The sequence below is a fragment of the Shewanella sp. HL-SH8 genome, assembly GCF_051165765.1.
GTDB classification, from domain to species: domain Bacteria; phylum Pseudomonadota; class Gammaproteobacteria; order Enterobacterales; family Shewanellaceae; genus Shewanella; species Shewanella glacialimarina.
The window spans coordinates 3,842,544-4,303,916 of record NZ_CP195039.1 but is presented as its reverse complement, the minus strand read 5'-3'; the positions used below and the strand labels follow the sequence as shown (position 1 = coordinate 4,303,916).

The window sequence follows — 461,373 nt, the reverse complement described above, 5'->3', positions numbered from 1 at the left end:
TGCACAACTAACACTGGAGATTATGGCGCAATACCCTATGATTAACCCAGTACGGATAGTTGGCCATTGTGATATTGCCCCTGGCCGTAAAACCGACCCTGGCAATAGTTTTGACTGGCTAAGGTATCGACAAGCGCTTGGTTTAGGCGATGGGTTAACCTAATTAGCGCTAAAATAATGGTAAAGGCTTACCGTTAAACTTATTTTACATGATTGAGCGTAATGCTTTTATTACATCCTAAGGATACAAGATGGCTTTATTTGCGCTACTGGTCGCTATTTTAGTCGAGCGACTAAAATTACTCCCGGTCAGTCTACAATTTGACACCTTGATGCTGCGTTATCACAAACAGTTTTGGGATAAAAAGTCGTTATCAACCGATTTAGGTGTAGCGATAGCGGTAGTATTACCGTCTTTTGTGGTGTTTGCTATTGGGTTGTTAGTGAATGGCTTAGTGTTCGATTTACTGAGTTTATTGCTGTGGGTTGTGGTGACTTTAGTGTGTTTTAGCCATCAGGATTTACGCGATATTTTCAAAAAATACGTGCAAGCGGCATGTCGAGGTGATGTGCAAGCGTGTTATCGCTACGCCGCAGAGCTTGATTGCAGCGAATGTATTGATGCGGTAGATGAGCGTGATTTAGGCATTAAAGTGGGCCAAAGTGTCGCGTGGATTAATTATCGTTACTATGGTGCTGTAGCCTTGTTTCTGGTGTGTTTTGGCCCAGTAGGGGCGGTGTTATATTGCAGCATTCGATTTTATTATGATTTAAACATTAAACAAGATTTGTCTTTACCCTTAATCGATCACCTACAGCGATTGTTTGATTGGTTGCCTAGCAGAATATTCAGTTTCGGATATGTGTTAAGTGGGCAATTTTCACAAGGGCTAACAGCCTGGCGAAAACGGGCGTTCGATACCCGCAGTAGCGCTAAATTAGTCGTCACTGAAACTGCGTTAGCGGCTGAGTCTTTGCCTGAGGCTGGGCCTGCTCCTGTTAGCGTGCAACCAACATTAGCCCTATTGGCGCTGACCAAACGCAACTTTACTTTGCTGCTTACTTTTGTGTCTGTTTTGACCATATTTGGGATCATTAGTTAGCCTAGATATGGTGTTTTTCGGGCTTTTGTCAAATGGTCTGACCCCTTAACGATTTTTTTCGTTTATGCTGCTTTATCTGAGAGTGCAATTGGTGACTATGCTAGAAACTAGACATCAATAGGATGATTTGATAAAGTGCGCGCTCTCACATAAATTGGTAAGACCAATTTACAATAAGGCTTTCAAGGGAGTTTGAGCGCAATTATGGCTTACAGTAAGATTAACCAGCCAAAAATTTCTGATGTGATCATGGAGCAACTTGAGCGCATGATCCTTGAGGGCAGTTTACAGCCTGGCCAGAAATTACCTCCTGAACGTGAACTTGCGGTCCAGTTTGAAGTGTCGCGCCCTTCATTGCGCGAAGCCATTCAAAAGCTCGAAGCAAAAGGTTTATTAATGCGCCGTCAAGGCGGTGGCACTTATGTTAAAGAACAACTCTGGCAAAGCCTTGCTGATCCTATTGTTGAGTTGATGCATAACGATTCTGAAAGCCAATACGATTTACTTGAATTTCGTCATGCCACCGAAGGCATGATGGCGTATTTTGCTGCACTACGCGGCACTGACGCCGACATGAAAAATATTCAAAATAGTATTTTAGATGTGGAAAATGCCCCCAGTATTGAAGAGCAAGCGGATGCGATTGTGCGTTTTTATCGCGCCGTAGCCGAGGCGTCACACAATGTGGCAATGCTTCATTTAGTATTAAGTTTAACCCCTGTGCTGCATAAAAACGTGGCGCAAAATTTGGAACTTCTTAGTCGTCGTGAAGAAGCTTCCACTATGGCAAATGATCACCGCCGCGCGTTATTGGCGGCGATTGTGCGCCGAGACCCTGATGCGGCACGTGAAGCGTCGAATGAGCATTTAAGCTATATCGAAGAAGTCATGTTGTCAGTAAGAGAAGAAGATAGTCGGTTGCAGCGTAGCTTGCGCCGTTTAAAGAGTGGCGTATAGGTGAGTTAAACAAGACCAAAGCCTGTCGCTAACAAGATTTTTTATTATTAACATACACTAAACACTCTCAATGGTGTCTTAGGTATAACGTATAGGAAAAGACTGCAATGTCTGAACATATGCTAAATGATATTGACCCGCTAGAAACGAATGAGTGGTTGTCTGCTTTAGAATCAGTGGTTCGTGAAGAGGGCCTAGAGCGCGCTCAGTATTTACTCGAGAAAGTGCTAGATAAAGCCCGTTTAGACGGTGTCGCTATGGCAACGGGTATCAATACTAACTATATCAACACTATCCCTACGACCCAAGAGCCGGCGTACCCTGGTGATACCACAATTGAACGTCGAATTCGTTCGGTTATTCGTTGGAACGCCATTATGATCGTGTTGCGTGCATCGAAAAAAGATTTAGACCTTGGTGGCCACATGGCTTCTTTCCAGTCGGCTGCATCATTTTACGAAGTGTGTTTTAACCACTTTTTCCGTGCCCCGAACGAAGTCGATGGCGGTGATTTAGTTTATTACCAAGGTCATATCTCTCCTGGTATCTATTCTCGTGCGTTTGTTGAAGGCCGATTAACTGAAGAGCAGCTTGATAACTTCCGTCAAGAAGTCGGTGGTAAAGGTTTACCGTCATATCCTCATCCAAAGTTAATGCCTGAATTTTGGCAATTCCCTACCGTATCAATGGGTTTAGGGCCAATGTCGGCGATTTATCAAGCACGCTTTTTGAAGTATCTTGATGGTCGTGGTTTAAAGAATACTTCAGCTCAGCGTGTTTATGCCTTTTTAGGTGACGGTGAGATGGACGAGCCTGAATCTCGTGGCGCGATCTCTTTTGCCTCGCGTGAAAAGCTAGATAACTTATGCTTCTTAATTAACTGTAACTTACAACGTTTAGACGGCCCTGTAATGGGCAACGGCAGCATTATTCAAGAACTCGAAGGCTTGTTTAGAGGCGCTGGCTGGAACGTGGTTAAAGTGATTTGGGGTAACAATTGGGATTCGCTAATCGCAAAAGATACCAGTGGCAAATTACTTCAGTTGATGAACGAGACTGTTGATGGTGATTATCAGACCTTTAAGTCAAAAGATGGTGCTTACGTGCGTGAGCATTTCTTCGGTAAGTATCCTGAAACGGCGGCCCTAGTATCTGACATGACAGATGCGCAAGTGTTTGCACTTAAACGTGGTGGTCATGACTCTTCTAAGTTATATGCCGCGTTCAAAAATGCACAAGATACCAAAGGCAAACCAACGGTTATTTTAGCCAAAACCGTAAAAGGTTATGGCATGGGTGAAGCTGCAGAAGGTAAGAACATTGCACACGGCGTGAAAAAGATGGACATGACGCACGTACTGCAATTGCGTAACCGTCTTGGTATTGATGATTTATTAAGTGACGAGCAAGTATCAGAACTGCCTTATTTGAAACTTGAGCCAGGCTCAGCAGAATATGAGTATTTGCATGCACGTCGTAAAGCCTTACATGGTTATACGCCGCAACGTTTGCCTAATTTCACCGAGAAATTATCGTTACCGACTGTAGAAGAGTTTGGCGCATTGCTTGTTGAGCAAAAGCGTGAAATTTCTACCACAATGTCTTTTGTTCGTGCCTTAAATACTTTACTTAAGCATGAAGGCATTGGTAAAAATATTGTGCCGATTATTGCTGATGAAGCACGTACTTTTGGTATGGAAGGTTTATTCCGCCAAGTGGGTATTTATAACCCACAAGGGCAAGCTTATACCCCTGAAGACCGCAGTGTAGTGTCTTACTATAAAGAAGCGACATCAGGCCAGGTATTGCAAGAAGGTATTAATGAGTTAGGTGCTATGTCTTCATGGGTTGCTGCGGCAACGTCATACAGCACTAACGATTTACCTATGATCCCATTTTATATCTACTATTCAATGTTTGGATTCCAACGCGTTGGTGACATGGCATGGATGGCGGGCGATCAACAAGCACGTGGTTTCCTATTAGGTGCTACAGCGGGCCGTACCACATTAAATGGTGAAGGTTTGCAGCATGAAGATGGTCACAGCCATGTTCAAGCCAGCACGATTCCAAACTGTATTTCTTATGACCCTACATTTGCATACGAACTTGCGGTGATTTTGCAAGACGGTATTCGCCGTATGTATGGTGATCAAGAAAACGTGTTCTACTATTTAACCTTAATGAATGAAAACTACGCCATGCCAGCCATGCCAGCAGGCAGTGAGGAAGGTATTCGTAAAGGTATTTACAAACTAGAATCGTATAAAGGTAGCAACAAAGTTCAATTAATGAGCTCTGGTACTATCATGAACGAAGTACGTAAAGCTGCGCAAATATTGAGCGAAGAATACGATGTTGGATCAGACGTGTTCTCTGTGACGTCGTTTAACGAATTAACGCGTCAAGGCCAAGATGCTGAACGTTATAACATGTTGCATCCTGACGCTGAGCCAAAACAAGCGTATATCACTACCATACTGGGCACTGAGCCTGCAATTGCAGCAACAGACTATATGAAAAACTACGCAGAACAAGTGCGTGCATTTATGCCTTCTGTATCATACAAAGTATTAGGTACTGATGGTTTTGGTCGCTCTGATAGCCGCGAAAACTTACGTCGTCACTTTGAGGTCAATGCTGGCTATGTGGTTGTGGCGGCATTAAGTGAACTGGTAAAACGTGGAGATATTGACAAGTCTGTAGTGGTTAAAGCCATTGCAAAGTTCAATATTGACGCTGACAAGACAAATCCGCTATACGCGTAAGAGGCAATAACATGACAATCGAAATTAGTGTACCTGACATAGGTGCAGATGAGGTTGAAGTAACTGAGATTCTTGTTAGCGTTGGCGACAAGGTTGAGTTAGAACAGTCACTGATCTCTGTTGAAGGCGATAAAGCTGCAATGGAAGTACCGGCATCTGCTGCGGGTGTGGTAAAAGAAATTAAAGTCAAAGTCGGTGATAAAGTCGCGACAGGCTCAGCCATTATGATATTCGAGTCAGACTCAGTTGCTGAAGTTAAATCTGCTCCAGCTGCTGCGCCTGCTCCTGCTGCGGAAGCTCCTTCAGCCGCAGCATTGAAAGAAGTCCATGTGCCTGATATTGGTGACGATGAAGTCGAAGTGACCGCTATTTTGGTTAAGCTTGGCGACAGTGTTGCTGAAGATCAATCTCTGCTGAGTGTGGAAGGCGATAAAGCAGCGATGGAAGTGCCTGCACCTTTTGCGGGTGTGCTTAAAGAAATTAAAGTGGCTGTGGGTGACAAGGTCTCTACCGGATCATTTGTAATGGTATTTGAGGTTGCAGGTTCTGCTGCACCATCTGCCACTACAGCCGCTCCAGCCCAAGTTGCCGCTCCTGTGGTTTCTTCTGCGCCATCGGTACAAGATATCCACGTACCTGATATTGGCGGTGACGAAGTTGAAGTCACCGAAATCATGGTAAAAGTGGGTGACACTGTTACTGAAGAGCAAGCACTTATTAGTGTTGAGGGTGATAAAGCAGCAATGGAAGTTCCTGCACCCTTTGCCGGTAAAGTGACCGCTATTACGATTAAGCAAGGCGACAAGGTATCAACGGGTTCGTTGATTATGACCTTTGAAGTTGCTGGCAGTGCACCTGCTACATCAGCACCTGTGGCGGCTCCGGTCTCATCTGCAGCACCTGCAGTTACTCAAGCGACCCCTGCTGCAGCGGCGAAAGAAGACTTTGTTGAAAACAATGCTTATGCACATGCATCACCTGTGATACGCCGTATGGCTCGTGAACTGGGTGTTAACCTAGCAAATGTTAAAGGCACTGGCCGTAAAAATCGCGTAATGAAGGACGATGTTCAAAATTACGTGAAAGCGGCGGTTAAACAAGTTGAGTCAGGCAGTGTAAAATCTGCTGCTGGTGGCGCAGGAGGTGAGTTAAACTTACTTGCATGGCCAAAAGTTGATTTTAGTAAGTTTGGCGAAACAGAAGTTAAGCCATTATCGCGGATTCAAAAAATCTCTGGTGCAAACTTACATCGTAACTGGGTGAAAATTCCACATGTTACTCAGTGGGATGATGCCGATATTACTGAACTTGAAGATTTCCGTAAGGCACAAAATGCCTTGGAAGCGAAAAAAGACTCAGGCATGAAGATCACGCCATTAGTGTTTATCATGAAAGCGGTTGCTAAAGCACTTGAAGCATTCCCGACCTTTAACTCTTCATTATCAGAAGATGGCGAAAGCTTAATTTTGAAGAAGTTTGTCAATATTGGTATTGCGGTTGATACGCCTAATGGACTTGTGGTGCCCGTGTTCAAAGATGTGAACAAAAAAGGTATCCATGAATTATCTGACGAGCTTAAAGAAGTGTCTAAAAAAGCCCGTGGCGGTAAGCTAACGGCTGCAGATATGCAAGGTGGTTGTTTTACTATCTCAAGTTTAGGTGGTATTGGTGGTACGGCGTTTACGCCGATTGTTAATGCGCCAGAGGTTGCCATTCTGGGTGTGTCTAAGTCAGACTTTAAGCCTGTTTGGAATGGCAAAGAGTTTGTGCCACGGTTAATGTTGCCGTTGTCATTGTCGTATGATCATCGAGTTATCGATGGTGCAGATGGTGCGCGATTTATTACTTATCTGAATAGCTGTTTATCAGATATTCGTACTTTAGTGTTGTAACTAATAGGCTGCTTGAATCATCAAGCAGCCTATTTTGTTAGTGAAATGTGTTGTCTTTAATGGTTGAATCAGTAAAGACATGATTACACAACGATGGGCACTTAGCCTAAGCCACTAAATTGAAGTCAAGATCGGATTAAACGATACTCTGTCATAGAACACAGAATTACTAAAACCTAGGATTGTGATTGTCATCCAAGAAAGTGTAAACTGCGGCCAGTTAACATGATGTGATCACAATGATTGTAAAGACGGTGTTGCCGCCAACTCAAGCAAAAGAATAGAGGAAAACATGAGTAACGAAATTAAAACTCAGGTAGTTGTATTAGGTGCTGGTCCTGCAGGTTATTCTGCGGCTTTTCGCGCAGCAGATTTAGGTTTAGATACTATTATCGTTGAACGCTTCAACACCTTAGGTGGTGTGTGTTTAAACGTGGGCTGTATTCCATCTAAAGCATTATTACACGTAGCAAAAGTGATTGAAGAAGCCAAAATGGTTGCTGATCACGGTGTTGTTTTTGGTGAGCCAAAAATCGACTTAGACAAATTACGTAGCTTTAAAGAGAAAGTGATTGGCCAATTAACAGGCGGTTTAGGCGGAATGTCTAAGATGCGTAAAGTTGATGTGGTTAATGGCTTTGGTACGTTTACCGGCCCAAACACTTTAGAAGTTAAAGCTGAAGATGGTAGCGTTAAAGTGGTTCAGTTTGAACACGCCATTATTGCAGCGGGTTCGCGCCCAATTAAATTGCCTTTCATTCCTCATGACGACCCACGTATTTGGGATTCGACTGATGCATTAGAATTGAAAGAAGTACCAGGTAAACTGCTTGTTATGGGCGGCGGTATTATTGGCCTAGAAATGGGTACGGTTTACGAGGCACTAGGCAGTGAAATTGATGTGGTTGAAATGTTCGACCAAGTCATTCCTGCGGCTGACAAAGACATTGTTCGCGTGTTCACTAAGCAAATTAAGAAGAAGGTTAATCTAATTCTTGAAACCAAAGTGACTGCTGTTGAAGCAAAAGATGATGGTATCTATGTGACAATGGAAGGCAAAAAAGCCCCTACAGAACCAGTGCGTTATGATGCTGTGTTAGTGGCTATTGGCCGTGCACCAAATGGTAAATCACTGGCTGCAGAAAAAGCCGGTGTTAATGTTGATGAGCGTGGCTTTATCAATGTTGATAAACAACTGCGCACCAACGTGCCACACATCTTTGCTATTGGTGATATTGTTGGTCAACCAATGTTAGCGCATAAAGGTGTGCATGAAGGTCATGTTGCTGCTGAAGTTATTTCTGGTCTTAAGCACTTCTTCGACCCGAAAGTTATTCCTTCAATAGCGTATACCAATCCGGAAGTCGCTTGGGTTGGTTTAACTGAGAAAGAAGCAAAAGAGCAAGGTATTGCTTATGAGACTGCGACTTTCCCTTGGGCTGCAAGTGGCCGTGCAATCGCTTCAGATTGCAGTGAAGGTATGACTAAGTTAATTTTCGACAAAGAGACTCATCGTGTTATCGGTGGTGCTATTGTGGGTGTTAACGGTGGTGAGTTATTAGGTGAAATTGGCCTAGCTATTGAAATGGGTTGTGATGCTGAAGATTTAGCATTAACGATTCATGCTCACCCAACCTTACATGAATCAGTGGGTCTTGCTGCTGAAATCTATGAAGGTTCAATTACTGACTTACCTAACCCAAAAGCGGTTAAAAAGAAGTAATTCATTTAGTCGGATTTACATAAGGCACCCAGTTGGGTGCTTTTTTTTAGTCTACACTCAGGTAATACTGTTATGTTTATTTAAGTGTATTGGTCAATAACCTCCCTCAGTTCATGATATAAAAGCTAACAAAATAGTCTTTTTATTTGATTTAAACACAAATGATAAATTTCTATAAAATAGTTAAATTGCTTTTTTTTGCTGTTTTTACAGTATTTTCTGTATGTGGTGTTATTTTATATAAATGGTTTTGGTATCGGAATGGATTTCTAAACCAAATAGGTATGAAAGTCAGTTCGTTGTCTGTCATTAGCAACGAGATTAGATTGGTTTGGAGCTCTCACCTTAAATGTATAGTCTTTACACTCTTCTAATAACTATCGCAGTTATGCTGGTATCAGTTACACCTGTTAAGGGGGATGACTTTGTTCAGCGTGTATTTAATACTAAAGATGGTTTAGCGAATAGTAGTGTCCGTGACATTAGTTTTGATCGTTATGGATACACATGGCTTGCTACTGATCAGGGATTGTACCGTGTTAGTAGTAACTCCATCAGGCGCATGGATAAGGTAGGTAATGACTCGGTACTGAATGATGTGATGTTATTTCAGGTAGAGTCTGTTGCGGATGAATATGTATTACTTGCTTCGCGCAGTGAACTCTATTTATATCATGCCAGTGAAAATCAGTTTACCCAACTATATCAACCCTCTGCTCCCGGTGAGTCACAAAGTAAAACTAACCTCAGCATTGCTTCTATTGTAAAAAATCAACGTAATCAGTTTGAAATACTTGCCTTTGACGGTCAGCGTTACTTATTTGATGTAGCGACTATGGCTTTGTTACTTGATCCAAAAGGGTCGTTAGCGCCTAATGTTAATTGGCATCATCAACTGGTGTTGAATAGCCAAGAGAGTATTTATACCACATCCCATAAGGCTGAGTGGCATCTTGCAAATGGTGAGGTGTTTGACTTGGGGTGGAACCGGAAGCGTGGATCGATAAAGGGATTAATTCAAGACTCTCAGCAACGCATATGGCTTGTGAGTTCTAAGGGATTGTTTAATATTGATTTAGTACAAAAATCGATTCTACCTGTTGATGGAAAATCTTTTTTCATTGAAAAAATTGTGCAAGACAATAAAGGTCTACTCTGGCTTGGTAGCCGTTCTGGATTAATATCGTGGAATGCGGATACGGATGAAACTATTCATTATGACCAATCATTAAAAAAACTTGCCAATATTGATTATATCCAAGTGCTGGCAATTGATAACAATAATCTTATCTGGATTGGTGGCGCAGGGGATGGCCTTGCTTTAGCTGCTACTCCTCCTGCTTTTATTATTGACGAGTTTAATACGAAGTCAAAATACCAACTTAAAAATGACATGGTATGGTCAATATATCAACAGGGGAATACTGTTTGGTTAGGGACTGATGGTGGGGTAGAGGTAGTTGATACTGTTACTAAAAACGCTATTCGTGTGCAACCGGATAATATTGAACTAAATGATAGTATTTATCAAATATCGAACCTTGATACTGATCATGTGTTGTTATCAACTACAAATGGTTTGTTTGTTGTTGATAAGCAGACTTATATAGCCCAAGAGTTTCATCAATGGAGTGGCGGGATAGAGTCTTTAAGGCAGAGTGTTATTTACATGAGTTACTTTGACCCTTTAATGCTCGGACGTATATGGTTTGCTACTAATCAAGGACTTTATGTTTGGCAAGAGGGTTCTACAGATATTCAAGCCGTGCCAGTTGAGGATTTACAAGCACCTAAGGCTCAGGTTCTATTTCGAACTATGATCCGGGATGCTAGTAATAGGTTATGGCTAGGGGGCAGGGATATATTTGGTTATTTAGATGAAAACCTCACGTTTACCGCAATTAAAGATGCATTTTTACCCTTGGATATGCAACCTAATATTACTCATTTGATGGAAGTTAGTCCTAATATATTATGGATTGGCACCGCGCAAAATGGCGTATTTGAATATAATATTGCTACAGCGCAGATGACTAACTTTAATGATAAATGGAATATTGAATGTAACGTAGTGATGTTTCTGAATCAAACCATAGACGACTTCTTAATTGGTTGTTCAAGGGCAATTATTAAAGTTAACAAACAGACACAATTTCCAGTTTCATTTACGCAACATGATGGTTTTATTTCGGATGAGCTAAATGAGGGAGCTGTGCTTTTTCAGCCTAACGTTGGTTTATATGTAGGTACTCCTGATGGCGCTATGCTAATAGCGCCTGATTTATTAGTTAATCGCATTGTAAATAAAGATGTTTTTCTTGAATCGGTTTCAATTTATTACGATGATAGAACGGACTTGTTATTATTACCTGAAATGCTCAAAACCGCCGAGCCAGGAGCAAGTTTAGTTAGTTTTCAAATATCAAATTTGGACTACCTTGATGAAAGTCCCATGAGCTTAAAATACCGATTACTAGAGAATGGAGAAAAAGCGTCTAGCTTTGTTTTGTTAGAAGGTCAATATCAAATCAATGTAAGCGGTTTAAGTGCCGGAAAATATACTCTTGAGCTGCATTATAAAAAGAACAATATATGGTCACCTCATCCATTTCAATTTAGTTTTAAAGTAGAAGAGTATTGGTGGCAATCTAAGATTTTTAGAGGCGTGTTGCTTTTTATTATTCTATTTTTAGCCTTTATTTTATCTTTTTATCGTCATCGTCAGGTGATGCGTTTTAAAAAAGTGAACCAGGCATTAATTGAAAGTGATGATCGATTGTCTCAAGCACTTCGTGGCAGTGACTCCGATTTGTGGGATTGGTGCGACAGTAGCAAAATGTTTTCCTTAGAGAATCGGGGTGGTTTGCTCGGTGATAAGCCGAAGATTTTTTCCAAACTTGTCGATATTCCTATCCATCCAGATGATGTTGACCGTGTGACTGAGGCATGGCTTGAGTTGATTAAGTCCAGGGCAGAGATGATAGATGTGGATTTTCGTTATCGTCATGAGTCGAAGGGGTGGCGGTGGTTAAGGGTGAAAGGTCGCGCTATAGCCTGGTTAACTAACGGAAGGTTAAGTCGTGCAGCAGGTATTTATTCAGATATTACCTTGCAGCGTGAATTAGAAAGTGAAGTGAACCTATTAGCTGAAGCCTTTGAGAATACATCAGAAGGTATGCTTATTCTTGATGCCGATAAATGCGTTAAAATTAGTAATCTTGCGGCAAATCAAATGTTGGATATCAAGGAGCCAGACTTAGTCGGTAAGCCATTTTCTAGCTTAATATTGTCCAACCCAGTAACTTTAAATATTGATAAGTTGTTTAGCAAAGATAATTTTTGGAGTGGTGAGCGCGAGCTATTGTGTGCAGATAACCGAACGTGTCCAGTGTGGTTAAATATCTCCAAAATGCTTAATTCTACTGGAGCTACCCAGCATTATGTGGTCGTTTTCTCTGACATGAGCGAGCGAAAACAAAATGAACTTAAATTACAGCACTTAGCCAATAACGATCCGCTGACGGGTCTTGCTAATCGTAGTCAATTTGTTTCCTTACTCAATCATGTAATTGAGAATGCAGAAAGTAGTGAGGAAAAGTTAGCATTAATGTTTTTAGACTTAGATCGCTTTAAATCGGTTAATGATTCCTTTGGCCATAGTATGGGTGATGCACTATTGGTTGAGGCTGCAAACCGCCTGCAATCTTGTTTGCACGCAGATCATTTGTTATGTCGTTTTGGCGGTGATGAGTTTGTTATTTTACTGCGCAATGCTGATGATATTGATCAAATTAATCATCTTGCTAGCCAGTTGTTAATAGAAATTCAAAAGCCGTTTAAATTATACGGACGTGAATTTTTTATTTCTACCAGTATAGGCATAAGTTGCTGGCCTGAGGATTGCCAAGATTCAGAGGCGTTGATTAAAAATGCTGACTTAGCCATGTATCACGCTAAAGATGAAGGTAGGGGAAATTTTCAATATTATTCAGCTGAGAGAAATTCTGAAGCCCTATATCATTTACGTTTAGAGTCTGATTTACGTAAAGCCATTGAACGAGATGAGTTTGAGTTACATTATCAACCTCAGATTGACATTCTGCACGATGACCGCTGTATCGGTATGGAGGCATTAATTCGTTGGAAGCACCCTATTGATGGTTATGTTCGTCCTGATGTTTTTATTCAAGTGGCGGAATCTTGTGGATTAATTATTGATATTGATACCTGGGTGCTCAAACAAGCCTGCCTTGATGGAGCCCGTTGGTATCAACATTATGGTCAAGAATTTAAACTATCAGTCAATGTTTCTGCGGTGCAGTTTAGGCAAAGTGGGTTTATTGATTCTGTTAAATGGGCACTAGCAGAAACCGGTTTTCCACCAAAATGTTTATGCCTTGAAATTACAGAAGGGGTATTAATGAAAGAGATACATGTTGCTACTCAACATTTATCTCAATTAAAAGCTTTGGGTATACAAGTGGCGATTGATGACTTTGGTACCGGATATTCATCACTGGCCTATTTACGATCGTTCGAAGTTAATACACTTAAAATTGACCGTTCCTTCTTAATTCATATTGCTGAAAATCAAGCTGATCAAGCGATTGTATCGAGTATTATTGAATTAGCACGCAACCTTAAATTACAAGTCGTTGCTGAAGGAATTGAAACTAAGGATCAATTAGAGCAAGTATTTAGCCGTGGGTGTTACATTATTCAAGGTTATTATTTTGCTAAGCCGATGCCAAGATCAGATTTGGATACTTTTCTGGGGATTGATACCAAAGAAAAACCCATCACTTTTCATAATTGAATTAGGGGGAGTTGACCATTCTTTGCTAGAATATGATCGATTTTAATTGTATTTGGGATAACTAAGTTGGTCATTTTTAGGTCAATACTACCTGTTCGATTTATTAGCGCTGTCACTATAACGCTGCTATTTTCCGGCTATGTACATGCTGCAGCAGATAAACCGCCAGTATTTAAAGAACGACCAACCATTGGCCTAGTGCTCAGTGGTGGCGGCGCCAAAGGCGCAGCTCACATTGGCGTACTGCAAGTGCTGGAAGCGAACAATATTCCTGTTGATTATATCGCTGGTACCAGTATTGGTGCGTATATTGCGGGCATGTACGCGTTAGGTTTTAGTGCTAATGAAATTGAATCTATTATGTTGGGAGGTGCCTGGGATACGGGCTATTCAGACACTATTCCTAGAGAAAACTTATCTTATCGCAATAAACAATTACGAGATAAATATAATATCCCACTCAGTGTAGGATTTAACAACGGCGAGATCACCTCACCTTCAGGACTATTGCAAGGCCAAACTATGTCGCAGTTGTTACGACACTCAACTGATTTAGTTGAGCAATTTGGTGACTTTGATGACCTGGCTATTCCTTTTCGTGCGGTAGCGACCAATTTAGCCACCAGTGAAGCTGTTGTGATAGATCGCGGTAGTATTTCTAAAGCTATGCAAGCATCTGCGACTGTGCCAGGTGCACTGCAGCCGGCTAATATTGACGGCATGCTATTAGTCGACGGTGGTATTGCTAATAATATGCCTATTGATGTAGTTCAAGGCATGGGGGCTGACATCATTATTGCGGTTGATATAGGCTCACCTTTAACTCAACAAAGTCAGCTAAACAGTACTATTGCAGTGCTTGAGCAATTATCAACCATCTTGACCCAAGCCAGTACCGCGCGTCAAAAGCAACTGCTTAAAGAAAACGATATTCTAATCAGACCTTGGATTGATAATCTCAGCACCACAGACTTTTCGATTATGCCCCAAGCATTAGTGATAGGTGAGCAGGCTGCACAGCTGAAATATGACCAACTGATTAAGCTGTCTATTTCTGACGAAGAGTACCAAGCCTATGTTGATGCGAAACAACAAAAGCGGTTACGCTGGAATAACCCAATTAAACAACCGATTTATCAAATTGTGTTAAATAATGAATCTAAAGTGAATGATAAATTAATCCACGATAGTCTGCAGATAAAGCCGGGGCAGGTTATTACCAAAGAAGAGTTAGAAGCAGCGGTTAAACGTGTTTACTCATTAAACCGATTTGAAAGTGTAGATATCGAATTTAATGATACTGAGCTAGGACGTATTCTGACGGTGAAATCTAAAGCGAAATCTTGGGGACCTAATTATTTTGATGCTGGTTTTAATTGGGAAGATGATTTCACCTTAGATTCGGCAGTGACATTAAACTTAGCTTTTGCGATGACTGATTTAACTGACAATGGTGGTGAGTGGCGCAATGAATTAGAACTTGGTTTTCAAAAGCGTGTAGCGACTGAGTTTTATCAGCCACTTGATAGAGATCAAGATACCTATGCTATCGCTCGATACCAATATGAGATGAAAAGCTGGGATCTTTATGATGAAAATCAGCTAATTTATAAATTAGACAACAACGTGTCGACCCTGACAACGGGCCTTGGCTATAACTATTCTTCCTCGGGTATTATCGAGTTAGGTTTAATTGGTGAATTAGGCAATATTACTAATAACGCTGTGCTCTCGGGGAAATTTGATTATGACACCTATGGTGCTTATCTGAAAATAGCCTATGACACGTTAAACAGTATTAGCTTCCCAACAGAGGGTAATCGTTTTACGTTAGCGAGCTACTATCGCAATGAAAGCTATTCGTCGCGAAGTTTTGCTGATGCCAGTGATAGAACTTTGCAAGTTGAAGCTGATTGGAAAGGCGCACTTAATTTAGGTCACCATGCGGTAGTGGGCAAGATGGCTTTATCTACGGTTGAAAGTGACGGCGACTTTTCTATTCACTTAAGTAACTTAGGCGGTTTTTTAAATTTATCAGGCTTTCATAAAAGTGCGCTTGCCGGTGCGCATAAAGTTTTTGGTGCCGTCATTTACCAGTATGATTTAGGCCGAGATGTATTAATTACCGATATCCCCTTATATTTAGGCACTAGTTTTGAGGCAGGTAACGTCTGGTATTTACGTGAGGATGTTGATATTAAAGACCTTATTTTTTCAGGCAGTCTGTACTTAGGGACAGATACTTCCTGGGGACCTGCAGCATTAGGTTTTGGTTACAGTGATACAGGCGACAGAGCGTTTTACTTATTCATTGGTAAGAACTTCTAAACTCATTATTCAATCAAGGCAGCATCAGCTGCCTTGATTGTTTTAGTGAGATACACCTATCGATAGTGTTGTTTAAGTATGTCGATGATAGCGTGAGCATCAGCCACTTGATGATGACCAACAATCCATTTAGCTTGTGTTGCCAACTGTGGCGCAGGAATAGCAATCGTTTGCATCGACGCGGCTCTTGCAGCAACTAAGCCATTAAATGAATCCTCTATTGCTAGGCAGTTTTCTGCATCAATGTTCAGCGCTGTAGCACAATTCAAATATACTTCAGGATGGGGTTTTCCTCTGGCTAAAAACTCCGCTGAGGTAATGGCTTCAAAATAATGCCGAATACCAAGCTTATCAAGCACAGCATCAATGATAAGGCTTGGGGAAGAGGTTGCTAGGGCCTATTTTTAGCCCTTGCTGCTGACAAAAGCTAAGAGTGTCAATAATGCCGTCCATAACTTGACCCTGTTGGCGGATAATATTGACCACTTCTTCAACGATAGCATTAGCCGTTTTGGCATTATCATAGTTGTCCCAAGGGTAGCGTTGGTACCAATAACGCACCACTTGATCGATGCGGAACCCGGTGGTACTTTCGACATCTTCTAAGGTTAACGATAATCCGAGCGCGTTCAAAATAGCCATTTCAGCTTGTTGCCATGCGGGTTCGGAATCGATAAGCACACCATCCATGTCAAAAATGATCGCTTTGATATCCACATTTGCCATAAAAAACTCAATATTGGTCAGAAAGAACCATTAGCGTAACGTTTTCCCTAAATGAGTTCATTAAAAATACAAATTATTAAAAATATTTATTTTTAAAGTGTGAGATTGTTTACAGATGATTTTAATCAACAGATATATTTTAACGTATTGAATTTTATTATTTTTATTGTTATTTCAAACTATTGTCTAATTTTATTTGTTTAAATCAGGCTTTACATTATCTGTAGTACCAAAAAATCCCGTAGATTTCATCTTAGTAACAGTGTGAGCAGATTCATACTTTTTTAAAGCTGTAGTATACTGGGGATCGGATTTCAAGCCCGAACCTGTGGAATTTCAGCGTGACTAAAACTGACGTTGAGTTTCGCCGTAAGGCGTCAAACAAAGAGGAATGTTGCCGTGCTAGAAGCATATCGTAAACACGTCGCAGAGCGTGCCGCAGAGGGTATTGTCCCTAAGCCATTAGATGCACAACAAGTGGCTGAATTAGTAAAATTAGTTGAGACCCCGCCAGCTGGTGAAGAGGCTGTCATTCTCGATTTATTAGAAAACCGTATTCCACCAGGTGTTGATGAAGCTGCCTATGTGAAAGCGGCATTCTTAGATGCTGTGGCAAAAGGCACTGTAAAATCACCTATATTATCTGCTGAACGTGCCTTAGAGTTACTTGGTACTATGCAAGGTGGTTACAACATTGAGCCGTTAATCGCTCAATTAGATAACCCAGCATTAGCGCCATTATCAGTTAAAGCATTATCAAACACCTTATTGATGTTTGATTCTTACCACGACGTGGTAGAAAAAATGCAAGCAGGTAATGCATCAGCTAAACAAGTTGTAGAAGCTTGGGCAAATGCCGATTGGTTCTTGAACCGTCCTAAACTTGCTGACAAAGTGACCTTGACGGTATTTAAAGTGGCGGGTGAAACCAACACTGATGACTTGTCACCAGCACCCGATGCATGGTCACGTCCTGACATCCCATTACATGCATTAGCCATGTTGAAAAACGCCCGTGACGGTATCGTACCTGATGTGTCTGGCGAAGTGGGTCCAATTAAAGAAATCGAAGCGCTTAAAACCAAAGGTCATCCACTTGTTTATGTGGGCGGCGTTGTTGGTACCGGCTCTTCGCGTAAATCAGCAACTAACTCAGTGTTATGGTTCATGGGCGATGATATCCCTTATGTACCAAACAAGCGTGCTGGTGGTTTCTGTTTAGGTAACAAAATCGCACCAATTTTCTTCAACACTATGGAAGATGCAGGCGCGTTACCGATTGAACTAAACGTTGATAAAATGGAAATGGGCGATGTTATCGACATTTATCCATACACTGGCGAAGTTAAGCGTGGTGGTACTGACGAAGTTATCTCTACGTTCGAACTAAAAACAGACGTATTGTTAGACGAAGTTCGTGCTGGTGGCCGTATTCCATTAATTATTGGTCGTGGCTTAACAGACCGTGCTCGTGAAACCTTAGGGTTACCAGCGTCAGACGTATTCGTGCGTCCGCAAGATGTTGTTGTGACTAACAAGGGCTTTACCCTTGCACAAAAAATGGTCGGTAAAGCATGTGGTGTTAAAGGTATTCGCCCAGGCCAATACTGTGAACCTAAAATGACTTCAGTAGGGTCGCAAGACACTACAGGCCCAATGACCCGTGATGAACTAAAAGATTTAGCTTGTTTAGGTTTCAGTGCTGATTTAACCATGCAGTCATTCTGTCATACAGCGGCTTATCCAAAGCCTGTTGACGTTGATACTCACCACACGTTACCTGATTTCATCATGAACCGTGGCGGCGTAGCTTTACGTCCAGGTGACGGGGTTATTCACTCGTGGTTAAACCGTATGTTACTTCCAGATACCGTAGGTACTGGTGGTGATTCACATACACGTTTCCCAATTGGTATTTCATTCCCAGCAGGTTCTGGTCTAGTAGCATTTGCTGCAGCAACGGGTGTTATGCCTCTTGATATGCCAGAGTCAATTTTGGTCCGCTTTAAAGGTGAAATGCAACCAGGCATCACATTACGTGATCTTGTCCATGCCATTCCGCTTAAAGCGATTGAACTTGGCTTATTGACCGTAGAGAAAAAAGGCAAAATTAATGCTTTCTCTGGTCGTGTATTAGAAATCGAAGGTCTTGAGCACTTAAAAGTTGAGCAAGCATTTGAACTATCTGATGCATCAGCTGAGCGAAGTGCTGCTGGTTGTACTATCAAGCTAGGTAAAGAGCCAATCATTGAGTATCTTAACTCTAACATCATCATGTTAAAGTGGATGATCAGCGAAGGTTATGGCGATCGTCGTACTATTGAACGCCGTATTACTGCTATGCAAGAGTGGGTTGCTAACCCAGAGTTAATGGAAGCTGATAAAGACGCAGAATATGCTGAAATTATCGAAATTGACTTAAACGACATCAAAGAGCCAATCCTTTGTGCACCAAACGATCCTGATGATGCAGTATTATTATCAAGCGTGGCACAAACTAAGATTGACGAAGTGTTTGTGGGTTCTTGTATGACTAACATCGGTCACTTCCGTGCTACCGGTAAGATGTTAGACAAGTTTGCTAAAACACTGCCAACACGTTTATGGATTGCACCACCAACTAAGATGGACCGCGATCAATTAACCGAAGAAGGTTATTACTCAATCTTCGGTCGTGTTGGTGCTCGCATCGAGATCCCTGGTTGTTCTTTATGTATGGGTAACCAAGCACGTGTTGCTGAAGGTGCTACAGTAGTATCAACTTCTACGCGTAATTTCCCAAACCGTTTAGGTACTGGCGCAAACGTATACTTAGCATCAGCTGAGTTAGCAGCAGTAGCCGCGTTATTGGGTCGTCTACCTTCAGTTGAAGAGTATCAAACTTACGCTAAAGAATTAGATGCAACAGCAGCTGATACTTACCGTTATTTGAACTTCGATCAAATCGACTCTTATACTAAGAAAGCCGGCAGCGTGATTATCCAATCAGCGGTTTAAGCTTGAGCTAGTTAATCGTTGAACTAAAAATGCCAGCAGAAATGCTGGCATTTTTGTTTGTGAAATTACTCATCAGAGTCATTCTTTAAAGAATTCATATAATTGCTATAGCTATACATATTTAACAAACTCATTAAAACGCTGTGTGCTCCAATCCAAATATGATATTTAAAATCGGCTTCAGCTCTAGAATAAATCTTATCTAACGTTACAAGCTTCTGTTCAGGTTCTGTAAACCCTATTTTGCTTTTGAGATCATACGGAAAAGCCCTAATAAAAGTCTCATAGGGACTAAAAGTTTGTGCCAACTGTTTACGTTGATTCTTATCAAGGCTTGAATACATATCAGATAGGCTAAATGTTGTATTTCTAACATCATGTACTAGTGAGTTTCTAATTTCTGATAGTTTCAGGATGAACTTTTTGTTGTCCTTATTAATAAGCTCAAGAGAGGTTAGAAACGCGAGTTTTCCAGTAGACTTCCCACTCATTTCAAGTTGTGAAAAAATACTTTCTAGCCTAGAGTCTTGAAAATGGTAACTCAGTAAATGGCTAGAAACTCCCTCGAAAAGTGCATGTAGTTTTATGATAAAGGACCAATCATCCTCCTCTTTTAATTTTAAAAAGAAGTTTTCAGGTAAACCAAAATTTAGAGACAGCTCGTCGAACGTAAAAGTATCCAATATTATTCCTTGTTACTTGAATTGTTTATTTGTATCAATTCAGTTTGCTATCCTAAGGTTTCGCTTTTCATCAAAACCAGCCTATTAATAACTGTGACATTCATTATTATGTGACGCCAGTTAAAATTGGGCTAACGTTTTACTTTAGTGGTTTTATAACCCAATATCAGTCCAATACTTCAATCTAACTAATTGCCTGCCGCAGGTTTATGTGCAGATAATCCAGCGAGACGCCGGCTGTTGATTTATAAAGAAGCATCCATGTGGGCTTAACTAAAACCAATAACATCCTTGTTAAACTACCAGTTCGGCATCCATGCCTCTCGCTCAAAACGTTTCACACCATGAAACTTCGCCTTGTTTTGGATACTCGCTGGCTCATCAGCACCTGAAATTTTTGTTTCTTCGATTTAGCTTTGTTGGTGACGAGACTCAAAAGCAAAAGCTGGATCCCCGATAAAAGATCTCGGGGAAGACGGAGTGATTATAATCATCTAGGCATTCATCAAACACTTAGCGCTTTATCACAAATGAGGCTAAATCGAAGAGAAAGAATATCAGGTGCAAGCGCGGCTGTGACCGTCGATGGCAGGGATGCCATCGTTGAGCTAACAGGGACGTACTTGCAGCGTGTCACAGAAGTGCTTGCGCTAAAGCCTGCGGCAGGCAATTGATTGCAGTAATGGTAATGTATAAATTTAACGATCAAATAACTAAACTGCCATGGCATGAATTATTCCTGTTTTGGATACTAGCTGGCTCATCTGCACCTGAAATTTTTGTTTCTTCGATTTAGCTTTGTTGGTTGCTACACTTAAAAGCAAAAGCAAAAGCAAAAGCAAAAGCAAAAGCAAAAGCAAAAGTAAAAGGCTGGATTCCCGAAAAAAGATCTCGGGAATGACGGTTTGAACATTACTTCAAGTGAGGGTAAATCGAAGAGATAGAATATCAGGCGCAAGCGCGGCTGTGACCGTCGATGGCAGGGATGCCATCGTTGAGCTTACAGGGATGTACTTGCTGCGTGTCACAGAAGTGCTTGCGCCAAAGCCTGTGGCAGGCAATTGATAGCAGCAATGGTACTTTATAAATTTAACGATCAAATAACTAAATCAGCATTCGGATCAGGTTCTCGCATTCTTTGCCACCAGGTAGCATTAGCTTCTATTTGTCCTTGCTGATCAATTTTCGGATAAGGGATATTTTTACGTCGACAGGCTTTTGCATAAACTGGATGGCCTTGCTCGAACAACATTTTCTGACAATAAGCTTCATCTAAATGACGAGTGCCATACATGCCTGCTTGTTCACGCTGGCGCTGCGCTTCATACATGATCAATGCAGAAGCGACCGATACATTCAGCGATTGCACCATACCAAGCATAGGAATAATAATATGTTGGTTAGCAATCGCTAGCCCTTCATCACTGACACCGTCACGCTCGTTGCCCATGATGATCACCGTTGGTTTGGTGTAGTCTATTTCGCGAAAGTCGACGGTGGTGTCAGAAAAAGTTAGTAGCCAGTACTTGCATGCCCTTGGATTTAAATTGTTTTGCCGCCTGACTCATGTTGTCGTGCACTATGGTTTTTACCCATTGCTGACTCCCAGAGGCTGTATTGCCTGATACCCGCATTTGAATGTCAGGCCATACCGCATGAACTTGATGTATACCCACGGCATCTGCGGTGCGAATAACCGCAGCAATGTTTTGGGTTTTATGGACGGTATCTAAACATAAAGTGAGATCAACCTGGCGGTTGTCTAGCATTTGATTAATACGGGCGAAACGTTCAGGGCTCATAATAAATATTCGGTAAAATTTTAGCTAACAACAAGTAAACAAAAGGGCGCATAAGCGCCCTTTATACTGAGTAATATTGGACGTCAATGACGGAGCTTATAGCTCCATAATGCCGTCCATTTCAACTAATGAGCCTTTTGGTAGCTCTTTTACCCCAATAGCAGCACGCGCTGGGTAAGGCTGTTGGAAGTAACGACTCATAATGTCATTCACTGTGGCAAAGTGTGACAAGTCAGTTAAGAAGATATTTAACTTAACTATGTCACTCATTTTTCCGCCAGCTGCATCACATACTGCGGTTAAGTTTTCAAATACTTGCACAACCTGTGCAGAAAACTCATCGCTTACCATGGTCATGGTTTTAGGATCTAACGGAATTTGACCAGATAGATAAACAGTAGTGCCGACCTTTACAGCCTGAGAATAAGTGCCAATCGCCTGCGGTGCTTTGTCAGTAGCAATGATAATTTTTTCAGCCATCTTGTGCTCTCTTGTTGATTATTATAATGATTTCTATAAGGGTTATCTGTTGCGTGAGGTACGCAGTACTTCTGGAAGCACTCTGATACGGCGCATCACATTGGCTAAATGTACCCGATCATTGACTGAAATACGCAAATTAATTAAGTACACTCGGCCATCGCGCTCTTCGGTACTCAAGTTATGAATATTTGATCCTGCTGAAGCAATAATCGAGGTGATTTTTGCCAATGCACCTTGATGATTGACAATTTCAACGCGCAAGTTAGCATGATATTCAACCCCTTCAGTATTATCCCAATGAACAGAGATATACTTGTCTGGTTCGCCTTGATAACCACGGATGTTAGCGCAGCTTTCCATGTGCACAACCAACCCTTTACCTGGACTGACATGGGCAATAACCGCATCACCAGGTATTGGGCGACAACAATTTGCATAGGTAACTAACATGCCCTCAGCACCACGTATTGGCATGGCATGGCCATCTTTATTGTTGTGGGAATCTAGCTTTTGGCCGAGTAAGCGCTGTGCTATCACTATGCTCATCGCATTGCCCAAACCAATATCGGCTAACAATGAATCTAAGTTAGTATGTTTGGTTTCTTTGATAACTTTTTCGATCAAATCTGCAGGAATACTGTCAAACTTAGTTTCGCCCAATGCATGATTCAATAAGCGGCGTCCAAGTGTGATGGCATTGTCACCCTTTAAACTTTTCAATACTTGACGAATTTTACCGCGAGCTTTTCCAGTTACCACAAAGTTAAGCCATGCAGCATTAGGGCGTGCACCTTTTGCTGTAATAATTTCAACCGTTTGGCCTGAAATTAGCGGTTGGCTTAGTGGGTAAGCTTGGCGATTCACTTTTGCGCCCACGCAAGTATTACCCACATCGGTATGCACTTCATAGGCGAAGTCGACAGCGGTGGAATTAACCGGCAACTCTAAAATACGGCCTTCAGGAGTGAATACATAAATTTCGTCAGGGAAGAGTTCGGTTTTAACGTTTTCAACAAATTCGAATGAGCTTGACGCACTTTGCTGTAATTCAAGCAAACTTTGCATCCATTTACGTGCTCTGACTTGGGTGGTATTTTGCTGGCTAGCATCGGTTTTGTTTTTATACATCCAATGAGCGGCAACCCCTTTATCAGCCATTTGGTCCATTTCTTCGGTGCGTATTTGCACTTCAACTGGCACTGCATGGGGTCCAAATAACGAGGTGTGCAATGATTGATAACCATTGGCTTTAGGTATGGCGATATAATCTTTAAAGCGGCCTGGATGGGGTTTGTATAATCCATGCATGGCGCCGAGAACTCTATAACAGGTGTCAATGCTGTCAACGATGACTCTGAAGGCATAAATGTCCATTACTTCTTCAAATTGCAGCTCTTTGTTGCACATTTTACGGTAAATGGAGTAAAGATTTTTTTCTCGGCCTTTGACCTTGCCTGCTATACCAGCATCTTCTAATCGCGTTTCAATGGCACCTTCGATACCAATGATTAATTCCTTACGATTACCTCGTGCAGATTTAACCACTTCTTTGATCACTCGATATCGCATTGGGTAATAGGCTTGAAAGCCTAAATCCTCTAACTCTATTTTGATATTATGAATACCAAGACGGTTGGCGATAGGTGCGTATATTTCAAGGGTTTCGCGGGCAATGCGACGACGTTTATCAGGACGCAGCGCGCCTAAGGTGCGCATGTTATGGGTTCGGTCAGCCAGTTTGATAAGAATAACCCGAATATCTTGGGTCATGGCCATCATCATTTTACGAAAGTTTTCAGCTTGTGCTTCTTTCTTATCGCGAAATTTGATCTTATCTAGCTTTGATACACCTTCGACTAATTCCGCCACATCAACACCAAATAACTCAGCAAGTTCTTCTTTGGTGACAGGGGTGTCTTCGATGGTGTCATGAAGTAGGGCAGCCATTAACGTCTCATAATCAAGACGCATGTCTGCCAGGATGCGAGCAACCGCAACCGGATGGGTAATGTAAGGTTCGCCACTTGTGCGCATTTGCCCTTCATGGGCATCGCGCGCGACCAAATAGGCCTGCTTGAGTAATTCTACTTGCTCCGGCTCTAAATAAGCGGAAGCTGATTCTTTGAGACCTTCAAACAGATACAAGTGGCGCTACTCCTTAAATTACACGACCTTCCGCAATGGCGGCAACAGCAGCTATTTCAGCAGCTTCGCGTTCACGGACAGTTTGACGCTCATCAGCATCTAAAGTATTAGAGGTGACTAAACCTAATTCGATTTCGCGTAAAGCGATAACCGTTGGCTTATCATTCATCTCTTCAACCATTGGATCTTTACCTTGCACAGCGATTTGGCGTGCACGACGCGCTGCAACCAGGATCATATCAAAACGGTTGCCGATTTTATTTACAGCGTCTTCTACAGTTACGCGAGCCATGTGTGGAAACTCCAGTGTTATCTATGGGGAAAAAATGACGCAAAATTGTACACTAAGACAATTAGTTTGCCAATAGATCGACAAGCATATCATTGTGAGTGTGTCTCTGACTAGCACAGGTTAATCTTTGACTGCTAATGATGGCTTTTAAATTGTCCAATGCAGTGTCGAAATTATCATTAATGATCACAAAATCATATTGAGTATAGTGTGACATTTCTGAGACAGCTTGAGCCATACGACTATCAATAACCTCTTGACTATCCTGGCCTCGACCGGTTAAACGGCGTGCAAGTTCGGTTTTTGATGGCGGTAAAATAAATACCCCAACGGCTTCAGGCATGAGCTTTTTAACTTGCTCGCCACCTTGCCAGTCTATATCTAAAAAAACATCTACACCTTTGGCTAAGGTTTGTTCGATAACAGTGCGTGACGTGCCGTAGTAATTACCAAATACTTCAGCCCATTCAAAAAAGGCATTTTCAGCGATTAACGCTTTAAATTGTTCAACTGTAACAAAATGATAGTGTTGACCGTTAACTTCACCTGGTCGTGGTTGGCGAGTGGTATGAGATACAGATACTTGCATATCACTGGGATTATCTTTTAAAAGTGCGGAGATAAGAGACGATTTTCCTGCACCGCTAGGGGCTGACACAATAAAAAGATTTCCAAGAGTACTCATAGTTTTGCTGTTCTCACAATACGGTTAAGAAAGTTTAATATTATAACTCAACAAAAACTGCCTACATAGCCATAAAATCTCTGCCGATTGAGATTGAAATTCAGTACTCTCTTTTTACACAGATTCATACTAAAATACCCCCGCGACCCAAACGGGTTGCCTTGCTTACGATTCAAGGATTTTTCATGCAGTTAAACACGCTTTGGTGTTATCAAGGCCGCGACAATGCCTTCCGCTTTTTGGCCATCATTTTAGCCAGTTTTAGTTTTTTGTTTTTAGTCGGGATAGTTTTCCCGCAAAGCATGATTATTTTATTTGCAGCACTGCTAACAACGACAGTGATTAGCTTGTCTGCGCTCAGACGTTTACATGATGCAGGTAGACCCATTTTTTGGGTGTTACTTGCTGTCTTGCCACACTTATTATTTGTATTGAGTTGTTATTTGTTTTGGCCTTTTGCTGCTATTGCAGGAGTAGGTTTATTAGGTATTGCTTGTAGTGTTTTTATTAGCTTCTTTCCCGCCATTAGTCAAAAAGTGCCTTATGTTGAAGGTTATTATGGCCCTAAAGCACAGGTTAAGTCGGAATTAGGTGGCGTGAGAAAACGCCGTGAACCACAGGTTTTTGGCCAGGCTGCTCGTGCGGATGTTAAACCGATGGCTGCTGAAGTGCATCATGTTGCTGATGATGAGCGGGGGCAAAATGAAGTCTCAGATATAGGTGCGCATCATGCCTCATTTGATCATGCAGAAGTTGAGGTTAATGAAACCGAACATACAAACAGCAAACATATCGACATTGATACTACCGACGAACCTTTAGTCGCATCAATGCGTTTTTCTGCAATTGATCAAGCACCCGAGTCAATGTCAGCTTTTAAGCAATCTTGGCAGGCATCTCATCGTTTTGATGTTGATCGTGATGCGCTTGATACCGGCTCGGTGACTGAGTTAATCAAATCTTGGTTAAATCGCTTAAAGGAGCATCATATTCCAGTGATTCTGGGCGCTAAGGTGTTAGGTGTATTACTGGTATCGGGTTTAATCGTATGGTTGCTAGTCAGTCTTACTAATAGCGGTGACAGTGATGAAAAAGATATTGCCAAGGTTAACGTTACCCAATCAGAAAAAATCGACAGAGTCAGCGCTAAGTTGCCTGATGGTTTCTGGATAGTTATGCAAGACAGCATATTTATTGTGCGCTGGCTCGGTGATACAGATACGGCAAAAAACCTCTGGCGACTCGATACCGCCCAAGGCGATAAAACCTGTAGTGAGCTCGTTTTTAACGATGGCAGTGAATATAGGCCTATTAGTGTTGATTTAATGAGCGATGAGGCCACTGAAGCGCGTTTTTCACCTTTAGATAACAAATCTATTATTAATCATATTGCAATGCGTGGTAGTTTTAAGCTTTGTGGCTATGACTTTAGCTTAAAGGGCAGTCAAGCTACGTTAATGCAGCATCAAGAGTTTGCTGATTATCTACCGACAGATTAACTGAATATAATTAATACGATATAACTTAAAAAGAATATGGAGCGTATGAGTGAGTGATTTTATTAGGCAGCAAGTGCTGCCTCATTTTGGTATTGGTTTAGATAAAGTCACCATCTCAACGCTTGGAAATGGACACATTAATCAGACATATTTAGTACGTTGGCCCAAGGGCGAATTTGTTTTACAAAGAATAAATACTGATGTATTTACTCAGCCAAATTTACTGATTGAAAATGCATTACATGTCAGTGAACATCTTCAACAGCAAGTTGAACAAGGCCATTATCAATTACAAGTTGTTAAGCCTGTTAGCGCGCAAGATAAACAATATGCTATTAATCTTGGCGATGACGGCTATTGGCGGGCGATAACTTACTTGCCAAGTAGCCATACTATTGAAGTGGTTACTAACACCGAACAAGCAAAAATGGCTGCCGGAGCCTTTGGTCATTTTGTCGCGGCATTGAGTTCACTCAACCCAGATTGCATTAATGATGTTATTAAAGATTTTTTGAATTTTCCTTTTAGACTACAACAGCTACAGCAAGCGGTAGGTGATGATAAATGTCAACGTTTGTCAGAATGCCAATATTGGGTTGATTTGGTTTTTAGTCAACATGCGTTATTTGATGAGCTTGAGCAGGTTGAATCGCTATTACCTTTGCGTGTTTGTCATAATGATACCAAAATCAACAACATGTTATTTGATGAGCGTGATATGTCAAGTATGGCCATTATTGATTTGGATACCTGCATGAAAGGGTATTTGATGTATGACTTTGGTGACATGGTGCGTGCTTTTTGTTCGCCAGAGGAAGAAGATTCCACTGCATTAGATAAGGTAATTGCACGACCAGAGATTATTGCTGCTGCCAGTGAAAGCTACATCAAAGCATTAGAAGGGATCATTACTCCAATAGAAAAACGGAGTTTATGGCTAGGTATAAAAGTTATGGCATTGATGTTGGGCAGTCGTTTTTTAGCCGATCATATCAATGGCGATGCTTATTTTAGTATTCACAGACCTAATCATAATTTAGATCGTGCAGCTAACCAGTTAACGATTTTTAAAAGTTTGCTGGGGCAAGAAGCCAAATTAAAACCACTTTTCGAGTAATTATCAGTTAACTCAACATATCAATTAATTGGTGAATGTAATTAATGCATATTTCAAAATATCAGTGGATTTTATTTGATGCCGATGAAACCTTGTTTCATTTTGATGCTTTTGCTGGACTGAAGTTATTATTTTCAAAATATGATGTTGAATTTAGTCATGCAGATTTTGACCATTATCAAAAGGTAAATAAACCTCTTTGGGTTGAATACCAAAATGGCGTTATTGACGCCAAAACGTTACAGACGCAGCGATTTGTTGAGTGGGGAATAAAGCTAACCGTTCAGCCTGAGCAGTTAAATCATGGTTTTTTGGCGGCAATGGCCGACATTTGCGAACCTTTACCTGGTGCTAGGACGCTTATTGATGCTTTAGTGGGTAAAGTTAATTTAGGTATTATTACCAATGGCTTTACTCAGCTTCAACAAATACGCCTGCAAAAAACCGGTATGGAGACGGCATTTTCTCAAGTGATTATTTCTGAGCAAGTGGGAAAAGCGAAACCCGATAAAGCGATATTTGATCATGCTTTTGAACGAATGGGCCATCCTGAAAAGCATCAAGTGTTAATGGTTGGGGACACATTACAGTCAGATATTTTGGGCGGTATTAATGCCGGAATTGACACTTGCTGGTTAAACTCTGCGGGTGTAATGGCTGATAGTAATATTACACCTCACTACCAAGTTGGCTCATTAACCGAATTACATCAACGACTATTGCCATAATTAATCGATTCTCATATTCAAACGAACATAAAAAAAGCCGTATTAAGTTTTAACTGAATACGGCTTTATCATTTCCATAATTAGCTATTGGAATAAATCTTCCGCAACGCTATCAATAAATGTCTCACCAGAGCTTTGAGTTTCTATCGCATATTCTTTGGGCTCAGTGCCAGCAACAAAATATTCAAATGCGGTTGTGTGATCAGTCTTTCTTGTGAGCTTACCTGTTTCTAAATCAATACGAACAGAGACAATGCCTTTTGGTGGTTCAGCCGATACTTCGGTTGTGCCTTTTAATGCTTTATTCATAAAGTCATTCCAGCCAGGGCCAGCGGTTTTTGCGCCGGCTTCTCCGCCTGATATTTGATCAGGAGCACCGCTAGCCATCCAACTGGCACGCCCTAGTTGACGGCCGTGGTCATCAAATCCTACCCAAAATGTCGAAGTTAACGTAGGATTAAATCCACTAAACCAAGTGTCACGAGATTCGTTGGTTGTTCCTGTTTTACCTGCAATGTCATGGCGTTTAAGTAACTTAGATGCACGCCACGCAGTACCATTCCAACCAGTACCTTTACTCCAATCTCCGCCACCCCATATAACACTTTTAAGCGATTCGGTGATCAAAAAGGCAGTTTGCTCTGAAATAACTTGCTTAGCATAGCGGCCATTTTGACGATTACAGACTAATTCAGTATCTGAATTAGCGGCTGATAAATCTTGATTCATTGCAGCAAAAAAATCGCTGCTAGCCTCATCGTCAGATGGCTCGCTAATCGTTTGCTCATTTAAACCGGATGAACAAGCCAGAGTAGGAGATGCTTGCTCAATGATATTATCGTATGAATCTGTTACGTGGTCGATAAAGTAAGGTTCAACTAAATAACCGCCATTGGCGAACACGTTAAACGCAGTGGCTACCTGTAAAGGTGTCACCGAAGGTGAGCCTAAAGCCAAAGATTCATTACGGGGTAAATCTTTAGCATCAAAGCCAAATTTTACCAGTTCATCAGTGGCATTTTGTAAACCTACATGACGAAGCGCGCGTACCGCCATAACGTTAATCGATTGAGCTAAACCTACTCTTAGTCGAGTTGGCCCGCCATAGATATCTGGCGAATTTTTAGGACGCCATGCAGTGCCTTGGCGAGTATCAGGCTTATTAATAGGCGCATTATTAATTAAGGTCGCAAGAGTCCAGTCTTTCTCAAGGGCCGAAGCATAAATAAATGGTTTAATATTTGAGCCGAGTTGACGCTTAGCTTGGGTCACTCGGTTAAACTGGCTTTTGCTAAAACTAAATCCACCAACCAGTGTGCGAATAGCCCCATCAAATGGGTCTAAACTTACCGTGGCACTAGCAACCTCAGGAATTTGCGATAATTGCCAAAAGCTGCCGTTATTACGCACATAGACTTGCTGTCCCTGCGATAAAATATCAGTAGCAAGCTTAGGCGGTAAACCTTGACGTTTATCAGTGATAAATTTACGTGCCCATTTTAATCCTGACCATTCAATGGTTATTTCAGAACCATCAGCAAGCATCATTTTTGCTTGTTGATCTGTAACAGACATTACTGCTGCAGGTAAAATACCTTGCATTGGTGGCGTTTGGGCTAACTGTTCAATAATCTCAGTACGACCAAGTGGCGTTCCTGTCCAGAGTTGCGAAATTGGACCGCGATACCCATGACGTTGATCGTATGCGAATACGTTATCTCGTAATGCATCCTGAGCCATTAACTGTAAATCAGATGAAATAGTGGTGTAAACATTATAGCCATTGGTATAAGCCGCTTCTTCACCGTATTTCTGGATCATGTAATCGCGGGCCATTTCAGAAATATATGGGGCATATAAGTCAATTTCTGAACCGTGATATCGTGCCGTAAGCGGGGCGTCAATCGCTTCTTGATATTCTGCCTCAGTAATGTTGTTTTTCTCTAACATTCTGCTTAATACCCAGTTACGACGTGCTTGAGCTCTAGCGGGGTTACGTATTGGGTTGGCCGCTGATGGTGCTTGAGGCAAGCCCGCAATCATTGCCATTTCTGGTAATGACAACTCATTTAAGTTCTTACCATAGTAAACTTGCGCCGCTGCCCCAACACCGTATGCGCGGTTTCCTAAAAATGAGCGATTTAAATATAAGGTTAAAATTTCATGTTTAGTGAGGGCTTTTTCAATTTTTAACGCGAGAAAAATTTCTTTTACTTTACGAATATATGTTTTTTCGTTTGATAAGAAAAAGCCTCGAGCAACTTGCTGGGTTATAGTACTCGCACCTTGGCTTTTTTTGCCTGTCGTAATTAAAATTGTTGCAGCACGAATAATACCGATTGGATCAATACCTTTATGTTCAAAAAATCTCGCATCTTCGGTATCAAGTACAGCATTGATAAGCTGTTGTGGCACGTCTTCAAACTCAACAGGTACTCGGCGTTTCTCACCAAATTGAGAAATGAGTTTGCCGTCACTACTATATATACGCAGTGGTGTTTGTAATTGAACTGTTTTTAGTGAGTTAACATCAGGTAAGTCAGGTAAAACATAAAAATATGCTGCAGCAATAGCACCTACACCAAGTAAAGAAAGACTAAAAAAAGCAATTATTAATCGTTTAAACCACTTCACGCATGTATTCCAAAAAAACTTAAATAGGGCGATAGTATATAAGCCGCAACCATTTTGGTGAAGTAAAAACGTATAAACAAAAAAATAGTGTTTGTACAATATAGAAACATTTTGTACAAATAAGTGTAACGAGATGATTTTGTGCTACTATATTTTAAAACAATAAAAGAATTGTGATGACGGAATATGCTTTCTAAATTATGGAAGCGTCAAGCTCCGCAAATGGTGGGGGTCGATATTGGCTCCCATGAAGTAAAAGCCATATTGCTTAGTAAGACTGCTGATGGATATAAAATTCAAAATTATGCAACTGTGCCAATTAAAAAAGGTGCCGTTGCCGATCATGATATTCGCGATTCTGAAGCCGTATTAGAATCGTTAAGACAAGTGAAACGTTCTTTGCCCAAAGGGGTGAAGTTCGCGTCTGTTGCTGTTTCTGGGTCCGCGGTTATGACCAAAGTGATTTACATGGATGCTTCATTGAATGAAGAAGAAATGGAAGCGCAAATTGAAATCGAAGCAGATAACTTGATCCCCTATTCACTCGATGAAGTCAGTATAGATTTCGAAACACTGAGTCAAAACAGCACCGACCCGACAAAGGTGGATGTTTTACTCAGTGCTTGTCGTACAGAAAATATTGACTCACGTGTTGATGCTTTAGATGCTGTCGAATTAGATGTGAAAGTGGTTGATGTTGAAGGGTATGCGTTAGGTCGCTCAGCTGAGTTGATTTACGCACAACTTCCAGAAGGCGCTAAAGACAAAACCATTGCGATGGTAGATGTCGGTGCTAATATCACTACATTTGCCGTTGTCGAACGCGGTGAAACGACTTTTATTCGTGAGCAAGCATTTGGTGGGGAGTTATTTACTCAGTCTATTTTATCATTTTATGGTATGTCCCATGCCGAAGCTGAATTAGCTAAAGTGAGTGGTAACTTACCTAGAAACTATATGTTTGAAGTGTTATCCCCATTTCAAACTCAACTGCTGCAACAAATCAAGCGTACTCTACAGATATACTGCACAGCCAGTGGCCGTGAAAAAGTGGATTACGTGGTGTTATGTGGCGGAACCGGTAGATTAGAAGGTATGGCAACCGTATTAACTAATGAACTTGGCGTTTATGCCATTGTCGCGGATCCCTTTCAAGGCTGTTTGTATGCCGATGAAGCAATTAAATCCCAATTACAGCCATCAATTAATAAGTTCATGGTAGCAAGTGGCTTGGCGCTGAGGAGTTACGCTCAATGGCGAACATAAATTTACTCCCGTGGCGAGAAGAAGCACGGGAAAAACAAAAGCGTGACTTTATTGGTATCCTTGCACTAGTCTTTCTAGTGACATCTTTATTAGTCTATTTGTTTATTAGTTACATTGAATTAGTGACCGATGATCAACGTCAGCGTAATAGTTATTTAATGTCTGAAATTTCCTTATTAGATACTCAGATTGCAGAAATTAGCGAAATAACCAAACGTAAAAAAGATATTGAACGCCGAACTGAAATTATTTTAGCACTTCAGCAATCTCGTAACTTACCCACTCATGTATTAGATGAGTTGGTTAGGATCGTTCCACCAGGCATTTATTTATCGAGTATTGAGAAAAAAGGCAGCACCCTTTGGATTGAAGGTCGCAGCGAGTCCAATAATAACGTTGCAAATATGATGAGGAAAGTGACAACTTCTGAGTATTTATCTGATCCAAGCATGCAGTCTATTATTTCTCAAAATGAAGAATTACGCCAATTGCAGCGGTTCAAGCTAAAAGTGTCTATTACTAATCAGTTCGGTAATCAAGCCCTTGATATGCAACAAGGAGCGAAAAAATGAATTTAGATTTAGACCAATTTAATGATATTGATTTTGAAAATATTGGTGGCTGGCCTAAGTTAGTCAAGCTCGTTTTTGCAGCGTTCTTATCTATATGCGTTATTGGTGCCAGTTATTATCTGTTTATTGCCGATACCATTTCAGTAATGGAGTCAGAACAAAATAAAGAAATCGAATTAAAAGCTGATTTTGAAACTAAATATCGATTAGCTGCTAATCTAAAGTTATACCGCGAACAACTTGTTATCATGGAAATGCAATTTGCCGAGTTATTAAAAATGCTGCCTTCTGAAAATGAAATGCCAGGATTACTTGATGATATAACTTTTGCAGCAACCGATGCGGGTTTAAGAATAAACAGTTTAGACTGGGATAATGAAATTGAACGTGATTTCTATATCGAATTTCCTATTAGGTTAAATGTTGAGGGTGATTATCATGAAATAGGCAATATGGTTAGTGGTGTTGCAAAGCTCCCACGTATTGTTAGTTTGCATGATTTTACTATTACCTACAAAGAGGGCGGTGGTTTGTCTATGGCTATTTTAGCTAAAACCTATCGCTTTAAAGAAGGTGCAGAGTTACCTAAAGAAATTGCTAAGGGGAAGAATTAAATGAAACTCTTACCCGTTTTTATTGGTGTTAGCTTGTTATTGACAGGCTGTATTGGTGACCGCAGTGATTTAGAGTTGTTTGTTACGACCACTAAAGCACAGCATGTTGCCCGTATTCCACCACTAACAGAAACACCAAAGTTTGAGCATTTTTCATATCAAGCTGAATTAATGCGCAGCCCTTTTGTTCCGCCTTCAAGAGAGTTAACCGAAGAGGTTATTGATACCTCAAAAGACTGTTTACAACCCGACTTGGCAAGACGTAAAGGCAGATTGGAAACCTACGCGCTAGATAATTTAAGAATGCGTGGTACGTTAAGTGAAGACGATAGTATTTGGGCATTAATCGAATCAGCCGATGCTAATGTTTATCGTATGGGTGTGGGCGAGTATTTAGGGCTTTATCATGGTCGCATTTCAAATGTAACGCCCCAATATATCGAAATTATAGAATTAATTCCTGATGGTTCAGGTTGTTGGGCTGAACGTCCTAGCAACTTAGAATTATCTGGCAAATAACCATGCGAAGGATGAGAGAATAATGAAATCTTCTGCCGCGATGAGAAAATCAATGACGAATTCATCAATAATAAAAACCCTTCTAGGGTCAGTGCTATTAATTTTTGCCTTGCCGAGTGCTTTTGCGGCTAATCGCCTATTGGATGTGAAATATCATTCAATTGTCGATCATCAATTAGAATTAGAGCTGGTATTCGAGTCTGAAATCACTTCCCCTACAGTGGACCTTTCAGCCAATCCGGCCGAAATTATTTTAAACTTTGATGACACCATCTCTAGCTTAGCGAAAGATAAATTACCGATCGATAGTGTGGGTGTGAAATATCTAACAGCACAGCAACAAGCCAGTGATCTTTCAGTTATTGTTGCGCTCAAAAGTGTTAAGCCTTATCAGGGTAAAATTGAGGGTAATACTTATCGATTAACGATTAACGATGCGGTATCAGGGCCTTCTAGTGCTGATAATCCATTTGTGAATTCGATACAAAGTATTGATTTTAGAAGAAATGCAAAAGGTGGCGGAGAATTATTATTTAATCTCAGCAATCGCTCTGTAGCTGCCAATGTCGAGCAGGTTGGTGCCAAGCTCGAAATTAAATTATATAACACTAATATTGGTGATGATTTATTGTATGTCATGGATGTTCAGGACTTTGCAACTCCAGTCAGTAGTTTTGAAACATTTAAAGAAGACTTAACCTCACGAGTGTTAGTCGATGTAGGTGGCAACTATGAATACAATTACAAGCAAGATGGTAATGTATTTACTGTTAGTATCGATAAAATAGAAAGAGTATCTGTTGCTAAAGAGGCTAAGAAATATAATGGCCGCTCTTTATCATTAAATTTCCAAAATATTTCAGTCAGAACTGTTCTGCAAATTATTGCTGATTATAATAATTTCAACCTAGTCACGAGTGATACCGTCGAAGGAAATATTACCCTACGTTTAGATGATGTACCTTGGGATCAGGCATTAGACTTAATTTTGCAAACCAAAGGACTTGATAAACGTATTGAAGGTAATATTTTGATGGTTGCGCCGAGTGAAGAATTGGCTATCCGTGAAAGTAACGACCTTAAGAATAAGCAGGAAGTAAAAGAGTTAGCACCATTATACTCTGAGTACTTACAGATTAATTATGCTAAAGCGGTCGATATTGCTGAGCTATTAAAAGGTACAGACTCCAGCTTATTATCGACCCGTGGCAGTGTAGCAGTTGATGAACGTACTAACACTTTATTGGTGAAAGATACTGCAGAGATTTTAGAAAGTATTCATCGTTTAATAGAAGTGCTCGATATCCCTATAAAACAAGTGCTAATCGAAGCACGTATGGTTACTGTTAAAGATGATGTTTCTGAAGACTTAGGTATTCGCTGGGGCATCACAGATCAGCAGGGTACTAAAGGCTCTTCAGGTTCACTTGAAGGTGCGGGAAGCATCGCTGGCGGGCTTGTTCCAAGCTTAGATGATCGCTTAAACGTTAACTTGCCTGCGGCGATTTCGAACCCAACAAGTATTGCTTTCCATGTGGCAAAGTTAGCTGATGGTACCGTGCTTGACCTAGAGTTAAGTGCGTTAGAGCAAGAAAACAAAGGCGAAATTATTGCAAGCCCACGTATTACAACCTCAAACCAAAAGGCTGCTTATATTGAGCAAGGTGTTGAGATCCCTTATGTGGAGTCAGCGTCAAGTGGTGCAACATCGGTTACCTTTAAGAAAGCTGTGTTGTCGTTACGTGTTACCCCACAAATTACCCCTGATAACCGTGTGATTTTAGATCTAGAAATCACCCAAGATTCACAGGGTAAAACGGTTCAAACCCCTACAGGTGAGGCTGTGTCTATCGATACGCAGCGCATTGGTACCCAAGTACTTGTGGATAACGGTGAGACGATTGTATTGGGTGGTATTTACCAACAGAACTTAATTAGCCGAGTGAGCAAGGTGCCAGTTTTAGGCGATATACCTTTAGTTGGCTTCTTATTCAGAAACACATCTGATAAAAACGAACGCCAAGAGCTATTGATTTTCGTGACCCCTAAGATTATTTCTGAAAAGTTATAACATACAATAAAATGATAAAGGCCAGCTAACTCTTAGCTGGCCTTTGCTTTTGGCTACATTATGGACTTTTATTGAATATAATTGCCACCATCACTTGCCAGCAGTAGCCTTAAGCTGAGATAATCCTCCGTCAAGTCTCAGTAGAGCAAGGTAATATTTTAAGCGGTCGGCTGTATCTTTAGTCGATCAGGCATTCTTTTATATAAGATTCAGACGTATACGAAATGGCTGAAAAACGTAATATTTTTCTAGTAGGCCCTATGGGCGCAGGTAAAAGCACAATTGGCCGTCATTTGGCTCAAATGCTGCATTTAGAATTCCACGATTCTGACCACGAGATTGAACAACGTACAGGCGCTGATATCGCTTGGGTGTTCGATGTTGAAGGTGAAGAAGGTTTCCGTCGTCGTGAAGCACAAGTTATTGCCGATCTTTCAGAGAGGCAAGGTATTGTGTTAGCAACTGGTGGTGGCTCAGTTCAGAGTAAAGATATTCGCAATTATCTTTCTGCTCGCGGAATTGTGGTGTATTTAGAGACGACTATCGATAAACAAGTTGCTCGTACGCAACGTGATAAACGTCGTCCATTACTGCAAGTTGATGACCCACGCGAAGTTCTTGAGAACTTAGCAGAATCGCGTAATCCTTTGTACGAAGAGATTGCCGATGTCATCGTAAAGACAGACGAACAAAGTGCGAAAATTGTCGCAAATCAAATAATTGAGCAACTCGGTTTTTAGGTAAAGCAATGCAACAAATTCAGGTCGATTTAGGTGATAGAAGTTATCCTATTTATATAGGCCAGAATTTGATGCATGATAGCGCGCTTTTTAGCCGTTACCTTGCAAACAAGAATATACTCATCGTTAGCAATGACACTATTGCCCCTTTGTACTTATCTACATTGGAACAGGCAATGGTGTCTTGTGCGTCAGTTGAAAAAATTATTCTGCCTGATGGTGAGCAATTCAAAAATCTCGAGCATCTGGATCTTATTTTTTCAGCTTTGCTAGAGGGTAATTTTGCTCGTGATTCAGTTCTCGTTGCTTTGGGTGGTGGGGTTATCGGCGATATGACCGGTTTTGCGGCTGCGTGTTATCAGCGTGGAATCGATTTTGTTCAAGTGCCTACGACATTATTGTCTCAAGTTGATTCTTCTGTTGGCGGCAAAACGGCTGTAAATCACCCTCTTGGCAAGAATATGATAGGCGCATTTTATCAACCTAAAAGCGTTATCATTGATACCGATTGCTTAAAAACCCTTCCTGCTAATGAATTTTCTGCTGGTATGGCAGAAGTCATCAAATATGGCATTATTTGGGATGGAGAGTTTTTTGCCTGGTTAGAGCAAAATGTCGCCGCGTTAAAAGCATTAGATACACAGGCGTTGGAATATACCATCGCCAAATGCTGCCAGATTAAAGCTGATGTCGTCACACAAGACGAAACGGAACGCGGAGTCAGGGCGTTACTTAATCTTGGTCATACCTTCGGTCATGCTATAGAAGCTGAAATGGGCTATGGTACCTGGCTGCATGGTGACGCTGTAGCAGCAGGCACAATTCTTGCTGCATTGACTGCACAAGAACTTGATTTGATAGATGAGTCAATAGTTTGTCGTATTAGAAATTTATTTGTTGCATTTGACCTACCCGTTAATGCTCCTAAGTCGATGGATTTTGATAGTTTTATTAAGCATATGCGCCGTGACAAGAAAGTATTAGCTGGTAAGATTCGATTAATTTTGCCAACTGCTTTAGGTCAGGCAGACGTTTTCAGTGATGTTAGTGAAGACTTACTTGAGCGGGTGATCAACCGCGCATAATTGACGTGTGGTGGATTTTTTGACTTCAGCATTATTATTACTGCCAACCCAAGAAGAGCTCGTTGAGCGACTTCAGCATACCGCCAGCTATAGTGGACAGTTACTGTTATTATGTGGCCAAAAAGGATCGGGTAAATCTACCTTAAGTGCAGCACTAGCCAGTGAACTTGATGATTATAATTCGGCGCTTGTCCTTTGCCCTCAGCATGCTGCTTCAGCAGAGATCCGGCGTAAAATTCTGGTTCAATTAATTTCTTCGCCTATTTTCGACGATGAAATCCCCCTGATGGATACCATTATGCGTATTCAATCAACGTTGACTAAACCCTTACATATCATTATTGATGATGCCCATTTATTGCCAAAAACCTTATGGGCAGAATGCATTCTGCTATCAAAAATTCAATGTGGCGGCTCAAATGTTTCAGTGACTATGGCAATGGATTCCTCTTATCTTTCAAAATTAATGGCTGAGCTATCCAATGACATGCGTCAGTTATTATTGCCTATTACCATTGAGCCATTGCCGATAGCAGAGCGGGATGGTTTATATCAAAGCTTACTAATGAGATCCGGTAGTACCTCTTTTATCGCGAGAGATATTATTCATCGTCAGCTGGAGAATCAATCTGGAACACCCTCTGAAGTCGTTGAATTATTAAAGTTAGCGATAACCGAGCCGAAACAAAATAGCCCTGTTTGGGGGATGAAAATCAAATTAGCCTCGTTGTTAATGCTTGTGACTGTATTGGTAATAATGGGCTACTTTGTTAAAAATGAGCCAAGGTTTAATCGAGTAGAATTAACCGAGCCACAGAAGCAATTGACCGCACTTCAGCAACAACAACGAGACAGCGCTGAAGCCTCTATCGTATTCTATGGTAAGACATTGATATCATCTATTAAGCCTGCGACAAAAAATAATCAAACTCATCCTCCTTTTGCGATACAGAGCATTAAACTACCCGGGATAGAAAAGGTGAGTCACAGTAGAGATACTGCGCTTGTAATAGGCTCAACAGCGCTTAATAACAACGAGTCTATCGCTGATGCTGAAAGCTCTGCAGCTGAACCGAAAGCCGCTAGTTCGGATATGCCAAGTATTGCGAAAGATGTTCGCAAGCCAGTGCTCACAAAGATAAATGATAACAATGATCTACTTAATAAGGGCTATACGCTTCAGTTGGCCAGCGTAATAGATAAGAAATCATTAGAATCGATAATAACTAAAATCGGTAATAAAGAGTCTGTTTATATCGCTAAACATAAGCAGCGTTATGTGTTGTTGTTTGGTCAGTATTTTTCTCCACAGGAGGCTCAACAACAGGCTAAGCGGTTACAAGCTGAGCATAGCATAAGTGCTCCTTGGGTGAGAAAGTGGACCGATTTAAGCGAATATAGAATTGAACTGGAAAGTCGATGATAAATAAGTGTAAACAGAGTACAATCTCCAGCTTTAATTTTGGCAGCAAGTAACTTACTTTATGACAAAAAAGCATAGAGCCTTTCTAAAATGGGCGGGTGGAAAATTTAAACTCGTCGATGAATTGTCGAAACATCTACCAAAAGGTCAGCGACTAGTTGAGCCTTTCGTTGGTGCTGGCTCAGTGTTTTTAAATACCCACTATGACGACTACTTGTTATGCGATATTAATCAAGATTTGATTAATCTTTATGAAATAGTAAAGCAAAAGCCAGATGCTTATATCAAGGCGACCAAAGCATTATTTGTTGCTGAAATGAATAACAAAGAAGCTTATTATCAGATACGTACCGATTTTAATTTGAGCCGTGATCCTTTTACCCGCTCGGTATATTTTTTATACTTAAATCGTTTTGGGTTCAATGGCTTGTGTCGATATAACCGCAAAGGTGGCTTTAACGTACCTTTTGGTTCATACAAGAAACCCTATTTCCCTGAAGCCGAAATTCGCCATTTTTCAGCTAAAGCCAAAAATGCCACATTTAAATGTATTGGTTATGAAGGTGCATTCGCTTTAGCAAAAGAAGGCGATGTTATTTATTGTGATCCTCCTTATGCTCCATTATCTACCACCGCAAGTTTTACTACCTACGCAGGTCCAGGCTTTAGTTTAGATGATCAGGCATTACTTGCCAGACATTCACGTCATACAGCCCATAAACGCAATATTCCAGTGCTGATCAGTAATCATGACATTGCGCTGACCAGAGAGCTTTATCGTGGCGCAAAACTTGCCACAATATCTGTGCAAAGAAATATTAGCCAGAAAGGTGCTTCGCGAATTAAAGTAGATGAAATTATGGCGCTATATGACCATCACTATTGTGACGATGAAGAAAACTAGGCTTGAGAGATTAGCTAAGGACTTGTTGCACAATAAAAATTAACGTTAAAACCATCACTACAGCTAGAGCAATGCCCATTAGAATAAAAGGCACAGGTGAAGTTGTTTTAAAATCTCGCTGACGATTACTATCGGTTTGTACCCCAAAAAATGCGGCAATCGTGCTGCTAAATACTCGCCAAAAAGACATTGTTAAATCTGCTCTGGCTTATTTGATGCAGGTATATCTGCAAGTGGTTTATCTTTATGACCATATAATAATTCAATTAAGTCGATAAAATGGAATTGACTTGAACGACTATTGCCAGAGATCCAATTTTTCCAACTTACATCATGTTCTTTGGTGGCACAGCGGTTGACTGGGTGGCTAGAGGGTAAACTCGCATTATAATTTACATCCGTATCACAGGCGCATGCCTGATCAATATTTTGTTTGGCTGACGACGAAAATGCAAAACTAATTAGCACGACCAAGGTTGAAGTCGTCACCATAGCAGCGATCGATTTTACTGACTTAGTGCTAAGGTACGAAAATAAACGATGTGGACGTAATTCCATAAGGGGATCCTTTCCATTAATTAACGCCAGTATATTACTGGCATTGTTCGTTTTCACTTTCAACAAACTTGAACTTAATATAATTTGTTTTCTAAAAAATTTAATACTTAATTAACAATATGTTAGTTTGCTTGATTTGCATTTAGCTTCTATAGAATTGATAGCTAGTTAATCATACTAGTGCATTGGTACCATCTAGCTGTACCTGAAATACTGCCGAAATCTTATTCATTATACCAAATCCGTATAGTTTATGAACATTTACAGCATATTTATTTTCAAAATCAAACTTGTTGCATACCTAGGGCTTTTTTTTGTCGTTTAACTAGAGGCTTTTCGCCTCAAAGGGTAAACTATTACTTCATTTATTTTGCTGCGAGACCAAGATGCAACCTTATTTAATTGCTCCATCAATCTTATCTGCTGACTTTGCCCGTTTGGGTGACGATGTTAAAGCTGTACTCGATGCGGGTGCAGATGTGGTGCATTTTGATGTAATGGACAATCATTATGTCCCTAATCTTACTATAGGCCCTATGGTTTGTACGGCATTACGTCAATATGGGATCACTGCGGATATTGATGTTCATTTAATGGTTAAACCTGTAGATAGAATAGTACCTGACTTTGCTAAAGCAGGTGCATCAATTATTACCTTCCATCCAGAAGCGTCTGAGCATGTTGATCGTACCTTACAGTTGATTAAAGAATCAGGATGTAAAGCAGGTTTAGTGTTTAATCCTGGTACACCATTGCATTACTTAGACCATGTAATGGATAAGCTGGATGTTATTTTATTGATGTCGGTTAACCCAGGTTTTGGTGGTCAGTCATTCATTCCGTCAACATTAGATAAATTACGCCAAGTACGCCAACGTATTGATGCCAGTGGTTTTGATATTCGTTTACAAGTAGATGGCGGTGTTAAGGTTGATAACATTGCTGAAATCGCGGCAGCAGGTGCAGATATGTTTGTAGCGGGGTCGGCTATTTTTAGTCAACCTGATTATAAAACGGTCATAGATGAAATGCGCAGCGAGTTAGCAAAAGTATAGTCTATAACGTCAACTTTATTAGCCGTAAATAGTAGCCTAACCATGACAAATTTTGATCAAATACGTGCCATAGCCTTTGATTTGGATGGCACCTTAATTGACAGTGTGCCTGATTTGGCGGCCGCAACCAATGCAACATTACTTGAATTGGCTTTGCCACAAGCAAGTGAAGATCAAGTAAGGGGCTGGGTAGGCAATGGCGCTAAAATGCTGATGCACCGAGCGCTCAGCTTTGCACTGGCTAAAGAGGTTGATGAATCGCTATTAATAGACACTATGCCTAAGTTTATGCATCACTATGGTGTGTTTCTGGAGAAATATAGCCGATTATATCCCAACGTATTGTCGACGCTAATGGCTTTACAACAGGCTGGCTATCGTTTGGCTGTGGTGACGAACAAACCCTATCGTTTCACTATTCCGCTATTAGAAGCGTTTGGTTTACGTGATTTCTTTGATCATGTGTTAGGGGGGATTCATTGGCAAAAATGAAGCCTGATCCATTACCCCTTAATCACCTTTTGCAGCAATGGCAAATCCAGCCGCAACAGTTGTTGATGATAGGCGACTCTAAGAATGATATCTTAGCAGCTAAATCGGCCAATGTTACAGTCATAGGGTTAACTTATGGTTATAACTATGGTGAACATATTCGTTTAAGCGAACCGAATGAAGTGTGTGATGACTTTGGCCAAATCGGTCAGTTTTTACTTTCTAAATAATTTTATAACACAGTAATTGGAGCAACAAAACCCATGACTAAACCCATAGTTTTCAGCGGAGCACAGCCATCAGGCGAGCTCACCATAGGTAATTATATGGGCGCGCTACGCCAGTGGGTGGCAATGCAAGACACACATGATTGTATTTATTGTGTCGTTGACTTGCATGCAATTACTGTTCGTCAAGACCCTGAGAAATTACGTGATGCGTGCTTAGATACATTAGCGCTGTATCTAGCCTGTGGTGTTGACCCTGATAAAAGTACCGTGTTTGTCCAGTCACATGTGCCGCAGCATACTCAGTTAAGTTGGGCGTTGAACTGTTACACCCAAATGGGTGAGCTAAATCGCATGACCCAGTTTAAAGACAAGTCACAAAAGCATGCTAACAATATTAATGTCGGTTTATTTGGTTACCCTGTATTGATGGCAGCAGATATTTTATTGTATCAAGCGCAATCAGTGCCTGTAGGGCAAGATCAAATGCAGCATCTTGAACTGACGCGTGATATTGCCACTCGCTTCAATAATGCCTATGGCGATACTTTTACCGTGCCTCAGGCATATATTCCAGAACACGGCGCTAAGGTAATGTCATTACAAGAGCCGCTGAAGAAAATGTCTAAGTCTGATGATAACCGCAATAATGTTATTGGTCTGCTAGAAGAGCCAAAGGCAATTCTGAAGAAAGTTAAAAAAGCCATGACAGACAGCGGCGAGCCACCAGTGGTGCGTTTTGATGTTGAAAATAAACCCGGTGTATCGAACCTATTGAGCCTGATGTCAGGTGTAACGGGTAAGTCTATTGCGACTTTAGAAGCTGAGTTTGAAGGTAAAATGTACGGCCATTTAAAAGTTGAAGCTGGTGAAGCGGTTGTCGCTATGCTTGAACCGTTACAGGAACGTTTTAAGCAGTATCGTGCAGATGAAGCTTATCTTGAGCAGGTGATGAAGCAAGGGGCTGAAAAAGCCAAAGCGCGCGCCCAAGCAACTATAGACTTGGTGTATAAGAAAATCGGCATGATTGTATAGGGTTTTCTTATGCATAAAAAAGCACCTTTTTAGGTGCTTTTTTGATTTATACAATTAGGTTTTAAAGTTCGACTAATCTTCTTCTTTGGGCTCGACATATTCGAACACTTTAACGACTTTACGAACTCCGGCGGTATTGCGGGCCACGTCAACGGCCAGATCAGCTTGGCTACGTTCAATCAAACCGAGTAAAAATACCTCGCCATTTTCAGTAATCACTTTAATGCGCGTCACATCTAATGATTTCTCATTCAACATACGGCCTTTCACTTTAGTGGTTACCCAAGTGTCATTGCTACGGGTGGTAAAAGAAGTGGGATTACCAATACGTATTTGATTATGAATTTTACCGCCAATATTTAACTCTTGTACTGCTTTAATTGCTTTATCGCGCAACATAGAGTTAGGCGCTTGCCCATACATTAATACGTTACCGTTCATCACCACGCCAGTTATATTGGTTTGATTATTTAAGTCTTCGTATTTTGAAAGGGCGCCAGTAATATCAAAGCCAGCATTGGTATCACTGATTTGAGTAGACATACTGCGCTCATCATTAGCCATCTTGGCGCCACCAACAGCGCCAACCATAACTGCCCCAGCACATCCTTGCAGCAAGGCCATAACCGAGATGATGGCAACAAGCTTTATCATGCTTGTTCATCCTGAGGGAACAACGTACGGTCAATATTGTCACATAAGCAGTGAATGACTAATAAATGTACCTCTTGAATACGCGCGGTAACATTTGATGGCACACGAATTTCAACATCGCCAGCACTCATCAAGCCTGCCATAGCGCCGCCATCTTTACCTGTCATTGCGACAATAGTCATGTCACGGCTTAAAGCAGCTTCCATGGCTTTAATAATGTTGCCAGAGTTACCACTGGTAGAAATAGCCAATAAAATATCACCTGGTTGGCCTAAGGCTAAAATCTGCTTAGAGAAAATTTCATCGTAACTGTAGTCATTCGCAATGGCTGTAATAGTTGATGTGTCGCAGCTTAATGCAATAGCCGGTAAAGGTGGGCGCTCAATTTCATAACGGTTAAGTAGCTCAGCCGAAAAATGCTGCGCGTCACCGGCACTGCCGCCATTACCACATGAAAGAATTTTATTACCGCCGAGTAAACATTGCACCATCATTTCAGCAGCTTTTTCAATTGATTCAGGTAAGGCTTCCGCCGCATCAATTTTAGTTTGAATCGATTCTGTGAAACTGTCTTTAATACGTTCTAACATGCAACAATCCTTACGATATAGAATTTTTACTGGCGGCTAACTACCGGGGTGTATTGTCGCCAAGTCTGTGTCGATATAATGCCATAAATCAATGCTGTGGTAACTATTGATGCTTAAAAACATCCCTTAATCCAACTTATTTGTGTGTTATTTATGGCAATAACATCAAATCGGCAAGGTGGATTAATACCTTGTTGTTGCAAATAAGCGTTGGCACTGAGGCGAATGCGATTAATTTGCTTAGCGCTCAGAGCATTTATCGCGCCGCCAAAGGCTTGCGATTGGCGATATTTCACCTCAACAAACACTAAAGTCTGTTGCTGCTTCATAATGAGGTCAATCTCGCCGAACTTGTAGCGCACATTTGCAGTAACAAAGGTTAATCCTTGTTGCTGTAAATATTCTCTAGCCTGTTGTTCAGCGAGTTCGCCTGATGTCATAGTGGCGTGAGTTTACCTTTTTCGTATTTGCCCCAGGTTAATTGACGGTCAATTAACCCATTAGATTTTAGCGACAATGCACCGCTTCGGCCATTAAATTGGTATCCTGGAAATGCACGCATTTGGGCTAACCGGTTCACTAACTCGAGCGCGTCATACCCCATAACATATAAACGTTTTTGGCTGTTATTCCAGGTAGACCATAAAGATTCAACCATACGAGTTTCGTTACTTGGCTGCATTAACCAAGGTATGTCGCTGATCATCACTTTATTTAACTCTTGTGCCGACTGGGTTGATTCGTTTTCTAAGCGGCCGCGACTCGAAGTATAAAGTGCAACAGGTTCTGCAAATACACTGAAGTTAACGTCTAAAAAGGCTTTTAATAACGATAAATCTTGGTAAGCCGCAACCATATAGATAGCATCTATATCTTGGCGAGAGCGAAAATCAGCTTCAAGTTTGCTGCCCAGTATATCTTTCATACGAGTAATTCTTGCCTGACTGTCTTTAACCCCTAAGGCTTCCTGCACCGTGAGTTTCATTTGGTCGCCGCTATCAAAATAATGAATTTCAGCGTTATTTTCTGTTAACGATAACCAGGTTTGATTAAAGCTTTCAGCCATACGTTTACCAATGGCGTCATTACTGGTTAGCAGTAAAGGTATCTTAACCCCATCGGCGTACAATTTACGCGCGGCATCACTGGCTTCTTGCGCGGGTGATAACGAGAAATAAAATTGATTAGACTGTGGCTCAAACTGCTCTAGTTGATTTAAATACAGTTGCGGAATAAGTTGCTCTTTACTTTGGTTTAAGCGTTGCAACTCTTCCACTTCATTAGGCAATAATGGCCCGATAATAAAGTCTGCACCGGTATCAGTTGCTTGCTGATAAGCTGCTTTGATGCCTATTTGGCTATCAATAAAATGCAGAGTGACATTGCTATCAAATTCGGCCATGTAGCTGGCCATAATGCCCATTTTTATGGGTTCAGCAACAGCCGCTCTTGGGCCTGAAAGCGGTAATAGCACCGCAATGTTTTGCGGGCGATAAGGTTTAGCATTGAGCGCTTTTTCTAAATCAGACGGTAATTTTACCGCACCTGGATGATACGGGTTATTGCGTTGCCATTCGCCTAAATAACGAACCAGCTGAGTGGGTTCAACTGCATAGTGTTTAGCAATATAAGCGAGTTGTAGCCAGCCTGAAAATATTGGGTTTGCCGGTTCACGCATGAAGCTTTTAATGGTTTCTTCATGTAAGGGCTGTAACACTTTCCAAATAACGTCATTAACCTGAGTCGATTCAGATTTAGGCAAATAGTTACTTAACAAACTTAATTGTCTAATTTGATCGATAGGTTGTTGGATAGCCTTATAAAGGCGGGCTTTATACTGATGATATGTCGCCATTTGCCAACGGGGCAGTTGCCAATGGGGTGGATATTGTAATGTGTTTAATGCTGCCTGCGCATTTTGAGTCTTTTCATCAATACGCGCATTTAAGTAAATGTGCTCAGCCTGAATGGTAGACACTTTCACCATATTTTTTAGCATCGATGACAAAATGCTACCAGCAGAACTGTAATTACCATCATTAATATACGCATGGGCTGCTAATAACAGGTTGCGATCACGTTTTTCAGGTAAGCTGCTTTTGCTGGCTTCGGATAAATAAACACTTGCTGGTTGCTCTACAGACACTAATGACGTATTGACTACTTGATCAATACTTTCGGTTTTAGTGGCTGAACAACCAATCAATAATGCTGGTAGTGTCAGTGCCAATAGAAATTTAATTGAAATCAGTCTTTTTAACACAGGGCTTCACTCTGGTAAGATATTGGCTTTAGTTTAACCTGCTCTTACGCTGGGCGAAAGACTTGTGCAAAGAGATTATTGAGGTAGTTATGGATCAAGCCGCAGCACTTTATATTGTGCCCACCCCCATTGGCAATTTCGCGGACATGAGTAGCCGTGCAATTGAAGTGTTAAATCAAGTTAGCTTGATAGCATGTGAAGATACTCGGCACAGTGGCAGATTGTTAAGTCATTACGGTATTGAAACCCGTAAAACAGCCTTACATGACCACAACGAGCGTGATCGTGCCCAGTGGATTGTTGAGCAATTACAATCAGGTCAATCGGTTGCGCTTATTTCAGATGCTGGCACACCGCTAATATCTGATCCAGGCTATCACCTAGTTAAACATGTTAGAGATGCAGGTCATAAAGTCATTCCACTGCCGGGACCTTGCGCTGCAATTACTGCACTAAGTGCCTCTGGACTTCCATCAGACAGATTTAGTTTTGAAGGTTTTTTACCGGCGAAAGAAAAAGGTCGCATTGATAAATTAACAGCGCTTAAAGAAGACCCGCGTACGTTAATTTTTTATGAATCACCGCATCGAATTGTTCACAGCCTTACATCAATTGTTGCTGCACTGGGTGCTGATCGCCAAATTGTTATGGCTAGAGAAGTGACGAAAACCTTTGAAACCTTCTTATCAGGCACAGCTGAAGACGTTCTGGCAATGGTCACTGCAGATGAGAATCAACAAAAAGGTGAAATTGTTATTATGTGTCATGGTTTTGCCCAGGCCGACGATGAAGCAATACCTAAAGTCGCTATTGATACTTTGACACTGCTGGCAGGTGAATTACCGCTTAAAAAAGCTGCCGCAATCGCCGCGCAAATACATGGCTTTAAAAAGAATGCATTGTATAAAATTGGCCTTGAACTCGGTTTATAATTTTAGTCATATCGATAAAGCAAACTATGGATTGGTTTGTTGGCAGGCTTACGCTATAATCCGCGCCGAGTTGGCCAGACAGTTGCCGCGTACGCAAGTACGGGGAGGAAAGTCCGGGCTTCAAAGAGCAGGGTACCAGGTAACGCCTGGGCGGTGTGAACCGACGACAAGTGCAACAGAGAGGAGACCGCCATTTTAGCTTGCTAAAATGGTAAGGGTGAAAGGGTGCGGTAAGAGCGCACCGTGCGGCTAGCAATAGTTCGTAGCAAGGTAAACTCTACCCGAAGCAAGACCAAATAGGGTTCCATTACTTTAAATAGTATGTGCGCTGCTCGCGTAGGAACCGGGTAGGTTGCTTGAGCCTGTGAGCGATTGCAGGCCTAGATGAATAACTGTCCACGACAGGACCCGGCTTATCGGCCAACTCACCTCTTTATAATAAAAGGCCTCACAGCGATGTGAGGCCTTTTGTTTTTCGCTTATGCCTATATACGCAGTCGCCGTTCTAACTCGCATGTTACTAAGGTTGGTATTATTTACGGCATAAGCTAATTTTATCAAAGATATCATCAGCCTTGTTGTCTAGTGGCTAAATCTAACTAATTTATCAAAGTGCTCATAAACGGTTTGTGAGTGAAATTAACGCTTTAGAAAAGATTTTTTTAACCATTAGTGATTCCACTGGCGAAATCTTTCTGAGTAGTCCAATATCATAACTCTATAATTTTAATATCTTAGGTGATTATGGATTTGTCTTTGGAGTACAAAACTGCCGTTAAGCGCGGCTTCGCAGTGCTATTTTTGGGCTTAATCATCAGTGCCGCTTTGGCCTGGGTAGTTAATGAGCGTAACTCCGCTGAAATCAATAAGTCACTTCAAACTGCTTCAGAACAAATTAGTTATCAAGTATTGAGCCGTATCACTCTTTATCAATATGGTCTTCGCGGTGCTCGTGGAATGATTGTTACCGCTGGCGAAAATGAAGTATCTCGTGAGGCATTTGTTCGCTACAGTGCAACGCGAGAGGTTGATAAGGAGTTTCCCGGCGCGCGTGGGTTTGGTTTTATTCGTATTGTTTCCCCTGAGCAGCAAGCGTCTTTTATTACCCAAGCTCAACAAGATAGTTGGCCTAATTTTGCTATTCGTCAGCTTGCTCCCCACGATAATGACCGTTATGTGATTCAATATATTGAACCGGTTGAACGTAATATTGCTGCTGTTGGTCTTGATATTGGCTCAGAGCTGCAACGCCGAGAGGCAGCCGATGCCGCAATGCTATCTGGTGAAGTGCGTTTGTCTGGGCCAATTACCTTAGTGCAGGCGACAGGCAAATCGTTACAATCTTTTTTAATTTTGATGCCATTATACCGCAGTGTAGTAACTCCTTTAACACCAGAAGCTCGCAAAATTGAAGCATATGGTTGGAGCTATGCGCCTTTGGTGGCCGATGATGTATTGAGCGGATTAGCTTTATACCAGCAAACAGCTCAGTTAACCCTGACGGATGTAACTTCGCAAGATAACCCCATTACTTTTTATGAAACTCAGGCAACAGAAGCGGCTACTGTTACCCACTATCAATATACGGTGAACAAGAATATTTTTGGCCGTACATGGCAATTTAAGATAAGCGCCTACCCTGAATTTATCAATAACTTAAAGCTTAATCATGCCAGTGTTGTATTTATGTATAGCGTGCTTGTCAGTATTTTATTGGCGGGATTGGTTGTGCTGTGGTCTATTGGTTTACAACGTAAACAACAAGTGTTAACTGAACAGGCAAGGTTAGCCAATATGCTAGCGCATTCGCTTGACGGCATCATTAGTTATGATCTCGAGGGTTATATCACCAGCTGGAATCGAGGTGCTGAGTTACTGTTTGGCTACAACGAGGCACAGGTGTATGGGTCACTTAGTACTGAGCTGATTGTACCGCCTGAAAAAGCTGAACTTGAAAAATGTTGGTTTGCGAAAGTGTTAGCTGGAGAGGTTATTTTGAATCAAGTTTCATCTCATCAATGCCAAGATGGTAAAACTTTAGCGGCGTCTATGACCGCTATGGCGATAGTGGATGAACAGGGTGATATTGTCGGCGTTAGTCAAACCATTCGCGATGTTACGGCGCAGCAAGATGCAGAGCTGCGGATTTTAAAGTTAAATGAAAGCTTGGAATTTAAGGTTGCCAACAGAACGCAAGAGCTGCAACAAGCTCTATCTGAAAATAGAGCCCTGCTTAAATCAATTAATGATCAACTACTTTCTGTAGTTACTGATATTAACGGTGTTATTTTAGAGGTCAACGACTACTTTTGTCGAATGAGTGGCTATTCTCGCGAGCAGCTCATAGGGAAAAACCATTCAATATTACGCTCTGGTGAACATGATGCCGTATTTTGGCAAGGCATGTGGGCACAGATTAATTCGGGGCAATCCTGGCACGGTGAAATTTGTAATTTAGACCAACAAGGTAGCAGACATTGGTTTGATACCATTATTGGCTCAGTAGCCGATGACAATGGCAATATCGAACGCTTTATTGCACTCAGCACCGATATTACTGAGCGTAAATTTGCCCAGATTGAGAAAAATAAACTGGGATCACTATTAACCAGTGTATTAGATGCGGCTTCTGAAATGTCGATAATTGCCACAGATGAAAAGGGTATTATTACGATATTTAATCGCGGGGCAGAACGTCTATTGGGCTATGACGCCAAAGTGTTAGTCGGTGTATGCAGTCCTGCTTTAATGCACTTACGTGAAGAGATAGAGTCACGTTCGATTGAGTTATCGCAGCATTATGGTATTCCGATTGAAGGTTTTGATGTATTTGTTTATAAGGCCAGAACAGAAGGCTCGGAAACGCGCAATTGGACTTATATCAAAAAAGATGGAACCCATTGCCAGGTATCCTTATCAGTTACTGCTATGCGCGATGATGACGGTCTCTTAGTGGGTTATTTAGGTATTGCGGTGGATGTTACCCAGGTATTACAACAACAAGATGCTTTAGTGACGGCAAGTAATCATCTGAGTAAGGCTTCTGAAGTGGCCAAAATGGGTATTTGGACTTTCAACGTACTAGACAATAGTTTGCAGTGGAATGACCGTATGCTTAGGATTTACGGTTATCCATTGAGCATGCGAGAAGAGGAGATAACCTACGATCATTGGCTTAGTCGAGTTCATCCTGATGATTTAGCAATGGTAGAGCAGAAACTGACAGGGGCGATAGCGGGCACTGAGGTATATGATCCAGTATTTAGAATCATCAAGACTGATGGTGAAATTCGTTATATTCAAGCGGCTGCCGAGGTTGAAAAAGACAAGCATGACAATGTTGTGAGAGTGATTGGTATTAATATTGATATTACCGAACAACGTGAAATAGAAGAAACGCTTCGCACAGCCAAAGAACAAGCTGATGCAGCTAATGCCGCAAAGTCGGTATTTTTAGCCAATATGAGTCACGAAATTCGTACTCCAATGAATGCGGTGCTGGGCATGTTGCAGCTAATGGAGCATACCGCCATGTCCACTCAGCAAGAGGATTATATTGCTAAGACGCAAACTGCGGCTAAATCTCTGTTGGGTTTATTAAATGACATTTTGGACTTTTCTAAAATTGAAGCCGGTAAGTTACAACTTGACCCGCAGCCCTGCGAAATAGAAATGTTAATGCGCGACCTTGCCGTGGTGTTATCAGGTTATTTTGGCAATCGTGATGTTGAAGTGATGTTTAATCTTGACCCCGCTATCCCATCTTGGCTGCTTCTCGATAAGCTAAGATTACAGCAAGTGCTAATCAATTTAGCCGGCAATGCGCTGAAGTTTACCCAACAAGGGCAAGTCGTGATTGGCATTGAGTGCCTTGAATCAACAGCGGAAAATAACAAGCTGCGATTCTCGATTACCGACACAGGGATAGGCATCAGTGAAGAGCAACTTAGTCGCATTTTTACCGGATTTGAACAAGCGGAATCTTCTACAACTAGGCGTTTTGGAGGCACAGGTTTGGGGTTAGCCATTAGTAAACGTTTGGTAGAGCTGATGGACGGTGAGTTGTTAGTCACCAGCCAAGTCGGCAAAGGAAGTTGCTTCTGGTTTGATGTCACTTTACCGCTAATACCTATGACTGCAGAAGCTTCAATCGATATTCAGGGATGTCGAATTTTAGTGGTGGATGACAATCATACCACTACGGACATTTTACAAAGTATCTTGGTTAATTTTGGCTGCGTAGTCGAGTGTGCTCATAGCGGTGCTGAAGCGATAACTAAATGTAAACAGGCCAATAATGCTCGACTGCCGTTTGATGTTGTTTTAATGGATTGGAATATGCCTGAACTTAATGGCATAAATGCCGCGAGGTTATTGCGTGCGTCGGTGCAAGGCCAGCAGGGCCAGCAAGGTATTGCACCGGCGGTAATAATGTTGACGGCTTACAGTGAAGAAGCTTGCCGTCAAGATTATAAAGATTCAAGTGCGCCATTTGTGCACTTTTTAACTAAGCCTGTAACGTCTAAGCTTTTGGCTGAGTCCATTAGCCAAGTGATCCGCGGTGAGCTGATGGCTTTACCGGTACCGGTAAAACTGAACAAGCAAAAGCGCTTGTCGGGATTAACCATTTTAGTGGTAGAAGATAATCAATTAAATAGGCAAGTGGCCGATGAACTACTTACCCTAGAAGGCGCTAAGGTGGTATTGGCCGAAGGTGGTATTAAGGGCGTGTCTTTGGTTACCCAAGCAAAACAGGCATTCGATATCGTTATTATGGATATGCAGATGCCTGATATAGATGGCCTGGAGGCAACTCGACGCATTCGACAAGATGCCCGTTTTGATCAGTTGCCTATTCTTGCTATGACGGCTAATGCCTCACAGTCAGACAGAGTCAATTGTATCAATGCCGGCATGAATGATCACATAGGTAAACCTATCGATATGCAGAAGTTAGTGCCGAGTATTTTGGCCCTCGTAGGGCGTGAATTTACCTCAGTTGCAATCGATAATACTGTAGGCAAGCAAGAGACATCTGTAGTGCTTGAGCCTAAACTTCCTGCTGAGGGCGAGCACTTATTAGATAGCCTTGAACAAATACTGAGCCGATTTGGAGACAATGAAGTGTTTTTCAAAAAAATGGCCAAAGGATTTGAGGCTGAAATAGATAAACAGTTATTGCTGTTTACAGCTGCAATTGGGCAAGCCGATCCACTAATTAGCGCCGCAGTTAGCCATGGAATTAAGGGCGTTGCCAGTAATTTTGGCGCAAAAACCTTAGCTGATTTTGCGGCTTATTTAGAACAGCAGTTTAAACACGGTAACCCTCAAGTGCGACAAGTTGAACGCTGGACGGAGAAGTTAACTTTATTAGCTCAACTCAGCGTTAAGCAGCTGTCTGAGTATATATCTGAGACGCCATCAAATGAAGCACCAGCAGTTGACCCACAAGTGCAAGGTTTACCTGAAGATGTTGAACTTATAAACAATAAAATCATGTTGTTGAAGCAATATTTACAACAAAACAACTTGGATGCTATTTACCTAGTGGACGACATGGCCGCTTCATTGTCTTATCATAGGTGTTGGACCGAGTTATATTCCCAAGTTCAAGCGCTTGATTTTGAAAATGCTTTGGCATTACTCGCGGTTATCGAGACGGAGGTAGGTTAATGTTAGATTCTGAAGTATTGAGTTTGGCTGACGATAATAAAGGTAAGATCTTGATTGTTGATGATCAGCCGTTAAATATCAAAATATTGCATCAGCTATTTCATCAAGAGTTTGATGTCTATATGGCCACTAGTGGTAAACAGGCCATTGAAGTGTGCGAAAAAGTGAAGCCTGACGTGATATTGTTAGATATTGAAATGCCCGGAATGACAGGACTACAGGTTTGTGAAGAGGTAAAAAACAATCCTATAACCGCTCATACTGCAGTGGTTTTTGTGACAGCGCACTTTGATGAAGAGTTGGAAGTTAAAGGGTTTCAATTAGGTGCTGTTGATTTTATTCACAAACCAATAAACAGCATTATTACCACCACAAGGGTTAAAAACCAATTTTTACTCAAGCGCCAGTCAGATATTTTACGAGCGATTGCCCTGCTCGATAGCTTAACTGGATTAGCTAATCGCCGTCAATTTGAGCGGAGCTTACCTGAATCGTGGCGCCATTGTATTCGCCATAGTAAGCCTTTGTCATTAGTTATGCTGGATGTCGACTTTTTCAAACGCTACAACGACACCTATGGCCATCAACAGGGTGATGACTGCCTTCGCGCAGTCGCACAAGCTATTTATGGCATAGCACTTCGTCCCTATGATCTGGTCGCCCGATACGGTGGTGAAGAGTTTGTTTGTATTCTACCCGACACTGACAGTGAAGGCGCAGTCTCTATTGCTCAGAAGATGGTACAGGCAGTGCAGGCATTAGCTATTGAGCATACTGACTCTAGTATTTCATCTACTGTGACTATTAGCGCGGGCGTCGCCACCATTTTGCCGACGCTAGACGAGACATGGGAACAGGTACTCAAAGAGGCTGATATGCAGCTATATCAGGCGAAAGAGTCAGGGCGTAATCAGGTTAAAGGGATAATGTTGTAACTGACATTATCATCGCGACTAGACGAACCATTCTCGATAAGTTTACCTTGTGTCTTCTTCGACACCTTGTTCCTATCAACGGCTTTTATTTCACCTCGCTCATTTAAGGTGGGCGTCTTTGATATCGATCCATTTATTAAATCAGCAAGCAAGCTCTAAAGTCTAGGCTTGTAAGCCGTTTGCTAAAGAAATAACAGCGCGATTAAATACATTAAGTCAGTCGGTGAAATGGTGTAATGTTTATTATGCTGTGTGACGTTATCTAGGTACAGCTCGCTACATTGATGTTGTAAAAGCTAAAAATGTGAAGCTAATAGGGGGTTGTTAGACCTTAGTCTAGCAGCTAGAGCCTTGACCTCACACGGTAAGTCGTTGACACTTCTAAGCTACAATAATGCCTCCCCCTACTGGACAAATATTATGCTTATATTTTTCATATGTATTGCGTTGCTGGTCCTAGCTTATAAATTTTACAGCCCATTTGTAGAACGACAAGCTGGAATCGACCCCACCGCAAAAACACCGCAAGCTCGATTTAATGATGGTGTGGACTATGTTGAAGTTCACCCTGTAAAAGCTTATTTAATTCAATTTTTAAACGTTGCAGGCGTAGGACCAATATTCGGTCCTATTCTTGGCGCTTTATATGGTCCCGTTGCCTTAGTATGGATTGTCATCGGTAATATCTTAGGTGGCGCGGTACATGACTATTTTTCGGGTGTATTGAGTATTAAAGAGGATGGTAAAAGTTTACCTGAAATTGCAGGTCACTATTTTAATATATTCTTTAAAGGTTTAATGCTGGTTTTTACTGCTATGTTACTGTTTTTTGTGGGCGTGGTATTTATTATGAGCCCAGCAGGACTATTAAGTAATTTAAGCTATTTTGAAGGCACATTCTTAAGCGGAAATACCTTTTGGGTATTGGTTATTTTAGTTTATTACTTTTTAGCGACTTTATTACCTATTGATAAAATCATCACTAAGTTATATCCGGTATTTGGGCTGTTAATGATTGTGATGACCCTGTCTTTAGCTGTGGCATTATTAATCAATGCGCCGCATTTACCCATGGCCGGAGACTTTCTAGCCTACTTTGACCATAGCCATTATAACAATGATTTATTAGAGCCTAATCCTGACGGATTACCCACATGGCCATTATTATTTGTCACTATTACCTGTGGTGCTATTAGTGGTTTTCACTCGACTCAAGCACCTATTATGGCGCGCTGTTTAACCAATGAAAAATATGTCCGCCCAGTGTATTTTGGCGCCATGATGTCAGAGGGTATTGTGGCGTGTGTATGGGCTACTGCAGGTATTGCAGCATTCCCAGGTGGTTATGTTGAGCTTAAAGAGATTTTGGCTCAGGGCGGCCCTGGGTTAGTGGTTAATCAGGTTGCAACCACTTATTTAGGTGTAGCGGGTGGCATTATGGCGATTATTGCTGTGGCAATTTTCCCTATCACCTCTGGTGATACCGCGTTCCGTTCATTGCGCTTAACCATTACCGATGCGTTTAATATTCCGCAAAGTATGCGTAACCGTTTACTGTTAGCTGTGCCAATTTTAGTGATTGCTTATTTCATGACTAAGATTGACTTCACATTGATCTGGCGTTATTTCGCCTTCTCAAACATGCTGTTATCTACCAGTGTATTGTGGCTAGCGACTAAGTATTTGTTTGATCGCGGCACTTTCCATTGGATTGTGAGTTTACCGGCGATTATTGGTACCAGTATTACGGTATCTTATATTATGACCGCAGGTATTGGTTTTGGCCTACCGATGGAATTAAGTAAGCCAGTCGGTATTGCGGTTGGTGTGGTGTCATTGATTGCACTTGTACTCGCACATCAAAAGCGTAAAACTGCAGTGGTATAAAATACAGTTTTTGTTATTAAAAAGACCTTGCGCTTGCAAGGTCTTTTTTTGGATTAAAAATTGGCTTTAACCCCTAGGTTAACAGTCGTGCCCAGAGATTTAGTATTATAGCCATTGTAAGTATATGCCTGCGAACGGGCTGAGAAATAATCTTCATTTAATAGATTTTCAACCCCAAGCGATAATTGCCAGCTGTCAAGTTGATAGCTGCTGCTGAGGTTCACTACATTGTAATGCTCAATTGGCCCCTGTGCTCCAACGTACGCACCATTGACCTTTTCAAAGCGTTTACGATCGCCTACATACATATAATTTAAGCCGATGCTGGCCTGCTGAATCGGCTGCCAGTTAAGGTAAGCGGTAAATTTAGGTGCGGCAATAATGCCGCCATCTAGGTAAACGTCAGCATCGGTATCTTTACCTTCAACCCAGCTGTAGGAGATTCCGGAACTTAGGTTGTCGAGTATTTGGTAGTCAAGTTGTGCCTCATATCCCCATATTTTTTGAGGTGCACGCACTGGCATATAAACACCTGTAACCGGGTCAAATTTGTTACTGGTGCCAAGTTCAGATTCACTCTTGTAAGCCGCAAGCTCATAGCTTAGGTCGTTTAATTGACCAGACAGTCCGATTTCATAATTATCAACAACCGAGGCTTGTGTTTGTACTAGGTTGATATCATTAACGGTAGCGGCTCGTAGTAATCTGCCTAAATCTGAAATATCAGCACCTTGAGAGAAACTAACAAATGGGCTGAATTGAGGGTTGAAGTTATACCTTAGCCCCAAATTGTAGGTGGTAGAGTCATAGCTTAAGTCGCCACCTTTTACGTCAAATGGCACAGAACAGGTGCTAGGGGTACTGCATAACTTGAGTGTTTGATAATTATCAACTGCCAAGTCGACACTGTCTTGTCTTACGCCTGCTTTTATAATCCAGTTATCGGCAATAATAAATTTGGTTTGTAAGTAGGCCGCTAAATTATACATGTCCATTTCTGGCACCCAAATACGGCCATCCTCTAGCGGTTGTGAGCTCACATCTTGCAGCGCATCGATACCATAAATGAAGGTTGCTGCAACGTGTTCCCAGTCGGCAGCGGTTGCCAAATTCACACGTAAGCCTGTTTTTTCAGATTTAATCAGTGATTGTCCACCATCGTAACCTTCGCTAGGGTTAGCTAAGCTAGCTGAATAGAAAAACATGTTCTCTATTGTTTGAAGGTATCCATCTAATGTGAGTTGGGTGTTATAAAAAATGTCCTGGTCGACGTATTTCAACATTAAATTGTGATTGCCTCTAGGGCCTTGTGGCACCCCAGGTTTTGCTATGCCTTGAGTGTTATGAATAGCATAGGTTTTTACGCCACTATTAACACTGCCAAGTACATCAATTAAATCTGCATCTTGCTGGGCTTCATAATAGTTGTAAGTGAGTTGTACAGACTTATCATCGTCCAGCTGATAAGCGAGCTTGGTGAAAAGGTTATTTGATTGGGTTTCAGACAAACCATAAATTAGGCCAATGACATCGCCTTCGGCATCTCGCTCTAAACCTGTTTTTTCACTTATTGCACTCAATACATAACTAAAATCATCTAGCGTGCCGTCTATCGAGGCATCAAGCCTCACACCTGCGCTGTCCTCTAGTTTTACCGCGCTAAATTTTGTTGAAGCGCCCAGATTAATATTTGCTTTATCAGTGCCCGCACGTTTGGTGATGTAGTTGATAATGCCACCAGAGGCGCCATTACCATAAATTGAGGTAGCCCCTTTAATCACTTCAATACGTTCTATTGCACCTGGGTCGATAGAGCTTATCCCCAGTTGACCATTACGCAGAGGGGTAGATTGTGGCACGCCATCAATCATCACTAATGCGGCGCGCCCACGTAGTGTTTGGCCTGAATTGCTTGAGGTCCCCGTGCTAGGGGCAAGGCCTGGCACACGAAAGGCGAGTAAGTTTTGTAGCTCACTGGTCACTTGCATATCTTGTGCGAGGGTTTGCTGATTGATCAAGGTAACCGATGACGGGACTTCGTCTATACGCTCAACAGCGCGGCTGCCAGTTATGATCATCCGTTCCATTGATTTGTTGCTAGTCTGAGCCTCATCTGCGATAGCGCTGGCTGATGATAAAGACATTAAGCATAATGCCCAGCGTGTTGCAGTCGCTAATTTACTAGGGGTAAATAACATATGTGTACCTATTGTGAATAATTTTGGCAAATGATATTGGTTATCATTTACGTTTTCAGATTATTTTCACAATATTTACATTCGCGAGACATTTATGTTTGATGCTAGGTTTAGCATCAAACGTGTTATCGAGTTAAAAGTGGTCTTTAATTTGGAATCGAAACTCCCAGCTGTTCAAGTCTTGTCCATTAGTGAACGGCTTGGCAATATCAATGTGGGCAATATTACCGTAACTTGATTTAGATGAATAAATTCGAGCGCCAATACCAATACTGCCTATGGGATCATTTACTTCATTAAATGCATCTGTGCCACCAAATGCCTGACCAACATCGGTAAATAAAGCCCAGCCCAAATCGGCGAGTTGATATAAATTGATATTAGGATAATTTCTTAATTCAGCCGTCAACACCCACTGATTATCACCGTGTTGATAATCATTAGGGTAGCCTCTAATACCTGTCTCATCCCCTAAGGCGAATGTACGGTCAAGGTAGTTATTTTTTGATGTTGCAACGACTGCTTTGGTGTAAGCGGTCCATTTATCTGTAATGTTATAAAAGTATTCAGACGCTAACGAAACATTATAAAAATCATCCTGGCTGGTGGCTAAATCAGCCTCGCCCTGCAGTTTGATTAAAAATAAATGGTTATCTGACTGCCACCCTCTGCTGCTGAGAATATTTAAGTGATATCCCAAATTAGCGTTATCGGCAAGATCATTGGTTTCAAAGCCCAGTTTAGCTGAATGGTGCCAACCTAAATTAAAGTCTTCGTTATTGCCGATAAGGTGAATGTTATTAAGAACAGTAAATTCATCCTGTAGGTATTCATAGCCTATCCAGGGGTAGATAAAGTCACGATCAACGGGTAATTCACTTAGCGGATATGTTTCAAGATTTTCAAATTTATTGCTATCTTGAGTTAAACCCAAAGTCACCCGGCTAAGTTGCTCCTGATCACGGGTTAACAACCAACCATAGGTTAGGTTAGCAAACTCGACATTATGTTTAAATTCGTTCACGTCGACACCATTTTGTCGAATGATGTCTGTTCGCTCATCTTGTACCCAAGATGTGCCATACATGTGCTTAGTATCTAAAGCATAAAAGGGTTTGTAAAAAGCCAATGCTGTTGCTTGACCATCACTATTATCATAAAAATCTGCGGCAACAATGGCATGTTTGATTGCTTTTACCGGTGCGCTAAAGGCAAATTTATAGCCGGTTCTGTCATCGCTAGCTTGATATTTCACCCGGGTATTAATACCTAAACCGAGTAAGTTATCCTCTTTAATACCAAAAGAGTACTTAGTGCCGCCGCCATTTTTACTTAAACTCACAGTCGGTAATAGTGACCAGTTATCCCATGTTTCAACCAGCATGGTTTGGTCGGTCGTATTATCGGCGTCTGGCGCCTTTTGGGTAACGGTAATTTTAGCGTCACGAATATAAGATTCAGATCGCAAAAGACGTTGTGCTTCTTCAATATCTTTTTGGCTAATATCATCACCCACTTCAAAACTTAAATTATCTATGATGGTTGAGTCAGTCGTATTGATATGCAGATAGTTAGCCCAGCGATGGATAAAGAATGATTCGGGGTCAGATTCATCAAAGATTGGATTACTTTGAACCACTATTTTACTGACTTTAACGGTGGCATTTGGGGTTTCTTTTTCAGCTAGGGAGGCCGTTTCAGGTGGCGGGGTTAAGGATGTATTATTTGTATTAATATCTGCTGTAAAAGCTGAAAATGGCAAGGTTGCACACGCGATACTCAGTAACACTAAACAGGTTTTTGGCATCGAGATGTCCTTTAATTATTATCTTTAGACTAATTGTTACTAAAATGATCGTTAACATTTTGCTGGTGTTTTGTTTTTGTTGTCAGCATGTTTAATAACACACCTGAATTGGTATAGAGTCAAGTGTTTACCGTATTTGATTGGTATTGTTTTTGATATTGGTTATTAAAAAAACTAAACAGACAGAATTAGCTATAAATGGGTCGCTAGAATGGTTAATGAGTCAGTAGGTAAAATACTATTATGTAGCGAAAAAATTAAGCAGGCCGACAAATAGCAGCCTGCAGTATTTATCTGAGTATGACGACAGCCTATAAAGATCGTCTAGGCGGCACTATCACGTTAGCAAAAATAAGCCCTGCAATAAGCGACATAAAGATTAAAAATATCTGCGAACCCAGGTGTGCCTGATTCAACATTGTTTCACCAGAAATCAACGCATTAAGGCCGATATACGTTTTACTGCCGGGCACCAAAATAACAATGCCTTGCAACAGCGCGATAGAGGCAGGCGCTTTCATCCAACGTGCATACAAATTGGAGTAAATACCTACCGCCAGAGCGCCAACAAAAATACCGATGGATTCGCCTAAATAAATGCCGCCTAACATAGCTGAGAAAAAGGCCACAATACCGGCAAAAACACCCCATGGTGAATCTTTTAGGCGGGCTTTAAATATAATCACCAGTGACATAGAGAGCATGGGTACCGCGGACCAAATTGCCCAACGAGGCAGTGGTTCGGGGTCAATGTAAATCGCTTCGCCAAAAATGGCTTTACCGATTGTCATCCCAAGTACTGCGCCAAAATACAGTTTAAACAACTGCATAACGGCATCCATTATGCGTGCCGTGCCTGATATTAAATCGCGCGCCGCTAACTCAGCTAACCCTAAAGTCAGTGCTAAACCGGGGACAAAGATGATGATCCCCGATAAAATAGTCACAGGTAAATTAATGCTGGCATCAAATTGCGCAATACCACAGGCCAGGATAGCCACAACAACGGCGGCCAAAGGCTCTAGCATTTCGGCAACACGTTTAGAGCGCTCAGCCCAAAACACTAAACTGTATACAATTAGCCCCAGCAGGGCAGACCAGAACACATCATGCCAACCCGTACCCATTAACATGGCAAAAGCACCCGCACTTGAACCAAAGGCTAATAAAGTGAGTTTGTGGCCGTAAGGGTTGGGTTTGTTGGCAATTTCTTCTAAGCGGTCAAGCGCTTCTTGCAATGTGCGTTGGCCAGAACTTAATTCTTCAACTAATTCAAAGGTACGCGCCAGTGAGCCTAAATCTAAATCACCGGGTTTTACGCGGGCAACATGGTTGTATTCTTGTTCAGTATCATGTTGTAAAACAAAGGTCATAGACGTGGGAGATATAAGAAAATAACCTTCAATACCAAGGGTGTGGGATACCGTCTGCAAATGGGATTCAAGGCGATAAGCTGGCGTACCAAACTTGTGTAATGCTTTACCTAATTTAATGATAAATCTACGTTTTTCGATAAAGTCTTGATTATCCACTGGCCGTCAGTCACTCTTAATTAATCTAGGGTTAATAATGCAGCGAATAGTAACCGATCCGTCGTTATTAATCGATAAACTATTTACCTTCAATACCAGCCGTTAAAATTTTAGCTGGTTTTTATCAAGGTGATAGTTTACTCATTTATGGTTATGATAGTGTTACAAAAATAGACAGGAGCAAAAAATGGCTTTATTGGTAACAGGTTTATATGCGAGTTTGACCGGATTATTGGTGCTCGCACTTGCTTATCGCATTGTTAAATTACGGCGTTTACATGCTATTGGTATTGGTGATGGCGGTAATAAAGACTTATCGTTAGCAATGCGAGTGCATGGCAATTTATTAGAAAATGCGCCACTGGTATTAATTTTACTTGGGGTGGCAGAAGCAAATGGCATGCCTGTTTATTTGCTTCACTGTTTTGGTACCGCTTGGATTGTGGCGCGTTTACTACACGCCATAGGATTAACCCAAGGAAAAGGCGGTTATCATTTTGGCCGCTTCTGGGGAGTATTAACCACTTGGATAATCACCTTAGGTTTAGTGATAGCTAATATTGGTTTCTTTATCGGTTTTTAATAAACCAGCCACTTTTCAAGTTATCAGTAATAACATACAGAAATAAGTGGAAATTTTTCTATTTCCACTTATTTTATAGGGTTTTAAGCTCTGGTGAAAACATAAAAATTATTTCACCTTTGCTGTTTTTTTAGTCACACTTCCCCCTTGCCAACTGCTATACTCCGCGTCCGCTTCTTTGGCGTATTTTTCCAATTTTAGGTCATACACATGCAAGTTGAGTCTACATTATTTAGTTATCCCAAATTCTGGGCCGAAAGCTTTGGTGCGGCGCCATTTTTACCTATGTCCCGCAAAGAAATGAATAAGCTGGGTTGGGATAGCTGTGACATTATCATTGTGACTGGTGACGCCTATGTCGACCATCCTAGCTTCGGCATGGCCGTTATTGGCCGCATGTTAGAGGCTCAAGGTTATCGGGTGGGGATCATTTCTCAACCCGACTGGTCAAGCAAAGAAGACTTTATGCAGCTGGGTCGACCAAACTTATTTTTTGGTGTCACCGCTGGCAACATGGATTCGATGATCAACCGGTACACCGCTGACCGTAAATTACGTCACGATGATGCTTACACCGCCGGAGATATTGGTGGTAAACGCCCTGATCGCGCCGTGACGGTTTATGCCCAGCGTTGTAAAGAAGCATTTAAAGAAATACCTGTAGTAATAGGCGGTATCGAAGCGAGTTTACGCCGTATTGCTCATTATGATTATTGGTCAGACAAAGTCCGTCGCAGCGTGATTTTTGATGCTAAAGCCGACATTTTAATTTACGGCAATGCCGAGCGTCCTTTAATGGAAGTTGCCCGTCGTATTGCCAGTGGTGAAGCTATTGGCGATATTGATGATGTGCGTGGCACAGCAGTCATGCGCAAAGAAGCTATGCCTGGCTGGCGCGGCATGGATTCACGCAAAATTGATCAACTGCATAAAATTGAACCTATACCCAATCCCTATGGAGCTGATGACGTTGGCTGCGCCAAACTATCTGGGCCAACCGATAACAAAATTTTTGACAACGATGCGCCTAAAGCGATCAGCGTACAACCGCCTAAACCGAAACCTTGGGATAAAACTTACGTATTACTGCCAGCCTATGACAAGGTAGCGGGTGACAAGTATTTATACGCCCACGCATCACGTATTTTACACCAGGAGCAAAATCCAGGTTGTGCCCGTGCGTTATTTCAGCCCCACGATGCTAATCGTGGTGTGTGGGTTAACCCACCTGCTTGGCCATTAAATACCGATGAAATGGATGCAGTATTTGATTTGCCTTATCAACGTATTCCGCATCCTGTGTACGGCAAGGAAAAAATTCCTGCTTACGACATGATCAAAACCTCAATTAACATTATGCGAGGTTGTTTTGGTGGCTGTTCATTCTGTTCGATTACCGAGCATGAAGGGCGAATTATTCAAAGTCGCTCGCAAGAATCGATCATTAAAGAAATCAAAGATATTCAACAAAAAGTGCCAGGCTTTACCGGGGTTATTTCTGACTTAGGTGGCCCAACAGCCAACATGTATCGCTTAGGCTGTACCAGCGAAAAAGCCGAAAAAACCTGTCGCCGTTTATCCTGTGTTTACCCGTCAATATGTGGCCATTTAGGCACCGACCATAAACACACCATCGACTTGTATAAAGCGGCGCGTGAAGTACCGGGTATTAAAAAGGTATTGATTGCATCGGGTGTTCGTTACGATTTAGCGATTGAAAACCCTGATTATATTAGAGAGTTAGCTAAGCATCATGTGGGCGGCTATTTAAAAATTGCCCCTGAACATACCGAAGATGGCCCATTAAGCAAAATGATGAAGCCGGGTATGGGCACCTATGATAAGTTTAAAGAATTGTTCGACAAGTTCTCTAAAGAGGCAGGTAAAGAGCAATTTTTAATCCCTTACTTTATTTCTGCGCATCCAGGTACTACCGATGAAGACATGGTCAACTTAGCATTATGGCTTAAAGGTCAAAAATTTAAGTTAGACCAGGTGCAAAATTTTTATCCTTCACCTATGGCCAATGCGACCACGATTTATCACACTGAGTTAAACTCACTTAAAAATGTGAAGCACACCAGTGAGATAGTGACAGTACCTAAAAAAGGTCGTCAGCGTAAATTACATAAATTCTTATTACGTTATCATGACCCAGCAGGCTGGCCGATGATCCGTGAAGCCTTGATAGCCATGGGTAAAGAATCGCTTATTGGCAATAGCCCAAGCTGTTTAGTGCCACCGGAAACCCGCAATGAGCAAACAAAACTTAAGTGGGGCCAAAAGCCTGCTAAGTCGTCTGCCAAAGCCGATGGTAAGCAAGATGGCCAAAAAGCCATGACCCGTTTTTCATCAAATCAATTTGATGATCGCAAGGGCGACACCAAAGTAGATAAAAAGCCCAAAGCGGCGAGCGGACCCGCTAAAGCTGGCACTAGCAAAGCAGGTTCAGGCAAAGCTAATGCAAGTAAATCTAATGCCAGTAAAGCGGGTGGCAAAAGTAATGGTTGGGCAACACCGTCAAAGCATACGCGCTAAGATGCACTAGTTAGGTTTGTTTGATTCATCAAAGCCGTACAGTTAAACTGTACGGCTTTTTTATTAGCTAAATTGGGGGCTCGGCTCAATTATTCAAACGACTTCCTTTTGGTGCATTTATTCAGGTTCAATTCAAAAAAAACTGCTATGGTTGCCAATCTTACCCATACCTATTAGGCATAATAATGACAATAACTCCTATCAAATCAGCCTTATCTTTATCATTACTTGCGACAGTACTTTTTTCCGTTGCAAGCCTTGCGGCAGATGACATTCAAAATCAATATTTTGATGCTTTAGCTGCCCACTGTGGCAAAGCATTTGAAGGTGTGGTGACCGCAGGTAGCAGTGCTGATGATGGTTTTAGCGGTAAAAAATTGGTGATGCATGTACGCGAATGTAGTGACACCGAATTAAAAGTGCCATTTCATGTTGGCGATGACCATTCCCGTACTTGGGTGATCACTAAAACTGAAACCGGTTTACGCTTAAAGCATGATCACCGCCACAAGGATGGCACAGAAGATAAAGTCACTATGTACGGTGGCGATACCGCAGATTCTGGCACGGTTACCCAACAATCTTTTCCGGTTGATGCTGATTCCATTGCCAACTTTAAACAAAACGGCCTAGATCAGTCAGTGACCAATGTATGGCACATGTACATAGAGCCAAACACCTTTACTTACCGCCTAACTCGCGAAGAGCGTAACTTTAGAGTCGACTTTGACTTAACTAAACCTGTCGCATTACCGCCAACGCCATGGGGGCATAAGTAAGTTTTTGATGTAAGCATTCAGGTTCTAGAAATGCTTAACTTGTAAACACTCTGCGGTGCGCCACAGATTGCTTAAAAGATGACAGCAAGATCGCAGGATTCCATCCTGCACCGGCCAAAAGGGTATCAACAGCAATACCCTCTTGGATCACCCTGCCGCCCCAGACGAAAAATGCTGAAAAGCGCATATTTTCGATGGGAATCGATCCAGCTTTTACCCACGTTTGTCGTCCGCTTCGGCCATTGTCGACAATCCCTAACGCTTCCGACGGGCCGTCCCTGGCCCAACGTAAGCTAGCGTGGCATCCATGCCAAGCTCACGGAATTGTCTCGATGACCTCAATTCAAATGAAGTCTGATAGTCATGTACTGATACAAGTAATTATTTTTAATGAAAAATTTAGTTGTAAGTGTGACAAAAATCTTGAATTAAACTCACAAATCGAATTAAAGTATAGCCACTTAAGGACAGGGTAGGCTTAGCTCGAAACAATCATCGAGCACGCCATTTAGGGAAGAAGAAGCCATTCAACAGTGATGAGCCATTCAACTTATTTATAAAGTTATTCTGTTCTCATTTTTTCGTATTTATTCTGAAAATTAATTTCTAGAAGGATCTTCAATTGGAACAATTCCCTATTATCGATATTTCAGATCAAGATATCGAAGATATAGAGCAAATGGGTACCAAATCAAAGTTTTGGTATACAGACTCTAATACTGGAGAAGAATATTTATTCAAGTCAACTCATACAGAAGATGGGTATGGAAGACAAATTGTTAGAAAAGGAGAGGATTGGGCTGAAAAAATAGCATGTGAAATCGCAGAAAAACTTGGCATCCCTCATGCCCAATACGATTTAGCCATCTATAATGGTCAAAGAGGAATTAGAAGTAAAAAATTTACTTCTACTGGTGAAAACATGTTCTTTGGTAATCAATTGATAGAACATGTAGTTGTGAAAATAAATGCAACACTCGAAACTGGTCAGCGATCTCAAACAGTTGATCGTGTACAAGTTATTTTAGACCGACTTATACAAAATCCACCGAAAGGATGGATTTCTACTGATAACATTAAATCCGCAAGTGACGTATTCATGGGTTACTTGCTATTAGATACGTTAGTTTCTAATCAGGATCGTCACAATGAAAATTGGGCAATGATTGCGGATAAGGATACAATAACTTTAGCTCCATCTTTCGATCATGCTGCTAGTTTGGGCAGAAATGAATCTCTTGAAAAGATAAGGGTGAAGTTAACTAGCAAAGATGTTGGGCAACAAATTCATGCATATGTAAGCCGAAGTAAATCTTACTTCTACAATGGAAATCAAAGGCTGAAGACCTTGGAAGCTTTTTGGTTATTTGGTATGAGCAGTAAAACAGCAACTATTGAGTGGCTAAGTAGGCTTGAAAAAGTTGAAGTTATTGATTTTTTAAACATAATTAAAAGAATACCTAACAGTGTCATGGATGATCTAGAAAAAGAATTTTGTTTAGAGATACTAATTATAAATAGAGCGCGTATATTACGCTTGAATAACGATTTTGAAGAGGGTGAAGGTAGTTTAAAATGAAGAGTATTTTTGTTGTTTGGAAAGATAGTGAAGACCACATGTGGCATCCTGTCGCAAAACTTAGTCGCTCAAATGAGAATTATCAATTCAATTATACCAAAGGTGCAAGCAACAAAAGTTTTATACCTTTCCCTAGAATGGATGATCTAAATAAAGTATATAATTCAAGTACTTTGTTTTCATTCTTTTCAAATAGACTAATGCCTTCTAATAGACCTGAATTCAAGAAAATGCTTCAATGGTCTGATATTAAAGTTGATAATTACGATGAGTTTGACTTATTAGGTGTTTCTGGTGGAGCTCGAAAAACTGATGAATTCCAGATTATTTCAGAACCAGAAATAACAGAAAACGGCGATTACAAAATTCGTTTCTTTATCAGTGGAGTTAGATATTTAGACTCTCAAAGTAACAACAAAGTAAATCAGCTTAAAAATGGTGAATCACTATATTTTGTATATGAAGATTCAAATCCGCATGATTGCAAAGCGATCCTAGTTTCTACCATAGATGATATTCCAATTGGGTATTGTCCAAAATACTTAAATTGTGATGTCAGAGTTTTACTTGAAAACCCTAGTCTTAGTTCTACTACGCTTCGAGTTGTAAAAACTAATCTTGATGCGCCTAGTCAATTCAGAATTTTATGTGAATTTACAACTAAATGGCCGGAAGGGTTTATTCCGATGGTTTCTGAGGAATATTTAGCTTATACAAATAATAGTTAATTCATTAGACCATTTTACAAGGCGAAATCGTAGAGATAGATATCTGAGGAAATTTAAGGAAATTTAGTGGGGTCAGTGTAAAACATAAGTTAACCCATTATCTTTTATCTTGTTTGGTATAGCTTTTCCCACAGCCATCAATGAAGCTAAATCGAAGAAATAAAAATTCAGGTGCAGATGAGCCAGCGAGTATCAAAAACAGGGACGTTTTTGTTAAGCCCACATGGAGGTGCTTGCGGCGTCTCGCTGGATTATCTGCACTAAGGCCTGCGGTAGGCAATAAGTACCAATGAAGTATTGGGCTAAGTGAATCAACCAAACGTGAATTAAGGTATTGTCGAGTCAGGGTAAACATTTATCGCAGATGATTGTAGTGCCATTCTGCTTCTGGTTATTTCCGCAGGTTACGGTGTTATCTTTAACTCATTCATTGAATTATAGCTGTACATAAAATGGGTAAAGAAACAAACAAAAATGGCTACCTCAGGTAGCCATTTTTATTGGGTAAAACTCACTGGATGAAACTAAATCATCGCAGTTTAACTTGAGTTACTTAGCGTCAAAAGTGAACGACTGCCCCGCTAATGCGGCTTCGTACATTAAGCCACCTTTTGCTGCGGTGAAGATAGCCATATTATTGATGTAAACAGCATTTGCTGCATGGTTACTGCCAGCTTGTCCTGCGCCTGCTGAGTTACCTGTAGTACCGACTTGAGCGCTGGCACCGACGTTAATTGCTACCGCAGAGGCCTGGGCGCTAAACTCAAAACTGCCGCTGGTGAAGTCATTATAGGCTTGGGCATTTTTGAAGAAGATGATTTCGCTATATGCTTGACCACCTAATTGAAAACCAATCGATATTTGCGTTAAGCTTGAGTCGCCAGTGTGCATGCCTCCTTTATAAACGCGGCCTTTACCATATGCAGCGCCGATACCAATGCCACCTTTTCCTACCGTGGGGAAAAGCGCGTATCCATATGCGGTATTAAAAAATGCTTGGGTTTCAGTCGCTTTTTTGAAATTAGTAATCGCATCGGTATAACTTGATTCATCAGCATAACTTACAGGGCTTAATAACAAAGATAAGCTAACCATAGTTGCACTGAACAGGGTGAGTAAACGTGTCATAAATACCTCAATAGGGTGCATTTGTGTCGTAATAATATGAGTAAGCTAACATACTGAGCATACTCAATACCGTGAAAAATGAATATTAATTAAGCCAAGCTACTCTTATTTTAACTATTTACCCGCTTTATCGACTTATTATTTATCCAGCACATAATATTCAAACCACTTTTTGTCCCACTCCATTTTGGCTTTGCGGTGCTTATAAAGGTTAAGTCCGTGCCCCTCGTCAGGATAAACAATCATCTCTACAGGGACATTTAAGTAGTGTTTTAAACTGCGATAAAGCCCTTGGGCATGGCCAACCGGAACACGTTGGTCGTGTTCGCCGATATGAATAAGCGTAGGGGTGTTAATTTTATCTGCATAAGTTAAAGATGAGGCTTTATCATAAGCGTCTGGCTGCGCCCAAGGCAGTCCTTGCATAAAGTTAATCACATGACCTGGAGTGTCTTCTTGCATCCACTGTAAACGCTGGTCGAACACTCCAGCACCTGAACTAGCCGCTTTGAAGCGATTAGTGGTACTGATTAACGCATTAGTCAGGTAGCCGCCATTACTCCAACCCATTACCGCCATTTTCTCGCCATCAACAATGCCATCAGTAATTAACTTATCGACACCGGCCATAATATCTGCCACCTCGATTTGATGCTCTTTACCGACAAGATCGGTTAAAAACTTATCGCCATAGCCAGTAGAGCCGCGATAATTAGGCGATAGCAGAGCCCAACCACTAGCTGGAAATGTTGCACGCCCATATGAGCGATGCTGCAATGAATAAGATGTGGCAGCGGTAGGGCCGCCATGAATTTGTACCACTAAAGGTAATTTCCCCTGGGATTTTTTATAGCCGTAGGGCAGTTCTAAAATACCTTCAACAGTTGCCCCATCGGGTGCTTGCCAGGTGACTACTGATATTTGCGGTAACTGCCAGCTATCGACTTGCGGATTGATATTGGTTAAGCGTTTAAATTGGCTGCGCTTATAGTCGGCGTCGGCGATAAATAAGTCATGGAAATGGGTCAGGCTATTATGGCTAAATACCACTTGTTTACCTGATACGCCAAAACTGTAGCTGCCTACCACAGTATCACCGGCTAACACGCTACGTGTATCGCCTACTTTTCCTTGGTTTATTTGGCTGCAGAATAATTGCGTGCGTGCCGATTGTGCGCCGAGATAACATAACTCATTACTTTTGGGGCGCCATTGAATATCGCCACCTTGAAAGGTAGTTTTGCCTATTGGCTTAAGCTCAATGGTTGGCGTATTTACTTGGGTATTGACCACAAATAATTTGCCAGGATAACCATCAAAATCGATTCTAAAAGCCAGTTGCTGGTTATCTTGATGCCAATCTAAACCCAATAACCAACCATAAGGCGAAGGTGCTTGTTGGCGCCATTGTTTATCATCTATGACTTTATTACTGGCGGTTTTAACATCAAAGATTTCAATGTTAGACCAACCTTCATAATAAACCAGTTCATTGTCGCTGGTGGTAATACGGGCGATTTTACTGCCGCTATCATTAACATTGAATTGCCAAACCACTTTGTCATCATCTAGCACTGTTTTCTGTTTGAAGTTAGTGAGATCAAGCACCTTCAATGGATTAGTGTCGCGTTTACCATGGGCATACTTAGGCGCAGAATAATTGGCGCGCATCTCTGCCCATTGATCAGTATCTGTAGATTCTTTATTGGCTAAAAAATAAAGAGATTTACTGTCAGCACTTAATTGGAATGCGTTGACCCCCAATTCTTCTTTGGTCATAGGCTGAATAGCTAGGTTAGCTAATGTGATGCGAAAAACTTGGTTTTTGCCGTTAAACGGGGCTTTTGCATTGTCTTTTTTATCGGCAGAGATAAAGTAAATAAACTCGCCATCATGGCTCCATACTGGGCTTGATTCATTGTCATGGGTAAAGGTTAGGCGTTGGCTTTTTTTATCTTGGGTGTTAATCAGCCATAGATCAGATTGGGCTTTATCTAACGCTTCGTCCCAACGGCTTTCCAACCAAACGGCTTGTTTGGCATTAGGGCTAATCGCCACATCTTGCATTTGACCAATGTCGAAAAAATCATCAATGGTAATGGCGTGAGTACGAGGAGTGGTTGCGGGTGCAGCCTGTGCATCAATAGCCAAAGGGCTTGAAAGCATTATTGCCATCATGCTGATGTAAGAATAAATACGCATGGTATTCCTTTAAGTTGTCGAGTCTTTGTGTTTATCGGTACCATCGTCAGCGATGACATCTTGCAGATAACTGAGTTCATCAGCATCTAAAACTTGTTGGTTATTCACTGTATTGTTTGAATCTGATTGTATCGCGCGGCGGCTGAAGTAGGCGGTGCGAGTGACTTGATGCAAGCCATAAAAGGCCAGAATATACATAGTTACTAATAAACTTAATCGGGTTATGGCTTGGGGTAAAATAGAAACCATACTGCCTGAGTAAAAAGGTAAATAGACAATAGTTAACCGCACTAACCAATTTATTAGCATGCCAAGAGCCAATATAGTAATCCAACGAAGGCGTATGTCATTGAGTAATGGGTCGCCGTTGTTGCTGTTGTGGTTTTGTTGGTTTGTTTGCCGCAACAGGCGATAAATCATTGTAAAATAAAAAGCAGTTTGAATTATCATCAAACCCGGCAGAATAAGCACAAAAGCATTGATATGGCTTAATTCTGCTAGCGAATGTATTGCCGTATTACTGGCTTGTAGATTAATGCCTAAGCCAAAAAATATCGCCGAGCAGGTTAGTAACGCCGCTAACATTGCAGCCATAAAATGTTTGAAAAAATTAGCCTGGTAATTATCGCCATGTAAACTTTGTTTACTGTAAATATACAGCAAAGGCATCAATAGAAAATAAATCGGGTAACACAGTGTCAGCAATAGGTGGATGGGTATTGGGCTGGACTCTTGAGTGAATAATCCGGTAAGAAAATAGAACCCAATTAACCCTAAGATACCCGCAAGTGATTGGTTATCCGTTGTTTGACCTTGATAACTATAACGAATAAACAACGCTACCCCTAAGCAATGAACACCGCCTAGTAAAGATAGCCACCAATAGGCCTGGATAAAAAAAGTTTGATAGTCTGTCATTATCACTCTCAGAGTTGAAAGTGAATGTTACCCCAAAACATCCCATAGGGGGAAATAAACCTCAGTTGATTAACCCAATTTTCGTTGATGGCGATTACTAACACCTTCAGGTGGTTTGCCTGGCACAGGCTTGCGTTCAGCCAGTAAATGTTTGATTGCCATTATTGGATGTGGGATTAACATTCTAGGGCCGGCAAATATCATTATTTCACGTGCTTTTTGTTTCATATGAGGCTTGTAACAATGCACCGGGCATTTATTGCAGGTGGGCTTAGCTTGACCATATGGGCAGCGGTCAAGGCGGATTTCTGCATACGCTAAAAAGTCGCTACAAGACTGGCAGACCCCTTCGCTTGGTTTTAAAGGGTGATGTGCTTTACAGTATATCTCGACCATCGCGGCCATGGTGCGAAATTCATACAGTAACTTGCCTAACAGTAACTCAGAAACGGCCATCGCTATACCTTAGTGTTTTGCTCAACTATTGACAGTGTAGGGCGCTCAATAAGGTGACACAAGTCTACAAGTGCAAGCCGTGACATGTGGCAAATAAATGGCAAAATTGCCTGGCTAATCACAAAAAGTGCGTTGTTCAGCACAAACTCAACGCTTTGTTACAGTTAAATCGCTTAAATACTTGATTTGTTGGTAGTGATTAGATTATTAATAACACTGTGTGCTCAAAAAAACAGCGTTGTTTTTCGGTAGGCATCAGCCATATTGTAGCGAGCACAACAACTACACGCGGTTAAGCGCGTTTAAACAGGGTGATATTGAATGAAAGTGATCATAGTCATTATTCTTGTGGCGATTGGGGTGTATTTATTTAATCGTGCCAAGGCGACAGCGCAACAAGAAACATCTGAGAATGAATCATCAAAGCCGTTGAACCGTACTGAAGCTGAAATTAGTGCGCTTGATGAGGCCGACATAGTCGAATCGAAAGCAGTTGACCTTACAGTGGTGGAGGTGGTTGATTCGCTGCCAGAGCCAGAGCCAGAGCCAGAGCCAGAGCCAGAGCCAGAGCCAGAGCCAGAGCCAGAGCCAGAGCCAGAGCCAGAGCCAGAGCCAGAGCCAGAGCCAGAGCCAGAGCCAGAGCCAGAGCCAGAGCCAGAGCCAGAGCCAGAGCCAGAGCCAGAGCCAGAGCCAGAGCCAGAGCCAGAGCCAGAGCCAGAACCAGTTAAAGGGCTTTTGTTGCCTAAAACTGGAGCCTGGGCAAGTGATACATTTAAACAGTTAGTTGACCTAGCTAATAATACCGAGGGTAAACAGGGGCAATTTGACGCAATAACCAATGTCATAGGGCATAGTTATAAAATGCGTAAACAAGCCGATTACTGTCAGTATGGTGCTAAGTTGCAACAGGACTATTTGGGGTTATTTGATAAACTATATCAGCAGAATAAGTCACAATTTGTTGATGAGAAAGCCGCAGGCCATTTGCATTTAGCAACATTGCTTAATGATGTAGGTCAGTTTGACCAAGCCATATCAATTTGTCAGCATGCACTTACGCATCAATTATCAGATGGCACCATAACGGGTTTTGAAGGGCGACTAGTGCGCATTGAGAAAGCCAAATTAAAAACTTAGCCGCAATAAAACCGCTGTGGTTAAAGTGGTGCACAAAGTTGGCTTGAGCTTTTGCGGCCAGTTCGCAAAAGGCAAACAGACTCTGGTAATTTCGAGTATCATGTTGCTCACTGAAGTAAAAAGCGGACATCAGTCCGCTTTTTTTATGCATTTTCATTATCATTATGGATTCAATCACTTCACTGATTAATTTACTCCATAAAGTGACCCTAGGGATTTATATGACCGTCAATCTACTGAATAAACTTATCGCGTTAACGCTTATGCTCAGTATGTTTTTACTTAGTGGCTGTATTCGAACCCCTGAATGGACGTTATTTTATTTTGCGGATGCCACCGATAAAACCGATCTTACCTTAAAGCATGATGTTATTAATGGTTATTACGACACGCTTGAGCAATGCCAAGCGAAAGGTTCAGGTCTGCTGCGTATTCAAGGCATATCGATGACAGAAAATGTTGATTTTATTTGTGGTCAACAATGCCAAACGTTAGATGATAATCAAGTAGATTGTCAGCAATCTGTTAGTGACAAAGACTTTTTGAAGCAGTTGTAGTTAGGCACCATTGTCATGTGCAGCAATTGTTGTTAACAGAGATTGTAATAAGGGTTTCATCATGCGCTTTAAGCAGGATTTTTTTGAACAATTAGAAGGTTTTTATAGTCAGGTATATCCGCAAGCGATTTCTAACCCGCATTGGTTAGGGTGGAGCGATGACGCCGCCGCATTAATTGGTTTAGATAAACCCAATGATGAATTATTGATGCAACTTTCGGCAAATCATGCAGCAGAAGGCGCCACTTATTATGCTCAAGTGTATAGTGGCCATCAATTTGGTGGTTACACGCCGCAACTCGGTGACGGGCGCTCGATTATTTTAGGTGAAGCTATTGGCCCTGATCATGCCTGGGACGTGGCATTAAAAGGCGGCGGGCCAACACCTTATTCACGCATGGGTGATGGCCGTGCGGTAATGCGATCAGCGGTGCGAGAGTTTCTTGTGTCTGAATCTTTAGCGGCATTGAATGTGCCGACATCACGTGCTTTAGCTGTTATTGGCTCTGATTTACCAGTGTGGCGCGAAGGGCAAGAAACCGCTGCAATCACAGTGCGACTGGCTAAAACCCATATTCGCTTTGGACATTTTGAGTATTTCAGTTATACCGGAAAAGGCGATAACACCAAGCTAACACAGCTGGTGGACTTTACCATTAAGCAGCATTTCCCCCACTTATCGACAGACAACGCCGGCTATGTGCAGTGGTTTAGTGAGGTGGTTGCCGCGACCGCTAAAATGGTTGCCCATTGGCAAAGTGTTGGTTTTGCCCATGGTGTTCTCAACACCGACAATATGTCGATTTTAGGCGACAGTTTCGATTTTGGCCCCTTTTCATTTTTAGATACCTTCAAAGAAGATTTTGTCTGTAATCATTCTGACCATGAAGGTCGTTATGCATTTGGTCAACAACCAGGTGTGTGTTTCTGGAATTTACAACGGCTTGCCCAGGCACTGACACCGCTGATAGCGTCTGATGATTTAGTCCAGGCATTGAATCAATACCAGCGCCATTTAATCGATCATTATTTATTACTGATGGGCAATAAATTAGGCTTACCTATATTTGAGTTCACTCAGGAGTCAAGTGATTCCGACAAAACTGAGCAGCAACAACAAGACTTACAGCTAGTGGATAAGTTCACCTCTTTACTTGAAGCCAATCAATTAGATTACACTAACAGTTTACGCCGCTTTGGTGAGTTAGACTTAAACAGTCAACATGCAAGTTTACGTGATGATATGGTTGATTTAGCTAAGTTTGATCAATGGTTTGCAGCTTACCAACAACGTGTTGGTAAAGTGGATGATGTGGCCAATTGGCAGCAGGCGAGAAACGCCGCTAATCCAAAGTATATTTTGCGTAACTACCTAGCCCAAGAAGCCATTATTGCCATTGAAGAAAATGGTGATAACACTAAGCTAGCGCAATTACATCAGTTATTACGTCAGCCCTTTGCCGAGCAACCAGAAATGGCAGACTTTGCTAAACGTCCACCCGAATGGGGACAGGGCTTAATTATGTCGTGCAGTAGTTAATTGAGAAGTGAAATGAACATAGAGTCAGCCACGTTAGACCACGAAAATTTAAGTTTATTAATTAGTGCTAACATTAATTTTGAGCAATTTGCCGATTTTGCCGAACCATTAGCAGCGGCATTAGATTGCCAGATCCGTGAGCGTCAGTGGGGCGCTGATCGTCATCAATGGCTATTGGATTTTGAAGGCAGTCAGTTATGGCTGCATTATGAGTTTTATGGTGACATTTGCTGGCTAAGCACCGAGCGCCAGGATGAGTTCGACGTGCTAGTGTATTTACATCGCTTACTACAGCCCTATATTCAGTCTTAATGACTAACCTAATGCGATCAGAAAACAACAATAAGCGAATAATATGAGTGAACAAGCTACAGAATTTCATTACCAAGCGTTAACACCTGATTTAATTCTTGATGCCATTGAAAGTATCGGCATTTATCCTGAAACAGGCTTACTAGCATTAAACAGTTATGAAAATAGGGTCTACCAGTTCCGTTGCGATGACGCCAAGCGCTATGTGGTGAAGTTTTATCGCCCTAATCGTTGGACCGATGAACAAATTCAAGAAGAACATGACTACTCACTCGAACTGGCTGAAAACGAAGTGCCTGTTGCTGCGCCACTGATCATAAATGGCCAGTCGCTACACCATTATAAAGGCTTTCGCATGGCGTTATTTGACTCCATTGGTGGGCGTGCATTTGAGGTCGATAATCTTGAACAGTTAGAGGCTGTAGGGCGCTTTATTGGCCGCATTCATCAATATGCTACTAGGCAGCCATTTGTGCACCGTGAAGTGCTAAATCCGCAAATTTTAGGGGTTGAGCCGTTAAATTATTTACGTGAAAGCGGTATGGTAGCCCCTTCGATGGCCAACGCATTTTTTACTGTAGTAGAGCAAGTGCTGGACAAGACGATGACTATTTGGCAACGTCAGTCGTTTAGCCATATGCGTTTACACGGCGATTTACACCCAAGTAATATTCTATGGACACCCAGTGGCCCAGGATTTGTTGATTTAGATGATGCAAAACAAGGCCCCGCGGTGCAAGATATTTGGATGATGTTAACCGGTGATCGCCAACAACAAACATTGCAGCTGGATATTTTACTTGAGGGATACCAAGAGTTTGCTGATTTTGATACACGCCAGTTAAGTTTAATTGAGCCTTTACGGGCACTGAGAATGATCAATTACAACGCTTGGCTGGCTAAACGTTGGAAAGATCCGGCATTTCCAATGAACTTTCCATGGTTTGGGGATCTCAAATACTGGGAGCAACAAACACTGGCCTTTAAAGAGCAATTGGCCGCATTAGATGAAGCGCCATTGAGCTTATTTTAAACACCCTACAGTGGTGAAGGTTAAATAAACTTCATTATTACTGGTTGGTGTAAATTGTTACAAATACAATCGAGCTATGATTATGAATTTAATCAATACTGAAGGTAAGATGTCAGCATTGATTTATGGTTAACCCAATACATTACCAATATATGCGCTACGCAAAAGGAACTAAAATGAAAAAAGCATTATTAATGGCTGCAGCATTACTGTTTACACCATTGGCTGCAACAGCAGCAGATTACCAAGAAGGTGTGCATTACACTGTGATTAATGAAGGTCCTGGTTCTGCTAAGCCAGAAATTACCGAGTTTTTCTCATTTTTCTGTGGTCATTGTTATAACTTCTCTAAAACCGTTATTCCAAACATTAAAAAGACGTTACCTGAAGGGGTTGCGTTTAATCAGTCCCATGTCGAATTTATTGGCAGTGAAATGGGCGTAGAAATGTCGCGAGCTTTTGCGGTAGCTCACCAATTAAAAGTAGAAGACAAAGTTGAGCCTGCTTTGTTTGCCGCTATCCATGAAAAGAAGCAAAGCTTCGCCAGCTTAAATGATATTCGTTTATTGTTTATTGCCAATGGTGTTGAAGGTAAAGATTTTGATGCAGCAGCCAATTCATTTATGGTGAATGCGCAAATGTCTAAAATGAAACGTGATGCGACTAATGCCAAAATATCTGGTGTACCGTCATTAGTGGTTAACGGTAAATACCGTGTTGAGACTGGTTCAATCAAATCTTACGATGAGCTGTTAGATATTGCTTATTACTTAGCGCAAATGAATAAAAAATAGCTATTCATTATCCTAGAACAAAAAAGGGAGCTTAGGCTCCTTTTTTGTTGGGTCATGTAAAACATAAATAACAGGCAAAAAAAAACCGTACGCTTTAAAAGCTGTACGGTGCAGAGCTAAATAGCTCTGTATACCCTGAGTAACGGGAAAGATAATACCAGTACGTCAAAATATTGGCAAGTGACATTTTTTTGTCACTTTGTGTTTTTCTGTTATGTGAATAAAGTTTCATCAAAAAAGTGTGTTCGGATGCAACTTTGCAGATGTATTGCGGTCAAATAACATGCTTATAGGATTTATAAGCATGTTAAGTCATCTCTAGGCTTGTTTAAGATGTTTAGTGAGTCAAGCATCAGAGAATTAAAACATCTTTAATGAAAGTATCTGGTTTGACAGTTATTGATGGTGTTAAGTGGCTTTAACCTAATTTAAGCATCAATTAAGGGTGCATTATTTATACTGGTTATGGTTTGGAGCGTATCTAGATAAGGCGTTAATCTTTATAAACGATAGGCTTCGATAAGCGGTTAACTTCAATAAAGAGTAATCCAGAGTAACTAGCTGATAACCAATTGCTATATAACTATTGGTTAACTATAGAGTTACTCGTTAATAGTACCGACAAGGAGGCGATATGAGAATGTTTCCAGTTTATGCTCCTAAACTTATTGTTAAACACGCAAGAATTTTTTTCAGTGGCGTGATTTGGGTGAAGGATCTAGGTCGTTTAGAATTTAGCTACGGAAGGTTTTTATTGCCGAAAAAAAGCCTACCACAGGTTAGGCAGGCTATTTTAGAATTAAATGCACTAATTGAGTCACAACATGATCAACCAGCGTAAAATTTAATATTTGACTAGATTTCGCTATTCAATAAACCAACAAGACCGTTGACCTTATCGCTCCATGAGTTTAGGTCTTGTTCTAGTTGTTGGTTTTTTTCTGTTAGCGTGACATTCTTTTGCTTCTCTTCTTCAAGCTCCATTTTTAGTAGCTCAATGTTTTCAAGAGTGGCCTGGATTTTGGTTTCCAGTTGGGACAATAATTCAAGGCTCATGGGGAGTCCTAATGGTTTCTGGATGTAAACCTCATTCTAGCAGTGACAGCCCCCTGTGGAATAGTCTTAATCGCTAAGTGGGCAAAAAATAAACTAAATTTAATACTATTTTTACGTTTAAGCCTATCTTAGGTCAAACCTGTTCATATCACTCGATAAATTCAACTTAGATAGACCCATTGTTGCTAGCAAAAAAGCCAATGTTCATGATACTTTTTATGTTCAATTAAATCATGATGGCGACAACAGCACGATGATCAACCGAATCGATGTCAATCAACGTATGAGCAGTATTGTTATACACAATAAAACCGTTTATTTATGTGGCCAAGTTGCAACCGATAAATTTGCTGATATCACCACTCAAACTCAAACTATGTTAGCTGAGGTTGATGCCTTGCTTATTCAAGCCGGCAGTCAACGTGATCATATTCTGTCAGCCACAATCTACCTTAAAGATATGCAAGATTATGACGCCATGAATCATGTTTGGGACAATTGGCTACCCGAGGGGCATGCACCGGCAAGAGCCTGCGTTCAAGCGGCAATAGCTGAGCCCGAATACTTAGTGGAAGTGTCTATTATTGCCGCTGTGATGGTATAAAAACACTTATGTAAGTGAATGGTAAGTGGTTGGTTTTGTCTATGTTGGTTTTAAAGGTTCAATGTGTGACTTCAAAACCTCATTCTGTTTTAGCTGTAAAAAAGCGAGTTTGAAAAAAAATACTGATGCTTGTTACGTTGAATTGACGTAATCTGCGCAACAAAAGAGACGGTAAACTTGACTTTATTTACCGCTCTCAATAGTCTTCAAGCTCAGTTTTTAAGGTGGTATGCAATGGATATAAAATATAATTTAAAACCCGCGTCAGAGCGCCGCACTGAGCAGTTTACTCCCGAAGGTAATGTTGGCTTTGGTAAGCTACGTACCGACCATATGTTTATGATGGATTATCGTGATGGCCAGTGGTGTGATCCTCGCATTGTACCTTATGGTCCTTTTGAAATGGCGCCAGGTGCGATGACCTTGCATTATGGGCAGTCTATTTTTGAGGGCGCTAAAGCCTTTATGCATCAAGATGGTGAAATTTACACTTTCCGTTTAAACAAAAATGCCGAGCGAATGAATCGTTCAGCGGACATAGTGTGTATTCCTAATATTGATGAGCAAACTCAGTTAAATGCCATTAATAGCTTAATTGATGTTGATAGAAAGTGGTTTCCGATGCAAGACGGCGCATGCTTATACATTCGTCCGTTTATTTTTGCTACAGAAGACCGTTTATCAGTTAGCCCGAGTCAGCAATACACCTTCTGCGTTATTTTAAGTCCATCAGGTGCTTATTATGCCTCAGGTGTAAATGAAGGTATTCGCTTACTTATTACCACTAAGTTTCACCGTGCGGTATCTGGTGGTACTGGGGCGTCAAAAGCTTCTGGTAACTACGCTGCATCATTACGTGCTGGTAAAGCGGCAGCAGAATATGGTGCAGCACAAGTGCTGTATCTGGATGCGAGTAATAAGCAAATCGAAGAAGTGGGTGCAATGAACCACTTCCATATTTTAAAAGATGGCACCGTGATTATTCCTCAGTTTACTGACACCATTTTAAAATCGATTACCTCGCAATCGATTCTTGAATTGGGTGAGTTACTGGGTTGTGAAGTACGTCAGGAAACCGTGATGTTAGATAAATTCATTGCCGATATAGAGTCGGGTGAAATTGTTGAAGCCGGTGGTTTTGGCACGGCTGCTGTAGTGTCGCCAGTGACCTCATATATTTTTGAAGATCACCGAATTGTGACGGTTGGTGATGGCAAAGTGGGCCCGAATATTAAAAAGATTTATCAAGTCTTTACCGATATTCAAAAAGGTAATATACAAGGCCCACAAGGCTGGGTTAAGCGTGTTGAAAAGGTTGCGCCTTAGGGCTTGATGCCCTCGTAAAACCAACGTTAGCAACTAAAATCCGATATCAGTGATGATGTCGGATTTTTTATTTATTCACGTTTCACTGCGTCAATACCGCTTTGGCCAAAGTTGCAAAATCGACGAGCTAACAATCGCATTTGTGAATTAGCATCACGATAGTGATGCTTTTTATAAGGCATAGTGGCACTCTATTTATTCTCCCCGTTTTCGGTTTAGTCAGAGTCTGTTAGGCTTGTTTTTTGGGACTTACCATAGAATGAATTAGGCTTATTTTAGTGTGATTTAAGAGGCAATTATGATTTTGATTACCGGTGCAAGCAGTGGGTTAGGGGCGGCATTAGCTAAATGTTACCTTGATGATAACGAACAGGTGATTATTTCTGGTCGTAATAAAACGCGCTTGAATGCCGTAGCACAAGGGACAAACATGTCCGTTATCAGTGCCGATTTAACCTCTGATACCAGTGTTTCAGCCCTTTTTGATCAGCTTGATCAGGCTCAACAAACTCAATCTAGATTAAACACGGTTATTCATTGTGCTGGCAGCGGCTACTTTGGCAACATTGATACCCAAGACGCGGATTCGATATTTAGCCTTATTCAAAACAATGTTACATCGGCCATTTTACTGGTGCGTGAATTAGTTAAACGCTACCGTCATCAAGCCGTCAATGTGGTGATAGTGATGTCTACAGCAGCATTAGCTGCTAAGGCTGGCGAATCCACTTATTGTGCAGCTAAATGGGCCGTACGCGGTTTTATTGAGTCAGTTAGATTAGAGCTAAAGGGTTACCCAATGAAAATTATTGCGGTATATCCTGGGGGAATGGATACCGGCTTTTGGCCGACAAGTGGAAAAACCCTAGATACCTCTAGCTTTATGAGTGCGGATGAAGCCGCCAGTATGCTTAAACACGCCTTAGTGACTACTCAGCATGGTTATGTTGCCGATATTACCATTAACCGAGGTTAGCCGGAGATAATAATTTGTTTAGAGTAATCGTTAGTTTTTCGGCGACCAAAAATCGTTTTCAGTACGCGAAGGCGTTAACGTGATTCTAGTGCCTTTATTCAAATAAGTGGTACAGGCAACGCGTAAAAGAGAGCTAAAATTATTGATTTCGCCGCGTTTAATAATGACTTCACGATAAATGCGGGTGAGAAATTCGGCGATAGACAAATCGGCTTCTTCAGCGATTTGCTGCACAATCTGCCAAAATACCGCTTCAAGTCGAATACTGGTCACCACACCGTCAATGCGAATAGAGCGGGTTTGTGATTCAAAGAGTTCAGGTTCTGCTCCAGAGTAGATTTCACACATATGATGATCCGTCACGTTGGCTTATTAGTGCCCATCGTGACGGATTATATTTGCTGGTGCAATCCAAACTTCACACTTTTAGCGCTGATTATTAGCGAGTTAACAATAGATTAAATTGTGCTAACCAATCTGGATGTGCCGGCCAAGCTGGCGCGGTGACAAAGTTACCATCAGTAATGGCTTCGGTAACGGCTAACTCACAGTATTCACCACCGGCCTGTGTCACTTCAGGGGCGCAAGCTGGGTAAGCTGATATCTTTTTACCTTGAACCACATTGGCGGCCGTTAATAGCTGGGCACCATGACACACAGCCGCAATCGGTTTATGACTTGCTGCAAAAGCTTGTACTAACGCAATGACTTTTTTATCAAGACGAAGGTATTCCGGCGCGCGGCCACCTGGGATAAGCAAGGCATCGAATTGAGGTTCGAAAATATCATTGAAATCGCCATTTAATGCGAATAAATGCCCAGGTTTTTCGGTGTAGGTTTGATCGCCTTCAAAATCATGGATAGCGGTTTTAATGGTGTCACCTGCAGATTTATTTGGGCACACAACCGTGACTTGATGACCCACCATTTGTAATGCTTGAAACGGTACCATTAGCTCGTAATCTTCAACAAAATCGCCTGCAATAATAAGTACTTTAGCCATAATAAACCTCCTGTTAAATTGATATTCCTTTGCAACTTTACTCTCTTAAAAATCAGGGTGGTAGTAACCCAATACTACAAGGTGAGAGGGAAGGTTTGCAGAGTGGATATTGTTTAATTCAGCAGTCTTTTTGCCGACAAGAATAAAAAAAAGTAGCACTGAGCTATGTCAGTGCTACTTTTCTCTCAACATTATTTTTAACCAGCAGCATATTTAATCAATATTAGTTACAGTGACATCGACGCGCGTTAGAAAAACCCTAACGGATTAATATCGTAACTGACCAATAAATTCTTAGTTTGTTGATAGTGATTTAACGCCACTTTATGGGTTTCTCGACCGACACCCGATTTTTTGTAACCCCCAAATGCAGCGTGGGCAGGGTACATATGATAACAATTGGTCCATACTCGGCCTGCTTCAATCTTACGTCCCATGCGATACGCTAAATTCATATCACGGGTCCACACGCCTGCGCCTAAACCGTATTCAGAGTTATTCGCCAGTGCCAATGCTTCAGCTTCATCTTTAAACGTGGTTACCGAAATCACCGGGCCAAAAATTTCTTCTTGGAACACCCGCATATTATTAGTGCCTTTTAGCAAGGTTGGCTGAATATAAAACCCTTTTTGGTAGTCGCCATCAATCGCTTCTATGTCACCGCCCAGCAAGACTTCCGCACCTTCATCTTTGCCAATAGCAATATAGCTCATAATCTTATCGAACTGTTCTTGGGAAGCTTGCGCGCCAACCATGGTTTCAGTATCGAGTGGATTACCGCGTTTAATCGCTTTGGAACGTTCAATGATTTTGGCAATAAATTGCGGGTAAATATCTTCTTGGATCAACAATCTTGACGGGCAAGTACACACTTCACCTTGATTGAAAAATGCCAGTACCGCGCCTTCAATACATTTGCTTAGGTACGCATCTTCAAAATCAAATACATCTTTAAAGAAGACATTGGGGGATTTACCGCCTAGCTCAACGGTTGAGGGGATAATATTTTCTGCGGCGCACTTCATAATATGTGAGCCAATAGGCGTTGAGCCGGTAAAGGCTATCTTAGCAATACGTTTGCTGGTGGCCAGCGCTTGGCCTGCCTCAGCGCCATAACCATTGACAATATTGAGTACACCGGCAGGTAATAAGTCACCCACTAATTCCATTAACACTAAAATAGACGCTGGGGTTTGCTCTGCTGGTTTTAACACCACGCAATTTCCTGCTGCTAATGCGGGAGCTAATTTCCAGGCGGCCATTAATATCGGGAAATTCCACGGAATGATCTGGCCCACAACCCCTAAAGGTTCATGAATATGGTAAGACACAGTATTGGCGTCAATTTCAGCCGCACTGCCTTCTTGTGCTCTTAAACAACCTGCAAAGTAGCGAAAATGATCAACTGCGAGGGGAATATCTGCATTTAATGTTTCACGCACAGCTTTGCCGTTGTCCCATGTTTCAGCAACAGATAATAAGGTTAAGTTAGCTTCCATGCGGTCAGCTATTTTGAGTAATATATTCGAACGCTCAGCAGCTGAAGTAGCTCCCCACGGCGCTTTTACTCTGTGAGCAGCATCTAAAGCCAAATCGATATCGTGTTGATCAGAGCGCGGAATTTGGCAGAAAACTTGGCCATTAACTGGGCTGATGTTATCAAAGTATTTGCCATTTACCGGTTCTACCCATTGGCCACCAATATAGTTTTGATAAATCGATTTGAAGGTCATCACTGAGCCTGTTTCACCGGGTGCTGCGTAGATCATAATACTTTCCTCTAATTGTATTTGTTGGATTACTAATTAACCTAGAACAGTTATAGGAAAGTTTACTATTCTGAAAATCCATAGCTGTTGACTCACAGTACAAATAATTATCTGACCTGTGTTTTATGCGTTGCGCCAATAGTAAGGATTGTTGTACGGAATTGTCGTATGGGGTTGATAAGCGGGATTGTTATATCGAATAGATGTAACCCTGCAATAGGTGGCAGACATGATAAATGGATTTTTACAGCAAAAGCGCGCAGCGCCTCAAGTGCTGGTTGAGAATAAAATTAGCTTTGCTGGGCCCGAGGTAGAGCTCAGTATTTATGATACGTTTGAGCAAGCGTCCCGCGTAGCGTTGAAGTCAGATCAATTATTGTTTTGCGGCATGGTAACTGGCAAAAAAGTGATGCATTCGGTTGATGATTATGAGGCGGCTTTTTATCCCCATGAGTCTTTTATTATGGCGCCAAATCAGGCGGTAGAAATAGACTTTCCTGAGGCTAAAATTCATCAACCGACAACCTGTTTAGCAATAGAAATTTCGACTGACCGTGTGCAAACAATTGCCAATCAACTGCAAATGCGTACACCTATTAATAAAAGTTATGGTGATTGGCAATATCAGCAATCCTTAGTACACACCCATCATAACGAGCAAACCCAAGCTTTGCTTGAGCGCATGGTGCATATTTTTACTGAAAACGAAGTCGACAGAAATTGTTTAATTGATTTAGCCATTTCAGAATTGGTGATTCGTTTGTTACGTTTTCAAACTCGGGATTTTTTGTTGTGCCACAGTGAGAAAGACCCTGAGTTTAATGGGCTTAACTCGGCGTTGCAGTATATTAAAAGTCACTTAAATGAAGCACTTAATATCGATGCCTTATGTCGCCAGGCTTGTATGAGCCGGAGCAAATTTTTTCATCAATTTAAAATCCATTTTGGCTGCACGCCAATGGCGTTTCAGCAACAGATACGCATGAAACAGGCGGCAAAATTAATTGCCCAGGGGCAGCAAATTACTCAGGTGTGTTTTTCGCTGGGGTATCACAGTGCAAGTCATTTCAGCCGCTTGTTTAAACAGTGTTATGGCATAAGCCCCACTGACTACAAGCTGCGTCACTTAAACAGTTAACCAAATCATCTCTTGTGTATGGTTGCTTAGCTGTTGTAATCGTTTTCAGCGGCTAACAGCGCCAGTGCTTTTAAGGTTAAGGTTTCAGAGTAGGCATTTATTTTAGGATGCTCTGGGCTCCAGCCTTTGATAAAACGATGAAAATCAGCCCAGGCAATGGCATATAGCGGACTCCATGCACTTTCGAGTTCTGCTGAATTGATAGCGGGGTGGTAATGCGCAACGCTGATGGTTAATTGCTTGAAATAAAAATCAAGATTCTGATCTACGGCTTGTTCTATGCTCGCTGTGGGTTGATTAAATACCATCACACTACTGAGAAAATAGGCCACATCTTTCATGCCGCAGCCTTTGCCAATGTATTGAAAATCGACCGCAGCCGCCTTAGTTGAGTCAGGGGTAAAACAAAAGTTGGCTAGCTTTGCATCACCGTGTACTAAGGTTTTAAACGGGCAATTATTAAGGATGCTATCTAACGAAGCCGCCGCATTTTTGAGTTTATCATCTTGTAATACCTCAAGTTCATCAGGCCTTGTCGCTAAGTGCCAGTATGTGCCAATCGGCCATAATCCCTCGCCAGTATGCTGCATAAATCGGCCATGAAAATGAGCCAGCCAGGTTAAACAGGCCTGAATAACCGCTTGTGTTGGTTGGGGGTTAACACGATTGAAACCGAGTACGGCTAAATCTTCTAAAATGAGCAGTGTCTCGTGGTCAGTTGTTTCAATCCATAGACATTTTGGCACACAAGAATCAGCCGTACAGAGATTGGCGTAATGCTGATACCAATAACTTTCTACTTGATACGATTGGAGTTTCCGCTGGTGTGATAAATCAGTCGCCCAGCCTCTAGGATGAGTTTTGGGTTGTGGGAATTGAATATGTTTAACAATGACCGATGCACAGTGATAACCCGTTAGATGAACTCTGACAAGCTCACCATAACCGCCCCAAAGTGATTGAATCGCGTCAACATGGGAGACGCTTTGCGCGCCAAGGGTGTTAACGATTTTTGCTAACTGTTGTGATTGCATATTACTTTGGCATTACCGGGCGAGATAAATCAAACCGATTGTCTTCGGTAACTGTGTAATAAGCGGTTGGGCCGCCTGCTCTCATAACGGGTTCAGCGAGTGTGGTTTGATAAATACCATTGTCATCAATCAGGTGATTGGCGATATGCACCGCAATGACTTCACCAAGCACTAGCCAGGTATCAATATCTTGGCCATTGGCATCTTTTAATTGAATGCATTGGGTTAACTTGCATTCAAAGTTCACCGGACTTTCCGCCACTCTGTCTACCCCAATCAATTTACTCGGTGCAGGGGTTAAGCCCGCAAAGGCAAACTCATCTTCACCGTGGGGTAAAGCCGCAGATGTTTGATTCATTTTTTCAGCTAATTCACGGGTGGTTAAGTTCCACACAAATTCGCCGGTTTCTACAATATTGGCCACGCTGTCTTTCCAAGCTGTGCTGGCAAAACCGATAATGGGCGGGGTGTAATTGAAACAGTTAAAAAAGCTATAGGGCGCAAGATTGCGTTGGCCTTTGCCATTGCGTGATGAAATCCAGCCTATTGGGCGTGGACTGATAATGGCATTAAGCGGATCGTGGGCTAAGCCATGGCCTTCACTCGGTTGATAAAAATAGCGATCGTCTTGAGCCATTAGTCAGTTCCTTATTGTGATGAATGTTTGTTTTTTGAACATTTATGATCCAGCTCCCGCCTTTTTGTTGCGAACAGCCTAATATTAAATCATCAGAGTGATATCTAGCATACAAATTGGAGATTAGCATGCAAATGACATTGCGATTTTTAGGCGCGACACAAGAGGTTACTGGATCTTGTCATCTAATCACAGTTAACCAGCAATCTATATTACTTGATTGTGGATTAATTCAAGGTGGCAAGGCGGATGAGCTGCGTAACCGTGATCCATTTGATTTTCGGCCTGATCTTATTAGTGCCGTGGTATTAAGTCATGCCCATATTGATCATTCAGGTCGCTTACCGCTATTAGCAAAGCAAGGGTTTACTGGCCCAATTTATACCCATAAAGCCTCGGCAGAGCTGTGCGCTATTATGTTAAAAGATGCCGCTATGCTGCAAGAGCGAGACACCGAGCGGCAAAATAAAAAACGTGCTAAAAATGACTTAACACCGCTTGAGCCTTTGTTCACCCAGGATGATGTTGATCAGGTCTTAACCCAGTTTGTTGCCCTAGAATACGGCCAACGTTTTGCGGTAACAGACGATATCGAAGCGACGCTATCCGATGCAGGTCATATTTTAGGTTCTGCGGTAGTCGAGCTTTGGCTGGGGCAGCAACCTAAGCAAAAAAAGCTGGTGTTCAGCGGGGATCTTGGCCGTGAAGGCATGCCAATTCTGTCAGACCCCACCATGATAGAACATGCAGACTTAGTGATGATGGAAAGCACCTACGGCAACCGTCAGCATCGAAGCTGGCAAGATACCCTGACTGAGCTTAAAGGCATCTTTGCCAATACCATTCATAAAAGCCGTGGCAATATTTTACTGCCAGCTTTTTCAGTGGGACGGGCGCAAGAATTACTGTACTTATTCCATATTTATGCCAAAGAATGGGATTTATCGCGCTGGCGAATTTGTCTTGATAGTCCGATGGCAATTAAAGCAACTCAGGTTTATGTCAATAACTATCCATTGATGGATGAAGACTTTAAGCGTTTTACTCGCTTATCGCCTGGGCAACATCCCTTATTATCTACCGCCGAATTTACTAGCAGCACAGAAGAGTCAATCGAGCTTAATGATATACATGAAGGGCTAATTATTATTGCCGGTAGTGGCATGTGTAATGGCGGTCGCATTCGTAACCATCTAGCCCACAACCTTGCGCGCAAGGGCACTGATATTATTATCTGCGGTTATCAAGCTTTAGGGACTCCAGGGCGTCTGCTCGTCGATGGGGCTAAAGAGCTAACTATTCACGGTCAAAGTATAAAAGTGGATGCCAAAATTCATACTATTGGTGGGCTTTCTGCCCATGCTGATCAAGCGGAACTCTTAAGTTGGTATCGTCATTTTGTTGGCAATCCTCCTGTGGTCTTAGTTCACGGAGAGCCTGATTCACAAAAAACATTGCTTGAGATGTTAAGTCAGGACCCGCAATTAGCTCCCAAAAAAGGGGTAATTGTTGAAAAGGGCAACTGTTTAGACTTAAATGCCTTACCTGAATTAGTGTGGGTACCCAGTTAATGAGGTCAGTTATGTCCAGATAGCCTTAGGCCTTTACACTTAAAAAGCGGAGATTTTATGACTCTGTAAATGGATTTTAATGTGTTAGCTTGTTAAATAACCTTTACTGACATGTTGAAATCAAATGCTGATATATAAATTATTACCGTCCTCTGCAATGGCTTGTTTGCAGGGGTCATTGCTTGCGTTACCTATTATTCTTAATCCTGCGTTTGCTAACGCAAATGTGCCATTATCTAGCAGCGTTAACAAAGCCTTACCACAATTAGAATCGCTTTATATTCACTTACACCAGAACCCTGAGTTGTCGTACCATGAAAAAAATTCTAGCGCTCGAATGGCGCAGGAACTAACTCGTCTAGGATTTACCGTGACCGAAAATTTTGGCGGTTACGGCGTGGTTGGGATACTCAAAAATGGTAAAGGACCGACTATTATGATCCGCGCTGATACCGATGGTTTACCCATTATTGAACAAACGGGAAAATCCTATGCCTCTAAGGTAACCACACTTGATGCCAGCAATAATAAAGTGGGTGTAATGCATGGCTGTGGCCATGATATTCACATGACTAGCTTAATTGGTACGGCGCAGCAGTTAATGCAACATAAAGCCGATTGGAAAGGCACGCTTATGATGGTCGCTCAACCTGCTGAGGAAGTGGGCGGTGGTGCTAAAGCCATGTTAAAGCAAGGCTTGTTTAGCCAGTTTTCAACCCCAGATGCCGTATTAGGTCTGCATGTTAGTGCGACAATTCCCGCAGGTAAAGTCGGTGCAATTAGTGGTTATGCCCTGGCCAATGTCGATTCTGTTGATATCAAAATCAAAGGTAAAGGTGGCCATGGTGCATACCCACACACCACAATAGACCCTATTGTCTTAGCCGCGCGCACTGTGATGGCACTGCAAACCATTCCGAGTCGTGAGATATCTCCACTTGAGCCTAATGTGGTTACAGTGGGGTCTATTCACGGCGGATCAAAGCATAATATTATTTCTAATGAAGTGATGTTGCAGCTAACGTTACGCTCATATAATCCTGATGTCCGTGAGCAACAAATCGCGGCGATAAAAAGGATAACTAAAGGCATAGCCATTAGCGCGGGTTTACCAGAAGAACTGATGCCTGAAGTGAATGTGCATGATGATGAAACCATCCCCTCTACCTATAACGACCCAATGTTAGCGGCAAAAGTGAAAGCCAGTATTGAAGCTGAAATTGGTGCCGATAATGTGTTAGTTGCGCCACAAGTTATGGCAGGTGAAGATTTTGGTTTATACGGCAGGACTGCCGAAAAAGTACCTATCACTTTATTCTGGTTAGGCGCAGTTGAGCCTCAAATATATGCCGATAGCGTGTCTAAAGGAGACACTTTACCGTCACTGCATTCAAGCCAATTTGCCCCAGATTATCGGTTAACTATCAGCACAGGGGTGAGATCAATGACCCGAGCTGCGATAGATTTGTTTAATCAGTAAATCTAACAATGCCTGCTATGTAGGCATTTTTATTTCAGCTATTTTTTATAATAAGTGGTTATAATGCCACGAAATCACTCATTCATTATCGAGCTCCCATGACCATTATTTTCACCACCAATGTCGGCGATATTCACATCGAACTCGATATGGAAAAAGCCCCTGTCAGCGCGAAAAACTTCATCAGATACTGCCAGGAAGGATTTTATGAGCAGACTATTTTTCACCGTGTTATTAAAGGATTTATGATCCAAGGGGGCGGTTTTACCACCGACATGACCGAAAAACCGACTCATGCACCGATAGCCAATGAAGCTAATCGCGGTTTAAGCAATGTATTGGGCACCATTGCTATGGCACGTACAGATGCGCCGCATTCAGCTACTGGACAGTTTTTTATCAATACCGCAAATAATAGCTTTCTCGATCATACCGCCACCACTAACAATGGTTGGGGTTATGCTGTGTTTGGCAAGGTCAGTGCAGGTATTGAGGTGGTGAAACAGATTGAAAAGGTTAAAACGGCAACGATTGCTGGCCATGAAGATGTACCCAAAGAGCCAATTATTATTGAGTCGGTGACGATAACCACCTAAGCATAACGAGTCAGCATCACAGCGGCCAAATAAAATTCATTACCGATTGAGGGGACTCGATTCGGTAGTGGATTTGCGTTACTGAGATAGACCATCATTACCTAATATAGACAGAATGTTACGACAGATTGTTACAGGCTGTTACCAAAAACCTTGTCACTATTACCACTAACTTTTACTCACACCTTCATTCCGTTATCTATTGATGATAAAACTAATGCATCATGCTAATTTAGGTATATATAAGTATGTGCTAGTAGCCGGTTTATCGAGAAAGAAGGTTTATCGAGAATGTTATGCAGCTTACGGATATAGAATTTAAATCTTTACAGCAAGCTAAACAGTTGCTTGAAAACCCTGGGCTGGCGGCTAAGTTGACCGATTACATCGGCGCGCCTATTGAAAAAGGCTTTGCCTTGCTGCCAAAAAGTATTAGTTCAACGGTGACTAAAGTCACTCAAGCAGCCTTGATGAAGGCAAGTCAAGCTGCCTTGTATACCTTAAAAAATCAGCCAGGGACGCACTCATCTAATAAGTTACATAAACTGGGCGTAGCAATAAGTGGTGGCGCAGGTGGTTTTTTTGGCTTGAGCGCGATAGCTATTGAACTGCCTATTTCAACCACCATTATGTTACGTTCAATTGCCGATATTGCTAGAAGTGAAGGTGAAATCATCACTGAACCCGAAACACAACTTGCCTGCTTATCTGTATTTGCTTTAGGTGGAAACACAGTTGACGATGATCAATCTGAGCAAGGCTACTTTGCGGTGCGCACCGTATTAGCGAACTCTATTGCTGAAGCCGCCGAGTATGTTGCCAGTAAAGGGGTTTCAAAGGAAGCGGCTCCTATGTTAGTTAAATTAGTTGCCATGATTGCGGAACGTTTTGGCATACAAGTGACTCAAAAGATGGCAGCTCAGGCTGTGCCTGCTATTGGCGCTGCCGGTGGGGCAGTCATTAACACTCTGTTTATTAGTCATTTTCAAGACATGGCTCGAGGGCACTTTGTTGTTAGGCGTTTAGAGCGCAAATATGGCGTAGCACTTGTGCGTAAATGGTATGACGACATTGAACTAAAGCTCTAAAAGATTATGGCTAGGCAGGTGCTATAACAATACAACTAGCAGTAAGCAGCATTACTTTAGTCAATAACCTAATAATCAAGATCAAAGCGGTACGCTTTGTTTCAACCAAGGATAGCCATAATAATGAGATTGAACTCAGCCATAAAAGGGATAGTGTACAGTGCGTTAGCTTTAGTCGGTTTACATGCAAATGTAACCGTCGCGAAAGATAAATTAAGCTTTTTAGAATACACAATTGATGCCGATATAGAACTGGTTCAGCCTGCTATATCAGCCAATATTATGGACAATGAAGGCAATGAACTTATTGTCATTGGTGTCGATGATAATGCCCAACGTTGGCTATATATTTATGGTTTTAAGCAAGAAAAATTAAGCTTATTAGACAAACAACCATTAAGCCAAGCACTGTTTCGCTACGATGTTTATCAGCCTGAAGATGACAGTCAGCAATTACAATTACAAAAACTGTACTTTTTAAGTGCCGACACTTTGTGGCAATACCAAGTTGGTCATCCTGCGTTAGCGTCAATATCTGAGCAGGCTACGCAAAGCCAAATCAGTAAAGCTGCCAGTATTAGTTCAATAACCTTAACTCCCCAAGCTGATTTCATCTCCCGTGGAGAATTTGTCAAAGACATCAATAATGATGGCATTGCCGATATTGTGTTAAGTGACTTTAAAGCCATGCATATACTGCTAGCTAATAATGATCCCGCCACTGAAATACAGACCTTTATCACACAATCTTTACCTTTATTACCCAATATTGAATTAACCGATAATGGCGCACAATATAGTCAACCAACCTTGTATTTTTCCGACGCTAATTTTGATAACCGAGACGATATTATTAAAGTGGGTGAGGGATTATTAGAAGTCTATTTTCAGCAAGATAACGGTCAGTTTTTGTTATCGGCGACATTTATTCCTGTGAGTCAGCCTATCAGCGGAGTGAACTGGTGGAATAAGCGTGACATTTATGGCGGACAATTAGATCAAAGTAATTTGATGCACCGTAAAGTTGAAAAACTCGACGATATTAACGGTGACGGAATAACAGATTTAGTTGTGCGCTATACCAAAAGCAGCGGTGTATTTGATAAAAGTAACGATTACGAGGTGTATCTTGGCCGTAACAAGGACAATACCCTCAGTTTTGGCCGTAAACCTACCAGCGTTATTCGGGCTGAAGGCACATTATCTGGACTCAGTTTTGTTGATTTAGACAAAGACAACATAGATGAAGTATTGGTGTCGGGTTTTGATATTGGCGTGTCACAAATTGTTGGCGCATTGTTATCTGGTAGCATTGACCAAGATGTCTATGTGTTCAAAATGAACAGTGAGTTTCAATTTCCCAAACAGGCTAATGTGGCTAAAGAAGTTGAATTAAGTTTTAGTTTAACCTCAGGCCAAACCGGTGAGCCTGTTATTACCCTAGGCGACTTAAATGGTGATGGTTTTCAAGAGTTACTATTATCGGATACCGAAAAACGTTTAAAAATATTTCAAGGCCAAAGTGGTGAGTCACCATTTTCTAGCCGCAGTGATGAGTTGGAATTTACCTTACCTCAAAAAGGCTCGCTCGTGTCTGTGACCGACATTAATCACGATGGTAAAGATGATCTATTGGTTCATTATGGCCGCCAGGATGATAAGGCCTTACAGCGCAAAATATTGGTCTTTATCGCCGAGTAATACTTAGCATGAGTTTATTAAATGTTAGCTTAGGCTGATTAATTTATCTGTAATAGATTAAATCAGCCTGGTTTTGTTGATACAAGTTATTAACATTTTTTGAATGCTACTTACTTGTTTATCCTCTCTGAGCATAAGACAATAGTATTAATTCAACTTTCAAAGGAATGAAAATGTTAGTTCGTTCAATTTTAGTTATCTCGTTACTTCTCCTCTCTGCTTGTAACAGCACTATACAAAACACGCATATAGACAAAAATCAAACTCTTGATGTTAATCACGGGGTGGTAGGCGTTCAAGTGATTAACAATAGCGATGCCTTAGCGGTTAATCATAAAGGTTGGACCGAAGTTATTGTGGTCAGATTAGATAACATGGAGGTTAGAAAGCAGCAAGCTATCGATAAAGCAAAAGAAAAAAAGAACTACTCAATTGATCAGCCTAGAGTTGATTGGAAGCCAGACTTCTACTCGTTAACTCCGACTCAAGAAGGGCTAATCGATAGTCAAATATTTATCGGCTCAATGCCTGATGGTCGCTATATGATCTCCAGTTTATATAGTTTCTATAATGGCGGCGATTATACCTCTTGGTTAACTATGCCTGTAGATGCTATGGCTGGCATTTTTACCGTTAAAAAAGGCCAGTTGACCAATCTAGGTAGCATTGTTTTTCAGCCGTTATTAAATGTGCAGGAAAGGTCATTTTGGAGTCAACAATCTAGTCAAAAAGCCTACGTTACTCGTTTAAATACCTTGCGTTCAATTGACAGTTTTTTATTCACTCACTACCCGAATTTAGCTAACAGCCTAAATTTAGATAATATATTGACGTGGGAAAAAGATGCGTTAGACGGTTTCAGGAGCGAATTGAGTACCTTATCTCGTCAAAATGCATATGGTAAAACAGCTATACCACTGTCGATTCATGGTAAAAGTGTTATCGCGTCTAAATTTGGCCAATTAAAATGGCAAGACAAGCAAGACAAATGGCATCAAATTAATTTAGCGACCAATAGCCAACTTGCTGCGATATTGGAAACAGAACAACAAATCATGGTTGCTGGCGAGCGAGGCGAAATTTTTACTACCAAAGACTGGCAACACGCATGGACACCAGTATCAAGAGTGCCTACAACGGAAGCCATAATTTGGTTTGGGGCGGGTAAAAATAGCTATTATGCGATGACGCAATCAGTCAACGAATATAGTGCGTATAAATTCTCTTCATTGGACAGCGACTGGCAGAAATTAAAAAGCTTTCAACGCAACACTAATAATTTTTTAACCGTCATTGGTGATGTATTTCCTATTATCACTAAGTCTGGCCAGCTATCTGTTTTAAATGATAAAAAACTATTCCAACATGACTTACAAACGGATACTTGGACAGATATTAAAACCGACAGCATGCTAGCCGTTGCCTCCTTACCAAAGGGTGATCTAGTTGGTGTAGAAATCAGTCAGTGGGATGGTATTGGCGATCAAGTTATTAGTCAAAATTCTGGTGAGTCTTGGATATCGATTAATCGCTATATAAAATCTTTTGCCGATGGTGATGCCGAGAAAAGTGTCCCGTTAATGTTAGCCGATGGCACAGTGTTAACTTTAGGACGAGAAGGATTAAAGCCTGCAAACGGAAAGCGTGTGTCGAGTGAGTTGAAAATAATATCAACGCATATTTCAACAGCGAATAATAAAAAAGCGTGGCAATACCATGGCTTCGCTAAATCTGATTGTGAAACCTTGTTAGCTCAAATCTCATCAAAGGAAGAATTATATTTCCTTTGTGATAAAGGCGACATTGTGTTTACCAAAGACTTAGGCATGACATGGCAATATGTGATTGATATTGAAATTGCTGACATGCAACTTAAGTACAATCAATTAATTGAGGCCATAAAAGTTAAAAACAGTAAAGTTGCAAAGTCGAGTCGTACTAGTTTGAATTAGTGCTAAGTTTGTATATTTTCACATAACTATATTCATCTCGAAAGATTATTAGGTCCTAATAGGTTGATGATACGTCAGCCTATTTTTGATCTACAGTCCAAAATCTTAAATTTATTGATCTTGTTTCCCGTCTCACCAAATCAAAACTGAGTCTGTTTACAGGTTCACAATATTATCGTTTTAGCTATGTCTTACAAAGGCAATTAATGCGATCAATATCAAGCAGTTTTACTGGTTTGTTAACTATTTCGCTGTCATCTTAATATGTTGTATTTTAGTTAAATAAATAATGACATCGCTGTCATTATTGTGGTGTAGTAAGGTGGTAAATCGACAAAAATAATACTATTGCATTACGATAGAGATGAGGTTTCCCCTATGACATTGAAAACAAAAATAATCTTGTTTGCTGCCTTACTGTTTGTGTCGAATCTGGGGATTGCCCTGGGCGGCTTGCATGCGTTATCTGACTCCAGCCATAAAGATAATATTGCTCGTATTAATCAATTAATGAAAAGCACTGCCAATATTGTGGCTCAATTTGAGCAATTTCAAATATCCGGTGAACTTAGCGAAACACAAGCTAAGGCATTAGCGATTCAAGTGCTGCGTGAAAACAAATATCACGACTCTGAATATGTTTATGTGGTGGATAATAAGATGGACTTTGTTGCCACACCGCATGATCCCCAACTGCATGGAACCAGTTTTAATGACTTTGTCGATGCCAGCGGTAAAAGCATTGGTCGCATGGTACAACAACTTGTAGGTAATCAAACCGGCAAAATTATTACCTATGAATGGACGTCTGAAAGAGATGGCGCCGTTGTCGATTTAACGTCAGTGGTACAGCAATCTGATATTTGGCATTGGTATGTGGGCACTGGTATAAGCTACGCTGAAGCTGATGCAAGGTATTGGTCCGTCGCCAGTAGCTTATTAAGTTTTGCGATTGTTGTGGCAATTATTTTATCGCTTAGCTTGGCTCGATTTGGTTTTAAATTACGTCACTCGCTAGGGGCAGAAATTGAGCAAGTACATCAATTTGTGTTAAGCGTTTCACGGGGTAATTTACGCCAGCATCAAGCCTTCTCTGCCGCACAACGTGATAGTGTGGTGGGCGCAATGAATTATATGCAAGTTGGCTTGCAGGGCGTAGTGAAAGGAATTAAAAGCGTTACTGACACGCTTCATCAGCAGGCAGATGGCTCAGCTAAACGCTCTAATGAACTAGATCAACTGACGCGGGCAATGCATGATGAAACGCAAATGGTGGCTTCAGCGATTACTGAATTAACCGCATCGTCTGCCAATGTTGTTGAACATGCTAGACAGGCCGCACAGTCGGTTAATGCCGCAGAGCAGCAAGGTATTAATGCCCATAGACTTACCCAAGAATCAGCTAAAACAATTTCGCTATTAGAAAACCAGATTGAAAGCGCGGGTAAAAACATTCAAGTGTTAGACGATGAAGTGAATAACATCGCCAGCGTATTATTAGTGATTCAAGGCATTGCTGAGCAAACCAATTTATTAGCATTAAATGCCGCCATTGAAGCGGCGAGAGCGGGTGAGCAAGGGCGTGGGTTTGCGGTGGTAGCAGATGAGGTTAGGCAACTAGCGCAGCGCACTCAAACCAGTACTGAACAGATTAAGCAAATGATTGATAAGCTGCAAAAGGCGACCCAAGACGCCAAGGCTTCTGTGGTAGAAAGTATTGCGACCAGTGAAGAGACAGTCACAAAATCAACACGGGTTACCGACGAGCTTAAAAACATTGCCCAGTCATTATCTGATATTGCCCATATGAGCCAGCAAATATCTCAAGCGGCTACCGAGCAGTTAGCTGCCGGCGAAGACTCTGCCCTGCGTATTGTGGTGATTGCAGACATGGCTTCTAAAACTAATACGGTTTCTGAACAGGCTCATAGTGTCAGTGAAGATGTCAAACAGCTCACCTACAGTTTAGAGGCTGAGATTGAGAAATTCGAAATATAAACAATTATCTATGTGAAAAAAAGGCCGCTGATTAGCGGCCTTTTTATTTGTGTCCATTGTAAAAGTGACTCACAGTAAAGTACTCAATTTATGGTGACTCTTTAGTTGAGTTAATCGACTTGCTTATAACGAATTATTAACATTTAATGGGAGCTGATTTTAATATTCTGATAGGGACGAAACATGAAAAGATTGGCAATAGGTTTGATTGCATTATGTTGTACGCCAAGTTGGGCGGAAACCGCACTAATTCATAATATTCAAGGCTACAGCGTTAATAAAGGCAAATTACAAACATTTTCAGCAGTTAAGTTTACTGACGATAAAATCGAGCGAGTTTATATAGATAAACCTGATTTAGCGCTTGAAAAAGGCGTGACCATTATTGATGGCAAAGGTAAAACATTATTGCCGGGTTTAATTGATGCCCATGGTCATGTGCTGGGTTATGGTCAAAGTCTTCAGCGGGTTGACTTAGTGGCCACCCAAAGTGAACTTGATGCCATTAGCCGTGCACAATCTTTTGTAAATCAAATGCCTTTACAGGGTTGGTTACTCGGCAGAGGCTGGAACCAAGAACTATGGGACAGTAAAAAATTTCCCACAAAAACTAGCTTGGATAAAGTCTTTGCCGATACTCCAGTCGCATTTGGTCGAGTAGATGGTCATGCATTGTGGGTTAATAGTAAAACTCTCCAGCTCGCCGGTATTACCGCAGCCACTAAATCACCAGAAGGTGGTGAAATTATTCTAGATAGCCAAGGCCAACCTACGGGCGTGTTAATCGATAACGCGATGAACTTGGTATATGAGGTTGTTCCTGGCATGACAGCGGCGCAGCTTGAGTCGACTTTAGTCACGGCAATGGAGTCGCTAGCCTCTTACGGCTTAACCAGTGTGCACGATGCCGGTGTGAGTATTGATAATATTAATGCCTATCAAGCATTGGCCAAAGCTAATGCTATGCCTATTCGTATTAACGCCATGTTGTCGGTTGAAGATCCTCAGTATGCTACTTATCTTGCCAAAGGGCCGTTCAAAACCGCTGACGATATGTTCAAAATGGATAGCGTTAAAATATCGGCAGACGGAGCTTTGGGCAGTCGCGGTGCCTCTTTATTGGCAGATTATAGTGATCAACATGGCCATAAAGGCTTAATGCTGTATTCCAATGACAAGTTAGCTGAGTTAATTCTGGAGTCGATGACAGCAGGGTTTCAGGTTAACACCCATGCCATTGGCGATAACGCCAATAAGGTAGTGCTAGATAACTATCAAACCGCGATAGCAAAAACTAAATCGCCCACCTTAAGGCACAGAGTCGAGCACGCACAAATACTAGAGGTGAGTGATATTAATCGTTTTGCCGAATTAGGAGTAATAGCGTCTATTCAAGCAACCCATGCCACTAGTGATAAGAATATGGCTGAAAATCGTTTAGGCAAAGCACGCTTAGCCGGAGCTTATGCATGGCGCAAGTTATTGAATGCCAATGCCCGTATTGCTAACGGCTCTGATTTTCCGGTGGAATCACCTAACCCTTACTTTGGTTTACATGCCTCGGTAACCCGTCAAGACCGAGATAACCAACCTTTAGACGGTTGGCTCTCGGCAGAAAAGCTTACCCGTATAGAAGCGCTTGATAGTTTCACATTATCTGCCGCCTATGCTGGCCATCAAGACACTATAATAGGTTCAATTGAAGTGGGTAAAAAAGCTGATTTCATTTTAGTCAGTGATGACTACTTTGAGGTTGAGCCTGAAGATATTTGGCGCAGTAAAGTGATAAGTACCTGGGTTAATGGTCGTTTAGTGTATCAAAATAGTCAATTTGATATGTGATGCACAAGTTCAAATAGCCATAATAATTACCAATTAAAAAGCCTCAAAAAGAGGCTTTTATTGGTGTTTATCATGCATTGAGTTGAGATATCACTCAGCTAAACGTTTTTCTAGCTCAGTGACTTGGGCTTGTAAAGCTTCTAACTTTTCACGGGTTTTTAATAGCACATGTTGTTGTACTTCAAACTCTTCGCGTGACACCACATCTAACTTCATTAGTTGGTTCTGTAACACTTGTTTACTGCGCTCTTCAAACTCTGCGGCAAATTGCTTTACGCCGCTGGGTAAGTTTTCGCTGAGCTGTTTGGCCACTTCTTCAATTTTCTTTGGATTAATCATGATTTGCCTTCCTACGCCAATATTGCAGCCATTGTAGCTTAGGCAGGTGCTGGCAGCAAAATATGACGTCAAAATTGTTAACTCTACCAAGTTACCATCTGCTATGATCCGCCTTCGTGTTTAATAGTGGGAAAGTTATTTAATGAAACTCAATCCAGGACAGAATGAAGCAGTACATTATGTCTCAGGCCCTTGTCTGGTCTTAGCTGGCGCTGGCAGTGGTAAAACGCGAGTTATCATTAATAAAATAGCTTACCTAGTCGAAAAGTGTGGCTATAAAGCGCGCAATATCGCTGCGGTAACCTTTACCAATAAAGCCGCTCGTGAGATGAAAGAACGTGTGGCTCAGTCTATGGGCCGTAAAGAAGCGCGTGGGTTATGGATTTCTACTTTTCACACCCTGGGGCTAGAAATCATTAAGCGTGAACACAAAGTGTTAGGCTTAAAAGCGGGCTTTTCACTGTTTGATGATCAAGACACATTTGCACTATTAAAAGAGCTAACCCAAGACGAGTTGGATGAAGATAAAGATTTAATTAAATCTTTGGCGTCAGCCATTTCTAATTGGAAGGGTGGGTTGGTCATTCCACAGCAAGCGCGCAAGCTAGCTAAAGATGAGCAAGGGCAGTTATTTGCCATGTTGTATCAGCGCTATGCGCAGCACATGAAAGCGTATAATGCATTAGACTTTGATGATTTAATTCTTATTCCTACATTATTACTGCGCATGAATGAAGAAGTGCGCACCCGTTGGCAAACTCGCATTCAATACTTGCTGGTGGATGAGTATCAAGACACCAATACCAGCCAATATGAATTAGTGAAGTTGTTGGTGGGAGAGCGTTCAAGATTTACCGTTGTGGGCGATGACGATCAATCTATTTACTCATGGCGCGGGGCTAAACCGCAAAATTTAGTCCTATTAGGCACTGATTTTCCTAGGCTTAAATTAATTAAACTAGAGCAAAACTATCGCTCCAGCCAGCGTATTTTACGTGCGGCTAATATCTTGATTGCTAATAACCCCCATGTGTATGAAAAGGCTCTATTCAGTGAATTAGCCTATGGCGAACCATTGCGGGTATTGATTGCAGCGAACGAAGAACAAGAAGCTGAGCGAGTGATTGCGGAAATTATTCGGCATAAGTTTGTTGGCCGTACCCAATTTGGCCAATATGCCATTTTATACCGTGGCAACCATCAATCGCGCTTACTTGAGCGGGCGTTGATGACCAACCGTATTCCTTACAAGCTCAGTGGCGGCACGTCGTTTTTTTCCCGCGCTGAAATTAAAGACATTATGGCTTACCTGCGTTTAGTGGTTAATCCCGATGATGATAATGCATTTCTGCGTGTAGTGAATTTACCTAAGCGTGGTATTGGTCCAGCAACCTTAGAGCGCTTAGGCAACTTTGCCAATCAAAAACATATTTCAATGTTTGAAGCTATTTTTGATGCTGGCTTAAACCATGAACTGGCACCTGCCGCGATAAAATCTTTATATCAGTTTGGCCAGTTTATTGTTGATACTGGAGAGATAGCCAAGCGGGGCGAATCTGTCGATGCGATTAAAAAGTTGATCCGCAGTATTAACTATGAAGATTACCTGTACGAGACCAGTACAAGCGCCAAAGCAGCTGAAATGCGGATGAAGAATATTTCAGAACTGTATCGCTGGGTCACCGAAATGCTCGAGGGTGATGAGTTGGATGAGCCGATGACTTTACCCGAGGTGGTAACACGACTCACTTTACGCGACATGATGGAGCGTAATAGTGAAGATGAAGGCGGCGATCAAGTACAGTTAATGACATTACATGCTTCAAAAGGATTGGAGTTCCCATTTGTGTTTATGGTGGGCGTAGAAGAGCGTATTTTACCGCACCAATCGAGTATTGATGAAGATAACGTTGATGAAGAGCGGCGCTTAGCTTATGTAGGCATTACGCGGGCGCAACGTGAGCTGTGGTTTGTTATTTGCCGCGAACGTCGTCAGTTTGGTGAAACAATGCGCTGTGAGCCAAGTCGTTTCTTGATGGAGTTACCACAGGATGATTTAATTTGGGAAAATCGTAAACCACAACAAACAGAACAGCAAAGAGTCGAGTCGGGTAAAAGTAACATTGCCAATCTAAGGGATATGTTTAAAAAGTAATACGTCTAGGTGAGGTTTAAAAGGTGATATTTAACGTGTGTGCCGCCTGAGTTAAAGGGCGAAGGCGATTGTTAAATGAGTAAGCAAGGCTAAAATTAATCAGTGTGCGTGCTTTAACGCTCGTCCTTGACCTATTCGGTAGCCCAATTCTAAAAATTGTTGGCGTTGTTGTAAGGTATCAACACCTGTTGCCACAATCTTTAAATCTAATGCATCAGCCGATAAGCGGTAAGCCTTAACTAATTTCAATTGGTTTTCGTTGAGTAAATGTTTGCTGATTTCGTTATCTAACATCAAAGTTGATATCGGTAAAAAGCTCAAGCTACTGAGTGAGCTATAACCCGTCCCAAAGTGATCAACGCCAATATTCCCCCCAAGTTGCTTAATAATATCAAATGCGTTGAGATGATTCTCAGTGTCTTTAACTAGGGACTTTTCATTGAAGAATAGGGTTAATTTAGATAAATCTATTTCGCTACTTTTGACGGTTTTTTTCAAATTTCGCAGCGCGTATTTATGCTTTACATGCTGGCTTGAAATAGACATATATAGTTGTATGTCTTGACCAAATTGTTGCTTCAGTTGAGGATAGTCTTGGTTTAATCGTTTGAAAATATAATCATCCAGTACGAGTTCGAGTTGTGAGCTATTGGCCAGCTGCAGTAATTTAGCATGGTCCCATTTTCCATGTTTATCATGGTGCCAGTGTGTTTTGGGCTCAATCGCCAGCACGGTTGTTTGATCGATGTCGTATATTGGATGGTAATCTATTTTAATTTGTTGTTGATTGATAGCCTGCTTTAACTGCTGGTCTAAATCATATTGTAGTTCGGACTGGTAGCTTAGTTTACTGTCGAAAATGATATAGCAGCCTTTACCATTTGATTTAGCTTTATACATGGCTTTGTCAGCATCACGTAATATGGACTCGCTGGTTTCTAATTGGCTGGTACTACTGAACGCAATCCCAATACTGGCTCCCGAAACAAAGTCTTGATTGGCTAACAAATATGGCTGACTGATTTGATGCAAAATCCGTTCACTCACCTCTACAGCATCTTGAGTACCATGAATAGTATCAAGTAATACCACGAACTCATCTCCACCCATTCTGGCTAAGGTATCATTTTCACGAATACAATTGTTTAATCGCTTTGCGGTTTCAATTAAAAACCGATCGCCTTCAAGATGACCAAAAGTATCATTTATTACTTTAAAGCGGTCTAAATCGATGAACAGTAACGCAAACTGGTCTAAGCCATGGCGCCTAACATGTTTCAATGCTTGTGATAATCGCTCCATAAGATAATTGCGGTTAGGCAGACCGGTTAAATTATCATGCTGGGCATCGTGAACAAGCTGCGCTTCAATTTTACGGCGCTGATTAACTTCTTCCTGTAGATTGATATTCATTTGTGCCAGGGCTTGGGTTCGCGTAGTCACTTTTTCTTCGAGCAATTCATGGCTGCGCTTTAATGAATCAACCGCATCTTTGCGTTCAATCGCATTAGCAATATGTTGTGAAACGAAAGTCAGCAGTTCAAGATCTCTGATTTGATAATTTTGTTTTGTATCTAAACTGTAAATGGTTAGCGCACCGACAACTTCGCCCTTAATCACTAATGGTATGCCTATCCATTGATGCATCATTTCAGTTCTATTCAGTGCCGGTGATTGGGCATAAATGTCACCATGCTTAATCAAGGTTTTAATATCATCACCACTGAGTAGCCTTGGCTGCTTGTGTTGCAAAATATATTCGGTTAAACCATCTTGCATTGGGCGGCTGGCTGGATGTTCACTGTCCATTTCCGATACATAAAATGGAAATGACAAAGTATTATTTTTATCAATGAAAGAGATAAAACAATTTTGTGCGGGTAAAAGTTGGCTAATAATTTGATGAATACGATTATAAAAATCATGCTCGGCAACATTGGAAGCAGATAAGTCAGCTATTTCGAATAATGACTTTTGTAAGTTTTCTGCTTTTACTCGCTCTTTTACTTCTGATTTAAGGCTGTTATACGCTTGGCTTAATTCTCGAGTACGCTCTTCGATCGCTAATTCAAGTTGCTCGTTATGTTGCAGACGCTCCATCACACCAGAAATATGGTGGCTAATAAAGCCCATTAATTCGAGTTCAAGTTCACCGTAATTAATGTGCTCATTGTAACTTTGAACCACCAGTACACCGCTGACAATATCTTGGTTTTTAATGGGTACCCCAAGCCATTGATGGCATGGTGACCCTAAGCCTTCAATTTCTCCCTGCTCAATGAGTTGATTAAAGCCAGCGTCGTCACAGAGTAAAGGTTTACCTTTTCGAAGCACATAGCCCGTTATACCGCGCTTTAAAATGGCAGAGATTTCTTCATCAGGGTATAGCTCAGTTGGGTGGGGATCTTTCTCATCGGCAAAAAAAGGTAAACTCATCATGCCAGTTTTGGGGTTCTGGGACGCGATAAAAAAGTTGTCAGCAGGAATTAAGCGTTGTAAATGTTGATGAACTCCAATATAGAAATCATCTAAAGATGCCGCTTTAGTAGCAATGTTAGAGATACCTAATAAAGCATTTTGAATGATTTCCGCCCGTTTATATTTAGCGGCCAAACGCTTTAAACGCATAACACGGCGTTGAAGTGATTCAACGTTATTGGTCAGCTTTGGATAATTAACTTCCTTATCTATCATTAGCAGTTGCTTTATCCCATTAAATACCAAAAAGAAATCCGTTATTTCAACACCTATAATTAGCATAGTTTGATACGTGATCCAAGTAATATTATGTCACGTACAATGGTGATAATTGCAGCTGATGAGTCAAAAGTTAATCAGTCAGTTAAAAAAAGTAAATCAGGGCTAGACGTGGAGGCAATTTATCCTTAGTATATGCGTCGCTAACCAAGGCGAGCGCCCATAGCTCAGCTGGATAGAGCGTACCCCTCCGGAGGGTAAGGCCGAAGGTTCGAATCCTTCTGGGCGCACCATTCGGTAGTATGTTTTGTCGGATTTGGTTAGTAAGATTGAAAGTCAGTGGTGATTGTAGCTCAGTTGGTAGAGTCCCGGATTGTGATTCCGGTTGTCGTGGGTTCGAACCCCATCAGTCACCCCATTCAATTTATTGTTTTATGTATATTTCGGTGATTAGCGCAGCCCGGTAGCGCATCTCGTTTGGGACGAGAGGGTCAGAGGTTCGAATCCTCTATCACCGACCACATTCCCGCTTTCTTATAGCGAATTTAGCCTCAACGTTAAATAAATATCAGACTTGTTTTCAAGTAAAAATCTCGGTGATTAGCGCAGCCCGGTAGCGCATCTCGTTTGGGACGAGAGGGTCAGAGGTTCGAATCCTCTATCACCGACCATATAAAGCAAAAAGCCACTCTTATGAGTGGCTTTTTGCTATCTGAAATAAAATATTTTTAATAAGATTAATAACCTACTTTAACTGATTGTGATTTAATCGGCAGTTGCTTAACTAATTGCAGCTTAACTGGCTGTGCTGGGTATAAAAATGCCAGCGATTAAGCTGGCATAGTGATCTTGATTAATGACCGATTAGTCTTCTACGCGTACGCCCCACACATCGTGCTCGTCGGCATGAATAATTTGCACCCAAATTTGATCGCCAGGCTGGACATCAAACTCGTCGGTTAAATACACTTTACCGTCAATTTCTGGTGCGTCCATGTATGAGCGGCCAATAGCGCCTTCGGTGTTCACTTCATCAATTAAGATTAAATACTCTTGACCAATACGGGCTTGCAGCTTGTCGGCACTTATTTGCGCCTGTAAAGCCATAAAGCGTTGTAACCTGTCTTCCATAACATCGTCAGGCACATGGTCCGGTAAGTCGTTGGCTTTAGCGCCTTTTACTGGCGAGTATTTAAAACAACCTACGCGATCTAATTGTGCTTCTTCTAAAAAGTCTAATAACTCTTCAAACTCTTCTTCGGTTTCACCAGGGAAACCAACAATAAAGGTTGAACGGATCACCAATTCTGGGCAAATTTCGCGCCATTTAGCAATGCGTTCTAACACTTTGTCTGAGCTACCTGGGCGTTTCATCAATTTAAGGATGCGTTTATTGGCATGCTGAAACGGAATGTCCAAATACGGTAAAATGCTGCCCTGCGCCATTAATGGAATAATGTCATCCACATGCGGATAAGGGTAAACATAATGTAAACGCACCCAAACACCTTGTTTTGCTAACTCTTCACAAAGCTGCTGCATGTGAGTTTTGATTGGCATGCCGTCCCAAAATGCCGTTTTATGTTTTACATCGACACCATAGGCTGAGGTGTCTTGTGAAATAATCAATAATTCTTTAACGCCAGCTTTGACTAAACGCTGCGCTTCACCTAACACATCACCAATGGGACGAGAGTCTAAATCACCGCGCATAGAAGGAATAATGCAGAAAGTACAACGGTGGTTACAACCCTCTGATATTTTTAAATAGGCGTAATGTTTAGGGGTCAGTTTAATACCATGATCTGGCACTAAATCGATTAATGGATTGTGTTTTGGTTTTTCAACATGCTGATGAACCTGTTTAAGTACTTCGTCATACGCATGTGGGCCGGTTACGCCTAGTACGTTAGGGTGTAGCTCAATAATTTCATCTTTCTTAACCCCTAAGCAACCTGTTACCAGTACTTTACCATTAGCTGCTAATGCTTCGCCGATAGTGTCTAAAGATTCTTGTACCGCACTGTCAATAAAGCCACAGGTATTAACGATAACCATGTCAGCATCGGCATAAGTAGAGACTACGTCATAGCCTTCTGTACGTAGCTGGGTAAGAATACGTTCTGAATCGACAAGGTTTTTTGGACAGCCAAGACTGACAAAACCAATTTTAGCCGCGCTAGCTTGTATTGGGCTATTTAGGCTTAATGCTGATTTTGCTTGTTCCTCTATGACCTTCTTGGGTGTCGCTAGGGTAGTGGTTTGTTTAGGGTCATAGTGATTAACAGTCATAGTGCCTCTATAAATAGGTATAAAAAAACGAGTAGATAACAGCCAAAATTGGAGTGGCGGAATTATACAGCAGTCTTTTTGCTATTACAGCTAATGAAAGCAACGCGGGGAAGTTTTTATTGTGTGGCAATAGAGGTTCGATTGAACCTCTATGTGAGTGAGTGTGCTAAAACCATCTTATTGTTAACTAAATAGCCTCGTTTAAGACTTGTTGGCGTTTTTGTTTTGACTGCACTTTAGATTGGCGTCGTTGCCAATATAAATAAAATCCGGTGAAGGCTAAAAATACTGGCATCAAGCCTAAAAAACACCAAATGATACGTGTGATTAAGCCACCAAAATAACCAAAGTGTAATTTACGAAAACTGTCGATAAACACCATTAAAAAACCTGCTTGGCGAATATCTTGCTTTGACAGTAATTTACCGCTCGTTTTATCAAAACTGACCACGCTGCTGTATTCACTATTCAGTGGGTTTGTGGTGTCGACTTGTCCGTAAAAATCGATATTCCGCTCAGGTTCGTGCGGCATGGCAAGGTAACCAGCTTGGAAACTGTCTATTTCTGTGGATGACTGTTGACGTAATTGCTCGAAGGAAATATCTAAGCCGTGCAAAGGTTTAGTGATATAAACATGCTCGCCGTCGCCGTGTTCCGTGACTTCATGAATAATGCCGCTGATATTCCAATAAGCCCCAGTAAAAGCCAATATAATCATTACTGGCGAGCTAATGATACCGATCATTTTATGAATGTCGCTGTACAAAATACGCTTTACGGCACCTAAACGTAGGGTGAATAATTTTGTCCAAAATCGACGGTAAATAATCATGCCGCTGATCCCTAAAAATAACATGATGAGTGCCGCAATAAAGGCTATTGAAGCCCCTTTTACATGGAGTAAAAATGAGTAATGTAGTTCGAGTAGCCAGTCGGTGATGTAGTGATCCATAGGTTGAGGTTGTGACAAAAGCTGCGCTGTATATTGATTAATATAGACTTTATTCCAATCTTCTGTGCCGCGTTTAATCAGGTAGGCAGCATCTGAGCGTGACTTATCATCAAATAACTCCCATCCACCTAACTCATAATCAGGATTAGCCCCTAATGTGGTTTGCATTAAGGTGTCTAAATTAACTCTTGGCGTTGTGGGCAGTGCGTCGACAAGCATGTGTGCTGGCCGCAGTAGACTATCTATTTCCACCTTGAAAACCAGTATGCTGCCGGTTATCGACATAATTAAGATAGGCAACATGGCAATTAGTGCACCATAGGAGTGCCATTTAAAGAGGGTTTTTCTCATGCTTACCTCTGTGTAGGTTGTCTGTGCTTTAGATTCGGTTTGACACTTATCATGACAAAGTAATAGCGCAGAATTTTCTACGCTATTGTTTGTGCATGGTTTGATTAGTGATTACAAACGCCAGCTCATTGTGGCGCTGTAATTAGCCGGTGCACCGTAAAATCCCTGTGCCCAATAAAGACTGGTAAGGTATTTTTCATCGGTAACATTGTTGGCATTAACAGTGAGGTCAAGGCTGTCGGTAAAGTGATATTTAGCCATTAAATCAACAATGGCATAGGCTTTTTGATGAGTCGTAATTTCTTGTCCTGCATTAATGACGTCAGCACCAACCACGCCTTGTGAGCGCTGTATATCATCTTGCCAACGCATATTAAGCCCAAATGTGAGCCCTTCAATTAAGGCTAAGTCATAGGTGGCGGCAAATTTAAATAACTTACTTGGAGTGTAAGCTGCAACTTGGTCATTACCTTTAATATCAAAGTCGGTATAACCAATACTTGCGTTTAATCCAGGGTAAATTTCGCCTGCAATATCCAGTTCAAAACCATTACTGCTAATGCCATCTGAGCCGATATAGCGGCGTTCTGTCGGAGGTAGCTGACTTGTACGAGGGTCTACCATAGCAAGATTGGTTTGTTGAATATCAAAATAGGCTAAGGTGGTAATCAGATTGCCATTGAATAGCTCACTTTTAAGGCCTACCTCTTGGCTTTCGCCGGTTACTGGGGCTAATGTGTTGTCATTAATATCTAATTCACGCTGTGCGGTGAATGTTTCGGTATAGCTGGCGTAGGCCAATAATTCAGGAATGAAGCGATAGGTCATGCCAAGGTAAGGAATAAATTGCGCATCTTCTACATCTTGAACATTACCGTATGATTCACCCGCGGCCTGCCAGTCGTTATAGCGGCCTCCAGCAATGACATAAAAATCTTCAAACAGATTAAACCGACCGGTAAAGTAAGCTGCTTTTTGGGTTGCGCTGACATCGCTGCCACGCAGATCGTCTTTAAAGGTGGGCTTTGGGGTGTTGCCGTCCCAGGTATTTAAATCTGGCATTGCAGGGAAGCCATTTCCCGTGCTGTAGTCGTATAGTGAGGTGTCTGTGTAGTCCATTTGGGCATAATTGATGCCTGTAACAATTTGATGCTCTCTACCAAATAGCGTGACATCACCATTGATATAGAGATCTGCTAGGTTATGATTTTCGTCTAAATCATATTCACTACCATAACCAGTTAACCCAAGTTCGGTTGTTTTGTTTGGTGTTCCAAAGACATAAAATAGCTCGGTATCTTCGTCGGTGACTTTGTGTGAGTAAGTCGCGCGTAAACGCCAGTTATCAGAAAAGTAATGGCTTAATTCAACTACAGTATTTTGCTTTTCAACTTGCCAGTTAGACCAATTGGCTGAAGTGTTGGTTGAACGGTCATAGTTTGTTGGACTGCCGTCAGTATAATAAAGTGGTAATGCGCCCCAGTTGTTACCTTTAGCGTCATTATCAATATAGCTGTGGCTGATAGACAGGCTGGTATCATCGGTAAATTTGGCGTCAATAAAGGCATAAAGTACCGTTTTATCAGTTTTATAGCGGTCTAAGTAGGAGTCTTTAGTTTGTTTGACTGCAACCACTCTGGCGGCAACAGTATCATTTAATTGAGCAGTGCCATCCACTTCTAAACGTAGGTTGTCCCAGCTGCCATAACTGGCTAGCATATTAAGTTGGTTATCATCTGTTGGGCGTTTACGAATAAAGTTAACCGTTGCAGATGGATTACCCACGCCTGTCATTAAGCCGTTTGCGCCACGTATGACTTCAACGCGATCATATATTGCGGTGTCTTCATCGGCATGGTTATTACCTGAGGTAAGCGGCAAGCCAACACCGTCGATTTGAAAATTAGTGACATCAAAGCCACGAGCCGTGTAATAGGTGCGGTCGGTTTCAATGCGTTCTACGTTAATGCCTGTTGCAGTATCGAGCGCAGAGTTAATGTCATTTAATTGAAAATCGCGCAGCTGTGCATCTGTTATCACCGATACTGATTGCGGTATGTCGCTGATGGCTAAATCAAGGCGTGATGCTCCACTGGCAGAATGGGCATTGTAGCCTTGAATATATCTTCCCTTCACCTCAATGGTTTCAACACCAGGGTCAAGTTGATCTACCGCTTCATTTTGGGTTTCATTTGAGGTTTCAGCATGAAGTGTGCTGATAGGGCTTAGTGCGAGAAGTATGGCGTATGACAGTGTTAATCGTTTCATTTTTTGATCATCTTGATAGCGAGCGAAGAAAACGCGGTTAATGCGCAGCGGTAATTTGCAGGCATAGTTTATATAAATAACACACTAATCTAAATAGAAATGATTACCATTTACATTGGTGGTGAATTGTAAAGAAAACCGAAGAGCGTTCGTTATTAGAAAACCGGAAATTGCAGATTCAGGATTGAATCCTGTAAAAATAAGGAGAGTTTTTTGGACTTATTGAGCAGTTTAAAAAACATTCTCATACTGAAAGTTTTTCTGTTCGACATTGTTTTTGGTGGGTTTTATCTAGGTTGTATTAGATTTATTCTGCTCTTAATAATGGAGGGTAAGCGTAGGCAATTGAATTTATGGTGAGTAAATATAATATTGTTAACTGATTTTGATTATTTAATGCTTTTTTTCGCCGCTATCATTCAAGCCTAAGAGTCTCAAACACGTATTTCCTTAATATCGGTTTTCCGGACACATCCCTTAAAATAAACAGCGCCAAACCGAAAGGCCGGGCGCTGTTTAGGGTGTTAATAGAGCAGCCAATTAACCTTATTAGGTAGTAAATTTAGCTGCTGCAGCCATCAGAATTTCTAGAGTTGATATAGCGAACATCTTTCGCAGTGTCATAATCAATAGGATCGAGTGTTCCATGCTTTTTGATGAATTGATAAAGCATATCGGCATCAACAAAGCCTGTGTCTCTCGCCTGTTCCTTCAACTTTGGATATTTGTTACCGCCCGCAGCATTATAGCTAGGGAGGGTAAATCGATAGTTATTTTCTAGCTTGAAGGGCTTGTCACCAATAGCACTGATATCAACATCCTTAGCTTTACAGTCAACGGTCATCTTGATGCCGCTGAAGTGAGCAAAGCCTCCAGAGCCTTGAGTCATAAGCGCAACCTTAGACAAATACTTTTTCAGTTCGACACCATTCATCTCAGTCACAGTGACACTGTTAGAAAAAGGCAGCACCTCAAGCACATCACGATAACGAATAGGCCCTTTCTTTATGGTGGTACGAATACCGCCGGAGTTCATGATGCCAAAATCTGCTGGCACAGAGAGCTGGGTCTGAGCATGGGCTATCATAATCCCTAGCGGTGTCGCTTGGTAACGAACAACCTTCCGATCTCCAATGAAATCGGCCTTTGCTACGCCAATCTCCTCTCGCAGTTTTACCTGACCATTGCGCTGATATGGACGCAGTAATTCGAGGGTTTCCGGATCTTTGGGGGTTAGCATAGAAGAATGCTGCATAAAACCATACTTGGTTTCAGTGTTCACTGGAACTAGCTCGTAGTTTGCCAGATGAAGCTGGCCACCGTAGTATTCAAAGTCAGCACGGCCAACATATTTGCCCCATTCGTAGGCTTGCATGATCCAAGTGCCATTTTGACGATCAGGCTTACAAGGCTCATCTCGAGCATATTTTTTTACGTACTCACCTGTGTCTCCTTCCATACAGACAGGCAACTGTGAATGACCGCCAATGATGGCTTGAATCTGCCCAGGTTCAAGACTGCGAGCCAGAGCTACATCACCGGGAGCATTACTGCCATGTCTACCATTTTCATAGTGACCCATGTGAGTCAGACCAAAGACCAGATCTGGTTGATGCTGTTCTCTAAGCTCTGCTAAAACCGCTTTCGCCTCAGCTTGAGCAGAAGTGAATTTTAGATTTTCAACATACTCTGGATTACCTATCTCTGCTGTCTGCTCGGTAGTTAAACCAACAACGGCTAACTTTAAGCCCTGAACTTCGAATAGCTTGTAGGGCTCAAAGTAGCGTTGCCATTCACCATCGACTTGGCGATAGATGTTGGCCGATAACCAAGGGAATTTTGACCAGCTCCTCTGCTTATCCATCACTGTTGATGGATTATCAAACTCATGGTTACCGGCGGCCATGGCGTCATAACCCAGGTGGTTCATGCCGATAAAATCTGGCTCGGCGTCTTGAAGATCAGACTCAGGAACGCCAGTATTGATGTCGCCACCGGAGAGCAGTAAAACCTGGCCTCCTTGTTCAATCACCTCTTTGCGGATCTGATCAAGAATGGTTTTGCGTGCTGCCATACCATACCCACCGTTTTCACTATGCCAAAAACGGCCATGGTGGTCATTGGTATGCAGGAGGGTGAAGCGCTTGCAGTCATCGCCTGCAGCGATACAGGCGACAGATGCCGTCACCTTAGGCGCTTTAGGAGCCTCTTCTAGCTTTTTCTTACCACAGCCACTCAATGTCAACGCAAGTGCGATAGCTGAGCAGGTAAGAAGTCGGCCAGAAGGAAGGAGTGAAGTATTCATAATAATCCTTCAATATTAAACAGATACACATTGCCACTAGCTTTATCATCGTGAGAGAAATGCGCCAAGATGAGATATAAGACAACGGCAGTACAGTTAAAAAAAAGCAGCAGCCAGAACGATACCGGTGCTGCTTTATAGGCTTAACTGATTATTAGCCTTGGCGGCAGCGCGCAACCACATTAGCGGCAGCAGCAGAGTCATAAAACCACCTAAGCTACCCGCACCCTCTGGCTTAGTCCAACCAGTATCTTCGGTGTTTATTACCTCAATACTAACAGACTTACTGAAGCTTTCTTCGTCAACAGTTGCCGTAAGCTCGAACACAAGAACTTGATCGATATTGACGCTAGGAGATGTGACATCCAGTGTCAGACCTGCAGCAGTAAACACTGCCGTGTCTCCAGATACCTGCTTCCAGCTGTATTGAGTCCCTTCTGGCGCATCCGTAACTGTCGCTGTGATAGTCGTTTTATCACCTTCGGTCACTTTAGTTGTTCCAGCAAACTCTACATTCAGAGTCAAAGGCACGTTCATCACGCTCAAGCTAACATCTTTGATTGTTTCTAAACTACCGTCGCTGATGGTCAAGGTGAAGTTCAATGTCTCATCGGCTTTAACCATTGGTGCAGTCAGAGACAAGATAGCCTCACTGCCAACAACAGTCTTCTCTTCACCAACAATCTGTTCCCACTTGTAAGTAAGGACAACACCTTCGCCAGCTTTGATTGCAGAGGCATCTATGGTGTAAGCAGCGCCTTCAGTGACACTATCAGGAGTAACGATATCGCCTTCGACTTCCAAAACAGGGTTTGGATCGTCACCACAGACTGCACCATACACTTCTTTTACTAACTCAGGGCGGTCAATGAAAGGGTTACGGTTACCTTGGTATTTGTATACCTGATTGTTACGATTCTGCTCGAAGGTATCAATAGCATCTAACTGATTCCATGCATACAGAGTACAAAGCGTACCGATCAGCGGAGCGCTATCCTCGTCTGCAGTTGTTAAACGATCGACTGCGACTAGATCTGGCATTTGAGTCGTAGCAGTATCCGTGCCTTGATAACGAGTATCCATGTACATGAGCATTCGGGCAACGTCGCCTTTCACCTCATCACGAGGCTCCCAGCAGTCTGTCGTTTTGTCTAGATAGTTACCCGTACCTACACCGTTGAATAGTACCTCTTCGCCTGTATCCTTACATGCACCAAAGTCATTGTTGCTTCGTGCAGAGTTAATACCAGGATCTGATGGACGTAGGTGATGTGCATCGGTATAACCCCATTGAGACTCGCTTGGGAAGCCATGACTCTTAGCCCAAACATGCTCACGGTTCCATTTACCCACACCGCTACCACTACCCAGATTGTCGTACTTTGATATAGAGCTACCTGTGTAGATCTCAATAACATTTTTATCGTTGGCAGGATCTTGATCTGCGTAGGTCAGCGTGCTCCATACCTGCTTGTAGGTCAGATACTTGTGATCTTTTGCTATGATGGCCGACAACGCATTCTTAAGTTCTTCTGCAGAGGTAAAATTACCACTCAGGACATCTGAGTAATAGATCTCAGCATTGAACGTCGTAGGATCGGCAACCGGAGTCAGCGTCTCACATCCCGTACAAGGACCAGTTTCAGGCTCTGGTACTGGCGGTGTTACTGAACCATCACAGATACCCTCACCAGCACAACCCAAGCCATCTGCGGTATCAACATCGAATACTGCCCACTGGTTGTTGGCACCTGGGAAATCTGCTTCGGCAACAGTATCACCAGCAGTGACACTGGCTTTACGGCGTAGAGTTTTATTCGCAGTGGAGAAATTAGCATCGTTTGGATCGGTCCAAGCAGACCCTGGGTCTTCGCCGCGTTTACCGAAGCGATCGATAACCACATCGTCTTTGGTTAATACTAAGGCATCATCACCGTTGAAGAAAGTGACGGTAGAAGCATTGCCGATTTTAAACGCATCTGCGGCCCCAGAATTATGGAATACCAGACTTTTTCCTGACGCTAAAGTGCCTGTTAAAGTCTCTGTATTACCTGGATCCGTACTACCATTACCAAACAGAGTTAGCTTGTAAACATTAGCATCTAGATCGATGGCGGTGCCACCAACGTTTGAAATCTCAATCGCTTTGTTGTTGCTACTGCCTTCGATGTATTCGGTTAGCAACAGTAAGCCTAGAGTTGCTTCAGAGCCACAAGCGCTTTCACCTGAGCAGCCAAGGCCATCAGCAGTGTCTGTATCAAACACTAGCCACTGATTGACAGCACCAGGGAAATCAGCCTCGGCCACGGTGTCACCGGAGGTAACGCTGGCTTTACGACGCAGTGTCTTATTTGCGGTGGAGAAATTTGCGTCGTTTGGATCAGTCCAAGCAGAGCCAGGGTCTTCGCCACGCTTACCGAAGCGATCGATAACCGCGTCGTCTTTGGTTAATACTAGTGCATCATCACCGTTGAAAAATGTTACGGTTGAAGCGTTGCCCACTTTAAAGGCATCAGCAGCACCAGAATTGTGGAAAACTAGGCTCTTTCCTGGCTGCAGAGTGCCAGTCAGCGTTTCAGTGTTACCTGGTGCTGATGCGTCAGCACCATTGCCAAATAGAGTCAGCTTATAAACGTTAGCATCCAAATCGATAGCACTGCTACCTAGATTGGATATTTCAATGGCTTTGTTGTTGCTGCTGCCTTCAATGTACTCAGTAATCAGTAAGTCAGCACTCGCCGCAGAAGAAAAAGCGCCCAGAACTATGGCAGTTGCGGTGGCAACTGCACTCATTTTAATTCTCATAATGTTATCTCTTTTGAATCTGTGATGGGAAGCGCACTGCTCGAAAGCAGGCGCTTCATTATCTAGTTGATCGCTTATTTGCGCAGACGACGGCGAATCGCTGCTAATCCGAACAGGGATAACAAGCTGATAAAGCCGGCGCTACCAGCTTTACCATCACCACCAGTGTTATCGGTTACTTCTTCGACAATGTCAGCAATCAAGGAGTCGCGACTAGATACCTTCGCTAGGAATGTTTGCTGAGACCCTTCTACAAGTTGGCCATTACGCATTAACTTTACAGTCACGTTGTAGATAGCTGATGGCGCACCGAAGACCTCGAAATTCACCAAAGCTGTTGCGTCATTAGAAAGGACCACATTAGGCAGCAGCAGTTGGGTCAAATCTAAACGCTGTTCATCATCATAAGGACTCATACTGATAGTTGCGATATCGCCCACTTGAGCAGAAATATCGGTAGGGATCTGGTAAGGGACCTTGATCAGCTTATTCAGTTTTGTCAGGTTCAGAGGCACGTCAGCATCCGCATCACCAGGCTTATAGCTAAGGCTAATGAGTGCAGGGTCGTGATCCGGCGCGCGATACATGTCCGCTTTGTAAAACTTATGCGCGCCAGTACCGTCGATACTACCTTTAAAGCTGTTTTGGTAGTCATACAAGCCAGTCTCTGCAGCGTTAACATGCCAGTCAGTGGCATCAATCACGCGATCTTTCAGCGAAGGCGAGATCAAAATGTGATCAAGCGATCCTATTTCGTCACTGAAAGAGTAACTCCAAGGCGTTTTGCCCTTCTCTTTAAACTTTTCACCGACAATATCGATATAGCCGTAAGTCTTAGTGATAGTGACTGGAGAGCCATCTTCGTTAAACTGAGGCTTAGGCCCAAGGAAAGTGTGGCTAGCAGTGACGATCGTCTTATTACGTGGGTTCTCGGTAAGAACCAGTACAGGATCTTCTTTACCATAGGCGTTCAAATCACCAAGGATGATCTTATCCCCAACCACATCTAGCATCTCTTCACCTAAGTGCACGGCACCGGCTACGCGGAACTCAGCACAAGACCCCTGATAATCTAGATCGGGTGCTTCACGGTTGTTCCAAGTTGTGGCATTGCCAAACTCAAGACCTTGCCATTCTTCCCAACAAGTAGAGCCTTTTGACTTAAGGTGATTTACAGCTAGCGTCAAGCGCTTGCCTGTTTGGTTAACGATAAAGGTTACCACCAAGGCATCGCGGTGGTAGTTTTGACCGTCTTCTAATATCTCTTGATTTTGATCTTTGATCACCTCACCTAAGTCGTTGACGATAGTAGGCGCTCTTTGCTGAGGCATTGGGATAACGCGAGTGCGCTCAATGCTCATCTTGCTTGGGCGATAGATGATACCTGTAGCAATGGCGTCAGAACCAATGGCGTCTAGATTATCCAGCATTTGATTGCCGTTGTTGTCAAAACCAACAAACACATAACGGTTTTCAGTAGAGGTAGGGCCATTGTAATCCTGGGCGCGCTCATCCACATACTGGATATTGACCTGGTTCACAATCTCTGCAATGGCACTGTCATTGCCAAAACCGTTGTTTTCAATCTCCATCAGGGCCATCACATCAGCATCCTGAGCACGAATAATTTCTACCAGCTTAGTTCTCTGGTGAATGTATTCATCGTAGGTATCAGCGCCTCGGCTCTGACCAAAGTTGTTATTGTCGCCACCGAAAGGAGAGTTAAAGAAGTTAAACAGGTTCTGACTGGCAACACGGATGGCAAACTCATCTTCTGCCACTGTGTCACTCAGGTCAGGTTTCTTAGTACGCGGTAGGTTGTGAATAAAGTTATCACTCGTCAACTGATTGGTTATGGTCAGGCTGTAGTCCTGGTCATACTTATCAGTGCCAGGGATCAGCTCGGTTTCATATTGACTGATCACACCCTGCGCATTAACGAGACTATCGTCGATACGAATATAGTTAGTGTGTGGGTCACTGTTAAAGCCTGCGTAATAAGGCAACTCGGTGCCGTTGGATTTAGGCGAACTTTCAATCACTAAACGATAGTCATTGTTCTGCTCATAAGCCGCTTTAGACTCTGGGCTTCCAGCAACATGCAAGTGGTTAGGCTGTAAATTAGGACGCTTATAAGCCGCCACCATGTTGTTACGACCGTTAGGAGTTGACAGGTAGTTGTAGCTGAAGCTGCGAGCAATACGCATATCTTGGTCGCCATCAGTCTGAGGATCCAGATCTGTAGGCAAGTTAACCAACATACCTTCATAGCGTTCTAGGGTCTTATCGAAAGAGCCGTTATCAGCGCTAATAACCTCAATATCTGTAGGCAGCGTTAGAATGTTAGTATCAGTCACGTTCCAGCTAAATGCCGTATCAGCTGACAGTTGCGTCTGGCCTTGGTATTCAGCTACTTTACTACCGACACAAACAGTCTGACCTACTTTTAGATCACCAGCAGCGCTAGAGCTAACAAAGATACCATCGGAAGTCTCAGAGTCGTTGTCAGAAACAAGATTGCGAAGATAGAAGCCTTCGTTAGGGATAGAAACCTTAACTGAGATGATCCCCTCTACGGCAACTTTTTCATCTGATTCAGTCTTACCTTCAGCAATTAAAGGCGAGGTAAAGCCTGTCCCCTGAACTTCGCTAGGAGACATGATTTCACTCTTATCCGTTGGACAAGTGAAAATATCCATGATGTCGGCAGCATCAGCAGCGGGCAGCTCTGATTTACCTAAATCATCAAATCTCATTGGTAATATGTTCTGCCACTTAGTCGCATCGAAGGTGCTTGATTGAGCGGGATTGTTGCCATCAGCGGCTTGCTTACGGCGTAAAGTGGTATTCGGTGCCCACTTGCTACCGTCATTCACTGCTCCAACACGATCAATAACGGTATCACCATTTTTCAGGAAAAAGCCGTCATTGCTGGTCATGAACAGGTTGTTATACCTGTTGCTGCTGTCATATGTAGAGACAACAACTGTGCCACCTTGAGTCGCAATAGCATTACGAAACTCTTCAGTCGATCGACTATTAACAATAACCATAGACGCGCCGGAGGCAAGCGTCTGACCACTCAACAGCGGCTTAGCATCAGCGTTGAGTAACTCGTTGTCATACTTGCCGTCAGAGCGTTGGAAAGCTGTAATATCATCAGTAAAAGTGAAGGCATCAGAGCCTGTATTAGTGATCTCAACCGCGCCAACATTGGCATCGGCACTTTGGGTCATTTCGGTGATCAGCAGGTCTTGAACGCCAGCGAAGGCGCCCATGCTGATGGTGCTGGCTATGGCCAGCGATAGGAAACTTTTTTTCATAGTAAACTCTATAAAAGTTGAATTCAATTCGGACTAGAAGTACATACGCGCATAAGCGTAGGCTGCTTCAGGGGCTTCGCCAACTCGGCCTTCTAGGGACAGCACGATGTCGCGGGCAGGACGATAGTTGAAACCTAAACTGGCCCACTGACGCTCTTTTCCGTACTCAGGTGGCAGTTCGGAGTAGTCGTAGTTAGGACCAATAAGATCCCAGCCCTCGTACTCTTCGTGGTTTACCGAGCTGATGATTTCCCAGTGTTGGTTCAGGTCGTACTTAGCACTTACCGTTACTCCCTGATTACGGAAGGTCTGATAATCTAGGTATACGTCACCGCTCTTACGTGTTGATAAGTCTTCATCTTCTACAAAACCATTTAAACCAATAGATAAATCTGGCATCAGTTTCAGGCGTGCACCGAAACCTATCTGTTGCTGCTCACCATATTTACTGATCCCGTTAGAGCCGCCGCGCGTTTCTAGGCCAACCACAACAGATAGCAGATCAGACATCCACCCCATGTATCCGTTAATGATGTCACCTTGTAGCGCACCACTCTTGTGTTCACCATCGTATGAGTAAGAAGTTCCGAAAATTAGATTTTCAAATTCAGCTTGATACTTAACTGTGTTCTCTTGGTCACCCGCTTCACCGGTTTCAACGGACTTGTTGAAGGTAAAATCACCAAAGTGGTCGTAATCGTCGAATGCTGTATCGGTCAAGCCGAGCTCGATCCACTGTTGTTCGGTGAAGGCATAGCCTACGTACATTTTGTCGATGGCCAATTCGAACTCACCGTCTCCGCCTAGCCAGTTACGGCGTTGGTAATCGAGCTCAAGACGATAGGTAAATTGTTGACGTTGCCCCGTTACGCCCATGGTGGCGAAGCTATCATCTACATAGCCCTTGGTATCATAGAACTCATTGTGGTTGTAATCTGCGTGAGTATCAAAATGCCCACCGACACCCACTTCGCCATATAAGCGAACATTGTCGCCTTGACTGTCACCTTCTAGCATTACAGCGCTTACTGAACCTGCACTAAACATAGTGACAATAGCGATTGCAATTATTGATTTGTTTAACATTGCTGTTACTTCCGATTAGTAATTTGTCAGCCTATATTTGAAGGCTAAACTCAAAATTAAAAATATTTATTTATTAATTCGTAAACTGCTAACGGCTCAGAGAGGTGGAGCATTCGATGGTGAAATCACCAATATCTTTGTGACATATTTCATATATCAACCCCGTTTTTATAATACTATTGTTAATTTTTATTAACCTGGGTTGCGATTGTTACAGAGTTTGATTACAAAAAAAAGAAGTTCCAGTCACATTTTTAAAACATAAGTATATGTCAAATATAGAAATTTTTAAGACGCTTGACCGCTGTAGAGAACAGTGGTTTGACTTGTGTTGTTTGGTTTCTAGGAAATCAGTCACTTAAGTGAGAACGTTGTGGTATGTGTTTTGTATAAAATGGTGTGAGAATAAAGGATGCTGTTTTTATAATTAACGAAATGTAGATCATTAATCTGTTACTAGGTACTAAAAATAGTCAGTAAACCTCACTTAACAGCTTTAAAAAGACTTTTATAAAGCAGAAAGCGGGTGCGAATGGCAACTTAACAAAAAGGATGACATTACGTCATCCTTTTTTATGATCTGAAACCTAAAAGCGAGTACTTAAGGACTGGCACTTAAAAGCTAGTCGATAAGATCGTACTGTTTTTTTAGAATGTCAATAATGTCAGCTTTCGGGTTAGATGATAAAGTGATTTTTTTACCGGTCACTTTTTCAGCTACACCAGTATAGGTTTCTGACACCAACATCATCGCCGCTAACGGTAAATCATTATCGCGAGCTAATGCTTCGCGCTCAGGCATTCTGTCTTTATTTAATAAAATGTCGGCATCGTCAAAATGGTTTAATAAAAACTGGCGGAAACCTTCTTTTGAGTTTTCGGCGATCTTGCCGTCACGATAAGCAGGACCGTCCCAAATGCGTGAAGAGTCAGGTGTACCGACTTCATCCATATAAATCAGTTTCGAGTGACCATCTTTATCAGTGACATAACCAAATTCAAACTTGGTATCAACAAAGACTTGATCTAATTTGGCTAGCGCATCTGAAATAACATTGAAGCCTTGCTTGAGTAGTTTTTCATATAAGTCGATATCTGAAGCTTGTTCAAAACCAAACGCTTGATAATTGGCTTCAATATCACTGCGGCTAATGTTGACATCATCTTGTGCAGGCACGCCTGGAATACCGGTTAAAATGCCTTTGGTCGACGGCGTGATTAATAGCTCAGGTAATTTTTGATCTTTGCTTAATCCTTCAGGTAGTGTGATGCCACAGAATTCACGCTCGCCTTTAGCGTAAGCACGCCACATAGAACCGGTAATGTACTGACGACAAATAGCTTCAACTTTAATCGGACGGGCTTTTTGCACAATCCACACAAATGGATGCGGGATATCCAGAATATGGCTGTCAGCTAAGCCATTTTCAGCAAATAGCTTAAACCAGTTATTTGAAATAGCGTTCAGTGCCGCGCCTTTACCTGGAATGCCTTGTAAATTGCCTTCACCATGAAAAATACAATCAAAGGCTGAAATTCGATCACTGATCACCATGATAGCAAGTGGGGTATTTTCAGGAACATCATAGCCTTTGTCTTTGATTAAACGACGACTATCAGCTTCAGTTAGCCAGTAAACACTGCGTACTTTACCGCTATGCACGGGTTTGTCTGTGCGGATAGGTAAATCGTTATTAACGGCTAAAACGGAATTGGCAAGACTCATAACGAGTATTCCTCTAGTTGAAGGTGTAAGGGCTATTTTTGATGGCGGCTATTTTACCCGTATTCCTCAGTTTTGCCACGTAAAAAGGCTAGGGTTAAATAGGCTTTTTTGATAACAGAACAATCATGGATATAATTTTGGCCGTAATAAGCAATATCGCCAGCAGACCGTAATATTAGCTGACAGGTATTCGCATATCAGGCAGTATTCAATTCTTTAACATAAAGAGTCAATAACGTGACCAATACCCAAGTCGATAACGCCGCCAAGTTAGGTCTGATTTTTGTTTCCATAGCGGTCTTTTTTTGGGGCATTTTACCCATAGCGTTGAAATTGTCAGGGCAGTTTATTGACCCCGTAACCTTGACCTGGTTTCGATTCGTCATGGCGTTTGTGGTGACATTTTTACTGCAATGGCACTTTGGTAAGCTGAAACAATTTAGTGTTTTAATCAGCAGCGACTGGCTCAAATTAAGCCTTGCCGGTATTTTGTTGATGTTCAATTATGTCTCGTTTGTTTACTCGCTCGACTATCTTGCCCCTGGCACAGCGCAACTGAATTTTCAAACCGCTCCCTTCTTTCTCGCTTTTGGCGGGGTGCTGTTGTTTAAAGAACGCTTAAATGCGATGCAGCTGAGTTGTTTTGCGGCGTTAGCTATTGGTATGTTGATGTTTTTTCATCCGAACTTAAATTTGGGCAATACTGACAATCATCAAATAGTCATCGGGGTGATGATTGTGCAATTTTCGGTATTGTCTTGGACCAGCTATGCCTTATTGCAAAAATCATTAGGCGGTAAATTATCACCCAGTAATGTGTTGCTGTTTATCTATGGGCTGGGCATTTTTGCTATGGCGCCGTTTAGTGACTTTAGTCATTTTGCATTAATGGATTCATCTAACTGGATGGTAGTTATTTTTTGCGGCGCCAATACCTTAATTGCCTACGGCTGTTTTGGTCAGGCGATGAAGTATTGGCCCACGGCTCAGGTTAGCGCCATGCTAGCCTTAACGCCGGTGCTGAGTTTCAGTTCAACGGCCTTAGTGGTCAGCTTAGGCTGGTGGAATGGGGTATTTAGCGCAGATAACCTAGATGCACTATCGCTAATGGGCATAGTGTTGATTATTTGTTCAGTGTTTGCGGTGCAAATATGGCCGCTGTATTTGAAGCGTAAGGCAGCTAAACGGCTTGTGAGCTAAGTTTGCTATTCTATTATGCCTGCATCAGCCTGAGTCCAGATAATAGTGACAGGGTATGATGCAGGTTTCTCATGCTCGCGCGAATGTCGTTCGATACAGTTTAAAACTTAGGTTTGTACTCAAACTCAGCTTGGGCTTTGCTGTCGGTAAAAATTTCAATAGCCTGTTTTTTGTTAAAAAAACGATTAACTAAGTTGTTCGGAAATGACTGAATATAGGCGTTAAAGTTAGCCACGTTTTGATTGAAAATTCTTACCGCCGCGCCTACATTGTCTTCTTGTTCGGTCACTTCATACATAAATTTAGCGAATGATTCAGACGCTCTTAATTCTGGATAAGCTTCAACTGCCACATGAATGCCTTTGATTAAAGCTTGTGATGCCTGATCGACCTTGTTTTGTAATTGGGTATCAATATTATTGTCTTGTAGCGCATTAATCCCTTGGCGCAGAGCAGTGATTTTAGGCAACAACTCTTTTTCATAATCCTGGTGTTGCTGCAGCACGCGATCCAATTCTGGCATGATGCGACCCCGTTGTCTTTCCTGGGTTAACACGTCAGCCCACCCCCGCTGTACCGCGTTGTGCTCTTTAATAATGCCATTATAAATACTGAAAACAGCAATGGCGACGACAACCAGAATAGCGATGATAATGAAAGACGATTGCATAATTTATCCTTAATATAATGGGTTAGCACTGTGTTTGATGATTTGATTCACAAAGCCAAAAATACGGTTTACGGTGAACAATGAGGTCTCATTGAGCAGTTCTTGTTTAAATTTTGTCGGTGAACTAATGTCATAATCCATGGGCGGATTAAGTAAATGAGTATTTTTTTGATTGATCAACACACTGCCATCATAGGCGAATTCAATGGTGAGATCATCGAGCTTATGGGCTAATTGTTCGCACGCAACTACCACAGCCGGTTCTAAAAACTTCGCTGCATTAAATTCAGAGTTTGTTTGCAGGTAAAACTTTTTCTCAAATTCCCGCGAGGCAGGCATAAAGTGTTGTTGCCAATGCTTAGGCAACTTGCTTTTGCTCATCACTAAATGGCTCGTGTTATTGATTGCGGGGAAAATCACTCCTTGGCGATAGTAGTGATCATAAACGGTGCGAGTGCGCGTTCTGCTTCCGCCTTTACCATCAGACTCTTGATAGGTTTCTGTTCTTCTATCGACATAGTGATGGTAAACCACAGAGGCACGAATTAATCCTAGTTCAGAGTTAAAATCGATTTCTTTTCCCCACTCAACATTTTGAGAATAATTACCTCGTTTAAAATCGACAAATTTATGTTCAGCTTTATTTAAAAATGTCGCTCCACAATCTGTCATATTGTAAAGATGCTTTAGGGCTTCATCTCTGAGTAAATTAGAGAGATCCTTTAGGCTTTTTTGACGCTTAAATACAGTAAAAATACTTGCTATGAGTGACAGTAAGCACAGAGCAAAGATAACAAAGTCACTGTGAGTATAACGATACAACTGACCTTGAGTCTCAAGGTGGAACCAATATCCTATGCTGACGATAATGGCGGCTAGTATGCCGAGATATAAGTGAGTGTTGCGGTATTTAAGTTGGTGTGGATACGCGATGGCTTTGTCTAAACATTCTGTGACAACCGCAATAGATTCTGAGTCAGACACCTTCGCCTGCAGTTTTTTAATAAACTGAGTCAGGGCTTTATTATTCATTCTTTTTTTATCTGATAGAGACTTAACTTCAGGGCTGAATGCTGACATAGGTAGAGTAGGTTGTTCTTTTTTAAGATAGTGTAGGTATATTACAAGGCAGAATTAATCTGTAAAGCGTTAACATTATGCGGGCAGTTACCTTTATATTTTATGAGATTGGCATAACCGAGAGTAAAACAAAAATGGAGCCGTTAGGCTCCATTTTTTATTCAGATAACTGAATGATTTACAGGTAATTAACCATTGTCACGTGGTTTACGTGGACGGCGTTCTGCACTAGCAGGACGGTCACCAGCTGGGCGGTCAGTACGTGGACGACGGTCGCCTGATGGGCGGTCACCACGTGGACGGCGAGGTGCAGCTGCACCACGGCCAGAATCAACGAAAACTTCATCACCGGCTTCGCGAATGTTAAGTGGACGACCACAAACACGCACTTTTCTTAAGTGAGTTAACACGTCTTTTGGCATGCCATCTGGTAAATCAACGGTAGTCACTTGATCATATAACTGGATTTGACCAATATAGCGGCTGTCGATGTTAGCTTCGTTAGCAATTGCGCCAACAATATTACCCACGCCTACACCATTTTCACGACCCACATCAATTACATAGCGGTTCATTTTCACGTCTGGATTATCTTTTAATCCTTCAGGTTGACCAAATGTAGTTGGTGTTGATGGACGGTTGCTGCGCTCACTGCGTTCACGACGAGGGCGATCGCCACCATCACGAGAACCACGGTCATTACGGTCATTACGGTCACTACGTTCATCACGTGAATCACGTTGACGCTCTTGGATCGGCGGTAATTGAAGTGGACGCTCTTGCTGCACTTGCTGTAATAACGCCGCGGCTAATAAATCGGTATCGATTTCTAGCTGAGTACATAATTCTGCAACGGCATTTTTCATGAAATCTAAGTCACCGTTTAAGGTTTCTTGAATTTGCTCACCTAAACGAGATAAACGGCGCTCTGCAACCGATTCTGGTGTAGGAATTTTCATTGGTGCAATACGGCTGTTTGTTGCACGTTCAATTGTGCGAAGCATACGCATTTCACGGCTTGTCACAAACAAAATTGCCATACCTGTACGACCCGCACGGCCAGTACGGCCAATACGGTGAACATAAGCTTCTGTATCATATGGGATATCGTAGTTAACTACGTGTCCAATACGTTCAACGTCAAGACCACGGGCCGCAACGTCAGTCGCAATTAGAATATCTAACTTGCCACTTTTTAACTGTTCGACAGCACGTTCACGTGCTTGTTGGTTCATATCACCATGTAATGGTGATGAAGCATAACCACGTGCTTCTAATTTTTCTGCTAACTCAACACAGCTATTACGGGTACGGACGAAAATGATCACACCTTCAGTGTTTTCAACTTCTAATACGCGTACTAATGCTTCTAGTTTATTGTGTTGTGATACTTGAACATAGCTTTGCTCAATTGACTCAACCGTTGCTTGACTAGACGCGATGCTGATATTTACTGGGTTGGTTAAGTGCTTGCTGGCAACACGCTTAATTTGCTCAGGCATAGTGGCTGAGAATAATGCAAGTTGGCTGTTAGCTGGCTTATGCTCTAATACCCATTCGATATCATCGATAAAGCCCATTTTTAACATTTCATCAGCTTCATCAAGCACTAATGCTTTTAATGAATCTAACTTTAATGTGCCACGACGCATGTGATCCATTACACGACCAGGTGTACCTACAATCACTTGTGGTCCACGCTTAAGGGCGCTTAATTGCTGATGCATACTTTGACCGCCGTAAATAGGCAGTACGTGGAAGCCTTTCATATGTTTAGCATAACTACCAAATGCTTCTGCTACCTGAACGGCTAGCTCACGAGTCGGTGCTAATACTAATATTTGAGGGGCGTTTAGATTGATATCTACTTTGTTAAGCAGTGGTAATGCAAAAGCACCTGTTTTACCAGTACCAGTTTGCGCTTGACCGATAATATCTTGTCCTGCCATAAGCGGGTCGATACTAGCTGCTTGAATGGGTGTTGGGTTCTCATAACCTAATTCGTCTAGAGCACGCAACAAGTTCTCAGACAGGCCGAGTTCGCGGAAAGTTCTTTCATTGGATGACATTGGGTTGTAGCCTTGTGGATGTGCACGAAATTCGGATGCTCGTGCTGAGTTTCACAGACAGAAAATCAACCCCGTGTCGATTTCCCGCGCCGAAAGGGCGATATTATAGCAACCATTTTGCGGTTTGACTATATAAAATATAATAAATAATTCAATGTGGCCTGATTATTGCCTTATTTAAACTTAATTTTTGGGTTATTTTTCTTTTAACTGCATGTTAGTTTGTGTAATAAAGCTAAAGGCCATTTCCGTTACGCTGGTTAGGAAGTCGATATTTAGCGTGTCTATAGTGTCATCAACCGTATGGTATTTGCTGTGCGGTGGTACGCCAAAATATATCCAGGGAATACCGGCTTTATGAAAAGGGTAGTGGTCGGAAGCTTTTAGCCAGTTCATGCGCTTTATACCCGCGGTGTTAAATTTAGAATAACTTAGTCGAATACACATTTGATGCTGTTGACTTAGCCAAGCTTGTGTCTGGCTAAAGTGGCTGAAGTTTTGCTCGCCTTCTATATAGATTGCCCGCGGTCTTGAAGGGTGGCCAATCATGTCTAAGTTCATTGCAAGTTCAACCTCCATATCTGGTGTTGCCATCATCTGTTCAACTAACCCATAGCTACCATATAGTCCTTGCTCTTCAGCGTCCGTGGCAACCAACATGAGATTAATATCTTTTAAGCCGGTTAATTGCCATTGTTTTGCCATAGCCAGCAAGCCTGCTACACCAGAAGCGTTGTCGTCAGCACCATGAAAAATACGCTTACCCTGTTGGCCTAAATGATCATAGTGGGCGGTAATCACTCGCCAGCGGTTTGATGGCACGCGGCTTGGAATTATGCCTATCATATTAACCCCTTGCAGTTGGCTAAATTGGTATTGATAGTTAAAAGTGACTTTAAAGGATTGCTGCCAAGGGATTAAACCAATGTCAGTAAAACGTTGAGCCAGGTAGTTTTGTGACAAAACAGCCCCTTGTGTACCGGTTTTACGGCCGCTAAATTCTATGGCGGTAAGCGTGCGGATATCTTCAATAATTTGGGACTGGTTGGCCCATTGATGTTGCGGCGTCAAATTACAATTTATTGAAGCGGTATTGGCGCAGCCTGTTAGCATGATTAACAATGCGATACACATTAAGTGAGGGATTAATTTAGGGCGTGTGAGGATACTGATATTTACTCGTAAAAGGCGGGTATTTCCCTTTAGCGGAAAGGCAGATTGAAGCGTGCTTGTCATCTGGTGCTCTCCGTAAAGGGAATGAATCGACTGTGATTATTTTTTAGTGCTTTTTTTAGCTTTGCTTACTTTATTAGTCGCTGCGCGCTGCTTATGTAATGCCAGCATTGGCTTTAAAAACCGTGCCGTGTGGGATGTTGGGTGCTCGGCCACATCTTCAGGGCTGCCTGCGACTAAAATCGTCCCGCCTCCGGAGCCGCCTTCTGGGCCTAAATCGATAATCCAATCCGCTGTTTGAATCACATCTAAGTTATGTTCAATCACCACAATAGTATTGCCGTGGGATTTAAGGCGGTGTAATACATCTAATAGTAGTTGAATATCAGCAAAATGAAGCCCAGTTGTTGGCTCGTCCAAAATGTATAAGGTTTTGCCTGTGTCGCGTTTTGACAGTTCTTTAGCCAGTTTGACACGCTGCGCTTCACCGCCAGATAGAGTTGTCGCACTTTGCCCTAAGCAAATATACGACAAACCGACATCCATCAGTGTTTGTAATTTGCGGGCAATTGCAGGAATTGCATCAAAAAACACGCGGGCTTCTTCAATCGTCATTTGCAGGACTTCGTGAATGTTTTTGCCTTTGTATTTTACTTCTAAGGTTTCACGGTTATAACGCTTGGCTTTACAGGCATCACAAGGCACATATACATCGGGTAAAAAGTGCATTTCGACTTTAATTAAGCCATCACCCTGGCACGCTTCACAGCGACCGCCTTTGACGTTAAACGAGAAACGACCCACCAGATAACCTCGGGTGCGGGACTCTTGAGTCGCAGCAAATATCTCCCGTATTGGGGTAAAAATACCCGTATAGGTAGCAGGGTTTGATCGGGGCGTTCGGCCAATTGGGCTTTGATCAATATCGACAACTTTATCGCAATGCTCCATGCCTTTAATTTCTTTATAAGGCGCTGGCTCATCTACCGTAGCGCCATTGAGCATGCGATGGGCAATCTTGAAGAAAGTATCATTAATTAGGGTCGATTTACCTGAACCCGATACACCAGTTACGCAGGTTAATAGGCCGACTGGAATGGTTAAGTCGACATTTTGCAGGTTATTGCCTGTTGCGCCAAAGAGTTCGATGACTTTACTTGGGTCGATAGGAGTGCGCTGGTCACTAATGTGAATTTGTTTTTTGCCTGACAGATACTGACCTGTAACAGATTCAGCACAATTAAGAATATCGTTTAAGGTGCCCTCTGCAATAATCTCCCCGCCATGAACCCCTGCGCCAGGGCCAATATCAATCACATGGTCAGCCATACGTATCGCGTCTTCATCGTGCTCTACCACAATGACGGTATTACCTAGATCACGCAGGTGCATTAAGGTATGCAATAGACGTTCATTGTCACGTTGATGCAAGCCGATTGAGGGTTCATCGAGCACATACATTACCCCGACTAATCCTGCACCAATTTGACTGGCAAGACGAATACGCTGCGCTTCACCGCCTGATAAGGTGTCAGCCGAACGGGATAAGCTTAAATAATTAAGACCGACATTAACCAAGAAGCCTAAACGTTCACCAATTTCTTTCAAAATTTTGTCAGCAATTTGTGCCCGCTGGCCATCAAAGGTTAATTCAGCAAAATAGCTTTTTGCTTCGCCAATTGACCAGGTGGTCAATTGTGGCAAGTTGAGATCGCCAATAAACACATTGCGGGCTTCTTCACGTAAGCGTGAGCCACCACAGCTATTACAAGGCTGCATATTGATGAATTTAGATAATTCTTCACGTACCGAGTTACTTTCAGTTTCGCGGTAGCGGCGATCCATATTATTGAGAATGCCCTCAAAGGGGTGATTACGCACCACAACATCGCCACGATCGTTTATGTATTTAAAGGCAATGCTTTGTTTACCTGAACCGTATAGCACCAGCTTTTTGATTTTGTCATTGAGCTGTTCAAAAGGGGCTTCAACATCAAATTTGTAGTGTTCAGCTAATGAACTAAGCATTTGAAAGTAATAAAAGTTACGGCGATCCCAACCGCGAATTGCGCCGCCTGCTAAAGATAATTCACTATTGGTGATCACTCTTTCTGGGTCAAAAAACTGTTGCACCCCTAAACCATCACAGGTTTGACAAGCACCCGCCGGGTTATTGAATGAAAAAATACGCGGCTCAAGTTCGGTCATCGAATAGCCACAATGGGTACAGGCAAAGTTGGCTGAAAAAATCAGTTCTTCAGTCTTGTCATCTTCCATTGAGACAATTTTAGCAATACCACCGGACAGCTCTAATGTGGTTTCAAATGATTCAGCTAAACGTTGTTTTAAGTCTGGGCGCACTTTGAAACGGTCAACCACCACTTCAATAGTATGCTTTACGTGTAAATCAAGCGTTGGTGGGTCGGTTAAATCGCAAACTTCACCGTCAATTCGGGCGCGGATATAACCTTGGGCAGCTAAGCTTTCTAATAATTTTACGTGCTCACCTTTGCGATCATTAATCACAGGAGCTAAAAGCATTTGACGGCTGTCTTCTGGTAATGCGAGTACCTTATCGACCATTTGGCTGACGGTTTGTGCTGCTAAAGGTTGCGCATGTGTGGGGCAACGTGGTTCACCCACACGGGCAAATAATAGTCGCAAGTAATCGTAAATTTCGGTCACTGTGCCAACCGTTGAACGTGGGTTGTGCGAGGTCGATTTTTGCTCAATCGAAATTGCTGGGCTTAATCCTTCGATATGATCAACATCAGGTTTTTCCATTAAACTTAAAAATTGGCGCGCATAGGAGGATAAAGACTCGACATAGCGGCGCTGGCCTTCTGCATACAAAGTATCGAAGGCTAATGACGATTTTCCTGAACCAGATAATCCTGTGATAACAATTAGCTTATCTCTCGGGATGGTTAAATTGATGTTTTTAAGGTTATGGGTTCGGGCACCGCGGATTTCAATATTGTCCATTTACTCGCTCTATGTTCGCTATGGGGCAAAATGGGTTTTAGTATCGCACATTAAGCACAAGCTGTAAGGGGCTGTTAATCTTTCTAGGTGATTTACCTTAAAAGTTCAACAAACACAGATTATTTATCATAGTGATATGTCGTCTTGGCTAGTACGAATAGAACCCAAAAATAGATTAGTGATATTTTAAATTCAGCTTTAACTCTCAAACTGTGATTTCCTTTTGAGCATGTGATTCAGGCTATGGTAATATGCGCGATTCGTAGAATTGCTAAAAAGGTATTTGAATGGCCAGTAATGGGCTGTCGGGCATGGAAAAAAAGGTCGCGTTTTCGTTAGCCAGTGTATTTGGTTTACGGATGATGGGGCTATTTATGATCATGCCGGTATTTGCGTTATATGGGCAACACCTTGAAGGATTCTCTCCACTTTGGGTGGGTATTGCCATAGGTGCCTATGGACTTACCCAGGCTATGTTGCAAATTCCGATGGGTATACTGTCTGATAAGTATGGCCGCAAACCGATAATTATGGCTGGGTTAGTGGTATTTGCCATTGGCAGTTTAATTGCCGCATCATCTGATCATATTTATGGTGTAGTATTTGGTCGCGCTGTTCAGGGAATGGGCGCAATTGCGGCAGCTGTTTTAGCACTAGCGGCTGACTTAACCCGTGATGAGCAACGTACCAAAGTGATGGCCGTTATTGGTATGTGTATTGGTTTTTCATTCGCGCTTTCTCTTTTGCTTGGCCCTTTAGTGGCACAACATCTCGGCTTAACTGGTATATTTCTACTGACGGCAGTGTTAGCCGTTGTTGGTATTGTGATAGTGCAATTTTTGGTACCAAACCCTATTAGTCAAGCCCCTAAAGGCGATACTTTAGCAGCACCCGCCAAACTCAAAAAAATGCTGCTAGACCCGCAGTTGTTTCGCCTAGATGCAGGTATTTTTATTTTGCATTTAGTATTAACTGCGGTGTTTGTTGCATTACCATTAGATTTGGTCGATGCCGGTTTAGTTAAAGAAAAACATTGGATGTTATATTTCCCCGCGTTTATTGGCGCATTCTTTTTGATGGTGCCATTGATTATCATAGGCGTGAAGAAAAATAACACCAAAACCATGTTTCAAATTTCGCTATTACTGATGATGATATCTTTAGGAACCATGGGTGTTTTTGCTGATAATTTATGGGTATTAAGTGGAGCAGTGGTATTATTTTTCACTGGCTTTAACTACCTTGAGGCTTCATTACCTAGTTTGATTGCTAAGTTTTGCCCTGTGGGTGATAAAGGCTCGGCAATGGGAGTGTATTCTACTAGCCAGTTTTTAGGGGCATTTTGTGGTGGTATGCTGGGTGGCGGAGCCTATCAATTAGTTGGTGCATCAGGGGTGTTTTTTGTAGCGCTTGGGCTAATGACACTTTGGCTATGTTTGACTTTTGGTATGGCAAAACCCGTACTGCTCAAAAGCTATACCCTTGAAGCGAATATAAAAGATAGACCCCATGCCCAAACAATGGCCGCACAGTTGTCAAATTTGACCGGTGTAGCCGAAGCCATAGTGGTACTTGAGGACAAAGTCGCCTATTTAAAGGTGAATGACGATTTCAATTTAAGCGAAGCCAGAGCTGTGTTAGGCTCTGTCAATTAGATCATTTTGATCAACCGAATACGTATATAGAAAAGATAATCGCAGGAGATTTCGATGGCCAGTCGTGGTGTGAATAAAGTCATTTTAGTGGGTAACTTAGGTAAAGATCCTGAGGTACGTTACATGCCAAATGGTAATGCCGTTGCCAATTTTACTGTTGCGACAAGTGAGTCGTGGAAGGACCAACAAGGTCAGTTACAAGAGCGTACTGAATGGCATAATATTGTTATGTACCGTCGTTTAGCTGAAGTGGCTGGTGAGTACCTCAAAAAGGGCTCTAAGGTTTATCTTGAAGGTAAATTGCAAACCAGTAAGTGGCAAGACCAAACTACTGGTCAAGACCGCTATAAAACTGAAATCAATGCGATGGAAATGCAAATGCTTGATAGCCGTAACAGCGGTGCGGGTCAAGACAATAATCAATATGATCAAGCGCCACAGCAACGTGCTCCACAAGCACCACGCCCAGCAGCTCAACCTCAGTACAATCAAGCGGGTGCTAACCAAAGTACAAACCAGGATAGTCAGCATTCTGCTGGTGGTTATCAGCAAGCGCCTGCTCAAGGTGGCTATGCTCAGCAAAATAAGCCAGCACCACAACAACCTGCTTATGCGCCTAAACCACAAGCACCGCAAGGTAATTATCAGCCTCAACAAAATGCCGCGCCGGCACAGCGTCCAGCTCCGCAACCTGCACAAAACTTCACTCCTGATTTGGATGAAGGTTGGGATGATGATATTCCGTTCTAGGGTTTATGCTGTTAATGCTTAACGCAAGTTAACTGAACTTTAAGGCCTGCTTGCAGGTCTTTCTCTTTTATATGTTTGGTCTGTAAACTCTGTTTAGATGACTTAGACAATCTGAGAAAGAAAATAATGATGGAAAAAATTCTGTTCATTCGTCATGACAAGATTGGAGATTTTATTCTCACATGGCCTGCTTTTTATATTTTGAAAAAAGCGCTACCCAATACGCGTATTGAGGTCTTTGTGGCGCCTGTGATGAAAAGCTTTGCGCTGACTTGTCCTTATATTGACGATGTGGTGGTTGATACCGGCGATGATACCCAGTTAGTCGAGCAAATTAAGGCGAATAATTATGATGCTGTTATCGTGTCGCATTCTGACTTACGCATTTATCGTTTAGTTACCAAAGCGGCTATTCCATATAAAATTGCGCCTAATCATGGCTGGTTTCAATATCTGTACCCCCACCGCGCTAACACTCAGTATAAAAAAGGTGAGCCCTGTTGGCGTGGTAGTTACATGTTGGCGGAACAATTTCTAAATAATCACCAAATATCGATCCCGGCGTTACCGACGCAATTATGGGATGTTAATTCTGAACGTGAGCAGTGGCGCAAATATTATCAGCAACAAAATGATGAAAAGTTAATATTTATTCACCCCGGTACTGGTGGTTCATCTGGCAGCTTGCCGGTTGAACATTTTGGCCAACTTATCAAAAAAATTGATAAGCTTACAAGTTTAGATTGCCGATTTGTTCTGACTTATAATGGTGATGAGAAAGCACTGGCGATTAACATTCAATCTATGTTGAAGAAGACCAAAATTAAAGTTGAATTAGCGACGCCGCTGAAAAGTTTGGCTGATTTTGCCCGTTCAATTGTTGCTGCAGACATGTTTATTGCGGGCTCCACAGGACCGCTGCACATTGCTGGACTGCATAATATTCCAACGGTGGGCTTTTATGCTGGGCGGCGATCTCAACCTAAAGTCAAATGGCAAACATTAACAGAGCCAGCTAAAAGGCTGGCATTTACGCCACCTGTTGGTCGCCGTACCGGTCGAAATATGGCCTTAGTTGATGTTGATCAAGCGGCTGAAGATATCAGTGAATTTTTAAACCGACATTATGCTAAATAAGCCAAATTTGAATAGTTTGTTTAAACAAAATTAATCCAACTTAGTGGAAGCAAAAATATGATCGTAATTACTGGAGCCGCAGGCTTTATTGGCAGTAACTTAGTTAAGACACTCAATCAATTAGGTCGAACCGATATTATTGCGGTAGATGATTTAACTGATGGTACCCAAATGTTCAATTTGGCAGATTGCGAAATTGCTGACTATTTAGATAAAGATGCTTTTCTTGCTCAAGTAAAATCAGGCCAGTTAGGTTATGAGGTTGAGGTAATTTTTCATCAAGGTGCTTGTTCATCCACGACTGAGTGGGATGGTAAGTTTATGATGGAAAATAACTTCGAATACTCGAAAACTTTATTGCATTTTTGCCAGGCTAACAATGTTCAGTTTATCTATGCGTCATCCGCATCAGTATACGGTGGCAGCGAGAGTTTTGTTGAACAACGTGAAGTGGAGAAGCCACTTAATGTGTATGCATATTCGAAATTTTTATTCGATCAATATGTCCGTCAGCAAAAGTTAACCACGCAGGTTGCTGGATTACGTTATTTCAATGTTTATGGTCCGCGTGAACAACACAAAGGCGGCATGGCAAGCGTAGCATTCCACTTTAATAACCAAATAAAAGCCAATGGCGTGTGCCGTTTATTCGCTGGGGTTGATGGTTACGGCGACGGTCTGCAATTACGTGATTTTGTGTTTGTTGAAGATGTGGTTCAAGTCAATTTGTGGTTATGGCAAAACGCCAAAGTATCGGGGATTTTCAATTGTGGTACCGGTAAAGCACAAAGTTTTAATGACGTTGCAAATGCGGTAATTGACTATCATGGCAAAGGTCATATTGAGTACATTCCGTTTCCAGATAAGCTAAAAGGTGCATACCAGAGTTACACTCAAGCTGATTTAACTCAGCTTCGTGCGGTAGGTTGCCAGTACCAATTTAAGACAGTAGAGCAGGCTGTGCCTGAGTACTTAGATTGGTTAAAAACGCAGCACTTTATTGGACAGTAAATTGTTTTTAATTGTTTGATGTTATCTGGAAAATTAAATGAAAAAGGCTATTTTTACGCTGGCGATTGGTGATACCAATCCAATGTATAACGCAGCGTTACTCGGATTTAAGCTTTATGCTGAAAAAGTGGGTGCAGACTTAATTGTGTCTGACCAATTTCATTATCCAATCAACATACAAGACCCACAGCATACCGCAAGTCCAGCTTGGACCGAAAAGCTATATATTAAAGAGCTGCTAAAAGAATACGATCGAGTTTTGTATGTCGATGCTGATATTATTATCACTCCACACGCAAAGGATATTTTTGAACAATACGATGACCTAGAAACCATTTATATGTTCAATGAAGGCGCTTTGTTAGAGCGCCAACCTGTACTCGATAAAATATTTGCCATAAAAGGGCCTGTCGCTGATTGGCCGCAAGTCAATGGTCGCCCAGTGTATTTTAATCTAGGCTGTATGCTGATCTCGAATCAAAGCAAATTATTCGACATCGCCACTTTAGAAGACTTACAACAGGTTTGTAATCACATTAAATATTATGAGCAAACCTACATCAATTATCTGATCCAGCGAGATGGGTTAAAGTATCAAAGTATTGATGCAGAATTTAATCGTATGGATGTGCTAGGGCATGATGGCTATCGCGATGCCAGCTTTATTCATTATGCAGGTCGTGGATACACTAATTCTTCTTTGAAGCGTGAAGTACGGTTTGTGAATGATTTTTGCGAATTGAATCAGCATTTGATTGCCAGTGAAACATTGGTGGAAATTAAGCAAAGCGGCTGGGATCTTTTTATCAATAAAGCCCATAAACGTTATAAGCTACCTAAATTTATGTTGAACTATCTTGCTAAGAAGTTTGTCACTATTTAGTGTTTTGGTTGTGGCGAGTCGCGCGATAGGCAATATCGGTAGCGCAATTTATCTGGAGTGATCAATTTTGCTTAAATATAAAGTCTTTGTCATTAACCTTAACCGCTCTCCAAAGCGGTTAGAGGCTATTTCTGCACAGTTACAACAGCAAGACATTCCTTTTGAACGTATTGAAGGGGTGGATGGTGCGACACTAACTGCTGAACAAATTGAAGCCGTTTCGCCACGCTTATTAGCGCAAAAAAGCTACCATAGAGATTTGGGTAAGGGCGAAATTGGTTGTTCCCTAAGTCATAAACGCGCTTGGCAGAAAATCATTGACGATGATCTTGATTTCGCCTTTGTGCTTGAAGATGACATTGGTTTAGAAGACAACTTCGCTGACGTAGTTAATTTAATGGCAAACTTACCCCATGCAAATTGGGACTTTATTAAGTTGTATCCGCTACGTCGTGGTGGTGGGAGTAACATTAGAGATTCATTTGATTATCAAGGTCACCAATTTGTTAGTTACCATAAGTTTCCGATAAGTGCGGTCGCGCAAGTGATAAGTAAGCAAGGTGCTAAGTCGCTATTAAAAAATATGCCTTATATTGTTGAGCCAGTGGATGGACATATTAAATCGTGGTGGTCATTGGGTATTTATCCATTTGGGCTAATTCCTTATTGTGTATCAGTCGACCTGGCAGGGCTTTCAGATATCAATCCTGTGGGGAGTTTAGAGAAAATGCCGCAACGCAAGCTCACAAAACTGCGTTTGAATTGGTCTAGAGCCTTTAAGCGTATGTTAGTGACACCATCATTAGACAAGCATTTTAACCAGTTTAAAGACAGTTTGAAGTAAGGGATAACGTGAGCGGATTAATCAGCCATCAGCAGCTACTTAATGCTAAAAAAGTACTTTATATGACCCACTTGGCCATTGGGGACTTTGTCTACCAAGGTGTCTGGTTATCTGCGTTAAAAGCGAAATATCCCCATTTGACCATTGATATTTGGTTTGACGATTGTCGGCGTAGTCCGCATGAATGGGCTGGTGGACGCAATCAAATTTTAACCGAGTGGATTAATGCCATTGGTGATTTTGGTGATATATATCCTATTGTGTCTAATATCGCTGAGCGTGAGCAATACATTACCAAGGCCCAGCAACAGAATTATGATGTTATTGTGTTTGTGGGCAAAAACCGTTCAACTCAATATGCAAAGTTAGCACGCACTATTTCTAAACAAGCGCTCAGTGTTGCGACCACAAGTGGGGCGAATTTTTTCAGTAATTGGCTTTATTTTAATAAACTAGATGGGGTGATTAGTTACGATGATATTGCTGACTCGACCCAGCATATTACTGAGTTATATGCTGAGTGTTTTAAGCAGCTTTTAGGGTTAACCACATCAGATCTGGTGTCTGGCTATACCCAACTGATGATCCAGCCGGAAGAGAAATACACCCAGCAAGCCCAGCAACTTATAGATGATTTAACTGGTAAAGATAATACCAAGCTAATTTGTTTTATGAATCACTTATCGACTGCGGATAAGAAAGATTATCCCTGGGCCCAGTTAAAGACGGTTATGTTGACGTTAGCTCAGCTTTATCCGCAAGTGGTATTTATCATCAATACTCCACCGAATAAATTGATGTCAGTACAGCAGGATGTAGAGGCTGATAAAGAGTTATTAGCCTTAAAAATTCAGGTTTTTACTGCGCTAGAAAACTTTTTTCAGCTACCAGCCTTAATGGCAAAATGTGACTTCTGTTTGAGTGTCGATACTGCAACAGCACATTTGGCAGTCAGTATGAAGGTACCTCAAGTGACCATTATGGCAAGTGACTTTAAATTGTGGCAGCCTTTGGGTGACAGCCTTATTTTAGAGGGCACAGGCAAAGCCAGTTCAGTTGCCACTGACACTGTGATTGATGCCTGTAAGATCCAATTGAGTAAGTGTATTAAATAGTTATTTTTGATATAGAAAGGGCTTATAAAATGTTCAAAGAAATAGTGAGCATTTTATAAGTCAATTCGGTCTACTTTAATCTGATGGGATCTGATACTTATCGAGAATTTTTTGATATTCCCCCGTAGATTTTAGTGTCTTTACACCTAGATCAAATTGTTGTGCTTTGATCAGTTTATTAAGATTAAAGCCAACGTATAAACTGATTTTATCTGGCATGGAACCAGCATATTTTATTTTTTCAGACAATTTTAGTTGTCTAGCAGTGTATTGAATAACATATCTATTACCAATAATAATTTGGTGCCTCCCTCTGATCATTCTTATAATATTCATCGACAGTGGTTTATCGCCAACAGCCCAATATATTTGCTGATTATTGGACAAGTAAGACTCTAATGCTTCGCCGTAATCGTATCCCTTAATAACTGCAATAGATTTTGATGAAAGATCGCTCAGTTTTTCATATCTCCAGGGATTATTGTTAACAGTAAAAAAATCATTACTTACCTCACCGACAACAGTCTCCCCAGTAAGTAAGCCTTGTTCAACAGCCACACTTTTTGATATGGCTAAAACTGCGTCAATATTGCCAACCTGAGTTTCTTTTAATGCACGGTTAAATGGCATGGGTACAAAAGTTACCTGTACCCCCTGGATTTCAAATGCTCGTTGTACTATTTCAACTAGATAACCTGGTTGGTCGTCACAAATGTAAGGGCACCAGACATCAGAGGCTATATGGATAGTCTTTGCGGAAACTGGAAAACAACATATTATCAAAGTAACAATAGTGCTTAATACGGACTTTTTTGACATAGTGGCTCGTAACATAGGTGCCTTGAGTGCTTCTGGGGGCGCTATTTTAGCTATTCATATTATTTGATCAATATTTTTCGATTATAAATTAAACAATTTTTTCTTTAGGTAACCAAAGATAAATAAGTTGTCGTTTGTGTTGGTATTTTTTTACCATATTGTTGTGATCTCTTGGTTAGTGGTTTTTATTTAAATTATAGGACTAAAAGTATGCTTCAGAATAAAATGATACAGCAGGTGGTGTTTGATCAACCTGGAGATGCTAATGTCATGCGGCTAGGTAGCGGTAGTCTTGCACCTTTACAATCAGGTCAGGTTTGCATAAAAGTACACGCTGCAGGCGTCAACGGCCCTGATATTAAACAACGTATGGGAGCCTATCCCGCTCCTGAGGGCGCAAGTCCTATTCTTGGTTTAGAAGTGGCAGGCGTTATCATTGCGATAGCGGATGATGTTAACCAGTGGGATATTGGGGATAGAGTTTGCGCTCTGGTCCCCGGTGGTGGCTATGCAGAACAAGTTAATACCTTTGCTGCACACTGTTTACCCATTCCTGCAGCTTGGAGTTTTATTCAAGCTGCGGCGCTGCCTGAGACCTTTTTTACGGTTTGGGGCAATGTGTTTATGCGGGCAGGATTAAAAGCGGGTGAAACAGTGTTAGTGCATGGAGGGTCTGGCGGTATTGGTAGCACGGCGATTAAGCTTGCCAGCCAGCTTGGTGCAAACGTTTTTGCCACATCAGGCACCGATGATAAATGCCAGTTCTGCCTTAGCCAAGGTGCCACGCATGCGATTAACTATAATAACCAATCCTTTGCAGAGTCTATTCTGTCGCTAACTCATCATCAAGGTGTTGATGTGGTCGTCGATATTGCGGGGGGCGATTTTATTAATGAAAATTTAAAAGTGCTCGCAATGGATGGACGAATGGTATCAATTGCGATGCAAAGAGGGCCTAAAGCAACGGTTGATATTTTCAGGTTAATGGCTAAACGTATTATATGGACTGGTTCGACGTTACGACCACAAAGTGTAGTAGCAAAAGCCCAGATTGCCGCAGAGCTTAAGCAGCATGTTTGGCCGTTACTTGAAAGCGGACAATTTACGCCACCCATTGATAAAGTGTTTGCGTTTAATGAGGTGGTTCAAGCTCATCAATATATGGAGTCAGGTATGCATAAAGGCAAAATAATTTTAAACTTGTGTGACTAAAACTCAGAAAGATCTAATAAAAACTTGAAGCATGAAAAATTTAAGCTAATCTGCAGTTATCAAATATAAATTGGATGATTTTAAAGCAAGAAAGTGTCGGTTTATGCTTGTGTAAAGTGAAAGTTTTTAACGACGTATCATGAGACATACATAAATTTTGTGCTTTTTTTAAGGTCATTATGCTATTGGTAAATTATTTTTGAATATTTTTACCAAAATTTGAAAATTAACTAAATTAGGCATTGATTCTCTGTATTATTCTGTTTAAATACCCACATTATTGAAGCTTAATAATATTGAGCCGAGGTTATTAGTAGTTCATCGAGCATATCTTTTTGGTATATGTGTTGATTTAAGGGCGTTAGCATATATGTATAACACAGTAAAAAAACAATTATGGGTTGGTGAGTTAAGAACGGCTAGAGGGAATACAATTGTTATTCACGACGGCCAATTACCTGAAGCATCCAAAGGGCGTATCTATTTATTTAATACAGTACGCAATGTCATCATTGAGTATGTAGAAGATATCGTTAAAGTAAATTTGCATGATCTTGATGAGGCACAAACTAAAGCTGCGTTAGCTGAGTTTGGTGATGCTTGGCAAGTCGCCCGTGCTGAGTTTATGGCTAAACAGCAAACTCGCATTGATTTGTCTAAGGTGCCTGATACCGCGCCTCCAAAGAAAGCTAAACCGGCACCTGAGCCTGACGAGATTGCTGATGGTGACGATATCGATGATTTTGATGACGCTGATGATTCTGATGATGATTTTGACATGGATGATGATGTCGACGATTAAGTCGTTATTAAGTTGCTTTAGTTAAATCAGTCAATAAAAAAACCAGTAGTGAGAGCTACTGGTTTTTTTATGGGTAACGCATAATAATTATGAGTTGAGCTTGATATCGACTGGTGGGGCTATATAGCCTTGGTGTGCATCTAAGCGTAAGTCATTGAAGCGGCTGAGCTGCTTATTCTCTTGAATGCCTGTCACAATAACTTGAATGTCTAGCCCTTTTGCCACATTTACTAACGCACGACAAAGCTCACTGTTATGTTGATTCTCTTCAATAAAAGCAAAAGATTGATCCAGTTTGACATAGCTAGGCCTTAAGTTTTGTAAATACGCCATGGAGCCGAATTGACGACCGAAATGGTCAATACCGAAGTGGGCACCACAATCACGAATAATATTGCACAAGTGTTCACATGAGCTTAAATCGCTATAGACACTTGCTTCAGGGATCTCAAAACAAATGCGTTCAGGCGTTTTATGATTTCTAAGGAATTTCTTAATCCAAAGATGAAACTCGTGATCGCCAATACTTTGATAAGTTAGGTTAATGGCCACAGGTTCAAAATTACGGTCAAATAAATGATGGCTATTAACGGTTTCAATTAAGCAGCGATCTAACATGGTACCCAATGATAAAATTTCCACAAAAGGCATAAACTGACCTGCATGTAACACTTCATTATCTAATGTGAGTTGACAGTAGAGTTCACGTTGACACACTTCATTGTTTTCATTTAATAATATGGGTTGCCAACGAAATTGAAATTGATTGTTATTGATTGCGTGGGTGAGCTTTTGTCGCCACTCATCACGGCTGAATAATTGCTGCTGAGTATTTTCATACCAATGAAAGATTTTATTATCTTTAATCGATTTTTGTAACGCATTGTCAGCTTGAGCAAGTATGTCCGATACACTCATTTGACCTAAACGTTCAGCGATACCAATATTGAATTGCTCATTGGGTTTACAACCTGCTTTCGATATTTCTTTATTGATTGTGCGGATCATGCCCTGTAAGTATTTACTGAGTTGTTCGTGTTCACTTTCTTCAATTAAGAAGGCGAATTCATATGCAGCTATGCGTGCAATAACAGAAGGGCTAATGTTATCTAAATGGTGATGTAATTTATTGCCAAGTAACTTGATGGTTTCATCTCTTACTTGATAGCCATACTGGCTATGCACATCTTCAAGCCAGTCCATTTTAACTAAAAATAATGCACCAGAACTAGGTTCACTGAGCCAACCATTAATCCGGCTTACCATATATTGACGGTTAGGAAGATTGGAAACTTGATCAACTAAGTTTTTCTTACGTAAAGCTGATACTTCTTCATCTAGCGAATTAAACACCTGTTTAAGTTGGCTCGACATGCTGTTAAATGCTTGAACCAATTCCTTTAACTCTGTTGTTTTAGGGGTTGGCATATCTGGGCCAAATTGACGATTAGCAATTTTTTTAGCGTGCTCTGATAGCGAATTCAATGGTTTTAAGATGATGCTTAAACCAACTCGAGCAAAGATGATGGCGATTAAGAATAAAATTGAAAATACTATGATGATATTGGTTATAATCCGCCACATCTCCTGGTAACCAAACCCTGGGTGAGCAGTTATTTCAATTTTAGCCAGCTGTAACCAACCTGATGTGATGATACTTTCTTTAGCAATAGGCTTAAAAATTTCAAGGTCAATAAACCATTGGGGGACATTTTGTACTCGAATGGCATTATTCCAAACTTGCTGTTTACCATCAACTAACCAGGTAAGCTTAATTTGTTGGTAATATCCACCTTCAAACAAGACATTGACTAAGGTCTCTGTTGCAGCATCATCACCGGCTTCTAAAGCTGGTACAAGCATCAGTCCTAATGAGTGACTGGCATTATTAAGGTCTGACTCCATTTGCTTTGCGAGAAAGCTCTGAGTCTCGTTAAATTGCACGTAAGCTAAGCTTGCTATCGTTAGCAAGAATAGTACGAAAAGTAACGCATAAATCTGTCGAAACAGGGTCATGTGGTCACTACTCCATTTTAAGTTTGGGTTGACGTAAACGGTCAACACCTAAGCGATGTGTTAAATCATTCCATTTTTCTAGTCGTGATGATGAGCCTGCTAACACCCCTCGACCTTTTTCTTTATTTAACCATAACTGCTTACCGTTAAAGCTATACACAGGGAGTAAATCGCGTCGCTGTGTTGCCAGTTTAATTTTCTTGTCTAAATTATCTAAAACTAACGGGACCGAACTCGGTGTTTCATAGTAGGCGAGCACCATGTGGTATTGATTCACAGAAGTCGCTTTTACCATAGTGATGCGCAGTTTATCCTCTGATACACCTAATTGGAGTAAGGTAAAGTATTTGGCAATAGAGAAGTCTTCACAATCGCCGCCATTTACACCGATAAACTCCATTGGTGTGGCCCAATAGTTAGAGTCACCCCAAAGTACTTTGTCATCAACAAATCTGAATAAATTGAAAAATTGATTCACTTTCTCTAGTTGTTGTTTTTCCGGTAAAGCTTGTGCTTCGTCAACCACTTTAAACCAGGCTTTGGCCCTTAAGCCTGCGCGCTGGCCATAATTCTGGCTAAGAGTCGAAATAATTTTGTCAGCATTTAGCGTTTGCGTAGGCGCCGCAAAAAGTGTTGAAATAGACAAAATGGCTGCCACAATTAAAACGTGACAGCCTCTTGTTGTTATGGACTTATTGCATCTCGATAGAGTCAAACGCTGCTAGCCCTTATGTTTATGACAACTTTACTTATCGCTATTCTGTTTGTTGATCAACAGTGTAAATATGCCATTTTAAATTTGGAATAGTCTCTTCACTTTGTACTTCAGCGATAACGCGACGGTTCACTTTTTCAGCTTCTGGAGTGCCACTAGTGTCGATAAGGCGATCAAAACTATAGCCTACAGAGTTCAAACGTGACGCTTCAATACCGAATGTATCTTGGAGTATTGTAGTAACAGCTTTAGCTCTATTTTGTGATAAAGCCAAGTTCAGCTCATAGCTGCCACGATTACTACTATGTCCTTCAATGGTCACAATCGTTGAAGGGTAAAGTGTCATCAGGCTAGCCACTTTTTCTATTTGTGAGTAATACTTTGGATCAATATAGTCAGAGTTGTTTTCAAATAAAATTTCAAGTTGTTGGCGTTCGTTAATATTCTTAACTGTGCCGCAACCATAATTATCAACTTCTGATCCTGCTATTGTGTCGATACAGCGTTCTCTTGCAGCAATAACGCCGTCACGGTCTTTATCGTTTAGATCAAATTGCTGTTGAGTGGGTTGATCCATAGAAATAGTATCATTCATGGAACAAGCGCTGGTTAAGCTAACCATTAATAGTATAAGAAAGTAGCGCATTAGTTTGCTCCTCCTTCGTAATTACGTTCGCCAGACCAAACATCTGGGCGGGTTACCCGTAATGATTCTAACAACCTACCGGTCGAGTTTAATACGCGGTATTGAGCAATAATTTCATCATATTCAGTTTGTAAATAATCTTTACGCGCTTCAAATAGCTCGTTTTCGGTGTCGAGTAAATCGAGTAAGGTACGTTGACCTAGGTTAAACTGCTGCTCGTAAGCAACTTGGGTTTGTTTTGAGGCAACAACATGTTCACGAATATACATTTTTTGTGGCGATAACATTTCAAAGGCGTTCCATGCAAGCGAAGCACCTTCAACGACTTGGCGGTTTGCGCGCTGTTGAATTTCTTTCGCTTCACTGATTTTGTAGGCAGATTCTCTATCGCGGGCGATATCTTTACCGCCAGCAAATAGGTTGTAACGCATTCTTACCATACCGACTAAGTCATTGCTGTATCCATTGACATTTTGGCTTGCAATTTGGCTATAGCCGTCTTCACCATCAACATCATTGTTCCAATTGCCACTTAATTCAAGATTGAATTTAGGGTAATAGTTCGACTTAGCAGAACTGCGTTCCTGTTTTGCGGCATTGATGTCATTTTCTGAAGACTTCAAAATAGGGTGGCTAGAAGAAGCCAACTTTATGCTTTCACTTAAGCTTTTAGGTAGCATGTCGGCATCGGGCACAGGTAAAATTAAATCTTCCGGAGCGACTTCCACAATACGCATATATTGTGCTTTAGCGTCATGGAGATTATTTTTAGCCGAAACCACATTGGCGTTTGCGCGAGCTAAACGACCGGTGATTTGCGATAAATCAGCAATCGACCCTAAACCTGAATCTGTACGCTGCTTAATTTGATCGTATATCTCTTCATGGCTTTCTAAGTTTCTTTGTGCAAGAGTGAGAACTTGTTCAGCACGAATAAAGTATAAATATACTTTAGCAACATCTAAAGCCATGTCTTCAGCGGCAGCAAATAATGCCCACTGCTCAGCACTGGCTTCAAACGAGTATCGATCAACTTCACTACTGGTATAAAAACCATCAAATAGTATCTGCTTGATACTGAAACCAGCTTCACCACGCTCAAGTTCCATTACCCCTTCATCCAAATTATCATTTAGGGGCTGTACTTTTCGGCGTGATGATGGGCTATCAGTTTGCTCCCAACCATAACCTGCCGTGATATCTACCGTTGGCATATATCCTGATTTAGCTTGGTTAACTTGTTCTTCTCGCGCTTTAAAGCGGTTGAACACAATACGCAGTTCTGGATTAGTGTCTAGTGTATGTGCAACTGCTTGTTCTAGTGTTTGGCTAGACGCTACAGGTGACATTAATACCGACATAGCCAATGCAAGTGCACTAAACCTTAGTTGTCGATTTGTTGTATTAATCATTTGTAAAAAACCCTCCCGGTTCTTTAGCGCTCTCTCAGCGCTGTATCTTTTGCTCTTAAAATTGGATTTAATATGTACTCAAGTATGGATCTTTTCCCAGTAATAACGTCCACCGAGGTGAGCATACCGGGAATAATTGGCATCTGTGTGCCATCGTCTTTCACTAAATTAGATTCTTCAGTTCTTACTTTTATAGTATAAAAACTGTTGCCTTCTTCATCTTGCGGCGTGTCAGCACTAATTTGCTCAACGGTGCCTTTTAAGCCACCATAACGGGTAAAATCGTAGGCGGTAACTTTTACAATTGCAGGTAAGCCTGGATGTAAAAATGCGATGTCTTTTGGGGTGATTTTAGTTTCAATTAATAAGCGATCTTCCGATGGCACAATTTCAATTATTTCTTGCCCTGGCTGAACAACGCCGCCCAATGTATTAATATGAATTGATTTTATCGTACCTGCAACTGGCGAGGTTATAACCGCTTTACTGACTTTATCAAACGCGCCAATTTGTGCTTGGTTCATTCTTGATAGCTTGGTTTGCATCTCATTGAGCTGAGCACGTAAATCTGCCGCATAAATGAATACGGCTTCGCGGCGTTTTAAAATGGCTTCGTCCATCGAAGATTTCACTTTGGGGCGTAATAATCGTACAGATTGAAGTTCACCCTGGATATCGTTAACGACACGTTCTAATTTTAACAGCTCAACTTCAGGAACAATACCTTTTCGTGCTAATGGTTTAGTGAGTTCTAGTTCTCTAGAAATGAGTTGATAGCTTGTGGTTAAAGTTGATATTTTAGACGATAGTTCTTCCGTTTCTTGCTGACGCTGTTGTATTTGGCGGACTAATATCTCAAGTTGGTTACTGAGGTTATCTAAACGACCTGAATACTCTTCCTGTTGACGTTTAACCAATGCTGGTTCTTGTTCAATGAGTTCTGCTGGAAAGATTAAAGACTGTTTGGTTATTTTAACCTGTTGGCGCCAGTCAGCAGACATATCTGAAATAACAATACTGTCTAACTCTGCTCGCATACGGATAACATTGGTTTGTAGTCCGTATACTTCTTGCTCCTGTTGAGCAAAGTCAGAGCGGAAACGAGTATCATCGATACGTGCTAATGGCTGATCTTTCTCGACGAGCATGCCCTCCTGGACAAAGACCTCTTGTAAAATACCACCATCCAAACTTTGGATGAGTTGAACTTGGGAAGATGGAATAACTTTACCCATACCGGTCGTCACTTGATCTAGTTCAGAAAAATACGCCCATATAAAAAAGCACAGCATCATGGCTGCCATTGACCAAATAATCAATCTATGACCCGATGGGGCATCGGTCATCATGGCGCCGTAAACATCATCGACCATTTCTAAGTCTGCAGTGGTTAAGTGTTTACTCATGTATTTTGACCTCCAGCAAGAAGGCCATTATTAAGTTTCTCTAGTACTTCTTTTTTTGGACCATCAGCAATAATGTGGCCACGATCTAAGATGACAATACGATCGACTAAGTTAAGTAAATTCATTTTATGGGTAATTAGCAGTAAAGTTCGATTTTTACTGACCTGTGCCATTGAATTGACAAATTGTTTCTCTGCACGAGCATCTAAGCTGGCTGTTGGTTCATCCATTAACAAGATTGGAGGGTCATTTAGCGTTGCTCTGGCTAGAGCCACACTTTGACGTTGTCCTCTGCTTAATGATAACCCACCTTCACCCACTTGTTGATCAAGGCCTTCAGACTCTAGGTGAGTAAACAGACTTACACCTGATAATTGTACCGCTCTAATCAGTTGATGTTCGCTCACTTGGCGAGTGCCAAATAGAATATTGTCTCTAATGCTGCCATGAAAAAGGGTAACATCTTGGGGTAAGTAACCAAAGTTACGGCGTAAATCACTGGGATGTATTTGACCGGCATCGATACCATCATATCGAAGGCTACCATTGGTTGGCTTATACAGACCCAACAACAATTTAGCTAAGGTACTTTTACCCGATCCGTTTCGGCCAATAATCGCCACTTTCTCACCGGGTTCAATGTTGATAGACATAGGGTACAGAATTGGCTTTTCTGCTTCAGGAAAAGTAAAACTCACATTATCAGCGGTTATTCTGCCATTGATACGTTCTTTACTCACAAGCTGACCTTTGTTTTCAAATTCGTCTTCTTGATCCATTATTTGGTTAAGCTGACGTAATGAGCTCATGGTGTAATTGCCCCGAGTAATCAAGGAGGCTAATTGTGCCATGGGGGTGACAGCTCGGCTGGATAGCATAACCGCGGCAATTATGCCTCCCATAGAAAGTTCGTTGTCAGCTAAGCGATATACCCCAAAAATAACCACGCAAATTACGCTAAATTGCACAGAGAAATTGGCAAAGTTGGCTAAATAATTAGCCAGTTTTTTAGTTTTTAATTCCCAGTTGGCAGTATGGCCAATCATTTGTTGCCAGCTCTTTTGAACAATACCTTCAGCGCCATTGGCTTTAATCGATTCGATTGCCGTTAAACTCTCGACTAAATGACCATGCTTTAAACTGGCAAAGCGGTTACTTTCTTCAATTGCGGCTTTAAGTTTAGGCTGTACATATAAGGTGACAGCAATTATCAACAAGCTGGCGATAACAGGGATTACTGCCAAATCACCAGCAACGATATAAATAATAATCACAAATAGGATTGCAAAAGGTAAATCAACTAGTGAGGTAATAGTTGCAGAGGCTAAAAACTCTCGAATACTTTCAAATTCACCTAGCTGGCGAGCCATGCCTCCAACACTAGGAGAACGCAGAGATAATGGGATGCCAATGACTTTAGCAAAAAGTTTAGAGGAGACAATGATGTCAACTTTTTTTCCAGCTATATCAATCAAGTAACTTCTTAGTTGTCGCATGATGAAGTCAAAAACATAAGCAATACCCGCACCAATAGCAAGTACCCAAAGTGACTCAAAAGCAAGATTTGGAACAACTTTATCATAAACATTCATGATAAATAATGGTGACACTAAGGCAAATAAATTGACCAGCACTGACGCAATTAACGCATCTCGATAAATTGGAGCTGAGTCAACAATGCTTTGTTTTAACCAATGCACTCTACTGTCATGAATGTGAACATCAACTGCAGCATCACCACGGTAATGTTGTTTTACTAAAAACAAGTAACCAACATAGAGGGTTTCTAACTCCTCTAAGGTAAGCGTTTCTTCCCCACCCGTTTCAGGAAGTTGGATAACAGCTTTGTCTTGTTCAATATTGATTTCACGTAAAATACAAGCTTTCTTATCTTTGAGTAATAATATGCAAGGTAATAAAATTGGTGTTATTTGATTAAGATCTTTTCGTGACAGCTTTGCTGATAGGCCTGCGCGTCCAGCCGCCTGTGGCAGTAAGTCAGGGGTTAGCACTGCACCGGTTAACGGAAGTCCTGCCGCAAGTGATTCACTTGAACATGGGCTGCCGAAATGCTCGGTTAATAAGACAAGGCAATCAAGAAGTGGATCGACTGTCACTCTTTGTGAGGCCGAAATGGTCCACTGTTCCTGAATCTTGGAAGCAGTTGCTGGCACTGTGGTGATATCCTTAATATTCTTTTATGTACTTATTATTCTTATTGATGCTATGAACATCTTTTATCGCCCCCATATTACTATGGGGGGATTTTTTGCCTAAAATTAAGGGATCATTTGCCCATCAGGCTTATCAATAAACGGGTCAATTCCTTGTCCATTTGGTGCTGGTGTTGGATTTGTATCAACAATTAGCGCACCATCCTTGAGTAGCCCGTTAATGATAACCCCTTCAGCAGAACTGCCATAAATACCTGCTAAGTCAACGCCATCAAGGGTAATCGTTTGCTCGAAAGTACCATCGCCATCAGCATCGATTTCTATAATACTAGAGCCTTTGGCGTTATAGCTAAAGTTAAGTAGATTTTCAAGATTGTTATATTCCTCATTGATGAGTAAATCTCTTAGATCAATCTTATCTTCCAGGCGGTTAAAGTCAGAGATGATATCATTACCAAACTCACCTTTTTGCCATACGAAAGTATCAATGCCGCCATCGCCGCGTAATACGTCATCGCCTAAGCCACCAATGAGAGTGTCATTACCTGCACCACCACGTAGGCCATCGTTATGAGTACCGCCATCGATATAGTCATTGCCAGTATGACCAAAAAGAATATCTGAACCAGATTGTCCATAGATAAAATCGTTACCACTACCACTGTTCACTACATCAGCTTTTTGTGATGCCACATCATTAGCAAGCAATAAGCCATCAAGGTCTATCATGGTATCAGCACCCGATAAAGTACCTGTCATAATATGATGATTAGCAATACTGTTTAGATCGAGCTCTAACTCATCATCAGATTTATAGCCAAATGCGCCAGTTTCACCCGCATAGATAATATCGCCACCACGGCCTGTTTCAATATGGTCATTACCTGCACCGCTACTAACTACTTGCGAGCTATCTTTACTATAGCTGGTTAAATTCGCGCCAGCTGCCGAGGTTGAGTTATTAGTCGAATCAGTAATTTGACCCGTTAGTCCGCCACCAAAATTAACATTAAGTTGCTTTTGATTTAAGCCATTTTCACCATTAAGTACCACAAAATCATCATTTAGACTTGTACCAGTTGTAGTGACTTTGGCTGCATCTTCAACAGGCACATTTTGAGCATTCACTAAGTTTACATCTATGGTCAATGTTGCACTTGAGGTATCACCATCAGCATCTCTAGTCGTGTAGGTAAATAAGTCAACAGCTCCAGCAGGAATAGAATCAGTCGTACTTGTTAGCTCATAGGTATAGGTACCATCATTATTGATGATTAATGTGCCGTATTGGCCAGTTATGATTGCACTAACATTACCGGTCACGCCAGTGCTAGTTTGATCGCCAGCAGCAACACCAATGACCGAACTGATATCAGCACCACTTATATCATTATTCATAACGTTACCTTCAACTGAAGGTAAGTTATAGCCATTGCCTGCGACCATACGAATAACTAAGTCGTAACTGGTTGAGGCATTTTCATCGGTATAAATTGATGAAACTACATTACCGTTATTATCTCTAAAGCCAATGACTTGAATGGTATAGACATCACCCTCGTAGTTGAAGGTAACGTTAGTTTGGCCAATAGTTACAATGTCACGAGGGTCTGGTCCATTATTAGGCGTTTCGTTATGGCTAAAATTCAGCTTTAAAGTTACTGCTGTGACATTACCGAATGAGTCAATCACATTGAACACAACATCCATAGTGGCCGCTGTAATAGAGGAGCCACTATTAATGGGGTAGTTATAGTGAGTAAATGTACCTAGTACAATGTCTTGGTTTAATGTTACCTCTCCATTAAGTTCAGCATCATTATCCATAAATCCATAACCAGATTGAGCCCCATTGGTGGTTCCCCAACGCACTTGATCTAATGCGGAATCATTGTCTTCACCACCGCTGCCAACATCACCATCGAATCGTCTAACGCCAGTACCACCAGTTACCGTTTTCCATTCAGCTTGCACACCACCAATAATGGCAAATGAATCCTGTATAACAGTTAAAGACACAATGTCATTAGTCGCGATAGAAGCATCATCATGTACTATCGCATTCAGCGTGGTACTAGCTTGATCTCCATCAATATCAAACGCCGTTATCTGGAATGCATCTGTAAGTGAATCCGAATTAGCGCCACTATGAGTTTGAGCATTGGTTAACGTATAGGTGTATTCCAATACCCCATCGTTATATCCCGTAATAGTAAGCTGACCAAATTCGCCTGCAATAATAAGCGGTGAGGTAGCAGAAGCAGTAATCAATGCAGCTAAAGTCAATGTATTAAGCGTGCCACCAACTTGAATTTCAAGTCTGTCTAAACCATCTTTTGCACCAATAGTCATGCTGCCAGAACTTTGAGTTACCGCTGTACTGTTTGATCCGTTTGTTAACCCTGCTTCATATACAGAAAGAATATCAGGAGTACTGATTGTAACTATATCGTCAGCTGGATTAACCGTAATAGTGAGTGTTGATGTGTCATTTGCACCCGAGCCATCGGTTAGGGTGTAAGTAATAACAGGGACAGTACCGTTGTAGTTAGCTGCAGGGGTAAAGGTGTACACACCCGCACTGTTCAACGAGAAGGTACCTACGCCAGCGATAACCAGGTTGTTGCCATCGGCCGTATGAACGGTTGATGAGCCAGCAATGGTGAAACTCACAACAGTGATTTGGCCATCCACACTGGTGCCATCAATAACGTTACCGGTGATTTGCGGGCTGTCTTCAGCAATGGTGCGTGTTTCATTATTATCGGTAAAGTCATCATTTACTGGCGTCACAGTGAGGCTCAGTGTTGATGTGTCATTTGCACCCGAGCCATCGGTTAGGGTGTAAGTAATAACAGGGACAGTACCGTTGTAGTTAGCTGCAGGGGTAAAGGTGTACACACCCGCACTGTTCAACGAGAAGGTACCTACGCCAGCGATAACCAGGTTGTTGCCATCGGCCGTATGAACGGTTGATGAGCCAGCAATGGTGAAACTCACCACAGAGATAGGACCGTCAACACTGGTGCCGTCAATCACATTACCTGTGATTTGAGGGCTGTCTTCAGCAATAGTGCGTGTTTCATTATTATCGGTAAAGTCATCATTAACCGGCGTCACAGTGAGGCTAAGTGTTGAGGTGTCATTTGCACCCGAGCCATCGGTTAAGGTGTAAGTAATAACCGGCACGGTACCGTTGTAGTTAGCGGCAGGCGTAAAGGTATACACACCCGCACTGTTCAATGTGAACGAGCCTACGCCAGCGATAACCAGGTTGTTGCCATCGGCCGTATGAACGGTTGATGAGCCAGCAATGGTGAAACTCACCACAGAGATAGGACCGTCAACACTGGTGCCGTCAATCACATTACCTGTGATTTGCGGGCTGTCTTCAGCAATAGTGCGTGTTTCATTATTATCGGTAAAGTCATCATTAACCGGCGTCACAGTGAGGCTAAGTGTTGAGGTGTCATTAGCCCCTGAGCCATCGGTTAAGGTGTAAGTAATAACCGGCACGGTACCGTTGTAGTTAGCTGCAGGGGTAAAGGTGTACACACCCGCACTGTTCAATGTGAACGAGCCTACTCCAGTGATCACGACGTTGCTGCCATCCGCCGCATGAACGGTTGATGAGCCAGCAATGATGAAGCTCACAACAGTGATTTGGCCATCCACACTGGTGCCATCAATAACGTTACCGGTGATTTGAGGGCTGTCTTCAGCAATAGTGCGTGTTTCATTATTATCGGTAAAGTCATCATTAACCGGCGTCACAGTGAGGCTAAGTGTTGAGGTGTCATTAGCACCCGAGCCATCGGTTAGGGTGTAAGTAATAACCGGCACGGTACCGTTGTAGTTAGCGGCAGGCGTAAAGGTATACACACCCGCACTGTTCAATGTGAACGAGCCTACGCCAGCGATAACCAGGTTGTTGCCATCGGCCGTATGAACGGTTGATGAGCCAGCAATGGTGAAACTCACCACAGAGATAGGACCGTCAACACTGGTGCCGTCAATCACATTACCTGTGATTTGCGGGCTGTCTTCAGCAATGGTGCGTGTTTCATTATTATCGGTAAAGTCATCATTTACTGGCGTCACAGTGAGGCTCAGTGTTGATGTGTCATTTGCACCCGAGCCATCGGTTAGGGTGTAAGTAATAACAGGGACAGTACCGTTGTAGTTAGCTGCAGGGGTAAAGGTGTACACACCCGCACTGTTCAACGAGAAGGTACCTACGCCAGCGATAACCAGGTTGTTGCCATCGGCCGTATGAACGGTTGATGAGCCAGCAATGGTGAAGCTCACAACAGTGATTTGGCCATCCACACTGGTGCCATCAATAACGTTACCGGTGATTTGCGGGCTGTCTTCAGCAATGGTGCGTGTTTCATTATTATCGGTAAAGTCATCATTTACTGGCGTCACAGTGAGGCTCAGTGTTGATGTGTCATTTGCACCCGAGCCATCGGTTAGGGTGTAAGTAATAACAGGGACAGTACCGTTGTAGTTAGCTGCAGGGGTAAAGGTGTACACACCCGCACTGTTCAACGAGAAGGTACCTACGCCAGCGATAACCAGGTTGTTGCCATCGGCCGTATGAACGGTTGATGAGCCAGCAATGGTGAAACTCACCACAGAGATAGGACCGTCAACACTGGTGCCGTCAATCACATTACCTGTGATTTGAGGGCTGTCTTCAGCAATAGTGCGTGTTTCATTATTATCGGTAAAGTCATCATTTACCGGCGTCACAGTGAGGCTCAGTGTTGAGGTGTCATTTGCACCCGAGCCATCGGTTAAGGTGTAAGTAATAACCGGTACGGTACCGTTGTAGTTAGCGGCAGGCGTAAAGGTATACACACCCGCACTGTTCAATGTGAACGAGCCTACTCCAGTGATCACCACGTTGCTGCCATCCGCCGTATGAACGGTTGATGAGCCAGCAATGGTGAAACTCACCACAGAGATAGGACCGTCAACACTGGTGCCGTCAATCACATTACCTGTGATTTGCGGGCTGTCTTCAGCAATGGTGCGTGTTTCATTATTATCGGTAAAGTCATCATTAACCGGCGTCACAGTGAGGCTAAGTGTTGAGGTGTCATTAGCACCCGAGCCATCGGTTAGGGTGTAAGTAATAACCGGCACGGTACCGTTGTAGTTAGCGGCAGGCGTAAAGGTATACACACCCGCACTGTTCAATGTGAACGAGCCTACGCCAGCGATAACCAGGTTGTTGCCATCGGCCGTATGAACGGTTGATGAGCCAGCAATGGTGAAACTCACCACAGAGATAGGACCGTCAACACTGGTGCCGTCAATCACATTACCTGTGATTTGCGGGCTGTCTTCAGCAATGGTGCGTGTTTCATTATTATCGGTAAAGTCATCATTTACTGGCGTCACAGTGAGGCTCAGTGTTGATGTGTCATTTGCACCCGAGCCATCGGTTAGGGTGTAAGTAATAACAGGGACAGTACCGTTGTAGTTAGCTGCAGGGGTAAAGGTGTACACACCCGCACTGTTCAACGAGAAGGTACCTACGCCAGCGATAACCAGGTTGTTGCCATCGGCCGTATGAACGGTTGATGAGCCAGCAATGGTGAAACTCACCACAGAGATAGGACCGTCAACACTGGTGCCGTCAATCACATTACCTGTGATTTGCGGGCTGTCTTCAGCAATGGTGCGTGTTTCATTATTATCGGTAAAGTCATCATTTACTGGCGTCACAGTGAGGCTCAGTGTTGATGTGTCATTTGCACCCGAGCCATCGGTTAGGGTGTAAGTAATAACAGGGACAGTACCGTTGTAGTTAGCTGCAGGGGTAAAGGTGTACACACCCGCACTGTTCAACGAGAAGGTACCTACGCCAGCGATAACCAGGTTGTTGCCATCGGCCGTATGAACGGTTGATGAGCCAGCAATGGTGAAACTCACCACAGAGATAGGACCGTCAACACTGGTGCCGTCAATCACATTACCTGTGATTTGCGGGCTGTCTTCAGCAATGGTGCGTGTTTCATTATTATCGGTAAAGTCATCATTCACTGGCGTGACAGAAATAGTCAATGTTGCAGTAGCGCCAGTGTTAGTAGTGTATGTGACAATAGGAGCAATACCGTTCCAGTCTGCATTCGGTGTGAAGGTATAGTTACCATCAGTTAATAACTCAAAAGTACCCATTGATAATGTTACTAGGGTTCCTGCAGTGTGAATCGTGCTACTTCCATCAATAGTAAAGCTCGCAACTGAAAGAGCTGAATCTATATCAGTATCGTTATCTAGTACATTACCTGTAGCAATAGTATCTTCGGCAATCGTTTTGGTGTCATTAACCGCATTGGTTGCATCATCAACGTTAGTTAACTTGACATTAACTATAGCAGTGTCTGTTCCGCCATTAAGATCTGATACGACGATATCTAACGCGTAATCACCTAAATCTGCATCATCAATCGTTTGGTTAAGTATAACTTCACCGGTAAGCGCATTAATCGTAAATACACCAAAAGTTTGTAAACCATTTGCAAAACTATAAGCTAGTTGATCACCATCAATGTCGTCAGCAGTAACTTGACCAACTACGGTTCCAGCAGTGCTGCCTTCTACGACATTATTAAAATCATAAATATCATTATTGGTAGGGCCATTAACTATATCCAGACCTGAGCGGAACTCAGGGCCATCGTTGGCGCCGACAATGGTGATGGTCACAGTGTGCGTGGCAGTGCCGTCGCTTGAGGTGACGGTAATATCACGGGTCAGAGTTTGACCGGCTTTAAGAGACTGCACATCAATGTGGCTGTTGTTTAGGGTATAAGACCAGTTACCGCTCGCATCAATCGAGAAGCTACCAAAGTTGCCATCGGCGACATTGTTTTGTACCTGGAATACCGCTTCGCCGCTATCAACGTCAGTGACGGTCAAGCTGCCAGAAACCATTTCAACGGTGGCGCTATCGGTGTCAGAGCTGCCATCTTCAGTGACGGTGCCTTTATCTGAATCGCCATTACCGAGGTTCACGGTAATGTCAGCGGGATCGTTGGCGCCGACAATAGTGATGGTCACAGTGTGCGTGGCAGTGCCGCTCGCTTGAGGTGACGGTAATATCACGGGTCAGAGTTTGACCGGCTTTAAGGGACTGCACATCAATGTGGCTGTTGTTTAGGGTATAAGACCAGTTACCGCTCGCATCAATCGAGAAGCTACCAAAGTTGCCATCGGCGACATTGTTTTGTACCTGGAATACCGCTTCGCCGCTATCAACGTCAGTGACGGTCAAGCTGCCAGAAACCATTTCAACGGTAGCGCTATCGGTGTCAGAGCTGCCATCTTCAGTGACGGTGCCTTTATCTGAATCGCCATTACCGAGGTTCACGGTAATGTCAGCGGGATCGTTGGCGCCGACAATGGTGATGGTCACAGTGTGCGTGGCAGTGCCGCCGCTTGAGGTGACGGTAATATCACGGGTCAGTGTTTGACCGGCTTTAAGGGACTGCACATCAATGTGGCTGTTGTTTAGGGTATAAGACCAGTTACCGCTCGCATCAATCGAGAAACTACCAAAGTTGCCATCGGCGACATTGTTTTGTACCTGGAATACCGCTTCGCCGCTATCAACGTCAGTGACGGTCAAGCTGCCAGAAACCATTTCAACGGTAGCGCTATCGGTGTCCGAGCTGCCATCTTCAGTGACGGTGCCTTTATCTGAATCGCCATTACCGAGGTTCACGGTAATGTCAGCGGGATCGTTGGCGCCGACAATAGTGATGGTCACAGTGTGCGTGGCAGTGCCGTCGCTTGAGGTGACGGTAATATCACGGGTCAGAGTTTGACCGGCTTTAAGGGACTGCACATCAATGTGGCTGTTGTTTAGGGTATAAGACCAGTTACCGCTCGCATCAATCGAGAAGCTACCAAAGTTGCCATCGGCGACATTGTTTTGTACCTGGAATACCGCTTCGCCGCTATCAACGTCAGTGACGGTCAAGCTGCCAGAAACCATTTCAACGGTAGCGCTATCGGTGTCAGAGCTGCCATCTTCAGTGACGGTGCCTTTATCTGAATCGCCATTGCCGAGGTTCACGGTAATGTCAGCGGGATCGTTGGCGCCGACAATGGTGATGGTCACAGTGTGCGTGGCAGTGCCGCCGCTTGAGGTGACGGTAATATCACGGGTCAGTGTTTGACCGGCTTTAAGGGACTGCACATCAATGTGGCTGTTGTTTAGGGTATAAGACCAGTTACCGCTCGCATCAATCGAGAAGCTACCAAAGTTGCCATCGGCGACATTGTTTTGTACCTGGAATACCGCTTCGCCGCTATCAACGTCAGTGACGGTCAAGCTGCCAGAAACCATTTCAACGGTGGCGCTATCGGTGTCAGAGTTGCCATCTTCAGTGACGGTGCCTTTATCTGAATCGCCATTGCCGAGGTTCACGGTAATGTCAGCGGGATCGTTGGCGCCGACAATGGTGATGGTCACAGTGTGCGTGGCAGTGCCGTCGCTTGAGGTGACGGTAATATCACGGGTCAGAGTTTGACCGGCTTTAAGGGACTGCACATCAATGTGGCTGTTGTTTAGGGTATAAGACCAGTTACCGCTCGCATCAATCGAGAAACTACCAAAGTTGCCATCGGCGACATTGTTTTGTACCTGGAATACCGCTTCGCCGCTATCAACGTCAGTGACGGTCAAGCTGCCAGAAACCATTTCAACGGTGGCGCTATCGGTGTCAGAGTTGCCATCTTCAGTGACGGTGCCTTTATCTGAATCGCCATTACCGAGGTTCACGGTAATGTCAGCGGGATCGTTGGCGCCGACAATGGTGATGGTCACAGTGTGCGTGGCAGTGCCGTCGCTTGAGGTGACGGTAATATCACGGGTCAGTGTTTGACCGGCTTTAAGGGACTGCACATCAATGTGGCTGTTGTTTAGGGTATAAGACCAGTTACCGCTCGCATCAATCGAGAAGCTACCAAAGTTGCCATCGGCGACATTGTTTTGTACCTGGAATACCGCTTCGCCGCTATCAACGTCAGTGACGGTCAAGCTGCCAGAAACCATTTCAACGGTGGCGCTATCGGTGTCAGAGTTGCCATCTTCAGTGACGGTGCCTTTATCTGAATCGCCATTACCGAGGTTCACGGTAATGTCAGCGGGATCGTTGGCGCCGACAATGGTGATGGTCACAGTGTGCGTGGCAGTGCCGTCGCTTGAGGTGACGGTAATATCACGGGTCAGTGTTTGACCGGCTTTAAGGGACTGCACATCAATGTGGCTGTTGTTTAGGGTATAAGACCAGTTACCGCTCGCATCAATCGAGAAGCTACCAAAGTTGCCATCGGCGACATTGTTTTGTACCTGGAATACCGCTTCGCCGCTATCAACGTCAGTGACGGTCAAGCTGCCAGAAACCATTTCAACGGTGGCGCTATCGGTGTCAGAGCTGCCATCTTCAGTGACGGTGCCTTTATCTGAATCGCCATTACCGAGGTTCACGGTAATGTCAGCGGGATCGTTGGCGCCGACAATGGTGATGGTCACAGTGTGCGTGGCAGTGCCGTCGCTTGAGGTGACGGTAATATCACGGGTCAGTGTTTGACCGGCTTTAAGGGACTGCACATCAATGTGGCTGTTGTTTAGGGTATAAGACCAGTTACCGCTCGCATCAATCGAGAAGCTACCAAAGTTGCCATCGGCGACATTGTTTTGTACCTGGAATACCGCTTCGCCGCTATCAACGTCAGTGACGGTCAAGCTGCCAGAAACCATTTCAACGGTGGCGCTATCGGTGTCCGAGCTGCCATCTTCAGTGACGGTGCCTTTATCTGAATCGCCATTACCGAGGTTCACGGTAATGTCAGCGGGATCGTTGGCGCCGACAATAGTGATGGTCACAGTGTGCGTGGCAGTGCCGCCGCTTGAGGTGACGGTAATATCACGGGTCAGAGTTTGACCGGCTTTAAGGGACTGCACATCAATGTGGCTGTTGTTTAGGGTATAAGACCAGTTACCGCTCGCATCAATCGAGAAGCTACCAAAGTTGCCATCGGCGACATTGTTTTGTACCTGGAATACCGCTTCGCCGCTATCAACGTCAGTGACGGTCAAGCTGCCAGAAACCATTTCAACGGTGGCGCTATCGGTGTCAGAGCTGCCATCTTCAGTGACGGTGCCTTTATCTGAATCGCCATTGCCGAGGTTCACGGTAATGTCAGCGGGATCGTTGGCGCCGACAATAGTGATGGTCACAGTGTGCGTGGCAGTGCCGTCGCTTGAGGTGACGGTAATATCACGGGTCAGTGTTTGACCGGCTTTAAGAGACTGCACATCAATGTGGCTGTTGTTTAGGGTATAAGACCAGTTACCGCTCGCATCAATCGAGAAACTACCAAAGTTGCCATCGGCGACATTGTTTTGTACCTGGAATACCGCTTCGCCGCTATCAACGTCAGTGACGGTCAAGCTGCCAGAAACCATTTCAACGGTAGCGCTATCGGTGTCCGAGCTGCCATCTTCAGTGACGGTGCCTTTATCTGAATCGCCATTACCGAGGTTCACGGTAATGTCAGCGGGATCGTTGGCGCCGACAATAGTGATGGTCACAGTGTGCGTGGCAGTGCCGTCGCTTGAGGTGACGGTAATATCACGGGTCAGAGTTTGACCGGCTTTAAGGGACTGCACATCAATGTGGCTGTTGTTTAGGGTATAAGACCAGTTACCGCTCGCATCAATCGAGAAGCTACCAAAGTTGCCATCGGCGACATTGTTTTGTACCTGGAATACCGCTTCGCCGCTATCAACGTCAGTGACGGTCAAGCTGCCAGAAACCATTTCAACGGTGGCGCTATCGGTGTCAGAGTTGCCATCTTCAGTGACGGTGCCTTTATCTGAATCGCCATTACCGAGGTTCACGGTAATGTCAGCGGGATCGTTGGCGCCGACAATGGTGATGGTCACAGTGTGCGTGGCAGTGCCGCGGCTTGAGGTGACGGTAATATCACGGGTCAGAGTTTGACCGGCTTTAAGGGACTGCACATCAATGTGGCTGTTGTTTAGGGTATAAGACCAGTTACCGCTCGCATCAATTGAGAAGCTACCAAAGTTGCCATCGGCAACATTGTTTTGTACCTGGAATACCGCTTCGCCGCTATCTGGATCGTTAATAGTTAATTGACCAGATACATTTTCAGATGTAAGAGGATCTGTATCAGTCGCTCCATCTTCAGTAACAGTGCCTTGATCATTGACTGGTGTAATGGTTGCTTGGTCTGGTTCAGGTGTGACGGTAATGGTCAGTGTTGCTGTTACACCCGTGTTGGTTGTATAGGTGATAACTGGAACCTGCCCATTCCAATCAATGCTAGGGGTAAAGGTATACGACCCATCTGTGTTTAGGGTCAGTAAGCCTTCTGGCAAGCTAACGCTACTACCAGCTTGGTAAACGCTTTGATCTCCTGCAATCGTATAGCTCTGCACGGTTAGGCTTGAATCAATATCAGTATCGTTATTGAGAACATTTCCTGACGCAATTGTATCTTCTTTTATAGAAATACTATCATTGACCGCTATCGTTGGATCACTTTGCGGGGTAACTGATATTGTTAATGTCGCCGTTACACCAGTATTGGTTGTATAGGTGATTACTGGTAGTGTGCCATTCCAGTTAGGTGCAGGAGTGAAGCTGTAACTACCATCTGCATTTAACTGTAAAGTCCCATTTTCTACCGTAACGGATGCACCAGCAGTATAAGTATTACTATCACCTTCAATAGAGAAGCTAATGACAGTTAATGATGAGTCTGGATCACTATCATTTAGCAGTACATTACCTGTGGCAATAACATCTTCTTCTACAGAGTTTGAGTCATTTAAAGCTATAGTTGGGTCATCAACAGGCGTGATATTGATTGTTAACTTTGCAGTGTCACCCGTATTAGTAGTGTAAGTGACAACAGGAAGTTGACCATTCCAGTTATTGTTTGGTGTAAAACTGTAACTACCATCGGTGTTGATGGTTAATGTACCGCCTGTCAAAATGGCTTCATCACCTGCATTATAGGTTTGACCATCGACTTCAAAGCCAGTAACTTCAAGAGTGGAGTCAGGGTCTTGATCGTTATTTAGCACATTACCAGTAGCAACTGTATCTTCAGCCACGGTGTTAGTATCATTTAACAATGTAGCACTATCATCTACAGGAGTAACATTAATGGTTAATGTTGCTGTTGCACCAGTATTTGTAGTGTAAGTAATAACAGGTAGTTGACCATTCCAATTCTCATTAGGTGTGAAGCTGTAACTACCATCGATGTTGATGATTAATGTACCGCCAGTCAAAATTGCTTCATCACCTGGATTATAGGTTTGACCATCAACCTCAAAGGCAGTGACCTCAAGAGTGGAGTCAACGTCTTGATCGTTATCAAGTACATTGCCAGTTGCAACAGTATCTTCCGCAATAGTGTTGGTATCATTAACGGCTGTAGTGGCATTATCTATAGGAGTTATCACTAGAGTTAATGTGGCTGTGGCGCCTGTATTTGTGGTGTAAGTAATGGTGGGTACTTGACCGTTCCAATTAGTATCAGGGGTGAAGCTATATGTGCCATCTTCATTAATAATTAATACGCCGCCGTCAAGATTTACACTCGAGCCAGGAGTATAAGTATTCCCCTCAACTTCGAAGCTTGTAACGGTCAGAGCTGAATCAACATCAGAATCATTGTCTAGTACATTTCCCGTAGCCGTCTGACCCTCTGTGACTATGTTTGTATCATTAACAGCATTAGTCGGATCGTCAACAGGCGTGATCTCAATAACTAACGTCGCCGTTGCACCCGTGTTGGTGGTGTAAGTGATAATGGGAACTTGACCATTCCAATTGTCATTTGGCGTGAAGGTATAAGAACCATCTTCATTGATGATTAATATGCCGCCTTCAAGAACAACTTCAGTGCCGGCAGGATAGGTTTCACCATTAACTTCAAAACTAACCACGGTAAGATCAGAATCTGGATCGCTGTCGTTATCTAGTACATTACCTGACACAGGGGTATCTTCAGCCGCTGTTACTGAATCATTTTCAGTAACTGTTGGGTCGTCAACCGGTGTAATTTCAATGGTTAACGTCGCTGTTGCGCCAGTATTGGTGGTGTAAGTGATAATCGGAACTTGACCATTCCAGTTTTCATTAGGTGTGAAAGTATAAGAACCATCTTCATTAATAACTAATACGCCGCCTTCAAGAACAACTTCAGTGCCGGCAGGATAGGTTTCGCCATTAACTTCAAAAGAAACGATGGATAATTCAGAGTCAGGGTCAGTGTCATTTTCGAGTAAATTACCAGAGGCAATTTCATCTTCAGCAACGATTTGGGTGTCGTTAGCTAATATTGAAGGCACATCATCAGAAGTAATGGTATTTTCTTCGACAATTAGTGGGCTAACAGCTGGTTGGGCCGCAGTGTTAAAGCCAGCATTCGCAATAGTTTCATTACCAGAACGATCTAATGTGATAAAACTACCACCTTCGTTACCGGTTGTTGGTGTACCTGCAGCGGTTTCAGGAAGGTCAACAGTTGGATCCTCACCTGACGCAATAAGAGCTTGTAATGCTTCTATTTCATCAAGCGCTTCAAGGTTAGTGAAATCGTCATTTAACTCTGGTTGCGTAACAAAGATATCATCTTGAGAAAAAATGGTGCCATCATCAAAGGTGATAACAAAACGTGCGCTGTCATCAAAAATTAACAAACTAGCCTCGGGTATTATTTGCCCTGGCTGTAAAATTGTTAATTGATTACCAGCAGATATACTGATTTGGCTTTGTGCCTCAGTTAATACGCCTGCTTTTGTTGTTGTTATCGTACCCATTAATTAGCTCCCAACAGCTATTCCTGACTCGGAAATATTCAATACATTATAGACTTAGCATAACGATGTAAGATGTCTGTGCTTTACAACGCCATACACTAACCCAGATTTAACAATTTTACTTCAAAGACACTAATAATGTCAATTTTTTGACGTGTTTTTGACTAGTCTTAACCATATGACTTTTTTTAAAAAAGCCGATTTATCTGCGCATATATTATTCAACATACTCATTTTAAAACGATGCCAATTGAAGAATAAAGATTGATGCTTTTTAAGTCGTGTTAGCTACATGAGCGATTCAGCTATGTAAATATGTTATTAAATGAACATAAATTTACCCTGAATCGTTATCGGTTATCGATAGTAAAAGTTTAGTTAATTCGATTATTACTGGGTCTGAAAATACAAAAAAGCCTGCAATTTATGCAGGCTTTATGGGGAATAAAATAATGTATATAGCTAGTTACTAGCGTTAGCTGCATGACGATAGCTTTGCATCGCCATCGTATTATCACCCAGTTGCTCTTGTACTTGCGCTAAAGCTAACCATCTAGTGCGACTTGGTGCTATTTGACAGGCATTGTACCAATGTATTTTGGCTTGCTTAAAATCACGAGTTTGTAAGGCTAACTTAGCCAAACATTCTTGGTAATTGACAACATTTTCATGTGTTTGCTCAAATTTGCTGAGCAGCTTTCGAATATCATTATCATGTGCGGTAGCTATTTCAGCTACCGCATCGAATAAACTCTCAACAGGGTTAGATTTCAACTGTTTATAAAGCAGTTTTAATGCTTCATCTTTACGTTGTAGCTTACATAATCCATAAAGATAGGTAATTAGGGTTTGAACTTGATTACGTTCAGATTTACTTAGCCAGCCCCAACATTTGTCGAGTTCACCCGCCGTTGCTTCAGCAGCTTGATTGATTAAATGGATATTAACTTGGGTCGTTATTTCGATGATTTCCTCATCGGAATAAATATGTCGCTTAGCTAAAGTCGGTATAATTAATTTAAGCGCTGCCCAGTCTTGTTGAGCTAGATATAAATCAGCTGCCAGCTTGATAACTGAGTCTTTACTTTTGCTCGTTGGATCAAGTTCATTCAACAGGATGCGGGCTTGAGTTAATTCGCCTTGTTTCAATAAATAGCGCGTGTGAGTAGTCAGTACAGCCTTTTTGGCTAAAGGATCCAATTGTGCTTTAGCAAGGTACTTATCACGTTCAGTGGTTTTATGTTGATGTTGTGCGGCTCTTGCTGCAGCAAAATAATTAAGCGCCGGCAGCTCGCCATTTTCAGCACCTTTTAGCATGGCTTTCTCAGCGGTAGGCCAATCCTCTTCTGCTAGGGCTAATGCACCAATTAAAGTTTGTTTTTTGGCTTTTTTAATACGCCAACGCTCAGGTAAATAGCGACTACTTAACACTAAAGTCAATAGCAATACTAAGACCCTTTTAGTCAATGCTAAGCCAATATAAAAGGCTATTAATGCAAATAAGCCAAAAGCTAAACTGGTTTCAATTTGATAGTCCCATATTGCTATATAAATATAGCCTTTGGTTTCTAAAAGATACGGTGTGACACACAAACCTAACAGAATGATAATCACATAAGCCAACATTTTTATCATAGTGCTGGCTCCTCTTCAGGCATCATTTTCCCGTATGTCATTAACTGTTGTAACAGTGGGGTAGATTTAAACTGATAAGCATTAACTGACTCAATAGACAGCTGTGATAATATTTTAAGCTGAGCAAGTGTATTTTGGGTGCGGCGATCACTAGTATCAAAATACTGGTTTACCCAACGATGAGCATAATTAATCGCACTTTGATAACCCTGTTGATCATAGTTATGTAGTGAAAACTGAGCTTGTAATAATTTTAGGCGCACATTTTCCACTAAATACCATTGTTGTTCTAACGGCAGTAGCGGTTCTAAATCAGTGGTGCGTTCGCGAATAGTGATAAAACCTTCAATAAATTGCTTAAATGACTTAGATAAATTCGTTTGCCAGTCATCAATAGAATCAGATAGAGGTTCAGCTAATTCATCCACTGCTAAATCTGTATCAGCTTGATTTAAGGGAAGGTTAGCTACTTGGTCTATTACCGCATCAATGGCATACACAGAGCCTGCGACATCGGTCGTTTTAATCGAACGCGTTGCGGCAATATCCTGTGCGATGGCTTTACGCAGTTGATGTAAGGCGGGATCTTTCATTGCTTCAATACGGTTATCGGCCGACTGCAACAAGCTTGCTGCAGTTTGAGGGTCTTTTTCAAGCCACAGTTTTCTACTTGCCATACGCACTAGATAGTCGGCTTCAGACGCCATCCAATGGTTCGGACTGCGTTGAGCGACTACTGCGACTCGTTCTTGTAGTTGTTTTTGCGCCTGTTGCAGCACAGCCAACTGCTGATAAGCTTTTGCATCATTGGTTTGTTGCTGTTCTAATTGGGCAATACGTTGGCTTGGCTCGGATAGTGACTGCTGTAATTCTTGTTTTAGCTTTTGATTGTTTGTTTCAAGCGTAGTTAATTCAGCGGCTAACTCTTGCTGTTGATTTTGCTGACTTTCTTGTTGTGAATTGAGTTGTAAATAAAGCCAATAACAACCAGCAATAGCCGTGCCAGCTGCAATCCAGCTAATAACAATACTTAATCGAACCCACCATGAACTGCGTAACTTACGAAGCCGACTTGAAGGGCCTGGTTGACGTTTTGGCGTAGGAGAGGCTGCTTTAGCAGCTTGAGGTGAGTCGCCCTTTGCCTGAGGTTTAGACACTACATCATGAGTATCAACTTCAGTGGATTCGAGTTTGTTATTTTCCATGAACAGTCCTTGAAAGCAAAATACGACAAATTGATAGTGAAAGGCTCACTATCATTGAACAGTGTTAAATAGTGAAATTACGCTGTTAAGCCCAATGCGACAAGTATTGCCTGAGTATTTGCTCCATTTGCATTGGTTACTTTATGTAAACCTAATGCATTTGCCTGTAATTTCACACGATTACTTGGCACTATGATATGACATGAATCTAACCATGCAAATAACTCTTTTGGAATTAACGCAATTAAATTGGTTAATATCTCACCACTAGTGACCACAATTGTGTCGATACCGAAATCTACCCATTGTGGAACAACCTGTTGATTATCGAGTGTTGGCCGCGAGCGTTGGTATACATCCCAATAGCTGACATTAGCCCCGCGCAGTTCGAGTTGTTCAACTATTGTTTCGCGCCCACCTGAGCCGCGGCAGATAATAAAGGATTGTTTATTAATATGTTGCAGCTGTGGTAATGATAAAAGCCCTTCACTGTCTTGGCTATTTTCTGGGGCAGAAAAAACAGTCAAGTTGTATTGCTTTAATGCATCAGCCGTTGCTTTACCTACAGCAAAGTAGCGACATTGAGAGGGGAATGATTTATGACGTTTTTCTGCGGCAAATGCCACCGCATTAGTGCTAATAAAAATGAGATTGTCAACGTCATCAAAAAAAACAGGGGCTGGTAGGTTAGTCGCTTCTACACCTAGAAGTGGAGTGACTATATGAGCAACTTGATACTTATCAAGTTGCTCAATCATATCTTGATTACGACCTTCTGGACGTGTCAGCAAGACTTTCATATTTTAGCCGTTACTGGGCGTAAACCGCATCAAGAATGGTTTTAGCACCACGACTTAATAAGTCGTTCGCCAGTGCCTGCCCAAGTTCGATAGCCTGTGTTTTCTCACCAGCAACCTGGCCAGTAATCACCTGGCTACCATCAGGATTACCCACTAAACCGCGAAGTGTTAAGGTGTCGCCGATAATTTCGGCATAGGCACCAATAGGCACCTGACAACCGCCCTCCAGGCGAGTATTCATGGCGCGCTCTGCTAATACACGATAACGGGTTTCTAAATGCTCAAGTGGTGCTAATAAGTTTTTTACTCGCTCATCATTAGTGCGGCACTCAATTCCCACTGCACCTTGGCCGTTTGCGGGTAATGATTCCTCTGCGGAAATAAAGCTGGCGATACGCTGTTTTAACTCTAGACGAATTAAGCCAGCAGCAGCAAGGATAATGGCATCATAATCACCACTGTCTAGTTTGGCCAAACGGGTACCAACATTACCGCGTAAATCTTTGATGACCAAATCAGGGCGAGCAGCACGAATTTGACATTGACGACGTAGGCTTGATGTTCCTACAACAGCACCTTGCGGTAATTCACTGATAGTTTTATAACTATTAGACACGAATGCATCGCGGGGATCTTCACGCTCACAAATTACTTGTAAGCCTAGTCCCTCAGGAAAGTCTACGGGTACGTCTTTCATTGAATGCACAGCAATATCGGCGCGGCCTTCCATTATGGCAACTTCAAGTTCTTTGACAAAAAGCCCCTTACCACCCACTTTAGCTAATGGTGTGTCTAAAATAACATCGCCTTTAGTGCTCATTGGCAGTAGCTCAACAATCAAGCCTGGATGAATGCGTTCTAATTCAGCTTTTACAAACTCAGCTTGCCACATTGCCAGTGGACTTTTACGCGTTGCAATACGAATAGTGTTTTCAGACATGGCCATATTTATCCATCAACTAACAGTAATTGCGCTAATGCTAACATTGGATTGAGGAGTTTGTCATAACTGTGTTGAAATTGTTTGAAGTTGCGCGATGATTTTATTATTTGACCTTAATCTACTTAAGTTAGGGGGGCGATAAAGCAAAATAATAAAGAAACTATTTTAACGGACATGATGCAGAGGTTTAGCCCTACTTAAGTTCATTTAAATGCTATAAGCAGTAAAATTAGCGGTTAGCGCTTATTTGGTAGCCATCGAAGTTATTATCTGAATTTGGCTGTCTTTAGTTTTGTTCTACGACCTTTGGTCAGATTGCTAAAACTGAATTTAGTGTTAACCTTGTCACATCGAATAGATTTTTTTGATATAGATCACTCCCGTGCATCCATATGAGTTGAAAGCTATGGTTTGCACGATTAAAGTCGCTGAGATAAGTGGTTTAAGGATGGAGTCTTTGCACGTTTTACCCGATTTAAATACTGACAACACTAGCGCAATTTATCGTGCTGAAAAATTGAATTCGTTGAGGTTACAACGAGTTAAATTAACCTTGTCCGATCAACAATATCAGTTGTTTTTGCTCATACCTTATCTTTTACAGATTAATGATTTTCAATTACCGGGTTTTATCGATGCAGTAACGCCATCGGGAATTTGCGATTTCAAATTTTCATCTGTACTCGAGCAAGCGTGTCAAGCTGCCGGCGTACCATATATACCAACAGTGTCTGAGCAACCCTATGCATTTGAAGGCATTTACGCCATGGGAAGCTCATCTAGTTTTGGTCAAAACCTCAATAGTGATGTTGACATCTGGTTAGTGCATCACATAACGTTGAGCCAGATAGAAATAGGACTACTTTATGCAAAAGCTTCTCAGTTAACCGCTTGGTTTGCTCAATTTGATTTTGAAGTAAATTTTTATCTTATTCACCCTAACCAATTCCGCGAATGCAGTTTGTATGAAAACTGCCAACCATTGGGTGAAGAACACAGTGGGTCGGTTCAGCATTGGTTGTTACTGGAAGAGTTTTATCGCACTCATATTCGATTAGCCGGCAAATATGTTGCTTGGTGGCCGGAAGCGACTGGCGATGCATTGCTGTTTTTAGGTGACTTGAAAAACTTGCCTGCTAGCGAGTATTTTGGCGCATCTTTGTGGCAGTTATATAAAGGTCTCAATAAGCCGCATAAAGCGCTATTAAAAGTATTATTACTCGAAGTTTATGCCAGCGAGTATCCGCAAAATCATATGGCCACAGAAGAAGTTTGGCAATATTGTTTAAATGATAATTTCTCTGACGATAATGATGCCTACCTTATTCTATATCAACGTATAGAGCATTATTTGTTATCTCGCCGGGAAGTTAAAAGGCTTGAAATTGTACGACGCTGTTTTTACCTTAAATGCGGCATCGCATTATCTGAACCACAACAAACACAGCATGATTGGCGCTATCAAAAACTCACAGATCTAACGGTGGATTGGTGTTGGCCAACTAGTCTACTAGTCACTTTAGACAATGCAACAAACTGGCATTCTGGTCAGTTACAATGGTTTAATCAGCAGTTAAACGAGTTGCTGCTTGCTAGCTATAAAAACCTGCTTCAATTTGCTTCTAAACATGAACTTAGCGATCGCATGCGAGTTGAAGAACTTGGCCTATTAGCGCGTAAGTTACATGGTTTTTTCAGTGATGATCCCCATACTTTGCCGCCGCTTAATCCGCTGTGGAGTCAAAATGTCAGTGAACCACAGCTCGCAGTATGGTTTTCAAAAAAGAAGCACCAATATCAATTATTTAGGGGCGTCAGTAACGCGGATAACATCATCGGGCAGCAGGCATTGTTTGTTGGAAAAACAGACTTAGATGTGGTGGCTTGGGCGGTGATGAATGGTTTGGTTACCGACAGAACATATTGGTATAGCATTGGGCGGAATAAAGCCTATGCCACCAAATTAGCACGCTTAGCCAAAGGGCTAATGCAAAATGTTAATCATACGATTGAAGTGACTAAACGCCATTTATGCCAACCTTGGTTTTATCAGCGCATCATTGTTATCGCCAATATGGATAATGATGTAACTGAGCAATGGCATGGACAAGAGATCATGGTCGATTATATGAATGGTGATATTTTGTCGCTAGGCCGTGATAAGAAAAATATGGTATCGAGTATTGATATTATCAGCTTAAATAGTTGGGGTGAGTGGCATAGCCACCGATTTGAAGGTGAATTAGCAGTGCTAGAGGCGCTATCTTTTTTAGTACTAGGATTGAAACGCGCTAACGCACAAAGTCAGTTATCGGTATTATCCTGCTCAACTAAGTTGGTCAAACAAATTCAAGACCAACTTATGCAATTGCTAAAATTATGTCATCAAACCATTCAAAATGTGACCGACAGTCAAACACTGCTCATTGAGCTCAATATGGGCAGTCAAAAATACGGTTTACATTTTAATTCTTTGGGTATGGTTTATAACGTATTAGCTAGCTCTAGAAACATGTTCCACTATAACAGGCCACGCTTAGTCACTCACCTACCACGTCCTGAACTTAATAATGAGCCATTTTCAACGGTACCAGCAATTATTCAACGTTATATAGCTCATGGTGCAAAACAGTTTTTTTTACGGCAATTAAGCCATAAGTTGGAAGTTATTCTTGTCGATGAAACTAATATACTGACCCATAGTGTGCACGACAATATGACTATAAGCCAATTAGTGAACCAGCAGAGTTTAAGTTTTGTGAAAGACAGTCACTGCGATCAGCAAGCATTTTTTAATATGCCGCAATTTTTTCGGTTAGTGAGAAAAGAGGGCTCATTGAAGGTCGAACCTTTTGGCGTAACGGAAGATGAAATGGGCTCAGCGTTCTAGCTAAACCCATTAACAGTGGTAATAGGATTAAATGGTAATCACTATCCCACCTTGCTTAGCAATTGAATCAAGTACAAATGGCACAAAATCAATGTTATTACGGGTATCTAACCATTTACCATTTTGGTAAGCAAAGTGGTATCCACCAGTGATGGTCGCTAACCAGATCTCGTGCAAAGGTTCTTGCTTGTTGATCACAATTTGCGAACCATCTTCAAAGGTCAATTGCACTAGATTTCCGCTGTAATTGATGTCTACATCCGCGTCTTGTTCGTCAATAGCGGTTTCAATAGCGTTATCGATTGCGCTGAATATTTCATCAGCTAATTGGTGAAACTCTGTATCTGTCATAGCCATGCATTTCTATCCTTTGCTTTCTGCGAGATGAATGCGATTATAAGGCCATAATTGATCAGATGCACAGATGTTGAGAAAAATGAGACTGCTTTTATTACTTTTGCTTGCTAGCCTAGTGCTAAGCGCCTGTGGTCAGAAAGGGCCTTTATACAAAACTCCCGCGCAGGAAGATAATAAAATTTCCACAGCGCCAATTACGGCTGACTTAGAAACACTACCAGCGGGATCAGACTCAACAGCTGATATACAGCAATAATATAGGAAACGTATTGTGGATTTTTTTACTTATCAAGACAGTCATTTATTTGCCGAAGGTTGCGGCGTCAGTGCATTAGCCAAAAAATATGGTACGCCACTGTATATTTATTCTCGCGCAACGCTAGAGCGCCACTGGCATGCTTTTGATAAGGCTGTCGCTAATCATCCTCATTTGGTTTGCTATGCCGTAAAAGCTAATTCTAATTTAGGTGTGCTTAATGCCCTAGCTCGCCTGGGCAGTGGTTTTGATATTGTATCTGGTGGTGAATTGTCACGCGTCTTACAAGCCGGTGGTGATCCTAAAAAAGTAGTCTTTTCGGGAGTGGGTAAAACCATTACTGAGATGGAGCAGGCATTAAAAATCGGTATTTATTGTTTTAATGTTGAATCAAGTGCCGAGCTTGAGCTATTAAATGAGGTTGCTTGCCGTTTAGGTAAAATCGCGCCGGTATCATTACGGGTTAATCCTGATGTTGATGCAGGCACCCACCCTTATATTTCTACCGGCTTAAAAGAAAATAAGTTTGGTATTGCGATGGAAGAAGCTGAGCAAGTTTTTGCCCGCGCAGCCGAGTTACCTCACTTACATGTTAAAGGGGTCGATTGCCATATTGGCTCGCAGTTAACTGAACTAAAACCGTTTTTAGATGCGATGGATCGTATGCTGTCTTTGATAGACCGCTTAGCTGAGCAAGGTATTGTGATTGAGCATTTTGATGTGGGCGGTGGTTTAGGTGTGCCTTATAATAATGAAATCCCTCCTCACCCAGACGCTTACGCCGCTGCGTTACTTGAACGGCTAGGGCAACGCCCGATAAAGTTGATTTTCGAACCTGGCCGAGCCATTGCTGCAAATGCGGGTATTTTTGTCACTGAAGTGTTATTCCTCAAAGAAAACAGCGACAAACGCTTTGCCATTGTTGATGGTGCTATGAATGACTTAATTCGTCCATCGCTTTATAGTGCGTGGCAGAATATTATTCCTGTTAACCAAACTGATGCACCAACCCAAGCTTATGATGTGGTTGGCCCAGTGTGTGAAACCGGCGACTTTTTAGGTAAAGACAGACAATTAGCGGTTAAAGCTGGCGACTTGTTAGCAGTGCGTTCAAGTGGTGCATATGGCTTTGTGATGTCATCTAATTATAATTCTCGTCCACGGGTGGCAGAAGTGATGGTTGATGGCGAACAAGATATACTGGTGCGTGAGCGTGAAACCGTGGCGCAACTTTGGCAAGGTGAACACCTGCTACCTTAATGAGTAAATGGAAAAGGAAACACCTTTGATTCAATTCACTAAAATGCATGGGCTAGGCAATGATTTTATGGTCGTTGATGGTATTACCCAAAATGTATTTTTTTCGCCAGAGCAAATACGTCGATTAGCTAATCGAAATTTTGGGATCGGTTTTGATCAATTATTATTGGTCGAGCCGCCCTATGATCCCGATTTAGATTTCCATTACCGTATTTTTAATGCCGATGGTAGCGAAGTTGAGCAATGTGGTAATGGTGCGCGATGCTTCGCTCGTTTTGTGCGTAATAAAGGCTTAACCAATAAGAATAAAATTCGGGTGAGTACCAGCTCAGGTAAAATAACCCTGCGTATTGAGCGAGATGGTTTAGTCACAGTCAATATGGGCGTACCTGTCACTGACCCGAACCACATTCCGTTTAAAGCTAAAAAGAGTGAAAAAACCTATTTACTGCAAACCCCGATGCAAACTTTTTTATGTGGTGCTGTGTCAATGGGCAACCCACATTGCGTGCTTGAAGTGGAAGATGTAGAAAATGCCGCAGTTGCGGAAATAGGTGCCATGTTAACCAACCATGAGCGATTTCCAAAAGGGGTTAATGTTGGCTTTATGCAAGTCATAAGCCCAAGCCATATTAAGCTTAGGGTTTATGAGCGTGGCGCTGCAGAAACACTTGCTTGTGGCACTGGCGCCTGTGCCGCTGTTGCTGTGGGTATACTGCAAGATAAGTTAGACAATGAAGTGCGCGTAGACTTACCCGGTGGTTCATTAACCATAAATTGGGAAGGTGAAGGTAAGTCGTTGTGGATGACAGGCCCTGCTGAACATGTATATGATGGTCAAATACAGTTGTAATATTTAGGTAGATTAATTTTTTATGAGTGAGATAACGTCAGCTGCTGATGCGGCATCAATCCAAGATACATTATTGGACGCACGATCGGGTATCGATGCAATCGGTCAAGATTTAGGCGCTGAAATGTTGGCGAACTTTCGTAACCAAGTGCTAGATGAAAATCTAGTGCGTGATTATTTACTCGACAACCCTGAGTTTTTCAATCGTCACCCTGAGTTACTGATTGCGCTTCGGTTGAATCATCATGAGCGTGGCGCGGTATCACTGGTTGAGCGTAGACAAGAAATACTGCGCCAAAAAGTGACTCAGCTCGAAGAAGAAATTACTGCGTTAATGAATGTGGCAAAGCAGAATGAACGTATATTTATGTTTAATAATGAATTGTCATTTCAACTACTGGCTTGTAAGGAGCTAAGTGAACTTAGGCAAACCTTGTTTGAAGGGTTAAAGGCTGAATTTGGCTTTACCCATGTGCGTTTAATTACCGTTCACGATATCGACAGTGAACTGGCTAACATTTGGCGTCACCGTATTCAAAATAATTACTATTTTGGCCGATTAACTCAGTCAGAATCAAAACGCTTATTTGGCAGTGAAGTTGGCTCTGTTGCGTTAACTAGGTTATCAGATGAAAATGGTCAGGTCATATTTGCCATAGCCAGCGCTGATGCGACTCATTTCCACCCTAATATGGACTCATTATTATTAAGCCAATTACGTCGTTTACTCAGCCATTTATTAGCAACATTTTAACCTAGTGGTTTGTGACGATTGGTACATGGTCAAATCTTGGTGTTGTGTTCTCCAAATATAATATTCAAGGCTATGATTTTCAAAGCTGTAGCGTTCAAGATACTGCTGCGTATCAGCATAAAGCAGGAGTCGCCGTGATGACACAAACAGATTGGCAAGCTAAGTATCGCCAATACTTGACCTTTGAGCGTCAGTTATCTGATTACACTATTCGCAATTATTTTTTTGAACTCAACCGTGCTCAATCCTTATTGGGCGAAGATATTTATTTACATAATGCTAACCGCGATCAGTTACAAAGTGTGTTAGCCAAATTACATCGACAGGGTTTAAGTCCGCGTTCAATTGCATTAAGCTTGTCGGCACAAAAACAATTTTATGCTTTTTTACTGCGTGAAAATGTTATAGCAATAAATCCTGCTAAAACCCTCAGTGCCCCCAAACAAAATAAGCCATTACCTAAAAATATGGATGTCGATGCCGTCAGCCATTTACTTGATATTGACGCTGATGATCCGCTGGCTATTCGAGATAAAGCTATTATGGAGTTATTTTATTCCAGCGGGCTTCGTTTAGCCGAATTAGCCGCGTTAAATTATGATGACATTCAGTTTGATAACGCAGAAGTTAAGGTCATGGGTAAGGGCAGTAAACAACGGATTGTGCCAATTGGTAAAGTGGCTATCAATGCGTTAAAAGTATGGTTTACCTGCCGTGAACAAGTGTTTTCTTTACATGCCAATGATGCATTGTTTATCAGTAATCAAGGCAAGCGATTATCGCACCGTAGCATTCAGGCCAGAATGAATAAATGGGGTCAAGAGCAGGCGTTATCGGTTAAAGTGCATCCGCATAAGTTACGCCATTCTTTTGCGACTCATATGCTTGAATCTAGTGCCGACTTACGTGCAGTACAAGAGTTACTGGGCCACGCAAACCTGTCTACAACTCAAATTTATACTAGCTTAGACTTCCAGCATCTCGCTAAAGTTTACGATGGTGCTCATCCTAGAGCGAAAAAAAATAAGGGCAACTCATAATGGTGCACATGTTAGCGCAGCAAAGCCAAACGGGTATGATTCAATATCAACGGCTCAAACCTTTTAAAGCCATTAGTTTTGATTTAGATGACACCCTATATGATAACAAACCCATTATTGTTAAGGCTGTTGCGGAGTCATTTAGTCTATTACACCGTAAGTACCCTAAATCGTCCCATTGGACCGCAGTTGATTGGCAGCGTTGTAAACTTGCATTGCAAATGCGTCAGCCTGAGTTAGTGCATGACACCTCAGCGGCGCGCTATGCTATGCTGCGTGAAGGGTTAATTCAGTTGGGTTACAGCGAAATTGAATCTAGCCATGGGGCGCAAGCTGGGTTAGATTGTTTTCACCACTATCGCAGTGATTTCACCATCGTCCCAGATGTGCTTGCTGCGCTTAATACATTAAAACAGCAGTTTACTTTAGTGGGTATTACTAACGGTAATGTTGATGCTAGCCGTATTGGTTTAGATACTGTCATGCAGTTTGTTTTGCATCCAGGATGTGGCGTTAAAATGAAACCGGCAGGTGATATGTTTGATTTGGCCTGTAAACAGCTGGCGATAAAACCGTCAGAATTATTGCATGTTGGCGATCACCCTAACTCAGACATTGTCGGGGCTAAAATGGCCGGATGTCAGACTGTTTGGCTAAACCCTTGCCAGCAAAAAAGGCATAAAAACCCTGCGAGTTTATTACCCCATATCGCGATTGAACAGTTGTCGTTATTGGTTAACTTGATTTAGGTTTTAGCACCACACCTGCGCGTTGTTTCATTTGATCAACTTGTTCATGACTGGCATGCATATCAGCATCACCTACTCGGAAATAACTACCACCATAGGGTTCTGTGCCGATATAGATAGGTCGAAGCTTGGGATCCACCGCAGGAACATGAATTCGAATCAACTTCTTACCCATAATTTCAATAATTTGTACATCAGTAGGTGAGAGAATATTGTGGCTGATTTTTTGCGGGTTATTAAGGATTTGCCAAATTTCACTGAGCATAGGCATAGGGTTAACAATACCCTCGATACTAAACTCTCCATGGTCTTCCTTTACCCCTAGAATAATTTCACCCCCTAAGGTATTGGCAAACGCGCTATAGGTTTCCCACATAACTTCTGGCAATTTTCCATTACCGTCGCGGCCACCAGCAAGCTTAAATTCTACTTGGGCAGACTCATGAAGATTGGCAATATCATCTAGTGCAAAAGTGGGGTAATTATGAGTACTCATAGGATTAGTCAATAATTAATATTCTCAACTTAGCTTATGAATAAATAACTGAAAAAGAAAGCTAAAAGTGAAAACAGTTATCAATACAGCATAACTGACAGGATAAAATGCTCAGATAAGAGTTTATTATCCCGTTCTGAAGTGAGCAGTCTATAGTGCCAGTGCTTTGGGAAATAGTAGATTATTTTCAAGATGAATATGCATTTGTAAGTCAGCATCAAATTCTGCCAAGGTTTTATAACAGGTGCGCCATGTGTTACAGGCACCTTCCGGTACTTGATAGTTACTCGTTATTTGTCTCAGTTTGATCAGAATATCAGCGGTATTACCATGTTCATGTTCCATCACATTAATTGGATTACCTATGTGACCAAAACAGCCATTTATCTCTTCCCCTACACTTAATGAGCGAATAGCAGGGAATAAAATCCGTTCTTCTTTCATTAAATGCGGCATTAACTCAGCCACTAATGAATTTACCCATTGAGCTAAAGGTAGTATTTCATCATGGTCATCGCCGTGGGCATTGACCATTATCTCGGTATACTCTTGCAACAATGGCGCGGTATTACGCACGTATTTATGGTGGGTAGCCTCAATGTGATTAACCAACTCAATCAATGACAATTGATCTAATTCAGCCAGCTGAGCTTGGTGTTCACACGAGCATGATTCAAGGGTAAACATTGCAATTCCAAAGATGCAAATAATAAAGCTGAATTTTAAATGCATCTTTTTGTTATGCAAGTTAATCCTGGCTAATTTGCTAAGTTAATCACAACTTATTTAGCTATTACTCTATGTGCGTAGCTGATGAAGTTTTTTTGAGAAAAGCATTAAACAGCAAACTTAGAAGGGATCTAGCCTGTTGGCGAAAATCATTCTTTAACAGCCCTGAATTTTTTAGCCATAAGCATACCTAGTAGCATAGCGATGACAAATCCAATAAATTTCCTGTCTAAACTGACTAGATTAACAATGGCAGGCCCAGGACAAATCCCGACTAAGCCCCAACCTAGGCCAAATAAGCATGCGCCGAGTAATAATTTTTTATCAATATGTGCTTTGGCCGGTAAAAAAAAGTGATCATCTAATAGCGGTTTGCTTTTCGGTTTGACAAAAAACAGGTAACCGACACTGAATACACTCAGTCCTGCCCCCATAACAATTGCCAGACTCGGGTCCCATTGGCCAAAAACGTCTAAAAAATTAAGCACTTTATTAGCGTCAATCATTTGCGCAATAATTAAACCAAAACCAAATAAGCTACCAGCAACAAAGGCAACTAATAAATGTAGAAGGGAGGTGGAGTGATTGTATTGACTCATTTATCCTCCAATTATATGGCGGCTAACAAACACAACTATTGCGGCTACTAACATAAATACTAGAGTCGCGATTATTGAGCGCACAGACATTCTGCCTATACCGCAAATACCATGACCACTTGTGCATCCACCACCTAAATAAGCCCCAAATCCCACCAGAAATCCCCCGCAAATGGTTAATCCCCAACTGGCATCTAATGTTGCAGGTAGAGTAATATTAGCAAAAGGTACTAACAACCCACTGGCAATTAATCCCCCTAAAAAAGCCCACCGCCACCTTGTATTAGAGCTATTGAATTGTAAGGCGCCACTTAAAATGCCAGATATGCCGGCAATACGCCCATTAACTGCTAGCAGTAGTAATGCACCAAAACCAAGTAATACACCGCCGATTAAAGCGCTGATGGGGGTGAATTCAGTCATATTTATTTAAGCCCATTATATAAAGGTGGTGAAGTTTATCATATGGCAAAAATTTACCTAAATATGCTTAATGAGTGATTCATATTAAGCAGGTATAATGCCGCCATTATAAAAAGTTAAGAGCCATATTGATGAAATTAAGACATGTAGATAAACCGCAATATCGTAAAATGACTAATCAAGTCCAATTTGGCATTATAGCCATTTTAGCTATTTCGTCATTAGTCTTTGGCCAAATGTTAATCGCGATATTGAGTTCGGCAACCGTCGTAGGAGGTCAGCCAACGGGCAATTTCTATTTTAATTTTGGCGGGGTAATTATGGGTCTTATGCTATGCACTTTAGTGGTAAAGCATGGCCGTAAAAAACCTCAGTATGCTGATGTCTATTACGTTTGGCAGTTGAAACAATTACAGAATAAAATTTATCGTAAGCTTAATGCGATTCAACAAGCCGCAGCTGACAATAATGTTAACGCATTAACTATATTATGTTTTTATTACCAGAGTTTAGCGATTGTTTATGAGTTAGATAACAATACCTTGACCATGACAGAAGTGAATAGACAAATCAGCGTGTTAGAACAGCAAATCCAAGATAAAAATTTGAGCTGTAATGCAGATGATTTCAGCGTAGAACAGTTAGGTGATTTTTAATTAGCAGCTTAAGCCGCAAATTTTTTATATCATTGTAGAGTTGGTACATTAATGCAAAAAGCCAAGGTTGACGCCTTGACTTTTTGTTACTGTTTTTGTTGCGAAATAGTCGATAAAAATTAAATTGCGACGCTATTAACCGTTAGCTTCACATCAATATTACCGCGAACCGCATTTGAATATGGACACACTTGATGCGCCGCCTGAACCAGCTTCACAGCGTCATCTTGCGCCAAATCTAACTCAACAGCGAGTGCAACCGTTAGCGCAAATCCTTTAGTATCATTCGGGCCAATGCCTACAGTAGCGGTTGTTGGTGCAGCTTTAATAGCGACTTTCATTTCACGCGCCACGTGTAAAATAGCGTTTGAGAAACAGGCTGCATAGCCAGCGGCAAATAGTTGCTCAGGATTAGTGTGCTCGCCAGTGCCGCCCATTTCTTTTGGATAACTCAAACCGACATCGAGTTTTTTGTCATCTGTAGTTACTTGACCATTACGACCAGCTAATGCTGTTGCTGAAGTTGTATATAAAGTTGTCATAGGAATACCTCAAAAAGTAAGTTAATTTAAGTTGCGTGCAATTTAATTGCGCTAACTATAAATGATGTTTTTGGAATGCGCAACTAAATTGTGCGCAATTTAATTTGTGTCAATTAAATAACCCAAATCCTCTATTAATATAACTCCATACTTAAGGGGGGAATTCTTAGTCAATCAAGCTCCATATCTCAACTCAATCAATCCTCTTATCTCAACCTTAGTGATGACATTTATGACTCAAAACTTAACTAAAGTTGGATGATAAAGTCTTTATGTAACGATTTTGTCATGCGATTGTCATCCTGTATTCGCACAATAGCCATGCTTGTCTGACCTGTTGCAATGATTAACATGCAGACACCATCATTGACTTAAAAGGAATATCGAATGAAAACAGGGTTAAGTCGTCGCGACTTTTTAGCTATGTCAGCCAAAGGCGTTGGCGCGGTTGTTGTGTCATATGGATTAATGGGCTGTAGCAGCGATGACGAAGAGATCTACTCTGGTCAATTTTTACAAGGCATTGCCAGTGGCGATCCAGCCAAAGATGCAGTGATCTTATGGACCAGGGTCACTCCAGATGTTGAAGCTGATATCACAGTGTCATGGGAAGTGGCCTTAGATGCTAATTTTAGCCAAATAGTCACTAATGGAGTAATGAAAACCAACGCTAAGCGTGATTACACGGTGAAAATTGATGCGGTTGGCCTTGAGGCTGGCAAAGGATACTTTTATCGCTTTAAATCGGGTAAATATGCTTCAGACGTTGGTATGACTAAAACCTTACCAGAAGGCACTGTTGATTCGGTCAAATTAGCTGTGATGTCATGTGCAAACTACCCAGCGGGCTACTTCAATGTGTATGCATTAGCGGCCGAGCGTGATGATTTAGATGCGGTTATTCATCTAGGAGATTACTTGTATGAGTACGGTCGTGGTGGGTATGCCAGTCAAGATGCGGCGGCTTTAGGGCGTGAAGTATTACCCGCTGGCGAATTATTGTTACTCAATGATTATCGCACGCGTTATGCACAATATCGTGGTGATATGAGCTTGCAAAAACTGCATTCTAAAGTCGCTTTTATCACTGTGTGGGACGATCATGAAGTCGCTAATGACACCTGGAGAGAGGGCGCTGAAAACCACAATGACAATGAAGGGGACTTTGATTTACGCAAGCAAGCGGCACTGCAGGCATATTTTGAATGGCTACCCATTCGTCCTTGGAGTGAAGGGAATCATCAAGAAATATACCGTAGCTTTAACTATGGTGATTTAGTTGATTTGCATATGTTAGATACTCGATTGCTGGGGCGAGACAAGCAGCTAGATTATGCGGATTACATGGACCCGGTGACAAAGGCATTTAATAGCGGCGCTTTTTTAGGTGATGTGACTAACGTTAACCGCACCATGTTAGGTCAATCTCAATTATTATGGTTGCAACAAAGCTTACTTGAATCGACGGCGAAGTGGCAGGTGCTAGGTCAGCAAGTGTTGATGGGTAAAATGCTTCTGCCTGCGGCTATTGCGACTCAACAAATGAGTATTCCTCAATTTGCTCAGCTGGCGGCGTTAGCCCAATTAGCCGCGCGTGCGCAGGCGGGCGACCCTACATTATCCGCGCAAGAGTTATCTTACTTACAAGCTAATCAAAGTCAGTTAACCCCTGAGGTGCTAGCCTTACTTCAATTGCCTTCTATTCCTTATAATTTGGACGCTTGGGACGGATACGCCTATGAGCGAGAAGTGATTCTGGCCACAGCTAAATCGATGCAGCATAACTTAGTGGTTATCGCTGGTGACACTCACAATGCTTGGGCAAATGAGCTAACCGACAATCAAGGTGAAGTGGTTGGGGTTGAGTTTGCGACCAGTTCAGTGTCTTCACCTGGGTTAGAATACTACTTAGGCCTATCTGATGCTGAAATGCCGGCAACTGAAGCTGCAATAGTGAATCTTATCGCTGATTTAAAATATGCTAATTTGAAAGATCGCGGTTACTTATTGCTGACCTTTAGTGCCGAAGAAGCTAATAGTGAGTGGCTATATGTGAATACGATTAAAGATAAATCATTCACCACATTAGTTGAGCGCTCTGCTTCCGCTAAAGTTAACATCCAACAACCAAAAATCATTTTTGGGTAACAATGAATCACATCAGCCGATGCCGCAGTGGCATTGGCTGATGTAGTCATGGCTATAATCTGATAGTTATAATGTGGTTGCTTAGTCTATGGTGAGGACCACAATTTTTAGTGGATGATTGTCATCAAAGGAAGGGAAGTCTTGGTCGCAATTCAGCCATTCAATATTAATGATTTTTCGACCTTGTTTTTCAACGCAGCGGACTAGGCTGTCCAACCAAGATTGGCGTTCCACTTTGGCGACATTGTTACAGCAAACAATGGTTCCGCCGGCCTTGGTGGTCAGCATTGCGGGCTTAAATAAGCCTTGATAGTCGTTAATTAAGTCGACCACCCCAAAGACGCTTTTTGCAAAGCGTGGTGGGTCTAAAAACACTAAGTCAAAAGTGGTTTTAGCGAGTTTAGGGAACTTGGGCAGTTTTTGATTACGGCGTCCGCCCACAGGTAAACCGGCTAGTTGGCGTAATGCAGGAAACGCATCGCTTTGCACAAACTCACATACAGATTCAACTTTATTCAGCGCGGCATTTTTTTGACCTGCTGCTAATGCAAAAGATGAAAAATCGACATTCATCACTCGCTTGGCCCCGCCCACAGCGGCCGCAGTTCCAATACCACAAGTGTATGAAAATAGATTTAACACTGTTTTATTGTGACTGTGTTTTTGCATGTATTCACGACCAATACGCATGTCTAAAAACAGTAATGGGTCTTGGCCTTCATGGCGTAACTTAGTGGTAAAAGCTATGCCGTTTTCATGCATCACCTGTTCCGACATCGCATAGTCTTGCGCTTCATTGACTAAGTTATTGGCGACGCGAGAATTTTTTTGCGAGCGGTCGTTATACACTACAAAATAATCACCGTGTTGTGCTAAAACCTGGGTGATTTGCTTAAGTTGATCTTCATTGAGTGTGTCATGAAATGATTGCACCAACCAAGCATCACCATAGCGGTCTATGTTTAAGCCATTGGCTCCCTCTACAGTGCCATGAAATACCCGATAACAATCAGTATTATTCAGCTTAGCTTGCGCAAAAAAGGCTTGGCGCTTGAGCATTGCTTCAGCAAGCACTTTGCTAAAATCTATTTCATCTGATTGTGTCAATAAAGGGGAAGAAGGCGTTTGAGTGGTCATAACAGAAGTCGCTTGAATGTGGTTGCAAGCCGACTATTATATCAGAGAATTTTATCTGGTTTCGAATAACGACAAGGTTTATTTACGCGATTAATTATCTAACACAGGGTGAACCTTAAATGTTTTGTCGGCAACAATTTTATCGTTCAGCTCTAGCGTCATCCGCCAATCCCCTGTCTTATTGTCAACGGGTGCCCATATGCAGTCGCCTAAATAAAACTTCCAATCGTTTTCTTTAATAAAGACTTCACCATCAAAAGGAGGACGAGTATTGCCCTCATCATCAGGTATATTAGGATGATAAATACAATAACGTAGCCGTTGGTTTTTAGCTTTACGGATGCGGACAATAAATCCAAACTCGATATCTAGCGTGGCAGGAACATGTACTGTTGCCTGTAAGAATTGTGGCAACTTTTCACTTTGGCTGTCCCATCGGCTAAAGATGCCGCTGTAAACAATGCTCACATCGGGTTTAAGTTTGCTCACTGATGATGCCTTATTGCCTTAGCTGTTATACGAACTCTATTAACAATTAGTGTGGTGCGTTGTTATCTTGCAAGTGCTTAAGCGCTGCTTGCAATGCAAATTGATAGCCCTGTGCACCTAAACCACAAATAACCCCAATCGCTTTGTCAGAGAAGTATGAGTGATGTCTAAAGGGCTCACGTGCATGTACATTAGATAAATGCACTTCAATAAATGGAATAGCTACGCCTAAAATTGCATCGCGGATCGCCACACTTGTGTGGGTAAATGCCGCTGGATTAATAATGATGAACTGTGCATCAGTTGCATGAATAGCATCAATGATTTCATGCTCAGCGTTAGACTGAATATGTTCTAACGCTACCCCTGAGGAGGTCGCCGCACCTTGTAATTCAGATACAATGGTGGCTAAGTTTTGTGTGCCATAATGACCTGGTTCACGACGTCCCAGTAAATTTAAATTAGGGCCGTTAACTAATAAAATTTTTGCGGTTTGGCTCATAATAATCCTTTGGCAATCTTAACTTGGTGAGGTTATTCACTATTTCAGTTAGCTTGTTTTTAACGCAAGTTAGCGGTTCAGTAAACTTAAATTTATTCAAGGAAAGGTTAATCAATCAAATCGCGGTTTACCCTGGCGCAGTGCTTTAGTGGCTCCGCGTTGTTTTTTGGTTTCTATGCGGCGTTTTTGGCTGCCTTTAGTCGCTTTGGTTGCAATGCGCTTTTTGGCGACAATGGCGGCATTTTTTACCAGCAAAATAAACTGCTCCAGTGCCTGCTGTCGGTTGAAATCTTGACTGCGGGATTGCTGACACTTAATAATGATTTTACCGCTTTGGGTTATGCGGTGATCAGCTTTGGCCAATAACTTTTGTTTATAAAAGTCGGGCAAAGACGATTCATTGATGTCGAAGATCAGTTGCGCAGCGGTAGACACTTTATTGATATGTTGGCCACCCGCTCCACTTGAGCGCACAAATTGCCACTCAATTTCTTTGTCTTCGATAGTCACGCTATTAGTAATATTTATCATACTGTAAAGGGTATCACTTTTTAGATTAAAAATAGTTATATATTGGCGACGGTAATATTTGTTATGATTCGCGTCATTGAAGTGAATGTCTGGTAAGCCTATTTTATTCGGCACTTATCCATGACACCGGAGCTATTTATGTTATGCCAAATTTCTGATATCGCCAAAGGCGTTATTAGCCTGTTTGTAAGCGGTCGTTTGTCTGCTAAAGATTATCGCTCATGTTTACAACCCGCTATTCGAAACTATCGTAAAGATTGGGGCCAAGTGTGCTTATACATTGAAGCCGATGTGCTGTTAGAGGGGTGGGAGTTTGGCTCATTAACCGGCAGCGGTGAAGTACAGTTGCCTGAGTTTGATGCATTAGTGTTTGTTGGTGGTCCTGATTGGGTGGGTAACTCGGTCAGATTAATGGGCCCGTTTATGCAAGGTGAAGTGGCATGGTTTCCATTAGCACAAAAGCAAGATGCGATTAATTGGATCACCAAGCGTTCACAACATAAAGCTCAAGTGTGAGAAACAAGCGCAATAAACAAGTGCAATAGATATTTGTATTATAAGAGTTGGGCCGTTAGTCTAATTCAGCCTTAACACATCAAGGAAGTACTATGTTATTCAGAAAATTATTAGCATTATCGGCAGTGGGTATTTTCACCTTGGGCCTAACAGCATGTACACCAGAAGTCGGCAGCGACGCCTGGTGTAAGCAAATGAAAGAAAAAGAAACAGGTGATTGGTCTGCTAATGAAGCCGCTGATTATGCTAAACACTGCGTATTCAAATAAACGCTGTTTTAGATGACCAGCATGAGTCACCTCAATTCGTTTTCAATGATGCGTTCAATTAAGCTATTGATTACTATTATTGTGCTGCAATTTGCCGGTGCGAATTTGGGTGGCCATCAATTACATATTGGCAATAGTACAGAAGAAAAAAGCAATCATGCCCATGTGCAATTCACGCCTACCTTAGATATTGCCGCCCTCAGTCAGCTAGCGGAGTGCATACAATGCAGTTGCGCCGCAGACGGTGCCCGCGAGCATGCGCCATCCGATGACCATATTCACCCAGCACCAACAGACAAAATGGTTGATTTATGCCTAGATTGTCAGTGTCACGGTGGTTTAGTGGCCATAGTGCTGCCCGATAATATCGATACGACCGAGCAAGCCAATCAACAACCGTTACAAACAGTTCAATCCTATTTTCCTCCCGCTTTAGGTGCCACGTACCGCCCCCCGATAGTGTAAATCCTGTTTAAATTCATTCATTAAAGGTTTGCTGTTGTTACTGGCAAGCTTGATTATTTTGTATGGCTAAATTGAATGCTTATCGCAGTATTTCAACTTGGTCATGTTTGAGTTCTAGGATTTATTTATGACAATTCCAACTATTTATTCGCCGATAAATACGCGTTTTTTAGCATCGTTTTATTTGATAACACGCCAGTTATTATGGCTAGTTATTATCAGCTTTGGGCTAACGCTTTCTAGCAGCAAAGTGATTGCAAGTGATGATCATGCTCCGCAGCAATCAAAGCCACAATCGCCTTCGTCTTATTCGCAAGAGGATGATCATGATGAGGCATTAACCTTAACGCCGCAGCAACGAGAGTTGGCCAACATTCAGGTTGAAACGCTGACATTTAGTCCATTTGATCTCACCTCTGTTGCGACTGCGCAGCTGGTGGTTGATAAAGACAAAACAGTCACTATAGCACCACAGCTTGCGATGCAAGTATTAAAGCGCCATGTGGTGCCGGGCCAACAAGTGAAAAAAGGCCAGGCTTTATTAACTTTGGGAGGCACCGAAATAGCCCAGGCACAGGCCGATTATATTAACGCCGCCACAGAATGGCAGCGGGTTAGCCGGATGAGTAAAGGGACAATTAGTGCCAGTGAAAAAATGCGCACCGAGGTGAATGCGGAACTAAAGCGTGCGGTTTTAAACGCCATCATGATGACTAATGAGCAAATATCAGCGTTAACCACATCGCCTCAATCGATTGGCCAATTTCAGTTATTAGCGCCAATTAGCGGCCGAGTGCAACAAGATGAAGCCATGCTAGGTCAAGTATTGGATGCAGGCACACCGTTAATGCAATTAACCGATGAGTCGTTTTTATGGGTAGAAGCACAGCTAACACCTGTGCAGTCGGAACGGGTCGAAATTGGCCAGTCTGCACTGGTGCGTGTCGGTCAACGTAATGTCACGGGCGTAGTGATTGGCCGCTCCCATGAGCTCAATCCGATGACCCGCACTGAACAAGTGTGGATCAGTATGGCGAATCCGCAGCACGTTTTACATGCCGGTGAATTTGCTGAGTTGTATTTTCAGCAAAGCAGTGCAAAAGGCGACAAATCAGCACAAGCCAAAAAATTATCTCCCTTAAACGGCATTATTGTGCCCGACAGTGCATTAACGCGCAGCAGTGATGGCGACTGGCAAATTTTTATTGAAGATGAAGATGGTTTTGAAGCCGTTGAAGTTGAAGTGGTGCAAAGCCAGCGTGGGCTGAATTTAATTACAGGTCTAGAAAGTGGCTCGCAAGTGGTGGTGTCAGGTGCGTTTTTTCTGGCATCTGAATTGGCCAAATCTGGCTTTGATATTCACAACCACTAGGAGGCAGCTATGTTAGCAAAATTAATTCGTTCAGCCATTGAGCAGCGACTGCTAGTGGTATTAGCCTTATTGGCTGCCATGCTTGGCAGTATTGCGATATTACCAAAGTTAAATTTGGATGCATTTCCCGACGTGACCAATGTGCAGGTCACCATTAACACCGCCGCTGAAGGCCTAGCCGCTGAAGAAGTTGAAAAGCTGATAAGTTATCCCGTTGAATCAGCCATGTACGCTCTACCGGCCGTCACCGAGGTTCGATCGTTATCGCGTACCGGTCTATCTATTGTCACCGTGGTGTTTGCCGAAGGCACTGATATTTACTTTGCGCGCCAGCAAGTGTTTGAGCAGCTGCAAGCTGCTAAAGAATCCATTCCTGCGGGGGTCGGCACACCTGAGATTGGCCCTAATACCTCAGGGCTAGGGCAAATTTATCAATATATGCTGCGGGCTACGCCAGAATCCGGTGTGGCAGCAGCTGAGCTTCGCAGTATCAATGACTACCTGGTTAAGCTGATATTAATGCCCGTCAGTGGCGTGACTGAAGTGTTGTCGTTTGGTGGCGAAGTACTGCAATACCAGGTGCAAATTGACTTAAATAAACTGCGCAGTTACTCACTCACCATGGAGCAAGTTATTGAGGCGCTTGAAAGTAATAACCGTAATGCCGGTGGCTGGTTTATGGACCAGGGGCAGTCGCAATTAGTGGTACGCGGTTACGGTTTATTACCCCCTGGAGATGAAGGAATAGACGCCATTAAACATATTCCGCTCACCGAGTTTAATGGTACGCCAATCAGAGTCATGGACATTGCCAATGTTGATTATGGCAGTGAAATCCGTGTGGGCGCAGTGACTATGACCCGTCCGAAATGACAGTGGTGAAGCGGAACAATTAGGTGAAGTGGTTGCCGGTGTGGTACTAAAACGCATGGGCGCTAACACCAAGCAAACCATTGACGACATTGAAGCGCGTATTAGTTTAATTGAACAAGCCTTACCCAAAGGGGTGACGTTTGAGGTGTTTTACGACCAGGCCGATTTAGTCAAACAAGCGGTCGATACCGTGCGTGATGCGCTACTCATGGCCTTTGTGTTTATCGTGGTGATCCTCGCGTTATTTTTGGTTAATATTCCCGCGACCTTACTGGTATTGCTGTCCATCCCAATTTCAATTGGTCTTGCCTTAATGGTGATGGCATATTTTGGCATGTCGGCAAACTTAATGTCACTGGGCGGTTTAGCGGTTGCGATAGGCATGTTGGTCGATGGCTCAGTGGTGATGGTTGAAAACATCTTCAAGCATTTAAGCCAACATGACGCACAAACCGATGTCGGTAGCCTCGATGGTAATGATAGGGACGGCGCTAGTGCTAATGTCAGCATTAGTTCTAAGGTTTGGCAAGCGGCTAAAGAAGTGTGCAGTCCTATCTTTTTTGCTACAGCCATCATCATAGTGGTGTTTGCGCCTTTGTTTGCCTTAGAAGGTGTGGAAGGTAAGTTATTTCAGCCAATGGCTACTAGCATTATTTTGGCCATGGTTGCCGCGTTAATTGTTGCCTTGTTTGCTGTGCCAGCACTGGCAGTTTATGCGTTTAAGCACGGTGTAGTGATCAGGCAAAGTTGGCTACTGATGCCAGTTGAACGGCTTTATCGACAACTGCTTAGCATGACCTTAGCGCGCCCTAAAACGGTGATGTTAATTGCATCATTGATGTTTGTTAGCAGCATGGCGTTATTGCCGCGTTTAGGCACAGAGTTTGTGCCCGAACTCGAAGAGGGCACGATTAATTTACGCATCACTTTAGCGCCCACAGCGAGTTTAGGCACCTCGATAGAAGTGGCTCCTAAGTTAGAGGCTATCTTGTTAAGTTTTCCTGAAGTGGAATATGCCCTGAGCCGCATAGGTGCACCAGAATTGGGCGGCGACCCAGAGCCGGTTAGCAATATTGAAATCTACATTGGCTTAACACCCGTTAACCAGTGGCAAAGTGCCTCAAATCGCATTGAGTTACAGCGATTAATGGAACAAAAGCTCAGTGTGTTTCCGGGTTTATTGCTGACGTTTTCACAGCCAATAGCCACTCGTGTTGATGAGTTATTATCAGGGGTTAAAGCACAGTTAGCGATTAAAATATTCGGCCCTGATTTACAGGTATTATCAGCCAAAGGTCAGGTCTTATCTGAACTGGTGCAGCAAATTGATGGCGCGGTAGATGTGTCGCTAGAACAGGTTAGTGGCGAAGCACAATTAGTGGTTCGCCCTAAGCGTGAATTGTTGGCGCGCTACGGCATCAGTGTCGACCAGGTGATGAGTTTAGTCAGCCAAGGTGTCGGTGGTGTTAGCGCAGGACAAGTGATTGATGGCAATGCCAGATACGATATAAATGTTCGGTTAACGTCATCACAACGCAACTCACCTGATGTATTGCGTGACTTATTGCTCACTGGGGTGAGCGGCGCAACCGTGCGTTTAGGTGAAGTGGCCGACGTTGACGCCGAGATGGCGCCACCCAATATTCGCCGCGACGACGTGCAGCGCCGCGTGGTGGTGCAAGCTAACGTATCGGGTCGTGATATGGGCTCAGTGGTGAATGATATTTACGCCATCATCCCACAGGCTGAATTACCCGCAGGCTACACAGTCGTGGTCGGCGGGCAGTATGAAAACCAACAGCGGGCACAGAAAAAACTGATGCTAGTGGTGCCTATTTCAATCACGCTAATTGCGCTATTACTGTATTTCTCATTCGGCTCAATTAAACAAGTGTGCTTAATTATGGCAAACGTCCCGTTGGCACTCATTGGTGGCGTGATTGCCTTATTTGCCACTGGCACTTATTTGTCGGTGCCCAGTTCAATCGGCTTTATCACCTTATTTGGTGTGGCCGTACTCAATGGCGTAGTGCTGGTGGACTCGATTAATCAACGCCGCAAAAATAGCGTAGAGTTCAGTGAAAATGAAAGCCTGTATACCAGCGTTTATGAAGGTACAGTAGGGCGATTACGTCCAGTATTAATGACCGCATTAACCTCTGCTTTAGGCTTAATTCCTATCTTGTTGTCAACCGGTGTCGGCAGTGAAATTCAGCAGCCATTAGCGGTAGTCATTATTGGCGGTTTATTTAGCTCAACTGCATTGACCTTGCTGGTATTGCCCACGGTTTATCAATGGCTGTACAAGGGCAAATAGCACTGACTTAAGTGGATAACAATCAAGCCTTATATATTGAGGGTTGGTTGTTATACGGCTACCACGATAATGCTACTTGCTATGAGAAAGTCCAATATGGTTAGCTATCGCCAACCTGCAAAGGATAATTTGTACAAATTTGAATAAGTACACTAATCTTTAAGTGATTCGTGCCGACAAATGACTAAAGAGCCATTGTTTCCATTTGATGTAAAGGACTAAAACCTCTATGTTTGTTCTAAAAACAAAGCATGACCAACTGATTCAAGATAATAAAAGATTACAGAATGAGTTAAACAAAATTACAGATGAAAACACTCAACTGACTTTAGATAATCAGCAGTTAACAACACAGCTGCACAATACTCAAAATGATGTAAATACTAAGTTTAAGCACATGCTATTAGATAGTACCATTGAGTGTATTCGCCAAATTGAAGGGGTGCGCGGCAGTGTGCTTGAAGCACATTTAGCTATTGAAGAAGAAAGACAAAGTAGCGATCAAATTAATCAATTGCTAGATGTGTCCAATAACTCATTGAATAGTATTGTTGCTGGTATGCAGTTATTAACTGACAAAATGGGCGGAATGACCACTAATATTACAGGCTTATCATCAATGGCCGGCAGTATTAATACCTTTGTATCAACAATTTCGAGTATTTCAGATCAAACCAATTTATTGGCATTGAATGCTGCTATTGAAGCTGCACGTGCTGGCGATGCTGGCCGTGGTTTTAGTGTCGTAGCTGATGAAGTACGTGCTCTTGCTAGCAATACCAGTACCTCCGCCAATGAGGTATCAGACTTAGTCAAAAAAATCATTAGCAGTACAGCAGAAACTGTGAAGTCAGTTGATGATATCCAAGGCAGCAATGAGCAACTAGCTGGTGATGTTAAAACTCTGAGCAGTGACTACGAATCGATTATTTCATGCAGCACGTCCATGAAAGAAGCGATTGGCCATGCGTCATTGCGCACGTTTATTCAAACGGTCAAGCTGGACCATATTGTATGGAAAGGAGATATTTATGCCGTTGCATCGGGTGCGAGCAATAAGTCTATCGATACATTCTCTGATCACACCATGTGCCGATTAGGTAAGTGGTATCAAACCACTGGGCGTGAATCTTATTCGCAACTGTCTGCATTTAAGCGACTAGAAGAGCCCCATAAGCAAGTGCATCGCAGCGGTATTGAAGCATTATCGTTAATACAAGCGGGTGAGCATCACGAAGCACTTAAATATCTGAATGCAATGGAGCATGCTAGTGAACAAGTGATGCATAATTTGGATGAGCTTTCACGTCAAGTGTAGTGTGCGCATTAATAGTGTTGAATATAGTGTGTTAAGCCCAATCTTTTGATTGGGCTTTTTTTATAGCCTAGAGTATAGCAATAAAAAGATCAAATAACTGCTTGCTTATTTAAGATTACAGTTGTAATTTAATCGTATGGATTACATATGTAATCTTAATAAGTGAACCACAACCTAGTAAGTGACTAAGCATGAAAGAAATCAGTAACAGTGAATTGTTAGTATTACAGCAACTTTGGCTGCGGTCGCCATTAACCTCTAATGAGCTGGTTGAAGCATTAGAGCAAAGCCATGATATGCATGAAAAAACAGTAAAAACCTTACTGAATCGTTTAGTTAAAAAAAATGCGCTGAGTTTTGAAAAACAAGGGCGCACATATCATTACTCGCCGTTAATTGCTGAGCAGGAATACACATTAAAAGAGTCAGTGTCTTTTGTAGATAGACTATTTGCCGGAAAATTAACCCCATTAGTGGCCGGTTTTGCTGAAAAAAACAAGCTATCGGCTGAGGATGTTGCTGAGTTACAAAGCTTGCTTGATGATTGGCACAAGGAGCAAAAGTGATGATCAGTTGGTTTATGGAACAAACCCTATTACTTAGCTTAGTGTGTTCACTATTATTAATCTTACATCGTTTTTTATTGTCAAAAATAGGCGCGCATTATACCTATAGTCTTTGGCTTGTTGTGCCATTATTGCCGCTGGCGGATGTAGTGCAAACCCTGTTACCACAGTATTTTAATTGGTTAAGCCCAAATCAAACACTGGGCGTTATTCAACAATATTATGTACTGGCCACTGATACCGCATCGATGTCGAGCAGCTTGTTTAAGTTATTATATTTGCCTTACCTGTATGCCGCAGTGGTGTTGGTACTGGTGGTTAACTTAGTCTCAGATTCTATTCATCTGCAACAGCTCACGCGACGCGCCAAGCCTTTTGTGATTGAGTCAGGCAAGCTTAATGTATTTATTCATCCCAATATTGAATCGCCCATGTTAGTTGGGTTAATCGCGCCGCAAATATTAGTGCCAAACAGTTTTACCTTGCTTGATAGTCATCAGCAAGACGCCATTATTCAGCATGAGCTTTATCATTATCAGCGCGGTGATTTATGGGCCAATATATTGGCTTATAGCTTAACGATTATGTTTTGGTTTAACCCGCTGATGTGGTGCGCTTACCGCCGTTTTAGGCAAGATCAAGAGCTGTCATGTGACGCGCAAGTGACTGCCAATATGGAAACAGATTCTAAAATTGCCTATAGCAAAGCGCTATTGGCTTATTCGCAGCATGCACCGTTAAGCATGTTACACACTCACTATGGGGACAAAACCATACTTAAAGAAAGGATCTTACAAATGAAAAAACAACATGGAAAAAATACCTTGGTATTAATGGGAGTGACGCTATTACTTGGTGTTAGTGCGTTAACGCTGAATCAGCAAGCACAAGCGGGCAACAGTCAAAGTGCTCAGCAACCTAAAGCTGATGCAATAATAGCCCCTACCATGCGTATTGAGCCTGCCTATCCTATTGAGGCGGCTAAAGAAGGTGTAAATGGTTATGTGCAATTATCATTTGATATCAATCCAGCCGGAAAGGTATCTAATGTGATGGTGACCAAGTCATCACCAGCAGAGGTTTTTGATGCCTCAGCTGTGACAGCACTTGAGCAGTGGCAATATCAAACCTCCGCTAATGGCATGAAAGGTGCGCAGGTTCAATTAGACTTTGTTATTCATCAGCCAGATGCTTCAGTGGAAAGAATACAGGTCCGCTAAAATAACTAAAGCTAAGTTATTAAGGCTAAGTTAGTCTGGCTAAATTAACAGGTTAAGTACAATGCTGAGGTGTCAGCATGTGTTCTAGTGTCGGTTTACTGCGGTATAAGAGCCTGTAAATAATAATGTGCCTTGTATTAACATTGCAGTAGCGTTTGTTTAGGTTTGGCTTGATCAACTAAACCTTACACTTAATCAATATTGAGATGAATTTTCTGTATTTCCTTCCGAGTCAGTTTTATTGATGCTTGTTTAAAGTATTACCTCCTTAGTGATTACTTTTATTTCTATTAAGATTAAATTTATCATCAATAAGCGTAATTTCGTCAAAATACGATACATTTACGACATTTTTGTGAAAAAAATAATTCCCTTAAAACATACTCAAAGCCGCATCCCCACAGGGTTTACATAATTCTGTCATGTTGCGGAAATGTTATTGTCATTTTTAAGCAGTCTTTTTGTCATTTTTACTCGTTAGTTTTATGCACCAGCAAATGCGTATGCCTATGGCGCGCACTAAACCCTAACTAACTTGAAATGCAATCCGTCTTCGGAGATGACAATGGAACTGAAAAACCTTTTTAAACTTACGGCGCTTTCTACTGCTTTAGCAGCAACTTTAGGGCTTGCGGGTTGTGGTGGTGATATCAATATCAACACAGGTAGCGATACCGTGACACCGACTCCAACAATACCAACAACGCCAACAGAAACGGCTCAACAAAAATCTTATAGTGGCTTTGCCACTAAAAGCACCACCTTTGCATCAGTTGATGGCAAAGAGGTTTGGGAATTAAAAGGCACATTAGCTCCGTCTACAGCGGCATCAACCATTTCTACTGGCGGCCAAAACGGCGATAAAATCGTGCTTGGTAACGGCGTTGTATGGCTGCTAAATGGCGCAGTCGTTGCCGGTGGCGATAATGAAAAATCAGTTGAGTTAGCTATTCTGCCTGGTACTAAAATTTTAGGCGGCAGTGATTCATATTTAGTCATTAGTCGTGGTTCAAAAATAATGGCCGAAGGTTCGGCTACTGCACCTATCGTATTCACCTCAGCAGAAACTGCATTAGGCCAACCAGGCGAAGCGGGTCAATGGGGCGGCTTAGTGTTACTGGGTAATGCACCGGTTAATACTTGTCCTGACTTAGCAAATTGTGATGCGTCATTTGAAGTGGGTAACCACAGTTACGGCGGTGATAACACCCAGGACAACTCTGGTGTGATTAAGTACGTCCGCGTTGAGTTTGGCGGCTTTAAAATTAACGATACCCAAGAAATGAACGGTATCAGCTTTGCTGGTGTAGGTAGCGGCACTCAAGTTGACCATATTCAAGTGCATTTAAATAACGATGACGGCGTAGAATTTTGGGGCGGTAACGTGTCAATTTCAAACGTGGTACTAACAGAAAACTTTGATGACTCGTTAGATTGGACAAACGGTTGGCAAGGTAGCGCACAGCACGTGTATATTCGTCAAGCTGACAACGGCTCAAACCGTGGTATCGAAGCTGACAGCAATAAAAGCGCTAGCGCAACCCCAATGTCTAAACCAGCACTCGCTAACATTACCATGCAGGTGGCTAACGGTACTCACGCCGGTGGTGACGATGCTGAAGGTATCTTATTCCGCGTTGGTACAGGCGTAACAGCTTATAACTTATTAGTGAAAGGCGATGTTGATTCTGGCGAATGTTTAGAAGTCAACGATGACAACACAGTCAACAATGCGAATACAGGCGAGTTAACCGTTGAAAACAGCTTAATCGATTGTGTTGAGCCATTTAAAAATGCTAAGGCAGATGCTGCTGAAGGCCGCACTTTAGCATTAGATGTTAAAGCCTGGTATGAAGGTCAAAGCGGTAACTTAGTGGGCGCATCAGACTTAACAGACTATATGCCAAATTCATCATCTGTAGCATTAACCGGTGGCAAAGCCGATTTAAGTAACCTTGATGACCGCTTAGTTGATGCACCTTATATTGGTGCGTTCGACGGTACTACCGATTGGACTTTAGGCTGGACCACTGCGATCCACGGTGACACAGCACCTGCACCGACCACACTTCCTACATTAACATCTTGTCCAGTTGGCACAACTGCTGAAACAGTGGTAGCCGGTTTATACAAAGATGACACAGTCACTTTAGTGTGTACTTTACAGGGTAACGTACTGAGCAACACTACACTGCTTGCCGGTCAAAACGTGATGTACAAAATTGACGGCGGTGCGGTAGTGGTTGGTGGTGATAAAACTAACTCTGCTACCTTAGCGATTCAAGCGGGCACTAAGTTGTTTGCAACAGATAACAGCTACATAGCGGTTAGCCGTGGTTCAAAAATCATGGCTCAGGGCAGTGCTGCGCACCCAATTGAAATGACCTCACAGCAGGACGTTATTGCTGGTGCAACGGGCGAACGTGGCCAATGGGGCGGCTTAGTGATTTTAGGTAAGGGTTTAACCAATACTTGCCCTGATAAAAATGCCTGTGATGCGTCATTTGAAGTCGGTGATTTCCCATACGGTGGTAACGACAACACTGATAACAGCGGTCAAATCAGCTACGTAGTGATTAAATATGCTGGCTTTAAAGTGAACGACACCCAGGAAATGAACGGTATTTCATTTGCCGCAGTGGGTAGCGGTACGCAAGTAGACCACATTCAAGTCCATGCTAATGGCGATGACGGTGTTGAGTTCTGGGGGGGCGCGGTTAACTTGAAATATGTTTACCTCACGCACAACTTCGATGACAGCTTAGATTGGACCAACGGTTGGACCGGTAAAGCACAGTTTGTGTACATTACCCATGAAGATGGCAATGCAAACCGTGGTATTGAAGGCGACAGCCACAAAGGTGCAACAGATACACCAGTATCTAAGCCAAAGCTGGCTAACTTCACTATCTTACCTGGTACAGACATTGAAAATGCTAGCGGTGATAAAGGCGAGGGGATCTTACTTCGCGTAGCCACAGCAGGTGAGCTTTATAACGTGTTAGTGCAAGGTCGTAAAGGTAGCACAAGCACTACAGAGTCTGGTGAATGTTTAGAACTAGATGGCAGCTATGCTGGCTTAGTCGACAACGTTAACAACAATACCTTGACTATGTCTCACTCAATTATCGACTGTAACGAGCCATTTAAATACAGCTCTGATAATGCGGCTACAGCCAATGCTGTCAATGTTGAAACCTGGTTTATGGGTCAAGAAGGTAACGCTACAACAGCGGTTACTCTAACTGACGGTATGCCAGCGGCAACAGATGCAGCACTTATTGGCACAGGTAAAGACTTAAGTACTGATGACAACTTCTTCGAATCAACCAACTTTATTGGTGCATTCGATGGCCAGAATGACTGGCGTCAAGGTTGGGCTTACTTTCCACAGTAACCCTAATCTAATCGTAAATTAAGTTTATAGCCGCTCGCTAATGCGCAATGTTAGCAGCGGCTATCTCTGAACCGCATACAGGACTGTTAACGTATGAAAACCAAGCCGAGTTTTACCGCCAACAAATTAACCCTCGCAATTATATCGGTACTTTCTGTTACCTCATTTGCTGCGCCGGTTTTAGCTCAAGATGACACAGCTAATCCACAGCAAGCACAAAGCAATGAAGCGTCGACAAATAAGACTGGAGAATCTTTTCCCATAGAACCGATTGAGGTAATTTCTGTTACTGGGCGACTACGTACCTCAGCTTCGGCCGCGACAGAAGAGCGTCGCGAACAAATTGCTGTAGCCGATATTATGGGCTCAGAACAAATTTCTAGAACCGGTGATGGTGATGCCGCAGCAGCGCTGCGCCGTGTGACCGGTTTAACCTTAAAAGATGGAAAATTCATTTATGTTCGCGGTTTAGGTGAGCGCTATTCAAGCACCTCACTCAACGGTGCAACAGTACCATCACCAGACCCAACTCGAAATGTGGTGCCATTAGACATGTTTCCGGCATCAATTATTGAATCTTTATCAGTACAAAAGTCAGCCTCGGCAGAAAAGCCCGCCGCATTTGGTGGTGGCCATGTCGACATTCGCACTAAAGCGATTCCGGCTAACTTCTTTTTCAAAGCCTCTGCTGGTGGACGTTTCAATACTAATGACAGCAATGACACCTATACTTACAACGGTGGCGGTGATGATTGGACCGGCAAAGATGACGGCACTCGTGCTATGCCATCAAGTATTAATAACACCATTAATCAATATGGCGGCATTAGCCCAATAGACATAGTTAGTGGCTCAAACGGGGCAATAAATTACCCCGCTGCGCAAAAAATGAATCGTGAATTAGCCTTAGACATGTACCGCGACATGGCGGTAAAAACGGAAAGTACCGACCCAGGCTTTAGAGGCGACGTTGCCCTAGGTGATCGCTGGGACTTTTCCGACGATATCGTGTTTGGCGCGCTGGCGGCTTATTCATATAAACAGCAAGCTGAAAACTACACCAAGTATGAAGTGGAGTTAGATGGCGACAGCGAACAAGCTCAAATTGAAAACCAAAAAGATGTTATGGGGACAGATTCAATTGTGCAAATGTCTACCATGCTTAACCTTGGGTTAGAAATTGGCTACAACCATAAAATTGAAACCTTCACCACTTACCTGCGCGACACCTCTGATGACGTGTCGGTCGGTATTGAAGAAACCATAGACACCCTAGGTGAACCTAATGCGCTGCAAGTGTATGAAATTGATTATGAAGAAAGATCATTAATCAGCAATCAAATTAAAGGTCACCACTTTATTGAAGCATTAAATGATGCCGAGTTTAATTGGATGTTCTCTGACGCTAAATCAGAGCGTAATGCCCCTAACGAATTATCATACACTTATAACGTTATTTTAGATGAAGCTAACCAGCCGGTTTCGCGTAACCTAAATACCCAAGATGCCCCTAAATACGTTTACTCAAACCTACAGGACGAAAGCCAAAACTACGGTTGGGACTTTGCGTATCCGGTACAGTTTGATGATGCGTTAATGAAAGTGAAAGTAGGCTATCAATATTACGAACGCACCCGTGAAAGCTTCGCGACACGTTTAGGTTTAGATGTAGACTTAAGCCCAACTGACCCAAACGGCAATATTTTAGCGCAAGATTTTGATGATATTTTTTCCAATGACAATATTAACAATGACACCTTAGAGCTTGAATTAAAAGATGCCTCAACCGACACCGAAGACTATGTTGCAGCAGAGATAAATGATGCCGCCTTTATCAGTTTTGATGTCGATTTTGACGATGTATGGCGCGTTTATGCGGGTTTGCGATATGAAGATTTCCGTCGCGTGACCTTGCCGATAACCCCTGAGGGAGAAATATCTGACGAGGGTGGTCGCTACGACTTAAGCGATTATGCTATTGCTGAGGACGGTTGGTTCCCATCAATGTCACTCACCTGGAAGCAAACCGACACCACCCAATGGCGTTTAGGGGCAAGTAAAACCATAGTGCGTCCTGATTTACGTGAAGTGTCGCCAGTTCGATTCCAAGATCCAGTCACAGGTTTTGATTTCTTCGGTAATCCAGAACTTAAAAGCTCAGACATGTATAACCTTGATTTACGCTGGGAATACTATTCAGAAGCCGGTGACAACTACAGCTTAGGCGGGTTTTATAAAGACGTAGACGCGCCAATTGAGCCTATTCAACGTATTTCAGAAGCCGGTCGCCAGCTTAAGTTTTATAACGCTGAGTCGGGTTATATTTATGGTATTGAAGCCGAGTTTTTACAAACGCTAGACTTCATCAGTGAAGGCAGTATGTGGGAAGACTTCTTTGTTGCCGGTAACCTGACCTTAGGTGATTCAGAAATTACCATTGCCCCTAATGGCGAAATTGACCCGACTAACAATACGCGTCGCATGACAGGGCATTCTGCCTGGGTTGCCAACGTGCAGTTAAGTTACGATTCATCTAACAGTTATCACAGCGCCACTTTGGTTTATAACGTGTTTGGTGAGCGTATTGCTTACGGCGGCCGTGGTGGTCTAGATGATGTGTATGAAAAACCATTCCACAGCTTAGATTTTACTTACAGCTTTTTTCCTACCACCAGTTTGGCGGTTAAATTAAAAGCGAAAAACCTGTTGGGTGAAGTGACCGAATATGATCAACAAGATATTCAAGTGTATGCCAAAGACCCTGGCACAGAATACACAGTGCAGTTCAGTTACGAGTATTAATACTCATTGTGACCCCTTAGTTGGCTAGCAATATAAGTTGAACGCAGTAAAACCAAGTACTGATTTTTAGCCGCTTTTACTCATCATTTCAGCTGCTAAAAATGTGTATGGCCACTTTCTTTGGAACGAGAAAGTGGCCTTTTTCTTTTTGTTTATCGCAGTTGCATCAAAATCACTTTTACTAGATCATGCGTTGCTGCTAATTGTTACTGTCAATATTGATCAATACCGATTTACCCCTAAGCCTTGAGTGAATGACGACTATGTTTAACCGCCTTAAATACCTGTTGTATGTTCTATTAGCACTGTCGACCAATGCGTGTGCTATGCAGACGGGAGTGACTCAAACGGGCAGTATTAGCGCACCATTAATTGATGAAGCCAGCGGCCTAGCAGTATCACGTTTGAATGAACAAATACTTTGGACACATAACGACAGTGGCGACACCGCAAGGTTATTTGCAATAGACACCCGCGGTAATCATTTGGTCACACTGAATGTTAATGGCGTAAAAAATACCGATTGGGAAGATATCGCCTCGTTTGTTTACCAGGGACAAGCGTATTTGTTAATAGCCGATATTGGTGACAACTCACAGCAGCGAACACAATATCAATTACATCTTATAAAAGAACCTGATTTAAGCCAGCTTAATGGCCAAAAAACACTGTCTGTTAAACCTCTTTGGAGTATGACCTTTACCTATGAGGACGGCGCTCGCGACAGTGAATCAGTCGCGGTTGATGTGGCTAAGCAAAAAATACTGTTACTGACAAAACGCGATAAACAGCCCATTTTATACGGATTACCTTTAATCAGTCCGATCTCGGGCCTAGGACAATCAAGCAATCAATCGATTCAAACATTTAACAAGCAGGCCAAAAGGTTGGGTGACATCGCGCCGTTACCCACGGCCGTACTTGATTATGCCAGTATCTATACCTGGATAGGTTTTGCCGGAAAACCCACTGCAATGGACATATCCGCTGATGGATTATCCGCTGTAGTATTAACCTATACTCACGCATTTTATTTTAGCCAATCACAGCCCGGTGATTGGCTAACGCTGTTGTCGTCAGCGCCTAAACAAATTAACTTACCATCAATAACCCAAGCCGAAGCCGTGGGGTTCAGTCAAGATGGTCACAGCATTTACATCACCTCAGAGCGGCTGCCAGCGCCATTATATAAAGTGGATTTGAGGCCCTATCAGCTCCAGCATTAACTAGCACTTTTATTTGGGGCCTATGGCCATTAACGCCTTGATGCTTTGGTCGGAAAGTGAAAGTGGTTGTGTCTCTTGGTTATAGTGATATTCACTCAAGTTATTAATAAAAATGATTAAAAATCTGTTTTGCTTCATTGTAAAATGGCTTGGTCATACTCATGCCGACCCATCAAGATATTCAATTTATCGTAACAAAGAATGAACCGGACACAACTCTGCTATAAAACCTAAATGTTGCTAAGTGTCACTATGCAGTCTACTTTTAATCCAAGGCAATTCAAAAAACTCATCAAAGGACTCGCTATGCAGGCATTTACAAAGTCATTAATATTAGTTTCTGTTTTTAGTAGTAGCGCAGTATTAGCCAATACCATTAGCATTCGAGCTGACAATTGGTTTCCCATGAATGGCCAACCCAAGGCTCAGCAACCAGGTTATATGATTGAATTAGCAACTCATATTTTTACTGCAGCCGGTCACACGGTTGATTACAAATTAATGCCTTGGGAACGTGCTGTCGACTCAGTGCGCAAAGGTGAATTTGACTGTGTGGTTGGCGCCTACAAAGATGATGCGCCAGATTTTGTCTATCCTCAGGCACCTTGGGGAATGGACAGTACGGTATTTTTTGTTAAAGCAGGTGACAGCTGGAATTACAGCGGATTGGCATCATTTCAAGGAAGTAAGATTGCGATAATTAAAGGTTATGCTTACGGTGATGAATTTGATCAATATGTTATTGATAACCCAAGTATGTTTGATGCCATAGGCGCAAATAATGGCCTTGAAAACAATATTAAAAAGCTCGTGGCGGGAAGGGTAAATGTTGTTGCCGAATCCCCCAGTGTTATGGAGGCAAAACTTAAAAAAATGGGCGTCAGTGGCATAGTTGCAGCGGGCTCTTTGGGCGAGGCGACTGAAATGTACATTGCCTGCAGTCCGGCAAAAGCGACTTCTGCAGGCTACATTAAGTTGATTGATGAAGGGACTGCAAAACTGAGGGCATCGGGCGAATTCGAAAAAATCTTATCCTCTTATGGGATCAGTGATTGGCAGTAATTGTTTGTCACTATAGTCAACCATTCTAAATCCATTCGGCCTTGTGCAAGCAAGATACTAAGCCGATATATAGTCACTCACACATAGATGCTTTCGGTGAATTAGGACATTCGTCTCCCACCGAAGGCTTTTTACCTAAGCTATCTATTTAACCGCTCACCCTTGTTGTTCTTTTTATGCTGCTCATCCTAATAGAAGCGGTTGTACTCCGCAGATGTTTATGAAAGCAAAAAACATCAAAAAACATCAAAAAACATCAAAAAAACATGGCATCCCACTATTACTGGATAGTAACTCAGCCAATAAAAATAAAGTAAAAAATTGAATTTAATATACAAAATAGGTTAAGTTATGACAGCTTAAGGACAGAGTTGGGTCGCGTCGAATATAATCATCGAGCGCGCCATTTAGGGAAGAAAAAGCCACCATATATGTGCCAATCCGCCCCTCTATAAAGTTTACCCTGACCTAACAATTACTGGCTCAACTAATTTACAACATGAAATAGACCCAGCGGCCAAGCTCATGAGCGAGTGCAGATAAAGCTTTGACCTTAATTGTTTTTTTTGAAATAGATTAAAGTATAGTCTGGACAGGGTAAACATAATTTGAAATTGCCTACCAATATAACAAAGTCAAGCACATTGACAGCAATGATGCAGTTTAGGCTTTGCTATAACTCGCCCTGTGTTCGCGACGCTATGTGAATAATTCTAACAATGGAGTGTATATGAAAACTTTAAAATTAATCCCGATCTTTCTTGCGGTAGCTTCGGTAAGTGCTCTCGCTAAAAACAATATGCTTTACGGCGATGTACAGGTCACAAATGTAGCCCCAACTAATGATTTTATATGGGAGCGTGCAAATCAAAACACTCCCAAATACCCAATAGAGCTTGCTCGTTCAGGAATCAAAGGTTGTGCTGTTTTATCTTTCAATATCTCGGAATCAGGTAAAACTGAAAATATTGAGATTGTTAACTCTGTACCTAAAAAGGACCTTGGTAAATACTCACGTAAAATGCTTCAACAATGGAAATGGGTGCCAGCTAAAACAGATACAGAAGGCGTTGCTGAAAAAAGAACTGTGAGGTTGGATTTCTGTATGGGAGGCGAATCTACAGAGCAATCTCAGAGCGCTTGTAAACAACAAGCACAATTAGCATGTAGTTAATTCGTATAACAATAGACTAACCTGAGTTCGGTTTAAGCCATAACAGAAATCGCATTGAAATTAACATCTGTGATATTGAGTTGTGGCTTATTCTCTTTGAGTTGTTAGGCGATTAAGGCACCAATCATATTCAGTATAAAACCATAAACACTTTGGCGTCTCGAATGTTCGATTTGTGAGGTGTTTTTAAAGAAGTTTACTATGCCGCCCATTTTTAGATTTCGGCTAAGTCTTTTAAACCTGCAGATTAAGGCAATGTCTGAAAGGTGAATCATGATGATTTACGAGACGACCGTCCGCCCCATGGCCGCTCTTTGGCATCCATGCCATCGCGGCATTTGTGAATCCCTTCACATCAGAAAGTCGGCTGAGCTATAGGGACTTTTTATTCCAAAAGAAGTGCAGCGTGCCGGTGAGTGAATGTCATGGTTTGCCTGTATTACTAAATGTGACTGTTCCAGCTCTTGGACTAAGCGAAGCACCACGACGTTAGTGGCTGCAAGCCATAAGTACAAACACCTGGATTCCGGCTCAAAATCATTGCCGGAATGACGGAGTCAGGAAATGCGAGAATCATGAAACGACCGCTGGATTTCACCCCAAGTCAGATTATCTACTCTTCATGACTCAAAATAAAGTTGTTCACCGCTTTTGAAATCAAATCTTTTTTCATCGTCGTGCGGACAACGTTCTGGTTAAACCAAAAGCTCATTGGCTGATCAAAGCCAATGCCGTGCATATAATTGTAAAGCGCTTTACGTAGCCCTTCCCCTAGCATGTCATGATCCGTGCCGGTTGGGTCGGTGAAGTCGACATCGTTTTCAGCGAATAAAATCTCTGGCCGTTCAGCTAGGGTAATGCCGAATTGCTCAGGATTCATGCCAATAGGACTGTGGATGGTGGCGACAAAGCGGTGCCAGTAGGCTGACTGAAAACACCCTTGTTGCATCAATTGGCGCACCATTTCCAGTGAATCAACGGTTTCTTGCTCGGTTTGAGTGGGGAAGCCATACATCAAATAAGCATGCACCAAAATACCCGCGTCACTAAAAGCTTTAGTCACGTGGGCGACGCGCTCAACACTGACGCCTTTTTTCATCAGTTTAAGTAGTCTGTCTGAGGCCACTTCAAGGCCGCCGCTGACCGCGATACAGCCTGAGTCTGCTAATAATTGGCAACGGTCTGGGCTAAAGGTGCGCTCAAAACGGATATTGCCCCACCAACTGATGACCACATTGCGTTCAATCAACCGTTTTGCAAAGGCAAATAAGGTTTTTGGCGGTAAGGCTTCGTCGACAAAATGAAAACCAGTTTGTCCGGTTTCTTCGATAAGTGCTTCGATGCGGTCAACTAGAATATCAGCGCCAGCAGTGTCGTAGCGGTCGATATAATCTAAGCTGACATCGCAAAAACTGCATTTTCGCCAGTAACAGCCATGGGCTATGGTGAGTTTATTCCAGCGGCCATCACTCCAAATACGGTGCATTGGGTTAAGCATTTCACATAACGACAGGTATTCGCCAAGTGGCAAGCCATCGTAAATGGGGGCGCCAACTTCGACCTGTGGAATATCGTGCAGTTCGGTGTTTTGATTTAGATGCACATAGGGCTCACCATTTTCATCTTCGGCTAGAAAGTAAGTGCGCACTAACTCGTCTATCGTGCGCTCGCCTTCAAAGTATTCAAGCAGGGTGATAAGCGGGCGTTCGCCGTCGTCAAGACAGATATAGTCGACAAATTCGAATACCCGAGGGTCTTTGAGTGCCCGCAGCTCGGTATTAACAAACCCGCCACCCATGACGATAGGGATGTCAGGGTTAATGGCTTTACAGGTTTGGGCAATACGTAACGCGCCGAGCATATTACCGGGAAACGGCACGGTTAGTGCGACTACGCTTGGCCGCGTGTCTTCCAGATACATCTCGACCAACTGCTCCAAAATTTCTGAACTGAAACTCGTTTCACCCATTAAGGTGTCGTATAAGTTGTCGAAACTTGGGTTGGCAGAAGCTAATTTTTCGCCATAGCGGCTGACTTCAAAATAAGGGTCGACACCTTGGGTGATCACGTTCGACAGATCATTAATAAACAGGGTGGCGAGATATTTGGCTTTATCTTGTACGCCTAAATTACCAAAGGCCGCTTGCAATACATCGCCAGATATTTCTTCCATCTGCGCTATGGTGTCAAAGGCTGGGCCTTCGGGTAAAAAACGGCGCGAGTTAATTCGCATCGCCAAGCTTGGGTCTTTACCCTGTAAAAAGCGGATCGCGGGCTCAACGGCCAGCAGGTAACGATCGTATTCGGCTAGAAAATTGAAGATCACATCGGGCAGTTCATCGTCTTCAAAGTGTTCAAAGTTTTCTTCGACATGCTGGCGAATAATCTCTAGCGCTGGCGCTGTCATCATTTCAAGAAACAATTCAATAGCAGGATCCCGCTGCACCGCCTCATAGCCTCGTGAGCGTAAAAAACCCGTTAAATACGCCGTTGCTGGGTACGGCGTATTAAGTTGAGTCATGGGTGGAGTCATTAGAAGAACGGTCATAGCCTGCCTTTAAATAGTAAAACCTGAATGCTTATTGCGAAACAGAATATTGGCAGCAAATGTTGCTGCGATAAAATAATAATCAATTCTAACAAATGGCCTGTAAAAAAGCGCCGTAAATTAAAGAATGGTCTCTAGATAGCCACTACCAAGCTGTTTCATTTGTCGCTCAACCCAAACCGCTCTTTGGCTTAGATAAGGGCTTAAATTATTAGGATTACGTTTGCGAGGGCTGGGCAGTAGCACGGCCAGTCGTGCGGCTTCATTTTTGCTGAGATAACGAGCCGATTTATTAAAATAGTGCTGACTTGCGGCTTCTACGCCGTAAATTCCTTGGCCAAATTCAGCCACGTTTATATACACTTCTAGAATACGTTTTTTACCCCAAATGACTTCAAGGCTAATGGCCAACATGGCTTCTAAGCCTTTGCGAATAAAGCTTCGCCCTGGCCATAATAGAAGGTTTTTGGCGGTTTGTTGGGTGAGTGTACTAGCACCCCGAAGCGCCTTTGCCATCATCATGTTGGTCAAGGGCTTTAGTGATGGCGCTTAAATCGACCCCAAAATGTTTAGTAAACAGTTGGTCTTCTGAGGCGACCATTGCCAGCGGGATATGCGATGGTAGCTTATCAATGCTTATCCACTGATAGCTCACAGGGTAAGGGCTTTGCAGCATAAATGACGTAGTGGGCGGTGCGATAAACCTTAATGCCAGTAACAATAACGCGAGTACCAGCATTAATCGCCACATGACATACCATGTCCAGCCGAAAACTCCCCGTGTACGATTTTGCATTAACGCCTCTTTGTTATATTTAGCCAGATTCTTGTGCTGGTCGCTATCGACGCGCAAGAGTATAGGATAAGCGCATTAAGACCAAATGCTAATCTGCCTTGTTTAAATTTTTTCTAAGGTTAGCTGGCTTTATTATAGCTGTAGTGATTGATTCTGCTTTAATTAGCATTTGTTATCGGCTGCTATTTCTGTACATATCAATACTGAATAGCTCACAATTAACGCTCATCTGCTCAGTCATTAATCTTGTCATATTAATTCGATATTTTCGTCATATTCACTGCGTAAGCTAGTGCTGATAATCAGTTAATTCAGCGTGTATTATTGCAAAAATGCATAACAACAGGCATGACAGCACGACAATATGGAGCAATAAGATGACAAGGCAAAAAAGCGTAATACTGGGAGTTATTTCTGTTTTGGCCAGTATGCTATGGGTTTCAGGCTGCAACAGTAACGATAATAATGATGATGCTAGCTCAGTAGGCGTTGATAAAAGTGTTAGCGCTCAAGTTGGTCCTAGACCGCTATTTTTAGTCGATCAAATGCAAGCCAGCGAGCTAAAAACGCAACTTACCCAGTGTGAGTCGGGGCCATTTTATCGCACGGACTTTTCGATTGGGCATCGTGGTGCATCAATGCAGTTTCCTGAGCACACTAAAGAAGCCTATCAAGCAGCGATTGATTCTGGTGCGGGTATTGTAGAATGTGACGTTACTTTTACCGCAGACAAAGAACTCGTATGTCGCCACTCACAGTGTGACTTAGCCACCACCACAAATATTTTGGCCATTCCAGCGCTTGCCAATAAATGTTCAGTGCCTTTCTCGCCAGCCGATGCAGCTAACGGGGTTAGCGCAACAGCCACGTGTTGTACCAGTGATATCAGCCTAGCTGAATTTAAAACCTTAAAAGGCAAGATGGATGGTTTTAATCCAAAAGCGACCACAGTTGCAGAGTTTATTGATGGTACACCAAATTGGCGCACAGACTTGTACGCAGGTAATGGCACCTTAATGACTCACGCTGAAAGTATTGCTTTGTTTAAAGCTGCTGGAGTGAAGATGACGCCAGAGCTTAAATCGGCCAGTGTGAGCATGCCCTATGATGGCTTTACTCAACAAGATTACGCCCAAAAAATGCTAGATGAGTATGCGGCGGCTGGGGTTGATGCTTCGCAGGTGTTCCCACAGTCATTTAATTTAGATGATGTTAAATACTGGATAGCCAATGCGCCAGAGTTTGCTGATCAAGCTGTGTATTTAGATGATCGTTATGATTTTAGCAGTGGTTTTGATCCCCAAAATAGCGCCACCTGGTCACCGAGCATGGAGATTTTGGCGGCAGATGGTGTGAAGATTATTGCACCGCCATTATGGGTGTTAGTCACTTTAGATGAGAATAAGGCGATAGTCCCTTCTGAATATGCCAAAGCAGCGACTGCAGCAGGTCTTAAAATAATTGCCTGGTCACTTGAGCGTTCAGGGCCCCTTAGCCAAGGCGCTGGAGGTTGGTATTATCAAAGCATTGCCGATGCGATTGATAATGAAGGTGACACCTTTGAGCTGTTAGATGTTTTAGCAAAAGATGTTGGGGTAATAGGCGTATTTTCAGACTGGCCCGCTACGGTAACTTACTATGCTAACTGTATGGATAAGTAAGCTACAGCGAGCTTTGTAGACTGAGTCGCTTTGCCTATTTTATTAGTGCCTGATTATTTAATTGATTGGTATGTAGTAGGTAGTGCGCGAGTAGGTTGGCTGATTTAACATAGTAAAAAGCGGGATAATCATCCCGCTTTTTTATGGCTATTTATTCGCTTTATAGCAAAGTTGCAGCGTTAATCAATTTCCCCTTTTAATTGGCATCTAGCATCAAAGTACCTGGCGGGCTTATTTATATTTCTGTTTTACGGTTTCAATCAAAGCTTGCCACTGCGGATACTCTTCGAAACTTTTTTGTAAGTCTCCCCATGGCGACAAAGTGTCATTAATATCGACCTGTTGATCTTGCTGAGTGGCTAAATAAAGATAATAAAACGCCGAGGCACGATAATTAGCAGCACAGTGCACCACCACAGGTTGATTGTTATTGGCCTTCATTAATGCAAAAAATTGCTCAACATTTTCAAGTGTCGGTTGTTGCCAATCAACGCTGATATTGTGGTATTGCATGCCCAGTTCTGTCACTATTTGTTGTTCATTTTTAAGGGCATTGGGGTTGTTATCGGGGATTAAATTTATGACGGTTTTAACGCCAGCTTGTTGCAATAATGCAAATTGCTCCGGCGTAGGTAAACCTGCGGTAATAACTTGATTTTGGTTAAACTTAACCGCTTTAATCTGCTGTAATTTACGGGTATCTAAGTTGTCGTTGTTGGCCATAGTGTGTGTGCTTATAAAAAGAAGTGATGCCACGAGATGGATGATGATGTGTAATAATTTCATTTGTTATCCTGCTTTGGCTTTTATTTAACCTTCAATAAGGCGCTTGATGTTATCTAGACTCGTGTCTGCATCCTGATAATCAAGCTTTATAGGGTAAAACTGCTGTTGATATTGCAACACTAATGACGGAAATCCTTGAATAGGCAGTTGCCTTGCTTGAGTTATTTCGGCCATTAACTGTTGCTCCACTTCCTCACTATGCATCTGTTGCTCAAAATGGTTTTTATCCATGCCTATGCTGACTGCCAGCTCAGATAACACAGCAATATCAGACGGGTTTTTTGCCCGTAAATAATAGGCTTGTTGAATGGCATTAATCATTTGCGCTTCTAAGCCAGATGCTCTTGCCACCAAAGCTGCGCGACAACTTGGGTAGGTTGAGCGTCTTGGCTGGCACACAGTCCAAAAATTGTGATTAAACTCAGTACCGAGTTGTTGGTGGATGTTATGCCATGTTTGCTGTAAAAATTGCTGCATCTCTACTGGCATGGGGGCGTGACAGTCGGGTGCTAAGCCACCGACTGTTAATTCAATGGCTAGTTTATCGGTAAACATTGCTAACTGATTTTGCAGTTTTGTCCACGTTGGTTGGTAGCCCCAGCACCAGCTGCACATAGGGTCGTAAACATAATATAGAATAGCTTTATTCATGGTTATTTTTGTAATCATCTGACACTTATCCACATAATGACATAGTTTACGCGTCTTTTAAGTATTGTTTAAATAGTGCTGAAAGGAGGTCGGAAATTAGCTATTTTTCAAAGCACTAAATAAATAATGTAAAGCTTGAGAAGCCCTTAACAGTCGTTATAATAATGATCTTGATCACAAAAGGAGAGACGTATGTTCGTAATGGGCTTGTCCAACGATGTCACTGATTCAATTGACGCAACCATTCAAAAAGGCGCATTTCGTGCTGAGGGTACGCTATGGATTGAGGAAGAGAACTTACATTTTGATCCTTTTAATCAAGACCTAGCTTACGGCCCTTATGCAATAGAGTTAGATAATATTAAGTCGGTAACCACTTGCTGGAGCCGCGGTACAGGAGTGATTCCTGTTGATGCTGATTCTATTCAAGTGATTACTTTAGATAGTCAAAAGTTTCGTTTTATTCTGGATTCACCTAAAGAGTGGACTGAAAAGATTTTATCTTTACTAACGCCTAAATTATCACTTAAATCATCGACTAAACCTTCGTCTAAATCATTAGCTAAAAATGCGTTAAATGAATAATGTTCCACTGAGTTTAGTGCCAATAACGGAGGCTGATTTAGCCACCTTATTTGCGTTTGAAAGTGACCCGATCGCAAGCCAAATGGCAGACTTTCCTGCACGAGATAAAGCCGACTTTTATTTACATTGGCAACAAAAAGTCATAGGCGTACCGGACGCGATAGCACAAGGAATATGGCTGCAAGGTCAGCTTATAGGTAGCATGCTAAGTTGGTACGATTCTAATGATAGCTTGATTGAAAACGGACGTTTAATAGGTTACTGGATTGACCGTGAATATTGGGGGCGGGGCATAGCCACTCAAGCTTTAGAGTTGTTTTTACCTTTGCTACCTAAAGAGCCGTTATTTGCCTACGTAGCCGCGCATAATATCGGCTCACTAAGGGTGATTAAGCGATATGGCTTTATGCCAGTGGCGTTGACGGCTGAACAAGCCATAGGCTTACCTGAAGGATTAGGCTTGTATAGAAAAGTCGATTAATAAAAGTGGTGTTTAAAAGTGCTTAGTGACAGTATAGCTGGCGCATTTTTATCGTGCGAATAACGAAAGAACATTTATGATTTAACCCGCTAATGCTAAAATCTTGCCTTCATTTTGGGAGAACCACATGTCTTTTGGCGCGCTAGCATTACATCCGCAATTATTATCACGTTTAACTGCGCTTAACTTTACCCAACCGACGGCGATTCAAACAGAGGCAATACCGGTTATTTTATCGGGTAAAGATGTCATGGCCGGTGCTCAAACTGGTACAGGAAAAACCGCAGCATTCTGCCTGCCGATCCTACATCAATTGCTCAGTCTCCAAGATAACCAACTTGAGCAAGCTAATACAAATCAAGCTAGCACTGCTGAAGCGAATGAAAAGCAGGCCGATGAACTTTTAGAGATAAGCTCTGCTAATTCAGGCGCCATTCACTCTGGCTCAGCTAATTCAAGCCGAGCGAGAAAGGTGAAAGCATTAGTATTAACCCCTACCCGCGAATTAGCCCAACAAGTACACCATAATTTAACTCAGTTGATGGCTGATACTGATCTCAAGGCGGCATTACTTTACGGTGGTGTTAGCACCCAAGCTCAAATTAGTGAGTTAGCTGCTGGGGTTGATGTCATTGTTGCCACCCCAGGCCGCTTACTGGACTTATTACGTCGACGGGCAACCAGCTTATCTGCGGTTGATTACTTTGTCATTGATGAAGCCGACCGCATGTTAGACATGGGCTTTAGAGATGAAATCATCGAAGTATTAAAACGCTTACCTAAACAGCGGCAAACCTTGTTATTTTCCGCTACCTTAGATGACCGTATTTTTTCATTTAGTAAGCGGTTACTTACCCAGGCTAAAGTGATTGAAACCCACGCCCGCAATCAAACCGCAGTCACGGTTACCGAGCGAGTTTATAATGTCGATACACACAAAAAATGTGATTTACTTTGTAAGCTTATAACCGTTGAAAAATGGCAACAAGTATTGATTTTTAGCCGTACCAAGCAAGATGCCGATGTGTTGGTGAAACAAATGAGCCAACGCGGGGTAAAAGTGGCGGCTTTGCATGCTGACTTATCGCAATTAATACGTGAGCAAGTACTTACTGACTTTAAGGCTGGCGAATTAACCGCGCTAGTTGCCACCGATGTTGCCGCACGTGGAATTGATATTGCTCAGTTGGATTATGTGGTTAATATGGAGTTGCCTTTTAAACTTGAAGACTATGTGCATCGCATTGGACGCACTGGCAGAGCAGGGCAAGCAGGTCATGCGATTACTTTATTAAGTGTCGACGATGAACCATTTTTAATAAAACTAGAAGCTTATTTAGATAAGCGTTTACCACAACAATGGTACCCAGGGTTTGAACCCGATTTAACCCAGGTTGCCCCAGTGACGCGTAAAACCAAGAAAGGCTCGTTAAAGCAACAAGCCAGGCAAAAAGCATTGGCGCAATCAAAACGTTAGAATGGTGTTTCACAAGGCTGTGGTTGTTAATCAGGTAACCTAGGTATAAGCGCTTCTGTGATGCGCAGCAAGCATATCTGTGCAAGCTTAATGGCAACTATTGCTTTCATGGTTAAAGAAATTAGCTATTTGGAGAGGAACAAAATTGACTCTGTTGTCGATGGTTACTGCCACGATTGCTGGTGGAGTTATTCTTGTGGCAAAGCTTGAGCGGATCGTCATTTCGCTTATATTACATTAATAAATAAGCTATCTTGTAATATACAGGATGCAGAACATGCCGAGCTGTTAATTTATTTAATGTTAGTAAATAGTCCCAAGGAACCATTTATGCTGATTGAACATGACATTGCAGACGTATGTGTTGGGATGTATGTGGTCGAAATCACTGAACCTAAAGATACGTTTTCGTTAGCTAAGCCTGGGGTACTTAAAAGTGAGCGTGTTATCGAAGCATTAAAGCGCAAATCTGTCACTAAGCTGTTAATTGATACCAGTAAAACAGAGACAATTGAAATTGTTAAAAACGTACCAATACCTCCAAAGATAACAGCGACTAAGCCTGTTACAACTAACTTTTTTAATCACGAATTAGCCAAAGCTCGCCAAGTTTTTGATGAATCTAAAAATATCCAAAAAAAGTTATTCCATAATGCACAACATGGTTTGCCGTTAGACATGGACCCGGTTCAAAAAATTACTTCCGAATCGACAGATTTAATTTTCAATAACCCAAATGCGCTTTCGTGTGTACTTAATATTCGCAATAAAGATGAATATTTGCTTGAGCACTCAGTGTCAGTATCGGTATTGATGACTATGTTTGCCGTGTATAAAAAAATCGATAAAGAGATTGTTAACCAACTCGCTATCGGTGCTTTTTTACATGATGTCGGTAAAATTATGATCCCCGATCGTATTCTGAATAAACCCGATAAATTAACCGATGAAGAGTTTCATATTATGAAAACTCACGCCAATTACTCGATTGAAATCATGAAAAATACCTCAGGAATCAGTCAGCTTAGTCTCGAGGTTGCAAGCTTACACCATGAAAAAATCAATGGGTTAGGTTATCCATTTGGCGTCGCCGCAGAAAAAATTACCCTTTACGGAAGAATGATCAGCATTTGCGATATTTTCGATGCGCTTACTTCACACCGCTGCTATAAGCAAGGCTATGCCCAAGTAAAAGCCTTTAGTATTTTACGAGTATTAGCTGAAAAAAATGAATTAGATAAAGACTTAGTTGATGAATTTATTCGTTGTATGGGTGTTTACCCTGTGGGCTCAGTGGTGCTTCTTGAGTCAAATAGGCTGGCTATTGTCGAAGGCCATAACCCGAAAGACCCTATTCGCCCTCTTGTGAAACCGTTTTATCATTTAAAACCCAATCACTTTGAAACAGGACAAAAGATTGATTTGGCTACAGTCACCGACGACTTAATCGTTAAATGTGTCCGTGCAGATGATTTTAATCTCAATATGGAACAAATTATTGAGTATTTAGCTCATGAGGGCTAGCGTGTAAAATAGTGCCAATTTAACTTTAATCTAAGTGAGTTCAACGTTTGATTTGTCACATAGCTAACCGCTTTCATTTACCTCCCAGTTTTTAGATAATATCCCATGCCGTTTCTATACTTGAATTATAACAAAGGTTACCGTCACTGAAGTGAAAAGGCGTTACGTTAAAAAGGGCTTGATTACAGCTTTAAAGTGTTGTAATTCTGACGTTTACTAATCGTAGTCTTAAGTTTGAAATGATGAATACGTCTCAATATTTGCAATCATAATACTGGCTTAATCGGCCAATTAGCCTTTGTATCTTGATTGCTGCATTAGGGCTGTTTCTGTTATCATCACTGATCGGATATTCTACGCCCGCTAATGTTGCAGATTAACCTCAACGGTTAATGGATTGTGCTTAGAATACGCGCTTTAAATATGTGATATCTATCGACAGCTTTTCGCCTACAGGTAACCTTTATGATTAACCACTTCACTGTACTGGGTGTTAAAGCCAGTGCCAAAGAAGATGAAATAAAAAAAGCCTATAAACGTTTATCCAACAAGTATCACCCAGATAAACTACTCTTAGCCTCAGATGAAGAACGGCAGCAAGCAGAAGTGCAACTGCAAAGAGTCAAGAAAGCTTATGACGTGCTAAGTGATAAAAAAACTCAGAAACGCATTCATCAAAGACTTTAATAACGTGATAGTGACAGATCCTACCGCCGCAATGCGCGAGCTGTGGGACCAATTTTACCCTTGAGTATCCCATGGCCAAATCATTAAATATTGCTCGTATCCATGAGCTTAAAAACAATGCCTATGACAATATCGAGTCATATAACGACCCCGATACGCCAAAGGCATTAGAAAATTTTTCTCGTCAGATAAAAGAAATTTTACTGGCTGATATTAGCATGCTGTCTTCAGTACCAGAATACTTACCCGTTGCCTTATTTGGCCAGGTTAAGTTTGCCCCTGACGCCCTACTTAAATGGGCGCACTGGATAGATAATGCTATTCAACCAGAGTGGGATGAATTTAAAGTCAGTATCGCTTTTAATAATGGCGATATCCCTTTAGTGCAAGCGGTACGCGCCCAAGGCGAGTCGTTACTAATTGAAAGTTGCGCGGTATTGTATTTGCTTAATCAAGAAGCCAATGGCTCGAAGAAAAAAGCCAAGCCAGCACATGAAGATGACGATGAAGAATACGGCCAATCTAATAGCGACTATGATGATGACGATAATGATAGCGACGAAGAAGGCTATTACGATCAATATGATGATGAGGACAGATAATGACCACCAGTTTGATTGAAATTACCGCTCAAGAAATAAAGCAACTTGCGGACGTTGAACCACAGCAAGCCAGCAAGCGTTTTGAGATCATCGCTAATACCATGACAGACGCCCAACTTGTGGACGTTATTGAGCTGATGGATATCGTTACCTTGACGCAAATCAACAGCCATCATGACATTTCTTGCCCGTCAATCATGTCTGAGTTGATGAGCCCAGAGCAAATTCGTGACATCGTTTGTCAGCAGCCCTTATATTGGGAAGAGCAAATAAAGACCAATGCCGATGAGCTGCTTGCTCACACCTTTGAGTTTTTAACGTATTTAATCCGCATTCAAGGCAGTGAAGAAAAACAAGCCGCTATTTTGGAATGTATTGCCGATGATCCTGCTGGTCTGTTTTATTTATCGATTCCTTTTATTGAGCTTATTCTTGCGCCCAGTGAAGCAGAGGAAGGCTCACCTGAACGTGATCATTATGACGATGAAGACGACGGTACAACGGTTGGTTATGACAATTGGCATGCCAATGAAGAATCGCACAGCCTTAGCATGGATGATCCACGCAGCTTAATGGCGCTTATTCAAGAGCTTACACCAGAGGTTGCCAAGTCGATTAAAAACTTACTGCGCAACGAAAGTTCTGGCTGGGAGCAAATCATCGCTAAGTTCGTTAATGAATTGGTTTTACAGGCGAAAGATAAAAACCAAGTGGCCGATGAATATGCTGAAGTCGACGATATGTTTAGCTTTTTAGATTAAGGATTCCAACTATGCAACTGGCATTACGGGACCCAAATCAAGGGCCATACCTGACAAAAGTGATAGCTTACGGTCAAAGCGAAAACAAACTAAGCCAAGATGAGCTCGAACAAATAAAGGCTAAGGCGATTTTAATGAGCCTTAAGCTGGCTGATAAGTTCTACAACAAGCATAAAGTGCACTTGTTAGAACATGCAGCACACGATGTTATTGGTGTGGTCAGCATAGGGCTTATTGCCTTAACAGGCCAAGAGCCTGCAGCATCTTTACCTTTGCTGCAAGGTCCTGATGGGGTACTTAAGTGCTTTCAAAAGGGCTGGAGCTTGCTCACCCACGCAAGCAGTTTGAACACCAACAAATCACTTTATGGTGATGTGAGCGAAACTTTACTTGAAAACGTGTCTAGCCCGCCGGATATGGAAGAATGGTTGGGCTGGCAAAGTTATCAAAGTGCGTTAACCGAGCATCAACGTCAGCAAGGTATTAAAGCGCTATTGCAGGCGTTTTATGTTACCTCAGATCACGACCCTTTAGATTGTCTTAATCTTGAAGCTGTATTGGCTGAAGCGGTGATTTATCGCACCTTATTTGCTGATCGCGGCGTAAGACAAGATCTTAAAAAACGCTTAGGTAAAATTGAACTTGATGATGCTTGGTTTAATGGCGATTATTTGATGGCGCAAACTGAAAATGCCATTGCTAAATTGCCTCAAGATTTAGCTGAGATAATCCGTCAAGATTTAAGCAAGCATTACATTCAAGGTTTACTGCGTACCTTAAGTTTTGCTAAAGGCTATCGCGAGTTGCAAATGCAAGGCGCAAGCCTGGAGAAGCTTGAGCGATTTGAGCAAAAAGAAGGCCTACACGGCTTACTGGGTTGGCCGCTATACTTAGATTTGTAGTGAGTTAGACTTATAGTGAGTTAGACTTATAGTGAGTTAGATTTATAGAAACAGCTAGATTGTAGACGCAGCTAGCGTAATGGCGCTTAAGGTCTTATTTAGTTCCAACTTAGTCCCAACAATAAACATAGCGACCTTGAGTCGCTATTTTTTTAGCTATTTTTTAGCATTAGCCTGCTGTCTTTAAACTGCCACTTTTCTGTCATCTAATTTATGCTCAATTGTCATAAACCCCGCTTATCTTATGTCCGGAAACTAATCTTATAAAAAGAAAGTTTACTTGTTGCAGATGACAACGATCTCGAAAACACCTAGACATTCAAAGGACATATTATGAGCAAAGCGACATTTGATCCACGACGTTTTAATAACAGCGATAACACACCTTTTGCACAGGTGATGGAAAAACATTTATCTCGTCCGTAACTTTGTTAAAAGAGGCCTAGGGATCAGTGCGATGACCGCATTCGCCGGTGTGGGATTAACCGCCTGTGGCTCAGACGACAATACAGTAACACCCAATCCAACGCCGACTCCTACACCTACACCAACTCCAATTCCGCCAACAAAAAGCTCTGCGGTATTAGGTTTTGATTCTATTGCAGGTTCAAAAACCGGCGCAGTGGCGATTCCTGCCGGTTATTCAGCGTACGTGCTTGCGCCATGGGGAACGCCATTGAACGCTAAAGCCGCGGCCTGGAAAGCAGATGGAACCAATACAGGTGAAGACCAGGCTAATTCAGTGGGTATGCACCATGATGGTATGCATTTTTTCCCACTTAATGACTCAAATGATGATGGTTTATTATGTATTAACCATGAATATATTGATGAAGATGCGCTGCATCCAACAGGACCAACTTTTGATGCCAATGGTAAGCGCACCATCATTGATGAAATTCGCAAAGAAATCAATGCCCATGGTGTGTCAGTGGTACGCATTAAGCTGAATAACGGCATGTGGGAAGTGGTTAGCAATGATGCCCATAACCGTCGTTTTACCGGCGCAAGTGTGATGGACATTGCTGGTCCTATGGCTTATACCAGTTACTTAGAAACACGTTACTCACCCGATGGCAGCCAGGCCCGTGGAACATTAAATAACTGTGGCAATGGCAGCACACCTTGGGGCACTTACTTAACCTGCGAAGAAAACTGGCCGGGATATTTTGTCAATAAAGGCACATTACCAGCTGACCAATCACGTATTGGTATTTCAAAGTCTGGTACCCGTTATGGCTGGGATCACCTAGCCGGTGATGATGATGAAAGATTAGATGAATTTGCCCGTTTTGATATTACACCGTCAGGGACAAGTGCGGGTCAGGATTACCGTAACGAAGCTAATGGTCACGGTTATATTGTAGAAATTGACCCGTACAACCCTAATTCACGTGCGGTAAAACGTACCGCCTTAGGCCGTTTCCGCCATGAAGGCTGTACTTTTGGTAAGTTAGAAGAAGGCAAACCAATTACTTTTTATTCAGGTCATGACTCTCGTTTTGAATACTTATATAAATTTGTCTCTGATGCCGTGTGGGTAGCAGCAGATGCGAATACCAGCAATCGTATTGCTATGGGTGATAAGTACATGAATGCGGGTACGCTTTATGTGGCTAAGTTTAGTGAAGACGGCGTGGGTGAGTGGTTGCCATTAACTTTAGATGCAGTAACAAAAGATGGCAGCACCTTAGCCAGCAGTTTTGATACTCAAGCAGCGATTATTTTAAACACCGCCGGTGCTGCTGATTTAGTTGGTGCAACTCCGATGGACCGTCCTGAATGGGCAACGGTTGATCCATTTACTGGCAGTGTTTATTTAACATTAACCAATAACACTAAGCGTACTGAAGCAAACACAGCTAACCCTCGCTTAAACAACAGTTTTGGTCATGTTATTCGTTGGGACGAAGGCGATAAAGCCACCGAGTTTAGCTGGGATATCTTTGTATTTGGTTCACCAACCGACGGTGATGCAGAGACTAACTTGTCAGGTTTAGACGACTTAAATCAATTTGCTAGCCCAGATGGTTTAGCGTTTGATGCCCGTGGTATTTTATGGGTGCAAACCGATAACGGTGCCGATGAAGTGACCTCTTATACCAATGATCAAATGCTAGCGGTTGTGCCCTCTACTTTGGTTGATGCTGATGGTAAGCAGCAAGTGATTAGCGCAGAAACCCAAGCGCAACTGAAGCGTTTCTTTGTTGGCCCTAATGATTGTGAAGTGACAGGCTTTGCTATTACACCTGATTATAAAACAGCGTTTGTTAATATTCAGCATCCAGGTAACTGGCCATACTCGAATAACGCGACTGAAGTCACTCCAGCGGGTACTCAGCTTCGTCCCCGCGCTGCCACTGTGATGATCCGTAAAAACGATGGCGGCGAAATCGGCATTTAATCGGACTGATTTAATAGCTCCTACTTAGTAGCACCTGTTTAACAGTGCGGAGTATTAATAAAATTGCCCTAGACGTAAAGTCTTAGGGCCTTTTTTATTAGCTGAGTATGATGTTTTTTCAACAGCATCAGCAAGCGCAAGCGCATCGGTCTCTAAATCAGTGGACGCGACAAAGGACAGGCTTAATTAGTTAGCCAGTGCATAACCACCTTTTAGGTGGGCGATATGTGAAAACCCTAGGCGCTGCATAGCTTGAGCGGCCACAAGAGATCGACTTCCGCTACGGCAAACTAACACCCATTCACTGTCTTTATCATGCTGATGTTGTTGCATAAATTGTACTAAACGCGTTAATGGCACATTTTCACAAGCCTTTGACGTATGGTGTAAAGCGTATTCGTGGGGCTCGCGGATATCAATTAATTTAACCTTAGAGGAATGTAAGGCGATATCTAAACTGGCTGCTGAATACTCTCTGATGGGTTTAAGTTTGCTGCAACTCGCTGTGGGTAAAGCACCGCAGAGTATTTCACTGCCGGTTTGATCATTAAGCTGGCTGTCCAGTGCTAACTTACGCGCCACAAATTCATCCACTGTGATGGTGTTTTGACTCACCTGTTGTAGTAACGGATTGCGCAGGCACTCAGCACTTAAGTGAGTGGCAAATTCATTTTGATAATCGTGGCTTGCACAAATAAGACTTTGTGGTGCTAAGACAGAGCTGAGTAATTGAATGCTGCCATACATGGATACTGCACTGCTACTGTCGAAATTAGTCCGCCCTAGGGTGCCCATTAAAATAGTGTCCCCACAAAAAGCAAATAAAGTGTTACTGGCTAATGTGTCTGAGCCGCTTAAAGGCTGGCACAGTAGCAAGCTTATACTGTCATCGGTATGCCCAGGCGTAGGCACTTTGACTAGCCATTTGTCAGCCAACTGAATGTATTCCAATTGGCGGCCATTTTCTGTCACTGATAAGGCAGTTTGGGGCCAACCTAATCCGTCACACTGAATGCTTTGCGGATTTTTTTCCGCCAGCAATAACCGTCCTGAAACATGGTCAGCGTGGCCGTGGGTATCAATAATGGCGATTAAATCTAACTGCTGACATTGCAGTAAGGTATCTAAACGCTCTGTTAACTCTGGCAGAGGGTCAATAATAAACGCTTTCTTTGAGGCCGCTTCGACATAAACCCAGGTGCAGCTAGCGCCTGAGCGTAATTGTACTAAACCATTTAAAGGGGTTTTATCATCCATGTTAGCACTATCTAGCACCATGCAACTTTGGGTTAAGGCTTGGGCGGTACTGATAATACGCTGACAAGCTTGACTCACTTCAGCTTGGGTCATGGCAGGGCCAAAAGACAGTCTAATAGCCGACTCACTTTGCCAGGCTGGTAAGCCCATAGCATCTAACACAAAGCTACGGGTGACTTTAGATGAGCATGCAGAACCTGAACTAACGCGAATATTAGCGGCGTCAAATAAGTCCATTATTTCTTTGCTGCTAAAGCCTTTAATTGCAAAGTTCAGTGTCGTTGGCACGCTATTGTCAAAGCTGTGATTAAACACAATTTGCGGAAAAGCTTGCCTTAGGGTGTCGGCAAGTTGTTTGCGGTATGCATGTAAGGTTTGATGACTGGCAAAGCATGAGTCTGTTGCAACCAGTTGGTCAAAAACAACATTAATCGCCGCCATGCCTGGCAGGTTTTCAGTGCCTGAGCGCTGGCCGCTTTCTTGTCCACCACCGGCAATGACCGGCGTAAGTGGCGCATTTTCTCTGATATAAATAAACCCTATGCCTTTTGGCGCATACAATTTATGGCCGCTAAAGGGCGCATAGTCGATAGTGGTTTGAGCCAGATTAAGCGATATTTTCCCAAGGGCTTGTACACAATCCACTAACCAAAAAATAGTGCTGCTGGCTTGGCGAATGGTAGTTTCTAAGGCGCTTAGGTCTTGATACACCCCGGTTTCGTTATTCACCGCCATGGTACAAATCATTAATGATTTAGGCGCATACTGGCTAATAAAGTCATGATCTAAGTTGCCATAACCATCAACCGGAATGGCGATGACCTTTGCATTGATACCAAGCAAGGCATTCCAATGTTTAAGCGACTCTGGCACGGCTTTATGTTCTGTTGCGCCATAGAGTAAATAGCAATCTTCGCCCCGTTGTTGAGTGGCTTTTAAGGCTTCTCTGGCACTGATTAATGCGGACAGAATAGCGGTTTGAATGCCTTCGGTTGCGCCGCTGGTGAAAATGATTTTGCCATTTTCAGAACCTAATATTTGCTTCGCTTTGTTGCGGGTCTGTTCCATTAAATCTTTGGCGCGAAGGCCGGTGATGTGGCTTGAACTTGGGTTACCAAACAGCAGCTCCATGGCCGACAGTGCAGCTTGGGCGGCTTGAGGTAGCACAGGGGTTGTCGCATTGGCATCTAGGTATATTTGGCTCAGGTCGTGGTTATTATTCATTTAGATCAACTCTGCTTGGTATTATTAGGTGAAACTGTATATTTCTTTTTGTTATATCTAATCTCGTTTTGTTATATTAGCAGTTTGGTGATCAGTTACAAGCCTAAACTTATGGTGATTTATCTTTGAAGATTCTATTAATCAGCTTTGTTGAACGCTTACCTTTGATTACCTTGTTTAAAGTATTTTTCGAGCGCTTTCTTGAACCAAAACACCTTGCAACGTATGATGCGTTTTTTTTCAGCAGGCCCTAAGATGCGTCATTTAACCACTCGTTATCATCCTGAAACGCCGGCAGCATTTATTGATAATAATTCGTCCACTATGCTGACACGTTTGGCTGCCCGTGCCATTGTGCTTCGTGGCAACCATATTTTGATGTTGTACACCCAGCGTTATCATGACTATTCACTGCCGGGCGGCGGGGTCGATGCGGGTGAGGACATAGTGCAAGGTTTAGTGCGTGAGCTGCGGGAAGAAACCGGTGCTAATGTCACTGGTGACATCATTCCATTTGGTTTGTATCAAGAATACCGTCCATGGCGACGTAACGGTTTTGAATCGGTCAAGATGCTGTCTTACTGTTATGTATGTCAAATTGAAGATGAATTGGGTGACACCCAGTTTGAAGCACACGAGATCAGTAATGGTATGACCCCGGTGTGGATTGATATTGATACCGCGATTTCCCATAATCTGGAAACTATTGCTAGCAGTGACAAGAAAGGCTTATCGATAGAAAGAGAAACCTTTTTACTGCAGTTGATTAAAGCAGAGTTATTGAACTAAGCCGTAGGCGACTTTTAAACTTTCGGCGACTTTATGGTCAAAGTCGCGGTCAATGACACGTGCAATAACATTCACTCAATGTCTGCTATTCCATTTTCCTGTGACACGATTGAAGTTCAAGATAGGCAGTTAAATACGTACCTTGATAACCACTTTACGGACTTTTTGCGGCGTAGCAAACGTGCCTGGCATGTGCATATCACCAGGAAAGAAAATAGCAAACATACCGGTTTTTAAGGCAATAAATGCCGCATCTTGTTTATTTGATTCGAAGTCAAACTCGGCATAATCATGTTTGTCATAATACGGCTTAGACGGTGTTTGATCCGCTAACGGTAAATAACCAAACTCTTCTGCACCACTGACCACATATTGGACATCAATATATTGCTGATGTACTTCAAATGGCTCAATTTCTCTTGGTTTGGTTTCATAATCATTGACGATAACAAACAGGTTTTTACCGTCTAGTTCATAGTTACCAACAGCTTTGGCGGTAAAATCTGTTTCAGCTAAGTGTGCTAATGCCAAGGCTAAACGTGGATGCAGTTTTGTATATAGATGGCGATTTGCTAAAGTGTCAACAATCATAAGAGTTCCAATGAATAATTCAGCAGTGAAAGTGTCATAGTATGGCAATAATATCACTGTTTTAACTCTTCAAGTATTAGAGGATCAACATTTGTCAGCATTACGGCTTATTGCAGGTGAAACGGCTTTTAAACAGATAGAAGCGCAAGGTTTACAGCAAGGTATGTTTACCCAGCTATTAGCGGCTTCAGGTGGTCCTAAGTGGATTGGTATTGCAGGGTTAGACAAGTATATTTTTGGTGAGTTTTTTAAGGACCGTCAAGATCCGTTATATATGCTGGGAGCCTCTTCCGGTGCATGGCGTTTAGCATGTTTAGGACAAGACAACCCTTTAGCAGCCTATGAGCGATTAGAACATTTTTATATCACTCAGCGTTATGACGATGTGCCCACCAGAGAGCAAGTCACTCAACAAGTGCAGGGTGTGGTTGATGGTATTTTAGGCGATAAAGCGGGGACGGATATTATTGCTAACCCGATATTTCGGGATCATATTATTGCCTGTCGAGCCCGTCATGTGAATAGCAGCCAGTCTAAGGTGGGCATTGCCATTGGTTTGGCCTTAGCTGCGGCCAGTAATAGCGTTAACCGTAAAAGTATTGCATGGCATTTTGAACGTATTTTACTGAGCCATAAAGATGCCGCATCTCCGTTTGGGCGCTTAAAAGACCTACCAACCAAGCAAATGGCACTGACTGAAAATAATATTCGCCAGGCACTGCTCGCCACCGGTTCAATTCCATTATTACTTGATCCAGTGCGCGACATTGATGGTCTGCCAAAAGGTAAGTATTACGATGGTGGCATTACCGATTATCATTTTGATTTACCCCTACCCAAAGAAAGTGGCTTAACCTTATATCCACATTTTTACCCGCATATGAGCCCAGGTTGGTTTGATAAGTCACTGATATGGCGTAAGGCCCGCAGTAATTATCACAACGCGCTCATTCTGGCGCCATCGGCTGAATTTATTGCCTCGCTACCCTATGGCAAAATTCCAGATCGTGAAGATTTTAAGCATCTTGATACCCAATCTCGGATTGATTATTGGCAAACAAGTATTAAACAGAGCCAAAAGTTAGCTGATGAGTTAGCAACTATTGTGGCCAATGGTACCGTAATGGATCATCTTGAGGCTTGGTAAATTACTGGTATTGTGGAACAAAGTAAGTTGCATTTTCAGTCGTACATTAGCATTAATTTATCTTAATTTACTGTTGGTTTTTTCATCGTTGACTACACTGATATGGAGCAGCATCTTATTGATGCTCGCTTTTTTGGTGCTTCACCTTGATGGTGTTGGAGGCGAAAATGCAAACACGTGAAATGGCTTTACTGATACAAGATGCGGTGTTGTTGCCAAATGGCCGGCTCGAGTTTAGGGTTGCTTTTCCTGCTGAATTGGCGCTGGTGGCATCAGTGCTTAAAGGTGAATACGGTTTAGCCATGGCAGCGCTAAAGGCTAAAAGTGAACTGCCCTGTTATCGCAGTATTACCGAGTGTGAAATTATCGACTTTCACCAACTAGAAGATAAGTCGCTGAGTATTGTGTTAGAAGGTAAGCAACGCTTAAAAGTATTATCGGCAGCTAAACAGCACAATGGCGTATGGATAGCACGGACTCTACCTTGTCAGAATTGGCGCCATGAGCCGATAGTGGGTAAGTTTGAAATTATCAGTGCAGCGCTTGAACAGTTTTATGAAGTTAACCCTGATTTACTTGGTTTGTATTCACAAATTCATTTAGAAGACGCCACTTGGGTAAGCCAGCGTTGGTTAGAGGTTTTGCCCATGTATAGTCGTGATAAGTTACGTTTGGTAGATCAGCCCAATTGTCACAAAACCATGGACTTTGTCCTGCAATTACTAAAATCCCATGTTGATGTATAACCTGATAATATAAGGGTATCTATTCGGTACCCTGATAATTTTATGTCGAAATCTACTCACGAGTCACTTTTAGTTACTGGCGCTATCGCGGCGCAGCCATCCTATGTTGTCTTACCTCGCACGAGTGAATCCTCTACAGTTTATCCAACAGTGTTGGCTTTTTTAATTGATAAGTTTCCACAAATATCACCCTCAGCGTGGGATCAACGGATTAAAGAGGGCAAAGTACATTGGCAAGATGGCCAATTAATTGATTGCCAAAGTGAATATGCCGCAACCAAACGGGTTTATTATTATCGTGAAGTTGCAGTTGAAAAAAAAGTGCCTTTTACCGAGCAAATTCTTTATCAAGATTCCCATAAAATCATTGTCTATAAACCGCATTTTTTACCGGTTACCCCTGGTGGTAATTATGTGAATGAATGCTTAGTACACCGTTTACGTATTCGCACTGGAATAGACACAATAGCCCCAGCTCATCGGCTTGATAAAGACACCGCTGGCGTGATGTTGATGACGGTAAATCCTGAGACTCGACATGCTTATCATCAACTTTTTCTCGATGATAAAATTAAAAAAACCTATCAAGCAGTGGCCGAGTTACCACAAGACTTCGCCTTAAATCAGATGATGTTGCCATATCATTGGACCATTAAGAATCGGCTAGAACGTGGAATACCTAGTTTTACCATGCAGATTGTTGACGGGCCTAGTAATAGTCATTCTGAGATTACATTACTCAAAATTAACAATAACCTAGGACTTTTTGAACTGGAACCCGTTACCGGTAAAACCCACCAATTACGGGTACACATGCAGAGTTTAGGCATGCCTTTATTACATGACCGCTTTTATCCCACACTGCAGGCTAAAGGCGAAGATGATTTTGACAAACCTTTACAGTTATTAGCGCAGCGTTTGCAGTTTGTTGACCCAATCACTCATGAAGTTAATGATTGGTGCTGTGAAGGACTCACTATGTGATTTAAGCTATGTTAACAAAGGCTTTTAAAGGCTACCTAATGACTTTATCGTTAACAGTAATGCACTCAGCGTACACAAAATTAACGTTGCTTTGCGGGTTTTATCTTTATCGACTCGCCCAACAATTCGTCCTGCAATGATGTACCCTGCAATGACGGATGGTAGCAGTAACAAGGATAACCAAAGGTGTTTTACTTCAACCAAACCGACTATAGCTAAAATAGCGAGTGCGATCATCGAGCTGAAGATAAAAAAGGCTGATAGTGCCGCCCTAAATTGGCTGGCATCTTTTCCGGCCAGCAAAATAGCCATTGGCGGTCCACCAATGGCGGCAATGTTGCCAAAAATACCTGAGACAATACCCGCAATAAATAAGGTTATCCGATTCACAGGTGCGGATAATTTAAAAATACTTAATAAAACCGCTGTAAATACAATAGCAGCAATGGCTAGTCCTAATATTGGTTGAGGGGCGAGCAATAGTAAGCTTGCGCCCAAAAAACCACCCGGAACTCTGCCAAGTAACGCATATTGCAATCCATTAAATTCTAAATGGCTACGCTCTCTGAATAAGGTCATTAGTGAAATTGCAAACCCCATCACAATCACTGGAACGGGCACTAACTGTGGGTCGATAATATACAGTAAGGGACTGGCGACTACGGCTAAACCGAAACCGATTAAGCTTTGGGTTAATGCGCCACAAAAAATAATAACTGAGGCGAGTAATAACGTGGTGGGATCAATGAATGGCATGCAATGACTCTTAGTAACTAACGTTTTTCAACACAAGTATTTGTATATTGATTGATATCAATTGTTTGATCGTGTCTAAAAACAAAATTCCATCAAGATAACTACCCTGACTAAGCAGGATATTCATCTTGATGGAATGAATAGCAGATGTGAAATGACTTAAAAGTGATTAATTACTCTAAATCTTCCCATTCAATACCCATTTGGTCCATCAATGCTTTCGCTTCACGCGGAATGCTGTCAGGCTCATCTTTTGATAAGTCATGATCATCGGGCAATGGTTGACCCGTGTAAGCATGTAAAAAAGCTTCGCAAAGTAATTCACTATTTGTCGCGTGACGTAAATTATTTACCTGGCGACGAGTGCGCTCATCGGTCAGTACTTTCAATACTTTTAACGGAATTGAAACTGTGATTTTTTTTACTTGTTCATTCTTCTTGCCGTGTTCGGCATATGGGCTAATATAGTCGCCATTCCACTCAGTCATTAACTCACCCTTTACTTTAAATACGGTGCAGATTTTAAACCCTTAAAGTTTCTAGTCAAATTATTGCTGTGTTTTAGTGCACATTGCAAATAGATTTCTTTATGTTTAGACGTCTAAACGTCTATTTTTGTTGACCTGAGCTGCTCAGTTAGGTAAATTTAGCCATCTAGACATCTCTTTGTGTGTTCGTAATGTTAGGAATCAATCATGACCAAGTCTTGTAAACAACATAGCAATGCTACTGTCGCAGTCCGACAGGGGATTGAAAGTGACACACAACATGGTGCAGTTGTCCCGCCAATTTATTTATCGACCAATTATTCTTTTGATGGCCATAAAAATCCGCGTGAGTTTGATTACAGCCGTTCAGGCAATCCAACACGTTGTATTTTAGGCGAAGCCTTAGCCAAATTAGAGCAAGGGGCTACCGGAGTGATAACCTGTACTGGCATGGCTGCCATTACGCTAGTGACCTATTTATTAGGCCCAGACGATTTATTGGTTGTGCCACATGATTGCTATGGAGGTAGTTACCGTTTATTTACTAACCTGGCCAAAAAAGGTCAGTTTAAATTGGCCATCGTTGATCAAACCAACGCGGCAGCATTAGCAGAAGCCATTGCCAAAAAACCCAAAATGGTGTGGTTAGAAACGCCGTCTAATCCATTACTGCGTGTGGTCGACATTGCCGCCATTGCTACTGCAGCAAAAGAAGTTGGCGCATTGGTTACCGTGGATAACACCTTTTTATCACCTATTTTGCAGCAGCCTTTAAATTTAGGGGCTGATATCGTTATCCATTCCACGACCAAATATATCAATGGTCACAGTGATGTGGTTGGCGGCGCTGTTGTAGCTAAAGATCCAGACATCGGCGAGTTACTGCATTGGTGGTCAAACACCTTAGGCTTAACGGGATCAGCGTTTGACAGTTACCTTACTCTGCGTGGTATTCGTACTTTAGCAGTGCGAATTCGTGAACATCAAGCCAATGCCAAACAGATAGTTGATGCGCTATGTCAAAGCCCTGTGGTGGCAAAAGTGTATTATCCAGGATTAACGGATCATCCTGGACATGAAATTGCGAAAAAACAGCAAAAAGGCTTTGGCGCTATGCTCAGTTTCGAGCTAAAAGGTGGCGAAGCAGAGGTTGTAGCATTCTTAGATGCGTTAACCTTGTTCAGTGTTGCTGAAAGTTTAGGCGGAGTGGAAAGTTTAATAGCCGTTCCTGCGACTATGACCCATAGAGCAATGGATGCCCAAGCCCGTTTTGAGGCTGGCGTTAAAGATACATTATTGAGACTATCTGTTGGTATTGAAGATGGTGAAGATTTAGTGGCAGATATTAAAGCCGCATTAGCTGCAGTCGCAGCGCTGTAGTTGTCGTTTAAGGAGTAATACATGGCGCGTGGTCATTTACATAAATTTGGTGGTTCAAGTCTTGCAGATGCGGATTGTTATCGCCGAGTCGCCCACATTTTACTGACCCATGGTCACAGCGATGACTTAATTGTTGTTTCAGCGGCAGGTAAAAGTACCAACTTTTTATATAAGCTGCTCAATTTGCGTGAAACCGGTCAGCTATGGCAAGAAGAGCTACAAGTATTAATCGGCTATCAGCAAACCTTAATCGAACAATTATTATCTAATGAGCAAGCACGTGATTTACGTGAGCGCTTGTCGACCGACAAGTCACAATTGATTAGCTTATTATCACTTGAACAGCGCAATGAATATCAAATTAGCCATGTGGTGAGTTTTGGTGAACGTTGGTCGGCAAGATTAATGGCGGCGTTATTACGTGAATCTGGTGTAGCGTCATCCCATGTAGACGCCTGTTCAATACTTGTCGCTGACGAAGGTGCTGTGCCTAATATTCGGGTAGAAGAGTCGCGAGCCAAAGTGCAGGCTTTATTAGCGGCTCATCCTAATGAGCGTTTAGTCATTACAGGGTTTATTTGTGCTAATAGTCAGGGTGAAACACTATTGCTTGGGCGAAATGGTTCTGATTTTAGCGCGACATTAATTGCCAGTTTGGCTGATATTGATCGGGTAACGATTTGGACCGATGTTGAAGGGGTATTTAATGCTGACCCGAATAAAATTAATGATGCCAAACTGCTAAAAAGCATGTCTTTGGCTGAAGCCGATCGATTAGCTAGACTGGGCTCTCCAGTATTGCATTCACGTACATTACAGCCTTTGTTCAATACCGAAGTGAGTTTAGCCGTACGCTCAAGCTATGCCTCTCACACTGATTTTACATTGATTGCCCCCCATAGTTCGTCAGCTAGTGCACCTGTGGTAACCAGTTTAAATGAAGTGGTGTTATTTAGTTTTAAAGCCGCCGCAGCGATAGATCCTTTGTTAACATTACTGACCGAAGCGGGCTTAACCCCATTGGCTTATTGGTCATTGGCGCAACATAAGTATGAATTAGCCTTTACATTAGAAAGGCAAAAGCAAGTGCAGTCTTTATTAGTGTCCCAAACTGCTGAGTTTGGTATTACGCAATTGCAGGCACAATGCGACTTGGGGCTAGTGGCTTTGGTCAGTGCCGATGCAGAATTGTATCGTAAAAGCTTTGCCCGTTTGCTAAGTCGTGATGCCAAACCTGTTTATCAAGACGGCTTAAGCCTAGTGACATTAGTGCCACAGGGGCAGGTTAGCTTACTGACTCAAAAAATACATCGCCGCTGTGCTGGCCCAAGAATGCGCATAGGCGTACTGTTGCTAGGTATAGGCAATATTGGTGAGGCGTGGATAGATTTATTTAAACGTGCTCGTTTTGGGCTAAATAAAGACTTAGAAGCCACAGTCGAATTAGTCGGTTTGGTGAGTTCTAAAAAGGCTTTTGTTGATAACGCTGGGGTTAATTTAGACAGCTGGCAGCAACAATATGAGCAACAAGGTACAGAATGGACCTATGACAGTTTGTTTGACCAATTAGAGCAACTGTCTTGCGATGAGATAGTCGCGCTTGATATCAGTGCCAGTGCCACCTTGACCTTACAATACCCACAATTGTTTGCTAAAGGTATTCATGTGGTCAGTGCTAATAAATTGGCGGGTTCAGGACCATTGCCTTTTTATCGAGAGCTAAAGCAGCAACTGTGTAATCGACGTTTATTTTGGCGCTATAACGCCAGTTGTGGTGCTGGGTTGCCTATTCAGCATGCGTTAAATGACTTACGTAATAGCGGTGACACGATTGAAGCGGTTGGCGGTATTTTTTCAGGTACTTTATGTTGGTTATTTGAAAACTATGATGGCAGTAAACCATTTTCTCAATTAGTGCTTGAGGCGAAAGAGCTGGGGATTACAGAACCTGATCCCCGTGATGATTTATCGGGTCGAGATATGCAACGAAAATTGCTTATTTTAGCGCGTGAAATTGGTTTAGCCATTGAGTTAGAAGACATTACTCTAAACTCATTAGTGCCTGAAGCATTGGCTAAATTAACATTAGCAGACTTTTTAAAGCGCATTAATGAGCTTGATGCTGAAATGCTGCAGCAATTTGTGGCCGCCGCAGAGCAAAATAAAGTGCTACGTTATGTGGCGGCATTAGATAAAGTGGGTGGTAAATTGAAAGCTGAAGTGGGCATTCAATGGGTAGACCGTAATCATCCCTATGCCAATTTAACGCCCGGCGACAATGTGTTTGTTATCCGCAGTGCATTTTATCAAGGTAATCCGCTGATTATACGTGGCCCAGGCGCGGGTAGAGAAGTCACCGCGGCAGCTGTTCAATCTGATCTAGTGCATATTTGTCGCGATTTATTGCAAGAATAATAACTTTGCTTTGACGACAACCCAGTTCAATTAAGCAAGACTCTTTTGAGTCTTGCTTTTTTTTCATCTTCAAATTGAACATTCTTCATCGTGGTTATACGTATTCAATGAATATTTATTCTTGACTTCATGGTCAGTTAAATTACTATATAGACATATAGACGTCTAAACGTCCATTATGAAGTCGCAGTAAAGTAATAGACAGTCATCATCCGAGTATTAAATCCATCGATGTTCGCATCGAAGCAGTTGAAGGAAATATAAAATGGCTTTTCATCACGCCCAGCACTCACAGTCGTTAAATCAGAGCCTATCTGAGTTAAGTGATATCAACGTGTCATTTGAATTTTTTCCACCTTCAACACCAGAAATGGAAACCATTCTGTGGAATTCTATTCGTCGTTTAGAACCATTAAACCCTAAATTTGTATCGGTAACCTACGGTGCTAATTCAGGCGTGCGCGACCGCACTCACAGTGTTATTGAGCGTATTCAAAGTGAAACTAATTTAATTGCAGCACCGCATTTAACCTTAGTGGATGCCAGCGATGAAGAGCTGATTGAACTTGCCAAACATTATTGGAATTCAGGCATTAAAGATATTGTCGCACTGCGTGGTGACTTACCCGATGGCAGCCCAAAGCCGACTCGTTTTGCTAATGATTTAGTGCGTTTACTTCGCTCAGTTGCTGATTTTGATATTTCGGTAGCGGCTTACCCAGAAGTGCATCCGGATGCGCGCAATGCTCAAGCTGATTTAATTCACCTAAAGAAGAAAATTGATGCCGGAGCAAACCGCGCAATTACTCAGTTTTTCTTTGATGTAGAGTCGTATCTTCGTTTTCGCGACCGCTGTGTTACAGCGGGTATTGATGTTGAAATCGTGCCAGGTATTTTACCGGTAACTAACTTTAAGCAAACTAAGCGTTTTGCGGATATGACTAATGTGGCTATTCCTGCATGGTTACACCGTCAGTTTGAAGGTTTAGATGATGACCCTGCCACGCGTCAATTAGTGGGTGCAAACGTGGCCATTGATACCGTAAAAGTATTAGCCCGTGAAGGGGTGAAAGACTTCCACTTTTATACTTTAAACCGTGCCGAATTGACTTATGCTATTTGCCATACCTTAGGCGTGCGCCCTAAGTAACTTCACTTGAGTTAATGACAGAATCGTTAAACTTATTAAGCCTTCGTTGTAATAGCAACGGAGGCTTATTAGTATTTAACCTCAGCGCAAAATTCAATTTTGCTGTAAGCAATTGAATATTATATTTTTAATATCGCTTATTCATCTCTTAACCCGAGTTGAGATGACTTATTAAAAATGGATGAAAAATAGTCGGTGTTAATAGGTTAAATAATCATCTATAGTTTGTCCGATGAATATAGATACGGACTTCTTAAGGGCGAGATGATGAATAAAATAATAATCGCTGCAACATTCGTGAGCAGTATGGTAAGTCTACATGTGAGCGCATCCATTCCAGAGTCTTCACCCAAAGAGTTACTACAGACTGTGCCCGTTCCGGCGCAGGTATGTGTGAGTTGTCATGGTGCTCAAGGGCAGGGACTTGATGTTGCAGGACCTAAATTAGCTGGTTTATCAGCATCCTACATGGTTAAACAGATCAAGTTGTTTCAAGTTGGGCAACGGCAAAATGCACTAATGCAGCCTATGGCGATGACGGTACAAGGAGATAATATTCAAGTAGCCGCTGACTACTTTGCCTCTCAAGCCGTCGATGACATTACGCTGCGATACCGTGGTGATAAAGTGGCGATTACAGATCCCGCCGAAAAACTCGCTTATCAAGGAGATTGGGCGCGCGATATTCCCGCCTGCTTTACTTGTCATGGTCCTTCTGCGATAGGTGCTGAGCAATTTCCGCGTTTAGCTGGCCAACAAGCCAGTTATATTAAAAGCCAGCTTGAAGCTTGGCAAAAAGGCACCCGCAAAGGCGATGCCGATAATATGATGGGTAATGTTGCCAGTAAATTAACCGCAATCGAAATTGACAAACTTGCCCACTATTTTGCATCGCTTAAGTAAGGACACGCCATGAAATCCCAATTAAACATCATCTTAGGCGCAGCAGTATTGTTTAGCTTGAATATGAATGCTGCTGTTATTGCTACAGAGCTACCTGATCGCCAGCAAGCTTTACCTTCAGTGCCTAAAGCTAAACAAACCTACCTTCAGCCAGCGGCATTGTCAGATATTCCAACAGGTGAGTTTGGCGATAAAGTTCGCTTAGGTTACCAATTATTTGTCAATACTCAGCAACTGCGTGATAAGTATGTCGGCAACCAACTTAATTGCGTTAACTGTCACCTCAACGCGGGCAATAAAGCCAATGCCTCACCTTTGTGGGGAGCATATTTTGCGTATCCGGCTTACCGTAAGAAAAACGATAAAGTAAACAGTTTTGAAGAGCGGTTACAAGGCTGTTTCACTTATTCGATGAATGGCAAAGCGCCTGAATCAGGCAGCAAAGAGTTAGTGGCGTTATCAGCTTATTCATATTGGTTGGGCATGTCTGGATTAATGCTACAGCACAATGTTGCTGGCCCTGTCCCTGAGTTAAGCGACAGTGAATTGGTCAAAGGGGCAAAACGCGATGACTTTATTTTACCTGAGGCCATCTCAAGTAAAATGGATCAAAATGCATTAGCGCAATTACCGGGTCGTGGTTATCCCGCGGTGCCTAAAGCTGAACAAGCTTATTCTCCTGAACGCGGTTTAGTGGTATATCAAGCGCATTGTCAATCTTGCCACGGGCAAGATGGTCAAGGTCAAATCATTGCCGGTGTAGCTGCTCTGCCACCAGTATGGGGAGCACAAAGTTTTAATTGGGGCGCGGGCATGCACAGAGTCAATACCGCGGCAGATTTTATCTATGAGAACATGCCTTTGGGTAAAAGTGTCCAACTGACTCCTCAACAAGCTTGGGACGTCGCGGCTTATATTAATTCGCAAGATCGCCCTCAAGACCCTAGATTTAAAGGCAATGTGGTTGAAACACAAAGCCAATATCATCAGCATGATGGTTTTTACGGTCAAAGTGTTGCAGGAACAGTATTAGGCAGTACTTCTTCTGCTAATTTTCCAAAAAAATAGTGTATAACTGACATCGTTCTAATTTGAAGTGATTGAGCTGGGCGATGTCAGTTTTCAGCAGCTATCGATTAATATTCAGCATTTAATAACAACTAGCAAAGGTATGACTTTGTCTGCAAAAAACTGCCCCATCTGTGATCAAATGAACCAATGTGTGATGGCCAGTGGGCAAGATGTTTTAACTTGTTGGTGTGTATTGTCAGATTATTCAGCGGTCGAACTGATCAAGCGCTATCAGCTAGCGTATCCTCAAGCCAGAATTAATGCGCAGCAATGTGTCTGTCAATCCTGTTTAGCCCAAATGGCACGCATGTCTTTACCTGCCTTACCCGTAGTACAAATTTTTAAGCCTTCGACATCGTGAATCAAACACCTATTTTTAGTTGCTAGATTGTTGCAAAAAATACACTAATCAAGGTACTCTAAAAAATTGCTGAAAATAATGCTTCGAGTTCGATAAATTTCAGCATTGATAAAACATAAATAACAATAAACATAATAATTTAGTTAATCATGGGATATTAAATGGAAGCGGTCACACTTTTAGTAAGTAATATTAACAGCATCGTTTGGGGTGTTCCCATGCTGGTGATGATATTAGGCGTAGGGTTATTTTTATCTATTGGTTTGAAATTTATGCCGATTTTAAAATTAGGCACAGGTTTTAAATTATTATGGTCAGGGAGAACTGTCACTGATGAAAGCGAAAAAGGTGATGTAAGCCCTTTTAATGCTTTGATGACCTCGCTTTCAGCAACCATAGGTACAGGCAATATAGCCGGTGTTGCCACTGCAATTGTCATAGGTGGCCCAGGCGCCTTGTTTTGGATGTGGTGTACTGCATTAGTAGGCATGGCAACCAAATTTGCAGAAGCGGTATTAGCGGTTAAATTTCGTGAAACCGACAGCAATGGCGATCATGTTGGCGGCCCTATGTATTACATCAAAAATGGCTTAGGCAAAAAATGGGCCTGGTTAGGCACAGCCTTTGCGTTTTTTGGTATGTTTGCAGGGTTCGGTATTGGTAATACTGTGCAATCAAATTCGGTAGCAGACGCATTAAGCAGTAACTTTGGTGTACCAAGTTGGATTACCGGTGTGGTGCTAATGGTATTAGTTGGTGCTGTGTTGATGGGCGGTATTAAACGCATTGCAGAAGTTGCCGGTAAACTTGTGCCATTAATGACGGTGTTTTATATCACTGCCGGATTAGCTGTATTAGTGGTGTATATTGATCAAGTACCAGCAGCGTTCGAGCTTATCGTTCACAGTGCATTCAACCCTGTTGCGGCACAAGGTGGATTTGCTGGCGCTGCAGTATGGGCGGCAATTCGTTTTGGTGTGGCCCGTGGTATATTCTCAAATGAAGCAGGCTTAGGCAGTGCGCCAATTGCCCACGCAGCAGCAAAAACTAACAACCCAGTTAAGCAAGGCTTAGTGGCAATGTTAGGTACGTTTATCGACACTATCATTGTTTGTTCTATCACCGGCCTGGCTATTGTTGTTACTGGCTCGTGGACATCGGGTGAAAATGGGGCGGCATTGACCTCGCTGGCATTCTCCCATGCCTTGCCTTTGGGAAATTACATTGTGGCAATTGCACTGGCTATATTTGCATTTACCACCATTTTAGGCTGGAGTTTTTACAGTGAGAAGTGCGTGCAGTACTTATTTGGTGATAAAGCGGTTAAGCCATTCCGCTTAATATTCACCTTAGTCGTACCGATTGGTGCGATTAGTTCATTAGAGTTTATTTGGCTATTAGCTGATACGTTAAATGCGATGATGGCGCTGCCAAACTTGATCGCATTGATGTTATTAAGCCCGGTAGTGTTTGGCTTAACACGTGAGTATTTTGCGAAACAAAAAGCGCTTAAAAAAGCGTTATAAGGTTAAAGCACACCCAGTGCGCGTTAATTAGGATCACATATAATAAGGATGTTGCAATGCCAGCTTTTATGGTTTTAATGTTAATGCTTATGGCGTCATTGTTACTGCAAGGATGCTCATCAATTAAATTTAATACTAATGTATTTGATGTTGGTGAACAAAACATCAGGGCTAATGATGTTGATGTCTATAGCCAGCAATACGTCTTTAATCGTCAATACAAAGACCTAGGTAATGTCGACGCGTCATATTGTCAACAGGATAGACCGACTGATTTAAATAAGACGGCGCCCAGTGATGAGTCATTGATAAAGTCTTTGAAAGCACAAGTCCAGCGAAGAGGTGCAAATGCCTTGGTAGTGCACGAGTGTAAACGCTCAAGCTATGGACAATGTAGCTTATTGATTGAGTGTCGAGGGACTGGATATCTTATTGATTGATTCTAGAGTGATTCGTTTATTGATTGATAGGACATGAAATAAAATAAGGGCAACTATGGTTGCCCTTATTTATGGATGTTAATCCGAGTTATTATCAAATTCTGAATCATCAAATAAGTCTGCTTCTGGGGTTTTGATGGTGACCTTATCAAAAGAGCGCGCAAAGTGGCGTTGCACTCCTTTTAAATCAATATTGCCAATACCTGAAGCAAATCCAAACCATGCATATAGACCACTAATGTCTGCAAACATAGGTGGAAGATACTTGGGCCCAGCAATCACACCTTCTTGATAAGCTTGATAGAGATCAGGAATATCTTCGATAGCCAGTTTACCTAAAAACAGCATAGGGATAAGTTCAGGTAAACCAGTGCTAATAGCACTGCGAATAAAGTTGATGTTTTCAACATAGCCGCGGACATAGGAAATATCTTTGGTAAAGAAACTGCCGCCTTGGACCATGCCACCACGAAATACACGCTGGGTGACTCGGTAACTGTCTTTTGAGCTTAAGTGTAGGTTTCTGAAATATCGATACACTTCGATGAAGTCCGCCCCTTGCTCCGCCATATCAACGGCTGACACCCTATCACTGATACGTCTAGCTCTTCCGGGGTTAGAGCTAAGGGTTAACATCTCCATTAATACCGCTAGACCTTCCTGTGAAGCGGTAACCCGCGGAGAACCAACACTTAACCATGTTGCATGCGGTTGGGCTCGTCCATTGAGTGTGGTGCCCACATGCACCCAACCTTCATGTACTTCATACACATTCATATCTGATTCACTGAACATGGCGCGAGTGTTTATTTTAACCGTGTCACCGCCGACCGCCGCATCTGACACAATACCATCGCTGAGTTTTACGTATATTTTATCATCATGAAAATAGTTAACCAGTCGCTGACTCAGTTGGTTTACGGCCTCTGGTGCGGTGATGATTTTAGGATGTTGTTTACTCATATGCCTTGCAGCGGGTAATGAGAAAATATGACTTAGCCTGTCACCTAGCTGGCGTAATGTATGGCGATCGCCGTGTAATTTATGACTAGCACTGCCATAAAGTTCTTGGCTGAGTTTGCCAAACATGGGTTTACCACGATTATTGAGCATGTCGATCACAATGCGATATTGGTCAACATTGGCAATGAGTATTTTACCTAGTTTATCTTTCTTACCTAAGCCCTTTTCAATCGCAGAGCGAAGACTTTTCAAGTCTTGCTGGGTTTTACCGGTATTGAAAGACACGGGAATTGAATCGTAAAAGTCAGTGCTTATTTCTGGTAGTACTTTAGTTTGTTTGGCTAAAAATTTGTCTTCGATTTCACGTGGCCATTTAATGGTGTCGAGGATTTTAATCGGTGCTTGTATACGGATTAATTCATCCGAAAAGCGGCGAATATCTTGTTGATAACGAATTAAAGCATCAGACATTGCATTACCTATGGTTTGATAAATCTGGGCAAAGTTAATCAATGTTCTCATTAATTGCTTTGATTCACCAATCGAAAATTTTCATCTGCCATGGATTATATCGGTGCAATTGCACTGGTTTATGACCTAAATAAGATGTGTTTATTACTAAGGTTATGAATTTATTATAGTAATTAGTTGGCACAATCACTGCTTTAACCTCTTATGGTAAAGAGGGAGTGATATATGGCTGCAATGAGTTTTTTAAGTGTTATCGAACGTTATCATGAGCATGAATCGGTTATTCATGAATTATTGGATTCCATTTTATTAGGATTAAGTGACGCATCTATATTTCAGAACCCGACCTCAGATAAGGTGTTTAATGAGCTAGCTAGAAGTTACCCTTTTGTGCAATTGCTGTATCTACTTGATGAAAATGGCACTCAAGTGAGCGACAACCTTGTGGTGTCTAAAGGCAAAGTTAAATTATCTGATAAAGGGCGCGATACCGACAGAAGCCATCGTCCCTATTTTACTGGTTTAGCCGAGCAAGACAGTACTCGCTATATTACTAGCCCATATTTATCGAATACGGGTGGAGGCCTGTGTGTAAGCGCCTCAAGACAGCTGTTAAATGCTAATAGTCAGCGCGTCATTGTAGTGGTTGATATTAATCTTACTCAGTTGATTGAGTTTATGATGGGTGACAGCGCAAGACGTAAAATGACGCCAATATTTAAAGCAGTATATAGTTTTATTGTGCTGGGGCTGTTCGTCTTGGTGAGTGTATTAATGTGGACGGTAGTGTCTGATATTTATCGCTTGCTGTCTGAGCCGGCGCAAAATGATCCGTTACTGCCTTTTGGTATTATTATTTTTCTAACCCTCGCATTAGCGATTTTTGATTTGGGTAAAACGATTTTGGAAGAAGAAGTGCTAATGCATAAAGATATATTTCGTCATAGTTCAACACGGCGGACTATAACGCGTTTTATTTCCACCATCTTAATCGCAATTTCGATAGAAGCTTTGCTAACTATGTTCAAAGCTTCTTTAGGAGAGAAACAATATATTGAGCCGGCAATCATGATGATGTTAGCTGTAGTTGGCTTGTTAGTTGGGCTAGGTATTTATGTTTATTTAGGGGCTAGGGCGGAGCAATTGTTGACTCAAAATCAACAACAAAAATTTAATCGCTTATCTTAAAAGTTTAGTTTATTTACCGCTATTAAAAAACAAACCATCGTGTTAACGGCTTACTGATAGCGGTTGTAACGATGGTTTTTTTATTTGTGTGATGATTATATGACTAAAAGAAGTCGTCATCACCAATGGCTTTTCTAAGTTGTGCTTGCTCAAGAAAATCTTCTAAACGCCTTTTGACTTGACGTTTATGTTGCAAATTTTCGGCTCCCTTAGCACTTCTTGGTGAAGTCATCGCTTCAATTTCTGTATCGTCAGGCACTCTTTCAGTGATATTAGCCATAATAAAACCCTCATAACCAATGGTAAACAACAGTACTAAACCAATGAGCTCTTTCTAACCAAAAAATTATCCTTAGAAAAGCAAAATATATTGTTCAAGCTGAACAGTTTTTTTTACCTTCACTATTTGAGCTTAGCAGTTATTTTCTGGCAAGCTAATTGAGAGATATAAAAGAGGGAAAGTACACGGCTTTTTATTTTAAGATTGACGATCATTGGACTCGTCATTATTAGGGTAAGGTTTAAAAATAAAAACGCCACCCTAAGGTAGCGTTAACGCAACTTAACATGCCAATGAAAATTGCTTACCTACTAGATTAGCAAACAATTCACATTGTTGTACTGCTATAGATCAAAGCCGTATGAATAACCTAAAACGACTTTTGCATCGTCATCTGCTAAATCTGTGTTAGAAACCATGAAAGATACTGTGCCGACATCTGTGTCAGCGCTCAGTGACACGTTGTAATCAGAATAGGTTTCGCTAAATAGGTCTTTAACGACATCACCCTGTGAATAGCCATAATGAACGCCTAAGCTGACTTTCTCTGTTAAAGGGAAGCTGGCATTAGCTTGTAAGTAACTCCAATCAGTTTCGCTGTCAGCGCCAGAAACCCCAGAATCAGCATTGACCACTTTTGAATAACCTAATTCTAGCCATTTCCAACCTAATACAAATGAAACTTCACCAAAATCATAGCTGCTATCAGCATCAGGGTAGGCGTAATATAAATAGCTTACGTCGTAAGTGAAATCTTCAGCAAACTCTCCAGCATAGCCTGCATAAAAGTCCGCTTCATAGGTTGCTGCATCATCAAAGTCGACATTTGATGCCCAAGTGCCAGCATAAAAACCAGACTCGTGTGCGTAATCAAGACCACCCTGCACAGCAACCGCATCATCTGTCTGGGTGACTCCGCGCCATAAGTAGTTAGACGTTGCGCCAATATTAGCGGATACTTCGGCAAAAGCTGTGCTGCTGAGTAATAGTGTGCTTGATAATGCAACTGCTTGTAATAGTGATTTTTTCATCATCTTCCCTCAAAGTTTTATTATGCATTTAACACTGTGTATGTCAGGACTTTAAAACTTCATATATCGAGACAGAGTGTTAAATGTTGGTTTATCTACTCTGAGTTAAGCGAAGGTTGTGCCAATGTTTAAATATCATATTTATCAACTAATTATTAAAATTTGAACACGTTAAAAGCCTATTGGTTGCTTTGTAATGGTGCGGCATTGCACTTGGGTTGTGCAGTAAGCTGATTTGGCGATGTTAGTTTGAGGATTGCTCGATTTGACAGAAATAGGGCATAAAAAAACCTCCGAAAGGAGGCTTTTAAAAATAACAGTTAACTTATTTTTAGTTAACGCTATCTTTTAACGTTTTACCAGCTTTGAACTTAGGTACAGTTGCAGCGGCAATTTGAATTTCTTTACCAGTTTGCGGGTTGCGACCAGTACGTGCAGCACGTTGTGAGGTTTCAAATGATCCAAAACCAACGATAGAAATTTTTTCGCCATTTTTCATCGCTTCAGTTACCGCTGCTTCAAATGATTTTAATGCACGGCCAGCTTCTGCTTTAGTTAGATCTGCGTTTTCAGCAATTTTTGCAATCAGTTCACTTTTGTTCATATTGATATTCTCTGCTTTCCATAGAAATGTTTTTAAAAACGTGGTTAACATGCCATAAGCGTTGACGCTTTAAAAGTATTTTGTCCGATAAAAGGGTAAAAAGACTGTTAAATACTCACTATGCTACTCTTCAAGCAGTTGATATAAGATCCGTTTGACTAAATTAGGTTCAAAAGGCTTATCACAAAGGGCATTAACCCCAGCGCTGGATACGTTACTTAAATGGGTGTCATTAGCCTCCGACGATACCATTAAAATAGGAATGTGTGACTGTTGGCTTTCATTACGAATATATTGCGTTAGCGCTAATCCATCAACACTGGGCATGTTGTAATCGGTAATCACTAAATCATACATATTATGCTGCATTAGATTAATAGCCTGCTGGCCATCTTCTGCTTCAGTAATAATTTTAATCCCTAAATTACCAATGGTCCGTTTAATCACGTTACGTGCTAAACGACTATCATCAACGACCAACACTCTCAGATTATGCACATCAAAATGGCTCAAATCTAATTCGTCATTACTGATTAAATCTATTGTTGAATTTAATGCGCGCGCTAAATGGTCTGAATTGAAAGGCTTAGGTAAAATAGCAACTACACCTGACTGTCTAAAAATTTCAAGTTGCTCGCGGCGGCACTCACTCGATACCAACATAAACTGAATGTCTTGGTATTCTGGTTTTTGCTTGATATACGCGAGTAAATCCGTTGCTTCGCCGTCAGGAAAGTGTAACGCGCTAGTAATTAAGTCAGGCTTATGACGAGCTATAATCGCTTTGGCATCTTCAAGTGTTGTAGCGGTTTGAATGCTAACAACGCCTTCTTGCTGTAATCGAGACATAATTATTTTTCGTTGAGTCTCAGAAGGCTCAAGCAATAAAATAGATAATTCGCTAGGGGATAAACTGTGCATTTATTGAACTCTTATTATTTTGTACCACTAGATAGACTATAGCATAGACATATAAGTAGATTACTATCAAATACGTCCTCGAAAATGAGTTTCAAGTGGTCTTTAAATACCAATATTATTTAAATACTGACGCGCTTTATGGTTTAGTGCTGCCCACCACTGCAGAGTGACCAGACTTATAGCAGCGCTTGCCACTATCCAAATAGGAATGATTTGGCCATTAAATTCAATTTTCACGTCCTCGGGAGTGATTTGATACGCGATTAACGCAGTAGTTCCCATTGCAATTAACACTAATGTTTGCAGCCCTAGGTGAAAAAAGAGCACTATTTTAGCCCATTTCGCGCGGATCAATAGACCCACTAATACGGGTAAAACACCAAGGGTTAATATGTCAAAAGTCGCATATTGAGTTGCACGCCAAAGGGCGATAATAGTAAATAAACTGTATAAAGCAATCAGTAATATAATGCCCAAGGGGCGCTTAACCTGTGTCATTTTGTTCACTTGGTTTGATGTATTTAGGATAGAATATCGCAATTTAATGGATATTGGGAAAGTTCAATGACTGAAACACAATTTTGGCAACTGGTCACCCGCACCCATGCAGACCAGTCTTCTGAACAAATCGTACAGCAATTACAGCAGTCACTAGATCCTTTAGATGATGAGTCATTAAAAGCATTTGATAAAATGTTTGGTCAGCAATTGCGCCGAAGTTATCAGTGGGCTATTTGGGGCGCAGCTTATATTGTGACGGGCTGTGATTCTGATTATGCTTTTACTGAGTTTCGTTGTTTTATTTTGTCATTAGGGCAAGAGTGGTATGACAAAATTATTGCCCAACCGGATAGCTTAGGTGATTTGGCGCAATGGCCATTAAAAGATAATTATGCTTATCCGTTTATTGAAGATTACGATTTAGTTGCGGGTCAGTTATATGAAAACCGTAATGAAGATGAATTACCGTTTGTACCTTCAGGCAATAATACGCCTGTGGGGAAAAAGTTTTCGACTAAGCCTAAAGTGTTAAAGCAGACTTACCCTAAATTAACTGCGCGATTCCCATTTTAACTCAGACTGTTTGAGGTTTAAACATGGCCTAAATGAGTCGCCCCACACCCCATAAGTGAAATTGCCCTGACAAGTCAGGGCAATTTAGATGCGTATTGAGAGTCGCTTTATGTTGGATTCGCGGCTACTTTATACAAGTAGATGTCTCATTATCATAAGATAAATCATATTGTTGACAAATTTTAGCAACATACTGGCTTTCTGCTTTGGCTACTTGTTGAGTAAGTTTTTGTTCTAACTTTAACTCTAATAGCTGTTCATTATTTTGCATTTGTTGACTCAATTGAGTGCTGTGCTGCTCCATAACGCCTCCGTGAAGATTGGATTCATTGGCTTGGCTTTGAGCTGAAACGGCTAGGCCCACGACAAGAGTGGCGAATAAAGCGGCTAAAGAAACACGTTTTGTTGAATTAGTGATCAGTTTCATTGTTATGACTCCGTAGCATTAATATTAATTAGTCACGGCGTTAGTTCCTTGAACAATCGCTAGTGTAAAGACGCTGTCTTTTTGTTGGAGTGATAGTAGCTTCAGTTTGTTGAACCAAAGCTGAACGAAGCATAAAAAAACAGCTGAATTAGAATTTTACGTTTTTAGCTGTTTTAAAACAGTACTTTAATTTATATTCTTGAAATATGCTTTATGTTAAGCAAATGTACAGGTTCATTTTGTTAAAGTAGTTTCATCAAGTAAACAAGCTATCTAAATCTATTTAAATTTTGCCTGGAGGCATGTTATGAACATTAACTATTTATTGGTAGTAGGGGCATTCGTCTGTAGCGTGGCAATTGCAGAGGAAGTTGAAGTGGTTAGCCCTATCACTGAGACAGGCATTGTTAAAGTAGAGTGGCTAGAGCCTGATAATTACAATGACATCAAGGCCTCAAATGAATTGCAATCGCGCTTTGAAAATAGATTTTTTGAGACCATGACTAAAAATATTAATAAGCAGGCAGAGAAAACGCTTAAGCCTAATCAGAAGCTTGAAATGCAGGTTTCTAATGTCGATTTAGCGGGTGATATGCGTCCTACTTTTGGTGCGACAACTGGCGACTTGCGGGTTGTTAAAGAGCTATACCCACCAAAAATGACCTTTACTTATCAAATTTTGGAAGATAATAAAGTCATTATTAGTGGCGATGAAAAATTGACTGACATGAGTTTTCTGAGCCGTATAAGTCGAATTAATGAACGTCCTTTTTCGGCTGAAACGACTATGCTAAATGATTGGCTAAAACGTACGGTTGCCCCACAACTTGAGGCACCCAAAGCGCTTTAAGCGACATGTAATTCCATTATTTGGTCCGATAACAGGTAAAGTCCGCTAACGGCGAGTTTTGCCTGTTTTTTTGCTTGAGCACTTAATGTCGACAATTGATGCTCTGTCGCATTAGTGGTAATGCTTGGAGGTAATACCCCGATACATAATGAAATCAATGGGTGATGTTGCAATTGTCCATTTCTATCCTCTGTAAATATGCTTTGGCTTTGTAAATGTTCGTCGCGATAAAATTCACTCTTATGCTGATTAAATTGCTCAATAATGTGTTTGCTGTGATCTATGGTATTGTCACAAGTGCAAATCATCACAAAATCATCCCCACCAATATGCCCTACAAAGCAGCGGTCGCTTTGATACGGCATTAATAGTTTCGCTACCACCTGAATAACTTCATCCCCACGACAAAACCCATAAATATCGTTATATGGCTTAAAGTGACACAAATCTAAATAGGCTAAATAGAATGGTTTTCGTTGAGTTCTTAACAGCTTAAGTTCCTCTTGAATAGGCACGTTACCAGGTAAATTGGTCAATGGGTTTGCGTGTCGAGCCATTTTTATGCGGTGTTCAGTGATTCTTTGCAGTAAATCTTTGGTATGACCGATACCGATGAGTTTGTGATTGCGGGTAATAATAAATTGCTGAGCGACTGTATTAGCGTTTTCTGATGTTAATAATTGACTGACTTCAGATAAAGGCCTATTGGCGTCAATTTGTAATACATGGGTGTCCATTACTGCACTTGCTGGATGATTTTCATGCAATGCACGTCCGTATGGCGTGCTAAATAGCTCTAACAATGCTGTGCGGTTAATAATGCCCTGAGGAATTTCATCCTCGATTATAACAATAGCTTGTAGTGCAGGTTGGTCTATAAACTTCTGACTAAGTTGCTTTAGTTGGGTTGTTGCTGAAGCGGTAATTGCGCCATGACAAATACTTTCCGCTGTTTCGCAGTATCGGGTGCGAGGCATGCTAGGCGCAATAACCTGGGGTTGATAATATTCCTGTGTCGGCTGGGTTTCAGGTCTGCCAAGTAGATATCCTTGGCAATAACTTATCCCTAACTGAGAAAGCATAGTGAGCTCTTCTTTTGTTTCAATGCCTTCAGCAATCACTTTGCAGGTTAAGCTTTGGCATAAATCGACAATTGAGCGAACAAACTCTTGTTTTACAGGGGTAATATCTATTTGATGAATAAAATGGCGATCAATTTTAACATAATCAGGTGCGAGTTCTGACCATAGTCTTAAGCCTGAATACCCCGCGCCTAAGTCGTCAATGGCGGTGAGGAAACCTTGATTTCGATAATGATTTAAGCAGGATTTGAGTAAGTCGATATCATCTGCGGGATATTGTTCCGATAGCTCTATGACGACATCACTCGGCGATAAGCCTAATTGCTTAATGAGCTTTAAGGTGGCGCCTTTGGGATGTGTCGGATCGAGTAACGCTTTTGGCGATATATTAATGAATAACTTGCCCGGCAATTGCCGCTGTTTAAAAGCATTAATTGATATACCGCGACAGAGCGTTTCTAATTCACTGAGTTTGTCGCAATGTTCTGCCGTTTTAAACAGGGAAGCGGGAGAGTGCAAAGTGCTATGTTGTGGACCTCTGCTTAATGCTTCAAACCCATGTAGCTTGTTGGTGCTGATATTAAAAATGGGCTGGAATACGGCATTAATATTTTGTGTATCAATGATTTCATTTAATGTATTACATAAATCGATAGAAGACATGAGGGGTATCTTACAACGGATGATAGCTTATCATAATCTTCATCAATGACAGATTTATGTCATATATCCTCACTAACAAAACAGCACTTATCGCATTGTAGAATTAAAAAATCCTGCAATGTTTAAATTGCAGGATTGAAGTATTATTTAACCACAGCTTTGGTTAAGCGCTTATTATCCCTAGTTGAGGTTATTTACTTTGCTGTTTAAATGCCTGTAATGTCTGCAGTAGAATGGCCAACTTTTTAACAAATACCTCAATCGTTTCTGGTGCTGTGTGGACACTTTCTTGTATGGTTTCAAATTCTGTGGCAAGTTCTTGAACATACGGTAAAAAGCGATTGCTGCTCTGGCTAAAGCCATGTTCTTCTGTAAATATAGCAACAAACTTACCGTGACCCGCCTTACGAAGTTCATCTAAGCGAATATCACAGTCAATGGCTTGTCTGTAAGCGACTTGCAGGTTTTCTTTTAACTGTTGAATGACTTTGGTATACGGCATAAGAGTCTCTAAATCTAACGATGCATTTTACAAATTATAAGGTTCTGACATGGATGCAACAAGGAAAACTCATCATAGTGTGAATATGAATATACAAATGTTAGCTATATTGAGTCTTAACGGGGAGAGAGTAATGCTTTTTTTTAAGCATATATTATTGATTATATTAGCAAGTTTTTTTATTTCTCCGCAGTTATATGCCGCACAAGATGATAAACCCCCGTTCTATAAAGTGACCTGGAAAAATCAGCAAGCTTATTTACTGGGCTCTATTCATGTGGGTAAGGCTGACTTTTATCCTATGGCGCCTCAAATTGAGCGTGCTTTTGAGCAAAGTGCTGCCTTGGTGCTAGAAGCTGATGTTAACAAGGCTGATACCATGGGGTTATTACAACAATACGGCTACGCAGAGGCAGCATTAATTGAGCAAGCCAAACTAGTTACAGTGAAGTATTGCCAGTCAATGGAGCAATTTTGTTTAGCGATTCAGCAATTTGCGCCTTGGCTGCAAGCTGCACAAATCAGCATGATGCGCTTTACCGCGTTAGGATATAGTGCAGAGCAAGGTGTCGACGTCTCCTTTGCTGCAATACGCCAATCCAAACCTCTATTTGAACTTGAAAGTGTGGCTTTTCAATTTGAGTTGATTTCATCTTTTAGTCGGCAAAGCCAAATTCAAATGTTAGACGAGGCGGTAAATGCCACTGATGCCGAAATGCTCGAGTTAATCGCAGCATGGCGTAACGGCGATGAAAAACAGTTAGCCAATATTATGGAGCAGCAAGCTGGAGAGTCAGGCGAGTTGTTGAGTAAATTGCTATGGCAGCGAAATCATACCATGAGTGACAAAATGCTAGTATTGATGCACCAAAAAACTCAGCAACCACTGTTTTTTATTATCGGTGCTGGTCATTTAGTCGGGCAGCAAAATATACCTCAATTGCTGCGTCAACAAGGTGCAACAGTGCAGAACTGTTGGCAGCAAAGCTGTAATTAAAGCAGCCACTATATGATTAAGGATAAATAACAAGCTCAAATGATATAGAGCAGTGCTTAGCCCTGCTTAGTTATCTTTTGAATCGAATTTAAGCTTGTTTAGCTAAAAAGTGCACATAACGACCAAGGGATAGATAGGGTTCACGCTGCGAATAAAGCAGTTCCATCTCTATCAGCTGTTTAATATCGAAATTAGGCGGTAATTGATGCTTTAAATAATCATTGATGACCCGAACACCAGACTGACAAACTATTTGTAGTTGCCATTGGTTAAACCATTGGCGGACGTCTTCGATATATAAAGGATGTGTAGGGGTTAAACCGACTTTCTTTTTAACTTTCATGTCACGCATAACATAGTCAAAGTTGCCAGAAACTAAGCTGTGAAACCGCATTGCCTCTTTGTTATAAAACATTAAAGAGAATAGGCCTTGTGGCTTTAATAAGGATAATAATCCCAGCAGTGTTGATTGTGCATCGATTAACCATTCGGCCACAGCATGGCATAAAATGATATCAAACTGGCCATTAAGCTCAGGTGTTAAAGCTTGTATAGGGCTGTGAACCAGGGTGATGTTTAACGGTGTTTCACTCGCATCAATTTGTTGTTGTGCCTCGGCCAACATCTGCGCTGAAATATCACAAAGCACCACTTCGTGTCCTAGCACAGCTAACTTTTGGCTTAATAAACCAAAACCGCCGCCAGCATCTAATATCCGTAACGGTGAATGATTTAACGCGGCCAATAAACCTATGGCAGGCTCAAGATCGCGCCACAATACAGCGGCTCTAATATCACCCTTAGTGGTGCCATAGATATTTTTAGCAAATTTTTGGCTGAGTTTATCGAAGTTAGTATCTTGCACAGTACATCTTTTTATTAGTTTGATAGGTGCTTATTCTGCAATGACTGTGGTGATGGGTAAAGCTAAAAGTAGCTGTATCTACTCATTGAACTAATGATAAATATTAAGAGTTAATTCAAGTATTTCAATTTTAGGGAAATACTGAGTTATAATATCACCACTATGGTGCAAGACGTGCCGTTTAAAAAGGGTTGTCACATTGAGTTTCGATTACAAAATTGATTTAAAAGCGATGCCATCGCTTTTTACACTTTATCGCAAAATATTCTTTAGCCGTAAACCTGGTTGGGATAAAAAACCGTTACCTAAAATTGCGATTCAAACTGATAATGTTTTTTTATCAAATGATAAAGTACGTCAATATGCTAACGTTTGTGGCTTTCAATTTGACGAGAAAGTGTTACCGCCCACTTATTTATATGTACTGGCCTTTCGTTTACATGCGGTGATATTTGCACATAAGGCGATCACCTTCCCTCTGCTTGGCATGATCCACCTTAAAAACAGTATTAGTGTACTACGGCCGGTGAAAACGAATGAGATATTAACCGTAAAGTGTCAGCTCACTAGCAGCACTGAAACAGATGCCGGCTTGGAGTTTGTGCTTGAGTCGAGTGTTTACGTTGCAGAAGAGTTAGTCTGGCAAGCGCATTCAACCTACTTGTACCGCATTGAGTCCGCCAAACGTCGTCCTCGGCCACCTCGAGCATCTGATATGGCTTGGGAAAATATACAGCAATGGCGCTTAACAGAAGATTTAGGTCGTCATTACGCCAAAGCATCAGGTGACTACAATTTAATTCATTTACACCCATTACTGTCAAAACGTTTTGGATTTGAGCGGGTACTTGCCCATGGTATGTGGTCAAAAGCACGTTGTATGGCACAGCTAATGCAATTTATTGGCGAGCGTCCATTTACAGTTGATGTGGAATTTAAATTACCCGTATTTATGCCATCAGAAGTGACTTTTGCCTATGAATCACTTGAGGATGGTAAGTGTTTTGAAATGCGTGATGTAAAGGGTAAGCGCCCTCATTTACATGGTAAAATGCGTTATCTAGATTAGGCTGCTCCCCTTGTAACCCTCAACCCTCGTAATAACAATACGAGGGTTATCTGACGTACTTTTGCTTAGGCAACACTGTGTCCCGTTGATGCTTGCCAAATACTGAACCATTGTTGCTTGGTTAACTGAATGTTGCTTGAGTTTACTGCACTACGAATTCGTTCAATATTACCACTGCCAATAATCGGTGTCGGTTTACTGGGTAACATAGCGACCCAGGCATAAATAACCTGACTTATGTCTGCCGTGCTTACCTGGTCTGCCACCTCTGTTAAGCAGCTTCTTAATCGTACCACTTGCTCTGTTTGCTCACTGAATAATGTACCGCCTCCCAGACATGACCATGCCATAGGGCGTATATTTAATTGTTGGCATTGATCTAATACACCATCGTGTAAATGGGTTAAGCATTGCGGTGATATTTCCACTTGATTGGTGATGAGTGGATCGTCTAGCCGTGACTGCAGCAAAGTGAAATGATGGGGTAAAAAGTTGGACACACCAAAGTGGTTCACTTTACCTTGTTGTTTTAATTGTAAGAAAGCTTCAGCAACTTCATCTGCTTGCATTAAAGGATCGGGGCGATGAATCAGTAATGCGTCTAAATAGTCGGTTTTTAGCTCGATCAGTGAACGCTCAACGCTTCGAATAATATGCTGTTTACTGGTGTCGTAATGGTTGACGTAACGATTATCATACCCATCAAATGCAGGCTTGATACCGCACTTACTTATCAGTTGCATTTTCTGGCGTAAATGGGGAGCAAGGGCAAGGGCTTCGCCGAATAATGTCTCACATTGGTATACGCCATAAATGTCAGCATGATCCATGCTGGTTACCCCAAGCTCAAGATATTGCTCAATAAGCGTAAGCCTTTGTTGCGGGGTCATGTTCCATGCATCAATACGCCAAAAACCGGCAATAAAATCTGAAAATGCAAAATGAGATGTTGTCATGAAGTGTCCTAATATAAATTGATGCTAAAGTGATTCAACCTAATCAATGCACCTACAGCGTAGTCGGTGCATTTTGTTTGTAGTTAGCTATTTCTGATAGATATGCACATCGCGTTGTGGGAACGGAATGCTAATGCCTTCAGCATCAAAGCGCATTTTAACCGCGCGGGTAATATCCCAATAAACATCCCAATAATCATCAGGTTTTACCCAAGGTCTGACGATAAAGTCAACCGATGATTCGCCTAGGGTGTGCAACTTCACAATAGGCTCAGGCGTTACTTGCACTTTTGGATGCTGGGTAACAATGTCTTTTAAAATTGTTTCAGCGTGCTCTATATTATCGCTATAACTGATGCCAAATGTCATATCTACACGGCGCTGGTGCTCTGCGGTAATATTATTAATGGTGTCGCCCCAAATCTTGTTATTAGGAATAATAAGACGTTGGTTATCAAGTGTTTTAATGGTTGTCGATACTAGACTCATATGGCTGACTCTTCCGGTTACGCCGGCGGCATTAATTAAATCACCTACGTCAAAAGGGCGATAAACTAAAATCATCATTCCCGATGCAAAGTTAGATAAGGTGTCTTGCAAGGCGAAACCAATAATCACACCCGCGATACCAAAACCTGCTAGCAAAGGACCTAACTCAAAACCGAGTTGAGATAAGGCGACCAATAAACCAATAGCGAACACGGCTTTACTCGATAACGAAATAAAGAAGTCTTGTAATAATTTACTAAATTTAAGCTTAGAAGCTGTGACCGTTTTAGTGGCAACTCGGGTCACTATTTTGGCTATCAAACTGCTGATAAATAGTATTAATATAAAAATAATAATTTTAAAAGTAACGCTTGGGCCATTGTCTAAAGCCTGATGTTTAGCAACATTTGCCCATTCTTCCAGTAGGCTGGATGCAACATTAAAATTCAGCACATCCTGGGTGATATCCCCCGATATACTAAATAGGGTTTGTTTGATGTTAGCAGTGTCTTGACCTAATTGTTCTAACAGGGATGCGGCGGTCGATAAGCTGGCGCTATTTTGTGCTAGCCTTTCTTTGAGCGAACTCACGCGCTGCTTTTGCTCTGAGCTAATGTTGTCGCCTGCAGCAGTCGCTTCGCTGACTGATTTCTGTAGCTCATTTTGTGTATAAGACACTAGACTGTCTAGTCTATCTGCACGTGTTATTAAGCGTTTGGTTAGGGTTTTCCTTAAGGTTTCTACATCGAGTTTGACTTTTTCTGCCCAGATAATCGTTTCTAATTCAGCTTTAAGATAATGATCGCGTTGAAATTCGCGTTCTGAAATTCTCAATAAGATAGCATTATCACCGCTGCCACCATCTACCTGACTGCGAAGTTGAATGATATCGGTATTAAGGTAGTGACGTACTTGCTTTAAAAATACTAATTGAGACTGTACTAGCGGAACCACAAATTCCTCATCAATTTCACTGGCGTTAATCAAGTTATCGATCAGGTTTCTCAGTTCTATCACTCTGGTTTTAATGCGATATTCTGTAATTGATTTAATTTCACCTTTTAAGTCTGGTAATAAATCAATATCACCTTGAATGATTGATGATAATGATTCAATTTTATCGCGAACATCAGTACTGGTTTGATAGACGGGTTCGATTACCTGCTCGGGATTGATAGGTGACTCAGCGTGTGTGCTGACGGTGCCAAGAAGGCAAGCTAGAGTGAAACTGGCAGTAATAAGCATTCTTGGTATATTCAGGCTGAGCATATTAAAAGATCCTGTGGGTAAGCTATGTTGATTTTGGCATGCAGGCGGTGAGATATTTTATCATAAAGTGTTTATCTCGCTTAACCAATAAGCTTTTGGTACTAAGCCAATATTAGTCCATAATACGTCGCTGATTTAACAGGGTTGTAGACATATACTTAATATGCGTTACGTTTGAAAGGTATGTTTACCCGCAAGGATTTAAGATGTTATTACAATGTGCTTTTTGTCATAAAGGGTTTTCGGTAGCAAGTGTCACTCAAAGCCGTGGTAGAGGTCTTGGGTCGCATATTCAATGCCCTAAGTGTGGTGCTTGGTTAGGGCGGAATAAGTGGTTAACATCAGCCAAAATTATTGGCTTTTACGTTGCGGCAATAGCCGGTGTTGCAGGATATTATCTAGATAATGTGATGCATATTGTTACCCCAACAATCATTTTATCAGTGATATTGGTCGGGATAACACACATTATGGATCATTTAATTCTCATTGAAGCACCTGAAGACCAAGTGCCAAATATAAAGCTAGATTAGCTTATTATCTGTTCTTGGCTTTCTAAAGAGGCTTCCACCCAATAGATACCACCGAGTACAACAACGCCAATGATAACCATGGCAAGAATAATACCGATGTTTGCACGTATAAAGTTAGCCATGGTCAGTCCTATTTTTGAGATTTAACAGAATATGCGCCAATGTTACGAACATCAGCTTAAGTTTATCTTAATTTGATTAAGTCTTTAGTTGAATAGCCTAGTCGCGCACAAATTGGCGCTAAAAGTGATTTGTAACAATCTATAGCTTGCTTTTTTACTGCTGTCTTTTAGAATTGCTGCTTATTACATCCTCTTTAGTTTGGTATTTTTGTGAGATTTAGCCTTCAGTTAAAGCAACATATCGCAATTTGGCTTTGTGCCATTTTGATGGTATTGGCTTTGGCTGCGTCAAATCACAGTACTGAACACCATGAAGACGGCGTAAATTCTCATCACTGTACTTTGTGTTTTCACCAGCATCAGCTGAATAAAGTACTGCATGCATTTTCTTTTTCTATCCCGATCCAAAAACAGCAATATGAAGTTAGTGTTGATGTGTTGCCCGTTTTTTCATCAGTTAGCATATTTCATTATCACAGCCGTGGCCCTCCTTATACCGTGTAAACCTATTACAAATTGTTATTAATTTTTAATTGAATCGTCAGCAATTATTGCTTTGACGGCGTTAAGTTTATGGTTTTAGTCTCGCTAAATGATATTGCGGACTAAAACGTAGGGAGCATGTATGTCTGTTTTAAAAACACCTTTATCTTTAGTCGCTATCGGCTGTGCGTTTACTTCTGTTGCCGTAATGGCGGAAGATTCAAGTTTAACTAACCCCAATATTAGTGCCGTGTTAGACGGTTATTATCAATCGGGTGATCGTGCAATGTCTGAACGTGCTGAAGGATTTGGTTTAGGTGAGACCGAACTGGCTATCAGTGCCAATATTGACGATATGTTTTATGGCAAAATGACCGCAGTATTAGCCAGCCATGATGGTGATACTGCGCTTGAATTAGAAGAAGCCTTTATTCAAACTATGGCTTTGCCAGAAGGATTATCTGTTCGCGCAGGGCGCTTCTTATCTGATGTGGGCTATCTGAATAATCAACATTTACACACAGACTCTTTTGCCGATCGCCCAGCTGCTTACCGTGCATTTTTAGGTGGTCATTATTTCGATGATGGTTTACGAGTGAGTATTGTTGCTCCAACTGATATTTACTGGAACTTAGGCCTTGAAGTGTTTCAGGGCGATAAAATGCACGCAGCTGATGAGCATGGTGAACGTGACTTTAGCGATTTAGGTGTATATACCGCTTTCACCAAGTTAGGTGGTGATATTGGTGTTGATAGCTCCTGGCAGCTTGGTCTAGCTTACCTGAGTAATGACAACGGCAAAGTGATTGGCGAAGAAGAAGAGCATGACCATGTTGATGAGGGCGATGCTCACGGTGGTCATGATCACAGTGCGCAATATACCGGAGAGAATACCTACATTGCTGATTTTGTCTATAAATGGGCACCTAATGGTAATTATAAATATCAGCACTTAACTGTGAGTGGCGAATACTTTCGTGTGACAGACATTTTTGGCGTTGAAGAATCTGATCACGACCATGACATCTTAAGCGAAGCTGCTAATAACGACTATCATGAAGGTTGGTATGTCAGTAGCGTGTATCAATTAAGCCCGAATTGGTCTACGGGTTTACGTTATGGTCAAGTGGATACTTTTGAAGCTCATGGCGATCATTTAGATCCACAGAAGCTAAAAGAAACTGAAATCAGTTTAGCTTGGCACAACAGCCACTTCTCAACGGTTCGCCTGCAATATACTCATCAGCAAGGGACTAATTTTGAGGGTTTTGAAGACGACAATATCATCACTTTACAATATGTTATGACATTAGGAGCTCACGGTGCACATCAATTCTAGAATGATTAAAATGGCTGCTGGGCTTGCGTTAATATGCTCGGCATCTGCCAATGCAGAGTTAAATGTATTTGCTTGTGAGCCTGAATATGCCGCATTGACACAATCACTTGCGCCTGATGCAAAGGTGTATTCTGCAACTACAGCTATGCAAGACCCGCACTTGGTGCAGGCTCGCCCAAGCTTAATTGCCAAAATGCGTCAAGCGGATTTAGTGGTTTGTGCCGGTGCTGACCTTGAAATTGGTTGGCTACCTATGTTGCAGATGAAAGCATCTAACAACAGAGTTCGTTCAACGGATACAGGGTTATTCTATGCCGCCGAACATACCGACACCCTAGATAAACTCGAAAGTGTCGATCGTTCTATGGGGGATGTGCATGCTAAAGGTAATCCACATTTACATTTTGATCCGGTGAGAATGCTTGAAGTCGCTCAAGGTTTATCCGCTAAATTGATTCAGTTAGACCCGGACAATAAAGCGGCTTATACACAGGCTTTGAGTCAATTTAGTAGCCAGTGGCAAGCGAAAATTCCACAGTGGCAACAACAAGCACAAAGTCTGAAGGGTAAAAAAGTCATCGCCTACCATTCTAGTTTTCGTTATTTGTTTAACTGGACTGGGATTGAGCAGGTGGCAGACTTAGAGCCTAAGCCTGGTTTAGCGCCTACAAGCAGTCACTTAGCAACTTTACTTGCCCGTGCTGAAAAGGGAGATGTAATGGCGATAATCGTGGCATCTTACCAGGACGAGCGTGGTGCTGAATGGTTAGCGGAACGAGCTAATCTTAAGGTTGTTACTTTACCTATGTCAGTTGGCGGTAACGAGCAAAGTACTGACTTGATCAGTTTGTACGATAGTGTGCTGTCGTTATTAAACGGAGTGAAATAACTCATGTTTGATTTCGAACTTGCCGCCATTTTATTACCTGCCTTAGTGGCAGGTTTACTCGTGTTATCCACTCATGTGGTATTAGGTCGGCAAGTGTTAAAACGTGGCATAATCTTCATTGATTTAGCCATAGCTCAAGTTGCCGCACTTGGTGCTATTGTGTCTCATATTGATCACGATATTGAGAATATACCTTTTTCACACGTGTGGATGCCGGCGCTGTTCGCGTTAGCTGGTGCGGGTGTGATAGCCTGGATGGCACGTAAATTTGAAGGTGAGCTTGAGGCTTTTATTGGGTGTTTTTATGTGCTTAGTGCAGTTGGGGCTATGTTGCTGTTAGCCAATGATCCCCACGGCGCTGAGCTGTTAAAACAGTTGATGTCAGGTCAAATATTGTGGGTGAGTTGGTCACAATTAATCTTACCAGCAGCAGTGTCTGCAGTTATTTTAGCCGCTATCGCGATTAGACCTAACTTACTTGACGGCGCTGGTTTTTACTTTCTCTTTGCGATTGTAATTACTTTGTCTGTTGAGCTTGTGGGGGTTTATTTAGTCTTTAGTTCGTTAATTTTACCGGCACTCGCACTGAATAAATACTTAGGTAAAGCTAGATTAGTATTGGCTTATATGGTCGGTATTATTGGTTATGTGAGTGGTTTATGGTTATCGGCCAGCTATGACCTGCCTAGTGGTGCGGCCATTGTTGCCACCCTAGCTATCAGCGCCTTGGTATTTAGATTAGCCATTGCACAAATGAATAAAACGTCATCTACAGCGATGAATTAAATTATTAATTATTCATCTATATAGGCTTGTTGTTCATAAATTGTCTGTATTTTCAGGCGAAATCGACGGTTTTCGTCGGTTTCGCCTTTTTTGAGCGTACACATGTATGCAAAATTGATTGAGTCAACTTGCTGGCATCGTTATACTGTCGCCAATTAATCCGCAGGAGTCTGTTGTGCTGCTAATCGCTCGTACGTTAATACTAGCCATACTATTGTGCCTTGCTTTTGTTTTGGTACTTATTTTATGTATCGTTCGTCCTATGCACCGTGACAATGTTCATGTGTTGGCTAGGATTTTTGCCTCAGTATCACCCGTGCTCGGCATTAAGGTGATCACCCGTCATGTGCAACCCGGCGTAGTTAATCAACAGAATATCTATTTAGGTAATCATCAAAACAATTTCGACCTGTTTACTCAAACTTCAGCAGTGCCTAAAGCAACGGTAAGTTTAGGCAAAAAAAGCTTGGCTTGGGTTCCCTTGTTTGGGCAGATTTACTGGCTAACGGGTAATATTCTAATTGATCGTAAAAACCGTTCTAGTGCATTTGATACTATGGCGAAAACGGTTAAAAAAATGCAAGAAAAGCACCTGTCTGTATGGATTTTTCCGGAAGGAACCCGTTCTAGAGGCAGAGGATTACTTCCCCTTAAAGTGGGGGCATTTCATACTGCAATAGCTGCCCAAGTGCCAGTCGTGCCAGTATTAGCCTCTTGTCAGGCACATATTAAGCTAAATCGTTGGAACAACGGTGTGGTTATTGTAGAAATGATGGCGCCAATTACCACCCAAGGTGTAGATAAAGCAGACACAAAGGTTTTTGCTGTGCAAGTTCATACTATTATGGCTAAGCGTTTGGCTGAGTTAAATCTAGAAGCCGCTGAATTAATGGCTAAACCTACGGCTTAAGATAACGTATAATACACAGATTATTACCTTATCTATTTTTAAGTCATTTGGAGTACTTCATGTCCATCGAACGTCAGTTAAAAGAACAGTTAGCCGAAAACCGCGAAATTGTTGAGAACCTTATTGCTGATGGTTCTGAACCTGATGCTGAATACACAATTGAACATCATTTTTCATCAAATAATTTTGACCGTTTAGAAAAAGCAGCTGTTGAAGCATTCAAAATGGGGTTTGAAGTTAATGACGCAGAGGAAATGGAATTAGAAGATGGATCAATTATCTTCTGTTTTGATGCTATCTCAAATCATAAATTAGAGGTTTCTTTACTTGATCAAGCTTGTGAACAGCTGATTACTATTGCTGTTAAACAAAAGGTTGATTATGACGGCTGGGGTACATACTTTGTCGGTGATGTTGAAGAGGGTGATGAAGAAGACGATGATTATGACGACGAAGACGACTTCGAAGATGATTATGAAGACGACGTTGAAGATGATGATAACAGTGTTAAAAAGCACTAGGTTCAGCTGAATTTTATTTCAAAATTAGTGTTAGATTCAGTTTAGAAGGTCTTTTTAAATGAATCGCTATTGATATGACAGACGTTAGTCTTAAACATAAAAACCACTCTAATGAGTGGTTTTTATGTTTAAGGGCTGATTAACTTGGTTTATCAGAAACCTATTCATTAGCGGTAAATACTACACTTTGGTTGCGACCATTTTGTTTGGCTGTATAAAGTGCTTTATCTGCACCTGATAACCAAATTGAGCTGTTCTCCGTACCAGGTTTAATTTCGTTAATACCCAGACTTACTGTTACCTTAATGATACGGTTATCACTTATAATTTCAGAGGCTTCAATTTTTTTACGTAATCTTTCTGTAAAATACAATGCGTCCGCTGAGCCTGTTTTAGCTAATACAATCGCAAATTCCTCTCCGCCATATCGGCCCGCACAATCGGTTTCACGTAAAGACTGCTTTAGTAAATGAGCAATATGCTGAATGACCTTATCACCCGCTGGGTGACCATAGGTATCATTTACATTCTTGAAGTGGTCGATATCGATCATGACTAGTGTTGCAGTATCTTGATAGCGAGTATTGCGTTCGTACTCATGCTCCATACAGTCTTGCCAATGTCGACGATTATGTAATTGAGTTAATCCATCTGTTTGACTCAACTCTTCAAGTTGCTCGTTCATTGCTTTGAGCTGTAACCTATTTACTGCCACGTCGCTAACATCGTAAACAATAATACTGATGTGGGTGATGTTACCCGTGAGTGAGGCAAGTGGCAGTAAGGTAATGTTTTGGTACATGAAATCTGCACGACCAGTAATGGGGCGATAGTTCTTAAACTTAAACACATATGGCCGTTGCTCCCAGCTAATAAAAGTGCGATTTTTGAGCAGAAACACCGACTCCATTTTCTGTTTTAACCAATCAGCAGGCACTTCGGGCAACTCTGTAAACAGATTTTTGCCTTTAATAAAATTCGGTGAAATGCCGCTATGGTTTTCCATAAAACCATTCCACAGTTGAATATTGTAATTGCGATCTAACACAATCAAGCCTACATCTATGGTTTGTACCATATCGATAAGCCAGTGTAGTTCGTTCATCGCATCGTGATCATTTGACATATTAACAATATCCAACTTTTAATCGAGAAGGTAACCGAGCTTGAAATTAAGCGTTGGTATCGAGTCTTCGGTAAACAGTAGTAGTAAGTCGCATTGGATATTGTAATCTTCAATACGATAATTAATTTCCATTGCAAGGGTACGCTGCCACTTCTCAGAACTGGCATGTATGAGGTCGTTAACAGTACAGTGGCGCCCTAATACAATTGGATGGCTTTGGCTAAATTTCATGTCCAGTTGTTCGGATATACCACTTAAAAATGCACCGATCAGCACATTACCGGTATCCATGAGTACTTCAACTTCGGTGTGAGTTTCTTCTTCAGTGTTAATTTTCATCAGTTTTGCCATATCTTCAAAACTGGAATCATGAAATAGCAGTAATGCCTCACCAGCCACACCCGCACCAATAAAGCCTTGGCAAAGCGCTGATATTGATGATGACTCTTCGGTTGCTTTTAGTGCCATAGTCAATTCACTGACCTCAAGCACATTAACATTTGGGATAGGTAACACTACAAAGACATCCAGCAATTTAGACAGCAAATCAGCGGCACGTCCCATAGCAACGTTAGCGATTTCTTGACAAGCATCACGTAGGTCGACTTTTACCATAGGTTGAATATCAGCTTCAGCGCCCTGGGTAAGGGTTAATATGCCGTATTCTTGTAAAATATTGCTGATAGCATCAGCGCTAACAGGTTTTTGGATAAAATCTAATGCACCTAAGGCTTTAACGCGCTCGTGGGCTTTTATTTGGATATCACCGGAAACCACAATAATTAATGCTGGTAAGTCTTGCTGTTGAACGATTTGCAATACTTCATAGCCGTCCATTACAGGCATATTCAGGTCAAGGAAAACAATTTCGCCTTTTCCTGCGCGAATAGCTTCAACACCTTCGGCGCCATTAGTGGCAAAAGTCACTTCCACATCCCAATCTTTTGGGAGTGTACGTGCCATCTGTTTTCTTGCTAATGCTGAGTCATCGCATATTAATACAGGAATGGTCATGTTGACTTGTTGTCCTTATTTCGCCTTGATGATGCAAGTATTTACTATCCGGTGAGCAGCAATACAATCTGGGCGTGCATTTATTATTATAAGACGTTTTGCTACTTTATCTTTCATTCTAGGATACTCGCCAACAAGATGCGAAATTATTAATCTTTTCATACCTTAATTTCACTGGATGATCACGTATGTCATGCAGTTTTTTGACTAATCTCACTTGGAATGTTTCAAAAAAGTAAATTCTTTATTTGTTGTATGTAAATGGCTGTCGACTTATTGACCTTAGCCAATAAGTCGACATGTTATATTGATTCGCTATACACGACAAACATGTTAACCTAAAATCTGGACTGACCAGTAAGGAAATGTTTCATGGAGAAGGAATTAGTGACGCTCGAGATCAGACAACATATTGCTTATGTTTGCCTTAATCGTCCCGAGAAAATGAACGCATTAAATTTTGATATGTTTGTTGCTATAGATAAAACGATTAAGCATATTGCCAAAGATCGCAGCGTTAAAGCCGTTATTTTATTCGGTGCGCAAGGTAATTTTAGCTCAGGTTTAGACGTTAAGAGTTTGTCTACTCAGCCATCGAAAGCAGTTTCTCTATTATTTAAATTCTTGCCAGGTAATGCAAATTTAGCTCAGCGCGTGTCGATTGGTTGGCAGCGACTACCAGTACCTGTAATTGCCGCTATTCAAGGTTGTTGTTTTGGTGGTGGAACCCAAATTGTATTAGGTGCTGATATGCGTATTGCAGAGCCTTCGGCAAAGTTTTCTATTATGGAAGCTAAGTGGGGATTGGTGCCTGATATGGCAGGGCTTGCCAGTTTAAGACACATTATGGCTAAAGATAAAGCGCTGCAGTTAACCTATAGTGCACAGATACTCACGGCAGATGATGCTTTAAAATATGGATTAGTGTCAGAGGTGACTGAGGATGCTATGGCAAGGGCTGAAGCTTTAGCTACACAATTTATGCAAACCTCACCCGATGCCATAGCGGCAATTAAACACAGTATTAATCGTAGCTGGGGCGCATCGGTTAGACAGCTATTAAGTCGTGAGTCGTTGAGTCAGATACGTCTTTTAATCGGAAAAAACCGTGTTATCGCTGCAATTCGTCAAACTAAAAATCCTGAGAAATCTTATCAACCTCGTCAACCATGGTGGTAGAAGCGGCTCCACTCACCATTATTTGCCATAAGCGTTATCGGCCGATAACGCTTCTTGAAAATCCTTCAATTCTTTCAAGTGCTTCTTGCCAACCACTCGAGTTAGCTAAAGTTAAGTCTAATTGATACTGGCGATAGTATTTAATGGGTTTGACTTGGTTGTATTGCTTGCGCGCAGGTGCATTCGCTTGTGCTAGAGGGTGGGAGTCAGGTGAAACTAAATCTAACACCGGAATAGACATCATCACCAATTGTTCAGCTATTTGTTTACGTTGACTCGACTCTTCTATTAAGTCTTCATACTCTCGGTAGGGGTTCACTAAAATTAGCAGCTCAGGGCTTGGTATTTTCTTTTCAAAAAGTAAGTGGGTGACCATGCCTGCACTGTCATCAAAAGCGATGATAATTTTTGCGCCTGGGTATGGCTGGCCAATCGCGGTTAATTGATTTAATGCTTCAGTGAGGTTAGCTTGCTGAAAATTACGTAATTCGAGGAGTTGTGCTGAGTTATATTTAGGTACGGCTTGTTGTGCGGGTAGGCTGAGTTGCGCGTCACCGGCTTTTTTTATTTGTTCACTTTCTGTGGTGAAATTAGGTCTATATAACCCTTTTGGTGGGGTTAAACTGATGGTAGCCCAGCCCTTAGCATTGAGTTCATGGCGTAAAAAACCCACCAGTCCCATGCTTTCCGCCTGGCTGTCTGACGGCCCTATGATGATAGCTAAGCCAAATTGCTGTTTACCACTCCAGGGTCTGACTAATACATCTATTTCTTTTGCTTCTACGGTGATTTTTTTTATTTCAGCGGCGGGAGTTGGGGCAAATGAAGGTTGCGCTAAAACAGCTGTGGACATTAACAACACGCTTAACAATAAATAATACCAAGTACGTAATGAGCTCAAATTAACCTCTTCTTATTTATGTTATAAACCAGCTAGGGTACAAACTTGTCATACCAATAATAGCTTAATGGATTTAAAAAAGAAGCACATGCCTTTTAACGGGGCATGTGCTTCTTTTCTATGCCTATTCAAATAGATTTATTTAAATAGGTGTTAGGTGTGTTTACACGTGGCTCACTAATACCATGCGTATTGCATCAAGTTGCAGCTGGCTGTCATCAATATATTCATTCAACTCTGCTATTTGGTTACGGATGTAATCCAGTTCAGCATCGCGGATATTAGGGTTAACCGCTTTAAGCGCCTCAAGACGGTTTAACTCGCCACCAAGCTGATGACTCATTTTATCTTTAGCGTTGAGTACTAATTCAGATAACACCGCTTTTGCATGGCCTTCACCGTGGGCAAACAAAGGGTGCAATATTGGCTGAGAAGCATTAACAAGCTTGCTGGCAATATGACGATTAACTGCACTAAGTTGTTTATCAAAGCTTTTATAATCGACTTTGTCCGACATATTGTTGCCACTCTTATCCAGTAAAATGCGGATAGGGGTAGGTGGCATATAACGGTATAACTGAGTCGATTTTGGTGCCGAAGCATCGGCCATATAAATCAGTTCTAAAAATAAGGTTCCAGCAGGCAAAGCTTTGTTTTTTAATACCGCAACACTGGTTGTGCCTGTTTCTGAACCGGTAATTAAATCTAAACCCGTTTGTACGATAGGATGTTCCTGCGAGATAAAGGCTATGTCATCGCGTGACAATGCAGTTTCACGATCGAACGTCACAGTGACACCATCTTCAGGTAAACCTGGATAAGTTGGATATAACATGTGCTCGCTTGGACGCAAGACAATAGTGTTTTCGCCGCAATCTTCTTGGTCAACGCCAATAATGTCCCATAGGCGGATGACACTGCCAATAAGGTCGGTACTGCTATCATTGTCCGCTAGGCGTTTAATCAACGCATTAGCGCGCTCACCACCGTGTGAGTTGATTTCTAATAGCTTATCTCGACCTTGTTCCATTGATTTTTTCAGTTGCTGATATTGCTGCTTAGTGTGATTCAGTAGCAGTGTAAGTGCCTCTTCGTCGTCATTGGCCAACACTTGAGTTAACTCTTCAGCAAACTGATTAAATAATACATGTCCACTTGGGCAGGTGAGTTCAAATGAATTTAATCCATCATGATACCAACGCATCAGGCGTTCCTGAGCTGTTCCCGCTAAGTAAGGCAAATGAATTTGAATGTCATTCTTCTGCCCAATACGATCTAAACGGCCAATGCGTTGCTCGAGTAAATCTGGGTTAAGCGGTAAATCAAATAACACTAAATGACTGGCAAATTGGAAGTTGCGTCCTTCAGATCCGATTTCAGAACAAATAAGCGCCTGAGCACCGCCGTCTTCCTGGGCAAAGTAAGCACCGGCTTTATCGCGCTCAATAATTGACATACCTTCATGGAATACTGTTGCCTGAATGCCTTCACGGGTACGTAGGGCTTCTTCAAGGCTTAATGCAGTTTCAGCTAAGCTGGCAATAATCAGTACTTTTTTACTGCGGTGACTTTTGAGGAAATCAATTAACCAGTCAACGCGTGGGTCAAACTTCCACCATGAGCTGTCGTTTTCAAAGGCTTGATAAAGTTTTTCAGGGCTTAACGCCTGTAATGCCTTGGCTTCAGGTGTTTTAGCGCCGCCCATCATGTCATTCACGCGCTGAGCAGTAACATATTGTTCCGGCATCGTTTGCGGATAAGGATTAAAATGACGCTGTGGGAAGCCTTTTACTGAGGCGCGGCTGTTACGGTACAGTACGCGGCCAGTGCCATGACGGTCTAATAATTCTTGTAACAACTCGTCACGGGCTTCTTGTTGTTGTGTTTCATCAACACCAGTTGCTTGAATTAATCGAATGTTAGGCTCGATGTCTTTCTCTGACAATAACTCAGTTAAGCTGTTGATTGCATCCTGACTTAAATTATCATTAGACGCCAAAGCTTGGGCTGCATCGGCAACATCTTTATAGCTGTTTTCTTCGCTTAAGAAAGCGTCGTAATCATAAAAACGATCGGGATCGAGTAGACGTAAACGAGCAAAGTGACTTTGGTGACCCAGTTGATCCGGTGTTGCTGTGAGTAATAACACCCCTGGTACAACTTCACTTAATGCTTCAACTATTTTATATGCGCGACTAGGGGCGTCTTCAGACCATTCTAAATGGTGAGCTTCATCGACCACTAACAAATCCCAATCGGCATCTAATGCTTGCTCAAGACGTTTCTTTTTACGCAATAATTCAAGCGAACAAATCACTAATTGTTCAGTATAAAAAGGATTATCGTTATCGGCATAAGCTTCAACACAGCGATCTTCATCAAATACTGAAAACCTGAGGTTAAAGCGGCGCAGCATTTCTACTAACCATTGGTGGCGTAAAGTATCTGGCACTATCACTAGAATGCGTTCAGCACGACCGGTTAGTAATTGTTGGTGGATGATTAACCCTGCTTCAATGGTTTTACCTAAGCCGACTTCATCGGCAAGTAATACTCTAGGTGCATAACGACGACCTACTTCATGAGCTATCCATTGTTGATGTGCAATTAACCCTACACGTGGACCTTGTAAACCTAGTAAATCAGAGGTGGCCAGCTTATGGCGTAATAATTGACATTGGTAGCGCACACCAAAACGTTCTAAGCGATCAATTTGACCCGCAAACAAGCGGTCTTGTGGCTTATTAAAACGAATGTTATGGCTCAGTAATGTTTCCCTTAAACTGACCTTTTCTTGGGTGTCGCTGTGGATCCCGTGATATACCACAATTTGATTTTTTTCTTCAATTTCTTCAACGGTCAGCTTCCAGCCATCACCGCTTTCAATGCAGTCACCAGGATTAAAAATGACCCTTGTTAGAGGTGCTTCAGCACGGGAGAACATCCGGTTCTCTCCTGTGGCAGGAAATAATAATGTGACCATCCGGCCTTCAACTTGCACTACTGTGCCTAATCCTAGTTCTGACTCGGTATCACTGATCCAGCGTTGACCTAAAGCAAACGGCATCTTCAACTCTCATGTTTAAAGCGGGAAACAAAAAGGGGGCGTATATTATCTCAAACCCACCCAGATATAAAATTTTAGCACTTAATTAGGCGGTTATTTTAAAATTAACCTGCTAACAGCAGCAAGTGGCTTATTAAGTGCTCAAAAAATACCGTGAAAACGGGGCTAAATAGATTGTCACTGTGTGATATGCCAAGAACGAATTAGTGCAATTCAATTTTACGCGGCCACAGATATAAACTTATTGAAAGATGAATGTTTGATGCTATATGTTTTATTTTTACTTTGAATGCGATTTGATGAGGAGGATTATGTTTTAAATATAAATTAAATCATATAGTTAATTTATGGTTCTTTGCTGAGATTGACATCGTTTAGTTACTTGCAATGGATAAACTAAATCAGTATATCTTACTCGATTTAATGTTATGTAATGGTAGATTGCAGATAGTTATAAAGTGATTACGAGTGCCAATTAACCAAGTCACAGAAAGCGGATTTAGATTTATTCATGTGATTGAGATTATGTTCCTGATAATATGGTCTTTGTCTTGTTTATTGTGCGTATTAAGCTACTTTTTGATAATGCGCCGACACTTGTGCTACCGCAAAGGGTGCGCTGTCACCAAAGGTACGGAATGAAACCAACAGAGCCTGATTTACAGCTAAAATCACCTATTCAACGTAATTATAATCGCGCGGTTTTTTACACTTATATTGGTGTGATTGTCATGTCACTTATTTCTGCGGCCATTTTTTATGAACGCCAGAAAGAGGTGCAAATTGAACAGCGTGAAGATCAAGTTGCACGGCATGTGTTGCAAATCGATTTATTATTAGAGTCCAGTATTCGTGCGGTAAAAAGCTTACGAGATGTGGCGGTTGATCATCTTCGCCTAGGCGAGCAAGTGCGCAAAGATCGTCTACCTCAATATGAAAAATTCAATGCCGATGGACAGTTTTTTAGTTTAGAGCCTAACTATGTTAAAAGTGGTGAACCTTTTACCAATATGGGGCGCATCACAGGCATGGGCTCGCTTGATGGTCGCAGTGAGAAGTTTTATCAAGAATTAGAAATGCTGTTTGAGTTATCACTATCATTTCCCGTAGCTAAAGAAGCCGCACCAAAAGCTTCGTCTATTTATTATGTATCTAAGCGAAAAATGATGTCGTACTTTCCTTGGAGCAGTTCTGATCAACGCTTCAGGGAAGAGCAGCTTAATAAGCAGCAATTCCAATTAGCCACCCCTGAATTAAATCCACAGCGAAATGCGTTTTGGAGTCCGGCTTATGTTGATGGTGTCGAGCAAGGCTTGCTTACTACCTTAGGTCTACCGGTTTATCTTGAAGATGAGTTTATCGGCACAATTAACCTCGACATGACCTTGGCATCACTGGCAAAACAAATACGTACCTACTTCAAAATGCCGGGGACGGTCATTTTATTGGATCAACAAAATAATATTTTATCCCACAGTGATTTTGACTCCAATGAAATGAATCGCGTTTATCATATCAGTCAGCGTATTCCTGCAGAATTACATTCCTTATCAGAATCTGAACTGTTTGACGCCCATGAAGGCATATTACGTAATAATCATTATATTCATTCGGTTGCATTACATAATGCACCGTGGCGATTATTGTATATTCAAGAGGAAGGCGCGCTTTTTCAAGATTCATGGGAAAAGTTACAACTGACTTTTATCCTGGTTGTGTTAGCGCTTTCGGTGCTAGTGACCATTGTGCATTGGCAAACCCGCCGTGCGTTCGTTAGCCCTGCATCAAAGTTACTGACCCATTTAGAGGCGTGTTCCCAGTCACCGATACAGCCTCCAGAAGTCATCAGTCCTGGGTGGGAGCCGTGGTTTTTACTGGTCAGTCGTATTTTTGAAGAAAACAAACAATACACGCGCCATCTTGCTGAGCAAAATAAACGTCTCGATAACTTAGTCGCCAGCCGTACTCAGCGTTTACGTGATACCACTGAGCGCCGTGAACGTGAATTTGCCTTATTAAGGTCGCTTATTGATTCATTGCCAGAAGCCATTGTCTTTAAAGATAAAGAAGGTAAGTATCTTGGCTGTAACAAGTCAGCCGAGCGTATGTTAGGTGTGAATGAAAGTGATATTATTGGCTTAACTACCTGTGATTTTACTAGCCCTGAACAAGGTAAGCGCATTTTAGCCGAAGATAAAAAAATCTTAGACGACAAAAAACCACTGCAATATAAAGAGCGAATTGAAATAGCCGGAAAACCGGTACTATTGAATGCCTTTAAACTGCCATTTTATAATCGCCGCAATGAATTGCTGGGTCTGATTTCTATTTGGCGAGATATTACCCGCGAGTATGAATCAGCAGAGCAATTACGCTTATCAGAAGAGCGTTATCACATGGCGATGGATGCGGTTGAAGATGGTTTGTGGGATTGGTATATCGACTCAGAACAAATTATTTGTAACCCAGCATTTTATTCTATGTTGGGCTATGAACCCAATGAGTTCCCTGCTTTATTATCATCCATTGACGGATTGACTCATCCAGATGACCGTGACCGAGTGCAGGAATATCGTAGCCAATACTTACTTGACCCTACCGATGCCTATGAAATTGAATTTAGGATGAAAGGTAAGCTGGGTGAATACCATTGGTTGTTATCACGTGGTCGTGCGGTAGAGTTTTTGGAGTCAGGCCAAACTAAACGTATGCTTGGTACTCATAAAGATATCACCCGTCAAAAAAGTAATGAAGTGGCCTTGCTGGAAGCTAAGCAAGATGCTGAATTAGCTAACATGTATAAAAGTGAATTTTTGGCTAACATGAGCCATGAAATTCGCACCCCAATGAACGCGATTATTGGTATGTTACAGCTAGCACAACGTACTAGCCTGACCATTCAGCAAGAAGATTATCTCAGTAAAGCGGGCTTCTCGGCCCAATCTTTGTTACGAATTATCAATGATATTCTCGATTTTTCTAAAATCGAAGCCGGTAAGTTAGAGCTAGAGCGAGTCGCGTTTCCGTTAGACAAGGTACTGGATCATGTGCTGGATATGAATGCCATTAAAGCACAAGAAAAAGGCGTTGAATTATTACTCTATGCACCTGTTACCGCTGGACTTATTCTAAATGGAGATCCACTGCGTCTGGGGCAGATATTAGTTAACTTATTATCAAATGCTGTTAAATTTACCCAAAATGGTGAAATTGAGCTGGGCTGTGAAGATGTTGGCGAGCGTGATCATCGCATTACCTTAAAGTTCTGGGTTCGAGACACTGGAATAGGCATTAGTAAAGAACAGCAATCAAAACTATTTGATGCATTTGCCCAGGCCGATGGTTCAACTACCCGAAAATATGGTGGCACCGGATTAGGTTTGTCGATCAGCAAACACCTTGTTTCTATGATGGGCGGTACTATGCAGGTATCGTCAGAAGTGGATCAAGGCAGTATTTTCAGCTTTACCATCAGTTTTGAAATTGCTGAAGAAAACATAGTCGAGCCGTTAATAGTACCTGAACAGTTGAATAATTTAACCACATTAGTAGTCGATGATAACCCCAGCGCATTGCAAATTTACTCAGCATTAATGAAAGACTTCAGCTTTGGTGTTCGCACCGCTTCAAGTGGACAGCAAGCATTAGATTGTTTGGCTAGACAACCCGTGGATCTGATTTTATTGGATTGGATGATGCCTGAAATGGGCGGGTTGGAAGTACTAACTAAAGTTGATGAAATGGTGGCAGATGGTCGCTTAGCAAAACGTCCGGTGATCATATTGATGACAGCCTACAGTGCAGAACCTCTAACCAAGGATGTTGCCGATAGAAATGTACATGCCATTTTACAAAAGCCCTTTAAGGCATCAGTCTTGTTTGATGAAATTATTGGGGCGTTTGCCAAAGAACCAAAACTCAATGTACAGTCTGTTCCCAAAGAAGATATTCAAGAACAACAATCAGGATTAGTGTTGTTAGTTGAGGATAACTTTATTAACCAGCAAGTGGCATCAGAATTATTAAAAAGTGCTGGTTATGAAGTGGTGATGGCTGACAATGGCCAAATAGCATTAGATTTAATTGATACCCGAGCATTTGACGCCGTATTAATGGATATTCAAATGCCCGTTATGGATGGTTTAACCGCTTCAAAAGAGCTGCGTAAACGTTACAGTCCGGAACAATTACCGATTATTGCAATGACGGCACATGCGATGTCGGGTGACCGTGAAAAAAGCTTAGCGGCTGGCATGAATGCCCATATTACCAAACCAATCGTATTGAATGAGTTATTCGATACCTTATCTCACTGGATTGAATATAAGAATAATAACAATAAGATGTGATCTGGCGTGTATTGAGTAGCAACGGATTGTATGTTTTTTTTAAAGGATTTTTACAAGGAATTTGACATGAATCGACGCCATCTTTCATTGGCGATAATGCTTGCCATCAGCCCTACATTATCGCTAACAACTTTATCTAGCCCAGCATTGGCTGCGACGGCCGAAACAGTCATTAAGCAAAGCCAAGTGGCTCAAGGTTTTGTTAATTTTTATTACGATAGCACCGACGGTCAATTGTATCTACAAGCCAACAAGTTAAATCAGCCTTTTTTACTGTTAACCAGTTTGCCCCATGGGGTTGGTTCAAACGACATTGGTTTGGATAGAGGCCAGCTTGGCCGCACTCGTATGGTGCAGTTTGAGCAGCATGGTCCCTATATTGTATTAAAACAATTGAATACTTACTTTCGAGCCAGTAGCGATAATGTAGCCGAGCAGCAGTCTGTCAAACAGGCCTTTGCTGAATCTATTTTGTGGCGTGGAAAATTACTGCCAGGCAAAAAAGCGTTAGTGTCGATTAATGATCTGGTCATTAACGACTTACACGGCGTATCGGATGTATTAGCCGACACAGAACAAGGTGCTTACAGCCTTGATAGCCAGTTGTCGGTGATCATGCCCGATAATATAAAATCCTTTGCACAAAATGCCGATGTTGACGTTAACCTGACTTTTAAAGCTCAACAAGCTGGCAAGCAAGTTGCCGAGGTTACCCCCGATGGTAAGTTTATGTCGGTGCGGATGCGTTACTCATTTATTCAGCTGCCCGAAGCGGGTTACCAAGCCCGCGCATATCATCCTATGAGTGGTTATTTATCTGACGAGTATGCAGATTACTCCGTTAAGGTAGATGAGCCGTTGGTGCAGCGTTATTTATTAAGGCACCGCCTTGAGAAAGTGACACCGGGCGATGCCCCAAGTGAAGTCATTAAACCTATTATCTATTATCTCGACCCCGGTGTGCCTGAACCGATTAGAACTGCATTGTTAGAGGGTGCGCGCTGGTGGGAAGAAGCCTTTAATGAAGCTGGTTTTATTAATGGTTTTAAAGTGGCGATGCTACCAGAGGGCGCGGATCCACAAGATGTGCGTTATAACATGATCCAATGGGTGCATCGCGCCACGCGTGGTTGGTCATATGGGGCAGCTGTCACCGATCCGCGTACTGGTGAAATTATTAAGGGTCATGTCACTTTAGGTAGTTTAAGGGTTAAGCAAGATCACCTTATTGCCAGAGGGTTAACCGCCGACTGGCCAGATAGACAAGCTGCTGCAGATGCTGCTATGGCACTTTCTTTAGCGCGAATTCGTCAATTGTCGGCCCATGAAATAGGCCACACATTAGGCTTTGATCATAACTTTGCCGCATCAACGAATGATAATGCGTCGGTGATGGATTATCCCCACCCATATGTGCGTTTAGAAAATAACGCCATCGCGATTGATAACCCGTATTCAGAGGGCATAGGCGAGTGGGATAAATATACCGTCGCGTTTGGCTATGGTGCTGCGGCTAATCAAGATAAACTGCTTAATCAAGCGTTAACTAAAGGCTATCGGTATATTGGCGAAGCAGACTCTCGTGGAAACGGTGCAAGCCATATTTATGCAAGTCTATGGGATAACGGCAATGATGCTATTGCTGAATTGTCTCGCTTAGAAGCCGTGCGTCGCCATGCTATTACCCAATTTAATGGCGAGGCGTTACTCAAAGATGAGCCTAAAGGTGAGTTGGCAGATGTGTTTGTGCCTATGTATTTATTAACCCGTTATCAGATAGAAGCGGCGGCTAAATGGATTGGCGGCACTGATTATAACTACCAGCAATTAGGCTCAGGGCTGCGCTGGTTTTTTGCGGCGCCAGCAAAGCAACATGCGGCACTGGATGCATTAGTAGCAGGCTTATCGCCCCAGAGTTTAGCGATACCTGATAATGTACTGCACGCTTTAGTACCCAAAGCTGGAAATTATCGTAAAACCCGTGAAAGCTTTAATGGCAATATGGGTGTTGTGAGCGATCCATTAGGGATGGCAGAAGTCATGAGTCGGCATATTGTGGCGCAGTTATTGTCACCAGAGCGACTAAATCGTGTTAACCAAGCTTATATGCAAGATACTGAACAGCTCTCTGTGGTAGATATATTAGATAAGCTGATAGGGGCGACCTTATATCAAGAATTATCAAGGGAAACACAGCTAGGCATTAATATGCGGGTCAATGCCGTTGTGGTTGAAGGCATGTTAGCTGCATATCATCACCAAGATACTGCCAGTGAAGTTAAAGCCCAGTTATTCGCTAAACTTGGCTTTACCGTGAAGCAATTAAAGCGCCGTAGTACCCGTGCAAGTGAGTATCAAGCAGCGCATTACGATTGGCTATATCAAGGTATTGAGAAAAGCCTGCAAACACCGGAATACAAATTAATTGCTAAGCCACTTATTATGCCACCTGGCTCACCTATTTAAGCTTCCTGTTAGCTAAGTTGCTTAACGTAAAAGCCCTGAAGATATCTTCAGGGCTTTTTTATGTGGTCAGTTCCTTGGGGTTTTTAGGGTAAAACAGGTCAGGTTTCTTATCTAAATGTGAAAACTGACGGGTATTCTTATAAGGTAACTTCATAAAACCACTGATCCCATGACCTTGAATTTTATCTGCATTAGCAATAATTCTATCGAGCGAAGCCCTGAATGCAGCTTGTTTGCGTGGATTAAGTAGTCGTAAATAGCTATGGATTTTTAAGTGAGTCGGAAGTGCTTCAAAAATAATACAGCCAGTGTGATGAATTTGGTTGAGCCAGCCTAATTCTGTCATTATTTCTGCGGGAAGTTCGAGGTTTTCTTCTGGATCTTTACCATCTTCAAAATAGGAATGCAGGCGAGATTTATCCTCCAGTAAGGGCACATCACCAACTTCAAAAGGTAATTGCATTTCACCTGTTATTTCAAAGGGCATATCAGGATTACTACGTTCGATATGCAGTGTGTCTTTGGCATTAAAAAAGCAGGCTTTAAATACCCCAATACGTTTAATGCCCCGCGCCATAGTGACCATGTTATTCACCGCAAGTGTTAACGCCGTTTTATGACTAGGGTCATAGGTTGCTAAGTTGGAATCAATGTAAACCCCCGTTGGCTGCCAGTGTATTGCCAGTCCACCGACGATTGAGTATTGAGCCAAACGCCCGACAGCCGCAATAAATCCTTTTTCAGTATCTGCCATGCCAACCATAAAATTTCGATAGTATTTATCGACCTGCACATCGTCAATATCTGCAATGTGTTCATGGCTATTATGTTCTTTTAAAAATGATTTACGCGAGCTATAGCTGACGGTTTCAATTACTCTTGGGCGTGGTTGAAGCCAAACCGGAATTTCAGATTTAGTTGGCAGATATGGGATATTGGGTAAGTGCATACGATGGTTGTGACGCATACTTTTTAAAAAGTAATCGCCAGCACGGGCTCTCATTACAGGATCGTTGCTTAACATACCGTCTAAGGTTTTCGCTAGCTCAATCGGCAGACCAATACTTGTGGCGGGGATAACTTTAGTACCAAAGCGACTGCTTTGCCCTGAAGCAAGTGCATATAAGGTGCCCGCCACACCTTGTTCATCAAATCGTGCTGAAGAAAGCGCGCCACTGAGCTGATCTTCGCCGATAAAGTAGACATCACCCATGCGGGCATTTGTCTGGTGCTGATCGCTAGACATTAGCGACATCACATTATCATCCACAGGACGATTAAATTCATCGCGCTGTGCAAATACAGCCGAGCCCCAATCAATTAGCGACAGGTTATCACTTTCAATGTCATACACTAAATTCGATGGTTTAATATCACCGTGGACAAAGGGTTTGCCTTTACGTAGATAATACAAAATATTGGCAAGCTGGCGGGCTATGCTGACTATCATTGATGCTGGCAATGCCCCCATGCGCAGGCAGATTTTATCTAAATCTTCTCCTTTAGCGCGCTCCATCACTAAAATACCTTGCTTGCCTACGCGTTCAAACTTGATTGCGGCGGGCACATTAGGATGTTTCACTAGGCTAAGCATATAGGCTTCTTCTTCGAGCCTGTCTTGAATATTTTGCGGTAACGTCAGACGGGAAAATTTAAACACGTGTGAATCACCCACACTGTTTATTCCTGCAAACACAAAGCCATAAGCACCTTTACCAATAAATTCTATTGTTGAGTAGCCAAGCTTGATCAGCTGCTGCTTACATAATCTGACCCAGGCTTTATGTTTGCGGGCATCATTTGCCTTAAGCAAATAAATCGATTGTTCTTCATTGATATAAAAGTGCTGTAGTTGTGGCGTTTGCAAATGATATCCCCTTAAAACTGCTTAGGTTATTTAAGCCTTATCTCAGCCTGACTTCAAGCGCTTCCTAACTAATTTTATCGGTTAAGTAAACCTTGACCTGTATCAACTTACTTTTGCCCTTGAGTCGGTAAGATTAACAGAGATTTAGCAATCGCTTTTATAGGGAACACGTTATGCAAAATATAAAAAAAGCCGATTTAATTCAACTGTTTGACTTTCCTCGACTGCGAATACTGCAATCTATGGAAGTAACACATTGTCCCCATGCGGTATTTTTCAATGCAGCGGACGAGCAATGTATTACCTGCCATCAAGGGGAAGAGTGTGTGTGGATTAATCATAATGATGAGATGGTTGCGATGGAGCAAAAATCTGTCGATGATTTAAAGCAACAATTACTGGTAGCAGTTGATTTTGTCGATTCAAGTTTGTCCCCACACCATTTATCTCGCCGTAACTGTCAATGTGAGAATTGCGTGTGGTTGCGCAAAGTTCAATTAGTTCTTAAGGGGGATTTATCTAACGAATAGTAGCTGGATTGCAGTTGCTTCTGTTGATTCAAGCTTATACAGTGGGCTGCAGTTAAATTCGTTGGAGAGATTTAAAATGGAACCTCAATTTTGGCATGAAAAATGGCAGATGCAACAGATAGGTTTTCACCAACCACAAGTGAATCCGTTATTGATTCGTTTTTGGTCTGAGTTGAATTTAGTGCCCATGAGTAAAATTTTTGTGCCGCTATGTGGTAAATCCTTAGACATGTGTTATTTAGCAGAATTGGGTCATCAAGTGCAGGGGTGTGAGTTAAGTCAAACGGCTATTGAACAATTTTTTAATGACAACCAACTCCCCTTTCAAGTTCAGCAGCATACCCAACATCAATTTTATGCAGCCGATCAAATTCAGTTAATTCAAGGTGATATTTTTGCTTTAGCCCCAAGTGTTACGGCAGATATTGGCGGCTTTTATGATCGAGCGGCGTTAATTGCTTGGCCTGAAGAGATGCGTCAGCAGTATGCACAAACACTTGCTAAGCTGATTCCCGCAGATATATCCGGGTTATTAATTACACTAGACTATCCTCAAGACACGCTTAAAGGTCCGCCATTTGCAGTGAGTCCTGACTGGATTGAACAATATTTATCGCCGTATTTTGAGGTGACCTTACTTGCTTGTGAAGATGTGCTTGCTGATAACCCAAGATTTGTGAATAAACAGGTCCCTTGGTTAAACGAAGCTGCATATAAGTTAACCCGCAAAAAAGTGATATAGAGTTTACAACTAGCTTAAATAAAAAGGCGACCATAAGGTCGCCTTAATGTTAACGCCTAATTAGATTAGAAGTCATAACGTACGCCTACAGTGAATACGTTATCATCTTTTAGATCAGTTTTAACGTTAGTTTCAGTGTAGTCACCTTCATACATAGCATAATGTGCGAATAATAACGTCGATTTGGCTACACGATAATCAGCACCCACTGTGATATTTTGTACATTGATATCATCAGCACCTGCTTGACCTAAGGCTTTGTAGTACTTACCAAAACCAGCTTCATCTTGACCATATTCTACTTTTAAGTTAACACCATTTAAGTTGTAAACCGCGTTGACAAAATATGTGTTACCGTCAATGTTGCTGTCAGTTACGCTTTCAGAGTTTTGGAATAAACCGCCCACTTTGAAATCGCCAAACTTAACTTGACCTACAGCACGGTAAGCATCAACGCCACCAATAGCTTTGTTATAAGCGCCAGCGACATAGTAATTTTGCTTAGACAAGCCTTTATCACCTAAGGTGACACTTAGTGCATACTGAGCGTCATCAGAAGCTTGGTTATCTTCCATTAAATAGGTTGCATTAAGGGTGATGAGGTCTGCAATAACTGGAGAGTAGTACCATATACCATCAGCGCTACGAGTTTGGCCGCTGACGATACGGTCGACATCGGCATTAGAGTTACCAAATAAATCTACACCACCTTCAGATTGTTTAAATACGGTGTCATTACGACCGACTAAAACAGAACCCGCTGAAGTTTTGATACCTAAAAATGTATTACGGGCTTTGAACGTATCGCCTGAATTAGAAGTATTTTCAACTTGAAATTCCATTTGGTATAACACTTCTACACCGTCAGAAATTTTCTCATTACCTTTTACGCCAACATTAGAAAAGTTATTCTCTAAATAAGTGCCGCTTTCACCTACAGTTACACCATTAGTACCACTTTGTAAGGTTGAGCCTGCATCTGAGTTAGTAAGCGATAAATCTAAACGACCGTAAAAATCAGGGCCATCAGCAAGTGCACCAAATGAAGTGATAGCTAAAACAGACGCAACTGATGCAGATAGTAAGGTTTTTTTCATCTTTCATACTCCCAGAACTTAACGTTCTATGATTCCATTTTAAGAATGGTTTTAATAGTAATTAATGCCAAAAAGTGGCTATGTAACAATCTGATTTGAGATTTTACAGTTTTGCTAAGCTTAGTTTGTGGTAGAGATCAAACTTTTAGACCTTAAGTTATTTTTTATATCTAAAACTGAGCTGGAAAGGTGTTTTATTGCTGTTTTTATATTGTATTAAGTGTTTTCGTTGTGTCACTGTTCTTTAAAAAGGATTATCAGCACATCTTTTCGGCGTTTAAGTTACCTTGGTCACGATCAATTACTGATAGTAAATTCAATGAGTAACAATGTAGTTTAGCAGTTGTTAAATTAAGTGGTGTATTTTTTTAAAGGCAAAAAATGAGTTTGAACTGTTATTTAGCAATTCATGACCGACATTAATGGCATAGCTAAAACTAAAGCATTGAGCTGTAAATATGGACTCGTATCTTAATTTTTTAGGCTATTGTTATTTAGAGTTTTTTATATTTAATTTTTGACTTTTGTAACATCTATGAAGCGACGATATTTAGGCTTGTTCGAATAGTGATTATATAAACCTAGGTCATTTAGCTTTGACGGCGACTAGGCTAAAATAGGCAACTCGTTAAGTCAGTCAGAATAAAGGCATGTGATGTTGTCAGAAGCATATATGAATCGATTTGCAGGTATAGGGCGTTTATATGGTCAAGCAGCATTAAATGCTTTTGCTCAAACTCATGTGGTGGTTGTCGGTATTGGCGGCGTGGGAACTTGGGTGGCAGAAGCCTTTGCCAGAAGCGGTATTGGTCAAATTAGCTTAATTGATTTAGATGATATATGCGTGACTAATACTAATCGTCAAATTCATGCCTTAGCTCAAACTGTGGGGCAGTCAAAAGTCGAAGTGATGGCAAAACGTATTCGAGACATTAATCCAGAATGCCAAGTTAATGAAATTGAAGACTTTATTACCTTAGACAACCTGAGCGAATATTTCCCCCGTGAAAATAATACCTCTAATAGTCAGCAAATTGATTATGTTGTCGATTGTATTGATGCGGTAAAACAAAAAGCGGGATTAATTGCCCACTGTAAACGCAATAAAATTCCAATTGTAACTATTGGTGGTGCGGGTGGACAGACCGATCCTAGTCAAATTCAAGTGACTGATTTAGCAAAAACAGTGCAAGATCCATTATTAGCTAAAGTGCGAGGGATTTTACGTAAAGAATATGGGTTTAGTAAAAATACTGAGCGTCGTTTTGCTATTGATGCGGTGTTTTCTACTCAGCACTTAGTTTATCCCCAAGCTGATGGCAGTGTATGCGTGACTAAAGCGACTGCCGATGGGAGTATGAGAATGGATTGCGCTTCAGGTTTTGGCGCCGTGACTATGGTGACAGGTACGTTCGGTTTTATGGCTGCCAGTCGTGTGTTAGCTAAAATATCCGCTAAGGCTTGTGCGAAATAATAGCGATCAAGTCGCCGGATTGGTTGTTTTTTATAAATAGCTCACTGGTCAGAGTGTTGCTGGTTTGTGCGATTTCTTACTGACTCAATTACTCAATTACTCAATTACTCAACAATTAACGTATTGTCGGCAAACTTTGGCACATTTTCATAAGGGAAGCTGACAATAAACATTGGACCGCCTAATGGTGAAATAGGTTCATATCTGACGTTGCCATGTAGCAAGGTCGCGGCATTAAATGCTGCGGCTAACCCTAAACCTATTCCTCCTCTATTTCTGGCAGTAGTAAAGAATGGCTCAAACATGCGTTCGGCTACATCCGCTGGAATACTCAAACCATTGTTTTGAATTTCAATATTCACTTTGTCATACTCTATTACCACATTTATCATAATTTGGCTGTGTTCGACGCCTTTAAATGCATGTGTATAAGCGTTAGAAATAATATTACTAATAATTTGGTTAAGTAAGTTAATGTTACTAACGATTTGTAATCTTTCATCTACATTTATATTAATATCTACATGTTGTGGTGAAAACATAATTTGAGTTGAGTCGATAATGTCTTCTAGCTGTTTTTTCAAATTAAACTGAGTATTTTTCTCATAACGTTGCTCTGCTGCTACCGTTTTGAATTTTTGGATTAATGTGCTGGCTCGAGTAATATTATTAACTATTAGTTCACAACTTTGCTGGTACTCTTCAAGAATACGGTTTATCTCCTCCAAAGTAGCATGCTCGCTATGGATGAGCTTAATTAAATCTTCTACATGAGAGAGTTGAGAGCTTGCCGCAGTTAAACATATACCAATAGGGGTATTTATCTCATGTGCTAATCCTGAAACTAATCCCCCTAATGCCGCCATTTTTTCCTGCTCGACAAGCACTTGCTGAGCACGTTTTAAAATCAGTAATGACTGCTCTAGTTCTTTGGTTTGTTCTTTAACTTGTCGAGCCAGTTCATCTTTATAGCTTCGCTCAAGTTTAAGTAATCGTTCTCGATCTTCCAGTGCACTTTGTAATGCTGTTTTCGATTTTTGTTCATCGGCAAATGATGCTCTTACTTGCTGTTGCATGCTATTAATTGCTTTTGCCACCATAGCAAATTCGTCGCGTTTACTTTTATGGTCAAAAACTAAGGGATTAAAAGGTTTATCCAAACTTATTTGCTCACAATATTGACTGAGCTTGAGTAAGTGTTTTGTGATGTTTAACCAAACCAAGAATAGAATAAAACCAGCAACTAAAAAGGTTTTTATCGCGTTTGATAGCAATATAAGGATAGCTTTATTATAAAGCCTATCGTAAATAATGTTCAGGTCGGCTTGGACGAGTAAAGTGCCTACCTTTATCTGATTTGAATTGGTGTAAATAAGATCAAATTGTTTCTCAATCGTCGATGTCTGATGATACTTACCTGCCTGCCACTCTTGACCGCTATCATCCTTAATTGAGATATAGGTAATGTCAGGTAATTGACTTAAACCGTCTAACTGAGTACTAATTAAGCGCTCATCTATTACCCAAATACTGGCAGCTAATACTTCTAAATTTACTTTTTCGATACTAGAGAATGCTCTATCTATACGGTTTACATCACTGCTGTAATCGTTAAATAACTGATAAATAGTCGTAAGAAGGGTAATAAGTGAACTAAAAAGCACAATCGAAAGCATAAGCTTTCGACCGATAGGGCTGGTGAATAGTTGGTTGGAAAATTTCAGCATAGTTTTATTTATTTAATTAATCTAAGTGCTTATATAACAAGTTAGTTCAAAATTTATATTATAGCTATATTTAATTCATTACTTTTATATTGATTTTTTCAATTTCAGAGCAAACTTTATTATTATTGATGTTTATCAATTTACCGGCTAAAGGTGGCATTAAATTTGCTTTCAAGAAATTAGATGTTCAAATTTCTGACACTGAGGCTGTGATGAAAAAAGCGATGATTAAAGCAATTAGCTTAAGCAATGCAAAGCGTACTTTCATGAGTGCGATGCTATGGTTGGTAGTGTTATGCTTGGGGTTATTATTTGCCCCGAAAGAACTGTTGTCTCAGTTAGCCCTTGCTGAAATTGTCGCACAGTATAACTATCTTATTGGTTTAGCTTTAATCGTGGGGGCGGCATACTTTTTAAGTCAATTGGTGAGCTTTGTTGCTGATGAGTCCATACAGCATTTACGTCAAAAAAGAACAGTTGAAACTATAGAAGCTAAAGTAAAACTACTTGATCCTGCCGAAAGGGCGTTGTTGAGAGAGTTCTTTTTACAAGGTGCAACTATATTAGCATTGCCCCAAAATGAGTTGGCAGTTAAAAGTTTATTGCATACCAATATTCTGGAAGAGCTGGGTAACCAGCGCCATTATGCGATTCAAGGTCCTACAGCAGAGTATAAAATTTCCATGCCTGCGCGGATTTATTTAAACCGTGACGTGCTACGTTTACCTGCAGGAGAACCAACACAAGAAGAGTTGACTTATTTATTGAAGACCAGACCTCACTTCATCAGCGGCCTGGTACAACCCCGTAAACATGCAGCTTAATAGCCTTCATATTTAGAGACAAGGGTGTCGGAAACTCTATTTTATAGAAGTTTGTGTAACAAGAAAGGGGCTTAATTAGCCCCTGAAATGGATCAAAATTTATAATTATCGCCAATGAGTAAGAAGAACGAAGAGATGTAATATTACAGTACTAATGTTAATCATCATTGCCTGGTGCAGACTTCACAATAAACATCCACATTAAGTAAGATACAATTCCCAAAGTACTAAAAATGACAATCATAGACATTAATCCAATTGGGTTTCCAAACATTAAATCTAACCAAAATGCCATGATATCTATCCTTTTATTTGTGATGTCCTAGTTATCATAATGCTGAAATAAAATTGCAAAACTGATCTTGATCAATGATTGACTCTATTATTAGGTATACCAGTGTGTAAATGTGATCTTTATGGCGTTTATGTGCTCTAGCTGGTAGAAATTAGCTTCTGCTCACTACAGCGAACTATTTAAATTAGTGGTGTTTTTTACAGCTTATTTTGAGGAAGCGTTGAGAATTTAGGCAATTGTTCACTTTTGTCAGTAAAGTCAACCCAAAGGGCTTGCCATTGTCATAAGCATGGGTATAATTCTGTTCACTTAATTGATACTCATTAAGTGAAGTAATACTAGAGTTTTGCAAAGATATTTTTTTAAGATTTCTTTGCAAAGCTAAATATAGCTTAAAAGGCACTGCCCGAGTGGTGAAATCGGTAGACACGTCGGATTCAAAATCCGATTTCGAAAGAAGTGACGGTTCAAGTCCGTCCTCGGGTACCATTATTTAAAGCCCTGTTCTTAATTGAACGGGGCTTTTTTATGCTTATTTAGTGATACTTGATATAAGTACGCACCTTCCTTTAATTTTATTTCTGCTCTTACTGTATTATGAGATTATTACATCTAATTTTTAGAACAGAATAGATAGCCGTCAAAGTCATTTAATCGAGAGTTCTATTATTTGCATTTTACCGTCAAGACTAACTCTAGAGTCTTAGCTAAGCATATCAAATAGCGGAGTATCAATTCCCTGAAGCTGAACGCATTGTGAGGCAGTTACAACAAACTGCAGCAGAGGGGTTTAATCGTCAGTTTAAAATGGTTGGATCAAGTTTCTGATTTAGCAGGTTTGCTGAAATCGAACAGTTTGATACGACATCTCATGCTGATGTTTCAGATGAAGAAATCGAGCCCAGCTACACTAATAAAAAACCAGTTGCCGGAGCAACTGGTTTTTTGTTTTACACGTTAACTTTGTTGATTAGTGCTTACGACGACGGAACGCCGCTAAAGGTAGTAATAACGTTGTTAACCAGCCTAAAGAACCACCATTGTCATTATCTGGCTTTGGTGTTGATTTGACCGAGACTTCACCTAGGTTGCTGTCTAGCTTGCCATCATTAGCCATAACAGTGAAAGCATATGTGGCAACTTCTGTAGTTATAAAGCTAATGTCTTTCGCTGCAGCATCGAAACTTACAGTAGGCCCAGAAGTTTGTACCCAAGTATAAGTTAGCTTATCACCATCAAGATCTTTAGCATTTGAAGAAACATAAGTTGTTAAGCCAACAATCTTATCAGTAGATGTTGGAGCGACAGTAGGCGCATCATTAACATTACTAACTGTTAGTGAAACAGCAGTTGGTGTAATTACATTTCCTGCTGCATCCTCAGCGGTATAAGAAAGAGTATCTTTGCCGAAGAAGTTTGCTTTTGGAGTGTAAGTTAATTCACCTGTTTCTGAAATCACAGCAGTACCATTTGCTGGTTGCTTAGAAATCATTACATTTGTTAGTGCGCCAGATGGCATTACATCAATTACACTTTGTGCTTTTGCTGTCATACCAGAACCTGATACTTGAACTCGAGCCACTTTTTGATCGGCTTTAGTATCATTAAGAAGCACATTCATTGATGCAGAACTGTCTTCAACAATTTCTAGTGCATCAGCTTGGCCAAAGTTAAACTCAGTAGTTTTTACTTTATAAGCTAACTCGACACTACCTGCTGCTGCTGCAGAAATTTCTACGTAATCATTTGCTGCTACCGTTCCACCAGTACCATTGAAGTGGTAAGTTGTACCAATAGCGCCGCCGATATTTTCCGCACCAATTGTTAATGCAGCAGGGATAGTAGGTACTTTGAAGTAATTAAATGTTACTTCTTCAGCCGCACCGGTTTTAAACCATACGCTGAAGCTATATTGATCACCTGAAGTGTCACCATATAACTGTGCGTCATTCCATTCAACAACAACCCATTGTGAAGTACTACCATTTACGACACCAATAGACATTGCTCCGCCACCAGTATCACCAACAGATCCATCGCTTAAATCGAAATCAGACCAGAATGGGGCAACAATGTTGTTAGGAGTGCCAGAATCAGGTAGCTGCTTGTTAGCATATGTGCCAGCAGTTGCGCTGTTGCCTGGAATAACAATACCATTGTCAGACATGGTAATTTGAGTATATTCTTGGCCGTTATACTTATAGGCAGGAACATTAAATACAAAGTTAGCTTCATCACAACCATCAGCACATACTGGGGTAAACGACAAACCTAAATCTGTAATATTTGGATAAGAACCCGTTCCTTTAGCTGAAACCATCTTAGGAAGTTTCATGTTACCAACCCAAGTAATTACACCCGTTTTTTCATCAACGCTCATACCATTCTGAGTCGCATCTGCCATGTTAACCATAACATCATCTTTGCTTGTCAGTTTTGTGCCTTTAGGGGCTGTAGCTGTGATGGTGGTATTACCGTCAAACATAGTGTTATTAACAACAGCCTTGATTTCAAATTCATCAGCAGTGGTAATATCAGCATCGGTAGTAAAGGTGTTGATTAAAGAAGAGTCACTTGTTTCTCTAGCAAGTACAGCTAGAGGTAGGTGTGCACCTTGTTTGCCATCATTGCTAGTCAGCATGATGTTACCAAATATCCACTCACCGTAAGTGCTGTAAGAAGAATCAACAGTAACCGTGAAGGTTGCAGAAGCGCCTGCAGCAAGTTCTAATGTTGTTGGAGAAACCATTATGCCAGCAGAGTCAGCTTTAGCTGCTAAAGCCCATGATGTTGCTTCAGCACTTTTGTTGTTAACTGTACGTGTGAAGGTACATACGCCTACACATGAATCAGCAGCAATAGAAGGCTTGTCGAAGGTTAACACTGCTTTAGCAGCAGCGTCTAAATCCATACGGCCAGCGCCCATAGCAAATGGTGATGCCGGTGTAACAGCGTCATCATCTAAAATGTCAGCCATTTGGGCTGTAGAAGTTAGTGCTGTTTTAATATCAATGGCAGACCAGTCTGGATGTAATTGCGCCATTAAGGCCGCTGCACCAGCAACGTGAGGACTTGCCATACTTGTACCTGTAATGGCATTGAAAGGTTTTCCGCCATCATCAGGAGAGAATGCAGATAAAATACTTGTACCAGGAGCAGCTAAGTCTGGTTTTAAGATATTTTCATTACCGTTAGGCCCGCGAGAGCTCGATTGGTTGATCATATCAGCAAGGCCTTGGGATACTATACGCTTAATTTCAGCAGAAATAGTACCAGCTGTAGCTGTGTCACCTAATGAATCAATAATTGAGTCACCATCTGCTTTTGAAATCATAACAGATGGGAAAGTAACCCCTGGCATAGACATGGTAATTGGAGCGCCAGGTGCACTGTTGTATACCACAACGGCTTTAGCGCCAGCATTCATTGCGTTAGTCGCTTTTAGGCTGAAATTACAGGCACCACGAGAAATAAGTGCTATTCCGTCTTTGAAAGAATCTGCAGCAAAAGGCGCACAACCGGTGAAGTTTTCGGCAGCAATATTTTTAGCTGCAATAATCGGTGCGGTAATATCTAGTTCAAAAACAGTATCAGATCCAGGAATAGCGAGTAAGTCTTCACCGCCAGCATTAAATGCGTTAGCAAAGAAACGACCGGTAGTGCTGTTGGCTACTGTGATACCTGATTCGATACAAGCAGGACAACCAATAGTTTTAGCGCCATTACCGTCATTACCTGCTGCGGTAACAACAACGATACCAGCAGCTTCAGCTGCTTCGAACATTGTTTTATATGGGCTGTTAGCAGGGTCGCCACCAGCGCCACCACCCCAAGAGTTGTTAATTACATCAGCGCCATCGTTTACAGCGTGTTCTAATGCTTCCATAAGCATAATGTTAGAACCACTACCGCCAGAACAATCCTCTTTGTTGTAAAGCGCTTTATAGGCCATTAAGTAAGCCGCTGGAGCAACACCTGAAAGGGTGACATCTACGCCTTCATAAGTTACATCAACTTTATTACCTACAGCAGTACCAGCAACGTGAGTACCATGACCACCATAACCTAGTGGGCTCATATATTCGTCAGCACAAACTGGGAATGTAGGAGCAGACCAGCGAGCTACAATGAGTTTGTTGTTACAAAAGCTGGTATCAACTGTTGAACAGTAATCATCTGTTGGAAGAGCACCTTTTGGCGCTTCAAAGCCGTCATCTGCAAACATTGGGTTTTCTGGGCGAATACCGCCATCAATGATAGCAACCTTAACGCCTTTACCAGCATTTTCCATGCCGTTAACTGCATTCCACATTGCTTGGCTATTGATTATCTCATGTGAAGCATCCATTTGTGCTTCATACATTGTTTCAGGGTAAACAGACTTAACACCAGGAATTGCCATTAATGCTTCAATGGTTAGGCCCTGGCCGGCAATAGATACACCGTTAAATAGTGTTTTGAACTTACGTTCTACTTTGGCGTTGCCCGCCATTTTAGTTAACGCGCTGGCAAATTTATTTTGCTCTGCAGTTAGGTGTGAAGCGTAGTCTTTAACTGGAGCCGATTGAATGTCAATCTTACCATCTTTAGATTTGATTGCTGTGGCAGCTAAGTTTTTAATGCCACCTTGATAGAGCGCTACTGCTGGAGAAGACAGCTCAACAATAAAGCGTTGAGGAGCTGTTATACCATTTGCTTTAACAGTAGATTTTTTATAATTGTCAGTGGATTGTAATTCTGGAGAATACTGTAAACCAGTGTAATCAGTGTTCGCATAAGTAACACTTGAAATTAATGCCGCTGAAATAGCGAGTGATAGTTTAGTCTTCACAACGTCTTCCTTGTTTCAAGTCACCCTCAATGTGTGTCTTAAGAATTGAATAACAATCCGTAGATAGGTCGTGGGGTGTAATTGTAATATTTTTATAATGTTTATGTTGCATCATGTAATGCGCCGTAGACATTTTTATCACAACTGAGCAACAAATGTAATGAGTTAAAGGAAAAAACTATTGTTTTTATTATACGGAATAGTATGTTGCTTATATTAGCTTATAGCTAATTGTTCTAAGGCTTAACCGCCCTTATTATAGGGTTTTGAAGGCTAATCAAGGTTTCTGTGGACTGAATTTCGTCTATTGACTGTATACGATTAATCAATACATGTTGTAATCCATCTATAGATTGGCACATTACCTTTACAAAAATGGAGTAATTACCCGTAGTATAATATGCCTCGACCACTTCATCTAATGCATTTAATTTTGCTATTGCGGCGGGATAATCACCGGCACTTTTCAAATTAATGCCAATAAAGCAGCAAACATCGTAACCCAATGCTTTAGGGTTAACGGTAATTTGTGCCCCTGTGATGATGCCTGCTTGTTTCATTTTTTCAACGCGGACATGAATGGTGCCAGCGCTCACTGAAAATCGTTTAGCCAGTTCGGCAAATGGTGTGCGAGCATCTCCCATTAATGCGGATAAAATTTGGTTGTCAAGTTGGTCGCGCTGAAATGAGCTATCCACAGTAAAATGCCTATTTTCTATTTGAATAGGCATTAATTTACGTCTTTTGTTATGTAATTACTATCAAAATTACTGTTCAGTGATTGGCTCTATAAAATTGGGTAACGAACTAAAGTGCATTAGCTGCGCTGAGTAAGGATGCTTTATAGATAACTCGGTGGCGTGCAGTAGTAAACGTGGTGCCAAACTTTTTGCTAATGGGTCTGCGTAGAAACCGTCACCAAGAATAGGATGACCTAATGCCATCATATGCACGCGGAGTTGGTGTGAACGGCCAGTAATAGGGGTCAATTTTACCAGGGTTGAACGCTTAGCGTAGCTAATAATGTCAATCAGGGTTTCAGAGGGTTTACCCACAACATGGTCGACCTTTTGTTTGGGACGATTCGGCCAGTCACAAATTAACGGCAGTGAAACACGTGTTATTGACGTCTTCATGTGGCCTGCTACACGGGCAAAGTACACTTTGTGGGTTTCTCTATCTCTAAACTGACGTTTTAATTCTCGTTCAGCATTTTTTCGTAAGGCTAAGACGATAATCCCTGATGTCGCCATATCTAAACGGTGAACGATTTGTGCATTAGGATAATCACGTAATACGCGAGAAAAAACACTGTCATGGTATTGCGTTTCTCTGCCTGGAACCGACAGCAAGCCAGACGGTTTATTGATCACAATAATATCTTTATCTTGATGGATTATATCCAACCAAGGTTCAGTTGCTGGTTGGTAGATAAAGTCTGCCATGGTGTGTCTCTATAGCGGGAGGTATGAAAGGATGGCAAAGATACTGATCCACCTTATAAGATGCAAGTGGATCATAAAAAAGCTAACTTAAGAAAAAGCTTCGCCATTGACCAGCATAATGGTAAATGTCCACACCACAAATGCTAATGGGATATGCACGAGCGCATAAAAACATTGATCTAATCGACTCATCCCCTTTGCTAGCCAAATTAAATAACCATGAAATAATATAACAAATGGAAACAACATTATTAGTGGGTAAAGTGCAAATGGACTCGCATCGGCAAAAATACTGTGACTCAGTAAAGCCCAAAACACCATAAAAGTGGTTGTCAGTGGCGGCGCTCGCAGTGCGATATTGTTCTGGATAGGGGAACATCCTGTGTCCTTTGATGAGAGACTAACCTTTAATCTCTTTTTTACCATGGATAACCTTGCGATGCACTACTGAATAATGACGCAGACCAGCAGGACCATGTGACACCACCACCGAAAGTAATACTAAAAGAGTAATAATTTCCACCTGCCAATCAGTTAGTAGCATCAACAAAAATAATAATCCAACCTTGGTAAGTGTTAGTAGGCCTTTTAATTGAATCAGCCAGTGCCAATCTCTGATAATTTCCCATGTCATCAGCAAAATCCCTGTTGTCAGGGTGATGATCCAGTAAGGCAACCATAGACTTTTATCAACGTGCAGTAATATGCCGCCACCAGCCCCAACAACACCAATAATATGTAACGCCCTAAGGCCCGTTTTGGTTAATCGTTCAAACCAAAAGCGTGTTTCGGAAAGCCGTTGCTGTTTTGCATGTTTGCTCATTAAAGCTTCTTATCATCGGTTGATTCTAATCATATTAACAACCCCAAAGTTAATTAGCAGAAATCAGCTTAGTTTTTGAGAGGTAAATCAATATCTGACTATGCTAAACAATGCGCTGACACGCAAATATATCCATAAATTTAATGGGGTTTATTGATGTGTGACCTTGCTACCAGTGTATCTCTTTAGAGGGTGGTATGTTAGTTGTAAGATTAATGCCGCAAGGCAGGGGGATATAATGCTAACACACACAACAAAATCACTATTAGCGTTACTGGTTTCGGGTGCGTTAAGTTCAGCTACATATGCAGCACCAGAAAACTTAGCCGATTTTCATGCTGAAATGGGGAGTTGTGATACTTGTCACGTTAATAAAAAAGGGCCAACTGACGACAACTTAACCTATGAAAATGCCCAATGTACCAGTTGTCACGGCACCCTAAAGGAAGTTGCCGAAACAGAGCGAGAAGGTATTGTTTCACCACATCAATCACATTTAATTGGCGATGTTAGCTGTACCAGCTGTCACTCTGGGCATGAAAAGTCAGTCACTTACTGTGACTCTTGCCATAGCTTTGAATATCAAATGCCATTTTCGGGGAAATGGCAGCGTGAGTTTGTGCCAGTTAATGCCGACAAAACAGCACAAGATCAAGCGATTGCTAAAGGCGCAAAAGAAACGACCGATGTGGTTATTATTGGTTCAGGTGGTGCGGGTTTAGCGGCGGCCGTTTCTGCACGTAATCATGGTGCTAAGGTCATTTTATTAGAAAAAGAACCAGTGGCTGGTGGTAATACAAAATTAGCCGCAGGGGGCATGAATGCGGCAGAAACCAAAGCCCAAGCAACACTGAAAATTGAAGATAAAAAACAAGTTATGATCGATGACACCATGAAGGGGGGCGGTAATCTTAATGATCCTGCATTGGTAAAAGTGTTAGCGAATAATTCATCTGATTCCGTTGACTGGTTGACAGCATTAGGTGCAGATTTAACCGATGTTGGCCGTATGGGAGGCGCGAGTGTTAATCGTAGTCATCGTCCCACTGGTGGTGCAGGCGTTGGCGCACATGTGGCACAAGTACTTTGGGATGCTGCAATAAGCCGTGATACTGATATCAGGCTTAATAGTCGTGTTGTGCGCATTATTGAAGATGCATCCGGCAAAGTCACCGGTGTCTTAGTTAAAGGTGCATACACAGGTTATTACGTGATAAATGCAGACTCGGTTGTTATTGCAACAGGTGGCTTTGCTAAAAATAATGAACGTGTGGCTAAGTATGACCCTAGCTTAAAAGGCTTTAAATCTACTAACCATGCTGGTGCTACTGGCGATGGATTAGATGTTGCTGAGTTAGCAGGCGCTGCTACCAAAGATCTTCAATACGTACAAGCGCATCCAACTTACTCACCTGTGGGTGGCGTTATGGTGACTGAAGCAGTCCGTGGTAATGGTGCAATTTTAGTTAACCGTGATGGTAAACGTTTCGTTAATGAGCTAACCACACGTGACAAAGCATCGGCTGCTATTTTAAATCAAAAAGGCGCCAGTGCTTACTTAGTATTTGATGACTCAGTGCGTAAAAGTTTGAGTAAAATAGAAGGTTATATTCACTTACATATAGTTAATGAAGGCAAAGATTTAAACGAGCTTGCTAAAAAACTCAACATGCCTGACGCAGAGTTAACCAAAACATTAGCTGATTACAATGGAATAGTTAAAGCGGGCAAAGATACTCAATTTGAACGTCAAGACTTACCTCGAGAATTAGCATCTGCTCCTTATTATGCTATCGAAGTGGCGCCAGCTGTACACCACACCATGGGTGGGGTGGTTATTGATACTGAAACCGAAGTAAAAGGCGTCAGTGGTAAAAATATTCCTGGGATGTTTGCTGCTGGAGAAATTACTGGTGGGGTGCATGGTACCAACAGGCTCGGCGGTAATGCGATTTCAGATATTGTCACTTTTGGTCGTATTGCCGGAGAGCAAGCAGCAAAATACGCTAAAGAGCATTAAGATAAGCCGTTATTTGTTTTGCAATTGGCGATTTACATTCTCAGCGAGCCCTTCATCAGGCTCGCTTTTTTGTTGTTATGGCTCGCCATAAATAGGGCGAAACTACTCACATTTTCGATTTTTGTAGCGACTTATTAACGACAACAATGCGTCATTCACATACACTGGATACAAAATTGAGTTTGCTGACAAACTGGCTGGTAGACCTAACGCGCTTTTAACTAAGAGTGAGTCTAGAAATACAGCAGTATTGTTAAGCCTTTAGCTGTAGGACATATTATGAGAATTGGTTTTTTTAGTGCTAAAACATATGATATTCATCACTTTAATCGCACAAATAAAGAGTTTGGTGCACAAATTGAATATTTTGATTATCGACTTTGCATGCAAAATGCCAAACTGGCAGAAGGCTTTCAAGTTGTTTGTGCTTTTGTTAACGACTCATTGTGTGAAGAAGTATTAGTTGAGTTAGCCAAAGGTGGCACAAAAGTCATTGCGATGCGCTGTGCAGGCTTTAACAATGTTGATTTGGTTGCGGCAAAGCGTTTGGGAATGCAGGTTGTTAACGTCCCTGCTTACTCGCCTGAATCTGTCGCTGAGCACAGCGTTGCGTTAATGCTAACCCTTAATCGTAAAATTCATAAAGCGTATCAACGTACACGTGATGCTAATTTTGCCCTAACAGGATTAGTCGGTTTTAACATGTTTGGTAAAACTGTTGGTGTTATTGGTACCGGTAAAATTGGTCTAGCGACCATTAAAATACTCCAAGGTTTTGGTTGTAAAGTTTTGGCATATGATCCCTATCCTAACCCCGCGGTTACTAAGTTAGGGGTTGAATATGTTAGTTTGGATGAGATTTATCCGGTATGCGACATCATCAGTCTACATTGCCCTTTAACTGCGGATAATCATCATTTATTGTGTCAAAGCAGTTTTCATAAAATGAAAAAAGGGGTGATGGTAATTAATACTAGCCGTGGCGGTTTACTCAATGCGATAGATGCAATGGAAGCCTTAAAAGAAGGTCAGCTTGGATCATTAGGGCTAGATGTTTATGAAAATGAGAAAGGATTATTTTTTGAAGATAAATCCAGTGAAATAATTCAAGATGATGTTTTTCGGCGCCTATCAGCATGCCACAATGTTATCTTCACTGGGCATCAAGCCTTTTTAACCGAAGAAGCCTTAAACGCGATAGCCTTAACCACTTTGAATAATGTTAAAGCGCTGCTAGCAGGTGACAAATCTGGCAACGAGCTCTGTTAACAGAGACTCATTATTGATAGATTGGCGTCTTATGGCGCCAATTTTTTGCAAGAGGCATTATGATTATTTCAACCCAAGTACATGATATTACCACGCCTACAGGCACAATGCGCACCACGGTATTTCGCCCTGATCAAGCAGGGCAGTTTGCTAGTGTGATTTTTTATTCTGAAATTTTTCAGTTAACTGCGCCAATAGCGCGTACCGCAGCCATCATGGCGGGGCATGGTTTTGTCGTGTTGGTGCCTGAAGTCTTTCATGAACTTAATCCTATAGGGACAGTATTGGCTTATGATGATGCAGGCAAAGATAAAGGCAACCAAGATAAGTTTGCTAAACCGCTTGAGCACCATGACAGTGATACCCAGGCATTAATTGATTTTGCACGTTCGCAAATCTATTGCAGTGATAAAGTTGGCGCAATGGGCGTATGTATTGGCGGTCACTTAGCGTTTCGTGCTGCATTGAATCCTGATATTAGGGGCGCATTTTGTTTATATGCAACCGATATTCATTCTAATACGTTACCGTGCGAGCCTGATAATGATTCGCTTACCCGTGCGAGTGATATTAAAGGTGAGTTGGTGATGGTGTTTGGCAAGCAAGACCCACACGTTTCAAGTGAAGGGCGTAAAGCTATTTATCATCAGTTAGAGCAAGTAAACGCTAATTTTAGTTGGTTAGAAGTGAATGCTCAACACGCCTTTATGCGCGATGAAGGCGAGCGTTACGACCCCGCATTAGCTATGCAAATGTATTTGCAGGCGGTGGCTTTTTTTCAGCGAACCTTGAATTAAACTTCACTGTTTTAATGGTTTTATTATCAAAAATCACTCGAAAGTGTAAAATTGACACTATGATAGACAACAAAAAGGCGCTTTAGGCGCCTTTTACGTTTTACAATTGAGGTTAGTTTATTATAACCGTTTGGGAATAACCCGTTTAGCGGTCACTTTTTGTTTGGTCGGCACGTCATTCGCTAGCTTAATCACCCCTTTTTGGAGCATCAAACTATTTGGGTAAGTCATTACATCACCTGAGTCGCGTTTAAGCAGAATATGAAATAAGGATATTTCGACGATTACTCCAGACATATCTTCATCTTTTTCAACAATTTTGATCCGATCGCCAATGCGGTACGGAAACACAAAAAAGATCAATACGCCTGCGGTAATGTTACTCAAAATAGACCATTGAGCAAACAGTGCTACACCTAGTACTGCGAATGCTGATGAGACGAATAATGACACTTCTTGATAACCTAAACCCAATGAAATGGCAATAACGGACAAGGTAACAAAAAACATAAAATATGAAATCAGTCTCGTCACCAATCGGCTACGCACTTCACTAACCTGTTTTTTAATGGCTTGAATTTTAATCCACTTCTTTAGCTGATTTTGGGCAATGATAAACATCCCTAAATACAGCAACACCATCATAGTTTGATTCAACATAACACGTCCTAAATAATACAATCTCAATATGCAGTTGTGATCAGTTATAATACGGCTTTTCAAGCAATTTGGCTTGTTGATTAATTTAAAGTTAATTTAATTTATTTTAAATTTAAAGATGGAATGATATGTCTGATTATAAAGTGTTACACACAAGTGCCGATGAGTTTGGTGACATATTTGTGCTTGATGATGGCCACTTCAGGGTCTTATCATTTGGTGATAATGATGAACAAAGTAAAATGGATAAAACAGAGCCTTTTGTCCCTCAGCATACCTATGTGCAAGCTATGTTATGCGCATTAATGGCAAAGCAGCCTAAAAGTGTGGTGATTTTAGGATTAGGTGGTGGCGCGTTAGTGCATGCTTTACGTCATTACGATGCGGCGATTAAAATCACTGCCGTAGAGTTAAGGGAGCAGGTTATTCACGCCGCTAAAAGATTTTTTCAATTACCCATAGGTAAAAAGCTGACTGTTATTCATCAAAACGCTAATCATTTTCTAAAGGCTGGTGATTTTAAGAAATGCGATATGTTGTTTGTCGATATTTACAGTGAAAAGGGAGTTGACCCAACACTACTATCCGCTGAGTTTACCGAGCATTGTTACTTAGGGCTTAAAGCCGACGGGATATTGGTACTTAACTGCTGGAAAGAACACCGTAACAACACTACATTACTCAGCCACTTACAGATGCACTTTAGTCATATTCATGCGTGTTTAACTGGCGGGGGCAACTGGGTTGTTTTTGCTACAAATCAAAGCCAGGGGCTTGCTGCAATGAGTAATAAAGCCAACCAGCAAACTTTATCCCAAGCATTAGATATTAATATACCTAGGGTGCTCACCCGTTTTGAGCCTTGGCAGTAATCGCTATTTATAAGCATTCTGCTATTCAATATAATAAATCGATAACGGATTATGGTTCAGTTGCAAAACCGATTAGGATGATAGATTTTATCCGTTATACATAATTAACCTGTCAGCGTATTCTAACTCCATCGAAACAGGGCGCAGTTTTAAAGCAAGATTAAATTAAAACTAAGTTCACATTAAAAAACCTTACTAAGTTAATTAATACAATGGAGTTAATCATGACACAATCAATTATCAACAGCACTATCAAGCCATTCAAAGCCACAGCATTTCACAACGGCGCATTCGTTGAAGTGACAGAGCAAGACTTATTAGGCAAGTGGTCTGTAGTGTTTTTCTACCCAGCTGACTTCACCTTCGTATGTCCTACAGAATTAGGTGATATGGCTGACCATTATGAAAAGCTTCAATCAATGGGCGTAGAGGTTTACTCAGTATCAACTGACACTCACTTTACTCATAAAGCATGGCACTCAAGTTCAGACACTATAGGTAAAATCACCTATCCAATGATTGGTGACCCAACGGGTACTATTACTCGCAACTTTGGTGTGATGATTGAAGAAGATGGTTTAGCACTGCGTGGTACTTTCGTTATTAACCCAGAAGGCCAAGTTAAAGTAGCTGAAATACACGACCTAGGTATTGGTCGTAGTGCATCTGAATTACTGCGTAAAATTCAAGCTGCTCAGTATGTTGCTAGTCACGATGGTGAAGTATGTCCAGCTAAATGGCAGCCAGGTGAAGAAACGTTGGCGCCATCAATCGACCTAGTCGGTAAGATTTAAGGCTAACTGCTAACGCGAAATAGATGACTCGTTAGATAGTATATCCAGCCAGTTAATGCCCCTGCATTAACTGGCAATCTCCAGCCTTGCACTCTTTTATTTTTTCCAATCTTTGTTTCCCTAGACAAATATCATTCTTAGGAGTTGTTATGTTAGATACCAACGTAAAAAATCAACTGAAAACTTATCTTCAGAATCTTAAACATCCAGTTGAGTTAGTGGTATCAACTGATGACTCAAAAAAATCAGCTGAGCTTAAAAGCTTAGTACAAGACATAGTCGATAGCTCTGCACTGGTTAGCAGTATTGAAGCTACAGGACTACGCAGTCCAAGCATGACAGTGATTAACCCTGAATTAACTACCAGCATTACCTTTGCAGGCTTACCTATGGGTCACGAATTCACTTCTTTGGTATTAGCTTTATTACACAGCGGCGGTCACCCAATTAAGCTAGACGCTGACACTATTGAGCAAATTCGTTCTTTGCCAGGTGAATACCATTTTGAGACTTATGTGTCATTAAGCTGCCAGACATGTCCTGAGGTTATTCAAGCACTGAATATGATGGCGGCAATTAACCCAAATATTACCAATGTGATGATTGATGGCGCGTTATTTCAACAAGAAGTTGAGCAGCGCAATATCATGTCGGTGCCATCAGTTTACTTAAATGGTGAGTCATTTTCTGTAGGCGCTATCAGCGTTGTAGAAGTATTAAATAAGCTAGATAAAAATGCGGGTAGCCGCAAAGCGGAGCAATTAAACCAAAAGTCAGCATTTGATATGTTAGTTGTCGGCGGCGGTCCAGCAGGTGCTTCTGCAGCAATATATTCTGCCCGTAAAGGCTTGGTTACTGGAATAGTGGCTGAAAAATTTGGCGGCCAAGTTGCGGAAACTGTCGGTATTGAAAACTTTATTTCAGTTTCTAAAACAGAAGGACCAAAACTGGTCGCAAACCTTGAAAATCACGTTAAGGATTATGATGTCGATGTGATGGAAAACCAGAAGGTAGTTAAGTTGGCATCAAACGGTTTATTCGATGTTGAACTGGCTAATGGTGCTATATTACAGAGCAAAACAGTGTTACTGGCAACTGGCGCAAGATGGCGCGAAATGAATGTACCAGGTGAGAAAGAATACCGTGGTAAAGGTGTTGCTTATTGTCCACATTGTGACGGGCCATTATTTAAAGGTAAACGTGTAGCTGTAATTGGTGGTGGTAACTCAGGTATTGAAGCAGCCATTGACTTAGCGAACATTGTTGAACATGTCACTGTGCTTGAGTTTGACAGTATTTTACGTGCAGATGAAGTGTTGCAACGTAAAGCAAAATCTATGGGTAATATTACTATTATTACCCAAGCACAAACGACCAAAGTGAATGGTGATGGCAGTCGAGTTACTGGACTAACCTATACAAACCGTCAAACAGGTGACAGCCATGAGGTGACTTTAGCGGGTATTTTTGTACAGATTGGTTTGGTGCCTAATACGGAGTGGTTAAAAGGCATTGTAGATTTAACACCACGCGGTGAAATTATCGTTGATGCACGTGGTCAAACATCGATACCTGGTGTGTTTGCCGCAGGTGATGTGACTAATATTCCCTATAAGCAAATTATTATTGCTATGGGCAGCGGTGCAACCGCCTCGTTAGGTGCATTCGATTATTTGATCCGTCACTCTGATAATGCAGCAGAGCAAGCTGCATAATTAACTCGACTTGATTATTGGATTAGACTTGAACAGAGTGTTTTTGAGTTTTCCAATTTAGTATCTTATTCAAGCCAGCATTTTTGCTGGCTTTTTATTTTGAGGACTCACTTTGTCTATTTGGACTTGAGCAATTACACTTACCTTAACCAAATAATAAGAGCATGCATCAAAATGACCTTTGAGCAGCAACTGCACAATGAAACACAGCTTTATTTAAAGAAAAGCTTTATTGGCCTAAAGCTACTTTCGCTTGGTTTATTGCTGTTAGTGTTAATAAATCGGCCTTGGTATATTTATGGTGAAATACCGCTAACGAACATGCTGTTATCTATGCTGCCCTTAATGCTAAGCTTGTTTCTTACTGATACTATTGCGAGTAAATTACTGCCTAAAAAAATTAACTCTTCATATTTTTCATTTATATTCTTGTTTCTCAGTTGGCTTATTTTTACCGCTTCATTGTTAATTTATTCTGCCAGCTTTATTGGCGCGGCTATCACGATTACTGATATGTTGGTGCTGGCATTTGGCATATCACTTTTTCCTAATCGAGCAATGTTCTTTAGTATAATTGCTATTTTATCAGCTTATCACCTCAGTATTAATGTGTTGTATGTGACCTCAGAACTGTGGTTTTCAGGTATTCGCTTATTGTGCTTTGTGGTGATAGTTTTTGCCGGACATCATGTTACAGAAACATGGTTTAAACGGGCGATACAAAAAGATATTGATAACCAAATATTAATCAAAGAGCTAGAAGAGTTGGCTATTAACGACGGACTGACCCAAATCGCTAATCGACGTCATTTTGATGATGTCATTAACAAAGAAATTGCCAACAGTGAACGAACTAAGCAGCCACTGGCAATAATCTTAATTGACATCGATTATTTTAAAAAACTTAATGATAGTTTGGGGCATCAACAAGGTGATAAATGTTTAATTAGCTTTGCCAATATGCTTAAAAATATCGTTCATCGTCCGCGTGATCTTTGTGCAAGATATGGTGGGGAAGAATTTATATTATTGCTTGCTGAAACAGATCTTGCTGGCGCGATTATCGTGGCGGAAAAAGTCAAACAGCAACTTGAGCAATTAGCTATTTTACACCCTGACTCCAGTGTGAGTGATAAGGTCACTGTGTCGCAGGGTATTGCTGTTCTACTGCCTGGTATGTCTGCAGATGAATTATGCCATTTAGCTGATGAAAAACTTTATCAAGTAAAACGCACTTCTCGAAATCATTTAGCCTATTAAATTAGCTCATTTTAACATAATGAAAGCTTTCAATTATTTAGTTTAGTTTATGCTTGCACAGCCGATAAACAAAGATGATGATAATCAATAGGACCAAAGATCGATTTGTTATTATTTTTTACACCAATTAAGGCATCTGTTGACTATGATTACAGATATCGATCTTTTTTAGGCTAAGTAAAAACAAAAATAAGCGTCACAGCCTCTCACGGACCGAGATATGTTAAAAATTTTAGCTCTGTGAAATCTTTAATAAGATTCACTATATGTCGATAATCGCTTGGGGGCGAAGTATGAATTGGTTTAATAACATGTCCATTTTTAAAAAAGTGGGATTAATATTCGTATTGTCTGTGGTCATATTTACTGTCAACTTAGCAATTAGCATAGTGGCAATAAATAAAAACCAAGACACCATGAACTTTATGCAGAGTAAGGTCAGCGAGCGTGTTGAACTTGCCAATCAAAACGTTATCTTTGTGCAGAGATTAGATGAGTTATATACACAATCGGTTTCTTTTGCTGACGAAGATTTACTGGCTAATGCCACTAAGGTGTTTAAGTCCTTAGATTCAAATCTCAACAAACTCAGTACAATAGATGGTAATCAGTCACAAGCTTTATCATCATTATCTCGCTCACTTGAACAATATAATGAAATGACCTCTAAGCTGGCTCGTGGCATGCTCGATGGCACCATAGACATGAGTCAAGTAGGTCAAATTAGTCACAAAAAATCAGAAATATTTGACACGCTGACTCGGGGGATTAATCAATATAAAATCGATAAAGTCGATGAGTTTTCATCAACCCTTGCTGAAGCCAGTAATCGTTCCGAACAAAGCTTATATCTCACCTTAGGTATTGGTATTGCCCTATTAATTATCATGGCTATTGCAACCATATCTATTGCTCGTTCAATCAGCAGCTCTGCCAGTGACGTGGCAAGCTCGTTAGGTGAGTTAGCAGATGGTAAAGGTAACTTACGTCATCAATTAAAAGTGATTGGTACCGATGAGCTTGGTCAGGTATCCAGTAACTTTAATCGTTTCTTACGCTTGTTAGCTGACTCAATTCAAGGCGTTGTGAGTGTAACCAATCCATTATTGGACAGCGCTAAATCTTTGAAAGAAAGAATGTCCTTAGCGACCAAAGCAACTCAGCAGCAAAGCCAAGATGCGCGTAATGTACAAGTTTCAATGGAAGAGATGCGTCATTCTGTTAATAATATATCACTTAGTGCGCAACAAGCTGCAGAAGCCGCGCAAGAAGCAGAGCGTGAAGCTACAGCAGGTTTAGTGGTAGTCGAGCGTACAATTAATATTTCCCAAGACTTAAATAAAGGTATCGAGCTAGCCTCTAACTCTATTAATGAATTAGCTAAAGATACTGAAAGTGTCGGTTCTATTTTAAACGTGATCACCTCGATAGCGGAGCAAACTAACTTGCTAGCACTGAACGCCGCAATTGAAGCCGCACGTGCTGGTGAACAAGGTAGGGGCTTTGCTGTTGTGGCTGATGAAGTGCGCGCGTTAGCATCTAAAACGGCCGACGCAACCAAAGAAATTCGTGAAGTATTAGACAGATTAAAAGGTGCTGCAGTGTCATCTGTTTCCACTATGGATGCGGCAATTACCAAATCATCAGACAATGAGCGTTATGCCAAAGATACTGGTGATGTACTTAAATCTATTCAATCCAAAATTGTCAGCATTAATAGCATGAATACCCATATTGCATCAGCAACTGAACAACAATCAGTTGTGGCTGAACAAGTGGGCGGAAATGTCATTGAAATGAATGAATCATTTGAGAACACCTTAAATATCTTAGGTGAAGTACATAATATTTCTCAAGGATTAGATGATTTTGCAGTGCAACTTAAAAATGCAACCTCACAATTTAAGTTATAAATATTAGCCCTTATTAAATGATAGCTGAGTTGATATAGTGTAAAAAAATGGCGCTCAAGTGAGCGCCATTTTCGTGTATTGCTGTTAGTAATTTCTATTGTTCAATTTTATCTTGTTGAGCTTTATTTAGCTTCACTTCAGCTTGTTTCACTTCAGCTTGTTTCACTTCAGCTTGTTTCACTTCAGCTTGTTTCACTTCAGCTTGTTTCACTTCAGCTTGTTTCAGTTCAGCTTGTTTCACTTCAGCTGGTTTCACTTCAGCTTGTTCCACTTCAGCTTGTTTCACTTCAGCTTGTTTCACTTCAGCTTGTTTCACTTCAGCTTGTTTCACTTCAGCTTGTTTCACTTCAGCTTGTTTCACTTCAGCTTGTTTCACTTCAGCTTGTTTCACTTCAGCTGGTTTCACTTCAGCTGGTTTCACTTCAGCTGGTTTCACTTCAGCTGGTTTCACTTCAGCTTGTTTCACTTCAGCTTGTTTCACTTCAGCTGGTTTCACTTCAGCTGGTTTCACTTCAGCTGGTTTCACTTCAGCTGGTTTGACGTCAGTTTGTTCAACTTCAGCTTGTTCCACTTCAGTTTGTTCAACTTTAGCTTGTTTCACTTCAGTTAGTTCAACTTCAGCTGGTTTCACTTCAGCTGGTTTGACGTCAGTTTGTTCAACTTCAGCTTGCTTAACTTTAGCTTGTTCAAATTCAGCTTGCTTAACTTTAGCTTGTTTGGCTTCTTCTAGTTGAGTTTCATCTAGTTGAGTTTCATCTAGTTGATTTTCATCTAGTTGAGCTTCTTCTAGTTGAGCTTCTTCTCGTTGAGCTTCTTCGAGTTGAGATTTATCGAGTTGCGATTTACCGAGTTGAGATTCTTCTAGTTTGGCTTCATCTAGTTTGGCTTCTTCTAGTTGAGCTTCATCTGGTTGAGCTTCATCTAGTTGAGTTTCATCTAGTTGAGCTTCATCTAGTTGAGTTTCATCTAGTTGAGTTTCTTCTAGTTGAGTTTCATCTAGTTGAATGAAAGGTTGAAACTCGGGGTTACGTACTAGGGTTAATTCTTTAATCAAATTATCCGCATGATCAACTTGATCCATCATCCACAATATATAGCGAATATCGACATGAACAGCGCGAGTGATAGTTGGGTTAAAGAACCAGTCTTTGGTAATAGCTTCGTATGTAGAGTCAAAGTTTAAACCCACTAGCTCACCTCTACCATTGAATATCGGTGAGCCTGAGTTGCCGCCCGTGGTATCGACACTCGATAAAAAGTTAACCGGAACCGAGTTAAAATCATCTTTAGGCTCAATGCACGATATAAGTCTACACAGCCAAGAGCGTGGATCGTTATATATCGACTGAACAGTATGTTTACCATAATCGTTAGTCGCGATAGCGGCTAATAACTTAATCGGGGCATTATATGGCTCTGCTCCTGTATGTTTAGCAGCAATACCTTGCAAACGGGTGAATGGCTGCTTATATAAAGCATCTTTAGATTGATAACCATCAACCATGCCATATGTTATCCGTAAAGTACGGTTTGCATCAGGGTAAACAGGCCAGTTATTGGCTTTATAGTAAGCTATTATCGCAGCCATATACTCGGGACGAGCTATAGATAATTTACCCTCAATGACCTTACTTTCTTGTTCCAGTGCCATATTAGTATCATGTAACTCAACCGCTAAGCGGATGAAAGGGTCTGTGCTGGTTTGAAACTCTTCAACCGTTTTATCTATCCAAGCCAAGCGGGTTGCTTGATCTGTTAGCTCTGTTGACGCATATATGCCATGAATTTTGGCGACAAATCCTTGGTGGTCAGAACTATTGTTTAGTGCGTCATCGAATACTTTAACTTTTAAGGGTTGTGCAATATAGGCGTTTAAATCCTGTAACCATAAGGTTTTATCCACTTCAATATCAAACCTGCTATCAATACGCTTCAGGCCTGCACGGAACATTTTCATATCACGTTTTTGGTAACCTGATTCACGCATAGCATCAGGTTTTTGCTTTTCTTGGGCTAAACGGTACAAACTTTTAGCTGCAAGCAGTAAGGCACTTGATTGTGCGTTTTCAAAATAGTAGTTAATTTGATCATATTTCTGTTGTTCAGCAAGTAAGACTTCAAGCTCCTGAATTAATAGTGGGTTAGCAGATTCATCCTTTTTTAACCAAGCTAAAAAGCCGTCTTCTCTACTTTGTTTTATGCCGACAATATCGGTCGCTTTAAAGCCATCTAATAGACCATTAAGCTTCTTCATCCTATTTGACATCGAAGCCATAGTGCCGGCATATTTAATCGCGATGTTTTTATCTATATTTCCCATTTGGGTGATAGTGTCAATTTGTAACAGGTAACGGGCAGCAAGGGTTGGGTATAACCAATCACTGGCAAATTTAAGTTCACTAGTGAGGTTGTAACGACTAGTCGATCCTGGGTAACCGGCGGCAAATACACCATCGCCAGCCTTAACACCGTCAGTATTTACTTTTAAATAGCTTTTAGGTTGAAAAGGGACATTGTCTGCCGAGTAAGTTGCAGGTTTACCATTTTTGCCTACATAAGCGCGCAAGAAAGTGAAATCACCCGAGTGGCGAGGATATTCGTAATTATCAATATCACCGCCATAGCCACCAATACTTTCAGGTGGTGCATAGACTAAGCGGACATCGCGAATGATAAGCTGTTTTATCAGGAAATATTCTAGACCGTTATGATAGCTATTTACTGAACAATGGTAGTTATTATCGGCTTCACATATTTTAATTAAACTTTTGCTGTTAGTTTGAATTTGTTCATATCGAATTAACGGCTCATCACTTAAATCCGCAGTAACAAGCTGAGTAACATCTGTTACATTTTCAGTAATGTATAAACGTTCATTAGGACCTGCAGAAGGCTCATCGGCCATTGTTTTAGCTAAGAAGCCATCAGCAAGGTAATTGTGTTCTTTTTTACTGTTATATTGAATGCCGCGATAGGCGCAATGATGATTTGTGACAACTAGGCCTTGGGGAGACACGAAACTGGCGGTACAATAGCCCAAACTGACAACCGCATTCATTGGATATTGACCTAGATCAGCAAGTTGTGTTGCGGGAATTTCAATACCGCGTTCAATCAGTTTATCTGCGATAGAAGGCATCTGGTAGGGTTGCCATTGGCCTTCATCTGCATAGGCTAAAGCCGATGACAACACTAAAGCGGCTATCAATGTAATACGCATGTTTTTTCCTTATGCAGTTTATTTTTCCGTATGTTTACAATCGCCGCTGGGTTAATATCACTCAGCTAAATTCGACAACGGTGTTATACCATATTTTTTGCAAGTCGTTAGAATTTTGGAGTGTTAATGTCGCAACAATCAACCGCATTTAGAGCAAGAAATAGGCAGAAAGATGTCGAAGTAAATGCCTTAAAGTTACCTCCTCATTCAATAGAGGCAGAACAGTCTGTGCTGGGTGGACTTATGCTCGATGCCGAAGCATGGGATCGCGTAGCTGAAGCGGTTGTAGCGGAAGACTTTTATTCTCGATCGCACCGAATGATTTTCAATGCAATGCAACGTTTAATGGAGCGAGCTCAACCGATAGATCTAATCACGGTATCTGAACAACTCGAAATCGAAGATCAATTAGATGATGCCGGCGGATTTTCTTATTTAGGTGAAATTGCTAAAAACACCCCTAGTGCTGGCAACATCTTATCCTATGCGCAAATTGTACGTGAACGCGCAGTGGTGAGAGACATGATTAGTGTTGCCCATGAAATAGCTGATGCGGGTTATAATCCTGAAGGAAGAAATTCAAGTGATTTATTGGACTTGGCTGAAAGCAAAGTATTTAAGATTGCAGAGTCTCGGGCTAATTCAAGTGAAGGTCCAGAAGGAATAAAATCCATTCTGGAAAAAACCGTCGATAAAATTGAGCAGCTTTATAATAATCCCCATAACGGTGTAACCGGTGTTTCTAGTGGTTTTGCTGATCTTGACAAAATGACCGCAGGTTTTCAGTCTGGAGACCTGGTCATTGTTGCAGCGCGTCCATCTATGGGTAAAACCACGTTTGCGATGAATTTGTGTGAGCAAGCTGCCATGAACGAAGATAAGCCAGTGCTTATTTTTAGTCTAGAGATGCCCTCAGAACAAATTATGATGCGTATGCTGGCCTCTTTAGGCCGCGTTGACCAAACCAAAATTCGTACAGGTCAGTTAGATGATGAAGATTGGGCTCGAGTTTCATCAACTATGGGTATTATGCTTGAGCAAGGCAAAATGTATATTGATGATAGTTCAGGCTTAACCCCAACAGATGTGCGCAGTCGTGCAAGACGTATTGCACGTGAGTATGGTGGTTTATCGATGATCATGATTGATTACTTGCAGCTAATGCAGGTGCCAGCGCTAAAAGATAATCGTACCTTAGAGATTTCTGAAATCTCTCGTTCATTAAAAGCCTTAGCTAAAGAGCTTGAAATTCCAGTGGTTGCCTTGTCTCAGCTCAACCGTTCTTTGGAGCAACGAGCTGATAAACGCCCGATTAACTCTGACTTACGTGAATCAGGGGCAATTGAGCAGGATGCTGATCTTATTATGTTTATCTATCGTGATGAAGTTTATAATGACGATACAGAAGACAGGGGCACAGCCGAAATTATTATTGGTAAGCAACGTAACGGTCCAATTGGGCGTGTTAGGTTAACTTTCCAAGGGCATTTCTCACGATTTGATAATTATTCAGGGCCGCAATTCGAAGAAGATTAATATCATCGATTACCTGTTTAATTTAACAATATAATTAACGATGGTTTAGCTTTGCGGCCATCATTTGTTTTATAAGGCCATTTTTTGAAACCTTTTCCCCGCGCTGAAATTAGTCGTCACGCATTGAAACATAATCTTGCCAGATTACGTGAGATAGCTCCCCATAGCCAAATTATGGCGGTAGTAAAAGCCAATGGTTATGGTCATGGGTTATTAAATGTCGCCCAATGCGTCAGCAATTATGACGGTGGAGCCGATGGATTTGGATTAGCAAGATTAGAAGAGGCACTTGAGCTACGTAATGGCGGAGTGCAAGGGCGCTTATTATTGCTTGAAGGCTTTTTTAGGGCCTCAGATCTGCCATTAATTGTTGGAAATGATATTGAAACCGCCGTTCATCATGAATCACAGCTGCTGATGTTAGAACAAACGAGTTTGTCCAAACCGGTTAAAGTGTGGCTTAAAATTGATTCTGGCATGCATAGGTTAGGATTCAGTCTGGAGCAATTTTCTTCTATTTATCAGCGCTTAATCGCTTGCGATTCGGTCGCTAAACCGATTAACTTAATGACCCACTTTGCCTGTGCCGATGAACCCGACAACCCACTGACATTAAAGCAAATGAAAGCATTTGAAGACCTGATTGCTGGGCTTGACGGTGAACGAACGTTAGCGAACTCTGCCGCCACTATTTTTTGGCCACAAAGCCAAGCTGATTGGGTGCGCCCCGGTATCGCATTGTATGGTGTATCACCAGTAATGGGTGATAAAGGCATTAATCATCAACTCATTCCAGCAATGGAATTGGTGTCTAATTTAATTGCAGTACGAGAACATAAAGCCGGTGACTGTGTCGGTTACGGGGCAACTTGGCAAGCAAAAGAAGATACTTTACTGGGTGTTGTCGCCATAGGATACGGAGATGGTTATCCCCGTAATGCGCCTGAAGGAACGCCGGTGTTGCTTAATGGACGCAGAGTGCCGATAGTGGGCCGAGTCTCAATGGACATGCTGACAGTCGATTTAGGCATAGATGCCACTGACAGTGTCGGTGATAGCGTGCAGTTATGGGGAAAAGAGCTTGCGGTAGAAGAGGTTGCAGAACATATCGGCACAATAGCGTATGAACTTGTGACCAAATTGACTCCCAGAGTCGTGGTCGAATTGTTGCCTTAAGGGAAATCGACCGCTTCAACTTTCGATTACAGATTACAGATTACAGATTAGCGAGCGAGCCATTAAGTGATGGCATGCTCGCTTAAGTCTATCTAACGTTCAGGTCTTGCACTAGGAGTCTTATTCTTCTTCAAAGCATATTTCAATAAAAGCCATGCCGTATTCGTGTGAAAATGGCATCATAATTTTTTTGCCTTTGGCTTGATGTGAAATAGTGTGATTTTTTCCTGATACTACCGCAGGGGTCGCCATATCAAAATCATAACCTTTACTGCTGAGTAAATTTTTAGCTCCGCCAGTGACCATATTGGTAATTTCACCCACTAAATCAGTAATATCGGCGTTAATGCCGCTCGGCTTTTCACCTAACATCTTATTCATAATCTCTAGAATAAGTGGCTCTTCGAAAGTAATCGACAGAGACCCTTTAGTTTTAGGCCCCACCATACCAATTAAACCTGAGACATCTCCTTTAGCAAGATCATGATTCTTCAATTGTGGTTTGCCTGGCTTAAGATCCATCATAGCCATTGTCGATATCACATTTACTAACGACACAAGAAAAGGGTTAATAAATTCAACGTTCATATTAAATTTGATCCTTATAGGTAAATGCAGTTAAGGGGAAAGGTAATTAGACTATAAATTACTCTAGTATTAACTCACAGTCTAGAACACCCTTCATTATTTGGGTATCTGAACCTAAGATATACATGATATAATTATCCCATATCGCCAGCTTATTGCAGGCCCGTCTCTATCTTAGTTATATCTTCTTTAATGATGCAGTGGTTATCACTATAGATTAACTAGGGTGGCCGCTTCAGATACAAATATTGGTTTTTATGACTGCTAATGTAAAAATAGATCGCACTTTTTCAATTGCTCCTATGCTGGATAGAGCGGATTGTTCTATAACTTATTGATTTTTAATACTGCTTATTTTTCTGGGGTTCCTATTGGGCACCCCATTATTTTTTTAATGGTTTTGGATACCTGTAATTCCCCGTAAAAATTAAAGTTATTCAAAAAATAAATATTATTTTCCTTTTAATATTTTTGGGTAATGTACATTATTGATTTTGCTTGGTAGTGTAGATTAGTAATTTGATATATTTGTGATAAAGCTAGTCGGAATAATTTTACTTTTAAGTTGGCTGCTGTATAATTTGCCGTCAATTTTAGGATGATATTTACTAAGTTAGAAGGGAGATGTTATGGCTATTAGTAGCGAAATTGCTAAAGCAATTTTAGATCGTGCTCAAGAAAAGTCTATATCCATAACCCCATTGAAGCTTCAAAAATTGATGTACTATTGCCAAGGCTATTTTTTAGCAGCTTATGGTGAAAGAATGTTTGATGAGAATGTCAAAGCTTGGCAGCATGGTCCCGTTGTCGAATCGGTTTATCATCAATATAAGGGTTTTGGTAGTCTTCAAATTCCTCATACTCCCGGTGTTTCTTTTACAAGTTTAAGTGAACAAACCCAAAATATGATTGATTATATTCTTGATAGTTTAGGTGCTTTTGGCGCCTGGGCTTTACGAAATAAAACACATAATGAAGCACCTTGGATATCATCATATAATGCAGCTCATGCGGGGAATGTGGATATTACAGATGCTAAAATGACTAATTTTTTTACATTAGAATTAGCAAATGAACAAGATTTTCAATTAGCAAAAATCTTGGACTCGTCTGAAAAAACCGGTATCAGAACCAATCTCCTTGAGTTGCCTCACGATGTCAATACAGAAGAAGATTTCGTTAGTTGGATTAATGGATAGTAGGTATCAATGCATGGAGCATAACGTCTATTTTACAGAAGAATGTAAATTACAATTACAATCTTTGTCTGAAGAGGCTCAAAAAAAGCTTTTTAAGCATTTTGTTCAGCCAATTAATAATGGACTTACGCCTTCTGAGCTTGAAGGGAAATATAAGCCTAGCTGGGAAATGGAGTTCATAAAAACTCAAATGCAGCAGGCATTTGTCCAACAAGCCAAGGATGAAAAATTATTTCACTATCACTTTGGTTTTCGTTACTACAAAGATGGTAAAGATCCTAAATATGGCGGTAAAGTTTCTGATGGGATTGTACATATAAAACAGAATGAATTTTCAAATCCTCAGGTGACAGAGCATATTGTTTTTGATGTGTGTCTGGAGCATCCTAGCCCCTTTAAAGTTCCTTTTCTAAAAGATAAAACCAAAGCCGCATAATTTTAGTATTTTAGTATTTTAGAAGTTTTAATATTTACCTCCCCTTTTAGCAGCTCTCTAGCTTCTTCATGCTGCTTGCCCTGTATGCGTAGTTTTGAATCGGCAGTGCTGACAAATAGCTCTGCATCGGCTTGTGCATTAACGATAATGCGAGGGTTGATACTCGACACTCGCGTAATTCTTGAATGTCGTAATGGCTAAGGGCGGTGTTTGCCGCTTTTGGTCTTAATGTATGTGCTGCTTTCGATGTAGCCTCTTTTCTGCTTCTCGCTAAGCCGTTTTCACGCAGATATTTTTTTACCTGGTATTGGCTTAAACCGAGTTTTGCTGCAACCTGATCACCACTCAGGTGTTCATTTATGTAGTAGTCTTCAATTAGGTCGCTGAGTATTAATGCCATTGCTGCACTCATTACTTGCCTTCCTTAGCTAGATTTTCAGCTAGCGTTTTCATGAACTGTTGGCATGAACCGACTTGATCACGTGGCAGGGCATACCATTGTTTTAATGCTTCTTTGATAACGTCTGACTTCTTCATATAACCCCTTATGCGACTTTAGCTAATTGAGTGCATTGTTCTGGCAGGTTTGCTTTTACCAAAGCCTCTGAAAGTTGTGGTGGTACGCTATTACCCACCCGTGCGACTTGTTGTTTCTTGGTAGATTTACAGTTGTAATCGCTAATGATGTAATCTGAATTAAAGCCCTGACAGGCAAACAGCTCGTGCGGCTCAAGCATGCGTAAGCCAATATCAACTATTTGGTATGGCTCACCTTTGATGGTCACTAACCCAAATCGGTCATTAGTGGTGATGGTGTGCAGCGGTTCGTCACACGCAACGCCGTCTTGCTCGTTACCGTAGTATTTGATAAAGAACGCTCGCACTTCGCCTAGGTGTAAACCGCCTGCGGTGATGGTGTGAGCAGGTTCAGTCATTTCAAACCCGATGTTAGTGCCGCGCATTTTGACCATGTGACTTGTTACCAGTGCAAAGTGACCGCCTTTAACTTCTGCGCAAATGGTTCTTAACGGTTCATCTGCAGGCATGTTGCGTTGGGCGCTGGCGTTAGCGCATTCTGTTACGAATGGCGTAATAGTTACTTGTGCCGGTGCAGTAAACGGGTTAGCTGAGTCGATTACAAACTTTTGAATACCTTTGGCTATTCGCTTCATTGTGTTTTCGGCTAATGGACGTTTGCGGCCAAATATTGATTTGCATGGTATCGACCAATCGATGCACTCTGCAGCCGTTCGCCAAGGTTTTAATGTGCCAGATTTTACCGCTTCACTATTTGGTGCGCCGTGTGTTGGTTGTGGCCATACGATTGGCTGGTTATCGCAACGCGCAATCATAAAGAAGCGTTTGCGAATGGTTGGCGAACCAAAATCACATGCACGCATTTCACGCCATTCAACTTTATAGCCAAGGCCTTTAATTAGTTTGGCGGTATTAACAAGCCCAAGGGTGTCAACGCATTCATTGAGTGCAGGGTGGTCTGCATCGATTCCATTGCTAAGCATCTTCACAAAAGCATCAAATGTTTCACCTTTGCGGTCTGGGCAAGGTCGTATTGACTCGGTTACCTGGCATTCAATTACTGGGCCCCACGTTTTAAATTCTTCGACGTTTTCTAACATGATGACTTTTGGGTGCACTTTCATTGCCCATCTTATAGCTACCCAAGCAAGGCCACGGATCTCTTTGTTAACGGGCTTGCTGCCTTTTGCTTTTGAAAAGTGCTTACAGTCTGGGCTAAACCATGCTAAATCAACGGGCTTACCTGCAGTGGCTTGCACTGGGTCAATATCAAATACTGACTCGCAATAATGCAATGTGTCTGGGTGGTTGGCTTTGTGCATGGCGATAGCATCGGGGTCATGATTAATTGCAATGTCAACGCTGCGACCAATTGCCCATGCAATACCGGTACTTGCTCCACCACCGCCCGCGAAGTTATCAATGATTAATCCACTCATGCTGCATACCCCTGTAGTCGTAATTTTGAATCGGCGGTGCTGGCAAATAGCTCTGCATCGGCTTGGGTGAAGTTATTAACTTCAATGGCGTTGAAGGTTTTGCACATGCCCCAGCCGTTGTAGTTGTTTGGCTTGTATGTCACTTCAATCTGTTCATGGTCATGCATTAGGGTGAAGAACGGCTCAGATAAGGTGACAACACCTTGTTGAGTGCTGAATGTTGTGGTTACTTTTTTCATGCTGCACCGCCTTGAGCCGTTTTTAGGTCCATCTTTGGGTAACCGTTAACCTGGTAACCTGTCGTAGGGTGACTAGGTAGTCTGATTTGGTGGTATTTGTATGAATGAATAATCGTTCTACCAATTCCTTTAGCTAAGTTTGTTAGCCCATTCCCAAGTGCTTGCCAGTAAAGGCAATCAAGTGCGCCAAGTTTTATGGCGATTCCAATTTTGTCATCACTATGCATTTTTATTGGCAATCCCACTTTTTGAGCGCGGTAGTGCCCTAAAAGATGATTAAAAGCTGCTTTCGATTTCATTTATGCCACCTTGCTTGGTTTGAACTTGATCCAGTCGATTTCTTTAATTTTTTCGACCGTTAATGCCACTTGTTCTAATCGTGTGACAGCTCGTGATAGATTGCTTTTTTTAACGTTGTTTCGAATAGCAGCAACCGTGTCTTGATGGCCTGTGACGAAGTGGTCATTTAATGCGGCCACTATGTCGGGCGATTCAATATTGGTGAGTTGCAGTAGCAGCTGCAGGCGTTCAGCACTTTCACCGCCTTGGATTAGGTATTTCATGCAGCACCGCCTTTAGCTTTCTCTGCATCTTCACCAGTCCACAGTTCCGACTCATGGTTATAATTGTCTTTTACGTGGTTTCTTGCAGTTTGATATAAGTCATAAACGGTTAATTCTGATGGAACTAATCCAGCGAGATAAGTGCCTCTAGCATGGTCTGCAAAGTCCATTACGGCTTTAGCGCGAATATCAGAAATTGATTTGGTGTATCGATAGTGAGACTCATACCTTTCAGTTTGAAGCACAATATAATCCTCAGTAATCGAACAACTATCGAAGTGTTCCTTGCGAGAAAAAGCTGCGCATGCTGAATAACCGTCATAAAAACCATCACCAATTGCATCAAATAACTGAGCCTTTAATTCTTCAACTTCACTTTTTAACTGAGCGTTTTCTTTCTCAAGTTTTAAGTAATCCGCGTACTGAACTAATGGACCATTAGGTACAACCTGGCACGTTTTCGGTGCTTTAAATCTAATTACGGTCATGCTTCACCTTTTAATCGAACGTGTAGTTAAACCAGTATTCTGGTTTGCCTAAAATTTGGCTTTCTTCTGGTGGTGAATCCATCAGGGCTATTTGTTCTAGAGCGTATTCAGCTTTTGCCAATGAATCAGCGGCTAATCTCCGTTGAGATAATTTGCGTTGCTGATAGGCATTCCAAGCAAGCTCTTTGGTTTGGTGGCAAAGACGCTTACCGTCACCATTCAATACAAAGCGTTTTTTTGGGTACCATCTTTGCGCCTGCACAACCCAAGCGCCTTTTGGTGTTTGTCTTACTTCATTGAATACTTCTAGCTGCAACTTAACGCCGTCCTCATCAATATAATCGGCATATCGGTAACGTTGGCTCATGCTGCAACCCCTTGTGGTTGCCCAGCGTCACGGCCGCACTCAAAAACAAACTCAGGTACATTTAGTGGCAACTTATCCAAGCGCGCAGGCATTATCATCGCGACAATTTCTCGGTTTAATCCTGCAACAGCTAATATGGCGTTATCTGGGCTGTAAAGATAAACTGATACAGCACCGAACTTTTGCATCGATGTAAGCTTGTTTAAGCCAGTGAGATAATGAGTGTTAAGCCCGATGTTTTTCGTTGGTTTTGGTTCACCCAAACCTTTAAATATTCGGCTTGCCACAGGGAACTGGCCGTCTATTGGCTTAATGAATTCGATGTAACTGACAAACTCACCATCATCTAAGATACTTTCATCTAAAGGGAATTCGCTGTATTCAATAGCGTTAACTAAAGCTTTGCCTTTAATTATGATGATATTTTTTGATGAAAAAATGCCACGGCCTTTTTTCTTTGATGCCGACAATAAGCCTTTGCTAATTGGGAATATGAATTCGCCATCACTAAAGCCGTCTTTATCGTGAATAGTGACTAAGCGGTGCCCATCTGTTGCCGTTAAGACTACGCCTTGTTCTGAGTGAGGTTTAATATGAAACCCGTTTAAGTAGTAACGAATGTCACCTTTTGCCATAAACTCATAAAGCATTTCTAGGTATTGGTTGTTAAACAAAATATTCATAATCGCTGCTCTCTTCGATTGTTAAACTGTGTAAGTGGCCCATTCCAAAACTTCTTTCTTGGTTTTTGGATTAATGACACCTGTCGGTTTTTTGTATCTGATTTCAATGTCGCGGCACTGTTCTTGTGCTTTGGTTAACGCTACGTATTGCTTTGCTAAATTTGGGGTAGACAAGCTGTGGCTGAGTTTTTGCGCTTTCATTTTTGCAAACAGTTCGTCACGGGTTTTAGCTAGCTTTTGCTGGTATTCATCAATAGTTAGCTCTCGCCTGTTTGGGTAAGCACCAGTGAACTTGCTGCATTTTTTGTCAGCGGCTTTTTTAACTAATGTTTCACTTACTCCAAATACAAAAAACATAGGTCACCCCAAACTTATAAAATATGGTTAAGCCGCTTTTGGGCTGTGAATGTGGTCTTTTTTAGCTTGGTCACGTAGTTTGTCTAGGTGCTCTGCCAAGTCTGTTACATTGACCATCCAAATGGCTTTATTGCTACTTCCGGTTTTAAACGCGGGTACGGGCAACTTGCCTGCTTTTGCGTAGTTTTTGGCGGTTGCTGCTGACAGCCCAAAATACTCGTCACAGATGTCTGTGATGGGGATCACCGCTTTGTTGAACTGGGCCATGAGTAAAAATGCTGTGTTCATGCTTTGTCCTTTACATCTTGATTGTTGCGGCGTTGTAGCTGCACTTTGGTGCGATTCCAGCCTTTGATTAGGCGGTTAAGGCATGGTGCTTCGTGTGGCCAAGTGCGGATCATGTCCTCACATTTGGCTATTTCACTGTCGCAATATTCAGTTGCGGCGCTCATATGCTTGCTCTTAACTGAAATACTTTGCCGGTTTGGTGTAGTGGTGTGTTACGCCATAAGGTGATGCGACCTGTGTTGAAGTTGTATCGCAGGGCTAACTCGTTACCCAGTTCCCCGGCTTGGTTTTCAAACTGCTTACTGAAAAGCTGGCTTGGGTTGCAGGTCATTAACTGGCGTTCAAGTTTGGCGATGCGCTGTTGTACTCGTTCGCATTCCATTGGGTCTTGTTTGGTGGTGAGCAAACAGGCAAAACGAATGCTGACAAGGATGAAGTGTTCAACGCGTTCTTTGTCTGTTATTGGGGTGTTTGTCAGTATCATTTTGCCGTCCTCGGTTAATTGGGTACGCTCAAAGGTTAAGATAACTATACTTTTTAGTCAAGGGTAAAGGTAAAGATTTCTATACTTTTTTGTTTTGGCTATTTTTGTGGGGTTTAGTGTTATAAATTATTCATCTAACTAAGGAGGGTTTATGGCATTAGTAAAGTGTGATGAGTGTGGTAAAGAAAAGAGCAGTGCAGCTAAGGCTTGCCCGCATTGTGGCAAGAGTCGTGATCATATTTCGTCTGGGGTGGTTTGGTTCGCGGTTGTTGGGGTTTTTGTGTTTTTTGGGGCTATGGCAATAATAGGGTAATTTTATCCAAGGAGTGGATTATGAGTGTGGTTGAAACATTAAGGAATTCTATTCGTACAGGTGAAATAGTCACTATTATCTATCATGGTGGCAGTAATCCTGGCGCATCACGGGAAATATTTCCGGTTGGTATTTTGTCAGGCGATGAAAAGCTAAGGGCGCGGTGCATTGTTGATGGAGCAACTAAAGTTTTCAAGATTGACAAAATTTCAATCGTTGATGCTGACGGTGTTATTGATATGGCCAGAGACATTAGCCAATCAAAACTGTACACAAGTCTAAAAGAGTTATACCTCGACGCGGTACCTTTATTTGACGCAGAAAAGTTTCATATTGAGCTCGGCGATAATGAACTTAGTGTTCATAAGAAGTGGAAGAATGGCAAGCATCAAAAAGGTGTTGTTATTAATATTTATTATCAGGAAGCATATACCAATTTAGTTTTTAATTATGAAACTAGCCAATTCGATGAAGTTACAAAGAAACCCCAGAGGCCTTGGTGTATTTTTGGTAAGAACGTCACCCCCAACAGCTATAAAGACTTTAATAAAGCCGCTTATTACTTTATTGAACAGATAGATAAAGCTGTTACAGAGAAAAATATTCATGGTGAAGTAAAAAAATAATACAAGGACTGTATATGAAAGAAATTGATTTAATTAAAAAAATGGCTTTAAGCGCAAGAGCCAAACGAAGTGATATCTTAATCGCCCCAATTAAGCTTGATTTTCTGGATACTCAAAACTGGGTTTTCCCGTTGTGTTACGGATTTCGGGAGGCTTTAGATATTAGGTACACTGAAAAAGTTACAACCATTAAGAAAATGATTGATGGTCAAGAAGTTAAGGTCAAGAAAAAGTACATGATTTGGACGCAAGGTCGAATTATCGCATTTAAGGATAGTGATTTAATTATTAACACATGTGGTGATATTGCTGTACAGGTTGAGTTTGCTCAACCTATGGGGTGGGATGACTCAAAAAATACGATGTACACAGGCAGCGTCATGTTTAAGCTATATAATATTCAAGAAGGTAAGTATTTATTAGCTGCTAGGTATAGGTGTGATCAGTTGGAATTTCTAACCCTTTTAATAAATGGTTCTTTAAAAGGCATAAATGAAATAGCTTTTTAACTACAATACCATTAATTTTTTATTTGGTTCAGGCTATAGCAACACCGAATACCAAAACACTTTACCGATCACAGTGATGTGTTTTATGTCGTCACCTTCGTAGCGTTCGTCTGGCCATTCTTCTAGATTGAAGCTGCGAAGCCTTAAGCCGCCATTTGGTAATTTGTATAATGTTTTGATGCGTAACATACCATCGTGATTGATGGCATACATTTTACCGTCTGTCACATTAGTTTGTGATGTGTCTACCCCGACGGTTGAACCGTTGGGTAACACTGGCTCCATGCTATTACCACTGACTTTAACGCACGCTGCGTTAGTCGGGTCTACATTTGATTTGCGTAATGTTGATTTGGCAAAGCGTAATTTGGGCCCGCCGAAATGAGGCATTTCCGCTATGCCGTGTCCTGCGGCTAATTCTACTTCCATATAAAACGGTATCTCTACTTCATCATCACCTAACGGTGTACCACTGTCCCATGTATCCATAGGGCCAGCCCACTCGGCATTACTTGTTGGTTTAGATTCTTTACCAAATAGCAGCCAATCCGTGGTGCATTGCAGGTGTTTTGCCAAATTATAAAGGTTTTCACCTTTTGGTGAGGTAGCAGCAGACTCCCACTGTGAAATGGTTGCTTTGGTCACGCCTATTAACTTTGCAAGCTCAGGTTGCGTCAGTCTAGCGAGCTTTCTTCGGTCTTTAATTCGGTCATTCATCATAGTATAGATAGCTTAACTAAAGTTTAGTTAAGAATCTGCTCCTTTTTATTGACTTTGTGGTATAGTTTTCTTAACCTTGAGTTTGTTCAGATTTGGAGTTGTTATGAAAACAAAAGACGCTATTTCGCATTTTGGTTCTAAAAGTCAGTTGGCTAAAGTTTTAGGAGTTTCAAAAGGTGCTATTTCTCAATGGCCAGATGATGTGCCAGAGCTTAGGGCTTATCAGATTGAGCGTTTAACAAAGGGTAAGTTGAAGGCTGATTTACCTCGGCTTCAGCAAGCAAGTTAATTGTAGTTGTTAGTAGGGAGAAAAAGCATGAAACAAGTATCACGATTAAATTTATTGATGAAAGCCATTAATGCCTGGCTTGAGTTGCCAAAAGTCAGTCGTTCGGTGTTGGCTGCTGCTGTTGCGCAGGCGGTTGATGACTTAAAACTGGCCACGGTTTTGGCTAAAGAGGGGATTACGTTTACCCATTCGGATGATATTTACAACGATGCCCGGGTGAATGCACAAAAGATTTTTAGATGGCTTGGGCAGTACGAAGGGCAGCATGCGGTGCCAGAACGCTTGTTTCATGTTGAACAGGCGTTATTGGCGGCTATGCCAGTTGATTTACGCATTAGTTATTTAAACGATGTTTATAACATGGTTGGCGTAACTGTGGTGGTTGATCACGTGAGTGATGGCACTGCTATGAATGTTGCAGATATGGCGGCTACGTTAATTAAAGAAAATGGTGAAGCGCAAATGGCGGTTGTTCGTTTGGGTATAGTGCCGAGCCGCCACGATGTTGAACAGGCTTACCGTGAATTGCGTGAGTCGCGCGGGTTTACGCAGGCTAGCATGGATGCGCTTGAGCGTGATTATCCGTTTTTAGCGAATAAATCATTAAAGACGGTAGGTTAGGTATGGCTGATAACGTTGATGATGCTAACAATATGGCTGAACTGCATTTGGCGGCTGAGTTGGCAAAAGCTAAACCTGTTTTACCGCCATTAACCGGGCATTGCTTTTATTGCCATACACCGACTACTGAACGATTTTGTGATGCTGATTGCCGTGATGATTATGAGCGTGAACAGCGCAAAATAATGATGCGTAAGCGGGGCTGATATGGGATTTTTAATTGGCTGGTTAGGTTTAGCAATGATTTTAACTGTTGGTTTTTGTTTGATGTTTAAGGGGACTAATGATGAAGATTAGAATTTTAGCTTTTTTTGCAAAATTAATGGGGATCCAATTCAAGATTGATGGATTCCCCTACGGTGCTACCAAGAGCGACGAACGCGAGCAACAAAAACAATTAATTGGTAGTTCATCGCCAATTGAAAAGAAAGAGAAGTGGGTTATTGAAAAAACGGGCGAAAAGTTCTTTTTCACCCGATGGTTGGGAGATCAGGTTCACGAAAGTTACGCACCAGTATCACAAGATGTTGCGGGTATATATGCTGCGGCTATTGTGCAAGGTTTTCAACCACCACGTTGTTTGAACTATCTCGATAAACTAGCTGGTTAAATTCAACTTGAACTAGCGTTGGTGACCGCTGTTTTAGTCGGTTGAAATCGAGCATTGAGAAGTCTAGCCACATGTTATCAGGGTAGTGACTGAGCATTTCTTTGAACTCACCGACGGTTATTGATGGTTTGTATTGTTCCATGATTCGTCCTTGATGGGTGATGTTATGAATTTAAAAATAAGAAACCCCGCTTAAGTTTGGCGACTGAGCACGGGGTTAATACCTAAAAGAGAGGCAATTACATGTTACGCATGGATTTGTGTTACGTCAATTTAGCTGTTGTTAAGTTGATTTTATGGGGGCTACTCCCATGAGTATGGAATTAATGGTTAAGGCCATGAAAGCGAAGGTAGGTAACCCTTTGCGCAAGTTGGTATTGATAAAACTTGCTGACAATGCAAATGACCAAGGCGAGTGTTGGCCAAGTTATAAGTATATTGCTGACCAATGTGAGATTGGCCATAGCACGGTAAGAAAACATATTGGTGATTTAGTTAAAGCTGGGTTTGTTTCGGTTAAGCATCGGAAAGGACCAAAAGGCAATTCAACTAATGTTTACACTATTACGATATGCCACGATATAGCACCCCTTATGCTACCAGATAGCATACCCCCTCTATCACCAGATAGCATAGGTCTGCCACCAGATAGCAGACCCCCTATGCCACCAGATAGCACCGGAATCAGTCACTCTTTAGAATCAGTCAATGAATCTTTAAAAGATTTACACCCCAAAAAATTGAAAACACCTTTTTGTTTTGACCAATGGCCTGCTTTGCCAAGTGAACAACTTTTTAAAGACTGGTTAGCCGTTCGCAAACAGAAAAAAGCCAAATTGACTCAAACCGCCATCAATCGCCTGGCACCGCACTTGGTGAAAGCCGTTGATGCGGGATGTACGGTCGATGACGTTTTTGAGTTGTGTGTTTCACGCTGCTGGATTGGTTTTGAGTTTGAATGGTTGGTGAATGCGGGTTTAGTGGCTAAGCAAGCGGTTAAGTCTGATTGGGCTGATAGTGTTTTTAACCCTGAGGACCCGTTGATATGAAGTCTATTCAGTCAGTGATTAATGCTAATCGAGTGGGTGTGCCGGTTAACGAACGGGCTAGTAATCAACCTTCGGCTATGGACATGGCGATTGTTGATAGCGTGTTTATTAAGTTGAGGGTGTTGTTTCCTGTGGGTGCGCCAAAAGATGTTGATGAAAAAATTCATAAGGCAGAGTGGCTTAAAACCTTGGCGTTGCAGGGCGTTAGAAGTACTGAGCAAGTTCAAATGGGGTTGAACAGGGCAAGACGTGAGCAAGGCGATAGGCAGTTTTGGCCAACGCCGCGCCAGTTTGCGTTGTGGTGCCAGCCTACGGCTTGTGATTATGGTTTACCTGATGTGGATTCGGCTTACCGTGAGGCTAAAAAGCATTATCACCGTTTGACGAAACACAAGTGGAGCCACGATGTTGTGGGTTTAGCGGTGCGTGAGTGTGGAACCTGGTTGTTTGCTACGGGTATTGAAAAAGATGTTTTGACCATGTTTACCCGCCAGTACGAGATTTTATGCCGCAAATTTGCGAAAGGTGAATTAGTTGATGTTGAGTTGCCTAAGGCATTACCAACACGTGCTACAAGAAGAATAGAACCTGCTGAGGGTAAGGCTTTTGTTGCAAGATTTAGGCGTCAACTTGGTTTGGGGAGTGCTAACGATGAGTAATTTAATTAATAAACCGTTAACCCAGAAAGAGCGTTTGTGTGTGGTGTTGAGTGGCGATCGCTATTTAACTTTGTATGAAATTCAACAGCAATGTTTTGAACGCTTTGGTGTGCACGATAGCGAATGTGCGTTAAGTGCCCGCTGGCGTGAGTTGCCTGTGGCTGTTAAGCAAAAGCGCCGTCGTGATAAGTGCAGTGCTTGGGAATACAGGTTGGTTGCCTGATGAGCAGTGGTGTTGAAATTGGCAAGTTAAACGATGCGGCGTTAAGGCGTTGGTTGCGTGGTGGTGTTATGCGTGATTTTCGTGATCCTCAGTATCCTGAAATTCGTTTGCGTGCCGCAGCTGGGCGTGAACGGGCGAGTGTGTTTTTGGTTGTGAATGAAAACGGTAAGACAGTTTGGCAGAAGTTAGGCACATGGCCGAGCATGTGTATTAGAACCTTGTGTACAGATTTACCGGTGATGTTGGCTAAACGTAATGTTGGCGGCATGGTGACAGGCCAGTTTGATTCGGTTGGCAGTTTGCTTGAATGGCACCAGGAGCATATTGCTAATAACACGACTTATAGCAAAAGTTGGCGCAGCAATGTTAAGTCTATGATCAAGTGTCAGTTGTTGCCGAGGTTGGCTGATGTTCGGTTGGTTGAGGTGAGTTTTATTGCGGTTGATGGTTTTTTGGTTAAGCCGATGTTGGTTGAGGGGTTTTCGCCTAAGTACATTCGTGAGGCGGTGAATAAGCTTAAGTCTGTGTTTGCTGCGGCGTCTAAGCTTCGTTTGATTAACGTTAATCCGTTAGCCGGTTATCGGGTGACGTATTCCATTAAGGTGGGTGATGTGGTTGATACTCGGTTGTTTGAGTCTGATTTAGCTAAGTTGTTTACTCGCTTAAGTGAGGTGGTTATGCCGGTGCAGATGTTGTTTGTGTTGATGATGATGTTTGGAACTCGTATTAACGAGACTCGATTAGCGCGATGGGAACATTTTGCGGGTGACTATTGGGTGATACCTGCCAGTAATGCCAAGAATAATCAGGAGCATCGAGTGCCTATGACTGAGTCGGCTAAGGCGTTAATTCAGCACTATCGCAAGTGGCAGTTGAAGCATGTGGGTAAGAGGGCGTATTTGTTCCCTGGCAGTGTCGGCGCTATTTCTATTCGTTCTGCTCATGATTGGCATACCCAGATTAGGTTTAAGCATTTCACTAGCCATGATTTACGTCGGTTGTTTAGGACCATTGTGGCTGACTTGGGTGTTGATACGATGATTGGTGAGCGTTTACTGAATCATACTTTGCCTGTGTTGCTGCGTAAGTACGTTAAGTCAACGCTGGATAAGGGCATGAGCCAAGCGTTAGATCAATATCATCAGTATTTAATTTATCGTGGGTTTTCTTCTGTTGCGCCCGAGATATTGCCTAGATCGCCTGTTGAAAGTGAGAACGGTCAAATCAAGACTGCAAGCGGGTGGCTGTGATGATCACCGCATCATTATTAGGAGAATATGCAATTAGAGGTTTTTGGGGGCGAAATGGCATTACGCGGGTTTGATTTTTTGAAGACAGGCAGAGAATTACGCGGCCTAACCCAGACCGAGGTTGCTGAGATTTATGGTGTAAGTGAACGGACTTATCGGCGTTGGGAACTGGGTGATGTGAGAGTGCCGTTTGATGATGTTTCGGCAATATGCGACCAGGTGTTTCGACTAGGGATTGATGAGATTAGGGCGACGATTGAAGGTGAACAGTAATGGTGAAGGTTAATGTGCAGCAGCTGGAGCATCAACAAGTGACGTTAAACATGAAGGCATTACGTCATGGTTTGAAGCGTTGGGGTAATTATTGGGCCCATCAAGAACGTGGTAAGGGCTTTGCCAATCGTAGCCAGTGCGACAAGTTAGGTGAGGTGATTGTTTACGGTAGTGCTGGTATTGGTGAGGTTACGCCCCCGCGTGAAGTGAGACAGTTTGACCAGATGATTGAGCGGTTAACACCGCAATGTATACGGGCCATTAGAGCGCACTATATCTGCAAAGGGCAGTGGGCATTGATGGGTTTTGATAGTCAGAAGTCTTATGTGTATTGGTTAAGACGCGCAGAAATTGAAATAGTGGAGTGAGATATGAGTATGTTAAGAAAGATTATTAATAATCGATATTGCTGGCAGATGTGGTTAAGACTGGTTTTATTACCAGTAGCTTTTTTATTTGCATGTCTTGGTGATGTATCAAAATTTATTGTTAACAAAATAGATAGTTTACCAAGGGTTCCAAAGTAAATTCAGAATTAAAATAGTGGAGTGAGTATGAGTCCTTATTTTCTATTTGGTGATATCGAAACAGGTGGCCTTAATGGCCGCTTAGATAATGGCGCGTTGGGTATGGAGTATTACCCAATACTTGAATTGGCATTTATCCTGACCGATAAAGACCTGAACCAAATAGGTGAGCCGTTACGTGTGGTTGTTCATCACAGTGATGAAGTAATCGCAACATGCAGTGAATGGGCGTTGGATACTCACACAGCAAGCAGGTTGATTGATGAGGTTCGTTCATCAACCGTATCGCTCGAACAGGCAGAGTTAATGGTGATTGATTGGCTTAAAGGCTTTGGTGTGACTAAGTATGACTTTAAGAGCAAGCAGGGTGTTGTGTTTTCTGGTAATTCAATCATGTTCGACCGTTCATACATCATGTGCCAGATGCCAAGACTTCACGAGTACATGCACTATCGTCAGTTAGATGTGTCTGCTATTGCATTAGCAGCTCGGGCGTTCAATCCAGAGTTAGGGCGAAAGGCTGTATCGGCTAAGCTTTACGCTCATGAGGCATTGGCTGATATACGTGAATCAATCGAAGAGTTGCGAGTGTATAAGCAAGTGTTAGGTGGCGATAGTCAAAGCGCTTACGAACGGTTCAGTGATGCGTGTCGTGTGTTTGCTAAGTCATTGATTAAAGGTCTAATGCCTTGGGTGAAGTGGTGATGTATCAATACGTTGGCCTGAGCCTATCTAAATGCGAGCTATTATCATTTATGGTTAAAAAATAAATGGGTCCTTCTGGCTCGGTGCACTGCGGGGGCGGAGAGGCGCAGTGCTTCACTACATATGACTTTTTTAGGGGGTTGTGTTGTTGTTTTATCAACCCTACTTAAACTAATCAGTTCAACAGCAGTGTAATGTGTAACTAAGTTAATGAATTTGTTTTTGTTTTATTTGTATTTACACCGTTGGTTTTCTGCAAGTATTTTGATCACCTTAAACCACAACTTTTGATCGTCTAGATCTTTTACATTTTATTCGAAGAATAATTTTTAGTTGCCGTGATACTTTTTATGGTTACTTCTGTGTTTTACAAATTCTTATTTTATAAACGTAACTCACTTAAGTGATAACTTTCTATTAAATTGTCTAGAGATTTAGCGCCATATATCACGAATACATAAAAACCTAAAGGCCACATATGGCCTGTTTGCGACCCTAAAAAAGGGGTATATTTAGATATGCTTGATACAGCTACGTAACAGGCTTTGCAAACTCTCTCGTTAGATCTCCGCCATTGGGCTTCTTTATTGAAGCCCATTTTTTTTGCTCGCTATTTGGTGAACACATGATCCGTAAAAAGGTTTATATCGCAGGGCCAATGTCTGGTTTGCCTGATTGTAATCGGCACGCCTTTAACTTGGCGGAACAGGTGCAAAAGTCGTTAACGCATATTGTGCTAAACCCTGCCACTTTGCCTGCGGGTTTAACTGAACCTGAATACATGCAGATTGGTTTAGCCATGTTGATGTGTGCTGACATGATTTACTTATTAGATGGCTGGGAGCAATCACACGGCGCAAAGGCTGAACATGCATTAGCACAAAAGCTTGGCTTACACATTGTTTACCAGGAGGGCATTGATCATGAAATAGCATTAATTGGTTTAACGGCTGAACAACTTGGTTAGTCGTTAACGTGAATGCTCGCACATTTAATCAGATTGAGCAGTTCGCTTTGCAACATAGTCAGCGAAAAGTGGCCGCGCTTTCACACAAGTGATAACGGTATGACGTAGTTCGGGTTCGCGCCCCGTTAATGCATCAATAGCGATTAACGAATATTTTAAGGAGGGATGATGAATATTAAATCCCGACTCATGGCGCTGGGGTTATCTGGCGCTTTGCTTACTGGCGGAGTGTTAGTTGCTACCAGTGAGGGTGAAATGCTGCATTCCTATGTTGACCCTGTTGGTATTGAAACAGCTTGCTTTGGTCAAACAGGCCATAACATAAAGCTTGGGATGGTGTTCACCAACGAACAGTGTTTAGACATGCTGTCTTCAAGCCTAAAAACCTTTGATCGTGAGCTTGTAAGGTTGACCCCGCCATTAAGTGAGGGTGAGCACATTGCCTATTTGAGTTTTATTTACAACATAGGAGCAGACGCTTTCAGGACGTCTACGCTTCGTAAAAAGTTGTTGGCGGGTGACCGCGTTGGCGCATGTAATGAGTTGTCTCGATGGGTTTATGCCAAAAAGAAAAAGTTACCTGGTTTAATCATACGCCGCTCAAATGAGCGGCGTTATTGTTTGAGGGACTTGTAATGTTTAACGACTTTAAAACCACAGTGCTGTTTATTGTTGTAATACTTTTATCGGCTTTACTGGGCATTAGTGCCTTGGGTATGAACTCACTTAAAGCCACTAATAAAACGTTAAGCTATGACTTACTGTTATCGCAAGTCAGTGTTGAAGCGTTGATAAGCAGTAACGACAACCAAGCCGAACGCATCAAAACGCTTGAACGTGATTACCGCGTGATAACCGAACTTAATGCCACGCATCGAAAACAGGTTATCGATTTACAAGCCACACATGAAAGCCGTATCGCTAAAGCCAATCTGATTAAGGACTCAACCGATGAACCGACAAAAGATTGGGCTAATGCTTTGTTGCCTGCTGATGCTTTGCAGCTGCTCAAGCCAGCCGATTGTAAAAGTGGTGACCCAAACCAAAACGGTTTATGTGTTGCCGCCGCCCGATTGGATAGTGCTGTGCAGCACCCCTGATTTTGTGGGTACCACCAATATTGATTTACTTAAACACTCACTTACCCAAACTAATGCGCTAGCAATGTGTAATGCAAATATGCTGCGCCTACAACAATGGCGGTTACAGCATGAGCATAACGACTGAGTTAAGTGCAAAAGTCACCTCGGTTGTCTCGTACCTAGCCTCACTTTTTACGGCCCTTGGCAGCTATGTGAATAATATGGATATTGGCGTTTTAGTGGGTGTGGTCTGTGCCATTTTTACTGCATTTGTTAACTGGTTTTATCAAGCCGGAAAAAGAGAACGCGCAGCACGCAAAAGTGAACGTGATGAAAAGATAGCAAAAATACTAGAAGAAAATGCCAGGCTAAATCAGCAGTTGTTGCTTAAGCAGTTACAGAATATTGAAGAAGAACGTTGCAGCCATGTGTTAGAAGATATTGAGGTCGAACCCAAATGAACGCATTTAAACCCGCATTTCGCCCAGCGATACGACCAGCTATTACGTCAGTGTTTGGTGTTTATGGCGGGGTGGCCCCTATGATTAGCTTTATTCTTAGCCATGGGCAGTCGTTATCTATTGGTGATCAAGGCTTTCCGCTGACTCACACTATAGAAACTTTCGGTAGCAATGTTAGGCAGTTTAATAATCTGGAGTCTATCGGCCCTGGCTTTGAAGTGGAATTATTAGATGCAGATATAGCCAACTTAATTCCATACAAAGAGAAATCAAAAGAAACTCACGCTTGGTCAATGCTAAACTGGCTCAATGCTGACACCTCTTTAGATAATTACGCATACGCATCATGTGGCGTTGGCGGCAAAACAATTGCCGAACTTACAGAGGTTAGGCCGACTCAAAAATGGGGGTGGTTTAATGTAAGCAAGGTAATAAGCAGAATAAAGCAAGAGTCTAATTTTAGTATACCGTTTATAACTTGGATACATGGCGAAGCAGACAGTTTAAATCCTGTGGCGTCAGCTTATAAAACAGATTTACGCGAATATCACGACAGGGTTAAATCTGAAACCGGTAAAAATCCGCCAATGCTAATGGATCAGACTGGCAAAAACTCATCTGTTGATATAGCTGAAATATTATTGCAATACTCAGAAGAAAACGCAGACTGTTATTTGGCAGGTCCTAAGTATTGGCTTAATAGACTATACCCAGAAACAACAGGTTTAAGACTTCATCTAAATGCTAATGGTTACATGCTTCAAGGCGAAATGATTGGCGAGTGCGCCAAGCAGGTTTTGGCTGGTAACAATTTTAAAGCTCTTACTCCTATATCGGTGAGCATTGTACCTGGCTCTGCTTACAAAAAGGTTAAGGTTGATTTTAATGTGCCTCATGGTGGGAACATCGTCATTGATACAGTAACACTACCGGCCGCCCCATCTTTGGGTTTTGGCTTGAGATACTATGCGGGCTTTAGCTCTATAAATGCGCTTTCATACGTTGTTAACGGAAACTCAATAGAGTTCACATTTGCTGAACCTGTCGCTACAGATAGCGTTGTCAACTTAGGCAATACGTTAGATGACAGGATAAGCACAGACAACGTACTGTTACCCTGTACCAACATTAGAAGCTCTGTAGGTCACTCGTCTTTAGCTGTGGCAGGTGCCACTTGGTATGACTGGGCAGTACAATTTAAACGCACACCAACGGGCGCACTAAATCGTGTATCAGGTAACTTATGGATTCATCCTGACTTCACTGGCACAATCGGTGCTGGTGAAGTCGTTCAAGGCAGAACAACCGAGTGGTTATTACTGGATAGGACTGACGTAAGGGTTTCTTGCACCGTTTCTGGTACTTCTGGCACAGCTTGGTTATGGGTGTATAACACTAGAATTATTTTAGTTAATGGTTTTAATGATGTTGTTATTCCGTTTAGTGCCACTAAACGAATGTACCTTCAAGGAGCTTCCAGTGGGTTTATTGGATCCGTATCTGGAATAAGTATTTCTCAACTATAGCATCCTTCCAAACCCGCGCCCCATAACACCCGCAATCCACCCAAGGAACTTACATGATTTACAGCCAAAATTTAACGGTGACTACGTCGGCCGTGGCCGTTACGCGCCCAGGTGTTATGAAACAGTGTAAACAGCACCAGCTTATTTTCAGTGGCGCTAACATATCACTCACTTACACCATTAACGGTACTGACTTTACTCAAGCAGACATTGAAGCCGGTAGCCATAACATTGAACTGGGTAACGTTGAAAAGTTCACGCTAACCAGCGCAGGCACTAGCACCGCAATTATTCAAGGTTACTAACCCGCAAAAACAATAGGCATTTTATGGCACGTATTCAAACACCCGAGGCCGAGCCAGTGCTACTGAACAAAACCGACCTGTGCAAAAGTTTGGGTATTAGTACCCAAGCGTTCGACAAGTGGGATGTGCCTATTCACAGCAAAAGTGGTCGTGAGTGTTTATACACCATGAGTGACGTGGTGGGTAATCGGGTAGCCAATGAGCGTAAAAAACACCTGCTCGGGAAATCGGGCAAACCGCAAGATGATGAAGACGAAAAACCTAATATTGATTATGAACGTTGGCGCTTAACCAAAGGGCAAGCCGACGGCCAAGAGCTGAAAAACGAAAAAGACCGCAAAGAAGTGGTCGAGGTGGCGTTTTGCTCGTTTGTGCTTAGCCGTATAGCAGCGCAAATATCGCCAGTGTTGGATCAAATACACATTCGGGTAAAACGTAAATTCCCTGACATGCCCGAACGCACCATTGACGCTATTCGCGCCGAAGTGATTAAAAGCCAAAACACCGCCGCTGAACTGGCCAACGTCATTGAGGATTTATTAGATGAGTATATCAGCAGCACAGATTAACAATCTGAAAGCCGCTGTATCTGCTGGTCTCAAATCGTTTTACCGCCCACCTGTTTTAACCTGTAGTGAATACGCCGACACGCATTTTTATATGTCGTCGGAATCGTCATACACCGAAGGTAAATGGGAAAGCCTACCGTTTCAAATCGGCATATTGAATGCCATGGGTAACGACCAAATCACCACGCTGAACATCATGAAGTCAGCACGTGTGGGTTACACCAAAATGCTGATGGCCAATGCTGGCTACAAGATTGAACACAAAAAGCGTAACGTGCTGATATACCAGCCGCGTGACGGTGCCGCCAAAACGTTTATGAAAAAACACGTTGAAACGGCAATACGTGATATGCCGATTTGGAAAGCCCTAGCGCCGTGGATTGGCCGCAAACATAAAGACAGCACCTTAGAAGATAAGGTATTCACAAACGGTAAAACCTTAATGGTACGTGGTGGTACCGCCGCCGCTAACTACCGTGAAATATCAACCGATGACGTGATTTACGATGAGCTTGCCGGTTTTGACGAGTCAATCGAACACGAAGGTAACGCCACATCGTTAGGTGACACCCGTGTTGAGCTGTCGATGTTTCCTAAATCGATTCGCGGATCTACACCTAAAATTCTCGGTACCTGCCAAATTGAAAAGGCCTGTAGTGAAAGCAGCTACCAATTTAGATTTAACTTGCCGTGCCCACATTGCGACGAACTGCAGCATTTAAAGTGGGGCGGAAAAACCGAGCCCTTTGGCATTAAGTGGCAAGGCAATGACCCAAAAACAGCGTATTACGTGTGTGAACACTGCGGTTGCTGCATTGAAAACAATCAACTGCACGATATGGAAGAACACCCCCGCGCAGTATGGATATGCGACAAAACGGGCGTTTATACCCCCGACTTTATTTCGTTTTTTGATAAAGACGGTAACGACTTTTTAACGCCCGAAAACATCTCGATTTATATCTGGTCGGCCTATAACACGCTTAACAGCTGGGCTAAGTTAGTTACCGAATTTTACAAAGCCAAAGGCGACAAAGAAAAGCTTCAAACCTTTGTTAACACCAAGCTTGGCCAACCGTGGGACAACGACAACGGCGAACGCATTGAGTGGGAAGACCTAGGCCGCAGGCGTGAAATGTACCCCAACGGCAACATGCCCGACTGGGTGGTGTATTTAACCGCGGGTGTGGATACCCAAGACGACCGATACGAAGGCCGTGTTTGGGGCTGGGGCGCAGGTAAAGAATGTGCCCTAATCGATAGGTTTATTTTGTACGGTGATCCAGCAAACCAAGTGCTGCTTGATAAAGTTGCCCTGCGCTTAAACCAAAGTTACCCCCGTAACGACGGCATAGTGCTCAGCATTGGCACAACGTGTTGGGACTCGGGCGGTCACTACTCCGATACGGTTTACTCAATGAGTAAAAAGCTCGGTTTGTTCCGTGTGGTCCCTATTAGGGGCGCCAACATGTACGGCAAGCCGATCGCCAATTTCCCCCGCAAGCGGAGCAACAAAGGCGTGTACCTAACAGAAGTGGGTACCGACAACGCCAAAGAGTTGATCATGGCCATGATGCGCACTCAACCCAGTGTTGATACGCGTACACCTGGTGCCATTCATTTGCCACTGAACGACAGCATTTGTGATGACACCGAACTGCAACAGTTAACGTCTGAACGCAAAATGCCGACACGCCGCGACGGTCGCATTGTGTATCGCTGGGAAGCAGGCGGCAGGCGTAACGAAGCGCTCGACTGTTTTGTGTATGCCATGGCTGCACTGTATATCGCCATTGATCGCTTTGGCATTAATCTCGAATCGCTCAGCAAAGTGATAACAAATAAACACGACAACCCATCATCACCCGATGAATCCCCACAACCCAAAAAACCGAAAAAAGCCCCAGCTAATAACTGGTTAAATGGTGGATCGGCTAAATCAGGAGGCTGGCTGTAATGTCAAAGCAAACGGCGACAGACATGGTCGCGCTGTATATCGAAGCTGAAAAAGACGTACTAGCGGGTAAAACCGTTAGCGTTAACGGCAAGTTGATGACCAGTGAAGACCTAGAGCAAATTCGTAAAGGCCGCATTGAATGGCAGCGCACCCTAAGCATGTATACCCGCCCACGGGGCACCACACTGGCTCGATTTTAATTAGGAAACAATATGGATAACCAGCATAAAAAAATCAAAGGCTATCGTGATTTAAGTCAGCAAGAAATTGATTTGATGAACCGAATTAAAGCGCATGGTGAAAAGACAAAAGAATTGATAAGGGAGTTACGCACTTTGCGTGGCAATGAGTATCAAGATTATTGTCAAAATCATGGTACCGACCTCGCACCAACTCAGTTGCAAGAGTCAGTGCGTTGCCTCGATTTAGCGCAAGAAAAGCTTCAAACTGGCCAGATGTGGTTTGTTCGTGCAGTGGCTTTACCTGACTCATTTTAAAAGAGGCACAGCATGAGCATTATTAACGATGCACTATCGTATTTATCCCCTGGCTGGGCGTTAAAACGACAAGCGGCCGCAATGAGCTATCGCAACCTTAAAGGTTACGAAGCTGCCAGCCCAAGCCGAACCCATAAAGCCAATAAAGAAGGGCGTGGCGCAAACCAAGCAGTATTTGCTGCAGGTAAAAGCCTGCGTGAACAGGCGCGATGGTTAGATGAAAACCACGACCTCAGTATTGGTATGTTAGACCGCATGGAAGAGCGGGTAATTGGTGCCCAAGGTATTGTGGTTGAGCCACAGCCGCGAAGCATTAGCGGTGAAATACTGGATGATTTAGCTAATGATATTCAGCGCCGATTTGCTGCATGGTCATTAAAACCTGACGTAACAGGGCGCTACACACGGCCAGAGCTTGAGCGTTTAGTGCTACGTACTGCATTGCGAGACGGTGAAGCATTCGGCCAGCAAGTGCGTGGCAAAGTGCCAAAGTTTGGTCACCCAAACCCGCAAGGCACCCAATACAGCATTGAAGCGTTAGAACCTGATTACATTCCGTTTGAACTTAACGATGTATCAAGCCGAGTGCGCCAAGGTTTAGAGGTTAACGGATGGGGGCAGGTGGTGAATTACCATGTGTTGCTTGATCACCCGTCTGACCAAATCGGTTTTCGTTATAAAACCAAAATAGTACCTGCTAGCAACATGCTGCACTTGGGCTTATTTAAACGCCTGCACCAGCTGCGCGGTATCAGTATTTTTCACGGTATTTTAACTCGCCTTGGCGACATAAAAGACTATGAAGAATCTGAACGAGTTGCCGCCCGTATTGCTGCCGCGTTAGCGTTTTACATTAAACGCGGTGACTCCAGCATGTTTACGCCAGAACAAGGCGAAAGCCAAAGCCGCGAAATTAACATTGCACCAGGTATGACGTTCGACGATCTCGCACCGGGTGAAGATGTCGGCATGATTGAGTCAAATCGCCCTAACGTGCATTTAGTCGATTTTCGTAATGGCCAGCTAAAAGCCTGCGCTGCGGGGACTCGTGGCAGTTACTCAAGCATTGCCCGTGACTATAAAGGTAGTTACTCAAGCCAGCGCCAAGAACTGGTTGAGCAAGATGAGTCTAACCGCATTATGCAGCAATGGTTTTGTGCCGGTTGGGCGCGGCCTGCGTTTCGAAATTGGTTGCAAATGGAACTAATGAACAAGCAAGACCCATTAGTGCTACCGCCAGACCTAGACCAACGCACCTTGTTTGATTCGGTGTATTACGGCCCAACAATGCCATGGATTGACCCCCGCAAAGAAGCCCAAGGTTGGGAAATGATGATAGCCGGTAATGTTGCCTCTGAGGCTGATTGGACCCGTGCCCGAGGTCGTAACCCAAGCGAAGTTAAACGCCAGCGTGAGCGCGAAGTGAAACACAATCGTGAAAATGACATGGTGACCCCTAACGACCCAGAGCCACAAAACGGAGTAACCCCAAGTGAAAAAGACACATCTAAGTCTAGCAATCGCCGGAATGGTGTTCGCACCACAAGCAAGCCTGACCCTGACGCCGACCAATAAGCCCGATAAAAGCTGGTACAGCTTAAAGGCGCAAAACGGTAATGCCGAATTAATGATTTATGACGAAATTGGCGGCTGGGGTATTAGTGCCCGTCAGTTCGCCAGCGACTTACAAGCATTAGGCAAAATCGGCACCTTAACGGCACGCATTCATTCACCTGGTGGTGATGTGTTTGAAGGTATGGCGATTTACAACATGATCAAAGGTCACCCCGCGCACAAGGTTTGTCATATTGACGGCCTTGCAGCATCAATGGCCAGTGTGATTGCCATGGCGTTTGATGAAGTCATCATGCCCGAAAACGCCATGATGATGGTGCATAAGCCATGGGGCGGCACATTAGGTGACGCAGACGACATGCGCAAATATGCCGACTTACTCGACAAAGTCGAAAGTAACTTGGTTGGTGCTTATCAACAAAAAACAGGTTTGCCAGAAGCCGAGCTACACACGCTTTTGGCAGCTGAAACATGGCTAACTGGCCGCGAAGCGGTTGAAAAAGGTTTCGCCAACACCCTTACTGAACCGCTTCAAATGGCGGCTTCGCTTACTTCAAAAAGACTCAAGGACTTTACTAATATGCCTGAAGCTCTAAAAAACCTGTTTGCACCACAGGGTAATGTACCTGGTGCAACCAATACGCCTGCGCCAGCAGCCACTAACACCCCAGCTGCATCTGTACCAGCACCCGCTGCACCGCCGCAAGCGGATATTCAAGCGGCTGCTATTGCCTTTAACACTGAGCGTATTAGCGGTATTAATGCCGCGTTCGCGACGTTCCCGCAATTAGCTGAACTTAAAAACAACTGTATTGCTGATGCCAACATCAATGCAGACAAAGCCAAAGACATGATTTTGGCTAAGTTGGGAGAAGGTACAACCCCATTAGCCGCGCAGCCTAACAGTGTGATCATTCATGCGGGTAACGGTAACTTGGTTGGTGATTCAATTCGTGCGCATGTTATGAGCCGTGCAGGTCATGAAGCCGCGCATAAAGACAATGGCTATTCAACGTACAACTTGAAAGAGCTTGCTCGTGCGTCACTTGCAGATCGAGGTATCGGTGTAGCAGGTCTAAACCAAATGCAAATGATTGGTTTAGCGTTTACCCATAGTTCATCTGACTTTGGCAACATCTTGTTAGATGTTGCGAATAAGTCGGTGTTAAAGGGCTGGGAAAATGCTCAAGAAACGTTTGAACGTTTCACTAGAAAAGGCCAGCTGAGTGATTTTAAAGTGTCTAAACGTGTCGGTCTTGAAGAGTTCCGCAGCCTACGTCAAGTGCGCGAAGGGGCAGAATACAAGTACGTCACTTTAGGTGATAAAGGTGCCGACATTGCATTGGCTACATACGGCGAAATTTTCTCTATTACTCGTCAAGCAATCATTAACGATGATATGAATATGTTGTCGATGATCCCTATGAAAATGGGCGCAGCTGCTAAAGCTACTATCGGTGATTTAGTGTTTGCCATTTTAACGGGCAATCCGAAAATGACAGATGGTAAAACGCTATTCCACAGCGACCACGGCAACTTAGGCAGTGGTGCACCAAGTGCTGAAACATTGGGTGTGTTGGCTGAGTTGATGGAAAGCCAAACGTCAGGTGGTAAGAATCCTCGTGCATTAAACATTATGCCTGAGTTTGTATTATGTCCACCAAACCTAAAGCGCACATTAACTCAGATCATCAAGTCAAGTTCGGTTAAAGGTGCTGATGTCAATTCAGGTATCGCTAACCCAATTCAAGACTTTGCTGAAGTTATTTCAGAAGCTCGTCTAAAAGCAGATAGCGCCAATGCTTACTATCTTGCTGCTGGTCAAGGCAATGACACTATTGAAGTCGTTTATCTTGATGGTATCGACACGCCTTACATCGAACAACAGCAAGGCTTTACTTCAGATGGCATTGCAACCAAAGTGCGTATCGATGCGGGTGTTGCACCGCTTGATCACCGTGGCTTGGTTAAATCAACAGGCGTATAACGTAAACATTAAACAGGCCGCTATCGAAATCGTTAGCGGCTTTTTTACGCTTAAATTTCAACAATTCTTATCAGGAATGAATTATGAAAAATTGTGTATCAGATGGTAATACCATCGAATTTATCGCCACGGCCATAGTTGCCAGTGGCGCACCAGTGTTATTAGGCAAAGTGGTTGCTGTGTCACTTGGCAATGTTGCTATTGATGAAGTGGGTGTGGGGGCAACTGAAGGTGTGTTCGAGTTACCTAAAGTGACCGCTGATGACATTGGCCAAGGTGCGCAGGTTTACCTTAAATCAGACGGCATGATCACCTCAACCGCATCGGGCAATACCTTAGCCGGTAAAGCGTGGGCTGCGGCAGGTAACCCAAGCGATACAGTATGGGTAAAAGTGAATGCTTAGCGTTAACGAACGCATAGCAAGCAAGCTTGCCCGTGCGTTCACTAAACTGGCACAACCGTGCCAGTTTATCCCTAGCGCTGGCCAAGCTGCTTATAGTCGTAGTGTAAATCTGCCGCCAACCGAAAAAGACCGCAGTAACGAATACATACAAGAACCGATAGCCCTTGCTGAGTTTTTGCAGCAAGAAGGCGCGGTAATGGCTGATGATGTGTTTGAGTTAAATGGCAAGCAACATCGTTTAACTCAATTGCATACGCGGGATGAAATTACCGTCACGTTTATTTACCTAGTGGATTAAGTTTTTAACGGGGGTTAAATATGTGGATAGATACCCAAGGGTTTAAGGAGGTTTCTAAAGAGCTAAAGCGGATGCGCGATGCACAAGTACCAGCCATTACCAAGGCTATAGATGATGCAGCCGTTTTTGGAAAAAATCTTGCTGTAGAAAAAATATTTAACAAATTTGGTTATAAGTCAAAATCATATGTGGAAGATACTTTTTTTGTCAGTATTCACCCTAATGATTTAACCGCACATATTTCTGCAAGATTCAGAGCCACAAGCTTGACGAGAATGGCTAAGCCTCGTTACAGGACAGGGAAAAAAGGTCAAAGTGTATTAAATGGTTATGACGTTAGTGCTTATAAAAATCAGCCTGTTTGGTTTAAGGGGGCATTTACTATTATTGGTCAAAACGGTAACCAAGTAATGTTTATGCGTAAGCGCAAAGATAATTCTTGGAGAAAACTCGGGAAGAAAAACGCCAAAAAGGCAGGTACGAAAGACCAAAAGCCATTATATGGCCCGTCAGTTTGGGGGGCATTTAAGTATATGCGTGACGATATAGAGCCACCAATCATCAAGCATCTTCGCGAACGATACGGACATTACGCTAAGTAACACCCACCCTGTTAAGAGGTCCCCATGATCCAAACCATTTTAAACCGACTTGCCTTGGTTGACGGTGCCACTGTGCGCGAAGGTTTTTATGCGCAAGGGTTAGCAAAAGAAAATCAGTTTATCTTTTTACAACCGCACACCGACTTGTTCGGCGCCAAAAATGGCATAAACGCATTCCGTGACGACTTAACATTACAAGTGGTTGCGGGTATTAACTTAAGCAAATCAACCAACCCCACCGCCGAACTAATCAACTTAGTTCGAGACATTCGCTGCGCATTCTTTAAAGACGAACGTAATACCGAAAAACCGTCATGGCTACCCAAAGCTATTGCGTTTAAAGAGTCCGAGCCCTGTAAATACATTATGCCCGAAAGCCATGAAAAACATGCGCTAGCGGTCATTACATTAACCCTAATTCATACCGTTCAATTTGGAGAAAGACTATGAGCGAAACTGTAGTTGAAAGCTACATCGGGTCGGCGATTGTTTATATCGACGGCCGAGACTGTGGCAACGTTAGCGGTGTAAAACTCGCTATTGAGCAAGAAACAAAATCGTTACCTAACTACCGTGGTGGCGGCGGTTATGTTGATGAAGTCACCCTAATTAAATCTGTTAGCTTAAGCGCTACCTTTTATGACTTTAACAATGAAAACTTAGCCCTGGCCATGCGCGGTAAAATTGATGTATTAACCGCCGCACCAGTAGCGGATGAAGATGTCATTGCAGTGTTAGACGGTTTAGCACAAACCGCCCAAATGATTGATACCGCCATTGCACCCGTGGTTAAAAATACAGCTGGCGATGTTACCTACACGTTGGATGAAGATTACGTGGTCAGCGCCGCAGGTATTCGCGCGTTATCAGCAGGCACCATTACTGCAGGGCAGGCATTAACCGTGAGCTACACCAGCCAAGCGGGTAACGCTTTGCAAGCATTAACGGAATCAGGCAAAACGGTTGGTGTGGTCATTGACGGTATTAACGATTCAACCGGCAAGCCGTGGATGCTTAAGTTTTATAAGTGGAAGCCTACGCCAACATCAGGGCTAGACTTAATTGGTGACGATTACGGTTCGTTCGACATTGAAGGCGGCGTACTAGCCAACACGGCAATTGTTGCTACGGGTAAGTCTAAGTTCTTTGTGCGAAGTGCAGCGTAGTTGCATTAACCAAAGGGCATAAACAAAAAACCCACTAAATAGTTAGTGGGCTTTTTAATCTAAGACTAATTAACGCAATCTAGCTTGTTTGTCTGCCATTCTGGCTAATGTGGCAATCTGCTGGTTTGCAGCTTCACTAATTTCTAACAACTGATCTACTGATAAAAAGCGCGGTTCACGTATGTACTGCACTAATTTTTCGCGGCTAGTCACAAACTGATTATCATCGATGGGTTGCGAGCTGACTATTTTTCCAGCTTCCCATGTAAACAACATGCGCTGACGCTCAAACGGATGTGTCGTGCGGCTAAGTCGCTTTTGGGCTTCGTTAAAAGCATTAATGAAGTTGATCTTAAGTTCAGCGGCTTTGGCACCGGTAAAACCCATCACTAAAAACATGAAACCGTCTTTGGTCAGGTGGTAACACTTTAAATCGCGCTGACTGGTGCCAACCTGTTGATTTTGCACGTTAGCGCAAAAATGCGCTGACGTAAATTCACTTGGGGCATCGTTTAGAATGCGGTCAATTTTGCGTAATACATCTTTATGTTGTTTGCCAAAATAATCAGCGACGATCAGTGAATTGGTAATGGTTTGTTGGCCGTTAATAAAGACCAGTTGCGCAGGGTAGTTTTTAGACTGTTGTAAGTTCATGGGTGACACTCCTAGATATCGTGAGTAATCATCACCGTTTGGTACGAAACATTGGGTGATGAGCTGAGCAAGGTTCGTACTACCGCATCTAGGAAGCGGCCAGCCAAATGGCTGCCTCACCCAGCTCACCATAGTAGTGGTGCGCCGAGTCACGCAATAAAAAACCAGCTCTAAAGGCTGGCGACTATTGCGCCTAGATACCGCGGGGTACGAATCCCGGCATTGGATTTTGCCAATGCCTAAACAGTATCGCCCCACTCAGGCACATTTGTCAATTCGTTATCACTTAACTGAGCCAGTGATAATAATTAACCCATTTTATAAACCTATGAATGTGTAATCGAGAACTTTCGGTCACACGGCTTTTTGTTGCCCAAAGGAAATGTTATGAGCTTTAAAGACCAAGTTATTAACCTGATCATTCAGGGTAAAGATTTATTTTCCAGCGAAGCCAAAAAGTCTGAAAAGGCTTTAGCTGAATTAGCAGCACAAAGCGAAAAACTGAATGCTGAACTGGATGATTTAAAGCGCCAAGATGCCGCGGTTAATGCCATTGATGGGCTAACAGCCTCAATTAGAAAAGGCGAAAAAGCCTATGTTGATAATGCCGTAGCATTAGACAACCTTAAAAAAGAACAAAAGCAAGTTGCGACTGAAGCCAAAGCGCTTGACGCTGCGCAGGTTGCAGCGGCTAACTCTACTGCTCGTATTGAAACCGAATACAACCAAGCTGTGGCCGAATTAGCAAAGTATGATAACCAGCTAAAGCTAGCAAGTGCTGAGGTTGATAAGCTAACCGCGACCCAAAATAAAGGCGCTCAAGCCAGTCAGTCGCAAGCGTTAGCATTAGCAAAAGCCAAAGATGATTTGCAAAAGCTAGATGCAGCCCAAAAAAACACGGCAACTAGCGCAACCCGTTTAGCTACCGAACTGGAACAAGAAACCGCTGAACTGAAAAAAATCAGCAGCGAAGTTGACAAAGCTGGCCAGAAAAAAGGCGAGTATGCGCTTAAGGTTAAAAGCGCAAGTTCCGAATTAACCAAGCTTGGAAGAAGTCTAAACAGTAACAAAACGGAGTTAGACAAGCAGCAAGCGGTGCTGAGTAAAGCCGGTATTGATATGGGTAAGCTGGCTGATGCCAGCAAAGACCTAAAAACCAAACAAGCCGCCGCGGAACAAGCCTTAAAAGGGGTAAACGACAAGTTAGGCCAACAAGATAAGTTACTTGCTAGTAGCAAAAAATCAGCAGGCGACGCCAACAATCAAACTCTTATTACGACTAAAGCCGTTAATGCGCTGGCCAAGGCGTATGCTGTTTTGCTATCTGCCCAAACGGCTATTCAGTCTGTTCGTTCAAGTGTTGAAGGTTATGGTGAACTAGAGTCGGCGATCACTAAAGTTGAAAAAACCACCGGTAATGCCCGTGAGGCCGTTGTTAAAATGGCGTCTGAACTAAAAGACCTGGGTGAAAATGTTACTCCAACCAGCACAAATGAATTGTTGCGCATGGCTGAGGTTGCAGGCCAGTTAGGCACTAAGTCTACCGAAGATATTTTAAACCTAGTTGCTGCTGCTGACGCCCTTGGTTTATCAACCAACCTAGCGGGTGACGAAGCGGCCACCATGTTGGCGCGTATTTTGGGGATGACACAAGAGGGCATTCCACAAATACAAAACCTGTCGTCTTCTGTGGTTGCGTTAGGTAATGATTTTGCGGTTACTGAGGCTGACATTGTCAGCATGACCAAAGAGATTGTTACTGGTACCCGTGAAATCAACTTAGGTTCTGCGGCTTCTGCTGCATTTGGTGCAACCCTTGCTGAGTTAGGCCAACCCGCCGAACGGTCACGTACTGCTATTCAAAAATTAGGCGCCGCAATTAATGAGGCAAGTAAGAAAGGCGGCGATGATTTAGAGCTGCTGACTAAAATTACCGGTGAAACGGCTGACCAAATTGAAAAAGATTTAGGCACTGCACCTGAAAAGGTATTGGTTAAGTTTCTTGAGGGCTTACAGCGTGTTAAGTCTGAGGGTGGCCTCGTTTCTGATGCGCTTAAGTCGATGGGCATTGAAGGTGTTGAAGCAACGAGTGTGCTCAGTGTATTAGCTGATGGCACTGACCGTTTAAAAACGGCGTTAGAATTATCTAACAATGCTTATATTGCTGGCGACTACCACATGAAGGAAGCCGCTAAAGCTTATGCAGATCAGGCTGCGGCTATTGGTCGCTTAGAAAATAAATTCCACAATTTGACGTCTAGTATTGGCGAGGCATTTTCAGATGAGATTGATACCGCAATACGGGCCACTGGCGATACGATTGATGCAGTAGATGAGAATGTTATTCAACTGTTGGAACGTATTCCAGAGTTAGCCAATGGGTTTGTTGATTTGTTGGGTGATATTAAGAGTTTTGCGGCAGGCACTGACGAGTCTTTTAGCACGGTAGAATACACATTAGATGCATTTGCTGTTGGCTTAAACACTATCAACATTGGCTTTAATCAAATTACCCTTAGCCTTGCAGCAATGAATGTGGCTACTGCATCTGCTTTAGAATTTGCTAGCGAGTTATCTGGCGTTGAGCTGATTAGTAAAGAGACTGCTGATGCTACTAAGGCGCGTTTTGAAGATGTAAAAAAATCTATTGAGCGTGATACAAACGATATCATTGATATAGCAAAACGCATGAATGGTGAGTCGTCTATTGCTTATGAAGGTTTAATTGGAACCACTGTAAAATACAAAGATGCACTTAAACAGTTATCGATTGATCAACGTAACCAGATAAATGACATTTTACTTTCTGGCACTTACAACAAAGACCTTGAAAAAACCTACCGAGAACTCACGGCGGCTTTAGTTCGTGCTAATCGTGAAACCGAAATTGAAGCCCAATTAAAAGAAAAGGCGGCCGAGGCGAGCAAGAAAAAAGCCGAAGAGGATAAAAAAGCGGCTGATGCTGCGGCTGAACACGCTGAAAATATCGCTAAGCTCAATACTAATACGTTGACGTATGCAGAGGCGATAGCTGATGTAGAGGTAAGGCAAAAATCACTAAATGAGCTTTATGCAAAAGGGGTGATCACTGCTGAAGGTTTGGCTAAAGCGTCAGAGTTACTAAAGGACTCACTTAAAGGTTATTCAACTGAGGTTGATGCAAGCAATGTGAGCGCCGCAACGCAAACTGAACTAACAGATCAGTTTATCGCTAAGCGCAAAGAGTTACAGGCCCAATATGAACAAGGGCTGTTAACTGAAAAAGAATTGACTATATCGCAACAAGAATTAGCCAGTGCTTATGACAAAACAGTTAATGAGGTAAACCTTGCTGCAGCGGGTACTGCATTACTGTCTGACGAACAGTTAGGCTTACAAGAAAGCATTATTAGTACTGAAGCTGAAATTCGTAAATTAGAGCAAGCCTTAAAAGATGAGAACAAGGCAACCAATGAACTCATTTTAATTAAGGCAAAATTGGCGAAGGAAGAAGCCAACCTTGCTGAACTAAAACGAGAATCAGTTGAGTTGGCCAAGATAGAAAATGCCACTTATGTTGAGCTACTTGTTTTGCAGCGTGAGTATGAAACCCAATTAGAAATACTCGACCGCAACTTTAGAGCGGGTTTGCTAACCAAGCAAGAGTATGACGCTCAATCTAAGGCTTTAGGTAAAACCCTTGACGAGCTAAATAAGGTGGTAGGTGAGACTAGCAAAAAGGAGGCAGAGCTTACCGATGTTACTAAAGCTAACACCGATGCAGTAAAGGAAAACACCGAGGCAAATAATGCCAATAGCAAGTCATTAGAGGAGCAAGCAGGTAAGTTAGTTGATATTAGGGTGGCTACAGTAGCACATAGAAGTGTGCTGCAAGATACCGGCAAAACCTACATTGATACTGCCGCCAGTGCTGATGTGTTGATACAACGCATTAAAGAAATGGGCAACATTCAAACGGCTTATTTGGCTGGTGAAAGTAAGCGTCGTTACAGCGAGTTGCAATCATCGTTGGCCATTAGACGCCAAATTGATGACATTGAAACCAGCACATATAGCTTGGCTGAACTTAATAAAATGGCGGCTAAAGCCTCCAATGGTTTATACGGTTTGTCTGGGGTTCAGCTAGAACCTTTAACCAACGCGATTGATAAAGCCCGTGATAAATTTCGTGAGCTTGCTGATGAAATTAACGACACCACCGCTGACATTCAAGACCGACTTGATGCCGCACTGGGTAATGAAAAGGATATTATTCAGCGTAAATTTGCTAGTGAAGTTAGAGAGATAGATAACATGATCGCTCGAGCGCAAGCGTTTGGCGATAGTCAATTAGTTAACAAACTGCAAAAAAGTCTGCGTGATTTAAAAAGGGCACAAGACCTTGAGTTAAAAGCTAAAAAATTAGCAGAATCTACCGCGACGGCTACTGCACAAGTCGCAGCTAATCCCGCTGCACCCCAAAAAACGGTACAAACCCCAGCACCTCAAACATCGCCTAGCCAAACCACTGTTGCAGCAAGTAGCAGTGACACGGTTGTGCTGCAGCTGCAAGTGGGTAACCGCACCTTTGATGCGCAAACTAAGCGCAGCATTGTGAATGAGTTGGTGGCTGAGATTAAGCGTTTGCAGTCGGTTGGCGGTTAGTCGCTAGGTTGCTGTATCACTTCAAAAAGAGGTCCTATGTTTAGCACCATTATTGACAGTATTGATTTGGAAGAGCCATTGCATTGGCTTAACCGCAATAACACCCAACGCGTGGCGGCAAATATGAAACGGGCACTTAACGGTGCCCCGCATATTCAGCAAACCGTTATACCTGCAGGTATTGCATTAGAGTTGGGCACTAAAGATGGTTGGATGCATCGCCTAGATTTTAATGCGTTGCAAGCCCACGCCGCATCAACACTCACGGCTTTTATTATTAATCACGATGGCAACAACATTAATGTGGTGTGGGATAACACCCAAGCTAACGTGATCACCGGTGATGATTTGGACGATGAGTTTGGCGAATACCCATTGTTAACCAACGTGGTTTTACGATTTTTAACGCTTTAGCATGATTAACACAGGTGGCACATGACCATTACCCGAGCAGATTTAAAAATATTCAAGCCTGAGTCACTGGGTTCTAGTGATGACGCAGGCGGCCAGCGCACTAAGTTAGTGGTGAAGTCTGGTGAGCTTAATGAGCTATTTAGAGCGATTTCAGATATCGACCATTCGCAATCTGCGGTTGATATTGTCAAATGTTACCCCGCGCTGGATACCACTGGCACTGAGTTGTTGCTAAATGGTCATGTTTTTTTCAGCCAAAAGCCGACAGACCCTTTAGTGAGCATGTTATTAGCTGAGTCAAATGAGTTTGAAGATGCTGATCGCATGACCGACATGGTAGAGATTTTAGAGTCATCTGTTAAAGCTGGGCAGTTGGTGCGTAATCGATTAATTGGTTTGTTGGCGGGGCAAGACTCGTTTCCTCGCTCGTATTTGCAGTCTATTTATCAATTTAACGGTAGAGACTATTACGAAACTATTCGGTTAAGCCAAGGCCAGGTGATTGTTATTTCTGTTGAGTATGCGGGTAATGAAAATGCGCTGTATCCCCGCTTTGAACATTTTTGTGAAGTGCAAGAAACCGTTACAGGTGGCCAAGGTGGGCAAGTGTATTTTAAGCCGGCTATTCCGTTTAATACACCTAACTTTGACGTCACAATCAACGGCGAAACGGGCTGTACTAAATTGCGTTATGTTAGCGCAAATGATGGCATTAAATACCATGGCGTGAGTGAGCTGACAGCAGCTGCAACCAGTGAAATACTGGATGTTGGCACAACGATAACAGAGATGTTGCCCAAGGTGCGTACCACTTCTTTGAGCGCAGGTAATGCATTAGCGGGCGTAGTCGATTATCAGGGCGGCAGCGTTACGGTTGATAATGCGGGTGTTTATGCTCCAGCGCGTAAAACCTTAGTCTTACCCAGTGTGAAAAATCAAAACACCTATATTTTTGAGATACCTGATTTAGTTAATTCCCCTTGGTTTGCTGAAAACAATAAACAAGCGGTAACTTACAGCGGGGCGTTTGGTCAGTATGCCAACATCCTCATTACTGGTAGCACGGTTACTGTTATTTTTACGGGCATTAACATGACGGGAAATACCAGCATTGCTGTGTCGTATTATCAAGCAAGCAAGTACCAGTTTTATGATAGTAGTACTACGTTTCCTGTTAATAGCATTCTGACGAAGGATTTTTTCTCTGGTGAAGTTGATTTTGATAATTCGAGCTACAGCAACAGTAGTGTGAGCTTAGGTAACTTTAGTGCCGATGACATTAGTGCAATCCCTATAATTGAATTAAATCGGACCGTAATTGGTTGGATTAATGCCCGTACTGGTGTAGTGACTAAGGAGGTGGATTTTCGGGGTAATTTCACCTTAACCTACGGCTGTTTGTTAGCTAAAACAGAACCCGCTAGCGGTGGTGATGTGCCACCTGGTGATTTAAGTGTGACATTTGTTCTTACCAGCCCTGAACCTGTGCTGGATAGCTTTTATGTCACTGTTTCGACCACTGCTGAAACCTTGCTTAGTGCCAGCGCCGATGCGAACGGTATTATTACTGGCACGGGTGTGACGGGCAGTATTGTTAATGGCGCGGTATCGCTTCAGTTTACGCAACGAGTGATATTAAGCACCCTACGTTATGACGTAACTGAAACTGTGACGCTTTCACCCCCTCCTGAGCTTTATGGCCTAAACCCACTGCGGATTAAAAACGGCGGTGTTGTGGCGTGTTTTACAGCTTGGACCAACATCAATGTGCAGCATAGTCAAACTCAAGTCGTTGTTAGCCCAGCGGCTGACCAAACTTTATCTGTACGAGTGAATGCCCGATTTGTCGATATTACTGACGCCACCGGTGCCAGTTTATGGACGCTAAATAACACGCATTACAGCGTGGTTAAAGAAACGGGTGTTGTGACACTACACAGTAATTTCAGTGGTTTTGAAGCGCCATTTTTACTGACAGACAGCATCGGTGAATTAGCTTTGGTTGTAGAGGTTTTACCCAATAAGTTGGTATTAGCCGCGCCATTAAGTCAGTCGTACCCTATTGGTTCTGTAGTGTCTAGCGTTCAAGATTTAGGTGATTTACAAGCACGAGTCGGTGCGGTTCGTGACATGACAGCTTGGTCGAATAATTGGGACCAAGATGGAACCAACGGTACAGCTAGTTTGAACGTGGTTGATTACCCAATTGAAGTGCGTAACGACACCGCGATTAATGAAGACTGGGTGTTAATTATGACTAGCCCAACATCATTTCGCTGTGTAGGTAAACGTTTAGGTCAAATTGCAACTGGCGATACCGTCAATGATTTCGCTCCAATAAACCCGCTGACACTAGCCCCGTATTTTATTATTCGCCAGGCCGCATTTGGTGGAGGTTGGCAAGCTGGCGAAGCTATTCGTTTTAGAAGCTACGCCAGTTCAAAACCTGCCATGTTGTTGCGAACGGTACAAAGTGGCCACACACAAATTACAGAAGACCGTGCGGTGTTGTCATTCCGTGGTAATGAGTCTTAATGCTTGATATTAATAGATTATAAGAAGGGGTATTAAAATGGGATTACCTGTAACGGTTTATCGCTGGGATGATGTGGGTGCACCGCAACTTGTCAATAGAACACCTAGTGAGATCATAACGATTTTAAAAAAATGCTTGGTTACTGGTTACGGTGCTAAGTCAGCACTTGGTTGGACGCAAGTGTTTGAAGATACCTTTAGGCATATGATTGTGTTTAGAAATGACCCAACTTTAGGCAGTGGTTCGAGTGTTAAGTTATCATCACGAAATGGCGTTAATGCACCACAGACTATGTTGGATTTTAGACCCGCTGTGAGTTATGTAGACATTGATACACCATACAGAGCAGGTTATTCAGCTTGCGTACATTCGTTCCATTCGTCAATTAATAAGTGGGTTGTGATTGGTACGTCAACCGCGTTCTATATAATACTTTCCAACATGGATGCTGTATCTGGTTACGACTCACGTAGGGATGATACGTGTTTTGTTGGAGATATTAAGTCATTAATACCGATGGATGCTGGCAAATTCATTACTGTAAATAGTGTTAATACGAGCGGTGATGACATTGGGTTAAGTCATGCAGGTTGGCAATCTGCATTTAATTACATATGGTACAGTTCTATGGTTTCTTCAACCTCAAATGATGTATTACTGATGTATGACGCAGACGGAGGTAATGCATCAGCAAAATATGCTTTAGTCGCACCTTTTACGCCTCAAAACGGTAGTAATATCACTAAATTAGCCACCGACAAACTAGGCTTGTACACACCCATATATGTTCAAATGACCAAATTCCCAATAGGATACATGGCTCTCGATACACACGGTAATCATATGGTTGCATCCACAGTATCTCCTACACTTAGGGGTTTTTTACCCGGCATAATAATAGAAGCGTCACCACGTTACGCATTTGAGAATTGGCCTGTTTACGATGAAATAAATAACCAGCAACACTTTTTAATGCGAAGTATGACCACATCAGCGTTTACGTGGATGAACTGTGAGGAGTGGTAATGAATACAGTAATACATTATAAGCGCGATACTGTAGCTATGAGAGCGGTATTATCAGTGGATGCAGACACGTTAGCAGAGAGGTTGCACATTATAGACCGCAGACTATCAGAACATATCCGCACAATAAAATTAGATACTCCCGAACACACACAGATACTGCTACCCCGAAAACATGCGTTGACTGGAAATGTCGCTGTCATAATGTTAGACGATGACCGTTTCTACAATGCAGCAATAGTCGATGGGGTTGTGTGTGAACTAATTAATTGTGCAGAGTTAGATACTGAGTGGAGTGAAATGTGACTCAACATATCGCAGACAATACCAAAAATATAATGCTTGATTCATTATCAGTGCTATCCATTGGTTTACATCGTGCAGCCCCTGGTGGTGATGGGTTAAGTAATGAAATAACGAGTTCAAGCTACTCACGTCAAAGTTGTTCATTTGGCATTGCTAGTAGCGGTAAACGTGTACTTATAGATGACGTTAAATTTTCATTAACCACAGGGGACGTGGTTAATTTTGTAAGCTATTGGAGCGGTAATACATTCGTAATGTCTGAGAGCGTAGACCCTATTTTTTACAGTGCTAACGGTCTACTGACGATAAATGCTTTAACAACGGTGCTGACAATATGATTGTTGATATAAAAACGGGTGTTGAATTATTTCCAGACATTAATGAAATCACAAACACATACTTGTCACCCATTGCAGCTTATGAAGCATGGGCTGGTGAGTTAGGTCTAAACCCTGCAACCGACTTAGGTGGTTTAATTAGGGCTGATGACGGGTCTACTGAGATTGATGTAGGGTTTATTACAACAATCGGTGGTAATTCAACTAAAGTCATGCAATCAAGCGAAGGGTCAATTGCTGTGTGGTTAAATGACAGTGTTGGTATTTCAAACACAAGCCGCGCAATAAGTGGCGTCATTCCGCAACATACAACAGTACCTAGAGCTTATCAAAGTCGTGCGGGGAATAACCCACCACTGATATTTAATTTCAAAAACCCCACAATTGACTCAGGTTCTTGGGCACCCAAGTGGAATAAAACACTTGATACAGCAATTATATATTGTGAGTGGGCTAGTTATGGTTCCCAGTCTGTTAATAATTCTAAAGTAGCCATTAGATTGAGTAAGGGTGAAATTGAAATTGTATGTATGGCAGATGCTGCGTCAACAGGCTCTAAGTTTCAAATATTTATGATGGATTCAACATCAAATAGCGGCACTGCTATTGATGGTAATGGTAATTTTGGGTTATTACTGTCACCAAATGTTGTATATACATTCACTAGCGTATTGCCATTAAACATCAATGGCCATGTTACAGATGTAGACGGTCAACCAACTTCTTCCCCAGTTCGAGCATACTACAGGTCGAATGGTAATCTGGCGGCAAGTGGTATGAGTGACCAGGTTACTGGTTATTATTCATTACAAGTACCAGACGGTGAATACTATGTAGTGTGTTTAGATTCTGGCATTAATGACTTAAACGCACTGATTTTAGATAGGGTAATACCAGTTGAATAACTTCACATTTGGTAATGCACCATACGCCCCCCCACTGGGTGACGTTGATTTTGCATTTTCGTCAAATAAGTCTTTAAGTTTAAACACTAATATATTATTGCACGTTAATAATGATGTAGTTATATCACACAGTGTTGGTGTATCTACAATACTACCCTTTTCAGTTAGCACACATGTTTTAGCACCGTTACAAATAAGATTTACCCGAATTTGGCCTAACACCAGATCACCCATTGTCATTAGGTTTGGTAGTGATATTGAACCGCCATTACCTATCGATAATAGCATTGGTATTGAATGCGGTATGGTGTGGCGCAAACCTATAGCTGTTGAAAAACAAACGGTATTAGCTGAGGCGGCAAGTCATTTAGGTATCGAATTTGATGCATCTTGGGCGTTAAACCGCAGTGTCGAACAAACGATTACGTTAGCGTGGATGACTATACCGTCAGTCGGTATAAGCTACGGCTTCAGCTGGAAAGCATTACCGCAAACCCGCAATGACTTTGCGGTTAGTTGGGCGCTACCCAAAAGCCATCAAACCTCAGTTGATATTTTGTGGAAAACAACAATAAGTCATCAAACTGATACCGAAATGCGTTGGTTAGATGTTGCAGCTGAGTGCTTGTCTATAAGTGTGATATGGCATGATGGCGCAGCACAACATATTCAGCATACATTACGTTATAAAGGAATACGTTGCGGTACTGAACACCTTTTAAAATGGGGCCCGCATAAAGCACGCTGGATATGCTCGACTAAATATCGCCCGCCAGTTAGTGTAGTGAGCATTCGTTTTAATGATCCACTTACCCCTTTAACCAGCTCTGCAATCAATCCGATTATTATCCGGTTCACACCCTCACCAGAGTATTGTTACTTTGACGACGGTGGCGGCTTAATTGACTCAAACCCAGTGTTACCCAATCTTGATTTTAAAACCCCCATTGAACCCCAATTGCGCAGGTATTATTTAATGCAGCCAACCATTACGTGTGTGCGCGTGTCAGACAACGTGCCGATTGTGATCAGTAATATTAGTATTAGCCGCAGCCGTGGCCAGTGGGCCAGCTCGGTGAGTATCGATTTTTCAAGCCGTATCGATGCCAGCCGCGCTGAAAATCAACTGCTTAAAGTGGGTATAAACGGCTATGAGTTTTATGTTTTGCTTGAGCAAACCAGCGTAAGCAAAGTGTTTGGTAACGCGACTTATCGCGGAACAGGCCGCAGCCGCAGCGCCGAACTGACTACGCCATATGTATTGCCGATCAGTTATACCAATTCAACATCACGCAGCTTTGCGGGTTTACTTAACGACATGCTGCAGTTTACTGGTTGGACTATTGAGCTTAACGGTATCGTTGATTTTAACGTACCTGCAGGCGCGTTTAGCGTTGGCAATAAATCGCCCATCGATGCAGTGCAAGAAGCGGTGGCACAATTGGGTTGTATGCTGCTATCTAATGATGAAACCAAAGCATTAACCGTGGTGCCACGTTGGCCAACAGTGCCGTGGTTAATGGATGCTGCGACACCTGATTTAACCTTGCACGATGCAGTGATCACCAGTTACAGCGAGTCAAAAGAAATCGGTACCGAGTGTAATGTGGTTTGGCTGCGGGGTGAGCAGCAGGGCATTAGCGCTAAAGTAAAACGTGCAGGCACTGCGGGCAATATCGCAACTGATGATATAAGCGCTCAACTGATTGTTGATAATCAGGCCGCTAGAACAGCCGGTACTAACGCACTGGCCGACACAGGCAGTAAGCTTAATATCAATATGAGTTTACCGATTCTGGCCGACTTACCACCCGCAACACCTGGTATGTTGATCGGTATTCGTGAAGGTGTGAATGTGTTCAAAGGTACCTGTGACTCAGTCACGATTAGCGCATCGGTTAGCGACACTGGCGATATTGATGTAGAGCAAACCATCACCGTTGTTCGTCACGTTGCCTAGGCTGCTATATCAGAAATAGTATCAGAAATAGTATAAGGAATCGTAATGTTAAAGCAGTTAACACAAAGCTTAAGCGTCCCACGTTTAATTATGACGATTAACGTGGCGAATACCGATGGAACGGTAACCGCCACCACTGCCAGCGGCCACACCCAAAGAGTAATCGGCTCTGGTAGTATCGGCGATCATATCTATGTTCAAGACGGCAGGGTGCTAGGGACAGCACCCGATTTGGTGTTTGTAGAGATAGAGGTTTAGAGGGTTATAGTTTTTTTAAGAATCTATCGGTGACCTGTATTTTTCTATTTTCTAAGTTTCCAGATTCTTCATTATGAACATCGATTGAGAGCCCAAAAGAACCAACAGAGTGATCATTAATAAAACCTTCAAGCTCTAAATTTTGAAGTTCTTTAATAAAATTAGAGTTAAGCGTAAAGCTAGTTTTATCTAAACCTAAGTCATTCATTAATGTTCTTAAATCTAACATAACGATATTAGGTTGACGTTTTATTATTTCGATTTGATCAGGATTGTCATGGCAATATGCTTTGTACTGATTTAATAGAGCAACTTCAATTTTATCTTTCAATCCATTAACAGACATAAATATTCCTTTTTTTAAATTTTAGCGCTTATCTTTATCATGTAAACGTTTAGGAAACAACTCAGTGTATACCTGCCAAAGAGTATTAATATTGCGGTGGCCTGTTACTTGTGCCACTTCATCGATGGTGTAACCCTTCTCAAATAACCGGCTAGCCCCTTCACGCCGTAAATCATGGTAGCGTAAATCCTCAATACCCAATTCATTTCTAACCCGCTGAAACCCTGCAGCAACGGACCTTTCGTTATACGGAAATACCCGCTCATCATGGCGTGGTTGCTTTTGTAGTATTTCCCACGCCCCACCTAATAACGGCACTAGCATGTGATTACCTGCTTTTTTACGCGGGTCTTTACGATTTCTCACGGTTACCGCTTTTTGCTGTTCATCAACATCATCCCACGTAATTCGACAAACCTCGCCAATCCGCATACAGCTTAAAATAGAGAAGTCCAGTAGGTCTACATATGGAATGTGCGCCATCCTCTGGTTGGACCGTTCCTGTAAACCCACCTTTAGCTTATCTATTTCGTTTTCAGTCGGACGCCTAGAACGTCTTGCTGATTTGCCAATTAAGTTTTGGCTGTGCAGCAAATCATATGCTTCAATTATAGGCAACTCTGACAGCGCGTAACCATAACTCGCCTTAGCCATTTTTAAGCACCACTTCAAATAGCTAACATCGTGCGACACCGTAGACGGCCCAGTCCCTGAGTTGATTCTATTTTTACAGTGTTCAACAATATGATGCGACTTAATATCGAACGCGTTCATTTTACCAATGTCGCTATCGGCCAACATATTCAGCACATAAAGTTTGGTGCGTCCAATATGCACGTTGGGGTCTTCAATATACTTACCAATCAGCTCATGCAATAAAACTGATTTTAAAGGATCCGGTATGCCATTCGATTCGAGATTAAAGGTTTCTTTTTTCCCCCAGGCTTCCGCTTGCGCTTGCTTTGTAAAAGTACGGTGATCACTGTAAACTATCTTGCCTTTTTTTTCACTCTGACAGAGCACTTATATCGAATAGTGCCATCAGCACGAGTTCTCGGGTCTATTACATAAAAAGCCATTTTGGGGTACCCAGTCCTATTTATTTGGATACCTCACAGGATACCCGACCACTTTAAAATGTGCAAAAATGTATTAAAATAACTCAAAATGTGAGAAGTATGAATTTACAGAATACTGATGCAAAGCCATATACACCAAGGGTTACGCTAGATAGGACGTTTAGCATAGCGCCTATGCTGGATTGGACAGATCGCCACTATCGTTATTTTGCTCGCTTAATGTCTGCTAATACTTTGTTATATACAGAGATGGTTACTACGGGTGCCATCATATATGGTAAAGGTGACTATTTAGCTTACAATGAAGAAGAGCATCCTCTGGCGTTGCAATTGGGTGGCTCAAACCCAAAAGACCTGGCTCATTGTGCCAAGCTTGCAGCTGAGCGCGGTTATGATGAGGTTAACATCAATGTAGGCTGCCCGTCTGATCGAGTCCAAAATGGTCGTTTTGGTGCCTGTTTAATGGGTGAACCTGAATTAGTCGCTGAATGTGTTGATGCTATGAAGCAAGTAGCAGATATTCCAGTTACCGTTAAAACCCGTATTGGTATTGATGATCAAGACAGTTATGAGTTTTTAACGCGATTTGTTGAAACTGTCAGTGCGAAAGGCTGTACCGATTTTACGATTCATGCTCGTAAAGCTTGGTTACAAGGTTTAAGCCCAAAAGAAAATCGTGAGATCCCACCACTGGATTATGATCGTGTGTATCAATTGAAGCGTGATTTCCCAGCACTTAATATCGGTATTAATGGCGGGATTACCAGCTTAGACCAAGCTAAAATACATCTTCAGCATGTTGATGGCGTGATGGTTGGCCGTGAAGCATATCAAAACCCGTATATCTTAGCCCAAGTTGAACAACAGCTTTTTAACAGTGATGCTGTGCAATTAAGTCGTGAAGAAGTGGTTGAGTTAATGCTGCCTTATATTGAGCGTCATATTCAACAAGGTGGACGATTAAATCACATTACTCGTCACATGATTGGTTTATTCCAAGGTTTGCCCGGTTCAAGAAGCTGGCGCCGTTACTTAAGTGAAAATGCCCATATAGCTGGCGCTGGAATTGAGGTAGTGCGCGGGGCGATAGCCTTGATGGATGAAAATGCCCCTGAAGTTGAACAGTAAAAGTAATAAGTAGCCCCTTAATTAAGCGCTCATAAGAGCGCTTTTTTGTCGCTAAAAATTCTATCAACGTCAGCTCAAATAACGATATTACACCGAGTTGCAGTCACGCGCTAAAGCAACTTGCTAGCCAGAAATATCACAATCTTCATAGGTAATAAGCCAAATGTGTATCTTACATATTTCAGCTTATTCATCCTATTACGAAACCCAAATTGAAGTGAATTAGTAAAATTGACTAACCATGTGGTTAATTTTACTAATTGTTTGTTTTTTATTCTCAAACATAGTTTGAAATAGGCGAAATATTAACTTTTATATTTATTTATATATTATTTTTCAGTTGGTTAGTATGTTTTTTAAAAGTTGGCACGGTGTTTGTAATACTAAGTCTGTCAGCAGCGAAAAACAGGTTTCACTGCAAACTAAACAGAAAAGGAAGACATCATGTTTATTTCAAATTCAACTAGTCGTTTAAGTCGTATCGTTGGCGCCACAGCAGTCGCATTAGTTATATCGGTTAGCAGTTTTACAGCGCAAGCAGATGACCTAATGGTTAAAGATACTTTCACAATGCTAGAGCAAAATATTTCAAAAGCTAGCCAGGATTTAATTTTATCAGCCAAGCAAGAGTTTGTATTGTCATTAAAAACTCAAATAGCTGAACAAATATTTAACAGCAGTTTTTATCCAGAAGATAAAGCCATCGCGAGTGAAGTAACGGAGCGTTCAGTCACTACTGCTGCGAATAAGAAGTAATGATGTTTGCTGAGCAACTAGGCTTGGTTATGCCCTTATTAGCCATAGTGTTACTGCCCTTTGTGAGTTTTATTTGTTGTGCAGTTATCGCTCACTTGCTGACCAAGTTGCAAAATCAAGCTTAGTTTAAGTGGCTGTTAGTTAGAGCCATTTGGCTAGAATTATTAAGATGTTAAGGAGTATTATGGATAGAATAATTGCAAAACTAGCTGATAAATCAAAGATTATTTGTGGAGTGTGTCATTACCTGGCAAAACAATTTGGTTGGTCGGTTATGTGGACAAGAGTCGTGAGTGTATTGGTATTGTTTGCTAATCCAATAGTGTGTCTATTAGCCTATATTGTGTTAGCTATAATGGTGGATAAAAAATCAACTCACTATTAAAGACTCTCTAGTTCAGTGCTTCTTTTAAAAAGCTCTGCCGAACAAGCAACAGAGCGACCGGCTATTGAGGCATCATAACCACTGAATTAGAGAGTGCATCTATAAAATGATGGTTTCAAATAAGCCATATTTTACAGCTTTAACCCTCTTGTTATGATTATCTATTTAGAAATGCTTGAAACATTTGCTTAGCTTCATCACTTTTTAATCGTTGTCCAAAGTGAGTTAATTCAAGCTGCATTTGTTGTTTCACCTGTTGCTGGTTATATCGCAACAATTGTCGTGATGCTTGCAAGGACTCAGGCGGCTGACTCGCCAATTTTTTAGCCTTAGTTAATGCAAAATCAATCACATCAGTTTCAATTACTTGATTGATAATATTTAATTTAGCAGCCGTTTCCGCATTAAATGCATCGCCAATTAAAATAAGTTCAGCAGCTTTTTGTTGACCGGCGATTAACGGTAGTAATAGGCTTGATGCTGCTTCTGGCACTAATGCTAGACTTACAAAAGGCATTTGAAATTTTGCGCTATTGTCGGCATACACTAAATCACAATGCAGTAATAAGGTTGTGCCAATGCCAACCGCCGCGCCTGATACTGCCGCTACTAGCGGTTTTTTTAATTCCAGTAAGCACATTAAAAATTTTACGGTTGGGTGATCACTATTGAGGTCGCCACTTTGCAAAAAATCGGCAATATCATTGCCAGCGGTAAAGCAGTTTCCTTCACCATGTAACAGAAAGGCACGAATCTCATTGTTGCTATCGCCCTCGATAAGGTATTCTGTGAGTTGTTGATACATTGCTAGATTAAATGCATTACGTTTTTCTGGGCGATTGAAGCTGATGATACGTACACCTTGTTCATCACGCATTTTTATAAGACTCATTCGTTGTTTCCTTTGTAAACACGAGCAGGGATTACATGGAGTTTAAGACATTGAAACCAATATTCAAACATCTGTTTAATTTTTTAGCGCTAACGTCTTTATCATTTACTGCAGCAGCAAATGTGATTCTAGTAGATGGGCACGTGCGCGCAATGCCAGCATCTGTGCCAAATACAGCCGCATATTTAACATTAGAAAACCATGGTGATAAAGCGGTTAATTTAGTCGCAGTAAAAACAGCTATTGCCAAAGAAGCACAACTGCACACTATTATTGAAGAAAATGGCATGGTCAAAATGCGTCAAGTCGAGGGCTTAGTTATTGCTTCTCATGGGGCGCTCAGTTTAAAACCGTCTGGCGATCACATTATGATATTAGGCTTGAATAAGCCATTAGCGGAAAATGATAAGGTAGTATTAACATTGATATTTGATACTGAACAGCAATTGCAGGTTGAATTGCCTGTATTAAAACAAGCTGGTTCTGAACATCAAGATAATAGCGAACATCATCACCATCATTAAGGAGTCATATTGATGCTATTTACAAGGAATAAAGTTTTTGCCGCCGGCGCTTTAGTCGGTTTAATAGGCTATTTTGTTAGCGTTTGGTGGAGTATAGAGCCAGACCCTATTGAACCCGTTGCTATGCAAACAGATCAAGGAAAGTTGATTACAGGATATGCGACAACAAACTCCTTGATTGCCACAATGGAAACCTTACTGGATAAACCTGGTGGCTGGTTAGCCAACGATATGATGCCGCCGTCGATATTTATGGATAATATGCCGGCATTTGAGTTTGGTGCACTGGAACAGTCACGTGACTTAGCATTGGTTATGCGTAAAGAGTTTAGTCGCTCGCAATCTCAATCTACCGCCGATACGGATTTATCATCAGCACATTCCAAACTAAATATTGAGCACACGAGTTGGTTGGTACCCAGTGCTGAAAGTGAATACCGTGATGCGATTAAATTACTTAAGCTATACCAAGCCAGAATAAGTGATTCAGGCAATACTAACGCGCAATTTTATGCCCGAGCAGATAACTTAAACGAATGGCTTAAAGAAGTACAAAAGCGTTTAGGCAGTATTTCTCAGCGCTTATCAGCGAGTGTTGGTCAAGATAGATTGAATACCGATTTAGCCGGTGATACCGCAGCTCGTCAATCGACTCCTTCAGCAATGAGTGTAGAGATTAAAACCAGCTGGTGGAAAATTGATGATGTGTTTTATGAAAGCCGCGGTTCGGCATGGGCATTATTAAACTTTATGCGCGCTATTGAAGTTGATTTTGCCGATGTATTAGAAAAGAAAAATGCCGAAGTCAGCTTACGTCAAATAATTCGCGAGTTGGAAGCCACTCAGCTAACGGTGTGGAGCCCGATGGTGTTAAATGGTAATGGCTTTGGTTTGGTGGCTAACCATTCATTAGTGATGGCAAACTATATATCGCGTGCCAATGCAGCGGTAATTGATTTAACTAATTTACTTTCTCAGGGATAACAATGAATAAGACTCTTGTAGCAACAGCCATTTTCGGTTTGTTAAGTGTTTTTTCTGCACAAGCAGCAACCGTAGTCGGCTTTAAAGTCGGTGGCGATTTATGGCAAACTGACGCAACAGGTACGTTTAATGCTGACAGTAATGTTGGCAATGCAACGGGTCCTGCCCAAACCTACGACTATGATTCAGAAACCCAGGGCAGTGTGTGGTTAGCGATTGAGCATCCAATTCCAATCGTGCCGAATCTTAAAATTCGTGAAAATCGTCTAGAAGGCTCCGCTTCAAAAGATAGCAGTGGTTTTTATTATAACGGAGTGAACTTTGAAGGTGCATCACAGGTTTATAACGATCTGAGTAACACTGATTTTGTTTTGTATTATGAGATTTTAGATAACGATATTGTGTCATTAGACTTAGGCGCGGCTTATAAGAAAATGAACGGTTCACTTCGTGTTGACGGTTTCGCTGGTGAAGAGTTAACACGCATAGCCACACAGCGCGATATCGACAGCGGTGTCGTTATGGGATATGGCAATGCACACGTTGGTGTACCTGGATTAGGGCTTTTTGCTTTTGCTGACATCATGGTAGGTCTTAATGAAACAGGCGTACACGATTACAGTGCAGGTTTGGGGTGGCAGTTTGATGGCATTGCCTTAGATACGCTGGTGCGTGTTGGGTACCGTGATTTCAGTTTTGATGTAAATGGTTTTTCTGGTAGTAGCCAGGATATGCAATTTTCCGGTGTATTTGCGGGTGTTGAGCTAGCATTTTAGTCCGCAGTGGCCACATTACTGCACGATAAGTATTGGTCACTTTTAAATAGGCTATTTGCATAATATATTGAGTAAGCCGGATGTCGTTTAACGATGTCCGGCTTTTTTTGGCATCAAATAACGTCATACTATTTGTAATTGCAAAGTCAGCGTTCAAATTCCGCATCTATTAAGCAAAGCGGTTTTCAGGCACAATAGCGGCAAAATTTGGCTCGCATCTTTCACGCTCATTTAATTAGCCCGCTTTTATGGCTTGACGTAAATGGAGTGGCACAACCTAGGACTCATTATGACGCAAATTACTCTCACAACCCCTGATGACTGGCATTTACATTTTCGTGATGGCGACATGTTACAAGAAACCGTGCCAGCTACAGCACGCCTATTTCAACGTGCGATTGTCATGCCAAACCTTATGCCACCAGTCACTACAGCCCAGATGGCCGTTGATTACCGTGAGCGTATCCTTGCAGCACGTCCTCAAGGGAGCAGCTTTGAGCCCCTAATGACTTTATTTTTAACCAACAGCACCACAGCGCAAGACATCATTGATGCAAAAGCCGTTGGTGTTGTGGCAGCAAAATTATATCCAGCAGGTGCCACAACGAACTCTGATGCTGCGGTGAAAGCATTAGATGCATTGTTTCCAATTTTTGAAGTGATGGCTGAGCAAGGTATGTTGTTGCTTATTCATGGTGAAGTAACTGAATCACACATCGATATTTTTGATCGCGAGAAAGTCTTTATTGATCGCTACCTTGCTCGTATTGTCGAAACGTTGCCACAACTTAAAGTGGTGTTTGAACACATTACCACCAAAGAAGCCGCTGAGTTTGTTGCTGCTGCTTCATCTAATGTTGCTGCAACCATTACCCCACAGCATTTATTATTAAACCGTAACGATTTATTAGTCGGTGGTGTTCGTCCGCATAACTTTTGCTTACCGGTATTAAAACGCAATATACATCAGCAAGCGTTGCAAGCTGCTGTGGCAACAGGTTCAAGTAAGTTTTTCTTAGGGACAGACTCCGCGCCGCATGAAAAGCACCGTAAAGAATCGGCTTGTGGTTGTGCTGGCTGTTACAGCGCCTGGAGCGCATTAGAGTTATATGCCCAAGTATTTGATAACTTAGGCGCATTAGATAAGTTAGAAGGCTTTGCTAGCTTACACGGTGCTGATTTTTATGGCTTACCGCGTAATACTGGCACCGTAACCTTGGTAAAAGAAACCTGGACCGTGCCAGAAGAAATTATTTTGCCTAACGGTAACCCTATTGTGCCGTTTTTTGCCGGCCAACAAGTGAATTGGAAAGTGAAGTAATATTGTTGAGAAAAATCATTAAATTAAGCCTGCATCTTTGCAGGCTTTTTATTTTTATGGCAAATTCAGTAATAAATAATGGAATTGGTAGATAACTGGTTCGATGATATATCGCGCCATTTTAGTGATAAACCATAGTTTATATTGAAAGTGTTAAATAGGGTTTTGTTGCATGCTGTGCTAAGTCTACTGGGTAGGTTAAGTAAAGTCGCTAAGATTACCGGTAAATAATTTGTTGGCAATCTTAGCTTGCTTTATTTTTTTACTTTAATAATAAGCTGTGTAAAGTTTGGAAAAGGTTATCACCAAACGCATAATTATCACCAAAGCTTAATTGCAGGTAAGAGGGTGTATTTGCATAATTGAATTTTTCGTTTAATTCAACTTCAATAAATACTCCATCAGTATATAAATAATAACTTGGAAGCACATTTAGTTGTTTGTTTTCTGGTAATTGTTGTTTTACTTCAATTAAAGGCAACATGTTTGGGCTGGTCAATAATTTCCATCCATAAGTTTCCCCAGAATCAACAAATGTATAGGTGTTTTCTTGATCATTAATCAATACATCACCAGGTAATATATAAGAGTAGAAAGTATCAATAACACCTAGCGTATTAAAGGTGGCGGGATTAAAAGTATCCGCATATTCATATACCTGGTAGGAATCTGCTTCTCTACACATCACATCATCCGCCTGTGAAAAGTATAGGCGGTAAATTGTGCTAGGCCATTCAATATCGGCTAACTTTAAAAATGAAGGCGACGCAGACAAAAATGATTGCCAAACTTCGGAAGCCGTTTGATATTTTTCTATGGTAATTGTGATTGGTACATTGGTTCCCTCATAGACTAAGTGCAGGGTATTACCTTGGATATCAGGTGCAATCGGAAGTGTCGGATTGCTGTTTGGCTTAACCCAAATTGACTCTTGGCTGTTCCAACATTCTTGCTGTCTTTCGTTTTCATTAGGAGAGTCTTCTCGAATAAACCCAAAAAACTGACCAGCATCCATAATCCCTACCAGTGTTGATTTTGGTTGGCTTTTAGACATAGAAAAAATATGAAAGTCACCTATAGAATTCAAAGTAAAGACATTGGTCATGTCTTTTAGGTTTTCCATAACAGCTTCCCATTCCTCAAATGAAACTATTTGGCTGTCTATGGGTTGCTGAATTAATCCAAGCAGAATCAGCTCATCATTAATGATGAAACGAGCATCAAGTGGGTTAGCTTGCACAAACTGTTGCGGAGTTAAATTTAAAGTATCAATAAGTATTTCAAATTGATCATAGATATTCGCAAGTAGTAGTTCAATAACCAGAATTGAATCTACTTGGTCAGCAATAACTTGTTGTAAATATGCATGTAATAACTCAACAGTTATTACGCGCTCTGAAATAGATTGCGCAGCACTTAATTGATATAAAGTATTAAGCTGCTGTCCGTAAAGAAATGCTAAATAACCATCAAGTTCAGCTGATTGAGTTTGAATATCTGCTGTAGATAACCCCTGCAACTTCATTGTTGCAAGTCGAGTAGCCTTAATATTAGTTAACCCATTAATTGCACCATTATGTTCAGGTAACGCAATTAACATACCTTGGCCATTTTCATCGATTATTGAAGCGGGGGCTTGAATCGGTTGCGGATGTTTAAAGTTGGCGCGGATAACTTTTGCAGGCTTTATTGAGGCTACAGTTACAGCAGCCCAATTTGCCAGTAAGTAATACTCAGGTATTTCAACTTCACTTTTCCAATCTATCTGGTAGTGACCATTAACATCAGTCACAGAGCTAGGTTCGTCATTATCACACACATAGTTTTGGTTTAAATCGATGCATATACTTGCGCCTGATAAAGCACCTTGATAAACCGCTAAACCTGCTACTTGATGATTATACTCTGTTGGTTGTACAGGTGGTTTTAGGTCTGGAACTTCTTGTACTGGCGTGTCCGATGAACCACCGCAACCAGAAAGTAATGCTAAATAAACAAATGAAAACAAATATCCTTTTTTCACAGAAAATCCTTTTAAACGTTAATTAAAAACGATGCATAATAACGATAAAATCAGGATTGTAAAATTTAAATATTTATATACATCATAAAGTATGTATTTTAATTTTCATCTAATTATTAGTGATAATTTTAATTGTTAGGGAAATATGGGATAGTACCCCTTTTTTAAATTTTGGGTGGCATCGTTATACTGATTAACGGGTATTAGGGGTGATGACGGTATTGCTACTTATTATATCGAATTTGCTGGCGATGTTATTAGTGTCGGCGGTGATGAGTTATCCGGACGAGATTTATGCCCTAACACACATAAGACGTATCAGTTAACGGTTAAAAGTGGCTCTAGTGTTGTCAGTAAAAGTAAATCTAAGCTTTCAGCACCATTAGTATTACAGAATGAGTCTGCAACTGAGCCAACAGAGTGCCCTACGACTGGTAATTAATTTACTCGCCCCGAAAGGCGCGAAGTTTTATCTCTGGGATGGTCAGTGTCAAACCTTTATTGGAGTGATAGAGTATATTTATAGGATAATAACTACTTAGAAGTAAATATGGCTAAAATAATAGAATTAGATGATAAATCGTTATTTTTTAATCTGCATATTAAAGGGATGCGTAACTTTAACGCGCAAAGTGACGTGGGTTTATATGTCGCTAATATAGGTTACCCTCTGTCTTTAGGTGTTTCATTGTTACTGCTTATTTTGATGATCGGGTTAGCTGTTTTACCTCTTAATTTCCCTAATACTGAGCTTGCTCATGCATTAGTATTAATCAACATTGGATTATTACCTGTCTACTTAATAGGACGTTATTGGCTGGTTAGGCGGCGTTACGGTATTACCGGGACATTACGTTGCTTTGTTAGCCAGCAGCGTATTGCCATTCCTGCGAATGCAATAATTAATAAGCCTGTGGGGCAGTTGGAGTTACAACGTGGTGACATTGAGCGCATCACGGTAAAATATAAATCACAAATGCATCGTTTACATGTGCGCAATCATATTACCGCGTGTGATATTAAGCTAAAAAGCGGTGAAGTCATTACCCTTAATGCGATGTATTTCCCGCTTAAACACATTGTTTACATGCTGTGTTTTTTCGACTACCCATTAACAACGCTGCACGGGAATTGGTCATGGGCTTTTTTGCCTAATATTATAGCCGTAATATTCCCTGTTTTAGTCAACGTGGTTGTCACAGGTATACTAGTGAAACACTATTTTTTGTAGTGTACATTCAATTGATTGCATACATGATTGATTGTAAGTTTTTAAGCGTTAGTAAAGCAAAAACGTAAATTAAAAGGATGTTTTCATGTACAAATTAATCGCTATTATTTTATTACTATTTATCTCGACAGCGTCAATGGGAGCGACTGAAGATGAGCAAGCTCAGTGGATGGAAGCCGCAAAGAAAATTAACTTATCTGAACCGCATTCCTTGTGTAAAAAATCAGTTAATGTCGTAATCAATCAAGATGTAAAGTTATTCAGAACAATATTTGCTGAGATACCAGCAACAGATGAACAAGTAAAAATGCATTTAACCGACTTACATGATAAATATTATAACAAGTCATATTTGGGTATCGATAATTACCGAATTGATGAAGGACGCGAGTTTGCGTTTGAAGATGCTAAAAACGCTAACAATAATTTAGTTCGTCAATCTGCGCAGATGCGTGGACATGATCTTGAGATATGGGTGGGATATCGTTTTGATACTGTTTCACCGAAAACCAACAAACCTCGTCAAGCGAGTGGATACTGTAAGCTAGCCTATTTACAAAACCAGTGGAAAATTATTTCGTTATTGTAAACATGATAATTACACGGCAAATAACATGGCCACCCAAGATTGTTGAACCTAGGTGCATCACCGTCGATGCCCTTGGTTTTATTATATTAAAAAGGATGTCCCATGCTCTTAAGGAATAAGATTGTTTTTCTTCTCGCCATATTACTTGGCTCCCATAATGCTTTGGCAAACAGTGATAAAAGCCTTGATAATGAATTAGGCCAACGCTGCTTAGGCACGCTTGATTTTATTAAGAGCCAAAATTTGTCAGCTTTTATGGCAGAAATGCCACCAGAGTCAACAAAGGGCCAAGAAAAACGATTAACAAAAATATTAGAACGAGCTAATAAGCGTAGGTTTGGTAAAGGTGAGCCTCACACAGTAAAGATTACAGGGGTTAGCTACGAAGATGCACCAAAAGCAAAGCAGGAAAGATTTGCTGCAATTGAGTTAGCAAAAATAAATCTCTACATTGAAAGTGACTCATTAACATCTTATGTTAGATGTAAATACATGAGAACCGCTGATGGCTGGTTTTTATCTTCACTGCCCTAATCAATAAATAATTGTTGTTAGCAATGAGTGACAGCTCCATTTACAACAAGAATAGATCCTCTTACCATAAACGAGCTTACCAAGGTGCATTATCATCAATGCCCTTGGTTTTATTATATCAAAAGGGTGCCCCATGCTCTTAAGGAATAAGATTGTTTTTCTTCAAGGGATATTACTTGACTTCAATAGTGCTTTGAAAAACAGTGATAATTAACAACAACTAAATGCGTAACCAATAAGCTAACCGTAATACAAGGACGTCGTACATGGAGTATTCGCAGCTACCCAAACAAGCGCAACGATTTATAAAGCCTGCGGGTTTGCCAGATAAGGTACGCTTGCCTACCAAATATCATTATATTTTTCGCGGCTTCGCAATATTAGGTTTATTGCCATTATCTGCTTCTGTATTAATGGCGCTAACATTGAGCGGAGCAGAACAAACTTTCTATCAGGTTGTCACGTGTTTACTGTGTCCTCCTCTATTGCTGCTTGTCTTTCTTAAGCATCATTTGATACTGGATAATCAGACCCAGCAACGCTTTGTACAATTAACCATCTTAGGCTACCACGGCAAAAAGTCACATCTGGCACCGCTGCAATCGACAGAGTTGCTATTACGCCATAATAGTCATAACAGAAGTCAGTTTGAGCTTAAATTGCATGATATTGTCTATCCCATCGGTGACTTAGCAGACACCAAGCTTTTAGCGATGTTTTTTACAAATTTATTTAAGCTCACAGCCAAAGAGCAAATTAGCGATTTTCCTCATATACATCAACTCACTTTCGACTCGGCAACTGGCAGTGTTAGTCGTGAAAAAATACCAAATACTTCGAACAAACAAGCCCAAGTCGAAAGCAAACCTTGTGCTGAAGTAACACTGTCACAGGCACGACACTCGCTGGATAACAACCAAAACAATCAATCAGCAGTTCCAATTAACAGTGCGCCATTTATCGAACCACTTTTGCAGCCTAAATTGGTAATACGGATTTTTTATCCTTTGCCATTTTTAATGGTATTTGGCTTTATCATGAAATATGTGGGGAGTTTATAAACATGCCTTTTAAACAACTTTCTGCAAGCAAAGCAGTCATAGCCAACACTCACACGCATATTATCACTCGACGGATTTTTGCAGGTCTATTGGCCTTTTTGGTTCTGTTTGCGACTGCAGGTTTTGAACGCTGGTCAAACGATGAAGTTTTTATTTGGTCACTTGTCGCTTTGCTCAGTTGGCACTTTCTCTTTTTCCGTAGTTATGTTGAGTTTGATCTAGATAAACAATTAATCACCAACCACGTCAGCTCTCTTTATCCTCTGAGTCAACAGCTGATCCCAATACAAAATATTAGTGCATTTCAAATCCGTCGACGCCTTGGTGATTCAAAAGGCTATGAGTTATGTATTGTATTGGATAGTCAAATTGAGCCGCTGAAGTTTGACTATGGCAACCTGTCACACATAAAGAAAACTGGCCAGCAACTCTCACAGTTTTGTATGGTTCCCTTACTATCGGACGTATCTTAATGGTATTTACAATATGAATGAACCTTGGATGATAATAACATGGCCACCCATGATTATTGGCTAAATATCAAGCAATAACCTACGCTTTATTTACCCTTTCTAAATGGTATTTGAAGATGGCCAGACCAAGACAGACAATCGTCAGGCTAGAAGATACGCCTTCTCCTGCAAATAGAGAGTAGTCACTGTTGTTCGCGTGTTGTGCGTAAGGCTTTTCTGTGCAGTTTTGATAACTCAACAGGCGAAAGCTTTGAGCATCGACGAGAGTGGGCCGATGCTCGTATCATTGAATTGGTTACCATCTTCGCCATCGATATCTGTGCATATGCATTCTTTGTAATGAACAGGGAGTAACCATTTCCATGTAGTGGTTAAAGTGGATGCAGATAAAGCAAAAAACTGGTCAGATAAAGAGGTACTGATGCAGTGGCACAAAGGCTTTAAAGGTACCTTACTAACACACAAGTTCGTAAAAGGTGAGGACTTAAACTCATTTGAGCTTAATACTGTGAATGATTGCATAACTCAGTATAGACAACGCTTAATAGATATCAGCTGGTTTATGCGCTCACTTAGTGAGCCAATAGCCAAAATGGCCAATAAAGAAGATAAATGTACCGGAAGATTTTATTCGCTGCCATCCATGGTACTCACCCTTCGGGCCAGCTAAAGCTGTTCAAATTTATTCCCGATAAATTTGTGGGAAGGGCGTTTTAGATCCCAGACATTATTAGATGAAGCGGCAGTGCTAAGTTGTATGGCTTATGTTGATTTAAACCCTATTCGAGTAAAGATGGCCGCCACACCCGAAACATCCGATTACACCGGTATTCAGCGCCGAATAAACTCAGCAATAAAAGGTGAGCAACCAACAGAATTATTGCCTTTTGTGGGTAATGAGCGTTTGAACATACATAACGGGTTAAGGTTCAGCGTAAAAGACTACATAGTACTGGTTGAAGATACCGACAGAATAAACGCGGTGCCATTAGCGAAAGTAGCCAGAATATTCTGAATCGATTGAACATTCCTGCTGAAAACTGGTTAAAAATCACTACCGAGTTTGGCGCATTATTCAAAGGTGCGGTAGGAGCTTTACCTGCATTAACTGACTATTGTGAACATTTAGACCGAAATCGGCGACAAGGCGTGGCCAACTGTCAGCGCTGGTTGTGTGCTTAAAGTTTACTATCTGAAATTGATAACTTTTTGACACTTTGATTGATATCAATCAAGGTGTTGCCTCTACTTCTGCCTATAAGCTGATTATCAAACTTCGGAGTTGAATTCGGGCTTATTTATTGTTTAAAAGAATGTATTTGGCTTATTTATAGTCACAAAGAGCTATCGTAATTCAAGTGAAAAAGCAGTAAGTTATTTCATTATAAAAATGGGTGGCATTAGGTGGCATCATAGGTGGGCATTAGCATCTAATCTTCATAACATTACAATTAATAAAGTAGCACCTTATAACTGCGCTGCTTTTTAGGACTCTATATGCAAGGAAAGCTTACTGTCGAAGATGAACTTTGGTTTGGGTCAACTTACTTTAAAGGTATAAAAACGCTTAACCCTGCGAGTAATATAACGCTAAAAATTATTACATTTTTTTATCCATTGAAGGTTAGGTCGCAGTTACTATTGTCTGTTGGTTTACTTTTGATGGGATTGCTGCCTTTCATCACGCCTAGCGCGATATCGTTATATCCAATGTTTCCCGATGTTCCGTTAACTCTTGTCATTATTAATGTGTGTTTGGTTCCTGGGCATTTAGTGTTACGTCATTTTTTAATTAAACGTCAATATAAAATAGAGGCGCCGCAACGTTGTCATATTAGCGATCAAACAGTCTCATTACCGGTAAACAGCTTGGTTAATGAGCCTGATGGGCAATTGGAATTATCAAAGGACGATATAAAGCAAGTTGAAGTGATTTATCACGTACAAACCAATGGTGGTAACTCTATTCGTACCGTGTACCAAATAAGCATTCACTTGGTTTCTGGTAAAAAATTAGACTTGGACAGTTTTCATTATCCACTGCAAAAGATTTTTTATTTATTAGTTTATTTTAATTACCCGGTGAAATTGACACAGCTAAGCTGGACTCTGAAGTATCAGTTACATATGGTGATATTAATCTTTCCGGTAATGGCTCATTTAGCGTTAACTTGTTTGATGGTGTTAATAGCAACACCACTAAATTTATGAATAATATAAATTAATATGGCCATTCCAAGATTTCTGGTTGCTTTACAATCAAAAAATATACAAGGTTTAAATGTTGACTGAGGAATATATATGAGTAAAAAACTACTGTGCATTATTGTGTTATCTTTATTCGTAAAACCATTAATGGCAGAGCCTAATGAGCAACAACCAAACTATGGATTTACAGCTACTTCAAATCAAGATGAAATATTTTTAGCAAAGTGCATGATATATCGAACTGCGCTTGAAAATTCGGATATGTCGACTCTTGAGACTTTTGTAGAGCCTGGACTACTAAAAAGCAAACCAGATGCAGTAAGAAGCTTATTAATGAAGACATCGAAAAAGTTTATCAAACGTATAAGTAAGGATGGTTATGAGCTTAAATCAATGATAATTGAACCTATAAATAACCCTAACTATGCGACTGTAGGGACGCTGTGGGATGCTCGAGCTGCAAAGTCTTCAGGGAATGGCGCCTGTGGTTATACCAAATTAGCTAATGGTACTTGGCGGATTAATCCAAGTACCTGTTAGCCTTTTCTTATCACAATATGGCCCTGCTAATTAATTGTTCGTGGGGCTTTTATGGATGTTGTTTTTCTAAGCTTGAGCCCGCAGTTTTGTTACTCTCTTATCAAGAATATACACAAGTTAATGATAGATAATTCAGATAATAGCTGCGACACCCATGATTATTGGCTTTGAAAAATGGATTATGATTATTTAACCGTTAACTCACTAAATCAGAATTATTTTTGGCAAAATCGTTAATGATTTCATAGGAAGCTGACTGCTTCCGCAGATGAATAAGCCGACTAAGGAGCAGGATGTTTAGCAAGACAGCAGGGACGTTATTGAAAAGTCAGTCATCATTTTCAATTATTTCAGCATTTGAAAAAATGAAGTGGGTATTTTTATTTTTAAATCTTATTCATCTCGTGCTGGAATCAATTTTATTTACCCTTTCAATTGAATCGCTTGGGCGTGTAATCATTAGCACATTACTGATGTTGATAGCCTTTAGTTATCAATATCGTTGGTGTTTTAATACTTCACGCAAGGTGCTGACACAATTTCATGGTTTCAAACTCGGTAATATTGCTTTTTATACGATTTCGCAGCGGGAGTTTGATTACGCGAATATTAAAAATATCGAGCTAAAAGAAGTCCATAACGCTAAAAAAGTGATATTGCACCTTAAAGATGCTCAACATACTCAGCCCTCTAAGCAGGCTTCAATATCGCTTAAAGTGAAGTCCAGTAAGATACCTTCTGTGGTGCAACAACTTCGCACAAATTTATTATCCCAAGGTATCAATGTTATTGGTCAATTTGGTAGTGAAAACAGTAAAGAGTGGCCTAGCTTTGGCTCTGTGGCGCTTGACCAAGATACTGTAAAGGCTTTTATTGGCATTAACTTATTTAACAGTCCAGTCAAGCGACAATTTCCGGTTACGTTATTTATGCTACCGTTGCCTTCGCAGTATTTTCATCGAGTTTGGATCCCCAGTTATATCAGTTGCATGATTGCTTTGTTTATTATCTATTCTAGTCAGAATTTCATTGCTGCTATTGTCGTGGGTCTATTTGGCGCCGGTATATCGGCAGTGAGAAGGAAGCTGATTTGTGATGAATATTATGCTTTTGGTGCATCTCCTATTACCGAAATTGTCATCAGTGAAGAGTATTTAGATATACCTGCTGTCTATTTTAAAAACAAACAAGCTAAGCAGATAAAGAAAACTGATATTCAATCAATTGATATTGAATGGAATTGGTATAAAAGCCATAGCGGAGAGCTTAATGACAGATACCGCGAGCCTTATGTGTTTAACCTGAATATCGATGTTGAAAATGACAGCAGCTTGGCATTAGCAGGTCAGTCATTTGATAGTGAAAAATTCGTTATCGCTTTATGTGAGCTGGGTTATAGCGCCACACTGACACAAATCCCTAAAACCCCGATGGTTTGGCGGTATTATATATTAGGCCCACTTGTCGTGTTCCTTATAGGGGTGATCGGCTATGGGCTTTATATGGCTTATTTTCGTTTGATTGCTTAAGAACTTACTGCCCTAAAACAGCATGGCTATCCATAGTTTCTAAATAACATTTTCACCCTAAATTGTTGCCATCATAGACTAAGTTTATGTTGCTCTGGATGCTAGAATTCATATTAAATTCCTGATAGTAATGCAAAAGTAAGTGCCACTATTGTTTTTCTGACAATGCTATGGTGTGCTCACTTACATTGGAAGTGACACTTATTACTACCACACATATTCCCGAGGTCGTTAAGTCTGAACCAGTCGATATTTATTAATAATAGAGGGGAATTTTTAGTCTATATTATAGGTGTTATTGAGTTATTCATTGCACTCAGCTTCTCTGCGGTAAACGCTATCGATATTTAAATGAAAAAGCATTATGTTGTTTTATCAAGCAATGGGTTACTTGATCATGATGATTAATCGAAGTAAAAATGCTGTAGGTTGAAATTAAATATGGATAAATGGGGTCTGTTACTGAGTTATTGAAAATGTCTCACAATTAAGGGTTTAAAGATGGTTCTGAAGTTAACGAATGTCGTCAAACATGTTTTATTGAGCTCCACCCTAGCCGGGTTGTTTACGGTATCAGTATTTGCGCAAGAGATTAATGTTCTTGATCAAAACGGTAAAGGGCTTGAAAACATGGTGGTGTATTTATTACCCAAGCATTCTGTTAGCGCTGAAGGCGTTGATAACAACAAAAAAGCTGAAGTCCATCAAGTTGATAAACAGTTCTCACCTTATATTACCGTGGTGCAAAAAGGTAAAGATGTTGTGTTTGTGAATGAAGATGATATTACTCACCACATATATTCTGCACTTGGGCCTAAACGATTTTCATTTAAACTACGCACGGAACAACAGCAACAAATTATCAATTTTGAACAAACCGGTCATGTGTCAATGGGGTGTAATGTTCATGATTGGATGTCTGGGCACTTGTTGGTGGTAGATACTCCTTTCTATGGGATAACTGATAAGCAAGGTCGAGTGAATTTTGACCACATTGCCGATGATGAATATCAAGTTGTTGTTTGGCACCCACAACTTAACATGCCGAATAATCAAATGTCTCAAACCAGGCTGTTAGTCGCCTCTCAAGCGCAAGTTGTGCTGATAAATGTTGTTGCCGATTTTGATGATATTCCAGAACAACGTAGTCTTGATGAATTTGAATTTTTAGAAGGATACTAACATTGCGTTTTTTAAACCGCCTTCAAACCCGAATTTTTGCTTTTTTTGTACTGTTACTGTTTGCAGTGCAGTTAATGTCTTTTTGGTTAACTTATCAGTCAAACCAGCAGCTTGAAGATCAACATGTATCTAATCAATTAGCTGTTGCGGGGTTAGTGTTTGAATCGCAGTTTAATAACCGAAATAACTATCTAGCGGCGTTTGCAGAAACGGCCGCGAAGGATTTTGGGCTTAAAGAAATTTTTATCGATGGAGACAGTCGCAGCTTTCTGGTGGCATTAAATAATCATCGTAAACGTATTGATGCCTCGTTAGCCATTGCGGTGTCAGCCGAAGGTAAAGTGATTGGTCAGTTAGTGGCTAAAAAAAATGACCAAGGTAAAGAGCAAGTTGAATTAGGGTCTGAGCAAGGTAAGGATTTTAGATATCAACTCGATTCGGAATTTCAGCAACTGAGTCCATTTTATCTATTAGATGGCAAGTTATATCAAATCAAGTTTTCTGTGCTGACTAGTGGTGGTAGTAGCGTTATTGGTTGGGTCGGTTTTGGCTTTATTATTGATGATGTATTAGCGAATTCATTACGCCAACTTACCGGATTAGACAGCGGCTTTATGCTGAACGCTGACAGTAAAATGAAAGATATTGGTCATTCAGGTTCGGCATTAACATTGACAGAACAATCGGTATTAGCGCAATTTATTGAAAAAGATCAACGTAACAGTGATTACATATTGTGGCAGCAGTCTTTAGGCGATGTGCAAGGTGCTTCATTACACGCTTATATGTATAAATCTCGCTCTGATCTGCTCGCGGCTTTGCAATCGCAATGGTTACAACAAATTGGCTTACTGTTGCTGATGGTGCCATTTTCACTTCTATTGGCATTTATTATTTCGGGCAGTATTACCCGTCCCATCAAACAGCTGATTGAACAAGCCAAGTTTATTGCGAAAGGGAATTATGACTCACAGGTGACGGTGGATTCCAGTGTTGAACTGACTCAACTTGCTAGTGAGTTTACCGTGATGCAGCAAGCAATTTTAAAGCGTGAACGGGAAATTGCCCATCAAGCATTTCATGATCCGCTGACTAATTTACCCAATTTAAACGAACTTGAACGGGTTAGCGCTACCTGGCTAATGAGCCACTCTACCATGGCGATTTGCTTAATTAATATTCGCCGGTTAACCGATGTAAATGTCACGTTAGGTCATGCCGTGGGTGACGATGTGATTAAAGAAGTGGCCAGACGATTGTGTGTAATGAGTCCAAAAGCATTAGTGTGTCGATTGTCAGGCGATGAGTTCGTGCTGGCATTTGAATCTTGTGAGCAACATTCATTTGAGGTGTTTTTAAATCAACTTCAACAACAAATTGGTCAACCTTATCAATTTCAAGATGTAATATTGAGCCTACAATTTACTGCAGGAGTGAGCTTTTATAAGCAAGATGCCAGCTTAGTCACATTATTACGTCATGCCGATACTGCACTGCAATATGCGAAAAAGAACAAACTTGATTATCAAATCTATGATGCCAATATTGATAAAAACACCCTCGAACGATTTCAGCTTATTAATGAGTTAAAGTTAGCCATTGAGCAAAATGAACTGGTGCTTTTTTATCAACCAAAGTTACATTTAGCCAGTCAAAAAGTGACTCATGTAGAAGCGCTTGTACGTTGGATGCACCCCAAAAAAGGACTTATCCCACCGGACACGTTTATTCCTATCGCTGAAAAAACCATGCAAATGAATTCACTTACTCGCTGGGTTATCAATGAAGCGATTGCCCAATATTTGCGTTGGCAGCAAATGGGCATTGAAATATCTATAGCAGTGAATATTTCGGCTGAAAATTTAAAAGACGAGCAGTTTTGTCATTGGGTGATTAATGTATTGGCAAAAAATAATGTGCCCGTATCAGCAATGACCCTAGAAATAACCGAAGATGCAGTAGTGTCAGACCCTGAGCAAGCGGTGAAACAGTTAAATATGCTGCGTGAAAATGGTTTAAAATTATCTATTGATGATTATGGCACTGGTTACTCGTCTTTAGCGCAATTAAAGCAGTTGCCTGTGGATGAGCTTAAAATAGATAAATCATTTGTGTTAAAACTCATGCAAGATGAATCAGATCAAATAATTGTGCGCTCGACACTTCAATTAGCGCATAGTTTAGGTTTAACTGTGGTTGCCGAAGGGATAGAAGATAAACCGACGCTAGATTGGCTGACTGAGCTGAAATGTGAAATGGGCCAAGGTTTTTATCTTTCACGGCCTTTACCTGCAGAACAATTTAACCAATGGCTTATGGCTTCACCGTATCAAAAGGAAACATCCGATCATTAACAGATTCTTAGCCACCATTATGCTTTGCCTTTTATTACCAACAGTCGGCAAGGCAAACGAGATAGAACATGACATATCTGGCATTGTTGATGTGCGCTTAAGCTATGGCGACACAATCCAGTCCTATGTTGATGGTGGCCTGGGTAAGTTCCGGTTTAGTCCAAATGAAACCCTATCGTTAGGCCAGCTAGGCGGTAGCCTTAACAGCCAGTGGAGTGAAAGTTGGTCGAGTCATATTGTTGTAAATGCATATGCAGACGGGCTGGAAAATACTATTGGTTTTACCGAGGCTAGATTGCAGTACCGTGATATTCCGAATGAAAATGGGATTAGATTGAGCGCCGCATTTGGCTTAATGTATCCACAAATTTCAATGGAAAATATTGCCACGGCCTGGTCATCGCCTTATACCTTAAGTTATTCGACCATGAACAGTTGGATAGGCGAAGAAGTCAGGCATTTAGGCGCAAGTTTTACCGTTGAAACATTAGGGAAGTATCGACAATCCAAACATGATTTTTCACTGACCAGTGAGTTAATTAGTTCAAATGACACAACAGGTGCCATGTTAGCGTGGCATGGTTGGACTCAAAGCTCTAGGCAATCACTTCATCAGCAACGTTTACCAATTACCGCTATTCCTGCTATGGCCGAGGGGGGCAAACTCGCGGCACAAGCACCAGAATCTAATCCCTTTATCGAACTGGATAACCGAGTCGGCGGCCATGTAGTCGCTAAATGGACATGGCTTGAACAGGGTCAAGCTCAGGTGGGGTATTACGATAATAATGCCAATACCCTTATTGTCAAAAAAGGTCAGTATGTTTGGCATACTCGTTTTAGTCACATAGGTACTAAATGGCGTTTACCATATAATATTGATTTTATAAGTCAATTTATGACAGGTAGCACCTTAATGACATCAACACTTGGTGAGCCAGTTGTCGATAATGATTTTGCATCATTTTATGGTTTATTCAGTAAAAAGTGGCAAAGGCACCGATTAACTGCAAGGTTTGAAGACTTCAGTGTTACCGACAGAGATAGCACCCCTTATGATGATAATAACGAACAAGGGCATAGCATTACGCTAGGGTATCAATATCAAATCGATCGGCCCTGGTTTTTGCATCTTGAGTATAATTATCTGGATACAACCCGAGCAGCACGGGCTTATTTAGGTGAGTCAGTAGACTTGCAGGAACAACAGGTTCAGCTGGCAACGCGGTATTTTTTTTGAGGTATTTAAAAATATACTTGATTGAGTTTTTATTAATTATTTAATTGAGAGTAAAGGTTTTTATATCGCATACTCGAGATACATAATTTTATACGTAGTAACTGACACAGTTGCTATCAGAATTTAGGAATTAAAGGATTAATATAAATGGAATTTGTAAGAAACACTCTCATGGTGGCTGCACTCGCCACAATCAGTTTTGCATCATCGGCAGGTAACCAAGCGGCTATCAAATCATTCGATGCTAAAACGTTACCGATAACAGAACGCAGCCAAGTAATAACCAATAAACAGTTAGCACTAATGGAAGAGTTTAATGAACTGGCGCAAGCGCGCACTAGTGCTGTAGGTGTGTTTAAAAGCGGTAAAGTACAGCAGTTGCAACAGCTCGGTGAGCAGACTCTGGTTGAGGCCAATAAGTTTGTTGAAGAGTATCAGATTTTTTTAAGCCAACTGCCAGAAACATCTACCTGTTACGCGCCTGAAAATGTTACCGAATACCAACGTATGATTGCTGAGCTGACCGAGGCGAATTCAGCATTAAGTCAAACCGCTTTATCGGTAGGTGATGATGAGGTGGGCGCTACTATGGCGCTGCTAAACCTGCAAATGCATGCAGGAAGAATAAGTGCATTAGTACAAATGTTTCAGTTAGTAAAAGTGTGCTACATGACAGATGCTATGGGGCTAACTAAAGCAGATGTAGAACGCCAAAGGGCTGAGAAAAATAATTAGTCTATTTCAATATCAAGTCATTAAGCGATGATAAAAGCCCAACAAATAAACATATAATGATGTCTATTTATTGGGACTGCATAAGTCGTTTTAGTTTATAGATGTTAGATTTAGATGTTAGCTGTAAGAGTGTGAATTCAGCTTGTTATCCCGCAATGAGGTTATTTGACATCTGAACGTAAGACGAGTTCAACTCGACGATTTTTATGTCTTCCGGCTTCATTTAGGTTATTTGCAACTGGGGCATATTCTCCAATACCTTTGGCTTCTAGCTGTGATACAGGGATAGAAAATTGTTGCTGCAAAATGCTTTTAACCGCCGCGGCGCGTTTTTCTGATAAAGTGTAATTGTATGCTTGGCTGCCTTGGTCATCTGTATGACCAATAACATAGAACTGTTGTTTTGGGTGACTTTGTAGATATTGGGCAACCACTTTAATCACATCTATGGTTTCAGCTTCTAGTTCATCACTATCAAATTTGAAGATAAGTCCTTCTAGCGCCACATGACCGGTTTCTGCAAGCTTATTGGTTAACCCTTCCAAATCAATTGCGACCCTTTTGTCGTTAAGGTCTGTTTGTTCAATAATGCGGATTTCAGCTGATAAACCGTTGTTATATCCAATCACAAACGTCATGACCTGAACATTACCCTGTGGTCTTTGCAATTGATATAAACGGTAGCGCTGGCTGTCATCCATGCCATTTGATTTTAATAATTTCATATGGCGATAAAGCTGGCTTGTTTTACCACAAGCTTTAGCTAAGCAGCTATATTGTTCTATAAAGCCGAGTTGCTTTAATGCATTTTGATAGTTTGCATCAACCTCGAATTCAGAATAACCACGTGGCAGGGTGTAACCAATATCGGTGATTCTACCTTGGTAGGTTTTAACTTGATGTTGTTTGTCCAGAATGCCTGTTACCAGCGATGTTTCACCAAATTCCACCTGCTGATATTCATCAATATATGCCCCTGGAATACGGGTTAGCATAGGATGGTCCTTGGTGTTTTTTTGGTCTTTATGGCTTAAGTCGGCAAATTTTTTCTGAATAATATCCGTGCCTAGGTAAGCTTGATTAATGTTAAGTAGGTCTAAAGGCTCTTCAATCACTTCAATAATGTCTAATTGAACGTGAGTCGCGCGTTTCCAGTTCATGGCATACACAGAAACATAAAGCTGTTTTTGAGCCAATTGGATCTTAGCGGTTATCAATGACGGTTCATCTTTTGGAGTGGTATCTAACGGCGAAATGAATCGTGCTAAATCATCCTGATCAAAACAGTTAGGTGTATGACATTCAAAAATAACTTGCCCATTGAGTGCGTTAATTTGTTGTTTATAGTTATTAATGAGGTTTTGTGGCGAAAATGAAACGGGTAATTGATAATTAATTCTGCTCAGTTGCCCCTTTACCACTTGGCTATCAATGTTAGCCTTGCTAATTTGGGTGATAATGTCATAGGCGATGAAGTTTCTGGTTTCCGTTTTAGTTTTGCTCACTTCTTTAGGGGGACTAAACAAGGTGTCATTTTGTGTCGCTGCCGCGATTGATGGTGAAATAGCGATTAATGTAAATATGAATAGTAACTTTATAGACATTTTGTCCCCTGTAGACGATTTAAGTGAGAGATAGTTGTCGGGTTAGATAAAAATATGTTGCTCAAGTTTTTATATCTTTATCCAGCCAATGCAAATAATTGACCACGACTTTTAATTTTGGTTTTTTTATATATATTCTGCACATGCATTTTGACCGTGTTTATCGAAATGCCTAGCCTGTGAGCGATTTCTTCATTTGAATGCCCATCCCAAATAAACCCTAGTATTTGTTGCTCTTTTTTGGTTGTAAGCGCCAAAATTTTGGTGCGATTGGTGAACGAAGGTAAGCGCTTTTTTTGTAATACATAACGTGAAATAGCTTTATGGCTAAAACTTATCTCTTTCGCTTGTACTTGTTTAATAGAATTTATTTTATCTACAACAGAATCATCAGCTTGCATGTTGCAATGAAATCCCGATGAGATAAAGGTGACTTCCAGTTCTGTCGTTAATTTAGGGCAGATTGCGATATGTAGGTGTGTATTGAGTAAGTCGCTGTCTATGTGTTGAAGTGATATTAGTGGGGACTCGAAATAATGCACGATTATATGCATATCTTTAGGGTTAGGCTCAAGGGTGTTTAATGTATTTTTAACATCATCTGAGTGAGACTGAATTAAATTTAATGCCAGTAAATTTGAAATATGAAAAAATTGATTGGTTTGCTGTAGCGGTAAATCAATTGTAATAATATTCTGTAAAGACATTGAACAATCCTTGTAAAAATATAATTTGCAGTCATTGCAAAAGAAATCCTTCATTAGGTTAACATATTTTTAAGCCAGTTAAATAGTGTTTTAACCCCCAATGTTATTGAGTTTTCGCTTTGAATAATCATGCCGATGTAAATAAAAATGACAGGGCCATCTTATGAGTACTTAACCTTAAAGCCAGCCTTTAACAATTCCCCAAGCATAGGTGTATTATGATGGCTTATTTTTGTTTTCCAATAATGCTTGCCCTGGCGGGCTCGGCTGGTATTTAGTTGGTCAGGAAGTGAATTATAAGGTGAAGTAAGGCTATGGCGTTGGGCGTATAAAATAACCCCATTTTTTGCGGTTTATTGTTATGAATTGGGGTCAGTTTTTGCTAATCATTGAACAGCGCATTGTTGTATATCTGGCGCTTTAATGTTGCGGGGTGGTTGTTTTTTTGTTTCTACCTTGGTTTGAATGAGTGAATTGGTTAAATATCCGCTCAAAAGTAGTCGAATTAAGCAACATGATATATTATCGCAAACCTGTATCGGTGTTATATACATACCTTCCTTTATCGACATATTTTTTTCATATGTTCGTCGTATAAAATCACCACCATAATATGATTTTATTAAACAATTATCATCCAAAAACCATTTAAGGATAAGAGTGGAACGATGAAAGAATGGTACTTCTCAAATAATGGCGAACTTAACGGACCATTAGGCTTAGCTGAATCAATCAAGTATGTAAAAACCAATCCAAACACTTATGCATGGCATCCTTCCTATGCTTATTGGATGCCAGTGAGCGATATTGCCGATTTTGAAATGACAATAACACCGCCACCATCTCCTATTGAAATTCCGCTTGAGCTTATTGAGAGTTTTTTAGTAAAAGAGAAAGAACTTAATACAGCTTTGAGTCGGATTGAAACTACTTTGCAAGTTATTGGTGTTTCAATGAGTGATTTAGATCGCGACACGATTAGCTGTAAGAATAAGACCCAAAACTTAAATGAGCAGGTTAAGGCGACTATTAGAGCGGTTAATGAGCAGTATGAAGCCTTGCAGAAAGCCCTGGCTGGCGTCTCTAGTTCACATACTTAATAACTAATAAAAGAATAATAAATATGAATACGTGGTTTTTTTCAAAAAAAGGCGATGTTACAGGCCCTTTAACAACAACTGAAGCAATAGCATTTGTTAAAAATGATGCGAACTGTTATGGATGGAACCCACATTTTACTCAGTGGAAGCCAGTTGGTATGATTGCTGAGTTTGACGAATATGTCTCTGCTATTACACCTCCAGCACAAGTACCTCAATCACTAGTTGATGATTTTATTACTAAAAAGAACAAACTCGAGTTAGACATTGTATCGATGGACGACAATATCAAGTTTACTAAAACTTATTTGTACGAACTTGAGCAAGAAATCAATATTTACAAACGCTTGACCAATAACTTAAGCGACGATATGAAGGGGAATATTATTCCTTATACGCAAAACTATAATAATTTTAATCGGATATTTGATGAATTAGTGGCAGCTTTAGTTATTGCAAAAAGTGAAATTAATGAAGTTGTTTTAGAATTTGATCAACGTGTGGCACAAAGAAAAGCTGAAACGTTGGCAAGTCTTTCAATATCCGACAAAATCGTTGCAGATTCTCAAAGTGATGTTGTTGATGTGATTACACAACCACTTAATGCGACAACAAGTTTAGATCCGGTTGCTCAATCGCCTAAGAAGTCTGGCGTAACTAATATGCTTAAATCAGTGTTCAAAGGTGATTCAAAAAAATTGAATCCCTTAGCTGAAATCAGCATCAAAACAACTGATACTCCACTCGTAAAAAGCGCTATCACCGACGATAATTCTGAAGCTAAAGATGAAGTCGTTAAAGATGAAAAGCAAGCTGCTCCCCATTATTGGAACATGCTGAACGCGCCCCGCACAATCTATTAACCTGAGCAATGCTGCCGTTATTATGAGTGTTAAGATTGCCGTAAAATAAATTATCGGCAATCTTAATCTTGCTTAACTCATATTAACTTTTACAAAAGGATTGTAGCATTGAGTTACTGACACGGTTTAATACCATAACTTAGTCATTAACATAGCTCATTTGTTAATAACTAAGCTTTGAATTATTAAAGAATAAAATAAATATAACGATCAATTATATTGATGAGCTATTTTTTATGATTTGATTCTTTAGTTAATTTGCCTTGGCTTTGTTCCACATTTGCTTATAGGTATTACGTGTTCTTGAGCTCAGTGGACGCCATAAATACTGCTCTGAGAAAAATGTTTCATCGCCTACTCTGGCATCCTTAACCAACTGAGGGTCAAGTAACTTGGCCGTTTCACCGTTAACTATGATTGAACCGTACATTTCTAATATGCGCTTTTGCACTGGCTCGCTGATCATAAAGTCTAATAATAGATAGGCGGCATCTAGTTTTTCGCCATTGAGGTGCTTACCTATGGCTAAGGTATCTAACCACACAGTTTGGCCTTCTTTTGGGGTAGCCAATTTCCAATTCTGTCCGCTTTGATTGGCTGCAGCAACGCCAAACCAATAGGTTGTAACCAGCTCTAGATCTTTCATGCGTTCTACATCAGCCATCCCGCCCCAAAATGAGTCTGCATTTTGTACTAGGCTATCTAATTTTGCTTGTACTTTAGGCCTATCTAATGTTGCAGTATCTATGTCATAAAATGATTCAGGTGGATAACCTAATACCAATAGAGTGGTATAAATATTGGCTTCAAATTGATCACCTGTGATGGCGTATTTGCCTTTGTTTTCTGGTTGCCATAGGACTTCCCATGACTTAGGTTCATCCCGCTTAGCCGCATTGTAAGCCAGGCCATATGAGCCTCCTAACAAAGGTACTGAATATTTTTCTCCTTTAAATTCATCGTATTGGCTGGTCCTTAATGAACCAAGTACTTTAGAATAGTTGGTCAGTCTACTGAAATCTATCGGCTGAAGAACTTGAAGTAATCTGTCTTGATTCATCTTGTAGTAATTGTGGGTAGGGGTAGTAACATCCGCAGCACTGGCTCGCATCTTGTTGAAAATAAGCTCAGGGTCTGTGATGTAGGGGTCCATAATATTTAACTCCACCTCCATTCCTTTTGTTTTGGCATAGGCCTTAAAATCCTCTTTAAACGGACTTATGTAGCCCTCCCATTCTAGTACGTTAAGAGTTACAGCTAGGATATTTGTCGACATCAACAGACCTACTATCAACAGGATGTGTACTTTTAAGTATTTACCTACTTGCATAATGTGTGTCCTTATCTAGCTTCGTGTTTTGAGAGTAGCGAATGTTAGTAAGTGTGAGTACGTCTAAAGACGTACATCATGTGCTTTAAGGATTGCTCATAAAAGGGACTTTAGCCAGTTTGGGATTGGTTTTATATTCCATATATAGCCGTAATCGTTGCTAAGTGATTGTAGTGATAACGAGAAATTATTTTAGCCTTGTGGCATTCGTGTACGGTACTTGTATGAGGTGGAGATTAGTAGGGTTATTGCGGGTTAGCTTGCAGATAATAATAGTTTCATTTCTGGCTTAAATGCGTCTTACTTTTTACTGCAATCGAGTTTTATTTAGAACAACAAATCTAATTGGTCAGATTTGTTGTCACTGTGTTGGCGTAAATTTATTTCAGCGAGCTCATTTGGTTTAACGGCTTCTTTTAAGGTGTTGTAAAGTGCGACCGCGAGCTCAGGTGCTTGAAGATTATCAGGAGTATGAATAAATATATAAGGCTGCTTTCCTTCTCTTATCCATTGCGCAAGCTTAATTCGCCAGCGTTGAAAAAAGGCCTGGTTGATTTGTGAGTCACATTGGCCAATAAAGCGCACCACAGGTTGATGAGCGGTTGCAATAGGATGAACAGGGACTTGAGGCTTTTTACCTTGTGCATCAATTAGCGCTGGATTATCTGCTTTTGCGGCAAATAGCGGCCGACTATCCATAATAATACGATTGCATTGATACGCTATTAATAGTCGGTTTAACGCTCTTTCATGCTCGCCTTTGTTGAAAAATGCCCAGTGACGAACTTCTACGCCATAGGTAAAATCCTTGGGTAATTGTTGTAAAAATCTCTCAAGAGCTGGCAACGAGCTAGGACCAAACTTTGCTGGAAGCTGAATTTTCCACATAGCGGTTTTGTCAGTTAACGGCTCCATCACATTAAAAAAGTGGATTAACTCTGCTTGAGCATGTTGTAACTGTAAGTCATGGGTGATTGTTTTTGGCAGTTTAAAAGTAAACCTAAAATCCTCTGGTACAGCATCTCGCCAGTTCATTACTGTCGGGGATGTTGGTAGGGCATAAAAAGTGGTATTGCCTTCAACGGTATTAAATATTTGTGCATATCTTTCTAACCGTGCCGATACTGGTGCATCGCCATACACGCTTTGCTTCCACTGTGTTTGAGACCACATGGCTAAGCCCAATCTTAGTAAAGGTTCGGTATTCATTTGTAGCCACCTTCATTTCAAGATAATAAATTTATACCCAGCAGGCTTGGTGCCACTAGCTGTATTAAATTTACGTTTTATCAGCGCAAGATTTAAAGTGCAAAATTGAGCTTACCGTTCACAGTTGAGCTCAAGTATTTGAATTTATCAATTTTCACGGTAATTTATAAATCTCTTAATTGTAAGTTGAGCAGAGTGACTTATTAACCCGCCTTAGTAAAATGGGCATTTATGACCTTTTTTCACCACAAACTAATAAAAAGACACTTCTTATCATTTATCCATCTATCTCAACACTACCGCTATCTGATAAAATGCCTCGGCGATTTCATGTTATATTATCGCGCGGAACATTGCTGACATGTTGTCAGTGTTTTGGTTTTCACCGGAGTGATTGTGTCAGATCCAAACCTAGATATGAAGTTTGATAATTATCGGCCTCAATCTTCTCAACAAAAGCAAAAAGCTAACTCTAGCCGCAGAGGTAAACTGCTGTTTATCTTGCTTTTCATCATTTTATTAGTGGCTGTTAGTGTTTTTGTTGCGTTTGAAGTTAAAACCTCCCATTACCAATCTAAATTAGTTCATCATTATGGCACACAGCTGACTTATCAAGTTGTTCCTTTTGCTACCGACAAAGTTATTTATCCAAAGTATGGCCCGTTTGATATCCGTCATGGCTATACTAAGTTACCCCAATATATTGATAAGCTAGTTAAAAATGGCTTCACTATCGAGCAGCAAGCTAGCTTTTCGCCTATGTTAATGGACTATACCGAATATGGTTTTTTTCCGCCTTACCATGAAAAAGCACAATCTGGTTTAATTATTCAAGATTGTCGTAATCAAGCTGTATTCGATGCTCTGTACCCTAGTCGTGCGTATCAAGACACCGACATGATCCCCAGTGAAGTGGTTAATACATTACTTTTCATTGAAAACCGTGAGCTTTGGAACCCTGAGCCTAACCACAACCCTGTGATTGATTGGCCTCGATTTGTGGTTGCTGGTATTACCCAAATTGCCGAAAAAGCTGGCTTGAATATGTCAAATGCTGGTGGCAGTACTTTAGCGACCCAAATTGAAAAGTTTCGCCACTCTGAATTCGGTTTAACCTCTAGTATTGAAGATAAGTTATTGCAAATTGGTTCGGCGATGATCCGCGTTTATCAGCAAGGTGAAAATACCCTTGCCGCCAGGCAGCGTATTGTTCAAGATTACTTAAATACTGTGCCCCTGTCATCTGCGCCAGGCTTTGGTGAGGTTCACGGTATTGGCGATGGTTTGTGGGCCTGGTTTAAAACCGATTTTAATCGAGCCAACCGATTACTGCTGTCAGGACATGATCCCGCTACTGCTGCTGAGCGTGGGCAAGTGTTTCGACAAATTGTCGCCTTAATGATTGCACAGCGTCGTCCATCATATTACTTACTAAAAGGTCATGATGACTTAGAAGTGCTGGTAGACAGTCATTTGCGCTTGCTGGTTAGCTATGCATTGATTGACCCTAAGCTAATGAACTCGGCTATGCAACAACAGCTGCAGTTTGATCGACGCAGAGGCCATCCAGATAATCCTAACAACAAGGGCGTTAATGCGGTTCGCATTAGAACCGCGAGCATGTTGTCGAGCAGTTTATTTGACTTAGACCGCTTAGACTTAACGGTTAACAGTACCTTCCATGGTGATTTACAACAGCAAGTGGGTGAGTACTTACGTAGCCTTGGTCAGCAAGAATACGCCCAAAAGGTGGGGTTGTTAGGTGAGCGATTACTGACCCCTGAACAGCTCCCTAATGTACTTTATAGTTTTACCCTATTTGAAAAGCATCAAGGTGCTAATCGAGTCCGGGTACAAACAGACAGTACCGATCAACCTTTTGATATTAACGAAGGCAGTAAACTCGAGTTAGGTTCTACTGCTAAATTAAGAGTATTAGCGACATATCTGGAAATTATTGCAGAATTACAGCATCGCTTTGAAGATAAAACTGTCACCGATTTATATCGAATCGATGTTGAACCCAAAGATAAAATCACCCGTTGGGTGGTCGATTATTTAATTGAAACCCGTGACCGTAATTTAACGCGTATGTTAAATGCGGCGCTTGAAAGACGCTATTCGGCATCGGCGTATGAACGCTTTTTTACCGGCGGTGGTTTGCATGTTTTCAGTAACTTCCAAAAGAAGGAAGACAGCAGAAATCCAACTTTATATGAAGCCTTGCAAGACTCAGTTAACTTGCCGTTTGTACGTTTGATGCAGGATATTGTTAACTATAGTAGTAGCTATAATAGTGAAGGTAGCATGGCGCAATTACTGCGCAATGATAAAGACCCTCGCCGTGAGGAATACTTAAAAGCGTTTGCGAAACGAGAAGGCAGCACCTTTGTACGACGCTTCTATCGCAAGTATCAGTCATTATCACCAGAACAAAGATTAGCGACATTTTTCAATGGTGTACAAGCCAGCGAACATCGACTTAGTGCGACGTACCGCTTCCTACAACCTTACAAAAGTGATCAGGATTTAAAGCTATTTTTAGCTGAAAAAATGCCTGATAAAGTCTTTAGTGATAAACAAATTAGCAGCCTATATAACAAGTATGGCTCAGATAAGTTTAATCTTGCCGATCAAGGCTATATTGCGCGGGTTCATCCACTAGAGCTGTGGGTGCTGAGTTATTTGAATGATTACCCTAGTGCCGGTATGACACAAGTGTTAGAAGACAGCCAAGCCACTTTGATTGAGGTCTATCGATGGTTATTCCGTACCCGCCATCAAAATGCTCGCGATAGTCGCATTAAAGTGATGTTGGAAGTTGAGGCTTTTTTAAGTATTCATCAACGCTGGCAGAGAATGGGATATCCATTTGATTTTATCGTGCCATCACTTGGCTCGGCCCTTGGCAGTTCTGGCGATCGTCCAGCAGCCTTAGCTGAACTAATGGGTATTATTCAAAATGACGGTGTGCGAGCACCCACAATACGGATAGAAGAATTACAATTTGCTTCAAATACGCCCTATGAGGTTAAATTAGCCAATAGTACCCAGCAACCTGTTCGAGTATTCAAGCCTGAGGTAGCAACCGCGTTGAAAAATGCGCTTGCCAATGTGGTAGAAAAGGGCACAGCAAGGCGATTAAACGGCAGCATTATCAATGTTGATGGTACTTTGGTTCGCCTAGGTGGCAAAACGGGCACAGGGGATAACCGCATCGCGACTGAAATTCGTAACGGACGTAAGGTGTCTTCAACTGCTATGAACCGAACTGCTACCTTTGTATTTTACCTGGGTGATAATTATTTCGGCACCTTAACCGCATTTGTGCCTGGGGCTAAAGCAGATGATTTTAGTTTTACCTCAGCACTGCCGTTACAAGTATTGAAGGGTATGCTGCCAATACTGACGCCGCAATTATTTAGCCAGCAGCCTTTATGTGTAGCAGAATCTACTGGTATTTAGTCGCGTTAAATAGTTGAAACAAGGTGAGCTGGAGGCGGGGTAATTCCCTCAAAACCGAGCAATAAAAAAGTCAGCGATTATTGCTGACTTTTTTATTGCGTAAACAGGCCATTAAAGCCAGCTTTACGACCTAGTGTTAAGCTTAGAATCAACGGAGACTATGCTCAACTTTATGCTACTAGCGATTATGCAAAAGCATCTTGTAATGACGGCACAACTTGTTTCTTACGGCTTAATACGCCGTCTAACCACACTTTGCCATCGACTGTCGGTTTGCCATAAGCACGTTCAGTTAAATCTTCACTGTCTGAAATTACTAACATTTCAGAGCCTTCTTTCATAATGTCTGTGAGCAATAACAACACACTATGACGATTGCCTTCTTGTTTTAATAAGGCAATATCAGCCACTAGATCGGCTTTAATGGCATCAAAAACCGCTAAATCAATCACTTCTAGCTGACCAATGCCCACTAGGTTACCGTTCATGTTGAAATCTTTAAAGTCACGCATCACTAAGTCGCGTGCCGGAGTACCTTCAACCGCAGACTTAACCTTAAACATATCCATGCCTAGGTCTTTAAAGTCTTCAATACCAGCAATCACCGCTAATGCTTCAACACAGCGAATATCCGCTGTAGTACAGGTAGGTGATTTAAAGATTACCGTGTCGCTTAAAATAGCGCACATCATAATGCCAGCGATATTAGCTGGAATTTCTACCTGGTAGAAATCAAACATCATTTTAATAATAGTGTTGCTGCAACCTACTGGGCGGATCCAACACTCTAGTGGTGTTGAAGTGGTTAAGTCGCCGAGTTTATGGTGATCAACAATACCGACAATCGTCGCCTGGGCAATATCGTCCGGTGCTTGAGTCACTTCAGAATGGTCAACAATATACACATCTTCGCCAGCGTAGCTGGTTTTATACTCAGGAGCGTCAAAGCCAAATTTGTCTAAAATAAAAGCCGTTTCAGGTGATAATTCACCTAAACGTGCTGCAATAGCAGGCTCACCAATTTGATTTTTTAAATAAGCTAACGCTATCGCACCACAAATTGAATCTGAATCAGGGATCTTGTGACCCACTACATACATTGACATTATAAAGGCTCCTGTAAATTTGCTGCTGATTTTAGCAAGATTTAAATGCTTGACCAATCCTTATCCGAAAAAAAGCTATCATGCGGTGTTAAAAAGCTTAAGCTGGCTGAGTCCCAATCTAGCCCTTGACCTAACTGTACTATAAAATCAGGGCTATTATATGTTGAAAGAGGATTTTACTATGTTACTTGGTATTCATCATGTGGCCATTATTTGTGGCGACTATGCACGCTCAAAGACCTTTTATCATCATATATTAGGCTTACGGATAATAGCTGAGAATTACCGCGCCGAACGTGACTCCTACAAGCTGGATTTAGCCTTACCCGATGGCAGCCAAATTGAACTCTTCTCTTTTAATAATGCACCGCTTAGACCCAGTTATCCCGAGGCTCAAGGGTTACGCCATTTAGCCTTTCGGGTCGATGATATTGATCAAGTGGTTGCACATTTGGTTTCCCACAATATTGATGTTGAGCCTATTCGCGTCGATGAATACACTCAAAAACGATTTACCTTTTTTAATGACCCCGACGGTTTACCGTTAGAGCTTTATGCTGATCATTTTTAATGCAAAATTAAGCCAAACTCTGTAGTCTCCTGCAACATTTTATCTGTTGTACTTATATTTGCAGGAGCGCTCATTTTTATGTCTATTACCGCCATACAAAATAAACTAAAAATCATTGATCGCAGTAAGACCTTTCAGGGGTTTGTGATTTTTGTCATCGTGGTGTCGGCATTATCGATTGGCGCTCACACCTATCATTTACCCCAATGGTTAGAAAGTAGCTTATGGGTGTTAGACATCGGCATTACGGTGTTTTTTCTTTTCGAATTAATTATTCGCTACCTTGCCAGTGATGGCGTTAAAAGCTTTTTTTCTAAAGGATGGAATATTTTCGACACCATTATTGTGATTGGCAGCTTAATTCCACTCGGCGGTTCAACCGTTTTACTGGCTCGATTATTAAGAATATTTCGGGTACTGCGTTTAGTGTCTATGGTGCCTGAGCTGCGAATGTTGATTAATGCTTTATTTAAAGCCATTCCTCGCATGGGCTACATAGTGTTATTGATGTTTGTCATTTTTTATATTTATGGCGCAGTAGGTAGCATGTTCTTTGCTCACATCAATGAGTTTTTATGGGGCGATGTGTCTATTGCCATGTTGACCCTGTTTCGTATTTCCACGTTCGAGTCGTGGACATCAATTATGTATGAAACCATGGCAGTTTATCCGTTAAGTTGGATGTTTTATTTAAGTTTTATCTTTTTAACCACCTTCACCTTTTTAAATATGATGGTGGGCACGGTATTAGATGTAATGAGTGAAGAAAGCCGTCTGATGAGTGAGGCAAAGGCGAAGCAAGCACTGGACGCACAGCTTGATGAAAAAACTACTGAAGTGACTGAAGTATCGACGGAGCCAACATCGACTACATCCCAAGTCGCGTCATACGCCAGCGTGGAAGATATGCAAAAGTTGCATGATAAAATTGATCAACTCACCGCCTTGGTTATTCAGCAGCAAGCATCTGTTTTAGCAAGTCAGGCAGCTGCTACAAAAGTGAAGTAAGTTCTGGTTGATGTACTCACCCTATACATTGGCAGCATCAAGCTGAATTGAACCTGTTGATATTAAAAACAAAGCCCTTAAAAATTTTCAAGGGCTTTTTTTATGGGTTCAGGTTAATCTAAATAGTTCATTTATAAGCACAAGGAATTCGAGTGTCGGCGCCGAATGTATTATCTTCTAAAAGCGCATCATCTAGCCGGGCTAAATCGTATTGGTTAGGCGCTTTGGCGGTGATGCCATTAACCATAGCGGTTATTCCATGGGGCATATTAGCGGGATCATTTGCGCTTGAGGTCGGGTTAACCGGCTTGCAAAGCCAAGCCATGTCAGCGATTATTTTTGCCGGTAGCGCCCAGCTAGTGGCGTTAGGGATGATAAAAGCCGGCGTTGGTTTAAGCGGTATTCTTATCACCACTTTGTTGATCACTTCACGTCACGTGTTATATGCAATGGCAATGCGTAATCGAATTAGTCCATTACCATTGAAGTGGCGATTGTCATTAGGTTTTCTATTAACCGATGAATTATTTGCGATAGCCAATCATGGCCAGCAACATAAGTTTGACCCCTGGTATGCCCTTGGTGGCGGCTTTACCTTTTATCTTGGGTGGAATATCGCGACCTTCATTGGCATTATAGCAGGACAAAATATTGATAATCTTGGTGAGCTCGGGCTAGATTTTGCCATCGCAGCCACCTTTATTGCCATTGTAGTGCCAACAGTGACTAAACCTTCGGTGTTAATTTGTGTGTTGGTGTCATTAGTATTAGCAGTAGTCTGTGCGGTATTAGGGTTACAATCTGGGTTATTAATTGCCTCATTGTCAGGCATGATAGCGGGTTACAGTTACGCTAAATTAACCGGCGAATTACAGTCGGAAAGTCAGCATTCAGAGCCTAATCCTCTTCAACCCGACGATGCTAGTAAGCAGGCTGCAAACAAGGAGGTGCAATAATGATTTGGTTAACAATTATTTTAATGGCGATTATTGTGTTTGCCAGTCGGCATATTTTATTAGAGCCTAAAGTGCCAATACGCTTAAACCAAAAAACACTGACTTTTTTAAGTTATTCCGCCCCTGCAGTGTTAACGGCTATTTTTGCTCCTATCGTGTTTGCGCCTGAAAGTCAGCTCGATATTTCATTGTCTAATCCTTACCTTATCTGCGCCGTCGTTGCGACATTACTGGCATGGCTGACTAAAAATACCCTATTAACCACTATTGTGAGTATGGGACTATTTTTTATTATTTATTAAACCGAACAGTAACTTTGGACGTAATAACTGTCATCTAGTTGTATTTAGAGTCAGTTACAATAATCAATGCAACTTTATTCAAGCGGATAAATTAAGCAGTCAAAGCTTAACTAAATAAACGTTAAATACTTAACGATATGAGACGTTAAATCTATTAGGCTTTTGATAATCCAAAACGCTGTGGTAGTTAATAAAGAGGATGTTATGAATAAAACGCTATTAATTACAGGCGTGGGTAAACGGATAGGTTATGCACTAGCAAAACACTTTTTAGCCCGTGGAGATAATGTGATTGGCACTTATCGCAGCCACTATGACAGCATAGAGCAGTTACGTAAGTTAGGTGCAACCCTTATTCAATGCGATTTAACTGATGCTGCATCGATAGTGCACTTGATTGAGCAAGTTAACGCATCTACTCGTTTAGACTGCATCATTCATAATGCCTCCGATTGGTTACCCGATAACAGCGGCTTAAGCGCCAGTGAAACCATTAATCGTATGATGCAAGTGCATGTAAATGCCCCTTACGAAATCAACTTAGCGCTAGCTGACTTACTGATCTCAACAGCGCAGTTAAATCATCAGACTATTGGTGCCAGCAATATTATTCATATTACTGACTATGTCGCCGAAAAGGGCAGTAAAAAACACATTGCCTATGCTGCTAGTAAAGCCGCGCTGCACAACTTAACCTTATCTTTTGCCGCAAAATTAGCGCCACACGTTAAAGTAAATTCTATTGCACCGGCAATGATTTTATTTAACGAACACGACGATGAAGCTTACAAAATCAAAGCGCTAGCTAAAGCGGTTTTACCCAAAGAAGCCGGTAATAGCGAAATTATTGCGCTAGTGGAATACCTACAATCAAGCCATTACGTTACCGGCCGCAGTTATGCGGTTGATGGTGGCAGGCATTTGGTGTAATCAACACAGTTTTAAATGAAGATAAAAAACATTTAGACTTCTAGATGGCTATTTGTTAGTGTGGATATTAATCAATATTTCACACTAACCATCACCACAAGGAAGGTTTATGTCAGCAGATACTCAGTTTACGGCAAATTTAAAGCTTGAATCGCTTGCGTTACACCATGGCTATAAGTCAGAAGCGACCACCAAGGCTGCTGCAGTGCCGATTTACCAAACCACGTCATACACCTTCGATGATACCCAGCACGGTGCCGATTTATTTGATTTAAAAGTACCTGGCAACATCTATACTCGCATAATGAACCCGACAACGGATGTGCTTGAACAACGCATGGCAGCCATTGAAGGTGGCATTGCAGCCTTGGCCGTTGCATCAGGTATGGCAGCAATTACGTATGCGATTCAGGCGTTAACCCAGGTCGGCGATAACATTGTTAGTACTAGCCAGTTATACGGTGGCACCTATAATTTATTTGCCCATACGTTGCCGCGCCAAGGCGTTGAAGTGCGTATGGCAGCGTATGATGATTACGCGGGTCTTGATGCGCTAATTGATGATAAAACCAAAGCACTATTTTGTGAGTCAATAGGTAATCCAGCCGGTAATGTGGTCGACTTACAGCGTTTAGCTGAAATTGCCCATAAACATGGCGTGCCGTTAATTGTTGATAATACCGTAGCAACACCAGTGTTATGTCGTGCATTCGACCACGGTGCTGACATTGTTATTCACTCACTGACCAAATACATAGGCGGTCACGGTACTACCATTGGCGGAGTGATTATTGATTCAGGTAAATTTGATTGGGTGGCGAATAAAGCCCGTTTTGGATTATTAAATGAGCCAGATCCGTCTTATCACGGAGTGGTTTATACCCAGGCGCCTTTGGCCCTGCTGCATTTATTGGCCGTTGTCGCGTAGTGCCGCTACGTAATACGGGTGCTGCATTATCACCACAAAGCGCATTTTTGTTACTACAAGGTCTAGAAACATTGAGCTTACGCATGGAGCGCCATTGTAGTAACGCCTTAACTTTAGCTCAGTTTTTAGAAAATCATCCTAACGTCAGCTGGGTGAATTATGCCGCGCTACCGAATAGCCCACAATTTGAACGTTGTCAGAAAATTACTGGCGGTAAAGCCTCTGGTATTGTTAGCTTTGGTATTAAAGCGGCAGATGCGCAGGCTGGTAAAGTCGCGGGCGGTAAGTTTATTGATGCACTGCAAATGGTGTTACGTCTAGTGAATATTGGTGATGCCAAGTCACTTGCGTGTCACCCAGCCAGTACTACTCACAGACAACTGGATGCCGCTGAGCTTGCTAAGGCGGGTGTATCAGAGGACCTAGTCAGAATCTCTGTGGGTATTGAACATATCGACGATATTATTGCCGATGTGAGTCAGGCGCTGGATAAAGCTTCAAGTTAATGCACTGTTAACTGCAGTGTAATTAAGCGCTAAAAGTAAACGTTAGCTTAAACAAAAATCCCCATTACATATCAATGTAATGGGGATTTTTGTTATCAAGCAGCCTATAAAAGCTAAGCGGGCTAAATGACTAGGTCCGTTGAACTTCGCTGCAAAAACAATCTTGAAAGTTCAACAGACCCTAGACGCCTGCTTTGGCTAAACGTCGTGTTGGGGTTATCACTAATGGCAGCGGAATATCCCAACACTCAATCGGTAAATGGCTCACCTGTTGGCAGTCGTGGGCAAATCCAACCGCCAGAGGTTTATTGTTCACGCTGTTTTTTAAGGTTCGGTCGTAATAGCCGCCACCCATTCCCATACGATTACAACTAGCATCAAACGCCACCAGTGGGGTGACAATCATGTCTAGCTTGGGCGTAGGAATTATGTCTTGTACATTAAGTTTAGGCTCTGAAATACCAAACTTATTCTTAATCAATACCGAGTCGCGATGGTAGTGGCAAAATAATAAATGACCTGGACTGAATGGATGTATTAAGGGTAAATAGGTTTTCACCCCAATATGCCATAACGCTTCAATCAGCTTTTCGGTTGCTAACTCACCATCATGACTAAAGTACAATGCGACGTGCTCGGCATTACGTTGCTGAATTTCAGCTAACATATGGCGGCTAGCAATTAAGGCTAATTGGTGTTGTTCCGCAACGGTAAAGCTTTTACGCTCATGACGAATGTGGCGGCGAATAAAGTCACGGCTCATGCCCTGACTATCGAACAAGGCATAACGCTCTTGGTTGCTTAGTTCAAAACCAGAATCTTGATGGGCTAGATTATCAATATGTAAGTGTTGATTATTGGCATCTACAGCAGACAGGGCTTGATTAGCACTGTCTAAGTTTTTATTTACTGATGAAAAGTATGTAGTATTAGCGGGCTCTGACTCTGCAGGTAATTCAGCAGTGTTCATGTAGCGAGTAATAGTCATAAATTAGGATGCTCCCCAAGATACCGTAGTAGGTGTAAGCCCTTGAACCGTAGGTTCAAGGCGGGTAAATGTTCATATCCTAAGGCTTCTCGATACGAGCCGAGCATGCACAATGTCAATGAAAGCATTCACCCTGGGTTTGTAAATATCGGCACAGGGACATTACCCACACACGCGTATCCCAGGGAGCAAAACAGGTTGATAATTGCTAAAGCAAGTATCTAAAACTTATTTTAGTCGTCCTTGCGGCTTCTTTCAATCAACGAATGTTCCAATGTTGATTGTAACAAAGAAATACGCTCGTCCATTTGCGCCATATAGTGTCTATTTTTTTGCTTTTCTTCGTACAGCTCGTTACCAATATTAAGCGCGGCCATAATGGCTAATTCTTCACGACTTAAATTATTGGTACGGGTTTTAAGGTTGGTCAGTTGTTTTTCGACCTCGCTAGCCACCGAGCGTAAGGTATCCTCGCGTCCTTTTGGACATGCGATAGAGTAGGTGCGCCCTAGAAGGGTTATTTCAACTGCGCTGGTACTCATAATGTCGCGGCAAGATCCTTTAATAAAAGCTTATTTTGTTAAAGCCGAACTATATAGGTGTGCCTATCAAAGCGCAAGGCAAGTGCACGCCTTTTTAACTATTTGCTGGATGTCTGAGCAAATCTGTCTTTTATCTCACATCATGGCTGCAAGTATTTGGCGCAAATAGCGAACTCTGCTAGCATTGGGAAAGTTATCGCCCATTAGGAAATCACCATGGCAACCCCACCTTCATTATGTATCGACAACCTTAAAAAAGCGCTCGACGACGCCGAAATTGGCCAGCATCCTGTTGAAGTACATGGCGCATTAGTCGGATTAATTTGTGGTGGTGTAGATCAAGAAAACCATGCATGGGTAGCGCCGTTAATTGATTTAATGAATGACGGCCAGCCGCTAGAAACCAGTTTACTGCAGTTAATAAATGAGCTTTACCAGGACACTGTCGCCCGTTTGGTAGATTTTGATTTTGGTTTTACCTTACTACTGCCAGAAGAAGAAGTATCGTTATCACATCGTGTTGAAGCCCTGTCGTTATGGACCCAAAGCTTTTTAACCGGTATTGCCATTATTCAGCCTAAATTGAACCAGGCATCGGCCGACGTCAAAGAAGTGATAAAAGATTTAGCCGAAATTGCCCAAGTTGAATTTGATGTTGGCGAAGATGAAGAATCAGAAACCGCTTACGTAGAGTTACAAGAGTTTGTGCGTATGGCCGCGATTTTATGTTACGCCGAGTTTGGTCCTGAGCCATCAATGGATAACGCAGATGACACTCAAAAAGTGCATTAATATTTGATCGCCCGTTTCGGTTTTGATCGTATGTTTAGCTAGTGTGCTTTGACCAATAGACGGTGTGCTTTAACCAGTAAGCAATGAGTTGATATATGAGTTCAGCATCCACAGCAGTATTACAACCCTTTGATATCGTCATTGTTGGCGGCGCCATGGCGGGTGCCTCATTAGCCTTAGGCTTAGCTAAGCTAAATCAAGGCCGAACACAGACGTTATCTATTGCCCTTATTGAAGCACATCAAGCCGACGACAGTCACCCAGGGTTTGATGCCCGCTCAATTGCCATTGCCCACGGCTCTATTTTTGAACTTGAACGTTTAGGTATCTGGCCCAAACTGAGCCATTTAGGTACCGCCATTGCCGACATTCATATCTCTGATCGTGGTCATTTTGGTATGACTGAACTCAATGCCAAACCATTAGGTTTACCGGCATTAGGTCAGGTGGTTGAACTAGCCCAAGTGGGTAAAGTGTTATTTGAACAACTGCAACAAGCCAATATCAGTTTGTTTTGTCCGGCTAAACTCAGCCAGTTAACCACAGACACCGACGGCCATTATTTAACTCTGGACGATGGCAGCAGGCTAAGTGCTAAATTGCTGGTGGCCGCAGACGGTGCCAACTCAGTGGTTCGTCAGCAACTTAATCAAGGTGCTGACAGTATAGACTTTAACCAAAGTGCCATTGTCGCCAATATTCAAACCGACCAACCGCATCAAAACTGTGCCTATGAACGCTTTACCGAAACAGGCCCGCTAGCTCTGCTGCCTATGGGCAATGTAAAGGGAATGCAAGCCAAAAATAGTGCTAGATTATCGCTTGTGTGGGCCGTATCGCCAGCGCAAGCACAGCAATTAGCACACACAGATGAAGCAGATTTTTTACAGCAATTGCAGCACGTTTTTGGCAATAGAGTAGGGCGTTTTACTCAAGTGGGTAAACGAGTGACCTATCCATTAACATTAACCACTATGGCGCGACCGATATTTCATCGCTGCGTGTTTATTGGTAATGCGGCGCAAACACTGCACCCAATTGCAGGGCAAGGGTTTAACTTAGGCTTACGTGACGTGGTGGGTTTGATCAAAGTGATTGAGTCTGAGCTTAATCGTCAACCTACCACTGATAAAAATCTAGATGCCGAGACTAAAACGGATGCCGCAATTGATGTCGGTACAAGCGCTATTTTGCATCAATATTTAGCATCGCGCCAAAGTGATCGCGACAGCACGCTACGTAACATTGAGTTTTTAGTACGCGGGTTTTCTAATCAACACTGGCCACTCGTGGCAGGACGTTCAATAGGATTACGATTACTGTCTTGGCTGCCGCCGTTAAAACGTCCCGTTGCCCAAATTGCGATGGGCTGGCGTTAGCGGCTTAGTGCTGATTATTATAGATTAAACGACTTAAATTTTGACTGACGCTTTAAAAGGACACTGCTATGTACACCACCCAAACTTTTGATGTCGCCATAGTGGGCGGCGGTATGGTCGGCCTAGCGACCGCAATTGGTTTAGCTGAAGCCAATTTAACTGTGGTGGTTATTGATGCTGGCAGTACACAAGCTCCCAGTGGTGAACCTAAACTACGAGTCAGTGCGATTAATAAAGCCAGTCAGCAACTGTTAACCAACTTAGGCGCATGGCAAATTCTGGACCATAGCCGAGTCAGCCCTTATCAAAAAATGCAGGTGTGGGACAAAGACGGCATGGGCAAAATTGAATTCGACTCCCACTCAATCAGCGAAAATCATCTCGGCGCGATCATTGAAAACGACGCCATAAGCTTTGCCCTAGCCAAACGCGTCAGTGAACTCAGCAACATTACCTATATTGAACAACAAAAACTGCAACGCATTGCCTTTGGTGAACGTGAAGCCTGGTTAACCCTTGAAAACGGCGACAATATCTCAGCCGCACTGGTGATTGGTGCAGACGGCGCCAATTCCTGGGTGCGTCAGCAATGCCAAATACCGCTAACATTCTGGGACTACGGCCACCATGCCATTGTCGCCACCGTTAGGACCGAACTTAGCCATGACGCTACCGCGCGGCAAGCATTTTTGCCCGACGGCCCCTTAGCTATGTTGCCGCTATATGACGACAATTTATGCTCAATTGTGTGGTCAACTTCACCACAGCAAGCCGAGCAATTATTGGCTGTTGACGATAAAGTCTTCGGCAAAGCCCTTACCGCCGCATTAGACAGTCGTTTAGGTGTATGTGAAGTGGTCAGCGAGCGCCATGCATTTCCGTTAAGAATGCGCTATGCCCGTCATTTTGCCCGCCACCGTTTGGTGCTAGCAGGAGACGCCGCCCACACTATTCATCCATTAGCCGGACAAGGGGTTAACCTAGGCTTTTTAGATGCTGCCAGTATTATTCAAACTGTGGCTGAACTGCATGAACAAGGCAAAGATATTGGTGATTATCGCCATTTGCGTGCATTAGAACGCTGGCGCAAAGCGGATGCAATGGAGATGATAGCCACTATGGAAGGCTTTAAAAGACTCTTTGCTGGACGCAATCCGCTTAAAAAAGCCATCCGCGACATCGGATTATCGCTGGTGGATAATGTTGCTGGGCTAAAAACAGTGTTCATCAGACAAGCCATGGGTAACAAGATGACATTACCTAAACTGTGTCGTGAATCGATTTCTTCCTAATAATCCTTAAAATCGCTTATATATCAGGCCATCCAGCGCGATTGATGTTTTTAATCTAAACCAGCTGTAAATTTATTACAGCTTTCGCATTAGCCAAACTAATGCGAAGTAAGTCGGATTAGAAAATTTTCTGGTATACAATTTCACTCTGCCGAGTATAATTTTGTCCAAATTTTAGCAAATACCTAGGTCGTGTTTCTAACATGGCACTACCCACAATAAGGGATAATAATGGCTAGCAAAACGGTACTCTTCAATAAGCATTTAGCATCAAAAGCCAAGATGGTCGATTTTTACGGCTGGGAAATGCCAATTAACTATGGTTCACAAATAGAAGAGCATCACGCTGTTCGTCAAGATGCGGGCATGTTCGACGTGTCACACATGACCGTTGTTGACGTCACAGGCACAGACGCTTGTGCATTTTTACGTAAACTATTAGCTAACGATGTTGCTAAACTTCAAGTCGCGGGCAAAGCCTTATACGGCGGTATGCTAGACGAAAACGCCGGTATCATTGATGATTTAATCACTTACTACCTGACCGACACCCATTACCGCGTGGTGGTTAACTCAGCCACACGTGTCAAAGATTTAGCCTGGATCAACAAGCAAGCCGCCGCATTTGATGTGACCATTACCGAGCGTCCAGAGCTAGCAATGATCGCTGTTCAAGGTCCTAACGCTAAAGCGAAAGCCGCCAAAGTATTCAATGCTGAGCAAAATGCCGCAGTCGAAGGCATGAAGCCATTTTTTGGTGTGCAGTCTGGCAGCTTATTCATTGCTACCACAGGTTATACCGGTGAAACAGGTTACGAGATTATTGTGCCTGAAGACGAAGCTGAAGCCCTATGGCAAGCCTTGTTAGACGTTGAAGTGCGTCCATGTGGTTTAGGCGCACGTGACACTTTGCGTTTAGAAGCCGGCATGAACCTATACGGTTTAGACATGGACGAAAGCATTAATCCATTAGCCGCTAACATGGGCTGGACTATCGCGTGGGAACCAACTGACCGTGACTTTATTGGCCGCGCCGCATTAACGGCATTAAAAGCCGCTGGTACTGAAAAATTAGTCGGACTGGTTATGGAAGAAAAAGGTGTTTTACGCCATGATATGGCAGTGTTTTTTACCGACGAAAACGGTGTAGAGCATCAAGGTGCGATCACCAGCGGGACTTTCTCGCCAACTTTAGGCTATTCTATTGCCATGGCACGTGTACCTAATGGTATTGGTGCTACAGCAGAAGTTGAAATGCGTAAAAAACGTGTCGCGGTAAAAGTAATCGCACCAAGCTTTGTACGCAATGGTAAGCAAGCATTCTAAGCTTATGGTTCAGTACCACGAAATTATTGATTAAGCACTAAAATATCAGATAAAGGATAACAACAATGAGCAATATTCCAGCAGATTTGAAATACGCCTCTTCACACGAGTGGATCCGTCTTGAAACCGATGGTAGCTACACAGTAGGTATTACTGAACATGCTCAAGAGCTTTTAGGTGACATGGTATTCGTTGAATTACCAGAAGTGGGCGACACAGTTACTGCGGGTGAAGATTGTGCAGTAGCAGAATCTGTTAAAGCCGCATCAGATATCTATGCACCTATTTCAGGTGAAGTGATTGCGGTGAATGAATCATTAGAAGATTCACCAGAAAACGTTAACAGCGATGCATACGGCGAAGGTTGGTTTTTCCGCGTAATGCCATCTGATACGTCAGAAGTTGACGGTTTATTAGATGCTGACGGCTATCAAGAAGTTATCGACGAAGAGTAAATCTTGTCGACACTGAGAAGCTCCCTCGGGAGCTTCTTTGTTTTGTGTTGCTAAAAGCCGCGTAAATAATGTCAGCAAAAATGACCCTTTTTTGATGATAGCGGCGTATTAGACTGTTGTTACACATACCACTACTTTACACATACCCAGTTACTGTGCCCTACAGCTTACAACTGGCATTTTGGGAACAAGGTTAACCATGACCAAGCAAACTCTTACACAATTAGAACAGCACGAATTATTTTTAACTCGTCACATTGGTCCTAGTGCAGCTCAACAACAAGAAATGTTGAACTTTGTCGGCGCTGAGTCTTTAGAAGACTTAACCGCACAAACTGTGCCTGGAAAAATTCGTTTACCACAAGACCTTACCATAGGTGATTCTTGTGGCGAAGCTGAAGGTATTAGCTACATCCGTGACATAGCCGATCAAAATAAAGTATTTAAAAACTATATCGGTATGGGTTACTACGGTGTGCAAGTGCCTAATGTTATTTTGCGTAACGTGTTTGAAAATCCAGGTTGGTACACGGCTTACACCCCTTACCAGCCAGAAATCGCCCAGGGTCGTTTAGAAGCTATTCTTAACTTCCAACAAGTGTCGATGGACTTAACCGGTCTTGATTTAGCCTCAGCATCATTATTAGATGAAGCCACCGCAGCGGCAGAGGCTATGGCATTAGCCAAGCGCGTGTCGAAAGCGAAAAAAGCCAACATATTCTTCGTTGCCGATGACGTATTCCCACAAACATTAGACGTAGTCAAAACCCGTGCTGAATGTTTTGGTTTTGAAGTGGTAGTTGGCCCAGCATCAGAGGCCGTTAATTACGAGCTATTTGGCGCGTTATTCCAATACACCAACCGTCATGGTAAAATTAGCGATTATTCTGAGTTATTTGCCACATTACGTGACAATAAAGTTATCGTTACCGTTGCGACTGACATCATGTCTTTAGTATTACTAAAGTCACCAGGTTCAATGGGCGCAGACGTAGTATTTGGTAGTGCCCAGCGTTTTGGCGTACCAATGGGATACGGCGGACCACACGCAGCATTCTTCGTTGCCCGTGACGAGCACAAACGTTCAATGCCAGGTCGTATTATTGGTGTGTCTAAAGACACCCGTGGTAACCCAGCACTACGTATGGCAATGCAAACGCGCGAGCAACATATTCGCCGCGAAAAAGCCAACTCAAACATTTGTACCGCACAAATATTATTAGCCAACATGGCATCGTTTTATGCGGTATTCCACGGCCCACAAGGTTTAAAAACTATTGCGTCACGCATTAACCGTTTTGCCGATATTCTTGCAGCAGGCCTACAAGCTAAAGGTTTAAGCCTAGTGAATAGCACTTGGTTTGACACCATCAGTGTTAAAGGTGCCGATGTTGCTGCCATTAATGCCCGCGCGATTGCCGCAAGCATTAACTTGCGTATCGATGCCGACGGCGTGTTCGGTGTCAGCTTAGATGAAACTACAGTACGTAAAGATGTTAGCGCATTATTTGACGTGATTTTAGGCGCAGGCCACGGCTTAGATGTTGCCGCATTAGATGCGCAAATCGTGGCAAACGGTAGCCAATCAATTCCTGCAGCCTTAGTGCGTCAAGATGCCATTTTGACCCATCCAACGTTTAATCGCTACCAAAGCGAAACGGAAATGATGCGTTATATTAAGCGTCTAGAAAACAAAGATTTAGCGTTAAACCACTCAATGATCTCGTTAGGCTCATGTACCATGAAGCTAAACGCCGCAGTAGAAATGCTACCGGTAAGCTGGCCAGAATTTGCGAACATGCACCCATTCTGCCCACTTGATCAAGCACAGGGTTACACTAAGTTAATCAATGAATTATCTGAGTACCTAGTCAAAATCACCGGTTACGATGAAGTGTGCATTCAACCTAACTCAGGCGCACAGGGTGAGTATGCTGGCCTATTAGCGATTAAAAAATACCACGAGTCTCGCGGTGACGCGCACCGTGATATCTGTTTAATACCTCAGTCAGCACACGGTACTAACCCAGCATCAGCACAACTTGCTGGTATGAAAGTTGTGGTCACCGCCTGTGACAAAGAAGGTAACGTTGATTTAGTCGATTTACGTGCTAAAGCATCAGAGTTAGCCGACAGCCTGTCGTGCATCATGATCACTTACCCATCTACCCACGGTGTGTATGAAGAATCAATTCGCGAAGTGTGTGACATAGTGCACGAGTTTGGGGGCCAAGTTTACCTAGACGGCGCCAACATGAACGCCCAGGTTGGCTTAACATCTCCAGGCTTTATCGGTGCTGACGTATCGCATTTAAACCTACACAAAACCTTTGCTATCCCGCACGGCGGTGGTGGTCCAGGTATGGGCCCAATTGGTGTTAAAGCACACCTTGCGCCATTTGTAGCTGGCCACGTAGTGATTAAGCCAGGCCGTGTAAGCGACCACAACGGTGCAGTATCAGCAGCGCCTTATGGCAGTGCAAGTATTCTACCTATCAGCTGGATGTACATTAAGCTTTTAGGCACTAAGGGTATTAAGCAATCAACCCAAACTGCGCTACTGAATGCAAACTACGTGATGAAGAAGCTTGCACCACATTACCCAGTATTGTTCACTGGCCGTAATGACCGTGTAGCACACGAATGTATTATTGATTTACGCCCATTAAAAGAAACCTCAGGCGTGACTGAAATGGACATCGCTAAGCGTCTAAACGACTACGGCTTCCATTCACCAACCATGAGCTTCCCAGTAGCGGGTACGTTAATGATTGAGCCAACGGAATCTGAATCTAAAGTTGAATTAGATCGTTTTGTTGAAGCCATGATCTCTATTCGCGGCGAAATCGCTCAAGTAGAAGCAGGCGAGTGGCCAGTAGACAACAACCCATTACACAACGCACCACACACCATGGCCGACATTATGGACCCAGAGTTTGACTCACGTCCGTACAGCCGCGAAGTGGCCGTGTTCCCAACAGCATCAGTTAAAGCCAACAAGTTCTGGCCAACGGTAAACCGTATTGATGATGTTTATGGGGATAGAAACTTGATGTGTAGTTGCGCACCAATGGAAGATTATCAGTAAATGATAATGGCTACTTGGCCTCGATAATACGGCTTCAGTTTAAGGTTTTTACTGCTCATTGACACCAGTCAACTCCGCGGCGAAAACCTCAAACTTCATTGTCTTATCATCGCCAGCGACGCAATTATGGTCGTAGTAGGCCAAACGTCATTCCGGTAATGCTTCTGAGCCGGAACCTAAAGCATTAAAAAAGCGACCTTCGGGTCGCTTTTTTGTTTGTGTCACACCAGAAAAGTTCTAAACACACCTCATGGCGGTACGTCATTCCGGTAATGCTTTTGAGCCGGAATCTAAAGCATTAAAAAAGCGACCTTCGGGTCGCTTTTTTGTGTACTCCATTTCATGCACAATGACTTGCTGACACAGTCAAATATAGTGGCTGCTGGCATAGCTTCATCGCATCAGATTATTTAGTCTCAGCGGCTAACTTTTGCTGCTCTTTTTTGATTAAGCCTAAAACATCAGCATCTTTGACTAATTCCTGTTCATTTAAGGTCACACTGATGTTGTTGCGAATGGCATAACAGCCATTACGGCCGAAGTTTTTGAATAGCGTCGGCACATTCAAGCCAAGCATTTTATGAATTTTATTCAGATCGGCATGGTAAAAACTGTCTTCAACCGTGTTCATCATGCCACCATCAACTTGATTGTTGAGCTGTTTTCTGAGGGCAAACTGAATGAATAATAAATGCGGTACGCTGGTTAAACTGTGCATTACAGGCTCATTTTCTGTTGATGAGTTCTGTTGCACGCTCACCAACCAACGGCGTTGATTGTCGGGGTCGCGCCTGCCAGTAATGTGGATGTTAATTTGATTTTCAGGCAATTTTGCCAAACTGTTCTCTTTAACTTGCGCGAGCCATTGTTCTTGTAACCAACTGATGGCAACCAACAGCAACACCATCAATAACAATATTTTGGAGGTTAAACTAATAATTAACCGCGTTTCGCTTGGCGGTTGCCATTGTGCATCGGTAAACAGATGGGTGACCTCTAACATTTGTGCAAACAACGCATACAGAATAATAGTGCCAGCAATAAGTGCGGCTTGTTTGCTGATACGTTGATAAAAAGTCACGCAAATGACCCAACCTAAAATACTTAACGTTAGGACAGATAAAATAACATCCGGGATGTATTTCCAATACCGATTATCAATGTTAGAGGTGACAGAAGCGACCACCAGGCCGCCGCAAATTACCATCCACACCCAACGTTCATGCAGTTGAAATAAACGTAATCGTCTGGGGCCATATTCAAAAAAGGCCGCTGTTAGCAATAAAAACACGCTATTTAACGTTGAGGTATACAGTCGCATCACGTTCACATCGTCAAACATTAACGCCAGCGCAGGCCAAATAGCCCAGGTTAGGCTAGCTAGGGCAACAAACAATAGTCCTTTTTCCCGCCGCGGAGCGCCGTGTGGTTCTATGTCAGGGGTGGGGTATTTATAGGTTATCCAAAAAATTAAACTCGCCATGCCACAAACACAGAGTTGAGAGATTAAATACCAATGCGGATAGGCAAAGGTTATTGCGGGTAAATTTGGCATAGGGATCACTGAATTGAGTTACCTTGTTAATGACAATAAGCTTGTATTTTGTTTGATTACACCGTCTAGCGATAAAAACACATTAACTTGAGCATAACGTCTATAAAGCGAAAAAACCACAGAAAATCAATCTGTAAAGCTTATTTAAAGTGACTTGTAAAACTTGCAAAACTATTTTTCCCACTCGTTAGCTTTAGCTCGGTTGGTCATCACTGCACACCCTCTTAACATAATTGTAACCAATCGATTTGTATTCGATTTGTATTCGATTTGCATTCGATTCGCACAGTTATCAGGAGAGCTTAATGTTTAAATCACACCCACGCGGGCTATCAACCTTATTTTTCATCGAAATGTGGGAACGATTTAGCTTCTACGGCATGCGAGGATTACTGCTGTTGTTTATGGTCGCCAGCGCAGAGCAAGGTGGCTTTGGCATGAGCACTGAAGATAGCGCCGCCATTTACGGTTTATATACCGCGTTGGTTTATCTGTTGGCCTTGCCGGGCGGTTGGATTGCTGACCGACTAATCGGCCAGCAAAAAGCGGTATTCTATGGTGGCGTATTCATTGCGTTGGGTCATTTTTCGATGGCCATAGCAGGTAAAATTGGCTTTTTTACTGGGCTGGGTTTAATCATTATCGGCACTGGATTATTAAAACCGAATGTAAGCGCCATCGTTGGCCAGTTGTATCATAACGACACCTCAAAACGCGAGGCTGGTTTTTCAATTTTTTACATGGGCATAAACCTAGGGGCTTTTTTAGGTCCGCTAGTGTGTGGCATGTTGGGTGAAAATATCGATTGGCACCTAGGTTTTGGTGCTGCTGGCATTGGTATGGTTTGCGGGCTTATTCAATATAGATTCAAGATGGCTGAACTTGGCGAAGCCGGAACGTTTAAGCTTATTAATCAACAACAGCTAGACAAAGATAGAAGCCTGTTTGTTAAAATATCGCTCACCATCATAAGCTTGATTCTAGGTGTTACCGTTGCCGCCAACACGGGGATGATTAACCTCAGTTTAAGTGCCGTTGCCAGTGTAACGGGAGTGATTATTGTCGCGTTGGCGATTGGATTTTTTGTTTATGCGTTAGTGTTTGGCAAATTAACAACCGCACAGAAAAAAAACATCGGCCTTATCTTTTTACTATTTATTGGCTACGCCATTTTTAATTCTGGGTTTGAGCAAGCGGGCTCTTCAATGAACCTGTTCGCCAAGCAATATACCGATCTTTCAATACTAAGCTGGCAAATGCCAGCCAGCTGGCTGCAGTCAGTCAATGCCCTGTTTATTATTATCATGGCACCGATCATGGGTGGACTTTGGCTGTGGTTAGGCCATAGAAATCCGTCGGTATTAGTTAAGTTTAGTTTGGGTTTACTGTTGCTCGGTTCGGGGTTTTTCGTGCTCGCATGGGGCGCAAGCTTTAGTGATGCCAGTTCAACGGGAGTCAGCCCTATGTGGTTAGTGGTCACCTACTATCTGCATACTATTGGTGAACTGTGTTTAAGCCCTATTGGCTTGAGCGCTGTGTCGCAATTATCACCCAAACATTTAGTTAGTCAAATGATGGGGATTTGGTTTATGGGCGCGTCGCTGGGTAACTTAATCGCAGGGCTAGCAGCAGGACAAATTGGCACTTTACCGATGCAAGAATTATTCACTATAGTGGCGAGTGTTTCAGTGATAGCGGGAGTGATTTATTTGTTAATTTCACCCTTGGAGAGGTATGTAAAAGTAAATGTGAAAGCCAAAGAACTTGTGGGATAAGTGGGGTCATATACTCTGCCCCCCACTTAACCCACTTATTCTTAGAAAAAATGGTCAACAGACACCGCTTTGCGCTGAGTGTCATTGGCCAGAAAATCTTTGATAACAGCAATATGGCCTTGCCCAGCAATCACCAAAACTCGCTTGCCCGGGCTGGCCGCTAGTTGAATGTTGGCATACATGCGAAAGTTTCTGTGCCACCAACTTGCCGAAGCATCTGCGCCAACAAAGTTATCCCCAGCACCCACCTCATTGCTGAGTAAGTAAATGGATTGATTCAGCCGATATTGTTGTTCTGAATTCATCGCACGCAACACGCCTGCCAGGCTCAATGTCTGATGCATTTCGTTACTTTGGGCAGTAACCTCCGCAATCAAGGTATCAAAAGCCGCTTGAATGGCCGGTGCCTTTGTTGGCATTTGTTCGAACAGCTGCTCGGCATTCCAATGTATTTCCTGCTCGTCGAAGCAGCGCACGGCACTACCGCCAGCGGCTTTAGCCACCCTGAATCCGAGTTGATAACTCTCATTCACTGGCAGTGTAAACTCGCCTTTTAAATACTGTTGATACTGCTCATTTAGTTTGCCCTGAAAGCCTACAGCACACTCCAGCAAAACATCTGTCGGAGCAAAATCCTTCGCCATTTTTTGGCTAAAGGCTTGTAAATACTGCTGACTCTCGTCAGAGGTAACATCCAGCACTGATGTTTTTACCGTGTCTAAACCGGGGTTAGTAAAGTGGAAAGTGCCTAGCAACATAATTTGCGCAGGCTCTTCTGCACGAACAGTTTGAGCCCCAATAAACAGTGCGGTTGCCAGACAGACTAAAGCAGATAATTTTTTCATCGAAATAACCTTATGAGTTTTTTGAAATTAAACATCAATAAGCGAAAACTATGCCAAATAGTAAGTGATTGTTTCGTATGTTATTACAAGGATGTGGTGCGAGTTTCTGCTTTATAGTTCGAGAGGTATGAGTAGAATAGACCATTTTTTAGTGTGTCACGCTAAGATAAGTGGGGATCCCTCAGACTCTACCCCACTTATCCTGTTATACCTGTTAGGGTTGGCAGTTAAAGCGGCTGATAAGCATAGACAATACCAAGCTAATTCAATCAAGCACCGTAATGTTTTATCAAATCAATTTATAGGACTAAGCGCTTACAAAGATAAGTTTTTGAGGCTGCTGAAGTCTCACTGGCGAGCAGGAATTAAGACGCTACAATCGTTAATCAAGGATCCACAAGCATGCTATTAAATTCGTGGGGATCCCTCAGACTCTGACGCCATTTATCAAAATTCTTGGAGCCCCCTCAGACTCCGACCACTTATTACTAATTAAGACAATTAATTTATTGTTTTCACTTTATTTGCGAAACGTATAAATGCATCTGACTCAACACCTTTATTTTTATCAATTAAGCCTTTTATGGTCTTTTTAAGTAGTTTTAGTTCATCATCTGAAAAATCATGCCTTTCTTGCATAAGTTGTATTAGCTTTAAAAATAAAGTATTGCTCGTGAATTTATCAGTACACTTTAATAAATGTTTAATATGCTCTTTGAACTCTTTTCTTTCAATCTCTAAAAGAAGAAATCTCAATAACATTTCCTCCGTTGAGTTTGTTGTGCTTTCAATTTTTTTATTTAATATATTAATAAATCTTGGTTTTTTTGTAGATAAATCATTGGACATTGATACTTCAATTACATTAGGTATGGAAGCTCTAATTATAGATAGAAAAAATTTAACGGTATCTATTAGGCTTTCTTTTATTTCATCAGTGATATCAGTCTTTTCAAGATGGTTTTCTATATGAGGTATTAGTAATGGCATAACAATTTCTTCATCTAAACGTGTTACATCCAGTTTTATTAGAAATACATATGATTTTATAATTACATCAAATATTTTTAGTACTCTCTCAGGTTCCATTAATAACTCTGTATTTCTAAATACTTTAGAAAACAAGGCTAGCTCTTGTTTATATCTGAGTGTTAAATCTAGACTTTGTTGATGTTCTTCAAAATCTTTATCTAATTTAGATAATTGATCATTGCTAGTCTTTCTATTACTTAATGGTCTTATCTGGTCTAGATTTTCATCATAGCTATCTTTGTCATTTTTGGATTCTTCAATTTTTTGTTCTACTTCTTTTATTGAGGATGCTATATCCAAGAATGAGATGTTTGATATTTCATCTAGTTCAATTGAGTCTAGATCAATTTTATGATGTTTTTTAACTTCAATTGAGATTTTCTCTTTTAAAGAATAAATCTTTTCTTCGATAAAGGTAAGAACGTCGAAACTGGAAGAGTTAAGTGAAGAATAGTATTCAACAACTTTATTTAAGTGAAGGTAATTGTCTTTAGAGAAAATGTAGTTCCTTAAATCTATATCCATCCCCATGAAATATGCTATAAAAAAATTAAAGAAACACGAGTTGGAAAACTCTAAAGAGTCATCATCTTTAATTGTAATTATTCCACTATTTACTAAGGGGGATAAGTAATTACTTACTTCATATTTATGGAATGTTAATGTTTCAAAATCAAGTGCTTTTCTATAAAAATCATTTTTTTGAAAGTTTGTCTTCCTTTCTAATAATAACCATTTTGATATATAGCCCATCAAGTGTATTAAAACTTTGTAAGGTGGTTTTTTAAGAGATATATCGATACAATGTTTTTGTAACAATATTTCTATGTAATTTTCTATTATATCTGCTTCGCTAATAATACCTACTAGTTCATTTTTGTTTTCGTAAATAACTAATAATATCGAGTAAACAAAGTGATTGTGTGGGAGCTGTGAGTTGTCTACAAGTTTAACAATATTCTTAAATATTTCATCTTCACTGGATATTTTCGCTATGTTAGGTCTTAATGAAATTATTTTTCGAATATCTACACGTGCAATGCTACCTATTGATGCATAATGCCTTTTTCCATCGTAATTATTCTTTGTTCTAAGTATACATTTTGTAAGCTCATCCGAGCTATTTGTTAATATGAAAGAGTTTTTTGAATTTTCATTAATAAAAATATCAATGCTCTTAGCTGTTTCAGTGGATGATTTATGATAGTTGTCAATTAAAAAAACAGCATTACCATCATTTATACAACTTTTAACTTTAGCCTCAAATGATGTTAATAATTCATGGTTAATATAGTCAGACAAAAATGCCATTAAAACTTTTGTTTTTGAATTATATATGCACTCTGCATTTATATAGAAAACAATTTTTGATAGATTAGATTTTGACTGATTAGATAAGAAATTTATTTGAATATTTCTTAATAAAGTTGTCTTGCCATCTTGTTCTGTACCTGTAATTAAAGTAAGCCCATGGGTTTTTAGTAGTTCATTGTAATTTTTTAAGCATATAATTTCAGGATCCATATTGTTAACAGAAGGTTCAGAAATTAACTTTGGTTCTATGAATATATTTGACAGTTTATGACTAAGTTCCCTCTTGCTTCCAACATTAATGACGTGTGAATACTCAATTTTTTCTCTAATTCTTCTTGAAAGTTCACTGAATTTTGTGGAGTCAAATATGATTTGTTCATCTATAGAAAAATCACTTTTACCATTTTTAGATCTTTCTGTCCATGGAATAAATGATTCTAGTTTTTTGTCATATTTTCTGTAATATATAGTGCCGTATTTGAAATTGTTTTTTGAATGAAGATCGATAAATGAATATCCTGAATTTTTGTTTCTTATATCGATAGTTCCAGCTTGAACTTTAAGGCAAATATCTTGGGATACATTTATTGTTACCATTTGTTCAAATTCATGCATGTGGCCATAGAATATAGCATCTACTTTCTTTTCTAACTCTCTAGCTACTTCAGATTGTTCATCTTCATGAAGCCAGTCAATAGGATGATGCATTAATACAATATTTGTTTTTGCATTATATTTATCTAAGCTTCTTTTCAAAAATCTTAGTATTCTTAGGTTACCCTTATCTATTTCATTTTCTGCCAGCCATGCTGTATTTATACAATGAATATGCATGTTTTTTTCATGTTTATAGACAGTGACTAGAGGTGAGTTATATATAATTTTGTTTTGTTGTGAATTTATTTTTTCTTTGAAACTTAGGTAGTTTTCAAGTCTTTCCCAATTTTGTTTATCATTAGATATCAAGTCGGATAGATCATTTAATTCAACATCTTTAGCATACTTTCTCATAGTAGATTCTAAAAGACTTACTTTACTACGGTCTATATCATGATTGCCTGGTGTAAAGTATATATCATCGAATGTTAGCTCAAACCTTTCTAGTAAAGGAATGATAAATAATTCATATATTGTTGAGAAATCTTCATTAGAGCCTGAGAATGATATATCACCAGTTATAAAGATCGCATCGAGCCCTTTATTGATTTTTTTTAAAACATCATCACATAGCAAATTTAATATATTTGCAATATTATCTGTGTTAAAACCATAGCTCTTGTTTGACGAGAAATGTAAGTCTGATATATGTAGTATATTTTTCATTGATACCTTCTACGTTACTTATTAATAGGTTTAATAATTGGGACGGACTTATCCATAATCATCATTTCCCCACCCCGCTCTTACTCAAACACCTCTGCGCCACTTGATACACAATGGCATCAACCTGCTGTTGGCTGAGTGATTGAGTCCTGACAGAGGGTAAGGTTTTGACCAGCTGTTTGTGGTTAATGATCGGAAACGGTGGCCGTGTTTGGCTGGTTACATACCAGCCTGGGAAGACAAGTACTGGGCTGGAAAAGATTTGTTCTCCAGTCGCTTTAGTGAGCCATTGGCTGACCCATTTAGCCTGTCGAGTGGCTTGTTCTAGTGGTTTAGTTTCTGTCCACGATGGGAAGTGTAAGCGACCATCTTTATAGAAAAGCTCGTAACCTTTACTGCCATTTTGATTGGGTTGAGTATGGTCTTTATGCCGCTTGTGGCGGCCTTTGGTTTCGATGGCAAATACGCCATTTTTACCTATGGCTAAGTGATCGATGTTAAAGCCGTCGGCTTGTATGTCGTGAAAGATTTGATAACCCAATGCTTGAAGGCCAATGAGCTCATTAGCTGTGGCGATTTCTGCGGTATGGCCTAAACGTAGCTTGGTGAGTTTGGTGAAGGTTTTCCATGTTTTGTATCCGCAATAAGTTAATCCGATAATTGCAATAAAAGCGAAAGTATACGGGAAGGTGTTTTGGCTAATGTGTGATTCGATGCTTTCAACTGCAAATGGAAAACTGACAACCATTACAGCCATGGTTAAGCTTGAAACTAAGTCGAACTGTAGGTCTTGTATTTGATTCTGTAAGCTAAATGCAGGAATGCGTAACAGCTGTTCACGATCAACTGGCAGCTTTACCTTGTGGTCACGATATTTAAGCAGTAAGTGCATTATCAACACCATCAAAAACATGCCTGAAAGCAATATGATGATTGAAAATACGCTGTTAACTGCGCTGGTTGAAAAAGCTGTCATTATCTTCCTTGAACGAGATGTAAACTAAACGATTAAGATATTCAGTTTGAAATGCATCAAAAAGATCAAAGTGGGGAGGGCGTTAAGCGGTGTGCTGTGGCTTTGTGTAAACAATAGCGCGGTGGCTATGGTTTCATCCCTGATTTTGGTTTGATCACTTGTGTCGCTTTTACTGCATTAGAGCCTGCATTCCTTGTGTATTCAGACAGTAACCGATTTTGTTTGCTGCTATCAATCAATATTTACTGTTTATGTGATAATAAGTGCAAAAATGTCATTGTAGAATAATGACTTGTATTAATTTGTATCCTAATTGATGGTAGTAAATGAATGGCTGAATGTGTTGTGTTAATCGGTTAGCTTTATCTGCTGGGGAAAGTTGGCGTGTGTTGTGGCAGAATAAAACCCGTTACTGCCTGTTATTTTACTGCCTGTTTTTTAAATGCGTACTTACTTAATGCTCGGGAACTCGTGGAGCCTATGAATAAAGAATACCAAATACGAATAGATCGGGTGCTTCAGTATATTGAGGCTAATTTGACCGACAGCATTTCGCTAACTGAAGTGGCGAAAGTGAGCTATTTTTCCCCTTATCATTTTCATCGTATTTTTTCTGCCATTATGGGCGAGACTGTAAATGATTACATTGGTCGGCGTAAGCTTGAAAAAGCTGCCAATATGTTGATTTTTAATACCGAATTGTCAATCACTCAGGTGGCGTTAGACTGTGGTTTTTCATCCAGTGCTAATTTTTCTAAGGCGGTAAAACTCTATTTTGGGTTCAGTCCGTCTGAAATTAGAAACCCAGACAAAGTAAAAGATAGCAAGATTGGAAAAATATACCGCAAGTATGGAAAAGTGTTTTGCCCCGCAGATTTGTATCCTAGTCGCATTACCAATGAGGTGATGAATAACGCCAATGTGAAGGATATAAATATGAAAGTGGAAGTAAAAGACTTTGTTAGCCAACGGGTGTGTATGTTGAGTTCGGCGCGAGGTTATCAACCTGAGTCGATTTTTGCCACTTGGGACAAGCTTATAGAGTGGGCGGCTAACAATGGCATTAAACACGATGAGCAACAACGTTTTGCGTTTGCCTATGACAACCCAACGGTGACGCCAGTAGATAAGTGCCGTTACGATGCTGCGATAGTGATAGGTGATAGCGTAGACGTTCATTCACCGTTTACGACAACTGAAATCCCCGAAGGCAAGTATGCGGTGGTGTATTTTAAAGGCGCACCTGAAGAGGCTATTCAAGCTCAGCTGAGTTTGTATTCTGATTGGTTGCCAAATAGCGGTTTTGAACCTGATAATTTTCCGATGTTAGAGCATTATCTGAATGACGCGAGAGTGGATGGTTATGTTGAGATGGAAATTAGAGTTAAAGTTAAGGCTATGTTGTTTAAGCAGTAGTGGCAAAGTGGCGCTAAGGCTAACATTGTCAAACACAATAGCATGAACATTGATGATTATTGCTGTTTGTATATTTGAAATACTGCTGCAAAGGGGAAAGGTGTTATCGCTACGATTTTACCCGAGCGTGACACATAAAAAGGCCTGCTTATTTAAGCAGGCCTTTTGGTATTAGCTTTCGCTGTCGGCGATGTCCACTTCAAAAACTTCGCTTAAGCTAGTCACTATTGTTGTAATGCACTATTACAAAATCAGTCTATAAAATCAGTCTATCAAAGCGGTGTTAGAACTGGTTCATTGTGTTGTCTTTACCTGACGCTTTAAGCGCTTGGTCACCAGAGAAGTACTCTTTGTGTGCATCACCGATATCTGAACCAGCCATGTTTTGATGTTTAACACAGGCGATACCTTGACGTATTTCCTTACGTTGAACATTGGCAACATAACCCAACATGCCTTGGTCACCGAAGTATTCTTTAGCCAAGTTGTCGGTAGACAGTGCTGCTGTGTGGTAAGTCGGTAGTGTAATAAGGTGATGGAAAATACCTGCTTCACGTGCCGAGTCAGATTGGAAAGTACGAATTTTTTCATCAGCTTGAATAGCAAGCTCAGTGGTATCGTAATCGACACTCATTAATTGCGCGCGGTCGTAAGCTGATACGTCTTGTCCTGCTTTTTGCATCGCATCAAATACTTGCTGACGGAAGTTTAGCGTCCAGTTAAACGATGGCGAGTTGTTATACACAAGCTTAGCATTAGGAATAACTTTACGGATTTCGTTAACCATGCCACCGATTTGAGATACATGCGGCTTTTCAGTTTCAATCCACAATAAATCAGCGCCATTTTGCAGTGAAGTAATACAATCAAGTACACAACGTTCTTCACCTGTGCCAGCACGGAACTTAAATAAGCCATTTGGTAGACGAGCCGGTTTCACCAGTTTGCCACCTTGCTGGAATACCACATCACCATTTTCAAGTTTTGCAGCATCAACCGCTTCAACTTCAAGGAAGCTATTGTATAAATCGCCTAAATCGCCAGCTTCTTTAGTGACAGCAATTTTTTGCGTTAAGCCTGCACCTAATGAATCGGTACGCGCAACAATCACGCCGTCATCGATACCAAGCTCTAAAAATGCATAACGAACCGCATTAATTTTTGCTAAAAATTCAACATGTGGCACGGTGACTTTACCGTCTTGGTGGCCACACTGTTTTACATCTGACACTTGGTTTTCTAATTGAATACAACAAGCACCCGCTTCAATCATCTGTTTTGCCATCAAGTAAGTGGCTTCTTCGTTACCAAAGCCAGCATCAATGTCGGCAATAATAGGTACAACGTGGGTTTCGAAGTTTTCAATTTTGTGTTGAATTGCGGCTTTATCTGACTCTTTAGCGTTATCTAATTCGCGGAAAAGACCACCTAGTTCACGTGCATCAGCTTGACGTAGGAAGGTGTATAGCTCTTTAATCAAGGCAGCAACAGAAGTCTTTTCATGCATAGATTGGTCAGGTAATGGACCAAACTCACTGCGCAGTGCAGCTACCATCCAACCTGAAAGGTATAGGTAACGACGCTTAGTGGTTAAAAGATGTTTTTTAATCGAGATCATTTTTTGTTGGGCGATAAAACCATGCCAGCAACCTAATGACTGGGTGTACTGCGATGAGTCCTTATCGTAGTTGTCCATGTCTTCACGCATGATCTTGGCAGTGTACTTTGCGATGTCTAACCCAGTCTTAAAGCGATTTTGTAGACGCATACGAGCGACTGACTCTGGGTTGATGGCATTCCATGCACTACCTTCCGAATTAATCAAGGTGGCAGCTTCATCGATATTATTTTTGTAGTGAGTCATGTGTTTATTCCTTAACAAATAGATTAGCGGCAATTGATTACGTTGATAATCATAGTTAGATTTGGTTAAATAAGCCTAATTTATACTTACTATTTTCGGTATTCACCATATGAATGTATCTCGTATCGACTTGAACCTCCTTGTTTATTTAGATGTTTTACTACGTGAAAGAAATGTGACTAAAGCGGCAGACCAGCTTGGGATCAGCCAGCCTGCAATGAGTAACGGCCTAAAACGCTTACGAAACTTGTTTGATGATCCGTTACTTATTCGCACTAGTCAGGGTATGACACCCACCGAACGTGCAAATGAATTACAACCCATCATCAGTGAGTTGATTATTGGGCTGGAAAAAGCCGTACAACCACGCGCCAAATTTGATCCACTAGAAAGTGATAAAGTCTTCCGTGTTATGGCAAGTGATTATGCTGAAGCGACGTTAATTCCGCCGCTAATTGCCAAGCTTCGTACTCAAGCGCCCAACATCATTTTAGATATCATGACCCCAAGTGATGTTAGTTTCCCTGATGTAGAACAAGGAAGAGTCGATATGGTGATAAACCGTTTTGACAGTATTCCGCAGTCATTTCATCAAAAAGTATTATGGAGTGATGATTTTAGCTGCCTGATTAGTAAGAATAATCCTGTTTTAAAGAAGTTTTCTTTAGACAGTTATTTAAAGGCTAAGCATGTGTGGGTGAGTAAAACAGGGATGGGCGTTGGGGTAGGGATGAACCCTGATGATGTTCAGCGTTTAGGCTGGGTAGATGAAGCATTAACGCGAATTGGGGTGAAACGTCAGATCACCGTTTTTACTCGCCATTATCAAGCCGCCTGTTTGTTGGCTGAGCAACAGGATTTGATCGCAACCATACCAAGTAAGATGGCACGTCATCACAACAATAATGATCGGGTGAGTATTGTTCCGCCGCCTTTTATTATCCAACCCATTGCATTGACTATGGCTTGGAGCCCTTTGCTTCAGCATAATCCAGCCCATCAGTGGATGCGTCAACTAATCACTAAAACCGCAGAAGAGATAAATAGAGGCGATGTTTAATATTATTGATATTGTGATTTTTAGTTACGTATATGTTGTAAATTAACCAAAAAAACCCATTTTGCCATATCTTTGGTGAATAGTGGTGATAATGAGTATAAATTGGATAAATAAGATAACTTTGATATAGAGTAAAGAATTACTGCGTATGAACAGTAAGCTATTAACAGTGGCATGATTTGGGCTAATAAGTTTGGGCGAATGAGTTTGCGCTAATGATTTGGGGCTAATGATTTAAGGCTAAGTTTACGGTCAACGCACAGGAATTAAGGTAGGGATATAAAATGACAGCACGTATTCAAGTAGGTGGATTACAAATAGCACAAGCATTGTGGCAACTGGTCGACAGTGATATTTGCCCAGGTACTGGCATTGACTCAGCAACCTTTTGGGCTAAATTTGAGGATATTATTAACGAGTTTTCGCCCGTTAATGTGAAGCTGTTAGAAAAAAGACAACAACTACAACAGCAAATTGATCAATGGCATATTGACCATCCCACCAATGATTTTGATCCTGCAGCATATAAAGCTTTTCTGTCTGAAATAGGTTACCTGGTGCCTGAGGGTGAGGCTTTTCAAGTTCGCACTGAAAATGTCGACCATGAAATAGCAGCGCAAGCTGGACCACAGCTTGTAGTGCCAGTTAAAAATGCGCGCTTTGCGCTTAACGCTGCCAATGCTCGTTGGGGCAGCCTGTATGATGCACTATATGGCACTGACGCGATATCTGAAGAAGATGGCGCGGAGCTTACTAAACAATACAACCCGGTACGCGGCAGCAAGGTTATCGCTTTTGCCAAACAGCACTTAGATACCGCTTCGCCTTTAGCACAAGGCAGCCATGCAGATGTGACCCGTTATTACCTCGACGCGGGTGTGTTACGGGTGCAATTAACGGACGGCTCGACTACAACCTTAGCCCAGCCAGAAAAGTGTGTGGGTTACCAAGGTAGTGCTGATGCACCAAGTGCTATTTTGTTAGTGAATAATGGTCTGCACATCGAAATTCAAATTGACCCAAGCAGTGTCATTGGTGGGAGCGATCGCGCTGGCGTTAAAGATTTGCTGGTTGAAGCCGCTGTTACCACCATTATGGACTGTGAGGACTCTGTCGCCGCGGTTGATGCTGAAGACAAGGTTGAAATTTATCGCAATTGGTTAGGTTTGATGCAAGGTAATTTATCTGCTTCGCTGACTAAAAATGGTAAAGAGATCGTTAGAGAGCTCAATGACGATCGCGTCTATACCGCTGCTAATGCCAACCAGAGTGCCAACCAGAATGCTGATCTAAAAACAGTCACGTTACCCGGCAGAAGTTTGCTGTTTGTGCGTAACGTGGGTCACTTGATGACCATTGATGCTGTGCTGGATAAAAATGGTAACCAAGTGCCTGAAGGAATACTTGATGGCATGATCACTGTGCTTGCTGCTATGCATGACCTTAAAGGCAACAATAATGGTCGTAGTAATAGCCGCAAAGGTTCGGTGAATATTGTAAAACCTAAAATGCATGGCCCTGAAGAAGTGCAATTTACCTGTGACCTGTTTACTAAGATAGAAGATGCGCTCAAGCTTCCGCGTAATACTATTAAGGTCGGCATTATGGATGAAGAGCGCAGAACGACACTTAATTTGAAAGAGTGTATTAGGGCTGCGAAAGATCGCGTGGTGTTTATTAATACCGGCTTTCTTGACCGTACGGGTGATGAGCTGCATACCTCAATGCTAGCGGGCGCGTTTGTGCCTAAATCGGTAATGAAACAGCAAAAGTGGATCAGTGCTTACGAAGATTGGAATGTCGATATTGGGCTTGAATGTGGCTTACAAGGTCGCGCTCAAATCGGTAAAGGCATGTGGCCAATGCCAGATGAAATGGCTGCTATGCTTGAGCAAAAATCGGCTCATCCTAAAGCGGGTGCAAACACCGCATGGGTGCCGTCGCCAAATGGTGCCGTGCTGCATTCTACTCATTATCATCAAATTAATGTGGCAGACGTTCAGCAAAAAATTAAGCAACGCCCACGTGCTAGCATTGACAGTTTGTTGACCATTCCTTTACTTGCTGAAGGGGTAACACTCACCAATGAGCAAATTGCTTTTGAACTAGAAAATAATGCCCAGGGTATTTTAGGCTATGTTGTACGCTGGATTGATCAAGGAGTAGGTTGCTCAAAAGTGCCTGATATTAATAATGTCGGCTTGATGGAAGACAGAGCAACCTTGCGCATTTCATCGCAGTATTTAACCAACTGGCTTGAGCATGGCATATGCAGTGAAGAGCAAGTGATGGCGGCGTTGAAAAAAATGGCCGCTGTGGTCGATACTCAAAATGCAGGGGATCCGCTGTACACTAATATGGCGCCTAACTTTGACGGCATTGCCTTTAAAGCGGCATGTGACTTGATTTTTAAAGGTAAATCTCAGCCATCTGGTTACACAGAGCCTTTACTACATGCTTATCGCATTCTAGCTAAAGCAGGTTAATCTTTACGGTTAATCGTTGTTTTGGCGGTAACGCAATAAATAAGCCCTGATCTTATAAAGATTAGGGCTTTTTTGTGGTCGAATGTTTTTTAAGCTTCAAATTGGCAATAGTTATCAGTGATACCGTTTATCCGTTATGCATCATCAGCCTATCACTCCATTCAATTTCCCTTACTGATTAGAGTTTAAAGCGTTTTACCAAACCATCTAAAGCATTTGCCATTGACTTTAGTGCCTCGCTAGAGCCTTCAATACTGGCTGAAGCTTGGGCGCTGCTATCACTGCTGTCACTAATATTAATCACATGCTGATTGATCTCGTTGATCACCGCTGACTGCTCTTCAGTGGCGGCGGCAATCTGAATATTTAACTCTGAAATGTGTATCACATTGGCGGCGATTTCTTCAAGAGCTTGATGAGTTCTTTGCGGCGCTTGAACGCCCAGTTTGGCCTGCTCGCGGCCCTGATGTACCGATGATACTGCTGCCTTAGCGCCATTTTGTAATTCAGAGATCATCTTATGAATTTCATCGGTAGAATCGCTGGTACGTTTAGCAAGATTGCGTACTTCATCGGCAACCACGGCAAAACCTCGACCTTGTTCACCTGCGCGAGCTGCTTCAATAGCGGCGTTTAACGCCAGTAAATTAGTTTGTTCTGAAATCGCTCTAATCACATCTAACACGCTTGAAATCGCATCACTTTTTTCGGCTAAGATCACAATATTAGTCGACACACTTTCCATGTTTGTGGCCATGTCATTAATAGTTGAATTTGACTCTTCTACTACAATTTGCGCGCGCTGTGCTTTTTGAGTCGCTTCGGTGGTTGATTGTGCTGCAACAGAAGCATTGTTAGCGATTTCAGCAATGGTGCTGCCCATTTCGTTAATGGCTACCGACACTTGATGGGCACCATCACGTTGAACCTCAGTGAGTTTTGTCGAGTGCAGCGCATCTTTATAGACTTGCTGCGATGCGCTGTTAACATCAAAGGTAGTAGTAGCAAGCTCTTGAATGACATTGTGTAACTTATTGATAAAAGCATTGAAGCCTTGTGCTAAACGGCGCATTTCTTCGTTGCCATTTTCATTAAGTCGTTGCGTTAAATCCCCTTCGCCTTCACCCAGTTCTTTAAAGGTATCTGCCAGTTGATTTATCGGACGCACTAAGCTGTTACCCAAATAAATACTAATAAGTGTAAATAATGCGGCAATTATCACAAAGGTAATGATGATGTTATTACGCGATTCATCTAGTCCTGCATAAAGCTCTTCTAATGGCACTTGGGCAACTATGTACCAGTCTAAACTTGCTATGTAGCTTGATGCAATCAGCTCTTGACCAACCATAGCTGAGGCGAAGTCACTTTTATTTACCAGTTGATTGCTATTAATAGAAGGATATAAATCGGCAATGGTTTGTTTAGTCTTGTAATCGATATTCGGATGCACCTTGATAACACCATTACCATCGACAAGATAAACAAAGCCAGATTGTTCTATTTGAAAGCTGTTGAGGTAATCCACCATTTCATCAAATGACTTAGATACTCCAGCAATGCCGAAGCCATTGGGTTGTTGGTAGTTTATGTAAATATCAGTGGACCCTTTGCTATCTTTATAGATACTGGTTGATTCTGTTTTACCACTGTCTTTAAAGTTAAAAAACCACTTATCATGATCTGGCTTGAGCACCCTTAAGAAACCATTTGTATTCCAATGCCTTTGCTGGTCGTAATCAGTAAATGAGGCATTGCTAAAACCATTATCACTTGCTGTTTGCTTCAAGTATTGGATGAGGTGTTTCTCACCTTCAACACTTGCGCCTTTCTCGAGCCACATTTTGATCATGCTATTTGAAGCAATTGATTGAGTCATTACTCTCATTTGGTTAATTTCACCATCAATAGAGTTACGAATACGTTGCAATAAGTTAGGCATGTCTGATTGCTCTAACCTTGTGGACAGTACGTTTTTAGCACTAGTTTGTCCGACATAAGCCACTATGCTGGTTGATGCTATTACCGCCAGTAGCATGGCAGTGATTAATTTATTTCGAATGGATAATGTCGACAGAAAACTCATGAATATTGACTCCTACACACTGCAAACTGAAAGCGTGTTTGTGGTTTAGGTTGACCCAAATTTTAATTGTTTATTATATCGGCTTGATTGTTGCGATTATTAGTGATTATCGTATTGTTTTTTTAAATAAACAGTTATTTTTATGTAGCAAACATCTGGGTGGTTAAAATGTAGGCAATTGATTTGCTTGTGTTAATTTTGTGTTGTCATCACGCTTCGTTTTTGTTGCCGAAGAGTTTCTTAGGTGTTGGTTTGGCGGGTCTGGTTTACGTTATAAGCCGTAAGCCGCTTGATTCTTATTGAATCAATTGTGGAGAGAGTTTCTAGTGCTAATTTTAGTGGGTGCTATGCAGAGTGATTGTATGACGAGTGATTAATGAAAAAGTGCTGCAACACAAAGGTTGTCAGCACTTTTTCAACAATGTGAAGCTTAACGGTCTAGGTTCATCACCTTAGTCCAGGCTGCCACAAAGTCATTCACAAACTTTTGCTTTGAGGTGTCAAATGCATACACTTCAGCAATTGAGCGAAGCTCTGAGTTAGACCCAAAGATTAAGTCTACTGAAGTTGCAGTCCAAATTTGCTCGCCTGTTTTACGATCAAAACCTTGGTATATTCCCTCATCTGCCGATGGCTTCCACACTGTTGACATGTCGAGCAAATTGACGAAAAAGTCATTATTTAGCAAGCCAGGTGTTTTGGTCAATACGCCATGTTTTTGGCCTTGATAGTTGGCATCTAATGCACGTAATCCACCAACCAGTACGGTCATTTCTGGCACAGATAGCGCAAGTTGATCTGCTTTATCTACTAACATTTCCACCGGTGACTTGTAGCTTTGCTCACTGTCAAAGTAGTTTCTAAAGCCATCAGATGTTAGCTCAAGTAAATTAAATGAGTTTACATCTGTCATGGCTTGTGTTGCATCACCACGACCTGGATTAAACGGCACTGTAACGGTATAGCCTGCATCTTTAGCGGCTTTTTCAATTGCAGCTGAGCCTCCCAGTACAATTAAATCTGCTAATGAAACACTGCGTTTACTGAAGAAGCTGTCGTTAAAATCTTGTTGAATCGCGGTCAGTGTTTTAATCACTTTAGCGGTTTCAGCTGGATTATTAACAGCCCAATCTTTTTGAGGTGCAAGTGCAATACGGGCACCATTTGCTCCACCACGCATATCTGAATCACGGTAACTTGCAGCAGAACCCCAAGCAACACGGACTAATTCTGCTACGGTTAAATCAGAGGCTAAAATTTTGCCTTTTAGCGTTTTGATACCCGACTCATCAAGATTAGATAATGTTTGAACATCAATTGGGTCTTGCCAGATTAAGGTTTCTTGTGGCACTTCTTTACCATAGAAATTACGTGCAGGTCCCATGTCGCGGTGAGTCAGTTTGTACCAGGCTTTAGCAAAGGCTAAGCGGTATTCTTCTGGATCTGCTAAGAAACGCTCTGCAATTTTACGGTATTCAGGATCATACTTCAGCGCTAGGTCTGCGGTTGTCATAACTGGAGCGTTAAATTTACCGGCAACATGCGCATCTGGCACTGATTTATGCAATGACTCATCAGTTGGTATCCACTGAATAGCACCCGCTGGGCTGCGAGTTTGCTGCCATTCAAAGTTAAGTAAGTTGCTTAAATATAATGATGTCCATTGAGTTGGGGCTTGAGTCCAAGCACCTTCTAAACCACTGGTGACAGTGTCTTCTGAATGTCCCTTACCACATTTGTTTTTCCAACCTAGGCCTTGCTCTTCAATGCCTGCTGCAGCGGGTTCTGGGTCTAAACAATCTTTTGGCTTGTGTGCACCATGCATTTTACCAAAGGTGTGTCCGCCAGCAATCAGTGCCAGTGTTTCTTCATCGTTCATGGCCATACGTTCAAAAGCCACACGGATATTTTTAGCTGAACCGAGTGGATCGGGGACGCCCTTTGGGCCTTCTGGGTTGACGTAAATTAACCCCATGTGAGTCGCACCCAGTGGGCGTTGTAATTTACCGTCTCGATCTTCACGATCGCTAGCTAGCATTTCTACCTCTGGTCCCCAATAAACCATGTCTGGTTCCCAATCGTCACTGCGTCCACCAGCAAAACCGTAGGTTTTAAAGCCCATGTTTTCAAGCGACACATTACCGGCAAGCACGATTAAGTCTGACCATGAAAGTGCTTCGCCGTATTTCATTTTAATTGGCCAAAGTAATCGACGTGCTTTGTCTAAATTACCGTTATCTGGCCAGCTGTTTAATGGCTCAAAACGTTGTTGCCCACCACCTGCGCCACCACGACCATCAAGGGTTCGGTAAGTACCTGCACTGTGCCACGTCATGCGAATAAAGAAGGGGCCATAATTGCCAAAGTCAGCAGGCCACCAATCTTGAGATGTTGTCAGTAGCTTGTTAATGTCTAGTTTAACTTTATCAAGGTCTAAACTGTTGAACGCTTTAGCATAGTCAAAGTCAGCCCCATAAGGGTTTGAGCGACCATCATGGTCACGCAGTGCGGATAAGTTAAGTTGTTTAGGCCACCAAAATTGATTGGTTTTTGCCTGGTTGGCAATAGCACTGCCTGTGCCTATTGCGCCTTGAGGCTTGGTCATTTCTGCTTTGCCGCCATCACTGGCTATAGCTGAGCCTGATAACAGCGCCATGCTGACCAGCACTGTAATGACTTTTTTATTGAATATTTGTGGTTTCATGTTTATTCCCTTGAGTTGAATCATGTTCACTTTGTGTAAAATAATGAATCCCAAAGCAGTAAGCCTAAGTACTCAAGCGGATACGTTGTGTGCTTGTTGACCCAAATTAGGTTACTGCAATATGACTGAGAAATCACAGTATAAGGAAGTTCTTAAATTGTTGGAGCGAATAAAAACGATTGTTCTAATCTAAAAAAAAGATGATTTAGGTCAACATAAGTCATGGCATCACGTTGGTAGTGCTTTGTAAAAAGTGGGGATAGGGTGTAATCAGTGGCAATAAAGTCGCTTTTTAAAAACTGACTCACATCTAATTTGTTATTTGAAATGCACTCAAAAAAATCAGCAGGGCTAGGGCTTTAAAGATGTGTGCTTAAGAGTAGTGTTAACGACAGTGAGGTAGCTAGGTTAGACCCTGATGGAGGTTACTTGGCAATTTTTTCGTTTTGATAGCATTTTGCATTTCCGGACAATAACCGGTTTTAGCTGTTTTGTGAAAGTTATAAATAATATTGTAAAACAATGGCTTGTGCCATAATGAATGCTGTTGACACTCACTGCTAATGAGTGCTCGCTTAGTATGCTACTTTATTTCTACCCGTCGCTTTAGCTTTGTAAAGTGCTTCATCAGCACTTGCAAGCAAGCTGTTGAGTGAGTTAGGTAAGCTGTCATTACTGGCGGCTATTCCTACACTAATGGTGATGTTGAATTGATGTTTATCTAAGCTAATCTCCATTGCTTCAACTTTTTTGCGTAGATTTTCGCCAATTACAAGTGCTTGTTTAAGATTAGTTTTCGGTAATATTATGATAAATTCTTCGCCACCATAACGCCCGATAATATTACTTTCATCAAGTATATTGGTACATAAAGCCGCAAATTTTTGCAAAACATGGTCGCCAGCAAGATGGCCTAAACTGTCATTGACGTTTTTAAATAAATCGAGATCTATGATTAACAATGAGAATGAATGATTTTCTTGTCGGCAACTAAGTAAAGCCTGCTTACCCAAAAGAATGCACTGACGCCGATTTAATAAGCCTGTTAACATATCGGTAGATGCTAACTCTAATAGCTCTTCTTCGTACATTTTTCGTTCTGTTAGGTCAAGTCCAATCCCTTGATAACCGAGTGGCTGGCCGTCATCTGAAAGAATTAATCTGTCGGTCCATTGAAACCATTTTCTGTTTCCAACACTGTCAGTACCACTGTGTTCATGCGCCAAAATTGGGTTTTCAACTGTAATACTGGCTAGGTGATTTTTAGCCCTGTCGATATTTTCAGCATCCATAACATCATAGATACTCATTCCTATAATATCATCCGCTTTTGCGCCAAAATAACTGCATACTGCCGCATTGGCTAGGGTGACTATACCTTCTGTGGTGTAGCGATATATTAAGGCAGGCATATCATCTACAACTGCACGGTAAAAGGCTTGTTCATTTTTTAGATCTTTTTCAATTTGCTGTTTTGATTTAGCAACAACAATAAATATCAGCATTTCAAGTAGGTTGCTGTGATGATCAAATACAGGTGAATAACGCAAAGATAATGTCATATCAATTTGGTTATTGATTAATTTTAACTGTGATGTTTGATCAGACTGGGTTTGATTAGCTTGTAACCAGGGGGTGCCTTGTGGCGAGGCTTGAAGCGGGCCTATGATATCAAGCCATTGTTTTCCACATAGGTGACTTTCGCCAAGTGGTTGTTTGATTGGTTTTACTGGTAAGAATAAGAGCAATAACGCTTCAATTACATCATCAATGGCGACGATAGCAAAATTTCTATCAAGTCTTATTACACCCGTTTGTGGTGTTTCAATTAATTTATTGATGTTAATTTGCTTGTTTTGTGGTGGTGTTGCCATGATTAACCTTACAAGAGTTGCAATGCAATGAAGCAAGCATAAACTTTTTGTGTTAGATGAAATTGCAACTACTTTACAAATAGCGTGTGCAAATGTGACCTGCCATGATCAACATAATCATGCCGCTTTATATGTCTGAAAGTGTATTGGTTCTATTTGTTAAACACAACCGACTAATTCCTTCGTGTTACTCTATTCTTTGAATATCTAAGATGCTTTTCATCAGTTTATTGTTGTCTGATTATGTAGATGGCTATGATGAGGTTAATTTTTAGCAGCTTTTTTATTTAATCGGTTATTTTTAAATACTATGACAGCGCTTTCTCTCGCTATTGAGTATTATTTTGACTAATCTTTAAGCATAAATCGGTAAAGGAGTAATACCATGAAAGTATGCGATATCATGACCCCAAATCCTGTTTGTATTTCGAATGAGGCCAGCCTTAAAGATGCCCATGAGCTGATGCAAAGTCGTAATGTTCGCCATCTGCCAGTGATTTCTGAAACGAATGGCCAATTTATAGGAATGCTGACACACAAAAGGATGATTGCCAGTGTGTTAACCATGCTTAATAAATATGGCCAAGGCGCGTTAGATAGAAAAGAGCGTTATACCCCGATTGCAGATGTAATGGAAAATCATCCAGAAAAGTTAGGCCTAGATGAACCGCTAACAGTGGTTGTGCAATATTTTATTGATAACAAGTTAGGCTGCTTACCTGTGGTTGATAATCAAAACAAGGTGCTAGGTATTGTTACCTCGTCGGATTTTGTTAAATTGTGCCAGCGGCTATTGTTGACGCAAAAGTAAGTTAACTATTTTTTATTTGTTTGATTTTATTAAAGAAGCCCGAAGTTTTCACTTCGGGCTTCTTGTTTAGTTCTGAACTGTTTGTTTAAAACTGGGCTATTTATTTAATATTGAGCTACAGATGTAATCTATTACAAGGTGTAACGAATACCTATGGCGATACCATCTTCTTCTGATAGCGACATTCTGGCTTCTTGTTCTTGATCTGTGCTAGTAAAGTCACTGAAATCTTTGCGACCTTCAACATATAACACTGTGTTGGTATCCCATACATAGTGTAAACCCATTACCACGAACTGGCGCTTAAACACGTCGTTTGGATCGGCGTTAAAGTTAGGTTGAATAACATAGTTACTACCGGCATTTAAAATATTATACGATATGAATGGACGTAAACTGTTTTCAAACTTGTATGATAACAATGATTCGACACCGTAGGCGTCTTTGATTAAACGACCTATGTTATCAGTGTCATGGTTTTCTTGTTTGTTATAGTTAGCAGCAGCATAAAGGCCATTATTGTCAAAGTTGCCCCAGGTGACACCTGCACCGTAAATAAGATCGATAGCGGTTGTCTGTTCGCCATTGCCAAATTGAACATCAAACTCACCACGGTTAATACCAGCGGTAAATGTTAGCATGTCGGTTGCACTATAGGTTACAGAGCCGCCATAGGTGTAGTTAAAGTCAACTTGCTGGGCTGCTTTGTCACCATTTTGAAATAGCGCTTCACAATCAGCCTGGCTAATTTCTTCGCTTGTATCACAAGTATAGAAGCTGCTGTTTTTAAGCTGCGTTTGAACGGCAAAGCTGAAATCACCAAAAGCATTGCGATACTGAACGGTTTTGTCACCACGGCCAACACCGTTTACAGCGCCATCATCTTTGTTATAGGTATATACGCCAGCGGCATTACCGTCCCAAACGAAACCGTAGTTAGTGTTATAAACCACATCGTACCAGGCACCCCATTGCTTACCTATGGTTAGCGTACCGTAGTTGTCATGCTCAAGCCCCACATAACCTAAACGATTATAAAAGAACTCATCTTGGACAGATTCAAAGCGGTTGTTATAAACAATATCGCTGTTACCAACAGGGTTGACACCCCACTCTAATTTAGTAAAAGCATTCCAGCCATGGGTTAATTGACGATCAAAACCAAAGTTAATACGTGAGGCGCCATTAACCACTTCAGTTTCACCCTGAGTATTAATGATTCGGGCGTCAACAAAGCCGCCAATTTCGACAGCATTTTTATCATCTTTATAAATTTCTATAGCTGAAACTGTCGGGGCGATAAACAGTGCTGAAAGCGCGGTAGCTAAAAGTGTGGTTTTCATTGGGTGGTTAACCTTGTAATTTGAGGCGGCAAGCTGCACCTCGTGATTTTATGTCTTTGTTAGTTGAATTTGAGATTAGCAAAGGATGCGCAATCCCTCCAAGACAAAAAACATGATTACAGGCGATAAACATCACAAATTCTAACCCATTAACCGATGATAAACAGAATTAAATGCTATAAAAACACCATTGAAACACGGTGGGAACAATAGTTACATTGAAATAACATTGTTTTTGCAGTGTAGGGATAGAGAAATAAATAAGGTTAAATAATCACTCTATTTATTCTTTGAATCAATAGAGTGATTAACTTCATGCTAGCTTAGGATTATTGGTACCCAAATAAGTTGACCGTGTTGCTCAGTTTATCAGCCCAATAGTTGCGCTTATTGCGGTGATGTTTGCGCCAACATTGTGGCTTTCATTGTGGCTTTTTGGCTAACGGGATCAAGTGATAATATAAAGAGTTACCCATCCGTGCCCAAATTGAGCTTTTAAATATCAACAGGCCCAAGAAATACCTTATTATTTAGCCAATAAAAAAGACCCTAAAAAGGGTCTTTTTTGCACATAATGACTTTAACAATACCTATTTAAAGTCATGATGCTAAGTTTAGAAGCGTTGTTTGAATGAAGCATACAAGTAGCGACCAGGAATACGGTACGACGGATCGTAAGTATTAGCAAAGGCTGAGTATGCTAGTGGTGGCTCTTTATCGAATAGGTTACGAATACCTACAGATACAGTGCTCTCCCATGGCGTATTCCAACCCGCTTGAGTATCAAAATAAACTGTTGGAGATAGTTCATTTTCTGGTGCAGATACTTCAGTGGCAACCACTTCAGTAGTACCTGGTTTAAAGGCATAACTTGTTGCCATATTGTCAGGATTACTACATAAATCACGTAGTTCAGGTTGGTTTAAACCAGTTGCAACGGTAATAACGTTAGAACAGTTTTCGGTTTGCTTAGATAAGAACTGAGCCGTTACCGAAGCGAAGAAATCATCATTATTCCAACCTAATGTTAAGTTAGATTTAACTCTGAACTCACTGCCGCCGCCTGATGCGCCAGGTGTTAACTTACCAACATAATTACCGTCTGAGATATTACCATCAACGTTTACTTCACCACGATTTGGTTTACCTATGTCACCGGCATAATCAACATAAGTTGAGTCCCAGTTAACTTGCCATTCACCAATAGAAGTAGTGAACTGGTAAGTGACATTTAAGTCATAACCTTCGGTTTCAAGACCACCAACAAAGTTTTGAGATAATGCTAATAAGTTTGATATTTCACCTGGGTTACCATTTAACGTGCCAACCATATCGCGGCTAATTAAACCACAATATTGGGTGATACCTTGGATGTAACAACGGTCAGCAATAGATTGCGCCGTGTTAGTACCAATAGCGTTCTCAATTTGTACGTTATACCAATCTAACGTTAAGCCTAGGTTTTCAATTTGACTAGGGTTATACACAAAGCCAAGAATTTTTGAAGTCGATGTTTCTGGTTGTAACTCTGGGTTACCACCCACTTTCGCGCGGAATTGTGGATCTTTTTGTTTAAACGATGGGCTTACGCCAGCGGCTAAACAGTTTGCACGCGTTTGCGCAGAGTTAGTATAAGCAACAGAGTCGATATCACATGGGTCGGTCGCCGATGGGCGAGAATCATTTTGACCACTGTATAAGTTAGTTAACGATGGCGCACGGAAACCGTCGCTAGTGCTCGCGCGGAACATCAGGTCATCATTTGGTGAGTAAGTTAGTTTAAAGCTTGGGTTGGTTGTGTTACCAAAGTTTGAGTAATCCGATACACGTACCGCAGCATTAAGCTCTATTTTCTTAATAAACGGTAGGTCTGCTAGAAGTGGAATAGCGGTTTCAGCAAATGCTTCCGATACCGAGAAACCACCTTCAGTAGGTTGTGCCGCATTGTCACCTAATACTTGACCCGCAACGGTTAAAGGATCTGGTGAGTCATAACCCGCATGGCGTTGATATTCAACACCTGCAACCATAGCTAGCATACCCGCTGGTAGCTCAACTATATCTCCCCCAAGGCTGGCACCGTAGTTGTGCAATGATTGCGGCGCTAAGTTGCGAGGCGATACTGAAATGTATTTAAGCATTTCAGGGGTAACACCGTCTGGACCACCAAAAATATTTAATGGCACACACGCTGCATCACCATTACAGGTTGCTACGCCATTTGTAATGCTTGACGCACCTAATGCTTTTTTAACCTTGTTAGTATCAAAGAAACCATTTTTTAAGAATACAGAGCTGGTTTCAGAGAATGCGGCAAATGCATCCCAGTAAAAAGAACGATCTGCCAGTTCAAAATCTCCCTCAAGTCCACCACTTACACGCCATGTATCGACATCTGCAGAAAATGAGCGAGGTGCAACGATAGGACGGAATGAACCGCCAATAATGTCTTGATCAAATGGGTTGTAAGTCGAATCTTTAGAAATCGCTAAACCGCCCATAGGTTGTGCAGCTAATTGTGCTTCAGAACTTCTTTTTGAGTACATTACATCTGCTTTAGCGGTTATATCATCACTTAACAGATGTGCTGCTTGTAAGTATAAGCTAGTTGTTTCAGAAGGCTGCTGCACGTAGTTTACGGGCGCAAAGTTATAACCGTCGTTAAGACGATCATACAGTCTAAAATCACCTACGCTGGTACAGTCTTGATTAGCAACACAACCCTGTTTGTTTGGGTCTAGCGTATACGAACCTTTAACGCCATCAACAGTGGCGGTATATTGTCCATAAGGTGTTGTTGGACTTGCACGGCCACCAGAACCAGAAATATTAGCTGGAAGGTTATAAATAGGCACAGAAGAAATATCGCGTTCGCCACCCAAAATTTCTTGCTGTTGAGTGTAAGCTACGTTCATTAAAATAGAGGTTTTTTCACCTTGACTACCTAAGGTAATAGAAGCCGTTTCTTGCTGGCCACCGCCTTGCTCGTAGCCGCCGATTGTGCCGGCAAATTCAGCGCCTTCAAAGTCATTACGAGTAATAACGTTAACCACACCACAGATTGCGTCCGTACCGTAGTTTGCTGCTGCGCCGTCTTTTAATATCTCAATACGCTCAACCGCAGCTAATGGAATTGTTGATACGTCAACGTTACCACCTAATTGCGGGATCCAACGACGGCCATTAATTAACACGAGTGTTCTTGCTGAACCACAGTTACGTAAGCTAACCGTTGCCGCGCCACCTGTGTTGCCGTTGTTGGTTTGTAAACCTAGTGAGGCGCCGTTAGTCGACACTTCTTTAAGTAGGTTAGATAAACTACTTAAACCAGAACGGTCAATATCTTCACGACTGATATTTAACAATGGTTGTGCGGTTTCTAAATCGGTACGTTTGATACGAGAACCAGTCACAGCGATACGTTCTACTTTATTGTTTGCGCCTTCTGCACCCTCTGCGGCATACACTATGCCCGAAGAAGAAACAGTTACACCAAGTAGTGCCATTTTAATTGCTAGCACCATTTGTGTTTTTTTCATGTGGTAATACTCCCTGATAACCATTTTTATTTTTGTTGTTTGTTGGGTCCAATGCACTTTCAATTGGCTTGCGCAGAGCATCTGTTAACGGAGTGTGACAAACAACAATCAAAAGGTGATTTTTTGGTGATTTTTGGTGATTAGATTGTGATATATGGTGATTTTTGTTATTGATTTGCTATTATCGCCGCCATTGTTAATTATCTAAAAAAAAAAGCGAGCACGCGGCTCGCTTGAAAATATCCAGGTACAACAATAAAGATGGAACAGGTCAATTATTTTGTTTATCCATTGTTGACATGCGAGAGTAACAAATACGTAAACGAATATAATGAGTGAAAAGTGATTTATTACTGATTTCATATGATTTAACAAAGGATTGTTATTGCACTGGGTGGCGACGGAATGGATATGCTGTTAGCAAATAAAAATTATAAAATAAATAGCTTAACGTTAGATTTTTCAACACAAACTCTCGCTTTACATGCGGATAAATTTGTCCAACTTAAGCCTCAATCATTTCAGTTACTGTACTATTTTTGCCGTAGTCATCATAAAATTGTCAATAGAGAAGAATTGATAACTCATGTGTGGCAGAGCAGAATTGTCAGTGATAATGCCATTAATAGAGCGGTATCACAGTTACGTGCAGTTATTGCGCAGTTAGATCCAAACATTGAATACATACAAACATTACCTCGTACAGGTTATCGCCTGTGTGTGAAGGTTGTTGAAGCAGACAATCTAATCGCGTTCGAAAGTGCACCAGATAAAACATCAGAAAACACTGTGCTTTCTCCTTTGGTAGCGATATCAAACCCAACAGCTATATCAAACCCAACAGCTATATCAAATTCAATATCTATACCAAATCCGACAGCTATACCAAATCCGACAGCTATATCAAATTCAACAGCTATATCAAATTCAACATCGGTTAGTATAGACAGTGAGCAAGCTGATAATCCATCCAACACAAAAAAACGTTTTATCACAAGCTTAATGTTACTGCTACTCGTTATAGGATCAATAACAGTATTATCTGCATCATCAATTTCAACATGGTTAAAGGGTAAAACTCAGCAATTAACTAGTGAGGCATATACTTACCTACCAGGTGCTGAATATGACACCAGTACATCGCGAGATTGGGTTGTTTATATCAATAGAGATGGGCCTGAATATACTGTCATTGCCAATAATAAGCATAACGAAAAACAAGCTGTTTTACATAAAAGTGCAGACACTATTCGTTTTCCTAAATTGTCGCCTAATCTAGAATACATGAGTGTTTTTTTGCGTAAAAATGAACGTTTAAACTTGAGAGGGTGCCAACTTAATGTGTTTGATTTTCATTCTTTAGCCCTGCTAAAACAGTATCCATGCGGCTTGGGCAATGTGGTTAATCAACGTTGGATCAATAGCTCCACAATACAAATTGTGACTGCGACAGAAGACCAAGGCATTAGTACCATGACTATTGATGTTAATTTACCTCAACAACCACCTAGTGTCAGTCGAGCATTTTCTGATGTGCACTTAAAATTTATTAGCATTCAATTTTCACCTAGCGGTGATGAAATAGCGCTGCTGAGTCGTAATTTAATCAACAACCAAACGCAGTTAAATGTGTTTTCTAATTCATCATTAATCGCTCAACGCAGTATCATACTTCCTGGTGTAAACATTAATGCCGTACTTTGGTTAGATAATGGTAACTTTATGTGGTTAGAATCTGGGCAGTTATTTACCACTGATTCAACAGGTATGGCTCGAACAGAAGTCGTAACCGACATAAAGGACATTACATTACTCAATGCTGTAGATGGCGATAATATTTATGTTAGTCATGGTCAAACTCGCACTAATTTGATCAAGGTTGCAAGTGATGGTAATGAGCAGCCGGTGGCAATATCATCGCGAGACGAATTTATGCCTGTTTTTTCTCATCATTCTGAACAGTTTATTTTTTTTAGTAATAGAACTGGAAGCAATGAAGTCTGGTTAAGTCGTAATGATAGTTCGATTAGCAAAATACCATTGCCAGAACACGAACTATTAATAAAGCCAATACAATGGTCACCTGATGATTCACATATTGTGATGACGACCAAGCGCGCTATTGTAATTTATTCATTTGATGATGCTAATTTAACCGAAATCGATATGCTTAACTCACAACAAATCGGGTGGGTAAATAATACAGAATTAGCTGTTTTAAAAGGCCAAAATAATAATGAATTAACCTTTTATAATCTGAGTAACCATACTCAGAATGAGGTTGTCTTGCCCGCCTCTATTGCTCACTTTCAAATAGTGGATGAAAAATTATATTTCAGTCAGCATAACAGCAGCGATATTGGTGTATATAACTTAGCTACCCACAAAATTGACTATTTAGGCGTTGAGGCCAACAGCGGCCAAGGAATGTGGCAAATAGAAAATGAGTTTCTTTACTACATGCCTATCAGTCAGGATAAATTGCATATAGAGAAATTGAATCTGAAAACCGGGATTAAGCAGCCTGTATATTATTTTAACATTACAGATGCACCTATTTTCTCGATTTCATCGTCACTCAATATTTTAATACAGCGGCAGATACGCGATGAATCCGATGTCAGTAAAATCTTGATGCACTGAAAATAGTGCCGTCGACTTTAACTGAATTTTATATCTGAATGGTTTATTGATGAGTTTCATCTGCTTTCAAGAGATATTATAGGGGGCATATTTTTGATGAATAGCACCTCAAGTGGTAATTTTTTAAACCATTTTTTATAATTTTTCGTACTTAGATTGTATTGTTTATTATGCCAATAATGAAGTTAGAAAGGACTAAACATGATCATAGCTTGCCCCCATTGCGATACTTTAAATCGCGTGCCACAGGATCGCCTTGAACAACAACCTACTTGCGGTAAGTGTAAGCAAAGCCTATTTGTGGGCGAGCCGATGGAGCTTACTGCGGCTAACTTTAGCTACCATGCGAACAAATCAGAATTGCCATTAGTGGTCGACTTTTGGGCCAGTTGGTGCGGTCCTTGTAAAAGCTTTGCCCCAGTATTTACTCAAGCAGCTAAAACATGGGAGCCCACATTTCGCTTTGGTAAACTTAACACAGAAGAGCAGCAAGCATTAGCGGCTCAATTCAATATTCGATCTATCCCAACCTTAATGGTCTTCAAGCAAGGCAAAATAATTGCACAGCAATCAGGTGCTATGCCAGCATCAGCATTCAACCAATGGCTAGAGTCAGTAAAATAGGCTTTTAGGTTTTTGATAGGCCAATATTGAGATAATCATAAACGCGACAATAAGATGTCGCGCTTTGTTACGGCGAGTCTAGTTCAGGTTAGTCATTCTCGCTGTGGCCGTAACTTAATACTCGAGTAATTTGCCACTTATCGTCAACCTTGTGCCAAACCATCACAAACTTAGCTTTACCTTCACATTCATTCGTCTTACTTTGACAAAAAATATGCACCCCTTCAGTGATGGCGCCAAAGTCCTTAATCGAATGTACGTTGAAAGTCCCCTCAACCAGTTTTCGGCTGTAATGACCACATGCATTATTTTTGGTGTTGGCTATCATGCTGTCACGATCCCAAGTTACCCCGCCATTATCGTGATAGAACTCAACATCAGATGCAAAAAAACTAGCATGTTTTTCCAGCTCATCTGGACTCTGACAACGATTAAATGATTCAAATACCTCTGTATCTAGGGCTTTCATTTTGTCTGTAAGTATTAGGTCATCAGCAACTGCTGTCATTGAGACAAATACTAATAAAACTAAGGCGATCTTGGTCATTTTTCGATTCCTAGAGTCGTGCCCATCACTCTTGATAAGCAACCCTATTTCTACCTAAGTGTTTAGCTTCATAGAGCTGTGCATCTGCTTGTGATAGCGCACTAGATAGCGTCATTTCTGCTTCAAATTTGGCTATGCCTATACTTAAGGTTATGGGCAATACCTGATCTTCAAATTTGAATTTATGTTGACTAATTTTTAGCCGAATAGATTCCGCTAACGCTAATGCTTCGGCTAATTCTTCAGCTTCAACTATGACACAAAACTCTTCGCCACCTATTCTAAAAGTACAGTGATGATTGGCGATAAGACGAATTTGGGAGGCACATTCTTTAAGGATAATATCCCCAGCTTCATGGCCATAGTTGTCATTTATTTCTTTAAAGTAATCAAGGTCTAATAACAAGATAAACATTGAAGTATTAGATTTTTCTGACATTTCTTGGAACTGTTTTGATAAACCCAAACGGTTATAGCTTTGGGTAAGAGGGTCAAGCAAGGCTAACTCTTGTAACTCTCTTTCTGAGTTCTCTCTGTTCGTTTCATATACATAAGATACGATCCACACAATAAGATAACTGCATACAAAGTTAATTAGCATAGATGGGAAAATCACTTCCGACTTTACGCTGATATCGAACACTGAAAACAGCAGCAAAATACTGGTAGGAATAGCGGCTGTTTTTTTACCCAGTATAAGAAAGTACAGCAAAGGGATAACCAGCGCCCAGCAAAACCGAAAGCTGTTTAAGTCTGCGATATAAACAGCAAAAATAATCAATGCTGTAAGGCTATAAACGTATAGATGCACTTGCCAAAGTTGATGGCGTTCATTTAAAGCACGATGCATTACTACAAGAGATAGCAAAGAGTACATTAGCTGAAAAGCCGCTAACACTGGATTGCTGGCTTCTCTAAATAAGTTAAATAGACCTAAAAATAAACCAATGACACTCAATACACAGCAGGTGCCTATTAACACTTTTTTTCTAAGCCGATAGGTTTTATCCAACTTTATTATATGCATAACGTATCCATGTCAAATTAGTCGTTTTTATATTATTGCATCATAGCTTTTATTTGAAAAACTGAGTGAATAAACTTAAAAAAACATGCCTAAAAACCAATTATTTTATTTGGTAATCAATTGATTTTAATTTACATTTATTAGTCTATGGGCCAGCTGTTGTGGCTAGCACTTATCGAACACGCTACTCCAGTGACGCGACAATTTCCCGGAAAAAGGCAATAGTTTCATGCTTAGAGATTAAGCTGTCTTGAAAGCCTAAATCTGCGCTATTTTTGACGATGACGACATTGTGTTGCTGATTGATGTAAATATATTGGCCGTAGACCCCGACACAAAAAAACTCACCCGCTTCAGCGCCGGGTGGTAACCATATTTGATAGCCATAACCAAGTTTGTCAGCTTGCGGTTGCAGGTAATCGGCTTGTGCTGTGGTGGCTGCTTTTATCCAAGGCTGTGAGACGATTTGTTGACCATTATATGCGCCGTTGTTAAGCAGTAAACGGCCAAAGCGGGCGTAGTCGCGAGTAGTAACATTCAAGCCGCCTAATGCAAATGCTGAGCCTTGGGAGTCAGTAAGCCAGTAAGCATCGCTTTGCATGCCTATTTTGTCCCAAATGTTGGTCTGTAAAAGCTCAACTAATGATTTGCCGGATACTCGTCTTGTAATCATGCCAATGACATGGGTATCCATGCTGACATAACGAAACACTTTACCTGGAGGGGACTGATTAACCAGCTCACTAGTCATTTTATCTAACGAACCACCAATGGCCAGCACACGACCCATTTTATTAATGTCAGAATAGAAGTCTTGGTAATCTTCATTCCACTTAACCCCGGATGACATTTGTAAAACGTGTTTTACTTTCACATTGGCATAACCAGAACTTGCTAGTTCCGGTAGATAAAAATCGGCGCTTTTTTCAATATCAATTTTGCCTGCATCAACCTGCATACCGAATAGTATCGATACAAATGATTTCGCCATTGACCAGGAGATGCGTTTGTCATCACTTTGGGTGCCTAAAAAGTATTGCTCGTAGGTAATGTTGTCGTCTTTAAGCACCAGCAATGCCGTTGTTGCCCGCCGCGTGAGAAACTCGTTTGAGTGGGTTGTTTGGTTTCGATAGTTAAACGTCTCTGGTAAAGGCGTTAAGTTAACGCCAAAGGCAGAAGGCTCGCCATGTTGGTTAATTTTCTGGTTAAAAAAGATATCGTTCATGTGTGAAAAATTATCGACGATTAAGGCATCATCAAATAGGGTGATCACGCTGTACAAGCGATTAACGCTTTGCCAATTAAATCCAACAATAATGATGATAACAACAAGAATGCTTAAAACAGCACTTTTGATGAACTTTAACAAAGACGACATTGATGACCCCAAATGGATTAAATTTATTTACTGACAATAACTTACCGTCATGCGAAACATAAATCAAATGGTTAGCTGTGAGAGAAGCGTTAACCACTATTGTGTGCATAGCGGGCGCTATTATCAGGTTTATTTCTTGTGCTTTTTAAGATCGTCCACTATATCAACAACCATTTGGCCAATCAGCTCAGGTTTTTGTTGTAGATTTTCTTCAAGCAATTCTTGCTCTTCTTGGTTATTGACGGTTTTGAATGAGAAATACACCGTAAAAATTAGCCAGAACAATAAGTTGCCCCCGAAGCTAGGCCAGAAGCCGACAAGAAACCAACCTATTATGGTGAAAATGATCAAGCCGGAAACAGCGGTGAAAATAGTCAGTAATATGGTGTTACCTGACACTTCATCGGGATCGTAATTACCTGATACTCGTTCAAAAAATTCAGTGAGAACCTTTCCGTTTTCAGCGTCTAATAGAATACATTCAGCACACTGATCTTCACTGGGTAGAACAGAGAAATGCAGGTTAAAGTGTTCGCTAAAGAGGGCATTGGTAAAAGTAAAAAACTCAGCTTCAACCCAGTCAGATTTTTGTGACCACGCGCCTGTTAAGACTTTGCCATCAACCGTACATGAAATGGTGGCTTGATTGTCAATGTAACTAGATTGTATGTCAGATACTTTATCGCTTAGCTTGGCGTTCTCAACAAACATCGCCAGCAGACCTGCATAATCATCATCGTTTTCAATGCATTCACAGTCAAACATCACAATACGATCAGCAGCATGTGCTCTAATGTGCTCGGCCACTTCGTTTGGTTCAATGTCTTCATCGACATCTTTACTTACCCAATTGCTTTCTTTTAAAACAGGTAGGATTGTTTCCAATAGCTTTTCTGTTTTGCTGTCCATCATTCCTTCAACGACAGTACCAATAAAATGACTTATAAATATCATCATCATCCTTAATTAAAATACAGTTAAAACAAAGGTATAAAATAGTCTGTAGTTTACCTGCGGCCTTGCCTTAATCCAACCTCATGTTTGTCTGTTTGAGCGAACAATTTTTAATAAACTAAGTGTAGCGCTATTCGGATCTGGGACTGTTTCGGGTCAAGTTAAATTTGGCTGAAGAAATTCATTGTAAATTTAGTGGATTTAACATCAGCTATTGTACTTCTGGCGAGCGGTGTTAAATTCGCTTAAAGTCTTTATCTAACATGTTACTCAGCAGTAGTTTTCCCGCAGGGTTAACCCTAAACTCGCCATATTTGGCTTTAGCAAACTCTTCTGCTCGGCCCTCTTCAAAGAAAAAAGCATTACTGGCGAGTTTTACTCTGCCGCTTCGCACCCGATATTGAATTAACTGTTGATTTGGCTGTAAGGTTTGACCTTGGTAAAGGGCTTCAAATTGGGCCAGTTGATGTTGTGCTAGGGTAACGATAAACAAACCATCATGGTTTTCTAGGTCATTTGCTAGGTTAATTTGGTTGGTTATTTGGTAGTTGAGTGCCATATAGTCGCCCTGCATTAACGAGCGAGGGTCGACGGGCGCCAGTTCAAATACCACAATATCTCCGTTGGCAAGCTGCTGTTCTTGCTGATAAATGCTGAAGTTTACTAGTGCCAATATGGCTAAAGCACTGAGTGTCACCCCAATCGCGCTTTTACTTAAGGTCATGGCGTAGCTCCTTGTTTGCGATTGTTTTGCCAATCGATAAAGCCATCGTCAAGCGGATCAGCAATAACACCACACCACTGGCCATTAACCATAATGATTTGTCGAATAAGTTAATGTGCAGCGAGTAGTAATATAGGCCGATAAAGCTAACTAATGCGCAGATGGCAAGTGCAAGGAGTTTGAGTTCATTGTAGAAGTAACCTAATAACAGCATCAATAACGCTGTACTTATCCCCGCCATGGGAATGGATAATAAACTGATTAATATTGCGCTTAAGATGGCGATAAATTTAACTCGGCTAAGCTGTGCTGTGTTTGTTAGCTCAATAGGCTGGGTGCTTAACTGATTAAATACTTGGTGGATTAACCACAGTGCAGATAACAGTACCATAGCAACAGCAAGGTATTGACTAAAGCGGGCGTCAAATGCCATCAGTACTTCGGGAAGGTCGATCCATCGGCCCATATCTGACAAGGCAAAGTTAGCAAACAGTAAATTAAGGCTCAGGGCGTAACCTAATACGCGCAGACGTTGATAACACTGTGGCCATCGATAAAGCTGCGACCACACTAGCATTAAACTGACAATTAACAGCGGCAGAATAAGTTGACTGAGTTGGTAAATTGCCAATATCGCTAGCACGCTGGGTACCATTGCTATGGCAGCGATAAATTGGTTGGCCTTGTGCGGAATAAGCCACCAATGTAAGGCAAAAACCAGAGCATACATTAACGCTATGATGCCATCATCAGTATGTTTTAGCGCGTCGTAAATTCCCCAAAGTAGCATAAGTTGGCCAGATATACTGAAGGCGAATACCATTTGCAGCACAAACTCTTGATTACTTTTACCCACGCGATAATAGGTTACACAGCCAAGTGTAATGAGTATACCCATCACCAGTATCGACAGTTCCTTGTCGCCGACAGAGGCAATACTCGCTAATACAAATGCCAATATAAACAAGGCTGCTATCCAACCGCCAATAATTTGGGCACCTATAATATACCAGGGACTTGATAACGGAGTATCAGGTGCTATGTCGTTGCCAACCAGTCCCTGATTAAATAGTGATTGCCATAATTGTGCTTGCGACCCTTGGGCTGGGCTATTTGTTGGCTTACTCATCGCTGGCATCCTTATGACTAAGTTGGGCTTTTGCGGTGAACTCTGTTTGTATTTGCTTTAGCCAATATAAGCAGCCGCTGGTGAGACCGACAATGATCATGGCAATCAATAAGAAGATCCCGATGGGATCATGACTTTCAAATAAGCCCCTTGATAGTAGTGACACTATGGTCGCGCAGAGGCTGGTAAATACTAAGGTGAGTGGGTAAAGCGCAGGCGAACGGTAACGATACCAGCCAAAAATAGCGGCCATTATCGTTAAATACAGTAACCAGTAGTAACCCAAGTTGACGGTGGATTTGAAATCAAAAATAACCCAAATCATCAGCCAAGTTAAGCTGACAATACTTGCTAATAAGCTGGTGGCCTCAACTGCTGGGCACTGAAAACGTAACTGAGCTTGCCATGTTAGCTTGCGAGCAAGGGTAAATAGTAGGTGAATAGATAAATTAACTAAGCCAAAAATGGCAATAATTTGAATATCTTCCAGTAATAGCCCAAACACATGTGAGAATGAATCAAAGTAAATGCCCAAGCTGACGTTCAACAACACCGCAACAAGTAGCCACAACAGATCAAACCCTGCGATAACAGCAAAGGGTAAAATGAACACAGCCCACAGGGCAAACAACTGCCAGGGATCAGCACCTGTTTGATAGGTTTGCCCGACTAATGCGAGTAGTGCGCCGACCATGATACTGGCACCTAATAACATGGCGTTGGGTAAGTTCCAGCCTGCGTTTAGCGCACTAAACTTAGGTGGTTTTGAGGTATTTGCTACACCATTAGCGAGATAAAACCCGCCAATAAAGACGACAAATAAGCTTTCAATCATCGCAAATTTAGTCAGGTTGGCTAACGCATCCCAATTAAATGCCATAAAAAATATTACCCCAGCCCCAAGCAATAAAATGCCAACAAATAACACTAAATTAGAGATGAGTTGCAGCCAATTGTGTTCATTGGGATAAGGGTAGGCGACTAGCATGGCGGCGTTAAGATTGTTGGGGGCTATTTTACCCTCAGTAAACCATTGCCATATTTCTGAACGTTTTCTGATTATCATTCCTTTTCCTTGGAATTATGCCGCGGATGATTAACACTGTTTGACGATTTTTGGGTGACCCATTGTGGCCCATTCATGGTAGATATCACCTAAATATTGCTTGGCGAAACTCCTTGGTGATCTATGCTCATAATGAAAAACAATGGCCAATATAGCAATCATAATCATCTAAAAGTATGCCTATTTGATTGGACGTAGTGAATTTTTGATTCAATGGATAGATTTATGGCATAAAAAAAAGCCAGCTTCCTGGCTTTTTATATTATTAAATGGCGCTTACTTTATGTCGTTTGCGCCATTAATTATGATGCTTAGAAAGTGATTGATTTGTCAGCACTACAGGTAGCAGTAGCGGCTTCACAAACTTTGTAAGTGTAGTTAAGGGTTGATTTGGTGTTTAATGAATCGGTGTGAGCACCATCATTGGCGGTGGTGGTGACTTTAGTGCCGTTACGATAAACATCGACATTGTTACCTGACAATCCAGCAAAGCTTAAGTTGATAAACTTAGCACCTTTACTCTTCACGCCATTCAAGCTTAAAGTAATATCGCCGCCAGTAGGTGGAGGTGTTACGCCGCCTGCACAACCATTAGCCGTTAAATACGCATGCGCTGCAGCAGCTTTAACAATACCGTATCCAAAGTAATCATCTTTACCTGACGCGCCAGCATCTTGAGCGGTTGCTTTAAGTGCTTTTCGAATTTCAGTACCGGTACATTCATTGTGCTGTGACCAAACTAATGCGGCAATACCTGAAACCGCAGGTGTCGCCATTGACGTTCCGCTCATAAAGCCAAAATCAGATGTACCAATATTAATATTAACACTTGATGCCGCAAGTAAAGTTGCTCGGTCTTCAAACGCTGCACCAACTGCAGGGATTGAAGTTGCGTTAGCATCACCTAATGTACCGTAAAGCATGCCCGATGCATTATTAATAAGCACTGCGCCAACACCACCAGATGCTTCACAGTTTGCTACTTTATCGTAGAAAGAAATAACGCCACGATCGATAATACATACATTACCATTTGCGCCGCTATCTACCGCTTCTGCTGTACCCATATAATAAGTTGAGCCAGTGACATTGCCAGAATTTTCCATTGCAGAAGAAGCAACAAATGCGTTATCTGCAGTTAACGAAGATGCTGTAGCCATGCCTGCTGGATAAGTAGATAAGGTGTCTACGCCACCGGCGGTGACTTCAACACAAATGGTTTCATCTGTAGTTGCACGACGACCACTACCTGAGGTACAAGTTGGGAATTGAGAAAAATCGGCAATGTTATTATTAGCATCATTAGCACCAATCATCATCACTGATGGGTAACCGGCTGGGTAAGAACGCACATTGTTACCATCATTACCTGCTGCGGCAACGACTAAACCACCTGCGTCAGTAAACGCTTTAAATGCATTTGATTCAGTGGCGTTAGAACCGCCACCACCTAGGCTCATACTGATGATTTTAGCACCCGCTGCACTACATAAATTTGCCGCTTTTGCTAAATCTGATGAATAGCCCCAGCCTGCTTCATTGAATACTTTAATGATGTGTAAATCGACACCTGGCGCCATACCGACAACACCAAAACCATTATCTGCTGCTGCAATGGTTCCCGCTACGTGAGTACCATGTGGGCCACCGTTAACATCCCAGCTACCTGTGCCTGAATCATTATCACCGGAAATATTGTTCCACTCAAAATCAGTATTGCTACGGTCTAACCCTGAATCGATGATACACACTTTAATGCCTGCATTAGGGTTAAAGGTGACTTGGTTAGCTTGTGATTGATATACCGCATAAGGTGTTATTTGCTGGGCCATTGGGTTGCCGCTGTCATCAGCAAATACAGACATTAAATGACGTGGTTGATCTAATTCAACAAGTTTAACGTGGGGATTATTTAATAGCCCTTTTACTTGTTCTAAGTCTTTACCACTAAATGTAGCAGCGATAAAGCCGCCGCCATCAACATGGATTTGCGCGCCTAACTGCTTTGCTAAGGCTTTAACAATGCCTTTTTTTTGTTGATCTACTTGAATGACATAACGATCATCTGCTGCCTGTGATGAGGCACAAACGCCTACAGTTAGAGCTAACATTGCACTTGAAAGTATAGATAATTTCATTGTTTTTCTCTTTTTAGTTATTGTTTTTACCACCACTACATCAGCCTGTCTTTGCAAGCTTTGATAGTACATATTATTTAAAGTCTTTCTATCTAACTCAGTAGAAAGTAGCACAAGGTATTATTTTAACAATTTTTTAACTTGATATTGCTTTAAATACTTTTATGCAAATTTTAAAATATCCACATGAGTTTATGAAGTGTTGTTTTATAAGGTTAATTTTTAAAGAGTTACTTCTTTTCAGTGCTTTATGTGTTTTTTGTGATTAATTGTGCGATTGTTTTTATAAATAAGTCATTAATTTTTTAAGAATTATTTTGTTACACCATTTAACATTTGCTTAACAAGTGGGCGTGGTTATACTCAGATCTGTCCACTCATCCAACGGAAAACATATATGCCAACCCATTTCAAACTTAACGCTATAGCAATAGCGAGCTTAATTCTATTAGGCGGTTGTAATGATAATAATAAAAAGGATGACTCATCGGCTGCACAGATCAGCAAAGTGACTCAAGATGTAAGAAGTTTAGTTAGCAAATTAGCATTAACGGGCGACCCGAGTAGTGGTCGTGATTTACCTCAAGTCGGCACCCCTTTAGTCACATTAGGTATGCAATTGTTTTTTAGTAAAGCGTTGAGCGGCGAAATGGATGTTGCCTGTGTGAGTTGCCATCATCCTGCTTTGGGGGGCGGAGATGCATTAGCTTTATCAATAGGTGTTGAGGCGATAGATCCTGAACTACTTGGGGCGGAGCGTGAACACCGTTCAGATGGGACACATTTTGATGGTGGCCCAACAGTGCCACGTAATGCACCCACCACGTTTAACATAGGTTTATGGGATAAAACCATATTTCATGATGGTCGAATTGAAAGTATTGAAGGCACAGTCGGTACCAATGGCAGTGGCACGCAAACACTTACTCCAGACTCAGCAAACAGAGAAACGCCAGATCCTCAAGCGTTGAACTTGGCCGCCGCTCAAGCGCGTTTTCCGGTGACTTCAAATGAAGAGATGAAAGGCCATCATAAAAGTGATTTAACCAATGAAGGTATAAGAGATTACTTAGTTGCTAGATTGAGAGGTGATAATGCAGATTTAACCACAAATCAATGGTTAGCTGCCTTTCAGTTAGGTTTTGAAGATGCAGCAGGAACTGCTGAGTCGCTAATTAACAAATCGAATGTGTTTCAGGCGATCGGTGAATATGAACGTTCGCAGGTGTTTGTTGACAACCCATGGCGTGACTTTGTAGCAGGTGATGATGATGCTATCGATATTACTGCTAAAAATGGCGCTAAATTGTTTTTTGCCACTCAAGCTGAAGGTGGGGCGAATTGTGCAAGTTGCCACAGTGGTGATTTTTTCACTGATGAGTTGTACTACAATATTGCTATGCCACAAATTGGCCGAGGCAAAGGGGATGGTGTGACTGGCACAAATGATTTTGGACGCTTTAAAGTGACTAAGCAGGCAACTGATAAATTTGCCTTCAGAACCCCTTCATTATTGAATGTGAGCGTGACGCTACCTTATGGGCATAATGGTGCGTATTCATCTTTAGAAGCAGTTGTGCGTCATCATTTGAATCCAGAAACTGCGGTAACCAACTATTCGGTATCGGATAACGTGACTCAGGTAGGTGTACAAACCAATAACATGGCTGAAAACACCCAAGAGGCTATTGATCAGCTAATCAGTGATAGAGTTGCAGGAGTAGATAATGTTATTGAAGATATTATGTTAAGTGATGAGCAAGTATCTCAATTGATGGCATTTTTAAATACCCTGACAGATAAGTGTATTGCTAATACAGCAACAGATGCCTGTTTAGATAAATGGGTACCTAATGATGCAATAGCCGATCCCGATGGTTTAAGGTTACAGGCTAAATTCAGCCAGTAATAATCACTAGCGCAATAAAAAACAGGGGTCTATATAACCCCTGTTTTTTTATTGATATCGGTCTTATTCAGTGGATAAAAACTGCAATGTTTAACCTTGAGTTAACGCCACCTTAGTTAAAGTGTATATCGATGTGTCGTGGGAGTTTTAAGATAAATAACCGCCGCTCGGGTTAAAAAGTCGGGGTGAACAAGCCATTTTCAAAACATTTACCTGTTTGATACGGTTATTATCTTCACCTAAATGGCTTTAGCAATCACATTTATCGCTGCCGCTATTGAGCATCAAGCGTGTATTGCCTACAATGACGCACGCTTTATTCACAACAGACAACGACTATGAACGATACAACTTCACAACCTGCTTTACCAGATCGCTTAAGCGTTAACCCACGTAGCCCACACCATGTGGCTGCTATTTTTGAACATGAAATTGGCATTACCTTAAACGGTAAAGAGCGTTTTGATGTTGAAGAGTATTGTATCAGTGAAGGTTGGGTAAAAGTCCCAGCTGGCAAAGCGTTAGATCGCCGTGGCCAACCATTGACGATGACGATGAAAGGTAAAGTTGAAGCATTTTATAAGTAATCTGAGTATTATTTTTGTCGCTAGTGAATGTGCTAGTGATGATTGCAGCTAATTATTGAATGTATAAAAAAGCGAACCCATGGGTTCGCTTTTTTTTGGGGTGAAATTCACGCTGCTTTTGTGAGCTGTTTCCTGATTTAATCAAGTCCTAGCTCTATCAAGACCAGCTTCATCAAGCGTTAGAAGTTGGCTCTTATACCAGCATAAACGCTGCGACTTTTTTGGATGTAATCAAGATCAGTTGCTACTTGATCGCGTTCTTCATCTAATAAGTTAGTCATCCCCATTTTTACAGTAAACATAGGTGTTATTTGGTAGTGAGCACCTAAATCCACGCTGCCATAGCCTTCTGATTTCACTTTGGTGCGCAGATATTGTTCACCCGTGTAATGATAACCCACGAAGGTTGATAACCCTTCAAGAGCAAGCCATTTGACCTGCACGCTGTAACTTTCTTCTGGGGTTAAGGTAAACGGATCGCCACTTTGTTTGTCTTCGGCGTTAGTTTTACTGTAATTCGCGTTTAGGCTTAAATCTTGAGTCAGATCATACCAAGCATTGGCTTCCCAGCCGTTAATTTTTGCTTGGTTTACGTTGTGATAGGTAAGTACTGCGCCCGGTGTGCGGTTCCAGGACTCTGTGATGATTTTATTTTCAACATCATTATGGAAATAAGTTAGGGTGCCGCCAAATGTATCGGTTTGATATTGCGTCGATAATTCATAGTTAACTGAGGTTTCAGCTTCTAAGTCAGCATTACCTATGACATTACAGGCACCGCGACAAGCAGGGATGATGTAATCAGGTTGAGATTGTGACATGTTAGGCGCCTTAAACGCTTTGCCACCGCCACCTTTAATGACCCAATCCGATGTTAAGCTATAAACTAAATATGCTCGAGGGCTAAATTGTGTACCGTAAATGTCATGATGGTCGACGCGACCACCTAAGGTAATATTCAGTTCGCCTAAGCTAAATTCATCCTGTAAATACAGCGCTGACTGCGTATCGTCTAATTGACCATCTCCTGAAATATTGCGCGTGTTATCTAGCTGAGTCCAGCGATATTCACCGCCACCGGTTAGCATATGGTTTCCCACTAATACCGTGGCTTGGCCATCGACAGTATCGTTGGTTTGAGTAATATAGCCGATTTCGCTAATTAATGCGGAGTGATCAGTAACATCAACCTTTTCATGATAATAACGTAAACGGGTGTCACCCCAATTCCAATGACCATTATGGCTCAAACCACTGCTAATACGTTCAGCCGCTTGATAGTTGGTGAGAATAGTACCCCAGTTATTCCAATCAGATTCACGGTCATCGTCGGCGTAACTCAGGTCTAATTGTAAATTTTGTTCATCGCTAATAAGCCACTGCAGATTTGTTAATACACTGATTTTCTTTCTATCCTCTAGTGCATCGACATTAGGTTTTAAGTCTGAGCGCCAGGCATCACGTTCACTGCTGTCTATTATCAAGTTAGCTAAAAGCTTGTCTTTGATTAACGCGCCGCTGGTATACAGATTATAAGCAGTAGTATCACCACCGTCACCACTTGTAGGGGTATCGTACTGTACGCCAACACTGGTTTGCCACTCTGGAGTCGGTTGACGCAAAATAACGTTAACAACCCCGCCTAATGCTTCTGAACCGTATAAAGATGACATAGGGCCGCGTACTACTTCAATGCGCTCAATAGCCGACATTGGGATGGAAGATAAATCAAAATCGTTACCATAACTTGAAGTTAACGCTTCGCGTGAGTTGATGCGTCTGCCATTAATTAAAATCAGGGTGTAGTCAGAATCCAGTCCACGCAAACTGATTTCATTGCGTCCATATGGCGTGCCTTCGCTAATATTGACGCCTTGTAAATAACGCACTGCATCGGCTAAATCATCTATGACTAATTCATCTAACTCTTCCCTTGTGACCACAGACACAGATGCAGGAGCCATTAACTCTGAATGCTGGGTTTGAGTTGCAGTAATCACCATACGTTCAATCTTATCTTTCGCCGGTGTTGACTGGGCATCGTTAGCAAGAACTAAGGTGGAAGGTATGAGCAAGCCGCATGTTATGGCACAGGCTAACAATGACCGTGCAAAGTGCTGATGGGAAAGTCGATTGGGGATCGATGCACAGTGTTGAATGGGTGGTAAAACTTTAGCAGGAGATCTAAAAGTAGGCATAGGGTATTTCTCATAATAATAATTTACGCGAATGATAATTATTATTGTTTGAGGGTTCAAGGAGACATGTCACCTAAGCTTGTAAACTTTATGTAAAGATTTTTAGCGAAATGGTAAAAAGAAGTGAGCGGAGGGGAATAATAGAATCAGCACTTTCTTACGATCGGTAATATGAGTTCTATCTGGAACGTCAAACACAGCGTTAATTACGGCGCAGCCAGCGTTATTGACTGTTTAGTAAACTCAATGGAGATGATTTTCACAGAGGAATAAAATGTAATAATGAAAGTGAATCCAGTGCTTGTCTGCAACTTGCGATAATACAGATACATAAATAAATAGGCCTCAGCAACAACTCTGAGGCCTATTTATGTAAGCAAAGTGCTTAAATGAGTGGCATTAACTGCTTATTGAGTGCTGTTAATTTTACACTACTCATTTTTACAAAATATCATTTAATGCCACACCAATACCGATGCGCTGGTTATGGTGGTTGTAATCAATTAAGCTTTCGCCATAGCCATTAAAGTACTGGGTATAAACACGCAAGTTACCTATGATGGGATAACTCCAGGTTAATTCGACAGCGCCTTTATTATCACTTGCTAGATTATTTCGCAGTAACATAGTGAATCTGTGTTCATCTAAACCGTAAACCCCGGTGACTTCAACATGACCCATATAGTCATCGATATCTGGGTTGTCATCCCCTTTTGTATCGGTTGGGAAGGCTTTTTCATCCTCAGGAATACGCCACCAGGCTTTTATGCCTAAAGCAAAAGGGCCGCGGTCAAATACCATGGTGCCATAAAGACGATTCCAACTTCTAGACAAGGGATCAGCTTGTCCATTTGATTGGTGCACCGCGCCAAATCCCCAAAAAGAATTTGTTAAGCCTGCCACTTTCCAGTCATTGTTAAATAACATGAACATTTCCGGTTCGTGGTTAGTTTCACGAAAGGGTGATGACACCTCTTTGTTGTATAGCTGCCAATAAGATTGGTTGGTATAGGCAAAAAATAAATGGCCATTATCACCAAACATATTATACCAAAGTGGAAATTTGAAACTAATTTGGAACTTGGCTTCAAGATCATCAACTTGGATATCTTCGTCAGGATATTTTTCCTTAAAAGGTGTGTTGTTAGTCCGTGACTGGTATGTCACAGGTAAAATGTAGTTTGGCCTGTGGGGAGTCAGTACAAAAGGTTTTTCAGATGTGGCTAACTCATCTTTTACTCGCTCATCAAGCAGTGAGTCTTCAGCAAGTAAAGAAAAAGAGAAAAAACCTGCGACTAAGGGCAGTACCATCAAAAGTTTTGGAGGTCTCATTGTCACTAGTCCGTTAAGAGTGTTCCTATCATGTAATGGCATTGTAAGCGCAATTCTTGAGTGAAATCATGTGAAATTTTATTTTTTGATTGATATCGAGTAAAAAGTCTCGCCTCCTTATAGCTAAATGGAATAAAAACTAACTATTTACTATTATATCTGGAATATATAAACCGTTATATTTGATGCCATCAAAGAATACGGGGTAAGTGTAATGGAGTTAGTATCAATGCCTGGTCAGCAGGCTAAAGGCAAGGTGTGGCTGGTGGGCGCAGGCCCAGGCGACATAGAGCTATTAACCCTCAAAGCTTATCGTATTATAAAGCACGCAGATGTGGTTTTGTATGACGCACTTGTTAGCCAAGATATCCAAGATTTAATTCCCCATGGCGCAGAGAAAATCGCGGTGGGAAAACGTGCTGGTAAGCATAGTGCTAATCAGGATGAAATTAACCAGTTGCTCGTAACTAAAGCCTATACCCGTAAAAATGTTGTCCGCTTAAAAGGCGGCGACCCGTTTATTTTTGGACGTGGCGGTGAAGAGCTAGAAACCTTAGTGAAAGCTGGCGTTGAGTTTGAAGTGGTTCCGGGTATTACGGCTGCCAGTGGCACGTCGGCATATGCCGGCATTCCGCTAACGCATCGAGATCACGCCCAAGGTGTGACTTTTATTACCGGCCATTGCCAATTAGCGAGCCGTCCTATGGACTGGCAAGGCTATGCAAACCCAAACAATACGCTTGTAGTTTACATGGGCATATTGAATGCCAGCATTATTAGTGATGGGCTGATTAACGCAGGGCGCAGTGCCGATACGCCTGTGGCTATCGTCTCCAAAGCGACCACCTCAGCTCAACAGCGTTTTTTTGGCACCTTAGGTGAATTAGGCCAGCTAGCAGCTGACCCCGCGCTTGAAATGCCTGCGTTAATGATAATTGGCGAAGTGGTTCAGTTAGCTGACAGCTTAAATTGGTTTGTCCCTGCTACTGAACAGCAACAACATGAATATTCAAACATTACAGTTAAAAAACTGTAATTAAAATAGTTTAAATTTTGCTGCAGCAGCAGTAACTCAAAGTTAATGGAGAAGAATTATGGCAAGTCGCACATTAAGCCATTTACAACAACTGGAAGCTGAAAGCATTCAGATCATTCGTGAAGTGGCCGCTGAATTTGACAACCCTGTCATGATGTATTCGATTGGTAAAGACTCATCTGTGATGCTGCATTTGGCGCGTAAAGCCTTTTACCCAGGCAAAATTCCTTTCCCACTGATGCATATTGATACGGGTTGGAAATTTAAAGAAATGATTGAGTTTCGTGATAGTCAGGCCAAAGCATTTGGCTTAGATCTGATCACCCATACCAATCAGGAAGGGGTAGATCAAGGCGTTGGTCCTTACACTCATGGTAGTGCTAAGCACACTGACATAATGAAAACCCAAGCCCTCAAGCAAGCCCTAAATAAATATGGCTTTGATGCGGCATTTGGTGGCGCTCGTCGCGATGAAGAAAAATCACGTGCAAAAGAGCGTGTCTATTCATTCCGTGATAAGCATCACCGCTGGGACCCAAAAAGTCAGCGCCCAGAGTTATGGCGCACCTATAACGGCGCAGTTAACAAGGGTGAAAGTATTCGTGTTTTCCCTTTATCAAACTGGACAGAGCTAGACATTTGGCAATATATCTACCAGGAAAATATTGAAATCGTCCCTTTGTATTTCGCTGCAGATCGTCCAGTAGTGAACAAAGGCGGCCAGCTAATCATGAAAGATGATGACCGCATGCCGTTAGATGCTGGTGAAGCAGTTACCACAGAGCGAGTCCGCTTCAGAACATTAGGGTGTTATCCATTAACCGCTGCAATGCCTTCTGATGCCGATACGTTAGAAAAAATTATTGAAGAAATGCTACTCACTCGCTCAAGTGAACGCCAGGGTAGACTGATTGACTCAGACCAAAGCGCATCAATGGAACATAAGAAGCGTCAAGGTTACTTCTAAGTCCAGTATTGGAAATGGTTTTAGACATCAGATTGATAAACTCAAATTGAGTGAGAAAGAATATGAATCAAGCAGAAAACAACACAACACGCATGGCCGCTGAAATTTTAGAGCACGGCGTAAAACAGTATTTAGCCCTTCAGCAAAACAAAGGTCTTTTACGCTTTTTAACCTGTGGCAGTGTTGATGATGGAAAAAGTACTCTTATTGGCCGTTTGTTGCACGACAGCGCGCAAATTTATGAAGATCAATTAGCGACTTTAAAAAATGACAGCGCCAAAATGGGCACCACAGGTGAGGCTATCGACCTAGCATTACTGGTTGACGGTTTACAGGCTGAGCGTGAGCAAGGTATTACCATTGATGTGGCTTACCGTTATTTCTCTAGTGAAAAACGTAAGTTCATTATTTCTGATACGCCAGGGCATGAGCAATATACCCGCAACATGGCAACAGGTGCTTCTACCTGTGACTTAGCGGTTATTTTAGTGGATGCGCGTTATGGCGTGCAAACTCAAACTAAACGCCACGCTTTTATCGCATCATTATTGGGTATTCGTCACTTTGTTGTGGCGGTCAATAAGATGGATTTAGTCGGTTTTGATCAAACGGTTTTCAATAATATTCAAGCTGACTTCGCTAAGTTTGTCAGTGATTTTGGTGATTTAGACATTCACTATGTGCCGTTATCTGCCTTAAATGGCGACAACGTTGTTAACCGTAGTACCCAATGTGATTGGTATCAAGGTGGCACATTGCTAGAGCTACTTGAAACCATTGACACCCAACGTGAATTGAGTGAATTACCAGCACGTTTCCCTGTGCAATATGTACTGCGTCCTAACCTTGATTTCCGTGGTTTCTCAGGAACCTTATCATCGGGCATTTTAAAAGTGGGTGATGAAATTGTCGCACTGCCATCTAACAAGCGCAGCAAAATAGAACGTATTGTGACTTTTGACGGTGACTTGGTTGAAGCGGTTGCTGGACAAGCGGTCACAATCACTCTAGAAGATGAAATCGATATTTCTCGCGGAGATTTACTCGCTAAACCAGACAGCGCGCCAAGCCTAGCGAACCATATTGTCGCCGACCTTGTGTGGATGGATGAAAAGCCATTACAGATTGGCCAACTTTACGATGTAAAAGTGGCAGGCAAGAAGACCCAAGCGGTAGTCAGTGAAATTGAATATGTCGTTGACGTTAATACCCTAGAGCGCAGCGCGGCAACGTCATTAAGCTTAAACACTATTGCACGCGTGAAGTTAGATTTAACCGAAACCGTCGTATTAGATGCCTATAGTTTAGTGCGTGATACCGGCGGAATGATCTTAATTGATCGCTTATCAAATGCCACAGTTGCAGCAGTGATGGTGGTTGACGGTTATCAAGGTGAGAAACAAGTGAATACTGAGTTCAGCGCGTTTGAACTTGAGTTTAATACCTTGGTACGCAAACATTTTCCACACTGGAATGCCCGCGACATCAGTTTGCTTGGAAAATAATCTATGAATGAAATGTGGTTGTTAGCGATCATATTGTTAGCAATGGTAGGCGGCCTGATAGCAGGAGCCGCCAAACCTGCCACAATGTTTTTTATGGCGCTATTAAGCGCCTACTTATTAGGCTTGGTGGAGCTTAACCAAGCACTAATGAGCTTTACAAATAATGGCTTAATTGTATTAGTGTTGTTGGTGTTAGCCGCTACAGCATTAGAAAAAACCTGGCTGATCGGTAAGTTAAGTCAGGTGATTGGTAAAGGTAGCTTATTTAGTACGCTAGCGAAAATGGGCTTATCTACCGCATTACTGTCTTCATTTACCAATAACACTGCCGTAGTGGCATCGTTAATTGGCGTTGTTAGACGTAATCAAGCCCATGCGCCATCTAAACTATTACTGCCATTAAACTATGCCGCCATTTTAGGCGGTACATTAACCTTAATTGGTACCTCAACCAACCTAATTGTTAACTCGTTTGTTGAAAATGCTGGGCTTGAGCCCCTAGGTTTTTTTGAGTTCAGCCAAGTCGGTATTTTGGTGGTAATTACTGGTTTAGCGGTATTGATGTTACTGGCAAATACCTTACCTGATCGCCGTGAAGAAAACCTTGATGAAGCATTGCCTTATCTACTCGAAGCGCATGTGGCTAAGCATTCTAAACTGGTAGGGCATAGCGTGGTCGATAACCGTCTACGTGCACTAAAAAAGCTTTACCTGGTTGAACTTGAACGCAGTGGTATTCGTATTTGTCCCGTGCCACCTAATATGGTTATTCAAGCGGGAGATATGCTGCGCTTTAGTGGTGCAGTTGAGTCCGTTGAGCTATTGCATCAATTTGATGGGCTGGAATGGTTTGGTAAGCAGCATGCTAAAGGTCAAAACCTTGTTGAGGCAGTATTAGGGCCGTCGTCTAAATTGGTCGGTACCACACTTAAAGATGCGCGTTTTCGTGAAATTTATGATTCGGCTGTGATGGCAATTCGCCGAGGTCACGCTCCACTTAAAGGTGGCTTAGGTGATATCGTTCTTCAACCAGGGGATGTGTTATTAATTACTCCTGGAGACAGATTCTCCAATAGTCCAAATTTAAGTACCGACTTTGCAGCCATTAGTGGTTTAGATTTGAATGTTCGATTAGATGATAAACGCAGTAACTGGGTGATTTTAGGCTTTGTACTGACCATTTTAGCCAGCGTAACTGAACTGGTACCTTTAGCAAAAGGGTTAGTGGTTTTATTGCTGAGCTACTTTGCCATTGGTGCGGTGAGTTTGTCGGAATTAAAGCGTCGTTTTCCACTTGAATTAGTCATCATTGTTGGTAGTGCCTTGTGTTTGGCTACGCTAATGATTGATACCGGCTTAGCTAAAAATTTAGCCGATGGCGTTATCAGTGTCTTTGATGGTTATGGGGTGTTTGCGGCGTTTGTTGGGGTATTTTTTATTACTCTCATTGTGACTGAATTGATCACCAATAATGCTGCAGCAGCGCTGGCATTCCCAGTCGCCTATGCGGTAGCTACCAGTTACGGTGTCGACCCTCGTCCATTTATTATGGCGGTCGTTTTTGGTGCCAGTGCTAGCTTTATTTCGCCTTACGGTTATCAAACCAATTTGATGGTCTATAACGCGGGTAATTATAAGTTATCTGATTTTGTACGAGTAGGATTACCTTTGTCAGTGGTGTATTCACTGACCGTTATTTTTGCAGTGCCATATTTTTTCCCGTTCTAATGAATGAGTCATTTGTAGTATTGAATTTTAGTTTTTATATGCCGTTTGAACGTACGGCATAAAAGGAGTTGTTATGACTGATATTGTTTGGCATCAGCATGAAATAGATCAAGCTGCCCGTGGGCGTCAAAAGAATCAAAACCCAGTGTTATTATGGTTTACTGGCTTATCGGGTTCAGGGAAGTCGACCCTAGCGGGGGCATTAGAACATGCACTATTTAACGCAGGTTTTCATACTTACTTGCTTGACGGTGATAATGTACGCCATGGTTTATGCAAAGACTTAGGCTTTAGCCTCGATGATCGCGATGAAAATTTACGCCGCGTCGGTGAAGTAGCTAAGTTAATGGTCGATGCCGGTTTGGTGGTGCTGTCGGCATTTATTTCACCTACCCGTGCCGAGCGTGAACGAGTAAGGAGTTTATTCCCTGAAGGCAAATTTATTGAGGTGCATGTTTCAACACCCTTAAGTGTGTGTGAGTCGCGCGATCCTAAAGGTTTATATGCCAAAGCTCGCAAAGGTGAAATAGCCAACTTTACAGGTATATCATCACCTTATGAAAACCCTGAGTCAGCAGAACTCACCATAGACACCAGTAAAGGTGATCTGGCCACTCAAGTACAAGCCTTAGTTGATTACTTAAGCGCACTGCAAGTGGTAGATGGCGAAAAAATGATGGCAGGTTTAGGCATTTAATCGTAACAGATTGGATTTAATCACAGTCGGTGTGGTTTATTCACATCGACTGTGGTGCAGGTTACTGTGTTTTAAGTAAGCTGATTGCTGCGGGTAAAGAGGTTAATCCGTATTCACTTAAGATGTTTTTAATCCGTTCAATAAACTTGGGTTTATGCTGGCGCACCACATGATAAACTTGAAAGCATTTGACAATATTTTCTTCTGTTAGCCCATTTTCTGCGTGGTATACCGCGGTTAAATAACAACGGATCATAAAACAATCAATAATAAGCTGTTGTAAAACTTGTTCCGGGTCATGATCTTCATGCATCGGGAAATGATCGTGGAACATGGAATACAGAATAAATTTGGTAAATAGTTCCGCGTGTTCTGTCAGCTTAGTTGTGACTTCGGTATTCCATATCTCATTAATCTTATCGATTGAATAATCATTTTGTTCATTACACAAAGCTGCAATCGCATTGTTAATCGACTCAAATCGAGCCCGTGTACTTCTAGAATGGGTTTTACACAGCGCATCATGAATTGCCACAAAAGTGTGTTTTTGAGGCAAAGGAGTATAAGGGATATTGTTAAATTGCTCTGTAATCATGCCCATTTGAGCCATATTCAGCAGCTGATTGTAACGCACGCTTAATTGTTCAATATTAGCCTTATCTAGGCGAACTTCATTACTGGTTTTGAGTAGTAATCCAATGGCTAAAAATGATTCTTGCCAGCTTAGGCCTGAATTTAACAATAAATCTAGACTGTATTCATAGGATTTTTCTAACCAGGGCTGGCTAGGCATTAGCGCTGCTTTACTGCCGTTTTCATTAGCGGAAAATTGAAAAGCATTGTCGTCAAATAACACTATTCGAGCAACTTCTGGGCAAGATAAAAATAAGCTTTGATAGTTATCTTGGCCAATTAATTGCTCATTTTTGGGGTAGGTTTTACAGGTATAACTTAAGGCTTGTTCACCAGCTTTTGCATGAATGTTACATAGTTTTTGTGGGTCTAGAAAAGGGCAAGCGCCATTATCATCTAATTTGACAACCGCCCATGAGCTGTCGCTTTCTTTGGTTTCGCGTAAAGCAAATTTAGCCAGATCTGCTAAATATTTATGCTTAATGGTTTTTTTATAGCTTTGTTTATCAAATATTATCTTCCAGTCATTGCAGCAACTGTCTGCACATTTAGGCCCTATACAACTAAATAAATCCACATAATTAGGTTTAATTGTCAGGTTTGCCATGTAAATCCCTTTGATAAGTTATCTCAAACTGTAATGACTTATTTATGCTTAGATCACGTGTTAAATCAACACCTGTTTTAATACCCTTTGCCAATTTCCGCCCATGATGCGATCGCGATCGGATGATTTAAAGCGCGCTTTTTTCAGCGCGTCATCAATCAGACTCATACGATCGATATTGTTCAATTCGGGGATAACTACATGCTTGGGTTCTACATCAAAACCTAATACATTTTTAGCCCGTAAACTGTGCCACCAATCTAAGTACTCTTTTACGCCTTCAGCATTGTTATTATTAAGCTTTAATAAATTTTCCTGACCCCGTAATGGATAGTCGTTGGCAATGGCGACGCTGTCTACACCGGCAATTCTGACCACATGATCAATTTGTTTAATGTAATCGCTAATTGTTGGAGTCGGTTTATTGGTTAGCCAAAAGCTCATCATAAAAATACCGAATACGCCGCCGGTGTCGGCAATGGCGCGAATAACCTCATCGGGGGAGCAACGGGCATGATTAACTATATGTCTTACCGCGCCATGGCTTTGCACTATTGGGCTTTTACTGGCTTTGGCGGTATCAAGCGCGGTTTGTGCACTGGAATGGCTAACATCAATTAACATATGGCGATGGTTAATGGCCTCAATCAGCTCGTGGCCTGCAGGAGTTAAGGGTAAATTTAACCCTGTTTTACCATTGTTATCCAATGCACCGCCAGCAAAGCGGTTACCGTAATGATGGGTGAGCTGTAAAACCCGTAAGCCCTGTTGTTTAAATTCTTCTAGTTGCTGCCAATTGGTGTCGCTGCTGTCATCTTCGACACAATCAGCGCCTTGAATTTGGAAAAATACAGCGGTACGTTCAGCGTCATATGCTCTAGCAATATCAAGGCCTGTTTGCCCCTGTAGATATACGTCAGGGTTGGCATCGACCACAGCTTTCGCTGCTTTAATGCTTTTGATACACGCATTGTAACTGCGCTTGTAATTGGTGGTGCCGTCAGCCTGTTTGATGGCTTCAATGTCTGATATGTCGGCGATAAAGGCGCTCAACTTAGAAGCTTTAACATCGTTAATATCGTCGGGCAAAAATGATAAACCATCAATGTACAAAGGTTGTGAGCGTGCTGCCCACGCTTGTTGGCTTATAAATGGACTACATAACGCTGCTGCGCCAAGGCCTTTAAGTAATTTACGGCGGGAGAGCAAGTCATGTGACATTAACGATGTATCCTTTTAATTTTTCTCGTTTGCGTAGTGTTTAATGGCGTGTGCTAGTGCATGCAAACCATTGGTACGCGATGGGCTTAACTGTCCGTTTAGCCCTAAATTTTCGAAGTAAGCACTGACATCTAATTGCGCTATTTGGCTGCTAGTTTGCCCTTGTGTAGCCACCAGCAATAATCCAATAAGTCCTTTGACTATACGCGCATCACTGTCGGCTAGGTAAAAATGTTGGTCATTAATGTGTTGGTGGTATAGCCATGCCTGGCTTTCACAGCCTTTAACTTGTGCACTTTCAAGACGAAACTCATCCGCTAAGCTTGGCAGTTTTTTACCTAATAGCATAATTTGGCGGTATTTTTCTTGCCAATTACTGGCCTGTTCTATCAACTTAGCGCCGGTTAACAGGTCGTCAGACAAAGGCAAAAACAAAGTTGAAGCTGGTTTAGCTATGGTGTTAAGACTCATATTTGACCTTACAATAGAATCGATTTTACTTCAGTCAGTGCGCTAATAAAGCGATCAACATCTTGCTGATTGCTGTACACCCCGATTGAGGCTCGACAGCAACCTTTAATCTGCAAGCTTTGCATTAACGGCATAGCACAATGATGGCCGCCACGGATAGCCACGCCCTGCTGATCTAATAAAATGCCGACATCCTGATGGTGCTCATCAGCCAAATTAAACGCCACTGCGCCAATATTGTTATTGTCAGTTGTTACACCATATACGCTAATATCGCCCAATTGGCTTAACTGTTGCTGAAGATATTGAATTAAATGCAGTTCGTGTTGACGAATTTGTATTTTAGGTAAGTTAGATAAAAAGCTGATTGCTGCGCCTAAGCCGATCACTTCCGCTATTGCTGGAGTCCCAGCCTCTAATCTATTCGGTAACTCGCCATAGCTTGTTCCATCAAAACTGACCGTTTTGATCATTTCGCCGCCGGTTAGCATAGGTGTTAGCATTTCTAGCGCATTAAGCTTGCCATATAAAATGCCAACCCCAGTCGGACCATACATTTTATGGCCTGAAAACACATAGTAATCACAACCTATTGATTTTACATCTATGTCTAAATGGGCCACAGCTTGTGCGCCATCAATTAAGGTTAGTGCGCCGACTTTGTTAGCCTTGGCAACCATCTCGTTGACCGGATGTAGTGTGCCAAGTGCATTAGTGACATGGGATAAAGCGACTAATTTAGGCAGTTGAGTTAATAAATCATCGTAAGCGGTGAGATCGATTCGGCCATTGCTATCTAATGGAATAGGGATAACCTTTGCACCAGTTCGCTGGGCTAATGCTTGCCAGGGAACAATATTGGCATGATGCGCTGCGCCATCAACTAAAATCACATCACCTTGTTTAAACTGTTCGGTGAGTCCGTGGGCGACCATATTGATTGATTCTGTCGTGCCGTGGGTAAAGATGATTTGTTGACTGGTGGCCGCATGAATAAAGTGCTGCACTTGCATGCGCACGTTTTCATATTTTTGGGTGGCTCTGGCCGCTAATTGATGCGCAGCGCGGTGCACGTTGGCATTATTTTGCACATAGTACTCATTCATCGCATCAAGCACACATTGCGGTTTTTGACTGGTTGCCGCGGTATCTAAATAGCAAAGCGGATTATCGCCTAGCTGCATATCTAAGATCGGAAACTGGCTGCGTATGGCTTGATGATCAAATTTGCTGTCGGTCATTCACTTAACACTCATAAAAAAGGCATCAAGATCTTCAATGATATTGATGCCTATTGCAAGGTTAACCTGACTCTAAACCTAAACCTAAACCTAAACCTAAACCTAAACCTAAACCTAAACCTAAACCTAAATTATGGCTTAACACTTAGTCATAGTTTAAGGACAAGGAAAACGGTAAAGCGCGGTTAATTCATTTAATCGACTATGTAGTTCATCAGACAATATGACTTTATGGCTGTCGATATTCTCTTTGAGTTGATGCAAGTTAGTCGCACCTATGATGTTGGAGGCGACAAACTGGCGAGAATTAACAAAAGCCAAAGCCATTTGAGCCGGACTTAAGCCAAACTCTCGGGCTAGATCAACATAAGCCTGGGTTGCCTGTAAAGCCATTGGTGTACTGTTATAGCGCGCAAAACGTTTGTGTATCGTTAACCTGGCGCCTGCTGGCCACTGGTCATTTTCATACTTACCGGTTAACGCGCCAAAGGCTAACGGAGAGTAGGGCAATAAGGGCACGTTTTCACGTAAGCTTATTTCAGACATGCCAACTTCAAAGCTGCGGTTTAGCAAGTTATACGGGTTTTGAATGCTCACAATACGGGGTAAATCGTGCTTTTCGGCTAAGCGCAGATACTGCATAAAGCCCCAAGGGGTTTCATTAGAAATGCCGATATAACGCACTTTTCCTTGTTTTACCACTTCGGCTAGGGCTTCAAGGGTTTCTAAAATGGGGGTGTAACGCTCATCTTCATCATGGGTATAAATCATTTCACCGAAGAAGTTGGTATTTCGGTCTGGCCAGTGGACTTGGTATAAATCTATGGTATCGATTTGTAAACGTGACAAGGAGTCATCAACCGCTTGGTGAATGTTACGCCAATCTAGTGCCATTTTAGGCCGAATATAATCACCTTTTAGCCCAGGTGCAGCGACTTTTGTGGCAATTACTAATTCATCACGATTACCTTGGGCCTTTAAATAGCGGCCCAGTATTCGTTCGGTTTCACCTTGTGTTTCTGCCGTTGGCGGTACGGGATACATTTCCGCAGTATCAATAAAATTGATCCCTTGGCCGATGGCATAATCTAATTGTTCGAATGCTTCAGACTGATTATTCTGCTCACCCCATGTCATGGTACCTAAACAGATATTACTTACTTCTAGGCTTGAATGCCCAAGACGCCGATATTCCATATCATCCTCCTGATGGAAACCCTATACTTTAAGCTATCAAGCTTTGGGCAGATTGCAAAGGTTATTGAATCATCAGTAAATGTATTGCTTAAAAAACCAGCGCAATCTTTAATGTTTTCATTATTTGGGATTATTTAGGGGAATGAAAAGGTTAAAAATAGACATTAACACAATGAACAATAAAGGCTAATCAAGAGTCGCTAGCCATTTTTAAGCCAGCGACTGCTTTATTAACCGTGGTATACCAAGTTAAAGATTTCTCAGCATAGCGATTTCACAGGCATCGTGGCCGGTTTCACCAAGGTGCTTACCAGTCTCAAATCCGAGCTTTTGATATAACGCTAAGGCTTCAACTAATACCGAAGTGGTTTCTAAATAGACCTGGTTAAAGCCTTGTTCTTTAGCAAATTCAAACGCTAAATGAGATATTTTTTTGGCTAATCCTTTACCGCGTACTTGCGGTAAAAAGTACATTTTTTGCAGTTCACAAATATCACTGTATCCCGCTAATGGGGCAATGCCAGCGCCACCAATGATGTGGCCATCTAACTCGATAACCCAATACTGGCTGCGTGCAGTACTGTAAACCTGGCTTAGGGTGTCTAAGGTTTTGTCAGCAACACTGAAGCCTTTATCGGGTGTTAGCCCATATTCAGCAGACACTTGACGAATAACATCTGCAATAGCGGCATTATCATCTACGGTTAATGAACGGATAATCGGAACGGTAATAGACATAATAAGTTACTCGGCAAAAAAATCAGGGTTAATAATAGGGGCCATGGCTAAAATAATCGCCTGGGTATAAATACTGCCTCGTGTGGCCAGCCCTTGGGTCAATAAGCCAATCGCACCGCCTTTTTGTTTCACATTGTGGGTATTAAACAGTCTGTCCATTACATTGCCTAACTCTTCACCCGCTTCTAAGGCGTTAAACACTTTTTGCGGCAAGGGTAATAAAGCGCTACGACCAATGCTGAGTTTATCCTGATGAATTATCGCCATATAAGCAAACGTAGCTGCGCCATGGTCAAATTTATCCACACCGCCTTCCATTGCAATATAAAAATCCGCAGGCTGATTTGCCTCAATCGCATGTTGCTGACAATATCTAGCACGATTAATGGCACCTAATTTGGTTTCGGCGTCTGTCATTGGCTGCTCAGCCACTAATGAGGGCGCATGCATGCCTTGGCAATTAATATCAGCCTTGGGGAAATACTGGCTTATCGCATCTTTAGCGGCAGCAATTTTAACCGGATTATTTGAACCGACTAGGATAGCAATCTGTTGTTGAGTCATATGATGCTTTTTTCTTATTGTATTTTTACTGACATAACCGCCATGATAGCAGAAGTTTATACTTGATCAGAAGTTAGTGAAAAGACATATTTTTTAGTGCTTTTAACGTATCGATGTTGATACTTAAATATAGTTAATTATATAAAACAAAGTCTTATGATTTTGGTGTAAGAATTGCTTATCTATGAATAATAATGACAAAAGCTAATAAGTGATGCGTTTTAGCACTTAATAACGTGATCATAATGATGGCTTCAATTAACAAGAAGCCAATGAATAAAAAACAAGGAAGAATAAAATGGCCACAATGAAAACCAAAGTCGTCTTAGTGGGCGCAGCAGCGGCTTTGTTAGTAATGTATACCGACGTGTTTAATGTCTCTTACAGCATTGCCAGCGACTTTGATCAAAAACAGCAAGTGTTAATCCTGGACAGCACTGACATTCAAAAGCTCGTTGCAGAAACTGGTGCGGGTAAGTTAGTGATCAAAGGCGATGAGAATGCTAAAAATATTAAGTTAACCGCAGAAATTTTTGCCGATGATGATGCCGACGTAACCTTAGAGTTAGTTAAAGATGGCGACCAAGCAAGGCTAGTGGCTAAAGTTGAGCAAAGTTCAAACTGGATTAATGTCGACTCGCCTTATATCGATGTCACCTTAACGTTACCCCAGCATATGGTGATGGATATTACAGATGGTTCTGGTTCAATCGACATTCAAGGTATGAACGCTGATATTGCCTTAAAAGATGGCTCAGGAAGTATCGTTATTGATGGTGGCAAAGACATTGTTATTGAAGATGGTTCAGGTTCACTTGATGTGAAAAATGTATTGGGTAACTTAACCATTAAAGACGGCTCTGGTTCAATCAATGTTAATAATGTCGCGGGTAACCTGACCATTAAAGACGGTTCAGGTGGCATAGATGTGACAGATATTAAAGGCAATCTTGATGTTAATGATGGATCTGGTGGCATGGTGATTAAGCATGTTGCAGGATTAGTGAGCATTAATGATGGTTCAGGTGGTATCGATGTTGAATATGCTAAAGGGTTAACTATTCACACAGCAGGTTCTGGTGATGTGAAATATCAACATATTGATGGGCCAGTAAGCTTATAGTTTTAGTGATAAGTTCGCTATCTGGTTAAGCCAGTAGCGAACAGTAAACGACACATGTGCAAGCTCAGCTAATCAAAGCTCAGTTAGCAAAGCTAAGCCATAAGCGATAGACGACATAAGCTTGACATGGCATGATCGATATATCATTTTTTTAAATATCAAGGCCACTCATGGCAAAGAAATTTTACGTCGTTTGGCAAGGTCATACCCCTGGCATTTATACCACCTGGGACGAAGCAAAGCGTCAGGTGGACAAGTTTCCGGGGGCTAAGTACAAATCTTTCCCTAGCGAATCAGAAGCAAAAACGGCTTTTGCCCAGTCAGCCAATAAAGCAATCTTTTCGGCTAAAAACAACTCGGCTAAAAACAGCTCGGCTAAATCGTCTACAACAAAAACTCAATCTGGCTCAACAGCCGAGCATCAACCCACAGCATTAAGTGAGTTTGACGTTGTGCTTTATACCGACGGCGGCTGTGACCCTAATCCAGGTAAAGCGGGCTCAGGTGTTGCTGTATATCGTAAAGGTGAACTTGCTGCTTTGTGGTATGGCTTATTTAACCCTAATGGCACTAACAATACTGCTGAATTAAATGCGCTACATGAAGCGATCAAAATGGCTGCTAGCGCGCTGGCTGACAACTTGACCGTGCGTATTTACAGTGACTCACAATATTCTATTAACTGTATTAGTAATTGGGCCTACGGCTGGAAAGCCAAAGGCTGGACCCGCAAAGGCGGCGAGATTGCCAATTTAGATCTGATCAAACAAGCCCATGCACTTTATGATCAATATAAAGATCACATTGATATTGTCCATGTGGCTGCCCATGTTGGTATAGAAGGCAATGAACTGGCCGACAGAATGTCTATCTATGCCGTAGATCTGCAACAAAAGGATTTTGTTCAGTATCCGGAGCCAATCAACCTAACGACCATAATGGCGATGCGAGCCGGGTAATTTTAGGTACAGCTTTGAGTATCTTTACTGTGGGTTCATTAACCCACAGTAAAGATACTCAATATTAAATTTGCTCAGTGCAGGCTTCACTTGTTGCGCATATAGATACAATGCTGACATTACCGCTAGGTACTATCATTTTGGTTGTATTGCTCACCGTCAAGTCATGAAGTGATAGCTTTTCCAATAAGACTCCCCAAGATTCGAGCGACATATTCGTAAAAGTATAATTGTCGCCAAATGGATTGGTTTTTGTTAAGTCCAAACTATTATTACCCTCTTTAATTGTTGTAAATTTAAAATGGTATTGCCCATCGAAATCGACGAAATCCAGAGCCGCATAAGCTAAAGTGCCATCAGAATAGGTAAAGACTAATGATGGTGGCTTGACTGCTATTGAGGTGGTTATTTTGTTTGAAATGCCTGTAGACCATGTAGTGAGTTTTTCTTTGTAAAGCGCGGAGCTTGGTAGGCTATTATTGAAGTAATCAACTGAAAGTCCTTGGGGATAGCTATTGTCAATTAACTCAAAAGCTGAGGTCACCATGCTGCTAGGGATTTCGATAGCACTTTGGGTGAAAAACTTTGTAGTCTCATTATACGCTAAGGCGTAGTTGGTAAAGTCAGTTAAATCTTTTTTATCAATGCTTTGACTGGTCGTTTTGTAATGATAAACATTCTGGCAAACCGGTGATTTATCTGTTGGTATTTCTGACTTGTGGTTTTGTTCACATTCAAAAGATTTTGTTTTAGTGACTAGATATTTCTCATACAAAATATCATTTAAGTTAATGACATGCATGACAATAGTCGCATTTGATCTTGCGTTTTGTTTAGCAAAATTAACCAGTTGAGAGTGAGTTGTGCAAGTATTGCACTCAAGATATATTTCTTGTGAAGCAAGAGTTGAAACTGAGAACGTCATTACCCCTAGAAGTGGCAATAATTTTTTCATGTTTAACAAAGAGATCATCCTTAACAATACAATAGTAAACATGCTTGTTTACTTGACCTTCATGGTCAGTGTTTATGTGTTTTAACGTTAATTAAACAGCTTACTAGCCGAGGTTTTGTAAGCTGTTTTGTTGTGATTGTACAATGGCTACTTAAGTTATTTGGCCTTTTCTTCGTACATTAAATAGTGACTTTGCTCCATGCCTAAAGCCTCATAGGTTTTTTGCGCCGGTTTGTTTTCTTGTTCGACATACAAGCGGAAACTTGCAGCATCGCCTTTTTCAGCGGCCATATCTTTTATCGCTTGGTACAGTTTTGCATAAATCCCCTGACGACGGTTTTCTGGTCGAATATACACGCTTTGGATCCAGTAATACTGGCAAGCGCGCCAGTCGCTCCATTCAAATGTCACCATTAATGAGCCGACAATAACGTCATTAATTTCAGCCACTAAATAGAAACCACGTTCAGGATTGGCGAGTAATCCGTTTACGCCACGGGTAAGTGTTGCATTGTCTAATTGCAGGTTTTCAGTTTCCATTGCCATCGCCTGGTTAAAATTAACCAGTGCGGTAAGGTCTGCTAATTGGCCTTTTCTTATTTTCATTTTTTCTCTCAATTTGGCGGTTGATTGCGGTCAATTTAATTTAGGGTCCATTAGCATCCTACTATAAATGACCTATTCACTTATAGTCATGGCGTTAATAACCCGTGGTGTTACCAATACAATATGTGTTTACAACATATATTGTATTTTGCAAGTTAGCTCAGCCGTTAATCGGTATTTGTAACAACCTGTGATGGGTAAAGCGATCAAACTCGAATAATCTAATTCATATCAAGGCTTATTCGCCATTAATGTAAAACAAATAAGCCATCGAATTGACAGTTGAAAAGTGGCATTTAAACTTGCACTGCTCAGTCATATCTTATTGCACCATGATATAACCCTCACATTCAAACACGCAGTGCTGATTTACCTTGAATTGAGTAAACACTTATTTACGACACTCCACTAATGGATAATTGAAATTAGCCCGCCAATCCAGTAATGTGACGCCACGAAAGATAGTAGACCTATGTCACAAATTGTATAAATAGATGGAGATGATTATGAAAGTTGCCGTACTTGGTGCTGCTGGTGGTATTGGCCAGGCCTTAGCTTTATTGTTAAAAACTCAACTGCCTGCTGGCTCAAAGTTGTCTCTATATGACATCGCTCCTGTTACTCCTGGTGTTGCGGTTGACTTAAGTCACATCCCAACAGATGTAGAAGTAAAAGGTTTTGCTGGTCAAGA

At 41.7% G+C, this 461,373-nt stretch carries 377 protein-coding genes, 5 tRNA genes, 2 other RNA genes and 15 pseudogenes (2 of these 399 running past the window's edge); 239 read left to right on the top strand and 160 right to left on the bottom strand.

The features are described 5' to 3' along the window. The 8 genes from ampD to ACRWQN_RS18945 all read left to right on the top strand — a co-directional run. A protein-coding gene (gene ampD, locus ACRWQN_RS18980; RefSeq protein WP_434939336.1) for a 1,6-anhydro-N-acetylmuramyl-L-alanine amidase AmpD crosses the window boundary here: on the top strand, window positions 1-163 show its 3' portion. Its footprint begins 419 nt before the window's first position; only the last 163 of its 582 coding nucleotides appear in the window; the start codon falls outside the window, past its left edge; it ends in the stop codon at window positions 161-163. A gap of 88 nt (window positions 164-251) precedes the next feature. Further along, a complete protein-coding gene (gene ampE / locus ACRWQN_RS18975; protein ID WP_434927430.1) occupies window positions 252-1,103 on the top strand; it encodes a beta-lactamase regulator AmpE in 852 nt (283 codons plus the stop codon). Window positions 1,104-1,307: 204 nt separating this feature from the next. After that, window positions 1,308-2,060 carry a pyruvate dehydrogenase complex transcriptional repressor PdhR gene (gene pdhR / locus ACRWQN_RS18970; protein WP_226412775.1) on the top strand — a complete coding sequence of 251 codons (753 nt, stop codon included), beginning with the start codon at window positions 1,308-1,310 and terminating at the stop codon, window positions 2,058-2,060. A gap of 107 nt (window positions 2,061-2,167) precedes the next feature. Then, window positions 2,168-4,828, top strand: coding sequence for a pyruvate dehydrogenase (acetyl-transferring), homodimeric type (gene aceE, locus ACRWQN_RS18965; RefSeq protein WP_434939335.1), 2,661 nt, complete (start codon window positions 2,168-2,170; stop codon window positions 4,826-4,828). An 11-nt stretch (window positions 4,829-4,839) separates the two neighbouring features. Beyond that, window positions 4,840-6,720 carry a pyruvate dehydrogenase complex dihydrolipoyllysine-residue acetyltransferase gene (aceF, locus tag ACRWQN_RS18960; RefSeq protein WP_434939334.1) on the top strand — a complete coding sequence of 627 codons (1,881 nt, stop codon included), beginning with the start codon at window positions 4,840-4,842 and terminating at the stop codon, window positions 6,718-6,720. 292 nt (window positions 6,721-7,012) lie between these two features. Next, a complete protein-coding gene (lpdA, locus tag ACRWQN_RS18955; protein ID WP_434939333.1) occupies window positions 7,013-8,443 on the top strand; it encodes a dihydrolipoyl dehydrogenase in 1,431 nt (476 codons plus the stop codon). Between the two features lie 388 nt (window positions 8,444-8,831). Next, window positions 8,832-13,259 carry an EAL domain-containing protein gene (locus ACRWQN_RS18950; RefSeq protein ID WP_434939332.1) on the top strand — a complete coding sequence of 1,476 codons (4,428 nt, stop codon included), beginning with the start codon at window positions 8,832-8,834 and terminating at the stop codon, window positions 13,257-13,259. 117 nt (window positions 13,260-13,376) lie between these two features. Beyond that, complete coding sequence (locus ACRWQN_RS18945) at window positions 13,377-15,587, top strand: patatin-like phospholipase family protein (protein WP_434940703.1); 2,211 nt, start codon at window positions 13,377-13,379, stop codon at window positions 15,585-15,587. 56 nt (window positions 15,588-15,643) lie between these two features. Here the strand turns inward: ACRWQN_RS18945 and hxpB are convergent. After that, window positions 15,644-16,313, bottom strand: a pseudogene (hxpB, locus tag ACRWQN_RS18940) (hexitol phosphatase HxpB). A 399-nt stretch (window positions 16,314-16,712) separates the two neighbouring features. Here hxpB and acnB point away from each other — a divergent pair. Beyond that, a complete protein-coding gene (acnB, locus tag ACRWQN_RS18935) occupies window positions 16,713-19,310 on the top strand; it encodes a bifunctional aconitate hydratase 2/2-methylisocitrate dehydratase (RefSeq protein ID WP_434939331.1) in 2,598 nt (865 codons plus the stop codon). Between the two features lie 65 nt (window positions 19,311-19,375). Here acnB and ACRWQN_RS18930 read toward each other — a convergent pair whose 3' ends face one another. The 6 genes and pseudogenes from ACRWQN_RS18930 to gmk form a co-directional block, all read right to left on the bottom strand. Further along, the gene (locus tag ACRWQN_RS18930) at window positions 19,376-19,993 is read right to left on the bottom strand and encodes a hypothetical protein (protein WP_434939330.1); all 618 of its coding nucleotides are present in this window, start codon (window positions 19,991-19,993) and stop codon (window positions 19,376-19,378) included. 1,096 nt (window positions 19,994-21,089) lie between these two features. Next, window positions 21,090-21,795 (bottom strand): annotated as a pseudogene (trmH, locus tag ACRWQN_RS18925) (tRNA (guanosine(18)-2'-O)-methyltransferase TrmH). A 96-nt stretch (window positions 21,796-21,891) separates the two neighbouring features. Then, window positions 21,892-22,275, bottom strand: a complete 384-nt coding sequence (locus ACRWQN_RS18920) for a RidA family protein (protein ID WP_226412795.1) — start codon at window positions 22,273-22,275, stop codon at window positions 21,892-21,894. A 42-nt stretch (window positions 22,276-22,317) separates the two neighbouring features. Continuing rightward, entirely contained in the window at window positions 22,318-24,423 is a 2,106-nt protein-coding gene (gene spoT, locus ACRWQN_RS18915; RefSeq protein ID WP_434939329.1) for a bifunctional GTP diphosphokinase/guanosine-3',5'-bis pyrophosphate 3'-pyrophosphohydrolase, read from the bottom strand. A 13-nt stretch (window positions 24,424-24,436) separates the two neighbouring features. Beyond that, a complete protein-coding gene (gene rpoZ, locus ACRWQN_RS18910) occupies window positions 24,437-24,715 on the bottom strand; it encodes a DNA-directed RNA polymerase subunit omega (protein ID WP_188735731.1) in 279 nt (92 codons plus the stop codon). A 61-nt stretch (window positions 24,716-24,776) separates the two neighbouring features. After that, the gene (gmk, locus tag ACRWQN_RS18905) at window positions 24,777-25,400 is read right to left on the bottom strand and encodes a guanylate kinase (RefSeq protein ID WP_226412804.1); all 624 of its coding nucleotides are present in this window, start codon (window positions 25,398-25,400) and stop codon (window positions 24,777-24,779) included. A gap of 185 nt (window positions 25,401-25,585) precedes the next feature. Between gmk and ACRWQN_RS18900 the strand changes: the two genes are divergently transcribed. From ACRWQN_RS18900 to yjjG, 3 genes are read left to right on the top strand one after another with little or no spacing between them, the layout of a single operon-like run. Next, on the top strand, window positions 25,586-26,899 hold the full coding sequence (locus tag ACRWQN_RS18900) for a DUF805 domain-containing protein (RefSeq protein WP_434939328.1): 1,314 nt from the start codon (window positions 25,586-25,588) through the stop codon (window positions 26,897-26,899). Between the two features lie 49 nt (window positions 26,900-26,948). Continuing rightward, window positions 26,949-28,016, top strand: coding sequence for an aminoglycoside phosphotransferase family protein (locus ACRWQN_RS18895; RefSeq protein WP_434939327.1), 1,068 nt, complete (start codon window positions 26,949-26,951; stop codon window positions 28,014-28,016). A 44-nt stretch (window positions 28,017-28,060) separates the two neighbouring features. Next, a complete protein-coding gene (yjjG, locus tag ACRWQN_RS18890) occupies window positions 28,061-28,744 on the top strand; it encodes a pyrimidine 5'-nucleotidase (RefSeq protein ID WP_434927416.1) in 684 nt (227 codons plus the stop codon). Window positions 28,745-28,828: 84 nt separating this feature from the next. Here the strand turns inward: yjjG and ACRWQN_RS18885 are convergent, their stop codons facing one another. Further along, entirely contained in the window at window positions 28,829-31,378 is a 2,550-nt protein-coding gene (locus tag ACRWQN_RS18885; RefSeq protein ID WP_434939326.1) for a penicillin-binding protein 1A, read from the bottom strand. 186 nt (window positions 31,379-31,564) lie between these two features. Here ACRWQN_RS18885 and ACRWQN_RS18880 point away from each other — a divergent pair, with 186 nt between their 5' ends. The 9 genes from ACRWQN_RS18880 to ACRWQN_RS18840 all read left to right on the top strand — a co-directional run bounded on the left by ACRWQN_RS18880 (window position 31,565) and on the right by ACRWQN_RS18840 (window position 40,572). Continuing rightward, window positions 31,565-32,644, top strand: a complete 1,080-nt coding sequence (locus tag ACRWQN_RS18880; protein ID WP_434939325.1) for a pilus assembly protein PilM — start codon at window positions 31,565-31,567, stop codon at window positions 32,642-32,644. Next, on the top strand, window positions 32,632-33,216 hold the full coding sequence (locus tag ACRWQN_RS18875) for a PilN domain-containing protein (protein WP_226412816.1): 585 nt from the start codon (window positions 32,632-32,634) through the stop codon (window positions 33,214-33,216). The genes ACRWQN_RS18880 and ACRWQN_RS18875 overlap by 13 nt, the downstream gene beginning before the upstream one ends. Then, complete coding sequence (locus ACRWQN_RS18870) at window positions 33,213-33,830, top strand: type 4a pilus biogenesis protein PilO (RefSeq protein ID WP_226412818.1); 618 nt, start codon at window positions 33,213-33,215, stop codon at window positions 33,828-33,830. The genes ACRWQN_RS18875 and ACRWQN_RS18870 overlap by 4 nt, the downstream gene beginning before the upstream one ends. Further along, window positions 33,831-34,349: a pilus assembly protein PilP gene (locus ACRWQN_RS18865; RefSeq protein ID WP_434927413.1), complete on the top strand. Its 519-nt coding sequence runs from the start codon at window positions 33,831-33,833 to the stop codon at window positions 34,347-34,349. It begins immediately after the preceding gene. Window positions 34,350-34,371: 22 nt separating this feature from the next. Next, window positions 34,372-36,420, top strand: coding sequence for a type IV pilus secretin PilQ (locus tag ACRWQN_RS18860; protein WP_434927412.1), 2,049 nt, complete (start codon window positions 34,372-34,374; stop codon window positions 36,418-36,420). A 224-nt stretch (window positions 36,421-36,644) separates the two neighbouring features. Continuing rightward, on the top strand, window positions 36,645-37,160 hold the full coding sequence (gene aroK / locus ACRWQN_RS18855) for a shikimate kinase AroK (protein ID WP_188842299.1): 516 nt from the start codon (window positions 36,645-36,647) through the stop codon (window positions 37,158-37,160). 8 nt (window positions 37,161-37,168) lie between these two features. Beyond that, window positions 37,169-38,245, top strand: coding sequence for a 3-dehydroquinate synthase (gene aroB / locus ACRWQN_RS18850; protein WP_434939324.1), 1,077 nt, complete (start codon window positions 37,169-37,171; stop codon window positions 38,243-38,245). A 19-nt stretch (window positions 38,246-38,264) separates the two neighbouring features. Then, window positions 38,265-39,668 (top strand): AAA family ATPase, encoded by a 1,404-nt coding sequence (locus tag ACRWQN_RS18845; RefSeq protein ID WP_434939323.1) that lies wholly within the window; start codon window positions 38,265-38,267, stop codon window positions 39,666-39,668. Between the two features lie 61 nt (window positions 39,669-39,729). Further along, the gene (locus ACRWQN_RS18840) at window positions 39,730-40,572 is read left to right on the top strand and encodes a Dam family site-specific DNA-(adenine-N6)-methyltransferase (RefSeq protein WP_434927409.1); all 843 of its coding nucleotides are present in this window, start codon (window positions 39,730-39,732) and stop codon (window positions 40,570-40,572) included. Window positions 40,573-40,582: 10 nt separating this feature from the next. Here ACRWQN_RS18840 and ACRWQN_RS18835 read toward each other — a convergent pair whose 3' ends face one another. Then, window positions 40,583-40,762, bottom strand: coding sequence for a DUF2970 domain-containing protein (locus ACRWQN_RS18835; protein WP_434927408.1), 180 nt, complete (start codon window positions 40,760-40,762; stop codon window positions 40,583-40,585). Window positions 40,763-40,764: 2 nt separating this feature from the next. Next, a complete protein-coding gene (locus ACRWQN_RS18830) occupies window positions 40,765-41,130 on the bottom strand; it encodes a hypothetical protein (protein ID WP_434931015.1) in 366 nt (121 codons plus the stop codon). Between the two features lie 386 nt (window positions 41,131-41,516). On the opposite strand from ACRWQN_RS18830, the gene rpe reads away from it, so the two are divergent. The 3 genes and pseudogenes from rpe (at window position 41,517) to trpS (ending at window position 43,939) form a co-directional block, all read left to right on the top strand. Next, window positions 41,517-42,185: a ribulose-phosphate 3-epimerase gene (rpe, locus tag ACRWQN_RS18825; protein WP_226412835.1), complete on the top strand. Its 669-nt coding sequence runs from the start codon at window positions 41,517-41,519 to the stop codon at window positions 42,183-42,185. A gap of 42 nt (window positions 42,186-42,227) precedes the next feature. Then, a pseudogene (locus tag ACRWQN_RS18820) lies at window positions 42,228-42,907 on the top strand (phosphoglycolate phosphatase). Between the two features lie 33 nt (window positions 42,908-42,940). After that, window positions 42,941-43,939: a tryptophan--tRNA ligase gene (trpS, locus tag ACRWQN_RS18815; RefSeq protein ID WP_434939322.1), complete on the top strand. Its 999-nt coding sequence runs from the start codon at window positions 42,941-42,943 to the stop codon at window positions 43,937-43,939. Between the two features lie 72 nt (window positions 43,940-44,011). Here the strand turns inward: trpS and ACRWQN_RS18810 are convergent, their stop codons facing one another. The 4 genes from ACRWQN_RS18810 to ACRWQN_RS18795 form a co-directional block, all read right to left on the bottom strand. After that, window positions 44,012-44,593, bottom strand: coding sequence for a BON domain-containing protein (locus ACRWQN_RS18810; protein WP_434939321.1), 582 nt, complete (start codon window positions 44,591-44,593; stop codon window positions 44,012-44,014). Continuing rightward, entirely contained in the window at window positions 44,590-45,183 is a 594-nt protein-coding gene (locus ACRWQN_RS18805; protein WP_226412843.1) for a phosphoheptose isomerase, read from the bottom strand. The genes ACRWQN_RS18810 and ACRWQN_RS18805 overlap by 4 nt, the downstream gene beginning before the upstream one ends. 113 nt (window positions 45,184-45,296) lie before the next feature. Then, the gene (locus ACRWQN_RS18800; RefSeq protein ID WP_434927404.1) at window positions 45,297-45,623 is read right to left on the bottom strand and encodes a YraN family protein; all 327 of its coding nucleotides are present in this window, start codon (window positions 45,621-45,623) and stop codon (window positions 45,297-45,299) included. Next, on the bottom strand, window positions 45,620-47,446 hold the full coding sequence (locus tag ACRWQN_RS18795) for a penicillin-binding protein activator (RefSeq protein WP_434939320.1): 1,827 nt from the start codon (window positions 47,444-47,446) through the stop codon (window positions 45,620-45,622). The genes ACRWQN_RS18800 and ACRWQN_RS18795 overlap by 4 nt, the downstream gene beginning before the upstream one ends. Window positions 47,447-47,535: 89 nt before the next feature. On the opposite strand from ACRWQN_RS18795, the gene rsmI reads away from it, so the two are divergent. The 5 genes from rsmI to ACRWQN_RS18770 all read left to right on the top strand — a co-directional run bounded on the left by rsmI (window position 47,536) and on the right by ACRWQN_RS18770 (window position 56,873). Next, window positions 47,536-48,378: a 16S rRNA (cytidine(1402)-2'-O)-methyltransferase gene (gene rsmI / locus ACRWQN_RS18790; protein ID WP_434939319.1), complete on the top strand. Its 843-nt coding sequence runs from the start codon at window positions 47,536-47,538 to the stop codon at window positions 48,376-48,378. A 66-nt stretch (window positions 48,379-48,444) separates the two neighbouring features. Then, window positions 48,445-48,810, top strand: an RNA gene (gene rnpB / locus ACRWQN_RS18785) — RNase P RNA component class A. 324 nt (window positions 48,811-49,134) lie between these two features. Next, window positions 49,135-54,051, top strand: a complete 4,917-nt coding sequence (locus tag ACRWQN_RS18780; protein ID WP_434939318.1) for a PAS domain S-box protein — start codon at window positions 49,135-49,137, stop codon at window positions 54,049-54,051. Next, on the top strand, window positions 54,051-54,986 hold the full coding sequence (locus tag ACRWQN_RS18775; RefSeq protein WP_434939317.1) for a diguanylate cyclase domain-containing protein: 936 nt from the start codon (window positions 54,051-54,053) through the stop codon (window positions 54,984-54,986). The genes ACRWQN_RS18780 and ACRWQN_RS18775 overlap by 1 nt, the downstream gene beginning before the upstream one ends. Window positions 54,987-55,406: 420 nt before the next feature. Then, window positions 55,407-56,873, top strand: a complete 1,467-nt coding sequence (locus ACRWQN_RS18770) for a carbon starvation CstA family protein (RefSeq protein WP_226412855.1) — start codon at window positions 55,407-55,409, stop codon at window positions 56,871-56,873. Window positions 56,874-56,926: 53 nt separating this feature from the next. Here the strand turns inward: ACRWQN_RS18770 and ACRWQN_RS18765 are convergent, their stop codons facing one another. The 3 genes from ACRWQN_RS18765 to ACRWQN_RS18755 form a co-directional block, all read right to left on the bottom strand. After that, a complete protein-coding gene (locus ACRWQN_RS18765) occupies window positions 56,927-59,071 on the bottom strand; it encodes a TonB-dependent receptor (RefSeq protein ID WP_434939316.1) in 2,145 nt (714 codons plus the stop codon). Window positions 59,072-59,204: 133 nt separating this feature from the next. Then, window positions 59,205-60,878 carry a ShlB/FhaC/HecB family hemolysin secretion/activation protein gene (locus ACRWQN_RS18760; protein ID WP_434939315.1) on the bottom strand — a complete coding sequence of 558 codons (1,674 nt, stop codon included), beginning with the start codon at window positions 60,876-60,878 and terminating at the stop codon, window positions 59,205-59,207. Between the two features lie 311 nt (window positions 60,879-61,189). Further along, window positions 61,190-62,410, bottom strand: coding sequence for a threonine/serine ThrE exporter family protein (locus tag ACRWQN_RS18755; protein ID WP_434927396.1), 1,221 nt, complete (start codon window positions 62,408-62,410; stop codon window positions 61,190-61,192). 187 nt (window positions 62,411-62,597) lie between these two features. Here ACRWQN_RS18755 and ACRWQN_RS18750 point away from each other — a divergent pair, with 187 nt between their 5' ends. The 5 genes from ACRWQN_RS18750 (at window position 62,598) to ACRWQN_RS18730 (ending at window position 68,617) form a co-directional block, all read left to right on the top strand. After that, window positions 62,598-62,993, top strand: a complete 396-nt coding sequence (locus ACRWQN_RS18750) for an MAPEG family protein (RefSeq protein WP_434927395.1) — start codon at window positions 62,598-62,600, stop codon at window positions 62,991-62,993. A 210-nt stretch (window positions 62,994-63,203) separates the two neighbouring features. Beyond that, complete coding sequence (locus tag ACRWQN_RS18745; RefSeq protein WP_434939314.1) at window positions 63,204-65,531, top strand: YgiQ family radical SAM protein; 2,328 nt, start codon at window positions 63,204-63,206, stop codon at window positions 65,529-65,531. A gap of 185 nt (window positions 65,532-65,716) precedes the next feature. Continuing rightward, the gene (locus ACRWQN_RS18740; RefSeq protein WP_434939313.1) at window positions 65,717-66,310 is read left to right on the top strand and encodes a hypothetical protein; all 594 of its coding nucleotides are present in this window, start codon (window positions 65,717-65,719) and stop codon (window positions 66,308-66,310) included. Between the two features lie 622 nt (window positions 66,311-66,932). After that, entirely contained in the window at window positions 66,933-67,889 is a 957-nt protein-coding gene (locus tag ACRWQN_RS18735) for a HipA domain-containing protein (RefSeq protein ID WP_434939312.1), read from the top strand. Then, window positions 67,886-68,617, top strand: a complete 732-nt coding sequence (locus ACRWQN_RS18730) for an HIRAN domain-containing protein (protein ID WP_434939311.1) — start codon at window positions 67,886-67,888, stop codon at window positions 68,615-68,617. The genes ACRWQN_RS18735 and ACRWQN_RS18730 overlap by 4 nt, the downstream gene beginning before the upstream one ends. Window positions 68,618-69,166: 549 nt before the next feature. On the opposite strand, the gene ACRWQN_RS18725 is transcribed toward ACRWQN_RS18730, so the two are convergent. From ACRWQN_RS18725 to ACRWQN_RS18710, 4 genes are all read right to left on the bottom strand, one after another. Continuing rightward, window positions 69,167-69,745 (bottom strand): YSC84-related protein, encoded by a 579-nt coding sequence (locus ACRWQN_RS18725; protein WP_434939310.1) that lies wholly within the window; start codon window positions 69,743-69,745, stop codon window positions 69,167-69,169. Window positions 69,746-69,883: 138 nt separating this feature from the next. Continuing rightward, on the bottom strand, window positions 69,884-71,947 hold the full coding sequence (locus ACRWQN_RS18720; RefSeq protein WP_434939309.1) for a S9 family peptidase: 2,064 nt from the start codon (window positions 71,945-71,947) through the stop codon (window positions 69,884-69,886). Window positions 71,948-71,956: 9 nt separating this feature from the next. Then, entirely contained in the window at window positions 71,957-72,865 is a 909-nt protein-coding gene (locus ACRWQN_RS18715) for a hypothetical protein (RefSeq protein WP_434939308.1), read from the bottom strand. Between the two features lie 69 nt (window positions 72,866-72,934). Continuing rightward, window positions 72,935-73,321, bottom strand: coding sequence for a nitrous oxide-stimulated promoter family protein (locus ACRWQN_RS18710; protein ID WP_434939307.1), 387 nt, complete (start codon window positions 73,319-73,321; stop codon window positions 72,935-72,937). 321 nt (window positions 73,322-73,642) lie between these two features. Between ACRWQN_RS18710 and ACRWQN_RS18705 the strand changes: the two genes are divergently transcribed. The 7 genes from ACRWQN_RS18705 to ACRWQN_RS18675 all read left to right on the top strand — a co-directional run bounded on the left by ACRWQN_RS18705 (window position 73,643) and on the right by ACRWQN_RS18675 (window position 79,535). After that, window positions 73,643-74,458: a hypothetical protein gene (locus ACRWQN_RS18705; RefSeq protein ID WP_434939306.1), complete on the top strand. Its 816-nt coding sequence runs from the start codon at window positions 73,643-73,645 to the stop codon at window positions 74,456-74,458. Window positions 74,459-74,679: 221 nt separating this feature from the next. Beyond that, entirely contained in the window at window positions 74,680-75,015 is a 336-nt protein-coding gene (locus ACRWQN_RS18700; RefSeq protein ID WP_434939305.1) for a hypothetical protein, read from the top strand. A gap of 61 nt (window positions 75,016-75,076) precedes the next feature. Continuing rightward, window positions 75,077-76,555 (top strand): protein adenylyltransferase SelO, encoded by a 1,479-nt coding sequence (locus tag ACRWQN_RS18695; protein WP_434939304.1) that lies wholly within the window; start codon window positions 75,077-75,079, stop codon window positions 76,553-76,555. 12 nt (window positions 76,556-76,567) lie between these two features. Continuing rightward, a complete protein-coding gene (locus ACRWQN_RS18690; RefSeq protein ID WP_434927355.1) occupies window positions 76,568-76,867 on the top strand; it encodes a DUF3630 family protein in 300 nt (99 codons plus the stop codon). A gap of 43 nt (window positions 76,868-76,910) precedes the next feature. After that, window positions 76,911-77,900, top strand: a complete 990-nt coding sequence (locus ACRWQN_RS18685) for a serine/threonine protein kinase (RefSeq protein ID WP_434927354.1) — start codon at window positions 76,911-76,913, stop codon at window positions 77,898-77,900. 176 nt (window positions 77,901-78,076) lie between these two features. Then, window positions 78,077-78,694 carry a thiol:disulfide interchange protein DsbA/DsbL gene (locus tag ACRWQN_RS18680; protein ID WP_434927353.1) on the top strand — a complete coding sequence of 206 codons (618 nt, stop codon included), beginning with the start codon at window positions 78,077-78,079 and terminating at the stop codon, window positions 78,692-78,694. A 634-nt stretch (window positions 78,695-79,328) separates the two neighbouring features. Then, window positions 79,329-79,535 (top strand): DUF1107 domain-containing protein, encoded by a 207-nt coding sequence (locus ACRWQN_RS18675; RefSeq protein WP_226412891.1) that lies wholly within the window; start codon window positions 79,329-79,331, stop codon window positions 79,533-79,535. A gap of 14 nt (window positions 79,536-79,549) precedes the next feature. Here ACRWQN_RS18675 and ACRWQN_RS18670 read toward each other — a convergent pair whose 3' ends face one another. Then, window positions 79,550-79,750, bottom strand: a complete 201-nt coding sequence (locus ACRWQN_RS18670) for a cell division protein ZapB (protein ID WP_226412893.1) — start codon at window positions 79,748-79,750, stop codon at window positions 79,550-79,552. Window positions 79,751-80,003: 253 nt separating this feature from the next. Between ACRWQN_RS18670 and ACRWQN_RS18665 the strand changes: the two genes are divergently transcribed. The 3 genes from ACRWQN_RS18665 to ACRWQN_RS18655 all read left to right on the top strand — a co-directional run bounded on the left by ACRWQN_RS18665 (window position 80,004) and on the right by ACRWQN_RS18655 (window position 82,656). Further along, entirely contained in the window at window positions 80,004-80,354 is a 351-nt protein-coding gene (locus ACRWQN_RS18665; protein WP_226412895.1) for a RidA family protein, read from the top strand. Window positions 80,355-80,588: 234 nt separating this feature from the next. Then, window positions 80,589-81,680 (top strand): branched-chain amino acid aminotransferase, encoded by a 1,092-nt coding sequence (locus tag ACRWQN_RS18660; protein ID WP_434931045.1) that lies wholly within the window; start codon window positions 80,589-80,591, stop codon window positions 81,678-81,680. 298 nt (window positions 81,681-81,978) lie between these two features. Further along, window positions 81,979-82,656, top strand: a complete 678-nt coding sequence (locus ACRWQN_RS18655) for an SDR family NAD(P)-dependent oxidoreductase (protein ID WP_434939303.1) — start codon at window positions 81,979-81,981, stop codon at window positions 82,654-82,656. 30 nt (window positions 82,657-82,686) lie between these two features. Here ACRWQN_RS18655 and ACRWQN_RS18650 read toward each other — a convergent pair whose 3' ends face one another. The 3 genes from ACRWQN_RS18650 to exaC all read right to left on the bottom strand — a co-directional run bounded on the left by ACRWQN_RS18650 (window position 82,687) and on the right by exaC (window position 85,428). Continuing rightward, window positions 82,687-83,004, bottom strand: a complete 318-nt coding sequence (locus ACRWQN_RS18650) for a ribbon-helix-helix domain-containing protein (protein ID WP_434939302.1) — start codon at window positions 83,002-83,004, stop codon at window positions 82,687-82,689. A 91-nt stretch (window positions 83,005-83,095) separates the two neighbouring features. Then, complete coding sequence (locus ACRWQN_RS18645) at window positions 83,096-83,659, bottom strand: DJ-1/PfpI family protein (protein ID WP_434939301.1); 564 nt, start codon at window positions 83,657-83,659, stop codon at window positions 83,096-83,098. A gap of 248 nt (window positions 83,660-83,907) precedes the next feature. Continuing rightward, window positions 83,908-85,428, bottom strand: coding sequence for an acetaldehyde dehydrogenase ExaC (exaC, locus tag ACRWQN_RS18640; RefSeq protein ID WP_434939300.1), 1,521 nt, complete (start codon window positions 85,426-85,428; stop codon window positions 83,908-83,910). A gap of 229 nt (window positions 85,429-85,657) precedes the next feature. Here exaC and ACRWQN_RS18635 point away from each other — a divergent pair, with 229 nt between their 5' ends. Continuing rightward, window positions 85,658-86,566, top strand: a complete 909-nt coding sequence (locus ACRWQN_RS18635; RefSeq protein WP_434939299.1) for an AraC family transcriptional regulator — start codon at window positions 85,658-85,660, stop codon at window positions 86,564-86,566. 26 nt (window positions 86,567-86,592) lie between these two features. Here ACRWQN_RS18635 and ACRWQN_RS18630 read toward each other — a convergent pair whose 3' ends face one another. Together ACRWQN_RS18630 and ACRWQN_RS18625 are read right to left on the bottom strand one after the other, a co-directional pair. After that, window positions 86,593-87,600, bottom strand: coding sequence for a phosphotransferase (locus tag ACRWQN_RS18630; protein ID WP_434939298.1), 1,008 nt, complete (start codon window positions 87,598-87,600; stop codon window positions 86,593-86,595). A 1-nt stretch (window position 87,601) separates the two neighbouring features. Next, on the bottom strand, window positions 87,602-88,237 hold the full coding sequence (locus ACRWQN_RS18625; RefSeq protein ID WP_226412907.1) for a flavin reductase family protein: 636 nt from the start codon (window positions 88,235-88,237) through the stop codon (window positions 87,602-87,604). Window positions 88,238-88,365: 128 nt separating this feature from the next. Here ACRWQN_RS18625 and ACRWQN_RS18620 point away from each other — a divergent pair, with 128 nt between their 5' ends. The 9 genes from ACRWQN_RS18620 (at window position 88,366) to ACRWQN_RS18580 (ending at window position 100,465) form a co-directional block, all read left to right on the top strand. Next, complete coding sequence (locus ACRWQN_RS18620) at window positions 88,366-89,808, top strand: MBL fold metallo-hydrolase RNA specificity domain-containing protein (RefSeq protein WP_434939297.1); 1,443 nt, start codon at window positions 88,366-88,368, stop codon at window positions 89,806-89,808. 124 nt (window positions 89,809-89,932) lie between these two features. After that, a complete protein-coding gene (locus ACRWQN_RS18615; RefSeq protein WP_434939296.1) occupies window positions 89,933-91,288 on the top strand; it encodes a M20 metallopeptidase family protein in 1,356 nt (451 codons plus the stop codon). A 98-nt stretch (window positions 91,289-91,386) separates the two neighbouring features. Beyond that, window positions 91,387-91,884 (top strand): peptidylprolyl isomerase, encoded by a 498-nt coding sequence (locus ACRWQN_RS18610; protein ID WP_434939295.1) that lies wholly within the window; start codon window positions 91,387-91,389, stop codon window positions 91,882-91,884. A 296-nt stretch (window positions 91,885-92,180) separates the two neighbouring features. Further along, window positions 92,181-92,972: an EcsC family protein gene (locus ACRWQN_RS18605; protein WP_434939294.1), complete on the top strand. Its 792-nt coding sequence runs from the start codon at window positions 92,181-92,183 to the stop codon at window positions 92,970-92,972. 123 nt (window positions 92,973-93,095) lie between these two features. Continuing rightward, window positions 93,096-94,673: an FG-GAP repeat domain-containing protein gene (locus ACRWQN_RS18600; RefSeq protein WP_434927338.1), complete on the top strand. Its 1,578-nt coding sequence runs from the start codon at window positions 93,096-93,098 to the stop codon at window positions 94,671-94,673. 173 nt (window positions 94,674-94,846) lie between these two features. Beyond that, entirely contained in the window at window positions 94,847-96,625 is a 1,779-nt protein-coding gene (locus ACRWQN_RS18595) for a hypothetical protein (protein ID WP_434931060.1), read from the top strand. 113 nt (window positions 96,626-96,738) lie between these two features. Further along, window positions 96,739-96,888 carry a hemopexin repeat-containing protein gene (locus ACRWQN_RS18590; RefSeq protein ID WP_434940702.1) on the top strand — a complete coding sequence of 50 codons (150 nt, stop codon included), beginning with the start codon at window positions 96,739-96,741 and terminating at the stop codon, window positions 96,886-96,888. 115 nt (window positions 96,889-97,003) lie between these two features. Next, window positions 97,004-98,623: a methyl-accepting chemotaxis protein gene (locus ACRWQN_RS18585; protein WP_434939293.1), complete on the top strand. Its 1,620-nt coding sequence runs from the start codon at window positions 97,004-97,006 to the stop codon at window positions 98,621-98,623. 183 nt (window positions 98,624-98,806) lie between these two features. Then, on the top strand, window positions 98,807-100,465 hold the full coding sequence (locus ACRWQN_RS18580; protein WP_434939292.1) for an amidohydrolase: 1,659 nt from the start codon (window positions 98,807-98,809) through the stop codon (window positions 100,463-100,465). Window positions 100,466-100,555: 90 nt separating this feature from the next. On the opposite strand, the gene ubiK is transcribed toward ACRWQN_RS18580, so the two are convergent. Next, window positions 100,556-100,804, bottom strand: coding sequence for a ubiquinone biosynthesis accessory factor UbiK (gene ubiK, locus ACRWQN_RS18575; protein ID WP_226412923.1), 249 nt, complete (start codon window positions 100,802-100,804; stop codon window positions 100,556-100,558). A gap of 142 nt (window positions 100,805-100,946) precedes the next feature. On the opposite strand from ubiK, the gene rep reads away from it, so the two are divergent. Further along, window positions 100,947-102,959, top strand: a complete 2,013-nt coding sequence (gene rep, locus ACRWQN_RS18570) for a DNA helicase Rep (RefSeq protein WP_434931063.1) — start codon at window positions 100,947-100,949, stop codon at window positions 102,957-102,959. 99 nt (window positions 102,960-103,058) lie between these two features. Here rep and ACRWQN_RS18565 read toward each other — a convergent pair whose 3' ends face one another. Further along, complete coding sequence (locus ACRWQN_RS18565; RefSeq protein WP_434939291.1) at window positions 103,059-105,653, bottom strand: diguanylate cyclase domain-containing protein; 2,595 nt, start codon at window positions 105,651-105,653, stop codon at window positions 103,059-103,061. A gap of 219 nt (window positions 105,654-105,872) precedes the next feature. Here ACRWQN_RS18565 and ACRWQN_RS18560 point away from each other — a divergent pair. The 4 genes from ACRWQN_RS18560 (at window position 105,873) to ACRWQN_RS18545 (ending at window position 106,327) form a co-directional block, all read left to right on the top strand. Next, a tRNA-Arg gene (locus tag ACRWQN_RS18560) sits at window positions 105,873-105,949 on the top strand. A 49-nt stretch (window positions 105,950-105,998) separates the two neighbouring features. Then, a tRNA-His gene (locus ACRWQN_RS18555) sits at window positions 105,999-106,074 on the top strand. Between the two features lie 26 nt (window positions 106,075-106,100). Then, window positions 106,101-106,177, top strand: a tRNA-Pro gene (locus ACRWQN_RS18550). A gap of 73 nt (window positions 106,178-106,250) precedes the next feature. After that, window positions 106,251-106,327 (top strand) — tRNA-Pro (locus tag ACRWQN_RS18545). A gap of 193 nt (window positions 106,328-106,520) precedes the next feature. Here ACRWQN_RS18545 and rimO read toward each other — a convergent pair. The 8 genes from rimO to ACRWQN_RS18505 form a co-directional block, all read right to left on the bottom strand. Next, window positions 106,521-107,948 carry a 30S ribosomal protein S12 methylthiotransferase RimO gene (gene rimO / locus ACRWQN_RS18540; protein WP_434927333.1) on the bottom strand — a complete coding sequence of 476 codons (1,428 nt, stop codon included), beginning with the start codon at window positions 107,946-107,948 and terminating at the stop codon, window positions 106,521-106,523. A 187-nt stretch (window positions 107,949-108,135) separates the two neighbouring features. Next, window positions 108,136-109,251 (bottom strand): PepSY-associated TM helix domain-containing protein, encoded by a 1,116-nt coding sequence (locus tag ACRWQN_RS18535; protein WP_434939290.1) that lies wholly within the window; start codon window positions 109,249-109,251, stop codon window positions 108,136-108,138. 111 nt (window positions 109,252-109,362) lie between these two features. Continuing rightward, window positions 109,363-111,519: a TonB-dependent siderophore receptor gene (locus ACRWQN_RS18530; RefSeq protein ID WP_434939289.1), complete on the bottom strand. Its 2,157-nt coding sequence runs from the start codon at window positions 111,517-111,519 to the stop codon at window positions 109,363-109,365. Between the two features lie 562 nt (window positions 111,520-112,081). Continuing rightward, window positions 112,082-113,824, bottom strand: a complete 1,743-nt coding sequence (ushA, locus tag ACRWQN_RS18525) for a bifunctional UDP-sugar hydrolase/5'-nucleotidase UshA (protein WP_434939288.1) — start codon at window positions 113,822-113,824, stop codon at window positions 112,082-112,084. Window positions 113,825-113,959: 135 nt separating this feature from the next. Then, window positions 113,960-116,629 carry an endonuclease gene (locus tag ACRWQN_RS18520; protein ID WP_434939287.1) on the bottom strand — a complete coding sequence of 890 codons (2,670 nt, stop codon included), beginning with the start codon at window positions 116,627-116,629 and terminating at the stop codon, window positions 113,960-113,962. A gap of 74 nt (window positions 116,630-116,703) precedes the next feature. After that, complete coding sequence (locus tag ACRWQN_RS18515) at window positions 116,704-119,952, bottom strand: ExeM/NucH family extracellular endonuclease (RefSeq protein WP_434939286.1); 3,249 nt, start codon at window positions 119,950-119,952, stop codon at window positions 116,704-116,706. A 33-nt stretch (window positions 119,953-119,985) separates the two neighbouring features. Further along, window positions 119,986-121,038, bottom strand: coding sequence for a porin (locus tag ACRWQN_RS18510; RefSeq protein ID WP_434927327.1), 1,053 nt, complete (start codon window positions 121,036-121,038; stop codon window positions 119,986-119,988). A gap of 622 nt (window positions 121,039-121,660) precedes the next feature. Further along, the gene (locus ACRWQN_RS18505; RefSeq protein WP_434939285.1) at window positions 121,661-122,764 is read right to left on the bottom strand and encodes a phosphoribosylaminoimidazolesuccinocarboxamide synthase; all 1,104 of its coding nucleotides are present in this window, start codon (window positions 122,762-122,764) and stop codon (window positions 121,661-121,663) included. Window positions 122,765-123,001: 237 nt separating this feature from the next. Here ACRWQN_RS18505 and ACRWQN_RS18500 point away from each other — a divergent pair, with 237 nt between their 5' ends. After that, complete coding sequence (locus ACRWQN_RS18500; RefSeq protein ID WP_434939284.1) at window positions 123,002-123,964, top strand: DMT family transporter; 963 nt, start codon at window positions 123,002-123,004, stop codon at window positions 123,962-123,964. A 100-nt stretch (window positions 123,965-124,064) separates the two neighbouring features. Here the strand turns inward: ACRWQN_RS18500 and ACRWQN_RS18495 are convergent, their stop codons facing one another. From ACRWQN_RS18495 to uvrA, 5 genes are all read right to left on the bottom strand, one after another. Beyond that, window positions 124,065-124,634: a LemA family protein gene (locus tag ACRWQN_RS18495; protein WP_434939283.1), complete on the bottom strand. Its 570-nt coding sequence runs from the start codon at window positions 124,632-124,634 to the stop codon at window positions 124,065-124,067. Window positions 124,635-124,643: 9 nt separating this feature from the next. Beyond that, window positions 124,644-125,666, bottom strand: a complete 1,023-nt coding sequence (locus ACRWQN_RS18490) for a hypothetical protein (RefSeq protein ID WP_434939282.1) — start codon at window positions 125,664-125,666, stop codon at window positions 124,644-124,646. A 236-nt stretch (window positions 125,667-125,902) separates the two neighbouring features. Next, window positions 125,903-127,783: a DEAD/DEAH box helicase gene (locus tag ACRWQN_RS18485; protein WP_434939281.1), complete on the bottom strand. Its 1,881-nt coding sequence runs from the start codon at window positions 127,781-127,783 to the stop codon at window positions 125,903-125,905. A 195-nt stretch (window positions 127,784-127,978) separates the two neighbouring features. Beyond that, window positions 127,979-129,019, bottom strand: coding sequence for a M20/M25/M40 family metallo-hydrolase (locus ACRWQN_RS18480; protein WP_434939280.1), 1,041 nt, complete (start codon window positions 129,017-129,019; stop codon window positions 127,979-127,981). A 36-nt stretch (window positions 129,020-129,055) separates the two neighbouring features. After that, window positions 129,056-131,941 (bottom strand): excinuclease ABC subunit UvrA, encoded by a 2,886-nt coding sequence (uvrA, locus tag ACRWQN_RS18475; RefSeq protein ID WP_434939279.1) that lies wholly within the window; start codon window positions 131,939-131,941, stop codon window positions 129,056-129,058. Window positions 131,942-132,228: 287 nt separating this feature from the next. On the opposite strand from uvrA, the gene ACRWQN_RS18470 reads away from it, so the two are divergent. The 7 genes from ACRWQN_RS18470 (at window position 132,229) to ACRWQN_RS18440 (ending at window position 139,336) form a co-directional block, all read left to right on the top strand. Next, entirely contained in the window at window positions 132,229-133,596 is a 1,368-nt protein-coding gene (locus ACRWQN_RS18470; RefSeq protein WP_434939278.1) for an MFS transporter, read from the top strand. Window positions 133,597-133,650: 54 nt separating this feature from the next. Continuing rightward, window positions 133,651-134,346 (top strand): single-stranded DNA-binding protein, encoded by a 696-nt coding sequence (gene ssb, locus ACRWQN_RS18465; protein ID WP_434939277.1) that lies wholly within the window; start codon window positions 133,651-133,653, stop codon window positions 134,344-134,346. Window positions 134,347-134,472: 126 nt separating this feature from the next. Further along, complete coding sequence (locus tag ACRWQN_RS18460) at window positions 134,473-135,483, top strand: glycosyltransferase family 9 protein (protein ID WP_434939276.1); 1,011 nt, start codon at window positions 134,473-134,475, stop codon at window positions 135,481-135,483. 57 nt (window positions 135,484-135,540) lie between these two features. Then, on the top strand, window positions 135,541-136,494 hold the full coding sequence (rfaD, locus tag ACRWQN_RS18455) for an ADP-glyceromanno-heptose 6-epimerase (protein WP_434939275.1): 954 nt from the start codon (window positions 135,541-135,543) through the stop codon (window positions 136,492-136,494). A gap of 37 nt (window positions 136,495-136,531) precedes the next feature. Then, complete coding sequence (locus ACRWQN_RS18450) at window positions 136,532-137,377, top strand: glycosyltransferase (RefSeq protein ID WP_434931081.1); 846 nt, start codon at window positions 136,532-136,534, stop codon at window positions 137,375-137,377. Between the two features lie 67 nt (window positions 137,378-137,444). Beyond that, window positions 137,445-138,221, top strand: a complete 777-nt coding sequence (locus tag ACRWQN_RS18445; RefSeq protein ID WP_434931082.1) for a glycosyltransferase family 25 protein — start codon at window positions 137,445-137,447, stop codon at window positions 138,219-138,221. Window positions 138,222-138,229: 8 nt separating this feature from the next. Then, window positions 138,230-139,336: a glycosyltransferase family 9 protein gene (locus tag ACRWQN_RS18440; RefSeq protein ID WP_434939274.1), complete on the top strand. Its 1,107-nt coding sequence runs from the start codon at window positions 138,230-138,232 to the stop codon at window positions 139,334-139,336. A 75-nt stretch (window positions 139,337-139,411) separates the two neighbouring features. Here ACRWQN_RS18440 and ACRWQN_RS18435 read toward each other — a convergent pair whose 3' ends face one another. Beyond that, window positions 139,412-140,155 (bottom strand): substrate-binding periplasmic protein, encoded by a 744-nt coding sequence (locus ACRWQN_RS18435; RefSeq protein ID WP_434927308.1) that lies wholly within the window; start codon window positions 140,153-140,155, stop codon window positions 139,412-139,414. Window positions 140,156-140,365: 210 nt separating this feature from the next. On the opposite strand from ACRWQN_RS18435, the gene ACRWQN_RS18430 reads away from it, so the two are divergent. Next, window positions 140,366-141,367: an NAD(P)H-quinone oxidoreductase gene (locus ACRWQN_RS18430; RefSeq protein ID WP_434939273.1), complete on the top strand. Its 1,002-nt coding sequence runs from the start codon at window positions 140,366-140,368 to the stop codon at window positions 141,365-141,367. A gap of 370 nt (window positions 141,368-141,737) precedes the next feature. After that, window positions 141,738-142,169, top strand: coding sequence for a hypothetical protein (locus tag ACRWQN_RS18425; protein WP_434939272.1), 432 nt, complete (start codon window positions 141,738-141,740; stop codon window positions 142,167-142,169). 87 nt (window positions 142,170-142,256) lie between these two features. On the opposite strand, the gene ACRWQN_RS18420 is transcribed toward ACRWQN_RS18425, so the two are convergent. The 12 genes from ACRWQN_RS18420 to hemC all read right to left on the bottom strand — a co-directional run bounded on the left by ACRWQN_RS18420 (window position 142,257) and on the right by hemC (window position 169,003). Then, entirely contained in the window at window positions 142,257-144,185 is a 1,929-nt protein-coding gene (locus ACRWQN_RS18420) for a bifunctional diguanylate cyclase/phosphodiesterase (RefSeq protein WP_434939271.1), read from the bottom strand. A gap of 7 nt (window positions 144,186-144,192) precedes the next feature. Next, window positions 144,193-144,834 carry a transglutaminase-like cysteine peptidase gene (locus ACRWQN_RS18415; RefSeq protein ID WP_434940701.1) on the bottom strand — a complete coding sequence of 214 codons (642 nt, stop codon included), beginning with the start codon at window positions 144,832-144,834 and terminating at the stop codon, window positions 144,193-144,195. A gap of 106 nt (window positions 144,835-144,940) precedes the next feature. Next, a complete protein-coding gene (locus ACRWQN_RS18410; RefSeq protein WP_434927305.1) occupies window positions 144,941-145,546 on the bottom strand; it encodes an OmpA family protein in 606 nt (201 codons plus the stop codon). Then, window positions 145,546-146,958: a TolC family outer membrane protein gene (locus tag ACRWQN_RS18405; RefSeq protein WP_434927304.1), complete on the bottom strand. Its 1,413-nt coding sequence runs from the start codon at window positions 146,956-146,958 to the stop codon at window positions 145,546-145,548. The genes ACRWQN_RS18410 and ACRWQN_RS18405 overlap by 1 nt, the downstream gene beginning before the upstream one ends. 23 nt (window positions 146,959-146,981) lie before the next feature. After that, window positions 146,982-148,364 carry an HlyD family type I secretion periplasmic adaptor subunit gene (locus ACRWQN_RS18400; protein ID WP_434939270.1) on the bottom strand — a complete coding sequence of 461 codons (1,383 nt, stop codon included), beginning with the start codon at window positions 148,362-148,364 and terminating at the stop codon, window positions 146,982-146,984. Beyond that, a complete protein-coding gene (locus tag ACRWQN_RS18395) occupies window positions 148,361-150,538 on the bottom strand; it encodes a type I secretion system permease/ATPase (protein ID WP_434939269.1) in 2,178 nt (725 codons plus the stop codon). Before ACRWQN_RS18395 ends, ACRWQN_RS18400 begins: the two co-directional genes overlap by 4 nt. Window positions 150,539-150,643: 105 nt before the next feature. Continuing rightward, window positions 150,644-157,657, bottom strand: coding sequence for a tandem-95 repeat protein (locus ACRWQN_RS18390; protein ID WP_434939268.1), 7,014 nt, complete (start codon window positions 157,655-157,657; stop codon window positions 150,644-150,646). Continuing rightward, on the bottom strand, window positions 157,575-164,423 hold the full coding sequence (locus tag ACRWQN_RS18385; protein WP_434939267.1) for a retention module-containing protein: 6,849 nt from the start codon (window positions 164,421-164,423) through the stop codon (window positions 157,575-157,577). The genes ACRWQN_RS18390 and ACRWQN_RS18385 overlap by 83 nt, the downstream gene beginning before the upstream one ends. 462 nt (window positions 164,424-164,885) lie before the next feature. Further along, window positions 164,886-166,058 carry a heme biosynthesis HemY N-terminal domain-containing protein gene (locus ACRWQN_RS18380; protein ID WP_434939266.1) on the bottom strand — a complete coding sequence of 391 codons (1,173 nt, stop codon included), beginning with the start codon at window positions 166,056-166,058 and terminating at the stop codon, window positions 164,886-164,888. After that, a complete protein-coding gene (locus ACRWQN_RS18375; RefSeq protein WP_434939265.1) occupies window positions 166,055-167,263 on the bottom strand; it encodes a uroporphyrinogen-III C-methyltransferase in 1,209 nt (402 codons plus the stop codon). Before ACRWQN_RS18375 ends, ACRWQN_RS18380 begins: the two co-directional genes overlap by 4 nt. 77 nt (window positions 167,264-167,340) lie before the next feature. Further along, on the bottom strand, window positions 167,341-168,063 hold the full coding sequence (locus ACRWQN_RS18370; RefSeq protein WP_434939264.1) for a uroporphyrinogen-III synthase: 723 nt from the start codon (window positions 168,061-168,063) through the stop codon (window positions 167,341-167,343). A 10-nt stretch (window positions 168,064-168,073) separates the two neighbouring features. Then, window positions 168,074-169,003, bottom strand: coding sequence for a hydroxymethylbilane synthase (gene hemC, locus ACRWQN_RS18365; protein ID WP_434927295.1), 930 nt, complete (start codon window positions 169,001-169,003; stop codon window positions 168,074-168,076). Window positions 169,004-169,463: 460 nt separating this feature from the next. On the opposite strand from hemC, the gene ACRWQN_RS18360 reads away from it, so the two are divergent. Next, window positions 169,464-171,896, top strand: a complete 2,433-nt coding sequence (locus tag ACRWQN_RS18360; protein WP_434939263.1) for a class I adenylate cyclase — start codon at window positions 169,464-169,466, stop codon at window positions 171,894-171,896. Between the two features lie 27 nt (window positions 171,897-171,923). Here the strand turns inward: ACRWQN_RS18360 and cyaY are convergent, their stop codons facing one another. Then, window positions 171,924-172,253: an iron donor protein CyaY gene (cyaY, locus tag ACRWQN_RS18355; protein ID WP_226412997.1), complete on the bottom strand. Its 330-nt coding sequence runs from the start codon at window positions 172,251-172,253 to the stop codon at window positions 171,924-171,926. A gap of 67 nt (window positions 172,254-172,320) precedes the next feature. Between cyaY and lptM the strand changes: the two genes are divergently transcribed. The 6 genes from lptM (at window position 172,321) to ACRWQN_RS18325 (ending at window position 177,165) form a co-directional block, all read left to right on the top strand. Further along, window positions 172,321-172,509, top strand: a complete 189-nt coding sequence (lptM, locus tag ACRWQN_RS18350) for an LPS translocon maturation chaperone LptM (protein WP_434939262.1) — start codon at window positions 172,321-172,323, stop codon at window positions 172,507-172,509. A 15-nt stretch (window positions 172,510-172,524) separates the two neighbouring features. Continuing rightward, window positions 172,525-173,769, top strand: a complete 1,245-nt coding sequence (gene lysA / locus ACRWQN_RS18345) for a diaminopimelate decarboxylase (RefSeq protein ID WP_434939261.1) — start codon at window positions 172,525-172,527, stop codon at window positions 173,767-173,769. Window positions 173,770-173,794: 25 nt separating this feature from the next. Further along, complete coding sequence (gene dapF, locus ACRWQN_RS18340) at window positions 173,795-174,622, top strand: diaminopimelate epimerase (RefSeq protein ID WP_226413003.1); 828 nt, start codon at window positions 173,795-173,797, stop codon at window positions 174,620-174,622. A 124-nt stretch (window positions 174,623-174,746) separates the two neighbouring features. Beyond that, complete coding sequence (locus ACRWQN_RS18335) at window positions 174,747-175,376, top strand: DUF484 family protein (RefSeq protein ID WP_434931954.1); 630 nt, start codon at window positions 174,747-174,749, stop codon at window positions 175,374-175,376. A 137-nt stretch (window positions 175,377-175,513) separates the two neighbouring features. Then, window positions 175,514-176,416, top strand: a complete 903-nt coding sequence (gene xerC, locus ACRWQN_RS18330; protein ID WP_434927291.1) for a tyrosine recombinase XerC — start codon at window positions 175,514-175,516, stop codon at window positions 176,414-176,416. An 8-nt stretch (window positions 176,417-176,424) separates the two neighbouring features. Continuing rightward, window positions 176,425-177,165 carry an HAD-IA family hydrolase gene (locus tag ACRWQN_RS18325; RefSeq protein WP_434940700.1) on the top strand — a complete coding sequence of 247 codons (741 nt, stop codon included), beginning with the start codon at window positions 176,425-176,427 and terminating at the stop codon, window positions 177,163-177,165. Here the strand turns inward: ACRWQN_RS18325 and ACRWQN_RS18320 are convergent. The 4 genes and pseudogenes from ACRWQN_RS18320 to ACRWQN_RS18305 all read right to left on the bottom strand — a co-directional run bounded on the left by ACRWQN_RS18320 (window position 177,152) and on the right by ACRWQN_RS18305 (window position 179,412). Next, entirely contained in the window at window positions 177,152-177,661 is a 510-nt protein-coding gene (locus ACRWQN_RS18320; protein WP_434927290.1) for an AlbA family DNA-binding domain-containing protein, read from the bottom strand. The two genes, ACRWQN_RS18325 and ACRWQN_RS18320, sit on opposite strands and share 14 nt — an antisense overlap. Before the next feature lie 150 nt (window positions 177,662-177,811). Next, a pseudogene (locus ACRWQN_RS18315) lies at window positions 177,812-178,300 on the bottom strand (hemerythrin domain-containing protein); the annotation flags it as partial. 239 nt (window positions 178,301-178,539) lie between these two features. Then, window positions 178,540-178,989: a DUF6691 family protein gene (locus ACRWQN_RS18310; RefSeq protein WP_434939260.1), complete on the bottom strand. Its 450-nt coding sequence runs from the start codon at window positions 178,987-178,989 to the stop codon at window positions 178,540-178,542. Next, window positions 178,990-179,412 carry a YeeE/YedE family protein gene (locus ACRWQN_RS18305; protein WP_434939259.1) on the bottom strand — a complete coding sequence of 141 codons (423 nt, stop codon included), beginning with the start codon at window positions 179,410-179,412 and terminating at the stop codon, window positions 178,990-178,992. 131 nt (window positions 179,413-179,543) lie between these two features. Between ACRWQN_RS18305 and ACRWQN_RS18300 the strand changes: the two genes are divergently transcribed. Then, the gene (locus ACRWQN_RS18300) at window positions 179,544-180,068 is read left to right on the top strand and encodes a DUF3087 domain-containing protein (RefSeq protein ID WP_434939258.1); all 525 of its coding nucleotides are present in this window, start codon (window positions 179,544-179,546) and stop codon (window positions 180,066-180,068) included. A gap of 119 nt (window positions 180,069-180,187) precedes the next feature. On the opposite strand, the gene ACRWQN_RS18295 is transcribed toward ACRWQN_RS18300, so the two are convergent. After that, window positions 180,188-180,610 (bottom strand): organic hydroperoxide resistance protein, encoded by a 423-nt coding sequence (locus ACRWQN_RS18295; protein ID WP_434939257.1) that lies wholly within the window; start codon window positions 180,608-180,610, stop codon window positions 180,188-180,190. A gap of 387 nt (window positions 180,611-180,997) precedes the next feature. On the opposite strand from ACRWQN_RS18295, the gene ACRWQN_RS18290 reads away from it, so the two are divergent. Continuing rightward, window positions 180,998-182,758 carry an alkaline phosphatase D family protein gene (locus ACRWQN_RS18290; protein ID WP_434939256.1) on the top strand — a complete coding sequence of 587 codons (1,761 nt, stop codon included), beginning with the start codon at window positions 180,998-181,000 and terminating at the stop codon, window positions 182,756-182,758. Between the two features lie 81 nt (window positions 182,759-182,839). On the opposite strand, the gene ACRWQN_RS18285 is transcribed toward ACRWQN_RS18290, so the two are convergent. The 4 genes from ACRWQN_RS18285 to arfB form a co-directional block, all read right to left on the bottom strand. Further along, window positions 182,840-183,847: a class I SAM-dependent rRNA methyltransferase gene (locus ACRWQN_RS18285; RefSeq protein WP_434940699.1), complete on the bottom strand. Its 1,008-nt coding sequence runs from the start codon at window positions 183,845-183,847 to the stop codon at window positions 182,840-182,842. A gap of 138 nt (window positions 183,848-183,985) precedes the next feature. Then, the gene (locus ACRWQN_RS18280; RefSeq protein WP_434939255.1) at window positions 183,986-184,384 is read right to left on the bottom strand and encodes a DUF3859 domain-containing protein; all 399 of its coding nucleotides are present in this window, start codon (window positions 184,382-184,384) and stop codon (window positions 183,986-183,988) included. A 46-nt stretch (window positions 184,385-184,430) separates the two neighbouring features. Further along, window positions 184,431-184,886: a type II 3-dehydroquinate dehydratase gene (gene aroQ / locus ACRWQN_RS18275; RefSeq protein WP_226413017.1), complete on the bottom strand. Its 456-nt coding sequence runs from the start codon at window positions 184,884-184,886 to the stop codon at window positions 184,431-184,433. Window positions 184,887-184,997: 111 nt separating this feature from the next. Then, entirely contained in the window at window positions 184,998-185,417 is a 420-nt protein-coding gene (gene arfB / locus ACRWQN_RS18270; protein ID WP_434931101.1) for an alternative ribosome rescue aminoacyl-tRNA hydrolase ArfB, read from the bottom strand. 138 nt (window positions 185,418-185,555) lie between these two features. Here arfB and ACRWQN_RS18265 point away from each other — a divergent pair, with 138 nt between their 5' ends. From ACRWQN_RS18265 to ACRWQN_RS18205, 13 genes and pseudogenes are all read left to right on the top strand, one after another. Continuing rightward, a complete protein-coding gene (locus ACRWQN_RS18265) occupies window positions 185,556-185,933 on the top strand; it encodes an STAS/SEC14 domain-containing protein (RefSeq protein ID WP_434939254.1) in 378 nt (125 codons plus the stop codon). A gap of 92 nt (window positions 185,934-186,025) precedes the next feature. Continuing rightward, a complete protein-coding gene (locus ACRWQN_RS18260; RefSeq protein WP_226413023.1) occupies window positions 186,026-186,202 on the top strand; it encodes a DUF3012 domain-containing protein in 177 nt (58 codons plus the stop codon). Between the two features lie 21 nt (window positions 186,203-186,223). Then, the gene (locus ACRWQN_RS18255; RefSeq protein WP_434927285.1) at window positions 186,224-186,667 is read left to right on the top strand and encodes a hypothetical protein; all 444 of its coding nucleotides are present in this window, start codon (window positions 186,224-186,226) and stop codon (window positions 186,665-186,667) included. Window positions 186,668-186,794: 127 nt separating this feature from the next. After that, window positions 186,795-188,039: an efflux RND transporter periplasmic adaptor subunit gene (locus ACRWQN_RS18250; RefSeq protein WP_434939253.1), complete on the top strand. Its 1,245-nt coding sequence runs from the start codon at window positions 186,795-186,797 to the stop codon at window positions 188,037-188,039. Window positions 188,040-188,048: 9 nt separating this feature from the next. Then, window positions 188,049-191,229: pseudogene (locus ACRWQN_RS18245) on the top strand (efflux RND transporter permease subunit). Between the two features lie 229 nt (window positions 191,230-191,458). After that, window positions 191,459-192,547 (top strand): methyl-accepting chemotaxis protein, encoded by a 1,089-nt coding sequence (locus ACRWQN_RS18240; protein ID WP_434939252.1) that lies wholly within the window; start codon window positions 191,459-191,461, stop codon window positions 192,545-192,547. A gap of 191 nt (window positions 192,548-192,738) precedes the next feature. After that, window positions 192,739-193,113 carry a BlaI/MecI/CopY family transcriptional regulator gene (locus tag ACRWQN_RS18235; RefSeq protein ID WP_226413031.1) on the top strand — a complete coding sequence of 125 codons (375 nt, stop codon included), beginning with the start codon at window positions 192,739-192,741 and terminating at the stop codon, window positions 193,111-193,113. After that, window positions 193,113-194,333 carry a M56 family metallopeptidase gene (locus ACRWQN_RS18230; protein ID WP_434939251.1) on the top strand — a complete coding sequence of 407 codons (1,221 nt, stop codon included), beginning with the start codon at window positions 193,113-193,115 and terminating at the stop codon, window positions 194,331-194,333. The genes ACRWQN_RS18235 and ACRWQN_RS18230 overlap by 1 nt, the downstream gene beginning before the upstream one ends. A gap of 565 nt (window positions 194,334-194,898) precedes the next feature. Further along, a complete protein-coding gene (locus ACRWQN_RS18225; RefSeq protein WP_434939250.1) occupies window positions 194,899-197,730 on the top strand; it encodes a hypothetical protein in 2,832 nt (943 codons plus the stop codon). Window positions 197,731-197,823: 93 nt separating this feature from the next. Continuing rightward, window positions 197,824-200,532 carry a TonB-dependent receptor domain-containing protein gene (locus ACRWQN_RS18220; RefSeq protein ID WP_434939249.1) on the top strand — a complete coding sequence of 903 codons (2,709 nt, stop codon included), beginning with the start codon at window positions 197,824-197,826 and terminating at the stop codon, window positions 200,530-200,532. A gap of 254 nt (window positions 200,533-200,786) precedes the next feature. After that, window positions 200,787-201,758: a hypothetical protein gene (locus ACRWQN_RS18215; protein WP_434939248.1), complete on the top strand. Its 972-nt coding sequence runs from the start codon at window positions 200,787-200,789 to the stop codon at window positions 201,756-201,758. Between the two features lie 306 nt (window positions 201,759-202,064). Continuing rightward, window positions 202,065-202,820, top strand: a complete 756-nt coding sequence (locus tag ACRWQN_RS18210; RefSeq protein ID WP_434939247.1) for a substrate-binding periplasmic protein — start codon at window positions 202,065-202,067, stop codon at window positions 202,818-202,820. Window positions 202,821-203,550: 730 nt separating this feature from the next. Continuing rightward, window positions 203,551-203,994, top strand: coding sequence for an energy transducer TonB (locus tag ACRWQN_RS18205; RefSeq protein WP_434939246.1), 444 nt, complete (start codon window positions 203,551-203,553; stop codon window positions 203,992-203,994). A gap of 32 nt (window positions 203,995-204,026) precedes the next feature. Here the strand turns inward: ACRWQN_RS18205 and ACRWQN_RS18200 are convergent. The 3 genes and pseudogenes from ACRWQN_RS18200 to mtgA all read right to left on the bottom strand — a co-directional run. Beyond that, window positions 204,027-204,182: pseudogene (locus ACRWQN_RS18200) on the bottom strand (IS982 family transposase); the annotation flags it as partial. A 425-nt stretch (window positions 204,183-204,607) separates the two neighbouring features. Further along, window positions 204,608-206,542: a B12-binding domain-containing radical SAM protein gene (locus ACRWQN_RS18195; protein WP_434939245.1), complete on the bottom strand. Its 1,935-nt coding sequence runs from the start codon at window positions 206,540-206,542 to the stop codon at window positions 204,608-204,610. 120 nt (window positions 206,543-206,662) lie between these two features. Then, a pseudogene (gene mtgA, locus ACRWQN_RS18190) lies at window positions 206,663-207,143 on the bottom strand (monofunctional biosynthetic peptidoglycan transglycosylase). Between the two features lie 623 nt (window positions 207,144-207,766). On the opposite strand from mtgA, the gene ACRWQN_RS18185 reads away from it, so the two are divergent. Further along, on the top strand, window positions 207,767-208,999 hold the full coding sequence (locus ACRWQN_RS18185) for a glycerophosphodiester phosphodiesterase family protein (protein ID WP_434940698.1): 1,233 nt from the start codon (window positions 207,767-207,769) through the stop codon (window positions 208,997-208,999). 231 nt (window positions 209,000-209,230) lie between these two features. On the opposite strand, the gene ACRWQN_RS18180 is transcribed toward ACRWQN_RS18185, so the two are convergent. Together ACRWQN_RS18180 and ACRWQN_RS18175 are read right to left on the bottom strand one after the other, a co-directional pair. Then, on the bottom strand, window positions 209,231-209,785 hold the full coding sequence (locus ACRWQN_RS18180) for a protein tyrosine phosphatase family protein (protein WP_434939244.1): 555 nt from the start codon (window positions 209,783-209,785) through the stop codon (window positions 209,231-209,233). Between the two features lie 24 nt (window positions 209,786-209,809). Then, window positions 209,810-210,454 carry a DsbA family protein gene (locus ACRWQN_RS18175; RefSeq protein ID WP_434939243.1) on the bottom strand — a complete coding sequence of 215 codons (645 nt, stop codon included), beginning with the start codon at window positions 210,452-210,454 and terminating at the stop codon, window positions 209,810-209,812. 174 nt (window positions 210,455-210,628) lie between these two features. Between ACRWQN_RS18175 and ACRWQN_RS18170 the strand changes: the two genes are divergently transcribed. From ACRWQN_RS18170 to ACRWQN_RS18130, 9 genes and pseudogenes are all read left to right on the top strand, one after another. Further along, complete coding sequence (locus tag ACRWQN_RS18170) at window positions 210,629-211,021, top strand: hypothetical protein (RefSeq protein ID WP_434939242.1); 393 nt, start codon at window positions 210,629-210,631, stop codon at window positions 211,019-211,021. Next, on the top strand, window positions 211,014-211,502 hold the full coding sequence (locus tag ACRWQN_RS18165; protein ID WP_434939241.1) for a GNAT family N-acetyltransferase: 489 nt from the start codon (window positions 211,014-211,016) through the stop codon (window positions 211,500-211,502). The genes ACRWQN_RS18170 and ACRWQN_RS18165 overlap by 8 nt, the downstream gene beginning before the upstream one ends. 127 nt (window positions 211,503-211,629) lie before the next feature. Further along, window positions 211,630-212,979: a DEAD/DEAH box helicase gene (locus ACRWQN_RS18160; RefSeq protein WP_434939240.1), complete on the top strand. Its 1,350-nt coding sequence runs from the start codon at window positions 211,630-211,632 to the stop codon at window positions 212,977-212,979. A 330-nt stretch (window positions 212,980-213,309) separates the two neighbouring features. Further along, window positions 213,310-214,503: an HD-GYP domain-containing protein gene (locus ACRWQN_RS18155; RefSeq protein ID WP_434939239.1), complete on the top strand. Its 1,194-nt coding sequence runs from the start codon at window positions 213,310-213,312 to the stop codon at window positions 214,501-214,503. Between the two features lie 465 nt (window positions 214,504-214,968). Beyond that, window positions 214,969-215,254 (top strand): annotated as a pseudogene (atcJ, locus tag ACRWQN_RS18150) (cold adaptation protein ActJcold adaptation protein ActJ). A gap of 7 nt (window positions 215,255-215,261) precedes the next feature. Then, window positions 215,262-215,792 carry a cold adaptation protein AtcA gene (atcA, locus tag ACRWQN_RS18145; protein WP_226413077.1) on the top strand — a complete coding sequence of 177 codons (531 nt, stop codon included), beginning with the start codon at window positions 215,262-215,264 and terminating at the stop codon, window positions 215,790-215,792. Then, on the top strand, window positions 215,792-216,553 hold the full coding sequence (gene atcB / locus ACRWQN_RS18140; RefSeq protein ID WP_226413079.1) for a cold adaptation protein AtcB: 762 nt from the start codon (window positions 215,792-215,794) through the stop codon (window positions 216,551-216,553). The genes atcA and atcB overlap by 1 nt, the downstream gene beginning before the upstream one ends. A gap of 11 nt (window positions 216,554-216,564) precedes the next feature. Beyond that, a complete protein-coding gene (atcC, locus tag ACRWQN_RS18135) occupies window positions 216,565-217,455 on the top strand; it encodes a cold adaptation protein AtcC (RefSeq protein ID WP_434939238.1) in 891 nt (296 codons plus the stop codon). Between the two features lie 333 nt (window positions 217,456-217,788). Further along, window positions 217,789-219,859 (top strand): annotated as a pseudogene (locus tag ACRWQN_RS18130) (PhoX family protein). Window positions 219,860-220,045: 186 nt separating this feature from the next. On the opposite strand, the gene ACRWQN_RS18125 reads toward ACRWQN_RS18130, so the two are convergent. Then, window positions 220,046-222,340 carry an aminotransferase class V-fold PLP-dependent enzyme gene (locus ACRWQN_RS18125; RefSeq protein WP_434939237.1) on the bottom strand — a complete coding sequence of 765 codons (2,295 nt, stop codon included), beginning with the start codon at window positions 222,338-222,340 and terminating at the stop codon, window positions 220,046-220,048. 255 nt (window positions 222,341-222,595) lie between these two features. On the opposite strand from ACRWQN_RS18125, the gene ACRWQN_RS18120 reads away from it, so the two are divergent. Beyond that, complete coding sequence (locus tag ACRWQN_RS18120) at window positions 222,596-223,129, top strand: NUDIX hydrolase (RefSeq protein WP_434940697.1); 534 nt, start codon at window positions 222,596-222,598, stop codon at window positions 223,127-223,129. 129 nt (window positions 223,130-223,258) lie between these two features. On the opposite strand, the gene ACRWQN_RS18115 is transcribed toward ACRWQN_RS18120, so the two are convergent. Further along, the gene (locus ACRWQN_RS18115; protein WP_434927259.1) at window positions 223,259-223,720 is read right to left on the bottom strand and encodes a YhcH/YjgK/YiaL family protein; all 462 of its coding nucleotides are present in this window, start codon (window positions 223,718-223,720) and stop codon (window positions 223,259-223,261) included. Between the two features lie 91 nt (window positions 223,721-223,811). On the opposite strand from ACRWQN_RS18115, the gene ACRWQN_RS18110 reads away from it, so the two are divergent. The 3 genes from ACRWQN_RS18110 (at window position 223,812) to ACRWQN_RS18100 (ending at window position 226,597) form a co-directional block, all read left to right on the top strand. Continuing rightward, window positions 223,812-224,867, top strand: a complete 1,056-nt coding sequence (locus tag ACRWQN_RS18110; RefSeq protein WP_434939236.1) for an alpha/beta hydrolase — start codon at window positions 223,812-223,814, stop codon at window positions 224,865-224,867. Between the two features lie 167 nt (window positions 224,868-225,034). Then, window positions 225,035-225,613, top strand: coding sequence for an LON peptidase substrate-binding domain-containing protein (locus ACRWQN_RS18105; RefSeq protein WP_434927257.1), 579 nt, complete (start codon window positions 225,035-225,037; stop codon window positions 225,611-225,613). A gap of 42 nt (window positions 225,614-225,655) precedes the next feature. Then, window positions 225,656-226,597: a pseudouridine synthase gene (locus tag ACRWQN_RS18100; protein WP_434939235.1), complete on the top strand. Its 942-nt coding sequence runs from the start codon at window positions 225,656-225,658 to the stop codon at window positions 226,595-226,597. A gap of 24 nt (window positions 226,598-226,621) precedes the next feature. Here ACRWQN_RS18100 and ACRWQN_RS18095 read toward each other — a convergent pair whose 3' ends face one another. Together ACRWQN_RS18095 and metJ are read right to left on the bottom strand one after the other, a co-directional pair. Further along, complete coding sequence (locus tag ACRWQN_RS18095) at window positions 226,622-227,353, bottom strand: TSUP family transporter (protein ID WP_434939234.1); 732 nt, start codon at window positions 227,351-227,353, stop codon at window positions 226,622-226,624. Window positions 227,354-227,526: 173 nt separating this feature from the next. Continuing rightward, window positions 227,527-227,841, bottom strand: a complete 315-nt coding sequence (gene metJ / locus ACRWQN_RS18090) for a met regulon transcriptional regulator MetJ (protein ID WP_188840950.1) — start codon at window positions 227,839-227,841, stop codon at window positions 227,527-227,529. 207 nt (window positions 227,842-228,048) lie between these two features. Between metJ and metB the strand changes: the two genes are divergently transcribed. The 8 genes from metB to ACRWQN_RS18050 all read left to right on the top strand — a co-directional run bounded on the left by metB (window position 228,049) and on the right by ACRWQN_RS18050 (window position 237,087). Next, window positions 228,049-229,221: a cystathionine gamma-synthase gene (gene metB / locus ACRWQN_RS18085; RefSeq protein WP_434939233.1), complete on the top strand. Its 1,173-nt coding sequence runs from the start codon at window positions 228,049-228,051 to the stop codon at window positions 229,219-229,221. A gap of 21 nt (window positions 229,222-229,242) precedes the next feature. Next, window positions 229,243-231,636: a bifunctional aspartate kinase/homoserine dehydrogenase II gene (locus tag ACRWQN_RS18080; protein WP_434939232.1), complete on the top strand. Its 2,394-nt coding sequence runs from the start codon at window positions 229,243-229,245 to the stop codon at window positions 231,634-231,636. A gap of 265 nt (window positions 231,637-231,901) precedes the next feature. Then, the gene (metF, locus tag ACRWQN_RS18075; protein ID WP_434939231.1) at window positions 231,902-232,786 is read left to right on the top strand and encodes a methylenetetrahydrofolate reductase; all 885 of its coding nucleotides are present in this window, start codon (window positions 231,902-231,904) and stop codon (window positions 232,784-232,786) included. Between the two features lie 267 nt (window positions 232,787-233,053). Continuing rightward, a complete protein-coding gene (locus ACRWQN_RS18070) occupies window positions 233,054-233,689 on the top strand; it encodes a c-type cytochrome (RefSeq protein ID WP_434939230.1) in 636 nt (211 codons plus the stop codon). Window positions 233,690-233,752: 63 nt separating this feature from the next. After that, window positions 233,753-234,757, top strand: coding sequence for a c-type cytochrome (locus ACRWQN_RS18065; protein WP_434940696.1), 1,005 nt, complete (start codon window positions 233,753-233,755; stop codon window positions 234,755-234,757). A gap of 109 nt (window positions 234,758-234,866) precedes the next feature. Then, window positions 234,867-235,121: a cysteine-rich CWC family protein gene (locus tag ACRWQN_RS18060; RefSeq protein ID WP_434939229.1), complete on the top strand. Its 255-nt coding sequence runs from the start codon at window positions 234,867-234,869 to the stop codon at window positions 235,119-235,121. 161 nt (window positions 235,122-235,282) lie between these two features. Continuing rightward, complete coding sequence (locus ACRWQN_RS18055) at window positions 235,283-236,647, top strand: alanine/glycine:cation symporter family protein (RefSeq protein ID WP_434927248.1); 1,365 nt, start codon at window positions 235,283-235,285, stop codon at window positions 236,645-236,647. A 56-nt stretch (window positions 236,648-236,703) separates the two neighbouring features. Continuing rightward, window positions 236,704-237,087, top strand: a complete 384-nt coding sequence (locus ACRWQN_RS18050; protein ID WP_434927247.1) for a hypothetical protein — start codon at window positions 236,704-236,706, stop codon at window positions 237,085-237,087. Between the two features lie 78 nt (window positions 237,088-237,165). Here ACRWQN_RS18050 and ACRWQN_RS18045 read toward each other — a convergent pair whose 3' ends face one another. Next, window positions 237,166-238,521 (bottom strand): flavohemoglobin expression-modulating QEGLA motif protein, encoded by a 1,356-nt coding sequence (locus ACRWQN_RS18045; protein WP_434929143.1) that lies wholly within the window; start codon window positions 238,519-238,521, stop codon window positions 237,166-237,168. A 225-nt stretch (window positions 238,522-238,746) separates the two neighbouring features. On the opposite strand from ACRWQN_RS18045, the gene ACRWQN_RS18040 reads away from it, so the two are divergent. After that, entirely contained in the window at window positions 238,747-239,709 is a 963-nt protein-coding gene (locus ACRWQN_RS18040; protein ID WP_434927246.1) for a PDC sensor domain-containing protein, read from the top strand. A gap of 103 nt (window positions 239,710-239,812) precedes the next feature. Here the strand turns inward: ACRWQN_RS18040 and ACRWQN_RS18035 are convergent, their stop codons facing one another. The 5 genes from ACRWQN_RS18035 to ACRWQN_RS18015 all read right to left on the bottom strand — a co-directional run bounded on the left by ACRWQN_RS18035 (window position 239,813) and on the right by ACRWQN_RS18015 (window position 243,043). Then, window positions 239,813-239,989 carry a PA3496 family putative envelope integrity protein gene (locus ACRWQN_RS18035; protein ID WP_226413119.1) on the bottom strand — a complete coding sequence of 59 codons (177 nt, stop codon included), beginning with the start codon at window positions 239,987-239,989 and terminating at the stop codon, window positions 239,813-239,815. A 344-nt stretch (window positions 239,990-240,333) separates the two neighbouring features. Continuing rightward, window positions 240,334-241,020, bottom strand: coding sequence for a TorF family putative porin (locus ACRWQN_RS18030; protein ID WP_434939228.1), 687 nt, complete (start codon window positions 241,018-241,020; stop codon window positions 240,334-240,336). A 331-nt stretch (window positions 241,021-241,351) separates the two neighbouring features. Further along, entirely contained in the window at window positions 241,352-241,624 is a 273-nt protein-coding gene (locus tag ACRWQN_RS18025; RefSeq protein WP_188840938.1) for an HU family DNA-binding protein, read from the bottom strand. 123 nt (window positions 241,625-241,747) lie between these two features. Then, on the bottom strand, window positions 241,748-242,545 hold the full coding sequence (locus ACRWQN_RS18020; RefSeq protein WP_226413123.1) for a response regulator: 798 nt from the start codon (window positions 242,543-242,545) through the stop codon (window positions 241,748-241,750). A gap of 102 nt (window positions 242,546-242,647) precedes the next feature. Continuing rightward, a complete protein-coding gene (locus ACRWQN_RS18015; protein WP_434927244.1) occupies window positions 242,648-243,043 on the bottom strand; it encodes a hypothetical protein in 396 nt (131 codons plus the stop codon). A gap of 66 nt (window positions 243,044-243,109) precedes the next feature. Between ACRWQN_RS18015 and ACRWQN_RS18010 the strand changes: the two genes are divergently transcribed. Then, on the top strand, window positions 243,110-243,619 hold the full coding sequence (locus tag ACRWQN_RS18010) for a DUF4240 domain-containing protein (RefSeq protein ID WP_434927243.1): 510 nt from the start codon (window positions 243,110-243,112) through the stop codon (window positions 243,617-243,619). A 124-nt stretch (window positions 243,620-243,743) separates the two neighbouring features. Here the strand turns inward: ACRWQN_RS18010 and ACRWQN_RS18005 are convergent, their stop codons facing one another. Next, entirely contained in the window at window positions 243,744-244,046 is a 303-nt protein-coding gene (locus ACRWQN_RS18005) for a hypothetical protein (RefSeq protein WP_434927242.1), read from the bottom strand. Window positions 244,047-244,353: 307 nt separating this feature from the next. Between ACRWQN_RS18005 and ACRWQN_RS18000 the strand changes: the two genes are divergently transcribed. Continuing rightward, window positions 244,354-244,896 (top strand): DUF3016 domain-containing protein, encoded by a 543-nt coding sequence (locus tag ACRWQN_RS18000; protein WP_434939227.1) that lies wholly within the window; start codon window positions 244,354-244,356, stop codon window positions 244,894-244,896. On the opposite strand, the gene ACRWQN_RS17995 is transcribed toward ACRWQN_RS18000, so the two are convergent. Together ACRWQN_RS17995 and ACRWQN_RS17990 are read right to left on the bottom strand one after the other, a co-directional pair. Further along, complete coding sequence (locus ACRWQN_RS17995; RefSeq protein ID WP_434939226.1) at window positions 244,893-246,641, bottom strand: GGDEF domain-containing protein; 1,749 nt, start codon at window positions 246,639-246,641, stop codon at window positions 244,893-244,895. The two genes, ACRWQN_RS18000 and ACRWQN_RS17995, sit on opposite strands and share 4 nt — an antisense overlap. A 190-nt stretch (window positions 246,642-246,831) precedes the next feature. Continuing rightward, on the bottom strand, window positions 246,832-247,143 hold the full coding sequence (locus ACRWQN_RS17990; RefSeq protein ID WP_434939225.1) for a prephenate dehydrogenase: 312 nt from the start codon (window positions 247,141-247,143) through the stop codon (window positions 246,832-246,834). 133 nt (window positions 247,144-247,276) lie between these two features. On the opposite strand from ACRWQN_RS17990, the gene ACRWQN_RS17985 reads away from it, so the two are divergent. Continuing rightward, on the top strand, window positions 247,277-248,140 hold the full coding sequence (locus ACRWQN_RS17985) for a TraB/GumN family protein (RefSeq protein ID WP_434939224.1): 864 nt from the start codon (window positions 247,277-247,279) through the stop codon (window positions 248,138-248,140). An 88-nt stretch (window positions 248,141-248,228) separates the two neighbouring features. On the opposite strand, the gene ACRWQN_RS17980 is transcribed toward ACRWQN_RS17985, so the two are convergent. After that, the gene (locus tag ACRWQN_RS17980; RefSeq protein ID WP_434939223.1) at window positions 248,229-249,005 is read right to left on the bottom strand and encodes a methyltransferase domain-containing protein; all 777 of its coding nucleotides are present in this window, start codon (window positions 249,003-249,005) and stop codon (window positions 248,229-248,231) included. 232 nt (window positions 249,006-249,237) lie between these two features. Here ACRWQN_RS17980 and ACRWQN_RS17975 point away from each other — a divergent pair, with 232 nt between their 5' ends. Then, window positions 249,238-250,074 (top strand): MaoC family dehydratase, encoded by an 837-nt coding sequence (locus tag ACRWQN_RS17975; protein WP_434929142.1) that lies wholly within the window; start codon window positions 249,238-249,240, stop codon window positions 250,072-250,074. 65 nt (window positions 250,075-250,139) lie between these two features. Here the strand turns inward: ACRWQN_RS17975 and ACRWQN_RS17970 are convergent, their stop codons facing one another. Then, window positions 250,140-251,030, bottom strand: coding sequence for an aldo/keto reductase (locus tag ACRWQN_RS17970; protein WP_434939222.1), 891 nt, complete (start codon window positions 251,028-251,030; stop codon window positions 250,140-250,142). Window positions 251,031-251,117: 87 nt separating this feature from the next. Further along, window positions 251,118-252,788, bottom strand: coding sequence for a mechanosensitive ion channel family protein (locus tag ACRWQN_RS17965; protein ID WP_434939221.1), 1,671 nt, complete (start codon window positions 252,786-252,788; stop codon window positions 251,118-251,120). A 206-nt stretch (window positions 252,789-252,994) separates the two neighbouring features. Here ACRWQN_RS17965 and ACRWQN_RS17960 point away from each other — a divergent pair, with 206 nt between their 5' ends. Further along, window positions 252,995-253,321, top strand: coding sequence for a hypothetical protein (locus ACRWQN_RS17960; RefSeq protein WP_434939220.1), 327 nt, complete (start codon window positions 252,995-252,997; stop codon window positions 253,319-253,321). Here the strand turns inward: ACRWQN_RS17960 and ACRWQN_RS17955 are convergent. Then, a complete protein-coding gene (locus ACRWQN_RS17955; RefSeq protein WP_434939219.1) occupies window positions 253,318-253,443 on the bottom strand; it encodes a hypothetical protein in 126 nt (41 codons plus the stop codon). The genes ACRWQN_RS17960 and ACRWQN_RS17955 overlap by 4 nt on opposite strands. A 210-nt stretch (window positions 253,444-253,653) precedes the next feature. Between ACRWQN_RS17955 and ACRWQN_RS17950 the strand changes: the two genes are divergently transcribed. The 6 genes from ACRWQN_RS17950 (at window position 253,654) to rraB (ending at window position 258,371) form a co-directional block, all read left to right on the top strand. Continuing rightward, a complete protein-coding gene (locus tag ACRWQN_RS17950; RefSeq protein ID WP_434939218.1) occupies window positions 253,654-253,947 on the top strand; it encodes an ABC-type zinc uptake system zinc chaperone in 294 nt (97 codons plus the stop codon). Window positions 253,948-254,068: 121 nt separating this feature from the next. Beyond that, window positions 254,069-255,265, top strand: coding sequence for a hypothetical protein (locus ACRWQN_RS17945; protein WP_434939217.1), 1,197 nt, complete (start codon window positions 254,069-254,071; stop codon window positions 255,263-255,265). After that, a complete protein-coding gene (locus tag ACRWQN_RS17940) occupies window positions 255,249-256,154 on the top strand; it encodes a metal ABC transporter solute-binding protein, Zn/Mn family (RefSeq protein WP_434939216.1) in 906 nt (301 codons plus the stop codon). Before ACRWQN_RS17945 ends, ACRWQN_RS17940 begins: the two co-directional genes overlap by 17 nt. Window positions 256,155-256,157: 3 nt before the next feature. Next, on the top strand, window positions 256,158-256,940 hold the full coding sequence (locus tag ACRWQN_RS17935) for a metal ABC transporter permease (RefSeq protein ID WP_434939215.1): 783 nt from the start codon (window positions 256,158-256,160) through the stop codon (window positions 256,938-256,940). Window positions 256,941-257,115: 175 nt separating this feature from the next. Beyond that, window positions 257,116-257,850, top strand: a complete 735-nt coding sequence (locus ACRWQN_RS17930; protein WP_434939214.1) for a 1-acylglycerol-3-phosphate O-acyltransferase — start codon at window positions 257,116-257,118, stop codon at window positions 257,848-257,850. Between the two features lie 59 nt (window positions 257,851-257,909). After that, complete coding sequence (gene rraB / locus ACRWQN_RS17925; RefSeq protein WP_434927229.1) at window positions 257,910-258,371, top strand: ribonuclease E inhibitor RraB; 462 nt, start codon at window positions 257,910-257,912, stop codon at window positions 258,369-258,371. 160 nt (window positions 258,372-258,531) lie between these two features. Here rraB and ACRWQN_RS17920 read toward each other — a convergent pair whose 3' ends face one another. Both ACRWQN_RS17920 and ACRWQN_RS17915 read right to left on the bottom strand, forming a co-directional pair. Beyond that, the gene (locus ACRWQN_RS17920; protein WP_434939213.1) at window positions 258,532-259,497 is read right to left on the bottom strand and encodes a diguanylate cyclase; all 966 of its coding nucleotides are present in this window, start codon (window positions 259,495-259,497) and stop codon (window positions 258,532-258,534) included. An 18-nt stretch (window positions 259,498-259,515) separates the two neighbouring features. Beyond that, window positions 259,516-260,511, bottom strand: coding sequence for a response regulator (locus ACRWQN_RS17915; protein WP_434939212.1), 996 nt, complete (start codon window positions 260,509-260,511; stop codon window positions 259,516-259,518). Window positions 260,512-260,883: 372 nt separating this feature from the next. On the opposite strand from ACRWQN_RS17915, the gene ACRWQN_RS17910 reads away from it, so the two are divergent. Then, on the top strand, window positions 260,884-261,690 hold the full coding sequence (locus ACRWQN_RS17910; RefSeq protein WP_434939211.1) for a crotonase/enoyl-CoA hydratase family protein: 807 nt from the start codon (window positions 260,884-260,886) through the stop codon (window positions 261,688-261,690). A gap of 34 nt (window positions 261,691-261,724) precedes the next feature. Here the strand turns inward: ACRWQN_RS17910 and ACRWQN_RS17905 are convergent, their stop codons facing one another. Continuing rightward, window positions 261,725-262,543: a DUF3530 family protein gene (locus ACRWQN_RS17905; RefSeq protein WP_434939210.1), complete on the bottom strand. Its 819-nt coding sequence runs from the start codon at window positions 262,541-262,543 to the stop codon at window positions 261,725-261,727. Window positions 262,544-262,754: 211 nt separating this feature from the next. Further along, window positions 262,755-265,658: an RNA polymerase-associated protein RapA gene (gene rapA / locus ACRWQN_RS17900; RefSeq protein ID WP_434939209.1), complete on the bottom strand. Its 2,904-nt coding sequence runs from the start codon at window positions 265,656-265,658 to the stop codon at window positions 262,755-262,757. Between the two features lie 638 nt (window positions 265,659-266,296). Between rapA and ACRWQN_RS17895 the strand changes: the two genes are divergently transcribed. Continuing rightward, complete coding sequence (locus ACRWQN_RS17895; protein WP_434939208.1) at window positions 266,297-270,007, top strand: response regulator; 3,711 nt, start codon at window positions 266,297-266,299, stop codon at window positions 270,005-270,007. Between the two features lie 66 nt (window positions 270,008-270,073). Continuing rightward, complete coding sequence (locus tag ACRWQN_RS17890) at window positions 270,074-272,473, top strand: zinc-dependent metalloprotease (RefSeq protein ID WP_434939207.1); 2,400 nt, start codon at window positions 270,074-270,076, stop codon at window positions 272,471-272,473. Window positions 272,474-272,531: 58 nt separating this feature from the next. Here the strand turns inward: ACRWQN_RS17890 and ACRWQN_RS17885 are convergent, their stop codons facing one another. Then, on the bottom strand, window positions 272,532-274,340 hold the full coding sequence (locus ACRWQN_RS17885; RefSeq protein ID WP_434939206.1) for a protein kinase domain-containing protein: 1,809 nt from the start codon (window positions 274,338-274,340) through the stop codon (window positions 272,532-272,534). Window positions 274,341-274,513: 173 nt separating this feature from the next. Between ACRWQN_RS17885 and ACRWQN_RS17880 the strand changes: the two genes are divergently transcribed. After that, on the top strand, window positions 274,514-274,870 hold the full coding sequence (locus ACRWQN_RS17880) for a hypothetical protein (protein ID WP_434927218.1): 357 nt from the start codon (window positions 274,514-274,516) through the stop codon (window positions 274,868-274,870). Between the two features lie 76 nt (window positions 274,871-274,946). Beyond that, window positions 274,947-275,612 carry a thiopurine S-methyltransferase gene (locus ACRWQN_RS17875; RefSeq protein WP_434939205.1) on the top strand — a complete coding sequence of 222 codons (666 nt, stop codon included), beginning with the start codon at window positions 274,947-274,949 and terminating at the stop codon, window positions 275,610-275,612. Between the two features lie 65 nt (window positions 275,613-275,677). On the opposite strand, the gene ACRWQN_RS17870 is transcribed toward ACRWQN_RS17875, so the two are convergent. Further along, entirely contained in the window at window positions 275,678-276,709 is a 1,032-nt protein-coding gene (locus ACRWQN_RS17870; RefSeq protein WP_434939204.1) for a porin, read from the bottom strand. A 658-nt stretch (window positions 276,710-277,367) separates the two neighbouring features. Between ACRWQN_RS17870 and tcdA the strand changes: the two genes are divergently transcribed. Beyond that, complete coding sequence (gene tcdA, locus ACRWQN_RS17865) at window positions 277,368-278,183, top strand: tRNA cyclic N6-threonylcarbamoyladenosine(37) synthase TcdA (RefSeq protein ID WP_226415813.1); 816 nt, start codon at window positions 277,368-277,370, stop codon at window positions 278,181-278,183. A gap of 104 nt (window positions 278,184-278,287) precedes the next feature. Here the strand turns inward: tcdA and ACRWQN_RS17860 are convergent, their stop codons facing one another. Continuing rightward, entirely contained in the window at window positions 278,288-279,910 is a 1,623-nt protein-coding gene (locus tag ACRWQN_RS17860) for an ATP-binding protein (RefSeq protein WP_434939203.1), read from the bottom strand. A 212-nt stretch (window positions 279,911-280,122) separates the two neighbouring features. Between ACRWQN_RS17860 and ACRWQN_RS17855 the strand changes: the two genes are divergently transcribed. Beyond that, complete coding sequence (locus ACRWQN_RS17855; protein WP_434927214.1) at window positions 280,123-280,734, top strand: superinfection exclusion B family protein; 612 nt, start codon at window positions 280,123-280,125, stop codon at window positions 280,732-280,734. A 157-nt stretch (window positions 280,735-280,891) separates the two neighbouring features. Here ACRWQN_RS17855 and ACRWQN_RS17850 read toward each other — a convergent pair whose 3' ends face one another. Further along, window positions 280,892-281,029, bottom strand: coding sequence for a DUF3149 domain-containing protein (locus ACRWQN_RS17850; RefSeq protein ID WP_434939202.1), 138 nt, complete (start codon window positions 281,027-281,029; stop codon window positions 280,892-280,894). A 404-nt stretch (window positions 281,030-281,433) separates the two neighbouring features. Between ACRWQN_RS17850 and ACRWQN_RS17845 the strand changes: the two genes are divergently transcribed. Then, window positions 281,434-281,518, top strand: a tRNA-Leu gene (locus ACRWQN_RS17845). 481 nt (window positions 281,519-281,999) lie between these two features. Here the strand turns inward: ACRWQN_RS17845 and ACRWQN_RS17840 are convergent. From ACRWQN_RS17840 to ACRWQN_RS17820, 5 genes and pseudogenes are all read right to left on the bottom strand, one after another. Continuing rightward, window positions 282,000-285,860: a S8 family serine peptidase gene (locus tag ACRWQN_RS17840; RefSeq protein WP_434939201.1), complete on the bottom strand. Its 3,861-nt coding sequence runs from the start codon at window positions 285,858-285,860 to the stop codon at window positions 282,000-282,002. A gap of 236 nt (window positions 285,861-286,096) precedes the next feature. Continuing rightward, window positions 286,097-286,558 carry a transcriptional regulator AsnC gene (gene asnC, locus ACRWQN_RS17835; RefSeq protein ID WP_434940695.1) on the bottom strand — a complete coding sequence of 154 codons (462 nt, stop codon included), beginning with the start codon at window positions 286,556-286,558 and terminating at the stop codon, window positions 286,097-286,099. 69 nt (window positions 286,559-286,627) lie between these two features. Continuing rightward, window positions 286,628-287,305: a bifunctional tRNA pseudouridine(32) synthase/23S rRNA pseudouridine(746) synthase RluA gene (gene rluA, locus ACRWQN_RS17830; protein ID WP_434939200.1), complete on the bottom strand. Its 678-nt coding sequence runs from the start codon at window positions 287,303-287,305 to the stop codon at window positions 286,628-286,630. Window positions 287,306-287,392: 87 nt separating this feature from the next. Next, a pseudogene (locus ACRWQN_RS17825) lies at window positions 287,393-287,684 on the bottom strand (hypothetical protein). A gap of 21 nt (window positions 287,685-287,705) precedes the next feature. Then, window positions 287,706-288,128 carry a hypothetical protein gene (locus ACRWQN_RS17820; protein WP_434939199.1) on the bottom strand — a complete coding sequence of 141 codons (423 nt, stop codon included), beginning with the start codon at window positions 288,126-288,128 and terminating at the stop codon, window positions 287,706-287,708. A gap of 238 nt (window positions 288,129-288,366) precedes the next feature. Between ACRWQN_RS17820 and ACRWQN_RS17815 the strand changes: the two genes are divergently transcribed. The 3 genes from ACRWQN_RS17815 to ACRWQN_RS17805 all read left to right on the top strand — a co-directional run bounded on the left by ACRWQN_RS17815 (window position 288,367) and on the right by ACRWQN_RS17805 (window position 292,214). Next, window positions 288,367-290,148 (top strand): flavocytochrome c, encoded by a 1,782-nt coding sequence (locus ACRWQN_RS17815; RefSeq protein WP_434939198.1) that lies wholly within the window; start codon window positions 288,367-288,369, stop codon window positions 290,146-290,148. Window positions 290,149-290,427: 279 nt separating this feature from the next. Next, window positions 290,428-291,417, top strand: coding sequence for a 2-hydroxyacid dehydrogenase (locus ACRWQN_RS17810; RefSeq protein ID WP_434927209.1), 990 nt, complete (start codon window positions 290,428-290,430; stop codon window positions 291,415-291,417). Window positions 291,418-291,476: 59 nt separating this feature from the next. Beyond that, complete coding sequence (locus ACRWQN_RS17805) at window positions 291,477-292,214, top strand: dienelactone hydrolase family protein (protein ID WP_434939197.1); 738 nt, start codon at window positions 291,477-291,479, stop codon at window positions 292,212-292,214. A gap of 120 nt (window positions 292,215-292,334) precedes the next feature. Here the strand turns inward: ACRWQN_RS17805 and ACRWQN_RS17800 are convergent, their stop codons facing one another. Continuing rightward, window positions 292,335-292,874 (bottom strand): mechanosensitive ion channel domain-containing protein, encoded by a 540-nt coding sequence (locus ACRWQN_RS17800; RefSeq protein ID WP_434939196.1) that lies wholly within the window; start codon window positions 292,872-292,874, stop codon window positions 292,335-292,337. Between the two features lie 128 nt (window positions 292,875-293,002). Between ACRWQN_RS17800 and ACRWQN_RS17795 the strand changes: the two genes are divergently transcribed. The 5 genes from ACRWQN_RS17795 to ACRWQN_RS17775 all read left to right on the top strand — a co-directional run bounded on the left by ACRWQN_RS17795 (window position 293,003) and on the right by ACRWQN_RS17775 (window position 299,428). Continuing rightward, window positions 293,003-293,746, top strand: a complete 744-nt coding sequence (locus ACRWQN_RS17795; RefSeq protein ID WP_434939195.1) for a spermidine synthase — start codon at window positions 293,003-293,005, stop codon at window positions 293,744-293,746. 224 nt (window positions 293,747-293,970) lie between these two features. Next, on the top strand, window positions 293,971-294,540 hold the full coding sequence (ahpC, locus tag ACRWQN_RS17790) for an alkyl hydroperoxide reductase subunit C (protein WP_434927205.1): 570 nt from the start codon (window positions 293,971-293,973) through the stop codon (window positions 294,538-294,540). Window positions 294,541-294,689: 149 nt separating this feature from the next. Then, a complete protein-coding gene (gene ahpF / locus ACRWQN_RS17785; RefSeq protein WP_434939194.1) occupies window positions 294,690-296,255 on the top strand; it encodes an alkyl hydroperoxide reductase subunit F in 1,566 nt (521 codons plus the stop codon). Between the two features lie 174 nt (window positions 296,256-296,429). After that, window positions 296,430-297,515, top strand: coding sequence for a GGDEF domain-containing protein (locus ACRWQN_RS17780; protein WP_434939193.1), 1,086 nt, complete (start codon window positions 296,430-296,432; stop codon window positions 297,513-297,515). Between the two features lie 311 nt (window positions 297,516-297,826). Beyond that, complete coding sequence (locus ACRWQN_RS17775; protein WP_434939192.1) at window positions 297,827-299,428, top strand: methyl-accepting chemotaxis protein; 1,602 nt, start codon at window positions 297,827-297,829, stop codon at window positions 299,426-299,428. A 1,024-nt stretch (window positions 299,429-300,452) separates the two neighbouring features. Here the strand turns inward: ACRWQN_RS17775 and ACRWQN_RS17770 are convergent. Continuing rightward, a pseudogene (locus ACRWQN_RS17770) lies at window positions 300,453-302,648 on the bottom strand (S46 family peptidase); the annotation flags it as partial. A gap of 126 nt (window positions 302,649-302,774) precedes the next feature. Between ACRWQN_RS17770 and dnaB the strand changes: the two are divergent. Continuing rightward, on the top strand, window positions 302,775-304,184 hold the full coding sequence (gene dnaB / locus ACRWQN_RS17765) for a replicative DNA helicase (RefSeq protein ID WP_434927201.1): 1,410 nt from the start codon (window positions 302,775-302,777) through the stop codon (window positions 304,182-304,184). Between the two features lie 84 nt (window positions 304,185-304,268). Next, complete coding sequence (alr, locus tag ACRWQN_RS17760) at window positions 304,269-305,360, top strand: alanine racemase (RefSeq protein WP_434939191.1); 1,092 nt, start codon at window positions 304,269-304,271, stop codon at window positions 305,358-305,360. A gap of 120 nt (window positions 305,361-305,480) precedes the next feature. On the opposite strand, the gene ACRWQN_RS17755 is transcribed toward alr, so the two are convergent. After that, window positions 305,481-305,948 (bottom strand): chemotaxis protein CheX, encoded by a 468-nt coding sequence (locus ACRWQN_RS17755; RefSeq protein WP_434939190.1) that lies wholly within the window; start codon window positions 305,946-305,948, stop codon window positions 305,481-305,483. A gap of 629 nt (window positions 305,949-306,577) precedes the next feature. On the opposite strand from ACRWQN_RS17755, the gene ACRWQN_RS17750 reads away from it, so the two are divergent. Beyond that, window positions 306,578-307,147 (top strand): Panacea domain-containing protein, encoded by a 570-nt coding sequence (locus ACRWQN_RS17750; RefSeq protein WP_434939189.1) that lies wholly within the window; start codon window positions 306,578-306,580, stop codon window positions 307,145-307,147. 13 nt (window positions 307,148-307,160) lie between these two features. Next, window positions 307,161-307,583: a hypothetical protein gene (locus tag ACRWQN_RS17745; RefSeq protein WP_434939188.1), complete on the top strand. Its 423-nt coding sequence runs from the start codon at window positions 307,161-307,163 to the stop codon at window positions 307,581-307,583. Between the two features lie 46 nt (window positions 307,584-307,629). On the opposite strand, the gene ACRWQN_RS17740 is transcribed toward ACRWQN_RS17745, so the two are convergent. Genes ACRWQN_RS17740 through ACRWQN_RS17680 form a run of 13 tightly spaced genes read right to left on the bottom strand, consistent with a single transcriptional unit; the run spans window position 307,630 to window position 313,028 of the window. After that, window positions 307,630-307,995: a hypothetical protein gene (locus ACRWQN_RS17740; RefSeq protein WP_434939187.1), complete on the bottom strand. Its 366-nt coding sequence runs from the start codon at window positions 307,993-307,995 to the stop codon at window positions 307,630-307,632. Beyond that, window positions 307,995-308,120 carry a hypothetical protein gene (locus tag ACRWQN_RS17735; RefSeq protein ID WP_264177954.1) on the bottom strand — a complete coding sequence of 42 codons (126 nt, stop codon included), beginning with the start codon at window positions 308,118-308,120 and terminating at the stop codon, window positions 307,995-307,997. The genes ACRWQN_RS17740 and ACRWQN_RS17735 overlap by 1 nt, the downstream gene beginning before the upstream one ends. An 8-nt stretch (window positions 308,121-308,128) precedes the next feature. Then, entirely contained in the window at window positions 308,129-309,559 is a 1,431-nt protein-coding gene (locus tag ACRWQN_RS17730) for a DNA cytosine methyltransferase (protein ID WP_434939186.1), read from the bottom strand. Further along, window positions 309,556-309,798: a hypothetical protein gene (locus ACRWQN_RS17725; RefSeq protein ID WP_434939185.1), complete on the bottom strand. Its 243-nt coding sequence runs from the start codon at window positions 309,796-309,798 to the stop codon at window positions 309,556-309,558. Before ACRWQN_RS17725 ends, ACRWQN_RS17730 begins: the two co-directional genes overlap by 4 nt. Next, window positions 309,795-310,097, bottom strand: coding sequence for a hypothetical protein (locus ACRWQN_RS17720; protein WP_434939184.1), 303 nt, complete (start codon window positions 310,095-310,097; stop codon window positions 309,795-309,797). Before ACRWQN_RS17720 ends, ACRWQN_RS17725 begins: the two co-directional genes overlap by 4 nt. Further along, window positions 310,098-310,361 (bottom strand): PapB/FocB family fimbrial expression transcriptional regulator, encoded by a 264-nt coding sequence (locus tag ACRWQN_RS17715; RefSeq protein WP_434939183.1) that lies wholly within the window; start codon window positions 310,359-310,361, stop codon window positions 310,098-310,100. Continuing rightward, window positions 310,358-310,849 (bottom strand): hypothetical protein, encoded by a 492-nt coding sequence (locus ACRWQN_RS17710; RefSeq protein ID WP_434939182.1) that lies wholly within the window; start codon window positions 310,847-310,849, stop codon window positions 310,358-310,360. Before ACRWQN_RS17710 ends, ACRWQN_RS17715 begins: the two co-directional genes overlap by 4 nt. 10 nt (window positions 310,850-310,859) lie before the next feature. Further along, window positions 310,860-311,216, bottom strand: coding sequence for a hypothetical protein (locus ACRWQN_RS17705; protein WP_434939181.1), 357 nt, complete (start codon window positions 311,214-311,216; stop codon window positions 310,860-310,862). Further along, entirely contained in the window at window positions 311,213-311,899 is a 687-nt protein-coding gene (locus tag ACRWQN_RS17700; RefSeq protein ID WP_434939180.1) for a hypothetical protein, read from the bottom strand. Before ACRWQN_RS17700 ends, ACRWQN_RS17705 begins: the two co-directional genes overlap by 4 nt. Window positions 311,900-311,920: 21 nt before the next feature. Continuing rightward, window positions 311,921-312,256 carry a hypothetical protein gene (locus ACRWQN_RS17695; protein ID WP_434939179.1) on the bottom strand — a complete coding sequence of 112 codons (336 nt, stop codon included), beginning with the start codon at window positions 312,254-312,256 and terminating at the stop codon, window positions 311,921-311,923. Between the two features lie 27 nt (window positions 312,257-312,283). After that, entirely contained in the window at window positions 312,284-312,544 is a 261-nt protein-coding gene (locus ACRWQN_RS17690) for a pyocin activator PrtN family protein (protein ID WP_434939178.1), read from the bottom strand. Further along, on the bottom strand, window positions 312,541-312,708 hold the full coding sequence (locus tag ACRWQN_RS17685) for a hypothetical protein (protein WP_434939177.1): 168 nt from the start codon (window positions 312,706-312,708) through the stop codon (window positions 312,541-312,543). Before ACRWQN_RS17685 ends, ACRWQN_RS17690 begins: the two co-directional genes overlap by 4 nt. After that, window positions 312,705-313,028, bottom strand: a complete 324-nt coding sequence (locus ACRWQN_RS17680; protein WP_434939176.1) for a hypothetical protein — start codon at window positions 313,026-313,028, stop codon at window positions 312,705-312,707. The genes ACRWQN_RS17685 and ACRWQN_RS17680 overlap by 4 nt, the downstream gene beginning before the upstream one ends. 151 nt (window positions 313,029-313,179) lie before the next feature. Between ACRWQN_RS17680 and ACRWQN_RS17675 the strand changes: the two genes are divergently transcribed. Genes ACRWQN_RS17675 through ACRWQN_RS17665 form a run of 3 tightly spaced genes read left to right on the top strand, consistent with a single transcriptional unit; the run spans window position 313,180 to window position 314,476 of the window. Further along, a complete protein-coding gene (locus tag ACRWQN_RS17675) occupies window positions 313,180-313,341 on the top strand; it encodes a hypothetical protein (RefSeq protein WP_434939175.1) in 162 nt (53 codons plus the stop codon). Between the two features lie 20 nt (window positions 313,342-313,361). Next, the gene (locus tag ACRWQN_RS17670) at window positions 313,362-313,967 is read left to right on the top strand and encodes a hypothetical protein (protein WP_434939174.1); all 606 of its coding nucleotides are present in this window, start codon (window positions 313,362-313,364) and stop codon (window positions 313,965-313,967) included. Window positions 313,968-313,981: 14 nt separating this feature from the next. Further along, complete coding sequence (locus ACRWQN_RS17665) at window positions 313,982-314,476, top strand: hypothetical protein (protein ID WP_434939173.1); 495 nt, start codon at window positions 313,982-313,984, stop codon at window positions 314,474-314,476. 33 nt (window positions 314,477-314,509) lie between these two features. On the opposite strand, the gene ACRWQN_RS17660 is transcribed toward ACRWQN_RS17665, so the two are convergent. Further along, window positions 314,510-315,196, bottom strand: a complete 687-nt coding sequence (locus ACRWQN_RS17660) for a S24 family peptidase (RefSeq protein ID WP_434939172.1) — start codon at window positions 315,194-315,196, stop codon at window positions 314,510-314,512. Window positions 315,197-315,299: 103 nt separating this feature from the next. Here ACRWQN_RS17660 and ACRWQN_RS17655 point away from each other — a divergent pair, with 103 nt between their 5' ends. The 29 genes from ACRWQN_RS17655 to ACRWQN_RS17515 all read left to right on the top strand — a co-directional run bounded on the left by ACRWQN_RS17655 (window position 315,300) and on the right by ACRWQN_RS17515 (window position 334,798). Beyond that, complete coding sequence (locus tag ACRWQN_RS17655; protein WP_434939171.1) at window positions 315,300-315,485, top strand: Cro/CI family transcriptional regulator; 186 nt, start codon at window positions 315,300-315,302, stop codon at window positions 315,483-315,485. A gap of 27 nt (window positions 315,486-315,512) precedes the next feature. Further along, window positions 315,513-316,106 carry a hypothetical protein gene (locus ACRWQN_RS17650; protein WP_434939170.1) on the top strand — a complete coding sequence of 198 codons (594 nt, stop codon included), beginning with the start codon at window positions 315,513-315,515 and terminating at the stop codon, window positions 316,104-316,106. 2 nt (window positions 316,107-316,108) lie between these two features. Beyond that, window positions 316,109-316,312: a hypothetical protein gene (locus tag ACRWQN_RS17645; protein ID WP_434939169.1), complete on the top strand. Its 204-nt coding sequence runs from the start codon at window positions 316,109-316,111 to the stop codon at window positions 316,310-316,312. Between the two features lie 77 nt (window positions 316,313-316,389). After that, window positions 316,390-316,716 (top strand): hypothetical protein, encoded by a 327-nt coding sequence (locus ACRWQN_RS17640; RefSeq protein ID WP_434939168.1) that lies wholly within the window; start codon window positions 316,390-316,392, stop codon window positions 316,714-316,716. 311 nt (window positions 316,717-317,027) lie between these two features. Next, on the top strand, window positions 317,028-317,765 hold the full coding sequence (locus ACRWQN_RS17635) for a helix-turn-helix domain-containing protein (protein ID WP_434939167.1): 738 nt from the start codon (window positions 317,028-317,030) through the stop codon (window positions 317,763-317,765). After that, window positions 317,762-318,424, top strand: coding sequence for a replication protein P (locus ACRWQN_RS17630; RefSeq protein WP_434939166.1), 663 nt, complete (start codon window positions 317,762-317,764; stop codon window positions 318,422-318,424). The genes ACRWQN_RS17635 and ACRWQN_RS17630 overlap by 4 nt, the downstream gene beginning before the upstream one ends. Then, the gene (locus ACRWQN_RS17625; protein WP_434939165.1) at window positions 318,417-318,647 is read left to right on the top strand and encodes a hypothetical protein; all 231 of its coding nucleotides are present in this window, start codon (window positions 318,417-318,419) and stop codon (window positions 318,645-318,647) included. The genes ACRWQN_RS17630 and ACRWQN_RS17625 overlap by 8 nt, the downstream gene beginning before the upstream one ends. After that, window positions 318,647-319,897 (top strand): tyrosine-type recombinase/integrase, encoded by a 1,251-nt coding sequence (locus ACRWQN_RS17620; protein WP_434939164.1) that lies wholly within the window; start codon window positions 318,647-318,649, stop codon window positions 319,895-319,897. The genes ACRWQN_RS17625 and ACRWQN_RS17620 overlap by 1 nt, the downstream gene beginning before the upstream one ends. 27 nt (window positions 319,898-319,924) lie before the next feature. After that, window positions 319,925-320,170 carry a helix-turn-helix domain-containing protein gene (locus ACRWQN_RS17615; protein ID WP_434939163.1) on the top strand — a complete coding sequence of 82 codons (246 nt, stop codon included), beginning with the start codon at window positions 319,925-319,927 and terminating at the stop codon, window positions 320,168-320,170. After that, complete coding sequence (locus tag ACRWQN_RS17610; RefSeq protein WP_434939162.1) at window positions 320,170-320,538, top strand: hypothetical protein; 369 nt, start codon at window positions 320,170-320,172, stop codon at window positions 320,536-320,538. The genes ACRWQN_RS17615 and ACRWQN_RS17610 overlap by 1 nt, the downstream gene beginning before the upstream one ends. 186 nt (window positions 320,539-320,724) lie before the next feature. After that, window positions 320,725-321,402 (top strand): oligoribonuclease, encoded by a 678-nt coding sequence (gene orn / locus ACRWQN_RS17605; protein WP_434939161.1) that lies wholly within the window; start codon window positions 320,725-320,727, stop codon window positions 321,400-321,402. A 625-nt stretch (window positions 321,403-322,027) separates the two neighbouring features. Beyond that, window positions 322,028-322,369 carry a DUF4406 domain-containing protein gene (locus tag ACRWQN_RS17600; protein ID WP_434939160.1) on the top strand — a complete coding sequence of 114 codons (342 nt, stop codon included), beginning with the start codon at window positions 322,028-322,030 and terminating at the stop codon, window positions 322,367-322,369. Window positions 322,370-322,537: 168 nt separating this feature from the next. Beyond that, entirely contained in the window at window positions 322,538-323,005 is a 468-nt protein-coding gene (locus tag ACRWQN_RS17595; RefSeq protein ID WP_434939159.1) for a lysozyme, read from the top strand. Next, window positions 323,005-323,469 (top strand): hypothetical protein, encoded by a 465-nt coding sequence (locus tag ACRWQN_RS17590; RefSeq protein WP_434939158.1) that lies wholly within the window; start codon window positions 323,005-323,007, stop codon window positions 323,467-323,469. The genes ACRWQN_RS17595 and ACRWQN_RS17590 overlap by 1 nt, the downstream gene beginning before the upstream one ends. Further along, the gene (lysC, locus tag ACRWQN_RS17585) at window positions 323,363-323,596 is read left to right on the top strand and encodes an Rz1-like lysis system protein LysC (RefSeq protein ID WP_434939157.1); all 234 of its coding nucleotides are present in this window, start codon (window positions 323,363-323,365) and stop codon (window positions 323,594-323,596) included. The genes ACRWQN_RS17590 and lysC overlap by 107 nt, the downstream gene beginning before the upstream one ends. After that, window positions 323,580-323,912 carry an HP1 family phage holin gene (locus ACRWQN_RS17580; RefSeq protein ID WP_434939156.1) on the top strand — a complete coding sequence of 111 codons (333 nt, stop codon included), beginning with the start codon at window positions 323,580-323,582 and terminating at the stop codon, window positions 323,910-323,912. The genes lysC and ACRWQN_RS17580 overlap by 17 nt, the downstream gene beginning before the upstream one ends. Further along, a complete protein-coding gene (locus ACRWQN_RS17575; protein WP_434939155.1) occupies window positions 323,909-325,438 on the top strand; it encodes a hypothetical protein in 1,530 nt (509 codons plus the stop codon). The genes ACRWQN_RS17580 and ACRWQN_RS17575 overlap by 4 nt, the downstream gene beginning before the upstream one ends. Window positions 325,439-325,491: 53 nt before the next feature. Beyond that, on the top strand, window positions 325,492-325,743 hold the full coding sequence (locus tag ACRWQN_RS17570) for a hypothetical protein (RefSeq protein ID WP_434939154.1): 252 nt from the start codon (window positions 325,492-325,494) through the stop codon (window positions 325,741-325,743). A gap of 23 nt (window positions 325,744-325,766) precedes the next feature. Continuing rightward, complete coding sequence (locus tag ACRWQN_RS17565) at window positions 325,767-326,312, top strand: terminase small subunit (RefSeq protein WP_434939153.1); 546 nt, start codon at window positions 325,767-325,769, stop codon at window positions 326,310-326,312. After that, the gene (locus ACRWQN_RS17560) at window positions 326,287-328,269 is read left to right on the top strand and encodes a phage terminase large subunit family protein (protein WP_434939152.1); all 1,983 of its coding nucleotides are present in this window, start codon (window positions 326,287-326,289) and stop codon (window positions 328,267-328,269) included. Before ACRWQN_RS17565 ends, ACRWQN_RS17560 begins: the two co-directional genes overlap by 26 nt. After that, complete coding sequence (locus tag ACRWQN_RS17555) at window positions 328,269-328,469, top strand: hypothetical protein (RefSeq protein WP_434939151.1); 201 nt, start codon at window positions 328,269-328,271, stop codon at window positions 328,467-328,469. The genes ACRWQN_RS17560 and ACRWQN_RS17555 overlap by 1 nt, the downstream gene beginning before the upstream one ends. A gap of 12 nt (window positions 328,470-328,481) precedes the next feature. Beyond that, window positions 328,482-328,766: an Acb2/Tad1 domain-containing protein gene (locus tag ACRWQN_RS17550; protein ID WP_434939150.1), complete on the top strand. Its 285-nt coding sequence runs from the start codon at window positions 328,482-328,484 to the stop codon at window positions 328,764-328,766. Window positions 328,767-328,778: 12 nt separating this feature from the next. After that, the gene (locus tag ACRWQN_RS17545; protein ID WP_434939149.1) at window positions 328,779-330,341 is read left to right on the top strand and encodes a phage portal protein; all 1,563 of its coding nucleotides are present in this window, start codon (window positions 328,779-328,781) and stop codon (window positions 330,339-330,341) included. Further along, window positions 330,259-332,328, top strand: coding sequence for a ClpP-like prohead protease/major capsid protein fusion protein (locus tag ACRWQN_RS17540; RefSeq protein ID WP_434939148.1), 2,070 nt, complete (start codon window positions 330,259-330,261; stop codon window positions 332,326-332,328). The genes ACRWQN_RS17545 and ACRWQN_RS17540 overlap by 83 nt, the downstream gene beginning before the upstream one ends. A gap of 83 nt (window positions 332,329-332,411) precedes the next feature. After that, window positions 332,412-332,732, top strand: a complete 321-nt coding sequence (locus ACRWQN_RS17535) for a DUF2190 family protein (RefSeq protein ID WP_434939147.1) — start codon at window positions 332,412-332,414, stop codon at window positions 332,730-332,732. Next, window positions 332,725-333,030 (top strand): hypothetical protein, encoded by a 306-nt coding sequence (locus ACRWQN_RS17530; RefSeq protein WP_434939146.1) that lies wholly within the window; start codon window positions 332,725-332,727, stop codon window positions 333,028-333,030. The genes ACRWQN_RS17535 and ACRWQN_RS17530 overlap by 8 nt, the downstream gene beginning before the upstream one ends. A gap of 20 nt (window positions 333,031-333,050) precedes the next feature. Then, window positions 333,051-333,632 carry a hypothetical protein gene (locus ACRWQN_RS17525; RefSeq protein ID WP_434939145.1) on the top strand — a complete coding sequence of 194 codons (582 nt, stop codon included), beginning with the start codon at window positions 333,051-333,053 and terminating at the stop codon, window positions 333,630-333,632. Between the two features lie 24 nt (window positions 333,633-333,656). Next, window positions 333,657-334,082, top strand: coding sequence for a hypothetical protein (locus tag ACRWQN_RS17520; RefSeq protein WP_434939144.1), 426 nt, complete (start codon window positions 333,657-333,659; stop codon window positions 334,080-334,082). Next, window positions 334,079-334,798 carry a hypothetical protein gene (locus ACRWQN_RS17515; protein WP_434939143.1) on the top strand — a complete coding sequence of 240 codons (720 nt, stop codon included), beginning with the start codon at window positions 334,079-334,081 and terminating at the stop codon, window positions 334,796-334,798. The genes ACRWQN_RS17520 and ACRWQN_RS17515 overlap by 4 nt, the downstream gene beginning before the upstream one ends. Before the next feature lie 69 nt (window positions 334,799-334,867). On the opposite strand, the gene ACRWQN_RS17510 is transcribed toward ACRWQN_RS17515, so the two are convergent. Next, window positions 334,868-335,452 carry a Rha family transcriptional regulator gene (locus ACRWQN_RS17510; RefSeq protein ID WP_434939142.1) on the bottom strand — a complete coding sequence of 195 codons (585 nt, stop codon included), beginning with the start codon at window positions 335,450-335,452 and terminating at the stop codon, window positions 334,868-334,870. Between the two features lie 387 nt (window positions 335,453-335,839). Between ACRWQN_RS17510 and ACRWQN_RS17505 the strand changes: the two genes are divergently transcribed. The 9 genes from ACRWQN_RS17505 to ACRWQN_RS17465 are packed head-to-tail and all read left to right on the top strand — an operon-like array spanning window position 335,840 to window position 347,838. Next, window positions 335,840-340,096: a phage tail tape measure protein gene (locus ACRWQN_RS17505; RefSeq protein ID WP_434939141.1), complete on the top strand. Its 4,257-nt coding sequence runs from the start codon at window positions 335,840-335,842 to the stop codon at window positions 340,094-340,096. Between the two features lie 36 nt (window positions 340,097-340,132). Then, window positions 340,133-340,510: a hypothetical protein gene (locus ACRWQN_RS17500; protein ID WP_434939140.1), complete on the top strand. Its 378-nt coding sequence runs from the start codon at window positions 340,133-340,135 to the stop codon at window positions 340,508-340,510. Window positions 340,511-340,531: 21 nt separating this feature from the next. Further along, on the top strand, window positions 340,532-343,045 hold the full coding sequence (locus ACRWQN_RS17495) for a hypothetical protein (RefSeq protein WP_434939139.1): 2,514 nt from the start codon (window positions 340,532-340,534) through the stop codon (window positions 343,043-343,045). Window positions 343,046-343,082: 37 nt separating this feature from the next. Continuing rightward, window positions 343,083-344,072, top strand: coding sequence for a hypothetical protein (locus ACRWQN_RS17490; protein WP_434939138.1), 990 nt, complete (start codon window positions 343,083-343,085; stop codon window positions 344,070-344,072). Further along, the gene (locus ACRWQN_RS17485; RefSeq protein ID WP_434939137.1) at window positions 344,072-344,377 is read left to right on the top strand and encodes a hypothetical protein; all 306 of its coding nucleotides are present in this window, start codon (window positions 344,072-344,074) and stop codon (window positions 344,375-344,377) included. Before ACRWQN_RS17490 ends, ACRWQN_RS17485 begins: the two co-directional genes overlap by 1 nt. Further along, entirely contained in the window at window positions 344,374-344,715 is a 342-nt protein-coding gene (locus ACRWQN_RS17480) for a hypothetical protein (protein WP_434939136.1), read from the top strand. The genes ACRWQN_RS17485 and ACRWQN_RS17480 overlap by 4 nt, the downstream gene beginning before the upstream one ends. Continuing rightward, window positions 344,712-345,620 (top strand): hypothetical protein, encoded by a 909-nt coding sequence (locus ACRWQN_RS17475; protein WP_434939135.1) that lies wholly within the window; start codon window positions 344,712-344,714, stop codon window positions 345,618-345,620. The genes ACRWQN_RS17480 and ACRWQN_RS17475 overlap by 4 nt, the downstream gene beginning before the upstream one ends. Further along, entirely contained in the window at window positions 345,613-347,580 is a 1,968-nt protein-coding gene (locus tag ACRWQN_RS17470; protein WP_434939134.1) for a hypothetical protein, read from the top strand. The genes ACRWQN_RS17475 and ACRWQN_RS17470 overlap by 8 nt, the downstream gene beginning before the upstream one ends. 45 nt (window positions 347,581-347,625) lie before the next feature. Continuing rightward, window positions 347,626-347,838, top strand: coding sequence for a hypothetical protein (locus ACRWQN_RS17465; protein WP_434939133.1), 213 nt, complete (start codon window positions 347,626-347,628; stop codon window positions 347,836-347,838). A 4-nt stretch (window positions 347,839-347,842) separates the two neighbouring features. On the opposite strand, the gene ACRWQN_RS17460 is transcribed toward ACRWQN_RS17465, so the two are convergent. Further along, entirely contained in the window at window positions 347,843-348,184 is a 342-nt protein-coding gene (locus ACRWQN_RS17460) for a hypothetical protein (RefSeq protein ID WP_434939132.1), read from the bottom strand. Window positions 348,185-348,205: 21 nt separating this feature from the next. Further along, window positions 348,206-349,263: pseudogene (locus ACRWQN_RS17455) on the bottom strand (site-specific integrase). 99 nt (window positions 349,264-349,362) lie between these two features. Between ACRWQN_RS17455 and dusA the strand changes: the two are divergent. From dusA to ACRWQN_RS17440, 3 genes are all read left to right on the top strand, one after another. Continuing rightward, window positions 349,363-350,391 (top strand): tRNA dihydrouridine(20/20a) synthase DusA, encoded by a 1,029-nt coding sequence (dusA, locus tag ACRWQN_RS17450; RefSeq protein WP_434939131.1) that lies wholly within the window; start codon window positions 349,363-349,365, stop codon window positions 350,389-350,391. 444 nt (window positions 350,392-350,835) lie between these two features. Next, complete coding sequence (locus tag ACRWQN_RS17445) at window positions 350,836-351,147, top strand: hypothetical protein (protein ID WP_434939130.1); 312 nt, start codon at window positions 350,836-350,838, stop codon at window positions 351,145-351,147. 184 nt (window positions 351,148-351,331) lie between these two features. Further along, entirely contained in the window at window positions 351,332-351,532 is a 201-nt protein-coding gene (locus tag ACRWQN_RS17440) for a PspC domain-containing protein (protein ID WP_226413332.1), read from the top strand. A 157-nt stretch (window positions 351,533-351,689) separates the two neighbouring features. Here the strand turns inward: ACRWQN_RS17440 and ACRWQN_RS17435 are convergent, their stop codons facing one another. Then, window positions 351,690-352,424, bottom strand: coding sequence for an enoyl-CoA hydratase-related protein (locus tag ACRWQN_RS17435; RefSeq protein WP_434939129.1), 735 nt, complete (start codon window positions 352,422-352,424; stop codon window positions 351,690-351,692). A 35-nt stretch (window positions 352,425-352,459) separates the two neighbouring features. Between ACRWQN_RS17435 and ACRWQN_RS17430 the strand changes: the two genes are divergently transcribed. The 4 genes from ACRWQN_RS17430 (at window position 352,460) to pyrC (ending at window position 356,029) form a co-directional block, all read left to right on the top strand. Then, the gene (locus ACRWQN_RS17430; RefSeq protein ID WP_434939128.1) at window positions 352,460-352,948 is read left to right on the top strand and encodes a copper chaperone PCu(A)C; all 489 of its coding nucleotides are present in this window, start codon (window positions 352,460-352,462) and stop codon (window positions 352,946-352,948) included. A gap of 12 nt (window positions 352,949-352,960) precedes the next feature. Beyond that, on the top strand, window positions 352,961-353,932 hold the full coding sequence (locus tag ACRWQN_RS17425; protein ID WP_434939127.1) for a DUF2333 family protein: 972 nt from the start codon (window positions 352,961-352,963) through the stop codon (window positions 353,930-353,932). A gap of 2 nt (window positions 353,933-353,934) precedes the next feature. Further along, window positions 353,935-354,708, top strand: a complete 774-nt coding sequence (locus tag ACRWQN_RS17420; RefSeq protein ID WP_434927145.1) for a TIGR04219 family outer membrane beta-barrel protein — start codon at window positions 353,935-353,937, stop codon at window positions 354,706-354,708. Window positions 354,709-354,997: 289 nt separating this feature from the next. After that, window positions 354,998-356,029, top strand: a complete 1,032-nt coding sequence (gene pyrC, locus ACRWQN_RS17415) for a dihydroorotase (protein ID WP_261300024.1) — start codon at window positions 354,998-355,000, stop codon at window positions 356,027-356,029. 262 nt (window positions 356,030-356,291) lie between these two features. On the opposite strand, the gene ACRWQN_RS17410 is transcribed toward pyrC, so the two are convergent. Further along, window positions 356,292-358,052 carry a hypothetical protein gene (locus ACRWQN_RS17410; protein WP_434939126.1) on the bottom strand — a complete coding sequence of 587 codons (1,761 nt, stop codon included), beginning with the start codon at window positions 358,050-358,052 and terminating at the stop codon, window positions 356,292-356,294. Window positions 358,053-358,602: 550 nt separating this feature from the next. Between ACRWQN_RS17410 and ACRWQN_RS17405 the strand changes: the two genes are divergently transcribed. The 13 genes and pseudogenes from ACRWQN_RS17405 (at window position 358,603) to ACRWQN_RS17345 (ending at window position 371,728) form a co-directional block, all read left to right on the top strand. Continuing rightward, window positions 358,603-359,283: a hypothetical protein gene (locus tag ACRWQN_RS17405; RefSeq protein WP_434939125.1), complete on the top strand. Its 681-nt coding sequence runs from the start codon at window positions 358,603-358,605 to the stop codon at window positions 359,281-359,283. An 85-nt stretch (window positions 359,284-359,368) separates the two neighbouring features. Then, window positions 359,369-359,872: a hypothetical protein gene (locus ACRWQN_RS17400; protein WP_434939124.1), complete on the top strand. Its 504-nt coding sequence runs from the start codon at window positions 359,369-359,371 to the stop codon at window positions 359,870-359,872. A gap of 102 nt (window positions 359,873-359,974) precedes the next feature. Next, a complete protein-coding gene (locus tag ACRWQN_RS17395) occupies window positions 359,975-360,406 on the top strand; it encodes a hypothetical protein (RefSeq protein ID WP_432309461.1) in 432 nt (143 codons plus the stop codon). A gap of 266 nt (window positions 360,407-360,672) precedes the next feature. Then, a complete protein-coding gene (locus ACRWQN_RS17390) occupies window positions 360,673-361,467 on the top strand; it encodes a hypothetical protein (protein ID WP_434939123.1) in 795 nt (264 codons plus the stop codon). Between the two features lie 2 nt (window positions 361,468-361,469). Beyond that, window positions 361,470-361,940, top strand: coding sequence for a hypothetical protein (locus tag ACRWQN_RS17385; RefSeq protein WP_059746163.1), 471 nt, complete (start codon window positions 361,470-361,472; stop codon window positions 361,938-361,940). A gap of 116 nt (window positions 361,941-362,056) precedes the next feature. Next, window positions 362,057-363,122 (top strand): annotated as a pseudogene (locus ACRWQN_RS17380) (transposase). Between the two features lie 315 nt (window positions 363,123-363,437). Beyond that, window positions 363,438-364,151 (top strand): hypothetical protein, encoded by a 714-nt coding sequence (locus ACRWQN_RS17375; protein WP_434939122.1) that lies wholly within the window; start codon window positions 363,438-363,440, stop codon window positions 364,149-364,151. A gap of 90 nt (window positions 364,152-364,241) precedes the next feature. Next, complete coding sequence (locus ACRWQN_RS17370; protein ID WP_432338308.1) at window positions 364,242-364,688, top strand: hypothetical protein; 447 nt, start codon at window positions 364,242-364,244, stop codon at window positions 364,686-364,688. Window positions 364,689-364,981: 293 nt separating this feature from the next. Beyond that, the gene (locus tag ACRWQN_RS17365; RefSeq protein ID WP_434939121.1) at window positions 364,982-366,217 is read left to right on the top strand and encodes a hypothetical protein; all 1,236 of its coding nucleotides are present in this window, start codon (window positions 364,982-364,984) and stop codon (window positions 366,215-366,217) included. 501 nt (window positions 366,218-366,718) lie between these two features. Next, complete coding sequence (locus ACRWQN_RS17360; protein ID WP_434939120.1) at window positions 366,719-367,399, top strand: hypothetical protein; 681 nt, start codon at window positions 366,719-366,721, stop codon at window positions 367,397-367,399. A gap of 2 nt (window positions 367,400-367,401) precedes the next feature. Beyond that, complete coding sequence (locus ACRWQN_RS17355; RefSeq protein ID WP_434939119.1) at window positions 367,402-369,753, top strand: EAL domain-containing protein; 2,352 nt, start codon at window positions 367,402-367,404, stop codon at window positions 369,751-369,753. 19 nt (window positions 369,754-369,772) lie between these two features. Next, the gene (locus tag ACRWQN_RS17350; RefSeq protein ID WP_434939118.1) at window positions 369,773-370,993 is read left to right on the top strand and encodes a hypothetical protein; all 1,221 of its coding nucleotides are present in this window, start codon (window positions 369,773-369,775) and stop codon (window positions 370,991-370,993) included. A gap of 147 nt (window positions 370,994-371,140) precedes the next feature. Beyond that, window positions 371,141-371,728: a hypothetical protein gene (locus tag ACRWQN_RS17345; protein WP_434939117.1), complete on the top strand. Its 588-nt coding sequence runs from the start codon at window positions 371,141-371,143 to the stop codon at window positions 371,726-371,728. 161 nt (window positions 371,729-371,889) lie between these two features. On the opposite strand, the gene ACRWQN_RS17340 is transcribed toward ACRWQN_RS17345, so the two are convergent. Both ACRWQN_RS17340 and ACRWQN_RS17335 read right to left on the bottom strand, forming a co-directional pair. Continuing rightward, on the bottom strand, window positions 371,890-373,332 hold the full coding sequence (locus tag ACRWQN_RS17340; RefSeq protein ID WP_434939116.1) for a DUF4892 domain-containing protein: 1,443 nt from the start codon (window positions 373,330-373,332) through the stop codon (window positions 371,890-371,892). Between the two features lie 77 nt (window positions 373,333-373,409). Beyond that, a complete protein-coding gene (locus ACRWQN_RS17335; RefSeq protein ID WP_434927134.1) occupies window positions 373,410-374,039 on the bottom strand; it encodes a helix-turn-helix domain-containing protein in 630 nt (209 codons plus the stop codon). 668 nt (window positions 374,040-374,707) lie between these two features. Between ACRWQN_RS17335 and ACRWQN_RS17330 the strand changes: the two genes are divergently transcribed. Together ACRWQN_RS17330 and ACRWQN_RS17325 are read left to right on the top strand one after the other, a co-directional pair. Further along, on the top strand, window positions 374,708-375,139 hold the full coding sequence (locus tag ACRWQN_RS17330) for a DUF4339 domain-containing protein (RefSeq protein WP_434927133.1): 432 nt from the start codon (window positions 374,708-374,710) through the stop codon (window positions 375,137-375,139). Between the two features lie 23 nt (window positions 375,140-375,162). Further along, on the top strand, window positions 375,163-376,002 hold the full coding sequence (locus ACRWQN_RS17325; RefSeq protein WP_434939115.1) for a DUF4339 domain-containing protein: 840 nt from the start codon (window positions 375,163-375,165) through the stop codon (window positions 376,000-376,002). Between the two features lie 253 nt (window positions 376,003-376,255). Here the strand turns inward: ACRWQN_RS17325 and ACRWQN_RS17320 are convergent, their stop codons facing one another. After that, entirely contained in the window at window positions 376,256-377,332 is a 1,077-nt protein-coding gene (locus ACRWQN_RS17320) for an ABC transporter substrate-binding protein (RefSeq protein WP_434939114.1), read from the bottom strand. Window positions 377,333-377,659: 327 nt separating this feature from the next. Further along, on the bottom strand, window positions 377,660-378,541 hold the full coding sequence (locus tag ACRWQN_RS17315; protein WP_434939113.1) for a DUF72 domain-containing protein: 882 nt from the start codon (window positions 378,539-378,541) through the stop codon (window positions 377,660-377,662). 396 nt (window positions 378,542-378,937) lie between these two features. Here ACRWQN_RS17315 and ACRWQN_RS17310 point away from each other — a divergent pair, with 396 nt between their 5' ends. Further along, the gene (locus ACRWQN_RS17310) at window positions 378,938-382,006 is read left to right on the top strand and encodes a transglycosylase domain-containing protein (protein ID WP_434939112.1); all 3,069 of its coding nucleotides are present in this window, start codon (window positions 378,938-378,940) and stop codon (window positions 382,004-382,006) included. A 185-nt stretch (window positions 382,007-382,191) separates the two neighbouring features. Here the strand turns inward: ACRWQN_RS17310 and ACRWQN_RS17305 are convergent, their stop codons facing one another. Then, on the bottom strand, window positions 382,192-383,112 hold the full coding sequence (locus ACRWQN_RS17305) for a manganese-dependent inorganic pyrophosphatase (RefSeq protein WP_226413374.1): 921 nt from the start codon (window positions 383,110-383,112) through the stop codon (window positions 382,192-382,194). Window positions 383,113-383,293: 181 nt separating this feature from the next. Here ACRWQN_RS17305 and gloA2 point away from each other — a divergent pair, with 181 nt between their 5' ends. The 6 genes and pseudogenes from gloA2 to ACRWQN_RS17275 all read left to right on the top strand — a co-directional run bounded on the left by gloA2 (window position 383,294) and on the right by ACRWQN_RS17275 (window position 388,313). Continuing rightward, on the top strand, window positions 383,294-383,683 hold the full coding sequence (gloA2, locus tag ACRWQN_RS17300; RefSeq protein WP_434931963.1) for an SMU1112c/YaeR family gloxylase I-like metalloprotein: 390 nt from the start codon (window positions 383,294-383,296) through the stop codon (window positions 383,681-383,683). A 78-nt stretch (window positions 383,684-383,761) separates the two neighbouring features. Beyond that, a complete protein-coding gene (locus ACRWQN_RS17295; protein ID WP_434939111.1) occupies window positions 383,762-384,691 on the top strand; it encodes an ion transporter in 930 nt (309 codons plus the stop codon). Between the two features lie 224 nt (window positions 384,692-384,915). Further along, a complete protein-coding gene (locus ACRWQN_RS17290; RefSeq protein ID WP_434940694.1) occupies window positions 384,916-385,647 on the top strand; it encodes an AzlC family ABC transporter permease in 732 nt (243 codons plus the stop codon). Then, window positions 385,647-385,949 (top strand): AzlD domain-containing protein, encoded by a 303-nt coding sequence (locus ACRWQN_RS17285; RefSeq protein ID WP_226413380.1) that lies wholly within the window; start codon window positions 385,647-385,649, stop codon window positions 385,947-385,949. Before ACRWQN_RS17290 ends, ACRWQN_RS17285 begins: the two co-directional genes overlap by 1 nt. Before the next feature lie 204 nt (window positions 385,950-386,153). Beyond that, window positions 386,154-386,879: a dihydromonapterin reductase gene (gene folM, locus ACRWQN_RS17280; protein WP_434939110.1), complete on the top strand. Its 726-nt coding sequence runs from the start codon at window positions 386,154-386,156 to the stop codon at window positions 386,877-386,879. Between the two features lie 109 nt (window positions 386,880-386,988). Continuing rightward, window positions 386,989-388,313: pseudogene (locus ACRWQN_RS17275) on the top strand (O-acetylhomoserine aminocarboxypropyltransferase/cysteine synthase family protein). A 181-nt stretch (window positions 388,314-388,494) separates the two neighbouring features. Here the strand turns inward: ACRWQN_RS17275 and ACRWQN_RS17270 are convergent. From ACRWQN_RS17270 to ACRWQN_RS17260, 3 genes are all read right to left on the bottom strand, one after another. Then, the gene (locus ACRWQN_RS17270) at window positions 388,495-389,301 is read right to left on the bottom strand and encodes a 5-formyltetrahydrofolate cyclo-ligase (RefSeq protein WP_434927124.1); all 807 of its coding nucleotides are present in this window, start codon (window positions 389,299-389,301) and stop codon (window positions 388,495-388,497) included. An 8-nt stretch (window positions 389,302-389,309) separates the two neighbouring features. Further along, window positions 389,310-389,492: non-coding RNA, 6S RNA (ssrS, locus tag ACRWQN_RS17265), on the bottom strand. A 42-nt stretch (window positions 389,493-389,534) separates the two neighbouring features. After that, entirely contained in the window at window positions 389,535-389,843 is a 309-nt protein-coding gene (locus ACRWQN_RS17260) for a cell division protein ZapA (RefSeq protein WP_226413388.1), read from the bottom strand. Window positions 389,844-390,059: 216 nt separating this feature from the next. Here ACRWQN_RS17260 and ACRWQN_RS17255 point away from each other — a divergent pair, with 216 nt between their 5' ends. The 6 genes from ACRWQN_RS17255 to gcvP all read left to right on the top strand — a co-directional run bounded on the left by ACRWQN_RS17255 (window position 390,060) and on the right by gcvP (window position 398,175). Further along, complete coding sequence (locus tag ACRWQN_RS17255) at window positions 390,060-390,635, top strand: UPF0149 family protein (RefSeq protein ID WP_434939109.1); 576 nt, start codon at window positions 390,060-390,062, stop codon at window positions 390,633-390,635. Window positions 390,636-390,730: 95 nt separating this feature from the next. Continuing rightward, window positions 390,731-392,014, top strand: a complete 1,284-nt coding sequence (gene ubiH, locus ACRWQN_RS17250; protein WP_434939108.1) for a 2-octaprenyl-6-methoxyphenyl hydroxylase — start codon at window positions 390,731-390,733, stop codon at window positions 392,012-392,014. 68 nt (window positions 392,015-392,082) lie between these two features. Continuing rightward, complete coding sequence (locus ACRWQN_RS17245) at window positions 392,083-393,306, top strand: FAD-dependent oxidoreductase (protein ID WP_434939107.1); 1,224 nt, start codon at window positions 392,083-392,085, stop codon at window positions 393,304-393,306. A gap of 231 nt (window positions 393,307-393,537) precedes the next feature. Further along, the gene (gene gcvT, locus ACRWQN_RS17240) at window positions 393,538-394,632 is read left to right on the top strand and encodes a glycine cleavage system aminomethyltransferase GcvT (RefSeq protein WP_434939106.1); all 1,095 of its coding nucleotides are present in this window, start codon (window positions 393,538-393,540) and stop codon (window positions 394,630-394,632) included. 65 nt (window positions 394,633-394,697) lie between these two features. Further along, window positions 394,698-395,087 carry a glycine cleavage system protein GcvH gene (gene gcvH, locus ACRWQN_RS17235; RefSeq protein ID WP_434927120.1) on the top strand — a complete coding sequence of 130 codons (390 nt, stop codon included), beginning with the start codon at window positions 394,698-394,700 and terminating at the stop codon, window positions 395,085-395,087. 199 nt (window positions 395,088-395,286) lie between these two features. Beyond that, the gene (gene gcvP / locus ACRWQN_RS17230; protein WP_434939104.1) at window positions 395,287-398,175 is read left to right on the top strand and encodes an aminomethyl-transferring glycine dehydrogenase; all 2,889 of its coding nucleotides are present in this window, start codon (window positions 395,287-395,289) and stop codon (window positions 398,173-398,175) included. A 406-nt stretch (window positions 398,176-398,581) separates the two neighbouring features. Here gcvP and ACRWQN_RS17225 read toward each other — a convergent pair whose 3' ends face one another. Further along, complete coding sequence (locus ACRWQN_RS17225; RefSeq protein WP_434939102.1) at window positions 398,582-399,739, bottom strand: hypothetical protein; 1,158 nt, start codon at window positions 399,737-399,739, stop codon at window positions 398,582-398,584. 296 nt (window positions 399,740-400,035) lie between these two features. Between ACRWQN_RS17225 and ACRWQN_RS17220 the strand changes: the two genes are divergently transcribed. Further along, window positions 400,036-401,505: a peptide MFS transporter gene (locus tag ACRWQN_RS17220; protein ID WP_434939100.1), complete on the top strand. Its 1,470-nt coding sequence runs from the start codon at window positions 400,036-400,038 to the stop codon at window positions 401,503-401,505. Window positions 401,506-401,546: 41 nt separating this feature from the next. On the opposite strand, the gene ACRWQN_RS17215 is transcribed toward ACRWQN_RS17220, so the two are convergent. Further along, entirely contained in the window at window positions 401,547-402,350 is an 804-nt protein-coding gene (locus ACRWQN_RS17215) for a DUF5694 domain-containing protein (RefSeq protein ID WP_434939098.1), read from the bottom strand. Between the two features lie 202 nt (window positions 402,351-402,552). Here ACRWQN_RS17215 and ACRWQN_RS17210 point away from each other — a divergent pair. Beyond that, window positions 402,553-402,762 (top strand): annotated as a pseudogene (locus tag ACRWQN_RS17210) (IS4 family transposase); the annotation flags it as partial. Window positions 402,763-402,851: 89 nt separating this feature from the next. Here the strand turns inward: ACRWQN_RS17210 and ACRWQN_RS17205 are convergent. Both ACRWQN_RS17205 and ACRWQN_RS17200 read right to left on the bottom strand, forming a co-directional pair. After that, window positions 402,852-406,019, bottom strand: coding sequence for a metallophosphoesterase (locus tag ACRWQN_RS17205; protein ID WP_434939096.1), 3,168 nt, complete (start codon window positions 406,017-406,019; stop codon window positions 402,852-402,854). Between the two features lie 61 nt (window positions 406,020-406,080). Beyond that, window positions 406,081-406,995, bottom strand: coding sequence for a nuclease-related domain-containing protein (locus ACRWQN_RS17200; RefSeq protein WP_434939094.1), 915 nt, complete (start codon window positions 406,993-406,995; stop codon window positions 406,081-406,083). Between the two features lie 480 nt (window positions 406,996-407,475). On the opposite strand from ACRWQN_RS17200, the gene ACRWQN_RS17195 reads away from it, so the two are divergent. After that, window positions 407,476-408,411, top strand: a complete 936-nt coding sequence (locus tag ACRWQN_RS17195; protein ID WP_434939092.1) for an AraC family transcriptional regulator — start codon at window positions 407,476-407,478, stop codon at window positions 408,409-408,411. A 283-nt stretch (window positions 408,412-408,694) separates the two neighbouring features. On the opposite strand, the gene ACRWQN_RS17190 is transcribed toward ACRWQN_RS17195, so the two are convergent. After that, a complete protein-coding gene (locus ACRWQN_RS17190) occupies window positions 408,695-410,275 on the bottom strand; it encodes an isocitrate lyase (protein WP_434939090.1) in 1,581 nt (526 codons plus the stop codon). 109 nt (window positions 410,276-410,384) lie between these two features. On the opposite strand from ACRWQN_RS17190, the gene ACRWQN_RS17185 reads away from it, so the two are divergent. Next, window positions 410,385-411,335 (top strand): LysR family transcriptional regulator, encoded by a 951-nt coding sequence (locus ACRWQN_RS17185; protein ID WP_434927106.1) that lies wholly within the window; start codon window positions 410,385-410,387, stop codon window positions 411,333-411,335. A gap of 284 nt (window positions 411,336-411,619) precedes the next feature. Next, entirely contained in the window at window positions 411,620-413,821 is a 2,202-nt protein-coding gene (locus ACRWQN_RS17180; RefSeq protein WP_434939088.1) for a malate synthase G, read from the top strand. Between the two features lie 178 nt (window positions 413,822-413,999). Here the strand turns inward: ACRWQN_RS17180 and ACRWQN_RS17175 are convergent, their stop codons facing one another. From ACRWQN_RS17175 to ACRWQN_RS17165, 3 genes are all read right to left on the bottom strand, one after another. Further along, a complete protein-coding gene (locus ACRWQN_RS17175) occupies window positions 414,000-415,907 on the bottom strand; it encodes a methyl-accepting chemotaxis protein (protein WP_434939086.1) in 1,908 nt (635 codons plus the stop codon). A 430-nt stretch (window positions 415,908-416,337) separates the two neighbouring features. Next, window positions 416,338-418,611 (bottom strand): catalase/peroxidase HPI, encoded by a 2,274-nt coding sequence (gene katG / locus ACRWQN_RS17170; RefSeq protein WP_434939084.1) that lies wholly within the window; start codon window positions 418,609-418,611, stop codon window positions 416,338-416,340. Window positions 418,612-419,186: 575 nt separating this feature from the next. Then, window positions 419,187-420,485: a diguanylate cyclase gene (locus tag ACRWQN_RS17165; protein ID WP_434939082.1), complete on the bottom strand. Its 1,299-nt coding sequence runs from the start codon at window positions 420,483-420,485 to the stop codon at window positions 419,187-419,189. Between the two features lie 385 nt (window positions 420,486-420,870). On the opposite strand from ACRWQN_RS17165, the gene ACRWQN_RS17160 reads away from it, so the two are divergent. Beyond that, window positions 420,871-421,296: a CBS domain-containing protein gene (locus ACRWQN_RS17160; protein ID WP_434939081.1), complete on the top strand. Its 426-nt coding sequence runs from the start codon at window positions 420,871-420,873 to the stop codon at window positions 421,294-421,296. Between the two features lie 131 nt (window positions 421,297-421,427). On the opposite strand, the gene ACRWQN_RS17155 is transcribed toward ACRWQN_RS17160, so the two are convergent. Both ACRWQN_RS17155 and ACRWQN_RS17150 read right to left on the bottom strand, forming a co-directional pair. Beyond that, a complete protein-coding gene (locus ACRWQN_RS17155) occupies window positions 421,428-422,639 on the bottom strand; it encodes a porin (RefSeq protein WP_434939079.1) in 1,212 nt (403 codons plus the stop codon). A gap of 614 nt (window positions 422,640-423,253) precedes the next feature. Beyond that, entirely contained in the window at window positions 423,254-426,178 is a 2,925-nt protein-coding gene (locus ACRWQN_RS17150) for a TonB-dependent receptor domain-containing protein (RefSeq protein ID WP_434939077.1), read from the bottom strand. A gap of 405 nt (window positions 426,179-426,583) precedes the next feature. Between ACRWQN_RS17150 and ACRWQN_RS17145 the strand changes: the two genes are divergently transcribed. Both ACRWQN_RS17145 and trxC read left to right on the top strand, forming a co-directional pair. Then, a complete protein-coding gene (locus ACRWQN_RS17145) occupies window positions 426,584-428,821 on the top strand; it encodes a winged helix-turn-helix domain-containing protein (protein WP_434939075.1) in 2,238 nt (745 codons plus the stop codon). Window positions 428,822-429,022: 201 nt separating this feature from the next. Beyond that, entirely contained in the window at window positions 429,023-429,445 is a 423-nt protein-coding gene (trxC, locus tag ACRWQN_RS17140) for a thioredoxin TrxC (protein WP_434927100.1), read from the top strand. Window positions 429,446-429,533: 88 nt separating this feature from the next. Here trxC and ACRWQN_RS17135 read toward each other — a convergent pair whose 3' ends face one another. The 9 genes from ACRWQN_RS17135 to ACRWQN_RS17095 all read right to left on the bottom strand — a co-directional run bounded on the left by ACRWQN_RS17135 (window position 429,534) and on the right by ACRWQN_RS17095 (window position 438,408). Continuing rightward, entirely contained in the window at window positions 429,534-429,992 is a 459-nt protein-coding gene (locus ACRWQN_RS17135) for a nuclear transport factor 2 family protein (protein ID WP_434939073.1), read from the bottom strand. A gap of 25 nt (window positions 429,993-430,017) precedes the next feature. Next, window positions 430,018-431,019 carry a GGDEF domain-containing protein gene (locus ACRWQN_RS17130; RefSeq protein WP_434939071.1) on the bottom strand — a complete coding sequence of 334 codons (1,002 nt, stop codon included), beginning with the start codon at window positions 431,017-431,019 and terminating at the stop codon, window positions 430,018-430,020. 184 nt (window positions 431,020-431,203) lie between these two features. Beyond that, window positions 431,204-432,397: a serine hydrolase domain-containing protein gene (locus tag ACRWQN_RS17125; protein ID WP_434939069.1), complete on the bottom strand. Its 1,194-nt coding sequence runs from the start codon at window positions 432,395-432,397 to the stop codon at window positions 431,204-431,206. Window positions 432,398-432,526: 129 nt separating this feature from the next. Next, window positions 432,527-433,351 carry a hypothetical protein gene (locus ACRWQN_RS17120; RefSeq protein ID WP_434939067.1) on the bottom strand — a complete coding sequence of 275 codons (825 nt, stop codon included), beginning with the start codon at window positions 433,349-433,351 and terminating at the stop codon, window positions 432,527-432,529. 235 nt (window positions 433,352-433,586) lie between these two features. Continuing rightward, window positions 433,587-434,075: a GDYXXLXY domain-containing protein gene (locus ACRWQN_RS17115; RefSeq protein WP_434939065.1), complete on the bottom strand. Its 489-nt coding sequence runs from the start codon at window positions 434,073-434,075 to the stop codon at window positions 433,587-433,589. Beyond that, complete coding sequence (locus ACRWQN_RS17110) at window positions 434,062-435,204, bottom strand: DUF4401 domain-containing protein (protein ID WP_434939063.1); 1,143 nt, start codon at window positions 435,202-435,204, stop codon at window positions 434,062-434,064. Before ACRWQN_RS17110 ends, ACRWQN_RS17115 begins: the two co-directional genes overlap by 14 nt. Then, a complete protein-coding gene (locus ACRWQN_RS17105; protein ID WP_434939061.1) occupies window positions 435,197-436,270 on the bottom strand; it encodes a DUF2157 domain-containing protein in 1,074 nt (357 codons plus the stop codon). Before ACRWQN_RS17105 ends, ACRWQN_RS17110 begins: the two co-directional genes overlap by 8 nt. A gap of 30 nt (window positions 436,271-436,300) precedes the next feature. Next, on the bottom strand, window positions 436,301-436,432 hold the full coding sequence (locus ACRWQN_RS17100; protein ID WP_434940693.1) for a DUF7661 family protein: 132 nt from the start codon (window positions 436,430-436,432) through the stop codon (window positions 436,301-436,303). A 149-nt stretch (window positions 436,433-436,581) separates the two neighbouring features. Continuing rightward, window positions 436,582-438,408 (bottom strand): S8 family serine peptidase, encoded by a 1,827-nt coding sequence (locus tag ACRWQN_RS17095; RefSeq protein ID WP_434939060.1) that lies wholly within the window; start codon window positions 438,406-438,408, stop codon window positions 436,582-436,584. 397 nt (window positions 438,409-438,805) lie between these two features. On the opposite strand from ACRWQN_RS17095, the gene ACRWQN_RS17090 reads away from it, so the two are divergent. Beyond that, window positions 438,806-440,317 (top strand): cytochrome-c peroxidase, encoded by a 1,512-nt coding sequence (locus tag ACRWQN_RS17090; RefSeq protein WP_434939058.1) that lies wholly within the window; start codon window positions 438,806-438,808, stop codon window positions 440,315-440,317. 338 nt (window positions 440,318-440,655) lie between these two features. Beyond that, window positions 440,656-440,904 carry a DUF3297 family protein gene (locus tag ACRWQN_RS17085; protein ID WP_434939056.1) on the top strand — a complete coding sequence of 83 codons (249 nt, stop codon included), beginning with the start codon at window positions 440,656-440,658 and terminating at the stop codon, window positions 440,902-440,904. 179 nt (window positions 440,905-441,083) lie between these two features. On the opposite strand, the gene ACRWQN_RS17080 is transcribed toward ACRWQN_RS17085, so the two are convergent. Both ACRWQN_RS17080 and ACRWQN_RS17075 read right to left on the bottom strand, forming a co-directional pair. Then, window positions 441,084-443,063, bottom strand: coding sequence for a TonB-dependent receptor domain-containing protein (locus ACRWQN_RS17080; RefSeq protein WP_434940692.1), 1,980 nt, complete (start codon window positions 443,061-443,063; stop codon window positions 441,084-441,086). 480 nt (window positions 443,064-443,543) lie between these two features. Then, a complete protein-coding gene (locus tag ACRWQN_RS17075) occupies window positions 443,544-444,413 on the bottom strand; it encodes a phospholipase A (protein WP_434931965.1) in 870 nt (289 codons plus the stop codon). A 235-nt stretch (window positions 444,414-444,648) separates the two neighbouring features. Between ACRWQN_RS17075 and cobA the strand changes: the two genes are divergently transcribed. The 5 genes from cobA (at window position 444,649) to cysC (ending at window position 450,367) form a co-directional block, all read left to right on the top strand. Then, on the top strand, window positions 444,649-445,470 hold the full coding sequence (cobA, locus tag ACRWQN_RS17070) for a uroporphyrinogen-III C-methyltransferase (protein WP_226413474.1): 822 nt from the start codon (window positions 444,649-444,651) through the stop codon (window positions 445,468-445,470). Between the two features lie 58 nt (window positions 445,471-445,528). After that, a complete protein-coding gene (gene cysD, locus ACRWQN_RS17065) occupies window positions 445,529-446,437 on the top strand; it encodes a sulfate adenylyltransferase subunit CysD (RefSeq protein ID WP_434939055.1) in 909 nt (302 codons plus the stop codon). A gap of 62 nt (window positions 446,438-446,499) precedes the next feature. After that, complete coding sequence (cysN, locus tag ACRWQN_RS17060) at window positions 446,500-447,942, top strand: sulfate adenylyltransferase subunit CysN (RefSeq protein WP_226413479.1); 1,443 nt, start codon at window positions 446,500-446,502, stop codon at window positions 447,940-447,942. 3 nt (window positions 447,943-447,945) lie between these two features. Further along, window positions 447,946-449,670, top strand: coding sequence for an SLC13 family permease (locus ACRWQN_RS17055; RefSeq protein ID WP_434939053.1), 1,725 nt, complete (start codon window positions 447,946-447,948; stop codon window positions 449,668-449,670). A gap of 73 nt (window positions 449,671-449,743) precedes the next feature. Further along, on the top strand, window positions 449,744-450,367 hold the full coding sequence (cysC, locus tag ACRWQN_RS17050; protein WP_226413483.1) for an adenylyl-sulfate kinase: 624 nt from the start codon (window positions 449,744-449,746) through the stop codon (window positions 450,365-450,367). A gap of 61 nt (window positions 450,368-450,428) precedes the next feature. On the opposite strand, the gene fliB is transcribed toward cysC, so the two are convergent. The 7 genes from fliB to yjjX all read right to left on the bottom strand — a co-directional run bounded on the left by fliB (window position 450,429) and on the right by yjjX (window position 457,039). Beyond that, window positions 450,429-451,607: a flagellin lysine-N-methylase gene (gene fliB, locus ACRWQN_RS17045; protein WP_434939051.1), complete on the bottom strand. Its 1,179-nt coding sequence runs from the start codon at window positions 451,605-451,607 to the stop codon at window positions 450,429-450,431. A 60-nt stretch (window positions 451,608-451,667) separates the two neighbouring features. Further along, the gene (locus ACRWQN_RS17040; RefSeq protein ID WP_434939050.1) at window positions 451,668-452,828 is read right to left on the bottom strand and encodes a membrane dipeptidase; all 1,161 of its coding nucleotides are present in this window, start codon (window positions 452,826-452,828) and stop codon (window positions 451,668-451,670) included. A 15-nt stretch (window positions 452,829-452,843) separates the two neighbouring features. Further along, window positions 452,844-453,299 carry a SufE family protein gene (locus tag ACRWQN_RS17035; protein ID WP_434939048.1) on the bottom strand — a complete coding sequence of 152 codons (456 nt, stop codon included), beginning with the start codon at window positions 453,297-453,299 and terminating at the stop codon, window positions 452,844-452,846. A gap of 8 nt (window positions 453,300-453,307) precedes the next feature. Beyond that, window positions 453,308-454,540 carry an aminotransferase class V-fold PLP-dependent enzyme gene (locus ACRWQN_RS17030; RefSeq protein ID WP_434939047.1) on the bottom strand — a complete coding sequence of 411 codons (1,233 nt, stop codon included), beginning with the start codon at window positions 454,538-454,540 and terminating at the stop codon, window positions 453,308-453,310. A gap of 156 nt (window positions 454,541-454,696) precedes the next feature. Next, entirely contained in the window at window positions 454,697-455,737 is a 1,041-nt protein-coding gene (locus ACRWQN_RS17025; RefSeq protein WP_434927081.1) for an NADP(H)-dependent aldo-keto reductase, read from the bottom strand. Between the two features lie 249 nt (window positions 455,738-455,986). Next, the gene (locus ACRWQN_RS17020) at window positions 455,987-456,475 is read right to left on the bottom strand and encodes a GNAT family N-acetyltransferase (protein WP_434939045.1); all 489 of its coding nucleotides are present in this window, start codon (window positions 456,473-456,475) and stop codon (window positions 455,987-455,989) included. 6 nt (window positions 456,476-456,481) lie between these two features. Beyond that, on the bottom strand, window positions 456,482-457,039 hold the full coding sequence (gene yjjX / locus ACRWQN_RS17015) for an inosine/xanthosine triphosphatase (RefSeq protein WP_434939043.1): 558 nt from the start codon (window positions 457,037-457,039) through the stop codon (window positions 456,482-456,484). Window positions 457,040-457,337: 298 nt separating this feature from the next. On the opposite strand from yjjX, the gene ACRWQN_RS17010 reads away from it, so the two are divergent. Beyond that, complete coding sequence (locus tag ACRWQN_RS17010) at window positions 457,338-458,162, top strand: hypothetical protein (protein WP_434939041.1); 825 nt, start codon at window positions 457,338-457,340, stop codon at window positions 458,160-458,162. Window positions 458,163-458,332: 170 nt separating this feature from the next. Then, window positions 458,333-459,121 (top strand): ribonuclease H1 domain-containing protein, encoded by a 789-nt coding sequence (locus ACRWQN_RS17005; protein ID WP_434939039.1) that lies wholly within the window; start codon window positions 458,333-458,335, stop codon window positions 459,119-459,121. Between the two features lie 64 nt (window positions 459,122-459,185). On the opposite strand, the gene ACRWQN_RS17000 is transcribed toward ACRWQN_RS17005, so the two are convergent. Both ACRWQN_RS17000 and ACRWQN_RS16995 read right to left on the bottom strand, forming a co-directional pair. Next, window positions 459,186-460,085, bottom strand: a complete 900-nt coding sequence (locus ACRWQN_RS17000; protein ID WP_434939037.1) for a hypothetical protein — start codon at window positions 460,083-460,085, stop codon at window positions 459,186-459,188. Between the two features lie 147 nt (window positions 460,086-460,232). Then, window positions 460,233-460,682, bottom strand: coding sequence for a GNAT family N-acetyltransferase (locus ACRWQN_RS16995; protein ID WP_434939035.1), 450 nt, complete (start codon window positions 460,680-460,682; stop codon window positions 460,233-460,235). Between the two features lie 506 nt (window positions 460,683-461,188). On the opposite strand from ACRWQN_RS16995, the gene mdh reads away from it, so the two are divergent. Next, a protein-coding gene (gene mdh / locus ACRWQN_RS16990) for a malate dehydrogenase (RefSeq protein WP_434927075.1) crosses the window boundary here: on the top strand, window positions 461,189-461,373 show its start. The gene runs 751 nt beyond the window's last position; 185 of the gene's 936 nt are visible here — the first part of the coding sequence; its start codon is at window positions 461,189-461,191; its stop codon lies off the right edge, out of view.

Excerpts from the sequence above, each read along its gene's own strand:
- ampE (WP_434927430.1), top strand. The coding sequence starts at position 252 with ATGGCTTTATTTGCGCTACTGGTCGCTATTTTAGTCGAGCGACTAAAA.
- pdhR (WP_226412775.1), top strand. The coding sequence starts at position 1,308 with ATGGCTTACAGTAAGATTAACCAGCCAAAAATTTCTGATGTGATCATG.
- aceE (WP_434939335.1), top strand. The coding sequence starts at position 2,168 with ATGTCTGAACATATGCTAAATGATATTGACCCGCTAGAAACGAATGAG.
- aceF (WP_434939334.1), top strand. The coding sequence starts at position 4,840 with ATGACAATCGAAATTAGTGTACCTGACATAGGTGCAGATGAGGTTGAA.
- lpdA (WP_434939333.1), top strand. The coding sequence starts at position 7,013 with ATGAGTAACGAAATTAAAACTCAGGTAGTTGTATTAGGTGCTGGTCCT.
- ACRWQN_RS18950 (WP_434939332.1), top strand. The coding sequence starts at position 8,832 with ATGCTGGTATCAGTTACACCTGTTAAGGGGGATGACTTTGTTCAGCGT.
- ACRWQN_RS18920 (WP_226412795.1), bottom strand. The coding sequence starts at position 22,275 with ATGGCTGAAAAAATTATCATTGCTACTGACAAAGCACCGCAGGCGATT.
- rpoZ (WP_188735731.1), bottom strand. The coding sequence starts at position 24,715 with ATGGCTCGCGTAACTGTAGAAGACGCTGTAAATAAAATCGGCAACCGT.
- gmk (WP_226412804.1), bottom strand. The coding sequence starts at position 25,400 with ATGAGTACTCTTGGAAATCTTTTTATTGTGTCAGCCCCTAGCGGTGCA.
- ACRWQN_RS18900 (WP_434939328.1), top strand. The coding sequence starts at position 25,586 with ATGCAGTTAAACACGCTTTGGTGTTATCAAGGCCGCGACAATGCCTTC.
- yjjG (WP_434927416.1), top strand. The coding sequence starts at position 28,061 with ATGCATATTTCAAAATATCAGTGGATTTTATTTGATGCCGATGAAACC.
- ACRWQN_RS18880 (WP_434939325.1), top strand. The coding sequence starts at position 31,565 with ATGCTTTCTAAATTATGGAAGCGTCAAGCTCCGCAAATGGTGGGGGTC.
- ACRWQN_RS18875 (WP_226412816.1), top strand. The coding sequence starts at position 32,632 with ATGGCGAACATAAATTTACTCCCGTGGCGAGAAGAAGCACGGGAAAAA.
- ACRWQN_RS18870 (WP_226412818.1), top strand. The coding sequence starts at position 33,213 with ATGAATTTAGATTTAGACCAATTTAATGATATTGATTTTGAAAATATT.
- ACRWQN_RS18865 (WP_434927413.1), top strand. The coding sequence starts at position 33,831 with ATGAAACTCTTACCCGTTTTTATTGGTGTTAGCTTGTTATTGACAGGC.
- ACRWQN_RS18860 (WP_434927412.1), top strand. The coding sequence starts at position 34,372 with ATGAAATCTTCTGCCGCGATGAGAAAATCAATGACGAATTCATCAATA.
- aroK (WP_188842299.1), top strand. The coding sequence starts at position 36,645 with ATGGCTGAAAAACGTAATATTTTTCTAGTAGGCCCTATGGGCGCAGGT.
- aroB (WP_434939324.1), top strand. The coding sequence starts at position 37,169 with ATGCAACAAATTCAGGTCGATTTAGGTGATAGAAGTTATCCTATTTAT.
- ACRWQN_RS18840 (WP_434927409.1), top strand. The coding sequence starts at position 39,730 with ATGACAAAAAAGCATAGAGCCTTTCTAAAATGGGCGGGTGGAAAATTT.
- ACRWQN_RS18835 (WP_434927408.1), bottom strand. The coding sequence starts at position 40,762 with ATGTCTTTTTGGCGAGTATTTAGCAGCACGATTGCCGCATTTTTTGGG.
- ACRWQN_RS18830 (WP_434931015.1), bottom strand. The coding sequence starts at position 41,130 with ATGGAATTACGTCCACATCGTTTATTTTCGTACCTTAGCACTAAGTCA.
- rpe (WP_226412835.1), top strand. The coding sequence starts at position 41,517 with ATGCAACCTTATTTAATTGCTCCATCAATCTTATCTGCTGACTTTGCC.
- trpS (WP_434939322.1), top strand. The coding sequence starts at position 42,941 with ATGACTAAACCCATAGTTTTCAGCGGAGCACAGCCATCAGGCGAGCTC.
- ACRWQN_RS18810 (WP_434939321.1), bottom strand. The coding sequence starts at position 44,593 with ATGATAAAGCTTGTTGCCATCATCTCGGTTATGGCCTTGCTGCAAGGA.
- ACRWQN_RS18805 (WP_226412843.1), bottom strand. The coding sequence starts at position 45,183 with ATGTTAGAACGTATTAAAGACAGTTTCACAGAATCGATTCAAACTAAA.
- ACRWQN_RS18800 (WP_434927404.1), bottom strand. The coding sequence starts at position 45,623 with ATGACATCAGGCGAACTCGCTGAACAACAGGCTAGAGAATATTTACAG.
- rsmI (WP_434939319.1), top strand. The coding sequence starts at position 47,536 with ATGGATCAAGCCGCAGCACTTTATATTGTGCCCACCCCCATTGGCAAT.
- ACRWQN_RS18775 (WP_434939317.1), top strand. The coding sequence starts at position 54,051 with ATGTTAGATTCTGAAGTATTGAGTTTGGCTGACGATAATAAAGGTAAG.
- ACRWQN_RS18770 (WP_226412855.1), top strand. The coding sequence starts at position 55,407 with ATGCTTATATTTTTCATATGTATTGCGTTGCTGGTCCTAGCTTATAAA.
- ACRWQN_RS18765 (WP_434939316.1), bottom strand. The coding sequence starts at position 59,071 with ATGTTATTTACCCCTAGTAAATTAGCGACTGCAACACGCTGGGCATTA.
- ACRWQN_RS18760 (WP_434939315.1), bottom strand. The coding sequence starts at position 60,878 with ATGCCAAAAACCTGTTTAGTGTTACTGAGTATCGCGTGTGCAACCTTG.
- ACRWQN_RS18750 (WP_434927395.1), top strand. The coding sequence starts at position 62,598 with ATGGCTTTATTGGTAACAGGTTTATATGCGAGTTTGACCGGATTATTG.
- ACRWQN_RS18745 (WP_434939314.1), top strand. The coding sequence starts at position 63,204 with ATGCAAGTTGAGTCTACATTATTTAGTTATCCCAAATTCTGGGCCGAA.
- ACRWQN_RS18740 (WP_434939313.1), top strand. The coding sequence starts at position 65,717 with ATGACAATAACTCCTATCAAATCAGCCTTATCTTTATCATTACTTGCG.
- ACRWQN_RS18730 (WP_434939311.1), top strand. The coding sequence starts at position 67,886 with ATGAAGAGTATTTTTGTTGTTTGGAAAGATAGTGAAGACCACATGTGG.
- ACRWQN_RS18725 (WP_434939310.1), bottom strand. The coding sequence starts at position 69,745 with ATGACACGTTTACTCACCCTGTTCAGTGCAACTATGGTTAGCTTATCT.
- ACRWQN_RS18720 (WP_434939309.1), bottom strand. The coding sequence starts at position 71,947 with ATGCGTATTTATTCTTACATCAGCATGATGGCAATAATGCTTTCAAGC.
- ACRWQN_RS18715 (WP_434939308.1), bottom strand. The coding sequence starts at position 72,865 with ATGACAGACTATCAAACTTTTTTTATCCAGGCCTATTGGTGGCTATCT.
- ACRWQN_RS18710 (WP_434939307.1), bottom strand. The coding sequence starts at position 73,321 with ATGGCCGTTTCTGAGTTACTGTTAGGCAAGTTACTGTATGAATTTCGC.
- ACRWQN_RS18705 (WP_434939306.1), top strand. The coding sequence starts at position 73,643 with ATGAAAGTGATCATAGTCATTATTCTTGTGGCGATTGGGGTGTATTTA.
- ACRWQN_RS18700 (WP_434939305.1), top strand. The coding sequence starts at position 74,680 with ATGACCGTCAATCTACTGAATAAACTTATCGCGTTAACGCTTATGCTC.
- ACRWQN_RS18695 (WP_434939304.1), top strand. The coding sequence starts at position 75,077 with ATGCGCTTTAAGCAGGATTTTTTTGAACAATTAGAAGGTTTTTATAGT.
- ACRWQN_RS18690 (WP_434927355.1), top strand. The coding sequence starts at position 76,568 with ATGAACATAGAGTCAGCCACGTTAGACCACGAAAATTTAAGTTTATTA.
- ACRWQN_RS18685 (WP_434927354.1), top strand. The coding sequence starts at position 76,911 with ATGAGTGAACAAGCTACAGAATTTCATTACCAAGCGTTAACACCTGAT.
- ACRWQN_RS18680 (WP_434927353.1), top strand. The coding sequence starts at position 78,077 with ATGAAAAAAGCATTATTAATGGCTGCAGCATTACTGTTTACACCATTG.
- ACRWQN_RS18675 (WP_226412891.1), top strand. The coding sequence starts at position 79,329 with ATGAGAATGTTTCCAGTTTATGCTCCTAAACTTATTGTTAAACACGCA.
- ACRWQN_RS18670 (WP_226412893.1), bottom strand. The coding sequence starts at position 79,750 with ATGAGCCTTGAATTATTGTCCCAACTGGAAACCAAAATCCAGGCCACT.
- ACRWQN_RS18665 (WP_226412895.1), top strand. The coding sequence starts at position 80,004 with ATGATCAACCGAATCGATGTCAATCAACGTATGAGCAGTATTGTTATA.
- ACRWQN_RS18660 (WP_434931045.1), top strand. The coding sequence starts at position 80,589 with ATGGATATAAAATATAATTTAAAACCCGCGTCAGAGCGCCGCACTGAG.
- ACRWQN_RS18655 (WP_434939303.1), top strand. The coding sequence starts at position 81,979 with ATGATTTTGATTACCGGTGCAAGCAGTGGGTTAGGGGCGGCATTAGCT.
- ACRWQN_RS18650 (WP_434939302.1), bottom strand. The coding sequence starts at position 83,004 with ATGTGTGAAATCTACTCTGGAGCAGAACCTGAACTCTTTGAATCACAA.
- ACRWQN_RS18645 (WP_434939301.1), bottom strand. The coding sequence starts at position 83,659 with ATGGCTAAAGTACTTATTATTGCAGGCGATTTTGTTGAAGATTACGAG.
- exaC (WP_434939300.1), bottom strand. The coding sequence starts at position 85,428 with ATGATCTACGCAGCACCCGGTGAAACAGGCTCAGTGATGACCTTCAAA.
- ACRWQN_RS18635 (WP_434939299.1), top strand. The coding sequence starts at position 85,658 with ATGATAAATGGATTTTTACAGCAAAAGCGCGCAGCGCCTCAAGTGCTG.
- ACRWQN_RS18630 (WP_434939298.1), bottom strand. The coding sequence starts at position 87,600 with ATGCAATCACAACAGTTAGCAAAAATCGTTAACACCCTTGGCGCGCAA.
- ACRWQN_RS18625 (WP_226412907.1), bottom strand. The coding sequence starts at position 88,237 with ATGGCTCAAGACGATCGCTATTTTTATCAACCGAGTGAAGGCCATGGC.
- ACRWQN_RS18620 (WP_434939297.1), top strand. The coding sequence starts at position 88,366 with ATGCAAATGACATTGCGATTTTTAGGCGCGACACAAGAGGTTACTGGA.
- ACRWQN_RS18615 (WP_434939296.1), top strand. The coding sequence starts at position 89,933 with ATGCTGATATATAAATTATTACCGTCCTCTGCAATGGCTTGTTTGCAG.
- ACRWQN_RS18610 (WP_434939295.1), top strand. The coding sequence starts at position 91,387 with ATGACCATTATTTTCACCACCAATGTCGGCGATATTCACATCGAACTC.
- ACRWQN_RS18605 (WP_434939294.1), top strand. The coding sequence starts at position 92,181 with ATGCAGCTTACGGATATAGAATTTAAATCTTTACAGCAAGCTAAACAG.
- ACRWQN_RS18600 (WP_434927338.1), top strand. The coding sequence starts at position 93,096 with ATGAGATTGAACTCAGCCATAAAAGGGATAGTGTACAGTGCGTTAGCT.
- ACRWQN_RS18595 (WP_434931060.1), top strand. The coding sequence starts at position 94,847 with ATGTTAGTTCGTTCAATTTTAGTTATCTCGTTACTTCTCCTCTCTGCT.
- ACRWQN_RS18585 (WP_434939293.1), top strand. The coding sequence starts at position 97,004 with ATGACATTGAAAACAAAAATAATCTTGTTTGCTGCCTTACTGTTTGTG.
- ACRWQN_RS18580 (WP_434939292.1), top strand. The coding sequence starts at position 98,807 with ATGAAAAGATTGGCAATAGGTTTGATTGCATTATGTTGTACGCCAAGT.
- ubiK (WP_226412923.1), bottom strand. The coding sequence starts at position 100,804 with ATGATTAATCCAAAGAAAATTGAAGAAGTGGCCAAACAGCTCAGCGAA.
- rep (WP_434931063.1), top strand. The coding sequence starts at position 100,947 with ATGAAACTCAATCCAGGACAGAATGAAGCAGTACATTATGTCTCAGGC.
- ACRWQN_RS18565 (WP_434939291.1), bottom strand. The coding sequence starts at position 105,653 with ATGATAGATAAGGAAGTTAATTATCCAAAGCTGACCAATAACGTTGAA.
- rimO (WP_434927333.1), bottom strand. The coding sequence starts at position 107,948 with ATGACTGTTAATCACTATGACCCTAAACAAACCACTACCCTAGCGACA.
- ACRWQN_RS18535 (WP_434939290.1), bottom strand. The coding sequence starts at position 109,251 with ATGAGAAAAACCCTCTTTAAATGGCACTCCTATGGTGCACTAATTGCC.
- ACRWQN_RS18530 (WP_434939289.1), bottom strand. The coding sequence starts at position 111,519 with ATGAAACGATTAACACTGTCATACGCCATACTTCTCGCACTAAGCCCT.
- ushA (WP_434939288.1), bottom strand. The coding sequence starts at position 113,824 with ATGAATACTTCACTCCTTCCTTCTGGCCGACTTCTTACCTGCTCAGCT.
- ACRWQN_RS18520 (WP_434939287.1), bottom strand. The coding sequence starts at position 116,629 with ATGAGAATTAAAATGAGTGCAGTTGCCACCGCAACTGCCATAGTTCTG.
- ACRWQN_RS18515 (WP_434939286.1), bottom strand. The coding sequence starts at position 119,952 with ATGAAAAAAAGTTTCCTATCGCTGGCCATAGCCAGCACCATCAGCATG.
- ACRWQN_RS18510 (WP_434927327.1), bottom strand. The coding sequence starts at position 121,038 with ATGTTAAACAAATCAATAATTGCAATCGCTATTGTCACTATGTTTAGT.
- ACRWQN_RS18505 (WP_434939285.1), bottom strand. The coding sequence starts at position 122,764 with ATGAGTCTTGCCAATTCCGTTTTAGCCGTTAATAACGATTTACCTATC.
- ACRWQN_RS18495 (WP_434939283.1), bottom strand. The coding sequence starts at position 124,634 with ATGCAATCGTCTTTCATTATCATCGCTATTCTGGTTGTCGTCGCCATT.
- ACRWQN_RS18490 (WP_434939282.1), bottom strand. The coding sequence starts at position 125,666 with ATGAATAATAAAGCCCTGACTCAGTTTATTAAAAAACTGCAGGCGAAG.
- ACRWQN_RS18485 (WP_434939281.1), bottom strand. The coding sequence starts at position 127,783 with ATGTCATCCAATGAAAGAACTTTCCGCGAACTCGGCCTGTCTGAGAAC.
- ACRWQN_RS18480 (WP_434939280.1), bottom strand. The coding sequence starts at position 129,019 with ATGACAAGCACGCTTCAATCTGCCTTTCCGCTAAAGGGAAATACCCGC.
- uvrA (WP_434939279.1), bottom strand. The coding sequence starts at position 131,941 with ATGGACAATATTGAAATCCGCGGTGCCCGAACCCATAACCTTAAAAAC.
- ACRWQN_RS18470 (WP_434939278.1), top strand. The coding sequence starts at position 132,229 with ATGGCCAGTAATGGGCTGTCGGGCATGGAAAAAAAGGTCGCGTTTTCG.
- ssb (WP_434939277.1), top strand. The coding sequence starts at position 133,651 with ATGGCCAGTCGTGGTGTGAATAAAGTCATTTTAGTGGGTAACTTAGGT.
- ACRWQN_RS18460 (WP_434939276.1), top strand. The coding sequence starts at position 134,473 with ATGATGGAAAAAATTCTGTTCATTCGTCATGACAAGATTGGAGATTTT.
- rfaD (WP_434939275.1), top strand. The coding sequence starts at position 135,541 with ATGATCGTAATTACTGGAGCCGCAGGCTTTATTGGCAGTAACTTAGTT.
- ACRWQN_RS18450 (WP_434931081.1), top strand. The coding sequence starts at position 136,532 with ATGAAAAAGGCTATTTTTACGCTGGCGATTGGTGATACCAATCCAATG.
- ACRWQN_RS18435 (WP_434927308.1), bottom strand. The coding sequence starts at position 140,155 with ATGTCAAAAAAGTCCGTATTAAGCACTATTGTTACTTTGATAATATGT.
- ACRWQN_RS18430 (WP_434939273.1), top strand. The coding sequence starts at position 140,366 with ATGCTTCAGAATAAAATGATACAGCAGGTGGTGTTTGATCAACCTGGA.
- ACRWQN_RS18425 (WP_434939272.1), top strand. The coding sequence starts at position 141,738 with ATGTATAACACAGTAAAAAAACAATTATGGGTTGGTGAGTTAAGAACG.
- ACRWQN_RS18420 (WP_434939271.1), bottom strand. The coding sequence starts at position 144,185 with ATGACCCTGTTTCGACAGATTTATGCGTTACTTTTCGTACTATTCTTG.
- ACRWQN_RS18410 (WP_434927305.1), bottom strand. The coding sequence starts at position 145,546 with ATGCGCTACTTTCTTATACTATTAATGGTTAGCTTAACCAGCGCTTGT.
- ACRWQN_RS18405 (WP_434927304.1), bottom strand. The coding sequence starts at position 146,958 with ATGATTAATACAACAAATCGACAACTAAGGTTTAGTGCACTTGCATTG.
- ACRWQN_RS18400 (WP_434939270.1), bottom strand. The coding sequence starts at position 148,364 with ATGAGTAAACACTTAACCACTGCAGACTTAGAAATGGTCGATGATGTT.
- ACRWQN_RS18385 (WP_434939267.1), bottom strand. The coding sequence starts at position 164,423 with ATGGGTACGATAACAACAACAAAAGCAGGCGTATTAACTGAGGCACAA.
- ACRWQN_RS18380 (WP_434939266.1), bottom strand. The coding sequence starts at position 166,058 with ATGATAAAAATGTTGGCTTATGTGATTATCATTCTGTTAGGTTTGTGT.
- ACRWQN_RS18375 (WP_434939265.1), bottom strand. The coding sequence starts at position 167,263 with ATGGAAAATAACAAACTCGAATCCACTGAAGTTGATACTCATGATGTA.
- ACRWQN_RS18370 (WP_434939264.1), bottom strand. The coding sequence starts at position 168,063 with ATGAAAGTCTTGCTGACACGTCCAGAAGGTCGTAATCAAGATATGATT.
- hemC (WP_434927295.1), bottom strand. The coding sequence starts at position 169,003 with ATGTCTGAAAACACTATTCGTATTGCAACGCGTAAAAGTCCACTGGCA.
- cyaY (WP_226412997.1), bottom strand. The coding sequence starts at position 172,253 with ATGGCTATGACAGATACAGAGTTTCACCAATTAGCTGATGAAATATTC.
- lptM (WP_434939262.1), top strand. The coding sequence starts at position 172,321 with ATGTTGAGAAAAATGAGACTGCTTTTATTACTTTTGCTTGCTAGCCTA.
- ACRWQN_RS18335 (WP_434931954.1), top strand. The coding sequence starts at position 174,747 with ATGTTGGCGAACTTTCGTAACCAAGTGCTAGATGAAAATCTAGTGCGT.
- xerC (WP_434927291.1), top strand. The coding sequence starts at position 175,514 with ATGACACAAACAGATTGGCAAGCTAAGTATCGCCAATACTTGACCTTT.
- ACRWQN_RS18325 (WP_434940700.1), top strand. The coding sequence starts at position 176,425 with ATGTTAGCGCAGCAAAGCCAAACGGGTATGATTCAATATCAACGGCTC.
- ACRWQN_RS18320 (WP_434927290.1), bottom strand. The coding sequence starts at position 177,661 with ATGAGTACTCATAATTACCCCACTTTTGCACTAGATGATATTGCCAAT.
- ACRWQN_RS18310 (WP_434939260.1), bottom strand. The coding sequence starts at position 178,989 with ATGAGTCAATACAATCACTCCACCTCCCTTCTACATTTATTAGTTGCC.
- ACRWQN_RS18305 (WP_434939259.1), bottom strand. The coding sequence starts at position 179,412 with ATGACTGAATTCACCCCCATCAGCGCTTTAATCGGCGGTGTATTACTT.
- ACRWQN_RS18300 (WP_434939258.1), top strand. The coding sequence starts at position 179,544 with ATGAAATTAAGACATGTAGATAAACCGCAATATCGTAAAATGACTAAT.
- ACRWQN_RS18295 (WP_434939257.1), bottom strand. The coding sequence starts at position 180,610 with ATGACAACTTTATATACAACTTCAGCAACAGCATTAGCTGGTCGTAAT.
- ACRWQN_RS18290 (WP_434939256.1), top strand. The coding sequence starts at position 180,998 with ATGAAAACAGGGTTAAGTCGTCGCGACTTTTTAGCTATGTCAGCCAAA.
- aroQ (WP_226413017.1), bottom strand. The coding sequence starts at position 184,886 with ATGAGCCAAACCGCAAAAATTTTATTAGTTAACGGCCCTAATTTAAAT.
- arfB (WP_434931101.1), bottom strand. The coding sequence starts at position 185,417 with ATGATAAATATTACTAATAGCGTGACTATCGAAGACAAAGAAATTGAG.
- ACRWQN_RS18265 (WP_434939254.1), top strand. The coding sequence starts at position 185,556 with ATGTTATGCCAAATTTCTGATATCGCCAAAGGCGTTATTAGCCTGTTT.
- ACRWQN_RS18260 (WP_226413023.1), top strand. The coding sequence starts at position 186,026 with ATGTTATTCAGAAAATTATTAGCATTATCGGCAGTGGGTATTTTCACC.
- ACRWQN_RS18255 (WP_434927285.1), top strand. The coding sequence starts at position 186,224 with ATGAGTCACCTCAATTCGTTTTCAATGATGCGTTCAATTAAGCTATTG.
- ACRWQN_RS18250 (WP_434939253.1), top strand. The coding sequence starts at position 186,795 with ATGACAATTCCAACTATTTATTCGCCGATAAATACGCGTTTTTTAGCA.
- ACRWQN_RS18240 (WP_434939252.1), top strand. The coding sequence starts at position 191,459 with ATGTTTGTTCTAAAAACAAAGCATGACCAACTGATTCAAGATAATAAA.
- ACRWQN_RS18235 (WP_226413031.1), top strand. The coding sequence starts at position 192,739 with ATGAAAGAAATCAGTAACAGTGAATTGTTAGTATTACAGCAACTTTGG.
- ACRWQN_RS18230 (WP_434939251.1), top strand. The coding sequence starts at position 193,113 with ATGATCAGTTGGTTTATGGAACAAACCCTATTACTTAGCTTAGTGTGT.
- ACRWQN_RS18225 (WP_434939250.1), top strand. The coding sequence starts at position 194,899 with ATGGAACTGAAAAACCTTTTTAAACTTACGGCGCTTTCTACTGCTTTA.
- ACRWQN_RS18220 (WP_434939249.1), top strand. The coding sequence starts at position 197,824 with ATGAAAACCAAGCCGAGTTTTACCGCCAACAAATTAACCCTCGCAATT.
- ACRWQN_RS18215 (WP_434939248.1), top strand. The coding sequence starts at position 200,787 with ATGACGACTATGTTTAACCGCCTTAAATACCTGTTGTATGTTCTATTA.
- ACRWQN_RS18210 (WP_434939247.1), top strand. The coding sequence starts at position 202,065 with ATGCAGGCATTTACAAAGTCATTAATATTAGTTTCTGTTTTTAGTAGT.
- ACRWQN_RS18205 (WP_434939246.1), top strand. The coding sequence starts at position 203,551 with ATGAAAACTTTAAAATTAATCCCGATCTTTCTTGCGGTAGCTTCGGTA.
- ACRWQN_RS18195 (WP_434939245.1), bottom strand. The coding sequence starts at position 206,542 with ATGACCGTTCTTCTAATGACTCCACCCATGACTCAACTTAATACGCCG.
- ACRWQN_RS18185 (WP_434940698.1), top strand. The coding sequence starts at position 207,767 with ATGCTATGGGTTTCAGGCTGCAACAGTAACGATAATAATGATGATGCT.
- ACRWQN_RS18180 (WP_434939244.1), bottom strand. The coding sequence starts at position 209,785 with ATGAAATTATTACACATCATCATCCATCTCGTGGCATCACTTCTTTTT.
- ACRWQN_RS18175 (WP_434939243.1), bottom strand. The coding sequence starts at position 210,454 with ATGATTACAAAAATAACCATGAATAAAGCTATTCTATATTATGTTTAC.
- ACRWQN_RS18170 (WP_434939242.1), top strand. The coding sequence starts at position 210,629 with ATGTTCGTAATGGGCTTGTCCAACGATGTCACTGATTCAATTGACGCA.
- ACRWQN_RS18165 (WP_434939241.1), top strand. The coding sequence starts at position 211,014 with ATGAATAATGTTCCACTGAGTTTAGTGCCAATAACGGAGGCTGATTTA.
- ACRWQN_RS18160 (WP_434939240.1), top strand. The coding sequence starts at position 211,630 with ATGTCTTTTGGCGCGCTAGCATTACATCCGCAATTATTATCACGTTTA.
- ACRWQN_RS18155 (WP_434939239.1), top strand. The coding sequence starts at position 213,310 with ATGCTGATTGAACATGACATTGCAGACGTATGTGTTGGGATGTATGTG.
- atcA (WP_226413077.1), top strand. The coding sequence starts at position 215,262 with ATGGCCAAATCATTAAATATTGCTCGTATCCATGAGCTTAAAAACAAT.
- atcB (WP_226413079.1), top strand. The coding sequence starts at position 215,792 with ATGACCACCAGTTTGATTGAAATTACCGCTCAAGAAATAAAGCAACTT.
- atcC (WP_434939238.1), top strand. The coding sequence starts at position 216,565 with ATGCAACTGGCATTACGGGACCCAAATCAAGGGCCATACCTGACAAAA.
- ACRWQN_RS18125 (WP_434939237.1), bottom strand. The coding sequence starts at position 222,340 with ATGAATAATAACCACGACCTGAGCCAAATATACCTAGATGCCAATGCG.
- ACRWQN_RS18120 (WP_434940697.1), top strand. The coding sequence starts at position 222,596 with ATGCGTCATTTAACCACTCGTTATCATCCTGAAACGCCGGCAGCATTT.
- ACRWQN_RS18115 (WP_434927259.1), bottom strand. The coding sequence starts at position 223,720 with ATGATTGTTGACACTTTAGCAAATCGCCATCTATATACAAAACTGCAT.
- ACRWQN_RS18105 (WP_434927257.1), top strand. The coding sequence starts at position 225,035 with ATGCAAACACGTGAAATGGCTTTACTGATACAAGATGCGGTGTTGTTG.
- ACRWQN_RS18100 (WP_434939235.1), top strand. The coding sequence starts at position 225,656 with ATGTCGAAATCTACTCACGAGTCACTTTTAGTTACTGGCGCTATCGCG.
- ACRWQN_RS18095 (WP_434939234.1), bottom strand. The coding sequence starts at position 227,353 with ATGCCATTCATTGATCCCACCACGTTATTACTCGCCTCAGTTATTATT.
- metJ (WP_188840950.1), bottom strand. The coding sequence starts at position 227,841 with ATGACTGAGTGGAATGGCGACTATATTAGCCCATATGCCGAACACGGC.
- metB (WP_434939233.1), top strand. The coding sequence starts at position 228,049 with ATGACCAAGTCTTGTAAACAACATAGCAATGCTACTGTCGCAGTCCGA.
- ACRWQN_RS18080 (WP_434939232.1), top strand. The coding sequence starts at position 229,243 with ATGGCGCGTGGTCATTTACATAAATTTGGTGGTTCAAGTCTTGCAGAT.
- metF (WP_434939231.1), top strand. The coding sequence starts at position 231,902 with ATGGCTTTTCATCACGCCCAGCACTCACAGTCGTTAAATCAGAGCCTA.
- ACRWQN_RS18070 (WP_434939230.1), top strand. The coding sequence starts at position 233,054 with ATGAATAAAATAATAATCGCTGCAACATTCGTGAGCAGTATGGTAAGT.
- ACRWQN_RS18065 (WP_434940696.1), top strand. The coding sequence starts at position 233,753 with ATGAATGCTGCTGTTATTGCTACAGAGCTACCTGATCGCCAGCAAGCT.
- ACRWQN_RS18055 (WP_434927248.1), top strand. The coding sequence starts at position 235,283 with ATGGAAGCGGTCACACTTTTAGTAAGTAATATTAACAGCATCGTTTGG.
- ACRWQN_RS18050 (WP_434927247.1), top strand. The coding sequence starts at position 236,704 with ATGCCAGCTTTTATGGTTTTAATGTTAATGCTTATGGCGTCATTGTTA.
- ACRWQN_RS18045 (WP_434929143.1), bottom strand. The coding sequence starts at position 238,521 with ATGTCTGATGCTTTAATTCGTTATCAACAAGATATTCGCCGCTTTTCG.
- ACRWQN_RS18040 (WP_434927246.1), top strand. The coding sequence starts at position 238,747 with ATGGCTGCAATGAGTTTTTTAAGTGTTATCGAACGTTATCATGAGCAT.
- ACRWQN_RS18035 (WP_226413119.1), bottom strand. The coding sequence starts at position 239,989 with ATGGCTAATATCACTGAAAGAGTGCCTGACGATACAGAAATTGAAGCG.
- ACRWQN_RS18030 (WP_434939228.1), bottom strand. The coding sequence starts at position 241,020 with ATGAAAAAATCACTATTACAAGCAGTTGCATTATCAAGCACACTATTA.
- ACRWQN_RS18025 (WP_188840938.1), bottom strand. The coding sequence starts at position 241,624 with ATGAACAAAAGTGAACTGATTGCAAAAATTGCTGAAAACGCAGATCTA.
- ACRWQN_RS18020 (WP_226413123.1), bottom strand. The coding sequence starts at position 242,545 with ATGCACAGTTTATCCCCTAGCGAATTATCTATTTTATTGCTTGAGCCT.
- ACRWQN_RS18015 (WP_434927244.1), bottom strand. The coding sequence starts at position 243,043 with ATGACACAGGTTAAGCGCCCCTTGGGCATTATATTACTGATTGCTTTA.
- ACRWQN_RS18010 (WP_434927243.1), top strand. The coding sequence starts at position 243,110 with ATGACTGAAACACAATTTTGGCAACTGGTCACCCGCACCCATGCAGAC.
- ACRWQN_RS18005 (WP_434927242.1), bottom strand. The coding sequence starts at position 244,046 with ATGAAACTGATCACTAATTCAACAAAACGTGTTTCTTTAGCCGCTTTA.
- ACRWQN_RS18000 (WP_434939227.1), top strand. The coding sequence starts at position 244,354 with ATGAACATTAACTATTTATTGGTAGTAGGGGCATTCGTCTGTAGCGTG.
- ACRWQN_RS17995 (WP_434939226.1), bottom strand. The coding sequence starts at position 246,641 with ATGTCTTCTATCGATTTATGTAATACATTAAATGAAATCATTGATACA.
- ACRWQN_RS17990 (WP_434939225.1), bottom strand. The coding sequence starts at position 247,143 with ATGCCGTATACCAAAGTCATTCAACAGTTAAAAGAAAACCTGCAAGTC.
- ACRWQN_RS17985 (WP_434939224.1), top strand. The coding sequence starts at position 247,277 with ATGCTTTTTTTTAAGCATATATTATTGATTATATTAGCAAGTTTTTTT.
- ACRWQN_RS17975 (WP_434929142.1), top strand. The coding sequence starts at position 249,238 with ATGCCATCGCTTTTTACACTTTATCGCAAAATATTCTTTAGCCGTAAA.
- ACRWQN_RS17970 (WP_434939222.1), bottom strand. The coding sequence starts at position 251,030 with ATGACAACATCTCATTTTGCATTTTCAGATTTTATTGCCGGTTTTTGG.
- ACRWQN_RS17965 (WP_434939221.1), bottom strand. The coding sequence starts at position 252,788 with ATGCTCAGCCTGAATATACCAAGAATGCTTATTACTGCCAGTTTCACT.
- ACRWQN_RS17960 (WP_434939220.1), top strand. The coding sequence starts at position 252,995 with ATGTTATTACAATGTGCTTTTTGTCATAAAGGGTTTTCGGTAGCAAGT.
- ACRWQN_RS17955 (WP_434939219.1), bottom strand. The coding sequence starts at position 253,443 with ATGGCTAACTTTATACGTGCAAACATCGGTATTATTCTTGCCATGGTT.
- ACRWQN_RS17945 (WP_434939217.1), top strand. The coding sequence starts at position 254,069 with ATGTCTGTTTTAAAAACACCTTTATCTTTAGTCGCTATCGGCTGTGCG.
- ACRWQN_RS17935 (WP_434939215.1), top strand. The coding sequence starts at position 256,158 with ATGTTTGATTTCGAACTTGCCGCCATTTTATTACCTGCCTTAGTGGCA.
- rraB (WP_434927229.1), top strand. The coding sequence starts at position 257,910 with ATGTCCATCGAACGTCAGTTAAAAGAACAGTTAGCCGAAAACCGCGAA.
- ACRWQN_RS17920 (WP_434939213.1), bottom strand. The coding sequence starts at position 259,497 with ATGTCAAATGATCACGATGCGATGAACGAACTACACTGGCTTATCGAT.
- ACRWQN_RS17915 (WP_434939212.1), bottom strand. The coding sequence starts at position 260,511 with ATGACCATTCCTGTATTAATATGCGATGACTCAGCATTAGCAAGAAAA.
- ACRWQN_RS17910 (WP_434939211.1), top strand. The coding sequence starts at position 260,884 with ATGGAGAAGGAATTAGTGACGCTCGAGATCAGACAACATATTGCTTAT.
- ACRWQN_RS17905 (WP_434939210.1), bottom strand. The coding sequence starts at position 262,543 with ATGTCCACAGCTGTTTTAGCGCAACCTTCATTTGCCCCAACTCCCGCC.
- rapA (WP_434939209.1), bottom strand. The coding sequence starts at position 265,658 with ATGCCGTTTGCTTTAGGTCAACGCTGGATCAGTGATACCGAGTCAGAA.
- ACRWQN_RS17895 (WP_434939208.1), top strand. The coding sequence starts at position 266,297 with ATGAAACCAACAGAGCCTGATTTACAGCTAAAATCACCTATTCAACGT.
- ACRWQN_RS17890 (WP_434939207.1), top strand. The coding sequence starts at position 270,074 with ATGAATCGACGCCATCTTTCATTGGCGATAATGCTTGCCATCAGCCCT.
- ACRWQN_RS17880 (WP_434927218.1), top strand. The coding sequence starts at position 274,514 with ATGCAAAATATAAAAAAAGCCGATTTAATTCAACTGTTTGACTTTCCT.
- ACRWQN_RS17875 (WP_434939205.1), top strand. The coding sequence starts at position 274,947 with ATGGAACCTCAATTTTGGCATGAAAAATGGCAGATGCAACAGATAGGT.
- ACRWQN_RS17870 (WP_434939204.1), bottom strand. The coding sequence starts at position 276,709 with ATGAAAAAAACCTTACTATCTGCATCAGTTGCGTCTGTTTTAGCTATC.
- ACRWQN_RS17860 (WP_434939203.1), bottom strand. The coding sequence starts at position 279,910 with ATGCTGAAATTTTCCAACCAACTATTCACCAGCCCTATCGGTCGAAAG.
- ACRWQN_RS17855 (WP_434927214.1), top strand. The coding sequence starts at position 280,123 with ATGAAAAAAGCGATGATTAAAGCAATTAGCTTAAGCAATGCAAAGCGT.
- ACRWQN_RS17850 (WP_434939202.1), bottom strand. The coding sequence starts at position 281,029 with ATGGCATTTTGGTTAGATTTAATGTTTGGAAACCCAATTGGATTAATG.
- rluA (WP_434939200.1), bottom strand. The coding sequence starts at position 287,305 with ATGGCAGACTTTATCTACCAACCAGCAACTGAACCTTGGTTGGATATA.
- ACRWQN_RS17820 (WP_434939199.1), bottom strand. The coding sequence starts at position 288,128 with ATGAGCAAACATGCAAAACAGCAACGGCTTTCCGAAACACGCTTTTGG.
- ACRWQN_RS17815 (WP_434939198.1), top strand. The coding sequence starts at position 288,367 with ATGCTAACACACACAACAAAATCACTATTAGCGTTACTGGTTTCGGGT.
- ACRWQN_RS17810 (WP_434927209.1), top strand. The coding sequence starts at position 290,428 with ATGAGAATTGGTTTTTTTAGTGCTAAAACATATGATATTCATCACTTT.
- ACRWQN_RS17805 (WP_434939197.1), top strand. The coding sequence starts at position 291,477 with ATGATTATTTCAACCCAAGTACATGATATTACCACGCCTACAGGCACA.
- ACRWQN_RS17800 (WP_434939196.1), bottom strand. The coding sequence starts at position 292,874 with ATGTTGAATCAAACTATGATGGTGTTGCTGTATTTAGGGATGTTTATC.
- ACRWQN_RS17795 (WP_434939195.1), top strand. The coding sequence starts at position 293,003 with ATGTCTGATTATAAAGTGTTACACACAAGTGCCGATGAGTTTGGTGAC.
- ahpC (WP_434927205.1), top strand. The coding sequence starts at position 293,971 with ATGACACAATCAATTATCAACAGCACTATCAAGCCATTCAAAGCCACA.
- ahpF (WP_434939194.1), top strand. The coding sequence starts at position 294,690 with ATGTTAGATACCAACGTAAAAAATCAACTGAAAACTTATCTTCAGAAT.
- ACRWQN_RS17780 (WP_434939193.1), top strand. The coding sequence starts at position 296,430 with ATGACCTTTGAGCAGCAACTGCACAATGAAACACAGCTTTATTTAAAG.
- ACRWQN_RS17775 (WP_434939192.1), top strand. The coding sequence starts at position 297,827 with ATGTCCATTTTTAAAAAAGTGGGATTAATATTCGTATTGTCTGTGGTC.
- dnaB (WP_434927201.1), top strand. The coding sequence starts at position 302,775 with ATGTCGCAACAATCAACCGCATTTAGAGCAAGAAATAGGCAGAAAGAT.
- ACRWQN_RS17755 (WP_434939190.1), bottom strand. The coding sequence starts at position 305,948 with ATGAACGTTGAATTTATTAACCCTTTTCTTGTGTCGTTAGTAAATGTG.
- ACRWQN_RS17750 (WP_434939189.1), top strand. The coding sequence starts at position 306,578 with ATGGCTATTAGTAGCGAAATTGCTAAAGCAATTTTAGATCGTGCTCAA.
- ACRWQN_RS17745 (WP_434939188.1), top strand. The coding sequence starts at position 307,161 with ATGGAGCATAACGTCTATTTTACAGAAGAATGTAAATTACAATTACAA.
- ACRWQN_RS17740 (WP_434939187.1), bottom strand. The coding sequence starts at position 307,995 with ATGAGTGCAGCAATGGCATTAATACTCAGCGACCTAATTGAAGACTAC.
- ACRWQN_RS17735 (WP_264177954.1), bottom strand. The coding sequence starts at position 308,120 with ATGAAGAAGTCAGACGTTATCAAAGAAGCATTAAAACAATGGTATGCC.
- ACRWQN_RS17730 (WP_434939186.1), bottom strand. The coding sequence starts at position 309,559 with ATGAGTGGATTAATCATTGATAACTTCGCGGGCGGTGGTGGAGCAAGT.
- ACRWQN_RS17725 (WP_434939185.1), bottom strand. The coding sequence starts at position 309,798 with ATGAAAAAAGTAACCACAACATTCAGCACTCAACAAGGTGTTGTCACC.
- ACRWQN_RS17720 (WP_434939184.1), bottom strand. The coding sequence starts at position 310,097 with ATGAAATCGAAAGCAGCTTTTAATCATCTTTTAGGGCACTACCGCGCT.
- ACRWQN_RS17715 (WP_434939183.1), bottom strand. The coding sequence starts at position 310,361 with ATGAAATACCTAATCCAAGGCGGTGAAAGTGCTGAACGCCTGCAGCTG.
- ACRWQN_RS17710 (WP_434939182.1), bottom strand. The coding sequence starts at position 310,849 with ATGACCGTAATTAGATTTAAAGCACCGAAAACGTGCCAGGTTGTACCT.
- ACRWQN_RS17705 (WP_434939181.1), bottom strand. The coding sequence starts at position 311,216 with ATGAGCCAACGTTACCGATATGCCGATTATATTGATGAGGACGGCGTT.
- ACRWQN_RS17700 (WP_434939180.1), bottom strand. The coding sequence starts at position 311,899 with ATGAATATTTTGTTTAACAACCAATACCTAGAAATGCTTTATGAGTTT.
- ACRWQN_RS17695 (WP_434939179.1), bottom strand. The coding sequence starts at position 312,256 with ATGTTTTTTGTATTTGGAGTAAGTGAAACATTAGTTAAAAAAGCCGCT.
- ACRWQN_RS17690 (WP_434939178.1), bottom strand. The coding sequence starts at position 312,544 with ATGAACACAGCATTTTTACTCATGGCCCAGTTCAACAAAGCGGTGATC.
- ACRWQN_RS17685 (WP_434939177.1), bottom strand. The coding sequence starts at position 312,708 with ATGAGCGCCGCAACTGAATATTGCGACAGTGAAATAGCCAAATGTGAG.
- ACRWQN_RS17680 (WP_434939176.1), bottom strand. The coding sequence starts at position 313,028 with ATGATACTGACAAACACCCCAATAACAGACAAAGAACGCGTTGAACAC.
- ACRWQN_RS17675 (WP_434939175.1), top strand. The coding sequence starts at position 313,180 with ATGGCATTAGTAAAGTGTGATGAGTGTGGTAAAGAAAAGAGCAGTGCA.
- ACRWQN_RS17670 (WP_434939174.1), top strand. The coding sequence starts at position 313,362 with ATGAGTGTGGTTGAAACATTAAGGAATTCTATTCGTACAGGTGAAATA.
- ACRWQN_RS17665 (WP_434939173.1), top strand. The coding sequence starts at position 313,982 with ATGAAAGAAATTGATTTAATTAAAAAAATGGCTTTAAGCGCAAGAGCC.
- ACRWQN_RS17660 (WP_434939172.1), bottom strand. The coding sequence starts at position 315,196 with ATGATGAATGACCGAATTAAAGACCGAAGAAAGCTCGCTAGACTGACG.
- ACRWQN_RS17655 (WP_434939171.1), top strand. The coding sequence starts at position 315,300 with ATGAAAACAAAAGACGCTATTTCGCATTTTGGTTCTAAAAGTCAGTTG.
- ACRWQN_RS17650 (WP_434939170.1), top strand. The coding sequence starts at position 315,513 with ATGAAACAAGTATCACGATTAAATTTATTGATGAAAGCCATTAATGCC.
- ACRWQN_RS17645 (WP_434939169.1), top strand. The coding sequence starts at position 316,109 with ATGGCTGATAACGTTGATGATGCTAACAATATGGCTGAACTGCATTTG.
- ACRWQN_RS17640 (WP_434939168.1), top strand. The coding sequence starts at position 316,390 with ATGATGAAGATTAGAATTTTAGCTTTTTTTGCAAAATTAATGGGGATC.
- ACRWQN_RS17635 (WP_434939167.1), top strand. The coding sequence starts at position 317,028 with ATGAGTATGGAATTAATGGTTAAGGCCATGAAAGCGAAGGTAGGTAAC.
- ACRWQN_RS17630 (WP_434939166.1), top strand. The coding sequence starts at position 317,762 with ATGAAGTCTATTCAGTCAGTGATTAATGCTAATCGAGTGGGTGTGCCG.
- ACRWQN_RS17625 (WP_434939165.1), top strand. The coding sequence starts at position 318,417 with ATGAGTAATTTAATTAATAAACCGTTAACCCAGAAAGAGCGTTTGTGT.
- ACRWQN_RS17620 (WP_434939164.1), top strand. The coding sequence starts at position 318,647 with ATGAGCAGTGGTGTTGAAATTGGCAAGTTAAACGATGCGGCGTTAAGG.
- ACRWQN_RS17615 (WP_434939163.1), top strand. The coding sequence starts at position 319,925 with ATGCAATTAGAGGTTTTTGGGGGCGAAATGGCATTACGCGGGTTTGAT.
- ACRWQN_RS17610 (WP_434939162.1), top strand. The coding sequence starts at position 320,170 with ATGGTGAAGGTTAATGTGCAGCAGCTGGAGCATCAACAAGTGACGTTA.
- orn (WP_434939161.1), top strand. The coding sequence starts at position 320,725 with ATGAGTCCTTATTTTCTATTTGGTGATATCGAAACAGGTGGCCTTAAT.
- ACRWQN_RS17600 (WP_434939160.1), top strand. The coding sequence starts at position 322,028 with ATGATCCGTAAAAAGGTTTATATCGCAGGGCCAATGTCTGGTTTGCCT.
- ACRWQN_RS17595 (WP_434939159.1), top strand. The coding sequence starts at position 322,538 with ATGAATATTAAATCCCGACTCATGGCGCTGGGGTTATCTGGCGCTTTG.
- ACRWQN_RS17590 (WP_434939158.1), top strand. The coding sequence starts at position 323,005 with ATGTTTAACGACTTTAAAACCACAGTGCTGTTTATTGTTGTAATACTT.
- lysC (WP_434939157.1), top strand. The coding sequence starts at position 323,363 with ATGCTTTGCAGCTGCTCAAGCCAGCCGATTGTAAAAGTGGTGACCCAA.
- ACRWQN_RS17580 (WP_434939156.1), top strand. The coding sequence starts at position 323,580 with ATGAGCATAACGACTGAGTTAAGTGCAAAAGTCACCTCGGTTGTCTCG.
- ACRWQN_RS17575 (WP_434939155.1), top strand. The coding sequence starts at position 323,909 with ATGAACGCATTTAAACCCGCATTTCGCCCAGCGATACGACCAGCTATT.
- ACRWQN_RS17570 (WP_434939154.1), top strand. The coding sequence starts at position 325,492 with ATGATTTACAGCCAAAATTTAACGGTGACTACGTCGGCCGTGGCCGTT.
- ACRWQN_RS17565 (WP_434939153.1), top strand. The coding sequence starts at position 325,767 with ATGGCACGTATTCAAACACCCGAGGCCGAGCCAGTGCTACTGAACAAA.
- ACRWQN_RS17560 (WP_434939152.1), top strand. The coding sequence starts at position 326,287 with ATGAGTATATCAGCAGCACAGATTAACAATCTGAAAGCCGCTGTATCT.
- ACRWQN_RS17555 (WP_434939151.1), top strand. The coding sequence starts at position 328,269 with ATGTCAAAGCAAACGGCGACAGACATGGTCGCGCTGTATATCGAAGCT.
- ACRWQN_RS17550 (WP_434939150.1), top strand. The coding sequence starts at position 328,482 with ATGGATAACCAGCATAAAAAAATCAAAGGCTATCGTGATTTAAGTCAG.
- ACRWQN_RS17545 (WP_434939149.1), top strand. The coding sequence starts at position 328,779 with ATGAGCATTATTAACGATGCACTATCGTATTTATCCCCTGGCTGGGCG.
- ACRWQN_RS17535 (WP_434939147.1), top strand. The coding sequence starts at position 332,412 with ATGAAAAATTGTGTATCAGATGGTAATACCATCGAATTTATCGCCACG.
- ACRWQN_RS17530 (WP_434939146.1), top strand. The coding sequence starts at position 332,725 with ATGCTTAGCGTTAACGAACGCATAGCAAGCAAGCTTGCCCGTGCGTTC.
- ACRWQN_RS17525 (WP_434939145.1), top strand. The coding sequence starts at position 333,051 with ATGTGGATAGATACCCAAGGGTTTAAGGAGGTTTCTAAAGAGCTAAAG.
- ACRWQN_RS17520 (WP_434939144.1), top strand. The coding sequence starts at position 333,657 with ATGATCCAAACCATTTTAAACCGACTTGCCTTGGTTGACGGTGCCACT.
- ACRWQN_RS17515 (WP_434939143.1), top strand. The coding sequence starts at position 334,079 with ATGAGCGAAACTGTAGTTGAAAGCTACATCGGGTCGGCGATTGTTTAT.
- ACRWQN_RS17510 (WP_434939142.1), bottom strand. The coding sequence starts at position 335,452 with ATGAACTTACAACAGTCTAAAAACTACCCTGCGCAACTGGTCTTTATT.
- ACRWQN_RS17505 (WP_434939141.1), top strand. The coding sequence starts at position 335,840 with ATGAGCTTTAAAGACCAAGTTATTAACCTGATCATTCAGGGTAAAGAT.
- ACRWQN_RS17500 (WP_434939140.1), top strand. The coding sequence starts at position 340,133 with ATGTTTAGCACCATTATTGACAGTATTGATTTGGAAGAGCCATTGCAT.
- ACRWQN_RS17495 (WP_434939139.1), top strand. The coding sequence starts at position 340,532 with ATGACCATTACCCGAGCAGATTTAAAAATATTCAAGCCTGAGTCACTG.
- ACRWQN_RS17490 (WP_434939138.1), top strand. The coding sequence starts at position 343,083 with ATGGGATTACCTGTAACGGTTTATCGCTGGGATGATGTGGGTGCACCG.
- ACRWQN_RS17485 (WP_434939137.1), top strand. The coding sequence starts at position 344,072 with ATGAATACAGTAATACATTATAAGCGCGATACTGTAGCTATGAGAGCG.
- ACRWQN_RS17475 (WP_434939135.1), top strand. The coding sequence starts at position 344,712 with ATGATTGTTGATATAAAAACGGGTGTTGAATTATTTCCAGACATTAAT.
- ACRWQN_RS17465 (WP_434939133.1), top strand. The coding sequence starts at position 347,626 with ATGTTAAAGCAGTTAACACAAAGCTTAAGCGTCCCACGTTTAATTATG.
- ACRWQN_RS17460 (WP_434939132.1), bottom strand. The coding sequence starts at position 348,184 with ATGTCTGTTAATGGATTGAAAGATAAAATTGAAGTTGCTCTATTAAAT.
- dusA (WP_434939131.1), top strand. The coding sequence starts at position 349,363 with ATGAATTTACAGAATACTGATGCAAAGCCATATACACCAAGGGTTACG.
- ACRWQN_RS17445 (WP_434939130.1), top strand. The coding sequence starts at position 350,836 with ATGTTTATTTCAAATTCAACTAGTCGTTTAAGTCGTATCGTTGGCGCC.
- ACRWQN_RS17440 (WP_226413332.1), top strand. The coding sequence starts at position 351,332 with ATGGATAGAATAATTGCAAAACTAGCTGATAAATCAAAGATTATTTGT.
- ACRWQN_RS17435 (WP_434939129.1), bottom strand. The coding sequence starts at position 352,424 with ATGAGTCTTATAAAAATGCGTGATGAACAAGGTGTACGTATCATCAGC.
- ACRWQN_RS17430 (WP_434939128.1), top strand. The coding sequence starts at position 352,460 with ATGGAGTTTAAGACATTGAAACCAATATTCAAACATCTGTTTAATTTT.
- ACRWQN_RS17425 (WP_434939127.1), top strand. The coding sequence starts at position 352,961 with ATGCTATTTACAAGGAATAAAGTTTTTGCCGCCGGCGCTTTAGTCGGT.
- ACRWQN_RS17420 (WP_434927145.1), top strand. The coding sequence starts at position 353,935 with ATGAATAAGACTCTTGTAGCAACAGCCATTTTCGGTTTGTTAAGTGTT.
- pyrC (WP_261300024.1), top strand. The coding sequence starts at position 354,998 with ATGACGCAAATTACTCTCACAACCCCTGATGACTGGCATTTACATTTT.
- ACRWQN_RS17405 (WP_434939125.1), top strand. The coding sequence starts at position 358,603 with ATGGCTAAAATAATAGAATTAGATGATAAATCGTTATTTTTTAATCTG.
- ACRWQN_RS17400 (WP_434939124.1), top strand. The coding sequence starts at position 359,369 with ATGTACAAATTAATCGCTATTATTTTATTACTATTTATCTCGACAGCG.
- ACRWQN_RS17395 (WP_432309461.1), top strand. The coding sequence starts at position 359,975 with ATGCTCTTAAGGAATAAGATTGTTTTTCTTCTCGCCATATTACTTGGC.
- ACRWQN_RS17390 (WP_434939123.1), top strand. The coding sequence starts at position 360,673 with ATGGAGTATTCGCAGCTACCCAAACAAGCGCAACGATTTATAAAGCCT.
- ACRWQN_RS17385 (WP_059746163.1), top strand. The coding sequence starts at position 361,470 with ATGCCTTTTAAACAACTTTCTGCAAGCAAAGCAGTCATAGCCAACACT.
- ACRWQN_RS17375 (WP_434939122.1), top strand. The coding sequence starts at position 363,438 with ATGCAAGGAAAGCTTACTGTCGAAGATGAACTTTGGTTTGGGTCAACT.
- ACRWQN_RS17370 (WP_432338308.1), top strand. The coding sequence starts at position 364,242 with ATGAGTAAAAAACTACTGTGCATTATTGTGTTATCTTTATTCGTAAAA.
- ACRWQN_RS17365 (WP_434939121.1), top strand. The coding sequence starts at position 364,982 with ATGTTTAGCAAGACAGCAGGGACGTTATTGAAAAGTCAGTCATCATTT.
- ACRWQN_RS17360 (WP_434939120.1), top strand. The coding sequence starts at position 366,719 with ATGGTTCTGAAGTTAACGAATGTCGTCAAACATGTTTTATTGAGCTCC.
- ACRWQN_RS17350 (WP_434939118.1), top strand. The coding sequence starts at position 369,773 with ATGCTTTGCCTTTTATTACCAACAGTCGGCAAGGCAAACGAGATAGAA.
- ACRWQN_RS17345 (WP_434939117.1), top strand. The coding sequence starts at position 371,141 with ATGGAATTTGTAAGAAACACTCTCATGGTGGCTGCACTCGCCACAATC.
- ACRWQN_RS17340 (WP_434939116.1), bottom strand. The coding sequence starts at position 373,332 with ATGTCTATAAAGTTACTATTCATATTTACATTAATCGCTATTTCACCA.
- ACRWQN_RS17335 (WP_434927134.1), bottom strand. The coding sequence starts at position 374,039 with ATGTCTTTACAGAATATTATTACAATTGATTTACCGCTACAGCAAACC.
- ACRWQN_RS17330 (WP_434927133.1), top strand. The coding sequence starts at position 374,708 with ATGAAAGAATGGTACTTCTCAAATAATGGCGAACTTAACGGACCATTA.
- ACRWQN_RS17325 (WP_434939115.1), top strand. The coding sequence starts at position 375,163 with ATGAATACGTGGTTTTTTTCAAAAAAAGGCGATGTTACAGGCCCTTTA.
- ACRWQN_RS17320 (WP_434939114.1), bottom strand. The coding sequence starts at position 377,332 with ATGCAAGTAGGTAAATACTTAAAAGTACACATCCTGTTGATAGTAGGT.
- ACRWQN_RS17315 (WP_434939113.1), bottom strand. The coding sequence starts at position 378,541 with ATGAATACCGAACCTTTACTAAGATTGGGCTTAGCCATGTGGTCTCAA.
- ACRWQN_RS17305 (WP_226413374.1), bottom strand. The coding sequence starts at position 383,112 with ATGTCAATGTATGTAGTGGGTCACAAGATCCCTGATTCAGATTCAATT.
- gloA2 (WP_434931963.1), top strand. The coding sequence starts at position 383,294 with ATGTTACTTGGTATTCATCATGTGGCCATTATTTGTGGCGACTATGCA.
- ACRWQN_RS17295 (WP_434939111.1), top strand. The coding sequence starts at position 383,762 with ATGTCTATTACCGCCATACAAAATAAACTAAAAATCATTGATCGCAGT.
- ACRWQN_RS17285 (WP_226413380.1), top strand. The coding sequence starts at position 385,647 with ATGATTTGGTTAACAATTATTTTAATGGCGATTATTGTGTTTGCCAGT.
- folM (WP_434939110.1), top strand. The coding sequence starts at position 386,154 with ATGAATAAAACGCTATTAATTACAGGCGTGGGTAAACGGATAGGTTAT.
- ACRWQN_RS17270 (WP_434927124.1), bottom strand. The coding sequence starts at position 389,301 with ATGACTATTACTCGCTACATGAACACTGCTGAATTACCTGCAGAGTCA.
- ACRWQN_RS17260 (WP_226413388.1), bottom strand. The coding sequence starts at position 389,843 with ATGAGTACCAGCGCAGTTGAAATAACCCTTCTAGGGCGCACCTACTCT.
- ACRWQN_RS17255 (WP_434939109.1), top strand. The coding sequence starts at position 390,060 with ATGGCAACCCCACCTTCATTATGTATCGACAACCTTAAAAAAGCGCTC.
- ubiH (WP_434939108.1), top strand. The coding sequence starts at position 390,731 with ATGAGTTCAGCATCCACAGCAGTATTACAACCCTTTGATATCGTCATT.
- ACRWQN_RS17245 (WP_434939107.1), top strand. The coding sequence starts at position 392,083 with ATGTACACCACCCAAACTTTTGATGTCGCCATAGTGGGCGGCGGTATG.
- gcvT (WP_434939106.1), top strand. The coding sequence starts at position 393,538 with ATGGCTAGCAAAACGGTACTCTTCAATAAGCATTTAGCATCAAAAGCC.
- gcvH (WP_434927120.1), top strand. The coding sequence starts at position 394,698 with ATGAGCAATATTCCAGCAGATTTGAAATACGCCTCTTCACACGAGTGG.
- gcvP (WP_434939104.1), top strand. The coding sequence starts at position 395,287 with ATGACCAAGCAAACTCTTACACAATTAGAACAGCACGAATTATTTTTA.
- ACRWQN_RS17220 (WP_434939100.1), top strand. The coding sequence starts at position 400,036 with ATGTTTAAATCACACCCACGCGGGCTATCAACCTTATTTTTCATCGAA.
- ACRWQN_RS17215 (WP_434939098.1), bottom strand. The coding sequence starts at position 402,350 with ATGAAAAAATTATCTGCTTTAGTCTGTCTGGCAACCGCACTGTTTATT.
- ACRWQN_RS17205 (WP_434939096.1), bottom strand. The coding sequence starts at position 406,019 with ATGAAAAATATACTACATATATCAGACTTACATTTCTCGTCAAACAAG.
- ACRWQN_RS17200 (WP_434939094.1), bottom strand. The coding sequence starts at position 406,995 with ATGACAGCTTTTTCAACCAGCGCAGTTAACAGCGTATTTTCAATCATC.
- ACRWQN_RS17195 (WP_434939092.1), top strand. The coding sequence starts at position 407,476 with ATGAATAAAGAATACCAAATACGAATAGATCGGGTGCTTCAGTATATT.
- ACRWQN_RS17190 (WP_434939090.1), bottom strand. The coding sequence starts at position 410,275 with ATGACTCACTACAAAAATAATATCGATGAAGCTGCCACCTTGATTAAT.
- ACRWQN_RS17185 (WP_434927106.1), top strand. The coding sequence starts at position 410,385 with ATGAATGTATCTCGTATCGACTTGAACCTCCTTGTTTATTTAGATGTT.
- ACRWQN_RS17180 (WP_434939088.1), top strand. The coding sequence starts at position 411,620 with ATGACAGCACGTATTCAAGTAGGTGGATTACAAATAGCACAAGCATTG.
- ACRWQN_RS17175 (WP_434939086.1), bottom strand. The coding sequence starts at position 415,907 with ATGAGTTTTCTGTCGACATTATCCATTCGAAATAAATTAATCACTGCC.
- katG (WP_434939084.1), bottom strand. The coding sequence starts at position 418,611 with ATGAAACCACAAATATTCAATAAAAAAGTCATTACAGTGCTGGTCAGC.
- ACRWQN_RS17165 (WP_434939082.1), bottom strand. The coding sequence starts at position 420,485 with ATGGCAACACCACCACAAAACAAGCAAATTAACATCAATAAATTAATT.
- ACRWQN_RS17160 (WP_434939081.1), top strand. The coding sequence starts at position 420,871 with ATGAAAGTATGCGATATCATGACCCCAAATCCTGTTTGTATTTCGAAT.
- ACRWQN_RS17155 (WP_434939079.1), bottom strand. The coding sequence starts at position 422,639 with ATGAAAACCACACTTTTAGCTACCGCGCTTTCAGCACTGTTTATCGCC.
- ACRWQN_RS17150 (WP_434939077.1), bottom strand. The coding sequence starts at position 426,178 with ATGAAAAAAACACAAATGGTGCTAGCAATTAAAATGGCACTACTTGGT.
- ACRWQN_RS17145 (WP_434939075.1), top strand. The coding sequence starts at position 426,584 with ATGGATATGCTGTTAGCAAATAAAAATTATAAAATAAATAGCTTAACG.
- trxC (WP_434927100.1), top strand. The coding sequence starts at position 429,023 with ATGATCATAGCTTGCCCCCATTGCGATACTTTAAATCGCGTGCCACAG.
- ACRWQN_RS17135 (WP_434939073.1), bottom strand. The coding sequence starts at position 429,992 with ATGACCAAGATCGCCTTAGTTTTATTAGTATTTGTCTCAATGACAGCA.
- ACRWQN_RS17130 (WP_434939071.1), bottom strand. The coding sequence starts at position 431,019 with ATGCATATAATAAAGTTGGATAAAACCTATCGGCTTAGAAAAAAAGTG.
- ACRWQN_RS17125 (WP_434939069.1), bottom strand. The coding sequence starts at position 432,397 with ATGTCGTCTTTGTTAAAGTTCATCAAAAGTGCTGTTTTAAGCATTCTT.
- ACRWQN_RS17120 (WP_434939067.1), bottom strand. The coding sequence starts at position 433,351 with ATGATATTTATAAGTCATTTTATTGGTACTGTCGTTGAAGGAATGATG.
- ACRWQN_RS17115 (WP_434939065.1), bottom strand. The coding sequence starts at position 434,075 with ATGACCTTAAGTAAAAGCGCGATTGGGGTGACACTCAGTGCTTTAGCC.
- ACRWQN_RS17110 (WP_434939063.1), bottom strand. The coding sequence starts at position 435,204 with ATGAGTAAGCCAACAAATAGCCCAGCCCAAGGGTCGCAAGCACAATTA.
- ACRWQN_RS17105 (WP_434939061.1), bottom strand. The coding sequence starts at position 436,270 with ATGATAATCAGAAAACGTTCAGAAATATGGCAATGGTTTACTGAGGGT.
- ACRWQN_RS17100 (WP_434940693.1), bottom strand. The coding sequence starts at position 436,432 with ATGATTGCTATATTGGCCATTGTTTTTCATTATGAGCATAGATCACCA.
- ACRWQN_RS17095 (WP_434939060.1), bottom strand. The coding sequence starts at position 438,408 with ATGAAATTATCTATACTTTCAAGTGCAATGTTAGCTCTAACTGTAGGC.
- ACRWQN_RS17090 (WP_434939058.1), top strand. The coding sequence starts at position 438,806 with ATGCCAACCCATTTCAAACTTAACGCTATAGCAATAGCGAGCTTAATT.
- ACRWQN_RS17085 (WP_434939056.1), top strand. The coding sequence starts at position 440,656 with ATGAACGATACAACTTCACAACCTGCTTTACCAGATCGCTTAAGCGTT.
- ACRWQN_RS17075 (WP_434931965.1), bottom strand. The coding sequence starts at position 444,413 with ATGGTACTGCCCTTAGTCGCAGGTTTTTTCTCTTTTTCTTTACTTGCT.
- cobA (WP_226413474.1), top strand. The coding sequence starts at position 444,649 with ATGGAGTTAGTATCAATGCCTGGTCAGCAGGCTAAAGGCAAGGTGTGG.
- cysD (WP_434939055.1), top strand. The coding sequence starts at position 445,529 with ATGGCAAGTCGCACATTAAGCCATTTACAACAACTGGAAGCTGAAAGC.
- cysN (WP_226413479.1), top strand. The coding sequence starts at position 446,500 with ATGAATCAAGCAGAAAACAACACAACACGCATGGCCGCTGAAATTTTA.
- ACRWQN_RS17055 (WP_434939053.1), top strand. The coding sequence starts at position 447,946 with ATGAATGAAATGTGGTTGTTAGCGATCATATTGTTAGCAATGGTAGGC.
- cysC (WP_226413483.1), top strand. The coding sequence starts at position 449,744 with ATGACTGATATTGTTTGGCATCAGCATGAAATAGATCAAGCTGCCCGT.
- fliB (WP_434939051.1), bottom strand. The coding sequence starts at position 451,607 with ATGGCAAACCTGACAATTAAACCTAATTATGTGGATTTATTTAGTTGT.
- ACRWQN_RS17040 (WP_434939050.1), bottom strand. The coding sequence starts at position 452,828 with ATGTCACATGACTTGCTCTCCCGCCGTAAATTACTTAAAGGCCTTGGC.
- ACRWQN_RS17035 (WP_434939048.1), bottom strand. The coding sequence starts at position 453,299 with ATGAGTCTTAACACCATAGCTAAACCAGCTTCAACTTTGTTTTTGCCT.
- ACRWQN_RS17030 (WP_434939047.1), bottom strand. The coding sequence starts at position 454,540 with ATGACCGACAGCAAATTTGATCATCAAGCCATACGCAGCCAGTTTCCG.
- ACRWQN_RS17025 (WP_434927081.1), bottom strand. The coding sequence starts at position 455,737 with ATGGAATATCGGCGTCTTGGGCATTCAAGCCTAGAAGTAAGTAATATC.
- ACRWQN_RS17020 (WP_434939045.1), bottom strand. The coding sequence starts at position 456,475 with ATGTCTATTACCGTTCCGATTATCCGTTCATTAACCGTAGATGATAAT.
- yjjX (WP_434939043.1), bottom strand. The coding sequence starts at position 457,039 with ATGACTCAACAACAGATTGCTATCCTAGTCGGTTCAAATAATCCGGTT.
- ACRWQN_RS17010 (WP_434939041.1), top strand. The coding sequence starts at position 457,338 with ATGGCCACAATGAAAACCAAAGTCGTCTTAGTGGGCGCAGCAGCGGCT.
- ACRWQN_RS17005 (WP_434939039.1), top strand. The coding sequence starts at position 458,333 with ATGGCAAAGAAATTTTACGTCGTTTGGCAAGGTCATACCCCTGGCATT.
- ACRWQN_RS16995 (WP_434939035.1), bottom strand. The coding sequence starts at position 460,682 with ATGAAAATAAGAAAAGGCCAATTAGCAGACCTTACCGCACTGGTTAAT.